The sequence below is a fragment of the Carboxylicivirga taeanensis genome, assembly GCF_051851475.1.
Taxonomy (GTDB): domain Bacteria; phylum Bacteroidota; class Bacteroidia; order Bacteroidales; family Marinilabiliaceae; genus Carboxylicivirga; species Carboxylicivirga taeanensis.
Window position 1 is genome coordinate 115,343 of the sequence record NZ_JBPUSJ010000001.1, and the last position, 461,373, is coordinate 576,715.

Annotated in this window: 382 protein-coding genes, 2 tRNA genes, 1 pseudogene and 2 riboswitches (1 of these 387 running past the window's edge); of the genes and pseudogenes, 149 read left to right on the forward strand and 236 right to left on the reverse strand. The window is 42.9% G+C overall.

Going from position 1 to position 461,373, the window contains the following annotated elements; translation table 11 throughout:
* The 12 genes from rplP to rpsL form a co-directional block, all read right to left on the reverse strand.
* On the reverse strand, positions 1 to 24 hold the 5' portion of the coding sequence (gene rplP / locus ACSX1H_RS00555) for a 50S ribosomal protein L16 (RefSeq protein WP_439181571.1). 408 nt of this gene lie to the left of the window's left edge; the window shows 24 of its 432 coding nt (coding positions 1–24); it begins with the start codon at positions 22 to 24; its stop codon lies beyond the left edge, outside the window.
* A gap of 30 nt (positions 25 to 54) precedes the next feature.
* Positions 55 to 777, reverse strand: a complete 723-nt coding sequence (rpsC, locus tag ACSX1H_RS00560) for a 30S ribosomal protein S3 (RefSeq protein WP_439181572.1) — start codon at positions 775 to 777, stop codon at positions 55 to 57.
* A gap of 7 nt (positions 778 to 784) precedes the next feature.
* On the reverse strand, positions 785 to 1,204 hold the full coding sequence (gene rplV, locus ACSX1H_RS00565; protein WP_439181573.1) for a 50S ribosomal protein L22: 420 nt from the start codon (positions 1,202 to 1,204) through the stop codon (positions 785 to 787).
* A gap of 38 nt (positions 1,205 to 1,242) precedes the next feature.
* Entirely contained in the window at positions 1,243 to 1,512 is a 270-nt protein-coding gene (gene rpsS, locus ACSX1H_RS00570; protein WP_439181574.1) for a 30S ribosomal protein S19, read from the reverse strand.
* 20 nt (positions 1,513 to 1,532) lie between these two features.
* Positions 1,533 to 2,357, reverse strand: a complete 825-nt coding sequence (rplB, locus tag ACSX1H_RS00575) for a 50S ribosomal protein L2 (RefSeq protein ID WP_439181575.1) — start codon at positions 2,355 to 2,357, stop codon at positions 1,533 to 1,535.
* A gap of 5 nt (positions 2,358 to 2,362) precedes the next feature.
* On the reverse strand, positions 2,363 to 2,653 hold the full coding sequence (gene rplW, locus ACSX1H_RS00580; RefSeq protein ID WP_439181576.1) for a 50S ribosomal protein L23: 291 nt from the start codon (positions 2,651 to 2,653) through the stop codon (positions 2,363 to 2,365).
* An 11-nt stretch (positions 2,654 to 2,664) separates the two neighbouring features.
* Positions 2,665 to 3,294 carry a 50S ribosomal protein L4 gene (gene rplD / locus ACSX1H_RS00585; RefSeq protein WP_439181577.1) on the reverse strand — a complete coding sequence of 210 codons (630 nt, stop codon included), beginning with the start codon at positions 3,292 to 3,294 and terminating at the stop codon, positions 2,665 to 2,667.
* Positions 3,294 to 3,911 (reverse strand): 50S ribosomal protein L3, encoded by a 618-nt coding sequence (gene rplC, locus ACSX1H_RS00590; RefSeq protein ID WP_439181578.1) that lies wholly within the window; start codon positions 3,909 to 3,911, stop codon positions 3,294 to 3,296. Before rplC ends, rplD begins: the two co-directional genes overlap by 1 nt.
* 20 nt (positions 3,912 to 3,931) lie before the next feature.
* Complete coding sequence (rpsJ, locus tag ACSX1H_RS00595; RefSeq protein WP_130642659.1) at positions 3,932 to 4,237, reverse strand: 30S ribosomal protein S10; 306 nt, start codon at positions 4,235 to 4,237, stop codon at positions 3,932 to 3,934.
* A gap of 18 nt (positions 4,238 to 4,255) precedes the next feature.
* Entirely contained in the window at positions 4,256 to 6,367 is a 2,112-nt protein-coding gene (fusA, locus tag ACSX1H_RS00600) for an elongation factor G (protein WP_439181579.1), read from the reverse strand.
* A 24-nt stretch (positions 6,368 to 6,391) separates the two neighbouring features.
* Positions 6,392 to 6,868: a 30S ribosomal protein S7 gene (gene rpsG / locus ACSX1H_RS00605; RefSeq protein WP_439181580.1), complete on the reverse strand. Its 477-nt coding sequence runs from the start codon at positions 6,866 to 6,868 to the stop codon at positions 6,392 to 6,394.
* A 116-nt stretch (positions 6,869 to 6,984) separates the two neighbouring features.
* Positions 6,985 to 7,368, reverse strand: coding sequence for a 30S ribosomal protein S12 (gene rpsL / locus ACSX1H_RS00610; protein ID WP_439181581.1), 384 nt, complete (start codon positions 7,366 to 7,368; stop codon positions 6,985 to 6,987).
* A gap of 319 nt (positions 7,369 to 7,687) precedes the next feature.
* Here rpsL and ACSX1H_RS00615 point away from each other — a divergent pair, with 319 nt between their 5' ends.
* Positions 7,688 to 9,241 (forward strand): M28 family metallopeptidase, encoded by a 1,554-nt coding sequence (locus tag ACSX1H_RS00615; RefSeq protein WP_439181582.1) that lies wholly within the window; start codon positions 7,688 to 7,690, stop codon positions 9,239 to 9,241.
* 238 nt (positions 9,242 to 9,479) lie between these two features.
* Positions 9,480 to 10,370, forward strand: coding sequence for an ACP S-malonyltransferase (fabD, locus tag ACSX1H_RS00620; protein ID WP_439181583.1), 891 nt, complete (start codon positions 9,480 to 9,482; stop codon positions 10,368 to 10,370).
* A 75-nt stretch (positions 10,371 to 10,445) separates the two neighbouring features.
* Here fabD and acs read toward each other — a convergent pair whose 3' ends face one another.
* On the reverse strand, positions 10,446 to 12,335 hold the full coding sequence (gene acs, locus ACSX1H_RS00625) for an acetate--CoA ligase (RefSeq protein ID WP_439181584.1): 1,890 nt from the start codon (positions 12,333 to 12,335) through the stop codon (positions 10,446 to 10,448).
* 153 nt (positions 12,336 to 12,488) lie between these two features.
* Positions 12,489 to 15,470 (reverse strand): PEP/pyruvate-binding domain-containing protein, encoded by a 2,982-nt coding sequence (locus tag ACSX1H_RS00630; protein ID WP_439181585.1) that lies wholly within the window; start codon positions 15,468 to 15,470, stop codon positions 12,489 to 12,491.
* A gap of 150 nt (positions 15,471 to 15,620) precedes the next feature.
* On the opposite strand from ACSX1H_RS00630, the gene ACSX1H_RS00635 reads away from it, so the two are divergent.
* Complete coding sequence (locus ACSX1H_RS00635) at positions 15,621 to 16,472, forward strand: alpha/beta fold hydrolase (protein ID WP_439181586.1); 852 nt, start codon at positions 15,621 to 15,623, stop codon at positions 16,470 to 16,472.
* A 39-nt stretch (positions 16,473 to 16,511) separates the two neighbouring features.
* On the opposite strand, the gene ACSX1H_RS00640 is transcribed toward ACSX1H_RS00635, so the two are convergent.
* From ACSX1H_RS00640 to ACSX1H_RS00690, 11 genes are all read right to left on the reverse strand, one after another.
* Positions 16,512 to 17,942 (reverse strand): YfaP family protein, encoded by a 1,431-nt coding sequence (locus ACSX1H_RS00640; RefSeq protein ID WP_439181587.1) that lies wholly within the window; start codon positions 17,940 to 17,942, stop codon positions 16,512 to 16,514.
* A gap of 5 nt (positions 17,943 to 17,947) precedes the next feature.
* Complete coding sequence (locus ACSX1H_RS00645) at positions 17,948 to 19,282, reverse strand: DUF5723 family protein (RefSeq protein ID WP_439181588.1); 1,335 nt, start codon at positions 19,280 to 19,282, stop codon at positions 17,948 to 17,950.
* Between the two features lie 83 nt (positions 19,283 to 19,365).
* Positions 19,366 to 19,998 carry an energy transducer TonB gene (locus tag ACSX1H_RS00650; RefSeq protein WP_439181589.1) on the reverse strand — a complete coding sequence of 211 codons (633 nt, stop codon included), beginning with the start codon at positions 19,996 to 19,998 and terminating at the stop codon, positions 19,366 to 19,368.
* Between the two features lie 165 nt (positions 19,999 to 20,163).
* Complete coding sequence (locus tag ACSX1H_RS00655; RefSeq protein ID WP_439181590.1) at positions 20,164 to 20,808, reverse strand: response regulator transcription factor; 645 nt, start codon at positions 20,806 to 20,808, stop codon at positions 20,164 to 20,166.
* 335 nt (positions 20,809 to 21,143) lie between these two features.
* Positions 21,144 to 21,782 (reverse strand): hypothetical protein, encoded by a 639-nt coding sequence (locus ACSX1H_RS00660; protein ID WP_439181591.1) that lies wholly within the window; start codon positions 21,780 to 21,782, stop codon positions 21,144 to 21,146.
* Between the two features lie 287 nt (positions 21,783 to 22,069).
* Positions 22,070 to 23,389 (reverse strand): hypothetical protein, encoded by a 1,320-nt coding sequence (locus tag ACSX1H_RS00665; protein WP_439181592.1) that lies wholly within the window; start codon positions 23,387 to 23,389, stop codon positions 22,070 to 22,072.
* 199 nt (positions 23,390 to 23,588) lie between these two features.
* The gene (gene hisB, locus ACSX1H_RS00670) at positions 23,589 to 24,722 is read right to left on the reverse strand and encodes a bifunctional histidinol-phosphatase/imidazoleglycerol-phosphate dehydratase HisB (protein ID WP_439181593.1); all 1,134 of its coding nucleotides are present in this window, start codon (positions 24,720 to 24,722) and stop codon (positions 23,589 to 23,591) included.
* Between the two features lie 180 nt (positions 24,723 to 24,902).
* Entirely contained in the window at positions 24,903 to 25,937 is a 1,035-nt protein-coding gene (gene hisC, locus ACSX1H_RS00675) for a histidinol-phosphate transaminase (RefSeq protein ID WP_439181594.1), read from the reverse strand.
* A 40-nt stretch (positions 25,938 to 25,977) separates the two neighbouring features.
* The gene (gene hisD, locus ACSX1H_RS00680; RefSeq protein ID WP_439181595.1) at positions 25,978 to 27,258 is read right to left on the reverse strand and encodes a histidinol dehydrogenase; all 1,281 of its coding nucleotides are present in this window, start codon (positions 27,256 to 27,258) and stop codon (positions 25,978 to 25,980) included.
* A 93-nt stretch (positions 27,259 to 27,351) separates the two neighbouring features.
* Complete coding sequence (gene hisG, locus ACSX1H_RS00685) at positions 27,352 to 28,212, reverse strand: ATP phosphoribosyltransferase (RefSeq protein ID WP_439181596.1); 861 nt, start codon at positions 28,210 to 28,212, stop codon at positions 27,352 to 27,354.
* 370 nt (positions 28,213 to 28,582) lie between these two features.
* Complete coding sequence (locus tag ACSX1H_RS00690) at positions 28,583 to 28,993, reverse strand: bacteriohemerythrin (protein ID WP_439181597.1); 411 nt, start codon at positions 28,991 to 28,993, stop codon at positions 28,583 to 28,585.
* 178 nt (positions 28,994 to 29,171) lie between these two features.
* Between ACSX1H_RS00690 and ACSX1H_RS00695 the strand changes: the two genes are divergently transcribed.
* Positions 29,172 to 29,900, forward strand: a complete 729-nt coding sequence (locus ACSX1H_RS00695) for a CDP-alcohol phosphatidyltransferase family protein (protein WP_439181598.1) — start codon at positions 29,172 to 29,174, stop codon at positions 29,898 to 29,900.
* Positions 29,901 to 29,972: 72 nt separating this feature from the next.
* Here the strand turns inward: ACSX1H_RS00695 and ACSX1H_RS00700 are convergent, their stop codons facing one another.
* Entirely contained in the window at positions 29,973 to 30,653 is a 681-nt protein-coding gene (locus ACSX1H_RS00700) for a TetR/AcrR family transcriptional regulator (protein ID WP_439181599.1), read from the reverse strand.
* 398 nt (positions 30,654 to 31,051) lie between these two features.
* Between ACSX1H_RS00700 and ACSX1H_RS00705 the strand changes: the two genes are divergently transcribed.
* The 17 genes and pseudogenes from ACSX1H_RS00705 (at position 31,052) to ACSX1H_RS00785 (ending at position 44,722) form a co-directional block, all read left to right on the forward strand.
* Complete coding sequence (locus ACSX1H_RS00705) at positions 31,052 to 31,681, forward strand: carbonic anhydrase family protein (RefSeq protein ID WP_439181600.1); 630 nt, start codon at positions 31,052 to 31,054, stop codon at positions 31,679 to 31,681.
* Positions 31,682 to 32,108: 427 nt separating this feature from the next.
* The gene (locus ACSX1H_RS00710) at positions 32,109 to 33,524 is read left to right on the forward strand and encodes an anthranilate synthase component I family protein (RefSeq protein ID WP_439181601.1); all 1,416 of its coding nucleotides are present in this window, start codon (positions 32,109 to 32,111) and stop codon (positions 33,522 to 33,524) included.
* Between the two features lie 116 nt (positions 33,525 to 33,640).
* Positions 33,641 to 34,228 carry an anthranilate synthase component II gene (locus tag ACSX1H_RS00715; protein ID WP_439181602.1) on the forward strand — a complete coding sequence of 196 codons (588 nt, stop codon included), beginning with the start codon at positions 33,641 to 33,643 and terminating at the stop codon, positions 34,226 to 34,228.
* Between the two features lie 88 nt (positions 34,229 to 34,316).
* Positions 34,317 to 35,312, forward strand: coding sequence for an anthranilate phosphoribosyltransferase (trpD, locus tag ACSX1H_RS00720; protein WP_439181603.1), 996 nt, complete (start codon positions 34,317 to 34,319; stop codon positions 35,310 to 35,312).
* A gap of 9 nt (positions 35,313 to 35,321) precedes the next feature.
* The gene (gene trpC / locus ACSX1H_RS00725) at positions 35,322 to 36,119 is read left to right on the forward strand and encodes an indole-3-glycerol phosphate synthase TrpC (RefSeq protein WP_439181604.1); all 798 of its coding nucleotides are present in this window, start codon (positions 35,322 to 35,324) and stop codon (positions 36,117 to 36,119) included.
* Positions 36,120 to 36,149: 30 nt separating this feature from the next.
* Positions 36,150 to 36,794: a phosphoribosylanthranilate isomerase gene (locus tag ACSX1H_RS00730; protein ID WP_439181605.1), complete on the forward strand. Its 645-nt coding sequence runs from the start codon at positions 36,150 to 36,152 to the stop codon at positions 36,792 to 36,794.
* On the forward strand, positions 36,778 to 37,971 hold the full coding sequence (gene trpB / locus ACSX1H_RS00735; RefSeq protein WP_439181606.1) for a tryptophan synthase subunit beta: 1,194 nt from the start codon (positions 36,778 to 36,780) through the stop codon (positions 37,969 to 37,971). The genes ACSX1H_RS00730 and trpB overlap by 17 nt, the downstream gene beginning before the upstream one ends.
* Before the next feature lie 24 nt (positions 37,972 to 37,995).
* Positions 37,996 to 38,772 (forward strand): tryptophan synthase subunit alpha, encoded by a 777-nt coding sequence (gene trpA / locus ACSX1H_RS00740; protein WP_439181607.1) that lies wholly within the window; start codon positions 37,996 to 37,998, stop codon positions 38,770 to 38,772.
* 77 nt (positions 38,773 to 38,849) lie between these two features.
* On the forward strand, positions 38,850 to 39,707 hold the full coding sequence (gene purU, locus ACSX1H_RS00745) for a formyltetrahydrofolate deformylase (protein WP_439181608.1): 858 nt from the start codon (positions 38,850 to 38,852) through the stop codon (positions 39,705 to 39,707).
* Between the two features lie 298 nt (positions 39,708 to 40,005).
* Entirely contained in the window at positions 40,006 to 40,524 is a 519-nt protein-coding gene (locus tag ACSX1H_RS00750) for a TlpA family protein disulfide reductase (protein ID WP_439181609.1), read from the forward strand.
* Positions 40,525 to 40,578: 54 nt separating this feature from the next.
* Positions 40,579 to 40,845, forward strand: a complete 267-nt coding sequence (locus tag ACSX1H_RS00755) for a four helix bundle protein (protein WP_439181610.1) — start codon at positions 40,579 to 40,581, stop codon at positions 40,843 to 40,845.
* Positions 40,846 to 40,930: 85 nt separating this feature from the next.
* Positions 40,931 to 41,596, forward strand: coding sequence for an imidazole glycerol phosphate synthase subunit HisH (gene hisH / locus ACSX1H_RS00760; RefSeq protein ID WP_439181611.1), 666 nt, complete (start codon positions 40,931 to 40,933; stop codon positions 41,594 to 41,596).
* Between the two features lie 6 nt (positions 41,597 to 41,602).
* Positions 41,603 to 42,331, forward strand: coding sequence for a 1-(5-phosphoribosyl)-5-[(5-phosphoribosylamino)methylideneamino]imidazole-4-carboxamide isomerase (gene hisA, locus ACSX1H_RS00765; protein ID WP_439181612.1), 729 nt, complete (start codon positions 41,603 to 41,605; stop codon positions 42,329 to 42,331).
* A 51-nt stretch (positions 42,332 to 42,382) separates the two neighbouring features.
* Complete coding sequence (locus ACSX1H_RS00770; RefSeq protein ID WP_439181613.1) at positions 42,383 to 42,748, forward strand: four helix bundle protein; 366 nt, start codon at positions 42,383 to 42,385, stop codon at positions 42,746 to 42,748.
* Positions 42,749 to 42,799: 51 nt separating this feature from the next.
* Positions 42,800 to 43,558, forward strand: coding sequence for an imidazole glycerol phosphate synthase subunit HisF (gene hisF / locus ACSX1H_RS00775; protein ID WP_439181614.1), 759 nt, complete (start codon positions 42,800 to 42,802; stop codon positions 43,556 to 43,558).
* Between the two features lie 13 nt (positions 43,559 to 43,571).
* Positions 43,572 to 44,177, forward strand: a pseudogene (hisIE, locus tag ACSX1H_RS00780) (bifunctional phosphoribosyl-AMP cyclohydrolase/phosphoribosyl-ATP diphosphatase HisIE); the annotation flags it as partial.
* Between the two features lie 5 nt (positions 44,178 to 44,182).
* On the forward strand, positions 44,183 to 44,722 hold the full coding sequence (locus ACSX1H_RS00785) for an HD domain-containing protein (RefSeq protein ID WP_439181615.1): 540 nt from the start codon (positions 44,183 to 44,185) through the stop codon (positions 44,720 to 44,722).
* Between the two features lie 3 nt (positions 44,723 to 44,725).
* Here ACSX1H_RS00785 and ACSX1H_RS00790 read toward each other — a convergent pair whose 3' ends face one another.
* Positions 44,726 to 45,058: a hypothetical protein gene (locus ACSX1H_RS00790; protein WP_439181616.1), complete on the reverse strand. Its 333-nt coding sequence runs from the start codon at positions 45,056 to 45,058 to the stop codon at positions 44,726 to 44,728.
* 407 nt (positions 45,059 to 45,465) lie between these two features.
* Here ACSX1H_RS00790 and ACSX1H_RS00795 point away from each other — a divergent pair, with 407 nt between their 5' ends.
* Both ACSX1H_RS00795 and ACSX1H_RS00800 read left to right on the forward strand, forming a co-directional pair.
* Positions 45,466 to 46,851 carry an MATE family efflux transporter gene (locus tag ACSX1H_RS00795; protein WP_439181617.1) on the forward strand — a complete coding sequence of 462 codons (1,386 nt, stop codon included), beginning with the start codon at positions 45,466 to 45,468 and terminating at the stop codon, positions 46,849 to 46,851.
* A 105-nt stretch (positions 46,852 to 46,956) separates the two neighbouring features.
* Positions 46,957 to 49,005, forward strand: coding sequence for a hypothetical protein (locus ACSX1H_RS00800; protein ID WP_439181618.1), 2,049 nt, complete (start codon positions 46,957 to 46,959; stop codon positions 49,003 to 49,005).
* Between the two features lie 71 nt (positions 49,006 to 49,076).
* On the opposite strand, the gene ACSX1H_RS00805 is transcribed toward ACSX1H_RS00800, so the two are convergent.
* Positions 49,077 to 49,580, reverse strand: coding sequence for a sigma-70 family RNA polymerase sigma factor (locus tag ACSX1H_RS00805; RefSeq protein WP_439181619.1), 504 nt, complete (start codon positions 49,578 to 49,580; stop codon positions 49,077 to 49,079).
* 461 nt (positions 49,581 to 50,041) lie between these two features.
* On the opposite strand from ACSX1H_RS00805, the gene ACSX1H_RS00810 reads away from it, so the two are divergent.
* From ACSX1H_RS00810 to ACSX1H_RS00825, 4 genes are read left to right on the forward strand one after another with little or no spacing between them, the layout of a single operon-like run.
* Positions 50,042 to 50,254, forward strand: coding sequence for a DUF4492 domain-containing protein (locus ACSX1H_RS00810; protein WP_439181620.1), 213 nt, complete (start codon positions 50,042 to 50,044; stop codon positions 50,252 to 50,254).
* A 17-nt stretch (positions 50,255 to 50,271) separates the two neighbouring features.
* Positions 50,272 to 51,867 carry a cytochrome ubiquinol oxidase subunit I gene (locus tag ACSX1H_RS00815; protein ID WP_439181621.1) on the forward strand — a complete coding sequence of 532 codons (1,596 nt, stop codon included), beginning with the start codon at positions 50,272 to 50,274 and terminating at the stop codon, positions 51,865 to 51,867.
* Entirely contained in the window at positions 51,867 to 53,003 is a 1,137-nt protein-coding gene (locus ACSX1H_RS00820; RefSeq protein ID WP_439181622.1) for a cytochrome d ubiquinol oxidase subunit II, read from the forward strand. The genes ACSX1H_RS00815 and ACSX1H_RS00820 overlap by 1 nt, the downstream gene beginning before the upstream one ends.
* 11 nt (positions 53,004 to 53,014) lie before the next feature.
* A complete protein-coding gene (locus ACSX1H_RS00825; protein WP_439181623.1) occupies positions 53,015 to 53,146 on the forward strand; it encodes a hypothetical protein in 132 nt (43 codons plus the stop codon).
* Positions 53,147 to 53,220: 74 nt separating this feature from the next.
* Here ACSX1H_RS00825 and ACSX1H_RS00830 read toward each other — a convergent pair whose 3' ends face one another.
* Positions 53,221 to 54,237, reverse strand: coding sequence for a 2-oxoacid:ferredoxin oxidoreductase subunit beta (locus ACSX1H_RS00830; RefSeq protein WP_439181624.1), 1,017 nt, complete (start codon positions 54,235 to 54,237; stop codon positions 53,221 to 53,223).
* Positions 54,238 to 54,240: 3 nt separating this feature from the next.
* Positions 54,241 to 56,088 carry a 2-oxoacid:acceptor oxidoreductase subunit alpha gene (locus ACSX1H_RS00835; protein ID WP_439181625.1) on the reverse strand — a complete coding sequence of 616 codons (1,848 nt, stop codon included), beginning with the start codon at positions 56,086 to 56,088 and terminating at the stop codon, positions 54,241 to 54,243.
* 369 nt (positions 56,089 to 56,457) lie between these two features.
* Between ACSX1H_RS00835 and ACSX1H_RS00840 the strand changes: the two genes are divergently transcribed.
* On the forward strand, positions 56,458 to 56,982 hold the full coding sequence (locus tag ACSX1H_RS00840) for a gamma carbonic anhydrase family protein (protein ID WP_439181626.1): 525 nt from the start codon (positions 56,458 to 56,460) through the stop codon (positions 56,980 to 56,982).
* A 38-nt stretch (positions 56,983 to 57,020) separates the two neighbouring features.
* Here the strand turns inward: ACSX1H_RS00840 and murI are convergent, their stop codons facing one another.
* From murI to ACSX1H_RS00890, 10 genes are all read right to left on the reverse strand, one after another.
* The gene (gene murI, locus ACSX1H_RS00845; protein ID WP_439181627.1) at positions 57,021 to 57,845 is read right to left on the reverse strand and encodes a glutamate racemase; all 825 of its coding nucleotides are present in this window, start codon (positions 57,843 to 57,845) and stop codon (positions 57,021 to 57,023) included.
* Between the two features lie 78 nt (positions 57,846 to 57,923).
* Complete coding sequence (locus ACSX1H_RS00850) at positions 57,924 to 58,436, reverse strand: OmpH/Skp family outer membrane protein (protein ID WP_439181628.1); 513 nt, start codon at positions 58,434 to 58,436, stop codon at positions 57,924 to 57,926.
* Positions 58,437 to 58,460: 24 nt separating this feature from the next.
* The gene (locus tag ACSX1H_RS00855) at positions 58,461 to 58,973 is read right to left on the reverse strand and encodes an OmpH/Skp family outer membrane protein (protein WP_439181629.1); all 513 of its coding nucleotides are present in this window, start codon (positions 58,971 to 58,973) and stop codon (positions 58,461 to 58,463) included.
* 14 nt (positions 58,974 to 58,987) lie between these two features.
* Positions 58,988 to 59,500 carry an OmpH/Skp family outer membrane protein gene (locus tag ACSX1H_RS00860; protein WP_439181631.1) on the reverse strand — a complete coding sequence of 171 codons (513 nt, stop codon included), beginning with the start codon at positions 59,498 to 59,500 and terminating at the stop codon, positions 58,988 to 58,990.
* A gap of 65 nt (positions 59,501 to 59,565) precedes the next feature.
* Positions 59,566 to 62,172, reverse strand: a complete 2,607-nt coding sequence (gene bamA / locus ACSX1H_RS00865; protein WP_439181632.1) for an outer membrane protein assembly factor BamA — start codon at positions 62,170 to 62,172, stop codon at positions 59,566 to 59,568.
* Between the two features lie 83 nt (positions 62,173 to 62,255).
* Positions 62,256 to 62,999, reverse strand: coding sequence for an undecaprenyl pyrophosphate synthase (gene uppS / locus ACSX1H_RS00870; protein WP_439181633.1), 744 nt, complete (start codon positions 62,997 to 62,999; stop codon positions 62,256 to 62,258).
* Between the two features lie 16 nt (positions 63,000 to 63,015).
* Complete coding sequence (porG, locus tag ACSX1H_RS00875) at positions 63,016 to 63,780, reverse strand: type IX secretion system protein PorG (RefSeq protein WP_439181634.1); 765 nt, start codon at positions 63,778 to 63,780, stop codon at positions 63,016 to 63,018.
* Between the two features lie 105 nt (positions 63,781 to 63,885).
* Positions 63,886 to 64,764, reverse strand: coding sequence for an NAD kinase (locus ACSX1H_RS00880; protein ID WP_439181635.1), 879 nt, complete (start codon positions 64,762 to 64,764; stop codon positions 63,886 to 63,888).
* A 132-nt stretch (positions 64,765 to 64,896) separates the two neighbouring features.
* Positions 64,897 to 66,330, reverse strand: coding sequence for a POTRA domain-containing protein (locus ACSX1H_RS00885; RefSeq protein WP_439181636.1), 1,434 nt, complete (start codon positions 66,328 to 66,330; stop codon positions 64,897 to 64,899).
* Positions 66,331 to 66,346: 16 nt separating this feature from the next.
* Positions 66,347 to 67,012, reverse strand: a complete 666-nt coding sequence (locus ACSX1H_RS00890; protein ID WP_439181637.1) for a CBS domain-containing protein — start codon at positions 67,010 to 67,012, stop codon at positions 66,347 to 66,349.
* Between the two features lie 169 nt (positions 67,013 to 67,181).
* Between ACSX1H_RS00890 and ACSX1H_RS00895 the strand changes: the two genes are divergently transcribed.
* Both ACSX1H_RS00895 and ACSX1H_RS00900 read left to right on the forward strand, forming a co-directional pair.
* Complete coding sequence (locus tag ACSX1H_RS00895) at positions 67,182 to 67,901, forward strand: pyridoxine 5'-phosphate synthase (RefSeq protein ID WP_439181638.1); 720 nt, start codon at positions 67,182 to 67,184, stop codon at positions 67,899 to 67,901.
* 3 nt (positions 67,902 to 67,904) lie between these two features.
* Complete coding sequence (locus ACSX1H_RS00900; RefSeq protein ID WP_439181639.1) at positions 67,905 to 68,711, forward strand: alpha/beta fold hydrolase; 807 nt, start codon at positions 67,905 to 67,907, stop codon at positions 68,709 to 68,711.
* Here ACSX1H_RS00900 and ACSX1H_RS00905 read toward each other — a convergent pair.
* Positions 68,708 to 69,424: a 3'-5' exonuclease gene (locus ACSX1H_RS00905; RefSeq protein WP_439181640.1), complete on the reverse strand. Its 717-nt coding sequence runs from the start codon at positions 69,422 to 69,424 to the stop codon at positions 68,708 to 68,710. The genes ACSX1H_RS00900 and ACSX1H_RS00905 overlap by 4 nt on opposite strands.
* A 5-nt stretch (positions 69,425 to 69,429) precedes the next feature.
* The gene (gene udk, locus ACSX1H_RS00910) at positions 69,430 to 70,047 is read right to left on the reverse strand and encodes a uridine kinase (protein WP_439181641.1); all 618 of its coding nucleotides are present in this window, start codon (positions 70,045 to 70,047) and stop codon (positions 69,430 to 69,432) included.
* Between the two features lie 54 nt (positions 70,048 to 70,101).
* Here udk and ACSX1H_RS00915 point away from each other — a divergent pair, with 54 nt between their 5' ends.
* Positions 70,102 to 70,401: a Dabb family protein gene (locus ACSX1H_RS00915; RefSeq protein ID WP_439181642.1), complete on the forward strand. Its 300-nt coding sequence runs from the start codon at positions 70,102 to 70,104 to the stop codon at positions 70,399 to 70,401.
* Between the two features lie 107 nt (positions 70,402 to 70,508).
* Here ACSX1H_RS00915 and ACSX1H_RS00920 read toward each other — a convergent pair whose 3' ends face one another.
* From ACSX1H_RS00920 to gltB, 3 genes are all read right to left on the reverse strand, one after another.
* Positions 70,509 to 71,711: a hypothetical protein gene (locus ACSX1H_RS00920; RefSeq protein WP_439181643.1), complete on the reverse strand. Its 1,203-nt coding sequence runs from the start codon at positions 71,709 to 71,711 to the stop codon at positions 70,509 to 70,511.
* A gap of 335 nt (positions 71,712 to 72,046) precedes the next feature.
* Positions 72,047 to 73,471: a glutamate synthase subunit beta gene (locus tag ACSX1H_RS00925; protein WP_439181644.1), complete on the reverse strand. Its 1,425-nt coding sequence runs from the start codon at positions 73,469 to 73,471 to the stop codon at positions 72,047 to 72,049.
* Positions 73,472 to 73,609: 138 nt separating this feature from the next.
* On the reverse strand, positions 73,610 to 78,127 hold the full coding sequence (gene gltB / locus ACSX1H_RS00930; protein ID WP_439181645.1) for a glutamate synthase large subunit: 4,518 nt from the start codon (positions 78,125 to 78,127) through the stop codon (positions 73,610 to 73,612).
* A gap of 617 nt (positions 78,128 to 78,744) precedes the next feature.
* On the opposite strand from gltB, the gene ACSX1H_RS00935 reads away from it, so the two are divergent.
* The 3 genes from ACSX1H_RS00935 to ACSX1H_RS00945 all read left to right on the forward strand — a co-directional run bounded on the left by ACSX1H_RS00935 (position 78,745) and on the right by ACSX1H_RS00945 (position 81,184).
* Entirely contained in the window at positions 78,745 to 79,464 is a 720-nt protein-coding gene (locus tag ACSX1H_RS00935) for a TorF family putative porin (protein WP_439181646.1), read from the forward strand.
* A gap of 147 nt (positions 79,465 to 79,611) precedes the next feature.
* Entirely contained in the window at positions 79,612 to 79,956 is a 345-nt protein-coding gene (locus tag ACSX1H_RS00940) for a P-II family nitrogen regulator (protein WP_439181647.1), read from the forward strand.
* 37 nt (positions 79,957 to 79,993) lie between these two features.
* Positions 79,994 to 81,184, forward strand: coding sequence for an ammonium transporter (locus ACSX1H_RS00945; protein ID WP_439181648.1), 1,191 nt, complete (start codon positions 79,994 to 79,996; stop codon positions 81,182 to 81,184).
* Positions 81,185 to 81,297: 113 nt separating this feature from the next.
* Here the strand turns inward: ACSX1H_RS00945 and ACSX1H_RS00950 are convergent, their stop codons facing one another.
* From ACSX1H_RS00950 to ACSX1H_RS00960, 3 genes are all read right to left on the reverse strand, one after another.
* A complete protein-coding gene (locus ACSX1H_RS00950; protein ID WP_439181649.1) occupies positions 81,298 to 82,668 on the reverse strand; it encodes an aspartate kinase in 1,371 nt (456 codons plus the stop codon).
* Positions 82,669 to 82,815: 147 nt separating this feature from the next.
* Positions 82,816 to 82,915, reverse strand: a riboswitch (SAM riboswitch).
* Positions 82,916 to 82,991: 76 nt separating this feature from the next.
* Positions 82,992 to 83,807: an SDR family oxidoreductase gene (locus ACSX1H_RS00955; protein ID WP_439181650.1), complete on the reverse strand. Its 816-nt coding sequence runs from the start codon at positions 83,805 to 83,807 to the stop codon at positions 82,992 to 82,994.
* 30 nt (positions 83,808 to 83,837) lie between these two features.
* A complete protein-coding gene (locus tag ACSX1H_RS00960) occupies positions 83,838 to 84,875 on the reverse strand; it encodes a hypothetical protein (protein ID WP_439181651.1) in 1,038 nt (345 codons plus the stop codon).
* Positions 84,876 to 84,990: 115 nt separating this feature from the next.
* Here ACSX1H_RS00960 and ACSX1H_RS00965 point away from each other — a divergent pair, with 115 nt between their 5' ends.
* The 9 genes from ACSX1H_RS00965 (at position 84,991) to ACSX1H_RS01005 (ending at position 94,790) form a co-directional block, all read left to right on the forward strand.
* Positions 84,991 to 85,890 (forward strand): CHAD domain-containing protein, encoded by a 900-nt coding sequence (locus tag ACSX1H_RS00965; RefSeq protein WP_439181652.1) that lies wholly within the window; start codon positions 84,991 to 84,993, stop codon positions 85,888 to 85,890.
* 105 nt (positions 85,891 to 85,995) lie between these two features.
* A complete protein-coding gene (locus ACSX1H_RS00970) occupies positions 85,996 to 86,436 on the forward strand; it encodes a hypothetical protein (RefSeq protein ID WP_439181653.1) in 441 nt (146 codons plus the stop codon).
* Positions 86,437 to 86,509: 73 nt separating this feature from the next.
* On the forward strand, positions 86,510 to 87,445 hold the full coding sequence (locus tag ACSX1H_RS00975; RefSeq protein WP_439181654.1) for an ABC transporter ATP-binding protein: 936 nt from the start codon (positions 86,510 to 86,512) through the stop codon (positions 87,443 to 87,445).
* A gap of 6 nt (positions 87,446 to 87,451) precedes the next feature.
* Positions 87,452 to 88,786, forward strand: a complete 1,335-nt coding sequence (locus ACSX1H_RS00980; RefSeq protein ID WP_439181655.1) for an ABC transporter permease — start codon at positions 87,452 to 87,454, stop codon at positions 88,784 to 88,786.
* Between the two features lie 108 nt (positions 88,787 to 88,894).
* Positions 88,895 to 89,824 carry a Ppx/GppA phosphatase family protein gene (locus ACSX1H_RS00985; RefSeq protein ID WP_439181656.1) on the forward strand — a complete coding sequence of 310 codons (930 nt, stop codon included), beginning with the start codon at positions 88,895 to 88,897 and terminating at the stop codon, positions 89,822 to 89,824.
* Between the two features lie 3 nt (positions 89,825 to 89,827).
* A complete protein-coding gene (locus ACSX1H_RS00990) occupies positions 89,828 to 90,991 on the forward strand; it encodes a sigma-54-dependent transcriptional regulator (RefSeq protein WP_439181657.1) in 1,164 nt (387 codons plus the stop codon).
* Between the two features lie 4 nt (positions 90,992 to 90,995).
* Positions 90,996 to 92,438, forward strand: a complete 1,443-nt coding sequence (locus ACSX1H_RS00995; protein WP_439181658.1) for a lyase family protein — start codon at positions 90,996 to 90,998, stop codon at positions 92,436 to 92,438.
* Between the two features lie 162 nt (positions 92,439 to 92,600).
* Positions 92,601 to 93,146 carry a hypothetical protein gene (locus ACSX1H_RS01000; protein WP_439181659.1) on the forward strand — a complete coding sequence of 182 codons (546 nt, stop codon included), beginning with the start codon at positions 92,601 to 92,603 and terminating at the stop codon, positions 93,144 to 93,146.
* Positions 93,147 to 93,242: 96 nt separating this feature from the next.
* Entirely contained in the window at positions 93,243 to 94,790 is a 1,548-nt protein-coding gene (locus ACSX1H_RS01005; protein ID WP_439181660.1) for a PAS domain S-box protein, read from the forward strand.
* Here the strand turns inward: ACSX1H_RS01005 and ACSX1H_RS01010 are convergent.
* The 11 genes from ACSX1H_RS01010 to ACSX1H_RS01060 all read right to left on the reverse strand — a co-directional run bounded on the left by ACSX1H_RS01010 (position 94,787) and on the right by ACSX1H_RS01060 (position 109,653).
* Positions 94,787 to 97,261, reverse strand: coding sequence for an AMP-binding protein (locus tag ACSX1H_RS01010; protein WP_439181661.1), 2,475 nt, complete (start codon positions 97,259 to 97,261; stop codon positions 94,787 to 94,789). The genes ACSX1H_RS01005 and ACSX1H_RS01010 overlap by 4 nt on opposite strands.
* Positions 97,262 to 97,366: 105 nt before the next feature.
* Positions 97,367 to 98,590, reverse strand: coding sequence for a [FeFe] hydrogenase H-cluster maturation GTPase HydF (hydF, locus tag ACSX1H_RS01015; RefSeq protein WP_439181662.1), 1,224 nt, complete (start codon positions 98,588 to 98,590; stop codon positions 97,367 to 97,369).
* A gap of 385 nt (positions 98,591 to 98,975) precedes the next feature.
* Positions 98,976 to 99,323: a hypothetical protein gene (locus ACSX1H_RS01020; RefSeq protein ID WP_439181663.1), complete on the reverse strand. Its 348-nt coding sequence runs from the start codon at positions 99,321 to 99,323 to the stop codon at positions 98,976 to 98,978.
* 136 nt (positions 99,324 to 99,459) lie between these two features.
* Complete coding sequence (locus tag ACSX1H_RS01025) at positions 99,460 to 102,660, reverse strand: two-component regulator propeller domain-containing protein (protein ID WP_439181664.1); 3,201 nt, start codon at positions 102,658 to 102,660, stop codon at positions 99,460 to 99,462.
* A gap of 95 nt (positions 102,661 to 102,755) precedes the next feature.
* Positions 102,756 to 103,721 carry a hypothetical protein gene (locus ACSX1H_RS01030; protein ID WP_439181665.1) on the reverse strand — a complete coding sequence of 322 codons (966 nt, stop codon included), beginning with the start codon at positions 103,719 to 103,721 and terminating at the stop codon, positions 102,756 to 102,758.
* Positions 103,722 to 103,723: 2 nt separating this feature from the next.
* The gene (locus ACSX1H_RS01035; protein WP_439181666.1) at positions 103,724 to 105,121 is read right to left on the reverse strand and encodes a PKD domain-containing protein; all 1,398 of its coding nucleotides are present in this window, start codon (positions 105,119 to 105,121) and stop codon (positions 103,724 to 103,726) included.
* 15 nt (positions 105,122 to 105,136) lie between these two features.
* Complete coding sequence (locus ACSX1H_RS01040; RefSeq protein ID WP_439181667.1) at positions 105,137 to 106,075, reverse strand: PorP/SprF family type IX secretion system membrane protein; 939 nt, start codon at positions 106,073 to 106,075, stop codon at positions 105,137 to 105,139.
* Positions 106,072 to 107,805: a T9SS type B sorting domain-containing protein gene (locus tag ACSX1H_RS01045; RefSeq protein ID WP_439181668.1), complete on the reverse strand. Its 1,734-nt coding sequence runs from the start codon at positions 107,803 to 107,805 to the stop codon at positions 106,072 to 106,074. The genes ACSX1H_RS01040 and ACSX1H_RS01045 overlap by 4 nt, the downstream gene beginning before the upstream one ends.
* A gap of 348 nt (positions 107,806 to 108,153) precedes the next feature.
* Positions 108,154 to 108,552, reverse strand: a complete 399-nt coding sequence (locus ACSX1H_RS01050) for an HIT family protein (RefSeq protein ID WP_439181669.1) — start codon at positions 108,550 to 108,552, stop codon at positions 108,154 to 108,156.
* 11 nt (positions 108,553 to 108,563) lie between these two features.
* A complete protein-coding gene (gene greA, locus ACSX1H_RS01055; protein WP_439181670.1) occupies positions 108,564 to 109,028 on the reverse strand; it encodes a transcription elongation factor GreA in 465 nt (154 codons plus the stop codon).
* A gap of 217 nt (positions 109,029 to 109,245) precedes the next feature.
* Positions 109,246 to 109,653: a hypothetical protein gene (locus ACSX1H_RS01060; protein WP_439181671.1), complete on the reverse strand. Its 408-nt coding sequence runs from the start codon at positions 109,651 to 109,653 to the stop codon at positions 109,246 to 109,248.
* A 275-nt stretch (positions 109,654 to 109,928) separates the two neighbouring features.
* Between ACSX1H_RS01060 and ACSX1H_RS01065 the strand changes: the two genes are divergently transcribed.
* A complete protein-coding gene (locus ACSX1H_RS01065) occupies positions 109,929 to 110,360 on the forward strand; it encodes a Rieske 2Fe-2S domain-containing protein (RefSeq protein WP_439181672.1) in 432 nt (143 codons plus the stop codon).
* A 122-nt stretch (positions 110,361 to 110,482) separates the two neighbouring features.
* Here ACSX1H_RS01065 and ACSX1H_RS01070 read toward each other — a convergent pair whose 3' ends face one another.
* From ACSX1H_RS01070 to argR, 18 genes are all read right to left on the reverse strand, one after another.
* A complete protein-coding gene (locus ACSX1H_RS01070; protein WP_439181673.1) occupies positions 110,483 to 111,433 on the reverse strand; it encodes a pyridoxal-phosphate dependent enzyme in 951 nt (316 codons plus the stop codon).
* Positions 111,433 to 111,663: a putative signal transducing protein gene (locus ACSX1H_RS01075; RefSeq protein ID WP_439181674.1), complete on the reverse strand. Its 231-nt coding sequence runs from the start codon at positions 111,661 to 111,663 to the stop codon at positions 111,433 to 111,435. The genes ACSX1H_RS01070 and ACSX1H_RS01075 overlap by 1 nt, the downstream gene beginning before the upstream one ends.
* 359 nt (positions 111,664 to 112,022) lie before the next feature.
* Positions 112,023 to 112,964: an AraC family transcriptional regulator gene (locus tag ACSX1H_RS01080; protein ID WP_439181675.1), complete on the reverse strand. Its 942-nt coding sequence runs from the start codon at positions 112,962 to 112,964 to the stop codon at positions 112,023 to 112,025.
* Between the two features lie 91 nt (positions 112,965 to 113,055).
* Positions 113,056 to 114,138, reverse strand: coding sequence for a glutamine-hydrolyzing carbamoyl-phosphate synthase small subunit (carA, locus tag ACSX1H_RS01085; protein ID WP_439181676.1), 1,083 nt, complete (start codon positions 114,136 to 114,138; stop codon positions 113,056 to 113,058).
* Positions 114,139 to 114,399: 261 nt separating this feature from the next.
* Entirely contained in the window at positions 114,400 to 115,740 is a 1,341-nt protein-coding gene (locus ACSX1H_RS01090; protein ID WP_439181678.1) for a citrate/2-methylcitrate synthase, read from the reverse strand.
* Positions 115,741 to 115,748: 8 nt separating this feature from the next.
* The gene (argH, locus tag ACSX1H_RS01095; protein ID WP_439181679.1) at positions 115,749 to 117,080 is read right to left on the reverse strand and encodes an argininosuccinate lyase; all 1,332 of its coding nucleotides are present in this window, start codon (positions 117,078 to 117,080) and stop codon (positions 115,749 to 115,751) included.
* A 172-nt stretch (positions 117,081 to 117,252) separates the two neighbouring features.
* Positions 117,253 to 118,326, reverse strand: coding sequence for a M20 family metallo-hydrolase (locus tag ACSX1H_RS01100; protein ID WP_439181680.1), 1,074 nt, complete (start codon positions 118,324 to 118,326; stop codon positions 117,253 to 117,255).
* A gap of 3 nt (positions 118,327 to 118,329) precedes the next feature.
* Positions 118,330 to 119,112, reverse strand: coding sequence for an acetylglutamate kinase (gene argB, locus ACSX1H_RS01105; RefSeq protein ID WP_439181681.1), 783 nt, complete (start codon positions 119,110 to 119,112; stop codon positions 118,330 to 118,332).
* Between the two features lies 1 nt (position 119,113).
* The gene (locus ACSX1H_RS01110; RefSeq protein ID WP_439181682.1) at positions 119,114 to 120,067 is read right to left on the reverse strand and encodes an N-acetylornithine carbamoyltransferase; all 954 of its coding nucleotides are present in this window, start codon (positions 120,065 to 120,067) and stop codon (positions 119,114 to 119,116) included.
* 130 nt (positions 120,068 to 120,197) lie between these two features.
* Positions 120,198 to 121,445 carry a glutamate-5-semialdehyde dehydrogenase gene (locus ACSX1H_RS01115; RefSeq protein WP_439181683.1) on the reverse strand — a complete coding sequence of 416 codons (1,248 nt, stop codon included), beginning with the start codon at positions 121,443 to 121,445 and terminating at the stop codon, positions 120,198 to 120,200.
* 19 nt (positions 121,446 to 121,464) lie between these two features.
* Positions 121,465 to 122,553: a glutamate 5-kinase gene (gene proB, locus ACSX1H_RS01120; RefSeq protein WP_439181684.1), complete on the reverse strand. Its 1,089-nt coding sequence runs from the start codon at positions 122,551 to 122,553 to the stop codon at positions 121,465 to 121,467.
* A gap of 3 nt (positions 122,554 to 122,556) precedes the next feature.
* Positions 122,557 to 123,357, reverse strand: coding sequence for a pyrroline-5-carboxylate reductase (gene proC, locus ACSX1H_RS01125; protein WP_439181685.1), 801 nt, complete (start codon positions 123,355 to 123,357; stop codon positions 122,557 to 122,559).
* Between the two features lie 98 nt (positions 123,358 to 123,455).
* A complete protein-coding gene (locus ACSX1H_RS01130) occupies positions 123,456 to 124,046 on the reverse strand; it encodes an NUMOD4 domain-containing protein (RefSeq protein WP_439181686.1) in 591 nt (196 codons plus the stop codon).
* A gap of 10 nt (positions 124,047 to 124,056) precedes the next feature.
* On the reverse strand, positions 124,057 to 125,187 hold the full coding sequence (locus ACSX1H_RS01135; RefSeq protein ID WP_439181687.1) for an aspartate aminotransferase family protein: 1,131 nt from the start codon (positions 125,185 to 125,187) through the stop codon (positions 124,057 to 124,059).
* 173 nt (positions 125,188 to 125,360) lie between these two features.
* Complete coding sequence (argC, locus tag ACSX1H_RS01140; protein WP_439181688.1) at positions 125,361 to 126,323, reverse strand: N-acetyl-gamma-glutamyl-phosphate reductase; 963 nt, start codon at positions 126,321 to 126,323, stop codon at positions 125,361 to 125,363.
* Entirely contained in the window at positions 126,316 to 127,533 is a 1,218-nt protein-coding gene (locus ACSX1H_RS01145) for an argininosuccinate synthase (RefSeq protein WP_439181689.1), read from the reverse strand. Before ACSX1H_RS01145 ends, argC begins: the two co-directional genes overlap by 8 nt.
* A 33-nt stretch (positions 127,534 to 127,566) precedes the next feature.
* Complete coding sequence (locus ACSX1H_RS01150) at positions 127,567 to 128,217, reverse strand: GNAT family N-acetyltransferase (protein WP_439181690.1); 651 nt, start codon at positions 128,215 to 128,217, stop codon at positions 127,567 to 127,569.
* A 141-nt stretch (positions 128,218 to 128,358) separates the two neighbouring features.
* Entirely contained in the window at positions 128,359 to 128,838 is a 480-nt protein-coding gene (argR, locus tag ACSX1H_RS01155) for an arginine repressor (RefSeq protein ID WP_439181691.1), read from the reverse strand.
* 483 nt (positions 128,839 to 129,321) lie between these two features.
* On the opposite strand from argR, the gene carB reads away from it, so the two are divergent.
* Positions 129,322 to 132,537, forward strand: coding sequence for a carbamoyl-phosphate synthase (glutamine-hydrolyzing) large subunit (carB, locus tag ACSX1H_RS01160; RefSeq protein WP_439181692.1), 3,216 nt, complete (start codon positions 129,322 to 129,324; stop codon positions 132,535 to 132,537).
* A 357-nt stretch (positions 132,538 to 132,894) separates the two neighbouring features.
* Here the strand turns inward: carB and ACSX1H_RS01165 are convergent, their stop codons facing one another.
* On the reverse strand, positions 132,895 to 134,763 hold the full coding sequence (locus ACSX1H_RS01165) for a glycoside hydrolase family 13 protein (protein WP_439181693.1): 1,869 nt from the start codon (positions 134,761 to 134,763) through the stop codon (positions 132,895 to 132,897).
* A 252-nt stretch (positions 134,764 to 135,015) separates the two neighbouring features.
* Here ACSX1H_RS01165 and ACSX1H_RS01170 point away from each other — a divergent pair, with 252 nt between their 5' ends.
* A complete protein-coding gene (locus ACSX1H_RS01170; protein WP_439181694.1) occupies positions 135,016 to 136,074 on the forward strand; it encodes a sensor histidine kinase in 1,059 nt (352 codons plus the stop codon).
* Between the two features lie 4 nt (positions 136,075 to 136,078).
* Positions 136,079 to 136,804 (forward strand): LytR/AlgR family response regulator transcription factor, encoded by a 726-nt coding sequence (locus tag ACSX1H_RS01175; RefSeq protein WP_439181695.1) that lies wholly within the window; start codon positions 136,079 to 136,081, stop codon positions 136,802 to 136,804.
* A gap of 3 nt (positions 136,805 to 136,807) precedes the next feature.
* Here ACSX1H_RS01175 and ACSX1H_RS01180 read toward each other — a convergent pair whose 3' ends face one another.
* Positions 136,808 to 137,377 carry a FecR family protein gene (locus ACSX1H_RS01180; protein WP_439181696.1) on the reverse strand — a complete coding sequence of 190 codons (570 nt, stop codon included), beginning with the start codon at positions 137,375 to 137,377 and terminating at the stop codon, positions 136,808 to 136,810.
* 194 nt (positions 137,378 to 137,571) lie between these two features.
* Between ACSX1H_RS01180 and ACSX1H_RS01185 the strand changes: the two genes are divergently transcribed.
* The 9 genes from ACSX1H_RS01185 (at position 137,572) to ACSX1H_RS01225 (ending at position 150,334) form a co-directional block, all read left to right on the forward strand.
* The gene (locus ACSX1H_RS01185; protein WP_439181697.1) at positions 137,572 to 138,570 is read left to right on the forward strand and encodes a bifunctional heptose 7-phosphate kinase/heptose 1-phosphate adenyltransferase; all 999 of its coding nucleotides are present in this window, start codon (positions 137,572 to 137,574) and stop codon (positions 138,568 to 138,570) included.
* A 134-nt stretch (positions 138,571 to 138,704) separates the two neighbouring features.
* Complete coding sequence (locus ACSX1H_RS01190) at positions 138,705 to 139,484, forward strand: ParA family protein (protein ID WP_439181698.1); 780 nt, start codon at positions 138,705 to 138,707, stop codon at positions 139,482 to 139,484.
* 52 nt (positions 139,485 to 139,536) lie between these two features.
* On the forward strand, positions 139,537 to 140,421 hold the full coding sequence (locus ACSX1H_RS01195; RefSeq protein ID WP_439181699.1) for a ParB/RepB/Spo0J family partition protein: 885 nt from the start codon (positions 139,537 to 139,539) through the stop codon (positions 140,419 to 140,421).
* 27 nt (positions 140,422 to 140,448) lie between these two features.
* Positions 140,449 to 141,105 carry a DUF5683 domain-containing protein gene (locus ACSX1H_RS01200; protein WP_439181700.1) on the forward strand — a complete coding sequence of 219 codons (657 nt, stop codon included), beginning with the start codon at positions 140,449 to 140,451 and terminating at the stop codon, positions 141,103 to 141,105.
* 9 nt (positions 141,106 to 141,114) lie between these two features.
* Complete coding sequence (locus tag ACSX1H_RS01205) at positions 141,115 to 142,659, forward strand: lytic transglycosylase domain-containing protein (protein WP_439181701.1); 1,545 nt, start codon at positions 141,115 to 141,117, stop codon at positions 142,657 to 142,659.
* Positions 142,660 to 142,768: 109 nt separating this feature from the next.
* Entirely contained in the window at positions 142,769 to 144,199 is a 1,431-nt protein-coding gene (locus tag ACSX1H_RS01210) for a GDSL-type esterase/lipase family protein (protein ID WP_439181702.1), read from the forward strand.
* Positions 144,184 to 145,686, forward strand: coding sequence for an MBOAT family O-acyltransferase (locus ACSX1H_RS01215; RefSeq protein WP_439181703.1), 1,503 nt, complete (start codon positions 144,184 to 144,186; stop codon positions 145,684 to 145,686). The genes ACSX1H_RS01210 and ACSX1H_RS01215 overlap by 16 nt, the downstream gene beginning before the upstream one ends.
* A 107-nt stretch (positions 145,687 to 145,793) precedes the next feature.
* Positions 145,794 to 149,582, forward strand: a complete 3,789-nt coding sequence (locus ACSX1H_RS01220) for a sensor histidine kinase (protein WP_439181704.1) — start codon at positions 145,794 to 145,796, stop codon at positions 149,580 to 149,582.
* Between the two features lie 47 nt (positions 149,583 to 149,629).
* Positions 149,630 to 150,334 (forward strand): zinc metallopeptidase, encoded by a 705-nt coding sequence (locus ACSX1H_RS01225; protein WP_439181705.1) that lies wholly within the window; start codon positions 149,630 to 149,632, stop codon positions 150,332 to 150,334.
* Between the two features lie 42 nt (positions 150,335 to 150,376).
* Here ACSX1H_RS01225 and ACSX1H_RS01230 read toward each other — a convergent pair whose 3' ends face one another.
* On the reverse strand, positions 150,377 to 151,105 hold the full coding sequence (locus ACSX1H_RS01230; protein WP_439181706.1) for an RDD family protein: 729 nt from the start codon (positions 151,103 to 151,105) through the stop codon (positions 150,377 to 150,379).
* 114 nt (positions 151,106 to 151,219) lie between these two features.
* On the opposite strand from ACSX1H_RS01230, the gene ACSX1H_RS01235 reads away from it, so the two are divergent.
* From ACSX1H_RS01235 to ACSX1H_RS01275, 9 genes are all read left to right on the forward strand, one after another.
* Positions 151,220 to 152,188 (forward strand): stage II sporulation protein M, encoded by a 969-nt coding sequence (locus tag ACSX1H_RS01235; RefSeq protein WP_439181707.1) that lies wholly within the window; start codon positions 151,220 to 151,222, stop codon positions 152,186 to 152,188.
* Complete coding sequence (locus ACSX1H_RS01240; RefSeq protein ID WP_439181708.1) at positions 152,181 to 153,065, forward strand: hypothetical protein; 885 nt, start codon at positions 152,181 to 152,183, stop codon at positions 153,063 to 153,065. The genes ACSX1H_RS01235 and ACSX1H_RS01240 overlap by 8 nt, the downstream gene beginning before the upstream one ends.
* A 5-nt stretch (positions 153,066 to 153,070) precedes the next feature.
* Entirely contained in the window at positions 153,071 to 153,811 is a 741-nt protein-coding gene (locus tag ACSX1H_RS01245) for a hypothetical protein (RefSeq protein ID WP_439181709.1), read from the forward strand.
* Entirely contained in the window at positions 153,811 to 155,025 is a 1,215-nt protein-coding gene (locus ACSX1H_RS01250) for a DUF4350 domain-containing protein (protein ID WP_439181710.1), read from the forward strand. The genes ACSX1H_RS01245 and ACSX1H_RS01250 overlap by 1 nt, the downstream gene beginning before the upstream one ends.
* An 11-nt stretch (positions 155,026 to 155,036) precedes the next feature.
* Positions 155,037 to 156,023: an AAA family ATPase gene (locus ACSX1H_RS01255; protein ID WP_439181711.1), complete on the forward strand. Its 987-nt coding sequence runs from the start codon at positions 155,037 to 155,039 to the stop codon at positions 156,021 to 156,023.
* A 10-nt stretch (positions 156,024 to 156,033) separates the two neighbouring features.
* Entirely contained in the window at positions 156,034 to 157,374 is a 1,341-nt protein-coding gene (locus ACSX1H_RS01260; protein ID WP_439181712.1) for a DUF58 domain-containing protein, read from the forward strand.
* 321 nt (positions 157,375 to 157,695) lie between these two features.
* The gene (locus ACSX1H_RS01265; protein WP_439181713.1) at positions 157,696 to 158,382 is read left to right on the forward strand and encodes a hypothetical protein; all 687 of its coding nucleotides are present in this window, start codon (positions 157,696 to 157,698) and stop codon (positions 158,380 to 158,382) included.
* A gap of 178 nt (positions 158,383 to 158,560) precedes the next feature.
* Positions 158,561 to 159,433 (forward strand): UDP-2,3-diacylglucosamine diphosphatase, encoded by an 873-nt coding sequence (locus ACSX1H_RS01270; RefSeq protein WP_439181714.1) that lies wholly within the window; start codon positions 158,561 to 158,563, stop codon positions 159,431 to 159,433.
* Positions 159,434 to 159,438: 5 nt separating this feature from the next.
* Entirely contained in the window at positions 159,439 to 160,452 is a 1,014-nt protein-coding gene (locus ACSX1H_RS01275) for a glycosyltransferase family protein (protein WP_439181715.1), read from the forward strand.
* 82 nt (positions 160,453 to 160,534) lie between these two features.
* On the opposite strand, the gene ACSX1H_RS01280 is transcribed toward ACSX1H_RS01275, so the two are convergent.
* The 8 genes from ACSX1H_RS01280 to ACSX1H_RS01315 all read right to left on the reverse strand — a co-directional run bounded on the left by ACSX1H_RS01280 (position 160,535) and on the right by ACSX1H_RS01315 (position 168,321).
* Positions 160,535 to 161,026, reverse strand: a complete 492-nt coding sequence (locus tag ACSX1H_RS01280; RefSeq protein WP_439181716.1) for a dihydrofolate reductase — start codon at positions 161,024 to 161,026, stop codon at positions 160,535 to 160,537.
* 47 nt (positions 161,027 to 161,073) lie between these two features.
* Positions 161,074 to 161,868 carry a thymidylate synthase gene (locus ACSX1H_RS01285; protein ID WP_439181717.1) on the reverse strand — a complete coding sequence of 265 codons (795 nt, stop codon included), beginning with the start codon at positions 161,866 to 161,868 and terminating at the stop codon, positions 161,074 to 161,076.
* 150 nt (positions 161,869 to 162,018) lie between these two features.
* Positions 162,019 to 163,128 (reverse strand): endonuclease/exonuclease/phosphatase family protein, encoded by a 1,110-nt coding sequence (locus ACSX1H_RS01290; RefSeq protein WP_439181718.1) that lies wholly within the window; start codon positions 163,126 to 163,128, stop codon positions 162,019 to 162,021.
* A 6-nt stretch (positions 163,129 to 163,134) separates the two neighbouring features.
* Entirely contained in the window at positions 163,135 to 164,022 is an 888-nt protein-coding gene (locus ACSX1H_RS01295) for a rhomboid family intramembrane serine protease (RefSeq protein WP_439181719.1), read from the reverse strand.
* Between the two features lie 15 nt (positions 164,023 to 164,037).
* Positions 164,038 to 164,775 (reverse strand): rhomboid family intramembrane serine protease, encoded by a 738-nt coding sequence (locus tag ACSX1H_RS01300; protein WP_439181720.1) that lies wholly within the window; start codon positions 164,773 to 164,775, stop codon positions 164,038 to 164,040.
* A gap of 126 nt (positions 164,776 to 164,901) precedes the next feature.
* Positions 164,902 to 166,809, reverse strand: coding sequence for a DNA mismatch repair endonuclease MutL (mutL, locus tag ACSX1H_RS01305; RefSeq protein ID WP_439181721.1), 1,908 nt, complete (start codon positions 166,807 to 166,809; stop codon positions 164,902 to 164,904).
* Positions 166,810 to 166,931: 122 nt separating this feature from the next.
* Positions 166,932 to 167,261, reverse strand: a complete 330-nt coding sequence (locus tag ACSX1H_RS01310) for a hypothetical protein (protein ID WP_439181722.1) — start codon at positions 167,259 to 167,261, stop codon at positions 166,932 to 166,934.
* 253 nt (positions 167,262 to 167,514) lie between these two features.
* Positions 167,515 to 168,321, reverse strand: coding sequence for an ion transporter (locus ACSX1H_RS01315; protein WP_439181723.1), 807 nt, complete (start codon positions 168,319 to 168,321; stop codon positions 167,515 to 167,517).
* Positions 168,322 to 168,542: 221 nt separating this feature from the next.
* On the opposite strand from ACSX1H_RS01315, the gene lpcA reads away from it, so the two are divergent.
* Positions 168,543 to 169,127: a D-sedoheptulose 7-phosphate isomerase gene (gene lpcA / locus ACSX1H_RS01320; RefSeq protein ID WP_439181724.1), complete on the forward strand. Its 585-nt coding sequence runs from the start codon at positions 168,543 to 168,545 to the stop codon at positions 169,125 to 169,127.
* 21 nt (positions 169,128 to 169,148) lie between these two features.
* Here lpcA and priA read toward each other — a convergent pair whose 3' ends face one another.
* Entirely contained in the window at positions 169,149 to 171,620 is a 2,472-nt protein-coding gene (gene priA / locus ACSX1H_RS01325) for a replication restart helicase PriA (RefSeq protein WP_439181725.1), read from the reverse strand.
* Between the two features lie 113 nt (positions 171,621 to 171,733).
* Here priA and ACSX1H_RS01330 point away from each other — a divergent pair, with 113 nt between their 5' ends.
* Together ACSX1H_RS01330 and ACSX1H_RS01335 are read left to right on the forward strand one after the other, a co-directional pair.
* Positions 171,734 to 172,552, forward strand: coding sequence for an MBL fold metallo-hydrolase (locus tag ACSX1H_RS01330; protein WP_439181726.1), 819 nt, complete (start codon positions 171,734 to 171,736; stop codon positions 172,550 to 172,552).
* A 105-nt stretch (positions 172,553 to 172,657) separates the two neighbouring features.
* On the forward strand, positions 172,658 to 174,196 hold the full coding sequence (locus tag ACSX1H_RS01335) for a YifB family Mg chelatase-like AAA ATPase (protein ID WP_439181727.1): 1,539 nt from the start codon (positions 172,658 to 172,660) through the stop codon (positions 174,194 to 174,196).
* A gap of 209 nt (positions 174,197 to 174,405) precedes the next feature.
* Here ACSX1H_RS01335 and ACSX1H_RS01340 read toward each other — a convergent pair whose 3' ends face one another.
* Positions 174,406 to 175,401: a PliI family lysozyme inhibitor of I-type lysozyme gene (locus ACSX1H_RS01340; protein ID WP_439181728.1), complete on the reverse strand. Its 996-nt coding sequence runs from the start codon at positions 175,399 to 175,401 to the stop codon at positions 174,406 to 174,408.
* A gap of 253 nt (positions 175,402 to 175,654) precedes the next feature.
* On the opposite strand from ACSX1H_RS01340, the gene ACSX1H_RS01345 reads away from it, so the two are divergent.
* A complete protein-coding gene (locus tag ACSX1H_RS01345) occupies positions 175,655 to 176,329 on the forward strand; it encodes an inorganic pyrophosphatase (RefSeq protein ID WP_439181729.1) in 675 nt (224 codons plus the stop codon).
* Here ACSX1H_RS01345 and ACSX1H_RS01350 read toward each other — a convergent pair.
* The 19 genes from ACSX1H_RS01350 to hpt form a co-directional block, all read right to left on the reverse strand.
* Positions 176,326 to 177,567 (reverse strand): sensor histidine kinase, encoded by a 1,242-nt coding sequence (locus ACSX1H_RS01350; protein ID WP_439181730.1) that lies wholly within the window; start codon positions 177,565 to 177,567, stop codon positions 176,326 to 176,328. The two genes, ACSX1H_RS01345 and ACSX1H_RS01350, sit on opposite strands and share 4 nt — an antisense overlap.
* A gap of 8 nt (positions 177,568 to 177,575) precedes the next feature.
* On the reverse strand, positions 177,576 to 178,253 hold the full coding sequence (locus tag ACSX1H_RS01355; RefSeq protein WP_439181731.1) for a response regulator transcription factor: 678 nt from the start codon (positions 178,251 to 178,253) through the stop codon (positions 177,576 to 177,578).
* Between the two features lie 51 nt (positions 178,254 to 178,304).
* Positions 178,305 to 178,748 (reverse strand): hypothetical protein, encoded by a 444-nt coding sequence (locus tag ACSX1H_RS01360; protein WP_439181732.1) that lies wholly within the window; start codon positions 178,746 to 178,748, stop codon positions 178,305 to 178,307.
* On the reverse strand, positions 178,745 to 180,112 hold the full coding sequence (gene hemG / locus ACSX1H_RS01365) for a protoporphyrinogen oxidase (RefSeq protein WP_439181733.1): 1,368 nt from the start codon (positions 180,110 to 180,112) through the stop codon (positions 178,745 to 178,747). The genes ACSX1H_RS01360 and hemG overlap by 4 nt, the downstream gene beginning before the upstream one ends.
* On the reverse strand, positions 180,105 to 181,022 hold the full coding sequence (gene hemH / locus ACSX1H_RS01370; RefSeq protein WP_439181734.1) for a ferrochelatase: 918 nt from the start codon (positions 181,020 to 181,022) through the stop codon (positions 180,105 to 180,107). The genes hemG and hemH overlap by 8 nt, the downstream gene beginning before the upstream one ends.
* Before the next feature lie 129 nt (positions 181,023 to 181,151).
* Positions 181,152 to 182,534 carry an oxygen-independent coproporphyrinogen III oxidase gene (hemN, locus tag ACSX1H_RS01375; RefSeq protein ID WP_439181735.1) on the reverse strand — a complete coding sequence of 461 codons (1,383 nt, stop codon included), beginning with the start codon at positions 182,532 to 182,534 and terminating at the stop codon, positions 181,152 to 181,154.
* A 125-nt stretch (positions 182,535 to 182,659) separates the two neighbouring features.
* Complete coding sequence (gene hemE, locus ACSX1H_RS01380) at positions 182,660 to 183,694, reverse strand: uroporphyrinogen decarboxylase (RefSeq protein ID WP_439181736.1); 1,035 nt, start codon at positions 183,692 to 183,694, stop codon at positions 182,660 to 182,662.
* Positions 183,695 to 183,779: 85 nt separating this feature from the next.
* Positions 183,780 to 185,072, reverse strand: a complete 1,293-nt coding sequence (hemL, locus tag ACSX1H_RS01385; RefSeq protein WP_439181737.1) for a glutamate-1-semialdehyde 2,1-aminomutase — start codon at positions 185,070 to 185,072, stop codon at positions 183,780 to 183,782.
* Between the two features lie 90 nt (positions 185,073 to 185,162).
* Complete coding sequence (hemB, locus tag ACSX1H_RS01390) at positions 185,163 to 186,143, reverse strand: porphobilinogen synthase (RefSeq protein WP_439181738.1); 981 nt, start codon at positions 186,141 to 186,143, stop codon at positions 185,163 to 185,165.
* A gap of 17 nt (positions 186,144 to 186,160) precedes the next feature.
* Positions 186,161 to 186,913 carry a uroporphyrinogen-III synthase gene (locus ACSX1H_RS01395; RefSeq protein WP_439181739.1) on the reverse strand — a complete coding sequence of 251 codons (753 nt, stop codon included), beginning with the start codon at positions 186,911 to 186,913 and terminating at the stop codon, positions 186,161 to 186,163.
* Between the two features lies 1 nt (position 186,914).
* Complete coding sequence (gene hemC, locus ACSX1H_RS01400) at positions 186,915 to 187,853, reverse strand: hydroxymethylbilane synthase (protein ID WP_439181740.1); 939 nt, start codon at positions 187,851 to 187,853, stop codon at positions 186,915 to 186,917.
* Between the two features lie 62 nt (positions 187,854 to 187,915).
* On the reverse strand, positions 187,916 to 189,184 hold the full coding sequence (hemA, locus tag ACSX1H_RS01405; RefSeq protein ID WP_439181741.1) for a glutamyl-tRNA reductase: 1,269 nt from the start codon (positions 189,182 to 189,184) through the stop codon (positions 187,916 to 187,918).
* 239 nt (positions 189,185 to 189,423) lie between these two features.
* A complete protein-coding gene (locus ACSX1H_RS01410) occupies positions 189,424 to 189,948 on the reverse strand; it encodes a shikimate kinase (protein ID WP_439181742.1) in 525 nt (174 codons plus the stop codon).
* A 67-nt stretch (positions 189,949 to 190,015) separates the two neighbouring features.
* Positions 190,016 to 192,649 carry a DNA gyrase/topoisomerase IV subunit A gene (locus ACSX1H_RS01415; protein WP_439181743.1) on the reverse strand — a complete coding sequence of 878 codons (2,634 nt, stop codon included), beginning with the start codon at positions 192,647 to 192,649 and terminating at the stop codon, positions 190,016 to 190,018.
* Positions 192,650 to 192,664: 15 nt separating this feature from the next.
* Positions 192,665 to 194,521: a DNA topoisomerase IV subunit B gene (locus tag ACSX1H_RS01420; protein WP_439181744.1), complete on the reverse strand. Its 1,857-nt coding sequence runs from the start codon at positions 194,519 to 194,521 to the stop codon at positions 192,665 to 192,667.
* 122 nt (positions 194,522 to 194,643) lie between these two features.
* Positions 194,644 to 196,479 (reverse strand): MutS-related protein, encoded by a 1,836-nt coding sequence (locus ACSX1H_RS01425; protein ID WP_439181745.1) that lies wholly within the window; start codon positions 196,477 to 196,479, stop codon positions 194,644 to 194,646.
* Complete coding sequence (gene obgE, locus ACSX1H_RS01430) at positions 196,449 to 197,447, reverse strand: GTPase ObgE (RefSeq protein ID WP_439181746.1); 999 nt, start codon at positions 197,445 to 197,447, stop codon at positions 196,449 to 196,451. The genes ACSX1H_RS01425 and obgE overlap by 31 nt, the downstream gene beginning before the upstream one ends.
* 69 nt (positions 197,448 to 197,516) lie before the next feature.
* Positions 197,517 to 198,089, reverse strand: coding sequence for an adenylate kinase (locus ACSX1H_RS01435; RefSeq protein ID WP_439181747.1), 573 nt, complete (start codon positions 198,087 to 198,089; stop codon positions 197,517 to 197,519).
* Positions 198,090 to 198,129: 40 nt separating this feature from the next.
* Positions 198,130 to 198,666, reverse strand: a complete 537-nt coding sequence (gene hpt, locus ACSX1H_RS01440; protein ID WP_439181748.1) for a hypoxanthine phosphoribosyltransferase — start codon at positions 198,664 to 198,666, stop codon at positions 198,130 to 198,132.
* Between the two features lie 240 nt (positions 198,667 to 198,906).
* On the opposite strand from hpt, the gene purE reads away from it, so the two are divergent.
* On the forward strand, positions 198,907 to 199,413 hold the full coding sequence (gene purE / locus ACSX1H_RS01445) for a 5-(carboxyamino)imidazole ribonucleotide mutase (protein ID WP_439181749.1): 507 nt from the start codon (positions 198,907 to 198,909) through the stop codon (positions 199,411 to 199,413).
* A 72-nt stretch (positions 199,414 to 199,485) separates the two neighbouring features.
* On the opposite strand, the gene ACSX1H_RS01450 is transcribed toward purE, so the two are convergent.
* The 3 genes from ACSX1H_RS01450 to ACSX1H_RS01460 all read right to left on the reverse strand — a co-directional run bounded on the left by ACSX1H_RS01450 (position 199,486) and on the right by ACSX1H_RS01460 (position 201,839).
* Positions 199,486 to 199,917: an SPOR domain-containing protein gene (locus ACSX1H_RS01450; RefSeq protein WP_439181750.1), complete on the reverse strand. Its 432-nt coding sequence runs from the start codon at positions 199,915 to 199,917 to the stop codon at positions 199,486 to 199,488.
* A gap of 123 nt (positions 199,918 to 200,040) precedes the next feature.
* Positions 200,041 to 200,739, reverse strand: a complete 699-nt coding sequence (locus ACSX1H_RS01455; protein ID WP_439181751.1) for a response regulator transcription factor — start codon at positions 200,737 to 200,739, stop codon at positions 200,041 to 200,043.
* Positions 200,740 to 200,798: 59 nt separating this feature from the next.
* A complete protein-coding gene (locus ACSX1H_RS01460) occupies positions 200,799 to 201,839 on the reverse strand; it encodes a sensor histidine kinase (RefSeq protein WP_439181752.1) in 1,041 nt (346 codons plus the stop codon).
* Positions 201,840 to 202,117: 278 nt separating this feature from the next.
* Between ACSX1H_RS01460 and ACSX1H_RS01465 the strand changes: the two genes are divergently transcribed.
* The 3 genes from ACSX1H_RS01465 to ACSX1H_RS01475 all read left to right on the forward strand — a co-directional run bounded on the left by ACSX1H_RS01465 (position 202,118) and on the right by ACSX1H_RS01475 (position 209,622).
* On the forward strand, positions 202,118 to 204,406 hold the full coding sequence (locus tag ACSX1H_RS01465) for an inorganic phosphate transporter (protein WP_439181753.1): 2,289 nt from the start codon (positions 202,118 to 202,120) through the stop codon (positions 204,404 to 204,406).
* A gap of 272 nt (positions 204,407 to 204,678) precedes the next feature.
* Entirely contained in the window at positions 204,679 to 207,474 is a 2,796-nt protein-coding gene (locus ACSX1H_RS01470; RefSeq protein ID WP_439181754.1) for a TonB-dependent receptor, read from the forward strand.
* 27 nt (positions 207,475 to 207,501) lie between these two features.
* A complete protein-coding gene (locus tag ACSX1H_RS01475) occupies positions 207,502 to 209,622 on the forward strand; it encodes a beta-helix domain-containing protein (protein ID WP_439181755.1) in 2,121 nt (706 codons plus the stop codon).
* A gap of 96 nt (positions 209,623 to 209,718) precedes the next feature.
* Here ACSX1H_RS01475 and ACSX1H_RS01480 read toward each other — a convergent pair whose 3' ends face one another.
* From ACSX1H_RS01480 to ACSX1H_RS01510, 7 genes are all read right to left on the reverse strand, one after another.
* Positions 209,719 to 210,837 carry an acyltransferase family protein gene (locus ACSX1H_RS01480; protein WP_439181756.1) on the reverse strand — a complete coding sequence of 373 codons (1,119 nt, stop codon included), beginning with the start codon at positions 210,835 to 210,837 and terminating at the stop codon, positions 209,719 to 209,721.
* 64 nt (positions 210,838 to 210,901) lie between these two features.
* On the reverse strand, positions 210,902 to 212,194 hold the full coding sequence (locus ACSX1H_RS01485) for an MFS transporter (RefSeq protein ID WP_439181757.1): 1,293 nt from the start codon (positions 212,192 to 212,194) through the stop codon (positions 210,902 to 210,904).
* Positions 212,195 to 212,379: 185 nt separating this feature from the next.
* On the reverse strand, positions 212,380 to 213,711 hold the full coding sequence (locus ACSX1H_RS01490) for a SpoIID/LytB domain-containing protein (protein ID WP_439181758.1): 1,332 nt from the start codon (positions 213,709 to 213,711) through the stop codon (positions 212,380 to 212,382).
* A 156-nt stretch (positions 213,712 to 213,867) separates the two neighbouring features.
* Positions 213,868 to 214,773, reverse strand: a complete 906-nt coding sequence (locus ACSX1H_RS01495) for a GNAT family N-acetyltransferase (protein ID WP_439181759.1) — start codon at positions 214,771 to 214,773, stop codon at positions 213,868 to 213,870.
* Positions 214,774 to 214,823: 50 nt separating this feature from the next.
* Complete coding sequence (locus ACSX1H_RS01500; RefSeq protein WP_439181760.1) at positions 214,824 to 215,768, reverse strand: DUF4922 domain-containing protein; 945 nt, start codon at positions 215,766 to 215,768, stop codon at positions 214,824 to 214,826.
* 58 nt (positions 215,769 to 215,826) lie between these two features.
* Entirely contained in the window at positions 215,827 to 217,284 is a 1,458-nt protein-coding gene (locus ACSX1H_RS01505) for a glycosyltransferase family 2 protein (protein WP_439181761.1), read from the reverse strand.
* Positions 217,285 to 217,301: 17 nt separating this feature from the next.
* Positions 217,302 to 220,322 (reverse strand): golvesin C-terminal-like domain-containing protein, encoded by a 3,021-nt coding sequence (locus ACSX1H_RS01510; protein ID WP_439181762.1) that lies wholly within the window; start codon positions 220,320 to 220,322, stop codon positions 217,302 to 217,304.
* A gap of 218 nt (positions 220,323 to 220,540) precedes the next feature.
* On the opposite strand from ACSX1H_RS01510, the gene ACSX1H_RS01515 reads away from it, so the two are divergent.
* The 5 genes from ACSX1H_RS01515 to ung all read left to right on the forward strand — a co-directional run bounded on the left by ACSX1H_RS01515 (position 220,541) and on the right by ung (position 228,080).
* Positions 220,541 to 221,383 carry an ATPase gene (locus ACSX1H_RS01515; RefSeq protein ID WP_439181763.1) on the forward strand — a complete coding sequence of 281 codons (843 nt, stop codon included), beginning with the start codon at positions 220,541 to 220,543 and terminating at the stop codon, positions 221,381 to 221,383.
* The gene (murQ, locus tag ACSX1H_RS01520; RefSeq protein ID WP_439181764.1) at positions 221,383 to 222,210 is read left to right on the forward strand and encodes an N-acetylmuramic acid 6-phosphate etherase; all 828 of its coding nucleotides are present in this window, start codon (positions 221,383 to 221,385) and stop codon (positions 222,208 to 222,210) included. The genes ACSX1H_RS01515 and murQ overlap by 1 nt, the downstream gene beginning before the upstream one ends.
* A 288-nt stretch (positions 222,211 to 222,498) precedes the next feature.
* The gene (locus ACSX1H_RS01525) at positions 222,499 to 225,171 is read left to right on the forward strand and encodes an alpha-L-rhamnosidase-related protein (protein ID WP_439181765.1); all 2,673 of its coding nucleotides are present in this window, start codon (positions 222,499 to 222,501) and stop codon (positions 225,169 to 225,171) included.
* A gap of 117 nt (positions 225,172 to 225,288) precedes the next feature.
* The gene (locus tag ACSX1H_RS01530) at positions 225,289 to 227,301 is read left to right on the forward strand and encodes a glycoside hydrolase family 97 protein (protein ID WP_439181766.1); all 2,013 of its coding nucleotides are present in this window, start codon (positions 225,289 to 225,291) and stop codon (positions 227,299 to 227,301) included.
* A 116-nt stretch (positions 227,302 to 227,417) separates the two neighbouring features.
* Positions 227,418 to 228,080 carry a uracil-DNA glycosylase gene (gene ung / locus ACSX1H_RS01535; protein WP_439181767.1) on the forward strand — a complete coding sequence of 221 codons (663 nt, stop codon included), beginning with the start codon at positions 227,418 to 227,420 and terminating at the stop codon, positions 228,078 to 228,080.
* Positions 228,081 to 228,204: 124 nt separating this feature from the next.
* Here the strand turns inward: ung and ACSX1H_RS01540 are convergent, their stop codons facing one another.
* On the reverse strand, positions 228,205 to 230,463 hold the full coding sequence (locus ACSX1H_RS01540; protein ID WP_439181768.1) for a glycoside hydrolase family 20 protein: 2,259 nt from the start codon (positions 230,461 to 230,463) through the stop codon (positions 228,205 to 228,207).
* Between the two features lie 88 nt (positions 230,464 to 230,551).
* Complete coding sequence (locus ACSX1H_RS01545; RefSeq protein ID WP_439181769.1) at positions 230,552 to 231,634, reverse strand: family 10 glycosylhydrolase; 1,083 nt, start codon at positions 231,632 to 231,634, stop codon at positions 230,552 to 230,554.
* A gap of 163 nt (positions 231,635 to 231,797) precedes the next feature.
* On the opposite strand from ACSX1H_RS01545, the gene ACSX1H_RS01550 reads away from it, so the two are divergent.
* Positions 231,798 to 232,811: an NAD(P)/FAD-dependent oxidoreductase gene (locus tag ACSX1H_RS01550; protein ID WP_439181770.1), complete on the forward strand. Its 1,014-nt coding sequence runs from the start codon at positions 231,798 to 231,800 to the stop codon at positions 232,809 to 232,811.
* Between the two features lie 129 nt (positions 232,812 to 232,940).
* Positions 232,941 to 233,183, forward strand: a complete 243-nt coding sequence (locus ACSX1H_RS01555; RefSeq protein WP_439181771.1) for a hypothetical protein — start codon at positions 232,941 to 232,943, stop codon at positions 233,181 to 233,183.
* 215 nt (positions 233,184 to 233,398) lie between these two features.
* On the opposite strand, the gene ACSX1H_RS01560 is transcribed toward ACSX1H_RS01555, so the two are convergent.
* The 9 genes from ACSX1H_RS01560 to ACSX1H_RS01600 all read right to left on the reverse strand — a co-directional run bounded on the left by ACSX1H_RS01560 (position 233,399) and on the right by ACSX1H_RS01600 (position 244,463).
* Entirely contained in the window at positions 233,399 to 234,799 is a 1,401-nt protein-coding gene (locus ACSX1H_RS01560; protein ID WP_439181772.1) for a DUF5723 family protein, read from the reverse strand.
* Between the two features lie 18 nt (positions 234,800 to 234,817).
* Complete coding sequence (locus ACSX1H_RS01565; RefSeq protein ID WP_439181773.1) at positions 234,818 to 236,329, reverse strand: hypothetical protein; 1,512 nt, start codon at positions 236,327 to 236,329, stop codon at positions 234,818 to 234,820.
* A gap of 426 nt (positions 236,330 to 236,755) precedes the next feature.
* Positions 236,756 to 237,901 (reverse strand): molecular chaperone DnaJ, encoded by a 1,146-nt coding sequence (gene dnaJ / locus ACSX1H_RS01570; protein WP_439181774.1) that lies wholly within the window; start codon positions 237,899 to 237,901, stop codon positions 236,756 to 236,758.
* Between the two features lie 12 nt (positions 237,902 to 237,913).
* Positions 237,914 to 238,522, reverse strand: coding sequence for a nucleotide exchange factor GrpE (locus ACSX1H_RS01575; protein ID WP_439181775.1), 609 nt, complete (start codon positions 238,520 to 238,522; stop codon positions 237,914 to 237,916).
* A gap of 207 nt (positions 238,523 to 238,729) precedes the next feature.
* Positions 238,730 to 239,254 carry a TlpA family protein disulfide reductase gene (locus ACSX1H_RS01580; protein ID WP_439181776.1) on the reverse strand — a complete coding sequence of 175 codons (525 nt, stop codon included), beginning with the start codon at positions 239,252 to 239,254 and terminating at the stop codon, positions 238,730 to 238,732.
* A gap of 18 nt (positions 239,255 to 239,272) precedes the next feature.
* Complete coding sequence (locus ACSX1H_RS01585; protein ID WP_439181778.1) at positions 239,273 to 239,803, reverse strand: TlpA family protein disulfide reductase; 531 nt, start codon at positions 239,801 to 239,803, stop codon at positions 239,273 to 239,275.
* 314 nt (positions 239,804 to 240,117) lie between these two features.
* Entirely contained in the window at positions 240,118 to 241,422 is a 1,305-nt protein-coding gene (gene murA / locus ACSX1H_RS01590) for a UDP-N-acetylglucosamine 1-carboxyvinyltransferase (RefSeq protein WP_439181780.1), read from the reverse strand.
* A 26-nt stretch (positions 241,423 to 241,448) separates the two neighbouring features.
* Entirely contained in the window at positions 241,449 to 242,051 is a 603-nt protein-coding gene (locus ACSX1H_RS01595) for a DUF4290 domain-containing protein (RefSeq protein WP_439181781.1), read from the reverse strand.
* A 132-nt stretch (positions 242,052 to 242,183) separates the two neighbouring features.
* Positions 242,184 to 244,463, reverse strand: a complete 2,280-nt coding sequence (locus ACSX1H_RS01600) for an ATP-dependent helicase (RefSeq protein ID WP_439181783.1) — start codon at positions 244,461 to 244,463, stop codon at positions 242,184 to 242,186.
* A gap of 190 nt (positions 244,464 to 244,653) precedes the next feature.
* On the opposite strand from ACSX1H_RS01600, the gene ACSX1H_RS01605 reads away from it, so the two are divergent.
* Positions 244,654 to 245,892, forward strand: a complete 1,239-nt coding sequence (locus tag ACSX1H_RS01605) for a T9SS type B sorting domain-containing protein (protein WP_439181784.1) — start codon at positions 244,654 to 244,656, stop codon at positions 245,890 to 245,892.
* A 75-nt stretch (positions 245,893 to 245,967) separates the two neighbouring features.
* Here ACSX1H_RS01605 and fusA2 read toward each other — a convergent pair whose 3' ends face one another.
* Entirely contained in the window at positions 245,968 to 248,124 is a 2,157-nt protein-coding gene (gene fusA2 / locus ACSX1H_RS01610; RefSeq protein WP_439181785.1) for an elongation factor G2, read from the reverse strand.
* Positions 248,125 to 248,376: 252 nt separating this feature from the next.
* Between fusA2 and ACSX1H_RS01615 the strand changes: the two genes are divergently transcribed.
* The gene (locus ACSX1H_RS01615; protein WP_439181786.1) at positions 248,377 to 248,727 is read left to right on the forward strand and encodes a DUF190 domain-containing protein; all 351 of its coding nucleotides are present in this window, start codon (positions 248,377 to 248,379) and stop codon (positions 248,725 to 248,727) included.
* Between the two features lie 134 nt (positions 248,728 to 248,861).
* Positions 248,862 to 250,475, forward strand: coding sequence for an alkaline phosphatase family protein (locus tag ACSX1H_RS01620; protein WP_439181787.1), 1,614 nt, complete (start codon positions 248,862 to 248,864; stop codon positions 250,473 to 250,475).
* Here ACSX1H_RS01620 and ACSX1H_RS01625 read toward each other — a convergent pair.
* From ACSX1H_RS01625 to mutY, 6 genes are all read right to left on the reverse strand, one after another.
* A complete protein-coding gene (locus ACSX1H_RS01625) occupies positions 250,465 to 251,202 on the reverse strand; it encodes a phosphoglycerol geranylgeranyltransferase (protein WP_439181789.1) in 738 nt (245 codons plus the stop codon). The genes ACSX1H_RS01620 and ACSX1H_RS01625 overlap by 11 nt on opposite strands.
* 11 nt (positions 251,203 to 251,213) lie before the next feature.
* On the reverse strand, positions 251,214 to 251,840 hold the full coding sequence (locus tag ACSX1H_RS01630; protein WP_439181790.1) for a 4'-phosphopantetheinyl transferase superfamily protein: 627 nt from the start codon (positions 251,838 to 251,840) through the stop codon (positions 251,214 to 251,216).
* Between the two features lie 6 nt (positions 251,841 to 251,846).
* Complete coding sequence (gene gldD / locus ACSX1H_RS01635; protein ID WP_439181792.1) at positions 251,847 to 252,431, reverse strand: gliding motility lipoprotein GldD; 585 nt, start codon at positions 252,429 to 252,431, stop codon at positions 251,847 to 251,849.
* Positions 252,432 to 252,436: 5 nt separating this feature from the next.
* Complete coding sequence (gldE, locus tag ACSX1H_RS01640; protein ID WP_439181794.1) at positions 252,437 to 253,756, reverse strand: gliding motility-associated protein GldE; 1,320 nt, start codon at positions 253,754 to 253,756, stop codon at positions 252,437 to 252,439.
* A gap of 22 nt (positions 253,757 to 253,778) precedes the next feature.
* Complete coding sequence (locus ACSX1H_RS01645; RefSeq protein ID WP_439181795.1) at positions 253,779 to 254,252, reverse strand: single-stranded DNA-binding protein; 474 nt, start codon at positions 254,250 to 254,252, stop codon at positions 253,779 to 253,781.
* A gap of 66 nt (positions 254,253 to 254,318) precedes the next feature.
* Positions 254,319 to 255,353, reverse strand: a complete 1,035-nt coding sequence (gene mutY, locus ACSX1H_RS01650) for an A/G-specific adenine glycosylase (protein WP_439181796.1) — start codon at positions 255,351 to 255,353, stop codon at positions 254,319 to 254,321.
* Positions 255,354 to 255,475: 122 nt separating this feature from the next.
* On the opposite strand from mutY, the gene ACSX1H_RS01655 reads away from it, so the two are divergent.
* From ACSX1H_RS01655 to ACSX1H_RS01685, 7 genes are all read left to right on the forward strand, one after another.
* Entirely contained in the window at positions 255,476 to 255,760 is a 285-nt protein-coding gene (locus ACSX1H_RS01655) for an HU family DNA-binding protein (RefSeq protein ID WP_143299799.1), read from the forward strand.
* Between the two features lie 225 nt (positions 255,761 to 255,985).
* Complete coding sequence (locus ACSX1H_RS01660; RefSeq protein WP_439181797.1) at positions 255,986 to 257,536, forward strand: Rne/Rng family ribonuclease; 1,551 nt, start codon at positions 255,986 to 255,988, stop codon at positions 257,534 to 257,536.
* Positions 257,537 to 257,958: 422 nt separating this feature from the next.
* On the forward strand, positions 257,959 to 259,902 hold the full coding sequence (locus ACSX1H_RS01665) for a protein-disulfide reductase DsbD family protein (protein WP_439181799.1): 1,944 nt from the start codon (positions 257,959 to 257,961) through the stop codon (positions 259,900 to 259,902).
* A gap of 185 nt (positions 259,903 to 260,087) precedes the next feature.
* Positions 260,088 to 261,449: an OmpA family protein gene (locus tag ACSX1H_RS01670; protein WP_439181800.1), complete on the forward strand. Its 1,362-nt coding sequence runs from the start codon at positions 260,088 to 260,090 to the stop codon at positions 261,447 to 261,449.
* A 4-nt stretch (positions 261,450 to 261,453) separates the two neighbouring features.
* The gene (locus ACSX1H_RS01675) at positions 261,454 to 262,752 is read left to right on the forward strand and encodes an OmpA family protein (RefSeq protein WP_439181801.1); all 1,299 of its coding nucleotides are present in this window, start codon (positions 261,454 to 261,456) and stop codon (positions 262,750 to 262,752) included.
* Positions 262,753 to 262,897: 145 nt separating this feature from the next.
* Complete coding sequence (locus ACSX1H_RS01680) at positions 262,898 to 263,080, forward strand: hypothetical protein (RefSeq protein ID WP_439181802.1); 183 nt, start codon at positions 262,898 to 262,900, stop codon at positions 263,078 to 263,080.
* A gap of 10 nt (positions 263,081 to 263,090) precedes the next feature.
* Complete coding sequence (locus ACSX1H_RS01685; RefSeq protein ID WP_439181803.1) at positions 263,091 to 263,447, forward strand: thiol-disulfide oxidoreductase DCC family protein; 357 nt, start codon at positions 263,091 to 263,093, stop codon at positions 263,445 to 263,447.
* Here the strand turns inward: ACSX1H_RS01685 and ACSX1H_RS01690 are convergent.
* From ACSX1H_RS01690 to yihA, 6 genes are all read right to left on the reverse strand, one after another.
* A complete protein-coding gene (locus tag ACSX1H_RS01690; protein ID WP_439181804.1) occupies positions 263,444 to 263,986 on the reverse strand; it encodes a DUF4924 family protein in 543 nt (180 codons plus the stop codon). The two genes, ACSX1H_RS01685 and ACSX1H_RS01690, sit on opposite strands and share 4 nt — an antisense overlap.
* Before the next feature lie 10 nt (positions 263,987 to 263,996).
* Positions 263,997 to 264,389, reverse strand: a complete 393-nt coding sequence (locus ACSX1H_RS01695) for an RNA-binding S4 domain-containing protein (protein ID WP_439181806.1) — start codon at positions 264,387 to 264,389, stop codon at positions 263,997 to 263,999.
* A 30-nt stretch (positions 264,390 to 264,419) separates the two neighbouring features.
* On the reverse strand, positions 264,420 to 264,983 hold the full coding sequence (pth, locus tag ACSX1H_RS01700) for an aminoacyl-tRNA hydrolase (RefSeq protein WP_439181807.1): 564 nt from the start codon (positions 264,981 to 264,983) through the stop codon (positions 264,420 to 264,422).
* A gap of 147 nt (positions 264,984 to 265,130) precedes the next feature.
* Positions 265,131 to 265,709 carry a 50S ribosomal protein L25/general stress protein Ctc gene (locus ACSX1H_RS01705; RefSeq protein ID WP_439181809.1) on the reverse strand — a complete coding sequence of 193 codons (579 nt, stop codon included), beginning with the start codon at positions 265,707 to 265,709 and terminating at the stop codon, positions 265,131 to 265,133.
* A gap of 94 nt (positions 265,710 to 265,803) precedes the next feature.
* The gene (locus tag ACSX1H_RS01710) at positions 265,804 to 266,742 is read right to left on the reverse strand and encodes a ribose-phosphate pyrophosphokinase (protein WP_439181810.1); all 939 of its coding nucleotides are present in this window, start codon (positions 266,740 to 266,742) and stop codon (positions 265,804 to 265,806) included.
* A gap of 140 nt (positions 266,743 to 266,882) precedes the next feature.
* The gene (gene yihA / locus ACSX1H_RS01715) at positions 266,883 to 267,479 is read right to left on the reverse strand and encodes a ribosome biogenesis GTP-binding protein YihA/YsxC (protein ID WP_439181811.1); all 597 of its coding nucleotides are present in this window, start codon (positions 267,477 to 267,479) and stop codon (positions 266,883 to 266,885) included.
* Positions 267,480 to 267,749: 270 nt separating this feature from the next.
* On the opposite strand from yihA, the gene ACSX1H_RS01720 reads away from it, so the two are divergent.
* Both ACSX1H_RS01720 and lysA read left to right on the forward strand, forming a co-directional pair.
* A complete protein-coding gene (locus ACSX1H_RS01720) occupies positions 267,750 to 269,063 on the forward strand; it encodes an aspartate kinase (RefSeq protein WP_439181812.1) in 1,314 nt (437 codons plus the stop codon).
* Positions 269,064 to 269,070: 7 nt separating this feature from the next.
* Positions 269,071 to 270,225, forward strand: coding sequence for a diaminopimelate decarboxylase (gene lysA, locus ACSX1H_RS01725; protein ID WP_439181813.1), 1,155 nt, complete (start codon positions 269,071 to 269,073; stop codon positions 270,223 to 270,225).
* A gap of 63 nt (positions 270,226 to 270,288) precedes the next feature.
* Here the strand turns inward: lysA and ACSX1H_RS01730 are convergent, their stop codons facing one another.
* Positions 270,289 to 271,251 (reverse strand): isoaspartyl peptidase/L-asparaginase family protein, encoded by a 963-nt coding sequence (locus ACSX1H_RS01730; RefSeq protein WP_439181815.1) that lies wholly within the window; start codon positions 271,249 to 271,251, stop codon positions 270,289 to 270,291.
* 268 nt (positions 271,252 to 271,519) lie between these two features.
* On the opposite strand from ACSX1H_RS01730, the gene ACSX1H_RS01735 reads away from it, so the two are divergent.
* The 3 genes from ACSX1H_RS01735 to ACSX1H_RS01745 all read left to right on the forward strand — a co-directional run bounded on the left by ACSX1H_RS01735 (position 271,520) and on the right by ACSX1H_RS01745 (position 275,544).
* Entirely contained in the window at positions 271,520 to 272,257 is a 738-nt protein-coding gene (locus ACSX1H_RS01735; protein ID WP_439181816.1) for a TylF/MycF/NovP-related O-methyltransferase, read from the forward strand.
* A 10-nt stretch (positions 272,258 to 272,267) separates the two neighbouring features.
* A complete protein-coding gene (locus ACSX1H_RS01740; RefSeq protein WP_439181817.1) occupies positions 272,268 to 274,547 on the forward strand; it encodes a patatin-like phospholipase family protein in 2,280 nt (759 codons plus the stop codon).
* Between the two features lie 223 nt (positions 274,548 to 274,770).
* The gene (locus ACSX1H_RS01745) at positions 274,771 to 275,544 is read left to right on the forward strand and encodes an SDR family oxidoreductase (protein ID WP_439181818.1); all 774 of its coding nucleotides are present in this window, start codon (positions 274,771 to 274,773) and stop codon (positions 275,542 to 275,544) included.
* Between the two features lie 22 nt (positions 275,545 to 275,566).
* Here the strand turns inward: ACSX1H_RS01745 and cls are convergent, their stop codons facing one another.
* Complete coding sequence (gene cls / locus ACSX1H_RS01750; protein WP_439181819.1) at positions 275,567 to 277,030, reverse strand: cardiolipin synthase; 1,464 nt, start codon at positions 277,028 to 277,030, stop codon at positions 275,567 to 275,569.
* 31 nt (positions 277,031 to 277,061) lie between these two features.
* Positions 277,062 to 278,117, reverse strand: a complete 1,056-nt coding sequence (ribD, locus tag ACSX1H_RS01755; protein ID WP_439181820.1) for a bifunctional diaminohydroxyphosphoribosylaminopyrimidine deaminase/5-amino-6-(5-phosphoribosylamino)uracil reductase RibD — start codon at positions 278,115 to 278,117, stop codon at positions 277,062 to 277,064.
* A 36-nt stretch (positions 278,118 to 278,153) separates the two neighbouring features.
* On the opposite strand from ribD, the gene prmC reads away from it, so the two are divergent.
* Positions 278,154 to 279,002, forward strand: a complete 849-nt coding sequence (gene prmC / locus ACSX1H_RS01760) for a peptide chain release factor N(5)-glutamine methyltransferase (RefSeq protein ID WP_439181821.1) — start codon at positions 278,154 to 278,156, stop codon at positions 279,000 to 279,002.
* A 78-nt stretch (positions 279,003 to 279,080) separates the two neighbouring features.
* On the opposite strand, the gene ACSX1H_RS01765 is transcribed toward prmC, so the two are convergent.
* Positions 279,081 to 279,680 carry an acyl carrier protein phosphodiesterase gene (locus ACSX1H_RS01765; protein ID WP_439181822.1) on the reverse strand — a complete coding sequence of 200 codons (600 nt, stop codon included), beginning with the start codon at positions 279,678 to 279,680 and terminating at the stop codon, positions 279,081 to 279,083.
* 170 nt (positions 279,681 to 279,850) lie between these two features.
* Here ACSX1H_RS01765 and ACSX1H_RS01770 point away from each other — a divergent pair, with 170 nt between their 5' ends.
* Positions 279,851 to 281,197 carry a cyclic 2,3-diphosphoglycerate synthase gene (locus ACSX1H_RS01770; protein ID WP_439181823.1) on the forward strand — a complete coding sequence of 449 codons (1,347 nt, stop codon included), beginning with the start codon at positions 279,851 to 279,853 and terminating at the stop codon, positions 281,195 to 281,197.
* A gap of 139 nt (positions 281,198 to 281,336) precedes the next feature.
* On the opposite strand, the gene ACSX1H_RS01775 is transcribed toward ACSX1H_RS01770, so the two are convergent.
* Complete coding sequence (locus ACSX1H_RS01775) at positions 281,337 to 282,470, reverse strand: 4-phosphoerythronate dehydrogenase (RefSeq protein ID WP_439181825.1); 1,134 nt, start codon at positions 282,468 to 282,470, stop codon at positions 281,337 to 281,339.
* A 309-nt stretch (positions 282,471 to 282,779) separates the two neighbouring features.
* Between ACSX1H_RS01775 and ACSX1H_RS01780 the strand changes: the two genes are divergently transcribed.
* A complete protein-coding gene (locus ACSX1H_RS01780; RefSeq protein WP_439181826.1) occupies positions 282,780 to 284,801 on the forward strand; it encodes a transketolase family protein in 2,022 nt (673 codons plus the stop codon).
* 90 nt (positions 284,802 to 284,891) lie between these two features.
* Here the strand turns inward: ACSX1H_RS01780 and ACSX1H_RS01785 are convergent, their stop codons facing one another.
* A complete protein-coding gene (locus ACSX1H_RS01785; protein ID WP_439181827.1) occupies positions 284,892 to 286,028 on the reverse strand; it encodes a DUF6051 family protein in 1,137 nt (378 codons plus the stop codon).
* Positions 286,029 to 286,268: 240 nt separating this feature from the next.
* Here ACSX1H_RS01785 and ACSX1H_RS01790 point away from each other — a divergent pair, with 240 nt between their 5' ends.
* The 4 genes from ACSX1H_RS01790 to ACSX1H_RS01805 all read left to right on the forward strand — a co-directional run bounded on the left by ACSX1H_RS01790 (position 286,269) and on the right by ACSX1H_RS01805 (position 289,654).
* On the forward strand, positions 286,269 to 287,117 hold the full coding sequence (locus ACSX1H_RS01790; RefSeq protein ID WP_439181829.1) for a LytR/AlgR family response regulator transcription factor: 849 nt from the start codon (positions 286,269 to 286,271) through the stop codon (positions 287,115 to 287,117).
* A gap of 109 nt (positions 287,118 to 287,226) precedes the next feature.
* Positions 287,227 to 288,102, forward strand: coding sequence for a metal ABC transporter solute-binding protein, Zn/Mn family (locus ACSX1H_RS01795; RefSeq protein ID WP_439181830.1), 876 nt, complete (start codon positions 287,227 to 287,229; stop codon positions 288,100 to 288,102).
* 9 nt (positions 288,103 to 288,111) lie between these two features.
* Positions 288,112 to 288,852 (forward strand): metal ABC transporter ATP-binding protein, encoded by a 741-nt coding sequence (locus ACSX1H_RS01800; protein ID WP_439181831.1) that lies wholly within the window; start codon positions 288,112 to 288,114, stop codon positions 288,850 to 288,852.
* Positions 288,845 to 289,654: a metal ABC transporter permease gene (locus tag ACSX1H_RS01805; protein ID WP_439181832.1), complete on the forward strand. Its 810-nt coding sequence runs from the start codon at positions 288,845 to 288,847 to the stop codon at positions 289,652 to 289,654. Before ACSX1H_RS01800 ends, ACSX1H_RS01805 begins: the two co-directional genes overlap by 8 nt.
* On the opposite strand, the gene ACSX1H_RS01810 is transcribed toward ACSX1H_RS01805, so the two are convergent.
* Positions 289,647 to 290,294 carry a hypothetical protein gene (locus ACSX1H_RS01810; protein ID WP_439181833.1) on the reverse strand — a complete coding sequence of 216 codons (648 nt, stop codon included), beginning with the start codon at positions 290,292 to 290,294 and terminating at the stop codon, positions 289,647 to 289,649. The two genes, ACSX1H_RS01805 and ACSX1H_RS01810, sit on opposite strands and share 8 nt — an antisense overlap.
* A 129-nt stretch (positions 290,295 to 290,423) precedes the next feature.
* On the opposite strand from ACSX1H_RS01810, the gene ACSX1H_RS01815 reads away from it, so the two are divergent.
* The 3 genes from ACSX1H_RS01815 to ACSX1H_RS01825 are packed head-to-tail and all read left to right on the forward strand — an operon-like array spanning position 290,424 to position 291,941.
* Positions 290,424 to 291,278, forward strand: coding sequence for an SPFH domain-containing protein (locus tag ACSX1H_RS01815; protein ID WP_439181834.1), 855 nt, complete (start codon positions 290,424 to 290,426; stop codon positions 291,276 to 291,278).
* Positions 291,279 to 291,282: 4 nt separating this feature from the next.
* Positions 291,283 to 291,462: a type II toxin-antitoxin system antitoxin gene (locus ACSX1H_RS01820; protein WP_439181836.1), complete on the forward strand. Its 180-nt coding sequence runs from the start codon at positions 291,283 to 291,285 to the stop codon at positions 291,460 to 291,462.
* Between the two features lie 50 nt (positions 291,463 to 291,512).
* Complete coding sequence (locus ACSX1H_RS01825) at positions 291,513 to 291,941, forward strand: YybH family protein (protein ID WP_439181837.1); 429 nt, start codon at positions 291,513 to 291,515, stop codon at positions 291,939 to 291,941.
* 3 nt (positions 291,942 to 291,944) lie between these two features.
* On the opposite strand, the gene ACSX1H_RS01830 is transcribed toward ACSX1H_RS01825, so the two are convergent.
* The 8 genes from ACSX1H_RS01830 to ACSX1H_RS01865 form a co-directional block, all read right to left on the reverse strand.
* Entirely contained in the window at positions 291,945 to 294,866 is a 2,922-nt protein-coding gene (locus ACSX1H_RS01830; RefSeq protein ID WP_439181838.1) for a GH92 family glycosyl hydrolase, read from the reverse strand.
* Between the two features lie 94 nt (positions 294,867 to 294,960).
* On the reverse strand, positions 294,961 to 296,976 hold the full coding sequence (locus ACSX1H_RS01835; RefSeq protein ID WP_439181839.1) for a basic secretory protein-like protein: 2,016 nt from the start codon (positions 296,974 to 296,976) through the stop codon (positions 294,961 to 294,963).
* Positions 296,973 to 298,439 carry a basic secretory protein-like protein gene (locus tag ACSX1H_RS01840; RefSeq protein ID WP_439181840.1) on the reverse strand — a complete coding sequence of 489 codons (1,467 nt, stop codon included), beginning with the start codon at positions 298,437 to 298,439 and terminating at the stop codon, positions 296,973 to 296,975. Before ACSX1H_RS01840 ends, ACSX1H_RS01835 begins: the two co-directional genes overlap by 4 nt.
* A gap of 33 nt (positions 298,440 to 298,472) precedes the next feature.
* Positions 298,473 to 300,812, reverse strand: coding sequence for a GH92 family glycosyl hydrolase (locus tag ACSX1H_RS01845; protein WP_439181841.1), 2,340 nt, complete (start codon positions 300,810 to 300,812; stop codon positions 298,473 to 298,475).
* 63 nt (positions 300,813 to 300,875) lie between these two features.
* Positions 300,876 to 303,188, reverse strand: coding sequence for a GH92 family glycosyl hydrolase (locus ACSX1H_RS01850; protein ID WP_439181842.1), 2,313 nt, complete (start codon positions 303,186 to 303,188; stop codon positions 300,876 to 300,878).
* A 121-nt stretch (positions 303,189 to 303,309) separates the two neighbouring features.
* Positions 303,310 to 304,809: a RagB/SusD family nutrient uptake outer membrane protein gene (locus ACSX1H_RS01855; protein WP_439181843.1), complete on the reverse strand. Its 1,500-nt coding sequence runs from the start codon at positions 304,807 to 304,809 to the stop codon at positions 303,310 to 303,312.
* 11 nt (positions 304,810 to 304,820) lie between these two features.
* Complete coding sequence (locus ACSX1H_RS01860) at positions 304,821 to 308,003, reverse strand: TonB-dependent receptor (RefSeq protein WP_439181845.1); 3,183 nt, start codon at positions 308,001 to 308,003, stop codon at positions 304,821 to 304,823.
* 174 nt (positions 308,004 to 308,177) lie between these two features.
* Complete coding sequence (locus ACSX1H_RS01865; protein ID WP_439181846.1) at positions 308,178 to 309,152, reverse strand: FecR family protein; 975 nt, start codon at positions 309,150 to 309,152, stop codon at positions 308,178 to 308,180.
* Between the two features lie 151 nt (positions 309,153 to 309,303).
* Here ACSX1H_RS01865 and ACSX1H_RS01870 point away from each other — a divergent pair, with 151 nt between their 5' ends.
* Positions 309,304 to 310,143, forward strand: coding sequence for an alpha/beta fold hydrolase (locus ACSX1H_RS01870; protein ID WP_439181847.1), 840 nt, complete (start codon positions 309,304 to 309,306; stop codon positions 310,141 to 310,143).
* A gap of 43 nt (positions 310,144 to 310,186) precedes the next feature.
* Here ACSX1H_RS01870 and ACSX1H_RS01875 read toward each other — a convergent pair whose 3' ends face one another.
* The 13 genes from ACSX1H_RS01875 to ACSX1H_RS01935 form a co-directional block, all read right to left on the reverse strand.
* Positions 310,187 to 310,783: an RNA polymerase sigma factor gene (locus ACSX1H_RS01875; RefSeq protein ID WP_439181848.1), complete on the reverse strand. Its 597-nt coding sequence runs from the start codon at positions 310,781 to 310,783 to the stop codon at positions 310,187 to 310,189.
* A gap of 127 nt (positions 310,784 to 310,910) precedes the next feature.
* On the reverse strand, positions 310,911 to 312,191 hold the full coding sequence (gene ilvA, locus ACSX1H_RS01880) for a threonine ammonia-lyase (protein WP_439181849.1): 1,281 nt from the start codon (positions 312,189 to 312,191) through the stop codon (positions 310,911 to 310,913).
* 113 nt (positions 312,192 to 312,304) lie between these two features.
* A complete protein-coding gene (leuB, locus tag ACSX1H_RS01885; RefSeq protein WP_439181850.1) occupies positions 312,305 to 313,369 on the reverse strand; it encodes a 3-isopropylmalate dehydrogenase in 1,065 nt (354 codons plus the stop codon).
* A 97-nt stretch (positions 313,370 to 313,466) separates the two neighbouring features.
* Positions 313,467 to 314,999 carry a hydroxymethylglutaryl-CoA lyase-like TIM-barrel protein gene (locus tag ACSX1H_RS01890; RefSeq protein ID WP_439181851.1) on the reverse strand — a complete coding sequence of 511 codons (1,533 nt, stop codon included), beginning with the start codon at positions 314,997 to 314,999 and terminating at the stop codon, positions 313,467 to 313,469.
* 411 nt (positions 315,000 to 315,410) lie between these two features.
* Complete coding sequence (gene leuD, locus ACSX1H_RS01895; RefSeq protein ID WP_439181852.1) at positions 315,411 to 316,010, reverse strand: 3-isopropylmalate dehydratase small subunit; 600 nt, start codon at positions 316,008 to 316,010, stop codon at positions 315,411 to 315,413.
* A gap of 15 nt (positions 316,011 to 316,025) precedes the next feature.
* Positions 316,026 to 317,429 carry a 3-isopropylmalate dehydratase large subunit gene (gene leuC / locus ACSX1H_RS01900; RefSeq protein WP_439181854.1) on the reverse strand — a complete coding sequence of 468 codons (1,404 nt, stop codon included), beginning with the start codon at positions 317,427 to 317,429 and terminating at the stop codon, positions 316,026 to 316,028.
* 141 nt (positions 317,430 to 317,570) lie between these two features.
* Positions 317,571 to 319,067, reverse strand: a complete 1,497-nt coding sequence (locus tag ACSX1H_RS01905) for a 2-isopropylmalate synthase (RefSeq protein WP_439181855.1) — start codon at positions 319,065 to 319,067, stop codon at positions 317,571 to 317,573.
* 146 nt (positions 319,068 to 319,213) lie between these two features.
* Positions 319,214 to 320,260, reverse strand: a complete 1,047-nt coding sequence (gene ilvC, locus ACSX1H_RS01910; RefSeq protein ID WP_439181856.1) for a ketol-acid reductoisomerase — start codon at positions 320,258 to 320,260, stop codon at positions 319,214 to 319,216.
* Between the two features lie 90 nt (positions 320,261 to 320,350).
* Positions 320,351 to 320,893, reverse strand: a complete 543-nt coding sequence (ilvN, locus tag ACSX1H_RS01915) for an acetolactate synthase small subunit (RefSeq protein ID WP_439181857.1) — start codon at positions 320,891 to 320,893, stop codon at positions 320,351 to 320,353.
* 46 nt (positions 320,894 to 320,939) lie between these two features.
* The gene (gene ilvB / locus ACSX1H_RS01920; protein WP_439181858.1) at positions 320,940 to 322,676 is read right to left on the reverse strand and encodes a biosynthetic-type acetolactate synthase large subunit; all 1,737 of its coding nucleotides are present in this window, start codon (positions 322,674 to 322,676) and stop codon (positions 320,940 to 320,942) included.
* Positions 322,677 to 322,724: 48 nt separating this feature from the next.
* The gene (gene ilvD, locus ACSX1H_RS01925; protein ID WP_439181859.1) at positions 322,725 to 324,554 is read right to left on the reverse strand and encodes a dihydroxy-acid dehydratase; all 1,830 of its coding nucleotides are present in this window, start codon (positions 324,552 to 324,554) and stop codon (positions 322,725 to 322,727) included.
* Positions 324,555 to 325,060: 506 nt separating this feature from the next.
* Positions 325,061 to 325,813, reverse strand: a complete 753-nt coding sequence (locus tag ACSX1H_RS01930; RefSeq protein ID WP_439181860.1) for a peptidase associated/transthyretin-like domain-containing protein — start codon at positions 325,811 to 325,813, stop codon at positions 325,061 to 325,063.
* Positions 325,814 to 325,832: 19 nt separating this feature from the next.
* Positions 325,833 to 326,603, reverse strand: a complete 771-nt coding sequence (locus tag ACSX1H_RS01935) for a hypothetical protein (RefSeq protein ID WP_439181862.1) — start codon at positions 326,601 to 326,603, stop codon at positions 325,833 to 325,835.
* 193 nt (positions 326,604 to 326,796) lie between these two features.
* Between ACSX1H_RS01935 and ACSX1H_RS01940 the strand changes: the two genes are divergently transcribed.
* Complete coding sequence (locus tag ACSX1H_RS01940; protein WP_439181863.1) at positions 326,797 to 327,612, forward strand: 2,3,4,5-tetrahydropyridine-2,6-dicarboxylate N-succinyltransferase; 816 nt, start codon at positions 326,797 to 326,799, stop codon at positions 327,610 to 327,612.
* A gap of 132 nt (positions 327,613 to 327,744) precedes the next feature.
* Here the strand turns inward: ACSX1H_RS01940 and ACSX1H_RS01945 are convergent, their stop codons facing one another.
* Together ACSX1H_RS01945 and ACSX1H_RS01950 are read right to left on the reverse strand one after the other, a co-directional pair.
* The gene (locus tag ACSX1H_RS01945; protein ID WP_439181865.1) at positions 327,745 to 329,214 is read right to left on the reverse strand and encodes a PepSY domain-containing protein; all 1,470 of its coding nucleotides are present in this window, start codon (positions 329,212 to 329,214) and stop codon (positions 327,745 to 327,747) included.
* Between the two features lie 4 nt (positions 329,215 to 329,218).
* A complete protein-coding gene (locus ACSX1H_RS01950) occupies positions 329,219 to 331,516 on the reverse strand; it encodes a TonB-dependent receptor (RefSeq protein ID WP_439181867.1) in 2,298 nt (765 codons plus the stop codon).
* 110 nt (positions 331,517 to 331,626) lie between these two features.
* Positions 331,627 to 331,825, reverse strand: a riboswitch (cobalamin riboswitch).
* Positions 331,826 to 331,961: 136 nt separating this feature from the next.
* Between ACSX1H_RS01950 and ACSX1H_RS01955 the strand changes: the two genes are divergently transcribed.
* Together ACSX1H_RS01955 and ACSX1H_RS01960 are read left to right on the forward strand one after the other, a co-directional pair.
* The gene (locus ACSX1H_RS01955) at positions 331,962 to 332,525 is read left to right on the forward strand and encodes an L-threonylcarbamoyladenylate synthase (protein ID WP_439181869.1); all 564 of its coding nucleotides are present in this window, start codon (positions 331,962 to 331,964) and stop codon (positions 332,523 to 332,525) included.
* 27 nt (positions 332,526 to 332,552) lie between these two features.
* Complete coding sequence (locus tag ACSX1H_RS01960; protein WP_439181871.1) at positions 332,553 to 332,978, forward strand: acyl-CoA thioesterase; 426 nt, start codon at positions 332,553 to 332,555, stop codon at positions 332,976 to 332,978.
* Between the two features lie 12 nt (positions 332,979 to 332,990).
* Here the strand turns inward: ACSX1H_RS01960 and rimM are convergent, their stop codons facing one another.
* Positions 332,991 to 333,509: a ribosome maturation factor RimM gene (rimM, locus tag ACSX1H_RS01965; RefSeq protein ID WP_439181872.1), complete on the reverse strand. Its 519-nt coding sequence runs from the start codon at positions 333,507 to 333,509 to the stop codon at positions 332,991 to 332,993.
* 53 nt (positions 333,510 to 333,562) lie between these two features.
* On the reverse strand, positions 333,563 to 334,132 hold the full coding sequence (locus tag ACSX1H_RS01970) for a cob(I)yrinic acid a,c-diamide adenosyltransferase (protein ID WP_439181873.1): 570 nt from the start codon (positions 334,130 to 334,132) through the stop codon (positions 333,563 to 333,565).
* Between the two features lie 196 nt (positions 334,133 to 334,328).
* Here ACSX1H_RS01970 and pdxH point away from each other — a divergent pair, with 196 nt between their 5' ends.
* On the forward strand, positions 334,329 to 334,967 hold the full coding sequence (gene pdxH, locus ACSX1H_RS01975) for a pyridoxamine 5'-phosphate oxidase (RefSeq protein ID WP_439181874.1): 639 nt from the start codon (positions 334,329 to 334,331) through the stop codon (positions 334,965 to 334,967).
* A 24-nt stretch (positions 334,968 to 334,991) separates the two neighbouring features.
* On the opposite strand, the gene gldA is transcribed toward pdxH, so the two are convergent.
* Complete coding sequence (gene gldA / locus ACSX1H_RS01980; RefSeq protein WP_439181875.1) at positions 334,992 to 335,897, reverse strand: gliding motility-associated ABC transporter ATP-binding subunit GldA; 906 nt, start codon at positions 335,895 to 335,897, stop codon at positions 334,992 to 334,994.
* 155 nt (positions 335,898 to 336,052) lie between these two features.
* On the opposite strand from gldA, the gene ispG reads away from it, so the two are divergent.
* From ispG to ACSX1H_RS02005, 5 genes are all read left to right on the forward strand, one after another.
* The gene (ispG, locus tag ACSX1H_RS01985) at positions 336,053 to 337,924 is read left to right on the forward strand and encodes a (E)-4-hydroxy-3-methylbut-2-enyl-diphosphate synthase (RefSeq protein ID WP_439181877.1); all 1,872 of its coding nucleotides are present in this window, start codon (positions 336,053 to 336,055) and stop codon (positions 337,922 to 337,924) included.
* A gap of 123 nt (positions 337,925 to 338,047) precedes the next feature.
* Positions 338,048 to 338,833, forward strand: coding sequence for a hypothetical protein (locus tag ACSX1H_RS01990; protein ID WP_439181878.1), 786 nt, complete (start codon positions 338,048 to 338,050; stop codon positions 338,831 to 338,833).
* A 162-nt stretch (positions 338,834 to 338,995) separates the two neighbouring features.
* Positions 338,996 to 340,444, forward strand: coding sequence for an asparagine--tRNA ligase (gene asnS, locus ACSX1H_RS01995; protein WP_439181879.1), 1,449 nt, complete (start codon positions 338,996 to 338,998; stop codon positions 340,442 to 340,444).
* A 195-nt stretch (positions 340,445 to 340,639) separates the two neighbouring features.
* Positions 340,640 to 342,088: an RNA polymerase factor sigma-54 gene (gene rpoN, locus ACSX1H_RS02000; RefSeq protein ID WP_439181880.1), complete on the forward strand. Its 1,449-nt coding sequence runs from the start codon at positions 340,640 to 340,642 to the stop codon at positions 342,086 to 342,088.
* Positions 342,089 to 342,127: 39 nt separating this feature from the next.
* Positions 342,128 to 342,736, forward strand: a complete 609-nt coding sequence (locus tag ACSX1H_RS02005) for a PAP2 family protein (protein WP_439181881.1) — start codon at positions 342,128 to 342,130, stop codon at positions 342,734 to 342,736.
* A 148-nt stretch (positions 342,737 to 342,884) separates the two neighbouring features.
* Here ACSX1H_RS02005 and ACSX1H_RS02010 read toward each other — a convergent pair whose 3' ends face one another.
* Entirely contained in the window at positions 342,885 to 343,457 is a 573-nt protein-coding gene (locus ACSX1H_RS02010; RefSeq protein WP_439181883.1) for a 30S ribosomal protein S16, read from the reverse strand.
* Between the two features lie 270 nt (positions 343,458 to 343,727).
* On the opposite strand from ACSX1H_RS02010, the gene dnaE reads away from it, so the two are divergent.
* From dnaE to ACSX1H_RS02025, 3 genes are all read left to right on the forward strand, one after another.
* Positions 343,728 to 348,122, forward strand: a complete 4,395-nt coding sequence (dnaE, locus tag ACSX1H_RS02015; protein ID WP_439181884.1) for a DNA polymerase III subunit alpha — start codon at positions 343,728 to 343,730, stop codon at positions 348,120 to 348,122.
* 155 nt (positions 348,123 to 348,277) lie between these two features.
* Entirely contained in the window at positions 348,278 to 348,595 is a 318-nt protein-coding gene (trxA, locus tag ACSX1H_RS02020; protein ID WP_212188652.1) for a thioredoxin, read from the forward strand.
* 85 nt (positions 348,596 to 348,680) lie between these two features.
* Positions 348,681 to 349,472 (forward strand): toxin-antitoxin system YwqK family antitoxin, encoded by a 792-nt coding sequence (locus ACSX1H_RS02025; RefSeq protein ID WP_439181885.1) that lies wholly within the window; start codon positions 348,681 to 348,683, stop codon positions 349,470 to 349,472.
* A gap of 57 nt (positions 349,473 to 349,529) precedes the next feature.
* On the opposite strand, the gene ACSX1H_RS02030 is transcribed toward ACSX1H_RS02025, so the two are convergent.
* The gene (locus ACSX1H_RS02030; RefSeq protein ID WP_439181887.1) at positions 349,530 to 350,930 is read right to left on the reverse strand and encodes a NupC/NupG family nucleoside CNT transporter; all 1,401 of its coding nucleotides are present in this window, start codon (positions 350,928 to 350,930) and stop codon (positions 349,530 to 349,532) included.
* A gap of 54 nt (positions 350,931 to 350,984) precedes the next feature.
* Positions 350,985 to 351,587, reverse strand: a complete 603-nt coding sequence (locus tag ACSX1H_RS02035) for a bifunctional nuclease family protein (RefSeq protein WP_439181888.1) — start codon at positions 351,585 to 351,587, stop codon at positions 350,985 to 350,987.
* Positions 351,588 to 351,891: 304 nt separating this feature from the next.
* Between ACSX1H_RS02035 and rplU the strand changes: the two genes are divergently transcribed.
* From rplU to ruvC, 5 genes are all read left to right on the forward strand, one after another.
* Entirely contained in the window at positions 351,892 to 352,203 is a 312-nt protein-coding gene (gene rplU / locus ACSX1H_RS02040) for a 50S ribosomal protein L21 (RefSeq protein ID WP_439181889.1), read from the forward strand.
* A gap of 21 nt (positions 352,204 to 352,224) precedes the next feature.
* Complete coding sequence (rpmA, locus tag ACSX1H_RS02045) at positions 352,225 to 352,488, forward strand: 50S ribosomal protein L27 (RefSeq protein WP_212188647.1); 264 nt, start codon at positions 352,225 to 352,227, stop codon at positions 352,486 to 352,488.
* 89 nt (positions 352,489 to 352,577) lie between these two features.
* Positions 352,578 to 353,849, forward strand: a complete 1,272-nt coding sequence (serS, locus tag ACSX1H_RS02050) for a serine--tRNA ligase (protein ID WP_439181890.1) — start codon at positions 352,578 to 352,580, stop codon at positions 353,847 to 353,849.
* Positions 353,850 to 353,931: 82 nt separating this feature from the next.
* Complete coding sequence (locus ACSX1H_RS02055; RefSeq protein ID WP_439181891.1) at positions 353,932 to 354,240, forward strand: DUF4286 family protein; 309 nt, start codon at positions 353,932 to 353,934, stop codon at positions 354,238 to 354,240.
* The gene (gene ruvC / locus ACSX1H_RS02060; RefSeq protein ID WP_439181893.1) at positions 354,233 to 354,787 is read left to right on the forward strand and encodes a crossover junction endodeoxyribonuclease RuvC; all 555 of its coding nucleotides are present in this window, start codon (positions 354,233 to 354,235) and stop codon (positions 354,785 to 354,787) included. The genes ACSX1H_RS02055 and ruvC overlap by 8 nt, the downstream gene beginning before the upstream one ends.
* 428 nt (positions 354,788 to 355,215) lie before the next feature.
* On the opposite strand, the gene ACSX1H_RS02065 is transcribed toward ruvC, so the two are convergent.
* The 9 genes from ACSX1H_RS02065 to ACSX1H_RS02105 all read right to left on the reverse strand — a co-directional run bounded on the left by ACSX1H_RS02065 (position 355,216) and on the right by ACSX1H_RS02105 (position 370,011).
* The gene (locus ACSX1H_RS02065; protein WP_439181895.1) at positions 355,216 to 356,781 is read right to left on the reverse strand and encodes a RagB/SusD family nutrient uptake outer membrane protein; all 1,566 of its coding nucleotides are present in this window, start codon (positions 356,779 to 356,781) and stop codon (positions 355,216 to 355,218) included.
* 105 nt (positions 356,782 to 356,886) lie between these two features.
* Positions 356,887 to 360,444 (reverse strand): SusC/RagA family TonB-linked outer membrane protein, encoded by a 3,558-nt coding sequence (locus ACSX1H_RS02070; RefSeq protein WP_439181896.1) that lies wholly within the window; start codon positions 360,442 to 360,444, stop codon positions 356,887 to 356,889.
* Positions 360,445 to 360,523: 79 nt separating this feature from the next.
* Positions 360,524 to 361,681 carry a FecR family protein gene (locus tag ACSX1H_RS02075; RefSeq protein ID WP_439181897.1) on the reverse strand — a complete coding sequence of 386 codons (1,158 nt, stop codon included), beginning with the start codon at positions 361,679 to 361,681 and terminating at the stop codon, positions 360,524 to 360,526.
* Positions 361,682 to 361,747: 66 nt separating this feature from the next.
* Positions 361,748 to 362,296 carry an RNA polymerase sigma-70 factor gene (locus ACSX1H_RS02080; protein ID WP_439181898.1) on the reverse strand — a complete coding sequence of 183 codons (549 nt, stop codon included), beginning with the start codon at positions 362,294 to 362,296 and terminating at the stop codon, positions 361,748 to 361,750.
* A gap of 239 nt (positions 362,297 to 362,535) precedes the next feature.
* Entirely contained in the window at positions 362,536 to 363,993 is a 1,458-nt protein-coding gene (locus tag ACSX1H_RS02085; RefSeq protein WP_439181899.1) for a TlpA family protein disulfide reductase, read from the reverse strand.
* Positions 363,993 to 364,463, reverse strand: coding sequence for a pantetheine-phosphate adenylyltransferase (coaD, locus tag ACSX1H_RS02090; protein ID WP_439181900.1), 471 nt, complete (start codon positions 364,461 to 364,463; stop codon positions 363,993 to 363,995). The genes ACSX1H_RS02085 and coaD overlap by 1 nt, the downstream gene beginning before the upstream one ends.
* Before the next feature lie 220 nt (positions 364,464 to 364,683).
* Positions 364,684 to 366,111 carry a glycosyltransferase gene (locus ACSX1H_RS02095; protein ID WP_439181901.1) on the reverse strand — a complete coding sequence of 476 codons (1,428 nt, stop codon included), beginning with the start codon at positions 366,109 to 366,111 and terminating at the stop codon, positions 364,684 to 364,686.
* 11 nt (positions 366,112 to 366,122) lie between these two features.
* Complete coding sequence (locus ACSX1H_RS02100) at positions 366,123 to 367,790, reverse strand: hypothetical protein (protein WP_439181904.1); 1,668 nt, start codon at positions 367,788 to 367,790, stop codon at positions 366,123 to 366,125.
* The gene (locus tag ACSX1H_RS02105) at positions 367,765 to 370,011 is read right to left on the reverse strand and encodes an APC family permease (RefSeq protein ID WP_439181905.1); all 2,247 of its coding nucleotides are present in this window, start codon (positions 370,009 to 370,011) and stop codon (positions 367,765 to 367,767) included. Before ACSX1H_RS02105 ends, ACSX1H_RS02100 begins: the two co-directional genes overlap by 26 nt.
* Positions 370,012 to 370,158: 147 nt before the next feature.
* Here ACSX1H_RS02105 and ACSX1H_RS02110 point away from each other — a divergent pair, with 147 nt between their 5' ends.
* Complete coding sequence (locus ACSX1H_RS02110; protein WP_439181906.1) at positions 370,159 to 371,376, forward strand: uracil-xanthine permease family protein; 1,218 nt, start codon at positions 370,159 to 370,161, stop codon at positions 371,374 to 371,376.
* Positions 371,377 to 371,441: 65 nt separating this feature from the next.
* On the opposite strand, the gene ACSX1H_RS02115 is transcribed toward ACSX1H_RS02110, so the two are convergent.
* From ACSX1H_RS02115 to rsfS, 7 genes are all read right to left on the reverse strand, one after another.
* Positions 371,442 to 371,708 carry a hypothetical protein gene (locus ACSX1H_RS02115; protein ID WP_439181907.1) on the reverse strand — a complete coding sequence of 89 codons (267 nt, stop codon included), beginning with the start codon at positions 371,706 to 371,708 and terminating at the stop codon, positions 371,442 to 371,444.
* Between the two features lie 17 nt (positions 371,709 to 371,725).
* Positions 371,726 to 372,343 (reverse strand): cytochrome c oxidase subunit 3, encoded by a 618-nt coding sequence (locus ACSX1H_RS02120; protein ID WP_439181908.1) that lies wholly within the window; start codon positions 372,341 to 372,343, stop codon positions 371,726 to 371,728.
* A gap of 309 nt (positions 372,344 to 372,652) precedes the next feature.
* The gene (locus ACSX1H_RS02125; protein ID WP_439181909.1) at positions 372,653 to 373,306 is read right to left on the reverse strand and encodes a phosphatidylserine decarboxylase family protein; all 654 of its coding nucleotides are present in this window, start codon (positions 373,304 to 373,306) and stop codon (positions 372,653 to 372,655) included.
* A 20-nt stretch (positions 373,307 to 373,326) separates the two neighbouring features.
* Positions 373,327 to 374,136: a phosphatidate cytidylyltransferase gene (locus ACSX1H_RS02130; protein WP_439181910.1), complete on the reverse strand. Its 810-nt coding sequence runs from the start codon at positions 374,134 to 374,136 to the stop codon at positions 373,327 to 373,329.
* Positions 374,137 to 374,191: 55 nt separating this feature from the next.
* Positions 374,192 to 374,830, reverse strand: coding sequence for a LutC/YkgG family protein (locus tag ACSX1H_RS02135; protein ID WP_439181911.1), 639 nt, complete (start codon positions 374,828 to 374,830; stop codon positions 374,192 to 374,194).
* Positions 374,823 to 376,853, reverse strand: a complete 2,031-nt coding sequence (ftsH, locus tag ACSX1H_RS02140) for an ATP-dependent zinc metalloprotease FtsH (RefSeq protein ID WP_439181912.1) — start codon at positions 376,851 to 376,853, stop codon at positions 374,823 to 374,825. Before ftsH ends, ACSX1H_RS02135 begins: the two co-directional genes overlap by 8 nt.
* Positions 376,854 to 376,868: 15 nt before the next feature.
* Positions 376,869 to 377,240: a ribosome silencing factor gene (gene rsfS, locus ACSX1H_RS02145; RefSeq protein ID WP_439181913.1), complete on the reverse strand. Its 372-nt coding sequence runs from the start codon at positions 377,238 to 377,240 to the stop codon at positions 376,869 to 376,871.
* A gap of 200 nt (positions 377,241 to 377,440) precedes the next feature.
* Between rsfS and ACSX1H_RS02150 the strand changes: the two genes are divergently transcribed.
* On the forward strand, positions 377,441 to 378,190 hold the full coding sequence (locus ACSX1H_RS02150) for a biotin--[acetyl-CoA-carboxylase] ligase (protein ID WP_439181914.1): 750 nt from the start codon (positions 377,441 to 377,443) through the stop codon (positions 378,188 to 378,190).
* A 291-nt stretch (positions 378,191 to 378,481) separates the two neighbouring features.
* Here the strand turns inward: ACSX1H_RS02150 and ACSX1H_RS02155 are convergent, their stop codons facing one another.
* Positions 378,482 to 378,886, reverse strand: a complete 405-nt coding sequence (locus tag ACSX1H_RS02155) for an SRPBCC family protein (protein WP_439181915.1) — start codon at positions 378,884 to 378,886, stop codon at positions 378,482 to 378,484.
* Positions 378,887 to 379,003: 117 nt separating this feature from the next.
* A complete protein-coding gene (gene pyrE / locus ACSX1H_RS02160) occupies positions 379,004 to 379,636 on the reverse strand; it encodes an orotate phosphoribosyltransferase (protein WP_439181916.1) in 633 nt (210 codons plus the stop codon).
* Positions 379,637 to 379,643: 7 nt separating this feature from the next.
* Here pyrE and ACSX1H_RS02165 point away from each other — a divergent pair, with 7 nt between their 5' ends.
* Positions 379,644 to 380,255, forward strand: coding sequence for an NUDIX hydrolase (locus tag ACSX1H_RS02165; protein ID WP_439181918.1), 612 nt, complete (start codon positions 379,644 to 379,646; stop codon positions 380,253 to 380,255).
* A gap of 119 nt (positions 380,256 to 380,374) precedes the next feature.
* Positions 380,375 to 381,043, forward strand: a complete 669-nt coding sequence (locus tag ACSX1H_RS02170; RefSeq protein WP_439181919.1) for a hypothetical protein — start codon at positions 380,375 to 380,377, stop codon at positions 381,041 to 381,043.
* 83 nt (positions 381,044 to 381,126) lie between these two features.
* Here ACSX1H_RS02170 and ACSX1H_RS02175 read toward each other — a convergent pair whose 3' ends face one another.
* The 7 genes from ACSX1H_RS02175 to ACSX1H_RS02205 form a co-directional block, all read right to left on the reverse strand.
* Complete coding sequence (locus ACSX1H_RS02175; RefSeq protein ID WP_439181920.1) at positions 381,127 to 381,768, reverse strand: c-type cytochrome; 642 nt, start codon at positions 381,766 to 381,768, stop codon at positions 381,127 to 381,129.
* Positions 381,752 to 382,918 carry a hypothetical protein gene (locus ACSX1H_RS02180; protein ID WP_439181921.1) on the reverse strand — a complete coding sequence of 389 codons (1,167 nt, stop codon included), beginning with the start codon at positions 382,916 to 382,918 and terminating at the stop codon, positions 381,752 to 381,754. The genes ACSX1H_RS02175 and ACSX1H_RS02180 overlap by 17 nt, the downstream gene beginning before the upstream one ends.
* Before the next feature lie 86 nt (positions 382,919 to 383,004).
* Positions 383,005 to 383,520, reverse strand: coding sequence for a DUF3341 domain-containing protein (locus ACSX1H_RS02185; RefSeq protein ID WP_439181922.1), 516 nt, complete (start codon positions 383,518 to 383,520; stop codon positions 383,005 to 383,007).
* A 2-nt stretch (positions 383,521 to 383,522) separates the two neighbouring features.
* On the reverse strand, positions 383,523 to 384,890 hold the full coding sequence (gene nrfD / locus ACSX1H_RS02190; protein WP_439181923.1) for an NrfD/PsrC family molybdoenzyme membrane anchor subunit: 1,368 nt from the start codon (positions 384,888 to 384,890) through the stop codon (positions 383,523 to 383,525).
* Positions 384,890 to 387,853, reverse strand: coding sequence for a Fe-S-cluster-containing hydrogenase (locus tag ACSX1H_RS02195; protein WP_439181924.1), 2,964 nt, complete (start codon positions 387,851 to 387,853; stop codon positions 384,890 to 384,892). The genes nrfD and ACSX1H_RS02195 overlap by 1 nt, the downstream gene beginning before the upstream one ends.
* 97 nt (positions 387,854 to 387,950) lie before the next feature.
* The gene (locus ACSX1H_RS02200; RefSeq protein WP_439181926.1) at positions 387,951 to 389,096 is read right to left on the reverse strand and encodes a cytochrome c3 family protein; all 1,146 of its coding nucleotides are present in this window, start codon (positions 389,094 to 389,096) and stop codon (positions 387,951 to 387,953) included.
* A gap of 172 nt (positions 389,097 to 389,268) precedes the next feature.
* The gene (locus tag ACSX1H_RS02205) at positions 389,269 to 390,378 is read right to left on the reverse strand and encodes an AI-2E family transporter (protein WP_439181927.1); all 1,110 of its coding nucleotides are present in this window, start codon (positions 390,376 to 390,378) and stop codon (positions 389,269 to 389,271) included.
* 209 nt (positions 390,379 to 390,587) lie between these two features.
* Here ACSX1H_RS02205 and ACSX1H_RS02210 point away from each other — a divergent pair, with 209 nt between their 5' ends.
* The gene (locus ACSX1H_RS02210) at positions 390,588 to 391,382 is read left to right on the forward strand and encodes an ADP-ribosylglycohydrolase family protein (RefSeq protein ID WP_439181929.1); all 795 of its coding nucleotides are present in this window, start codon (positions 390,588 to 390,590) and stop codon (positions 391,380 to 391,382) included.
* A 37-nt stretch (positions 391,383 to 391,419) separates the two neighbouring features.
* Here the strand turns inward: ACSX1H_RS02210 and lon are convergent, their stop codons facing one another.
* From lon to ACSX1H_RS02240, 6 genes are all read right to left on the reverse strand, one after another.
* Positions 391,420 to 393,870: an endopeptidase La gene (gene lon, locus ACSX1H_RS02215; RefSeq protein WP_439181930.1), complete on the reverse strand. Its 2,451-nt coding sequence runs from the start codon at positions 393,868 to 393,870 to the stop codon at positions 391,420 to 391,422.
* 96 nt (positions 393,871 to 393,966) lie between these two features.
* Positions 393,967 to 395,184 (reverse strand): putative sugar nucleotidyl transferase, encoded by a 1,218-nt coding sequence (locus tag ACSX1H_RS02220; protein WP_439181932.1) that lies wholly within the window; start codon positions 395,182 to 395,184, stop codon positions 393,967 to 393,969.
* Positions 395,185 to 395,296: 112 nt separating this feature from the next.
* On the reverse strand, positions 395,297 to 395,557 hold the full coding sequence (locus tag ACSX1H_RS02225) for a type B 50S ribosomal protein L31 (RefSeq protein WP_200464468.1): 261 nt from the start codon (positions 395,555 to 395,557) through the stop codon (positions 395,297 to 395,299).
* A gap of 103 nt (positions 395,558 to 395,660) precedes the next feature.
* A complete protein-coding gene (locus ACSX1H_RS02230) occupies positions 395,661 to 396,860 on the reverse strand; it encodes a GNAT family N-acetyltransferase (RefSeq protein WP_439181934.1) in 1,200 nt (399 codons plus the stop codon).
* 234 nt (positions 396,861 to 397,094) lie between these two features.
* Entirely contained in the window at positions 397,095 to 398,564 is a 1,470-nt protein-coding gene (locus ACSX1H_RS02235) for an aminotransferase class V-fold PLP-dependent enzyme (protein WP_439181935.1), read from the reverse strand.
* A 126-nt stretch (positions 398,565 to 398,690) separates the two neighbouring features.
* Positions 398,691 to 399,437, reverse strand: coding sequence for a DNA alkylation repair protein (locus tag ACSX1H_RS02240; protein ID WP_439181936.1), 747 nt, complete (start codon positions 399,435 to 399,437; stop codon positions 398,691 to 398,693).
* Between the two features lie 54 nt (positions 399,438 to 399,491).
* Between ACSX1H_RS02240 and ACSX1H_RS02245 the strand changes: the two genes are divergently transcribed.
* From ACSX1H_RS02245 to ACSX1H_RS02255, 3 genes are all read left to right on the forward strand, one after another.
* Positions 399,492 to 399,567: transfer RNA gene (locus ACSX1H_RS02245), tRNA-His, on the forward strand.
* A gap of 168 nt (positions 399,568 to 399,735) precedes the next feature.
* Positions 399,736 to 400,653, forward strand: a complete 918-nt coding sequence (locus ACSX1H_RS02250) for a DUF362 domain-containing protein (protein ID WP_439181937.1) — start codon at positions 399,736 to 399,738, stop codon at positions 400,651 to 400,653.
* 33 nt (positions 400,654 to 400,686) lie between these two features.
* Positions 400,687 to 402,237, forward strand: coding sequence for a 4Fe-4S dicluster domain-containing protein (locus ACSX1H_RS02255; RefSeq protein ID WP_439181938.1), 1,551 nt, complete (start codon positions 400,687 to 400,689; stop codon positions 402,235 to 402,237).
* A gap of 37 nt (positions 402,238 to 402,274) precedes the next feature.
* On the opposite strand, the gene ACSX1H_RS02260 is transcribed toward ACSX1H_RS02255, so the two are convergent.
* Both ACSX1H_RS02260 and ACSX1H_RS02265 read right to left on the reverse strand, forming a co-directional pair.
* The gene (locus ACSX1H_RS02260) at positions 402,275 to 405,394 is read right to left on the reverse strand and encodes an ATP-binding cassette domain-containing protein (protein WP_439181939.1); all 3,120 of its coding nucleotides are present in this window, start codon (positions 405,392 to 405,394) and stop codon (positions 402,275 to 402,277) included.
* 106 nt (positions 405,395 to 405,500) lie between these two features.
* Entirely contained in the window at positions 405,501 to 406,313 is an 813-nt protein-coding gene (locus ACSX1H_RS02265; RefSeq protein WP_439181940.1) for a hypothetical protein, read from the reverse strand.
* Positions 406,314 to 406,711: 398 nt separating this feature from the next.
* Between ACSX1H_RS02265 and ACSX1H_RS02270 the strand changes: the two genes are divergently transcribed.
* Positions 406,712 to 407,611 (forward strand): DMT family transporter, encoded by a 900-nt coding sequence (locus ACSX1H_RS02270; RefSeq protein WP_439181941.1) that lies wholly within the window; start codon positions 406,712 to 406,714, stop codon positions 407,609 to 407,611.
* Here the strand turns inward: ACSX1H_RS02270 and ACSX1H_RS02275 are convergent.
* Positions 407,608 to 408,021, reverse strand: a complete 414-nt coding sequence (locus ACSX1H_RS02275; protein WP_439181942.1) for a DUF6146 family protein — start codon at positions 408,019 to 408,021, stop codon at positions 407,608 to 407,610. The two genes, ACSX1H_RS02270 and ACSX1H_RS02275, sit on opposite strands and share 4 nt — an antisense overlap.
* Before the next feature lie 394 nt (positions 408,022 to 408,415).
* Here ACSX1H_RS02275 and ACSX1H_RS02280 point away from each other — a divergent pair, with 394 nt between their 5' ends.
* Positions 408,416 to 409,723, forward strand: a complete 1,308-nt coding sequence (locus ACSX1H_RS02280) for an acetyl-CoA hydrolase/transferase family protein (RefSeq protein ID WP_439181943.1) — start codon at positions 408,416 to 408,418, stop codon at positions 409,721 to 409,723.
* A 209-nt stretch (positions 409,724 to 409,932) separates the two neighbouring features.
* Here the strand turns inward: ACSX1H_RS02280 and ACSX1H_RS02285 are convergent, their stop codons facing one another.
* The 6 genes from ACSX1H_RS02285 to ACSX1H_RS02310 all read right to left on the reverse strand — a co-directional run bounded on the left by ACSX1H_RS02285 (position 409,933) and on the right by ACSX1H_RS02310 (position 421,768).
* Positions 409,933 to 410,955, reverse strand: a complete 1,023-nt coding sequence (locus tag ACSX1H_RS02285) for a PEGA domain-containing protein (protein ID WP_439181944.1) — start codon at positions 410,953 to 410,955, stop codon at positions 409,933 to 409,935.
* A 180-nt stretch (positions 410,956 to 411,135) separates the two neighbouring features.
* Positions 411,136 to 413,100 carry a glycoside hydrolase family 97 protein gene (locus ACSX1H_RS02290; RefSeq protein WP_439181946.1) on the reverse strand — a complete coding sequence of 655 codons (1,965 nt, stop codon included), beginning with the start codon at positions 413,098 to 413,100 and terminating at the stop codon, positions 411,136 to 411,138.
* Positions 413,101 to 413,110: 10 nt separating this feature from the next.
* Positions 413,111 to 415,495, reverse strand: a complete 2,385-nt coding sequence (locus ACSX1H_RS02295; protein WP_439181948.1) for a hypothetical protein — start codon at positions 415,493 to 415,495, stop codon at positions 413,111 to 413,113.
* Positions 415,496 to 415,636: 141 nt separating this feature from the next.
* On the reverse strand, positions 415,637 to 417,313 hold the full coding sequence (locus ACSX1H_RS02300; RefSeq protein WP_439181949.1) for a RagB/SusD family nutrient uptake outer membrane protein: 1,677 nt from the start codon (positions 417,311 to 417,313) through the stop codon (positions 415,637 to 415,639).
* A 24-nt stretch (positions 417,314 to 417,337) separates the two neighbouring features.
* Complete coding sequence (locus tag ACSX1H_RS02305) at positions 417,338 to 420,625, reverse strand: SusC/RagA family TonB-linked outer membrane protein (RefSeq protein WP_439181950.1); 3,288 nt, start codon at positions 420,623 to 420,625, stop codon at positions 417,338 to 417,340.
* A gap of 156 nt (positions 420,626 to 420,781) precedes the next feature.
* Complete coding sequence (locus ACSX1H_RS02310) at positions 420,782 to 421,768, reverse strand: FecR family protein (protein WP_439181951.1); 987 nt, start codon at positions 421,766 to 421,768, stop codon at positions 420,782 to 420,784.
* A gap of 130 nt (positions 421,769 to 421,898) precedes the next feature.
* Between ACSX1H_RS02310 and ACSX1H_RS02315 the strand changes: the two genes are divergently transcribed.
* The 3 genes from ACSX1H_RS02315 to ACSX1H_RS02325 all read left to right on the forward strand — a co-directional run bounded on the left by ACSX1H_RS02315 (position 421,899) and on the right by ACSX1H_RS02325 (position 426,086).
* Positions 421,899 to 422,477 carry an RNA polymerase sigma-70 factor gene (locus ACSX1H_RS02315; RefSeq protein ID WP_439181952.1) on the forward strand — a complete coding sequence of 193 codons (579 nt, stop codon included), beginning with the start codon at positions 421,899 to 421,901 and terminating at the stop codon, positions 422,475 to 422,477.
* A 17-nt stretch (positions 422,478 to 422,494) separates the two neighbouring features.
* Positions 422,495 to 423,118, forward strand: a complete 624-nt coding sequence (locus ACSX1H_RS02320) for a carbohydrate-binding family 9-like protein (RefSeq protein ID WP_439181953.1) — start codon at positions 422,495 to 422,497, stop codon at positions 423,116 to 423,118.
* Between the two features lie 643 nt (positions 423,119 to 423,761).
* A complete protein-coding gene (locus tag ACSX1H_RS02325; protein WP_439181954.1) occupies positions 423,762 to 426,086 on the forward strand; it encodes a glycoside hydrolase family 20 protein in 2,325 nt (774 codons plus the stop codon).
* Positions 426,087 to 426,249: 163 nt separating this feature from the next.
* Here the strand turns inward: ACSX1H_RS02325 and ACSX1H_RS02330 are convergent.
* A tRNA-Ile gene (locus ACSX1H_RS02330) sits at positions 426,250 to 426,323 on the reverse strand.
* Positions 426,324 to 426,497: 174 nt separating this feature from the next.
* Here ACSX1H_RS02330 and ACSX1H_RS02335 point away from each other — a divergent pair.
* The 3 genes from ACSX1H_RS02335 to ACSX1H_RS02345 all read left to right on the forward strand — a co-directional run bounded on the left by ACSX1H_RS02335 (position 426,498) and on the right by ACSX1H_RS02345 (position 432,426).
* Positions 426,498 to 426,788 (forward strand): hypothetical protein, encoded by a 291-nt coding sequence (locus ACSX1H_RS02335; RefSeq protein WP_439181955.1) that lies wholly within the window; start codon positions 426,498 to 426,500, stop codon positions 426,786 to 426,788.
* Between the two features lie 93 nt (positions 426,789 to 426,881).
* On the forward strand, positions 426,882 to 429,905 hold the full coding sequence (locus ACSX1H_RS02340; protein WP_439181956.1) for a basic secretory protein-like protein: 3,024 nt from the start codon (positions 426,882 to 426,884) through the stop codon (positions 429,903 to 429,905).
* Positions 429,906 to 430,167: 262 nt separating this feature from the next.
* The gene (locus tag ACSX1H_RS02345; protein WP_439181957.1) at positions 430,168 to 432,426 is read left to right on the forward strand and encodes a sodium-translocating pyrophosphatase; all 2,259 of its coding nucleotides are present in this window, start codon (positions 430,168 to 430,170) and stop codon (positions 432,424 to 432,426) included.
* 269 nt (positions 432,427 to 432,695) lie between these two features.
* On the opposite strand, the gene ACSX1H_RS02350 is transcribed toward ACSX1H_RS02345, so the two are convergent.
* The 11 genes from ACSX1H_RS02350 to ACSX1H_RS02400 form a co-directional block, all read right to left on the reverse strand.
* Positions 432,696 to 433,130, reverse strand: a complete 435-nt coding sequence (locus tag ACSX1H_RS02350) for a hypothetical protein (protein WP_439181958.1) — start codon at positions 433,128 to 433,130, stop codon at positions 432,696 to 432,698.
* Positions 433,131 to 433,195: 65 nt separating this feature from the next.
* A complete protein-coding gene (locus ACSX1H_RS02355) occupies positions 433,196 to 434,107 on the reverse strand; it encodes a hypothetical protein (protein WP_439181959.1) in 912 nt (303 codons plus the stop codon).
* A 56-nt stretch (positions 434,108 to 434,163) separates the two neighbouring features.
* Positions 434,164 to 437,214 carry an ATP-binding cassette domain-containing protein gene (locus ACSX1H_RS02360; protein WP_439181960.1) on the reverse strand — a complete coding sequence of 1,017 codons (3,051 nt, stop codon included), beginning with the start codon at positions 437,212 to 437,214 and terminating at the stop codon, positions 434,164 to 434,166.
* A gap of 27 nt (positions 437,215 to 437,241) precedes the next feature.
* Positions 437,242 to 437,622 carry a DUF1987 domain-containing protein gene (locus ACSX1H_RS02365; RefSeq protein ID WP_439181962.1) on the reverse strand — a complete coding sequence of 127 codons (381 nt, stop codon included), beginning with the start codon at positions 437,620 to 437,622 and terminating at the stop codon, positions 437,242 to 437,244.
* Positions 437,623 to 437,634: 12 nt separating this feature from the next.
* Positions 437,635 to 438,204 carry a SiaB family protein kinase gene (locus ACSX1H_RS02370; protein WP_439181963.1) on the reverse strand — a complete coding sequence of 190 codons (570 nt, stop codon included), beginning with the start codon at positions 438,202 to 438,204 and terminating at the stop codon, positions 437,635 to 437,637.
* A 311-nt stretch (positions 438,205 to 438,515) separates the two neighbouring features.
* A complete protein-coding gene (locus tag ACSX1H_RS02375) occupies positions 438,516 to 439,073 on the reverse strand; it encodes a hypothetical protein (RefSeq protein WP_439181964.1) in 558 nt (185 codons plus the stop codon).
* 76 nt (positions 439,074 to 439,149) lie between these two features.
* On the reverse strand, positions 439,150 to 440,142 hold the full coding sequence (locus ACSX1H_RS02380) for a Gfo/Idh/MocA family protein (protein WP_439181966.1): 993 nt from the start codon (positions 440,140 to 440,142) through the stop codon (positions 439,150 to 439,152).
* Between the two features lie 14 nt (positions 440,143 to 440,156).
* Positions 440,157 to 442,889, reverse strand: a complete 2,733-nt coding sequence (locus ACSX1H_RS02385) for a DUF3352 domain-containing protein (RefSeq protein WP_439181967.1) — start codon at positions 442,887 to 442,889, stop codon at positions 440,157 to 440,159.
* A 94-nt stretch (positions 442,890 to 442,983) separates the two neighbouring features.
* Complete coding sequence (porZ, locus tag ACSX1H_RS02390) at positions 442,984 to 445,344, reverse strand: type IX secretion system anionic LPS delivery protein PorZ (protein ID WP_439181968.1); 2,361 nt, start codon at positions 445,342 to 445,344, stop codon at positions 442,984 to 442,986.
* A complete protein-coding gene (locus tag ACSX1H_RS02395) occupies positions 445,337 to 445,918 on the reverse strand; it encodes a non-canonical purine NTP diphosphatase (RefSeq protein ID WP_439181969.1) in 582 nt (193 codons plus the stop codon). The genes porZ and ACSX1H_RS02395 overlap by 8 nt, the downstream gene beginning before the upstream one ends.
* 126 nt (positions 445,919 to 446,044) lie before the next feature.
* The gene (locus tag ACSX1H_RS02400) at positions 446,045 to 446,878 is read right to left on the reverse strand and encodes a universal stress protein (protein WP_439181970.1); all 834 of its coding nucleotides are present in this window, start codon (positions 446,876 to 446,878) and stop codon (positions 446,045 to 446,047) included.
* An 88-nt stretch (positions 446,879 to 446,966) separates the two neighbouring features.
* Here ACSX1H_RS02400 and ACSX1H_RS02405 point away from each other — a divergent pair, with 88 nt between their 5' ends.
* The 8 genes from ACSX1H_RS02405 (at position 446,967) to atpG (ending at position 454,527) form a co-directional block, all read left to right on the forward strand.
* Positions 446,967 to 448,784 (forward strand): adenylate/guanylate cyclase domain-containing protein, encoded by a 1,818-nt coding sequence (locus ACSX1H_RS02405; RefSeq protein WP_439181971.1) that lies wholly within the window; start codon positions 446,967 to 446,969, stop codon positions 448,782 to 448,784.
* A 60-nt stretch (positions 448,785 to 448,844) separates the two neighbouring features.
* The gene (locus ACSX1H_RS02410; RefSeq protein ID WP_439181972.1) at positions 448,845 to 449,222 is read left to right on the forward strand and encodes a bactofilin family protein; all 378 of its coding nucleotides are present in this window, start codon (positions 448,845 to 448,847) and stop codon (positions 449,220 to 449,222) included.
* Positions 449,223 to 449,623: 401 nt separating this feature from the next.
* On the forward strand, positions 449,624 to 450,700 hold the full coding sequence (atpB, locus tag ACSX1H_RS02415; RefSeq protein WP_439181973.1) for a F0F1 ATP synthase subunit A: 1,077 nt from the start codon (positions 449,624 to 449,626) through the stop codon (positions 450,698 to 450,700).
* A 26-nt stretch (positions 450,701 to 450,726) separates the two neighbouring features.
* Positions 450,727 to 450,936 carry an ATP synthase F0 subunit C gene (atpE, locus tag ACSX1H_RS02420; RefSeq protein WP_439181974.1) on the forward strand — a complete coding sequence of 70 codons (210 nt, stop codon included), beginning with the start codon at positions 450,727 to 450,729 and terminating at the stop codon, positions 450,934 to 450,936.
* Positions 450,937 to 450,948: 12 nt separating this feature from the next.
* A complete protein-coding gene (gene atpF, locus ACSX1H_RS02425; RefSeq protein WP_439181975.1) occupies positions 450,949 to 451,443 on the forward strand; it encodes a F0F1 ATP synthase subunit B in 495 nt (164 codons plus the stop codon).
* Positions 451,444 to 451,495: 52 nt separating this feature from the next.
* Positions 451,496 to 452,032 carry an ATP synthase F1 subunit delta gene (gene atpH / locus ACSX1H_RS02430; protein WP_439181976.1) on the forward strand — a complete coding sequence of 179 codons (537 nt, stop codon included), beginning with the start codon at positions 451,496 to 451,498 and terminating at the stop codon, positions 452,030 to 452,032.
* Between the two features lie 22 nt (positions 452,033 to 452,054).
* Entirely contained in the window at positions 452,055 to 453,638 is a 1,584-nt protein-coding gene (gene atpA / locus ACSX1H_RS02435) for a F0F1 ATP synthase subunit alpha (RefSeq protein WP_439181977.1), read from the forward strand.
* A 7-nt stretch (positions 453,639 to 453,645) separates the two neighbouring features.
* Positions 453,646 to 454,527 carry an ATP synthase F1 subunit gamma gene (atpG, locus tag ACSX1H_RS02440; RefSeq protein ID WP_439181978.1) on the forward strand — a complete coding sequence of 294 codons (882 nt, stop codon included), beginning with the start codon at positions 453,646 to 453,648 and terminating at the stop codon, positions 454,525 to 454,527.
* Positions 454,528 to 454,583: 56 nt separating this feature from the next.
* Here atpG and ACSX1H_RS02445 read toward each other — a convergent pair whose 3' ends face one another.
* The 4 genes from ACSX1H_RS02445 to dnaG are packed head-to-tail and all read right to left on the reverse strand — an operon-like array spanning position 454,584 to position 459,053.
* Positions 454,584 to 455,816: a nucleoside recognition domain-containing protein gene (locus tag ACSX1H_RS02445; RefSeq protein ID WP_439181979.1), complete on the reverse strand. Its 1,233-nt coding sequence runs from the start codon at positions 455,814 to 455,816 to the stop codon at positions 454,584 to 454,586.
* A gap of 6 nt (positions 455,817 to 455,822) precedes the next feature.
* Complete coding sequence (locus ACSX1H_RS02450) at positions 455,823 to 456,518, reverse strand: hypothetical protein (protein ID WP_439181980.1); 696 nt, start codon at positions 456,516 to 456,518, stop codon at positions 455,823 to 455,825.
* Positions 456,519 to 456,563: 45 nt separating this feature from the next.
* The gene (locus ACSX1H_RS02455; RefSeq protein WP_439181981.1) at positions 456,564 to 457,085 is read right to left on the reverse strand and encodes a pyridoxamine 5'-phosphate oxidase family protein; all 522 of its coding nucleotides are present in this window, start codon (positions 457,083 to 457,085) and stop codon (positions 456,564 to 456,566) included.
* Between the two features lie 18 nt (positions 457,086 to 457,103).
* A complete protein-coding gene (gene dnaG, locus ACSX1H_RS02460) occupies positions 457,104 to 459,053 on the reverse strand; it encodes a DNA primase (protein WP_439181983.1) in 1,950 nt (649 codons plus the stop codon).
* 211 nt (positions 459,054 to 459,264) lie between these two features.
* On the opposite strand from dnaG, the gene ACSX1H_RS02465 reads away from it, so the two are divergent.
* Complete coding sequence (locus ACSX1H_RS02465; protein WP_439181984.1) at positions 459,265 to 459,966, forward strand: SIR2 family NAD-dependent protein deacylase; 702 nt, start codon at positions 459,265 to 459,267, stop codon at positions 459,964 to 459,966.
* The gene (locus ACSX1H_RS02470) at positions 459,959 to 460,612 is read left to right on the forward strand and encodes a porin family protein (protein ID WP_439181985.1); all 654 of its coding nucleotides are present in this window, start codon (positions 459,959 to 459,961) and stop codon (positions 460,610 to 460,612) included. Before ACSX1H_RS02465 ends, ACSX1H_RS02470 begins: the two co-directional genes overlap by 8 nt.
* On the opposite strand, the gene ACSX1H_RS02475 is transcribed toward ACSX1H_RS02470, so the two are convergent.
* Complete coding sequence (locus ACSX1H_RS02475) at positions 460,607 to 461,317, reverse strand: ComF family protein (RefSeq protein ID WP_439181986.1); 711 nt, start codon at positions 461,315 to 461,317, stop codon at positions 460,607 to 460,609. The two genes, ACSX1H_RS02470 and ACSX1H_RS02475, sit on opposite strands and share 6 nt — an antisense overlap.
* Positions 461,318 to 461,373: the final 56 nt, after the last annotated feature.

A 461,373-nucleotide genomic window follows, 5' to 3' on the forward strand; every position in this document is an offset into this window, starting at 1 on the left:
TTTTACTTTCTTTGGTTGTAACATCGTTCCTAATCAATTAATGTGAAAGGAGAATTACTTCTTATTATTTCTTCTTCTCGGACCTCTACCGCCTCCACGGTTTCCACCAGTGCCTTTTTCTTTAGCGTTGAAGGCTGGAGATAAATCTGGCTTACCATAAATCTCTCCCTTGCAGATCCATACTTTGATACCAATCAGACCCATTTTAGTCAGGGCTTCTTCCTGAGCATAGTCGATATTGGCGCGCAATGTATGCAAAGGCGTACGGCCTTCTTTGTACATTTCGCTACGGGCCATTTCAGCCCCGTTCAAACGTCCTGAGATCTGAATTTTGATACCTTCAGCACCCATTCTCATGGTAGAAGCGATAGCCATTTTAATGGCGCGACGATATGCGATACGTCCTTCCACCTGACGAGCGATGTTTTTCGCTACAATAATAGCGTCCAACTCTGGTCGTTTTACCTCAAAGATGTTAATCTGAACTTCTTTGTCGGTAATTTTCTTCAGCTCCTCTTTCAGTTTATCTACTTCTGAACCTCCCTTACCAATAATGATACCTGGACGTGCAGTGAAAACGGTAATAGTAACCAATTTCAAAGTACGCTCGATAATGATACGAGAGATGCTAGCTTTAGCTAAACGTGCATTGAGGTACTTTCTGATTTTGGAGTCTTCTAATAGCTTATCGCCATAGTTTTTTCCTCCATACCAGTTAGAATCCCATCCTTTGATGATTCCTAACCTGTTACTAATTGGATTAACTTTTTGTCCCATCTAGCTATTAGTTTTCTTGATTTTCATTAGATACTACTTTGCTGGCAACGCGTAACGTTACGTGGTTAGAACGCTTTCTGATACGGTGCGCACGACCCTGTGGAGCCGGACGTAAACGTTTCAAAATACGGCCTGAATCAACCGCGATCTCACTCACATACAAGTTAGCGTCTTCGATGCGAACACCTTCGTTCTTTTCTTTCCAATTAGCGATAGCAGAAAGCAACAGTTTCTCAACCCTTCTGGAAGCTTCTTTCGATGAGAATTTCAGCATATCCAGAGCAAGGTTCACCTCTTTACCTCGGATCATGTCGGCAACAAGGCGCATCTTCCGTGGTGAAGTCGGTACATTGCGAAGCTTTGCGAAGTAATCGGTCTTCTTGGCTTCCTTTATTTTTTCAGCTCTTATTCTTTTTCTTGCACCCATTTTTTACTGTTTAAAGAATTTAAATATTGGTAGGCCAATTACCTTTTCTTATTGCCACCATGACCGCGATAAGTACGCGTTGGGGCAAATTCGCCTAATTTGTGTCCTACCATATTTTCAGTAACATAAACCGGGATAAACTTATTACCGTTGTGTACAGCAATAGTGTGTCCTACAAATTCTGGTGAAATCATAGAAGCACGCGCCCAAGTTTTTATAACTGATTTCTTACCTGACTCATTCTGTGCCAGAACTTTCTTTTCCAGTTTATAGTCGATAAATGGGCCTTTTTTTAATGATCTGCTCATAATTCGTTTAAATTAACCGGTTATTTTTTTCTTCTTTCAATGATGTATTGATTAGAAGCCTTCTTCGGATGACGAGTCTTATAACCCTTAGCCAATAATCCTGTACGAGATCTTGGGTGTCCTCCTGAAGAACGACCTTCACCACCACCCATTGGGTGATCAACTGGGTTCATTGCCACACCACGAACGCGTGGACGACGACCCAACCAACGGCTACGTCCAGCTTTTCCTGAACGCTCAAGAGCGTGGTCTGAGTTACCAACCGCACCAATTGTAGCACGACAAGTAGTCAAGATCATTCTTGTTTCGCCTGAAGGCAATTTAACAACCGCGTATTTTCCCTCACGAGCAGCCAACTGAGCAAAGGTACCGGCACTACGTGCCATTGCCCCGCCCTGGCCCGGACGCAATTCGATGTTGTGAATAATGGAACCTAAAGGAATCTCGCTTAAAGGCAAGCTATTACCAATCTCAGGAGCAACCCCTGTTCCTGACGCAATTGCCTGTCCAACCTGCAACCCGTTAGGTGCAAGAATGTACCTTTTTTCTCCATCAGCGTAAGCTAGCAATGCAATACGAGCACTCCGGTTCGGATCGTACTGAATTGACTCAACTGTTGCGTTAACACCGTCTTTATTACGCTTAAAGTCGATTACCCTGTATCTCCTTTTGTGACCACCACCGATATTTCTAACGGTCATTTTACCAGTGTTATTTCTACCACCAGACTTTTTTAATGGCCTCAATAAGGACTTTTCTGGTGTGCCCGATGTAATCGTATCAAACGCACCAATAATTTTGTGTCTCTGCCCCGGTGTCGTGGGCTTTAGTTTTCTTACTGCCATTTTTATTAGATATTGCTATAAAAATCAATAGTATCTCCTTCTGCTAAGGTTACAACAGCCTTTTTGAAGGAATTTGTTCTACCAACAATAACTCCACTTTTTGTGTAACGCGACTTTTGTTTCCCCGCGTATACCATTGTATTGACAGACTCAACACTTACGTTGTATAACTCTTCAACAGCGTCTTTGATCTGCAGCTTATTAGCTTTTTTATCAACAACGAATGCGAAGCGATTCAACTTCTCGCCTAGTTCTGTCATTTTTTCAGTTACAATCGGTTTAATAATAACTTTCATGACGAGCCTCCTTATGCGTTAAACAGTTTTCCGAATTCTTCTACAGAACTTTCTACTAACACCAAGTTTTTTGCTTTCATGATGTCATAAGTATTCAGTTCAGCTAATGTCACTACATCGGCACGCTGAATATTACGCGCTGAGCGGTAGATGTTATCGTTAGCCTCTTTCAACACTAATAACGAACGCTGACCGTTCATTTTTAGGTTGGTGATCATTGCAGCATAATCTTTTGTTTTAGGGGCTTCGAAGTTGAAGTCTTCCAAAACAGTAATCATTTGTTGCTGCGCTTTGTAAGCTAACGCAGATTTACGAGCCAACTGCTTAAGTTTTTTATTTAACTTAAAACGATAGTTACGTGGACGAGGACCAAATACACGACCTCCGCCTACGAAAACAGGAGACTTAATGCTACCCGCACGAGCTGTACCGGTACCTTTTTGTTTTTTGATCTTACGAGTACTACCTGCTATTTCTGCACGTTCCTTTGACTTATGAGTCCCTTGACGATTATTAGCCAAGTATTGTTTTACATCAAGGTAAATGGCATGATCGCTGGGCTCAATTCCGAACACCGTGTCAGGTAATATTACCTTTCTTCCGGTTTCTTTTCCTTCTAATGTTAATACGTTCAGTTCCATTACTTTTCAATAATTAGATATGAGCCTTTTGCACCCGGAACAGAACCTTTAACCAAAATAAGGTTGTTCTCAGGAATTACTTTAATCACTTTAAGGTTTTCGACCTTTACTCTGTCACCACCGGTACGACCAGCCATGCGCATACCTTTGAATACTCTAGCAGGGTATGATGCTGCACCAATAGATCCAGGAGCACGCAAACGGTTGTGCTGTCCGTGGGTAGATTGACCTACACCACCAAATCCATGACGTTTTACGACACCTTGAAAACCTTTACCTTTTGAGATACCTGTGATATCAACAAAAGAATTTTCGTCGAAAAGGTTCACATCAACAGTTTCACCTAGCTTCAATTCGTTTTCGAATTCGTGGAATTCCACCACTTTACGCTTGGGTGCTGAACCGGCCTTTTTAAAGTGGCCTGCTTCAGGTTTTGTTGTGCTTTTTTCCCTTTTGTCATCAAACGCCAACTGTACAGCCTCGTAACCGTCAGTATCCACAGTTTTCACCTGTGTCACTACGCAAGGGCCTGCTTCGATAACAGTGCATGGAACATTTTTCCCATCGGCACTGAAAACGGATGTCATTCCGATTTTTTTTCCAATTAGTCCTGGCATTGTTTAAACATTTAAGATTATCACACTTTAATTTCTACTTCTACACCACTTGGCAATTCAAGCTTCATCAACGCGTCGATAGTTTTAGCTGTAGAGCTATAAATATCGATCAAACGCTTGTAAGATGATAATTGAAACTGCTCACGTGACTTCTTGTTCACAAATGTGGAGCGCAACACAGTGAAGATACGCTTGTGAGTAGGTAGCGGAATAGGACCGCTAACTACTGCACCAGTGCTCTTAACTGTCTTTACAATCTTCTCAGCTGATTTATCAACCAAATTATGATCGTAAGATTTAAGTTTTATTCTAATTTTCTGACTCATAGTGGAGAACACTAATTCTTATAATAATTCTACTTTTCCTTTTGCTTCTTTTACAACTTCAATAGCAATCTGACGAGGTACTGCAGCGTACTCTAAGAATTCCATTGAAGAAGTAGCACGACCTGATGAGATGGTTCTCAAAGCAGTTACGTAACCAAACATCTCAGCCAATGGCACCTTCGCTTTTACAACACGTGCACCTGCTTTTGATTCCATTCCTTCAACCTGACCGCGACGCTTGTTAAAGTCACCGATGATATCACCCATGTACTCTTCTGGAGTTACTACTTCTACGCGCATGATAGGCTCCAATAACTGAGGCTTAGCTTTTGCAGAAGCTGTTTTAAATCCTTGACGAGCACAAATCTCAAATGATAACTGGTCTGAATCGACAGCGTGGAAAGAACCGTCAAATACTTCTACCTTCAATGCTTCAACTTCGCTACCGCAAAGTACACCATTCAACATAGCTTCTTTGAAACCTTTCTCGATTGAAGGGATAAATTCTTTAGGAATGTTACCACCTTTAATAGTGCTTTCGAACTGGAGTCCAACTTTACCTTCATCAGCTGGTCCCATACGGAACTGAATATCGGCAAACTTACCACGACCACCAGACTGCTTCTTAAACACCTCACGCAATTCAACTTGCTGAGTAATGGTTTCTTTATAGGTAACCTGAGGTGCACCCTGGTTACACTCAACCTTAAACTCACGCTTCAAACGGTCGATCAGTACTTCAAGGTGAAGCTCACCCATACCAGAAATTACAGTTTGACCAGTTTCTTCGTTAGTTTGTACGCGGAATGTTGGGTCTTCCTCGGCTAATTTACCAAGTGCAGTACCTAACTTATCCATATCTTTTTGTGACAATGGCTCAACAGCAACACCAATTACAGGCTCTGGGAACTCCATCGACTCCAATACAATTGGGTTTTTCTCATCACAAAGGGTATCTCCGGTACGGATATCTTTGAAACCTACACCAGCACAAATATCACCAGCACCAATCATTTCGCGAGGTAACTGCTTGTTCGATTTCATTTGGAACAAACGTGAGATACGCTCTTTTTTATTGGTACGTGTATTTAATACATATGAACCAGCCTCAATCTTACCAGAGTAAATACGCATAAAACACAAGCGACCTACGAATGGGTCAGTTGCAATTTTAAATGCCAAAGCAGCCAACGGCGCTTCGTCTTCCATTGGGTAAGTAACTGTTTCTTCTGTTTTAGGGTTCACACCTTCGATAGTACCAATATCACTTGGACTTGGCAAGAACTGAATTACGGCATCCAATAAACGCTGCACTCCTTTGTTCTTGAAAGATGAACCACAGAACATTGGTGTAATGGTTTGCGCGATTGTCGCTTTACGAATCACAGCCAACAACTCTTCACGAGTAATTGTGTCTGGATCTTCGAAATAACGCTCCATCAAGGCATCATCGTGCTCGGCAACAGCCTCCACCAACTTACCTCTCCACTCTTCAGCTTCTTCTTTTAGGTTCTCTGGAATATCAACATATTCGAAAGTTGAACCTAATTTATCGTTATCATGCCAAATAATGGCTCTGTTTTCGATCAGGTCAACAACACCCTCAAATGATTCTTCAGCACCAATAGGAATTACCATTGGAACTGGGTTTGCGCCCAACATTTCGCGCACCTGGCGTACTACCTCATAGAAGTTAGCACCAGAACGGTCCATTTTGTTCACGAAACCAATACGAGGCACATTGTATTTATTAGCCTGGCGCCATACAGTTTCTGACTGCGGCTCCACACCACCTACTGCACAAAATAAAGCCACAGCGCCGTCTAATACGCGCAGTGAACGCTCCACTTCTACTGTAAAGTCAACGTGACCCGGGGTATCAATGATGTTAATTTTATATGGAACGTCTTCGTAGTTCCAGTTGGTTGTAACAGCAGCAGAGGTAATGGTGATACCACGCTCTTGCTCTTGCTCCATCCAGTCCATCGTAGCCGACCCATCGTGTGTCTCACCAATTTTGTGAGTGATACCAGTATAAAACAAGATACGCTCTGTAGTCGTTGTTTTACCGGCATCGATGTGGGCCATAATCCCGATGTTTCTGGTCTTTTTAAGATCTGCCTTTCCCATGACAATACTTTCTTAAATTTTAGGTTAAAATCTGAAGTGAGCAAAAGCACGGTTAGCCTCTGCCATTTTATGCATGTCTTCTTTTTTCTTGAAGGCAGCACCTTCTAAATTGTATGCAGCAACAATTTCAGCAGATAGTTTTTCTGCCATTGATTTTCCGCTACGCTTACGAGCGAATAAAATCAAGTGCTTCATGCCGATAGATACTTTTCTGGTCGGACGAATTTCTGTTGGAACCTGGAAAGTAGCACCACCAACACGTCGGCTTTTTACCTCCACCGAAGGAGTGATGTTTTCAAGTGCTTTTTTGAAATATTCCAATACTGGCTTTCCATCTTTCTCAGCTTTTTCAGCTACACGCTCCATGGCGTCATAAAAGATTCTGAAAGCAATTGATTTTTTACCATCATACATCATGTTATTCACAAATTGAGTAACAGTTGTATCATTGAACTTTGGATCTGGTAAAATAATCCTCTTTTTTGGTTTACTTTTTCTCATCTCTTCTTTTGTTTACTTTGTTATCCTCTTGGCTGTCTTGACTAGTCTTCAATGCCGAGCATTTACTCATCCAGTTAACTAACCAAGTAAACAACGCACTTCACAATGACTTGTTATTACTTCTTAGCAGCTTTTGGTCGTTTAGTACCATACTTTGAACGGCGCTGCGTACGTCCGTCAACTCCTGATGCATCCAGTGCTCCACGAACTAAGTGGTAACGTACACCTGGAAGGTCTTTTACCCTACCTCCACGCACCAATACAATTGAGTGCTCTTGCAGGTTGTGTCCTTCTCCAGGAATGTAAGCATTCACCTCTTTTCCGTTGGTCAAGCGCACCCTTGCAACCTTTCTCATAGCTGAGTTAGGTTTCTTTGGTGTAGTAGTATACACCCTCACACACACGCCTCGTCTCTGAGGACATGCATTCAAAGCTGGTGACTTACTTTTCTCCACCTGCTTGTTTCGTCCTTTTTTAACTAACTGATGAATTGTTGGCATAAAATTTAAATATATTGCATTAAACAATTTCGTTACAAACGGGGTGCAAAGGTACAGTAATCCCTTCTAAAACCCCACTGATTTTCAGCCTTTTTGACAAGTTTAGACAAAAAAGCGCTGCAAAAGTACTAATTTTCAATGAAAAAAGAACAAACCTACATCTATTTTTTTCGTGATCATTTTATTTTTTCTACCTAGAAAACAATTTGTTAGTCCAGATCAACATAAACAATGAACATCATTACCCCATTATCGACACACAGGCCCTTGACAAACCAAATTGATGCCATAATTTCGCCTATCAAAAATTAATGAATATATGAAGAAGCAAAAAATCACACTTTCCTTAGTCCTGGTGCTCATCTCATTGGGAACAATTGCACAGGAGAATATAGAACGAGCATTAGCAACCATTAATCGCAATAGCCTTGAAGCCCCCTTAGCCTTTTTATCATCAGACTGGTTTGAAGGGCGCGAAGCAACCACCAACGGTGCTTTTATGGCGGCTGACTATCTGGCCTCCTTATACAAATCTAATGGTCTTAAACCGTTCCAAGGCGATACATACCTGCAGAATGTTCCTCTTATAGTGGCACACTCCCCAACCAAAGCCAGTCTAACGCTGAAAAAAAACGGGCGTGAAGTCTCATTTGCATTCCCAACGTATTTATCAGCAGAGAGAGTCCCAACCTCGTTCACCATAAGCGCAGCACCTTTTTGGGCTGGCTATGGCATCCACACTTCTCAGCTGAAAGAAGTAGCTGCCGGGAAAAGTAAAGGCAAAATTATGATTTGCCTGACCGGGCTGCCCGAAGCGCAGGAAGGAAGTCGTCTCCAAGAGCTACTCAAACAGCAAGCCGACCAGGAATGGCTGGCTGCGAAAAAAAACACCCAAAATGAGTCGGAAGCATTAGCTATTTTGGAATATGACATCAGTAACCCTTATCTGCAAGCTTCGAGTAAAAATAAGCCGACCAATAAAGCAACCTCGGAACAACTGCTCAACAAACGCTCATCAGGTATTTATGAGAAGAGCCTGTTTTTAAGTGAAGAGCCCCAACAGCAGCCTCATCGTTTTAAAGTTTCAAAAGCCATTATGGAACACCTTATTCCAAACTTTGAGCAATTCTTAAACAACTATCTAAACGGGCTACAAAACTTATCAACCAATTCGAAAGTGGCATTTTCGGCTTCAACTATTAAACTGGAAGTTGAAGCCCAGGCAGAGCGCAGCCAATGCAATAATGTGATTGCTATGATTGAAGGTTCAGAGAAGCCAGAAGAGATAATTGTGGTTGGCGCTCACTACGACCACCTGGGCAGTTACAATGGCTACATTTGGAATGGGGCTGATGATAATGGTTCAGGAGCGATAGGAGTGGTAGCTATTGCCAAAGCATTTATGGCAACAGGCGTTCAACCCAAACGCACCATCATCTTTGCCAACTGGACCGCTGAAGAAAGAGGTTTATTTGGTTCAAGATACTTTGTTGATTCCTTTGAGCACATCAAGCAGGTAAAGTACTACCATAATTACGATATGATTGGAAGAAGCTACAATTACGAGCGTCCTGACTCGGCCGTGTCGTTGTTGTACACCAAAGCCTGGGCTCAGGCCGAAGCACTCTGCCGAAAACACATCAAAAATCATCAGCTGGGCTTAAAAATTAACTACAGCGCATGGGACAACCCCACAAGCGGAAGCGATAATGCCCCTTTTGCTAAAAAAGGTATTCCTATTATGTGGTTTCACACTGGCGGCCATGAATCGTATCACATGCCAAGCGATCATGTGGACAGAATTGATTGGCAGAAGTATGAAGCGATAGTAAAAACAAGCTTTCTGACACTTTGGAACTTAGCCAATGAATAGTCAAAAGTGCAATTGCTCTTTTTTTTATTAGGAGCAATGAAAATTTATGCTTTATCTTTGCCATGATAAATTAAAAGAATTAATGGCTCTCGTCAACCGTGAGCCTTTGTTGTTTGCAGCATAAGGCACCTAATACCGGGATGTGAGACATTAAAACTTAAATTATTAAGCAGGTCACAAAAAACAACAATTAACGTTCTTAACAACACTTGTGACCTGCCTTATTAAACAAATAAATATGAAAGCATTTGTATTTCCGGGCCAGGGTGCCCAATACGTTGGAATGGGAAAAGATTTGTATGAAAACTCCCCGCTGGCAAAGGATCTATTCGAAAAAGCAAATGAAATTTTAGGATTCCGTATTACCGACCTGATGTTCGAAGGGACGGACGAGGACCTTAAGCAGACAAAAGTGACGCAACCGGCTATCTTTTTACACTCTGTTATATTGGCCAAAACACTTGGCGATGCCTTTCAGCCAGAAATGACTGCTGGTCATTCATTGGGGGAATTCTCTGCACTGGTAGCTGCTGGTGCCATGAATTTTGAAGATGGTTTAAAATTGGTTTCACAGCGGGCTCAGGCTATGCAAAAAGCCTGTGAAGTTGAGCCATCGACTATGGCAGCTATTGTAGGCCTGGAAGATGCAGTGGTGGAAGAAGTATGCGAAAGCATTGAAGAGGTGGTTGTAGCCGCTAACTATAACTGCCCCGGTCAATTGGTTATCTCTGGTTCAATCGCAGGCATCGATAAAGCATGCGAGCTATTAACAGAAAAAGGGGCCAAGCGTGCGCTTAAATTACCTGTGGGTGGAGCTTTCCATTCTCCACTGATGGAGCCGGCGCGCACCGAACTGGCTGCAGCGATTGAGGCCACCGAATTCAGCAAACCTGTTTGTCCGGTTTACCAGAATGTAAATGCACAGGCCGTTACTGACCCTGCCACCATCAAGGAAAACTTGGTTGCCCAATTAACAGCTCCCGTTCGCTGGACACAGACTGTTCAGAACATGATTGCTGATGGTGTTACGTCATTCACCGAAGTGGGACCAGGTAAAGTATTACAAGGATTAGTGAAAAAAGTAGACCGTAAAATGGAATGCAACGGTTTCAGCACTTATCAAGGATAATTAAGCTGGCAGCCAAGAGCTTTTAGCTGATAGCATAACAAAGGCAAGCCGAAAAAGCTTGCCTTTTGTTTTGGTTCAATCATCCAAGGTACTCAAATCGCCTTCATCCTCACCTAAAGCCCTGGCTTTTAAAACGCGACGCATAATTTTCCCACTGCGTGTTTTGGGCAGAGAGTCCGCAAAAATTACTTCTTCGGGGCGTGCTATTGGCCCCATTACCTTAGCCACATGCTCAAGCAACTCCTTGGCTAGCTCTTTAGAACCTGTTAACCCTGCCTTGAGAATAACATATAGATGAATGCCACTGCCTTTTAATTCATGCGGCAATGCAATAGCAGCCGCTTCAGCAACATCAGGATGGCTAACCGCTGCACTCTCTATTTCAGCCGTCCCAAGGCGGTAACCACTTACTTTAATCACATCATCACTTCGTCCGATAATCCAGAAATAACCATCTTCATCCTTCCGGGCCGAATCGCCTGCATGGTAGTATTTTTGCTGTTCAAACTTGGACCAGTAGGTTTCTTTATAGCGCTCATCATCATCCATGATTGTGCGGGCCATGCCAGGCCATGGATTTTTTATCACCAAAGCTCCAACCTCGTTGGCAGCCACATCATTCCCCTGTTCATCAACAACACCTACCTCATGGCTAAAAAACGGCTTTGTTGCCGAACCGGGTTTTAATGGGGTAACAGGCAATGGACTAATCACGAAACCACCTGTCTCAGTTTGCCACCAGGTATCCATAATGGGGCACTTCTGCTTTCCGACAATGGTATGATACCAACGCCAGGCCTCAGGGTTGATAGGCTCCCCCACCGAACCCAACAAGCGCAATGAACTAATATCATGGCGATTGACCCACGACTCCCCATAGCGCATTAGACCACGAATTGCCGTTGGTGAGGTATACAAGATTGTAATGCCGTATTTATCAATCATTCGCCACCATCTGTCCGGATAGGGATGGTTTGGCGCCCCTTCGTACATAAAAATGGTAGACCCATTAATTAGCGGCCCATAAACCATGTAACTGTGTCCGGTAATCCAGCCAGGATCAGCCGCACACCACCAGCGATCTTCAGGTTTAATATCAAATACCATCCGGTGGGTCGCCGATGTATAAACACTGTAACCTCCATGGGTATGCACCAGCCCCTTGGGCTTGCCTGTTGAACCCGAAGTGTAGAGCAGAAACAGCATATCTTCGGCATCCATCTCCTCTGTTTCGCATTTATGGCTGGCTATCGGCAAGGCTTTTAAGTCGTGATACCAATAATCGCGGTCATTTTCCATGTAAACATCCTCCCCTGTTCGCTTCACCGTAATACACACCTCCATGGTAGGTGATAGTTCCATCGCTTTGTTCACAATATCCTTCAACTTGGTAGGCTTTCCCCGCCTAAAACCACCATCGGCAGTAATTACCACCCGGCTATTGGCTGCATTAATGCGTTCGGCCAGTGCCTCGTGACTAAAGCCGCCATAGACCACGCTATGCGCGGCACCAATTTTAGCACAAGCCAGCATGGCAAATATTTGCTCGGGTATCTGAGGCATGTAAATGGTGACAATATCGCCTTTATGGACTCCCATTGCTTTGAGAATATTAGCAAATTCAGCTACTTCGCGATTAAGCGCATGATAAGAGTACGTTTTTAAATCGCCCGGCTCACCTTCCCAAATAAGAGCCAGCTTGTTGCGGTTAGATGTTTTCAGGTGTCGGTCAATGGCATTCTGAATAATGTTTGTTTTGCCACCAACAAACCATTTGTAGAAAGGATGAGCAGAGTCATCGAGCACCTTGTCCCATGGCTTGTACCAATCTAACAACTCAGCCTCTTTGGCCCAAAATTCTTCCCGGTTACTAATGGACTGCTGATATAAATCATCGTAGCATTTAATGGTGGCATAGTCGATGACCTCTTTTGAAGGATAAACAAAGTTTTTTGGATCCATCATAAATTTTCAGATTTATCTCTTGGTTAATAATGTGATTGTCACCAAGATATAAATAGAAAATTGCTTTTACAATATTTTCAGACTCTTTATTCTGAATATCAACACCACTAAAAACGTCGCCCACAAGGCGCTTCAGCACCCCGCTAGTCTCAACTAATCGTTAACCACAATAGCCGCTTTCTGCTTCTTCCCATCCATAAGAATAGTAAGCGGCTGTTCGAATTCGACATGGCAAAAGTATTGGGTGGCACGAATTTGCTTCTGAGCTTTCAGGGTATCGAGCATAACAAATTGGTTCTGGTCATTATGATGCACACTAAAATAGCCAACATTCATAGATGTAACGTTGTGGAAAAAGTGTGAGCCCAGCGAGGCATCCAATGGAAAGTTTGGCAAGCCCATCTCAACAATAATGCGGGCATGTGATATCTGTGACCAATATACCGGGATGCCGGTAAAACGGTCGCGCGTGCCCCAGCGACCAGGCCCAATCAACACGTACTCCTTCCCCTGCTCCTCAAAGTATTTATTGATCTCGGCCATCTCGGCCCCCATCTCCGCTGTTTTGGTGCGATCAAAGACATCGATGTTCATATACACCACATCTTTGATATGATTAAGACGACCATTTCCCATTCCTTTCACAGACTGCAACAATATCTTATCCCTATCCACCTCATCGAAGTTGATATGCACATTGTTTTCAACGCGGATAAGTGGCTTTATCTGCAGAAGGTATAGCGTCGGTAAATCGCGAATACCCGGGTCCAGGTCTACTGCAAACTCAATCTCTACCGGAGCGCCCATAGCTTCTTTAAAAAACCGCAGCAGCATATCGAGTGTACGCGAAAGAGGTATATAGTCGTATTTGAGGATATTGGAAAAGTTTACCACACGAGGGCCGCGCTTATCAAAATCGTTAACCATGCGGTCGTAACTGTAATCATAAACCGTTGCACAGTGCTTCAGGTTCCCATCTTCCTCGGCCTCTTTGATACTCAGCTTAACAATGGCCGCATCTTCTCCGCCTTTCTCCAGACAAAAATCGGTATTTTCCAGATCAAGTGCATAAAAGTAGGCCTGAGAATCTTTTATCTGATCCTGGATGGAGTTAAGTTCCAGCTTTGGGTGCTTGGGACAAAAACGATAGGCTTTTTCGCCACCAACCACGTATTTCCCCAAGCCAACAGCCAGCACCGCAAAGCCGTCTTCGGGCTTCATGTATGAAAAAGGGTAGTAGTTGTACGACTGCGCCACACCACTGATATTGGGATAAAAACGTTCGCCCACCTTGCCACCAACCACTTCCTGGATGATCACCGCCATCTTTTCCTCCTCAATTTTATAGTTGACGGCATCGAAGTAAGCTTTCGCCGGGTCGCTGAACATGGATGCATAAACCAGCTTAACGGCCGTGCACAACTGACGAAAACGCTCATTGACATCCGGATGGTTATTGGGCACCATGTAAGTGGCATAAACCCCGGCAAAAGGCTGGAGCAAGCTATCCTCAAACAAGCCTGAAGAACGAACTGCTAAAGGCTGATCCATCACCTCAACATATTGCCGAAGCTTATCGTTGACTTCATCGCTGAGTTCTGATTTCAGGAATAACGCTTTTATCTCATCGTAGTTTTTCTTGACAAAAGCCTGTGTATACAAATCGTTCTTTTCGATGAAATGAGTGAACTCTCCTGCGCCAATAATTGTAGTGGCCGGGATACGTATGTTAATATCATCAATAATGTTATCAAAATTGATGTTTTCGATGAAATTGCTCAAAAAAGCAACACCCCGACCTTTACCACCGAAGGAGCCTTCGCCAATACGTACGATATAGCGACTGCTTTTTACCATTTCTTTGTCGAACATGACCACTTTACCACGCAGGCGCTCCAGGCGCACATCTTCGAATATTTTAAGAATGGCCAGACGCAATTTGTTGGAACTCTCAAAGTCCTCAATCCGATAGGGGCGCAGGCGCTTGGCAATGGTGATTTCACCACGTGCCATCAGCCAGGTCGAAATTCCGTTTCGTCGGGCATGGTATAGCAGGGATTCGGGCGTAACCTGTTCGATGCAATCCACAAACTCCTTGAGATTGCGCGCCACCGCTACTTTTGTGCCCCGTGTGTTTTTAAACACGAAGTTGCCAAACCCCAGCTTTTGGTGAATAAAATTGTAAATATCCAACGATAAACTGTCCGAGTTCTTATCAATAAAATCGGATTGGATAGCCTCTGCCCTTAAAGCATTGGCCGGATCAGACGACTGTAAAAGCGTGGGAATAATTGTTTTTGATTTGACGTACTTAATCAGCTCCACTCCAGCCTCCTCATCTTCAACCCCGTTACGTGTATATTTCACGTCAGAAATCACACAAATGAGGTTATCCAGGTATTTATCCACAATCTCAACGGCATCCTCATAATTACTCACCAGGAGAATTTTTGGGCGGACGCGCATCTTCATAATTTTATGCAGCTGATCGCTCGATTCTTCAGCCAATATCGCCTGTGTCTGACTCATAATAATGGAGTAAAGCAAAGGCAGGTAACGGGTGTAGTACTTTTGCGAATCCTCTACCAGCAGAATAACACGCACATCGCCAACCTGCACATCCTTCTCCACATTCATCTTATCTTCTACATATTTAATCATGGCCAGAAACACACGCGAATCGCCGTTCCACACAAACACGCGATCGATGTGCTCGATATTACCGCTGCCTTCGTCAAAAAACTTCAAATCAGCGTTATTGTTCACCATCAGCAAAATAGGCACATCAGGCTGAACCAGCTTCAGACGGGCACTCATTTGCAGCGGCAACAATTTATCGAGCCCCGCCATCAGGATAATCATATCAAACTCCCGTTCCTGAAGCATTTGCTCAGCCTCATCGGCCGTGGCTACACTCGTGATACGCGGAGCCGTAAATAAATTTAACTGCAGGTATTCCCCAAAAATTTTGTCGAAGAACCGTCCTTCGCGAACAATACTGTACGAATCGTAATGGTTGGCAATCAACAACACTTCACGCACCTTAAAGGACATCAGTTCCTGAAAAATATCGCGGTCGGTGCGCTTGCGGTTATATATTTGGGATAGCTCAATTTGGCTCGTCTGACTTTTCATGTACAAACAATGTTATTGTGTTGGATTTGGTAACAAATTAAACAGTAAATTCTCACAACAACAACCTTACTCATACAGATTACTGATGCAGTTTGGTTGACACGCTAGAGAACCTCCATTAATTTTACTGCTCCTTTTCAAAAAAATGACATGAAAAAGCAAGCCCTAATTTGCGGATACAACATCTCCTACTACGAAGCAGGCAATGGCAAGTATGCATTAGTATTTTTGCACGGAAACTCCCTTTGCGCCGACATCTTCCTGAAACAGCTTAATGATGCAGCGCTAAAATCACGGTATAGACTAATTGCTCCAGATTTTTTAGGACATGGAGAATCGGACAAAGCCGGACAAAACAAAAAGGATTACCACCTTCACAATCAAGCTAAAATAATTAATGCCCTCATCGCTCACTTACAATTAACCCATGTAATACTGCTCGGACACAGCCTTGGTGGCAACATAGCCATTGAGGTACTCAGGAGCAATACACAAATTGAGGCACTCGTGTTGATTTGTTCATTTCCAGCTTCAAACCCTTTCAACAAGCGTATCTTCAAAAACACCCCTGCTATTCAGTACTTTTTTCAGTCTACTCTGTCCTCTGAGGACATACACAAAATGAATGACTTGTTACTCAGCAAAGCCAATACAAACAGCAAGAGCAAGCTATTCACTGCATCTATTAAAAAAAGCGATGCTTTTTGTCGAAAAACATTGGCACAAATAATTTCAGAAGGAAACTATATGGACCAACAGGAATTTATGAAAACAATTGACATACCTGTAATTGGTATTTTTGGTGAAAGGGACCAGTTTTATGATTTGGCTTACCTCCAAAGGCACTGCTCATCGCTTTTTACGAATTTATTTGTGGTAGCTACCGCGGGGCACATGCCTTTTTATGAAACCCCTTTAAAATTTAGTCAACTGCTGTTAAATGAAGTTGGACAATTAGTAGCTCAGGATAAAATTAACACCTTACACTCCAAAAATGAGTAAGCTGCCAAAGAAAAAATCCTTAGCAGCTTACTAATTGTGTTAGTCCAATAACTCAATCGTTCGGTTAGAATAGTTGAAGGACATCACCTGCACAAAGCCATCGAGCTGACTAAGTGTTCCGGTGCGATTTTCCTGGAAACCGAGTCCGTTAACAACTCCGACAGTAAAGTCTGTTTCGGGACAGGAAGCGTTTTCACAGCCATAGTAATGCACCGCAACAATGTACGTTCCGTCTGGCACATCAGACAGCCAATAAATGTTTTCTGGCCCAAACCCATCCACATCATCTCTATCCAGATAACCACCGCTGGATGAATATGGATTAGAGAATTTAATGGTTTCGCCATGAGGATCGGTTACCCACAAATCAATATCGGTGAGGTTGGTGTTCCATGAAAGTCCAATTTGAAGCACCCCATTGGAATCAGGCAAATCATCCAAATCGCTCTGATATACCATTATTTGGTTGGCATTATACCACGAAACAAGGGTTGACACAAAACTTTGATCAATTCGTGGATTACTCCACCGAATTGAACTGAGCTCCTCCAAAGGATCTGTCACCCAGCTGAGGACATCACTTCCAAGCGCATTAGTTTGTTCCTGTAGGTTATGATAATTAGTTTGAAAGTTATCTAGAAAGTTGAAAAATTGGTCTGAAACAACCGTTTTAACAACACTGGAAACTGCGATCAAAGCAGCTCCTCCCGCAATAGCAGGAGTTAAGCCTCCAACTGTTCCTGCGCCCAAAATAACAGCTCCGGCATTTCTCGAGTAATTCATCCAACTAACCACCTCTGAATTAATAAATTGGTGAAAGGCATCAATAAAAATGGTCAGTGCCTCGTCAACACTTTCATTGTCCGTTTTTAGGAGTTGACGCGAACTGTTAGCCATTTTTTCGAGGCGCGGCAGTGGATGAGGAAAGGCAATTTGCTGTTTCCCGCTTAATGCATTTAATTGTGCGGCAGCAGCCGATTCAAAAATAATTTCCTCATCATAACCTGTTCCCCGACTCGTAATCTTGCTCTCATTTAAAAGAGTGCCCAGGCGGTTATCCCAGTCGTAATGGTAAATTCTTACGTAAAAACTTTCAGCATCGATACGCTCAAATTCAAGTACTTCTCCATTTTTCTCGCCTGTAAAGGGGTCAATAGAATAGACGAATGTTGGTTCCCCAAATTCATCAAGCAATATGACACTCTCGACATTACTTTCACTGTCATATACATAAAAGCCACTTAAGGTAGTCTGCACTTCAGAGTCACTGGTATGCATAAGAACAGACAGTTGCAGGTCATCCTGAAAAATACTGGCTTTCAAAGGAAAGGCTGCCCCGGGATTTTCGTACCACACCATTTCAATAGGTGACACGGGATCGGTGATATCGTTATTAACTGGTGTATCATCATCCTGACACGCTACCAAAACCAACAACAAAACGCCAAATATATATCCTTGTAATTTCATAGTTATTATATTAAAATATTGATTCCAAATCGTATAGTACTAACCGAAAACTCCGAATTGGAGTGCTTATTGACCAGCCCACCGACAACCGTATATAGCTGTAAAAAGCCTAAGAGCCGACCGTACATTCCCACATCCAAAGATTGTCCACGATATTCAGAAAAGGAATAGGCTCCATACACCCCAACGCGAGGTCCTGGAAGTAAGCCCAAAGTGAGAGTATGATTGGTGTAGGACTGGAGACTATTACTAAAACGTCCTATTTGCGCGCCTAACCGAAGCCACTTGTAAGGCATCCCTTCTACCTGCAAGTGATAGGCAGCAGGCAAGCTAAAGCGATGCTCAACCTCTTCTTCATTGATTATTAACTCATCCAGCAGCTCATCACTGACCAAATCAACGACTTCAACTCCTTCGCTTGCCATCTGAGCATCCACAAGCGCCTCGTTATTAATTTCAAAAGACACTCCATTCTCTCTAAAGTTCAGTGAGCCAACATCTACAATCGCCCCACTTAAAATAAGCTTATCCCATAGCTTCCAGCGAAAACCAAGATCAAAAGCCACACCGGTATTCTTATTAAATGCAAAATAGTTTAGACCTGGACTATTATAATCTACGTCCCACGAATTGTCTTCACTTCGAACATAATTAAATGGCCCGTGCAACAGCCCCGCTCCCTGCATACGAACCGTTCCACCCTGCAGCTCATCATAGTTGATTTGCATATTAACATTGTTTGTTTGCAGATAGGCGTGCCCAACCAAAAATTTAACCGCAAGCCCTAACTTGAATCTCGGAGTGAGCTCGCGTGCATACCCTAAACGGTACTCATTAAAGACAATCGCTTCCACACCCAGGTTTTCAACATCCACATCAATTGCTTCGGGGGTGTTGTAGTCCATTTCAAGAAACCGCAGATTCATGAGTTCATCACTAAATGTTACTGCTCCTACTGACCGATTACTCAAATTAAGCGACCAAAACCCCTTGGGCCGCTTGATGCCAATTCCCAGCAGCGGCAAGCTGGTTGACACGAGCACCTCATTATCCTTGGCAACAGTTTTTTCCAAAATGCCCCAAAAACTTTCATTATCATTGGCTTTTTTGGAGCTTTCGATCAACTCATCAATTGAAAATCCTTTGGTTCCTAGCGAAACATCAACCGAGCTTAACACGGGCAAGCTGACATAGGAATCTTGTCCTTCAAAATTGGCAGGGTTAGAGTTTTGTGATTGCGGAACCTGATTCATAAAGCCGATGATTGCATTTTGCGCCTCCACTTTCCCAGCAATGATAAACAGAATAGCAACCAACCAACTTGCAAGTAGCTTTTTCATACTTCAATTTTTTAGATAAATGATTGGAATCAAGCAAAAGCAAATTGACCCAAGACGAACCAACATGCCATTGCTTGCAGTTGCTATTCAGAAAGAAAGGCATATCTTTCTCCCATGCTAAGCAAAGAATTGCTAAGCTCTGGTTGATTTTCTTTCAGACGGATGAACCGGCTCATGGCCTGATCCTGGTTGCCATTGAAATAGCACGCCACTATTTGGATATAGTTCACACCTCCATGCCCCGGCATAACATCTTCACAACGATCAAAGCATATTTTTGCCTTTGTCCAGTTTTGATGCTTTAGGTGCCGCAACCCTTTTTTGAACTGATAAATGGCAAATCTCATCTCTTCGGCTTGTGGCATAAAGCGAACCGACATTCGGTATAAAAAATCAACTGGCTCACCTGCCTTGTAGGCTGGCTCCCAATACCCTGATGTAGCTTCAATGAACTGTGTGACTTGGGCCTGCAATTGACTATTAGCCTCATCTAGCAACTCAATAGAACTTACCTGCCCTTGTGCATCAATCATAAACGAAACAGCAACTGCGCTCACTTCGTCATAATCAATGTCGTTACTAATAATGTACTGTTCGATAAACTGATAAATATTCTGTCCGCTATAACTCCCTTTAAAAACAGGTGCTTGAGTTGCCTGCCCCACAACAAAGAGTGGCATCAACACTACCATAAGCATTCCACATATCGTTTTCATGATCTTTTCTTTAAATTCAACATTCGTACTTCATTTAGGCTATTTGGTACCTTTTAGCTGTAACAAAGTTAAGATCACTCAAAAGCTGAGCACAATGACATGTTTATGTCATTTTTCAGTTTCCAACAAACAAAGGGTGATGCCTCACTGGCTCCGTAAACAAGGTTAAAGGCCATTTTCTTTAGCAAAATCGACCAGTTCGGATAATTTGTGAAAGCCCAGCTTGGCAAAAATTGACCGCCGGTGATTATTTACGGTATTAAAGCTGCGATACAAGACCTTAGCCACCTGTTTGGTACTTAAGCCTTGTCCTAAATGTGAGAGGACGGTAAGTTCGGTCTTTGTCAATTTAGTCAGAAGCAAGTTGTTTTTCAATCGATTATTTTCGGCAATAAATGCATCGAGGCTATTCGGATTACGAACCAGGTGCTGATCAACCGTATATAAAAAACATATCAGGTATACTTTATCATCACCCAAATCAATTCTTCTCACTCGCGAATATATCCAACAACGCTGTTCCAAGGGTTTATTTATTCTTGCAAGAATGGTTTTTGTTTCCTGAGAACCATTATAAATTTCTGAAAAAGCCGCGTGGACATATTGAAGATCTTCCTCTACAAATAACGAACCTTGGTTTAAAAAACCCATATCAAGGCGCTTAACAGGGTTAATCCCAATTTCACTGTAGTAATTACGATTGGCCCATACAAGCCGGGCGGCCAAATCCTCTCTAATCTCCAAAATATGAACAGATGCCGGCAAATGATTAAGCACCTTTTTATAGAATTCAATCCCTCGACCATTCATACACTAGAATTATGACAGCAACCAATAGTCACTAACAGTGATAAAACTAAAAAGCTCACCTATCATCCTTTGTACAAACCAGGAGTCGAAATAAGCATGGGTGACAAAAAAAAGGCAAAAACAAGACTATGTCAAGTTATTCATTCGCTTAGCAGGTCATTCAGCATAAATAAATGATTGATTATAATAGCATCAGATGCAGAGGCTCTTTTCAAGCTGAGAATCATTTCCCAGAGATATAACCAAAAGAATGGCCAGCATTGGTAGTGCCAGCCATCTGTAATTTTTAATGGACGTCTCAACAACATGCCCCTTATGCCTGCTGTTTAATTGAGTTAATGAATAAAGTTGTCTTTTCGCAAACGCTTAGCAACACGACGGGAGAAGTAATTGTTTAAGGTGTCATAACCTGCATAAATGCCATTGACTACAATTTCACTGATCCATTGATACTCTGCTAACTCATTAACATCATATAAGTAAACATTGTAACTTGAATTGGGCTCTTCCCGCTCATCCGTTACTGCACTGTTTTCATAATAGGTGGTTACGTATTTAGATGACGTCCAATAACCATCAAGGTTTATAACTAAAATGGCCTCGCTGCCAGAACTTTTCACTTTGTTCAGAAATTGTGAATAGGTATAATCTTCATCCGGCAAAAAAGCTTCCGATGATTTTACTATACGCGGGAAACCACCCGCACCGATATTGCGCTCAAGAGACTTTTCGAGCTGCTCCCGGAATTTGAGGTAAGAAATATTGTTAAAATTACCACGCACATTGTTATTGTAATTTTCCTCAGTAAACCCCTTAAAACTATCTCCTGTAACAAATACCACCATCATGGATGAATAAGGATGTTCAGCAGGGCTTTTAACAACCGAAATAATGGAAGATGATGCACAGCTTGTTAATAAAGTAGCTAACAAATAAAGAATAACTAATTTTGAAGGTAAGGTTTTAAAATTCATAACTTTCAATATTTCAAGAATGACAATTCCAATGACCATTGGTCAAAAGGCAATTATTAATATGTTTTATGAAAGCTTTCAATAATTAGACAACCTCTATTGGGCCCACACGTATTTTACCGTCAAAATCATTTCCGAAAACAAAAAGTACCCTGTAATTTATCTCAATGCACTTTTGAAGCCTAAAAGATAGACTGACTGTATCAATACAATTATCTGCCAATAAAAAACAAGCCCGCCAGTACAACATACTAACGGGCTGTTCTTAATAATACTATCAAGTTCAATTATTGCTTGACAAGTGACACATTGTGATTACCATGCTGAACAACAAAAGAAACATCATTACTTCCCTGCTGCTGTACCAAGGCTTTGTTCATAGTACCGTACTGATTGATGGTAGATGACAAGTTAGAACCTTTCATCTCATTTACAGCCTGGTTATCCTGTCCGTCCTGCTTAATAACAATAAAATCATGGCCCCCAGAATGCTCAACTCTTGCTATATTCGCTTGACCAGCCTGATCCAATGAAATACTTGAATGACCACCATTTGACTCGACAACACCTTTGTTAGCATCACCAATTTGACGCACATTCACTGCACTATGGCCTCCTTTACGGTCGACTCGAGTGACATTATCGTTACCAGTTTGAAGAGCTGTCACCGTACTATGGCCCCCTTTTGAGTAAATAACGGCTTTGTTACCATCGCCCGATTGCCCAACAGAAGCTGTGCTAAAGGCGCCTTTTTGATCAATCAATGCCGTATTACCCATTCCATCCTGCTCCACACTGGCTGTTAACTGATTGCCCCGTTGAGCCACTTCAGACCAGTTATTATCGCCCGCCTGACGAATATGCACTAAATGACCTGAACTCCCTCCTTGGGATGCAGCCGCCGTGTTATCATGACCATTTTGAGAAATGTGAGCCATGTAATCTTGTCCTTTGCCTTGACTAATAGTTGCTCTGTTACTATTCCCATCTTGAGATATATCAGCTGTTCCGCCATAAGAACCGGTTTGAATCTTTGCTGAGTTTTCTATACCATACTGGCTAATAAAAGCAGTATTATAGCTTGCCCCTTCATGTCCACCGTCATGATCGTCCTCTTCATGAGAAGACCCACCTTTTCCACCCTGACCACCTTCATGGTCATCATCGTGTCCGTCATCATGACCTTCATCATGATCATCAACACTGCTGCTTTGCTCAATGACCGCCTTATTCAAAGTACCGGATTGAACAATTCGCGCTGTGCTATTGGAGATACTTTGCAAGGTAGCTTGCTTAATAACGGCTTTAGACTCTGCTCCACTCTGTTCAACCACAGCGCGCAGGGTATGACCCGCCATATCAGGTAAATTACCTTGCTGTATTAAACCATTATTAGCGGAACCATTTTGCCTGACAACCGCAACATTACTCTCTGCAGCTGACGTAGCATTACTCACCTGACTCACCTTTGAATGGTTATCCTGACCGGATTGTTCAACCTGCGACCTGTTATAGTCGCCTTCCTGATGGGTAATGGCTTTGTTTTGTGCCATCACCATTGATGGACATACAATAAGTCCAATCAACAAAATCATTTTTGTTCTCATAGTGAAAGTTTAGAAGTTATTATGTCGCCCCACACATCGTTAACAAACAACAAGTTAGAGCCAATAACTTCCAAATTCAATTCACAAACCATAATGGTTGCAAAAAAGTGACGAACGTAGGATAAAATTACATGAACAAAATAAAACAGATGATTAAAGCATTGATAATCACGAATGTGCAATATCACCAAACAGATAACTACAACATCTCCTTAGTACTAGGCAGTTGATCGTTATAGGGATCTTTACGGATCGCAGCACGGATAGCACGTGCCAAAGCCTTGAAAATACCTTCTATTTTATGGTGCTCGTTCTTGCCTTCAGCCTTAATATTTAAATTACAAGCTGCGGCGTCTGCAAAGCTTTTGAAGAAGTGGTAGAACATCTCTGTTGGCATGTCGCCAATCATCTCGCGTTTAAAGTCGGCCTCCCACACCAGCCACGATCGACCACCAAAGTCGAGGGCTACCTGTGCCAAACAATCATCCATTGGCAAGCAAAAACCATAGCGCTCAATACCGCGCTTATCGCCCAATGCCTTTTTAATCGCCTCCCCAAGCACAATGGCCGTATCTTCAATGGTATGGTGTTCATCAACATGTAAATCACCTTCCACCTGAACGCGCAAATCGCAGCCCGAGTGACGACCAATCTGCTCTAACATATGATCGAAAAAGTGTAAGCCTGTTTTTATATCACAAACGCCTTCCCCATCAAGGTTAAGTGACACGGTAATTTTCGTCTCAGCTGTATTGCGCTGTACTGTTGCACTTCTTTCTGTAGCGAACAAGTATTTCGCGACATCTGCCCAGTTGCTGGTGCACAAGGAACATATTTGCTCAAGGCCGGCCGCCTTTAATTCGTTTATACCAGCCTCACCTTCTTTAAAATAGATGGCCTTACAACCCAAATTTTTCGCTAACTCCACATCGGTAAGGCGGTCGCCAATAACAAAGGAATTGGCCAAATCGTAGTCGCCCTGCAAGTAATGGGTCAACAGGCCCGTTTTGGGCTTTCGGGTCGAAGCATTCTCCTCAGGAAAAGAGCGATCGATGAGAATATCTGAAAACAGGATGCCTTCGTTTTCAAGCGATTTGAGCATTTTATTCTGGGTCGGCCAAAATGTATCTTCCGGAAACGAATCGGTTCCAAGTCCATCCTGATTGGTGACCATCACCAATTGGAAATCAAGCATATTTGCCACTTTTGACAGGTTTTGAAACACCCCCGGATAAAACTCCAGTTTTTCCAAACTATCTACCTGAAAGTCTACAGGAGGCTCTACAATTAAGGTTCCGTCACGATCTATAAAAAGTAATTTTTTCTTTTCCATTTATTTAATTCAACACATTAATATTACGACACATCCCGGTACCCTGTGCCTCTGCTCCTCTATCTCAATGCCTCTGTCAAAGGGCTCATTCACCCCTCAAAGATCAGCTATTTGCTAATATCCATGTAATTTAATCACCTTCAACACCTAATATCCCGCCTTTGACTTCAGTAGCTTATATTACTTGTAGCTGCCTAGTGCTTCGAGTAACTGTTCATTTTCGTCCCTTGTCCCAACCGTTATGCGCAAACAACCTGCACACAAAGCCACCGAAGAGCGATCTCGGATGATGATTTGCTTTTGCACCAGATACTCATATACGCCCCGGGCATCCTCTACTCTCACCAACAAGTAATTGGCATCGGAAGGATAAACTTTCTCAACAAAGTTCAATTGATTCAGCTGCTTTTCCAAACGCTCCCGTTCTTTCAAAAGAAGCTGCACCCACTCTTGCATTTGACCAACCTTATTAAGCAACTCAAGAGCCGTTTTTTGCGTAAGGATATTGATATTATAGGGATATTTAATATTACTCATGACCTTAATTATCTGCTGCGAGGCAAAAGCCATCCCCAGGCGTATTCCGGCCATGCCCCAGGCTTTTGAAAAAGTTTGAAGAATCACCAGATTGGGATAGTTATTGAGCTGAGGCAAAAAACTTTTGTCAGGAGCAAAATCGATATACGCCTCATCCAACACCACAATGCCCTCAAAGTTTTCGGTCAGCTGCTGAATATCCTCGGCCCTGAAACAATTACCAGTCGGGTTATTGGGTGAGCAGATAAACAGGAGCTTCGTGTGATTATCACACGCCGCCAGCAGGGCTTCCACATCCAGCTCAAAATCAGGCGTCAGTAACACCTTTCGAACTTCAACCTGATTGATATCGGCCGCCACCTGATACATCCCATAAGTGGGATCTATCGACACCACGTTATCAACTCCTGGCTCACAAAACATGCGATACAGCAAATCAATTGGTTCATCACTGCCATTCCCGAGAAAGATTTGAGCGGACTCCAGGCCTTTAATCCCGGCAATTTTATCCTTCACCTCCCGCTGATAAGGATCTGGATACCGGTTGTAAGGCTGGTTATAAGGGTTCTCGTTGGCATCGAGAAATACGGCTGCTTCGCCCGTATATTCGTCTCTTGCAGAAGAGTAGGGTTTTAAGCTGAGGATATTTTGGCGGAATAATTGGTTCAATGGTTTCATAATTTGTTGTTATTAGTCATCTTAAATCTAATGTGCAAATCTACATGCTATTTAAGCGAATGGTCACCGCATTTTTATGAGCCATCAGCTCTTCAGCTTCCGCCATTATTTCAATCGATGGACCTAGTTTTGACAAACCAGAGGCGCTAATTTTCTGATAGGTTATTTTCTTCATGTAGCTATCGAGGTTAACCCCACTAAACGCATTGGCATAGCCATGTGTAGGTAAAGTATGGTTGGTTCCCGAAGCATAATCACCGGCACTCTCGGGCGAATAATTACCCAGAAATACCGAGCCTGCATTCATCACCTTATTGGCTACCAACTCGTCATTGCGCATGGCAACAATCAAGTGCTCTGGTGCATACTGATTGCACATTTCCACCATCTCCTCTTCGTTATTAAGCACAATAAGGCGGCTGTTCTCCAGAGCTTTTTGGGCAATCTCCTTTCGAGGCAGTGCTTCGAGCTGTTTAGCCACTTCAACTTCCACCTCGTTCAGCAGCCCTTCTTTATTGCTGACAAGAATCACCTGGCTGTCAGCGCCGTGCTCAGCCTGTGACAAAAGGTCGGAAGCTACAAAGGCAGCCTCAGCAGTTTCGTCGGCCAATACCATTACTTCCGAAGGTCCTGCAGGCATGTCGATGGCTACATCTTTAAGGCTCACCAACTGCTTGGCGGCTGTTACAAAGCGATTGCCAGGCCCAAATATTTTAGCGACAGACGGCACCGACTCCGTGCCATAGGCCATGGCACCAATAGCTTGCACACCCCCTAACTTATAAATACGATTGACACCAACCAGGGAGGCAGCGTACAATATAGCCGGATTAATGGCTCCAGATTTGTCGGCAGGCGTACACAGCACTATTTCTTTACAACCTGCTATTTTGGCGGGAATACCCAACATCAAAACCGTTGAAAACAATGGGGCTGACCCGCCGGGTATATATAAGCCAACCTTTTCAATAGCCACGCTCTTTTGCCAGCATTTCACACCAGGCATGGTTTCAATCACTTCGCGCTGAGTAATCTGAGCTTCGTGAAATACTTCAATATTTTTCTTTGCTACCTGAATAGCACCTTTCAGCTCGGTTCCAACACGTTTGCAGGCCTCATCTATTTCGCTTTGGCTCACTTGCAATGCATCAATATCGGCGCCATCAAAAAGGCGGGTATACTTCAGCAAAGCGGCATCACCATTCCGTTTTACATCTTCCAATATACTTTTGGCGGTATCGTAAACATCTTCAAGGCCGTTATCAGGTCGCTCCAATAACTGGCTCCACTCACTTTTTGGGGGATAAAGAACTTTTTGCATAGTTTATTAATCTGATAGCTATAAGCTAATTACAACTCCCTTATGGGATTTAATTCCAACTGCCTTTTTTCTTAATCTGGTTATTCAGACTTGCTAAAGAATCATCTTTTCAATAGGTACAACAAGCAAACCTTCGGCCCCAAGTGCTTTCAACTGCCCAATAATCTCCCAAAACTTCTTCTCTTGAATCACTGAGTGTACCGAACTCCATCCTTTCTCGGCTAATGGCAAAACAGTTGGACTTTTCATGCCCGGTAAAATCTTTACAATCTCATCCACCTTATCGTTAGGTACGTTCATTAGAATATATTTATTTGAGTTGGCGGCCATTACCGAATTAATACGAAACAGCATCTCGTCTAGTAAAGCTTGCTTTTCGGCTGATAAATTAGCCCCGGCCACCAATAATGCTTCTGATTTCATAACCACTTCCACCTCTTTTAAGCGGTTAGCCACTAATGTACTACCAGAACTCACAATGTCGAAAATACCATCTGCCAAACCTATTCCGGGAGCTATCTCCACCGAACCGGCAATCTCGTGTATCTCAGCATTAATATTTTGCTCTTTGAAGTATTTCTCCAGAATCACCGGATAAGAAGTTGCCACTTTTTTACCGTCAAAATACTCCAGTCCGCTGTAATCATCAGCCTTTGGAATGGCCAGCGATAAACGACATTTGCTAAATCCCAAACGCTTTACCACCTTGAGTTCAAAGCCTTTTTCGGCCATTTCATTTTCACCAACAATCCCAATATCTGCCACGTCGTCAGCTACTGTTTGTGGAATATCGTCATCACGCAAAAACAAGACTTCGATGGGGAAGTTAGGTGACGAAGCAACCAACTTGCCACTACCTACATTGAATTTGATTCCTGCTTCTTTGAGCAGCTTCATTGAGTCTTCGTTTAAACGTCCTTTTTTCTGTAATGCAATTCGTAATTTAGTTTCCATGTTATGTTCTTTTTAAGTTTTTGTCAAATAAAAAAGGCTTACCCTTACCGGATAAGCCTTTGATGTTTCATATACGCATACGCCATCTCAACTCATCCGAGGTGATAAGTAATGATGATGATGAATATGGAATTGTATGCTTGTCATGTTCGTTTAAATTAAAAAAGGCTTACCATTTCTGATAAGCCTTTATTGATATCTTTAGTTTTTACACATCGATCACCGCCTACCAGTTAATAGGATACATGATGGTGATGATGAATAAAGTTCTGCATGTTTCAATAATTATATGATGCAAATGTAGTTTCAATATTTATAATTGCAAACTTTCAGTTGATTTTTTATTATAAATCCGAACTAAGTCCAACCATCAGGCCTTTAAATTTCGCTCAAAAGCAGCATATTGCTGATCGGTTCCTTTAATGTGCTTCACTAACCAATCTTTTAAAAAGTTAGTGACTTCAATGGATAATATAAGCTTGCCTGCATGCAGGCGTTCGTAGTAATTTTGAGTTTTCTCAATAAAAAACTGATGAGCCTCCTGGTGCTCTTTTAACTGAGGATAGGCCATTTGCAACATGTGCTTTTCCTCATTTGAAAAGTGAGATTTGGTATAATTCACAAGTCCCAATATCAGCTCTTCAAGTCTCTCCCGAGGCGACTCATCTTTTATGCCCCGGTAAAACTCATTAATGAGCGCAAACAATTGCTTGTGCTCATTATCAATCGTTGTATTACCAACTGATAAATCATCTGTCCACATAGTTTGTATTTTTGTCATAATGCGCAAAAATAAGAATCCTTTCCCCAAATTCTCGTTAAATTATTATCAACTCAATTGAATATTTTACCAATTACCAATGCATTTTGGCCAATAGTTTCGTTTATAAGATGAGATTCAAATTTTGAAACTCTTCTGCTTTACTTTACTTTCGGCAAATAATTCAAAACAATCAATTATGAATATCAAACAGCATATTCCTAACTTTGTGACAAGCCTCAATGCTCTGTGTGGCATCATGGCCTTGTTTTTTGCGCTAAATGGTCGTATAGACATAGCCGTTTGGCTAATTTTTGCTGGTGCTCTCTTTGATTTTGGTGACGGATTTGCTGCACGCGCACTCAATGCCTATAGCGACATTGGCAAAGAGCTGGACTCACTGGCCGACCTTATAAGTTTTGGTGCAGCTCCCTCTGCTATATGGTCAACCATCATTAAATACCAACTAACAGGCAGTTACGCCACCAACTTCTTTGCCTTATCTACGTCGCACCAACTACTGGTTATTGCCCCATTTATTATGGTGGCGTTTGCCGCCTTACGCCTGGCCAAATTTAATGTAGACACCCGACAAACCGAAAACTTTCTTGGCCTAACAACTACAGCAACAGGCATTTTTACCGCCGCCTTTGCCTATAAATTTATAGCTGTTCCGGAACTGTTCACCTGGTTGAGTCCAGGGATAATACTTGTGTTGATAGGTGTGTTTTGCGCCCTTCTTATCAGTGAAGTTCCCATGTTCTCATTAAAATTTAAAAACATGAAGTGGGCAGATAACAAGGAGCGCTTCATATTACTATTGCTAGCCATTGCATTTACTATTCTGTTTGGCATTGGCGGCATAGCGGCCACTATCCTTTATTACATTGTGGTTTCATTAATAAAAAGCGTACTACCTGCAAAATAACACTCAGGCATCAAACATATAAAAAGGCCCAACGAACTGCTCGCTGGGCCTTTTCGCATTTTAAATAATGCTTTATTTCTTTTGAAGAAGTGTGTTGGTAAAATAAACCAGCATCTCCCGCACATCCTCATAATCATCCCCATCTACCTTAACTTCGGTTAAGCGAGGCAAATGGTTGGCAAAGTAACTATGACTGTTGGCCATTTCAAACAGGTTGCTTGCCAAGGCACGTGGGTACGGAAAATCAGGATTAACTTCCGAAATCACCTTCGACACCTTCTCACATAGCATCTTGTAATTAGAGAAAAAGCCCTCCATATTCTCTTTATCGACTTCTTTAGTGTAGTAAGCCTTGGTTCCTTCAGCAATTATTAAGCGGTGTAAAACCGTCTCATTCACATAGTCAATAGCCGGATTCTCTTTATAGGCATAAACAATCGTTCTGATAATGATATTTAGACGCTCAATGGGCGAACTAATATTCATTGTATTAATATCAACAAGGTAGCTCACCCACTCCCAGTACCACGAAACCAGATAAAGCAGTAAGAAATGCTTGTTTTCAAAATACCGATATACTGAAGCCTCTGTTGAGCCCATTTGGGCCGCCAATTTCTTAAAAGTAAACGCCTCAAATCCAATCTCATCAATTAAATAAATACTGTGTTTAATGATGCTTTGACCGAGCGTTGTTTCTTGCGGATCGCGAATATAGAGCTTGTCGTTTAAATTGATTTTGATTCCAATAGACATGATTGCAAAACTTATTTAAAACAAAAATAGAACTTTTTTTGAACAAGTTTGATGTTTTAATGTTTAAGTGTTACAAAATACAATAATAGTTTTGCTATTATTATCAAAAGTAATAAATTTGCAAAGTTTTAGATGTTTAGAATGCTTCGAAACACCCACTGACACTGGCAATGGAAACAATTGAACTACAGTTCTATAATTTACGCCAGTGGATGTGTTAAAAAAAATAGCCAATATCGCCAATGGTCATTAATCAAGCATTTCAAAAACAGCTAAACCATTAAAGATTTAAAATCAGTTGCACCAACACCTGAGCAAAAATCCGTTCATCACCAATTCAAAGCAGTTGAGTTTGCATTGAAGATATTTGACACCGACACCATTAAAATGAAAAGAGCATGAACACAGTTACACAAAGCGCAAAAACTCAGGCTTGCATCAGCCCTGAGGTGGCAGTGAAGATTTTAAAAGAAGGAAATGAGCGCTTCATCAGTAACAAACGCGTCAACCGGGAGTTCTTAAAACAGGTTGAAGAAACCGCGGGTGGGCAGTATCCTTTTGCTGCAGTTGTCAGTTGTATTGATTCGCGTGTTCCAACCGAAGTAGTATTCGATCTGGGCATAGGGGATATTTTCAACGTGCGGGTGGCCGGCAATATTGTTAACGACGATATATTGGGCAGTCTCGAATTTGCATGCAAAATAGCTGGTGCAAAAGCCATTGTGGTAATGGGACACACTTCCTGTGGAGCCATTATGGGTGCCTGTGATGGAGCCCAGTTAGGCAACCTTACACAAATGCTCAACAAAATAAAGCCAGCTGTTGAGTTAACACCAACAATTAATGGCGAATTACGAACGTCCAAAAACACTGATTTTGTGAATAAGGTAGCTACGAAAAACGTAGAATTAACAATACAAACCATTAAAAAAAATAGTGACATTTTAAATGAAATGCACCAGTGCGGGTCAATTGCCATTGTTGGTGCCATGTACGATGTCAAAACAGGAAAAATTACCTTTAGTTAGTTATGTTCCCAGGTTGGATGCAGCTTTTTCTGAGAATAACAGTATTCAACCCTTAATTTTACCTGAGTGAGGTGGTTCGGTTTCAGACGTGATTTCGAACCACCTATTTTTTTATTACAATCTATTACCTCATTATATTTTTTGGCAGTAAAATGTAAATATTATCGCATAATTACTGACACTTTGCATTGTCGACAAAAAAATATTGCTTGCCTCGTTTGTTTTTTAAAAATTTTATTTCAAATATTTGTAAGCATAATCACAGAACAAATTATGAATTTGACATTAACACATAAAGGCTGGTGGCATCATACTTATCTTTCAACCGAGAGTTAAGGGCAACCGTCGTATCTATAAAAAAATATGAACAAAGGCTTATCGAAACTCTCGGTAAGCCTTTTTTTATTTAACAATTTTTGATCAGACCATGAAAACAATTAATTTCAATACCATAGCAACCCCCATTCCTGCGAACATAGCCGATGTTACGACACCGGTTAGTTTATTTCTGAAGCTGAGGGATGCCTACCCGAACACCACCTTACTTGAAAGTAGTGACTACCATGGAAATAGCAACTCCATGTCGTTTATCTGCTTTAAGCCGTTGTATGAGTTTATTGCTGATAAAGGCTTTGTGATGCAAGGGGAAGCGCACAAAGAATTGCAGCCAATGCCCATCGATGCAAACAACAACGTCCCGAAATTGCTCAATAGTTTTATCAAAAAACTAAAAGTGGATAACAGTCAAAGCCCCATAAAAATCAATGGCTTGTTTGGCTACTCAACATTTGATGCGGTGCAGTATTTCGACTCGCTAAAGTTTGAATCTGAACGCAAGGACGAACACGCTATACCAGAGCTGCGCTATACATTTTACAAATACATAGTGGCATTTAACCACTTTACCAACCAGCTCTATTTAATTGAGAACCTTGAAGAAAAAGAAGCATCGCAGAGCCAGCAATTAATAGAAAAATTTTATAACCGTACCATCCCTACTTTTCAGTTCAAATCCTCCAGTCAGGAGCAATCCAACTTGAGCGATGAGCAGTTCATGGCGATGGTGACAAAAGGAAAAGAACATTGTTTCAGGGGCGATGTATTCCAGATCGTTCTATCCCGACAGTTTAAGCAACAATTTACTGGTGACGAGTTTAATGTTTACCGGGCGCTGCGCAATATCAACCCTTCACCCTACCTGTTTTATTTCGACTACGGTGATTATAAAATATTCGGTTCTTCACCCGAAGCGCAACTGATTATTGACAACAATGTGGCAACCATCAACCCCATTGCCGGCACCTTTAAGCGCACCGGTGACGACGTTAAAGACCAGGAACTGGCCATTCAGCTAAGTGAAGATAAAAAGGAAAATGCCGAACATGTGATGCTGGTTGACCTGGCACGTAACGACCTGAGTCGTAATTGTGAAAAGGTAACCGTAAATACCTATAAGGAAGTGCAATTCTACTCACATGTATTGCACCTGGTGTCGGACGTAAGCGGCCAACTTAAAGATGGCTCCATCGCTACGCGCGTGATGGCCGATACCTTTCCGGCGGGTACCTTATCGGGAGCTCCCAAATACAAAGCCATGCAACTGATTGATTCCATTGAAAACCAAAACAGAGGCTATTACGGCGGTTGTATTGGCAATATTGGCATTGATGGCAGCTTCAACCAAGCCATTATGATTCGCTCCTTTCTGAGTAAAAACAATACCCTGTTTTACCAGGCCGGAGCGGGTGTGGTCAGCGAATCGAAAGAAGAAAGCGAATTGCAGGAAGTAAATAATAAACTGGGTGCGTTAAAGAAAGCCATCCGCTTAGCTGAAGAGTTTTAAATAAAAAAGAGAGTTTGAAGGCACAAAGCGTACATCCTTTTTCAGGGTGTAACCAACTAACTTCAGATAAAAAATAACCAAGCTGTTATTAGCCGGCAGCAATAAGCAAATAAGAAATGAAAATATTAGTCCTGGATAATTACGATTCATTCACCTATAACCTGGTCCATTATGTGGAAGAGATTATAGACGCTAAAGTAGACGTATTTCGTAACGACGAAATCAGCCTGGCCGATGTGGCCCAATACGACAAAATACTGCTATCGCCCGGTCCGGGCATCCCTGATGAAGCTGGTATTCTGAAGGAGGTAATCAAAACCTATGCTGCCAGTAAGAGCATATTAGGCGTTTGCCTTGGTTGCCAGGCTATTGCAGAGGTGTTTGGCGGCAGCATTCGTAACCTTAATAAAGTGTATCATGGGGTGGCAACACCGGTTACCATCATCAATAAGGCTGAATACCTTTTCAAAGGGCTGCCCGATAGCTTTAAAGCCGGGCGCTATCACAGCTGGGTGGTGAATGAAGAAGATTTACCAGCCGAACTGCTTATCACCTCCAAGGAGGCGGAAGGCCAGATAATGGGCCTGATGCATAAAGAATATGATGTGCGTGGGGTGCAGTTTCACCCTGAATCGGTTCTGACCGAGCACGGCAAACAAATGATTCGGAACTGGATAGAGCATCAGGCTAACAGCTCCCTTTAGATCCATCAACCAATGGTTCGCCTCCGGGCCAAAAATTATAACCAAGCTGCCAATAGCTAACAGCCAGCAGCTACAAGCTTTTTTCATCATGAGCATTAAACAAACCATAAAAGCACTCATCAACCACAAAACACTAACCCGGGCTAAGGCTAAAGACGTGTTGGTGAACATCGCCAAGGAGCAGTACAATCAATCAGAGGTAGTGGTCTTCTTAACAGTGTTTATGATGCGCCCCGTTACGGTTGAAGAATTGGCCGGTTTTCGTGATGCGCTGCTTGAGCTTTGCCTAAGAGTAGATTTATCAGACTACCAAACCATTGACATGTGCGGAACCGGCGGCGATGGTAAAAACACCTTTAACATTTCCACATTGGCCTCATTGGTGGTGGCTGGTACGGGTGCAAAAGTTGCCAAGCACGGTAACTACAGCGTATCCTCCTCGTGCGGCTCATCCAACGTAATGGAATACCTGGGTTACCGCTTTACCAATAACGAAAGCAAATTGAAGGAACAGCTTGATAAGGCCAACATCTGTTTCTTGCACGCTCCTCTGTTTCATCCGGCTATGAAAGTGGTGGCACCTATCCGAAAAGAGCTGGGCTTGAAAACCTTCTTCAATATGCTGGGTCCGATGGTAAACCCTTCCTTTCCTCAGCATCAGCTGGTGGGGGTGTTTAGCCTGGAGCTGGCTCGTGTTTACCAATACATCTACCAGCAAACCAACCTTAAATACAGCATTGTGCATGCACTGGATGGCTACGATGAAGTATCGCTTACCGGCGATTTTAAAGCCATCACAAACACAGGTGAACTGGTGTATTCACCAACTGATTTTAAGATGAAACAAATTCGACCAGAAGCAATATTTGGCGGTGACACAGTGGCAGAAGCAGCCAATATATTTAAAACCATAGTGGAGGGCAAAGGCTCCGAGGCACAAAACAATGTGGTGATTGCCAATGCTGCCCTGGCACTCAATTGCTACTCGCCCACAAAAGGCCTGGAACAAAACATTGAAGATGCGCGCCAATCATTACTGGATGGCAAGGCAGCCAAGGTACTATCAACCCTTATCAGTATATAAGAAACAGCCATGAATATTCTCGATAAAATAGTTGCACACAAGAAAATTGAAATTCAACAAGCTGCAAAAACTACATCGCAGGAGCAGCTGATGGACCAGCCACTCTTTAGCGAAGCCGTACCATCATTAAAGAGTTCCATTACTGATCCGAGCAAAACGGGTGTCATCACAGAGTTTAAACGCCAGTCTCCATCAAAAGGCATCATCAATGGTGATTCAACAGTTGAAGAGGTGGTAACCGGCTATGAGAAAGCCGGCTCTTCGGCCCTTTCGGTATTAACCGATCAGCAGTTCTTTGGTGGATGTAACCAGGACTTAAAAACGGCCAGAGCTCTGACGACCATCCCCATTCTACGTAAAGATTTTATTATTGATCCTTACCAGGTATACGAAGCCAAAGCGATAGGTGCCAGTGCTATTTTGCTCATAGCTGCCATTCTGGATGTCAACCAGGCCAAAGAGCTGGGTGCCCTGGCCAACTACCTGGGTATGGAAGTACTGATGGAACTGCACGCGCCCGAAGAAACTGATAAGCTCAATCCGTTTGTAGATGTAATAGGTATTAACAACCGCAACCTCAAAACCTTTGAAGTCAACCTGGAACAGTCCATTCAGCTGGCCAGTCAACTACCTGCCGACAAGCTGAAGATTTCAGAAAGTGGCATTCACTCGCCCGAAGACGTAATTTTTCTGCGAAAGAATGGATTTGATGGCTTTCTGATTGGCGAGAACTTTATGAAAACGAACAATCCGGCCGAAGCTTTTGCCCAATTCGCTAAAGCAATCACCATAAAAGCCAAGGCATAATAGCAACATCAACCAGATAAGTAGCAAAACATGAATCCATTACCTGAAATAAAAGTATGCGGCATGCGCGATAGTTCCAATATTGAGGAGCTCGTTAAGCTAAAGCCCGACTACATCGGCTTCATTTTCTACGAACAGTCGCCTCGCTATGTCCAAAAACCACCTCAGGCACAGATCGATGCTTCTATTAGGAAGGTAGGCGTTTTTGTAAATGCCAGCGAGCGTACCATCAACGAAAAACGCATTGCTTTTGGGCTCGACATCATTCAGCTACATGGCGATGAATCACCGGAACAATGCTTCATACTAAAACAATTTGGTGCACAGGTGATGAAGGTATTTCGGGTAGATGAATCCTTTGACTTTCAGGAAACCAAACGCTACCAGGACTATTGCGACTACTTTTTGTTCGACACACAAACCAAGGCGTTTGGCGGCAGCGGACAAAAGTTTAACTGGCAGCTATTGAAGAACTACAACAATGCACGTCCGGTATTTTTAAGCGGCGGCATTGGGCCCGATGATGTGGCTGACATTCAGCAACTGGAAAACATCAACCTGAAGGCCATCGATATCAACAGCAAATTTGAAATTAAACCAGCACTTAAAGATATTCCGCGACTATCTGAATTCTTTAATGCCATAAGACAAACAAAGTATGAGCAAGCAGAATAAATACCAGGCAGATGAGAAAGGCATGTATGGCCGTTTTGGAGGCGCCTACATCCCGGAGATGCTCTACCCAAATATTGAAAACCTGAAGAACGTATACAGGGATATCATTGATTCACCAGCTTTCCAGAAGGAGTACAAAGCTTTGTTGAAGGATTATGTCGGACGCCCTTCGCCACTTTATCTGGCCAAACGACTATCAGAGAAATACCAAACCAACGTGTACCTCAAACGCGAGGATCTGAACCATACCGGTGCGCACAAAATTAACAACACGGTTGGACAGATTTTGATTGCCAAGCACATGGGCAAACAACGCATCATTGCAGAAACAGGTGCCGGTCAGCATGGTGTGGCCACCGCTACCGCTTGTGCACTTATGGGGCTGCAATGTGTGGTGTACATGGGTGAAGTGGATATTAAAAGGCAAGCACCAAATGTGGCACGCATGAAGATGCTGGGCGCCGAAGTAAAGGCAGCTACCTCTGGCAGCAAAACGCTGAAAGATGCCACCAACGAGGCATTGCGCGACTGGATATGCAACCCCGAGGACACCTTTTACCTCATTGGGTCGGTAGTAGGACCTCATCCTTATCCCGATATGGTGGCACGCCTGCAAGCTATTATCAGTGAAGAGATAAAGCTGCAAATCAGCGAAAAAACCAGCAAGGATTATCCTGATTATGTGATTGCCTGCGTGGGTGGTGGCAGCAATGCCGCCGGCTCGTTCTACCATTTTCTGGACGATGAACGGGTGAAACTAGTGGCAGTAGAAGCTTCCGGCATGGGCGTTGACTCAGGTCAAACAGCAGCCACCATCGCGCTGGGAGATATGGGCATTATTCACGGCAGTAAAACCTTCCTGATGCAGAGTGCAGATGGACAGATCACTGAGCCCTATTCTATCTCGGCAGGATTGGATTACCCGGGCATTGGCCCACAGCATGCACATTTGTTTGATACCGGCCGAGCACAATTTCTTGCGGCCACCGATAAAGAGGCCCTGGATGCCGCCCTGCAGTTAACACAGCTCGAAGGCATTATTCCGGCCCTGGAATCGGCCCATGCACTGGCAGCACTCGAAAAAATGCAGTTTACAAAAGACGATGCCGTGGTGATTACCCTCTCGGGAAGAGGTGATAAAGACATGGCTACTTACATGGAACGCTTTGGTTTTTAGTTTAACCAGCCAAATAAGTTGATTATGATGAACAGACTTAATAAACTCTTTGCGAGTCAAAAAAATATCTGCTCGGTGTATTATACAGCCGGCTACCCAAATATCAATGACACCATGCCAGTGCTGGAAGCCTTGCAAGAGGGAGGCGCCGACCTGGTAGAAATTGGCATGCCATTTTCAGACCCATTGGCCGATGGACCAACCATTCAGGCCAGCAGTGAACAGGCATTGGATAATGGCATGAGCATTCAGTTACTGTTTGAACAATTACAGACAATGCGCCAAAACATTACAATACCGGTTGTGTTAATGGGCTATTTTAATCCGGTTTTTAAATATGGTGTTGAGAAGTTCATTTCCAAATGCCGTGAAGTTGGTGTGGATGGCGTCATCATTCCCGATCTGCCCTTCGACGAATACCGTGAGCTCTATGAAAGCCTATTCAATGAGGCGGCTATCTCCAATATTTTTCTCATTACACCACAGACATCGAATGAACGTATCGGCTTAATTGATGCCCACAGCAGAAGTTTTATCTATGTGGTGTCATCGGCATCGGTGACCGGCGCCAAACAGAATGTACAGCAAAACCAAATCGACTATTTCAACCGGGTGAACAACTTAGGCTTGAAGAGCCCACGGCTGATTGGTTTTGGCATTGGCAGTCGAGACACCTTTGAAACAGCCTGCCAGCATGCCTCAGGAGCCATCATCGGCAGTGCCTTTGTGAAACTGCTCGATGAACACGGTGCCGACAAACAACAGATTAAGGCTTTTATTAACACGATTAAGAATAAATAAAGTCCGAGGTCCGAAGCGCAATGTCCGACGACTATTTTTCATTTCAACAAATTACCAACTAAACATTCAACATTAGCATGCAAAACACCGCCATCATACGCATCCATTGCCCCGACCAAAAAGGCATCGTAGCCAATGTTACTGATTTTATTAACCGACATAATGGAAATATTCTGTACCTCGACCAACACACCGACCGGTCTGAACAGCGTTTTTTTATGCGCATTGAATGGGACCTCGATGGATTTGCCATCACAGCTGATGAGCTGAGACAGGCATTTGAAATATCCATAGCCAACCCCATGCAAATGGTGTGGACTTTAAACTTTTCATCGCAAATACCCCGCATGGCTGTTTTTGTGTCGAGAGCATCTCATTGTTTGTACGACTTACTGGCCCGTTATAGTGCTGGCGAGCTGAATGTGGAAATACCGCTCATTATCAGTAACCATAAGGATTTGGAACAGGTAGCCAAACAGTTTAACATTCCCTATTTTCATCTGCCTGTTACAAAAAACAATAAAGAAGAGATTGAGGAAGAGCAGATTAGCTTGTGCAAAAAATATCAGGTGGACTTCATCGTATTGGCCCGTTACATGCAAATTTTATCGCCTGGATTCAATGCACTTTATCCAAACCGTATCATCAACATTCATCACTCCTTCCTGCCTGCCTTTGCAGGTGCCAAACCCTACCATGCCGCCCATTCACGTGGTGTCAAATTGATTGGGGCAACGGGTCACTACGTCACCTCAGACCTGGACGCCGGACCAATAATAGAACAGGAAGTAATCAAAATATCGCACCACGATACAGTACATAGTCTGGTACAAAAAGGTAAAAATGTAGAGAAAATAGTGTTGTCAAGGGCAGTTCAGGCACATATCGACCGTAAAACATTGGTATATAAAAACAAAACCATCATATTCGCCTAAGGTATCAACCTGTGTAGGCCTTAAATAGTGAGTTCACTACTCAAATAAATTAGGACGATTCGATGAATAAAATGGAAGAATAACGGACTATTTTGACATATTTTAGAAGAAGAAGTTTGCAGTTTATAAGTGGTTTGCAATAGCTTTGCTAAAAATGCGATATACAACGTTAAACTTTAGCGCAACAGCACGCTTTTCTTCCAGGTTTTCAGCCTGTAAATCCATTTTTTATTGCAAACTAATTTTAGAAATAAAATCATACTTAGGTCAATATTTATAAACTAAAAAAATGAACCCCATGAAACAGTTACTGACACTATTAGCTATTGCATTTATAAGTCTGTCGAGCTGCGCGCAACAAGCAGATGACCGTGGTTACCTTGTTAAGGTTGGCGACATGGCCCCCGATTTTGAAATGACATTAACCGATGGGTCAACCGTTAAACTGTCGGATCTGCGTGGGCATGTAGTGATGCTGCAGTTTACTGCCAGCTGGTGTGGGGTGTGCCGTAAAGAGATGCCACACATAGAAAAAGAAATATGGCTGCCCTACAAAGACAAAGGTCTGAAAGTATTTGGTGTGGACCGCGATGAACCTAAAGCAAAAGCTCTGGAAATGATTGAAGCAACTGGCATCACCTACCCAATGGGTCTGGATGATAATGCTGACATATTTGGATTGTATGCCGACAAAAAGTCTGGTGTTACGCGCAATGTCCTCATCAACAAAGAAGGTAAAATCATTTTTCTGACGCGCTTATTTAATACAGAAGAGTTTGCTGAGCTGGTTAAGAGAATTGGGGAGGAAGTGAAATAAGTCCAAAGCTCAAGGTCCTTGGTCCGAAGAAAACACAACCATAAATAACCATTAATGAAAACATTCAGAGAACTTCTCGTATGGCAAAAATCAATGGATTTTGTCACTGAAGCATATAATGTAACAGCCGGCTTTCCTGATGATGAGAAATTTGGCTTAACCAATCAGCTAAGAAGAGCCTCCGTTTCTATTCCTTCTAACATTGCCGAAGGTTTTGGCAGAAAATCAGATGGAGACTTTTCACGATTTCTGTCCATTGCATTAGGTTCCAGTTTCGAGGTACAAACACAATTGGAAATTGCTAAAAATGTGGACCTTTGAAGTGCGGAAGACTTGAACAGATTAATAGCTGAATTAGAAGAAATTGCACGAATGATTAAAGGTCTAAAATCTAAATTATAAGAACATGAATATAAGCTCGAGAAACTCTGATACTTTTTCTTCGGACTCCGGACTTCGGGCGTCGGACTCTCAAAAAATCATCATCATCAAATACAACGCCGGTAATATTAGGTCAGTTAATAACGCTTTGCTGCGCTTAGGTTACGAAGCGGAGATAACGGCTGATCCAGAGCAAATTCAACAAGCTGATAAAGTCATATTTCCTGGCGTTGGTGAGGCCAGTACAACCATGGCTTACCTACGCGAAACGGGACTGGATAAAGTGATAATCAACCTGAAAAAGCCAGTTTTAGGGATTTGCTTAGGCATGCAACTCATGTGCAGCCATTCAGAGGAAGGAAATGTGGACTGCTTAAACATCTTTGATGAAAAGGTAAGAAAGTTTCAGCTACCCGAACCAAATGTGGAAAACATTAAAATCCCACATATGGGTTGGAATCAAATAACGGAGGTGAAAGCACCGCTTTTTGATGCATCCTTGGAGGGGGAGTACGTCTATTTCGTGCATAGCTATTATGTGGCAATTGGCGAGGATACAGCTTCTGCAACAGACTATATCCTACCCTACAGTTCCGCCTTGCAAAAGGATAACTTTTACGCCACTCAATTCCATCCCGAAAAAAGCGGTTCAGTGGGAGAGCGTATTCTGGAAAACTTTTTAAAACTATAATACTTCATGGGGAAAATAGATATTATACCGGCCATTGACATTATCGATGGCAAATGTGTGCGACTCAGTCAGGGCGATTACAACAGCAAAAAAGTATATAGCGAAGACCCTTTGGAAGTTGCCAAAGAGTTTGAAGACCATGGCATCAAACGGCTTCACCTGGTGGATTTGGATGGCGCTAAAGCTGGTCGCATCATCAACTATCAGGTGCTTGAGCACATTGCCTGTAAAACCAACCTGATCATTGATTTTGGCGGTGGATTAAAGCGGTCGGAAGATCTACACATTGCCTTCGAATCAGGAGCAAAAATGGTGACAGGTGGCTCCATCGCGGTTAAGAATCCCGAAGAGTTTGAGAGCTGGATAGAGCAATATGGCTCAGAGAAAATCATTCTGGGTGCCGATGCCAAAGACAAGAAAATTGCTGTAACCGGCTGGCTCGAAGAAACCGATGAGGAGTTGATTCCATTTATCAAAGATTACACACAAAAAGGTATCCATAAAGTGATCTGTACCGACATCAGCAAAGACGGAATGCTGCAGGGGCCTGCCATCGAATTGTATCAAGAAATTCTCAGCGAACTGCCCCAATTATATTTGGTAGCCAGCGGTGGGGTTAGTGGCATTGAGGATATTGAGAAGCTGGCAGAAGCCCAAATCCCTGCTGTTATATTCGGCAAAGCAATTTATGAAGGAAAGATTCAGCTTAAGGAGTTAGAGAGATTTATTTTATAGTCAGCAGACAGTAGCTGAAGGTCAGTAGTTAAACCCTAATTAAATTCAAACATGAAAACATTTAGAGAGTTATTAGTTTGGCAAAAATCAATGGACTTATCGGTTGAGATTTATCATCTGACCAACTCTTTTCCCAAATCAGAAGAGTATGGGCTGTCTTCTCAAGTAAGAAGAAGTTCCGTTTCTATTCCTTCAAATATTGCTGAAGGATATGGAAGAAATCACACAAAAGACTTTGTCAGATTTCTGCAGATAGCTCAAGGATCGGCTTATGAATGTCAGACTCAACTTGAAATAGCTTATCGTGTTAACTACCTAATAAAAGATGATTTCGACAATATCGATGCAAGATTCACAGAACTTGCAAAAATGTTATCATCACTAATACGTAAAGTGAAAGAGTCTGCCACCAGATAATCAACCATCTACTGACTACTGACCAATAAACTAATTAACTATTAAAAAACCATGCTAGCAAAACGAATTATTCCATGCCTCGATATTAAAAATGGCCAAACGGTTAAAGGGGTTAAGTTTGTTGAAATAAAAGAAGTGGGCGACCCGGTTGAGCTGGCCGCCTTATATGCCGAACAAGGGGCAGACGAACTGGTGTTTTTGGATATTACAGCCAGTCATGAAGGTCGTAAAACCTTTGTGGACCTCGTTAAGCGCATTGCCCGTAATATCAACATTCCCTTTACTGTAGGTGGTGGCATAAGCGAACTCAGTGATGCTGATGCGCTTCTTAATGCCGGAGCCGATAAAATATCGGTCAACTCATCAGCCGTTCGCAATCCACAATTAATTAACGATTTAGCGCAGAATTTTGGCAGCCAGTTTGTGGTAGCCGCCATCGATGCCAAGCACCAGCAAGGCGATGATTGGGTGGTAACAGTCAATGGGGGCCGCATCCCTACCGAAAAGATGCTTTTCCCTTGGGCTAAGGAGTGTGAAGAGCGCGGTGCAGGAGAAATACTCTTTACCAGCATGGACCACGATGGCGTAAAACAAGGCTTTGCCAATAAGGCCCTTGCTAAGTTGAGCGATAACCTAAACATTCCAATCATTGCTTCGGGTGGCGCAGGCAAAATGGAACACTTTAAGGATGTATTCACCGTTGGTAAAGCCGACGCAGGATTAGCCGCAAGCATCTTTCATTTTAAGGAGATTGGCATTCCGGAACTGAAAACTTACCTGAATAATGAACAAATTCCAATAAGATTATAATAACCACAAAAATACCATGATGACAATTAACTTCGATAAACTGGGAAATGGCCTCGTACCTGCCATCATACAGGATAACACCAGCAATAAAGTACTGATGTTGGGCTTTATGAACGAAGAAGCCTACGAAAAAACAAAAGCAGAACGAAAAGTCACCTTCTATTCGCGCACAAAAGAACGCTTGTGGACCAAAGGTGAAGAGTCTGGTAACTTTTTGAATGTGGTCTCAATGGCTATCGATTGCGATAACGATACCTTACTCATTAAAGTGAACCCGGTTGGTCCGGTTTGTCATAAGGGAACCGACACCTGCTGGGGCGAAGAGAATACCAGCGAAGACGTAATGTTCTTAAAAACCTTACAGGATTTTATAGACAAGCGAAAAGAAGAAATGCCCGAGGGGTCGTACACAACTAAACTATTCACCAAAGGAGTGCGAACCATTACTCAAAAGGTGGGTGAGGAAGCCATTGAAACCGTTATTGGCGCCATGGCCAACGACGATGAGAACTTCTTGTACGAAGGGGCCGATTTGCTTTACCACCTCATTGTACTTCTAACCCACAAAGGCTACCGCATTGAAGATTTAGCCCGCGAACTAAAGAGCCGACATAAATAATAGCAATGCAGCCGGAAAGCATTATCAATAAATATTACACAAAAGGTAGCCCTCTATGGGTTACCTTAACCGAACACAGTAAAGCCGTTCGGGATAAGGCACTCGACATTGTCTCGAACCATCCCGAATTGGAAGCCGATGCTCAGTTTGTGGCTGAAGCGGCCATGTTACACGACATTGGCATCTACCTGACCAATGCGCCCGATCTGCACTGTCACGGCAGTTATCCATACATCTGCCATGGCTACCTTGGGCACGACCTGCTGAAAAAAGAAGGCTACCCGGTGCATGCCTTGGTATGCGAGCGACATACAGGAACAGGATTATCTGTTGATGACATCAAAAACCAGCAGCTGCCAATCCCCCATCGCAACATGCAACCCATAAGTATTGAAGAACAGATTATCTGCTTCGCCGATAAATTCTATAGCAAAAGTCGCTCATTAACAGAAGCTAAAACCACTGATAGAATTATTAAATCAATGCGCAAGCATGGCGAGCACCAAGTCAGACAATTTGAAAAATGGTGCGACTTGTTTTTGTAATATTTAGACGATAAACCTAAAATTCTCCTGGAACCAATTGCCAATAATGGGAATAATAGTAAAACGTCCCTGAATAGCACCAATAATACCAATTAGCCACAATACCAACACAACAACCCCAACTGCATTGCCCAACCACCCCAGCGCAATGCTTGCTAACAGAATTTTCACAAAAGAAGCGACAAAAAACAGAATTAGCATGCCAAACGATTGGCGCAGATGAAACAGGGCTAACTCACTTTTGGGCTCTTCATTTTGCCTAATAATTAAGGCGATTGCCCATCCTACAATGGTGATGTAACTAACTGTTGATATCAGTCGGCTTTGGTCATTCATTCGATTTATGCTTTAATAGTTCTGTACCAAAGTACAACTTTTTGCAATATTCTAACATGCACATATTGCACTTATAAATGATTCTCAGCATATTTGTGTCAGTATGATGACAATGAGCTACATATCCAATAATCCGACCGGTAGCGTCTGCTACAACTTCTAAGACAGGTCGTCTCATTGTATCCAATCATTTCATTTTTATTTAATCAATTTAACTAAGGAGGATTTTACCATGATGACACTAGCTGTTTATCCTGTATCGGTGCGTGTTCGCACATCTGTTTTTGCTTGTTCAAATTCTATCAAGCACCACACACTTCATTCAAAAATTAGGTTAAAACAGAAATTAAAACGTGATGACTAAACAAAATAGAACTATCTTTTTACAAAAGATTAAACCCAAACACTTGAGCAGGATATGGCATGATTTTAAGGAAGCCCTGGCCGGTTCATCACAGGATTACACCCAAATTCCTTTGAGCAGGGCGGTATTCTTATTAGCCATTCCAATGGTACTGGAAATGGTAATGGAATCGGTATTTGCTGTGGCCGATATATACTTTGTTGGCCGCATGGGCGCCGATGCTGTTGCAACCGTTGGTATCACCGAAAGCGTTCTAACCATCGTATATGCCATTGCCTTTGGATTAAGCATGGCCACTACAGCCTTGGTATCGCGTCGCATTGGTGAAAAAAACAAAGTTGAGGCGGCAAAAGAAGGCATGCAAGCCATTATTGCCGGTTCAATTATTTCACTGCTTATTGCTGTTCCTGGCGTATTATTTGCAAAAGACTTGCTGCAATTGATGGGCGCTTCACCTGCCATAATCAACGAATTGTCTGCCTACACCTCCATCATGTTTGGTGGCAACTTGGTAATCATGCTGCTTTTTATCAACAATGCCATCTTTCGTGGAGCTGGCGATGCCGCAATAGCCATGCGCGTATTATGGATGGCCAACGGCCTGAACATTCTTCTTGACCCCTTGCTAATTTTTGGCATTGGTCCCTTTCCTGAATTAGGCATTGCCGGTGCAGCCATTGCCACTAATATTGGTCGTGGCCTAGCTGTGGCCTACCAGTTTTATGTACTTTGGAAAGGCAATGGCAGAATCAGCTTTAGAGGCCTCCCAATTCATATTGACTGGCAACGCATTACTAAGCTCATCAAAATATCGCTCGGCGGCATCGCCCAATCATTAATAGCCACATCCAGCTGGATATTTCTGGTGCGCATTATTTCCAACTTTGGGAGCGAAGTATTAGCCGGCTATACGATTGGGATTCGTATCATCTTATTTTCGCTATTGCCATCATGGGGATTGAGTAACGCCGCAGCCACGCTGGTTGGACAGAATTTGGGTGCTCAGGAACCCGGCCGGGCCGAGAAAGCTGTTTGGGGGGTAGCGCGGATTAACCTCGTATTTTTAGGCGCATTAAGTATTCTGTTCATCATCTACCCACACTGGTTTGTTGGGCTGTTCACTAGCGATGAAACAGTGCTGCAAGCCGGTATTCAATGTTTGCGCATCATCTCTTATGGGTTTGCTTTTTACGGCATTGGCATGGTAATGACACAGGCCTTCAACGGAGCTGGCGATACCAGAACGCCAACACGCATTAACATTGTTGCCTTTTGGATGATTGAGATTCCACTGGCCTATTTACTGGCCGTGCAATGGGGTTTTCAACAAGAAGGTGCTTTTTATGCCATCATCATCGCTGAAAGCTGCATGACCCTTTTAGCCGCCTGGCTATTCAAAAAAGGCAGATGGAAAAAAGAAGCCGTCTAAGTGCTTCAACAGGATATTTGGTAAATACTGCCAAATATCCTGTTATCATCTCACTGTGTTTTATAGCTTTGAGGCTATAAACCTGTTTTATTCAAATCACATTGTATGAAAAAATATTTGTTTCTGCTGTTAACCACTCTGATAGTAACAGCGTGTCAACAGCAAGCTGGCACAAACCAGCAAACCGAAGTGGCTAACATTACCGAAGCTACAATTAAAACGACTACGGCAGCGATTGAAAAATTACACCCAAATGCCAATGCAGATATGATCAATCGTGGCGTTAAACATGCCGCCTCCCTCTGGCGAAATGTGGATGGCTCTGAAAATGATTTTCAGCAATTCTGCGAAAAGCATTTTATTGCTGATGCTTCACAAAAAGAACTGATGTTTGAAAAAGTGAGTCGCAACCTGGAAGTTTTATTTGGCCACTTCAATAAAATTGCACTCGATCTGCAGCGTCCGCTCCACGAACCCCTAGGTGACATCATTGACATTGACAAAGCATTTGGCGGATACAGTCCTGGCTCGCACCTAATCGAAGACTTTTACCGCAACAAACTGGCCTTTAACATTGCGTTAAATTTCCCATACTATTCCCTATCCGAAAAAGAACAAAACGCAGCTAACTGGAGTCGAAAAGAGTGGGCCTATGCCCGAATGGGAGACGTATTTACAGCACGTATTCCGGCCGAAATTCTGCAAAACGTATCAGAAGTTGGTTCTGCATCTGAAATGTATATCGCCAATTACAACATTTACATGGGTAAGCTGGTTGATGAAAAAATGCAAACCTACTTCCCCGAAGACATGGTGCTGCTATCACACTGGAACTTACGTGATGAAATCAAATCACATTATAGCAAAGGGGCAGATGGGGTGCAACTGCAAGGCATGGTATACGAGGTAATGAAGCGCATCATCGATCAAACCATTCCGAAAGATGTCATCAACAGTGGTGCCTACCAGTGGAATCCTTATACGAATGCGGTTTATAAAGAAGGTCAGGCGGTGGAACTTGCCAGCGAAAACAACGATCGCTACCAGCAAATCATCAACAATTTTCACGCCATGCGCCAAATGGATGCCTACACGCCATTGAACACTGCTGTGAAGCGGGCTTTTGAAGGAGGCATGGAAATAACGCAGACCGATGCTGAGCAACTGTTTGTAGAGTTCATGTCGTCGGATGCCTTGAAGCAGGTAGGCGAATTAATCAAACAGCGACTGGGGCGCGACTTGCAACCATGGGATATTTGGTACGATGGATTCAAGGCCAGGAGCTCAATAAACGAGGATGCGCTAAACAAAATTACCCGCTCACGCTACCCAAATGCCAAAGCATTGGATGACGACTTGGCCAATTTATTGGTGAAACTTGGCTTTACAACGGAAAAAGCTGAATTCCTGGCTGACCGCATTGATGTGGATCCGGCGCGTGGTTCAGGACATGCCTGGGGTGCATCCATGAAAGGAGAAACGGCACACCTACGCACGCGGATTCCTGAGAATGGAATGGATTACAAAGGGTATAACATTGCTATCCATGAGTTTGGCCACAATGTGGAGCAAACCATTTCACTGTACGATGTAGATTATTACATGCTTAATGGCGTTCCAAATACAGCATTTACCGAAGCACTTGCGTTTATCTTCCAAAAGCGCGATTTGGAGCTGCTTGACATGAAGAATGACAATCCGTCTAAAGAAGCCTTACAAACCTTGGATAATTTCTGGTCGACTTACGAAATTATGGGCGTATCGCTGTTGGACCAACGCATGTGGAAGTGGTTATACAACCATCCTGAAGCAACAGCCGACGAGCTTAAAGTGGCCGTGCAAAATATCGCTATTGAAATCTGGAATGAGTTTTATGCCCCTGTTTTTGGTGTGGAGGACCAACCAATATTAGCCATCTATTCGCACATGATTAATAGTCCAATCTATCTATCAAACTATGCATTCGGTCATTTGATTCAATTCCAGGTAGAGGAATACCTGAAAACGGCAGACTTTGCCCCCGAAGTAGAACGCTTATTTAAAATAGGTTCAATTACGCCAAATGCCTGGATGCAAACTGGCCTTGGCGAGGACATCTCGATCGTTTCTATGATAGAAGCTGCCAGAAAAGCCGCTGAGCAGGTCAGTAAGTAGTGAAAAAATTGACCAACTAAAAAAAGGTAAGCCAAAAGCTTACCTTTTTTAGGGTTTAATAAAATGTACGATTAATCAATCGCTAACTCAATCATCTTCTGGAGTTTTTTACGACCAAAGAATATCCGGCTTTTCACCGTTCCAATGGGCATATGCAACTGCTCTGCAATTTCTTTGTACTTGTAGCCTTCCATGTGCATGGTTAAGGGCTGTTTAAACTCGCCTTCCAACTTATTCATTTGCGAGTAAATCTCTCCGGTGTAATGAATAACATCAGGGGTATCGTCCGTGTAATACTTATTCGACAGGTAATTGACTTCATCAACCAACATGGGTGCCTGACGCATTTTATACTTACGCCGGTAGTTGTTAATAAATGAATTACGCATGATGGTATGCATCCATGCCGAAAAATTGGTGTTCATCACAAACTTTTCCCTGGATGACAGGGCTCTGAAGTTTGTTTCCTGAACGAGGTCATGGGCATCTTCCTCGTTAGCTGTTAATGTTAGGGCATAGCTAAACATTTTTTGTTGAAGCCCCAATAATCGATGGTTGAATTGTTCTGCGGTCATCTTTTAGGGTATTTTTTTTGTTTAACATTTTCTATTTCCTTCAACACAACTGTTCGGGTGTTTAACAATCAATATTTCTGGAAACAGCTATAATTTAATTAAAAACATTCACTAATACAACTGTAAGTCAGTACCGCGAGCCTTTTGCTCTATTGCGGTATTTAATTACCTGATTACTTCGTAAAGATGAACAAAATCAAACTAACTTCCAAATTTGTTTAAAGATTTCGCAGCTCAATTAATCATATCTTCCACCTAACAACTCTTTACAAAACATAGCTAAGCAACTTATAGTCAATGCACAAAGAATTCAACTTGGTTTTTTAATTTTTTTTCACATTTATTGGAAATATTTTATGGCCCTTGTTGGTTGTATATAGTGTTGGCAAAAACACGATAAAAGTCGTGTTTTACACCAATCAAATTAAGTAATTTGCTTAACCACAAAAAATGTTCCTGATATGCACATTATCAAAAGAGTGTATCGATTTTACCTTGACGGGTTCAGAAACTTATCGCCTTATGCCAGAACGCTCTGGATAATCATCCTCGTCAAGTTATTTATAATGTTTGCAGTTTTGCGCTTATTCTTCTTCCGCGACACCTTAAAGAACAGGTATGCAACCGATGAAGAACGAGCTAACCATGTAATCGAAGAACTTATTAGTCAATAATTATAATATCACACAAAATGCTAGAGAATATTGATCTATCACTCGTCAACTGGTCGAGGGCTCAATTCGCACTAACAGCTATGTTCCACTGGCTATTTGTCCCGCTTACATTGGGACTGAGCTTTATGATAGCCTTTATGGAAACGATTTATGTAAAAACAGGAGATCCGGAGTGGAAACGCCTTACCAAATTCTGGATGAAACTTTTTGGAATTAATTTTGCCATCGGTGTTGCCACTGGTATTATTCTTGAGTTTGAATTTGGCACCAACTGGTCCAATTACTCCTGGTTTGTGGGCGATATATTTGGAGCCCCACTGGCCATCGAAGGCATCATGGCCTTTTTCATGGAAAGTACCTTTATAGCGGTTATGTTTTTTGGCTGGGGCAAAGTTAGTAAACGGTTTCACCTCACGGCCACCTGGCTAACAGCAGCTGGGGCCAATCTATCGGCACTGTGGATTCTTGTTGCCAATGCCTGGATGCAACGCCCCGTAGGCATGAAATTTAACCCCGAAACGGCCCGTAACGAGATGGAAAGTTTTTGGGATGTCTTCCTTTCACCAACAGCTGTTACCAAGTTTCTGCATACCACTACTTCCGGCTACGTGCTGGCTGCAATTTTTGTAGTTGGTATCAGCAGCTGGTTTTTACTCAAAAAGAGACATATCCTGTTTGCCAAACGCAGCATTGTTATAGCAGCTATTTTTGGCCTGATATCATCCGTAGTATTGGTGGCTACCGGCGACAGTTCGGCACGCGATGTGGCTAAAACGCAGCCCATGAAATTTGCAGCAATGGAGTCCTTATATGAAGGACAAACGCAGGCACCTTTAATTGCAATAGGCCTGTTTGGCAAGGAGCATGACGACCCCATGCATCGCGACTCGGAACAGGAATTTTTAGTGAAAATTGAAATACCTAACATGCTGTCGTATCTCGCCTTTCTGGAAGTAGATGCCTTTGTTCCGGGTATTAAAGATTTGGTGTTGGGCAATGAGCAATACAACATCATGTCGTACAAAGAAAAAATCAGAAGAGGCTATGAGGCACAGCAAACCCTGAGGGCCTTTAAAGACGCCAAAGGAGTAGATAATGCTGAGTACGAACGCCTGAAAGCCAAGTTTGATGACAAGGAGTGGATTAATAATTATTTCAAATACTTTGGCTACGGCAACTACTACGATCCCAACCCGGAGCAACTGGAGCTTAACGCCTTTAAAATAGTACCACCCATCTCATTATCATTCTATGCCTTCCACATCATGGTGATTTTAGGCGGCCATTTTATGTTATTATTCATGGTAGTACTTTGGTTGGTTTATCGTAAAAAACTGGAATCAAATAAAGTTGTACTTTACACCGCCTTGTGGACCATTCCGTTGGCCTATATTGCCAGCCAGTCCGGATGGATTGTTGCCGAAGTGGGGCGTCAGCCTTGGGTGATTCAAGATCTGATGCCAACAATGACAGCCGTATCAAAAATAGATACCAGCTCTGTCATGATTACCTTCGGACTGTTCACCATCACCTTTGTTGCTTTGGCAATTGCGGAGGTAAAAATAATGGTTAAACAAATTAAAAACGGACCAAAAGAAGGAGGACATAATTAATGTTTGGAGATTTATCACATTTAGTTTTACAACAATATTGGTGGATTATCGTTTCGCTCTTGGGCGCACTGTTAGTCTTTCTTATGTTTGTACAGGGCGGTCAAACCCTAATTTACACACTCGGAAAAACAAGTATGGAAAGAACTATGCTTGTCAATACCCTCGGACGAAAATGGGAGTTTACCTTCACAACCCTGGTTACCTTTGGGGGTGCTTTTTTCGCATCTTTCCCCCTGTTTTACAGCACCAGTTTTGGTGGCGCCTATTGGGTTTGGATGCTTATCCTGTTTGCTTTTGTAATTCAGGCCATTTCCTATGAGTTTCGTACACGACCGAACAACGTCTTTGGGACTCGTACCTATGAAACTTTTCTGCTTATCAACGGGCTGTTGGGAACTATTTTGCTGGGCACAGCTGTTGCCACCTTCTTTACGGGCTCAGCTTTTTCGGTGAATGATATGAACCAATCGCAATGGGAGCTAAAGTCTCATGGCCTGGAAGCAGCCTTAAATCTGCATAATTTATCCTTAGGTCTGGCGGTATTTTTCCTGGCTCGCGTACTGGGCCTACTCTACTTTATGAACAGTATTAAGCATGATGAGCTGTTCGGCAGAGCCAAAAAACACCTGATATATAATGGGCTTCCATTTCTGTTCTTCTTTCTGACTTTTGTTATCTGGTTGTTTATCCGGGATGGATATGCGGTTGACCCTGAAACGCAGAATGTTTATTTAGAACCCTTTAAATACTTTAAAAACATGGTGCAAATGCCACTTGTGCTGGTTCTTTTTGTAGTTGGTGTAGCCGGAGTACTATTTGGCTTGGGAGCAGGTATTGTTCGTAAAGAGTGTACAAAAGGCATTTGGGCAGCTGGTGCAGGTACCGTTCTTACGGTTTTTAGCCTGTTTTTGGTTGCCGGATTTAATAATACGGCATTCTACCCTTCCTCATTTGATCTCCAGAGTTCATTAACCATTCAAAATGCTTCATCGAGCCACTTTACACTTACAGCCATGAGCTATGCATCACTGCTTGTTCCGTTTGTGTTTGGCTACATATGGTATGTTTGGAGGGCTTTGAATAGCAAACCAATTGATGAGGATGAAATGCAGTCAGATGACTTACACATCTATTAAATTATTTGATTATGAAATATATACAAGAAATATTGTGGTATTTGGTATTACCAATGACAGTTGTCGTTAGCTATTATGCGGTTCTGTTTGGTATAAAAAAGTTTGAGAAGCTGCAGCAAAAATCGGAGGACACTGAAAAATAACAGTCAACTAAATAGCTATAAAAAAGCCGTTCAACAATGCTGAACGGCTTTTTTTGCTAACTCAATTAAAATAGTTATTCAATATCCCAAACATCACCTGAATGGATGAGATCATTAAACGTTTTTATTGTAGATTGTTCCTGTACATCTTTCAGCTGCTGCTCCAGACACTGGTCGTAAACAGGAGCCTTTACTGAACGAATAACCCCAAGTGCCACTGGGTACTCAGGGTACTCCATATCGGCCAGTTTAAGGTGCAAGGTAATATCTTCACAATGCGCATCGTGTACCAGTAAATCATCTTCGGTGATGCCATCTTCGCCTAAGGTGACAACCCTTAAGTGTACGCCTTCAAGCATTAGTCCCTTATCATTATTGGCCCCAAAAATCATGGGTTTACCATGCTCCAGCTTAATAGTTCGGTCAGCCGAAAACGCTTTATCTGTAATGGCGTTATGCGTTTTATCGTTATAAATCACACAGTTTTGCAGCACCTCAATAATTGAAGTTCCTTCATGCAAAGCAGCTGCTTCCATCATCTCCACCGAATGTTTCAAATCTTTATCGATACAGCGGGCAAAGAATTGTCCGCGCGCACCAATACACAGTTCCCCAGGACGGAAAGGTGACTCTATTGTTCCGAAAGGTGAGGTTTTAGAAATGAATCCTCGCTTTGATGTTGGTGAGTATTGGCCTTTGGTTAGACCATAAATCTGGTTATTAAATAAAATAATATTCAGATCGATGTTACGACGAATGGTATGAATGAAGTGGTTACCACCAATGGCCAGCGCATCTCCATCACCTGTTATCTGCCAAACCTTTAACTCAGGATTAGAGACTTTAACACCAGATGCAATAGCCGAAGCACGCCCATGGATGGTATGAAAACCATAAGTTTCCATATAATATGGGAAACGTGATGAACATCCGATACCAGAAATAACTGCTACTTCCTCCTTTTTATAGCCCAAAGAAGCCATTGCTTTTTGCACAGAATTAAGAATGGCATGGTCACCACATCCGGGACACCATTTTACACTTTGGTCACTTTTAAAATCTGTAAACTTTACTTGACAATTTTCAGCCATCATTTATTCCTCCAGCAATGTTTTAAAATGTTCTTTCAATTCTACTACCGTAAAAGGTTGCCCCTGAACCTTATTAAAACGTTGTGTCTGAATATCAGGGAAGTTCATTGTCAGATAATTGGCAAATTGCCCAAGGTTTAATTCACACACCACGATCTTTTTGTAGCGCTTTAGTATCTCATGCGTATTGCGTGGCAATGGTTTAATGTAGTTGAAATGCGCTAAAGCAATCTTATGTCCCTCATTGCTGAGTTCATCTACAGCTGTAAATAAGTGCCCAAAAGTACCACCCCAGCCAACAACAAGGACATCGGCACTTTCATCGCCTAAAAGCTCTAATTCAGGCACCATATTAGCTATACGCTGCACTTTTTCTTCACGTATTTCCACCATTCGCTCGTGATTCAGCGCATCATGCGAAACAGCCCCTGAATGCTCATCTTTCTCTAAGCCTCCAATGCGGTGCTCCAACCCGGCAATACCCGGAGGTGCCCAGTAACGCGACAATTTTTCTACGTCACGCTTATAAGGGTGCCAGTCTTTATCAGCCGGATCGGCTTTAGGTACATTAATAGTTGGCCACTCTTCCATATTAGGCAAGCGCCATGGCTGCGTTCCATTGGCCAAAAATCCATCGGTAAGCAAGATAACCGGAGTCATGTGCTCTACTGATATTTTGGCTGCATAGAATGCATAATCGAAGCAGTTAGTAGGTGAACTGGCTGCGATTACGACTGCCGGACTTTCGCCATTACGGCCATAAAGAGCCTGCATTAAGTCAGACTGCTCAGTTTTGGTTGGTAAACCTGTCGATGGTCCGCCACGCTGAACGTTTACAATTACAAGTGGTAATTCGGCAATAATGGCCAGGCCAATGGCTTCACCTTTCAGAGCCAAGCCTGGTCCTGAAGTGGTAGTGATAGCTAGGTTACCAGCAAAGCTGGCACCAATAGCGGTACAGATACCTGCAATCTCATCCTCGGCCTGAAATACTTTCACGCCTAAATCTTTTCGGGCACTCAGCTCCTGAAGAATCTCAGTAGCGGGTGTAATGGGATATGAACCAAGGAATAATTCAAGCCCACTCTTTTCTGCGGCAGCAAGAAAGCCCCATGCCACAGCCTGATTACCGCTCAGGTTACGGTATTTTCCTTTTTGAATATCAGCCGGATGAATGTGATAAGAAGGGGTTAAGGCCTGAATAATATTACCATAGTTGTAACCATCTTCAAGCACCTTCACATTAGCATCAACAATGAGCTGGTTCTTTTTAAATTTCTTTTTGATATAATCTTTGGTATGATCCAAAGGACGATCAAACAACCAATACACCAATCCGAGTGCATACATATTCTTACTCCGAAGAATACTCTTGTTATCAAGACCCATGTCTTTCAAACTCTCCTTAGTAAGCGTTGTGATTGGCGCCTTTACAATATTGAAACCGCCAAGTTTACTTTCGGTGATCGGATCGTTGGTTTCATAACCTGCTTTACGTAGGTTTTTCTCGTCACAACTATCCACATCAAGAATTACAGTCCCCCCGGGTTTCATCCACTTTGCATTAGCTTTTAATGCCGCTGGATTCATTGCCACGAGCACGTCACAATAGTCTCCCGGAGTATAAACTTCGGTATGTCCAAAATGCACCTGAAAACCGGAAACACCGCTGATGGTACCCTGAGGAGCACGAATTTCAGATGGATAATCAGGAAATGTTGAGATGTCATTTCCGAAAATTGCAGAGGTGTATGAGAATAAGGTTCCTGTCAGCTGCATACCGTCACCGGAGTCACCTGAAAACCTCACTACAACTTCATCTCTTTCAATTACTTTTGACCTTTTACCCATGATTGATAAGGTTCTGATTTTTATCTATATTTTCTAACAAAGTTATGCAATCAATAAAAAGGAAATCAATGTATACCAGCCTATTGCTTTCAACATTAACTTCCTCTTAATTGTGGGAGTAAAGGTAGAGATAAGGCCATATGGACTAGTTGACATTTGTCATGTTTGCCCTGTTCGCACCTTGTGTTATACAACACATTTTAATATTCGTTAAATGAACAGATCAGTAAGAATAATCCTTTACATTATGAGGCCTGGCATACCTTATGTTTTAAAACTTGATTGTATTTTTGTCCTCGTTCCAGGCATTATTACTTAGGGCATTGAAGCAAGCTTTAGCTTAAAAAAACAACTATAAACACATAGAATATGGCACTTATTAAAACGGTAAGAGGCTTTACTCCCAAAATTGGGAAGAACGCTTACCTGGCTGAAAACGCCACCATCATTGGCGATGTAGAAATGGGAGATGACTGCAGCATTTGGTTTAATGCCGTGCTACGGGGCGATGTTAATTCAATACGAATTGGCAATAAGGTTAACATTCAGGATGGATCGGTTTTGCATACCTTATACCAGAAATCGACTGTAGAAATTGGCGATAATGTGTCCATTGGGCATAATGTAACCATCCATGGGGCAAAAATAGAGGATAATGTACTGATTGGTATTGGCGCCACAGTACTTGACCATGCGGTTATTGGCAGTAACTCAATTATTGCTGCCAACTCGCTTGTATTAACAGGTACCATTGTCGAACCAAACAGCATTTATGCCGGTGTTCCGGCTAAAAAGGTGAAAGACATTGAGCCAGAGCAATCCAAAGAAATGGTTCAGAAAATAGCTAACAACTACCTGATGTATGCCGGGTGGTTTAAAGATGAAGAACAATAGGACTGCCGTAGCCGGTTGGGTCGCAACCTGACCGGCTTTTATAGTACCAAATGCTCCACATTTACTTCGCCACTAAAAAAAACTCCAGCTGTCTGCTTGAACTTATCAACCTGCTCTGTTGTGTATAGGCTTACCCGAGCATTCTTAGAACATAAAGCATCCATTTCGGGATGTCGCTGCAGGTAGTCTCTTAAGCTCTCACCAACAATATCTCCCTGCTCCAGTAACTTAACCCCATCAGGCAAATACTGTTGTATTTTCGGGCTTAACAGTGGGTAGTGCGTACATCCGAGTATCACGGTGTCAATTAAGGGATCTTTCTCAAACAAATTATTCACGTGTTGCTTGACGAAGTAATCAGCTCCTGGTTGATTAAATTCGTTATTCTCCACTAATGGCACCCACATAGGGCAGGCTTCCTGGTTTACCACAATAGATGGAAACAATTTATTGATTTCTATCGGATAAGACTCTGACTGAACTGTTCCAACGGTGCCCAGCACCCCTACATGCTGCGTTGTACTCCATTGTTGAACCACCTCCACGCTGGGCCGAATAACCCCCAGTACACGTTTTTGAGCGTCTATAGTGGGTAAATCGCGTTGCTGAATACTACGCAGCGCCTTTGCTGATGCCGTGTTACAGGCTAAAATAACGAGGTGAGCGCCCATTTCGAATAACTTCCTCACTGCCTCCAGTGTATAGTCGTAAACGACCTTAAAAGAGCGTGTACCGTAGGGTGTACGTGCATTATCTCCTAAATAAATATAATCATACTCTGGCAGGTGTTCAACCAGCTTACTCAGCACGGTAAGTCCACCGTATCCAGAATCAAAAACAGCTATTGGTCCCGGTTGTTTCATGCGTCGTATGTTTATTTAAAGATACAAAAACGGGTGACTATACCAGTCACCCGCTCTTTTAAATTTAATATCTTAAGACTATTGTACGCCTAGCTTTGCTTTTACAAGCGGAGCACAATCAATGCTCTTATTAGAGTGGTAAACCACTACCTGAGAGCTAATATCGAATATATAAACAAGCCCTTGCTCTTGTCCAACTTCATCAATTGCCTTTTGCACCTTTGTAATGATAGGCTGAAGCAACTGCTGCTCCTTTTGTCCGATTGTTTGTTGTGCCATTTGGCTATATTGCTGCATACGTTGTTCGTAGTCCTGGATTTCCTTCTCTTTTGTAGCACGAATTAAGTCAGGCAAAGAATCACGCTGCGTCATATAGTCGTTGTATTTCTTTTGCAAATCCTGCTGCATTACCTGCAGCTGCTCCTGTAACTTGGTAGCTTCTGCTTGTAAAGATTTATCAGCGGCCACTTTATCAGGCAATTGCATCACTAATTCCTGAATATTAATATGCCCAAACTTTAGATCCTGTGCCTGCGCCTTGCCAGCAAAAGCAACAACAGCAACAACGGCTAGTACTTTTAAAAATTTCATATCTCAATTTTTTATTTACATAGATTACTGAATACCCAATTTAGCCTTTACCAAAGGACCTACATCAATACTTTTATCAGAGGCATAAACAGGTACACGACTTGTCAGCTCAAATATATATAAAAATCCTTCTTCATCGCCTACTTCCTGAATAGCAGCCTGTAGCTTTTGAATAATCGGTGCCCGCAACTCATTTTGTTTGGCTTGAATCTGCTGTTGAGAGAGCATGTAGTAATTCTGCACCTTTTGATTCATTTCAACAATTTCCTTCTCACGAGCCGTTCTTTCAGCTTTGGACAAACCTTCTGCTTCCTGTTGGTAGGCTTGTTGCTTGTTTTTTAAATCTTCCTGCATGGTCATTAACTGCGATTCCTTGGATGCAAACTCGCTCTCCATTTGCTGCTCAATCGCCTTTAAATCAGGCATTGCCTGTAATATTTCAGCACTGTTTATATGCCCAAACTTCATTGGTTGCTGAGCATTAACCGCACCAACGGCCAATAATAAAACAACAACCAGTGTGTAGTAAATTCTCATATTCTCGTTTTTAGTTATTCACTTTTATAACCTAGCTCGATAAGCACGTCGTCACTAATGTCGTACTTATTGTCGACAAACATAATGCCCATCCCTGAAGCTTTATCGAACACAGCGGCAATGTTGTTTTCTGCCGCAATATCGGTTATCGCATTATATATCTCATCCTGAATGGGTTTCACAAGGGCTTCGCGCCGTTGAAACAGCTCACCATCCTGTCCAAAGTAGTTTTGCTGCAACTGTTTAGCTTGCTTCTCCTTTTCGATAATTTCGTTCTCCCGCTTGGTCTTCATCTCATTGGAAAGGAAAACATTTTCAGCCTGATAGTTCTTATACAGTTGGGCTATCTCATCGAAACGCTGCTCAACCTCCCCTTGCCACTTAGCCGATAATTGTGATAACTGCTCATTAGCAGCCTCATAGGCAGGTATATTACGAAGAATATATTCTGAATCAACAAAAGCATACTTTTGAGCAAAAATAGTTTGCCCGAGTAACAATAATGAAAATAATAGGATATTTTTCATAGCTCTATTTTTTAGTACACTTAAGTGCAAACAAAAATCAAACCAAACTCATATTCCACTAGTTATTAGAAACTTTGCCCAATTACAAAATGGAACTGACTGCCTCCGGCATTTCTTCGGTATAAACTCTCGTCAAATCCATATCCCCAGTCGATACCCATTAACCCAAAGATTGGCAGGAAGATACGCAGACCAACCCCGGCGGATCGCTTGAGTTCAAACGGATTATAATCCTCATACTGACTCCAGGCATTACCTGCTTCGAGGAAAGCGAGTGCAAACACTGTTGCGGATGGCTGCAGTGCTAATGGATACCTGACTTCCATGGTTAACTTATTGTAAATGTTACCATCATAGGATCCCTGTGTATTGTATGGGGTTAGCGAAGAATTTTCGTAACCCCGCAATCCAATGGTCTCACTTCCGTACATACTGTAGCCCGACATGCCATCACCTCCTAACACAAACTTCTCGAAGGGCGACTGAAGGTCTTTATTATAGTAACCAAGAAAACCCATTTCCATTTTTCCCATCACCACCAGTTTGTTGGCAGGGTCGACAGGTTTGTAAACGGCACCTTTGAAACTCCACTTATGATATTCGATCCGTTGGTACTTTTCTTCATCTGTGGCTGTTGCCCAATTTTTTCCTTCCTGGAATGCAGACCAAGGTGGCGTGAACTCAACCCCAACAGAAAAATCAGATCCCTGACGCGTGTAGATCGGATTATCGATCGACCGTCGGCTCAACATAACTTTAAAGTTAAGATTATTGGAAATTCCATTTTGCATAATAAAGTAATTCCAGTCGAGCAGATCGTAACGTTGGTAACTGACTTCTGTGTACAACGAAAAGAAATCATCTGGCCATCGCAAGCGTTTACCGAAACCTAACGACACTCCGGAAATTTTCATGTGCTGATCAATGTCATCCGGATCCTGATAACCATAACCTCCGCCGTAGCCGTAGCCACCACCATATCCATAGCCACCACCGTAGCCTCCGTACCCGCCGCCGTAACTGTATCGCGGATCGTAATAGTTGGAACTTACACCAGTTTGAATAGAGTGGTAGATGGAGAAACTCAAGGAGTTAGGTTTCTTACCGCCTAACCAAGGCTCTGTAAACGACAGACTATAAGACTGATAGAACTTCCCATTGGTTTGCGCTCGCAAGGCTAAAGTCTGACCATCACCAGTTGGTAGCGGGCGCCAAGCCTCTTTATTAAAAAAGTTACGCATTGAGAAGTTGGTGAATTTCAACCCTAAAGAACCCACAAACATACCAGCACCCCAACCACCTGATAATTCAATCTGGTCATTGGCTTTCTCTTCAAGCTGATACACAAGGTCAACCGTTCCGTTATCAGGATTTGGCTGCACATCAGGAGAAATGTTTTCCGGATCGAAATGACCCAGCTGAGCCAGCTCGCGTACAGTACGGATCAACTCAGACTTGCTAAACAGCTGTCCGGGCTTTGTTCTGATCTCACGACGCACTACGTGTTCGTGTGTTTTGGTATTACCACGGATAATCACCTTATTTATAGAGGCTTGCTGTCCTTCGTAGATACGCATTTCAATATCCACTGTATCTCCGCGAACGCCTGTTTCAACCGGTGTAATGTTAGAAAACAAATATCCGTTATCCATGTAGCGGCTATGTACCGCATCTTCATCACTAATTAAACGCTCATCGAGGTAAGTTTGATTGAAAACATCGCCTTTTTTGATTCGTAAGTCATAGGCTAACATCTCAGAAGGATAAATGGTATTACCCACCCATGTAATATCACCAAAATAATACTTATCTCCTTCTTCTACAACCAGTTTTACATCAACTGTATTATCCTCAAGGTTTTTAGATACCTCTTCAGTAACAATACGGGCATCACGATACCCCAACTCATTGTATTTATCAATAACTGCGGCTAAATCCTCCTCGTATTTCTCAACAACAAACTTCTTGGTCCTGAAAAAGTTTAAGAGCTTGCCTTTCGCATTGGTTTTTTTCATGGTCCGATTTAACTTACTATCTGTAAGTACCTCATTTCCTTCAAACACCAAAGATCTGACTTTAACTTTGTCCTTTTTATCAACGTTAATATCGAGCGTAACATGGTTAGCTTTTGAAGGATCGTCCTTCTGAACAATGTTTACTTCGGTATTGTAAAACCCTTTGCCAACAAAATAGTCTTTAATGTACTTTTCGGCTCGTGCGACCATAAACGGTGTCACCTGCGACCCCTTCATCATGGCCACTTTCTCTTCTACCGTTTCGATTTCGCTTTTCTTTAAACCAGAAAAATACATCTCGGAAAGACGTGGCCGTTCCTGCAGATATATTTCCAACCACACCTGACGACCTTCTATCTTTTTGGCCTTTATTTTTGCATCCGAAAAAAGTCCGTGCTGCCAGTAACGCCTAATTGCTTCAGACACCTCATCACCAGGTATGGTAATTTGCTGTCCCACTTTCAGTCCACTGATATTAACCAGAATTTTCGGGTCGAGATTTTTAACTCCCGTTACCTCAATATCTTCAATTATATATTTTCGAGGAGTGCCCGAGTATGATATATTTGGAACATCACTTGTTTGCCCATTTATATTAACAATGGATAATATAAAAAGGAAAACAAAGAATAACTTACTACGCATATTACCTTCCATGCAATTCAATAGTTTGTTCGTTTTAGGTCAGTCTGCTTCTTTCTTTTTTCGTCCCCTCACTCATTCTAACTGCTACTAACCAATTATTTTTTAATTTGATCGCCTGTTTTTCCGAAGCGTCTTTCGCGCCCCTGGAAATCAAGCAAAGCCCTGTAAAAATCATCTCTCCGAAAGTCGGGCCATAAAATATTGCAGAAATATAGCTCAGAATAAGCTAACTGCCAAAGCAAAAAGTTACTTATTCGCTGTTCACCGCTTGTCCTAATCATTAGTTCAGGGTCGGGTATACCAGCTGTTGCCATATAGCTTGACACTAGATCTGCATCAATATCATCGATACTTAACTCATTATTCTTAACCCGTTTAGCCACTCCTTTGAAGGCTTCAATAATCTCCCAGCGCGAGCTGTAACTGAGCGCCAAAGTAAGGGTTAATCCGGTATTTTCACTTGTTTTTTTTATACAGTCCTCAAGCTTGGCCTGAACACCGCGAGGCAATGTTTCTTTACATCCGATGGCATTAAGCCTCACATTATTTTTCATTAAGGTGCCGGTTTCGGAACTTATTGTAGAAACCAAAAGACTCATGAGCGCATCCACCTCTGTTTTGGGACGGCTCCAGTTCTCGGTGCTAAAGGCGTATAAAGTAAGGTACTTAATATTCAGTTCGGCAGCCGCTTCGGTAACTTCTCTCACAGCAGTAACTCCATGCTTGTGACCAAACATACGCGAATTTCCCCGTTGTTTGGCCCATCGCCCGTTACCATCCATTATTATAGCTACATGATTTGGCAGCCTATCTTGTATCAGTTCGTCTTTTAACGACATACTTTCAACGTGTCTTTTATTTTATACCATCATTACATTTGGTTTTACGCTTCAACATGCTAATTGTAACGTATACACCCGCAAACGATATCCAATCGTTATTGTGAGTAAAGGTGCTCTCTCCAAATCCGTATGGGTTGGAAGGATCAACACTCCCCGGTCCCACATAGTCTAAGTCATCAACAAACGTTTTTCGAACAGTCCATTCGGCACCAATCCGAACATATTTGTTAATCTTATACTTTGCACCTATACCGAACGGCAAAGATAATATAAAACTTGTATTGCCCGCAGAATTTTCAATATCTGTATCAATTCTGTTATAAATAGTTGTAGCTAAACCGGCTGAGATATATGGCGTGAAGGTAGTTGTTGATATAAATTTATGGTCATACGACATGAAGTTAAACTCTATCTGTGCCGATACATCTCCGATACTTCTGCTGAAGGAATAATTATTATCCGTTGTTTGTAAGTACTTTAAATCCTGCCCGTGATAATCACCACTTATCGTTCCCAGCAAAGCCATTCCTTTGAGCGCCACCCGGTCGGTAAACACATAGCGCCCTATTCCGCCAAAGGCCAAATGAGAATTAGCGAAGGGCACTCCTTTACTCAAATCACCAAAATAGTAGGATGTGCCGACAAAAGCTCCCAGTTCAAGTCTGTCTTGCGATTTTAAAGGCTGACTACCTAAGAGCAACACAATGAGCGCTATCAGATGGAGTACTCGTGAGATTATGTTTGAGAAAAACTCTCGATAATGTGTGGCTATTAGCATTTTAATTAAAAACCAGGATTATTTGGAAAGACATTGCTCATTAGTATTTACAATGATACATATGTTCAAACACTATTTCGGTAAAAATATTGCACTAAAATAATATTAATTGCGCTTATCCACACCCCACATTAGCTTATTACGTAAAGTTGTAAAAAACGAATGTCCATCCAATTCAATCACATTAATGCTAAATTCAGCTTTCTTCACTTTCAGGTTTACTGTATTTTCGAATACTTCACTCCTGGAGTCCAGCGAAGCCAAAAACTTAGAGTCCCGACCTTCTACCTTCAAGGTAACCTCCACATCCCTGGGCACGACAATGGGTCGAACATTTAGGTTATGTGGCGCTATGGGTGTAATTACCAAACATTTACTATCCGGATGCAATATAGGACCACCCACACTCAAGGAGTAGGCGGTTGAACCAGTAGTGGTGCAAATGATTAGGCCATCGGCCCAAAAAGAGTTTAGAAATTCATTATTGACATAGGTATGAACGGTAATCATGGCCGAACTATCGCGCTTAGATATGGCCAACTCGTTAAGGGCAAAATTACACTCTCCAAAATGGCTCCCTTCAGTTTCCAGCTGAAGTAAATCCAACTGACGCAAGCGGTAGTTTCCTTCAATCAATTTCCGCAAAGCCACTTTCATTTCACCTTGTGAGATATCTGCCAAAAACCCCAAACGGCCTGAATTTATCCCAACAATCGGTATTCCCTTATCTCGCACATAGGTAACTGACTCAAGAAATGTCCCATCACCTCCAATACTAAAGACCAGATCAACATTAATGATTTCATCATGGGTACTAAAGAACGCATCTACTTCGGGTTTCATCTTGACATTAGCCAGCAAGAAATCGTAAAATGGCTTGTGTATTATGACCTCTACCTCATTCTCCTTCAGAATTTGAAACAAGTTTTTACAGGCGTTAAAAAAAACCTCTCCAAACTGTTTCCCAAAAACCGCAATCCGCATAACGCTTCGTTTATCAATTAATATTATCTCTTACCTGCCTCTATTACATCCCTTTGTTGTGCGATCAGAAGCAGCACTTCATCTCGTCTAACGAACGCATATGTTTACCACATCAAACACCAGTTCGGGCGTTTAAATGGCTAAATTAAAATGAACAAAAAAACCTTGCTGCCGATGCTTGTTAATGGCATAATTAAAACTCCACACCATATCGTAAAAGGTCACAAAGTCAATTCCCGCTCCATAGCCATATTGCCAATCGTTTACAAAAGTATTAGTTATTGAGGGATTCTCTTGCCAAACATAGCCAAAATCATAAAACGCTTTTAGGTAAAAGGCATAGTTTACTTTTGCAAATTGAGTTAAGGGCATAAAACCAAGGTTTTTCACCCGCGGTTGCAGCAACGTAAACAGCAAATAATTTTTTGCAGTAAACTGGCGTGTTCCATCAATAACATACAGTTCGTAACCATTTAAAAAACTATCGTAACCACTTCCGGCATTGAGAACATAGGGCAATGCATTACTGGAGTTGAGTTCTCCATGTAACATACTGGCCCAGTTCAGGCGATTATTGAGGCGAAAATGCTTATCCAGATACCCTCCCAACTTCAGGTTCTTTAACCCATCCTGCCATAAACCAAATCCTGACTGAACAGCCTCAAACTTTACCCTGGTTCCTTTGAGCGGGTAAACTTTCGAATCCCGCTTATCGTGCTCAAATTCATAGGTAAGCTGCAAAAATTGAAGTTTATTGTCTCCCTCTGTAAGGTAAGCCGGATTTAGGTACAACACTGAATCACTCACATTGAAGTGCTGGTAGCGCAATTCAAGTTTATGACGCTGATACAATCCGGCCCGCAAAGAATAATAGACAGCGCCCTCATAAGCCATTTGAGCCATCTCATCGGTGAAAGCCGTAAAAACCTGCCGGTTATCAACAGTGCCATAAGGTATTTGATCGGCCATCCGAAAGCTAAACATTGCTCCCCACCCGGCTTTTTTATTGTACTCTGGCGACGCATACCCCAATAAAATTTGGGTGGTATAACCTAAGCGAATCCGTGCCGTAATCTTTTCGTTCCGTCCTCTGAAATTATCGCGCTTGAGGTAAACCCCATAGTTAACACGTGACCAGTCACCGCTATTAAAAAATGAACTCAAGTTACGATCAGCCACCTCAAATATTGGAAACACCCACCAATACCATCGCTCATCCACATTTATGTGAAAAACAACTGTATTATCAGACTGAATCGTATAGTGAACAGCGGCGAAATTAAATAAGGAGGTATTGAGTAAATTATGCCGGCTCCGTCTGGAAATCTGACCAAGCCGGTTAACCAACAATCGATCGCCTTTCTTGAATATTAATTCATTGAGAATGACTTTCTGCCGGGTCACTTTATTACCGGTAATGATGATTTGCTGAACCAAAACATAGCCATCATCTGCTTGCTTTTTGCCTGTATCACTAGGAACCATGGCATCAACAGACAGCCCACTCACATACATTACTATACACAAGTATAATAACCTGCCAGCCGAAACACATTCACCTATCATACACAATCATTTTTCCCTACATATTCAAATACCTCATCAGCGCATCGTAGTTTTTTTTCACAGTATCATCATATGAGTTATCGCCAACATAAGTTGTTTTAACTGAATAATTGTATCTATCAAAGGCGTTTAGAACAGGTTGCACATCGATTCGATTTAGTTTTATTGCCACACACAACCGCTCTGAACCAACTGGTTGAGAAACATACAAGCTCAATATTTTAGCATCTGCATCCTCCACAACCCTTGATATTTCGGCCAGGGAGTAATCGTGCGGCATTAGCTCCAACTCAATGATACCACCCGCCGTGTGGGCCGCAATCAGATCTGCAAAGGTGTGTAACAAATCACTCTGAGTTATTAAGCCCAGATAGTCCTCATTTTTATCCAATACAGGTACAATGGTGAGCTTTAGGCGGGAAGCTACTTCAATAACATCAAATATGTGCTGATGCTCAAATACATATGGCCTGGCATAGGACAAAGAGTGGTTCCCCAAAGCTTCTTCCGCTTTATTCAGATCGTAGATATCAACATCACTTATTACCCCCAAAAAGGCACGGTTGTTAACAATGGGCAGATGAGACACCCTAAATACTTCCATCCAGTTAAGCGCATCAAGTCCCGTGTCTGAGGTTTTTAGAGACGGTACAACTTCTGATATTAATTCTTTTGCCAACATAGATTACTTTTCGAAATACTTTATAATTTTGCGCGACAACTGAAAACCCTTTTACGGTGTAATTGTTTGAGTATTAAAAATACTGTCAAACATTATAACAAACAAAAATAGACGATAGTTTATTTTGCATTTAATCACTCCGAATAGGGTGTTCATCAATAAAAGAATAATGACAAAACTAAGTGTTAACATAAACAAAGTTGCAACACTTCGAAATTCAAGAGGTGGGAATACGCCCAGTGTATTGAAAGCAGCTGTTGATGTTCAGGAATTTGGTGGTGATGGTGTAACAGTTCACCCAAGACCAGATGAGCGCCACATCAGGTATAAAGATGTGTATGATATTCGCCCGGTGATTAAAACAGAATTTAACATTGAAGGCTACCCGTCAAAAGAGTTTATCGATCTTGTTTTGGCCGTTCGCCCGCACCAGGTGACCCTGGTACCCGATCCACCAGAAGCCTTAACTTCCAATGCCGGTTGGGATACGGTTACTAACATGAGTTTTCTGCAAGATGTTATTGGTCGATTCAGCGAAGCAGGCATACGTACTTCTATTTTTGTGGACACCGACCTAAAAAATATCGAAGCGGCGGTAAAAACTTGCACGGATCGTATTGAACTGTACACTGAACCTTACGCCACACATTTTGCCAAAGATCGTGAAGCAGCCATTGCCCCTTTTGTGGCAGCCGCTGAACTGGCGAATAAAATAGGTTTAAAAATCAATGCCGGACACGATCTGAACCTGGACAACCTAAAGTATTTTAACGAGTGTATTCCCTACCTAAAAGAGGTTTCAATAGGCCATGCGCTCATTAGTGATGCTCTTTACATAGGGCTTGAAAGAACCATACAGCTTTACCAGCAGCAACTTGTAAAAAGGTAATGCATGAAATTATATCATCGCGAATATGGTAAAAATGGCCCGGCACTGGTAATTTTGCATGGGCTCTATGGCTCCTCCGACAATTGGGTGTCGATAGCACGTCAGCTAGAAAACGACTATCGCATTTACCTAATTGACCAAAGGAATCATGGCCAGTCGCCACACAGCGATGAACACAATTACGAGAGCATGTCGAAGGATTTGCTTGAGTTTTTTGATGCCAACAAAATTGACAAAGCGCACCTGGCAGGACACTCAATGGGTGGAAAAACTGCAATGCGCTTTGCTTTGGCTTATCCTGAACGCATCAATAAGCTGGTTATACTCGACATTGCCCCTAAGTCTTATGCCTCATTCAGCAACTACGCTCAAATAACTAATAACCATCATTCGATTATTGACAGCCTGCTAAAATTGCAACTTGACGCGGCTGAGTCGAGACGCGATATCGATCGTCAGCTCAGCGCAAGCCTGCCAAATGTGAAACTTCGACAGTTCTTGCTTAAAAACGTTGAACGCAAAAAAGGGGGCACCTATCAATGGAGCTTAAACTTGCCGGTTATAAAAAGCACGCTTGATCAAATTATGGATGGGTTTTCGCAACTGAATCCAGACGACCACCACTCCACAATTCCGTCGATTTTTATCAGAGGTGAAGAATCGGACTACATCATGGATGAAGACACCCTTATCATCCGTAAGTTTTTTAAAAATGCAGAAGTGGTAAGCATTCCTAAAGCCGGCCACTGGCTCCATGCCGAGCAACCCGACTTACTGATTAAAACACTGGCCTATTTCCTGCTGGACTAGGCATGCTCAACAGCATCCTCATCAATTAACTCTTCTCCTTTAAAGCGCAGAAATAGCTGAGCCGTTGCCAAAACATCCTTCTCACAATACCTGGCAATGCGGTCAATGTCATTTTCTTCATAAAAAACACTTGCCACCTGGCTCCCATCAATATCATCCTTGGGTGATGGAATCTTAAAAATAGTGGTCAGCAAATTTAAAGAAGTATAGTGCTTATAATCCCCAAATTTCCACATATCCATCGTATCTAAAAACTTAACTTCCCAGGGTTTTTTGCCGGCAACATCCAATATGGGTGGTAAACGCACTCCATTAATCAGCATGCGCCGTGCGATGTAAGGGAAATCAAATTCTTTGGCATTATGTCCACAGATATTTTTTTGTGCATCGCGCGCAAAATGATTGAGCATCTGTCCAAAATCTTCGAGCAGCACCAGCTCATTATCACCGGCAAATGATTTCACTCTAAAAATACGATTTCCGCCCCGAGCTGAAATTACCCCAACCGAGATACAAATTATCTTACCAAACTCGGCATAGATACCTGCTCTTCCGTAAACATCTGCAGCCGACTCGGACTCCTGACGAAAGTAGGCCGATTTTTTTTCCCACAAACCCTGCAACTCCTCACTAACGTGATCAAAAGACGCTTCCTGCGGAACCGTTTCAATATCAAGAAACATGATATCCTCCACTCTAACATTATCAAGCATAGGCACTAGTTTAAACTGGTTATATTGCGTTCTATAAAGTGAGTTAGTATATTAATCGCTATACGGTTATTACCACCTTGCGGCACAATCAAATCGGCATAACGTTTAGTGGGTTCTATAAACTGAAGATGACTGGGCTTAACCGTTTCTTCATAGCGGTCGAGCACCATGTTAACCGTTCTGCCCCGCTCCATAATATCGCGCTGAATAACACGGGCCAAACGATCATCAGCATCAGCATGCACAAACACCTTCAAATCCATCAACTCCCGCAATTGTGCATGACCTAAAATCAAAATCCCTTCCACAATTATTACATCACGGGGCACCACCTCAACAGTTTCGTCGGCGCGCGTGCAAGTTAAATAAGAATATTGTGGCATTGCGACCGACCGCCCTGCTTTTAGTTCTGAGATGTGCTTAATCAGCAAGTCCCACTCAATGGCATTAGGGTGGTCAAAATTTATTTTTTGCCGTTCTTCAAGTGGCAAATGCCGGCTGTCTTTATAGTAAGAGTCTTGAGGCAGAACAGCTACTTCTCCCCGTGGCAATTGTTCCATTATTTTGCGAACAACTGTTGTTTTACCCGAACCGGTTCCTCCGGCTATACCAATTATCAGCATTTTACTAATTTTGTGATGGTTTTAATACAGACAAAATAAGTAAAATATTCGATTATGATTAAACATATTGTTCTCTTTAAGCTAAAAAGCTTTGATAACGAGGCGCTAAAATCGGCCAAGCTCACAGAAATTAAGGATGGCTTGCTTGCTCTGGAAGATAAAATTGATGCCCTACTATCAATTGAAGTAGGCATAAACTGCAATCCCAACGAAACCTTTGACATTGCCCTGACCACCACCTTTAACAGCTTAAAAGAGCTCGAGATTTACGCTCAACACCCCGATCATCTGGCGGTAAGTAAAATACTCAGAGAAGTATTAGAGGAGCGTTCCTGCGTGGACTTTGAGTTTTAACGAAGAACTTTGTTGCTGTGAATGACCCCACAGCTGTATGACATAAAAAAGGTGCTTCACAGCACCTTTCTTACTTCATCAGATTTTATATAATCAGGCATCAAGAGTCAAAAACCAAACTTACCTCGGAAATCAGCTATTAACTGCTCCAGCTCCATTTTAAATTCGACCAGGTAATTTTTGAAATATTTTTCACTAGATTCAAGTGACCCGTCACTGAACTCAAATACCAAATCAACTTCCCAGGCATCGCCTTCACCAGAAGGCTCGGCCAATGCCTCCACATTGGCTATCAAACTATTATCAGACTGGTATTTCAACTTCATCAAGGCAAATTCATTTAAAGCGCTTGCCAAATCTTCTGCGTAAGCCCGGCTATCGGGATCAAGCGCACTCAATCGCACTAATTCATTGTATAGCTGTCCGGTTTTAGCCTCAGTATACACCATCACCTCTTCAAGAGTAAAGTTATTAACAATGCTTGTAACAGGCATGTCGTTATTGCCTTTATCAAACACCATATCAAGATGGCTGCTGAAAATGGCATCATCACCATGGTTAAACCCCAGTGTCCAATACCCACTCTCATCCTCTACACCCAATTCACCACTCAAGTTAAAGGGCTGCGGATTAAAGGACATGGCCACTATTTCAAAAAAACCATCATCCGAAAAGCTGGCATTAACATTACTGGCCAATATGAGTTCATCCTTGATTTTAATGTTGAAATGCAACTTTTGGAGCGCCTGTTCCAAAACCGTTCCATCCTCCAGTGCATCGCCTTTTTGGGGGAAGGAGCCATTGTAAAAAAGCATATCAGAAATGGTCAACACAGCGGTATCACCTTCCAGGTTTTCACTAGCCGGAAACTTAAATATGACATCTGTCTCATGCTCTTTGAGCTTTTCAAAAGAAGCCGTGGTTCCGTTCCACTGCCACTCTCCACAGCCTTCCTTTTCCAGAACACTGCAATAATAATCTTTATCAAAGGTTAACTTCATCAACTCTTCGAAGTAGCAGTCTTCCGATTCATTTTGATACATGAGCTGCCCAATATTCACCACTGCTTTTAAGAACTGCACATTGCCGGTTGCCTCATCACTCAGACGCTCACTCATTGCATGGCTCAAAATGGCAAAATCCGTTCTACTGAGTTGATAAAGCTGATCATCTAACTTTTCAGCATTGGCATCCAATACACTTTTATCGTGTTCAGCACCTCGATTACTGTACGCCTCCATACTCATATCGTCATTGCAGGCCGCCAGCAAAACAACACCAGCCAATAATATCCACACAAATCCCCTCATATACAAGTGGTCATTAGATTGTTTGACACCATTTTGAATTCATCAGCTAAACTGGCTATTGAAGAACCTTCCTCTCAAAACAGGCTTAATCTGATGGATCGCTTTTTAAATATTCTTTCCTGTATATGAGACAACGGAGCGATTAGTTACACGTATTACAAAAATTATCTAGTCGCGAGAGTGTGCCATCCTGTTGCTTAATGGCTGTATCCTGCGATTAAAAATGATACAGCGGGCAATAAAAGATATAAACTGGTAAGCACCAGTCTGTAAACTCAAAAAAGCCGTCCTTTTAAAGACGGCTTTTGACTGTAATATACTAAAGGCTGCAAAATTTATTCTGTCGTAAGAAACTGATGCACACTTTTGGCTGCTTCCCGGCCTTTGGCAATTGCAGTAACCACCAAACTTGCCCCGTTTGCAGCATCACCTGCTGCAAACACACCAGCTTTACTTGTCTGATAACTGCCATCCACTTTAATGTTTCCACGGGCATCCAACTCGAGGCTAAGCTCGCTTACCACCCCTTCATGAACCGGACTCACAAATCCCATGGATAATAACACCAGCTCAGCATCCATTACAAAGGCTGTTTCTGGCTTTTCGCTCATCTGCCACTGCCCGTTTTCACCTTTGCTCCAGTCGACTTCCACAAGCTCTACCTGCTTCAACTTCCCATTTTCACCGATAAAACGTTTGGTATTGAGACTCCACCTACGCTCACAGCCTTCACTATGCGAAGTTGATGTTTTCAATACATTAGGCCAGTAAGGCCATGGATTACCTGCGCCTCTTTTTTCCGGCGGCTTAGGCAAAATCTCTATCTGCGTCACTGATTTGGCCTTTTGACGGTTAGATGTTCCAACACAATCACTTCCTGTATCACCGCCTCCAATAACCAGTACATTTTTCCCTGTGGCCAACAGACGATCATCATTGGAGACTACTTCACCCCGATTCACCTTGTTTTGTTGCGTTAGAAAGTCCATTGCAAAATGCACACCATCTAAATCGCGCCCTTCCACGGGCAAATTACGAGGTTTCATGGCTCCAATTGTCAGCACCACTGCATCAAATTCATTCATTAAGGCTTCTCCTTTCAGATCAGCACCCACAGCCACATTGGTTTTAAAAACAATTCCCTCCTGCTCAAAAATAGCAATGCGGCGATCAATCACTTTTTTATTTAGCTTAAAATCTGGAATACCATAGCGCAACAACCCGCCAACGGCATCATCTTTTTCAAAAACAGTCACAGTATGTCCGGCCTGATTGAGCAAATCAGCAACCGACAAGCCTGCCGGCCCAGAACCAACAACTGCCACTTTCTTACCGGTCCGCTGCGCTGGCACACGCGGTTCGATATAGCCTTCTGAAAAAGCCCGTTCTACTATGGAACATTCATTTTCACGGATAGTGACGGCCTCATCATGGATGGCCAATACACAGGATTTCTCGCAGGGATTCGGGCATATACGTCCGGTAAATTCAGGAAAACTATTAGTTGAATGTAGGATATCACTCGCCAACTTCCATTCGCCCTTATACACCGCATCCTGCCATTCAGGAATTTTACTGCCTACGGGACATGCCCAATGACAAAACGGAATGCCGCAGTCCATACAGCGGGATGCCTGCAGGGTGCGATCAGCCAGGTTCAGCGTTTGCTCAACCTCCCCATAATCGTCTACTCGTTCGGCTACCGGGCGATAACCACCTTCCTTACGCCCATATTTTATAAAACCTTTGGGATCTGCCATAATCATTAATTTTAAAGAAATCGGGGCGGCTCCTTTGAGCCTTATCACTCATTCTCTTTCATACCCCGATGCTCTTTTATTATATAGCTTTAGCTACTTAATCTCTTTAATTAAACACATTCGCACAAAACAACTTGCTTATTCTCTGATGTATGGTGCATCTTCGGTTTCGCGCAGCTTACGCTCCAGTTCTTTTATTTTTTCCTCCTGCAGCACCTTCTTGTACTCAAAAGGAATGACTTTAACGAACTTAGGCAAATAGGATGTCCAGTTAACCAGAATTTCCTGGGCCTTGTCACTATTGGTATGGAGCAGGTGCTTATTCAGCATAAACTGTAATTCCTGAACATCGGCCGCATCTTCTACCGGACTTAAATCAACAAGCCCCTTATTGCAGTAGTAATCAAGATGCCCCGTTTCGTCAAGCACGTAGGCTATTCCTCCACTCATACCAGCTGCAAAATTGCGCCCTGTAGGCCCCAGGACCACCACACGTCCACCAGTCATGTATTCGCAACAGTGGTCGCCTACCCCTTCAACAACAGCATGTGCCCCGGAGTTACGAACTGCAAAGCGCTCGCCTGCCACTCCACGCACGTAAACATGTCCGCTGGTAGCGCCATACAGCACTGTGTTACCAATTATGATATTATCTTCTGGCTTAAAACTACTTCCCTGCGGCGGCACAACAATAATTTTACCTCCCGACAGTCCCTTGCCCAGGTAATCATTGGCATCTCCTTCCAGTCGGAAACTGACTCCATTAACCAGAAATGCCCCAAAGCTTTGTCCGGCCGAACCAAAAAAAGTACAATTGATGGTATTTTTGGGCAAGCCCTGCTCCCCATACCTTTTGGACACTTCACCAGAGAGCATGGCTCCAACGGTTCGATCGGTATTGACGATGTCGCTGGCCATCCATACTTTTTGCTGATTGATGATAGCCGGCTGCGCTTGTTTGATTAATGAGCGGTCCAGCACCTCATCGAGCTTATGATCTTGTTCTGTGGTGTGGCGAATCGGATACTTCTTGCCCTCTTCAGGGAAATACAATAGACGACTTAAATCCACCCCTTTTGTTTTCCAGTTACCAACAGAAGCATCCTGCTCGAGCAAATCAGTGCGACCAATCACCTCTTCAAGAGACCTGTATCCCAACTGCGCCAGATATTCTCTTACCTCCTCGGCAATAAAGCTGAAGAAGTTGACTACATATTTATATTTACCAATAAACCGTTTGCGTAATTCCTCGTCTTGGGTGGCGATACCTGCCGGACAGGTATTCAGATGACATTTACGCATCATCACACAACCTAAAGTTACCAGGGCCGAAGTGGCAAAACCGTACTCTTCGGCTCCCAACAAGGCCATCTTAATCACATCCAAACCAGTTTTCAATTGTCCATCCGTTTGCAGCTTCACCCGGCCACGTAGGTTATTCATCACCAGTGTTTGTTGAGCTTCGGACAAACCTATCTCTACCGGTAACCCGGCATGCTTAATAGAGCTGGTTGGACTGGCACCCGTTCCGCCTTCAGTACCACTTATCACAATGAGGTCGGCATGCGCTTTAGCCACACCCGCAGCTACCGTTCCCACACCGTTGACAGACACCAGCTTCACACTAATGCGTGCTGAAGGATTGGTGCTTTTGAGGTCGTATATCAACTGGGCCAAATCCTCGATGGAATAAATATCGTGGTGAGGCGGAGGTGAAATCAATGTAATTCCCGGCGTTGAATTGCGCAGTCGGGCAATTATCTTATCAACCTTAAAGCCAGGCAGCTGCCCACCTTCGCCAGGCTTGGCTCCCTGCGCCACTTTGATCTGCAGTTCATCTGCGTTGATTAGGTAATTATTAGTTACCCCAAACCGACCACTTGCTATTTGCTTGATGGAACTCCTGGCCGGACTCTTGAACCGCTCAGCATCTTCACCACCCTCACCGGTATTACTGCGACCGCCAATCTCATTCATTGCCAGAGCCATCGCCTCATGAGCTTCTTTCGAAATAGAACCATATGACATGGCCCCTGTAACAAAGCGCTTCATAATTTCCGATGCCGGCTCAACTTCACTGATATCAATCGGGGTTCGCTCCTTTAATTTCATCAGCCCGCGAATAAATAATGGTGTTTTATTATCCGCATCCACCTGACGACTGTATTCTTTATATTTACTATAATCACCTTCGGATGTTGCCCACTGCAGCAACCCAACCGTTTCAGGGTTCCATCCATGCTTTTCACCATATTTCCGGTAAGCATAACTTCCTTTTGTATCGAAAGGATTACTCTGAAAAGTAGGTGCATATGCCTTTTGGTGATCCAGGATGCTCTCCTGTGCTATTTCATTGAGGCTAACCCCTCCAATTTTGGTAGGCGTACCGGTGAAATACCTGTTAATAACCTCTTCAGACACTCCAATGGCCTCAAATATTTGCGCTCCATGATAAGAGCGCAAAGTACTGATTCCCATCTTAGACAACACCTTCAACAGGCCTTTATCAACTGCTTTTATGTAGTTTTCTCGCGCTGTGGTGTAATCAACATCAATCTTGCCCGCCTTCACCATTTCATTAATGGTGGCAAAGCATACATAAGGATTAATCACACTGGCCCCGAAACCAAGTAGCAATGCAAAGTGCATCACTTCCCTTGCTTCACCCGTTTCGACCACCAGGCCTACCTGCATCCGCTTTTTTGCTTTAATGAGGTGATGATGGGTAGCTGCCACAGCCAATAATGATGGGATGGCAGCATGCTTTTCATCAATATCCTTGTCACTCAAAATGATGTAATTCATTCCATCATCCACAGCTTTCTCCGCTGCCTGACAAATGTTCTCTAAAGCAGCCTCCAACCCTTTTTCGCCTTCTGCAACAGGAAAAGTCATGGGAATTTTTACGTGCGTAAACTCTTCACGCATGTAATCCTTTATTTTTCCTAAATCAGTATTGGTCATCAGCGGGCTCTCAAACTTAATTGAGCGACACTGTGACGGCTCTTCCTTTAACAGATTCTTAGACACCGACCCTATGTAGCTTGTTAAAGCCATCACCAAGCCCTCGCGAATAGGGTCAATAGGCGGGTTGGTAACCTGGGCAAATAGCTGCCTGAAATAGGAGAAGAAACGCTGAGGCTTATCGGACAGAACAGCAATTGGCGTGTCATTTCCCATTGAGCCGATGGGCTCACCGCCTGTTTGAGCCATTGGCACAATCACCTGCTCAAAATCTTCGCGGTTATAACCAAACGCTTTTAAATAGGTATCGTACTTTTCTCCCAGACCCGATGGCACGCGCACTTCAACTTCAATATCGCGCATGCGAATGCGGTTCTCTTCCAGCCAGTTCCCATAAGGTCGACGCTTAGCCAGCTGCGACTTTATCTCTTCATCAGGAATAATTACCCCCAACTGAGTATCTACCAACAACAGCTTACCGGGTTTCAACCTCCCTTTTTCGCGGATTTCGTGGGCTTCAAAAGTTTGCACCCCTACCTCGGAGCCCATCACAATCATGTCGTCCTTAGTAATCACATAACGTGAGGGACGCAGGCCGTTGCGATCCAAAGTACCACCCACATAGCGTCCATCGGAGAACACAATAGAAGCTGGTCCGTCCCACGGCTCCATAATGGTTGAATGGTATTCGTAATAGGCTTTCAGGCTTTTCGGAATAGGGTTTTTACTGTTCCACGATTCGGGCACCAGCATGCTTAAGGCATGCGGCAAGGAACGACCGGTGAGGAATAAAAACTCCAACACATTATCCAGCGAAGCCGAGTCACTCATATCAGGAGTAATGACCGGAAACAGTTTCTTTAAATCGTCGCCAAACAAATCAGACTCCAACAAACTTTCACGGGCCTGCATCCATAAGCGATTTCCTCTTATCGTATTAATTTCTCCATTATGAGCCATAATACGGAAAGGCTGAGCCAAATCCCAGGTTGGAAAAGTATTGGTACTAAAACGCGAGTGTACCAGTGAAATGGCACTCTTTACTCGGCGATCCTTCAAGTCAAGGAAATACAAGCCTAATTGCTCAGGCGTCAACATTCCCTTATAAATAAATATTTTTGATGATAAGCTGGGCAAATAGAAAGCTGCTTTTTGCTGAAGCTCTGAGGCTCTAACAGCATTCTCAGCTTGCTTGCGCGCCAGATAAAGACGACGCTCCAAAGCATCCTGCTCATAGTTACCCTTAACAAACACCTGCCGGATTTTCGGCTCATTCCCTTTGGCTATTTCTCCAATCACCTCACTATCAACAGGAACTTCTCTATAACCGATTAGTTCCAACCCTTCCGACTCAAAAAACCGATTCAGAGTTTGTTGGCAGAAAGTCGCCTCTTTTTCATCCTGAGGTAAAAAAACCAATCCGGTACCATATTTTCCAGCTGAAGGCAGGTTAAATCCAAAAGTCTTAAAATAGTCATGCGGCACTTGCATCAAAATACCAGCTCCATCCCCCGACTTATTATCTGAACTTTCGGCACCGCGGTGCGTCATGTTTGTCAGCACCTCCAAGCCTCGCATCACTATCTCGTTGGATTGCGTCCCTTTAATATTGGCCACAAATCCAATTCCACAATTATCATGTTCATTGGCAGGATCGTACAACCCTTGAGGATTTGGAAATCGTTTTGTCATACTGTAATTCTTTAAGAGAAAAATCTACTAATACCCCCTTCGAAAGGAAATCATAATATCGCCGTTGGATTGGATGAATTACAAATAAAGCACCTTTCATTCGGAAAGTATTTGATGCTTTTATATTATAATCCGAAAGCAAAAATAGCGTTTTCATTTATATATACCAACAAATCATGAGGAAAGCTTGCCTTTTTTATGACTTTTGGCATACTTCAGGTTGGCGCCTGTTCGACATACATCATTACCATACCTGATAATGTCTATTTGGTATTCAAATGGTTAGATAATTCTTCCCCATGACCATAAACAAGCATTTTGAATAGAACGGCATCACAAAAACACAATCAAGCACTGAATCAACAAGCACGTCACCTTTCAATTCATCACTTTTTACGACCCACCCCCTTTCAAATAGGGGCTATTTCATTGTTATTTGTATTATTTTGATATTTACCCCCTAGTTAATGGGGGTGTGTATTGTTTTTTATATACTTTTACACCGTCAACCTATAAAAAAACAGGGTACCCACCAGAAAAAACAGTTTTTTTTAAAGCCGACATCCCCCAATCAACAAGATGCCGAAACGAAAAATTAACAATTTAACCATGCAACTATGAAACAGATTTTATTGATTTTGGGATTAGTGCTAAGCGTATTACCCACGAACGGTCAAAAGACCAACAAAAGTACCTTCGACATTTCAACAGCCCTCGTTTCTCGCTATGTTTGGCGAGGCGTTGAATTTGGCAACTCACCTGCAATTCAACCATCACTAACCTATAATAACCGAGGCTTGTCTGTTGGTGCCTGGGGGAATTACAGCTTTAATACAAACACCAGAGGAACAGAATTGGACCTGTTTGCGGCATATGAATTTGATTTTGGATTAAAACTTAGCATTACCGACTACTACTTCCCGATAGAAATCACTAAAATAACTGGCAAGACCGCTATCGAAACTGGCGCATTCATTGGAGAGATGACAGATGAGCGAACTGGCGACTATTTTGACTACAAAAACAATCACTTCTTTGAAGTTGGCTTAAATCAAAGACTCAACAAGCTCTCTTTATCTGCCAACTACTTCTTCTCAGCCAATATGAGTCAGGATTTCTATTGCGAAGCCTGCTATGACTTAAAGCTGTGCACCCTGTTTATGGGCGGCGGCAACAAGAGCTACACAAACAAAGGGCAATTTGACATAGTCAATATTGGCATCAGTGCAACAAAACAAATGCAACTAAGCGAAACCTATTCACTTCCTCTATTTGCAGCCGTTATTCTTAACCCCAATGTTAATCAGTTACATTTTGTGGCCGGAATAAACCTGTAGATGCACTATGGCCGCTACTCACAGATGCCATCAGGGAAGCACACAACCTATTTCACAGTTAGAATACCTGCCCGACCACAGAGCCAAAAAGCAAGCGTGGTTTGCCAAGAAAAACAATACAAAATCACCATTATTAAAACAACACATATGAAAAAGATTGAAGCAATCATTCGTTTAACACGTTTTGAAGCCGTGAAAAAAGCACTGAAAGAGCACGACATCACATTCTTTTCGTATTGGGATGTGAGAGGAACAGGTGTTGCACGCGAAGGACATCTATACAGAGGCACTCAGTACGATACAAGCATTATCGAAAGACGCCTGATTTCAATAATTGTTCGGGATGAGAATAAGAGCAAAACAATAGAAACAATTATCGATGCCGCTAAAACCGGAGAGATCGGGGACGGCCGAATTTTTGTCTCCGATGTTGAAGAAACCTACCGCATCAGAACTGGTGAATCAGGTCCGGAAACTCTTTACGAGAAGTAATCAAAAGCAATTTAAGAAACCTTAAAAACTGAAAATTATGGACGCAAATAGCGCATTAGATATCCTTTGGGTCTTACTGGCCGGAATTTTAGTCTTTTTTATGCAGGCAGGCTTTGCCATGGTGGAAGCTGGTTTTACACGAGCAAAAAACGTGGGCAACATCATTATGAAAAATTTTATGGACTTCTCAATTGGCTCCCTGATGTTCTGGAGCATTGGCTACAGCATCATGTATGGCGGCGAAGGGGCTTTTTGGGGCAGCTTTGATTTTTTCTATAACGACCGTACTGACCTGCATAATCTCTTTTTTCAAACCGTATTTGCAGCAACTGCCGCAACCATCGTTTCCGGCGCCATGGCTGAACGGACCAAATTCAGTACTTATCTGCTGTTTTCATTAATCATTACCGTGGTCATCTACCCGATATCAGGCCATTGGGTTTGGGGTGGTGGTTGGCTAAGCACCATGGGGTTTCATGATTTTGCGGGCTCCACAGTGGTTCATTCGGTGGGCGGATGGACAGCACTGGCCGGTGCCTGGACCATTGGGCCGCGCATTGGAAAATACAACGGGCAAGCCAATGCCATACCCGGTCACAACATGGTGCTGGGTGCCCTCGGTGTGTTTATTCTCTGGCTTGGCTGGTTTGGATTTAACCCCGGCTCCCAGCTGGCAATCAGCGGAGATAATGCTTATGCTGTGGCCCGAATCGTTATTGCCACCAACCTGGCGGCTGCAGCCGGAGCGATTGCCACCATGTTTGTCACCTGGATGCGATATGGTAAGCCTGATCTGTCAATGACTCTCAACGGTGCTTTAGCCGGACTGGTAGGCATCACTGCGGGTTGCAACATTGTTTCTCCAGCCGGAGCAGTGGCCATTGGGGCACTATCTGGCCTTGTGATTGTTTTTTCAATTGAATTTATCGACCAGAAATTAAAAATTGATGATCCGGTTGGGGCCATCTCTGTTCATGGTGTTTGTGGCGCCATGGGGACTATATTAGTTGGATTTTTTGCAACAGATGGCGGAGTACTATATGGCGGAGGATTTTCCCTGTTAGGCATACAGGTACTCGGGGTTTTATCCATTGGAATTTGGGCAATGGGAATTGGACTCCTCCTGTTTAGAGGATTAAAAGCCACATTGGGTTTAAGGGTTTCAGAGCAAGAAGAGCGAGAGGGACTTGATATTCACGAACACGGTCAGAGCTCCTATAATTATTAAGCCAACAACATATAAAAGGTCCTATCAGCCTTTCTTAAAGACATGCCGCTAAACTTTCTAACCCGAAAGATGATGGCCTGTGCTGGTGGAGCACAGGCCATTTGCTAGGTATTCTATTGAAAAAACTCATCATGAATGGCCTCAATTGCAGCATCACGGTCGTCCTTGGCCACCATAAAATAACTGGCTACGGCCGAGGCACCAGAAACAATCATTTGCACGTTTATGGATTTTTTCGCCAAAGACATAAACAGGCGTCCGGCCACTCCTGGCCGATCCAACAACCCTTCACCAACCACTGCAATGGTTGAAATCTGCTCTGAAGCAATCACCTCGGTAATTGAGGATAGCTCCAGCTCATCCACAATCTTATAGGCCCGCTTAATATCTTTTGCCGACAGCAACAGGTTAATGACAATCTGAGAGGTAATAACCGACTTGATATTGATGCCAGCCCGATCCAGGGCCACTGTTACCTTTGCCAACACCCCTTTTTTGAGGCCCACACCCGGACCTCGCATCTTCAAAATGCAAAAGTCATCGCTGTAAGTCACACTTTTAATGATGCAGTCCGTTACAATCTCGGTCCCGTGCACAATCGTTCGGGGGGCCACACTGCCATCAAAGGCATCGATATTTCCAATATGAATTGGTATCCCCACCTCTTTAAGCGGCTCTACCGTGCGCGGATGTAATATACTAGCTCCAAAGTAAGATAATTCGGCCGCCTCGGCATACGACAGGTGAGTAATGCGTTTAGGCGCCCGTACCAACTTCGGATCGGCGCTCATAAAACCATCCACATCTTTCCATACATCCAACGATTCAGCCTCGAGGCAACGTGCAATTGCTGCGGCTGAATAGTCACTGCCGCCGCGGCCCAACAATGTCACCTTCCCTTGTTCCGAAACCCCATAAAAGCCAGGTACGATATAGACTTTATTTCCGGCCAGACGCTTTTGTACATTGGGCGCTGACACCTCAAAATCGACGGTTGCATTACCAAACTCCCCATCAGTAACTAAGGGCATTTGCTCGGGCAAGGCTTCTTCCGCATCAATCCCATTACTTTGCAAAATGGATGTTAAAACCAGTGAACTTAAGCGCTCACCATAACTCAAAATAACATCCTCAACAAACTCTGGCACATCGCCAATGTAATGTATACCCGTCAAGTAACGCCCCAACTCTTTAATTCGCGACTGAACGGCATTGAGTGTTTTATCCTGCCATTCCTTATCCTCAAAATTTTCCAGAATAGTTTCCTCTTTCAGTTCCCTCAGAAACCGGATCAGCTTTTCAATATTGGTTTCATCTTTTTTTACCTCTTCCATTGCCTTTATCAGATGATTAGTAATTCCGTAAAACGCAGAAACTACAATAACCATTGGTCTGTCATAGGCTTTTATAACTCGAACAAGCTTTTGAATATCTTCTTTTTTCTTCAGGTTGGAACCTCCAAATTTGGCAACTATTTTCTTCATTGATTGATATAGGTATATGATGGCATAAAGCCGTTAATAAACAGATTTACCAGCTGACTAAATCAGACTAATAGAAATTGTGTGGTGAAAATTTAAGCCCGACCGGGCATTCGAAAGAATCGTACTAATAACATATTAAGCTGTTTAAATTCATTAACACCCCTAGGGGAATCAGGTTTTGGCACCTGCCTCATAGGTGGTTGCCAGAGGTTCAATGAGCCTGTCTCTCCCCTCTTCTCAATAAACTCAAACATCCTGCATATTGTATGCAGAATTTGTGCAAACTTAAGGTATCACAACAAATTTACCAAATAGAAAAAGCGTTATCTCCGAGCCCACAACGAATCATCCTTAAGCATCTGCTTCAAGTCGGGATGCTTCAATTCAAATCCCAACAAATCTTTCGAACGCTGATTACTGACAAGCTTAGACATGGAATCGTCAGTGATGAAAGTAGGCACCTCCCTGCCGGCCAATTGAGCTGCCAAAGTATAGAATTCTTCTTTACTTGGATGCGAATCGGCCACACCATTAAGCACCCCTGGAAAACAATCCTTTTCAATAATGGCTTCTATCAGCCGAATGCAATCATCAAGATGAATCAAATTAATGGGTTGTTGCGCTCCGTTAACGGCCTTGTCAGAAGTAAAAAAACGCCCTGGATACCGCTCACCTCCTACCAGGCCTCCAAAACGCACAATGGTTGTTTGAAAGCTGGCCCTTTGAAAAAGCCGCTCAATATCAAGCAAGGCATTGATGCCGTCTGCTATAGTTTCCGTATCCGATTCGCACGCGATTTGCCCTTTAGACGGATAAACAGAGGTGGAACTCACAAAAATAAGCTTTGACAAATCGGCCTCTTCAATGAACCTAACCAAAGGCTGATACGCTTCTACTTGTCTAAACACCTTCGTGGGTGGGATATTAATAACCAAATAGTCAGCTTGAAAAAAATCACTTTGCAGCGTTTTCGGATCCTTCAAATCAATCAGAAACGGAGAGAGGCCATTGTTCTTAAGCACCTCCAGCTTAGCAGATGAAGTGGTTGAACCTTTCACCTGCCACCCCTGGCTGTAAAGCTGCTTGGCTAAAGGCAGTCCTAACCACCCACATCCTAAAATACTTATTGACTTACCCATAAATGATTAACCTTTTCACCAACAAAATGTTTAATAGCGATTCATGCAAGAGCTTCGTATTGTTCGTATAAATGCGTCAGGCTTCTTTATACGTTCAAAAAAATCTTCCAGATAGCGCAGTAGTTGCTTTCGATGTTTAAGATCCAGGTACTCAAAGTTGAGAATGATTTCATACAAACCCTCTTCCACAGCCACAAACTCATCTATCAACTGATAGTAATTATCATCATAGTCGCGACACCGCCCGGTATAATCGCGCTCTGTAACCTGCTTGGCCCTCGACCACTCCGCAGGTTTGGCATAAGCTGCATTTACAAATCCGGCATGATCAAAATCGTAAGGTATGGCCGTAACCTCTTCACGACGATAACCGAAACGCTTGATGAACAGAATATTGTGTCCTCCCTTAATGCGCCAGTCGGTATTTCCAATCATGTAGTTAAATAGAGCAACCCGATCGGCATCCAAGGCATTAATTTCATGTTCTTTGAAATACTCCCCTTTAACTTCAATAGTGTTTGTCCGCTCAGCCATCATGCGCACAGGCTCAAGCATAAACCCCAATGCCCGATAGTTTTTCCCTTTTTTTCCCCTATCAAAATAGTAAATATCGCATAAACGGGTTCGCAGGGCGTAAGGACTAACCTGCTCCCAAAGCTTGTAAATCAGATATTCTTCGAGCATATACTCTCTGTAGGTCTTATTATCAATACAATGCGTCACCAGCTTAACCTTGGTCAGATAGCCATCTGTGGTAAAAAGTGTATCTGGCTTAAAGTTGAGCATAACCGGCGGAAAGTGGCAATTATCTCTTCGAAAATTACCTCTGGCCCGGCATCGCACATCAATCGCAGCCGAATCCTCTTCAGAAAAATAAAAGACCACTTTACTGGGACAATACTCCTCACTTTTTTTTCGGATGTGTGAGGTCACATCGAAATACAAACTCATTGTAAGCAGCTCATCACTGGCAAAAAGGGATGGATAAACCGGCTTTGTCTGCTCCTGCGAAATACTCATCAGCTGGCAGCCACTATAGATAGCAAGCAATAATAGTATGTGCTTCATATTAACACCCCTTCAATATTTAATTGATAATTTATAAAAAAAAATGCAGCCTCGAAAATCTGCTTGATATTCAAATTTTTAATACGTAGTTTGAAGTTATAAAAATAGCTAGCGTATGTATTTATTCGCCATTGATAATCAAGAAGAATTGCAAGAGGGTGTAACAAGAGTATTAGGGGAGCAATTCAACTATATTGAGTACCAGACATCCATTCCCAAAGATATTGATACCACTGTGCACGAAGTTCGGAAAGCTCTTAAGCGAATAAGAGCACTCCTGCGCCTGATACGCTGGGACATTGGCGAAGAATTATTTTTACGTGAAAACAGAAAGTTCAGGGAACTGGGCCGTCAGCTGTCGGCACTACGCGACTACCATGTTATCATTACCCACCTGGCATCCCATTTTGAGGCTCAGGAACTGCAAATACCTGAAGCCAATTATATCCGTCTGGTGGAACATGTCAACCAATTAAAAGAAACTGAACTAAAACAACTTGTAGACCAAAAAACATTAGTAGCCATAAAAAATGAGATGTCCTTTGCCCGCGAAGAGCTTGCAAATTACCCATTAGAGTCGTTGGGGCCGCACACAATCAAGCACGGGGTAAGCCACATCTACAATCAGTGTCTCGACAAGATTACTGAGTCTCAACTTAAACTGGACGACCACCCGCTGCATGAACTGCGCAAAAAGGTAAAATACCTGCTTAACCAAATGACACTCATTCAGGAGGTTTGGCCCGATTTTTTTAAACACTATTCCCTTTCATTAAAACGAGCATCAGATTTATTGGGTGATGATCATAACATTGCTGAAACCATCATTTTAATCAACAAACTTCCTGACGGTACAGTTTCTGTTGATGATAAAGCCAAATTAACCCAATCGTTTCAATCTGAACGCGAACAAATACATCGGGAATTATGGCCACTGCTGGGAAAACTCTTCACCGAAGGGGCCAGTGCCTTTGTTAAACGCATCACCTCTTACTGGCTGATCAGCAGAGAATAGCCGCAGCAAAAGAACCTCTCTCCCAAATGGTTTAAACGGAGTAAATTTTCTATTATCGACGAACAATTCCAGAAATTACCTGTTTATTTCAGAAAACTCGAACTTATGTATAATGGATTGCTTCATGCCCACAGCGGCATCAGATATTTAGCTTTGCTATTTATTGTATTAGTACTGATACAAAGCCTTATTGCCTGGACGGGCCAAAAAAGATTTGAAAAAAGTCACAAATGGCTAATCAACATTAACGTTGGCACATTTATTAGCCAGTTTATCATTGGCATTACCCTTTACATCATCAGTAGTAAAGTACTATTTGACCCAGCAACTTTCAAAAGCACCCTTCTGCGTTTTTACACTCTGGAACACCCTTTGTTAATGGTAATTGCCAGCTTGCTGATTATCCACTATTCATTCAAAGCAAAGGCCAACACCACCAAGCAGACACACAAACGCATTTTCATTTCACATGCCATTGCTCTGCTCTTGATTATAGCAGCCATTCCCTGGCCCTTTAGAGAGCAATTAGGAGCTGGCTGGTTCTAAGGTAGAAAGAGATTTTTTATTATAATGGTAAAAATCTTATCTTCACTGCTCATTTAATTTCAACAACTAACCTATGATGTTTCTTGAAGCTAAACGAGTGGTGAAGAAATATGCTAACCACCTGGCACTAAACGAAGTTGATTTACAGGTTCCTGCCAACAGCATTTATGGTCTTCTCGGGCCTAATGGCGCAGGAAAAACAACGTTGATACGCATTATCAACCAAATTACCGGTCCCGACTCCGGCGAAATTATTTTCAACGGTCGGCCTCTTCAGCCAAAAGACGTTCAAAACATTGGCTACCTGCCCGAAGAACGAGGGCTATACAAAAAAATGAAAGTAGGCGAACAAGCAATTTATCTGGCCCGCCTTAAAGGTCTTTCGCGAAACGATGCCATCAAAAAGTTAAAGTACTGGTTCGAAAAATTTGAAATTCAAGCCTGGTGGGATAAAAAAGTTGAAGAGCTCTCGAAGGGAATGCAGCAAAAAATCCAGTTTGTGGTAACCGTTCTTCACGAACCACAGCTGCTAATTTTTGATGAGCCTTTTAGTGGCTTCGACCCGATTAATGCCAATCTGCTGAAGCAGGAAATACTGCAACTCAAAGAAAATGGAGCGACCATCTTGTTTTCGACACATAACATGGGCTCGGTTGAAGAGCTATGCGACCACATCACCCTGATTAACCAGTCTCAAACCATTTTAAATGGTCCTATTGACAGCATCAGACAGAGCTACAAAGACAACCTGATAAAGCTTGATTTTATTGGTAACGAGGCGCTCATTGCAGAAAAATTGAAGGAGGGCTTTGACGTAGAAAGTGTTAACAAAGTAAACGGACACCATACTGCTTTTGTGAAATTGCTCGATGACACCACCATCAACCAGCTGATTGGCAACGTCATTAACGATGTTCAAATTGTTGGCCTGCAAGAAGTATTGCCAACCATGAATGACATTTTTATTAAGGTAGTTGAACACAGCAACCAGTCGAAAAACCTAAAATAGCCCACCATGAGTAAGATTTCATTAATTATACAAAGAGAATACATCACCCGTATTAAAAAGAAGAGCTTCATTGTGATGACCATTCTTGGGCCCATCCTGTTTGCCGCCATGATGGTACTACCCAGCTGGTTTGCCTCAATGGAAGATACCGAGTCCAAAAGTATCGCAGTAGTTGATCATACCGGTAATTATACGGATCGAATCAAAAACACTGATTTGATTAAATTTAGCTGGCTGAATAAGGAAGAAGCTCAGAACATTACAGAAACCTATCAGGAAAAAGGCTATGATGCTTACCTGGTTATCGAAAATGACTTGCTTCAACAGCCCGATGCAGCTAAAATTTACTCCGAATCGCAAATTACCTTTGATGTAAAAGAGCACATTGCACGTAATCTGGAGAAATACCTTGAAACTGAAAAACTCAACAGTTATCAGATTGACGGCCTTGATGCCATTATTAAAGACATCCATAATGTGGATATCCAATTAAAAACCATTAAGCTGGACGAAGATGGTACAGAGAAGGAAAGCTCTACCGAGATGGTGATGATTGTTGCCCTTGTATTTGCCCTTATGATCTACATGTTTGTTATTGTTTATGGCATGCAGGTAATGCGCGGAGTGATGGAAGAGAAAGTGAGCCGCATCGTCGAAGTCATCATTTCCTCTGTAAAACCGTTCCAGCTGATGATGGGTAAAATTATTGGCATTGCTTTGGTGGCCCTCACTCAGTTTGTGCTATGGATTGTCCTTACCTTGTCCATTGTTGGTGTGCTGCATACTGTGTTAGGAGGCGATGCATCGAACCTTCCAGCCGGAAACCAGGTAGAAATGGTTAACTCGACGGACGCACAGCAGGCCAGTGAGTTTGCCCAAGGGTTTAATAACATTTTAGATAAAGTAGTTTCCCTGGATTTAATTGGCAGCCTTATATTGTTTGTTTTCTATTTCCTTGGAGGTTATCTGTTGTACGCGAGCCTCTTTGCGGCCATTGGCGCAGCGATGGATAACGAAGCCGACAGTCAGCAATTTATCATGCCCGTAATGATGCCGCTGATATTAGCCATATACATAGCGATGGCTGCCTTTCGCAATCCCACGGGCGACTTGGCATTCTGGTTTTCGATGTTCCCATTTACCTCTCCGGTGGTAATGATGGCACGCATCCCGTTTCAACCACCAATATGGGAAATAGTACTTTCAATCGCCATTCTGGCTGGAAGCTTTATATTCACCACCTGGTTTGCCGGCCGCATATACCGCACTGGCATCCTGCTGTATGGAAAAAAAGTATCGTACAAAGAGTTATGGAAGTGGTTTAAATACTCAGGTCGTTAAACCCACCCTATTTCACAATGAAATTGAGAGGCTGTTTCAACAAGAAGCAGTCTCTTTTTTATTCTACAAGTGATTTGTGTATTTTAGTCGACCTAATTATAGCACTATATGAGAATAGCAATCATAGATTTGGGCACCAACACCTTTAACCTGCTGATAGCCGAACAAACAAAAAACAGTTACACCGTATTATTGGAAGATAAATATCCGGCCAAGCTGGGAAAGGGCGGCATCAACGATAACCGCATTGTACCGGAGGCAATGGAGAGAGGCATCACTGCCTTAAAAACACATTTAAACACCATGCAGCCTTACCAGGTAGACAAGGTGGTATGCATGGCCACGGCCGCCATAAGAAGTGCTGCCAATGGGCAGGATTTTATCGATCGGGTAAAAAACGAATTGGGACTCACCATTAATGTCATTGACGGACAAAAAGAAGCCGAGCTCATTTTCGATGGTGTAAAACAGGTAGTGCCTATCGGCGATGAACGTGTTATGATTCTGGATATTGGAGGTGGTTCCAATGAGTTCATCATTGCCAATAAAGAAGGCGTTCTTTGGAAACATAGTTTTGATTTAGGAATGGCCCGCCTGCTTGATCGCTTTCAGCCTTCCGACCCAATTACCTCACAGGAAATAGAAACTGTTGAAAACTATATTAAAGAAGAACTGAGCTTGCTGTACAAGGCAATAGCTGAATACCCAACAAGCACATTAATTGGCTCCTCCGGCTCTTTTGACACCATTTCGTCCATGATTGCCGCCATCCACCATCCGCATCTGGACATGAGCAAAGTGATGACCTATCAAATTTCCATGTCGCATGCAAAAGACATGCACACACGTCTGGTAACATCCACTGCCCAAGAGCGTAAAAACATGGAGCGAATGGATTTGCACCGCGTCGAAATGATTGTACTCGCCAGTATTTTTATTAACTTCATCGTTAAAGAGTTTGATATAAAAGAAATATGGCAATGCGGCTTTGCTCTCAAAGAAGGTACAATCTTACAACTCCTTAACAACGAACTTTAGATTATGGCAAAAATACTTGTAATAGACGACCAACGCAGCATTCGCAATACACTTAAAGACATACTTGAATACGAAAATCACACGGTTGACTTGGCTGAAGATGGTGAACAGGGCCTCGAACAGTTCAAAGCCAATAAATACGATGTCATTTTGTGCGATATAAAAATGCCTAATATGGATGGCATGGAGGTGCTCGATAAATTGATTGAGATAAACCCTGATGCTCCCATCATTATGATATCGGGACACGGAAACATTGATACGGCCGTTGAAGCCATCAAAAAAGGAGCCTACGATTTTATTGAAAAGCCATTGGATCTGAACCGCATGCTGGTAACTATTCGCAATGCCATAGAAAAGAAAGATCTGGTAACCGAAACAAAAGTTCTGAAACGCAAAGTGAGCAAAACCTACGACATGGTTGGTGAGTCGGAACCAATTATTCGTGTGAAGGAAATGATTGAAAAAGTGGCTCCTACCGATGCCAGAGTGCTGATAACCGGTGAAAATGGCACTGGCAAAGAGCTGGTAGCTCGTTGGTTACACGAAAAAAGCAACCGGGCAGGGCAACCATTTATTGAAGTCAACTGCGCGGCAATTCCATCCGAATTAATTGAGAGTGAACTTTTTGGCCATGAGAAGGGTGCTTTTACTTCGGCTCATAAACAGCGAAAAGGCAAATTCGAACAAGCCAATGGAGGCACTATCTTTTTAGATGAAATTGGCGATATGAGTTTGGCCGCGCAGGCGAAGGTGCTGCGTGCCCTTCAGGAAAACATAATCAGTCGCGTAGGGAGTGACAAGGATATAAAAGTAGATGTACGGGTCCTGGCCGCCACCAATAAAAACCTGAAAGACGAAATTGCCAACAATCATTTTCGTGAAGATCTCTATCACCGACTGAGTGTGATTTTAATACATGTTCCGGCCTTAAACGATCGTAAAGATGACATCCCTTTGCTCACTGAGCATTTCACAAGCATTATCTGCGAAGAGTTGGGGATGAACAATAAGGAATTTACAGATGAGGCCATTGAAGAACTAAAAGCCATTAACTGGACTGGCAACATCCGAGAGTTCAGGAACGTTATTGAGCGACTTATCATTTTAGGACAGACAACCATAAGCAAAGAAGATGTATTGGCCTATGCCCGACCAATGAATTGATCGAATGAGAACAGAAGAAGATTTTTTAGGACAACTATCACTTCCGGATGAGGCCCTCTACGGCATCCACTCAGCCCGGGCTGTTGAAAACTTTATGAATCAAAACCCATTCTCCCTTGAATGGTACAAAGCCGTAGGCCTGGTTAAACTGGCCTGTTATCGAACCTATCAAAAGTTTAAAGCAGCTGCTGAAGAAAAGTTTAATCCACAAGATCTTCCTCTGCGTTTTTTCGACGATGCCACCATCAACGCCCTCATTAATAGCGCCAGCCAGGTAAGCCAGGGGAAACACTTCGACCACTTTATTGTACCCGCGATTCAGGGGGGAGCAGGCACCTCCATTAATATGAATATTAATGAAATCATCACCAACGTAGCCTTACTTGAGCTCCATCAGCCGCCAGGTCATTATCAGGTGATAGACCCATTTGAGCAGGCCAATGTGTTTCAATCCACTAACGATGTAATCCCCACTGCCTTAACTGTGGCAGCCATGCAGCTCTTAAATGAACTGGAGGCAGCAATTAATAACCTTAGAGCTCAGGTGGAAAAACAAGAAGCAAAACACCGCAACACCATCCGTCAGGGCTATACTCAAATGCAAGCAGCTGTTCCCAGCACCTACGACAAACTATTCAGCACCTATAACAACGCCTTGTCGAGAGACTGGTGGCGCGTATCCAAATGCCTGGAGCGCATAAAAGAAGTAAACCTCGGCGGCGGAGCCATAGGTACAGGCATCAGTATTCCCCGCTTTTTCATTATGCATGTTAGTTCCGAACTGCAGCAGCTAAGCGGACTCCCGATAACACGAGCAGAAAACTTATGCGATGCAACGGCTAACCTCGACCGTTTTGTAGAGGTACATGCCACCTTAAAGGCGCATGCTGTTAATCTGGAGAAAATGGTGAATGACTTACGCCTCATGAGCTCCGACCTATTCAGGCACCACGAGTTACATATACCTCAACGTCAAGTGGGCAGCTCCATTATGCCTGGCAAAGTCAACCCGGTTATTCCCGAATTTATCATCAGTGCAGTTCATAAAATATATGCAAACGATCAGCTGATTACAGCATTATGTGGCCAGGGCTGCCTCGATTTAAATGCGTATATACCCAGCATTGGCCATGCCCTGTTAGAATCAATCAAACTAATCATTAGCTGCAACAACACGCTAAAATGTAATTTGGTTGATCACCTGGAAGTAACACCGCTCACTGCTAAACCCCATGAAGTCTACTCCAACCCTTCGGTGACAACAGCTCTCGTCCCTTTTTTAGGTTACCACAAAGCTGCAACTATAGCTAACTGCATGAAGGAACACAACATTAATATATTTGAAGCCAATACAAAGTTGAAGTTGATGGAAAGCACGCAGCTGGAAGAGCTAATGCAGCCCGAATTCCTTATACGTCAAGGCTATAGTTTAAACGAACTCAAATAACTTACTGAAGATCAAAAAAATGCGCATTCATGCGCGAAATTCAAAGTTCTTTCATATATTTAACATCAATATAGCACTAAACTAACTACTTAACACCCTTTTAACACTGTGAATCACGTCACAAACGAACACAATAATGCATCCATTGATAAAAGCTCTGGCATGAAGCAAGCCTTTCACTTCACATATGATCTTGTTAGTGTCGGAATCGTTGAAGGGAAAGTACAAGCAAACAATCAGACTGTAAATTTCAGATTAACAAACAACAGCAATCCGCTTAGCGATCTTCTTAAAGGAATGATTAGCCTGATTTTTGAGCCCTCACATATTTGGGGTGAAGACAATGTTAGTTGGGTGGACTGGTACGAGGAAGAAGGTGGACTTAAATGGGTGCTATCGACAGAGGACGGACACGTAGTGCATGTGAAAATTATTCGTTACGATGATTTTTTTGATGAGTCATCAGGCCGCGTTGTGCTGGATACCGCAATGGGACTTCTCGATTTATATTACGCCATTATCCACCGTCTCGACATACTAATTAAGAAAACCGGGCTGCTTAATTATGAGCAGAAGTGGCAAAAAGATGAATTCCCCTTTACCTATTTTCTATTGCTTAAAAAGCACCTCATCGAAAAGGGCCACTGGATACCAACTAAAGAGCGCTTGGGAACGCTTAATGATGAAATTGATTTCCTATTAACCTGATTCATCATATCTTTTCTACCATCCGTCAATAAATACAGCAACGTAAACGCATTTTTTATTAATTTAATTTGTTAATGTAAATGCGAAACCACTGCCATGAGCCAAAACCCCTCATACGATGAACTCTTAAAGCGCATTAAAGAGCTGGAAGACATCATTAGCAACCACTCGTTTAAAGAAGATATTAATCAGGCTTTAAAGGACAGTGAGGAGCGATTCAGAGCCTTATCTGAAGCTGCCACCGAAGGTATTTTTATAACAGAAAATGGGTTTTGCCTTGAAGCTAACAAAAGTGGCTGCGAACTATTTGGATATGAACATGACGAACTCATTGGCAAATATGCAGCACAAGTGTTTGCCAAGGAATCAAAGCCACTGGTTAGTAAGCACATTAAGGAAAAGTACAACGAAAAATACGAGGCCATTGGAGTAAGAAAAGATGGCACTGCCTTTTTAGCAGAAATACAAGGTCAGAACTACCTCTACAAAGGTAAAGATGTAAGAATCACCTCCATACGAGACATTACAGAATACCGTCATGCTCAAAAAGCACTTATCGATAGTGAGGAGAAATACCGGGAAGTGGTGGAAAATGCTGGCGATGGCATTTTAATTGGCAATGTGAAGGGTGAAATCATTGAAGTTAACAAGGCCTTTCTGAACATGACTGGTTATTCGCGTGAAGAGTTAATTAACCAACACATCAAGAAAATTTTTGATAGCGAAAGCCTTGTTGATAACCCCTTGAGATTTGACCTACTGAATAAAGGGCAGTCTGTACTTATCGAAAGAAGACTTAGGGGGAAAAATGGGACCATTATCCCTGTAGAGATGAACTCAAAACGCCCCCATGATAAGTATTATCTGGCCATTATTCGCGACTTAACAGAACGCAAAAAGGCGGAAGAGCATCTCAAGCAAAAAAACGAAGAATTGCAAAAAGCTAAAGAAAAAGCAGAAGAAAGTGATCGCCTGAAGTCTGCATTTTTAGCGAACATGAGCCATGAGATACGAACACCTATGAATGGTATTATTGGCTTTGCCGAACTTCTGAGCTCGATTACTCAGAAAGATGGCAAGCAAGCCGAGTACATTGATATTATCATTAATAGTGGCAACCAGCTCCTCACAATCATTAATGATGTGCTGGAAATATCGCGCATTGAAACCGGCCAAATACAATTACATTATGAATTATTTAACCTCGCTGAACTTATCAACGAACTACAAGTATTCTTTGAGCCTATAGCGGCCAAGCAATACAACCATATAGTTACACAGCTTCCCAATAACGAGGAACTATTAATTCGATGCGATAAAACTAAGGTAAAGCAAGTATTAACCAACCTGATAAATAACGCCTGTAAATTCACCTACAAGGGCACAGTCACCATTAGTACCCAACAAACAGCCAATCATTTCGAAATATCAGTTGCCGATACTGGCATTGGCATCCCCAACGAATACCTCGATAAGGTTTTCGATCGCTTTTTACAAGCCAATAGCGATAACACCAAACACAACGGCACTGGCCTTGGTTTATCCATTAGTAAAAAATACCTTGAACTTATGAAAGGTACTATTTGGGTGGACTCTACCGAAGGCCAGGGCTCAACCTTCACGTTTACCTTACCAACTGCTTAAGCACTTGCTACTTTCTGATTAACTGATATCTGCTTATGCACTTTCTCTGATAAGTGCTCATAAGACTCATCATTTGGGTACACCGGCTTAAGGAACTCAACACTCACCTTTTTAAACGGACGAGGAAACTTGGCTCCACGAGGTAAAGCATTTACAGCGCCTTTTATAGAAACAGGAACAATTGGCACATTGAGTTCGCGGCTAAGTATGGCAAACGTTTTCTTAAATTCGCCCAGCGAACCATCAAGCGATCGCGTTCCTTCAGGAAAAATAATCAGGTTTTTCTTCTTCTTCAATGCTTCTCCCATCTTCTGAATCGACTCCTTTAGATCCTTATTAAGGTCCATAATTATGATGTGATGGCGATTAGCAAAGAATTTCAAGAAGCGAGATTTGATATGCTTTTCCTTGGCATAGAAGTAGGTATTCCGAACCCGTTTGTTTTTCAGCCATGAAGCAACAAATAAGCCATCGAAATAGCTTTGATGGTTAGGAGCAATAATACACGGTTCATCAGGGATATTATTGATCCCCTTGCCTTTAAAACCAAAATACAGGTGGAAAAAGTACTTTGACATCTTCAGGAAGATGGCTCCTGTCATCCAGGTTTTAGGCAGCTGAAGATTCACCCGCTCCTTCAATATCTTTGACCAGTTAATCTTCTCAACCGACAAGCGAGTGCGTTTCTCGGCAACATATTCGCTCAGTTCCAATACAGAACCAAAACTTACCAACTGCTCCACTTCCATCTCAATACCAAAGGTGGACTGAATAAACACCAATAGTCCAACCTTATCCAGCGAATCAAGGGCTAAATCATACTCGATGTGATCTTTTGGCCGAACATTGCAGTTTTTCTCACTGCTTATAAAGTCAACCAACACCTTATACTCTTCTAAAGTCACCTGCTCCTGCTGATCCGGCCCTGCCTCTTCAGTAACTTTTGCAAATTCGGGCAGCTTAAAGCGTTGAAGCTTACCCAAGCGGGTGCGCGGCAGTTCACTTTCTGTCACCGAAAAGTCCATAATCTTTTTATAAGGCGAAACAGATTTATTATAAGAGTCAATAACCTCCCATCGGAGCTTCTCCTCTATCTGTTGAGCACTGAGTCCTCTTAACTCACCCCTATTAGGAACAATAATTGCTTTTAACTGGTCCAGATCAGCGTATACGCCGATTTCACTCACGCAAGCCGCCTGGTTTTCAATTTTTGTCTCTACTTCAGAAGGATTAATATTCTTTCCGTTGGATAGGACAATAATTTCTTTTTTACGCCCGGTAATATACAGGTAACCTTGATTGTCCAGGTATCCCAAATCACCGGTATACAGCCACCCATCTTTCAGCACTTCTGCTGTTTCTTCCGGTCGGTTAAAGTAGCCTTGCATCACGTTATCACCTTTAACCACCACTTCACCGTCTCTAATTTCCACCTGAGCGGCAGGTAACACTTCACCAGGACTACCAATACGCACTCTGCCTGGCCGTGTAAAGGTAATCATTGGGGCCGCCTCTGTCATTCCGAAACCTTCTAATACTTCAAAACCTAAGGTTTTAAAGTCGCCACCAACTTCCGGATCGAGGGCTGCGCCTCCACAAACCATGAACCGAACAGCGCCTCCAAATTTTTGATGAGCCGATTTAAACACCTTCTTAGAGAAGCTTTGGGAGTCGATTGCTTTAGCGAATTTAAACAGGCTCCGCGCAATAAAGCTGCTATCGATCTTAGTACGAATGCCTTTGCGAATGGCCGCATATAAACGTGGCACCCCAATAATGATTGATACTTTATTATCCTGTAAAGTCTTTATAATATCTTCCGAAGCCATGGATGGCGATACTGCAATGGTTCCACCAACAAACAAAGGCGCAATCATTGTTCCCAACAATGGAAAAATATGGTGCATGGGCAAAAGCATCATCACCACATCATTTTTCGTATAAATATTTATCTGGTTAGATACAGCATCAATATTGGCCATCAGGTTTTTGTAGGAGAGCATTACCCCCTTAGGACTACCTGTAGTTCCTGATGTATAAATAATAACGGCCGTCTTGTCTTCAGATTCCTCAATAGTACCAAGAGAAACCTCACTCGTTACAGCTAGCTCATCACACTCTTCGATGACAAGAATACGTGTTTGAATCCCGGCTTTTGCAACTGCCGTCTCAAGCGATTCCTTTTTATCTTTTGAAGTAAATACTACTTCGGGATAACAGTCTTTGAGAATGTATGCCACTTCATCTTCTGACGACATAAAATCAATAGGCACCACAGTGGCCTTATTGTACCAACCGGCATAAAAAGCATATATCCATCCAACCTGATTTTCTGAGAAAATGGCCACACGGTTTATTGGTGTTTCCTTCAGTAGTGATGAAAAAGTTGCAATCTTTTGTTTCAGTGCACGATAGCTTATCTTTCGTTCACCACATGAAACAGCTGTTTTATCCCCAGCATTATATATCATATCCTTCTACTTTGCGTTGTTTTCGATTTAGCAAACCTACAAATTTTTTATCGTTCTGGTACTTAATAAAAACTCTGCAGGTAAATGGATGTTACCATTTAAAATTTATAAATAATCGGGCGTTGTTATGGTTTGTGATTTTACAAATGGACTAATCGCCCGGTTATATACTCCCTGCACATAAGCAATTGCCATACCATAATTGGTAATTGCCACCTTTTTTGCTCTAGCGGCCCCCAATCGGTTATGTAATTGCTTACGGGTAATCATGCACCCGCCGCATTGAATAACCAATGCATACTCGTCAATGGGCCGACTGACATTATCCAACCCTGCCACTACATCGAATTGCAGTTGCTTACCCGTGTAGGTCGAAATCCATCTTGGAATTTTAACCCGTCCTATATCATCACACGCCACATGATGAGAACAAGACTCCAGCATCAACACTCTATCTCCCTCTTTGAGTTCATCTATTTTGTAGGTGCCCTTCAGGTAGTTTTTAAAATCTCCTTTAAAGTGTGCTAATAAAATACTAAAGCTTGTAAGCGGAACATGCTTTGGAATGGACGCATCCGCTTTCAAAAAAATTTGACTGTCTGTTATTACCAGAGCTGGTTGTATGTTCGTTTTCTTTAAAAACACATCTACCTCTCGCTCCTTAAGTACTACACATATGGCGTCATTATCTAAAATGTCGCGTATTGCTTGTATTTGCGGCAATATCAGGCGCCCTTCCGGTGCTTCAATATCAATGGGCGTAATTAGCAACACAATATCTCCATAATTAATGAGGTCACCAACCAAAGAAGGCACTGTATAAGCCGATTCCGGGATAGCCTTTTTAATTACATCAATTAATGTATCCGTATTAGCATTGATGGTATTAAACGGCATAACCGCAAAACTGCCAGCCTGGCTGTATTGTTTGCATTGTTCTTCGGCCAGAGGTACAAGATCGGTCTTATTATGAACAACAATAAAGGGCGTATCTTGTTCATTAAAAGCATCTACCAGAGCCTGTTCTTCGTCTGACCACTGATTATCGGTAACCACCAGCAGTGCTAAATCTACAAGCTTAATGGTTTGGAGTGTTTTTTTGATGCGCTGCTCTCCCAGTTCGCCCGTATCATCAATACCGGCGGTATCAATTAAAACGACTGGTCCGAACCCGGTAATCTCAAACGACTTTTTAACCGGATCGGTTGTTGTACCCGCGTATGAAGACACGATTGCAATATCCTGGTTGGCTAAGCAATTGATGATTGAGCTCTTGCCATTATTTCGCCGGCCGAAAAGACCTATATGCGGTGTTCTTTCTCTCCCCATTCTAAAAAATGAAAAATCATTACAAATTTAGGAATAATAACGGCATGAACGAAAAGCCTAAGCAACTGCGAGCATGAAATTTAGAAAATATCGGCTAAAGGAAATAAAAAAACTTCTCCTAATTGTCACCCGATTGCCCAGATACAGTGTCTTTACTATTGAATGCGAAAGCGTATTTAGCTATTGACTTAAGTGAATAGTTTCTCATGGGTTTAGAATGGGCTGTGGATGACACATTCTTTCATATGTACTAAAGGTTTAAGCAAATACAAGGAATATCCACAGCCTTTTTTTTTCGAAAATGCCAAAGGTGGAATGGGTAACCCCATTTTATCCCTTAAACAATTAACCCCAGAGGGAATTAGTCAATAATTCCCTCTTTTTATTATCCGACAAATCCCATCATATTCTGATTCATAAAAATGCGATAGGTAAGACTATCAATTTGCTTAAACGGCAGTACCGCCAGATTGTCGAACCGGAGGTGATGCTCAAAAGGTGTCAGGATATCATCAACACTTTTGGCATAGGCAGGATACATCTGTTTTAAGCGTTGACAGGTTTGCCTTACAATCTCAATTTTTACATCATTTTCCTCCTGAGGGGTGGCGAAAAATTCGAGTCGCTTTTTTATGGTATTGAGAATTTGAATTTTAGTCGCTTTTTCAGACTCGATGTCACTCCATATTATAGCCGCCTTCTGAATAAGTTTGTTAAAAATGATATTTTTCATTGTTGCGTCTGGTTATTTGTTCTTTACTAATTAATAGCAAAAAATGCAAATCGTAACATTTAACGCCATCAATAAGGCCAAAAAAAAGCTGCATCATACTGAGCAGCTTTAATTTACACTATTTATCGTAATATAACTACAACTTAATACCCATAAACAACACATCATCAACCTGGTCCAACTCGCCTTTCCAATCTTCAAAATTATTCTTCACTCTGGCGAGCTGCTGCACACCGGTTCGCTCAGCCATTTCCTGAATGAGGTTCTGAACACCAACTTTCATAAACTTCTTTCCTAAAGGTCCGCCAAACTGATCGGGATAACCATCGGAAAACATGTATATCTGATCGCCCGGGCTGCAACTGTATTCAACATTGACATAAGGGCTAAATTGTGCCTCATAACTGTCGCCGATACTTCTTCTGCTTCCCTTATAAATTGTAAATTCGTTATTGATTATCAGGTAAACAGGGCGTTTGGCCGAAGCCAGTCTCACCTTTCGACTCGGTATGTGCACCTCTAGAATTGAAATATCCATGCCGTCCATACTTTCGTTGCCATGATTCTTCTGCAACAGTTTTTTCACCTCATTATCGAGTCTTTCAAGCATGGCAGCCGGCGAATCAACCTCGGGCAACCTGATAATATCATTTAAAATAGTGGTGCCTATCATGGACATAAACGCCCCTGGTACTCCGTGACCTGTACAGTCGGCACAACAGGCAATAAAATAATCTTTAGATCGGTTAAACCAATAAAAATCGCCACTTACAATATCGCGTGGTAAGAAGTAGACAAACGAGTCGGGAAACACGTGCCTCAAATCGTCCATGGATGGCAATATGGAGGATTGAATTTTTTTTGCGTAGTTAATACTATCGGTTATATCGCGGTTTTTTCGCTCAATCTCGGCCTTCTGCTCCCGCAATACAACAGTTTGTGAAGCGACTTCACGCTGCAACAACTGCTTTTGCCTGATGAGTGCTTGTTCGCGGTATTTAATCAACCCATATACGGCAAAAACTAACAAACAGACCACTAATAGTTTGAACCAAAGCGTATCCCACCAAGGGCTTGCAACGTCAATAGCCACTGTTTTAGACAAACTCGTTTCCTTACCATCAGAATTAAATGCCCGAAGTCGAATTTTGTAACTACCTGGTCTTAGGTAATCAATCTCCTTAGTGTTTGCATTACCTAAATGAGCCCATTTTTTTGATTCAGCCTGAGCTCCATCTTCCTCTATTTTCACTTCATAAGTAACACCCTCAGGGTTCTTAAAGCTAATAGCTCGAAAGTTCAGGCGAAGGTTATAATACCCTTGTCCATAAGGATATTTAAGCTTCAGGCGATTGGAAAGCGGAATTAACTCATCGTTTAACAACAAGCCCGTAACATTTAAAATAGGGGCCACGGTATTAGGCCGGTCATTTTCGGGTAAATAATTTACAGCCCCGTCACTTGATGCCAGCCATATCGTTCCGTCATCACCTTGTTTGGCCTGAAAAAATTCGTTACCCAGTTCTTCATTATGACCATAACTCACAATGCTTTTATCATTAATATCGATGCGAGACAAACCGCCATCGTGACAAATCCACAAGCGGTTTTTGATGTCCCGCTGGATATCATAGCAAAAGTCTTTCTTAAGGCCATCAGCAGTTGTAAGCTGATGCTTAATATTGCTATTGCTATAGCAAATTACCCCTTCGCCTTTCGTGCTGATCCACAGATTACCGTCTTCATCTTCAATCATACCGGTTACATCGACAGCTACCTCTTCTTTTATCGGATGTCTCTCTATTCTGTCCAGCGCCTGATTAATCTTGCACAATCCGCCATCTTTGGGCCCCACCCAGATATTCTTTTTGGAATCGACAAATACAAAATTGATGTTATTATGAGACAACCCATCTTTAATCTGGTAATTATCAACGTGATTCGATTCAAGGTTAATCACAAACAACCCCCGCTGCGTTGCCAGTAGAATTGATTGTTCATCGCCTGTTAAATCGTTTATTCTTAATGCTAACTGATCGTTGAAATAGATTCTCTGCTTAAACCTATTACTCCCTTTTTCTTTGAAAAACAATCCTTTATTAGCTGATGCCACCCATAACGTTCCCTCCTTACTCTTATAAAAATCTACAATTTCATCATTGGGTATTCCCCCATATTTGGCATCATAGTATTTCACATCGAAACACATGGGATCAGTTAAAATCAAGCCTCTATCCAAGCCAATCCATAAATTGTCTCCATCCTTATAAACCGAACGAGCCTTATAGTGAAAACCAATCTCGTTCATATCGTAAAAAATAAAATACTGATTGACCAAGAGCGATACACCTCCCCCTTTTGTGCCAAACCAATAATTCCCTTCCCGGTCGCATAAAATATCTGACACATCGTTGTTACTCAACCCATTGTTATTAGAGTACTTGAAAGAGTCGTTAAACTCGCCTGAAACCGGATCATAAAGCAATTTAATCACACCACTACCTAGTGTCGATACCAGAAGGTGTCCTTCTGCTTCTTCATAGATATCGGTTACTTCTTCGGACTCGATATTGAATTTCTGACACAGCTGATTATCCATTATATGCAACACATCATCATCTGTTGGTCGGTCGTAGAACGCATAAAAACCTTGTCCGCGCGTTCCGATCCAAAACCGACTATCGCTATTACTTTTTACAATGGTATTGATCCAGGCCGATGGAATATCTTCAACCTGAGTTATTTCTACCTGATCATAGGCATCGTTGAAGTCGAAAATAAAAAGTCCCCGTTTAGCAGTCCCTACCAGCAGTCGATTAGCCGACAGTGCCTTAACGGCCGTATAGCTCTTTCTGCCAAACCTTTTCCTATCGAAAAAGGTATTTACAGTTCCGGACGCATCAATACGAATAAGTCCTTGCTTCTGGTCGACCGCCCATATATTGCCCTCTTCATCTTCATCAATATCTGAAATTAACTGAGAGGCTCCTTCAATACTAATTTTGAAAAAGCGGTTTTTATCCATATAGCTGATTAAGCCATTTTTGTGGCCCATCCATAAACGGCCGTTCCGGTCGAAATGCAAACAGTTAATGAAATTATGCGCTAGTGAATCTGCAATCGTGTATACATTATACTCAATGCCGTCATACCTTATCAGGCCCTCATCGGTTGCCATCCAAACATAGTCATTTTTATCCTGAGCCAATGCTATTATGTCATTATCGGCCAGACCTTCTGAGGTATTGTAAATTTTAAAATCGAATGACTGAGCAAAGGCGGAAGTAGAAATGAGTAAAACGGCTGCTAACAGCCAAAAAATGAACTTACAGTGCATGGATCGTTGGTATAATTAGATTTGGTGCCAGCTAATTTAGCTTAGCAGTTACAAAAACATGAATGGCAATAAACCATTGCATCAGTGCTCACAAATTAAAGCTCTTCGGCAACAGGGTTTCCTTTATACTTTGGTTTTCCGCCAATAGGCACACTGTATGATTTTAACAGCTCGCCGTACTGGTTTTCAAAATAAATCACCACATTATTATTTCGAATATTTCCGGAAGGATGCTTCTTCATTTGAATATCTAAGGATGTATTGTACTCATCAGGTTTTATTTGATAAAGGCTGTGCGCCCATTCATCATCTTTAGAAATCTTCATCATTTGCCCGGCAGTGGCAACTGATCGAACGATGATCCAGCCATCATTATCCCAGTCAAAATTCGTTTGTTTGATGGAAACGATGCTTGAATCGTTAATATAAGGGTAAATATGTGATAACTCTTTAGGATCATCATGCAGGCGCACCGTGTACTTATAGTAGTATGCATATCCGCCTTCTACTTCATTATGCACGTCCTCTCGAGTGCTCATAAACAGCTGGTACATGTTACCATCATCTCCGGCCATTCCCTCGATGATTACTTTAAAAACATGACGATCTTCTTCAGGAATATACTCCCCTTCCGATGGATTTATTGGGCCAAAAGTGTACCACTTTTTATTATATTGTGCATCGTTACCAAATGTTTTCGAGTATAACAATGTTCCTTCATCGTAGTTACTATCCAACAGTAATTTCTGAGCCGCTTTACTGGAACAACTGCCTTTACCACCATAAACACTAAAGGATGTTTGGGTATTCCAAACGCCCTGCAACTCATCATTATCGCCACTACAATCGGGATCATACACCTTTATATAAATTGGAGCCGTATGTTCTTTAGGAACGGCAAAAAATATAATTTGACAAAAATTGGCATCGCCCCACGATGTTTCCGCATCAGCGCCAAAAGTAATCAGGTTAGGGATATTTTCATCAGAACCGGGCACTGGCTGTGCCTTTGCCACAATTACTGCTAATAATAATACTGCTAGTGTAAGTAGTTTGGACATGGTTATTCAATTACATTAATTTCTTTATAAGTACACATCTTCAGATGCGGATCTGCTTCGCTAACTGTGCCGCACCTAACAACTTGTTTTCCCTTTTTTCGAAAGACAAACTGTATGGTTTCACCTTTTTGCTTTGTTCCATCAGAAAGCTCCCAGTAAAATCCATTTGGCTTAAAGGTTTCAAAGTGAGATTCTGCAGCACTAAGTGTCACTTTATCACCAACTCGCACGACCTCTGGTGACGTGATGTACACCTGAATTTTCTTCTTTACTTCTTGATGAAAATCATTTAATACAAACAGTTCCACATTCTCAATCGTATCCACCAATATCGATTGCACATGGTAAACACCCGGTTGCTTATATTGATGGATTACGGTATCTCCTTCGGCTGTTTGCCCATCGCCAAAATGCCAAACATATTTTAAGGGGCCATCGCCCTTACCGCCCATGGTATCGAAAAAGCGATAGGTAAAAGTATTTTCTTTTTGCCTTGTTGCCTTATCAAATAACGGAAACAAGTGAATAAACTCATATAAATCATCATTCCCCTGTCGATCGGATGCAAAATAGCCGGTTTGACCGTCAGAACGTACAAAGCAACTAAAATCGTTGAACGGACTGTTAATGGGAGCTGCCAATGGGACTGGTTTTTCCCAACCGGTGCTGGTTCGAATGGTATAAAACAAATCTAATCCTCCGTGTCCGCCATGCCCATCCGAAGCAAAGTATAACCTGCCACTAGGATGATAAAAGGGAAAAACCTCACGTCCACTGGTATTAATAACAGCACCCAGGTTTATTGCCGGCCCCCATTCTTCTCCGTTTCTTTCCGAAACATAGATATCTGTCAACCCGTATCCATCAGCCTGATCAGAGATAAAAAACAAAAACTGCCCATCGGGCGAAAGAGTTGGATGTGCCGTATTATAGCTGCGCTTTGAATTAAACGGCATACTTTTAGACCTCGACAACTCCCCCTCTTCCCAAGAGGCTGAAAACAAGCCATGTAGATTCTCGGCATTCTTCCCTAAACGTTTGCGATTTTTATACTGCGTTTCGGTGAAGTAGGCCATTTGAATGTCGGGATAAATAGCTATGGTTGATGTATGATAGGGTGAAAAATAATCAGGCAGAAACTGCGACTCATTAACCCATGAGGAATCAGCCTCTTGCTGAATAGTGAACAAATTGTAAAAATTATTATTATCCTGATCGACTGGTTTACTTAACCATTTGACGTTCTTATCGGAGCTAAAGAAGAGCAGTGAGTCGCTATAAAAAGGAGCTATCTCACTCTGGCTTTTGGTACAAAACGGTAATCGATTAACACTGATGTCCTGTGCTTTGGACAACTGTAAACATCCCATAAACACCATACTAAAAAGTAATATTCTCATCTGCATAGCTTAGGTTTAGAAGAATTTAGGATTGGGCGTTTTTACTTTATAACCAAAGTCGTACTGAATCGCTATTTCGTGTGTCCCATTATTAAACGAACTCATTTTACCCGTTGTATAGTCGAGGCTATAAGAGAAACGAAACTGAGGCGTTACCTGATACCCAATTAATGCCACAAAATCATTCGTTGTGCGGTAAGCCGCCCCCAGCCAAATTAAATTATCATAAATCACCGTCGCGTTGACGTCCACGGAAGAGCTAAACTCTGGATTCAGTCGCGCCATAAAACTTGGTTGCAGATGCCATTTATCGGCCAAGTCAAACAGGTAGCCCCCTGTTAGCAGGTAATTAGCTTTATCCAAGGCCAATCGACTCGTACCTCCCTGAGTGTAGGGATTAAAATAGAAAAAGTTAGGAATAGAAAATCCGACAAAGAAGCGCTTGGCATACCATGCCGACCCAAATCCAATGGTCGGCGAAAAATTTGACTCATTACTGGCAAATTCCACATCGGGCACTGCGGGTACCTTATCAAAGGTAGCTACATCTAACCAGTTAGCATTATAAAAACTTCCTCCACCATTCACACTAAATGCAAGGTTTTGATTATTGCTCAATTGCAAACGGTAGGTATAAGCCGCCACAAAACCGGTTTCTTTGCTTACTCCATATTGTTGGTTATATACTTCAAAGCCTAGTGCGACCTGTTCATTCTTTAATGCCGAATGCATGCTAAACAGCATGGTTGCAGGTGCACCCTCAAAACCAGCCCATTTTTTACGATATCCGCCATAAAGTGACAAAACCTCACGGTTACCAGCAAAAGCAGTGTTAAGCGCATAGCGATTGTGCATGTACTGACTCATCACAATGTCTTTTTGTGCTGTAACTGGCATTACAAAAAGGAGCATCAACATCAGGGTGCTGTAATTAAAGAACTGTTTTCTCATCATTTGCTCCCTTTTATAATTAAATAATTCTTAACCGGCTCAATCCCCTCCCCTGAAAAGACATAGTAAAAGGTACCGTCTTTAAGCTCTCCATTATTTTGATAGCCATCCCAGCCTTCTAGCGTTGTATGATCCACCATGAAATTTCTGGTTTCATAGACCACTTTCCCTGTCACATCAAACACCACCAAACTGTTATTGCGAACATTTTGGGCACCTCCTATTCTAAAGGTGTCATTCACGCCATCTCCATTTGGCGAAAACCCGGTTGTTTGATACAAGTCATTTACCGTAATCAACTTATTAACAACAACAGGCGGACACACTCCATTCTCGATGATACACTTTATGGCATTATCTCCAGGTTGCAGATTGCCTACCACAATGTTTGAAAGGTCTGAATCATCAACAGTAAGCGGATTGGGTAAATCCCATCTCAAAGGCATTCCCTCCAACCCATTAACTCCTTCCAGTGTAATTTCTTTATCCAGATAAACAGTGGTGTCATTGCCAATGGATACACCTACCGGTTCTTTATCAAACTCCAGAACTAGATCATCAAAATCTGAACATGCCTTGTTTTCATTATTGACCTCTGTCCATCGGAGCGTGTAGGACTCATTAAGTAACTGAGCTGCTCGATTGACTTTTACTTTAGCATCAGTGCGAATTTCGGGAGTATCATCTTCCGTTTCCTTCACAAATGTTAAGCCGCTGCCATTTGACTCGATAATGGACCATGAACCTGTGTTTGCCAAATTTGACAATTGAGCATTCAACAGCACCTCATCACCACAAATGGGCTGATCAAAAAAGCCCGCATTAGCTTGTGGCTTTTGATCCACGGTGAGCAAATGGGCTTCATCTAAAACTGTATTACACCCTTCCCGGTCGACCAACGACAAGAGAGTGAAGGTAGTTGTTGTAGAGGCTGCTAATTGAAGGGCTTGGTTTTCCGCTGTAATCGGTTGCGAAAACTGGTTGGTTCCATCGGAATAATTCAATGTTAAATCAAAGCGATTATCGGGATGGGCAGTAACCAGCAATACTCCTTCTTGATCGCTGCACACCCTGTCGTTTTGAAGTTGAAAAGTGGCACTTGGAGTAGCTTGTTCTGTTATTGTAAGTGGCAACATATCGGATGCCGTGCATGCTCCATTGGTCACCTGATAGGTAATGTTGTAATCGCCAACTACGTCAGCATAAAAGGTTGCTTCCCTATCGGATGTCAAAAAGCTACCATCTCCCGAGGCGAACCATTCGATAGCGGTATAAGGCCCACCAGGATCGGCACTTAAAGTCACCTCTTTTCGGCATGTTTTTACTTGTGGGTCAATGAGCGGATCGGGCAGTTGATCAATAACAATGGTGGTTGAGCCATTGGAAATAACTCCTTCAATACGCTCTCCAGTCGCATTATCAACAAAATAAAACTCCCTTATTTCAATGTAGTTATCTAGTTGTATCCTGAATTCCTGTGACCAGGTATCCCCATTCTGTTGCGGAACAGAAAACACTGCTCCATTTACAAGGTATTCAAATGAATAAACACCATCACTATTATTGGGTGAGAACTGAATGGAAACAGTGACCAACACAGCACCTCCTGCATCTTTTTCATTCTCGCAAAACCGCTCCTGACTATAAGATACTTCAGCGGTGTATTGTCCATAGATGTTTGCTACTCCCGCTCCCAGCAGAAGTAATAGAAGTATTAGTAGGTTTTTTTTCATCCGACTTGTTTTGTTAGCAAAAACATCTCCCTAACTGGTCAAGAACGTCCTCTTATACGTCTGATAGCTAATTATGTTCCAACCCCTTACAAACATAAATAAAAAACAGCGAAGACCGATTATTTTCACCACAAGCTACCTGCCCTTTATCCACACAGATGCTCAATTCATCAAAAAGTTGCATTTAATATGTATGATTTACTTGATTAATTCACTTGCTGTCGGCTCCTGTTCTAGCAAAATGAATAACTAATCTGAAACAGCATTAATCAGATATTGTTTATTTCAATTTACCAATTGTCGGATACAATAAAGGCTGCAAATAGCAGCCTTTGAATGATTAAATAATTACAATTCCAATTGAGAACGGATTGCCTGAGCAATTTTCTCAAACTCTTGAGCCTCCAACTGTAGTTTGGGGTTTCGGAAGTTTACATCTGCCTCACTATTCATAGGAATAAGATGAATATGTGCATGAGGCACTTCGAGTCCTAAGACTGCAACACCAACCCTTTTGCAGGGAATCACCTTCTTTTGGGCAAGTGCCACCTTCTTGGCAAACACATTCATTGCAGCAAGTAAATTGTCTTCCAGATCAAACAAATAGTCGGTTTCCTGCTTTGGCACCACCAGCGTGTGTCCTTTGGCTAAAGGATTGATATCCAGAAAAGCAAAAAAACGCTCATCTTCAGCAATTTTATAACACGGAATTTCTCCGTTAATTATTTTTGTAAAAATGCTAGGCATGGCAAGGTATTTTAGATTGAAATCTCAATAATTTCAAAGGTCATCATACCAGAAGGAACCTGAATATCCACTTTATCGCCCACCACTTTTCCTAGTAGTCCTTTAGCAATTGGGGTGGAGATAGAAATTTTTCCTTCCTTCAGGTTAGCTTCACTTTCAGGCACCAATGTATAGGTCATCATTGCGTTATTTTTAAGGTTTTTAATCTTTACCTTATTCAGCAACTGTACCTTTGAGGTATCAATGCGCGACTCATCAATGATTCGGCTGTTCGCTATCGTATCTTTCAACTTAGCAATTCGCATTTCCAAAAGTCCCTGAGCTTCCTTTGCTGCATCATATTCAGCATTCTCCGATAAATCTCCTTTATCACGAGCTTCTGCTATTTGTTTGGAGATGGATGGTCGTTCAAAAGTTTCTAGCTGATGCAACTCATCCCTCAATCTTTTTAACCCGGCTTCTGTTATATATTTCATGGCCTGTGTTTTAATATTAATAATAGCACCGCGCAGTGAGCTAAAGCAGCTCCTGAGCTTTGAATGCATTTTACCAAAAAAATTCTATGTGATTATAAAAAAATAAAAGAATTCCGATTTCCCAGAACTCTTTGATACAAATATATGAAAGTTAAAATGAATTTCAAAAACGCTCCAATATACTGACTCAATTAAGGTTCCCGTTTGATAGGACTAGCTACTCATAGGGCCGTTTTAGAATCTCTGAGTAGATAACTGCCTGCCGTAAATCAATTTGCTCCTTATCAAAAGCCAAGTCCTCCCCTTCCTCTTCCAATACCTCTACTTTGAGCGGTTTCTTTTTTGCCTTTTGCGCCTCTTGAGCCTTTGCGAAGCGCTGATCATTGGCGAAAGGTGAAACGAAACCCTTTCGTTTTTCAACAACAGGTTCTTGCTTTTTCGGTTTTGGCTTTTGATACAGCTCGCGCAATTCATCAACAATATCCTCCTCATCCATTGGGTGATAGGTAGGAGGATCTGAGGGCAATGTCACGTCCTTTTTCGCCTGCTTTTGTTTCTTGAAAGCACTAAAAACCAGAGCGGCAACCATTGCCAAAACATACAGTATATTTCCTATATCATCCATAAACTATTGGTTTGAATATTCAGCCAAATTACCAATTTTTAATTGAACAATAGCAACAAAACAGTTAATATCGTAGTGATTAATACATTTACTCTAGAAAAATAATAAAGGAAAACGATTTTTACACCATCTTTACACCCGGGAATTAAGTACACCATTAAACAACTAAAGACGTGCCCCTTGCTGAAAGTTAAATTAGGAAAGAGCATGTACCAAGTTCGACGATTGGCAGGTATACTGCACGATAAATACAATTGAATAAAATTACAGAACGCATGAAAAAACTATTATTCCTGGCGATAATTATGTCAGCAATTGGCTGCAATAAAGACTCGGCTTATATAATTCCCAACGTTCGCTTTACTGCTGAGATTGATCTGGACAATCCTCAATATAAGGGAAGTTTTACATTTAAAGTCTTGCCAAGTGCTCGAAACCCAAGAATAGGGGTTAATGGTGTCGTTGTATGTGCGTTAACATCAGAGGAACATTATGCATTTGACCTGTTATGCACTCATCAGCATGAGAAAACGGGTTTTTTTTATGTTGACTTCAAGCCTGGTGATGTGAACGTAGCCTGTCCGGAATGTGGATCTGAATTTAATGTAGCCGCCGAATATGGTAGTGTCGTAAAAGGGCCGGCAAAATGGCCACTCAAGCGCTACCAAACCTCCGTTACAGGCAATTTCTTGCGTATTTGGAATTAAAAAAGGCATTTTGGCACATCATTTGCAGCTCAATCATCACTTATCAGTAACTACATACTGAAGTAGCATATTTGTTACACTCCCCCAAATGCCTCGACCATGTCGGGGCATTTGTTAGTTATTTAGAATGGAAGGTGGTCTAAATCTACATTACCTCCAGAAACAATAAGCCCGACACGACTGTTAGCAAATACCTGTTTATTGTCGATAATAGCAGCCAACGGCACTGCCGATGAAGGTTCTATGATAATTTTCATGCGCTCCCATACTAAACGCATCGCATTCCGGATACTATCCTCACCAACCGTGTAAATATCATCCACTTTATGCATGATGACCTCAAAAGTAAGATTACCTAGTGAAGTCCTCAGTCCATCAGCAATGGTATCGGGATTCACTACCGGATAAAAGCTGCCGGATTTAAAAGAGCGATAAGCATCATCAGCCATTTGAGGCTCACCAGCCAACACCTTCACTTGCGGAAACATCCCTTTGAGGTAAGTAGCAGTGCCACTCAGCAATCCGCCACCACCCACAGGCGTTATCACACTATCGAGATGCGGCTGCTGTTGCATCAACTCCAGGGCTGCCGTCCCTTGGCCGCAAATAACTTCCCACTGATTATAAGGGTGCACCAAAGTTGCGCCCGTCGTTTCAATGACGGTTGCCAAGGTAGCTTCCCTCGCTTCAAGGGTTGGTTGACAATAGGTAATTTCAGCTCCATAGCCGTCTACCGCTTTTTTCTTAATCTCGGGTGCATTTTCGGGCATCACAATAAAGGCTTTGACACCATTCATACGTGCGGCCAGTGCCAGAGCTGCTGCATGATTACCTGAAGAGTGAGTCGCCACCCCTTTCGCCATCTGCTCCTTAGTAAGTGACAGAACAGCATTGGTAGCCCCCCGATATTTAAACGCGCCAACCTTCTGCAGATTTTCGCATTTAAAATACACTTCACAACCAGTCAGGCGGTTTATACTTTGGCAGGTAAGTACGGGCGTTTGATGCACATAGTTTTTTATCGTGTTGTAGGCGTCTACAACATCGCTGCCAGATGGTAATATCACTGGCATTATTTATTTAATTCGCGAATAAACTGCTCGGTTACTTCACGGGCACGCAACTCATCTTTTTGAAGCACATATAAATCTACAGAATTAACGGCTCCGGCCACAAAACCGGCAGAAACACCTGATTCAAAATCATTCTTCACCATTGACTCTATGCCTTTATCTGCCAAAACATTCTTTAGATGACTTATCGTCAACTCGGTATCAGTATAAATCTTTACAATGTCTTCCATAGCCGCCTGTTTTTGTTTATTAACTATAGTATATAAGCCCAATAAAGGTATCATAAAAAGAAGAGATTTCAAATACCCCCCCAGTTCTGCAGATGACTGCCTCACAAAGAACTATCCACTCCAACTCCAATTAATTAAGCAATATTTTTTAACTTATTATATTGGTTATTTGACATTTAGAGCAACCTTTTGGCATGCGTTTTGATTTTACCATTGAAAATCATAAAAGCATGACAAAGCAGGAAAAAACAGCCTACTACAGAACTCTTATTTTGGGGGTGATAACAATTACTATTCAAACGGTGTTAATTGTTTTATTGGCATAGCTACTGCCTGAAAAGCAGATTACGCATCAATAACTAAAGAGGTTTAACCGGCACACAGATATCGACCGTATATGTCCCATTCTTTGGTTCTTCGGTATACAATTCAAAGCAAGGTTTATCGTCGGGCTGGTAACCGCTGGCCGGAAACCAACTGGCAAAAACCCAGTTCCAGGCCTCTTCGAACTGATGTGTTTGAACCACAAATCGAGCCACCACATATTGTCCGCCTTCCACTTTCATTTTTCCTACATCACCATCCACTTTGGTAGCACCGGGCACGGTAATGCAAATACTCGTGCGGAGTTTCAGATTATCAGTAATGTTCGGATCATCATGGTAAATCGCTAATGATTTTAAGTCCGGCTGAGCCATCAGTCCCCTGGGACCTGCCCAAAGCATCAACTTTTGCCACAGTTGCCCAAAAAGCGTCTCATTCCCCTTGTACGGCCCTATGTATCGCACATACGCAACGGTCATGTCAGGTAAGTTCTTAATTTCAATACTTTTGTTTAATTCCATATTCGTCTTCCATTTTAATGTTTGAGTATGTGAACAAAAGTAGACACTCAGCTGCTCCTTTACTTTTTCGGGATTGCGATCGGTTTGACGCAAATTGCTATTTTGCAGCATTTGCCGCCGCCAGGAGGTTGGTGAAGAGCCAAAATGCTGCTTAAAATTCCGGGACAAAACTGAAATATCGGCAAAACCACATTGTACCGCCAGATGGCTAACAGAAATACCCGGATTGATTAATAAAACCAAAGCCGCACGCTGCAAGCGCAGCCGATTAATAAAATGGAATGGTGTTTCGCCAATTACGCCATGAAAAATCCGATGAAAGTGATACTTAGAGAAACAGGCTACGGCAGCCAACTCTTCCAGCGAAAACTGTTTTTCAAGATTGGCCTCAATATAGTCAAGCGTTTTATTGATACGCGAGGTATATTGGTTAAGAGAACTTGGTTTGGGTTTCATTCTGCAGGTATTAGCCTGCCAAAATACAAAATATCAGGCATGAAAAAAGGTCGCCATTAGCGACCCTTATTATATCCAACCCTCATACGGGCTATTTTTTACTCTCTTCAATTTTGTTGATCAGCTCATCAAACAGGAACTCGGTATCTGTTGGACCGCTTGATGCTTCAGGGTGGAACTGGGTTGAAAAGAAAGGTTTAGTCTTGTGCTTAACCCCTTCATTGGTCTTATCATTGATATTAATAAACAATGGTTCCCATTCATCACCCAAAGTATCATTATCGATAGCAAAACCATGGTTCTGACTTGTGATGTAACAAGTATCAGTACCAACCTTAATTACAGGGTGGTTGTGGGCACGGTGTCCATATTTGAGCTTGTAGGTCGATGCTCCTGAAGCAATTCCCAGCAGCTGATTACCAAGGCAGATGCCAAAGATAGGCTTACCTATTTCCATAGCTTTTTGAATGTGCTTAATGGTTATTTCACACATCTGAGGGTCGCCCGGACCATTTGAAAGCATAATGCCATCATAATCTTCCTGTGTAAAGTCATAATCCCACGGCACACGAATAACCGTTGTATCGCGCTTTAAAAGACAACGAAGAATGTTGTTTTTAGCACCGGTATCAACCAAAACGACTTTGTGTTGACCATTGCCATAAACCTGCTTTTCTTTCACGCTTACTTTGGCCACCAGGTTTTCCTTGTTAGGATCCATAAAGTCGATTTCATCGCCCTCTACTTCAATTTTTCCCAACATGGCGCCTTTCTCCCGCAAAATCATGGTAAGCGCTCGGGTATCAATACCAAATACACCTGGTACTTTATTCTGAATCAACCATTCGCGCAGGCTGTTTTCAGCATTCCAGTGGCTATATTCGAATGAATAGTCTGAGATAATCAGGCCTGAGATGTGAATGCGGTCTGATTCATGAAACTTAGGAATCCCATTCTCCATATCATTTTTAGGTACTCCATAGTTTCCAATGAGCGGATAGGTAGAAACAAGGATTTGCCCTTCATACGATGGGTCGGTCAAACTCTCGGGATAACCCGTCATGGCGGTGTTAAACACAACTTCACCAGCCACCGACTTATGGTATCCAAACGATTTTCCTTCGAAGACAGTTCCGTCTTCCAACACTAGCTTAATCTTTTGTACTTCAGGCATACCTTCTGATACTTAAATCTTTTACAATAAAATCTACACAAAAAATGCATTTACCCGTTAGTTGGAATAAATGCATGCTTAGAGCTTCCCCTTATGCGGCACAAAGGTAATAATTATTTGCTACACCTCCGAATTTTTAAGGTGCTTTTGCATATTTATTCCATATTTTTTCGATATACGCATAAGTATACACAAAAGAGGGGCCCTGCACATCTCCCCCATGCATAGGCCCCTCATACCCAATCAACAAAAAATCTTGGTCTATCTATTGTCTAAATCAGTATAATCTTTTCGTTCTGATACGTTTTTATAGGCCGGCCGAATAATACGACGACTTGAAAAGGTAACCTCCTCAATGCGATGAGCACACCATCCGGCAATACGTGATACGGCAAATATAGGCGTGTATATTTCTTTTGGTATCTGCAGGCAGTCGTATACAAAACCACTATAAAAATCTACATTGGCACAAATAACTTTTGCATTGGCACCTTTGAACTCATAAAACACCTGAGGTGCCAAACGCTCGATAGCTGCATACAAATGAAACTCATCAACCCGCCCTTTTTCAATGGCCAAGGCCTCTGCCTTTTCTTTAAGTAATACGGCTCTAGGATCTGAATTGGTATAAATCGCATGTCCAATTCCGTATATTTTTCCGCTATTATCAAAGGCTTCCTTATTCAATATTTTTAGAAGATACGCCTTGATCTCCTTTTCATCGCGCCAGTTTTTAACATTTGCTTTGATGTTGTCCATCATGTCCATTACCTTCAGGTTGGCACCCCCGTGCAAACCGCCTTTAAGCGAACCCAAGGCCGCGGCAATGGCCGAATAAGTATCGGTTTGTGCTGAGCTCACCACCCGGGTAGTAAACGAGGAATTATTACCTCCGCCATGCTCGGCATGAATAACCAATGATAGATCCAACAGATCGGCCTCCAGTTTAGTATAATTATCCCCCTTAAGCATGTAGAGAAAATTCTCCGCCGTACTTAAGCCCGGTTGTGGATGACGAATAACCAACGACTTTTTCTGGTAGGAATGCCGCATTCCAAAATAGGAATAAGCCACAATTACCGGAAATTTAGCTATAAGACTTATGGACTGTTTAATCAGATTCTGTGGCGTCAAATCCTCTGCGGCATCATCGGCCGTATAAAGACCTAATACCGAGCGGGCCAACATATTCATAATATCTCGTCCACGTAACGACAGAATCATGCTTTTAGAGAAGAACGAAGGCAAATGTCTGGCATTCTCCAATTCTTTCTCAAAATCCTTTAACTCCTCACTCTTGGGCAACTGACCCGACAACAACAAATAGGCTGTTTCTTCAAACCCATGTCTTTTCTGTGACTGAAAACCTTTGGCTAAAGCTTTTAGTTCCACACCACGGTAGAACAACTTCCCCTCTTTGGGAATCAACTTCCCATCCACTTTATCGTACCCTTCAACGTCGCCAATAGTGGTCAGCCCCACGAGTACACCCGAGAAATCGGCATTTCGCAACCCTCTTTTAACACTGAATTTATCAAACAATGATTTATCAATATCACTTGATGCTACGGCATCCATCGCCAACTTCTCATACAATGTCATACGCACTTCTATTTTAACAGGTTTTGAATCGCTTGTTCAACCTTTTCAAAACCAAATTCATTAACAATTTTATTCTTTTTTGACGCCACTTTATCGTTACACAGGTTCCCAATAGAGCCCTCATGTGTGTGATTCACCTGCCCATCGGTCTCAAACTCACCGGCTTCAATAGCCAATCCAACTTGCTTGTAGGCATCACGAAATGGCACCCCACTCAGCACCAGCTTATTAACCTCTTCAACACTAAATGCCAACTTGTATTTCTCATCTTTCATTACATCGGTTTTCACCTCAATGTTTTCGATGGCGAAAGTCGCAATATCCACACAGTCGAGCAGCTCGTCAAAGGCTGGCATAAACACCTCTTTTATGAGTTGCAGATCCCTGAAATAGCCGCTGGGCAAATTGGCTGTAATCATACCGATTGACTCAGGCAAAGCCTGCAACTTATTGCAATGTGCCCGAAGCAGCTCAAACACATCTGGATTTTTTTTATGCGGCATGATGCTCGAACCTGTTGTCAGCTCATCGGGCAGTTTTAAAAATCCAAAATTCTGACTGGTATATAAGCACCCGTCAACCGCCAGCTTGGCAATGGTTTGGCCCACCGACGATAAGGCGTAAGCAACGGTACGCTCCATTTTACCACGTGCCATTTGTGCATAGCCAACGTTGTAATTTAAATCTTCAAAACCTAACAAATCAGTGGTTAAGGTACGGTTCAACGGGAAAGAAGAACCATAACCAGCTGCTGTTCCTAAAGGGTTTTGATTGGCTGTTCGCCAGGCTGCCTGTAAAAGCAATAAGTCATCTGCCAAACTTTCGGCAAATGCTCCAAACCACACGCCAAAAGATGACGGCATGGCTACCTGCAAGTGAGTATAGCCAGGAATGAGCACATTCTTGTGTTCTTCACTTTTCTGCTGAAGCACCTGAAACAGCTTATCCACTGCCTTCACCACTTCCTCAATACGACTTCTGGTATAAAGCTTTAAATCGAGTAACACCTGATCGTTACGCGAACGGCCACTGTGAACTTTTTTCCCCACATCGCCCAACTTTCGTGTCAGCATCAACTCCACCTGCGAATGCACATCTTCAATTCCCTCTTCAATCAAAAACTGACCTGTTGTTGCCTGCTTATAAATAATTTTTAACTCAGTCAGCAGTTCTTTCAGCTCATCGTTACTCAACAACCCAACGCTTTCCAGCATCGTAATGTGTGCCATGGTCCCCAATACATCGAAAGGTGCCAGAAAAACATCCAGCTCACGGTCGCGTCCCACCGTAAATTCCTCAATTCGTTTATTAACAGAGGTTCCTTTATCCCAAAGCTTCATAACTTAACTTTTTTAGTACTCGCTACTCAAAAGGGGTTACTATTTAATAGTTTTACAGACCTCTATCTTTCGAATTAGCAAATATATTTACTTTTTATTTATATTTATGCAATTACCGCAAAATAAAGTGACATTTGTCACTATTATTCTACCCTTCATAAGACTGCTTAGCCTACGCCCAGCTTAAGGCAGCCAGCAGCTGATAAAATATCCGGACTCCCTCTTTTATTTCAGACAAATAAATGAATTCATCCGGTGTATGTGAACGGGCCGAATCGCCACACCCCATTTTAATTGTAGTGAAATCCATCACCGCCTGATCGGATGTTGTAGGTGACCCATACCAACTTAACCCCAGTGCTTCTCCCTTCTTTACAAACGGATGATCCATGCTTATTGACGAACTGTTTAAACGAAAGGAACGGGGCTGAACATCACAATCCACCTGTTGCTGAATAAACTGGTGAAGCTCACGATTACTGTAACACTCATTAAACCGAATATCCACTACAAACCGACACAAATCGGGTACCACGTTATGTTGACTGCCCGCTTCAATCTGGGTAACCGTCATTTTAACCGGGCCTAAATGCGGTGATACTTTCTCAAACTGATAGTTTTTGAACCACTCAATATCCTTCAAGGCTTTATAAAGAGCATTATCCCCTTCATCACGGGCTGCATGCCCGGTTCGTCCGTGGGCTTTGCAATCAAGCACCATCAAGCCCTTTTCAGCTACCGCCATCTGCATCTGTGTGGGTTCACCAACAACTCCCAAGTCAATTGGCCCCAGACCGGGCAGGATAGAGGCCACCCCATTAACGCCTGAAACTTCCTCTTCGGCCGTTGCTGCAAACACCAGATTATAGGGCAAATCCTCCTCTTTCAAACATAGAAAAGCAGCCATCAATGCCACAAGTGGTCCTCCGGCATCGTTACTCCCCAAACCTGTGAGCTTATCACCTTCAAGCGTTGCTTTAAACGGATCATAGCTCCATTTGGGAGATGGTTTTACCGTGTCGAGATGTGAATTAAGCAAAACAGTAGGTTTCGTTGCCTCTGCCTCCTTTGCCCAACACCAAACATTATTGCCCTGACGATTGACAGCTAAGCCTTGTGCTTTCAGATAATTGAACATCACAGTTGCTGCTTCACCCTCTTCATGACTGAAGGATGGAATGGCAATCAACTGTTTTAAGAGCTCGATGGCCTCATTGGTATATGTTTCAATTTTATTGGTCATCATAATTTAATCGTGTGAGAGCAATGTACCGGTTGTAAAGCCTTTTTTTAACCCATCGGTATTGGTAATATAAACGGCCGACACGCCTTGCTTAAGAGCGGCGAACCCATTATCCAGCTTCGGAATCATGCCTTCATTAATGACCCCACTTTGCTTATGCTCCTCAAACAATTCATAGGTAAGATTAGGAATGACAGAATCATCATCCTGAGCATTGGCCAAAACACCTTTCTTTTCGAAGCAATAAACCAGCTGCACCCTGTAGCTCTTGGCAAAGGCTTTTGCCAGTTCAGCGGCCATGGTATCGGCATTGGTGTTTAGCAACTGCCCTTGTCCGTTATGAGTAAGAGGGGCCACTACCGGAATAACCCCGTTTGTTAATAACTCTTCAACATTCTCAGTATTAACAGCCACCACATCGCCCGCATAACCATAGTCAATATCTTTAACCGGGCGCTTTACGGCCCTCACCAAATCCAAATCGGCACCTGTGAGCCCTACCGCCTGCTTATTCAAAGCCTGTAATTGAGCTACCACATTCTTGTTCACCAGACCACCGTACACCATTACGACCACATCCAACATGGCTTTATCGGTTATGCGTCGCCCCTCCACCATTTGAGTTTCTATACCCAACTGCTGAGCAATGGCGGTGGCAGAACGACCACCTCCATGTACTAATATTTTTTGTCCGGCTATACTGGCAAAATCCTTAATGAAGGTACTCAACGACTCAGCCTCTTCAACTACTTTACCGCCTACTTTAACTATGGTAAGTCTATCGTGCATACTATTTTTTTAATGCTTCCAACATCCGCTTTATCACTACCTGTGCTGACACCACCCGATTGGCAGCCTCATCAATCACAATGCTGTTTTTACTGTCAATCACCCCGTCTGTCACAATCATATTACGACGTACCGGCAGGCAATGCATAAACTTAGCATCGTTGGTCAAAGCCATCTTGGCTTCATCCACAGTCCAGCTTCTGTCCTGGCTCAAAATTTGTCCATATTGCGAATAGGAGGCCCAGTTTTTGGCATAAATAAAATCGGCGCCTTCAAACGCTTTTTTCTGATCGTATTCAATGGTTACCCCTTTGGTAAATTCTGGGGCCAACTCATAGCCCTCAGGATGCGTAACTACCAGTTCCACATCCGCCTCTTTCATCCATTCAACAAATGAATTAGGCACAGCCTGTGGCAGAGCTCTTGGGTGCGGGGCCCAGGTCAGTACCACCTTAGGGCGAGGCTTCGTTTTATATTCCTCAATGGTATACAAATCGGCAAATGCCTGCAAAGGATGTCGAGTCGCTGATTCCATGCTAATAACCGGCACACCGGCAAACTCGATAAACTGATTGAGTATTTCCTCTTCATAATCCGCTTTCTTATCTTCAAACGAAGCAAAAGAGCGCACCCCAATTATATCGCAATAGCGCCCGATAACCGGCACTGCTTCACGCAAATGCTCCGGTTTATCGCCATCCATCACCACACCAAACTCAGTTTCCAGCTTCCAGCCATCTTTATTCACATCCAACACAATCACATTCATGCCCATGTTCATCGCCGCTTTTTGCGTACTTAACCGGGTGCGAAGGCTTGAATTAAAAAATATCAGGATAATGGTTTTGTTTTTCCCCAATTCATCCCATGCGTAAGGCGTTTTTTTCACTTCAGCAGCTTCTTTCAGCGCCGCGTTTAAATCACCAATATCCTCAACTGTTAAAAATTTCTTCATGAGTTCCTTTGTTTTTTATTATCATCGCTACGAAACGTTCCTTAAACAGCATCTATCCCAACACCTGTTCTTTCGTTTGCCAACTCTGCTACTATACTGCTTTTACATTCAATAGTCAAGTGCTTATTACTTACGAAGGCCGCACCTGCCCTTCTCCCCTGATTATCCACTTATACGATGTCAGCTCTTTTAGCCCCATAGGGCCGCGTGCGTGCAACTTTTGTGTACTAATCCCTATCTCAGCTCCCAAACCAAATTGTGCTCCATCGGTAAAAGCGGTGCTTGTATTCGCATAAACGGCGGCCGCATCCACTTCATTCAGGTAACGTTCAATAAGCGATTGGTCGTTTGCAATAATTGCTTCGCTGTGCTTTGAGCTATACCGGTAGATATGATCGAGGGCTTCATCGAAGGAATCGACTGTTTTCACCGCCAACTTATGAGACAGAAACTCTGTCCCAAAATCACTTTCCTGAGCCACTTTCAACAAACCATCGGGATACAAGCCCTTGAGTTGCTTATGCGCCAATTCATCGGCATATACCTCCACGTGCTTTTTCGTCATTGGATGTATCAATACCGGTAAATCTTTTAGGCGACTCACATGTAACACCAAACAATCGAGCGCATTACAAACGCCGACCCGACGCGTTTTAGCATTGAGAATAACCTCTTGCCCCAGCTCCAAATCACCTGATGCATCAAAATAGGTATGAACAATACCTGCTCCGGTTTCAATTACTGGCAGCTTAGCATTATCCCGAACCGAGTTGATTAAGCCCTGAGAACCTCGGGGAATGAGCACATCTACATAACCAACTGCAGCCATCAGCTCTTCAGTAGCCTTTCGATCAGGTGGCAATAATTGAACAATATCCGGATTTAGCTGGTGCTGTTGGAGCACCTGATGAATCACCATAACCAAGGCCTCGTTACTGAATTCCGCATCGCTTCCACCCTTTAACACACAGGCGTTTCCCGACCGCAGACAAAGCGCAAAGACATCAATTGTTACATTAGGGCGCGCCTCATAAATAACTCCAACAACGCCAAGGGGCACACGCTTCTTTTCGAGCTGCAAGCCATTAGCCAGAGTTCGTTGCTCTAACACTTCCCCTACCGGGCAAGGGAGCTGCGCCACATTAACCAAATCGTTGGCAATCGCCTCAATCCGCTCAGCCGTGAGCTGCAGACGGTCGAACTTAGGATCGGATTCATCCATCCTCTCCAAATCTTTTAGATTGGCCTTTAAAATATTATCAGTTGAAGCCTTGAGTTGCTCACTCAGGTCGGTTAGTACTTCTGCCGAAACAGCAGCACTCATGCGCACCATCTCTCTTGATGCTTTTTTAACGTTATCGAAATATACCTGATACATACTGAAAGGTTTTGGTTGTTCAAGTTAAAAACTCAGGAAATACATAGAGGTAATCGTAGTGTACCAAAGGTTTGTATTTGCTATCGTGCCAATGCTTATTAGCTTTTGCAATGCTGTAGGATGCCTTGCCTATTCCAATGGTTTGTTGCTGTTCGTTGATAATTTTAATCAAATCACCTTTTTCGAAATCGCCGTTAAAGCGAACCACTCCAGCCAAAAGCAAACTGGTGGCTTTGGAGGAACACAAGGCCTGTATCGCCCCTGAATTCACACATACTTCGGCTTTGGCAAAACCCTCCGAATAGGCAATCCACTGCTTAACGGCCGGAACCCCTTCGCCAGCTTTAAAGTGAGTATGTACCACCGACGCCGACCTATCCAGCAAATTAGTGAGAATACCATCGCGATTACCATTGGCAATATGCACTTCGATACCTGACATGGCCGATTTTTGCGCAACCCTGCATTTGGTGAGCATACCACCTCGTCCGAAATCGGATTTAGCAGTGGAAATATACTGTGACAAATCACTCTCACCCGCATCAATGAATGGTATAACAGATGCGGTCGGATCATCAGGATGTCCGTTATAGATGCCGTCTACATTGGATAAAATAACCAGGGCATCACAACCCATCATGGAAGCCATCATACCACTTAACTCATCATTATCGGTAAACATCAGAGCCGTCACCGACACGGCATCATTCTCGTTCACAACCGGTAGTACCCCGTTCTCCCAAAGTGTATTGACACAATTCTTCATGTTCAGATAGTGCTCACGGCTCCTAAAGTCTTGCTTTGTTACCAGCACCTGTGCAATAGGAATATTATACAAATCAAATAGTTGTGCATAAAGATTCATAATCTTCACCTGCCCCATCGAAGATAAGAGCTGACGCTGCGAGACCCGATCGGTTTTTTTATCCATCACAACCATGCCTCTGGCTGCAGCTACCGCTCCCGAAGATACCAGTACCACCTTTTTACCAGCTTGGTGTAAACGCGCAATTTGCATGACCAACTCGCTGATGCGACTTTTATTCAAGCCTCCTTCAGAATTCGCCAACACATTGGAACCAATTTTTATACACACCTTATTGTACATGCACTATTTTCCGTTTTCGATTTTATTAAAAGAGGTCAACAAACCTTTTATCAATGAAGAACTAAAGCCCTGGTGCTCCATTTCGTTTAGACCAGAAATTGTTACACCACGTGGCGTTGTCACCTTATCAATCTCATCTTCAGGATGGGTTCCCTTTTGGATCAATAGATCAGCCGCTCCTTTAATGGTCTGCGCCGAAATTTGAAGCGCCAGCTTTGAACCAAAGCCGATTTCAATGCCCCCTTGCGTAGCAGCACGAATAAAGCGCATGGCAAAGGCAATTCCACAGGCTGCCAAAACGGTTGAAGCCGCCATCAACTCTTCAGGGATAATGAGTGCCTGACCCATTTTAGCGAACAATTCAAGTATTTTTTGTTCCTGCTCTTCATTGGCCTGAGCAGCTGAGATGCAGGTCATCGACTCCCCAATTTCGATGGCGGTATTGGGCATCGCTCTAAAAATGGGCACCTGAAGAGTGCAATAACTTTGAATCTGCTGAGAGGAAATGCCTGTAGCCAAGGAGACCAGAACCGTATCTTCTGTAAGTACCGGATTAATTTCCCGAATTACCTGTTCCAACTGATAAGGCTTAACACCCAGCAGAACAATATCAGCCCCTTGAGCTGCCAAACAGTTATCCTTCGACACATTAACACCTTTACTCTGCATATCAGCCAGTAAAGAAACACGTCGGCGGGTCATAAATATTTGCGAGGGCTGAAAGACTTCATTGGAAATCAATCCTTTAGCAATAGCAGTACCTAAACTACCACCGCCTATAATAGCCAGCTTGTTAACTTTCATGCTGTTGGTTTTTAAATCACTCTTGTATTAACCCGTAAGAAAAAGCAGGTTTGAACTTATAAATTTACACAAAACTGACCAAAAACCAAGCTAAAAGCCTAATTACCTTCCTGTTCGGGCACTTCAACTTTGATGTGCCCCCAGTTTTCGCCCGACTTTATTCGGTAAAGCTGCATTTCACTGATGCCGAACTCCCTGGCAATCAGCTTCAGGCGTGTTTTGCGGTTGGGATCATTAATTTTCATCTTGAGCCGCATCACCTGTGTTGCCGTCAACTTATGACCTTGCTGTGTTTTTCGTCCTCTTTGCTTCTCCCTGGCTTCCAGTACAGATGGATTGTTTTGCTGATGCGCAAACATTTCGGACTTAGAAGCCCATCGTAGATTCTCGATGTAGTTATTGGACTTATTATAGTCCAAATGAATTACATAGTTTTGTTCGGAAGAAGTTTTTGTCAAGAATAGTTCAGCAACCAACTTATGTACATAAAAGGTTTTTGATTTACCAAAAGGCCTTAAGGGTAATGTCGGATAACCGCGTAATTGACCACCGCGGATGTAATCGCCTTTTTCAATATCGTCGGTGTAGCTGATGATTCTTCCATAGTTAGAGATGGCGTACCTTTTCTTTAAAGCACCTTTTTCGAATTCAACTTCTTTCCATTCTTCGTTCCAATACGATTGTACCATTGCTTTTGAGTTATCCACTATCAAGAGCCTCATCCAGACCAATCATAAACTGATCTATATGAGTCTTTGTAATAGTCATGGGAGGCAATAACCTCATTGTATATATGCCGGAAACACCCGTAAAAATATAACTTTTTAGCAACAACTCCTTTCTCACAGAAGTTATTTTTTCGAATCCATCAGCCGCCAGCATCAGGCCTTGTCCCCTCACCTCTTTAAGTCGCTCTATTTTACCTAATTGTAATTTTAGATATTCGCCTTGAACACGCGCATTTTCGATGAGATTCTCTTCCTCCATTACTTCAAGAACAGCTAAAGCAGCCGCACAGGCCAGGTAATTACCGCCAAAGGTGGTGCCCAACATGCCGGTTTGGGCCTTTATTTTTGGCGAGATCAGTACGCCTCCTACCGGAAAACCGTTACCCATTCCTTTTGCCACAGTAATAATATCGGGCTGGATACCTGCATGCTGAAAAGCAAAAAACTTACCACTTCGCCCATAGCCCGACTGAATCTCATCGAGAATAAGCAGACTACCATATTTACTACACAGCTCTTGCAACTGTTTGAGAAAAGCTGCATCTGGTACATGAATTCCTCCAATACCCTGAATGCCCTCAATAATAACAGCGGCCACCTCATTGTTCGACAAGGCCTTTTCAACTGCAACTATATCTTCCCATTCAACAATCTCTACCTGATGTGACCTGTTAAACGGCGCAATAATATTTGCGTTGTCGGTTACTGCAACCGCGCCTGACGTACGCCCATGAAACCCTTTAGTAAAGGCAACAATTTTATCTCTTTTGGTATGAAAAGAGGCCAGCTTAAGGGCGTTTTCATTGGCCTCGGCACCCGAATTGCAAAGAAACAAATGATACTCATCCATACCACTTAACCGGCCTAACTTTAGGGCGAGCTCCTGCTGCATGGGGTTTTGCACCGAATTGCTGTAAAAGCCAATTTTTTGCAACTGGTTTGTTAACCTGTCAACATAATGCGGATGGCTATGTCCAATAGAGATCACTGCATGACCTCCATAAAAATCGAGGTATTTATTCCCTTTGTCGTCCCACACATAGCAATCTTGCGCCTTAACCGGGGTTATATCAAACAGTGAATAAACTTCAAATAAGTTCATATCTATACCTCCTTTAGAATAGAATGTAAAAATGTAATTGTGTACTTTTGTTTAGGATGAAGTACCACAGGCACAGTGCCTGTGGTACTCAAAGCAGGTGGTCTTCGCACAAAGAAGAATGAACACCTAAAATTTAAACCAAATAACCTGCAACAAGAAGGTTCTTTAACCAACTAGAACGCCACAGGTTTTAAGCGAAGACCTTCTGCTTCATCCAAACCAAATAAGAGATTCATATTTTGAACAGCCTGACCCGATGCCCCTTTGAGAAGGTTATCGATCACACTGACGATATGTAATTTGTATCCGTGCTTTTTAACACAAACCAATGCCTTATTGGTATTCACTACCTGCTTTACGTCGGGGCTGTTAGCCACTACATGAGTAAATGGATGGACGGCATAATAGTGCTCATACAGCTCCTGTGCCGCCGCTTCTTCCAACGAGCTATCGAGATAAACCGAAGCTAGAATGCCCCTTGGGAAGTTACCCCGCATTGGCACAAAATTGACGGCCTCTTTAAAATCTGGCTGCAGCTGTAGCAACGATTCACCAATTTCATTGAGGTGCTGGTGCGAAAACGACTTATAGACCGAAGCGTTATTATTGCGCCAACTGAAATGGGTAGTTGCCGAACAAGCCTGACCGGCACCTGTTGAGCCTGTTATTGCATGTACATGCACCTCACTTAATTGACCGGCATCTCCCAATGGCAACAAAGCCAACTGAATAGCCGTTGCAAAACAGCCCGGGTTAGCAATTTTCTGGGCTGGCCGAATCGCTGCTCTATTGAGTTCCGGTAAACCATACACAAACCCGTCTGCCGTGTCCTTTAAACGGTAATCATGGCTCAAATCAATGATTTTACCTTGGTATTCGGCTGGAATAGCCTCCACAAAACTCCGCGAGCGCCCATGCCCCATGCATAAAAACAGCACATCCACCGAATAGTCCGCTTCCTGAACGAACAGCTCTTCTGTCTCACCAATCAAATCAGTATGTATCTGCGTTAAAGGAAGGCCAGCCTGACTAGAGCTTTGAACAAAAGATATCTCCACTTTGGGATGGTTCAGTAATATACGAATCAGTTCACCTGCTGTATAACCTGCACCTCCTATAATTCCAACTTTAATCATCGCTATCGTTTAGTTCTAACTGCCCTTTATTAACTGCATTAAATATCTTCATCGGCGTCGATAAAATAGTGGTAAATCCTTCCACATCCTGCGCTGTCCAGGCTTTATTCATTTCACCATACTCCCCAAACACATCACTCATCAAATCATGTTCAGACTCAATACCGACCACTTCAAAACGATATGGTTTCAGCTTGATAATTACCTTACCCGTTACATTTTGCTGCGTGCTTTCGAGGAATTTTTCAATGTCCCTCATTAACGGCTCCAGGTATTGTGATTCGTGCAAGAACATGCCATACCAGTTGGCCAGTTGCTCCTTCCAATGCATCTGCCATTTGGTTAACACATGCTTTTCCAACACTCTGTGGGCATTGATAATCAACAGAGGAGCTGCAGCTTCAAATCCAACACGCCCTTTTATTCCAATAATGGTATCGCCAACATGCATGTCGCGCCCAATGGCATAAGGTGCTCCCAGGCTTTCAATCTTTTTAATGGCCTCAATTGGGTCGTCGTACACTTCGTTGTTAACAGTAGCCAACTCCCCTTTCACAAAGCCTAATTCCAGGGTTTCCTCCCCTTCTTTCTGCAACTGACTAGGATAAGCCGCTTCGGGCAGTGTTTGATTAGAAGTTAGTGTTTCCTTACCGCCCACACTGGTGCCCCATAAACCCTTATTAATAGAGTATTCCATTTTAGTCCAGTCGCGCACCACGCCTCTTTTCTTCAAGTAGTCGATCTCTTCATCACGCGACAGTTTTAAATCGCGAATAGGAGCAATCACTTTAATGTCTGGCGCCAGCACCTGAAAAGTCAGGTCAAACCGGATTTGATCATTCCCTGCCCCGGTACTTCCATGAGCAATATACTTTGCCCCAATGGAACGGGCATAATCGACGATGGCCAAGGCCTGAAAAATTCTTTCGGAACTCACCGACAGCGGATAGGTATTGTTTTTTAACACGTTCCCAAAAATCATATAACGAATGCAGCGTCGGTAGTAGCGGTGCGTCACATCGAGTGTGGCGTGCTTTTCAACACCTAACTCATAGGCTTTTGTTTCAATGTCATTTAGCTCTGTTTCACTAAACCCTCCTGTGTTGGCTATGGCTGAGTAAATCTCCAGATTTTTCTCCTCAGCCAGATACTTCACACAAAATGAAGTATCTAAACCACCGCTGTACGCTAATACTACCTTTTCCTTCATCGTTATCTAATTATCAAATACAATTTAACCTTGTTAGAACAATGCTGTCAACACCTTTAGTGTTTTCCCAATTTTGCTTTCGCCTTTTTTAACAGCATCCCTTAAGCGCGACAAAACGGTTCCGGATTTCTTTCCGGCTGCGTTTTTGCTCACCCGCTCTGGATCGAATAACATACCTGTGCACAGGCAGTGCTTTCTGTCGGTTCTCACTAATATATCGTAGTTTACACAACTCTGACAGCCCTTCCAGAACTGCTCATCATCTGTTAATTCTGAGAATGTAACAGGCCTGTAGCCCAGATCAGAATTAATTTTCATCACAGCCAAACCTGTTGTCAAACCAAATATTTTGGCGTGAGGATACCGCTGACGCGATAACTCAAAAGCTTTTGTTTTGATGGCTTTAGCGAGCCCGTTGCTTCTGAATTTGTCAACCACAATTAACCCTGAGTTAGCCACAAATTTGTCGTGCCCCCAGGTTTCGATGTAACAAAACCCCGCAAACTCACCATTATGCAACGCCAAAATAGCCTTTCGCTCTTCCATCTTCTTCTGAAGATACTCAGGGCTTCTTTTGGCAATACCTGTCCCACGCACTTTAGCTGCTTCAGCTATAGCATTCAACACCACATCTACATAATCCAGATGTTCTTCTGTTGCGACAAAAATGTTAAACTTACTCATACATAATCGTTAATTAGTCGGAAGGCTGGCACCAATAGGTATTAGAACCCACACCTTACCTTTCAAATATCCCCCTTTTAGTTTCTAACAGTTTATATAACTCAATATCCATCAATTGTCAACTGCCAAAACCGAGCCATCTTATAATGCCTTTTCTTTCAAGCCGGGCATAAACAAGGATAAAGCATTGATCACATCTGATTTGGACACCCCTTCCCGGCTGATTAGTAAAATACTGTCATCACCTGCGATGGTCCCTAATATTTCATAGGGTCCATGGCTATCAATAACCGAGGCAATGCCATTAGCAAACCCCGGCCGGGTTTTCATGATAGACAGATGTCCTGAAAACTCAATCGATTCAACGCCACTTACGGGAAATTCCTCCTGTGCAGTTGGCTCCTCCTGTTTTTGTCCTGTTTCCGGAATGACATATTTATATCCGGTTTCAGCATCAGGTACTTTTGCCACTTTTAAATATTTTAAATCGCGCGACAGAGTTGCCTGTGTAATTTTATATCCTTCTGCCTCGAGCAACACCACCAACTCCTCTTGCGAACTAACTTTGCGGGAACTGATAATTTGCTTGATGGCAATTAAACGTTGTGCTTTAATTTTCATTTGGTTCTTCTTCTTTGTTGATTGTATATTTATACATCGACGATGCAAATTTATTCATTAATTATAAATTTCAAAGCTGTTTTTTGTAAAAAAAATGTATTTTTGCACGACAATAATTTCCAAAACGCATAAAACAGCAGTTGCGAGTGACATTATTAAGTGCCTACATACGCAAATCAGACTACATACAACAAGGGTTTCCCTCACTGTTCCTCATTTTCATTTCGTTTTTGCAATTAGCGCTGGCTTTAATCAAGTCAGAAAACTTCGCGCGCTTAAACTTAGCGATTTTGAACACGGCAGGGGACAACCACGGTCGGTTAAGTCTTAAAAACTGCATAATTATAGACAAAAGATGTTAAAATTAACACCTAAAATAACAGTCGTTGGGTTTGCTTATTGTTGCTGATGTTTGGAACTTGCTTTTACGTTTAGAGCAAGTTTTATTGTATAAGTATAGAAACAATAATAATATAGAATAAGATGAAGAAGAACGTCAAAAAGGTAGTAGTTCTGGGCTCTGGTGCGCTCAAGATTGGTGAAGCGGGCGAATTTGATTATTCAGGTTCACAGGCACTCAAAGCACTTAAGGAGGAAGGTATCGAAACGGTACTGATCAACCCCAACATTGCAACCGTCCAAACTTCCGAAGGCATCGCAGATAAAATCTACTTTCTGCCGGTTACCCCTTACTTTGTTGAGCAGGTTATTAAAAAGGAAAGCCCTGAAGGTATCCTTTTGGCGTTTGGAGGACAAACAGCCCTCAACTGCGGAACCGCCTTATATGAAACCGGTATTCTGGAGAAATACAACGTGGAAGTACTGGGAACACCTGTACAAGCCATTATTAACACTGAAGACCGTGAGATTTTTGCCAACAAACTGCGCGAAATTGATGTAAAAACACCAATTAGTGTGGCTGTAACATCGATTGAGGAGGCCTTAAAAGCGTCGGATAAGATTGGTTTCCCGATTATAGTGCGTGCTGCCTACACACTGGGTGGTATGGGTTCGGGCTTCTGTCAGAATAAAGAAGAGCTGGTTGCCCGTGCTGAAAATGCCTTCTCCTACTCAAACCAGATTTTGGTTGAAGAGTCGTTAAAAGGCTGGAAAGAGGTAGAATACGAAGTTGTACGTGATGCCTACAACAATTGCATCACCGTTTGTAACATGGAAAACTTCGACCCTCTGGGTATCCACACAGGCGAAAGTATTGTTGTCGCACCGTCGCAAACGCTATCCAACTCAGAGTACCATAAGCTGCGTGAGTTAGCCATTAAGATTATTCGCCACATTGGCATTGTAGGTGAGTGTAACGTGCAGTATGCCTTGGATCCTTACTCAGAAGATTACCGGGTTATTGAAGTGAATGCCCGTCTGTCACGCTCCTCTGCACTGGCATCCAAAGCAACAGGCTATCCACTGGCCTTTATCGCTGCCAAATTAGGTTTGGGCTACAGCCTGCACGAACTTAAAAACTCGGTAACCAAAACCACTACGGCCTTTTTTGAGCCTGCTCTGGACTACATTGTGTGTAAAATTCCACGCTGGGACCTGGGTAAATTTAGCGGTGTATCCAAAGAGATTGGTTCAAGCATGAAATCGGTGGGTGAAATTATGGCCATCGGTCGAAATTTTGAAGAAGCCATCCAGAAAGGACTGCGCATGGTTGGCCAAGGCATGCACGGCTTTGTTGGCAACCACCCGCTTAAAGGAAAAGACATTAAAAAGGAACTGCAAGAACCAACCGACCAACGCATATTTGCCATTGCAGAGGCCCTTCAGGCTGGCTCTACCGTGGATGAAATTCATGAACTGACACGGATTGACAAGTGGTTCCTCGAGAAGTTGAAAAACATAACAGACCACCAGGAGCTGTTAGAAAAATATGATTCACTAGAGGCACTGCCCGAAGATGCGCTGCTGGATGCCAAAAAGATGGGCTTCTCCGACTTTCAGGTGGCCCGTTTGGTACTGAGCCCCAAAAATATGGAAGAAGGCTTATTACAAGTTCGTGACTTCCGTAAAGCCAATGGCATATTGCCAGTCGTTAAGCAGATTGATACCATGGCGGGCGAGTTCCCGGCAAAAATCAACTACCTGTACCTGACATACAGCGGTACTACGCACGACATTGACTACGAAAAAGATGGTAAATCGGTAATTGTACTTGGTTCTGGTGCTTACCGCATTGGCTCATCAGTAGAATTCGACTGGTGTAGTGTGAACGCCCTTAACACGGTAAATGCACAAAACCACCGCTCGGTGATGATTAACTACAATCCCGAAACGGTGAGTACCGACTACGACATGTGCGACCGCCTGTATTTCGACGAATTAACGCAGGAACGCGTGTTGGATATCATCGACCTGGAAGCCCCCAAAGGCGTGATTGTATCGGTGGGTGGACAGATTCCGAACAATCTGGCTATGAAACTGCACCGTCAGCAGGTGCCCATCCTTGGTACGTCGCCAGAAGATATTGACCGCGCCGAGAACCGTCAGAAATTCTCAAGCCTGTTGGATGAACTAGGCGTTGACCAGCCGCGCTGGAGTGAGCTAACCTCCATTGAAGACATCTTTGATTTTGTTGATGAAGTTGGTTTCCCTGTACTGGTGCGTCCTTCATACGTGCTTTCAGGAGCAGCCATGAACGTGGTTTCTAATAAAGATGAGCTGGAGCACTTCTTAACCTTAGCCGCCAACGTTTCAAAAGAATTCCCGGTAGTTGTTTCGGAATTTATTGAGCAAGCTAAGGAAATTGAGGTGGATGCAGTAGCCAACAAAGGCGAAATGGTGGGTTATGCCATCAGCGAGCACATTGAGTTTGCCGGCGTTCACTCGGGTGATGCCACCATCGTATTCCCACCACAGAAACTGTATGTGGAAACCATTCGTCGTGTGAAGAAAATTGCCCGCCAGATTGCCAAAGGACTGAACATTACCGGACCATTCAACATGCAGTTGCTGGCCAAGGATAATGACATTAAGGTAATTGAGTGTAACCTGCGTGCGTCACGTAGTTTCCCTTTCGTATCGAAAGTACTGAAGGTAAACCTCATTGACCTGGCTACACGCGCCATGCTTGGCTTACCGGTGGAGAAGCTGACCAAGAGCTCTTTCGAACTGGATTATGTAGGTATCAAAGCGCCTCAGTTCTCGTTTGCCCGCCTAGCGAAAGCAGACCCGGTATTAGGCGTAGATATGTCATCGACCGGTGAGGTTGGCTGTATTGGCGAAAGCTATTACGATGCCGTACTTCAATCGATGCTGGCGGTAGGTTACCGTATTCCGGAGAAGAATATTTTGATATCATCGGGACCGGCTCGCTCAAAACTGGAATTGCTGCAAAGTGCACGCATGCTAAAAGAGCGTGGTTATAACCTGTTTGCCACAAGCGGAACACACAAGTTCTTTGCTGAAAATGGTGTGGAAACCACACTGCTTCACTGGCCGAACGAGAATCAACAGCCAAACACGGTTAACTACATCCGTGAAAAGAAGATTGACCTGGTGATTAACATTCCTAAGAACCTGAGCAAGGATGAGCTGAAGAATGGTTACTCCATCCGCCGCGATGCCATTGACTTTAACATTCCGTTGATTACCAATGCGCGTCTGGCAAGTGCCTTTATTTATTCATTCTGCAAACTGGATATGGATAAAATAAGCATTAAGCACTGGGGCGAGTACAAATAGACATTAGCCTTTAGTTAGCAGTCGGAAGTATTGACAGCTTGCTTAAAATATAAGCCCTGCATCGGATGATGCGGGGCTTTTTATTATAACTGTTTTGCCGAAAACAGACGATAGAGGATTGCCTTATTTTTTAACCTTCATCGCGTTTGAAGCCAGTCACCTTTAGACTACTTTGCCATTGCAGGCCAGTGGCTTTAAAAACGCTTTTATCACCAATCACCTGCTTTAGATACAGTCAACACGCTTATCAATAAGTGCAGGTACATATTCAACAAAAACCCCCAACCACCATATACAGTACTGGCAGTTGGGGTTTATTATCAAATGCGTCAACCGCATTTGGACAGTCAAATATCTTTACTTCTTAATCTCTACCAATAAGAACGAACGGGGACCAACATTCACCGTCTCTCCAGCTAGCGATACCTTGTTGCCACTGATTACATCTGTTCCATGAGGTACAGCTCCAATCACCTCCTCTTTAAAAGGCACAAGGTTCACATCTTTGGCCTCGGGGTTTTTGTTCATGATGAGCATGACCACCGATTCGTCATCGTAGCGAAACAAGGTGTAAAGGCCATTAGTGTGCGTTGGGGCAAAATGCTTTAAACGTCCGTTATGCACAACTTTGGCTGATTTACGCCAGTTCAACAGCGCCTTGGTAAACTGCTGCGCTTCTTTTTGCTGAGCCGTCAACCCTTTGCCTGTAAACGCATTCACCTCATCACCTGGCCATCCCCCAGGATAATCACCCCGAATTTCACCATGCGAGTCGGAATTCGGATTGGTCATCAGTATCTCCGTTCCGTAATATATTTGTGGGATGCCACGGGTAACCGTCACATAGGCCATCCCCATTTTAAACAGATCAAAATCCTCGTTAATCTGGGTGTAGAAACGGCTCATGTCATGATTATCGGGAAATACCACGAGCTGCGACGGGTCGGCATACAGATGATCATTGGTTAGTACACTGTACAATTTTGGTAGCCCCTGTCCCCACTGGCTATCGTCTTCATTCAAAGCTTTCACCAAAGCTTCCTGTAGTGGGAAATCGAATACACCCGGCATGTAGGAGATGTAGCCATCAGGATTATGTTTGCCCTTTTGCCAATACGATACAATGGCCGGATTGCTACTCCACTCCTCCCCAACAATATTAAAGTAAGGATATTCCGTCATGACACGACGCGTCCACTCACTCATAAACGCTTTATCCGGATAGGGATAAGTATCCATACGAATGCCATCCAAATCGGCATATTCTATCCACCAGATGGTGTTGTAAATCAGATAATCGGCCATTAAAGGATTTCGCTGATTGAGGTCGGGCATGGACTCTACAAACCAGCCATCAGCATGGTTGCGCTTATCATAGTCCGATGCATAGGGGTCCATGTTGGTTTCGCGCAGATGGGTGGTTACCTGCCAGCCCTCCTGAAAATTCAGCCAGTCGTCGGTTGGTAAATCCTTCATCCACCAATGGTGAGAACCACAATGATTCATAATCATATCAATCACCAACTTCATGTTGCGTTTCTTTAACTCTTTCGATAGCTTCACATAGTCCTCATTGCTTCCGTGCCGCGCGTCGGTCTTATAAAAATCAGTGATGGCATAGCCGTGGTACGAGCCTTCGGGCATGTCATTTTCCATCACCGGGTTCAGCCACAAGGTCGTGTAGCCCATGTCTTCAATGTAATCCAAATGCTTGATGATGCCAGCCAGATCGCCTCCATGACGGCCAAACTCAGCTGAGCGGTCGAGTCCTTCTTTCATTCCGTCTACCTCATCGTTGCTAAGGTCACCGTTAACAAAACGATCGGGCGTTATCAGGTACATCACATCTGAGGTATTATACCCCTGGCGCATGGCAGAACCATTGCGGCGCTGTTTCAGTTCATAGCTATATTTTAGCGGTGTTCTATTCTTCTTATTAAAAGAAATATCGAACTGGCCCGGTTTTACATCTTTATCAATCTTTAGGTATAGAAACAGGTAATTGGGCGATTTCACCTGTACGGTTCGCTCCAAACTAACACCTTCGTAATTAATACTTGGTCTCAAATCGGAAATATTTTCCCCATAAACCAGTAGCTGAAGGTTCTCATTTTCCATTCCTGCCCACCAAAAAGCCGGTTCGAGGCGTTCTATTTTATAGGCTGCTGAACCTGTAATGCCAAAGAACAACAGCATTGCAAACGATAAAATAAGGTATTTTTTCATGTTGGTATTTATTTTAACAAGCATCTATTATGTAGCTAATTTCTTGATGAAATAATGCAATGTCAAATGAACCAAAAGCCCGAATCATTATCAAACTTCAAGGACAAACAACCTTAATCACAGTATAAACAACCCGATGCATAAACAGAATTCAGGCTTTTTCGTCCTTTTGTCCTTTAAAAAATGCTATCCATCCTTCTGGTGAAACAAAAACAATCTAAATCCTTAAATTGCCCAAACAAATTATTCGGCATGCAATTACTCAACAGCAACCAGCTTATTGCGCAACTAATTAATAAGCGCTGGTTTCAGCACACCAGCTACTGGGTGGCCTTTGTGCTGTTTTTTGCCTTTGCCTGGGGCACCCACGACAATAACTATGTGAAAACTCTGAGTGTGGAGCTCATTAACCTCCCCATAAAAATGGCTTTAGTTTACACGGTTATCTACTACCTCTTTCCGCGCTTTTTGTTTAAGGGCCACATAGGGGCATTTATCCTGCTGTTCCTATCAACTATCCTGCTGGCATCCATACTGCAGCGCATCAACGATAACCTGATAATTGTGGATACCTTTTTTCCCGAATGGACCAAAGAGCCAACTTTGAATATTGTACAACTGGTAAGAGGCGCCATCAACATCAGTTCGGTACTGGCCATTCCAATGACCGTCAAAATAATGGAGCACCTGTCGGCGGTGAAGCAAAGAGAGCAGAATCTGGCCAAAGATAAACTTGAAGCAGAGCTTGTTTTTCTGAAAAATCAGGTTCAACCACACTTTTTATTCAATACTCTGAATAGTTTATACTCTCTTATTCTTAAAAAATCGGATGAATCGCTTGAAGTAGTCTTAAAACTGTCGGCCTTGCTGCGTTACATGCTCTACGAAACCAATGGCCCCAGAGTGGCGCTTCAAAAAGAGATTGACAGCCTGAAAAACTATATTGAACTGGAAAAAATAAGGTATGGGAAACGGGTTGATATCAGCCTGAACAGCTGGGGCAACACCCAAGGGCATTCCATCGCGCCCATGCTTATTATTCCCTTTTTGGAAAACAGCTTTAAGCACAGCACAAGGGGCTTTAACGGCCAAGCCTGGATAACCATAGAAATAGGAGTAAAGAATGAAGAACTGATTCTGAAAATAGAAAACAGCGTGCCGGAAGTCAGCACCCAGTCACCTGCAGCCAGTGGCATTGGCCTCAACAACGTGCAACGCCGCCTCAGACTGCTTTACCCCGAAAGCCACACCCTCAAAATTGATTCAACGGAAGACTCCTACCTAATTGTTTTAAAACTAAAACTGAGTTAAAGTTATGAAAGCAGTAAACTGTTTGATTATTGACGATGAAGAACTAGCAATTGATATTATTGAAGAATACGTCAGTCGCATTGAAAAGCTCAAAGTGATTGGCAGGTGCAGCAATGCCATTGAAGCTCTCCAATATTTGAATAAACAACAGGTAGATTTACTTTTTCTGGACATACAGATGCCGGGATTGACAGGGTTGGAGCTCATCAAAACCATGCACTCTAAACCAGAGGTGATCTTCACAACGGCCTACTCAGAGTATGCCCTGGAAGGCTTTGAACTCGATGCCTTAGATTACCTGGTGAAACCCATTTCGTTTGAACGCTTTATTACCGCCATTAACAAATACTTCAGGCGCCATGAGCACCAGGAGTTGCCGGCAGAAAGCCCCCTTGCTCCCAACGAAAATGCCTTTATATTTGTTAAATCTGATAAAGCCATGGTAAAGGTTTTACTCAAGCAGATTATTTACATCGAGAGCCTCCGCAACTATGTATCCATCTATTTAGTGGATGGACGTGAAATTAAAACCATGAACACAATTAGCAAGCTGGAAGAAAAACTCCCAGCTTCGCATTTCATTCGCATCCACCGCTCATTTATAATCTGCTTCGATAAAATTGACAGCTACATGGGTGGCAGTGTTCAGCTCTGTGGCCACACCATACCTATCGGACGCAACTATAAAGATGCGTTCAGGCAGCTTATCAACGATAAAAGTATTGAATAGACTCTATAATTTATCCTTCAAATCCTTACTGACTTTTTTGATGCCTTCACCAAGTTTTTTACCACCTTTTTCAATTTCCTTTCCCAAAGCACGCATGTCGTCTTTAAAGTCATCCGTCCAAATATGGTGTTTAAACTCGGCGTGACCTTGCTTCAGAACGCTCTTCACATCATCATAAAAAACACGCTCACCCTTACGTACCTTCCTCTTTCGCCCGTTCTTTTCCAGCTCAACCACCCCACTCTCTACTTCAACGTCCAACTGTTCATCGGTGGCATCCACCGAAAATTCGGTACCTAAAACCCGAATAAGCCCGGCACCGGCCTGCACTTCAAACGGCACATCAGACTTAGTCACCTTAAAAAAAGCCTCTCCGGTGAGTACAGCCTGCCTCACCGTATCGTTCATCTCAAAGGTCAGCGCCGACTGTTTGTTCAAAATAACGATTGAGCCGTCGGGTAGCTCGCATAGCTTTGCCTCATCTCCAGAAGAAAACCGACCATCGGAGCAACTTATGCTCACCAAAAGCAGACAGAATAACCACATCCTGCCAAATACTGTGTTTTTAACCATTATCTACTTAGTATATTAATTTCCGTTGCACCTACGTAGCTTCCGTGGCTTAGGTTATAAAAAAAAGCTCTTTTCACCTCCTAACACCCAAACCACACAAACCATTGAAAAAACCAGCCACTCAAACAATGCCAATGATCATCTACTTTTTACAACAGCGACTATTTCTTATCTTAGCCGCAAATTTCATACGGATGACTAGAAAGGAGCTTACTCAGGTTTTTGATGCATTTGATAAGATGCACATCTTAATTATTGGTGATGTAATGGTCGACTCATACCTATGGGGCAGTGTAAACCGTATTTCGCCGGAAGCACCTGTTCCCATTATAGCCACTACCGGCCGTGAAAATCGTTTGGGTGGAGCTGCCAACGTAGCTCTCAACATACAATCCCTGGGGGCCAAACCCATCATGTGTTCGGTTATAGGCAATGATTCAGCTGGTGACATTTTTAAGCAGTTACTCAAAACTAATCAACTGCCTTCAAACGGCATTATCTCATCGGGTAAGCGTAAAACAACTGTCAAAACCCGCATCATCAGCCAAAACCAGCACCTGCTCCGCATCGACGAGGAGGAGAACCAGCCACTGGAGGAAACACTATCGACAAAACTACAGGCCCACATTGAAGATTTGCTGAACACCTATAAAATAGATGCCATCATTTTTGAAGACTATGATAAAGGCGTGCTAACACCTTCTACCATTACAGAAACTGTGCGAATAGCGAAAAATAAAGGCATTCCAACATTAGTTGATCCAAAAAAACGTAACTTCGCCGCCTATAAAGGTGTCACATTCTTTAAGCCCAACCTGAAAGAATTTAAGGAAGGGGCCAATGTTGATGTTAACAGCAACAACCAGGAGGGCTTATTAAAAGCTGCTCAGCAATTTGCCAAAGAGCAGCACATCAGAAACTTTATGCTGACCATGGCCGAGAAAGGCGTGATGATTTTAAGCGACGACAGGCATCATTTTATTCCGGCCGAGGTGCGCGATATAGCAGATGTTTCGGGTGCAGGAGACACGGTAATCAGTGTCAGTGCCCTTTGTCTTTCAGCTGGCCTGGAGGAAAAACAGGTAGCAGCTATAGCCAACATGGCAGGTGGTTTAGTCTGTGAGCACTCCGGAGTGGTTCCTATTGATAAACAAGAACTTTTGGATGAATGCCTTGAAAAATTGACGAACTAATCAGCGGAAAAGTGAAACATCATGAATTTTTAATCGTAGCGAGACTATATATTTGAGAAAATTTTAACTTTGGCTTTTCAGAATAAAATAACCATTTTGTAGCCCTTAACTTCAACACTAAAAAACACCTTAATATGGCGAAAATCATTGCTCTGGCAAATCAAAAAGGAGGAGTTGGAAAAACAACAACAGCAATCAACCTGGCTGCAAGTCTGGCTGTTTTAGAATACAAAGTACTTATTGTTGATGCGGATCCACAGGCCAATGCCACTTCCGGTCTTGGTTTTGATTTAAGAGAGGTTGAAAACAGCATTTACGAGTGTATTGTTGATGGGACCAGTGCTAAAGAAGCAACGCTGCAAACCGAAATTGAACACCTGCACGTATTACCATCGCACATCGATTTAGTTGGTGCCGAAATTGAGATGTTGAACCTCCCTGACAGAGAGAAAGTATTGAGCAAAGTACTGGAACAAGTGCGCGACCAGTATGACTTTATCTTAATTGATTGCTCTCCATCGTTGGGATTAATAACGGTTAATGCCTTAACTGCAGCCGATTCGGTAATCATTCCGGTACAATGTGAATACTTTGCTTTGGAAGGATTAGGAAAACTGTTGAACACAATAAAAATCATCCAGAGTCGTTTAAATCCGGAGCTGGAGATTGAAGGATTCCTGCTCACCATGTACGACTCTCGCCTTAACTTATCGAATCAGGTGGTAGAAGAGGTACAGCGTCACTTCCAGGACATGGTGTTTAAAACCTTGGTATCGCGTAATATTAAGTTAAGTGAAGCACCTAGTTATGGAAAAGCCGTTGTAATGTATGACGCCACTTCAAAAGGAGCCATTAATTACCTGAATTTAGCGCGCGAATTATTGAAAAAGAACAATTTGGCTGAAAAGAAATAAGCTCTTTTCGGACGCATATATTTTTATATCAGAACATAACGATTTTTGAAAGATGGCAAGAAAGAACGCTTTAGGACGTGGATTGGGCGCTTTAATTGAAAACGCCGATGATGTGACTCATAAAAGAGAAACAAAGCCTGCTGCATCAATTAATGAAATTGATATTGACAAAATTGAAGTTAATCCCTGGCAGCCACGTACTAAATTCGACCAAGAGCGTTTAAACGAGCTGTCGGAATCGATTAAGCAAATTGGTATTGTTCAGCCCCTTACACTGCGTAAGATTGGCCCGGATAAATACCAGTTAATAGCTGGTGAGCGCCGCTACAGAGCCTCCAAATTAGCTGGTCTGACTAAAATACCAGCTTACATTCGCACAGCTGATGATGACACCATGCTCGAAATGGCACTGGTGGAAAACATTCAGCGCGAAGATTTGGATCCCATTGAAGTGGCCATCAGTTATCAACGCCTGATTGAAGAATGCAAACTAACCCAGGAAAGCATGTCGGAGCGGGTTGGAAAAAAACGTTCCACCATCGCCAACTATCTGCGCCTGTTAAAACTGCCAGCAGAAGTACAACTGGGCCTGGTTGAAAAACAGATCGGCATGGGGCATGCCCGTGCCATAATTAGTGTTGAAGATCCGAATGCCCAACTGATGATTTTTGAAGAAACCATCAAAAACGACCTTTCTGTAAGAAAAGTAGAGCAGATGGTGCGCGACCTGAATAATGGCACTGAAAGCAAAAAACCTTCCAAAACGAAAAAAAATCTACCCGAAGAGTACGAGGCATTGAAATCTCAATTGTCTACGTTCTTTAGAACGAACATCCAATTCTCTCGAACAGATAATGGGAAAGGAAAAATCGTAATTCCCTTTACGTCTGACGATGACTTGGAAAAAATTATTAGCATTCTGGATAAAGCAAAATAATTGCAATTTTGCCTGAAAGTAAAACAAGTGACCACAACAAAAAAATACAATAACTGGCTGTGGTGTCTGCTGGCGTTTATCACCTTATCGGTATCGCTTAAGGCCCAAAAAACAGAGGCTTTTGTAACACAAGGAGATACCGCTGTGCTGCAGGGTACTGTTGTTAATGCGCCTGTTATAGAAAAAAAGCATTCGCCCCACAAAGCCTCATTTTACTCAGCCATCCTGCCGGGTTTAGGACAGGCCTACAATAAAAAGTACTGGAAAATCCCAATTTTATATGCCGGTATTGGCGGCGTGGGCTATGCCATCCATTTTAACAGCAAATACTATAAGAAGTATAAAGCGGCCTATCGGGATTTCATTATTCGCGACCCCGGCAACAAAAGCTATCTGGAGTTTTTGCCCCCCACCATGACTGAAGGTCAGATATATGGTGAGCATGAACAATGGTTCAAAGAGGCGCTCAACAGCAAAAAACAATACTATCGTCGCTACCGCGATTTAAGCTATATTGGTATGGTTGGCATATATGTGCTGCAAATAGTAGATGCAGCAGTAGATGCCCATTTCTACAACTTCGATATCAGCGACGATTTATCCATGCAGGTGCAGCCCTCAATGATGCCACCTGTACCCGGTGATTTTGCGGGCGTCGGACTACAATTACAATTTAATTTTTAAGAATTTCTTATGCAGAAGGTGAAAGAGCTGGTCTTATTGACCATTATGATGATTGTTGGAATAGTTGCAAACGCACAAGATAAAAGAGATTCAATTACTCTGTTAGAAGAAACACCCCCATACTTGGAGGAATGTTTAGACAGCCTGTTAAACCAATGGTACATCAATAAGGCACACAACAATCTGGTATTGGACACGTTACCATCGGACGAAGTGGTGAGTCAAATCCCCGACTCTGTTTACATTAAACGCATTGCCGACATCAGTTCGCCAATGCCGTACACTTATAACTCCATTGTTAAAAGCCATATAGAGCTCTACACCATTCGCCGTCGCGAACTGGTTAAGAACATGCTTGGCTTATCGGAGTACTACTTCCCCATGTTTGAGCAAGAGCTGGATGCCAGACAAATGCCAATGGAACTAAAATACCTGCCCATCATCGAATCCGCTTTGAATCCGCGAGCTTACTCAAGAGCTGGCGCCTCAGGCTTATGGCAGTTTATGTACTACACAGGCAAGCAGTATGGCCTCACCATTAACTCTTATGTGGACGAACGAAGAGACCCATACAAATCGACAGTGGCCGCCATTGCATTTTTGGACGATTTATACGCCATTTATAAAGACTGGTTTTTAGTAATTGCCGCCTACAACTGCGGCCCGGGCAATGTCAATAAAGCCATTCGCCGCTCCGGCGGGCATCGCGACTTTTGGAAAATATACTATCACCTACCCCGCGAAACACGTGGCTATGTACCGGCCTTTATTGCAGCTACCTATACTTTTATGTATGCCAAAGAACACAATCTGCATGCTAATCCCAATAGTCTGCCTTTGGCAACCGACACCATATCGATAAAACAGCCATTGCACTTTAAACAGGTTGCTGATATGCTGAATGTCAAAGTAGATTACCTGAGAAGCCTGAATCCGCAATACAGAAAAGATTTGATACCAGCAGGTGATGACTACGCGTTACGCCTGGCAATTGCGGATGCATCGAATTTTGCAGCCGTCGAAGATTCTGTTTATTTGCACAAGCGCGAAACCTACTTTGTAAATGGAAAAACAACGGTTAAACCGCAATACACAGCCTACTCGCCCGATACACCTAAAAACAAAGCAACTGTTTATTACACCGTAAAATCGGGTGACGCGGTAGGTCTTATTGCAGACTGGTATGATGTGCGTACCTCCGATTTGCGCTATTGGAATAACATCCGCCGTAACATGATTCGGGTGGGACAAAAGCTGCGAGTGTATGTACCAAAGAACAAAACAGAATATTACAGCCGCATTAACGACATGTCGTATACTGATAAACAGCAACTAAGCAGCAAAACCGTTCCCGCTAATTCTGCAAGTACAAAAAAGAATGAGCCTGTAGATGGCAACTACGAATATTACACGGTTAGGTCGGGGGATAATCTTTGGACAATTGCCCGCAGATATAGCGGCATTTCCAACAAAGACCTGATGGAGTTAAATGGCCTGACAGAGTCATCAAAGTTATGGATCGGTCAGAAATTAAAAATCAGACCAAAATCTTAAAAGCATACAGAAACTTTTAAAAGGGGTGAATATTTCAGAAACAGTAATATTCACCCTTGTTCGTTATATTCAAAGATATTTTCTATTTTCAGAGAAACAACAAGCACCAATGAGCCAACAACTTCGCACCTTTATATATTATGTATTAATTGGTGCTGTGGTAGTGGCCTTAATCCACTTCTTCCCGTTTCCATTTCAACCATCAAACTGGCAAATCGCTGAGCACGAAGAACTCATCATCACTGATATTGACAGCTCACTGCTAGTACAAAGTGAAGCACAAGACACCAGCCTGACTGAGACGGACACCCTTAAATCAACAGACCACCTCCAACTAAAAGATACGGTTACCACAAACCATTACCTGAGTTGCCCTCCCGCTTTTTTAAAGCAACTAGGCTGCTTATACGAGCAGTTGAAAAGCGTTTCAGCAAATAGTAAGCACCTTCGTATACTTCACTACGGCGATTCACAAATTGAGGGTGACCGGATTACCGCCTACCTCAGAGAAACATTTCAAAAACGTTTTGGGGGAAGTGGGCCCGGGTTAACAGCGGTATTTGATCCGGTTCATATTAACCCATCGGTTTGGGTTGAAAGTAAAGGCAACTGGCAAATGTGCAACATCTATGATAGGCGCTCACAACTGACTAGCCAAGACTATGGTTTAATGGGGCAGGCAGCCGTTCTGAAAGCAAACACACGAGGAGAGTTTAAAATCAGCTCCTCCAGGTGGGCCGAAAAGCATGCCTCTTACTACCAAAAAGTGCGCCTGTTTATTGCCCCTCACGTAGATACGATAAGTATAAAAGGCCAGATTAGTGGAGTGGAAATTATTAATGACTCATTACAACCATCCGAAGACTTAACGGAAATAAACTGGGAATTTGAACAGCTATCTCCTGCTATCAGATTCGAATTATTTAGCAATAGCGATATTAACATTCTTGGGTGCGCTCTCGACAGCCTTGCCGGGGTATCAGTTGATAACATAGCGCTTAGAGGACAAAGCACACCGTTGTTACACCGAACCAGCGGCGATTTATACAAGGCCATGGGAGAACAGCTCAACATTGAACTGATTATCTTTCAGTTTGGCACAAATATGATTCCTACCATAGCTCCCAACTACCGATTTTACCAGATCCAACTAAGCCGTCAATTTGAACTAATCAAGGAGTATCTGCCAAACGTACCGGTATTGGTAGTTGGCATAAGCGATGCAGCACAGGCGACTGATGGCCAAATTCAATCTTACGATCATCTGCCCCGCATCAATGAGGCCCAAAAAGCTCTGGCCCTCCAATACGAATTTGCGTTCTTCGATTTATACAATGCAATGGGTGGTGAAGGATCCATTATCGAATGGGCCGACAAAACACCTCCATGGGCGCTAACCGACTATATTCACTTGTCGCGTACAGGCGGTCAGAAGGCGGCTGAGCTAATTACCAATGCCTTGTGGCACCAGTTTGATAAATTCGAAGCAACAGACACTTGTTTACTAACTCAAGCAGATACACTATGGCAGAGTTATTAAAGCAATTAGCAGGACAGTCTGACATATTCTTGTTCACGCACCGGGCGTTCTGGGTGTTTTTTGGCATCATACTGCTTGCCAACCTTTTATTAAAAAGCAAGCGGAGCCTGCGCATCGCTTTCCTGTTTTTAGCCAGCTTGTTTTTCTATTTCAAAACCGGCGGCTACTTTTTTAGCCTATTGATACTTTCCACCTGCGTGGACTACAGCATAGGAATTGCCCTTAATAAAACCTCTCAGAAAGCAGCACGTCAACTACTTGTAGGCATAAGCATTTTCATCAACCTCTCGGTACTTGCTTATTTTAAATACACCTACTTCATAGTAGACATCATTGAGCAGATTAAGCAGACCCCCATAAATACTTACGATTACCTGGCAGCAGCAGCCAACCAACTGATGGGCACCTCTTTTGGCATAGATCAGATTACGCTTCCGGTTGGAATATCATTCTTTACCTTCCAAACAATTAGTTACACCATTGATATCTATCGAAGAGAGCTAAAACCCGTTAAGAACATTGTTGATTTCGGCTTTTATGTTTCATTCTTTCCGCAGTTAATAGCGGGTCCAATAGTTAGGGCTAAGCACTTTATTCCGCAAATATACCAGCAAGTGGTTCTGTCTGAAAAATGGATTTGGTGGTCAATACTTTTGATAACTGGCGGACTATTCAAGAAGATGTTCATCTCCGATTTTATCTCGATCAATTTCATCGATCGCGTCTTTGAACACCCAACGGCCTATTCAGGATTTGAAATCCTTTCCGCTATTTACGGCTATTCGCTGCAGATCTACTGTGATTTTTCGGGCTACACGGATATTGCCTTAGGCGTGGCACTGCTATTAGGTTTTCGCCTGCCCAAAAACTTTAATCACCCCTACAAAGCCACCTCAATAAGTGAATTCTGGCACCGTTGGCACATCAGCCTGTCTACTTGGTTAAGAGACTACTTGTACATCCCATTGGGCGGCAACCGCAAAGGCTCTTTACGAACCTCACTAAATTTATTGATTACCATGCTTTTAGGTGGACTATGGCACGGGGCAGCACTGAAATTTATTGTATGGGGAGCCCTGCATGGCCTAGGACTGATTGCTAACCGCTTATTAAGCAAATTATTTGCAAAACGAAACAGCATCATTACCCTACTTGGCTGGTTCCTTACCTTTAATTTTGTGAGTGCAACATGGGTTATTTTTAGAGTTGACTCACTTATGAATGCCCAACTCCTCTTCGAACGAATCGCCTATGCTTTTCAAAGTAATACCATTACCCACGCAATATTCACAACCCCATATACTTATTCGCTCATAGTTGGGGGCTTTGTTTTACATTGGCTCCCCGACAGATTTAGAATACGACTAAAAATAAGATTTATTAGATGGCCGGTATGGGTAAAAATAGCCAGCATTGCGTTGGTGCTTTACCTAATTTACTCACTTCACCAAAGTACCTTAATGCCATTTATATACTTCCGCTTTTAATACCCAAAATAAACATGAAAGGATTTTCTCATTCCTAAGAATGTTTATCAAAAGTCATTTGTTATGCTAATGGTAAAACGGTATATTTATCAAGTAATTACAATCTTATGAAGCAACCGCTATTATTAGCAATATTAGCATGCTGGCTGATTTCTTCGCTAAGCGAAGCACAGCACTTTCATTTCGAACAATATTCGCTCGAAGAGGGCCTGCCACAGTCTGAGGTCACCTCAATGACAGAAGATCAGTTTGGCTACTTATGGTTGGGAACAAACGGCGGTGGTCTCTGCCGCTTCAACGGTAAAAACTTTGAAGTATTCACCAAAAAAAATGGCCTCCTGGACAATATTATCCTGGGAGTTCTTCACGACCGCGACTATCACCTATGGATTGCCTCTTCGAAAGGCATCCAGCGCTATGATGGGATCGACTATCACCCGATTATCGAATCCGATACAGCCATGTTTACCATTGATGTTACCTTTACCGAAACGCAGGATGGCACCATCTGGTGTTTAGCAAATTTGATTTCTGGTGAGCGCCGATTATACAAAATTAGACACAGCACTGTAACTGATATCACAAGCACCTATAAAGAACAGCTTGAGCGCTATGGTCCCATTTATACAATAATGGCTGATGATAAAAATGAGCTACTGATTGCCACACACGAACAGCTACTGGTATTAAAAGCCGACACATTTGTTCCTTACGATAATGGTCTTATTACAGAAGGTGAAGATTGGGCCAGATTGCCTCTTTTCAGAGACCGCAGTAAGCAACTGTGGATAAACCTGTTGCACGAGGATGGTTCCCAGCAATTAGTTCGCCATATTGATGGTAAGGGGGACAAAATAGTTCCATTCCCAAAAGAGGTTGAGAATTCAATCATCTACAAAGGTTTTCAGGATAGAGAAGGTACCTATTGGTTTATAATAGAGAACGGAGGTATAATGCAATTCCGAAAAAAAGAAGGCTGGCGCATCTTTAATAAAGATAATGGCCTGCCCATCAACATGGTATTCAATATCCACCAGGATGCAGAAGGAAATATATGGCTGGGTACCTTGGGAGCCGGACTGGTAAGGTACAGTGGCGATCTGTTTGTTTCCCTTAACAGGAGCAACGGCCTCACAGATGACATCATCAGAAGCATCTATCAGGATTCGAAAGGCACCTACTACTTTGCCGACGGAGAAGGTGGGTTTAGTACCTTAAGTAACAAGACGATTACAAGCTATACCAAACAGGAACTACCTGAACTGCATGCTATCAAAGAGTTTTTTGAACTTCCCGGCGGACAAATTTTATTGGCTACCATGAATGGATTGTGGGAGTTTGACGGTTCATCCGTTTATCCCGTCGATAAACGCTACGGATTTACCGATCGACATCGCATTAGTGACATTGTCATGCAGAAAGATACCTTCTTCTTTTCAACCTTTAACGATGGCCTGATAAAAAGCTACCAGGGAAAGGCAACGTATTACAACACCAACAATACCAATATGCAGGATAACAATATTTTTCACCTGTTATCCGATAGTAAAAATCGCCTGTGGCTGTCAACAGGAAGAGGCGTCACACTCTACGAGAAGGGAGCCTTTAAACAATTTTTGGAAGGTCAAGACATTGCATCATCCTATATAATACAAAGTGCTGAAGATAAGGTGGGAAATATTTGGTTTGCAACATTCACCAGTGGCTTAATCCGTTTTGATGGAGAGAACTGGATTGTTTTTGATACCACCAAAGGCCTGTCTTCTGATAACATTTACTCGATCATAGCCGATCAAGACGGCAATATTTTTGCCGGAGCACAAAACGGAATTGATAAGCTGTCCCTTACCTCCTCGGGCAAAGTGCTCGGCGTAACACACTACGATAAATACGATGGTTTCATCGGCATAGAAAATAATGGAACAGCCAACCTGCTCGATAAGGATGGTCACCTGTGGTTTGGAACGATTAAAGGTGCCATTCGTTACAACCCTGCAGAAAAGCGCACCAACTTTTTAGCTCCCAATATCTTTATCCGTGATATTGAGCTATCTTATAAACAACCCAACTGGCTGTCCGACACCTACAAAACTGCTTACGATTCGATTGTTCCCTGGTTTGGTATCCCAAACAGGTTGGCATTGTCGAGTACAGATAATAATATTTCATTCGAATTTGATGCACTGTGCTATTCGGTGCCTGAAAAGATAAAATACAGATGGCGACTCGAACCCATTGAAACAGAATGGGTGGAAGGAAACAGCAACTCTGTTGCCTATCCTTCGCTACCTTCGGGCGACTATACCTTTCGGGTCATTGCCGCCAATAACAGTAACATATGGAATGATGAAGGCGCCATTTATCAGTTTAGCATTCATCCGGAATGGTATCGCACCGCCACATTCCGAACGTTTATTATTTTATTGATTATTGGCTTAATCGCTGCTTTTGTCATTGCCTGGAAACAGCGCACAAAAACAATGCGCTTCGAGCTGGAAACATTGATTGCCGCTAAAACCAAAGAAATATCCGAGCAAAAAAAGGAAATATCGAAGCAGAATGAACAGCTCAAAAACCAGAACATAAAGATTGAAAAACAAGCTCAGTCCATAACCAATGCACTGACAGATCTGGAGGAGCTAACAGAAATAGGCCGCATTCTAACTGCTAACCTGTCAACCGACAACATTTTCTCCTTGGTTTACCAGGCTGCCAGTAAAATAATGGATACCTATTTATTTGGCGTTGGCCTGTATAACCAGGAAAGCAATTCACTTGATTTTAGAAACGTGATACTAAATGGTGAACGAATGCCATTTCTGACATTTCCTCTGGACGATGTTGAACGCCTGTCTATACACGCTTTGGTCAATGATAAAGAAATATTTATCAACGACTTTGAAAAAGAGTATAAAAACTACGTTCAGGAGATCAGACCAGTGCCAGGTGACATCAGCAGTCAATCAATTATTTACATCCCTTTAAAAGTGAGCAATGGCCCCTTTGGTGTGATAACCGTGCAAAGTGCAGATAAAAAAGCTTACACAGCCTACCACCTGAACTTTATGCGTAACATTAGCATGTACACCAGCATTGCATTGGAAAACGCCAGAGCTTTTAGTGAACTGGAAAAACAACGCCAATCGCTCGAAGAGGTAAATAGAAATGCTTTTGAACAGAATCAGCTCATCCTGAGTCAGCAAGCTGACATGGATCGCCTCAATCAAGAAAATAATCACTTAATATCGCTATTTACAAAAGAAATTGAACGCCCCATAACATCGTCAGTATCTCTTATTAATAGCATTAAAAACGAAGATGATATTGCTGATGGCGAAAAAGACGAAGCCTTGCAGTTTGTTTTTGATGCCTTGTGGCAAATCAAAGAAATGGTTAACCAGGTAAGCGAAATTAAACGCCTGGAGAGTGGCGAATTTGTGATTAACAAATCAAAATTCTCAATAGTAGCCCTCATGAAGGAAGTGGTTACTCAATACTCCCAGCTACTGGAAGAAAAAGAAATCAGCATTAACTGGGAAGCCAAAGAAGAAATTATTGAAAGTGATTACACCATACTGGAAAAAATAATATCCAACTTACTCTCAAATGCCATCAAGTTCTCCCCTGTAGAATCGGCTATAACGCTTTCGGTTAAAACAGTGCAAGAGCAAATAATTATTGGGTTAAGCGATGAGGGACCCGGCATTAAAGAAGCGGACATCCCGAACCTATTTACCAAATTCACAAAACTGTCAAGCGAAAACAAGAGCAATAAACCATCTTCAGGTTTAGGCCTTTACATCGTTAAGCGGTACATTGATAATATTGATGGAACCATAGAATGTATCAGTACCTTAGGTCAAGGCACAACATTTAATGTTACGCTGCCAAAATAAAAAATTGGCAAACTTTTTGATGTATCTTGCCACTAAAAATAGCAACTATGATTTCATCGAGTTTATTAATCATTTTCTTGTTTTTTATGGTGTTGAGCTGGATCGTCAGCTCGCGTTTAAAAAGCAAATTCAAAGCCTATTCACAGGTTCCGATTAATTTTGGAATGACAGGCAAAGAGGTAGCAGAAAAGATGCTGCGTCAGAATGGCTTAATGAATGTTCAAATCAATTGTGTTCAGGGACAGCTAAGTGACCACTACAATCCGGCTAACAGAACTGTTAACCTGAGCCCGGAAGTATATAACGGACGCAGTGTGGCATCGGCAGCAGTAGCGGCTCACGAAACCGGTCACGCTATTCAGCATGCCAACAGCTATGCCTTTCTAGAGTTCAGATCAGCTTTGGTGCCCTTACAAAACGTCAGCGCAAAGGTGTTAAACTTTATGTTTATAGCACTTTTTGTAGGTGCCTTTGCCCTACCGGGACTAGTAAGCTATAACCTGGCTCTTCAGATTATTATCGCCTGTTATTCAATTTTTACCCTATTTGCCTTTATCACACTACCAGTAGAAATTGATGCCAGTCGCAGGGCTTTGGCCTGGCTAAACACAGCAGGTATTACCACACAAGACACACACGGTAAAGCCAAAGATGCTTTAAAATGGGCTGCTTACACTTATGTTGTAGCTGCCTTGTCGGCGCTGGCCACCTTACTATACTACGTAATGTTGTTTGTAGGTAACCGAGATTAAATACAAAATAAAAGGCGGGAGTAAAACAACTCCCGCCTTTTTTTACCGATGGTAATAGTTATAGTCTTTCAATATTGTCTCCAGAAACTCTTTCGAGGGCTGTTCCGTCTCAATCTTCATCTTTTTTGCAACCACGTCCTTGGTTTTTAGCACCAAAGGATGCGGCGCTCCAACACTGGTATACGAATTATCGCGTGAGGCAATCGTTAACACCTCTTTAATGGTTTGCATATCCACATCAGATAAGACACTGACTTCAGGATATTTAGGTACATAATCTGCCTCCACCTCAACATAGGCTGTTGCCGCAAGACTACCTTTAGGGTTTATTTTTATAACCGTTGTTTTAGCAACCAAATCGCCTATTCGCTGCCCCTTACCTCCAATAACAATGGTCAATAAACCGACTAAAACACCTCCAATTGGCAGGTTAAAGTCTACCAGTCGAAACAGCCACCGCAAGAAGCAATCAATGAAGCGAAGTTCTCCGCCGTTGATTTTGGCCACCCTTATCTTAAACAACATTTTACCAAAGCTCTGTCCATTTAAAAACGCTTCGCACAGCAGATGATAAAATACGATTGGTAAAAAAAACAGGCTCAACCACCAATCCTTAATTTCCAGGCCTGCAACAAGCACCAATAAAAGAATTACGATATAAAAGAATTGTATAACTCCATCAAGAATGTAAGCAAAAATGCGATCGCCGACACTGGCTAACTGATAATCGATATTTACGTTTTGGGTGGTTGATATACTGATATTCTCCATATCCAGTGTTGCAAAAAGTTGATAAGTTTATATAATAGGCAGACCAAAATTAGCAAAATAAGTTTTTTATGTGCAGAAAAATTTATTTATTCGCAATGGTCATAGCCTACCCCAATGAAGGAAATTACTTTTATTAGTCGAAACAAAGCGCGCTGGGAACAATTTGAAAAACAGTTAAAAAAACCCTCTGCTGTTAATCCAGACAGACTGGCCGATCAATTTATTCAATTAACTGACGATCTGGCCTTTGCCCGCACCTTCTACCCTGGCTCACACACCTTGACCTATTTGAACAGTCTGTCACAAAAGACGCATCAGGAAATTTATCGTAATAAAAGAGAGAAAGGGAATCGCATCCCGGCATTTTTTAAAACAGAGCTCCCTCTTATTTTATACTCAGCACGCCCCTATTTTATTATTTCATTGATTGTGTTTATGGCTTCATGGGCGCTGGGCGTTGCCTCCTCATTGGCCGATATTGAGTTTGTGCGCATCATTTTAGGTGATACCTATGTAAACATGACACTGGATAATATTGAAAAAGGCGATCCGATGGCTGTATATGGTCAAATTGGTGAGTTTCCAATGGCGTTTTACATCATATTCAATAATATAAATGTGGCCTGGGAAGTATTTCTCTACGGCTTTTTAACGCCTCTGGGCGCCATCTACCGTCTCTTTTATAATGGAGTGATGGTTGGGGCATTTCAAACTTTTTTTTATCAAAAGAACTTATTGGGCGTGTCTACTTATGCCATCATGATACATGGCACGTTGGAGCTTTCGGCCATTGTGCTGGCGGGTGGAGCCGGCATTATGTTGGGCAAATATGTTTTATTCCCGGGCACCTACCCACGCAAAGAGTCTTTTATTTATGGTGCTATTAAAGGGGTTAAAGTAATGATTCCAATCACCATTGTATTTTTTATTGCCGGCCTTCTGGAAAGTTTTGTTACCCGGCACTACAATAGTATTGATCACTGGCTAAATATTATAATCATCGCCGCATCAATGTTACTTATTGTTTGGTATTTCTTTATTTATCCGGCCATTGTACAGAAAAAATTTAAAGCAAATGACTGAAATTAAACTTGCAAAACGCAGAGATTTTAGCGGCGTGATTAATGCTGCTTTTCAATTTTTTAAACAGGAGAACAAGCGTTTCATAACAACCTTGCTTACGTACACCGGTATTCCAATGGTGATAATGATTGCGATGCTGGTATACATGGCGGTGCAATTAACAAATGGCCATTTTGGCAGTATCGTTAATTCTCCAGATGCTTCCAGTATCATCGGCCTGCTCATTCCAATGTTTGTGTTCATTCTGTTGGCCCTTATTGTACAAATAATTGTAATGGCAACCAGCTATGGGTATTTGAAAATGTACCACGAGAAAGGGAAAGACAACTTCATGCCTGCCGAAATAGGACAGCAAATCACAAGAAAATTCTTCCCTATAATTGGTTATTCAATTGTTATCAGTTTGCTAATAACTGTGGGTCTTCTGTTCTTCATCATTCCGGGCATATACTTTGCAATTATCCTGACATTAATTTTCCCAATTCTGTTTATTGAAGATAAGGGCCTTTCGAAAAATTTTAATCGCTGTTTTCAGGTAATCAGAAACCATTGGTGGCAAACATTTGGTGTGCTCATTGTTGCCTCCTTAATTGTGGGCATTGCAGGAAGTGTCATCAGTTTACCCCTTCAATTTTATATGCAGTTTAAACTTCCAACACTACTTCAGGCGGGCGACTGGAGCCAGGTGAATATGTCGTTCATTACCATATCTTATATTCTCCTAATTGTTGTGGGCATTTACCTGCGTTCGTTCGTTTACATAGTAACCGGTCTGCAATACTTCAGTCTTAATGAAACCGACAATTCATCGACTATTATGGATCGCATCAATCAAATTGGGGAAGAAACAACACCGCCCACTAACAACCTGAATTAAGCAAAATGGGCAAAGTAGGGTATCTGGTAATCATTCTTATAGTCTGCATCGGAATAAAAATCGATGCACAGATAGACAGCACCCAAAAGGTAAGTACTGTTGAAGCCTGGGATAACAGCCTTGTGGACTACCGCTGTCCGACAAATGATACCATTAACCACTACAAAGCCCAGACAGATTACCAATACAGTACTAACACCGATTTACTTAGCTGGTGGCAGAAATTTGTCAGGTGGCTGTTTTCACTTCTTCGTTATGGCAGTGGAGACCTAAGTCTCATCGGCTGGATTCTTCTGCTAATGGGGGTGGCCGCACTTGTGTTCATCATCGTTAAACTATTTGGTATTCCGATTAAAGGCCTGTTTATTTTCTCAAAATCGACAAAAGTAACCCAGCTGGAGTTTGCATTAAACAATACGGCCATTGACGATGAAGAACTGGAAAAGATGTTAAAAACCTTTGTTAATCACCATGCCTACCGCGAAGCTACCCGCACACTGTTTTTACTCTGTCTGAAGGCCTTGCATAGAAATAGCTACATCCGCCTGAATGCTTTTAAAACAGATAGGGAATATTACTATGAAGTAGATAATCAACAGGTTAAAAGTAATTTCCTGAACTTAATCAAGCAATATGAATATGTTTGGTTTGGTAAGTTTAATATTAATGAGCAGGAATTTTTAAAGATACAAACGAATTTTGACCAGTTTATGAAGGACTTAGTTCCAAATAAAAAAGTAAGTTAATGAATGGTTCCTCTTCAAATAGGGTGTTTATAGCAGGTGCAATTACACTGGTTTTACTAGTAGTAATTGTACTGGCCAATTCGCCAAAGCCAATTGATTGGTCGTTCAGCTTCTCGAAGCAGGATACCAAGCCATTTGGCAGCAAACTGCTTTTTGAGCTATTACCTGTGGCGTTTAAAAAGGAAACAATAAAAACCTCCCACGGAACATTTGCTCAGTTCTTTTCTGAGCCAAAAACGGCATCAACCAACCTCATTGTTATCAATAATGAGTTTAAGCCTGATGAGGCTGACATTGATAAGCTAACTGATTTGCTGCAACAAGGCAATAACATTTTTTTGGCAGCCAGCTCTATATCCGATACCATTAAGCAACTATTCAACATCGATTATCAAGAACGCTACGGAACGGGCCATATTAGCAATGATTCAATCAGCTTTAACCTGTCTAACCGAAAACTTAGAACGCACTTGGGCTATTGGTATAAGAAAGCCATTACGAATAACTACTTTACCCATTACGACTCATTGCAAACAACTGTACTCGGCTTTAATAACCTGGGAAAAACCAACTTTGTTAAGATAAAGCATGGGAATGGACATGTTTTCGTTAACCTCAACCCACAAGCATTTACCAACTATAACCTGCTTACGAACGACAACTACGAGTACGCCTTTAAGTGTTTATCTTACCTGCCTGCACAAGCAACTGTTTGGGATGAGCACTATAAATACAAATACCTGGTGAGCGGCTCAGAAACTGCCGGTCAACGTTCAATATTAAGCTTTATACTCGACCGAACCCCATTAAAAATGGCCTGGTATGTATTGCTTATTGGCATCCTGATATTCTTTTTGTTTGAATCAGCCCGCCGACAGAGGGCTATCCCAATCATCAAGCCACCCGTAAACAGCACCATTACGTTTATAGAAACAATTGGGCGCCTCTATTTTAGTAGAAAAAACCATTTAGATATTGCTAAAAAACGCTTTAGCTACCTGCAAGAGTTTATCCGAACCAGGTATTATATCGATACCTCAGCCATGAATGAGGAACTCTATCAACAGTTGGCTGAAAAATCGACTATCCCAATCAGAGCCGTTAAGCAGCTGTTTGAGCTGGGCAGGAACCTGAACAACATGCAACGCATAAGCGAAGAAGACCTGGAGCAATTTAACAGGCGAATCGAGTTTTTTTATGAACAGTGTCAATAAATAACAGAGATATGGACCAACAGACGCAAACACCCTTTGAAAACAGGCTACCACTGGAAGAATTAAATCATTCTGCCTTTCGAATTCGGGCAGAGATCAATAAAGTGATTGTTGGACAAGAAAAAATTCTTGACTTATTACTCACGGCTGTTATTGCCAACGGCCACGTGCTGATAGAAGGCGTTCCGGGTGTTGCCAAAACCATGATGGCAAAGCTACTGGCAAAATCTGTGTCATCTGATTTTTCAAGAATACAGTTCACACCCGACCTGATGCCATCTGACGTACTGGGAACCATGGTGTTCAACACGGGTAAATCGGAATTTGAATTCAATAAGGGCCCTATCTTTTCAAACCTCGTTCTCATTGATGAAATAAACCGTGCCCCGGCCAAAACACAGGCAGCTCTGTTTGAGGTGATGGAAGAGCGCCAGGTTACCATTGATGGGACAACACGGGTGATGGCACCGCCTTTTTTGGTAATGGCCACACAAAACCCGGTTGAACACGAAGGAACCTACCGCTTGCCCGAAGCGCAGCTCGACCGCTTTCTTTTCAAAATTAAAATTGACTACCCTAGCCTCGATCAGGAAGTCTCTATTTTAACCAATGCACAAAACAGACAAGAGAAGGATGCCCTGAGCCAAATCAACTCAGTGGTAAGCGGTGAGGAAATTATTAAGTACCAGGAAATGGCCGCAAAAGTGATAGTGGAAAACGATTTGCTACGTTACATTGCTCAAATTGTTGATAAAACCAGAACTCACGGCGCTTTATTTCTGGGTGGCAGTCCGCGGGCCTCGCTGGCAGTTTTAATGGCCTCCAAAGCCTTCGCCGCCCTTGACGGCCGCGATTTTGTGACGCCCGATGACATTAAGTTTGTTATTAATCCGGTGCTCAACCACCGCGTTATTCTAACGCCTGAAAAGGAAATGGAAGGAGTTAAACCTGAAGTAATCATCCAACAAATAGTTGATTCTGTGGAAGTACCACGCTAAGCCTTTATCAATGAGATTCAGAATAAGAAACCACGCCTATTTCACTCACCTGTTTTACTATGCCACAGGAACTGTTGTTTTTCTGCTGGCTATGGGACAGTTCGGTGCACTCTTTTTCCAATTCGGACTAATTGCACTTGGCCTGCTTATTCTGCTAATCATCATTGAGATGCTTCTCCTTTTTGTAAAACCTAAAGAGCATTTTATCGCCCATAGAAGTATTGAAGAACGCTTCTCTAACGGCGATAACAACCAGGTGAGCATTTCTCTGACAAATCATTTTCCGTTCCCGGTAGCCATCAATGTGTTGGATGAAATACCTCACCAATTTCAGAAACGCGACTTTAGCATTCGCCTCAAGCTCGAATCAGGCAAAAGCAAAGACATCACCTATAGCCTGAAGCCTACAGAACGCGGCGAATACACTTTTGGTACTTTAAACGTGTTTGTTACATCGCCACTCAAACTGATTGAACGACGTTTGCAATTTGGACACAAACAAACCGTAAAAGTGTATCCGGCCTTCAAAGAAATGCGCCAATTTGAAATGATGGCAATTTCCAACCGCTTGACCGATGTGGGGATAAAGAAGATCAGACGCATTGGTCATCAAATGGAATTTGACCAGATACGTGAATACACCAAAGGCGATGATTACCGCACCATTAATTGGAAAGCAACCGCCCGCCGAAGCAGTCTGATGGTCAACCAATATCAGGATGAGAAATCCCAGCAGGTTATTTCCATTATTGACATGGGACGCACCATGAAAATGCCTTTTGAAGGCATGACACTGCTCGACTATGCTATTAATGCCTCATTGGTGCTTTCAAAAATTGCAATGCTCAAACAGGACAAGGCAGGTTTAATTACCTTTAATAGCAAGGTTAGAACCATGGTGCCGCCTCAGCGCAACAGCAAGCAAATGCAAATTGTTATGGAGGCCCTGTACAATCAAAAAACCATGTTTGAAGAACAAAGCATGGAAGCATTGTATACAGCCATCCGTCGAAAAGTTCATCAGCGCAGCCTTTTAGTCCTGTACACCAACTACGAAAGCTTAAATGCAGCCAAACGCCAGCTGCCCATGCTGCAAAAACTGGCCAATGATCACATGCTTGTAATCATCTTTTTTGAGAACACCGAACTCAAGCAGTTAACCACTTCGAAAGCAACGGATATGGAAGGCATTTATATTAAAACCATTGCCGAAAAATTTGCTTACGATAAAAAGCGCATCGTTTTGGAACTCGAACGCTATGGCATCCATTCTGTGCTAACGGCACCTGAAAACCTAACGGTAGAAACCATTAATAAATACCTGGAACTCAAAGCGCGAGGTTACATTTAATGCATCCGAAATAATACAGCTAGTACGCATAAAGTCGTTCACTGGTCATCATGGTTATTTCTGTTAAGCGCCACTAATTACTACTTTTATTCTCTATTTTGACGAACAGCTGATTTTCAGTGCTTAGCGCGTAAAAACTAAGGAGCTAAAGTACCTGTATCGCTAGCTTTTAGTAAGAAAAAGCATCTAACTTTATACGTGAGTAACAAAGGCTATTTGTCCTATTAATGAAAGATTAACGTAGCGCTAATTTGCCCTTAACCGGACAACGGAAGCCAACACTAACTTTGCACACATGTAGCACCCTAAAGAAGAAGCAAGATGATGCGAGTAATTAATTCAACCCCCTCCGGTTTTCCTGAGAAAATCGAGCTAGACGATGTTGTTAACAGGGAGTTAATCTCGTTAATGACTAAGAACCACATGAATCCCGAAGATTTCTACCTCACGGGTTACGAAACCATCTGCTTCAAACGAACGCGTGAATTTGCACTGGAAACAGTCATCTCATCAGCTATTCCTTTTGATAAAGATATTCTGGTGGTGGCCAACCAATCTGATGATTTACACATTCAAAAACTTTGTCACCTGTATGGCGTCAACAGCACATTAGTGCAATTACCGGCATCTGACAACGAATTGGAAGCCCTGCTATCAGCCTACCAGCAAACACATAACTATTCACACATTCTTATCTCTTGCGATGTAAATACGCCCGGGTGTAAAGAAACCATACGGCGACTGGCTACAGAACTCAATAAAACCTCAATTAAATTAATTGTACATTGTCGCCGCCACCCAATGGATCTTTATGATGTTCATGAGCTTAATGTGGCCTATATGGTGTGTAATGGAATGAGTAGTTTTATCAGCTCAGTAGTTCTGGCACTTAGGAGCCAACTGGTTCAAACAGAAGGCACCTCAAGAAATGGCCAACTAGACTTGTACAGTTATTGGCAAAAAATGCTTTACGGCCGTAAATCAGGAATTAAACCAATGGCTATCTGAATATAAAAAATATAACGTGATAAAGTCGCCCCATTCAGGCGACTTTTTTATTAAGCAAATATTACCTAGGCGATAAAAACAGCTGTTGCCGGCCTCTATACTTACCTTTAACTTCTCAATGGCTTAACACAGGCTTATTACAAAGCCCTTATCATTGTCAAATAATTTATGCTTGATAATGAATAAAGACAAACACAAAATTTTGCGCCAGGCTGATGCTGTAGTCATATCGGACACCCACCTGGGCACCTTCGGATGCAAAGCTGAAGCAATTGTTACCTATCTGAACAGCATCTCCACACCCATCCTCATTTTAAATGGAGATATTATTGATATCTGGCAATTTTCGAAATCCTATTTTCCCACATCACATTTAAAAGTAATTCGTCAGATAATTAAAATGATGGAGAAAGGGACCCACGTTTATTACATTACGGGTAACCACGATGAACACCTGCGACGTCTGTCTGGCCTTAAACTTGGCAATTTGAGTATTGTTAACAAGCTCGAACTGGAATTGGACGGCAAAAAAACGTGGCTATTCCATGGAGACGTTTTTGACATGTTTATGCACCATTCGAAATGGCTGGCAAAACTTGGAGCAACAGGCTATGGCATTCTTACACTCATCAATCGAGCCACCAATGCTCTTCTGGCCTTATTAAATCTCAAGAAGATTTCCTTATCCCGCGATATTAAAAAGTCCATCAAGAAAGGTAAAAATACCCTCACCTCTTCCTTTGAACGAACCGTTGCCAATCTGGCCATTCAAAAAGGTTATGACTTTGCCATATGCGGTCACATCCATTGGCCCGAGAAAAAAACCATCAGCAATGAGCTCGGCAGCGTTTGCTACCTGAACTCTGGCGACTGGGTTGAAAACATGACCGCCCTCGAATATTACAATAGCGACTGGCACCTGCACTACTTTAACATGCCCAATGAGAATTCCAATGCATACAACAACAGCAATATTGTTAGCGACGATATGCTTGTGCCAAACCACAAAGTACTCTTCCAAACCATGGTCAGTGATATTATAAATAGCTAAGTATTATGAAGTTTTTATACGCTATACAGGGAACAGGAAATGGACATATATCCAGAGCTTTTGAGGTAATCGGACACATGAAAAAATACGGTGAAGTGGATATTTTAATTAGTGGCACACAGTGTGATATTAAGCTACCTTGGAAAGTTAAGTATCGCTTCCATGGACTCAGCTTTATCTTTGGTCAGCAAGGTGGAGTCGACCTTAAAAAAACACTGTTCCGGTTTCGCCCTTATCAACTCATAAAAGAAATATTGGCCCTTCCTGTTCATCGATACGATTTGGTTGTAAATGATTTTGAACCGGTGAGTGCCTGGGCCTGTAAACTGCGAAATATTAAATGCGTGGGCATGAGTCACCAAAGTGCAGTATTACATCCCAAAGCTCCACAGCCGCCAACGGTAGATATTATTGGGAAAGCCATATTAAAAAACTATGCGCCTGTATCAATTGCTCAGGGCTTTCATTTCCGAAGTATCGGCAACAGGGTGTCCACACCAATCATCCGGGATGATATCAGGTGGGCCAAGAATATCGACAACGGGCATTATACTGTTTATTTACCGTCCTACTCTGACGATAAGATAGTTCAAGCTCTTTCGCAATTCAAAAACACGAAGTGGCAGGTTTACTCAAAGCACACCAATGAAGCTTACAAAGTAGACCAAATCTCTATCCAACCCGTTAATAAAGACAAATTTACAAAGAGTCTGTTAAGCTGCAGGGGAGTGCTCTGCAACGCGGGCTTTGAAACGCCTGCCGAAGCTTTGTATCTTGGAAAAAAACTATGTGTTATCCCAATGAAAGGTCAATATGAGCAACACTGCAATGCGGCTTTTTTGGCAGATATGGGTGTGACCTGTTTGACCGGTTTATCAACGCAAACTGATAAAATTCAACATTGGATCAGTGCTGGTAAATCCATCCAGATTAACTACCCTGATAACCTGGCAGATGTAATTGAAGATTTAATCGTCAATCACACGGTTTCTGCCTATCCGCAATTAGCCATGTACTAGCCAAAGACTACAGGCAAAAGTATCCATCTCCTATACCTGACAGACTCTAAATGGTTAAAAGCAAAAACATTGCACCAGTGAACTACCGCCTTTCGAGGTTTTGGTAGAAATAGGTAAGTTGGGTCTTCTCATCCACAAAGGGACCTTCCTCCTGCACCAATGACCAATCCTCCTCCTTAATTGCTGGAAAAAAAACAGTTGCCTCATCAAAGGCATGTTTGATCACCGTTAAAAATAATTCCTGTGTAACAGGCAGAAAGCTTTTGTAAATTTCACCACCACCAATCACAAACACTTTCTCATCATTTTTACAAAGTGCCATGGCCTCCTCAATTGAGTGAACCACCTCGGCCCCATGAGCTGAATAACCTGGCTGACGACTAATCACCACATTACGTCGATTGGGCAAAGCACCTTTGGGCAAGGCTTCAAAAGTTTTCCGCCCCATAAGAATGGTATGCCCGGTTGTTAACGCTTTAAACCGCTTTAAGTCGGCTGAAATATAAGCCAGCTGGTCATCGCCTTTACCAATCCCATTGTTTTGGTCAATGGCAACAATCATGGAAAGTATCATCTTCTAGAATAATTTTTTCAGTGAATAACTTGCTTGCACCAATGCCATCAAACCGATATTGCACCTTTGATGTGCGGATGAGCATCATAATGAAGTAACTCAAAATCTTCATAAACAAACTCATCAATTGATTGACGCTCGGGATTGATACGCAGCTGCGGTAATGTCTTTGGCTCGCGTGTCAGTTGCAGCTTTACCTGTTCAATATGGTTCAGGTAAATATGTGCGTCACCAAGGGTATGAACAAAAGTACCAGGTTTCAATCCGCAAACCTGCGCCACCATCATGGTTAAAATGGCATATGAAGCAATATTAAACGGTACACCTAAAAAGATATCGGCACTGCGCTGATACAACTGACAGCTTAACTTTCCATCGGCCACATAAAACTGAAAAAGAATATGGCAGGGAGGCAGTTGCATATCATCAATGGCCGCCACATTCCAGGCGCTTACAATATGTCGTCTGGAATTAGGATTGGTCTTAATGCTCTCGATAACCTCTTTGATCTGATCGATGTGTCCACCTCTGTAATTGGGCCACGAGCGCCACTGATAGCCATAAACAGGCCCCAGCTCTCCGTCCTCTTTTGCCCATTCATTCCATATACGGACGCCATTATCCTGAAGGTACTTCACATTTGTGCTGCCCTTAAGGAACCAAAGCAACTCGTGTATAATTGATTTAAGGTGTAATTTTTTGGTTGTTAGCAGTGGAAACCCTTCACTCAAATCGAAACGCATCTGGTGACCAAACACACTAATGGTGCCAGTACCGGTGCGATCTTCCTTCTTATATCCTTCCTCTAAAACCCTGTCCAACAGGCTCAAATACTGCTTCATAATTTACTCGTTTTTTATTGGCTAAACGCACTAATCTTCAGTCCCTTAAGGAATATCTGCAATAAGCAACTAAAGACAGCCTCTCATTTACCAACCATTTTGAATGTAAAAATAGATAATTCGAGAGATAAGCCCTTAATCGGTGACCACTTATTTTAACTTCACGGGCTGCAACTCAAGCGTGGTGGCAATAGGGTAATGATCCGATAAATCAACTTTCATCCGCTGAAAGTCATAGGAGTTAAAGCGCTTATCATGAAAAATAAAATCAATCCGAAACGAGGGCAGTGGCCCATTGTACGTTCCCCCAAACCCATGTCCCGACTCCACAAAGGCATCCTTCAGGGTGCTTCCCATCATGCGGTAAACATAGGACACCGGAGTATCATTAAAATCGCCACACACAATGGGTGGATAAGGCGAATTATTGATAAAGCGTCCCAAGGTTTTCGACTGTATGGCTCTGTTCTCAAAAGCCTTACTTAGCTTGGTTCTGATGGCTTTGATGTTCTCGTTACGTTCCTCTTTATTCTGGTAATTGAGACTATCTAAAAAATTTAGCTGTCGCCGATCAAACTTAATGGATTCGAGATGATTATTAAACACACGAATACGGTGTTCATTGACCATGATATCCGAATAGATGCTAAAGTTATTTGACTGCTCAAACTTTAGACTGTACTTTTCAACAATGGGATACTTACTAAACGTAACCAGTCCGAAATTGCGTTTCCCTTTGCCACCCGACAGATACTCTATATGCCTATACCTAAACTGATTAAGTCGACGCAGAATATAGTGTTCTGAATAGGCCTTATTGGATGAAGAAGTGAAAAACTCCTGTAAACACAGCACATCGGGGTTCTCTTTTCGGATAAAATCAAATATTTTCTCATTGGTTTCTTCCCCAATCCACTGATAATAGTCGAACATGCGCACGTTAAAGCTCATCACCTTGAGCGGCATCTGCAGTTCTTGTCGCTCTTTTTGGGCACCTTGCCATTGGAAAGTATGCTGCCAATGGCCCCAGGAGATAAGAATAGCCATCAGGGGCAATAAAAACTGCCAACGTCTTTTAATCAACCAGAAAGCAAACAGGGCAAAATTGAGCAGCCACAGCATGGGAAATATATATCCCACTAAAGCCAATACAGACATATGCTCCGGACTAATATAAGCGGTTAGTACCGAAAACAACAATATACCCGAAGCAATCAGGCTGATAATTGTAACTACTGATTTGAAAAAACGTCGTAACAAAATGGCTTATTTACTGGCTTCAAACAATGTTTGCTTTTCTTGCTTGCTTAAACTATCGTATCCACTCTTTTTAATCTTGTCTAGTATCCGATCCACCTCTTTTTGCTGATCCACCTTGCGGCTGTTGTATTCTAAATCGCTCATTGGCCGCCTGTAGGTCACTTTAAGTTTCGACTTGGGCTTGAATAAAGTAGCGAGTCGGTCCATCAGGCGGTTAAAGCCCATCGTAACATCGCGCCCTTGCGAAATACTTCCCCCATAAAAGTAGCCAAAGACGGCTCCTCCAAGGTGGGTAAAATGTCCGCCGGAGTTAGATAAAGCAGGGATGCTGATTAAATCGAGCACCAAGGCAACTAAAGCCACATATTTGAGTTGTACAGCACCAAAAAACAGCAAGTAAATTTTATGATTAGGAGCATATCGGGCAATAGCAAATAGTATCGCCATTACAGAGCCTGAAGCTCCCATTAATATCGCACCAGAAACGTGCTGCTGAAACACGGGAATAAGGTTGTAACTGACCAAATAGAAGACTACTCCTGATAAACCTCCTAAGAAATAGACGCCTAATAGTTGGCGCGGATTCAGAAACTCCAGGAAGATCCGGCCAAACCAATACAGGTACAGCATGTTAAACAGGATATGGAGAAAGTCGTAATGGACAAACATATAGGTGATTAATGTCCATGGCTTAAACAATAAAACCTGTAAATCAGCTGGTACAGAGATCCACTTCAATAAAGGGTAAGCCTCCATGCTTGCTGAACCTGAGGAGAAACTGAAAAATATCTGCAGGAGGCGAATGAGAACGAATGCCCCAATATTAATGTAAATTAATTTGGTGAGCGCCCCTCCCTGCCGGTACGATTGTTTTATTTCGTCAACTATACCCATTGTTTACAAGTTAAGTCAGATTCCTTTTTTATCCCAATATTTAATTAAAATAAAGCCAAAAATCATTCCTCCCAAATGCGCCCAGTGAGCCACATTATCAAACGAAAAGTTAGCAACCCCCATAAATAATTCGGCCACACCATAAATAATTACAAAGTATTTGGCTTTAATGGGAATTGGAGGAAATAGCAACATCAACTCTGTATTTGGGAACAGCATACCAAAGGCCAGCAAAATACCAAAAACAGCACCCGAAGCTCCAACCATGGAACTATTTAGCACCATATTAAATTTTGCCATATCAGGGTTGGTAAAGTTTTTCCACTCCCGCAAAGCTTGAGCACCTTGTTCAAAAACAATGGCTATCTGCTCATCTGTAAGCACAGAGATAGCATTACTGTAGTCGATATATTTGAAGCCTAACTGAATAACTGCCGCCCCAACACCGGTGATGATGTAGTAGAGAATGAATTTTTTGGGTCCCCAGTAAACCTCCAACACTCGTCCGAACATAAATAAAGCAAACATGTTAAAAAACAAATGCATAAAATCAGCATGCATAAACATGTAGGTACCAAACTGTGCCGGATGAAAGTTCTCCGATAGCGGAAAATACAGACCCAGGAAGTGGTTCAAATCAATGCCAAAAGTATTGCGTAACACCCAGGCTGCCAATAAAAACAGCGCATTAATAATTAACAGGTTTTTAGTTACCGGCGGCAATCCGGCAAAAGGTGATGGACGATAGTTCATCTGCTTTATTTTATAAGTTATCAGGCACTGTGTTACAACATCAGTGCCAATCGCATTCTTCCATTAAATTAACGCAAAAGGAGCATTAATTGTTAAATCCCCTTACTTCATTCTGCCAATCTGACACTACATAAAGCGCTTTTGCATCTCTTCCATGTCCATTATCGAAATAATGGTTTTACCCGATGGTGAAAAATTAGGGACCATACAGGCAAAAAGCTGATCAAATAGCTCTCCCATTTCAGGTGGTGACAACACTTTACCATACTGAATAGCACCACGCTGAGCCATCGATGTGGCCACCTGTTCGGTCACTTCCTTTTGCAAGTCAACCTCTCCATCTCTAAAATCGGTTAAAATACCATCAATCAACTGAGAGGCGGATACATTCTCCAAGCCAGCGGGGGTTGAAAGCACCCTGAAACACCCATCGTTCACTTGCTCCAACTCCAGGCCAAGGGTCATTAAATCGGGTTGTAACTCACTCACCATCCCCATTTCTTCGGGACCAAAATGCAGCTCTTCTGGAAACAGGCATTTCTGAGATAAGGAAGCGCCTCTTTGCAGCGTGCGAACAAATCCTTCGAAAATAATACGTTCGTGGGCCCGTTTTTGATCGATGATCATCAGCCCCGACTTGACAGAAGTGAGTATATAGCGATTTTTTAACTGAAAAAAACGATGTGAGCCACTTGTTTCCTCACTGGCTCCTCCCGACAAAAAGGTTTGCTGCACAGGCTCCTGATTAGTGGTATCAGCGGCCTGCTCTTGCTTTGCCATTTCGGTATTAGCTAACTCAGAAAAATCTGGTAAGCCATTCCCTTCGTTTTCACTATACAGATTTTCCCAACCTTGTGCCGAAACCTTTGAGCTAAAGGTGGCTGTTCCGCCAGTGCCATAGCCCGAACCCGTATTACGCTTTTCTTCTTCAAAGGGGTTATAAAAAGGATTGATCTCCACGGTTGGCTCCACCAGTTCGCCACTCTTTTGAGATACTGGTATTTGAATCTGATCGGTGGTGTCAAAATCGATGGAAGGCATCATGTTGTACTTACCAAGGCTCTCGCGTATAGCTGCATTAAGAATCTGCCAGAAAGCACGCTCATCCTCAAACTTGATCTCTGTTTTGGTTGGATGAATATTGACATCAATAATTTGCGGATCGACTTCAAGAAAAATAAAGTAGGCGGGCACCGTTTCGGGATGTAAAATATTATCATACGCATCCATTACTGATCGATGGAGATAAGGATGCTTCATAAAGCGGTTATTCACAAAGAAGAACTGGTCGCCCATGGTTTTTTTGGCCGATTCGGGCTTACCTATGAACCCGGAAATTTTGACCATCACCGTGTCGGTATCAATCGGAATCAGGTTACTGCCCATCTGCTTACCATTCATGCTTACAATGCGCTGCTTGATATTGCCAGCCGGCAACTTAAACATGGGCACATCGTTATGAACCAGCGTAACAGCTACCTGAGGATTGGCTAGTGCAACCCGCTGAAACTCATTGATAATATGGCGCAGTTCGGTGGACGTTTTTTTGAGAAAACGCCGGCGAGCGGGTACATTGAAAAATAAGTTTTTGATGCTAAACTGACTCCCTACAGGACACTGAACAGGCTCTTGCGACTCGACTTCTGAACCCGAAATAGCAATTTGCACGCCCAGGTCATCTTCTTCGCGTCTTGTTTTAAGCTCAACCTGAGCAACCGCAGCTATGGATGCCAATGCTTCTCCCCGAAACCCCATCGTTTGCAAAGCAAATAAATCATTCGCCTCTCTGATTTTTGATGTTGCATGGCGTTCAAAAGCCATCCGTGCATCCGTTTCGTTCATTCCGCACCCGTTGTCGATAACCTGTATCAGGCTTTTTCCTGCATCTTTGGTTATGACTTGTATGTTAGTAGCGCCTGCATCAATCGCATTCTCCATTAACTCTTTAATGACCGACGCAGGTCTCTGTATTACCTCTCCGGCCGCTATCTGGTTAGCCACCGAGTCTGGCAATAACTGTATTACATTCGACATGTGTTATCTATCTCTTTTATTTTTATTATTCCAACCTCCATCCTCACCAAGAGTGCTGGCACCACAATTAACATTCTTTTTCTTTTCGGGCAATAAAATCCTTCAATTCCCCTGGGTCTACTCTATTTGGTAAAAAAAGTTTCCATCCACGCCATGCCTTCCTGAATCAGGTAAATTCCCAAAACCATCAGAATAATCAGAATAATTACCAAACGTAGATTCGAACGTCGCTTCTCACTTCTGGCAACTTCGTAATGCGATTTCAGGCGCCGCCGCATGCCTCCTTTTATTCGGCCGGCATATCCGGTTTCCTTTTCGTCATCTGTCAGAAGCCCCAGTTCTTCTTTAATTCGGCGCTCTCTCTCCTCTCGCTTTTCCTTCTGCTCATCGTAATAAATAGGGTCGTGCTGAAACACCCGATGACGCGCCAATTTTGAAAATGTAAATTTCATCTTTCATGATTTTATGCCTCATGAACCAATTCCTATAAGGGCCATCCTTCAACATGCCCGGCAACAAGAAATTGTGCCATGATAGCTGTGCAACAAATAACTGCTTGCATCCGCACCTATGCAAAGATAACAAGTAATCGTTAATAATAAGAAACAGCCTGATTCAAGCAGATAATTTAACGACATAAACAGCTTATTGCTTGTCTGATACTATTTACCAACAGTAGTTGTGAACATTTTATTAATAACTTTCCTACTCCAAAGGTTCTCCGCAGCGCTTGCAGTAGGCCGCATCAGCATCATGTCCTTCTTCTGAGCAGGCTTTACATGCGCGAACGCTCCCCTGACGCCGGTTCTCCCTGACTAATTCACTGGTAACAATACCCGTTGGAACCGCAATAATGGCATAACCCGTTATCATGATGAACCCTGCTAAGAATTTACCAAAAACGGTTACTGGTGCAATATCACCATACCCAACCGTGGTCAGTGTAACAATTGCCCAGTAAACACTCTGTGGGATACTTTTAAAACCCTCATTAAAGGGATTTTCAACAATATACATCACAGTTCCCATAATGGTAACCAGAATAAGCACCACAAACAGAAAAACGCTTATTTTGTTACGCGAGAGCACCAGGGCCGACCATAAGGCAGTGGCTTCTTTCACGTAGCGCGTCAGCTTCAAGACTCTGAATACACGCACCAGCCTCAATGCTCTTACTACAATCAGCATTTGGGTTCCACCAATAATTAACCCCAGATAAGTTGGTAAAATGGCCAACAGATCGATAATTCCAAAAAAGGAAAAGATATATTTCCGTGGTCTGTCAGCAATTACAATACGCAAAAGGTATTCCATTGTAAACAAAGCTGTAAGGCACCACTCCATTATCACCATGGCCCTGTTTATGCGCGGTGATAATGTATCGTCACTCTCAATCATTACTACCCCAATACTCAGCAGGATCAAGCCAATCAAAATAATGTCAAACAGTTTCCCTGAAGGAGTGTCGGCCTCAAAAATGATTTGATACAAACGGTGCTTAAGTGATTTCATGTATTTGCAATTTTGAAAGGCTATCGTTCCTCATCTATCGCTTGTACCGGCATTCAACTCCCGCAAGCTAAACTGGTCCTGCGACTCACATTCGAACCATTGCCCGTAAGCGAACTTTATACCGGTGAATATATGCTTTCTCAAAGATATAAAGCCTTTGAGCTAAAAAAAATTTTAAGTTTAGAAAAGCCATTGTACTTTTACAGAGCAAACAATAGCACATGACAAGAGAAGATATCATCAAGGAATTTAATGAAGCACAAGCTGTTCTTAACCGCTTCATGGAAGACGATAGCAACTGGGACAAAATGGTAGCTGCCGGCGAGCTGATGGCCAGCACCATAAAAAACGGCGGTAAAGTGCTATCGTGTGGTAATGGGGGCTCAATGAGTGATGCCATGCACTTTGCCGAAGAGCTCACTGGCCGTTTTCGTAATAATCGCAAGGGGATGGCTGCGGTAGCCATTGCCGACCCAACTCACATAACTTGCGTTGGTAACGACTATGGCTTTGATTATATTTTCTCGCGCTATGTGGAGGCAGTTGGACAAAAAGGCGATGTTCTACTGGCCATTAGCACCAGTGGCAATTCTGTTAACGTGCTCAATGCCGCCAATGAAGCCAAACAAAAAGGAATGAAAGTGGTTGCTTTAACCGGCAAATCGGGCGGCTCACTGGCCGAAGTTGCTGATATTGAACTACGCGCACCACACATGGGTTACTCCGATCGCATTCAGGAGATACATATTAAAATTATTCACGTCCTTATTCAGTACATTGAAGCCCGTGTTATCGGCCACCAGTAAACGTTGCCATTAAGCCGTTGACTAAGCCGGATCCACATCAATCTGAAACGTGACATAACGAAAAGCCGGCTGTGCCTGCAGTGAAAATATAGCTTCGCGCATCAGGTGCTTTACTTTGGTGGGGGAAGCTTTCTTTTCCATCTTAATCATGATCTTTTTAATGTAAAGATTCTGAATCCGGTTAACCACAGGCGCCTGTGGCCCCAACACCCTATTTCCAAACATAACACGCAGTTGCTCAGTCAACAGGTGTGCTGCCTTATTGGTTAAGGGCTGTTCTTTATGCTTGATGGTGATGTTGATAAGCCTGTAAAATGGCGGATATTTAAACATCTGCCGTTCCTCGAGCTGCCCATTATAGTGATTAATAAAATTATGGTTGATTACATCCATTATAACCGGATGCTTGGGGTTTGAGGTTTGCAGGACGACCAATCCCTGTTTGTTTTTTCGTCCGGCCCGACCGCTTACTTGTGTCATAAGTTGATAACTGCGCTCAAATGCTCTGAAGTCGGGATAATTAAGCATGTTGTCGGCATTCAGGATGCCCACCACGCTCACATTATCAAAATCGAGCCCTTTGGAAATCATTTGGGTACCAATCAGAATATGCACTTCTCCGTTCTCAAACTTTTTAATCAGCTTATCGTAGCCCGCTTTACTGCGCGTCGTATCCAAATCCATTCGTCCCACTTTATAGTCGGGATACAGCAGGCTCATCTCCTCTTCAATCTTTTCGGTTCCAAAGCCACGGGTTTCGATAGCCGGGCTGTGACAAGCCGGACAAACCGTGGGCAGCTGCATGGTGTGGTTACAGTAATGACACACCAGCTGATTGAGGTGCTTATGGTAAGTCATGGACACATCGCAATTGACACATTTAGCGACAAACGCACACTGGCCACACTCAATGAACGGACTAAACCCTCTACGGTTCTGAAACAAAATAACTTGCTCGCCTCTTTGCAAAGCTTCATCCATTTTTTCGAGCAGCAGAGGGGTAAAATGAGAATTCATCTGCTTCTTGCGCCGGGCCTCTCGCACATCAACCGCCATTATCTCAGGCATCTTAATCCCTTCGAAACGTTGCAGTAATTCAACCAGTGCATACTTGCCCTGCTGCGCATTAAAATAGGATTCAATGGATGGCGTGGCCGTTCCCAGCAAGGTTTTAGCTCCAAACAGACTGGCCAAAACAATGGCAGCATCCCGGGCATGATAGCGCGGTGCCGGATCGAACTGTTTATAAGTATTTTCGTGCTCCTCATCTACAATAATCAGTCCCAGGTTGGAGAAAGGCAGAAATACCGATGATCGCACCCCCACAATGAGCTGGTAATTTTTCTGCTGCAGCAGATTGTTCCACACCTCTACCCGCTCGGCATCGGCGAATTTACTATGGTAGATGCCCATTTTATTGCCAAAATGCTTATGCAGGCGCGATGTAATTTGGGTCGTCAGGGCAATTTCGGGCAGTAAGTAAAGTACCTGTTTGCCTTGTTGCAACTGCTCTTCAATCAGGTGAATATATATTTCTGTCTTCCCCCCGGAAGTCACGCCATGCAGCAGTGTCACATCGTGCGTGTCAAAGCCTGCTTTAACCTCATCATAAGCTGTTTGCTGCACCTCACTCAAGGCATTAGCATCGCGCGTTTGCTTTTCATCCAAATCGAGCCGGTCAATCACCCGTTCCTGTTCCAGAAGGATTTCCTTGGCACATAACTCCCGAAGCGCCCCTTGCCCGGCACCTGCTTTTTCGAGCAGCTTAGATTTAACCACCGACTGATTGGTGATAGCTCCGGTTAATCCTCCTGCCAGGGCCATAAAGGTCATGAGCAATTCCTGCTGCTTTGGCGCCCGCGACAATTTATCAAACACCTGCTGTAAGGCTTCTTCCGACTGGCAATTAGGGTGAAGCAAGATTGTCTTTTCTATTTTGGCTTTGTAGCTTTCCTTCAGGTGTTCATTTACAAACACTGCATTGTACTCCAGCAAACGCTTAACAACGGGAAGACTGTTTTTCAGGCCGCTCAGCTGGTTCACCTCACTGATGGTGCAAAACTTCTTAGCAGCAATCACGTCCAATACCTGGTTTTCTCTATCGCTTAAGGGCGCATCGGCCACAAACTCGCTATTATAGATAATACGCGTCTCGCTCTCCATTTTTAAACCGGATGGCAATGCTGCCTTATACACTTCGCCCAGTGTACATTGGTAGTAGTTGGCAATCCAGTCCCAAAACTTCAGCTGATAAGCATTAACAACCGGCTTATCGTCGAGCACCGAGGCAATTTCCTTTGTTTCGTACTCCTCCGGACGGCTAGTGTGTAAACGGTAAACAATGCCCGAATACATCTTCTTTTTTCCAAATGGCACGGCAACCCGCATTCCTACAGCAATCAGGTGCAGCAGGTCGGCAGGCACCTCGTAGGTAAACAGACGCGGTAAAGGCACCGGCAAAATGATATCGGCAAAATGGGGTTTAATACTCATTCCTGAACTTTGAACCCGTAAAGATAAATATTAGTTGAAGAGAAATCATAAGCATTGATAATTTATCAGCTATGCACTTACTTGCTATCTTAGTACCCTAATACAGAAACAGCATGCGGATCAGTACCCTTATAGACAACAGGCAGAATCAAAAACAGTTGAAATGCGAGCACGGTCTCTCGTTTTTGCTGCAAACCCATCGGTACAACATCCTGTTTGATACAGGCCAGTCAGATAACTTTCTCGCCAATGCACGTGCCATGGACATTGACCTTCGAACGGTTGACTATGTTGTACTCAGCCATGGCCACTATGATCATACCGGTGGCTTACCCGCATTTCTTGAGCTCAATAGTAAAGCCCGCATTATCGTTCATAAGATGGCTTTTAAGGAACGCTTTTCGCAATCGTCAAAGATGACAAAAGCCAATGGAATTGGCTGGAGCAACAAATCAGATCACTGTTCAGAGCGTTTCATTCTGCTTGACAAAGACATGGAATTGAGCGATGGCACACGAATTTTATGCCAGGTAAGGGCCTTGAAAAATTTCGAGGTGGTTAATGAACGACTGGTGGTCAAAGAGGGAGACAAGTATGTTCCCGACACATTTGAAGACGAGCTGATACTAGTGGCCCAAAACAAACAAAAAGTTGTTGTTTTGTGCGGCTGCGCCCATACGGGTATTGTCAATATTCTCCATACCATTAAAAATCGTCTGCACCACAATTCGTTTAGCTGCATTGCCGGCGGCTTGCATTTGAATGGAAGCAGCCCTGGCGACATTAGCCATGTTATTCAGGGCCTGGCACCCTTTCGGGTGGATAAATGGCTACTGAACCACTGCACGGGCAATGAAGCGTTTGACCACTTTACGAAGGCCTTTCCCGGTGTGGTAACTTATGCTGGCAGTGGCTATTCTATCTCCATATAACAAAGCTCTTTGTTTGCGAAAAATAATCACAGGAGCCAAAAAGTTCATACACAAGCTATCTACTGTTAAGTATATTTTACTAACTTACATCTAAATATTTTAACCATGCTTGTAAAAACCTTTGGCTCAGCCGTAAGTGGCATCGATGCCTTCACCATTACCATTGAAGTCAATATCTCCCAAGGCATCCGTTTCTTCCTGGTTGGATTGCCCGACAATGCCGTCAAAGAGAGTCAGCAACGAATCGACTCAGCCTTGAAAGTAAGCGGCTATAAATGGCCCGGTCATAAAATCGTTATCAACATGGCACCAGCCGATATACGCAAAGAAGGGGCAGCTTACGATTTACCGCTGGCAATTGGCATACTGGCGGCTTCCTCCCAAATAGTCAATCATAAGCTGGGTGATTACCTGATGATGGGCGAGCTATCGCTTGATGGCAGTTTACAAGCCATCAAAGGCGTTCTGCCAATGGCCATTCGCGCCAAAGAAGAAGGTTTTAAAGGCTGCATTCTTCCCCTGGAAAATGCCCGGGAAGCAGCAGTGGTAAATGGCATTGATATTTATGGCTTTGAAAATATCATGCAGGTGATCCGGTTTCTGGAGGATGACTCAAGCGCCGAAGCGGTAAAGGTAGATACCGCAAAAGAATTTGAGAAAGGCACACAGGTGGTTGATTTCGATTTTTCCGATGTAAAAGGGCAGGAGAGTGTGAAGCGCTCGCTGGAAATAGCCGCTGCGGGTGGCCATAACCTCATTATGATTGGGCCACCGGGGGCTGGTAAATCCATGCTGGCAAAACGTCTGGCCAGCATTTTGCCCCCCTTAACACTGGACGAAGCCCTGGAAACGACCAAAATTCACTCGGTAGCCGGCAAAACCAGCAGTGGCCCCGCTCTGATAACACAACGGCCGTTCAGAGCACCCCACCACACCATCAGTGATGTGGCTTTAGTGGGCGGCGGCTCTTTTCCGCAGCCCGGTGAGATTTCGCTCTCTCACAATGGCGTGCTGTTTCTGGATGAGCTGCCCGAATTTAAACGAACGGTATTAGAGGTGATGCGTCAACCACTGGAAGACCGACGTATCAGCATCTCACGGGCCCGCTTTACCATCGATTACCCGGCCAGTTTTATGCTGGTGTCATCCATGAACCCCTGCCCATGTGGGTATTTTAATCATCCTGAAAAGAAATGCGTTTGTAGCCCGGGCGTGGTACAAAAATACCTGAGTAAAATATCGGGGCCCTTGCTCGACCGCATTGATCTGCACATTGAGGTGGTGCCCGTGCCTTTTAATAAGCTGGCTGAAGCCGCACCGGCAGAAAACAGTATAGCTGTGCGTGAGCGGGTAATCAAAGCACGCAAAGTACAGTCGGAACGTTTTAAAGACCACGAAAAGGTGCATTGCAATGCCCAAATGAGCAGTCGCCAACTGGCCCGCTATGCCACACCCGATGAGGCTGGCATGCACATCTTGAAAACAGCTATGGAAAAGCTCGATTTATCGGCCCGGGCCTACGACCGAATTCTCAAAGTGGCGCGCACCATTGCCGATTTGGAAGACAGCGCGGGTGTACGGGCCCACCATATAGCCGAAGCCGTACAGTACCGCAGTCTGGACCGCTCGGGATGGGGCGCCTGACCGGATCATTAATATCAATCCGGATAAAATCGAGCAAGCATATTTTTAGACTATGAAAAAATTATTCGATAAAAGAATTATCACAAATTGAATTTAAACTGCTATCGGATTATACTATAAGGCGATGAACTGAAAACGTCGGGACCATTTTGGGAACGGTCTCGACGTTTCAATATTTTATTCTCATTTTAAAAGACAGCAGTCTTAATTTAGGGTAGGACACTCACTTTCACTACCTTAAAGCGCCGCATGGCTTCTCCATCTTCCAGCTGATAACTGACCTGACGCCAGCCTCCGGTAGGATTAGCATTGGTATCACCGGCCTTATACACCGGAAATCGCTGTACCAGGTGCGTCTCCACCACGGTAAATTCATCATGTCCCATATAGCCTTCTTTTAGCTGCTTATTTTCGGCTGTTGGCGGAAAGTAAACCTGACTCATAGATTTATGGTTATTCACCGAAAAGGCTTTTACATCGCCGTAGCTGCCACTGCCATCCGACTGGGTATAAATCAGTAACTCCGGTGAGCCATCAGAATTAAGGTCTTCTACTTCGGCATCGACTATGCGCGACCCTGTAATATCAAAGGTTTCGTCATAGTTTACTTGTTCCAGCCCTGATGTTGAAACACGAAGGGAATGGAAGCCCTCCTCTTTTACCGACGACACATAAAAATTGATTCCCTGCAGCCTCAGCACCCGTGAAAACACTGTTTTATCCATCTGCTCCACATCCAGAGGCTCGCTTAGTTTCTGATAAGTCCCTGCCAGAGTGGCGCCGCCGGAACAGAAAAAGCTAAGAATGCTCGCGTCCTCTTGCGGCCGGGTGGATATATTCACCGACTGAGGCGTAAAGGTATACACGATGGTTTTACCATCATAAACTGAGGTATAGGTGCTATCATTTTCTTTATAGGCCTGGCTGTCGAAGGTACAGGTCGGCTTCTTTTTATCCGCGCGCGATCTGACAGAAACCCAAATGGCATCATCCCCACGAGCTTTTATCTGAACGGCTACCCAATCATATCCCTCGTGTCGTTGTGCATAACCGGCATCAACATAATTGCCCGCCACAGCACCCTGTTCTTTAGCTATACCAATGGGTTTGGAGCTTTTTTCACTCTCTGACACCTTCTTTCTGTGAGAAAAATCACACCCCATAAGTAAGCTTACCACCAATCCAAGCACTAATAATCCTTTCATTATCCTTATTTTTGTATCGAAATTAACCAATCGGGCAGAGCCGTTTTATGATCTTGACCAATGAATTTACAGCATGACACGGCTTTATGTCAAATATTAAAGTAAACAAAAACGCTGCTCAACAACAAAATTCACTCGATGCTTGCGACTAAACAACTGTTTTAGCCACAATCATTAAGGGCCTATAAAACATTCTTTTACCCGGTGTTGTTGTACTAACAATTTCGAATAAAAAACAAATAAAAATAAGAAGATGACATCAAACAGCTTAATGGATCCAATAGGACGACTCATGGGATTACGTTATAAATCGCACCCCTGGCATGGCGTCGATATTGGTGATGAAGCACCTGATACTGTAACAACTTTTATTGAAGTGGTACCAACCGATACCATTAAATATGAAGTTGACAAGGTGAGTGGTTATCTGCGTATCGACCGCCCACAGAAATACTCAAATGTAGTGCCTGCACCTTATGGGTTTATCCCACAAACCTACTGTGGTAAACTAATTGGTAAGTATTGCGCTGAAAAATCAGGTAAAAAGGACATTATTGGTGATGGTGATCCCTTGGATATTTTGGTGTTAACAGAGAAAGATATTCCGCACGGTGATGTGCTGGCACAGGCTATTCCTATTGGTGGTTTCCGAATGCTGGATGGCAATGCAGCCGATGATAAGATTATTTCGGTATTGAAAAACGATGTGGTGTACGGTGCCTATAAGGACATTAACGACATGCCCGAGATGGTAATCAGACGTCTTAAGCACTATTTCTTAACCTACAAGGACATGCCGGGCTTAAGCAATGAATCGGAAATCACCCATGTATATGGTGCCGATGAAGCCAAGGAGGTTATTCGTTTGTCTATTGAAGATTATGAAAACCGCTTTGAGGGCTTACGCAGAGCTCTATCTACCTATTAAACCCTTAACTTAATGGTGTGCTCGGCATCTTTTTGCTCATAGGCCACATTAATTGCTGAAATATCGCATATGCGTTTAACAATAGATAAGCCAATACCTAATGATTGTGGGTGTTGGCTGTTTTTTTTGAAGCGCCCGAACATCTTTTCAGGATCGTAACTCACCACCTGTCCGCTGTTACTTATAACCAGCAGGTTTGGTGCTATGCTAATGCGTATATACCCATTGGGCACGTTATGACGGATGGCATTTTTCAGCAAGTTCTGAATAAGGGTATAGGCCAGCGACACACTCATCACCACCGACAGCGTGGCTTTGGATACCACTTCGACCTTTAAGCCTGCTTCCTGGATAAGCATATCAAAATGCTCCAGCTGCTTACGTACCACTTCATTGAAATTCACTGGCTCAGCATCAGCAAAAACACGGTTATCCAGCTTCGCCAAAAATATTAAAGCCTGGTTGGTTTTCGAAAGCCGGTTGGTTGTCTCAATCAAACCAGCAATTGATTTCACCTGCTCTTCCGTTAGGTTATCGGCCTGAATGAGTTCATCGAGCTTGGCATTGATAATGGCTAAAGGGGTTTGCAGCTCATGGGAGGTATTCTCGGTATACTCCTTAAGCCGCTCGTAATCCTGCTTTATTTTCTGATCCATAGCGTTAAACACCTCGTTGAGCTGCTCAAACTCATCTATGTCGGAGGTCATTAAATCCAACCGGTTATCCTTATTTACATCGAAGGTCCTTAGTTTGTTAATGGTGTCATAAAAAACCGATAAGGAGTATTTGGTTGAAGCCCGGTTCACCAGGTACAGAATCAGAAAGAAAATAACAGGAAAGACCGTGAGCATCAGCGTAAATTTCATCACCATCAAGTCCGAAGGGGCTGTGGACCGAACAACGGTGTACCTGATGGCCAGCTCATCGTTAAGGGGCTTGAGACAGGTTAACTTGCGATAAAAATCATACCTGTCGCCACTCATCACGGGCATTACGGTATCGGTAAAAATACGTTGTTCCTGCTCAATGGACAGGCGCAGGGTATCAATCCTGACATCGGCATAGGTGAGATGGGGATTGTTCTGCCGTTCAACTTTTTGCTGTGCCTCAATCAGTTCATTGTTAAACATTTTACTCACGGCATAGCGAATAAAGTAATAGCCGCCCAAACTACCGATAAAGAAGAAAAAGATACTGGCAGAAATAAAATTAAGTCCGGTTTTTGTGATTAGCTTCATAGGCGCAGTTAAGTAGCATCGGTAAATTTATAACCCACCCCATAAACGTTTTTTATATAATCGCCGCAGCCTGCTTTAATAAGCTTCTTTCGCAGGTTTTTAATGTGTGAATATATCAGGTCATCGGTAAACCCATAATCCATAAAGTCTTTCGACATGTGCTCGCCAATGCCTGTTTTAGTGAGCACCCGGTTCTTATTGGCAATGAAATACACCAGCAGGTCAAACTCTTTTTTGGTTAAATCAAGCGGCTTATCATTTACCTTAACCAGCACCTGATCAGGCACTATTTCCAGCTCATTAAACACAATGCTTTCCTCTCCTTTGAAGTGCACTCTTCTTACCAAGGACTTCAAACGGGCATTCAATTCGGCCATCTGAAAAGGTTTGGTGAGGTAATCATCGGCTCCAAGTTCCAGTCCTTGAATTTTACTCTCCAGACTATCGCGGGCCGACAAGATGATAATTCCGGTTTGCAGGCCTTCTCCTTTTACTTTCTTAACGACCTCCAGTCCATTACCATCGGGAAGGTTTAAATCCAGAATAACAATATCGAACTGGCTATTGACCTGACTAAGCGCTGAAGCCAGATTAGCCACCACCTCGCAGCCATGCCCTTCAGTCAATAAAAACTGACGAATGCTTTGAGCCAATTGGGGTTCATCTTCAACTACTAATATTTTCATGCTGTTGCATCATTCGACCAGCGACACCAGTCTATTGCCAATTAAAAATAATTACAAGGCATACCTAACAATGTTCATCACCATGGATATCATAATCATTGTACAGGCAATTCCAAAATATAGAAAATTCTTTTTAAAAATAAGTCCGGGCGTGTGGTTACTTCTGGCAAACACCCATCCCACATGGCTCATAACCAGTGTGAAAACCATTAATATAAAGTGCTCAACCGCCCAAAAGCGTCCTTTAATCATCTGCTCCTCGTAAATGGCCACCTCACCACTGCCAAACTCGAGCATGTACATTACAAACAAAAAAGTGCCGAGGATAAACTGCAGATACAACAGGAGTGTTGCTAAAAAAGGCAGCTGCACATCCTTTTTACTCAAAGACACGCGTTGCAGCAGCCCTCCAATGGCACGCACCAGAATGATTCCGGTGATAATACCTGCCACAAAACTGGTTACAATATGGGCTATCAGCACCAGCTCCCTCATACGCCCATCTCTCTTGCAATGGTTGTTGCCTGCTTAATGCGGTCGGCCATGCCTATTCCGTCGCGTAAATTCCCGGCGATGATCAGGCCAGGATACTGTTTCTGCACCGTCTCAATGGCCTTAAAACGAGCCTCTGAGCTCACCCCATACTGAGGGATGGCATGACTGTAGCGCTTAATCTTCACCAGTGAAGGCTTAAAGTCAGGCACTTTCATCAAATCTGTAAACTCACGCTCTAACACACTCATCAACTCTTCATCACTAAGGTCGCAAAGCTGTTCATTGCGAACTCCTCCCATAAAAATGGTGAGTAAAGCGCCTCCTTTAGGCGCCCGCCCTTTAAATAATGAAGACATAAACAAAACACCCAGCAGCTGACGCTGTTCCTTGTGGGGTATTAACCCGCCAAAACCATCCAGCGGACGCCCTTCCCAGCTATCAAAACCCAGGGACACTTCAACGACTCTGGCATATTTGAGGTTGGTAAGGTCTTGCATCAGGTCGCCATTGATAAATGGCAGTGTACTTTCTAGTCCGACCGAGCCAAAAGTGGTCACCACTCTTTTTGCCTCTACTTGCTTTTGAAGGCCTTCGTGAGTATAACTCAGCAGATAAGCCCCATTATTGGGAATAATCGTTACCTCAGAAGCACCAAAACTAAAATGGCTTTCACCGGCACTGGTAAGCAACGCACGGGTAAGCCCGCTTAACCCCCCTTCGATGGAGAAAACAGCTCTGTCGGTTCGCTTATCGAGCTCTGTTTTGGGCTCTTTAGCTTTTTTGCGCGCCCCTCCAATGAAGCTGCCGTATTTGTGTTCCAGGTTATAGAGCTTCGGCAATGCGTGGCGGGTGACTAATTGGGCTGGATCGCCTGCATAGATTCCTAAAATAAAGGGGTCAATCGCATAGTCGAGGAAACTGTTCCCCATGCGGCGTTTCACCAGCTCAGCCAATGTTTCATCAGGATCGGTTCCCTTGGCCCTGAAGGGCTCACCAAGAATTCGAAACTTGTCCTTTAAGGTAAATAATGGCGTGGAAACTGCTGATAAAGGACCATGCGGCAGGGCATGCCATTCGCCGTTTTTAAGCACGTAACGAATCTTCACCAAATCATTGCCTTTTTCTACCTTTATGGTCTCTCCCAAATCATCGAATAGTTCGACCACTTCGGGGTGCGAAATAATGCCGGAGTTAGGTCCTGACTCAAAAACAAAACCCTTCTCACGTTGAGTGTTGATCACACCTCCCTCTTTTTCTTCCTTTTCGATCACATGGAAGTTAAGTCCCTTCTTATTTAAATGATGAGCCAGCGTTAAGCCTGTTACGCCGGCTCCCAATATCACGACATCGTATTGTTTATTCATTAACGACACGTTTTAGTGTTTCGATAAACATAGGATGAGCAACAGGTATTTCCACTCTGGAAATATGATTGAGTCGCTCATCGCTTTTATAAATATCGACCAGTTTAATATTTAGGTCGTAAACGGTTTCCAGACACTCAGTAGTAAAGCTAACCGGGATGAGCACTACGTTTTTCTCACCTGCAGCCACTAATTCCTCCAGAAAATCATCAGTATCGGGGCCTACCCATTTAACCGGACCAACGCGCGACTGAAAGGCCACTTCATAACGGCGATTCATTAATCCGGCCAGCCGCTTCGCCATGTGCTTCACAGTATCAGGATACTTATCGCCCCGTTTAACACCATATAATGGAATTGCATGTGCGGTGAATAGCAACAGGGGATCTTCCACCCCTTCTTTGGCAATATGCTCTTCAATAATGGTTTGCCAATACTCCAGAAAAGCCGGGTGTACACTGTAGTCGCATATTTCCCTTATTGCAATGCCATTGAGTTTCTTGGCGGCTTTTCGCACATCAGAAAAAACAGAGGTAGTGGTTGTATCACTTGCTTGCGGATACATAGTCAATACATGCACCTCTTCAATCCCATCGTCCACCATTCGCTTCATCACATCGGCAATAAAGGGTGGTGTATAGGAATAGGCTGTATAAACCGGCAGATTAGCACTCTCGGCGAGCGCTTTCCCTGTGGCTTCGGTGTGCTTAATTATAGGCGTTCCTCCTATGAGCTGATACTTTTCCCAAGACGATGGATGGCGCTTCTTAGCAATCATATTAGCCACAAACTGCCTGATTCCAAAAGGTAAAGGCAGAATATATTTATCGCTAAACATGTTTTTTAAGAACAGACGCATCTCACTGATCGACTGAGGGCCTCCCATATTGACTAGTAATATACCTTTCATATAAACTGTGTACGTTGGTTAATCTTTTTTCCGTAAAGATGAAACACAATATAGTGAGAATGGTTGAAAAATCCGTTCTTCGAAGAGCAATAAAAAAACTCCCTGAACAGGGAGTCTTAAGTATTGTAATTAAACAGTTTTTGAATATTGTCCTTTCCCCTGTTTCAGGGCCGGATCAAAGGCCATTGCAATGTTACGTATCACATAACGCCCCTGGCCTACTACAGTGAAAGCATCATTCTCAATCGTCAGTAAACCATCATCAATAAATGCCTGTACTTTCTCCTCGGCAAACTCAACAGCCGCATACACCTCATCTGTTCCAACAGAAAAGTCGGCCGCTATCTGGCGGAAATCAGCGTAATAATTACACATCAACTCATTAATGACCTGACGAACAATTTGTTCATTCTGATTGAGGCGATAACCACGTACCACAGCACGACCATCTGCCTCCACGCGCTCCATGTACTTTTTGATGGTTTTTTCGTTCTGGCTGTAGGCATTAAACAGCTGACTGATGCTTGAAGTACCAAAGCCATAGACCTGCCCTGTTGTTTCGCGGGTACAGTACCCCTGAAAGTTACGGTGCAGCTTCTTCGCTTCTAAAGCAATTGCAAACTCATCCTCTGGCTTGGCAAAGTGATCCATTCCAATGGCTACATAACCGGCTTCAACAGCCATGTTGTAGGCATCCTCAAGCATGGTTATCTTTTCATCGGGTGTGGGCAGGCCATACTGCTCCAGCATGCGCTGACGGGAAATCACCTGCGGAATGTGTGCATAGGAGAATGTCACTAAACGGTCTGGATCGGCTGCCAATGCTTCTGCCACTGTTTCGCGAAAACTTTCTTGCGATTGGAAAGGTAATCCGTACACCAAATCAATATTAACACCTGAAAAACCCACCTTTTTGAGGTAAGCAATCATTTCGCCAACAGGCACCTTAGCAGGCCGACGGTTAATAGCCGTTAACACTTCCTTTTTAAAGTCCTGAACGCCCAAACTGATACGATTAAAGCCCATATCACGTAACTCATCCACCATGTCGAAATCGAGATAAGCCGGGCTGCATTCCATGGCCATTTCATATTCATCGGCAAAATTAAAATTGGCCTTAATAGTGTCGGTGACCTTACGAATCAATTTGGCTGATATGGCATTAGGTGTGCCGCCACCCCAGTGTACCTGTGTCAGTTTACGATCTTTAGACACATCTTTTGATACCAGTTCAATCTCCTTTATCAGCACATCGATATACTTTTCGATGGTACTTTGCCCCATACCTGTATAGGTGGTACAGCCACAGAAGGTACACAACTGAGGACAAAACGGAATATGTACATACACTGATACATTCTCCGGTGTTTCATCATTTGATAGAATCACACTCTCCTTGTAATTCTCATTCCCATACTCCTCGTGGAAAAATGTGGCAGGCGGATAACTCGTATATCGAGGTCCGGCTATGTTGTATTTTTCCAGCAGATTTCTATCAAATTGTAGTTTCATATTATTCGTATCAAGTAATAAGACATAAGTAATAAAGACTGATGAACAGCTTCAAAAGATAAACAGCATGCAACAAATAGAGTTCAAAGGGCTATCAGCAAACTGCCAATAGCCAAATGCACACTTTACTTTCTTCCCCAGTCAACCGACTTCACCCAATCAATCACAAATTTTACATTCTCCACCGGCAAGTCAGGCAGGATGCCATGCCCCAGGTTAAAAATCCACTTTTGGTTATCACGACCAAAAGGCAGGTAGGTTTCATTCAGCACTTTCTCAATTTCTTGTTGCGGCGCATACAGTAAGCGGGGGTCCAAATTCCCCTGTAAACCTACTTCCGGATCAACAATATCGCGGGCATGTTGAAGACTCATGCGCCAGTCAATGCCCACAAAGTCGGCAACATCCTTATCAATAGCTCTGATACCATTCCCTAAGTCTTTCGGGAAATAGATGGTTGGCACGCCCTTGTCGCGGACTGCGTTTAATATCTTTTTAGAAGCAGGCAAAAACAGCTCCAGATACAGGTCCTCTGGCAATAAACCACCATAAGTTTCGAACAGTTGGAACGACTCCACACCATGGTCGGCTTGTGTCAGCGCATATTCTATGGACACCTCAGCTAATGCATCGATGATTTTCTTACTTGTCTTCCGGTCCTTATACAAAAACTCGGTTGCATTTTTAAAGGTAATGTCACGCACATTATCGCGGAACATGAAGCAGAAAGTGGTTAGTAAACCGCCACAAAACCCAATGAGCGGCTTACCTTCCGGCCGTGTCTCTATGATTTTATCGATGGCTGCGTATACATGATCCAACTTACTCATGTCTTTCTTAAGCTGGCTCACCGGATCGGAAAATGTGTGCAAAGGAGCACCAAACTCAGGTCCGGCATCGGTAAATTTCAGCGCCATGCCTAAGGCTTCGGGCACCACCAAAATATCGGAAAATAAGATTGCCGCATCCACCCCCAAATCATAAATGGGCATCAGGGTTACTTCAGCGGCCAGCTTTGGATCTTCCATCAACTCCGAGAAGGTGTAGTTTTCCTTTAGAGCACGATAATTAGGCAATACGCGCCCAGCCTGACGCATAAACCACACCGGTGGGCGCTCTGTATTTCTTCCGTGTACTGTATCTAGAAAAATATTATTCATAATTAATTAGTGCTTGGTGCGCAGTGCACAGTGCAATATGCCTAAGAGAATACGGGCACAGTGCACCAGGCATCGGGCACTATTATTACTTTATTGCTTCTAAGGCTTTACGGTTCCCTTTAATGAGTTTCTCCAAATCCTTTTCGGTATGTGCCATGGAGATGAATAAGCACTCAAACTGTGACGGCGCAATGTATAAGCCCTGCTGAACAGCCTGCTTGAAATATGCAGCATACCTATCAGTATCAGCCGTCATGGCCTCATCAAAGGATGATACCTGTTTGGCATCGGTAAAGAAAGCCGTCATCATGGAGCCCACGCGATTGAGCACCACATTCACACCCAAATCCTCCGCATTCTGACGCAGCCCTGCCTCCACAAAAGCGGCCTTGCGCTCCAGCTCTTCGTAAGCATTAGGCATTTCATCCAGCTTCTTAAGCGCGGTTAACCCGGCTGCCATCGCCAGTGGATTACCAGATAGTGTTCCTGCCTGATAAACCGGACCAATAGGCGCCAGCATGTCCATTATTTCTTTACGGCCACCATAGGCACCCACCGGCAAACCACCACCAATAATCTTACCCATGGTTGTTAAGTCGGGCATCACATCAAAATACTCCTGTGCACCCCCTTTGGCCAGTCGGAAACCAGTAATAACCTCATCGAAAATAAGCAGGGCCCCGTTGTCGCAAGTAAGCTCACGCAATCCTTGCAGGAAACCTTCGGCAGGTGGCACCACTCCCATATTACCAGCTACTGGCTCAACAATCACAGCCGCAATCTGGTCTTTATGCTTATCAAAGAGTTCTTTTACCGACTCCAGGTTGTTGTAATCAGCTGTTAATGTATCTTTTGCCGTGCTTTTGGTAACACCCGGACTATCGGGTAAACCCAATGTGATGGCTCCTGAACCGGCTTTAATCAAAAAGCTATCTCCATGACCATGGTAACAACCCGCAAACTTAATAATGAGCTCACGCTTGGTGTATCCACGCGCCAGGCGAATAGCGCTCATGGTTGCTTCTGTACCTGAATTCACCATCCGCACCTTTTCAATAGAAGGCACCATCTTAACTATTTGCTGGGCCATCTCGGTCTCAATCAGGGTTGGAGCACCATAACTGGTTCCTTTAGCCGCTGCATTGGCCACCGCCTCAAGTACTTCATCATGCGCATGTCCCAAGATTAGCGGACCCCATGACGCAACAAAGTCGGTGTACTCATTGCCATCAATGTCCCAAACAGTGGTTCCCTTGGCTTTATCAATAAAAATTGGTGCGATACCAACGCTTTTAAAAGCGCGCACCGGTGAGTTAACGCCTCCCGGAATTACTTCCTGTGCTTTCTGAAAGGCATTTTGGCTATTATTATTGTTCATTTCTTTAGATAATAGATTGATAGACATAACAATCAAGAGGATTGACAAAATGTCTAGACAATGTTTTAAAAAACTGTCCTTAGCTTATTATTAGTTCTGTCCGTTTAGGATGTCTGCAGCATCCAGCGCATGATAAGTGATAATGATATCGGCGCCGGCACGCTTGATGGATAGCAACACTTCCATCATCACACGCTTCTCATCAATCCAGTCTTTTTCTCCGGCTGCTTTCACCATACTGAACTCCCCACTCACATTGTATGCTGCTGTTGGCATTTCAAACTCATGCTTGGTGCGATAGATGATATCGAGGTAGCTCAAGGCCGGTTTCACCATCACAATATCCGCTCCCTCTTCAATGTCGGCAGCAATCTCGCGCATGGCTTCATCCGAGTTAGCCGGATTCATCTGATAGGTGCTGCGGTCGCCAAACTGAGGGGCGCTTTCAGCTGCTTCACGGAAAGGTCCGTAGAAACCAGATGCATATTTGGCAGCATAAGACATGATTGGAATCTTTTCGTAACCAGCTAAATCCAATGATTCACGGATACGTAATACGCGGCCATCCATCATATCGCTTGGTGCAATTACATCAGCACCTGCTTCCGCCAATGACACAGACTGGTCGGCGAGTGTTTTCAGAGTGCTGTCGTTATCCACATCGTTATCGATAATAGTCCCACAATGCCCGTGAGTGGTGTACTCGCAATTGCACACGTCTGCAATAATCAGGATGTCATCAACCTCGGCTTTAATGGCACGAATGGCTTTTTGCACAATGCCATCTCTTTGGCAAGCCACATGGCCATGCTCATCTTTATGCTCAGGAATACCAAAAAGCAAAACACTTTTCACGCCCTTAGATACGGCCCGCTTGCATTCCTCAACCAGCACATCAACCGACATCTGGTAGTTGCCCGGCATAGAGCTAATGGGGTTTTTAACGCCTGTTCCCGGACAAACAAAAAGGGGATAAACTAAATCTTCAACACGTAAATGTGTTTCGGTCACCATGTGGCGAACTATCTTATTGTATCTTAATCGTCTTAATCGGGTATCGGGAAATGCCATATTTCAATTGTTTTATATTACAAATATTCAGGTTTAAATCGATGTTTCATTTCTTGCCATAAGCCTTCATAGGTCGACATGGGAGCTGTAATTTCTGGGGTAACATTCAGCTTTTTCATGGCCTTGGTGGTAGCAGGACCAATAGATGCAAAACCGACCTCGCTATGAAGCAGAGAGCTGTATAAGCCCATAAACCCATTAAAACAAGAAGGGCTTGTACACACCACCATTAATGGCTTTTTAGAACGTAATAACTCGATGGTTGTTTCGTTTTGCTGGTCGGCAATAATGGTGCGATACAGGTTATAACGCTTATAATCACACACATTTCTGAGGCCATCCTCCAGGGTGTTTTCGGCCAATTCACCGAGCAAAGCCAGCCACTTCTCACCTGGCCGTATATGCGCTTGCTGCAGTTCTTTCACCAAGTCAGTAGCCGTTCGTCCACTGGAAACCCACCAAGGCTTCACTCCGTGGCTCTCCAGTACCTGAGCGGTTTTTTTGCCAATACATATAAAGCTTTTATCCAACACGTCGGCCGGCGTCATCTGCTCAAAGAAATATTCAACGGCTCTTTTACTGGTGAATATTATGCGACGACTCTGATAGATATCCTGTCGACACTCTTCTGTCATTTTAACCGGAGTGGTGTCAATCATCGGATCGCACACTACCTCAACTCCTTCGCTCACTAAACCTTTGTACAACAAGTCTTCATTTCCCATGGGATGGGTTAATATTACGGCATATTGTCGCGAAGTTGGGTTCATATTACTGGTTGTTTAAAGTTCGTACTTTCTCCAATATTTCAAGGCCCCCATCTTTAGCAATTTGCTGAGCCAGTTGGCGACCAATGGCTTCGGCGTCACTCGCTTTTCCGCTCAACTCAGCACGAAGTTCTTTGGTGCCGTCGGGCATTGCAACCAAGCCCAATAGATGCAACTCATCGCCTTCGATGCGCGCATAGGCGCCAATAGGAATCTGACAGCCACCTTCCAACTCATTAAGGAAGCTACGCTCAGCCGTAATCTGCTGATAGCTGGTCTGACAGTGCAGTTCTTTCACCAGTGATTCAATGCGTTCATCGTCCTCTCGTATTTCAACCGCAATTGCTCCTTGTCCACAGGCCGATACAAAATACTCAGGTTCGAACAGATCCGAAATTACATCGTCATATCCTAAACGAAGAAGACCGGCACCAGCCATCACCATGGCATCGCAATGCCCGTCATGCATCTTTTTCAGGCGTGTCTCAACATTACCTCGTATGTCAACCACCTTAACTTTAGGATTAATGCGGTGAACCTGCGCCATGCGTCGTAAACTAGAGGTAGCCACTTTGTGCTCTTCAGTCATCTCCTCCAGTGAAAGGCCATTTTTACATACCCATGCGTCTCTGTTTTCAGCCCGCGTTAGAATGGCACCTAATTTGGCTCCTGCCGGAAAAATAGTGGGCATGTCTTTTAGACTATGCACACACATATCTACCTCATTATTAAATAGAGAATGCTCCAGCTCTTTGGTAAATAAGCCTTTATCGCCAATTTTAGAGAGAGCAACGTCAAGGATAATATCGCCTTTGGTGGAAATAATAACTATTTCGAAAGTTTTTTCAGGAAAGGCTTCTTCCAGTTTTGATTTAACCAAATTAGCCTGGTATAAGGCTAATTTACTACCTCGTGTTCCAATTCGAACAATGGATGTATTCATACGCTTTAGGGATTCTGCGGTAAAAAAATACAGATGACAAAAACATCTGTATTCTATAATATCTATGAGTTAAAGTTAAAAAATTCTTCGAGTATTTTTACCTTTTCTGAATCGCGACCTTCATTGGTCACCATCTTCATTTGCTTTATAAGCATCCGGGTTAATTTAGCACTGAGGTGCTCGCCATACTCGTTTATTTTTTGTGATGCCTCATCGTCATCTTTAACTTTCTTATAATTTTTTGCTTCCAGGGAATGCACGCCTTTGAATGTCGAAGTAATAGCACAGATTGTGGAGCTCATCCGGCGGATGTTTAACCAGTCATCAAACTCGGCCAACACCTCTTCGATGATCGCTTCAGCCTCCTGAAGCTTGCCTTTACGTTTCTCAAAATTAGCCTTCACCACGTCTTCCATATGATCCAGATCATAGACTGTTACTCCTTCTATCGATCCTGCATCGGCATCAACGTTACGAGGGCTGCACAAATCAAGCACCAACAGCGGCTTATGGTCTCTACGCTGCATGATGTCCGCCAACACTTCTTTCGTCAGCAAGGTGCGTGACGACCCGGTGGCGTAAGTTACTACATCCACCGCTAATAACTGCTCTATATGAGCTTCGAATGGGAAGGCCACCCCCTGAACCCGATCAGCCAGTTGCTCAGCCTTTCCAAGCGTACGGTTGGTTACCCAATTGTTAACACATCCTTTCTTTGACAGGTTCAGTGCCACAATGGTTCCTGTTTCGCCGGCTCCAACAGTTAGGGCTTTAACATTCGGAAAAGCATTCAACTTTTTCCCAACCAGCTCAACAGCTGCCGAACTAACAGATACCGCTCCTTTATTCAGGGCTGTTTTTGTTCGCACCAATTTACCTGCTTCGAACGCTTTGTGTACCATGCGCGTTAATTCGGGACCTACCATGGCAGTATTATCAACCCACGAAAAGGCTTCTTTCAACTGAGAAACAATCTGGTATTCACCCAGTATCAAAGAATCAAGACCGGTAGCCACCCTGAATAGATGACGGGCACAATCGAGCCCCGCATGTGTATACAGGTACTTTTTGATACTTTCATTCTTTTTGAAATAAGAGATGTATGCATCGGTTACTTTCTCCATAAAAGCGGTTGCATCGGTCATCTGTGATGAATTGGCTTCGAAGTACAACTCTGTTCTGTTACAGGTACTCAATGCCATAATACCATCTACCTCACACTTATGATTCAGGTATTCATACAGACCCGTTACTTCCTCGCGGGTAATTACCAATTGCTCACGTATCTCGAGTAGTGCAGTTTGGTGACTTATTCCAATTAGACCAACCATAGTTTCGATTCAGAATTACTAGTTCATTAGTTATCTAAAGCCATTCGTCGAGCTTATGAATCAAAAATAAAAACGAAATCTGTAGCAAATCTGAAGAACTTGCCAAATCAGGTGCAATAAAACTTTTTTAGAATGATTTTAGATAAAAAATGTTAAAATCAGGCCGTTTGTTCATCCAATCGCCACCTGGCTTAAACAATTACAAGCTAGGCCAGCTATAGATTTCAGGAAATTAGGACCTACAACAAATCGCCCGACGCTTTTATGATGCGGACGAAGCCATCCACCCCTAAAACATCGCCATCGGCAATAACGTTTGCCTGCTGGTAATAAGCTTCTCTTTCGGCCAGTTTTTCTTGAATATAAGTCACTAATTCCTCGCCAGATTTTCCGGCCACTAAGGGCCTTACCTGTTTGGCACCCATGAGTCGTTCGGCTAAAGTTTTAACGGGAAGTTTAATATAAATCGTAAGGCCCGAACGATTCATCACCGCCATATTATCGAAGTAACAAGGCGTGCCTCCACCGGTTGCAATAATTACCTGCTCAAGGCCAGTAACCTCTGAGAGCAAGGCCTGCTCGGCTTTACGAAAGGCCTGCTCGCCTTGCTCTGCAAAATATTGTTTGATTGTGGTTTGATAACGACTTTCAAAGTAATCATCCAGATCGAGAAAATCCCAGCCCAGCTCAGATTTCAGCCTCTTTCCCAGGGTCGATTTACCACTCCCCATAAAGCCAATCAGAAAAATGCGTTTAATGACCATCTCTATCCGGTTTATTACTCTATCACTCTAATTTTTATTGCCTGCCCAATGCAGCCTTTATCATCCTCTATTCAAACAAGGACATTTGATTTTCATCCTCATCTTCTAAGGGCTCATGGCCATCAGCATTCTCATTATTTGCACTGGACTCATCTACTACAGGCTCCAATTCATGAATTTTAGATACCTGAAAAGTCGTCAGCCTTTTTCCTTTTGCTTTAAAACTTTTTACCCCAATAAACTCGGCCACCTCAACAATGAGCTTTTCACGCAACTTATCATCACCGCCAAATTTCACCTCCAGGCGTGGGTAGTCTACGTGCATGATTTTAACAAGGCGCGATTTTGGGTTGTCGCCAATGAACGATTGCTCTTTCACCGCGTTTTCGAATTGGAAGCGCTTTATATAGTAGTAATTCTGATCAGCATCAAAATACACTGCGGACCACACCACATCGCTCCTGAATTTTTCAATAATGAGAATATTATCCTCGTAGTGATTGCTCAGGTCGAAGGAAGTCAAATGATACTTCCCGTCTTTGGTAATTACCAATACCTGATCGCCCCCACTGAACTCACCAAGGTACTGTCCGCGACCATCGGCGTTTAGACGCAGGGTTTCATGTTCAAACCAGATTTTACGTCCGCCTAATGTCGATTCGCCTTTTCTTTTGAGCGATATGGATTTTACTTCGTGCTTTGTAAGAATATTACCCATTGCCGAGCGCCCTTTGATGGCCAGCTCACCCATATCCACTTCAAACACAAGGTTTCGAATACGGGCCTTTGGTCGGAGCACGACCTTTAATATCTCTGATTCACCATTTGGGTTCGCACTGAAATACATTAGTTTTGAACCAGGTGTTTCTTTGGTAATATGGTATTCTTTATCACGGGTTACACCAGTAACTGCAAAACGCTTCATGTACATAATACCACCTTTACCATCGCGATACACCGCATTATAGATGGTCCGCTTATCATTCTTTTTAAACACTGCAATGTGAATGATGTCCTTTCCTACAAAGGCCTTATCCGTGACCTTAGTAACCACATATTTTCCATCCTTATAGAAAATAATTATGTCGTCAATATCGGAACAGTCACAAACGTACTCATCCTTTTTGAGCGCAGTACCAATAAAGCCGTCTTCGCGGTTGATATAAAGCTTCTCATTTTTCACCACCACTTTGGAGGCCTCAATATTAGCGAAACTCCTGATCTCTGTTTTACGCGGGAAGTTTTTACCAAACTGCTTCTTAATATGTTTGAAGTAGTCGATGGCATAGGTGATCAGATTGTCGAGGTGGTAGACTATTTGCTCCATCTCTTCTTCAAGCGAAGCGATGTACTCATCTGCTTTTTTTGCATCGAATTTCGATATACGAATCATTCTGATTTGCGTGAGCTTCACAATATCATCGCGGGTAACTTCACGGCGCAATAAACTCTTGAAAGGCTCCAGGCCGTGATCAATAGTTTGCACAACAGCCTCCATTGATTCACAGTCTTCCATGCGCTGATAGATTTTATTCTCGATAAAAATCCGTTCCAACGAAGACATGTGCCAGGCTTCCTCCAGTTCACCCTTACGTATCTCCAGCTCACGCTTCAACAAATGCACCGTATTGTCGGTGTTCTCCTTCAGGATTTCACTGACACCAATGAAATACGGTTTATTATCCTGAATAACACAGGAGTTTGGCGATATAGACAACTCACAATCGGTAAAAGCATATAACGCATCGATGGTTTTATCAGGCGATGCCCCGGCTGGCAGATAAACAAGTATTTCTACATTCTCTGCCGTATTATCATCAATCTTCTTGATCTTAATTTTACCCTTATCATTAGCCTTCAGAATAGATTCGATAAGAGTAGTGGTGTTTTTTCCATAGGGGATATCGGAAATCACAAGTGTTTTACTATCGAGCTTACTAATTTTGGCTCTTACCTTCACTGCTCCCCCTCGCAGGCCATCGTTATAGCGCGATACATCCACCATACCACCTGTTGGAAAATCAGGAAACAACTCAAAGGGCTTCTTCTCCAAATAGTTCACCGACGCGTCAATGAGCTCATTGAAATTGTGAGGCAAGAGCTTTGATGCAAGTCCTACCGCAATTCCCTCCACACCCTGTGCCAGCAACAAAGGAAACTTAACAGGTAAGGTAACGGGTTCGTTATTTCGCCCGTCATAGCTCAGTTTCCATTCGGTCGTTTTTGGGTTAAAAACCACCTCCTGCGCAAACTTGGTCAGTCGAGCTTCTATATAACGGGGAGCAGCTGAACTATCACCGGTAAATACGTTCCCCCAGTTCCCCTGACAGTCGATGAGTAAGTCTTTTTGCCCCAGTTGTACCAAAGCATCACCAATGGAAGCATCTCCATGCGGGTGAAACTGCATGGTAAAACCAATAATATTGGCAACCTTATTATAGCGGCCATCATCCATGCGGCGCATTGCATGCAAAATACGGCGCTGCACCGGCTTTAATCCATCATTAATATGAGGGACGGCCCGCTCCAGAATCACGTAAGAGGCATAGTCCAGAAACCACTCGCGATACATACCGGGCAAGTGGTTCACTGATGTTTCATCAACATCCCATATGCGCTGGCCTTCCTGCGGTTGATTTTCTGATGACTCCGAAGGCATGTCCTCCGGTGTATTGGGGTTATTTGTATCGTCGAAACTCATTCTTTCGTAACAGTTTTATTCTTGAGTAACAAGGTCTTCTTCAATAATCAGATTATCGATAATAAAGTTTTGCCTAATGGGGGTGTTCTTACCCATATAAAACTCCAATAAATCTTTGATGGGCACATCCTTTTTCAAGCGCACCTGTTCGAGGCGAATGTCTTTACCAATAAAGTGCTTAAACTCATCAGGCGAAATCTCACCGAGCCCTTTAAAGCGCGTTATCTCAGGCTTAGGCCCACATTTTTTTATGGCCGAATGCTTCTCCTCATCAGAATAGCAATAGAAGGTCTTTTTCTTGTTTCGCACACGAAACAAGGGGGTTTGTAAGATATATAGGTGCCCGTTTTTAACCAGCTCGGGAAAGAACTGAAGGAAAAAGGTCAACAAAAGCAAGCGGATGTGCATTCCATCCACATCGGCATCTGTTGCAATAATTACCTGATTATAGCGCAGGGTCTCCAGTCCATCTTCGATATTGAGAGCTGCCTGAAGCAGGTTAAACTCTTCGTTTTCATACACCACCTTACGCGTTAATCCGTAACTATTTAGCGGCTTACCCTTTAAGCTAAACACAGCCTGAGAGTTGACATTACGTGCTTTAGTAATGGATCCACTGGCCGAATCTCCCTCGGTAATAAAAATGGAGCTGGCTAGGTTCTCATCCTTTTTAATATCGGTATAATGAATACGACAATCGCGCAATTTTTTATTATGCAGACTTACCTTTTTTGCTCGCTCGCGCGCCAACTTTTTTATACCTGAAATTGCTTTACGCTCTTTCTCCGATTCGAGAATCTTTTTGTTCAGAATATCGGCACTCTCAGCATGTTTGTGCAGGTAGTTATCCAGGTTCTCGGTTACAAAATCAAGGATAAAGTTACGCACAGATGGCCCATTTGGTCCAATGTCTTTAGAGCCCAGCTTTGTTTTTGTTTGTGACTCAAACACCGGCTCTTCGACCTTGATACTCACCGCCGCGATAATTCCGGTGCGGATATCAGACACATCAAAATTTTTGTTGTAGAAATCGCGAATGGTTTTTACATAGGCTTCACGAAACGCCACCAGGTGAGTTCCTCCCTGCGTGGTATGCTGTCCATTCACAAAAGTATAATACTCTTCGCCATACTGATTACCGTGTGTTACCGCAATTTCCAGATCTTCACCTTCAAGATGAATAATCGGATACAGCCCTTCACCATCCATGTTCTCATCCAGCAGATCGAGCAGCCCATTTTTACTCTGAAACACTTTACCGTTGTAAATAATAGATAGGCCTTTATTCAGGTAGGTATAGTTGCGTAGCAGTGTTTCGATAAATTCTTCGCGAAAAGTATAGCTTTCAAATATCTCGACATCAGGCGTAAAAGTAATGAAAGTGCCATTGGGCTCACTGGATGTTGTCTGCTCATGATCTGTAACGACTTCACCACGACTGAAATCAACGCGTTTGCTCTGTCCTTCACGATAGGCCTGAACGGTAAACTCGGTACTCAAGGCATTAACAGCTTTGATACCTACTCCATTTAGACCCACAGATTTTTTAAAGGCTTTAGAGTCGTATTTAGCCCCGGTATTCATCTTGGATGCCACATCAATTACCTTTCCGAGCGGAATACCGCGCCCAAAATCGCGCACGGATACCCTTCCATCCTGGACAGTAACTTCAATTTTCTTCCCGTTACCCATCATGAATTCGTCAATGGAATTATCCATTACCTCTTTGAGTAACACATAAATACCATCGTCGGCGAAAGCTCCATCTCCCAACTTACCAATATACATCCCCGGACGCCGACGAATATGTTCTTTCCAGTCGAGCGTTCGGATCGCATCTTCGGAATAGTTCTGTGTATTTTGACTACTCATACTTAAAAACAACTAAAATTTCGGAAAAGTGTAGGTCCTCTTTTGCGGAAAACCATCCAAATATAATTAAAAGACGAAATGTTTCGTAATTTCTTTATTAACAATCGTCACTCGGTCCCCAGTCAAAACCGCACGTTCTCACTGGGAATCAAACCCATTTTCTCCATTAAATAGGTTGCATTATGACTTTGTGTAACCCCCGTTCGGAGTTTATAGTCAAAGCTTAATCCCTCATTATCAAAATTTACCTCAAAGCAATTGTTGAAAACTCGTCCTTGAGTTTCTTCTGACAGCTGCCCCAATTCGAGGTCGTGAGTGGCCACAAGGCCGCACCCGTTGTATTTGAGCAATTGTTTAATCAGCGCTACCGACCCCTGGTACTTGTCCAATGAATTGGTCCCCTTTAAAATCTCATCAAGAATAAAAAAGAGTTCGCCATGTTCTTTGAGGCGTTCCACTATCATTTGCAATCGACTTAATTCAGCAAAAAAGTAGGATTCGTGTTTTAACAGATTATCCACCGCGCGCATATTGGTAATAAACGGCAGAGGTTTATACTCCAACTCCCTGGCCGGCACCACACAACCGTTGCCTGCAAGCACCAAAGCAACGCCAACCGTTCTGAGAAAAGTACTTTTGCCAGCCATATTTGCACCAGTTATCACACATATGCGCTGCTGTTCACTAAAATCAAAATTATTACAAACCCGCTCTTCAGCAGAAATCAGTGGATGTCCCAATTCGGTGGCAGTAAATATGACATCGGTCGACAAGCGGGGCAATACATAATTGGGATGATTATAAGTAAAGGTAGCCAGACTATTCAAAGCTTCCAGCTCATCCAACGTTTCCATCCAGCGCACAAGCTGATCGCCATATTTTTGATACCAACCCTGCAGACGAAAACACACAATCAAATCCCACAGAAGAAACCCATTCAGCAAAACACCTGACAACATGTTTAAACGCTGATCGAACAGCTTAATGTGAGAAGCCAGCCGCTGCATAACTTCACTGGCCGTCTGCCCATCAACTTCCAATCCTTGCTTAAGCTCTACCAAATAAGGCGACTGCATATCTGTTTGCTCCACATGCTTAATCAAACGCGCATAACGGTGCAAGTAATTTCCCAGAGAAGACACTTCGTTATGCACCCTGTTGATCTTCTTAAGATGAATGCCGGCCAACATGAGCCCCAGAAAAAACAACCACATAATTACATTGGCACTCCATACACCAATAGCCACCAATAAAACAGAAGCTCCTAGCAAGAGAAAAAAAACGGCTATCAGATATTTGGTCCAACCTGTAATAAAAGATAAATCGGGCTGTTTAGATACATCCAGCTGACGGTTACGCTTGTTTCCTTTTTCAACGATAGCGGCCAATGCATAGTAGTGCTGTCTGAAATCATTCAGACTGGCCAGCTCCTTAATGGCTGTTTGCCGCGCGCGAATTTGGCTGGCATTGAGTAGAACAGTTTTGAGCTTTTTGCCCAAACTAAGATAACCACCTTTTGTGGCTGTTCGGTTAATAAACTGAAAAAGGGAACCTTTTCCAAACAAATCCAGATCATGGGCATAGTCGTGCTCCATCTCAATCAAATCAGCCCCATCGGCCTCATCGACCCACTCATGCCCCAATGCCTTGATCTCTTTGTTGAGCAACTGCAGCCGAAATGCGACATACATCCGCTCATAACTTATACGGTTGGCTCGCCAGACAAGGCCTAAAAACGCCCCAAAAGACAGCGCAAAAACGATAAAGAAACTGGTCGTCCAAGGCTCACATAGTAAAAATGGCACTGCAAACGCAGCTACAAAAAAGAGCAGACGCAGCCACGCATTCACAACAAAGTTGTGACTTAGTCTGGTTTCCTTCTTTTGCCATTCATTCCGACTGGAAATGTACGATTGACTTCTATCTTCTATTGGTTGGCGGCCATTAGTTGCTCCCATATCATATCTTTCAGCTCTGTAATGCCATTATTGGCAACCGAAGATATAAAAACATAAGGCAGATCTGGCAAGTCTTTCTTAATTTCCTCAATCAGCTCCTCATCGAGCATATCTGATTTGGAAATAGCCAACATGCGCCCTTTATCCAGTAATTCAGGATTATACTGCTTTAGTTCATTCAACAAAATCTGATATTCTTTTTTGATATCTTCAGCATCCGCCGGCACTAAAAACAACAGTATAGAGTTCCGCTCAATATGCCTTAAGAACCGTATACCGAGCCCCTTACCTTCACTGGCCCCTTCGATAATTCCGGGGATATCTGCCATAGCAAATGACTGATGCTCGCGGTAGGATACAATGCCCAGATTAGGCACCAGGGTGGTAAATGGATAATCCGCAATTTCAGGTTTAGCGGCCGACAAAACCGATAAAAGAGTTGATTTACCGGCATTTGGAAAACCAACAAGCCCCACATCGGCGAGCACCTTCAGCTCCAGAATAGCTGCCATCTCAATGCCATCTTCCCCGGGCTGAGCATAACGCGGAGTTTGATTGGTTGCTGACTTAAAGTTCCAGTTTCCAAGACCCCCACGTCCACCTTTTACCAAAATTTGCTCCTGATCATGCTCGGTGATTTCAAACAATACTTCGCCGGTTTCAGCATCTTTAGCGATGGTACCCAAAGGCACCTCTATGACGCGATCTTCTCCATCTGCACCGGTCGAACGCTGCTTGCTTCCACTCGCTCCATGTCCGGCAAAAACGTGACGTTTATACTTTAAATGCAGCAGAGTCCAGGTATTGCGATTACCACGTACTATAATATGACCACCGCGACCGCCATCTCCTCCATCAGGCCCGCCCATGGCCACAAATTTCTCACGACGCAGGTGAGCCGATCCGGCTCCTCCTTTTCCTGAGCGACAAAAAATCTTTACGTAATCTACAAAATTTGTACCTGCCATACATTAGTATTTAAAACACAATAAGCCACGGTAAATAATTACCGTGGCTCAAATATCGTGAAAATAAATTTACTTCAGTTCGTTTAATACCTCACAAACACGGCCAAAGATATCATTGATATCACCAACCCCCACGATAGGCTTGTACAGGCGCCTCTGACGATAGAACTCAATCACAGGCAATGTTTGCTTTTCATATACTTCCAAACGCTTTTGAATCGTCTCCACATTATCGTCAGAACGTCCCTCTGTTTCAGCACGTTTCAACAGACGAGCCATTAACTCATCAGAGTCTACTTCCAGGTTTAACAGCACAGATACCTTTGTACCATGCGACTGCATAATCTCAATAAGCGCTTCTGCCTGAGCAACTGTTCGTGGAAAACCATCGAAAATAACTCCTTGTTCACGCGGCAAGCTCTCCAGGAAAGCATCCAACATATTAAGAATGGTTTCATCAGGCACCAACTCCCCTTTATCGATATAGCTCTTTGCGATTACACCTTCATGGGTATTATTGTGAATCGCCTTTCTGCACAAATCTCCCGTCGAAACGTGAGCTAAATTATACTTCTCTGCAATTAATTTGCTTTGCGTACCTTTTCCCGATCCCGGTGCGCCAAAGATGACAACATTGAGCATGTGTTACTCCTTTATTTTATTATAATTATATATATGGTATTTATTCTACTACGGTATATATATCTTTCAGATTTCTTCCGTAACCATCGTAATCCAAGCCATAGCCTACGATGAAATCATTTGGTATTTCCATGCCTACATAGTCAAGCGTTACATCTTGTTTGCACGCATCGGGTTTAAATAACATGGTGGCCACTTTCACATCTTCCGGCCCCATTTGTTTCACCTGATTGACAGTATTAATGATTGTCAAACCGGTATCCACAATATCTTCGAGCAACACAATGGTGCGACCCGCGATATTTTCGTTCAAACCAATTAGCTCTTTTACTTCTCCTGTTGAACCAGTTCCCGAGTAAGAGGATAATTTAACAAAGCTTATTTCGCAGGGAAAATCAAGTCGTTTCATCAGGTCCGATGCAAACATAAATGAGCCGTTTAAGACGCACACCATCAAAGGATTTTTTCCCTTCAATTCTTCATTCATCTGCTCAGCAACCTGACCAACAGCCTGCAACAACTTTTCTTCAGGTATCGACAACTCAAATTCTTTATCTAATATCTTAACTCGGTTCATTGCTTCTTTAATTTATTTTGGTTCAAGAAATACCAATGCCTAATGCTACCATCTGTAATATAGACAGTTACACTCTAAAAACATGGATTAGTCAAATAAAACTCTGGATTTTAAGCTGCAAAAGTATAAAAAATAAAGATAACTACATGATTATAATCCTTTCTTAACTATTTTTGTGATGGGAAAAATTAACGAAAGGTTCTATCAGAGAATTTTTAGTAACCAAATAAATGGATAATTATGCAACCAAAAGTTAGTATTATTATGGGAAGCACGTCGGATCTTCCAGTGATGAAGAAGGCGGCCGATTTTTTAAATGATCTGAAGATCCCATTCGAAATCAATGCCCTTTCAGCACACCGAACGCCGGCAGAGGTTGAAACGTTTGCCAAAAGTGCAGAGAGCAGAGGCGTTAAAGTTATTATTGCAGCGGCAGGTATGGCAGCTCACTTACCCGGTGTAATTGCATCAATGGTAAAAATTCCGGTGATTGGCGTTCCTATCAATGCCAGCCTCGACGGAATGGATGCTTTGTTATCCATTGCACAAATGCCTCCAGGAATTCCTGTAGCGACCGTTGGAATTAACGGAGCTCAAAACGCAGGCATCTTAGCCGCACAAATGATTGCCACTGGCGATGCCGAGTTATCGCAAAAGTTGGCTGATTTTAAGGAAAGCCTGAAGGAAAAAATTGTGAAGGCTAACGAAGAGTTAAAAGAAGTAACGTATGAATTTAAAACCAACTAAGAGGTTTTAATATACAATACCACAAAAAAAGAGTTTGCGCTTGGCAAACTCTTTTTTTATAACGTTGAGTTTTTATTTTTTAATCAACAGCCACACATCGTCACGGCCTTCAATGTCGCGTGCGTTTCGTAATTCGGCAAAAGCTTCGTTTCGATCATAAAACGACATGTAAGAGACCTTATAAAAATCGCTATTAGGGCCCGCCGGACGCTCAATTACCTGGGCATTATATCCCTCGTTGGTTAATTGCGTAACGAATTCATCGGCGTTGTGTCGACTGGCAAAACTCCCGGCTATCAAAAAATATTTATCAGCTGGCTTAGGTGGCTCCGGCTGAACCTCTTCCACCACAGGCTCCGGGGTTTCATTATTTAGTGAGTCTGCTACCACTTGTTTTTCAACAACAGCTGTCTTCACTGGTTTTTGTGGTGTTTTTGCTGTTTTATCCTTACACCCCACTATTAGCAGAGCAAGAATAGCAAAAGCAGTTATTAATTTCCTCATAAGAACTAGTTTGCGTGTTTGAAAGTAATCATACTTGTACAATAAACAGAGTTAAAAGTAAGGAAATTGATGTTGCTTCGCAATATTTATAAGTAGTATATTGCTGCAAGTCCTCACAAAAACCTACACAACATACTTATAGCCAACCCCTTTTATGGTTTTAATATGTTCCTGTCCAATCTTTTCCCGTAGTTTGCGAATATGCACATCAATGGTTCGGTCGCCCACAATTATATTATCTCCCCAAACGGCATTATAAATCTCGTCGCGAGTAAACACTTTTTCGGGCTTGGAAGCCAGCAACACCAGCAATTCAAACTCCTTTTTGGGCAATACCAGCTCATCACCGGCATTCACAATCAGGTAGCGTTCTCTATCGATAATCAAATCACCGATTTGCTTCACTTGTCCTTCCTCTTGTTCTGCAGCACCATCTTCGGGTCGATACCTTTTAAGCAAAGCTTTAGCCCTTGATATCAATACTTTTGGCTTAATTGGCTTTGTAATATAATCGTCGGCACCAGCGTCAAAACCGGCAATCTGCGAATAATCTTCGCCACGGGCCGTTAAAAACGCTACGATAGAATTTTTCAGTGCAGGAATCTTTTTTATTTCTTCGCAAGTTTCAATGCCATCCATTTCGGGCATCATAACATCTAAAATAATAAGCTCAGGCATTTCTGCCTCGGCCACTTTAATAGCTTCCTGCCCGTTGCTGGCCGTTAGCACCTGAAAACCTTCCTTTCGCATGTTATAGCTTAAAAACTCCAGAATATCAGGCTCGTCGTCGACTAAAAGCACCTTGTAATTTTCTACATTCATTATACACATATTGGTTATACGAAAGTAAATAATGTGATTAACAATTTGTTTGGTAAAGATTATAGGGCCCTCTCCAGGGTGAAGGTGAATACAGTACCTTGTCCGAGTTTACTCCGCACATTAATGCGTTGTCCGTGGGCCTCAATTAAATGCTTAACAATGGCCAGACCCAAACCTGTCCCGCCCTGCTCGCGGCTTCTGCTTTTATCGGCCCTGTAAAATCGCTCAAAAATACGCGGCAGACTTTCCTCGGGAATGCCAATACCGGTATCTTTTACTTCCACCAGCACCCGGTTACCCATATCAAAAAAACTCACTTCTGTTTTCCCACCTTTTTTTCCGTAATTGATAGAGTTGACTATCAGATTACTCATCACCTGGAAGATGCGCTGTTTATCAGCCTTCACATACAATGGGGCATCGGCTCCTTCGCCAAAATCAAGTTGAATAGTTTTCTGGTTGGCCCGTATTTCCTGAAGCTCAAACACATCATCAACAAGCTGACACAAATTAAAGCGCTCCTTATGGAGCTGCAATTCCCCTGCCTCCAACTTCGAAATCGCCTCTAAATCTTCGATTATCGAAATCATCCTGTCAATACTTTTTTCGGTGCGGGTGAGGTAGCGCATATTGATATTAGGATCATCAATTCCTCCATCAAGAAGAGTGAGTATATATCCCTGAATATTAAATATTGGTGTTTTTAATTCGTGCGACACATTCCCCAAAAACTCCTTCCGGTACTTCTCCATCTGCTTAAGCTCCTGAATCTCCTGGGTCCGGTCTTGCATCCAATTAACCACTTCACGGTTTACTGTTGATAAAATATCATCTGAATAAGGTGCATTCATATCCATCTTTTGCCCTTTATCATCCGGCCCATAAATGGTTTGATAGATCGGTTTAATTTTGGAGTAAATAAAGGAGTTGATAAAATAATTGACCAAGGCAAATGAGACCGCAAAGAACACAGGCACTGAAATAACCAGTGAGTAAAACAGGTTGGGGCTAAAATAATTGACTCCAAAAAACACAAAAGCGAGTACTAAAAAGCCGATGGCAACAAAACCTGCTATTTTTTGTGGCTCAAGAGATTTCATATCCTAAGTATTATTGTTTGGGATGGATCGTTTTTCTATGCAAACATTAAAAAAAAGACCTATCTTTTTCAACAAAGTTATAGTAATTATTGCCTTATCAATCAATTTATAAGATAATTGCAAATGTTAAGCTAATGTTAAGCAGCTATTGCTTTACAAGACTGATATTAGATAGCTTTGCAATATTAATTTTGCTGGCAATAGTAACATAAATTTAACATTGACTTACCTTTTGAAAGTGAGGTTACGCCTATCTTTGGCTTTAACAATAAAAGATTATGACGTTTATCTGGATAGCTGTTATTCTTCTGGGCTTATTGGCCGTTGTGGACTTAGTAGTGGGAGTTTCGAACGATGCCGTTAACTTTTTAAATGCCGCCATTGGTTCCCGCACGGCAAAAAGAAAATTTGTCTATTGGGTGGCAGCTCTTGGCCTTTTAATAGGCTCACTGCTTTCGGCCAATATGATGGAAGTGGCCCGTAAAGGAGTTATCAATCCCTCCAGTTTTGCATTTACCGAGCTGATTGTGGTATTTGTAGCCGTAATGATCATAGATATCATCCTTATCGATGGATTTAATACATTAGGGTTTCCGACCTCAACCACCATAGCCATCGTTTTTGAGCTGCTGGGAGGCGCCATGGCTCTGTCGTTTATTAAAACACGACAAGCCCGCATTGATGGCATCGAAGTGGAAAAAATGATTAATACCGACAAAGCTTTTATTATTCTGGCCGGTATTTTACTATCCATATTTTTGGCTTTTGTGGTCGGCATTCTGGTGCAATTTTTAACGCGTATTATCTTCAGCTTTAATTACCAGCGGCGCTTCAAATACCTGTTTGCCATTGTTGGTGGATTGGCCATTACGGCCATCTTTTTCATGATCCTAAAAAAAGGGCTTGGCGACACGAGTATTTTTGATTCCTACCCCTGGTTTGAAACCATTGTGCGGCTGCAAACGGAAATTCTATTGGGCATATTTGCCCTTACAACCTTTATTTTTCTGTTTTTAAGTCTTTCGTTCAATGTAGATGTTCCGCGGATTGTGGTCTTGTTTGGCACCTTTGCGCTGGCGATGTCTTTTGCAGCCAATGACCTGGTCAATTTTATTGGCATTCCACTGGCCGCCATTGAGAGTTTTAAAGAATTTATTGCATCGGGACAAACATCACCCAATCATTTCTCACTCGATTTTATGGCCGATGGCATTATTCGCAGGAGTATTTTCAGCGACTATACCTATGCAATAATATTTAGTTTTTCGGCCATCGTAATGATCATCACTCTTTTTCGTTCGAAAAAGGCGCGTAGCGTCACCGAAACAGAGGTTCACCTGGGACGTCAGTCATCGGGCTACGAACGTTTTGAACCCTCACACCTATCCAGGGTCATTGTTCGTAACTTTCTCCATCTGCATTCGGTAATTGTTGGTGTTTTACCAAGGCCCATAGTCCAGTTTTTCGATTCGCGCTACCAAAAAGCCGAGACCGCCGAAACAAGAACTGTTGACGGGGTCATTTATTTTGATACCGTAAGAGCGGCCGTCAACCTGGTGGTAGCCAGCATACTTATTTCACTGGGTACTTACATGCAATTTCCACTGTCCACCACTTTTGTGGTATTTATGGTGGCCATGGGGACTTCCTTAGCCGATCAGGCCTGGGGCAGAGAAAGTGCGGTTTATAGAGTGTCAGGTGTGTTATCCATACTGGGCGGTTGGTTTTTTACTGCCTGCCTCGCTTTTATTGGTGCATTTATCTTTACTTACATAATTTGGTATGGCGGCTGGATTGCCGCCCTGCTATTAGCGGCGGTCGCCTTCGGTTCATTATGGTTAACCACCAGGTATCACAACCGCAAACTGGAAGAAAAACGCCTTTTAAAAGAAGAATTTCAGGATGAGGTAGACAATAACCTCGACCACCTGATGGATAATGGCAGTGAACAGATACGCCACCATTTACAGGAAGCCTCAAAGGTTTTTTACCTGTCGCTTCAGGGATTTATCGATGAAGATGTAAGGCAACTGCACGAAGCTCACAATAAGGCCTTACTCCTCGACAAATACACACGCAACAGCAAATCAAAATTCTTTTATGCCTATGCTAAAGTTACGGAAGAAGGCATAGACTCAGGCCATTACTTTATCCAAACATTTGATTACCTGACAGAACTGGTTGGTTGCCTTACCAACATCTCGCATCCTCTTTATGAGCACATCGAAAATCAACACAAAGGGATGACTCCTTCGCAGCGGGATGACCTGCAGGAACTGCTGGAGGAAATAACTGGTTATTTCAATCACATTATTCATATGGAGAAGGAGCAAAACTTCGACCACCTGAATGAGATGATCAGCAAACAGAACTTTCTGATTGGTTTCCAGGATTCGCTGCGACGTAACCAAATCAAACGCATTCAAAAAGGGGAAGGGCGCACCCGTGTAAGCATTCTATTTATGGATGTTCTGGCAGAAACAAAGAATGTACTGCTTTATTCGATTAACTTACTAAAAGCACACAGAGATTTTGTGGCCTCTTATCGTTCAAACAGTAGTCAATAGCTTGGTTTCAATTCAAAAAAAATAAGAACAATCGATGGCTGTTTGATCCGGCAAGTGCCACAATGTTAAAAACGTGTTAATCGAACCTTAAAGCTACAGGCACCTGCGCTTAAAAAAGAACACCATATGCTCATTAACACATTCACAACCAACCATCAAGAACTACACCCTGCTTAACATACATTTAAAGTTCTATTAATTCTCTCTTATCAGCCTTGCTCTGGCCTTGCCATACATTTGCTCTCGAAATAGTTGAATTATTGCGAGGAAAAATGAAAAGACAAGTATTAGGATTGATGATTCTTTGTCTGGCAAGTCTGACACAGGGATTTGCACAAACAGGAATACTAAAAGGGAAAATAACTGACAATAAGACGGGAGAAGAGCTTATTGGAGCGGCTATTATTATTGAAGGAACCACCACCGGAACTACTACCGATTTTATGGGTGATTACACCATGCCTCCATTGGAGGCCGGCACCTATACCATCCGCTGCCAATACATATCGTACGAACCACAAATTAAAGAGGGTGTCGTAATTAAAGAGAGTGAAGAAACCGTTCTGAACTTTCTGATGGGCGAATCAGAACTAGACCTGGCCGAGGTAAAAGTGGTAGCAAAAGCCAACCGCGAATCGGCAAATTTTCTGATGCTGGAGCAGAAAAAAGCAGCCATTGCTGTCGAAAGCATAGGAGCCGCTCAGTTATCAGCCCAGGGCGTTGGTGATGCAGCAGCTGCCGTTAGTAAAGTATCGGGCATTGCAAATAACGAAGGCTCCCAATCTCTGAACGTTAGGGGATTAGGAGACCGCTATAACACCACTACCTATAACGGACTGCCATTACCATCCAATAACGCTGAACTTAAAAACATCGATTTAGGCCTGTTCAGCACCGATGTGATGTCCCACATCAACATTGAAAAAACCTACACTGCTCCACTATACGGCGATTTTGGCGGTGCCAATATTAACATTGTATCGAAAAAACTGACCGGCAACCCATTCCTGTCATTAAGCATTAAAGTCCCTCACAACTCAAGCCTATTTGGCCTCGACGGTTTTTATTTAAATGATGGTTACGGGAAAGCAGGTTTTTCAACCACAGCACTACCCAATATCGACGCCTTAAAAAATAAGGACGGCTATGGCTTTACAAACTCGTGGAACCCTGTAAAAAGTAGCGTAGTCCCATCGATTGGCCTGGGTATTTCAGGTGGTAAATCATTTGAGTTAAGCGAGGCTGCCAAACTGAATGCCTTTTTTACGCTTTCGTTTGACAACAAACGCACTTACACCGAAAAAATTGAGCGGGTAGTAAATGCAGGTGGCAACGCCTGGGACAACCTGGAAGGTGAAGCTTATAATTACCAAACCCAAACCAGCGGCATGCTTAACCTCAACTACTCACGTGCCAATACCAACATTTACCTGAACAGCCTATTGCTTAATTCTTCGAATCAAGAGTTGACCACAATGGCCGGCCACATTCGCGATGTTAACGACGACCCTGAAACACCTGGATTAAAACGCCGTGGCGATTACCAACAAAACTTTGTGTTAGTTAATCAGTTGCTTGGCGAACATCAGCTAAATAAAAGCACCAGACTAAACTGGGGCTTGGCTCACAATTTTATTATAAACAGTGTGCCCGACCGAATTGAGAACACCTACCTGTTCTACTACGAAGACACCAATATGGGAGAGCTAGACACCGAAGCCGTTGGACGCAACTACCGCTATTTTCAGGAATTTACTGATAATGAACTGGCGGCCAACCTATCGGTAAGCAAACAGTTTGGTGAAGGGCTAACAGATGACATGGAGTACCGCAGCAAATTAACAGCTGGCTATTCAGGAAGAATTAAACTTCGCCAATTCGAAAATTACCAGTTCAATCACCAGGTAATCCATGCAGGTACCATGGTAAACATCGACCAGGCAGATGATTTTTTTAACGAACAAAATTTCATCGATGGCTTGTTCAGAATTGACACCCCAACGGCCGGCGATGAAAACGGCAACCAGCGCTATGGCGAAAGCTACGAGGGAACCATTAACCTCCATTCAGGCTTCCTCATGTATGAATACAATGTGTCGCCCCGTTTACTGGTACTGGCCGGTGTAAGAGCCGAAAGCATTTTCCAGGAGATGAAAACCCGCTCCCGTCAGAACATAAGTGGCCGGACTGAAACAATTGATTTCAACGAGATGAAGATGCTGCCAAGCCTGTCGCTCAAATACGCCACAACAGACAAGTCGAATATTCGATTTGCAGCCTCTCAAACCTATACCTTGCCGCAGCTTCAGGAGATGCCTTTTATTGCTTTTGCAGGCTTAACAGATGTGATTTGGGGCAATCCCTGGCTAAAACCATCTACGGTTTACAATGCCGACCTAAAGTGGGAAGTCTTTCCAAAAAATAGTGAAGCTTTAAGTGCAACTGTTTTTGGCAAATACATTAATGAACCAATAAATAAATTTACTATCGCCGGCACATTCAATGAATTTGTGAATGCCAACACGGGCGATGCCGCACATGTTTACGGGATCGAGCTGGATGCCAAAAAAGACCTGTTCGATTTTAGTACCGACAATCGAATCAGAAAAGTGTACGCCAGTGGAAACATAACGCTGATGGATTCACAAACAGATTTGGATGCTGAAAAAATCAGGACTGAAACCAACTATAGTTTCAATGCCAACTTCAACAAAGCCACCAGCCAATTGCAGGGCGCAGCTCCACTATTAGCCAACCTTACCCTAGGCTATAAGCAAAAGTGGGACGAGAACAAGAAATCCATTAAAGCAGCACTGGTGTACAACTATACATCAGACCGGCTATACTCCATAGGCCACTCCAACATGGGCAACCAGGTTGATCAGGCCATCAACACATTCGACTTTGTGTTAAAAACCAAATGTAACCGTCTGGGTATTGATGTTTCAGCCAAAAACCTGCTCAATCCTAATATCAAACGCGTTCAGCAAAACAGTGATAAAGATTACCTGGTTCGCCAATACAAGATTGGTACAACCTATAGCATATCATTAAAATATAATTTCTAAGCTTTTTTAAACTTAACATTTGTAAAAATGAAAAAACTATCATTTTTCGTCCTTTCATTAATGGTGCTTGTGTTGGCAAGCTGTAATGATGACAATGATCCTGTAAACCCTATTGATCCGGATAATATTGCCGGAACCATCACAACTGATGTTGTATTTAATGCAGCAACTCCATACAAACTAGATGGCGCTTTGATTATAGCCGATGGTGCCTCATTAACCATCCCTGCCGGCACCAAAATTACCGCCAAAGGAGGAACTACTTCCTATATTGCCGTGGCACAGGGCGGACAAATTTTTATTGATGGTTCGGCCAACCAGCCAGTAATCATGACTTCTGATGTGAAAACTGCCGGTAGCTGGGGCGGTTTAATCATTTGTGGAAAAGCCCCAGTTAACACAGGCGAAGGAGGTATTTCTGAAGTCGGCAACTTGCCTTATGGCGGAAGTGTGGCAGATGACAATTCAGGCTCTATCAACTATCTGCGGGTAGAATACACCGGGTATGTTTACACCAACGAAAAGCAATTCAACGGCGTCACCTTCTTTGGCGTGGGCTCAGGCACCAAAGTTGATTACGTGTCATCCTACATGGGTAACGATGACGGCATTGAATTTTTTGGCGGAACAGTGAATGCGTCTCACCTGGTGTCTATTGGAAGTAACGACGACGGCATTGACTTTGCCGATGGCTGGTCGGGCACTGGTAACTACTGGTACGCCCTTAACTCCGCCAAATCGGGCATCGAAGGCTCAAACAACGGCACCGACGGTGCTGCCACACCAATGACCAACGCTACAATCAGTAACATTACGGTCTACGGCATGGGCGAAAAACCATGGTTCCTGAAAGAAGGCGCCGGAATTCAAACCATTGATAACGTCGTAATCGGCGGAATGGTGGCCGGAAAAGAACAAGCCTATTTCTATGCATCGGATTCAGATACTGATTTTGATCCTGCCAAAATATCCCTCACCAATGTGAAGTTTGTCGACATGGGCATTGGTAATACCATCAAAGCTATTGAGGGCCTATCAATTACAGAAAATGAAAATGCCACAGGAGCCGGAAATGGTGTGGAAGCGCCTGATTGGGCCGCAGGATGGGCTTCACCTGAAGACATCACTCCCATGGATCCCTCCACAAATATCGCGGGTGAATACACTAACGATCAGGTATTGGCAGCTGGAACAACCTATACATTAGACGGGGCACTGATTGTGAAAGACGGTGGCTCGCTAACCATCGAAGAAGGAGCTACCATTATTGCAACAGCCAGTTCAACTACCTACATAGCGATTGCCCAAGGTGCTCAAATTTTTGTGCAGGGAACTGCCGAAAACCCTGTAGTGATGACATCTGAGGTAAAAGAAGCGGGCAGCTGGGGTGGCCTGGTCATTTGTGGCAAAGCCCCGGTAAACACGGGTGAGGGTGGCATTTCTGAAGTAGGTAATCTGCCTTACGGCGGAAATGTCGCTGATGATAATTCGGGTTCAATCAACTACTTGCGCGTAGAGTACACCGGGTATGTGTTTACCAATGAAAAGCAGTTTAACGGCGTGACATTTTTCGGCGTAGGTTCAGGCACAGTTGTAGATTATGTGTCATCTTATAAAGGAAATGATGATGGAATTGAGTTTTTTGGAGGAACCGTTAATGCCTCTCACCTGGTAGCCATTGACTCTAACGATGATGGAATTGATTTTGCCGATGGCTGGTCAGGCACCGGTAACTACTGGTATTCATACAACTCAGCCAAGTCGGGTATTGAAGGGTCGAACAATGGCACCAATGGAGCTGCTACCCCTATGACCACCGCTACAATTAACAATGTGACAGTATATAAAATGGGAGAAAAGCCTTGGTTCCTCAAAGAAGGAGCCGGTGTGCAAACCATTACTAACTGTGTGATTGGCGGGCTGGCCGACAATAAAGGACAAGCCTATTTCTATGCATCGGGTGACGACAGCGCTTTCGACGCCTCTAAAATTACCCTAACCGATGTGGCGTTTGTTGACATGGGTACCGGCAACACCGAAAAAGCAGTTGTTGGCATTAACTTTACTGAAAAAGCTGATGCCACCGGAGCTGGCAATGGCAAAGAAGCTCCAGACTGGGCGGCAGGCTGGGCAGCACCGGCAGAATAAACTACCCAATTATAACATCTTTAAGCAAGAAGGTGGCCCCAAAAGGCCACCTTCATCTTTTTATATACACAAACACTACTTCAACTGATGTTGAAACTAGACCTTAATAAAAACTCTGTTTCGATACAATAGCCAGCCAATAAACCAGAAAAATACAATGTGGGTGAGCGCAAACAGCAAGGAACCATTTAACGGTCCGGACAGTGGCACAAACACTTGCTGATACAAGGCCGTATACCCGTTGAGCACCTGCGCGCCTCCATCGGTATCAATACGGATGGTAATGAGGCGGGCCAGTACTTTGGCCCATAAGCCAGAAAAAGCAAAAATAAACAATGGGTTCATGCCGAAAACCACAAAAAACGAGGTCCACCGTTTGTAGCCTTTTATATCAACTAACCACACCAGTAAACTAAGCAGTAACATGGCCAGACCACCCGTATAAATAACGTAAGATGATGTCCACAGTGGCTTATTCAGTGGCAATATAAAGCTGCATAACCACCCAACCACAACCAATCCACTGCCCACAGCCAGCAGGTAAAGCGGCAATTTTTGCTTATCCACCTGCTTCACCATTACGCCCGCACCATAACCGATAAGAACAGTCACCACCGCCGAAAGCGAACTGAATAAGCCTTCCGGATCGAAAGGAATACCAAATCCGCGGTACAGATGGGCTTCTCCCAGTAGAAAACGATCGAAAGGAATGGTGGCGTTGCCCTCCAGCGAGTAAGGCGCTTCACCCCCAAAAAAGTAAAGCGCTGCCCAATGCCCCATCAGCAGAACGACACCAACAATGATAAGACGCACTCGACTCAATGACAAGATTAAAACCGCGCCAATGGCATATACCACAGCAATGCGCTGCAGTACCCCCATAATGCGCAGGGTAGAAAAATCTGTCTGCCATTGCGGAAAAGAGTTTAAGAACAAGCCTATTGCAAAAATCAGTAAACTTCGCTTGGCAATTTTCAACAGGGAAGTCCGGTTTAATCCATCGCCATATTTAGCAAAAGAAAAAAACATCGATACACCCATTACAAACAGGAAGAAGGGAAAGACCAAATCGGTAGGCGTGCACCCATGCCAGGCAGCGTGCTTTAATGGCGCGTAAATATGTGCCCAACTGCCGGGCGTGTTAACCAGTATCATGCCGGCAATGGTAATGCCCCTGAGCACGTCTAAGGCTAAGTAACGTTTTGTTGGAGTCATTTGCTTAATACTTGGAAGTACATCCTGAACACGAATAACCGGTCATCAGGATGCACTTATATGATTACTTCTTTTTAATGCCAAACTCAGGGTCAACTTTAATGAGTTTTACCATCACAAAGCTAGGAATTGTACAGATAATCACCCACACAAAGAAATGCTGATAACCAATCAGTTCCTGTATCCATCCCGAGACCATCCCCGGCAGCATCATGCCCAAAGCCATTAGTCCGGTACAGAAAGCAAAGTGAGCCGTTTTATGCTCGCCTTCCGACACATAAATCTGGTACAACATATAAGCGGTAAAACCAAAGCCATACCCAAACTGCTCAATGGCCACCGAAACACTAACCAAAACAAAGGATTCGGGCAGGGCGTATGATAGATAAATATACACCAGATTAGGCAGGTTAATGGCAATAACCATGGGCCACAACCAGTATTTTAAGCCCTTTTTTGAAGCCACCAAACCGCCGAGAATACCACCAATTGTCAGGAAAATAACACCTATAGTTCCATACACAATTCCTACTTGACTGGTGCTTAGGCCCAAACCGCCTACTTCTCGGGCATCCAGTAAAAAGGGTGAAGCCATTTTTACCAACTGCGATTCCCCGAGACGGTAAAACAAAAGCATCCCCATGATTACCCAGATATCTTTTTTGGCGAAAAACGTTACAAAGGTTTGGCGAAAATCACTCAATACCTCACTCACACTCTTTACTTCTTTATCCTGATCCTCTGGCGGATGAGGCAGCGCAAATTTATGATAAAGGGCAAAAACTAAGAACAAGCCAGTAATTGCATAAAATGTTAATGACCAAGCCATTGGAATACTCACCTCTTCACTGCCAAACAGCTTTATTGTTTCGAGCTGACCAGCCAGATACACCAATAAACCTTGTCCGGTAATCATTGATAAGCGATAGAAGGTACTGCGTATACCAATAAAATAGGCTTGTTTGCTCTCATCCATGCCAAACATGTAAAAACCGTCGGCCGCAATATCGTGGGTGGCCGAACTAAAAGCCAGCAACCAAAAGAAAGCCAATGTTGACTGAAAAAAGAAACTGGTTGGAATAGTAAATGCCACGCCTGCTAAGCCGGCACCAATCAAGAGCTGCATCGTTACAATCCACCAGCGCTTGCTTTTCAGCGTATCCACAATAGGACTCCAAAATGGTTTAATTACCCAAGGCAAGTACAACCAAGAGGTATACAATGCAATGTCTGTGTTGGAAATTCCCAACCTTTTGTACATGATAACAGCCAGTGTCATCACCACCACATAAGGAATACCTTCGGCGAAATACAAAGTGGGCACCCAGGCCCAGGGAGATGTCTTTTTTTGTTTCATATTCATTTAAGTGCTTGGTGCAATGTGCACGGTGCATATTTTATTTTGTAAATCAGGGCCCAGCCTCCAAAGCAAAACGTCCTTGGCTTCGGGATCTTGAGTTGTGGCATTTAGGTTTGACGAACATACGCTGCTTAACTTTACTCGTCTCACACGATGCTACCACAACTCACCCCAACTTATGCCTAATACCTTCTTTTCAGCTCTGCTCCTCTGAAATAGTGCATGAGAATAGCATTGTAATCATGACCTTTGGCTCCCATTACGGCCGCTCCAATCTGACACAGCCCAACGCCATGGCCCCATCCGGCACCTTTTAACACAAACGCTGTTGTGCCATTTTCATTGTGCTTTTGAACAATAAAGGCCGAGCTGTAGAGGTGCGACTCCGACAGAGCTTTGCGGATCTCCAGCTCTTTACCGATGGTCAGGGTCTTTTTATCGCCAACAATTTTCAATTTGATTAATCGGCCCGAATCGCCCCGCTCAACAGGAATCAGGTCCTGAATCAATCCAAAGTCGATCCCGGTCCGTTTTTTAACAAGCTCGCTCACTTCGGTCTGGGTATACTTGACTTCCCAGCGGTAGAAGTCGTTGGTTTCCTGGTCATAGTCGTTCAGTACCTGACACAGTACCTCCTTATCTGTTGTATTACAATAGGCATCTGGTAACCCCAACATCCAACTCTCCGCATTTTCTTCAACCTTTAAGTCGAGGCTGAATCCTTTCGGATCTATATCATTATCAGGAAATGCCTGCAAGTAAGGGTGATTCACCGGCTCCCATACATTTTCAAATTTCTCAACCATACCCCCACAGCACTTCGAGAAACGCGCATCACAGATGGCCTCGCCATTCATCAACACCTCTCCCCAGGTGGCCCGCACAGCCTTTTCAACCTCATCTGTAGTGGTTCGAGTTATCCCCTGATAGCGCTGACAGTGATCATCGGCGCATACATCAAAATTTAGATGATCTTCGCGATCGTACCACTTAATAAACTCCTCATTGGTCTCATGCACGGACTGGTAATCGTCCACGTCAGCCTGCAGGCTTTTGTTTTTCTCAATTTGAGCCAACAGCCAGCTTCTGGAGATAACAGCATGTGCCTTGAGTAATTCCAGAGACGATGTGGCGCTCATCTCCGATGAGATAACACTCATCAGGTAATCTTCTACCGGTAATACGTTTACGGCAGTAATTTTTCCATTTTCGAGCAGCAACTTCAAGCCACCTTTAAAAGACTGGTCTTCATCGCGTTCCCAATGAAAATTAATTCCAATCGTTACCTTATGCAAGGTGAAGTACGCTTCGCTCTTCAGCGGTTCTATGGCAGCACCCGATTGTAGGTTTATCTCATCTTTCCCATCGCTGATGGTGATACCACCTTGTGTTTTACTGGCTGTATATTTTCCTGTTAGGGTAATTCCCCCAGCAGTTTTGAACTGGCCATGTAACGTAAATTCAATGGTTTCTTTAAACTGAATACCAACCTGTATTACCGGTATCTTTTCCATGATTTTTTCTTTTGAGCTCGAAGACCGTGGTCCGGAGTTCGAAGTGATTTTATTAACTAATTATTGTCTTTTTAGAACATCAATAGGTGAAAATTGAAGCCGCACTCTGCGCACAAGCTCCCCTTAACCACTAATCATTGGGTAGTTAATCAGTGATTAATTCAATTTCTTTTCGAAGCGCCAAAACACCCGTTGCACTCTTGCATTGGCATGCCAGCTATAAAAATCGATGGGTCCCACCCAGGGAATTACCGAATGGCTGAGTCCCATCTCCTTCATGTCATTGAGGCAACGCTTTAACAGGATGGCTCCCATTCCTTTACCGCGCAAATCGGGATGCGTTCCCATTGGGCCAAACCAGCCGGTTCCTTTGTTATTGGCATTATGCGCCGAAAAGGCTTTAACTTGCCCGTTCATCAGCGCAATGTGTATGGAGGGCTGCTCATCCTTAAAGGCCATTTCTACTTCGTTGGTCCACAGCAACCATTCGTCCTTAATAAAATCCAGAACAGCCTGCTTGTCAGACGGTTTCGCCCGACGCACTTCCACTCCTTCGCGTTGCAATTCGTCTTCGCGCTGCTGCATATTCCAATTTTGATTTAAATCGACCAGCAGATTAGAGGTGTCGCCAAAGCGCTCAAAGCCGCGTCGCATGGCCCAGCATAGGGCGGGCGTATAGCGGGGATCAATCCCCGGCATAAAATAGTTTAGCGGTACATCATAGATACGCACCACATCAGCCTCCTTTTGTCTGAATAGCTCTTCCAATTGCTTATACATGGCCGTTGCGATGCCCTTGCGCCGATAGCTTTCATCAACAGCCATCAGTTTAATATAGGCATAATTCACCCCACGAATCAGGCGCATAACGCCCTGCATAAATCCAATGATCCTATCTCCATCGCGGCAAACTAATGTAGCTTCGGGCATCCAATGCGGATCGCCCTCCAGCTTTTCCGTCAATATGGCCTCAGTGATGCTATCGTACTCCCAGTTGCTATTTAAGAACCTGGAGACTTCTGCACAATCGGCAGATTGGTATAATGAAAGCGGATAATTCATAAAGATAGATTTTGATGAGCCAATGGATAAAATAGCTGTTTAAGGGATGATTATCCCTGTTCAATAATTTGATTGATGACGGCCAGACATTGCTCTTCACTCATGCACACCTGCTTTAATATCTCTGCAACGTCTTCGGCGCTAATCTTTCCAAAATCTTCGGGACGCGGGGTAATAAACACACCGCCCATATCAACCGATGCCGGACTGATGAGAATTTGCTCGTCCCCTTCGGCAAAATAGCAGGCAGGGCGATGCAAAATACGCGGAAATACATGCACCACGTACTGTTCCTCTTCATAGCCAGCCAAAATATTGAGCATGGGCTCTACCTCCTCAGCCTGCTTTGTCCATAAAGCCTTGTGCAATTGGGCAAATAGCTGTTCAATGGCCGCTGCATTAGCACTTCGGAAGGTAATAATACCCCGGTTATAGCCTTGCCAGTTAAATACGTCCACACCTCCCGAAGTAACAATTAATTTTGCATAGTCGCCGCTTCTAAAATCCTCCTCAATGGGCATAAATCCTTTAATACCCGCCTGAAAATGAAAATGATCGGGAGCAGACGCCCCACACTTAGGGCCGTTGTAAAACAGTGTAAAATCATTCAACTCCTTAGCTAATTCAAGCATGGAAGGAAAATAAGGCGCAATGAGCTGAAGGGTATGCTCCTTATGCGGAATAGTCAGGTGTTCCGTGAAAATTGGGAACGGATTTATGAGTACCGTATAATCGCCGTAGTCAACCCCTTCCTGCTCGGCCGGACGGTTTTTTTCGCATAGAAAGCAGGGCCGCTCCTGAATGGACTTGGTGTCGACCTTAGCGGCCGATGAACGCATGCGCTCGGGATTAAACTGAACTTTAACTTCGCTGCCGCCTGCGAGCACAACGCTTTTAGTCTTCACCTTTTGCAGGCCGGCGTAATTATTTGAGGCCAGACTCCAATTACGGAGCTGGCCTTCAATTAGTGTTTTGGTTTTGAGAGAAGTAGACATTATTCACTTAAATTTATTCGTCAGCGGCCCCCTGCAATAGAGAGCCACCGACTACTAACTACTTACTATTTTCAACAAATTGCAAACGCGCTTTCAGCTCCATGGTACGAATCTTATCCTTGTAGAAGTTGTGCGCATTCATTTTGCCAATATCTAATGAGGCATCCGAGTTATCGTCCCAACGGCGACACAGGTATAAAGGATCGTAAATGCGTCCAATCTGATACTCGCGGCTAATATTTAATCCCAATGCATAATCTTCACCGTAGCTGGTATTAGGAACTTTTACATCGCGCAGCACTGGCGTATAGAAAGCACGCGGCGCTCCCAATCCATTAATACGCAAGGCATTGTTTCGTCCGTTATCGGGCGTCCACTCCTTATGGTCAATTAAGCCTGGAGGAATTTCTTCCAGCTTAAAATTAACCATCTGATAGCTACCCACTACCATGGCACAGTTTTGCTCATAGAAAGCTGTCACAATGCGCTCAATAACTGTTTCGTCAATGTATAAATCATCACTATCGAGCTGAATGGCAAACTTACCACAACGCTCATCGGCCACTGCCACATTCCAGCAGCCCCCAATACCCAGGTCATCACGTTCCGGGATGATGTGAATCAGTCGCTCATCATTGAACGAGCGAATAATTTCGCTGGTTTTATCGGTCGAATGGTTATCAACAATAATGAGATTGAAGGCAACATTGGTTTTCTGCTTTAACACCGACTCAATCGCATCACCAATGGTTTTTTCGCGGTTACGCACAGGAATAACCACAGACGCTTCAACCGGAAAATTCCCCTCATCGAAAGTAATTTGCTTAAACTCTGGCTTGAGGTAGGCCCCAATGGCCTTAAGGTGAGCCGTACAGGCCTGCTCCATCTCAATTTGCGGCGCTCTGTTACGCGGATCGACGTAATCGAACATTTTTTCGCCTGACAAACGGGTATCCAGCTCCACCTCAGTGTAAAGCAGTTCGGGTAAATGCATCAGCTCATGCTTTTGCGACACGCGCAAACGCAAATCATACAATGCGGCATGCTGATAGTTGGCATCCATTGCTTCCACCGCCTCTTTAAGGGCAGTTGCCTTATACAGCAGTAAAGAACCGAAGTTAAAATCGTCGCGTAAACTACCCGCCTGATACTCAATAACAGGATGCGCCACCAGCTGTCCATTCTTTTTCTCATAATAGTCAGCATAGACCATGCCTGCTCCGGCATCATCGCAACACCTCATCATGCGCTCCATGGCATTCAGGCCAATATTAAGCGACATTGTTTTTGTATAAACAGCTACATAATCACCATTTATTTCCGGCATCAATTGCTTCCAGGTGTTGGTGGCACCTAAACCACCTTCTGCCACCACTACAGTAACACCTTCAATTGAAACGGCTTCTCTGGCTACAACAATAATCGTTGAGCATCCTGCTTCCTGAAACGCCCTGATTGAAGGCATTAACTCTTCCTTATTGGCATAAGGTAGAATACATGTCGTTTTTTTACCCATTGTATTTTGATTTAGTCTTATTGCTTATTATAAAAAAATTCTAATATCTGTTTCATTAAGCGCTCACGCTCTGCCTCACCCATAATGGTTTCAAAAGGAAAGCCAAGAATAACAGTCTTGTATTGGCCATTATAAAGTGTGGCGGCGCTAGCGTTGTTTTCTTTATAGCGCATGGCTGTGATGGCATTGATGCCAATGGGCTCAATGGCATCTGGTGCTTCCACGGCATAATATGCATCTTGCAAGGCGGTGTTGAAGACCAACTGCCCCTTCAAAAAGGCATCAGCATAATCTGTGCAGTAAACACTTCCGTTGCGAGCAGCATGATTTGTTCGCCACTTAAAGCGGAGTACATCAGCCGCAAAATCTTTGGCCACCGTATCTTTGGTAAGGTGAATGTCGGAACCTACATATGCCCCACTCATAAACAGATGCTGGCCCCTGCTGGTCAGTTCCTTTACCTTCGCCATAAGAGCAGGCGTATAAATCTGGTATTTAACAGTTTCACCATTGGCTGATGACGTTGTTTTTTCTTCTCCCAAAATAATGTCCACCGCCTGGTAAGCCAAAGCATCATAAATTTCGCTCTCAAATACTTCATCACTCACCGATACAAATGAATAGCCGGCTTTCAGAATTGCTTGCCCATGAACAATGACATTATCGAAGGTATTGCCTTTTATCTTTTTGGTTTCGTCGGTGCCATAACTGGCGCCCCAACCCGGACTGTCATCATCGAGCCATGGCGATTGCGGATCAAAGTCGTACTGAGGGCCGGTGTAGCCATACTCGAACCTGTCGGGCACCCCCATGTCGTCCCACCCGGCCACGCCAGCAAAGGTTTCGCTCTGAACAAACGCCGGTGCACTAATCCGGTCAAAAGCATTTACAACTAATACCTTCTCAGCCCGCTTATTGGCTAATCCTACTGAGAGGACCTCTCCCGGGAAACTTTCCCCACCTTCATTAATCGCCGTCACCTTATAGCTAACCACCTGTCCTTTCGGCAGCTTAGGTAAATCATAATAAGGTTCCTGCACAAGTGTTCCGTTATCGAATCCACCGTTGTCAATACGACGGTACACCTTGTATTTGGTTGGCACGGCCGATGCTTCCAGAGAATCAACAACAGGCAACCAACTGAGGCGGTAACCTTTCCGGTTTTCGGTAATGGCCATATGACTTACCGGCAATGGTTGTACCACATACGGACGTCCTTCCTGATTAGCCAGGTATTTCAACATTCCTTTATAGATAGCCCGGCTTACATCGAAGCGAAAATGAGGGTCGAGCCCATAGCGCATGTCGGCCAGGTTCTGATGCGACAACAGCTCAAGCAACATGGTAGGCACATTGGGTCGCCACGCTTCAGAATACTGACGATCCCACATGCCACGTCGGGTCCATTCTGCATTGTGTTTAATACAGATATCATCAACAATTTGTGTTTGAATGATATCCGTTAAATCCCTGCTGGCCAGTTTTGACTGCCCCTGTGGAAAAAAACCGCTGTCGCGCTGCGAACTATATATTCCTAACGTTCCAATAACTGAGTCGTTCGGGGTAACACCGGCATCGGTATGAAACGCAAAAGCCAAATCGATGGGAATCCCCAAGCCTTGCGTTCCCCTATCTTTAGTTGGCCCATTTGGCTGCCCCATCAGGTAACTCACCCATTCGCCCCTGCTTTGATAATCGTCGTTATAATCATTTTTACTCTCATTCAGGCTATACACCAAAGTGTCGGGCATACCTGCATACTGCAACCAATAACGGGCTGCCTCCATGTAGCGGGGCCTGTTTGAAGTTTTCCATTCAAACTGCTCGGGATTGACTTTTTCTACATCCGCTGCCTGCTGCTTTCCGTTGTTTAGGGACCATTGATTGGGCATCAGCTCATCGGCAGGACGACGGGCCACATTGCCCATGCCACCGCCTAAACGAACAGCATCTATCGAGATTTGCCCCGCTCCTTGCACTTCAACAACTGCTTGCTGGCTTGCATCAAAACGAAACGTACCCAAATATGCCCAGGTATCACCTCCCATGGACTGATTCAACCAGAAGCTGGTAACACCGCCACTATGGTGTACCTTGTATTCAACCGACTCACTATTGCCCTGATTGCGCTTGTAGGCAACATAAACAGCATAGTCGCCCGCTTCGGGCACATCGGCTTTAAACGTCGCTACCTTCCCGTTCGCATCCTGAAACAGGAGCGAACTGCCCATCAAAAAAGGATTGTCCCCGGGAAATAAGGTATCTTTATTAACAAACCCACGCTCGGTGGTATAGGTCAGTTTTTTATTAAGATGAACTTTTGATTGAGCGGCCACATAGTCATTATCAATAATTACCTCATGACTATTAAAACACCTCTCACGAGGCATAAACACATTACACCCGGCATTTTCGAGCATCGGAACCAAATAGGGAAGCACATACATCATTGCCGACAAATCTTCCACAGAACCATATAAGCGTGCACGCTGCCACTCCCAACGGTCGAGCTTAGACTCGTAATACCAGCCATGACTGTGCCATAGTGCGATATGATTACCACTTAAGCCTTTTAAGTATGCTTCTGTACCACTTTGAGTGATATACCTGTTTAAAGCACCTTTCCTGGCCACCCGTGAGGTATCTACTGCTATTCTGGCCCGATAAACATTTGGTATTAAATCCTGCAGAGTATATCCATTACTAAACACTTGCACCCCGTAGCCTTCAACATCTCCGGTATGGCAAGCTTTCAGACTACTGGTAAAACGTTCTACTAAATCTTCGCGCCAAGGCAGATAGGATAGCGGCTTATTAAAATAGTAAAAAACAAGCGGTTCTGAAACTTGTATTACAACTGAGTCTAACTTAACAGTCCCCAAATGGCCCCAACTACCAATTGGGTTACTCCATTTTTGCAAGGATTCCTGAAGGCAGACCGGCACATCGGATGCATTGATATCCTGACCAAAGGCTGCCGTTGGGCTCCAGTTCAACACAATGCCTAAAATGATAATTTTTAAAAACTTGTTCATCATCACTATTCCTGTTTGACGAACCAAAATTAGGAAGTTTTTTCTAAGATTCAAATTCTTGTCATACATCTTACGTGTTATTCTTGATTTCTGTCTATTTTATTTATACATTTGCAATGTATTCAGTCAACAAGCAACAATTACACAAGCAATAAATCGAAATATAATTGTTAATACTGGACATAAAAGCAAACTTATAATACATATCACATTGATACAATATGATACTAATTGCAGACAGCGGATCAACTAAGACAGAATGGCGTTTATTGCACGATGAGACAATAAACACATGTATTACCAAAGGCATTAATCCATTCTACCAAACCTCAACCGACATCCTACAAAATTTAGAGGAGGAATATACACTAAAAAACACGAAGCCTCAAGAAATCCATTTTTATGGTGCAGGATGCGCCAATGAAGAAAAAAACAACATCGTTAGAAAAGCGCTTATTGATTTTTTTGGCAATGTACACATCAGCATTAACAGCGACCTGATGGGAGCTGCCCATGCCCTGTGTCAAAACAATGAAGGAATTGCCTGTATATTAGGTACTGGTTCCAATTCATGTTACTATGATGGAGCGATCATAACGAAAAACGTATCGCCACTCGGTTTCATTATTGGAGACGAAGGCAGTGGAGCCGTGCTTGGCAAAAAGCTTATAGCTGATGTTTTGAAAAATCAGCTGCCCAAAGCGGTCATCCAACTGTTCTTTGATACATATAAAACTTCTCAGGCAGAGCTCTTAGATCGCATCTATAAACAGCCATTCCCCAACCGATACCTGGCTCAGTTCACCAAATTTTTATCGACGAACATACAAATACCTGAACTGGAAAGCCTTGTTATCAATTCATTTAATGAGTTCATTGAGCGCAACCTGCTTCAATATGAAAACATTAAGCAACTTGACATCAACTTTACCGGCAGCATTGCCTTTTATTTTCGAGAACAACTAACAAAGGCTCTGAATGCACACAAGCTCCGTTTAGGTAACATAACACAGGCGCCTATGGAAGGGCTCGTGCATTACCACAACGACTTAAAGAACAAATAATGATAGCAGAGAAAAAGAAAAAACTAAGTGTAACTGAATCCCCTTCCCATTTTGACAACCTGGAAAGGATGTCGGTGGAAGAATTGATTACAAATATTAATAAGGAGGATGCCAATGTGCATTCGGCTGTGCAAAGAGCCCTTCCACAGATTAAAGAACTGGTCGAACGCATCATCAAACGGATGGAACAAGGCGGCCGTGTTTTCTACCTGGGAGCTGGTACCAGTGGCCGATTAGGTGTGTTAGACGCATCGGAATTACCACCAACATTTGGCGTGCCCGACAACATGGTTATTGGCTTAATCGCCGGAGGAGACAGAGCGCTCCGCCAGGCAGTTGAATCGGCCGAAGATGATGCCAATAAAGCCTGGAAAGAGCTTTGTGAGTACAAAGTAGACGAACTGGATACCGTTATAGGCATTGCAGCCTCTGGAACAACACCTTATGTGATTGGCGGCATTGAACATGCCCGTAAAAATGGCTTATTAACAGGCTGTATTACATGTAACCCCAACAGTCAGGTGGCAGCCGTTACAGAGTTTCCAATTGAAGCCATCGTAGGTCCTGAGTTCGTTACCGGAAGCACGAGGCTAAAAGCCGGTACTGCACAAAAGATGATACTGAACATGATTACTACAACCATCATGATTAAGCTTGGCCGGGTGAAGGGAAACAAAATGGTGAACATGCAGCTGACCAACAGAAAACTGGTGGACAGAGGTGCTCGCATGATAATGGAAGAGCTAAAATTAAATTATGAATCAGCTAAGGAGCTTCTGCTCACACATGGATCAGTCAAACAGGCCATTGATGCTTACAAGAAATAAAACAACAAACTTTGAAAAGCGGGTTATCGATAAAACAGATAACCCGCTTTTTATTTAGTGCACCATCTGCCGGAACAAGGCTTCAGGAGAAGCCTCTGTCCTGGCAACGGGCCTGACCAAGCAATTAAGCTGCGGCATAATTTCTACAATCGTTTGCATGACTGTTCGTTGACAAAATAAAACAGCTATCAACCTGATTTACTGACAGCAAGCTGTAATACGCGTTGCTATTGGTCATATATCTGAGTATTTTGCATACATACTTTTCATTAATACACAGATCCTGTTATGCAAAAACTCATAATTATTCTGAGCGTACTCTTTATCCTTACCGCCTGTAAAAAAGAGTCCCAACCACCCATTTACAAAGGCGCGAATTTTTCAGTATTCAAAAACAAGGTTATCCAGGGAGACTACAGCGCCCAGGTCCACTCGCCGGTGCATATCACTTCAAACTATCAAAGCCCGGCTAATGCAACCTTTCCCAACGTTATTGAATTTAAGTTCGCCATTAATGGAAAAGACAATGAGATGCCCATGGGTGTTAACCATACTTTTTTACTAACAACCAATGAGCAGGGCCGCATTGAGTTGCCAGTCATAACATTTGGTAAGAAACATCAGGCCGAAACCCAATCAACACCCAGTGGCAGTATTCCCCCTAACACCCCATTAAAAGTACAGGTTGATGCCAGCGATGTTGTTCATGCCCTCGCATCACAGGGCTACTATGAAACATTTAATGGTCAGAAAATTTACAAGGAAGATTTTAAAGGCCTTTACATAGCCGGGAATCTTGCTCCTTTAGGTTGGGATTTTGATAACCTGGCCGGACGCACAGATCGTCAACTGACCGATCCTGACAATGATGGCATTTTTGAAATTACTTTATCACTAAACCCATACAACCCGGATGATTTTACCGCCAAGGAATGGCAGCTTCAGCATAACATTGAACAGTATCCGCAGTTCAGTTCATCAGTTCCTCTGGTGGACGCACTGTACAACCTGGCGCTCGATGAAACAGAAATGAACATCGAAGCCGATGGCACCTTCCGTACCGGCGAAGAATGGCCAGGTGTATGGACACGCGATGTGAGCTACTCCATCCTGCTGGCTTACGCATTTACCAACCCGGATATTGCTAAAACAAGCCTGATGCGCAAGGTCAAAAACAATCGCATCATGCAAGATACCGGCACTGGTGGCGCCTGGCCCATATCATCCGATCGTACTACCTGGGCATTGGCAGCATGGGAAATATATAAGGTAACAGGTGATGACGAATGGCTCAAAACCATCTACCCCATAATTAAAAACACGGTGGATGATGATTTTGCAACACTCACCGACGGGCGTTCAGCACTGATTAAGGGCGAATCATCCTTTTTAGACTGGCGCAAGCAAACCTATCCCGATTGGATGAATGGGGTGGATATTTTTGAATCACGCAGTCTGGGCACCAATGCTGTACACGCCCAAACCTATCACGTCCTTTCCCAAATGGCCCACCTATTAGGGAAGGAAGCAACTACTTATGAACAGGCCGCTCAACAGGTGAAACAGGCTGTTAACAATGAACTATGGCTTGAAAACAAAGGCTACTACGCTCAGTACCTTTATGGCCGTAATTCACTGATGCGCTCCCCCCGCAGCGAAGCTCTGGGAGAAGCCTTTACGGTGTTGTTCGACATAGCTAATGAGGCACGGGCCCTGCAAGTTATTAACAACACCCCAACAGTAGACTATGGCATTCCGTGTATCTATCCACAAATACCCGAAATACCACCTTACCATAATAATGGTATCTGGCCCTTCGTGCAGGCCTACTGGAACTGGGCATGTGCCAAAGTCGGCCATACTGAAGCACTCCAACAAGGATTGGCCGGCATGAATCGTGCAGCAGCATTGTTCCTCACTAACAAGGAAAACATGGTGGCTGAAAATGGCGATTTCAGAGACACTGAGGTTAACTCCAACCGTCAGCTATGGAGTGTGGCAGGCTACCTGAGCACGGTTTATCGGGTGTTTGCAGGCATGCAGTTTGAGCTGGATGGACTGCACCTTAGCCCGCATGTTCCGGCTGGTTATGGCAATGAGTGCATACTAACAAACATACAATACCGCAAAGCCACCCTGTCTGTTAAAATTTTGGGAGTGGGTTCAAAAATTAAATCGTGCACCATTAACGGACAAGCGGCCCAACCATTTATTAGCCACCAGGCCGAAGGACATCAGCACATAGTTATCGAGCTGGAAGAAACCCCCAACTCACTACACTCTAAAGATATTGCAGCCAACCGGTTTTCACTTAAAACGCCTCACCTAACAAACAATCGTAACAAGCTAACCTGGAGCACTATACCTCAAGCAGAGGCTTACCTGATAATCCGCAATGGCAACATCATCGATACAACGAGTAATACGGAGTACATCTGCGAAGCAAGGAATCAGTACAGCGAATATTGTGTGAAAGCAATCAACCAACAAAACACATCCTTTGCCAGTAATATAATTATCTGGGAGCCCAAAGACATAATTTCTATTGAAGCGGAAACAATGGGCCGGCAAGGCGATATTAGCGCCAAGGGCTACCAGGGGAAAGGCTATATTGAACTTTCAAAATCCCTGAATACATCAATAAATAAAAGTGTGCAAATACCGGAAGATGGGTACTATTTAATCCAGGGACGCTACAGCAATGGTTCTGGACCCGACAACACCGATAATAAATGTGCCATCCGAACACTATTTATCGATGGCCAAAAAGCAGGTGTCATGGTGATGCCGCAACGTGGCAAAGATGAATGGTCAAACTGGGGCTATACCAACCTCATCAAAGTTCAGCTAAAAGAGGGTAAACATAGAATGGAACTTAGTTTCAAAAGCTACAACACCAATATGAATGGTGATGTAAACACGGCCCTGTTAGATGAGCTGCGCATTATACCGCTTAGGTGACACTCTCCAATAAACAGGTAGAAAAACCTACAAGCCGGACCATTAATTGAACAAATAACTACTTAATCACTGACGCTTGCCCATTTATTTTAGCAATAACTAAAAAACAGAAAACACATGCATATCAGACTGTTGATTCTCCTTGCCGGCATCCTCTCATTGGCCGGCTGCAAGCAAAACAGCTTAATAACATCTCCCAATGGTGAGGTTCAGGCCATTGTGCAGCTTAGTAGTGGCCAACTCACCTACCAGGTAGCCAAAAACGACGAAGTCATCATTCAATCCTCTTCGCTGGGATTTGAGCTTAAAGAGCACGGCCAATTAACCGAAGGTTTCGTCCTGCTGAACCGTTCTCATAAAGAGGTCAATGAAAACTGGACAGCAGTGTGGGGACCGAAAAAAATTAACTCAAATCACTACAATGAAGCCAGAGTTGAACTTCAGCATGAAGCCACCGGCATTTTAATGAATCTTGTTTTCAGGGCTTTTAACGATGGGGTGGCCTTTCGTTACGAATTTCCGACACAGGAACCGCTGAACGAATTTACAATCATGAACGAACGCAGCGAATTTGCCATGGTGGGGAATCCAACTACCTGGTGGATAATGGCTGATTACGACTCCTACGAAAGACTGTACAACAAAACACCACTTTCCGAAGCCGAATGGGTCAATACACCAGTGACCATGCGTACCAATTCGGGCTTGCACGTGTCACTGCACGAAGCGGCACTGAGCAATTACAGTGGCATGACGCTGAAACTGCAAGACAGCGGAAAGAAAAACACCTATGTTTCAGAACTGGTCCCTTGGGCCGATGGCTCCAAAGTAAAAACCCAAGCGGGCATGCACACCCCTTGGCGAACCATCACCATTGCCGACAATGCCTCTAAACTGGTGGAGTCAAATATGATTGTCAACCTTAACGACCCTTGTAAGATTGAGAATACATCATGGATTGAACCGATGAAATACATGGGCATTTGGTGGGGCATGCACATTGGTACCGAAACGTGGACAGAAGGTGAACGCCATGGCGCCACCACTGAAAATACAATGCGATACCTCGACTTTGCCAGCAAAAATAACATTCAAGGCCTTGTGGTGGAAGGCTGGAATGCCGGCTGGGATAAATGGGGTGCCAAGGATGCGTTTGACCACGTTACACCTGCCAAAGATTATGACCTCAAAAAAGTGGCATCCTACGCCCAACAAAAAGGTGTTGAACTAATTATGCATCATGAAACAGGTGGTGATGCGGCTGGCTATGAGGCACTAATGGACTCAGCATATGCCCTCTGCCAGCAACTGGGCATTAAAGCCCTGAAAACAGGCTATGCAGGTGGCATCTATCCTCGTGGTGAGTATCACCACGGACAATACATGGTAGAGCATTACCAAAAAGTGGTGGAAACAGCTGCTAAATACGGCATTATGGTCAATGCTCATGAGCCGATAAAAGCAACGGGTAAGCGACGTACCTGGCCCAATATGATGACCCGCGAAGGCGTAAGAGGCATGGAGTGGAATGCCTGGAGTGATGGTAACCCACCGTCGCACACCGTCACCATCCCCTTTACACGCATGCTGGGTGGTCCCGTTGACTACACGCCCGGAACGTTCGATGTACTGTTGAAGCGCTTTAAGAATGACCGTGTAAGCTGGAACACTGATGACATCAGCCAGACAAGGGTACACACCACGCTTGCCAAGCAACTGGCCCTGTTTGTTATTCTTTACAGTCCCATGCAGATGGCCAGCGACTTAGTGGACAACTACATCGACCATCCGGCCTTTCAATTCATTGCTGATGCCAATATTGATTACGATGAAACCCGCGTATTGAATGCTGAAATAGGCGAATACATTACCACGGCTCGGCGAAGTAAAGACAACTGGCTAATTGGTTCGGCAACCAATGAAGAAGAACGCAAACTCACCATCACCCTTGACTTTCTGGATCCAAACAGAAGCTATGAAGCAACAATTTATGCTGATAAAGAAGGCTGCGACTGGTTAACCAATCCGGAAGAATACACCATCACAAAACAAATGGTGAAACAGGGCGATAAGCTGGAATTAAAACTAGCGGCCGGAGGCGGACAAGCAATTACGCTCAAGGCACAGTAATAACTCCGAACGACTCCTCTACGGAGTCGTTCTTTTTATGCTTTTATCAAGATCCATTTTTGCACAAATTCGCATTATACTAACTTTGCTTCCATTAATAACCTCAACGCATAACGATGGATGTAAAAATTGAAGCCGGCTGGAAACAGGTATTGCAACCTGAATTTGACAAACCCTACTTTGACACACTGACCCAGTTTGTCAGAACAGAGTATGATACAAACACCATCTATCCTCCAGCAGCACAAATCTTTAATGCTTTCGACCTCTGTCCGTTTGAACAAACAAAGGTGGTTATTCTGGGGCAGGATCCTTACCATGGTCCTAATCAGGCACATGGTCTATGTTTTTCTGTCAACAAGGGCATTAAAATGCCGCCATCCCTGGTCAATATTTATAAGGAGCTACACAACGATGTAGGGATAGCAATGCCGGACCATGGCAATCTCGAGCACTGGGCCAGACAGGGCGTACTGCTGCTCAATGCTACTCTAACCGTGCAGGCTCATCAGGCAGGTTCACATCAGAAAAAGGGCTGGGAGCAATTCACCGATGCTGTGATTAAAACAGTGGCAGAGCAATCTGAACATGTGGTATTTCTTTTGTGGGGAGCTTATGCACAAAAGAAAGCACAGCTTATTAATTCCGACAAGCACCTGATACTAAAATCAGTACATCCATCTCCACTATCAGCTCATCGCGGTTTCTTTGGGAACCAACACTTTAGCAGAACCAACGACTATTTGACCGCTAACGGCAAAGCAGCTATTAACTGGTAGGCAGCCGACAAAAGCGGTGATACAAAAACGCCCCCTGTTGTGCATATCACAATCAGGAGGCGCTCACTACTAACTACACCAATATTGTAAAAGCAAACAGCACCAGGCTATTTGCTGATAAATGCTATTTAACAATCATCTCATCGGAGAATAACCAAGCCTTTCCGCCTGCTGCCGGATGCCAGGCCGGACAAATACCTACGCTCTCTGCAACAATGCGCACGTAACGCGCTTTTACCGGATCAATGCTGGCCGGATACTCAACAATCTCATCCACATCGCTCTGGGTAACGCCCGGCTCAAATGTTGCCACTTTGGTAAACACCTTGCCAGTAGCCGACACCTCGTAGGTTACCTTTTTAGGACCAAACACCCACGACATTGGGGCATTCTTATAGCGTGAATTGATATAACTCACATCCGTTAACTCGCCCAGGTCGATGGTCAAATCCATGGGCTTTTCTTCAACACCTACTTCTACACCCAAAAAACCATTGGTTAAGCCATATTTACCGCCGCCATCGTACTGAGGTGCATAAGCATATTTCAACTCATACGGCTTGCCAAATGCTTTATGAAATATCAACTCTTTCTCAGATATATGAGTCGTTGTGCCATCCTCTTTAAACTGACAGGCCTTCACATGTGCATCCTGCGATAATACGAATGGCCCATTATAAACCTGGCTCTTCTGGGTAGGTTCTGTTCCATCTGTGGTATAATAAACCGGATTAGAACGCTCGGTCAGGAACTCCAGACGAGCAGACTGATTTTCGTAATCAGGCTCCACATCAATACGCACATGGTAGCTGATATCACCGGGTTTTACACCATACTTTTCGATAGAAGGAAGTGTATGCTGCACGCGTGAATAGAAATCATCCCACTCACGAATTTCAGGACTCCATGCTACTTCTGAGATAGCATATACACGCGGAAACAGGTTGTATTCGATGTGCTCAAACTTAGGCATGTATTCGCTCCACATATTAGCCTGCACACCAATCACATGCTTGCGTTTCTCAGGAGAAATGTCCGTTGGAATGGATGGGAAAGTATACACATCGCGCAACGTTCTAATTCCGGGATGACCAGGAGAGGTGCTCAGATGATTCTGGGTATGATTAAAGTAATAAGGAAACATCGGTGTCATAACCACATCATGACCAGCCTCTGCCGCTTTAACACCACCTGCCACACCACGCCATGACATAACGGCTGCACTCTGCGCCAAACCACCGTCTAAAATTTCGTCCCAACCAATTAAACGACGGTTGTGCTTATTCAGGAATTTTTCGATGCGGTGTACAAAATAGCTCTGTAACTCATGCTCATCATGCGCTTGCTCTTCTTTCATGCGGCGGCGACAATCCGGACAGGCCAACCAGGTATCTTTGGGTGTTTCATCACCTCCAATATGAATAAACTCACCAGGAAACAACTCCATGGTTTCGGCCAGTACATCTTCCAAAAACTGGAACGTTGACTCTTTACCAGCACAATAAACACCGGCTGACACGCCCGCCTGATCCCAGATCTCTAACTCGCCGGCATTGGAACAATAATATTGAGGATATGCGACAAGAGCAGCAGCAGAATGCCCCGGCAACTCTATCTCAGGCACAATTGTAATATGACGTTCTGAGGCATACGCTACTATCTCTCGTACATCTGCTTGTGTATAATAACCTCCATATGGTTCTGTATTGACTTCGTTCAAGCCCTTTTCCTGATTAGCTGTAAAGCCGACATTTTCACGCCAGGCGCCAACCTCTGTCAGCTTGGGGTATTTCTTAATCTCCAGACGCCAGCCTTGATCATCGACCAGGTGCCAGTGAAAAATATTCAACTTATTCATGGCCATGTAATCGAGAAATTGCTTGATTTCATCGACGCTAAAAAAATGACGCGATACATCGAAATGCATGCCTCGCCAGGCAAAACGAGGGTAATCAACAATATTTACCTGAGGGATAAGCACCTGGCCATCTTGCTGACTAAGCAGCTGACGTAAAGTTTGCAGGGCATACAGTAATCCGCCATTGTCGGCCGCCTCTATCAGCACTTGCTGCTTATCAACAGTTAAGCGGTATCCCTCCTTAGCTATTCCTGTATCTGCTTTTACCACACATTTAATAGTAGCCTGCTCTGACGACTGCAAGCTCAGTGCCTGTTCAACAGTCAATTGTTTATTCAACGTGCCCAATAAGGTGCCATCAACACCCGATATAGTCAATTGGTCTGGATCAAGCTTCAGCCAGGCTCCTGTATGTTCGACTTCCGCAGGGTAAGGAATTAGATTAAGTTGCACATCATCCTTGTTAGGTGCACATGCAAAAAGCACAAGTGCCATTAGAGCTGTTACCAGTTGCTTTATTCTCATAGCATTAGTTTTCAATAAATTTTTTTGGACCATCCCTGTGAGTAGTGTTTGGTCTAACCACCACTCATCTTGCAGACCCAATTAGTATTTACCAGTTATCAATTTCTTCTTTCAGTATCTGCCAATGTGCATCTTTCATCTCATATGGCGTAAACACACACACGCCCGAAGCACCTCCCTTTTTAGAAGCCTGAATAGCCAGCTGAAACTCTTCAGGGGTTGCAAAGGCAGGCATGTACAGGCCACTGTACAATGGTGCACGACCATCAAGTGCTTCAACACCTTCTTTACATGATTGCTGCACCCAATCTATTCCTTCGCGGTAAAAGCTATTGTAATTCATTGGATAATAGGCATCCAGGTTCCACTTATCCCATTCCTGACGTACCAGTTTTTTGGAGATAGTTGGCGTTGGAAATACAGCCGCGTTTATTTTATTTCCTTTGGCATGTACCGCTTTGGTGAGCTCATCAACCGTTTCGGTCACCATGTCGTAGCGAAACTGTCGCCAGCGCACATTATCGGGCGCTGCATCTGCAAAAGATGAAGCATCTTCACCTGTTTCCTTTTTATAGCGTTCTATACAATCGTCGCAATAGCAAAAATCAAACTCGGCATATTCCTTATCCATCACTAACCCGTACACATCCCAAAGATCGCGGGCCAATATCACATCTGAATGGCGAATATAATCGAGGTGCACGCCATCAATATTGGGTACTTCAGCCAAATCTTCCACCAACTTGGTTAAATGAGCTCTCACCTCGGGTTTTGTTGGACACAGCCATTTATAATAATCAACAAAAGGAGGATGCTCTGCAGTGGATTTGCCATCACGGCTTACCGTGTACCAATCGGGATGCTCTTCCAACAGTTCATTATTATAGCGTCGCAGAATTGTTTGCCAGGCGTGTAACTCCAATCCATGTTTATGCGCCAGTTCAACAGCTGCCGGATACTTCTCCAGGGCACATTGATACATCACCCCATCTATTCCTGTTTCCTTTAGTTTTATAAACATTTGCTCCAGCACAACATTATCTTCATCTTTCCCCTCGCCCATCCACACATAATGTTTAGCTGATGGAATTTCCTTTGGTGCCTGGCAGCCTGGTAATGCTGTTACAAGTGCTGCAACAATCAATACTGACAGCTTAATAAATTGCTTCATAATACTTCGATTTAGAGGTTTTATTCTCCAAGGTCAAGCTTTTATTTTAAAGTCCGAAATATAGGGAGCCATCTTGATACCAAATTGAAATCTTGTTACAGATAATTGAACAAATGTGCCGTATCTTTTTTTCTTTGATAGCATCACTGTGAATCAAACGAACATGCATAAAACAGAAAACACTGACATATTGATAGTTGGTCAGGGATTAGCCGGCACCTTACTTTCCTACCATTTATTCAGGCAAAATATTGCCCATCGGGTTATTGACATTCCAAAAGAAGGTAGTGCTTCGCGAGCGGCGGCAGGACTAATCAATCCCATTGTTGTGAAACGTGTTACAAAAACATGGCAGGCCGATCTTTTTCAGCCATATGCTCATCAGTTGTATAAAGAACTGGAAACGCTGCTCAACACCCGTTTTTATTATCCCCAGTCTATTAGTAAGCTTTACGGTAAAGAAGATGAACAATTTTGGCAGCACCGCTTGGATAAGGCGGCCCTGCACAATTACATATCGGTAAAAGCCCGTAAGGACTTACCAAACGGTATTCGTCAGCCATACGGCTATGGCACCATCCATCCCTGCGCACGCTTAGACATGGCCACGTTGCTCGACTCCTATCGAGAGTTTTTACACCAAAAGAATATGCTGATTGAGGCCGGGGTAGATGATGAAGACATTATTCTAACCGAAACCGACATTACCTGGAAGCACCTGCAAGCCCGGCGAATCATTTTTTGTCGAGGTAGCTATGATGCCAGTAGCCGCTTTTTTAAACACCTTAAGTGGAACAACACCAAAGGCGAATTGCTTGATGTAACCATACCCAATTTACAGCTCAAAAACATCCTGAGTAAAGGAATATTTGTGATGCCAATAGCAGATCAGCGCTTTAAAATTGGAGCTACCTACGCCCACCAATGGGAAAATCTGGCACCCAGTCCTGAAAAACGTGATGAGCTATTGACCAAATGGGCTGCAATTTCTGATTTACCGCTAACCATTACGCAGCCGCTTACCGGCATCCGACCAACCTTTGCTGACAGACGCCCACTGCTAACCTTTCTGAACGACCATCCACAAATTGGCATTTTTAACGGATTGGGCTCCCGTGGCGGCCTAATGGCACCTTATCTGGCAAAAGAAATGGCAGAAAAACTAAAATCTATTTGATAAAATACAAAACCAACCTGTTTAATATCCTCAATATAAGTATCTTTATTAGAGATATTGGAGTCCAGAAACCAAATAAACGGGGCGGTACCGAAAAGCCAAATGAGTAGGAAATAACTACACCTAATTATGAACACTAATTGTCCTAATGTTGAGAAATGCCCCATTTTTAAAGGCATTCTCAAAGATCGCAAGATGACAACAAAGTCTTACCAACAACTGTACTGTGTGGCAGGAGCAGAGAAATATTCAACCTGCAAGCGCTACGAAACAAAAGCCAAATATGGTGTTTGTCCACCTGATTTACTTCCCAATTCTACACTAACATTGGAGCAGATTGCCAGCAAGTACAATTTGCAACCCCACCCCTGATCGAGTGGATCTATTTCGACTAACAAAGTCAAATTACAATGAGAAGCAGGGAAGCAAAAACAATTGATATTCCCTCAAAAGGATACAAAAAAGAATACGCCAAGAGCGCAAGGGTCTGAATAATCAATCACTCATCCTTGCGTGCTTGGCGTAAAATCTTAATACATTTTTCGAAAAGCTAAGTTGTATGCCGTGCAATTAATGTTACACTGCTATTACTCAACACTCTCTTCAGGCCTGTCATCTGCCTTATCGCGCTTGCCGTTAAAAACAAAGTTAATACCCAAACGGGCATTCACATACTTCGCTGATGCCGGCTTAAACGCTGCATTTAAATTATCTGTAACCGCATAAACCTGAAAAGGCCCCAGGTTAAGCGCCATACCAGCCCCCAGATTGGCTGGGGCATTTTTCATATACGAATATGTGATGGCTCCGGATAGAATACGTCCAGCCTGCAAACCTGTGGCCAATGTTACTTGTGGCACCAGCTTGTCATCAACAAAGTAGTTTTTAGAAACCAACCCAAAGTTGAGCCATTCTTTAAACTGATAATCAGCCGACACATTGAAATTCCCCATTAATCCGGTTCGATAACTATCTGCATCATTGCTAAAACGGAACGTTTCCTCAAAATCATCTCCCAACTGCTCCAGGTAATCCGCATCGCCGGCATCACCAGTTAGCTCATCAGATACATTCACACCATCATAATCAAAAGTACCTTTGGTGAATAAGCGCGAGGTCCCTTCTTTCCAATTAATAAACCCTAAATCATTAATGGCAGCTCCCAGCATTAACTTATCTGTTAATTGATAGGTTGCACCAAGATCAAGACCAAAGCCTGTATTTTTAGTAGAGGTAAACAGCTCATCGGCATCATCACGGACCTCTAAATTATCCACATATCCTTCGGCATCGTAGGTGATATCCAATGGAATATTGGTGCGGAATGAGGCATCGGAAGTGATGCGCATATTTCCGTTTTGAAATGTTTCCATCTCCAGGGTGAAATACTCCGACTGCACATTGGCCACACCAATGAGGTACTTCACACGCACCCCAAGGGTCAGTTTGTCGTTGATGGACTTTGAAGCACCAAGTACTACCTCATGGTAATCCAAACCATTGACATAAATATCCGAAAAAGAGTGGTTAATGGGCTGACTCAAATCATAATCCCAGTTACCATAACGCAAGTTCATTAAGGAAGCAGGATAGTTCATACGGGCCTTCAGCCTGTGATTGATGTCGAAAGTAAAAAACCACTGCTTAACAGCAAACCCGAAGCCAAGTACCTGAAGAGATGCTTCGGTGGCAAACAGGTTATTATCCTGCATTTGGCCCGCGGCATAATCCAAATCCACAATTAAGGAATCGGCCTGCATTCCTGTTCCTTTTCGAATAATATCATTCCACGAAAAACCACTATTTGTTCCATTGAATTGCACACTTCCTAAGGCAGGCATAGCCAGGTACCATTTTTTTACCGGTCGAAAAGCAGCGTTAAGTTGTGTCGATTGCGGAATTCCCTTGGTGAACATCAGAGAGTTATCCTGAGCTATGGCAGTAAAGCCAAAAGCCAGCATTAAAATTACAATATATATCTGTTTCATTATCAAGCCTTATCGGGGTTAGTTATTATACTCTATCTTGCCACGAATACCCAATTGAATATCCAAGGCATTTTGTCGTTGAAACACAACAATCTGCCCCTCATCATATTGGGAGGTATTAAGGCGGATGCTTAACCTTAATTCTTCAGCCTTCTTCAGACTCTCAACCTGCGACTCCGTCAGAGTAATTTCAGTCGTACTTTCACTGGTTTCAATAACCAAACCCTCTCCATTCACCTTTGCCGGTTCCACCAGATTAATAGCCATGGTTTCAAGCACAGAAGCAGTTTGAGCATCATAAAAATCAATGGTAGCCGATGCCCCAATAGGCAGACCATTCAGCGAAGTAATTACCAGGGCTGCCTTCGTCAGATCATCGAGCAAGTCAATATCATCCAACTTAATAACCTCTTGCTCTAACTCCGCGTTGAGTTTGAGCTTAAGTGGCACTTCAAAGCCATACCCGATATAAATGCGATCCTGATCGGTCAGTTCCAGTTCATCAGTATATTGATTACCCGGATTCAGCGTCAGTATGCCAGCATACTTTAATTGCTCAGGGGTTTTAGACAGAAAGGAACTGATATTGGAGTTGTCATTTGTTAATATATGAGCCGAACGTTTTGATTGTTCTCCGGCCTGAACCCCTTCAATATCGAAAGGCTGCGAACTCAATGGCAAGATGCTACCATCCTGAACCTGACCACTTAGAATAGCTTCAATACGCCCATTAAACGGGGTGGCATTATCAACAATAACACTTAGCTGCGGCTCAGCAAACTCCACTTCACCGGGGATGTCGGCCAATACGTCAAAATCAAGTGCATAGGTACCTTCATTCATACTTACCTGATTCTCTGACATGGTCCCTCTCACATACTTGAGTGATAACTCATCGAGCGCTAAAGAAACAGTACCAATAGTACCTTCGGAAAAAGACCCTCCAGCTAGAGGTTTAACTGCAACTTCCGCTGCAATGGATGTACCTTCAATCAAAAAGCGATCGCCAGCAATTACCTGAGTAGCTGTTTGGTTACTATGCACCTCCATCTCTATTACCCGGCTTGTACCTCCGTTATTTGCGGTTGGTAATGTTATGGTCAGCAGTAAAGGTGCTGGTAAATCGACACCAGACACAGACACCTGATAGTCAAGCACCATTTCCCGCACTTCGGCATTGGGAATTGACATCTGAAACTCTACAGCCTGGGAAACTGAAGCCTGGGTGTTAAAAAGAATGTAGGGTACAGTTACACTTACATTATTTGCAGACAATCTGAAAAAATCATTAATCCCCACATACTCCAGCGAATCGGTTTCCTGGAAAAGAATAATGTTTTCTCCATCATACTTAACCATATCTGTCTGATCGGACAGAATATCCTCCATACTAACGCTGGCCTTTGCCAGTGGAATGGCAACAGCTGCATTCGTATTTACATCATCAACGATGAGGTCGGTATCGAACTCATCTCCAATACAGCCTGAAACCAGAATTACTGCTAACAAGCCGGTCAACATTTTTTTCATGCGCGTAAATTTATTTTCTTTAGTCACTACTTGTCGAGCTATTTCAGAATGAAACACTCAAATCATTTCTTGCATTCATCTGCTTATCCCCAACAAGTTATTTTATTAAAGGACGGGCAAACACCAATTTTAAAAGGTATCTGAGCACTTAAACTACCCCTGCCATTTATTCCTCCCAGTTTTTCAACATTACAGGTGGTAAACGCAATTGCTATTTGAATGTTTCGAAATCATTTTCTGTTTTTTGATGACAGTTAACGGGTTCAATATGCCCTGATTTGCTAAAGACTTAATCACAATTACTTACTATTTAACACTTAGCAACTGGAATGTCAACTATTTCCACTAAATCCTGGAAACTATTGATAAGCATACAAAAAAAGCCGGCTCCATCGGCCGGCTTCTCTCTTATATAGGCTATCAAAACTATTCAAACATGTTTCTCATGCGACTAAAAAAGCTTTCTCCACTTCCCTTTTTAGGATCAAAGCTTTCGGCTCCCTGAAGTTTCTCAATCAGCTTGCGTTCCTCTTTACCCAGTTCCTTAGGAATAAATACCTGCACATGAACCAGTAAATCGCCTTTACCATAACTGTTCACTTCTGGCAAACCTTTACCCCGTAAGCGTAAAATTTTGCCTGGTTGGGTACCTGGCTCTACTTTAACTTTTACAGCCCCGTCAACAGTAGGAATTTCAGCAGTTTTACCTAAGATGGCATCTGGAATACTTACATTCAGGCTATAAATCAGATTATTACCATCCCGCACCAATTCAGGATGTCTTTCTTCCTCAATAAGCACCAGTAAATCACCATTAATACCGCCACGACGTGCCGCGTTTCCTTTTCCAGAAACAGAAAGCTGCATTCCTTCTTCAACACCGGCTGGTATGTTCAAGCTGATGATTTCCTCATCGCGCATAATTCCCTCACCGGCACAATGATTACACTTATTTGTAATAATCTTTCCTTCGCCACCACAAGTCGGACAGGTAGACGAAGTTTGCATCTGTCCCAAGATGGTATTCGAGATACGCGTTACCTGACCGGTTCCATGGCACGTTGAACAGTTGCTGTAAGAAGAGCCATCCTGAGCACCGGAACCACTACAGTGGTTACATTCAACGTATTTCTTGACTTTGATTTTCTTTTCAGCTCCGTTGGCAATTTCCTTTAAGTTAAGTTTGACTTTTACTCGCAGATTGGAGCCCTTATTGACTCTCCGGCCACCTCGGGATCCACCGCCGAAACCGCCGAAACCACCAAAGCCACCACCAAAAATATCTCCAAAATGTGAGAAGATATCATCCATGGACATACCGCCACCAAAGCCACCACCTGCAGCTCCTCCAACACCAGCATGACCATATTGATCATAGCGCTGTCGCTTTTCATCGTTAGAAAGCACCTCATAAGCTTCTGCTGCTTCTTTAAACTTTTCTTCAGCAGCTTTATCGCCCTGGTTTTTATCCGGGTGATATTTGATCGCTTTTTTTCGGTATGCTTTTTTTATTTCTTCTTTAGAAGCACCTTTTGATACTTCAAGTACTTCATAGTAATCTCTTTTCGACATAGTTCAGCTTATTTATTCGCCTACAACAACTTTTGAAAAACGCACCACCTTATCGTGTAAGGTATATCCTTTTTCTATGCAGTCGATAACTTTTCCTTTCATCTCTTCCTTTGGCGCCGGAATTTTTGTCACTGCCTCGTGCAGGTCGGTATTGAAATCTTTGTCTTTCGCCTCAATTTCTTTCATACCTTGCTGTCCCAAAAAGTCATTAAACTTTGTGTAAATCAGTTTAATACCTTCTTTCAAGCCATCCATATCCTTCGCTTCATCCAAATGCGTCAGCGCCCGATCAAAATCATCAATAACCGGCAACAGAGCTAACAGTATGCTCTCACCGGCCGTTTTTGTCAACTCCATCTTTTCCTTAAGTGTTCTTCGACGGTAGTTGTCATACTCAGCACTCAATCGCAGGTATTTATCATTCATTTCATTGAGTTTATTAGCCAATGCTGTTTCTCCTTCTGGCTGAGCTGTCTCTTCAGTCTCTCCTTGCGGTTCCACCTGCTCTTCACCGTCAAGCTGCACTTCCTTCTCTACGGTTATTTCATTGAGCTCTTCAGCCGCCTGCGTATCCATCGCCTTTTCTTTAGCTTTCTCCTTTTTTGATGACTTATTATCCATTATATTTTAGTTTTTTATTATCAACATCAAACCGGCCGAGTATATCTCGGCCAGCCGCCTGCAAATTTACAATTATTCTGCCAAGAAGCTGAATAATGGACAAATTGACAGAATATCCTTCATCCATTCATTTTCAAGGCGTTTATATATGACAAAAGGCACACTCTTTATACAAAGAATATGCCTTTTTGCCACAGTTGTAAAATTCTATTTAAGCAATTGCTGCAAAGTACTTTTTAAAGATGTCCCCCGAATGTTTTTGGCGATAATGATGCCATTTTTATCGACTAAAAAATTTGTAGGAATCCCATTTACACGATATAATGCTGCTGCCCGGCTTCGCCAGCCTGATAAGTCGCTCACATGATAAGACCATTCCAGCTTATCTTCTTTAATGGCTTGTTTCCAAGCAGCTTGGTTTTTATCCAAAGACACACTGTAAATTGTGAAGCCCTTACCAATATTAAAGTCCTTATCCTTAAACAGCTTATAGGCCTCCACCAAAACCGGGTTTTCTCTGCGACAAGGTCCACACCAGCTGGCCCAAAAATCGATGAGCACTACCTGTCCGCGCAGATCCTGCAAATCAACGACCTTACCTTGCGGATTACGCATTTTCAGATTAGGAGCCTCATTACCAATGTTTAAACCTATTTCCTGGCCACTAACTGATACCGACAGCAATAACATAACAAGCCCTATCCAGGCAGGATATCCTTTAATCTGTGTCATAAATGTTTGGGGAAATAATTAAATCGCTGAAAGAAAGGCTAGCGATTTTTCAATCTGTGAATACTTGACGTCTTTATTAACTATACGTCCCTCACCGTCAATAAGAATATTAACCGGCTGATTGATGTTATACATCGTGCTAATGCTACTGTTGATTCCCTCGTAATCGCAAATATGCAGAAAGTCCGAGGTTTCATCTTGCTCAATGGCAAGGTGCAGTGGTGCTTTAAAGCGGTCTAGCGAAATACTTACTACCACAAATTCTTCGCCTTTATAAAAGCGCTCTTGCTTATACGTTTCGTATAAACTATTCAGGTAGTAATTATTCATGCGAGACTGCGCATCGTATGACGCCCAAAAGTTTAGGAGAACCATTTTTCCTTCCAGGTTTTCCAAATTAAAAGGCGTACCATCGATGAGCGTAGCTTGAAAAGCGGGGGCTTTATTGCCTGCTTCCAAACCAACTAAAGGTTCCTGATTGTCAATCATAAATGACAAAAAGGACATGCCCACAGTCACAGTAGCTAATATTAATTTTAGCTGCTTCATGATACATTAATTGAAATTAATCTTCGGTGTAAAGTTTCAGAAAAATAAATGAGGTATTTATTCTTTTTAGATAAACATGCGGTATTCTGTGATAAGTGTCTGAATTCTGAGTGCAAAATTAGGGTTTGCCCTATATTCTTGCAACCGTTTATGGCCTTGTAATTGTTAAATCTATTTTTATATTAAGCAATGAAGCTCCATAATAAACTAATAATCAAATACTTGAAAAATAGAGCCACAAAAAATAGCCTTAAAAATCATCCTGCAAAGGACTCTTTTCAAGGCTAAAATAATTTAACGATTGTTAATTATATCTAAACTCGCTTAATGCGTGCTCCCAATTTCTGAAGGCGACCATCAATGTTCTGATAACCACGATCAATCTGTTCAATATTTTGAATGGTGCTTTTTCCTTGAGCAGACAAAGCAGCGATTAGCAGCGCAACACCTGCTCTAATATCGGGCGAAGTTAGGTTAGCTCCTCTCAAGGCATTCTCCTTATTCAAGCCGATAACGGTGGCGCGATGCGGATCACATAAAATAATGCGCGCACCCATATCAATGAGCTTATCAACAAAGAACAAGCGACTTTCGAACATTTTTTGATGGATGAGTACACTGCCACGTGCCTGAGTTGCAACTACCAAAAATACACTTAGTAAATCGGGTGTAAGTCCGGGCCAGGGCGCATCTGCAATGGTCATAATAGAGCCATCAATAAAGGTATCGATCTCATAATGCTCTTGTGTAGGAATGTAAATATCGTCTCCAACCACCTGCAGGTTAATTCCCATTCGTTTGAACATCATAGGAATAATCCCCAACTGATCGACTGCTACATTTTTAATCGTTATTTCAGAGCTGGTCATCGCAGCCATACCAATAAAACTTCCGATTTCAATCATGTCGGGCAGAATGGTATGCTCACATCCTGTCAGTTCTGAAACACCTTCAATTTCCAACAGGTTGGACCCAACTCCTGAGATTTTGGCCCCCATGCTATTTAGCATTTTTGAAAGTTGCTGCAAATAGGGTTCGCAGGCCGCATTATAGATGGTCGTTTTTCCGGGCGTTAAGACAGCCGCCATCAAAATATTAGCGGTTCCCGTAACTGAGGCTTCATCGAGCAACATATAAGTACCCTTCATGTGGGTGGCCTCAACGGTATAAAAGATATCCTCGGCATCGAAATTAAATTGAGCACCCAGCTTTTCAAAACCAATAAAATGGGTATCCAGTCGCCTTCTGCCAATTTTATCGCCCCCGGGCTTTGGAAAATAGGCTTTTCCATACCGAGCTAAAAGTGGCCCCATAATCATGATTGATCCACGTAAAGATGAAGCTCTTCGTTTGAAATCTTTGGTTTGAAGAAATTCCAAATTAACATCAGCCGCCGTAAATTCACATGTATTCCGGTCAATGCGATTAATAACCACACCCATTTCTGCCAATAGATCGATCAGATTATTAACATCAACAATGTCAGGAATATTGTTAATTGTAACTTTCTCGGGGGTTAGTAAAACTGCGCAAATAACCTGTAACGCTTCATTTTTTGCACCTTGTGGTGTAATCTCTCCTTTCAGACGGTATCCGCCCTCAATTTCAAAACAATTCATTATGTCAAGGTCTAAAAGATAACTAGCTACTTTTTCCGGGGTTTGGGCTGTGGTCTTTTCTTTCCGCGAGTGCGGTTTTGCTGCTGCTCTTTAAACTCAGCCAGCTTGGTTCCTTCAGGAATGGTTAGTTTACCTTTTGATAGGCGCTGAAGATCATCGAAAACACGATCGTCAGTCACCGAATCTTTGTGCCAAATAAACAGTGATTTTTTCATATGATTGGCAATCATCACCATCAAGTGTTCTCTTTCGGTTTCATCCTCTAAAAGAATTGCCTGCTCAATCATCTTCTCCACTAGTTCACCGTAATGCTTGTAGGAGATTTTACTGTTTTTATAGGGAATTTTATCAGGCCGCTTGGTCAGTGCTTCCTTTTCCAACAACTCGTATGGGTAGTCGATATCCAACTTAAAATCAGCCATTATAGCCAAGTGATCCCATAGCTTATGTTTAAAATCATTAACATCGCGTAAATGCGGGAACATATTCCCCATGATGCCAATGATCGTTTTGGCGCATTTGGTTCTCTCTTCTCGATCCTCAATGGTTACCGCATGGTTAACCATTTTCTGAATATGACGGCCATATTCGGGCAGAATCAAATTTTTACGATTAGAATTGTAATCCATTAATAGGTATTAAAATCTTAACTAGTTTACATCCTTCAAACGGCGGTTGTTTTTCGGAACTGTCTTTTTATAATTACTTTCGGAGTAGTGTTACCTTGTTGTTTATTAGCGCAGTAACTGAATGCCACAAAACTAAGTCAAAATTTTTAGTTTGGCAAATTTGAGTAGTAATTGTTTCTGCCCTGCATTAATGAACTTAACAGTTGCTTTCATATTTGGAGCAACGCCCTCAATACTAATCACCTCGCCTTGACCAAAACGTTCATGTTCAACCCGGGAGCCTACCTGTAAACCGTTTGTATTAGAAGCCTGGAATGCGATTTTGGGTTTATCGGCTGCTGACCCGCCAGTATAATTCATACGGATACGCGGCTTAACTGTTGATGATGACGAGTTAGCCAATGGTTTTCTGAAGGCTGGTTGTGGGCGTTCGTTGCCAGCAAAATCCTCTGGGTTAATATCCAGAAATGACTGATCGATGTCGCCAATAAAGCGGCTTGGCCGGCTATAGGTTAATTCGCCATATTTATAGCGCGACCTTGCAAATGAAATGGTCGCATTTTGTTCGGCCCGCGTGATAGCCACATAAAACAGGCGTCGTTCTTCTTCTAGACTCTTCTCACTATCGGTGGATTGTGTGGCCGGGAACAGCCCCTCCTCGACTCCAACAATGTAGACGTTTTTAAACTCCAACCCCTTGGCCGAATGAATTGTCATCAGTGTGACTTTATCAATATCGTCTGTCTTTTCATTATCCTGATCAGTCAGTAGTGCTACATCTTCCAGGAAATTGACTAGTTGCGCCGGTTCTCCTTCCTCCTGTTTACTCTCGGTAAAATCCTTGATACCATTCAATAACTCATCAATATTGTCGATACGCCCTTGTCCTTCAATGGACTTGTCATTATGCAAATCTTTCATCATTCCACTGGCCGATGCAATTTCAGCAGCCAGCTCATAGGCAGACAAGTTTTCGAGCTGCGCCTTAAACTGTGCGATGAGCGCCACGAAAGATGCCAGTTTCTTTTGTGTCCCGGCATTAATGCCTAACTGTCCTATATTGGGATTGATTAAAATATTCCACAGGCTCTGATCACTGGCGTCGGCTGCGGCCGTTAGTCTATCCATAGTGGTTTTACCAATGCCACGTGCCGGATAATTGATGACTCGCTTCAGTGCCTCCTGATCGGATGGGTTGATTGTGAGTCTGAAATAAGCCAATAAATCTTTGACCTCCTTGCGCTGATAAAAGGATAGGCCACCATAAATCTTATAAGGAAAGTTCTTCTTCCGCAGGGCCTCCTCAAAAACCCTCGACTGTGCATTGGTGCGATACAGTATGGCAAAATCTTTGAAGTCGCACCGTTCTTTCATGCGCTTTTCGAAGATGTCGTTGGTAATCAAAAACCCCTCTTCAATATCAGAATAAGCTTTCAGCACCTTTACTCGCTGGCCTTCATCGTTGGCCGAAAATACGTTTTTTTGTATCTGCCCCCTGTTTTTAGCGATGATGCTATTGGCTGCATTCACAATATTTTGGGACGAGCGATAGTTTTGCTCCAGTTTGAAAAGTTTATAGCCGGGATAGTCATTCCTGAAATTGAGGATATTTTCGATTTTAGCACCCCTGAAACTATAAATGCTCTGAGCATCGTCGCCCACCACACATATATTGTTATGCCTCTCGGCCAGTCGCTTAATAATGAGGTATTGTGAGTAATTCGTATCCTGATACTCATCGACCATCACATAATCAAACTGCTCCTGGTATTTTTTCAGCACATCCGGAAAATCTCTAAACAGAATATTCGTGTTCAATAATAAATCATCAAAATCCATCGCGCCTGATTTATAGCACTCTTTCATGTATTGTGCATAAATCTCATAAATCATAGGCATTTGAGAGGCTTTATCGTGAGCTGTTCGATTAACATCGCGGGCATACACAACCGGCGTCACCAAATCATTTTTAGCAGCCGAAATGCGAGATAGCACACTGCCTGGCTTGTAGGCCTTCTCATTCAGTTTCATTCGCTTTACAATACTCTTTATCAGGTTTTTTGAGTCCTGAGTATCGTAAATGGTGAAGGTAGACGGATAGCCCAGGTGCTTGGATTCGTAACGCAAGATACGCGCAAAAATTGAATGGAAAGTTCCCATCCACAAGCTTCCAGCCATGCCTTGTCCAACCACCGCACCAATACGCTCTTTCATTTCTTTAGCAGCCTTGTTGGTAAAGGTGAGTGCCAATACCCGATAGGGCTTAACACCTTGCTGCAAAAGATGAGCAATGCGAAAAGTCAACACACGTGTCTTACCAGAACCTGCTCCTGCTATCACCAGCGAAGGGCCCTCCGTTTCAACCACGGCACTTCGTTGGGCGTCATTTAATCCCTCTAAATAATCCTGCACTATACTCTGATTTATAATTGACCAACTAATATGCAAAAATAGAAGTTCATTTCAATAGAACGAATTCGAAAGGTAATAATCTTATCCTTTTTATCGTTAGAAGATTTATTATAGCTTTGAAAAGACAAAAGTTTGTTAGTTGTTAGACAGTAGTCCGTCAACTGTATATTGAGAATAAACACATTAAAACATGCAATCAATATATTTAGTCGCTAGTCGCACACTCCTTTTTCTATTGGTTTTTTTTGTAGGAGCACCCCTTTATGCACAAATCACTTCCAATGCGTTTTACACCGAACCTACACAATACGGTGACGGTGACACCGAAGATCCTGTGTTTTTTTACACCAACATCAATTCGGCTGTTTTAACGGCTCCATCATATAGTGAAAATTACGATTTTTTCTGGTACAGCTATTCTACTTCAACTGGCAGCTTCAGCACCGAAGTGCATACCGAACTTAATAACTCCACCTCATCTATCTCCAACATAGTTGAAAATGGGTACATGGTTAGCATCCGTAATGGCGCTGAAGTTGTGGATGAGTTCTACTGCTGGAACTTTGTCCCGGCCGCTCAGCTTGATTCCATTGGCACCCCGTTTGCTTCCTGCGATAACCTCCGACTGACAGCTTATACAAAAAACAAAACATTAACCTACTATAAACACAAAAGTGACCACACTCCTTTAACGGTTGATTATGGCTTTGAATGGTATTCATCACCAGCTGGTCCAATCAATAATGAAACAGACTTTACCTCGCTTATACAAGCCCCCACTGAGGACACGGAATACTCTGTTGCTGTAGGTGGCAAGTTTGCTGCTGGCATGCAAGTGGCTGAAGCCACTTTAGCCTACCAGGCCATAGCTGTTGAAGCCAAATTTACCTTTGAAACCGAAGGCACCGCCGACAACGAGGCCACCGAAGGATCAGCCCCACTCGTTGTGCGTTTCACCGATGAATCAGCCGGAAAAGTCAGCGACTGGGAGTGGACCTTTGGTGATGCCGGTAAAGATTTTGTAGCCAACCCTATTTTCACATTCCAAAAATATGCGGAAAACGGCTATCCGGTAGTACTGATTGTCAGAAATACTGAATCGGAATGCGAAAGCGAAACTGCCCCCGAGGTTTTTACGGTTAATGAGATGGTTGTTAGCGCTCCCAATGCTTTTACTCCGTTTAGCTCACCAGAGCAAAACGATGAATTCAGGGTGTTTTATCGCTCCGTTAAGAAGTTTACAATGCTAATTTATAACCGCTGGGGCCGAAAAGTGTATCAATCAAGCAATCCTGATGCAGGTTGGGATGGACGCATTGGCAGCCGAAAGGCCGAGCCAGGGGTTTACTTCTACAAGATTGAGGCGGAAGGCTTTAATCCTAAAGAAAAAGTCAATCTGGATGGCGTGGTTCACTTAATCATCAACTAAGCGTACCCTAAGTCTCAATCGAAATTCATTACTAATTAGAGCATAAAAAAGGAGGGTAGCCCCTCCTTTTCCTATTTAGTCTTCTTTGTCCTCTTCTTCGAAAGCTTTAATCAGATCAGCCTGAATTTCAGGCGGCACTTTGTCATATTGAGCAAACGACATGGTATAAAAAGCTCGGCCTCCGGTAATACTACTCAACGATGTGGAGTATTTATTCATCTCCTTCAGCGGCACCTTGGCTTTGATAACCTCGAAGCCTTTTTCACTCGACATGCCTTCAATCATTGCACGGCGTCCCTGCAAATCACTCATCACATCGCCCATGCGGTCACTTGGCACTTTAACTTCTACATTGTAGATAGGCTCCAAAATTTTAGGCGCCGCATTTTTAAAGGCCTGGCTAAATGCATGTCGACCAGCCAGCTTAAATGAAATCTCATTGGAGTCTACCTGGTGCATCTTGCCATCATACACCCACACTCTGATATCGCGAGCATAAGAGCCGGTTAAAGGTCCTTCTTCCATCTTCTCCATAATCCCTTTGAGGATGGCCGGCATAAAGCGCGCATCAATGGCTCCACCAACAATACAGTTGTTGTATACAAGCTTACCTCCCCAAGGCAGTTTAAGCTCTTCAGTACCTTTCACATTCAATTTAATCTCCTGTCCATCCAGCTTCATCGAACCAGGTGTTGGCATATCCTCGTAATAAGGTTCAATAATCATGTGCACTTCGCCAAATTGACCGGAGCCGCCTGATTGTTTTTTATGACGATAGTCTGCTCGCGCTACTTTTGTAATGGTTTCACGATAAGGAATGCGAGGCTTGAGAAACTCCACCTCAATTTTATCATTGTTCTCAATGCGCCATTTCATGGTGTTCAGGTGGAACTCTCCCATTCCATACACAATAATTTGCTTCAACTCTTTTGAGTATTCAATACTAAGCGTCGGGTCCTCCTCGTGCATGCGCTGCAATACTTCACCTAGTTTTTCCTCATCGCTTTCATTAACGGCCTTGATGGCTGTTCGGTATTTTGGATTTGGATACTTGATAGCTTCGAAAATATAATCGGTCCCTTTGGTATTCAGGGTATGGTTGGTATGTGTTTCTTTCAGCTTGACGGTCACCCCAATATCGCCAGCAACCAGTTTTTCTACTTTATGTCGATTATTTCCGGCCACACAATAAAGCTGAGCAATTCGCTCTTTAGCATTCCGGTTAGCATTAATTAAATCCATGCCTTCCTGCACCTGACCAGACATTACCTTAAAATAAGATACTTCTCCCAAGTGAGGTTCGATACTCGTTTTGAAAACAAACAGTGAAGTCGGGCCATTAACATCGTAAGGCACTTCTGTGCCATCATTAGTAACTGGCACAGGCATATCCGACACATTTGGCACCACATTACCTAAAAACTCCATTAGGCGGCGACCTCCCATATCTTTCTTAGCCGACACACAAAATACAGGAAACATATCTCTTGCAATTAAGCCCTTGCGAATACCCTGCCGCATTTGATCTTCGTTCAAAGTCCCTTCTTCGAAATACAACTCCATCAACGATTCATCGTTTTCAGCAGCTGCCTCCACCAATGTATTATGCAATTCGTCTGCCTTCTCTTTTTGATCAGCAGGAATATCTAAAATTTGTGGCTCACCTCCATCGGCTCCCCACTGATACATTTTCATCTTCAACACATCAACAACCGCATTAAAGTCGGGCCCCAGATTAACCGGATATTGAACAATGACCACTTTTTTTCCGAACACTTCTTTAGACTGGTCGATGGTTTGCTCAAAATTAGCTTTTTCATGGTCCAGCTGATTCACCACGAAAATGACGGGTTTTTGATGCTCTTCGGTATACCTGAAAAGATTTTCGGTCCCCACCTCAACGCCTTGAGTGGCGTTTAGTAGCATTAAAGCAGTATCTGTTACATTTAGTGAGGTAATTGCGCCTCCAATAAAATCATCAGAGCCAGGACAATCCAGAATATTGAACTTGCGCCCCAGGTACTCGGTAAACAAAACCGACGAAAAAACCGAGTAGCCATATTCATGCTCCACTCGGTGATAATCTGAAACTGTGTTATTACTCTCAACGTCGCCACGACGTTTAATGACCCCGCCTTCGAAAAGCATAGCTTCAGCCAGGGTGGTTTTACCCGAGCCGCTACCACCGAGTAGCGCCAGGTTTTTTATTTGATCAGCTTGGTAAACTTTCATAAAGCTTAATTTAAGAGTTTATAAAATATTTAGGTAAAATATGGGTATCCGTAAAATTAGTAATATTTAAATAAGATGCAAGTCAATTGCGTGCAAACTAGCGCCCTGCGTAACACAATCGCCCACTGTTTTTAAAGGGATTTTATGATGTCTTTATCTTCTTCCTGATGCAGCTCTGTCGGACTCCATTCAACTTGGTTGAATTTGCGAGTTAATATCCGTAATTTGAGTCATTCATTTAATCCTCGCACAATGGTACTAGAAGGAGATGTTCAAAAGCTAAAAATGATCATTGAAGAAGATGACAAAGTCTATCAGCGACCTTTGTATGAGGCCATTGTGTTTGCCGCCAAAAAGTATAAAATGGCAGGTATCACAGTCACAAAAGGTATTATGTCGTATGGCCCCAACAGCTTGATAAACAACAGCAAAGTCTTCACAATCAGCGATAACATCCCCATCATAATCGAACTAATTGATCGCACGGAGCGCATCAACAGTTTCTCGGAGATAGCCACGAAACTAATTGAAAAAGCCAACTGTGGTGCAATCATTTATACAGAAAATGTAGAGGTGATATTATATAGAAGCAGCAGTAAGTAAGTCATCACCCAGCTTTTATTGAGTTCCTGCAACTACAGAAACGGTTCCTATCCCATCTTGCGCACCCACCTGAAAGTAAAGTTTGGTCATGACTTGATTCGTACTTATATTTGGCGCGAATTTCAACAGACGCTATGATTAAGAAGAGCATTTCCATTATCTTATTTCTTATTTGGTTTTCCGGCACTACCTTTTGTCAAAAAGTTCCACCTCAGCAACCTAAACTGGTGGTATGCATACTGGTTGACCAATTAAGTACCGAGCAAATTGTGGCCTTTAAAGACCAGTTTGCAGACAATGGCTTCAACCGCCTGATTAATGGTGGTGCCTTTTACCGGAATGCCTCTTATGAGTCGGCCTCCAACTATTATGGCTCCAATCTGGCTACCCTTTCAACGGGCTGCTATCCTTCTACACATGGTATTGTTTCGGACTGGTGGTACGATCGTGTCCGAAACAAAGAAGTTAATGCCATTTATGGTGATATCGGCCACAAAAAGCAGGGAACACTATCCCCATCAGCCAACAAGCTATTGACCTCAACCATTACCGACGAACTGAAATGGATGAATAACGGGGCATCCCGGGTTTCAGTCATTGGCATCAATCCCAATTACCTGGTGTGGAACGGAGGCCATTCACCCGATCACATCTATCAGATCGACAGCAACACGGGTCAATTTATATCCATACATCCAGGCGACGACGCCAGCAGCGCTCTGCCAGAGTGGGTGGATGATTTTAATAACAAAAAGTTACTGGACACATACAGCAACAGGGAGTGGGGCCCTCTGAAAAACCTGAACCAATACCATCAAATGAAGTTCTTCAAAGAACAAAGAGCCCATTCCAGTTCATTTCTATACTCACTTTCGAAGCAGGAAGGAAAAGGCGCCTACCTGCCCGTTATTCATTCGCCGTTTGGCAATAAGTTAATCCGCGACTTTGCTATCTCGCAAATTATTAACGAGGGCTATGGGAAAGGTCCTGTAACCGATGTTATCACGCTTCATTTTACAGCCAGAGCGGTGCATGGAAGAAATGACGGAGCCTTTGATGCCGAAACTCAGGATATGCTGCTGCGCCTCGATTTGGAAATAGCGGATATCCTCAAAAGTATAGACCAGGAAGTTGGCCTCGAAAACACCCTGGTAACGCTAAGTTCGGTTTCTACACCTGTCCGTTCTAAGGAGGAAGTAGAAAATCATGGTCTGCCAACCGGTGTCTTTAATGGACAAAAGGCAGCATCTTTGGCGAACCTGTTTTTAATGGCCAAATATGGACAAGGCAAATGGGTAATGACCTATAATGACGGTCAGCTGTTTCTGAATCATGAATTAATTAAAGAAAGAAAAATTGCGCTGGAAACCATTAAAAAAGAAGCAGCTCAATTTATCAGCGACATGGAAGGCGTTGCCTATGCGGTTCCAATCAGCGAATTGCAGTATTCAGCCGCTGATATTGCATCTCTGCAAGGTTTAAAACTCAACTATCACCCGGGACGCTCAGGAGATATTGCTATTAAGACAAATCCGGGCTGGTACGAAGAGCTCAGGGATGGTCGATTAATCGCGAGAAACTGGAATGGCAGCTATCATCCCCTGATAATATATGGTTGGAAAATTAATCCGCAGGATGTGTATCAATCTATTTCGATGACACGCTTTGCTCCAACCATTTGTTCATTTTTGCAAATACCGTTCCCTAATGGTTGCGAAGGGGAACCGCTCCCCAACCTTATTTATTAAATTGATTTAGGGTGGTTCGAAACTCATTCAAGAGGGACAAATCTTGCTCAAGCACATTGCCAATTACAACAATATCGGCCCCTGCCTGAAAAGCCAGGTGTAGATCGTCTGGAGTGCGGATGCCACCTCCCACCATAAGTGGCACATCAATGGCTTCACGCACCGCCTCAATCATTTTTTTCGCCACAGGACGCCGGGCCCCGCTGCCTGCGTCCATATATATCAACTTCATCCCCAAATAGGCACCTGCCAAAGCTGTAGCTACAGCAATATCATATTTATCGGAAGGAATGGCCTGCGTTTGACTGATGTACTGCACCGAAGTGTTCGAACCACCATCGATAAGCATATACCCCGTTGAAATGGCCTCAATATTATTGGCCTTTATATGCGGGGCTGCTGCCACATGATGACTGATTAAAAACTCAGGATTACGGCCGGATATTAATGACAAAAACAGCATGGCATCCACCTCCCTGCATATCTGAACAGAAGAGCCTGGGTAGAGCACTACAGGCTGACTGATGTGCTGCTTTAACTCTTTTACAAAGGCACTTGTATCCACACTGATCAAACTCCCTCCAACCAGAATCAGATCGGGCTTTGATGATTGTAACACACTTTTCAATTCTGCGATGGAATCAAAAGAAAATTTATCCGGATCTATTAAAAAAGCCAGCTGCTTACGCCCGGCTTTATAGATCTTATTTATTTGTTCGTAAACCATTTTCTAAGGTATTAACAGTAAACCAGCGTATAATCCTGATTAATAAAATAGGCTAACTCCAGTTGACTAACTTCTTGCTGAGTGATGAAGTCACACATTAACGTTCCTCTATCCCTCAATAGAAACGGATGCACCTTGAACTGCTCTTTAAAAATGACCCCATAAACGTTAAAGTACTTGTAAAGTGTTTCTTTGGCCGACCAAAGCAGCGTGAGGCATTGCCTCTTATCTGTTAATTCGTTCAGGTAAGGCTGCTCTTCAGCATGCACGAAACGATTGGCCACCTTCTCGACCCTGGGCAAACAAACCTCAATATCCAGAGCTGTGGGCACATCAGACACACTCACGGCGGCAAAACCATCGGTGTGAGAGATGCTGATATGAGCTGTCCCATTAATTAATTCAGGCTTGCCATTATCCCCGTAAATAAGTTCGGGATAATACCCTAGCAGATTTTTGAGTAACAAGCGGGATGCCAACCACTCCTTCTGTCGTTTCTCCAAGCGAAACTTATCAACTACCGGTCGATCGTTATCAGAAAGAAGCAATGCAGAGGCGAGCTGCTCCACACTTTCTTCAATTTGCCATACGGCCACTTTTCGACTCGGACTGATATCTATAACTTGACACAGCGGCATGGGCAATTAATTATTCCAACGGATGGTTTCCATAATTCGCACTACATCTTTCTCCACAAAGTTAATAACCGGTGCCAGGCTATCCTGATTAGGTTTGGCATTGAAATACAAAGAGCCACGTATAAAGTGATTTAAACTATCGGTGGCAAAAAACTGCAATGGGGAAGCAGCATTTCCTTTAATCTCATACAGAATGCCAGTTACCTGTTTGGAGGCATCGTAGAATATCCGCTCATTAATAGCATCTGCCTTGATGGTATGTTTATAAACCAGCTTACGACTATCTTCCATTAGCATATTAAAGTTATCCTGAATCGGCTTATAGCTAACATGAATCTGTCCGTTAAACTCAGGAAATATGATATTTAACCAGTACGCTTCAGCATTTTTACTCGTATCGGGCACAACCTTTGCATAATTCGGATATTCAAACTGATAAGGGTATAGCTTTTCAAGTGGCTGGTAGCTTTTTTCGGGTAAATCAATTCTGAAATAGCCCCTGGGCTTTGGTGTACTTTTTTGCTGACACGCACTCCCTATTCCAATTACCACCACTACAAACCATGCGAGCCGTATTATCTTTCTTGCCATATAAACTATTTTATCTCGAACTTCACCTTTTTAATTCTCCGGTTGTCGGCAGCAACAATGGTAAAAACACAATCGTTATACTTGATCACATCATTCTTTTGAGGTATTTGACCTTTCAGCTCCAATATAAGTCCTGCCAGGGTTTCGGCATCGCCCCTAACTTTTGCAAATAATTCCTCATCGGTGTTGGTGATCTTATGAAAATCGTTTAGGAACACCTTCGCCTCAAACACCAGGGAGCCATCGGGCATGCGGGTATAAAACGCCTCATCATCATCCAGCTCATCACTAATATCTCCAACTATTTCCTCCAAAATATCTTCAAGAGTAACAATGCCCATGGTGCCGCCGTATTCATCAACCACAATGGCCATATGAATTTTTTCTGCCTGAAACTCTTCTAAAAGATCGTTAATCATCTTGTTTTCGGGCACATAATAGGCCTTTCTGATAAGGGATTGCCACTCAAAATCAGCAACTTCATCGAGATGCGCCAAGAGATCCTTCACGTACAATATCCCTTTTACATTATCGGGTGTTTCATCATACACCGGAATGCGCGAATAGCCCGAATCAATAATAACCTGCAGGACTTTGTTGTAGTTGCTCTTTATTTCCACGTCAATAACATCCACCCGGGCCGTCATAATTTCTGCAACATCAATGTTACCAAACTTCACAATCCCTTCCAGAATATCCTTCTCCTCCGAGATATCATTACCTGTCAACTCTAATGCCTGCGAGATATCGTCCATCGACAGACTCCCCACTTTTTTGGCAATGCGCCGATTGACGATATTAGTGGATTTTGTGAGGATGGCACTTAACGGACTGAGTAAACGCGTCAGCACCATTAACGGATAGGCCATTACGGCTGCAAATTTCCGGGGATATTGTGAGGCATACACCTTAGGCAGTATTTCCCCAAAAAACAGAATCAGTCCGGTGATAAAAACCACCTCAAAAACGAACTTGATTAATGCATCCTGTCCAAGATTAACAATACTGGCCACCAAAAAGGAGGTGAGAATAACAATTGCAACGTTTACAAAATTATTGCTGATAAGGATGGTTGCCAAAAGCGTTTCCTTATTCTTCAGATGCTTAAGAACTTGCTTGTTTTTTTTAGTTTCGTTTTCTTTTAGAAATTGCAAATCAGCGGGCTCGAGCGAGAAATAGGCCACCTCTGACCCTGATATCAGGGCCGAAAGCAATAGCAAAAACAGATTGATAATAATCGCAATAAGTGTACTTATTGAAAAAGGTAAAAATTCCAGTCCGTGCGAACTGGAACTGAATATTAAACTGATACTATCGGTTTCCAAGTAGGTATTTTTAAATTATTTTCTAGAACGGAAGGTCGTCTGTTTCATCATTCCCTAAAAAGGTATCTTCCTGGGGCGCATCGTTCACTGGCTTTGATGGTGCCGACTGATGTCCCTGCGCCATTGCCCCGCCATTCTGATCCGATGCAGCCGGATTGTCAGACTTTCTTCCCAAAAGCTGCAGATTATCGGCGAACACCTCTGTTATATACCGCTTATTTCCGTCTTTATCGTCATAAGAACGGGTTCTGATTTTTCCCTCAATAAACACCTGCGTGCCTTTTTTCACGTAGCTCTCCACAATCTTAGCCAATCCTCTCCAGGCAACAATGTTATGCCACTCTGTTCGCTCGGGAATAGTTTGACCATCGCGAGATGTAAACCCTCTCTCGGTGGTTGCTAACGAAAAGTTAGCCACTGCCACATCATTATCCAGATATCTAACTTCAGGGTCTTTCCCTACATTGCCTACTAAAATTACTTTATTAACCGACATGGTTCTTTCTGTTTAGGTTTTATGATGTTTAAAAATACAAAACTTTAAAATTAAAACAAAAGTAGCTTAATCCTGCTTAAGTCCGATTCTTTCATTGAGAAAGTTAGCAATCAACTGAGGGAAAGGGTACTTATGAACCGTCTTAAGTGGTACTCCAAGGTAATTACCCTTGAGTTTCTCCAAAACAGATTTGTCAGCCACGTAAAAGGAGGCATAAATAATTTGATGACTTAAAACATGTTTATACTCGTTTACCAAAATAGGAACTTCTACCACCGCTCCAACCAGTTGTTGAATCGGAATATTTTTGGCGGCCTCTATCACGGGCAGTTGATACAAATTTTTCCACACATCATCACCCTCTCGTTTCTCCAGATAAATTTGCCCTTCGTCTTCAATAAAAAGGTAATGAAAGTAACGCTTTCGTTGTCTTATTTTTTTCGATTTTTTAGGCAAACTGGTAATCGTACCGGTCGCAAAGGCCATGCAGTCTTCCCGAAAGGGACATTCGCCACACAACGGGTTAACGGGCTTACACATCAGCGCACCAAACTCAATCATGGCCTGATTATGATCACCTGGATGACGATGATTAAGCAAATCTTCGGCTATCTGAGTAAACAGTTTCTTCCCTTCGGTGGTATCAATTGCCGTTTCAATACCCTTTAGACGCGATAAAAACCGATACACATTGCCATCTACAGCAGCATGAGGCAGGTTAAAACAAAACGATGCAATGGCAGCAGCAGTGTATGGACCGACCCCTTTAAGCTGCAAAATTTCCGGATACGATTGTGGAAAATCACCCTTCAATTCACTAACAATATACTGTGCTGTTGCGTGCAAATTTCGGGCGCGAGAGTAGTAGCCCAGCCCCTGCCAGAGCTTTAAAACCTGCTCTTCGGATGCCTGTGCAAGATGCTTGATATCAGGAAACTGATTTACAAAACGCATATAGTAAGCAGTCCCTTGCACAACCTGCGTTTGCTGCAGGATAATTTCGGATAACCAAACCCGATATGGATCAGTTGTTGATCGCCATGGAAGAGGTCGTTTATTTAAGTGGTACCATTCAAGCAGTTTTATTCCGAAATCCGTCATTATTAAAATTTTAAGCAAAAATAATGCATTTGTTTTTTTTTATTGAGATTTCATTTATCTTTGCAATCTGAAATTCAGAAAAAGACTGTAAATAATTGATAATTAAATAATTTTAAGAAAAAATGACAAAGGCTGATATCGTAAACGAAATTTCAAAAAATACTGGAATTGAGAAAGTTACAGTTCAAAAGACTGTTGAGGCTTTTATGGATACAATCAAAGGTTCTTTGGTTAAAGGTAAGAACGTATATTTGAGAGGTTTCGGTTCTTTCGTGGTGAAGGAGCGCGCTGAGAAAACAGCTCGTAACATCTCTAAAAATACTACAATTATCATTCCAGCCCACTTCATTCCTTCTTTCAAGCCTTCGAAGAGCTTTGTAACAAAAGTGAAAAATAACGTAAAATAAATAATTATAACCATTTAAAACGTTGAGCCATGCCAAGTGGAAAAAAGAGAAAAAGACATAAAATGGCTACGCACAAGCGTAAGAAAAGATTGAGAAAGAATCGTCATAAAAAGAAGAAGTAACCTTCTTTACGTCTTAAAATTTTAGCAAACAGAAAGTGAAACACTTTCTGTTTGTTGTTTGTATTTATACACAACGATCTTTGAAATAAATTGCGATCATATAGTGAATGCAGAACTGTTTGTAGATGTCACTCCTGATCATCTTTCATTAGCATTAATGGAAGATAAGCGTTTAGTTGAACTCCGTAAGGAAACCAGTAATGTTCAGTTTGCGGTTGGCGATATTTACTTAGGTAAGGTTAAAAAAATCATGCCTGGTTTAAACGCCGCCTTTATTGATGTAGGGTACGAGAAAGATGCTTTTTTACATTATCTAGATCTTGGACCACAATTTCGATCCCTACATAAATTCCTGAATATTGCATCAGCTAAAAAAGGAGTTGTGTCTTTGCACAAACTAAAACCGGAGCCCGACATTAACAAGAACGGCACCATTCCGGAAGTTCTTACAGCAGGGCAACAAGTACTCGTACAGGTTGCCAAAGAACCGATTTCAACGAAAGGACCTCGGTTAACATCAGAACTTTCAATAGCAGGAAGAAACATTGTCCTATTACCATTCTCCGACAAGGTTTCGGTCAGTCAGAAACTTTCTTCCTCGGAAGAAAGAGCCCGACTTAAGAGACTTTTAACGAGTATTAAGCCTAAAAACTTCGGTGTCATTATCAGAACCGTGGCAGAAGGCAAGCAAGCAGCTGAATTAGATAAAGAACTAAAAATGCTTGTTAAACGCTGGGAAGAGCATACGGCTCGAATTAAAGACGTGAAAGCCCCAGGCCTGGTAATGGGCGAAATCGGACGCACTTCTGCTTTGTTAAGAGACATACTAAATCCGTCGTTTAATGCTATTTACGTGAATGACGAGGATGTATGTAAGGAGATTAAAGAGTACGTGGGACTTATTGCCCCGGACCGACAAAAGATTGTAAAACATTACAAAGGAGCAGCAGGTATTTTTGACCAGTTTATGGTAAACCGTCAAATTAAAGCGCTATTTGGCAAAACCGTTTCTTTTAAGAGCGGGGCCTACCTAATAATAGAGCATACCGAAGCCCTTCATGTTATTGATGTTAACAGTGGAAATCGCTCAAAGTCCGCTTCTAATCAAGAAAACAATGCCTTAGAAGTAAACCTGGCTGCCGCCGATGAGATAGCCAGGCAATTGAGACTACGAGATATGGGAGGCATCATTGTTGTCGACTTTATTGATATGCAGAATAATGAAAACCGCCAAAAGGTTTTCGAAAAAATGAAACAGGCCATGGCCTCCGATCGAACCAAACATAACATCTTACCTTTAAGCAAGTTTGGATTGATGCAGATTACACGCCAACGCGTAAGACCTGAAATGCATATTAATACCGTTGAAGGATGTCCAACCTGCAATGGAACCGGCGAAATTGTACCGGCCCTATTTTGGCCCGATAAAATTGAAGCTGCTGTAAAAAAGTCTGTGCAAGACCTAAAAATGAAAAAATTGACCCTGAATGTGCACCCCATGGTGTATGCGTACCTCAAAAAAGGTTTTCCTTCACACGTTTTGAAGTGGAAGTTTAGATATACGCATGGCCTAAGAGTAGTACCTTCCGACTCACTAGGAATACTAGAATTCAAGATATTAGATAATGAAAAACATGAGGTTGACCTGTCATAGGTCAACCTTTTTTTGTTTCCGGTGATATAAGTCATGTAAGATCATTCGCTTCAAATGTCACCCACTTTATGCTTTCAGGTGTCTTTAAACACACAGAGAGTACGACAAATACAAAACTATGAGGGCATTACATCCAGGCGTGCGTAAAATCATACGAAACGAACCAACATTAACGTTTCTATAACAAGCGCTCCTATGCAATGAAAGCTGTAAAAGTTGTAACTTTGTAGGCATATATAGATATAGTTACATATCTTAATCATGGGTGAAATTGTGGGAATAGTCAGTGTACTATTGACCATTTTCCCGTTAGAGGCATTGAATAATTAATAATAACACAGGCAGATATAACTAATAAAAGATTGGACATAAGCTCCAAATCCGGATTAGTTCGATACGGCAACTGAAAACAAATTAAACGCATGAAAAGAACATTAGCAGCATTGGTACTTATGTTGACTGTTTTGGCAGGCAGTTTTGCCCAGATGGAGTCACATATTACCTGGAAATTTTCTACAAAAAACCTTGAGGACGGAAAGGTTGAAATCATCTGTGAAGCAACAGTGGACGAGGGATGGCATGTATATTCTTCTGTTTTACCAGAAAACACAGCCGTACCAACCAATATCGAGGTAGAAGAAAGCGAGGCATATACCATCCTGGATGGCATAACAGAAGAGCCTCAGCCAACAACTCATTACGACGAAACGTTTAAAGCCGAATTACAATGGTTCGAAAAGAAGGCTACATTTAAAAAAGTAGTTCAGCTAAAACAAGAAGGCGATGTAGTCATTAAAGGGTATATCGAATCGATGATATGCAATGATGAAACCTGCATGCCACCAGAAATGGTTGATTTCGAACTAACAGTGAACACATCGGCTCCTGCAACCGCAGAACTAACTGCTGCTGAAGAAGGCGCAGAAGAAGAAGAGTCGTATTGGGGTATTTTTATTCTCGCATTTGGTGGCGGCCTTGCGGCACTTCTAACCCCTTGTGTATTCCCAATGATTCCAATGACCGTAAGTTTCTTTACCAAAACAAGTGCCACTAAAGCAGCTGGTATTAGAAACGGTATTTCCTATGGTCTATCAATTATCGTGATATATCTGATATTAGGCGTTGCTGTTTCAGCTATTTTTGGAGCCAGCGCTCTGAATGAGCTGTCTACGAACGTTTGGTTCAACCTGTTTTTCTTCTTGCTACTTATTGTTTTTGCAGCCTCCTTCTTTGGTGCTTTTGAAATAGTAATGCCAAGCTCTTGGGTGAACTTCGCCACTAAAAACGAAGAGAAAGGTGGTTTAATTGGTACCTTTTTCATGGCATTTACATTGGCTTTGGTATCCTTTAGCTGTACCGGACCTATTGTTGGCGCTTTACTTGTAAAAGCAGCTACAGGTGGTTACATGGGACCTATTGTTGGGATGCTTGGTTTCTCATCGGCATTGGCACTGCCATTTGCCTTCTTTGCAGCTTTCCCGGGCTACCTGAATACCCTTCCAAAATCAGGCGGTTGGTTAAACTCTGTAAAAGTTATTCTAGGTTTCTTAGAATTAGCATTTGCCTTTAAATTCTTATCAATTGCTGACATGACAATGGGCTGGCACATTCTTGAAAGAGAAGTGTTTATTGCCATTTGGATTGTAGTATTTGGCGCGATGGGTTTCTACCTGCTTGGAAAACTTCGCCTACCGCACGATTCACCAATGGAATACATCCCTGTATCAAGGTTTCTAATGGGACTGCTTGTGTTAAGCTTTACCATCTATATGATCCCAGGCTTATGGGGTGCACCGGTTAACCTAATCAGTGGTTTCCCTCCTCCGAAAAACTATGCTGAATCACCATTTGGTGTGGGCGATCAAACACCAGTTCAAGGCATTGTGAGTAGCGATAATCATGGTGGTGGAATGCCAGAAGGAATGCACTATGGCCCTCAAGGTATTCCTGCCTTTAAAGATTACGATTTAGCTTTGGCTTACTCCAAAAAAGTAAACAAGCCACTACTACTTGACTTTACTGGCTTAGGCTGTACAAACTGCCGTAAAATGGAGGACAAAGTGTGGTCAAACGAGTCGATTAAAAGCATGCTGGCTAACGACTACATACTAGTATCACTTTACGTGGATGATCGTAAAAAGCTGGACGAACCTTACGTTTCGGAGATTACTGGCAAAAAGATCAGAACAGTTGGTCAAAAGTGGGCTGAGTTCCAAATGGAGCGCTACCAGCAACAAGGGCAACCATACTATGTTATCATTGACGAAAACGAAAACACATTGAATACGCCTGTTGCGTATGACCCTGATGTTAAAAAATACAAGAACTGGCTAATTGATGGCTTGGAACAGTATAAAAAGAAGTAACTCAAATTACTTTATAAGAATTTAAGAATAAAGCCCTTTCAGAAATGGAAGGGCTTTTCTTTTGACAGGAAATTATAGGCGTTTATGGACAAAAAAAATAGATTAGTAAAAATCTGGGACCATTCCTAGTATTTAAATGGCTAAATAACATAGTTTTAACCTATTAATGCTACAAATTAAAGCGCATGAATAAGTTATTAACCATCGCCTTCATACTCGCCCTAATTCCTGGTTGGACACTTGCTCAAAACATGGGGCAATTATCAGAAGAACAAATTTACCGCAAAGGAAATAAATACAATACCTGGTCTGTATCAGTGGGTGTAGGTCCCTTGATCTATTACACCGATGTAATCGACTACACCGTATTTCCAAGCAATAACTGGAAATTTGCCCCAACCATAATGCTCAGCAAGCAGTTTAACAGACCTTGGGGGATTGACCTGCAATGGCTCCGAGCCGATATGTACGGGCAAAAAAACAGCCGGTATTTCGAGGGCAATCTTTATGATCTAACCATTAACGGAACATTTAATATTAACCAGCTTGCTATTTTTGGTCCAATCAACGATAAATGGAACATTTATGCCAAGTTGGGGATTGGCCTTACTTATTTCAGAAGTAAACTGCATCGCCTAACCGAAGGAAGCTATACCGACCCGAACACTGGCGAAATCGAATACCTCTCGCCCGGTGATGTTCTGCGGGTAAAGCACGTCTATGAAAAGGTGGCCGGCTACCCTACGCCTCATGGCTGGACAGCCGATGACTATCTTGTGCTTGGCTACGAAAGACGTGGCGAAGGTGCTCCTGATAAAAAAACTTCCCGCCAGAGTGAAGTGGTAATCCCAATTGGCATTGGCGTTAAATACCGCCTTAACAAGAATTTTGACATCGGAACAGAAGTATTAATCCGTCAGATGAATGCAGACAACCTGGATGTGAACCTGACGGGTGCCGATAATGACAGTTACATGCTGGCCTCGGTTAACTTAACCTATAAAATAGGAAAGAAGAATAAACGACATGCCGCATGGACCTACAAAGACTTCAACATTAACTACAAACGCCAACGCCACAATGACCCGATGGCCCTTAAACTGGATTCACTTAAAAAGCAAATTGAAGACATAGCCGCTCTGGATTCGGCACAGGCAGATACCACGGTTATTCTCACCGAGTCCATCGAATACAAAAAAAGTATATCCACATCCATCTTCTTTGACTTTGATAAATCTCAAATCACCAAAGAAGCGCATAGGGAGCTGGCTAAGGTAGCCCATGTCATGAAGAAGGATCAATCACTGCGGGTAAAGATTGTTGGCTATTGCGATGAGAGAGGATCGTATGAATACAATGTGAAATTAAGTCAACGCCGCTGTAACGCTGCACTTAAAACACTAACCGAAGATTACAATATTGACCCTGACAGGTTTGAAGTTGATTATAAAGGCGAAGCAGAACTGCTCTCCGATACTCAAAAACTAGCCCCAAGAGGCGTACACCTTGTCAACCGAAGAGTCGATTTATATGTGATCATTGAATAGAAATATGGAAAGGCTGATTTATATATCAATTATACTAGGCATGCTATTTGGCAAAGCGACTGTTACTCAGGCCCAATTTTCGACTGATGACAGGCAGCTGGAAGAACACATGCGTTACTCAAGGGACAAATCATTTAACACCTGGTCAATTGCTTTTGGCTATGGGCCCCTGATTATGCAAAACGACCTGACCTCCTATGCGGTATTCCCGGATAAACACTGGAAGTTCGCACCCATGCTGAAAGTTTCGAAACAGCTTCATCCGGCCTGGGCCATCGATCTTCAGCTGTTTAACGGCGACTTTCGTTCAGGTAATGAGGAATTCTACAGTGCAGGGAACCTGACGGATTACTCAATAAATGCCATTACCTATATCAACCAATGGTTTGCCTATCCCGGACCAATGCGCGACCGATGGAATCTCTTCATGAAATTAGGAGTAGGCGTCACATCTTATCGTACCCGGGTTCATTATACAGCCAATGATAATGTGGTTCATTATCGCGACTGGGCCTCAGAGAATGCAGATGGCGGTTACCTGGTGCTGGGATATGACAAAGATGATCCATATAAAAAAACGAACCGTGTCAACGAATTGGTTGTACCTCTGAGTGCCGGCGTGCAATACCGTATTAACCGAAGCTTTGACATTGGCCTCGAAACTTCGATACGATGGTCATTAGAGGATAAACTGGATAATGTATTAACCGGCGCTGATAACGATAAGTACTGGTATACGAACATCCATCTGGCATATAAAATAGGTAAAAAAGACAAACGCCATTCACGCTGGACACATCGTGGATATGGTTTTAACGTGTTTGACAAACCCCGAAAAGATCCTCTGGCTGATGAAGTGGCACTTCTTGAGGAAGAATTAAGACAACTAGAGTCTGAAAGAATACTTACGGTCGATAGTATAACCATCAAGCACCATGCGCAACGCATCTATGGAAGCATAAATATGGTATCGGTGTATTTTGATTCTCCACACAAACAGCTGACCACTAAAGATCAGGTAGAGCTGGCCACCATTGGCCTTTACATGGCCAAAAACCCCAATAGCACAGTCGATATCTACGCCTATAACAACAGCAAGGACAATAAAGCTGAAAATCTGGAAATTAGTGCACAAAGGTGCCAACAGGTATTATCCTTTTTTGTTGATGATTTGGGAATAAACGAAGAGCGCTTTAATTTGCACCCTAAAGGCGATGACGACGAGCTGATGCCTGAACAAAGCAAAAACAGCGTTTTACAAATGATTAACCGCCGAGCCGACATTGTTGTTTCCACCCCCTGATTGAACCTTTATTGGCTTTGTCCTGTTTATGTTTTAGCTAAGTGTTGCACATTGCAGCCAAAAGCATGCTCGTAAAAGAAAAAGGCAGTCGTCTATTAGTCTTTTACAAAAGAACAAACGTTTATTAACTCTTTAACAGTAGCTTATGAAAAACATGAACCGGTTATGGTGTAAGGGAGTTAGCGATAAGGATTTTATCTTTGATGTGTTTAAGAAAAAGGGCTTTGTTCCGTATACAAATACGAATCAACAAATATCCAATCCTTCTGAATACGCAGACAACGAGTTAGAAACTGATAGCAACGCCTCTCCCGAACCAGAGAAGTAATTGAGGAGAAATGACAACCACATCTACTAACAGACAGTTACCTATTGCCTATTTTGATGGGCAATGCAACTTCTGTTTTGCGTTAATTAGATGGCTCAGCCAGTTCGGTGCGAATAAAAAAATGCATTTAATCCCCTATCAACTCATCAGCAATGACCCACCGGAAGAGCTCACAATTGTCTACCAAACAGAAGTGTATCAGGCGGGAAATGCGTTAATCCAACTATTGACTTTCATGGGCGGTGTTTTCCTCGTGCCGGCACTACTTCTTAAACTTATACCAAAATCACTGCTACAGAAGTTATACTATTGGTTTGCAAATAACCGCTACCATTGGTTTGGCACCACTTCGTGTCCGCTGCCTTAAAGCTCCAATTTACCAGCCTGCTCCTCGTTGTATTTTTTTGCCAACAAACTCAATAGCCTACTAAAATTTTTGATAGCCTGGCTGGTTTGTTCCGATACTTGTTGCTGCTTAAGTTTTAAAAGAAACGCGCTATAAATAGCAGTCAGGCAAATTTCGATGTCGTTACTTAAACTATTTCCCGATTTATTATCAAACTCCTGAATAGATGCAGCCATGCTATTGTACAAATGCTGATAGGCAACCTCATTAGGGGCCTTTAACAGCTGATTATGCAATCGATTAACATCATTCACGGTATTGATTGTAATCTGTAAATGTCCCTTTTCTACCTTGTTTTCAAGACGCATCATTTCTGTTAGATTAGCCCACCATTCGCGGATTTCAAGTGTTAGATTTTCGTCTTGCTTATAGCCAGTTATGATGTGTTTGTCAATGAGGGACATATCAAGCTTATTGGCACGAATTAAATCCTCTACCTGCCACATATACAGAATATACTCAATAATATTCTCTTTCTTTTTTTGCTGTGCGATAATCATAATCTATCTTTTAAAAATCCCAATCTCCATCCTGAAGCTTTTCCAGGTCCCGCCGATCTTTTTTAGTTGGACGACCAAGGCCTCTAGCCCGGTTGGCATTACTGGCCAACCTAGCCAGTTCCAACATTTCTAGCTGCTCAGGAGGGGTAATATCTTTTATAAAATCAGGAGTAAGCTTGGCTCCCATACGTTTTTCAGACGTATCAAGCACCTTGAATCGACGAGTAATTGGCGGCACCCGAATGTCTATTTCATCACCCATTTTGATCATTCGTGATGACTTAACAGGCATATTGTTTATGGAAACCCTTCCTTTTTTACAAGCTTCAGTAGCGAGACTTCTTGTTTTAAACAATCGCACCGCCCATAAGTATTTATCGATACGTACTCCCGAATCACTCATTGCTAATCATCTTTTTTATGCACCACTGCCTTATTTATTATTAAACTGACTCATTGCCTGTGCGGCCCCCACTGTTGCAAAGGCATTTACAATATCTTCAGCCACCTTTACCCGCTCCAGTAAGGCAGACCATTCCTCATCGCTCCATCGCCCAAGAACAAAGTCTACTTGCCTTCCTTTGGAAAACTCATTGCCAATACCAAAGCGCAAACGGGAGTAGCTGGCCGTACCCAAGGTGCTTTGGATACTTTTTAGTCCATTATGGCCTGCATCACCTCCTTTTGCTTTTAGCCGGAGCGTACCAAAAGGTAAAGCTAAATCGTCGACCACCACCAAAAGGTTGGAGAGAGGAATTTTTTCCTTCTGCATCCAATAATTAATGGCCTTTCCACTCAAATTAACGTAAGTATTTGGCTTTAGCAATAACATATTTCGCGCCTTAAACTTATAGGTGGCCACGGCCCCATAACGGGCTTCTTCAAACTTAACATTATTACTTTTTGCAATGGCATCAAGCACCTCGAAACCAACATTATGGCGAGTTTGTTCATATTCCTCACCAATATTTCCTAAACCAACGATCAGATACTTCATGTCTGAAGGAGTAATATCTTTTTCTTTTTTCGAAAATAAATTCAACAGCCCGAACATACTATGCAATTAAATCTCAAAACTATGACGGCTAAAATACAAAAAACCTCCATACGCAAATATGGAGGTTTTCTATAATGTCGTTTATAATTAACCTTGTGAAGCTTGCTGAGCAGCGGCACGGGCAGCACGTGTAAGACGTACAGCAACCACAACAGCATTCTTAGCATTCAATAGCTCCAAGTTATCATACGCTAAGTGACCCACCTGAATAGTCTTACCAAGACCCAGGCTTTCAATGTTAATATTCAAAGTATCTGGTAAGTGTTTAGCTAAAGCTTTTACTTTCAGCTTACGCTTTTCAAGCTGCAGTTTACCACCAGCCTTAACACCTTCTGCAAGACCTTCCAGCTTAACCGGGATTTCAATTACTACAGGCTTGTCTTCTTTAACTAAAAGAAAATCAGCATGCAACATTTGCTCTTTCACTGGGTGAAATTGTGTATCCTGAAGAATGGTAGGATAAACAGTTCCGTCAACGTTTACGTTGATAATGTATACGTTAGGTGTATAAATAATTTTACGGAACTCAGCCTCAGACGCTGTGAAATGAACGTTTTGTTCGCCTCCGTAAATCACACATGGAACCTGTCCTTGAGCACGTAGGCCTTTGGTCGACTTCTTACCTAACTCGGTACGTACAGTACCTTTAATTTCAATTGTTTGCATAATTCTTTTTTTAAGTGCTACTCAAAATTATAACCATGTGAGGTTAAATTTCCCATCACACGCTTGCTTTAAAAGCGGCTGCAAAGATAATACTTTAGATTAAAAACTGATTGCTTATCGACTGATAATTATATACTTTTTCAATAGTATCGGCAAAAAGTTGAGCGACTGACAAGACCTTAATTTTGTCGCAATTCTGCTTCAAAGGAATTGAATCGGTCACATATAATTCAGTCAGGCCAGAATTTTCAATCCGTTCGTAAGCAGGACCAGAAAGAACGGCATGTGTAGTAAAGGCACGCACACTCCTTGCTCCGGCTTCGAGCATCATATCTGCCGCTTTCGTCAGCGTACCAGCCGTATCAACCATGTCATCAACAATGATCACATTCTTATCGGCTACATCTCCAATAATACGCATTTCATCAACTACATTCGCCTTCGAACGCTGCTTGTGACAAATTACCATTGGTGTTTCCAGAAACTTGGCATAGGTATTGGCACGTTTGGTTCCACCCACATCAGGAGAAGCAATAACCAGGTTATCCAGGTTCATGTGCTTAATATGCGGAACAAAAATGGATGAGGCATACAAGTGATCAACAGGAATATTAAAGAAACCCTGAATTTGATCGGCATGCAGGTCCATTGTTATGACGCGATCAACGCCTGCAGCCTGCAACATATCGGCCACCAGCTTGGCACCAATCGCTACACGCGGCTGATCTTTGCGATCCTGACGGGCAAAGCCAAAATAAGGCATAACGGCTACAATTTTGTAGGCCGATGCACGCTTGGCTGCGTCAATCATCATTAGTAACTCCATCAGGTTATCTGAAGGAGGGAAAGTTGACTGTGCTACAAACAGGTGAGATCCTCTAACGGTCTCTTCATACATAGTTGTAAATTCACCATCGCTGAATTTCAAGCAGTTAACACTTCCTAATTCTCTACCGGAGCAAAGACTAATTTTTTCAGCAAGATACTTGGTACTCGTTCCCGCAAATATCTTAATAGGAGCTTTCGGTGGCATTTAAATTGATGTTTATCAGATTATTTCAATAATTGCTTTGTGGATGCAAAGGTAATCAATTCATATTTTCTTGACATGACCCAGCATCATAAAAAAGTATAATTTTCAATTTTAGAAACAATTAACTATCTATCAATAGCTTACCATTTCGCATTTAATTCCTCAATAAAGTTTAGCAACTCGCCAGTGCCTTCCTTATTTTTTGAAGAGGTATAAAAAACAGGGGGCAACTCTTCCCAATATTCCAAAAGTTGAGCTTTGTACTTTTCCATATTGGTATTGTATTCTGTTTTATTGAGTTTATCGGTTTTCGTAAACACGATAGCAATAGGAACACCATTGTCTACCATAGAATTCATAAACACCAAGTCAATTTCCTGCATCGGAATACGTGAATCAACCAGAACAAACAGGCACATCAGGTTTTTGCGGCTCGAAATATAGTCGGTTATAAGCGGCCCAAAAGTAGCACGGATCGTTTTAGATACTTTGGCGTAACCAAAACCAGGTAAATCTACAAGAAACCACTTGCCGTCAATATCAAAATGATTGATTAATTGGGTTTTACCTGGCGTAGATGATGTTTTAGCCAAGGATTTTCGATTACATAGCGAATTAATTAGCGACGACTTTCCAACGTTTGAACGTCCGATGAATGCGTATTCAGGCCGGTCTTCTTTGGGACATTGGTTAGCCTTTGCGCTACTTTTATGAAACTGAGCGGAAAGAATTTGCATGATATCTACAGATTTGCAGCAAAGGTAGGTGCAATTTAGCCAAAATAAAAACGCACAATTTGTTTCTATAATGCAAATAATTAACAAAAATCATGAAAATAATATTTGTTGTTATTTTTTTAACTTTTTGTTATTTTTATCTCAACCTTCTGTAATTTGTTAATAATCAAAATTCAGCCAGCAGTATTTCTTTCAAATAGTAGCATTTCTTGGTAATAAAACTTATAATTTTGCAGCATAGAAGTTATTGTGGATTTTATCGATTAAGAAATGAGAGTACTTAAATTCGGAGGAACATCAGTTGGCACGGCAGAGCGCATTAAAGAAGTAGCTAATCTGATACATGATAATCAGCAAAAAATAGTAGTGTTATCGGCCATGGCAGGCACCACTAATAGCCTGGTTGAAATCACCACCCAGCTGTATGAAAAAAACCATGATGGTGCCAATGAGATAATCACCAGCCTCGAAGCAAAGTATGAAAAAGAGGTCGATGAGTTATTTAGCAGCGAGGACTATAAAACCAGAGGCCATGAGTTAATAAAATCCCATTTCGAATTTATTAGATCATTTACCATTGATATGTTCACCGTCTTTGAGGAAAAAGCTATTTTAGCGCAAGGCGAACTCATATCAACAGCTCTGTTTCACTTCTACTTACAAGAGCAGGGCAAACAATCGGCCTTACTGCCTGCCCTTGATTTTATGCGCATTGATAAAAACAATGAGCCAGACAGTGAGCACATTCAAACTCATCTGAAAAGGTGCATCGAAGAGCAGGGAGACCATGCAACCTACATCACGCAAGGCTATATCTGTCGAAATGCATTTGGCGAAATAGATAACCTGCAACGAGGTGGCAGCGACTATTCGGCCTCACTAATTGGTGCAGCCATTGGCGCCGATGAAATCCAGATATGGACCGATATTGATGGCATGCATAACAACGATCCACGCTATGTCGAAAACACCCAAAGCTTGTCGGAATTATCTTTCGATGAGGCAGCCGAGTTGGCTTATTTTGGGGCTAAAATATTGCACCCAACCAGCGTACTTCCTGCCAAGCTGGCCAACATCCCCGTGCGTTTATTAAACACCATGGAACCAAAAGCCGCAGGCACGCTTATCTCTTCGAAACAACACAAGGAGCGAATGGCTGCTGTGGCTGCAAAAGATGGCATTACAGCCATTAAAATTAAGTCGGGCCGAATGCTATTAGCCTATGGTTTCTTGCGTAAGGTATTCGAGATATTTGAAAGCTATAAAACGCCAATTGATATGATTACAACCTCCGAAGTGGGAGTTTCGGTCACCATCGACGATAATTCACATCTTGATGAAATTGTGAATGATCTAAAAAAATACGGAACAGTCGAGGTGGATCATGATCAGGTGATTGTTTGCGTTGTAGGAGACTTAGTTGCTGATAACAAAGGCTATGCAAATACTATTTTTGATGCTGTAAAGGACATTCCTATCCGAATGATATCTTATGGTGGAAGCAATTACAACTTATCGTTGCTTATAAGCGCCAACGACAAAAAGAAAGCTTTAAATCTATTAAGTGATAAACTATTTAACTAGGGAACAGATGAATTTTAACTTTCCTGTTGATGCATTGAATCAAATTCAGACTCCATTTTATTATTATGACATGGAGCTGTTGAATGCAACATTAGAAAGCATACAACGTGAAGCCGGGCAGTATGGATTTAAAGTGCATTATGCCGTAAAGGCCAACGCCAACGATCGCATTTTACAAACAATCTGCCAGGCAGGTTTGGGGGCTGATTGCGTTAGTGGCAATGAGGTGAAAAAAGCCCTTGAAACAGGCTTTGAACCAAGTGGGGTTGTTTTTGCCGGCGTTGGAAAAGCTGATTGGGAAATCAATTTGGGATTAGATAATGACATTGCATGTTTTAACGTTGAATCGATCCCTGAATTGGAAATCATTGACGAACTGGCCGGGTTAAAAGGCAAGGTTGCCAAAGTAGCACTGCGCATTAACCCCAACGTAAATGCCAATACACACCACTATATAACTACCGGTTTAGAGGAAAATAAGTTCGGCATTAATCAATGGGACTTAGAAAATGTCATTGACGTATTGGCCCGCCTCAAGAATGTCGAGCTCGAAGGAATACACTTTCACATTGGCTCTCAAATTACCGACCTCTTATCGTTTAAAGAACTCTGCATCCGGGTAAACGAGCTTCAAAAGTGGTTTATCAGTCACCATATTTGCCCCAAAGTGGTTAATGTTGGTGGTGGCCTAGGTATTGATTACGAGCAGCCTGACGCCAACTCAATCCCTGACTTTAAGAGCTTTTTTAAACTATTTGACGAACTCATTGAATTACAGCCAAATCAGGAGTTACATTTCGAACTAGGACGTTCCGTCGTTGCACAGTGTGGAGCCTTACTTACAAAAGTATTGTACGTTAAAAACGGCGTGAATACCAAGTTTGCGATAGTAGATGCCGGAATGAGCGATTTAATTCGTCCGGCCTTGTACCAGGCCTATCATAAAATTGAGAACCTGAGCTCAACAAAGAGTGAGGAAAAATATGATGTTGTGGGTCCCATATGTGAATCGAGTGATTGCTTTGGAAAATCGGTTGATTTACCAGAGACTGGCAGGGGCGATTTAATTGCTATCCGCTCAACAGGTGCCTATGGTGAAATAATGGCCAACCGTTATAATTTGCGCGAATTGCCAAAAGCCTACTACTCAGATAATCTTTAAGCCATATAAATGAATTGAGGAAGGATTGAATGTCAATCCTTCCTCAACACTAGTATTTATTGACTATCTAAAAATAGCGACGCCCTCTGCTCCTTCTGAATCGGCCCAGCCTCTAAACATGCCGGAAGCATTCATCTCCAGAACGATATTACCATATTTATCCACAGCAATTACTCCACCATTACCAGCAGTATTGCTCAACTTTCCGTTGATAACCGTCTGTGCGGCCTCTTCCAATGACAAGCGCTTATATTCAATAAGTGCTGAGATATCGTGGGCAACAGTGTAACGAATAAAATACTCACCATGACCAGTGGCCGATACAGCACAGGTTTGATTATTGGCATAGGTTCCCGCACCAATCACCGGCACATCTCCAACACGACCGTAGCGCTTGTTATTCATACCACCTGTTGATGTGGCTGCCGCCAGATTGCCCGATTGATCAAGTGCCACACACCCCACTGTCCCGTTCTTTCCAGCCTTTTGCAGGGCTCGCTGCAACAGTTGCCAGCGCTTTTCAGTAAAAAAATAGGAGCTGTCAACCATTTCAACACCTTGCTGTGCTGCAAAAAGTGAAGCACCTTTGCCTATCAGTAATACATGCGGCGATTGCTCCATTACTTGCCTGGCTGCGCTAACCGGGTTACGAATATCACCAACGCCAGCAACGGCACCCGCATTGAGGTTATGCCCATCCATAATTGCAGCATCCAGCTCATTACGCCCATTGTTTGTAAACACCGACCCCTTGCCAGCATTAAAAAGAGGATTATCTTCCAACTCCTTCACCACCAACTCCACCACATCAACAGCGGATTGACCAGCCGCCAAAGCCTGTTTCCCCAACTGAAGAGCTGCATTTAAACCATCTTGATAGCGTTGCACATCGGCGGCACTAAATTTTGTACTGTCCATGTTTCCGGCTCCACCATGCAAGGCAATTGCCCAATCCTTTTGAACGGGCTTAGGCGATTGGCAAGCCAAACATCCCATTACAACAATAAAAAGAAATAGAAATTTCATTGAATTAGTTTTATAATTAGCAGAACAACATCCTCAATTACGTATGATGACATCAGTGCTTCATACAGTTTTGCCTTAAAAGCACCCTCTCTCAACCCTAAATCCTGGATGCATTTTATGTTTAGGATAAAAGTAATAAAATGAGTGAACTATTTAATGGAGTGGATGCCCCGCTTCATTAACGATTATTTCCATTTTATCCTAAAGCCACCTATTTGCCCTAAAATTGAACTATATTTGTAATACACCAAGTATATACACTTTGCACATGACATTAATACAGTTTCTTAACCTCATCCTTATTAACCTGGTTGTTTTAATGGCTCTTAGCTATTATTGGAGTTTCTATACCCATAAACTCTTTAAACCATTTACATGGCTGGATGCACAAAAGAATAAACAACTTAGCAAGGCAGTTAGTAAACAGGAAAGGGGCTTTAAGGACAAAATACGCTATTACGCTCTTTGGCTGCAACTGAAACGCATCAGTGATAAAAATATAGAGGGAGCCATTGCTGAATTAGGTGTTTACAAAGGCGAAACAGCCAAACTCATTCATCACATGTTGCCCGAAAAAGATTTATACCTGTTTGACAGCTTCAGCGGCTTGCCCAAACAGGTTATTAAAGAAGATTGCGATGGCACGGTTCGTCCTCAAACAGTGAAGTTTGACAACACAACACCCGAAGAAGTTATTAAATACATCAATGGCAATAACAGCAAGCTCCACATTAAAGAAGGAGTATTTCCTGAAACCACTGAAGGTATTAGCGAGCCACTGTTTTCATTGGTTCATATTGATGCCGACCTGTATCAATCAACAATAGATGCGCTTCACTATTTCTACCCGAAATTAAATAAAGGAGGTGCAATCATCATCCACGATTACAACCACAATTGGGAAGGAGTAAAAAAGGCCGTTGATGAATTTGAACACACAATACCAGAAGGATTTGTGGAGTTGCCTGATATGTATGGCTCGGTAGTAATGATTAAAAACACTTAGATTGGAAGTTATGAACAGAGTTATTCTATGCATCAGTATTAGCCTGCTTTGTTTGTATCATCAGAAAACTAATGCTCAAACCAAGGCCGAACGCCCTAAGATTGGCCTCGTTTTAAGCGGAGGAGGCGCAAAAGGCCTGGCCCATATCGGCGCTATAAAAGTGTTGGAAGAAGCCGGTATTCGCCCCGATTATATTACCGGTACCAGTATGGGAAGCATCATAGGAGGCTTGTATGCCTCGGGCTACACAGCTGCCGAGATGGATTCCATTGTTAAAAACATCGATTGGGCAGTCGTTTTAAGCGATCAAGTGCCGCTGAAAGACGTGGTTCCTGAAGAAAAAGCCGATTACAACCGCTTTCAGCTGGAGTTTGACATGTCCAGAGAAGGCCTTAGTCTGCCGGCGGGCATGGTGCGCGGACAACGCATCTCCGAAATGCTCTCGGAGCTCACCTGGCATGTGGCCTGTTGTGAAACATTTGATGAACTGCCCATTCCATTCAGGTGTGTGGCGGTTGATCTAATTGAAGGTAAACCCTATGTGTTTAAAGATGGTAACCTGGCACAAGCCATGCGCGCCAGTATGGCAATTCCATCGGTATTTACACCTGTTGAAAAAGACAGCATGTACCTGGTAGATGGAGGTGTTCTCGATAATTTCCCGGTGCTGTTATGCCGAGAAATGGGGGCCGATATCATTATTGGTGTCAACGTGGGCTCAAGCAATAAACCTCATAAAGATGAACTAAAAGGGATTTCAGACATTCTAATGACCTCTGCCATGATTGGTAGCAACATCGTTTTGGAGGAATCGTTGAAAGCCACTGATTACCTCATCACGCCAGAACTTTCCCCTTACACATCCGCGAGCTTTTTTGATGGAAAGTTTATAGTTGAAAGAGGGGAGCAAGCGGCTCGTAAACAGTTTGCTGAATTGAAAAAACTGGCCGACTCCATTGCTACGCAGAATACAACGATTGCTCACAGGCCAAAAGCATTCACGCCCCAAAACATTATAGTGAGTAATATCGTAATTAACAACCGCAAACACGTTTCACAAAACTACTTCTATTCCAAACTCGGTATACATGTTGGCGACACCGTTAGTGTTCAGGAAATTAACAATGGCGTAAGAAGGCTTATTGGAACCCGCTTTTACAACCGCATCACCTACAACCTGAAGCATGATGCCTCGAAATACAGGCTTATTTTTGATACCGAGGAGGCCAATCTGGCTCAGGCCAAATTCTCTATCCACTATGATAATGAATTAAAAGCTGGCATTATCTCCAACCTCACATTCAGAAACCTGTTGTTCAAAAACAGCCGCCTGTCACTAACCACCGATATTTCAGAAAAACCACGGGTACACGCCGAAATGATTGCTTATCTGGGGGAACAGCAGTCAACAGGCTTTGTTAGCGATGGCTATTTTGAGCGGACGACACTCCCGATCTATCAGGCTAATCTGAAAACAACTGGCACCCTTAACTACTATAAAAAACAAGCTGGTGCCGGCCTGTTTCTATCCTACAAGTCAAGAACCATGGTCACGGCTAAACTTACCTGGGAAGAAATAAAAGTGAGTCAGGCCTCAGGCCTGTCTGAAATATTTGATCAGGGAGTGAGGCGGTTTGGAAACGGTTTTGTGTATGGCACAATGATTATCGACCGCAACACCCTTAACAAGCGCTTCTTTGCGAATAAAGGGCAGCATCTGCACATGGCCGGTAAACTCAACTTTAATGCCTATGAGCTGTACAAGGGACAAACAGATGCCAAAACCTTGATAAACCCATTTCTTAACGTGCCGGAAAAACATTATCTGGCTGGCTCATTGCGCTATACCCGCTGCTTTAATACCTCCAAGAATGCTTTTATAGAAGCCGGCATATCGATGGCTGCTTTTTCAGCCGATGCCCCATTTTTTGACATGCACTACATTGGTGGCACAGCCTATAATATCAGTACTGGAGATGCAGCCTTTGTAGGCCTTAACTACAGAGAGAGAATAGCAGAAAACTATGGACTGGCGAGCATTAAGTTCAACTTTAACCTCTCTAAAGTATTCTATGCCCATGCGGTTGTGAATGGTATTTATGCTCCCAATTTTGGCAACGGCGCATTTGCCGGGCAACCCTATTTTCTTAGCCCCAAGGAGCATATTCTGGGCTTTGGGGGCGGTATCGCCATCAATAGTTTTTTGGGCCCCATTACCTTTGGACTTGGCACTAATCTCAACGACTGGAAAGCAAGAGCGTACATTAGTATTGGCTTCCCATTTATGTAACGCGTCCCCTTTAGAGGCAGAAGGACTGGCACGCAACTGTATAAATGACCCTTCAAACTCTAAAATCTGTTTAAACTAATGGGGAGAGGACTCACAAATAGATTCTTATAAACGCATGGAAAAGCAGCACCAAAGCACAGGCTGGTTTTGAAGGTACAAAACTATGCTTGCAAAAAATAAACCTTTTGGACATTTTAATTGTCAATAAAGGAAACTTTTAACCATGAATCTGGAAATCAAAAATCAAACATTCATTGTGTGTGGGGCAACAAGCGGCTTTGGACAAGCCACCGCCACTGCCCTGATGAATGATGGCGCAAGGGTAATAGGGATTGCTCGTAAACAGGAAGGTCTTGACAAAATGAGCCACCAAAACAAGCGCAAGTTCATCGCTGTTAAAGGCGATATTACCACCCCTGAAACCATTAACAAAACTGCCGCACTGGCCTCTGAATACAAGATTAGTGGCATCCTGATCAACGCAGGTGGACCGCCTGCCAAACTTTTTGAAGAAACCCGCTTGTCGGATTGGGACGATGCCTACAGAAACCTGCTGAGATGGAAGGTGGAATTAACTCAAAAGCTAATGCCCCATTTTAAGAGCCAAAACTACGGTCGAATCTTATACCTTGAAAGCTCGTCGGTCAAACAACCATACGAAAATTTGGTACTGAGCACATCACTGCGCCTGGCAGTTGTTGGTATGATGAAAACTGTTGCTCAAGAAATTGGGGGTTGCAATATTAACCTCAACCTGATTGCCCCGGGCTCCCATAACACACCCGCCATCAATCGGTTAATAGAAAAGAAAAGCCAAACAAGTGGAGCCGATTTCGAAAGTACAAAAACAGCCTTTATTGATGCGATACCAGCTAAAAAGTTGGGCAATCCCTACTATTTGGGTAATCTGGCGGCCTGGCTGCTTTCGCCCATGGCCGAATTTGTAACGGGCCAGGTATATACTTTGGATGGCGGCGCTGTTAAATCGACTTTGTAGCTCTCTGCACCAACGAAACAGGTTACAATAATGGGCTGAACAGGCGAGCAAATGATTCTTTGGCCTTTTGCCACCTTGGACGTTGGTGCCACTCTTCAGCATCTATCAATACGGAGTTTTCGAGGTCTTCCATGAAATAGCCCCTCACTTCAATGGCTTTTTGCTCGTCGTAGATAAAGGCATTGACCTCAAAATTCTGTTCAAAACTCCGGAAATCCATATTGGTTGTTCCAATGGAGCACAGTTCATCGTCAATCACCATCATTTTGCTATGTAAAAAACCAGGCTGGTAAAAATAGAACTTCACCCCGGCGGCCAGCATTTCCTTTATGTAGGACTTCGTGCATAAAGCTGTAAAATAGGCATCGCTCTTTTCAGGGATAATAATCCTGACATCCACCCCACCCATGGCCGATGCTTTTAATGCCATCAGGATGCTTTCGCCCGGCATAAAATAGGGCGTGGTGATGTAGACATATTTTTGAGCCGACGCAATGGCCTGGTAGTACCCCATCATAATACTGGCCCAGTCTGAATCGGGGCCACTGCTGACAATCTGCACCAGCTTATCTCCTTCGGGTTTCTTATGCGGGAAATATTTAGGATCGGCAATATCTTGCTGGCTCACAAAGTACCAATCAATAAAAAACACAAACTGCAAGGCATTAACAGCGTCACCGGTAATACGCAAATGCATGTCGCGCCAAATACCATAGGCCGGGTCGCCTTTTATATAGCGATCGGCAACATTGAGCCCCCCCACAAAACCAATCTCCCCATCAACCACAACAATTTTGCGGTGGTTACGATAATTGACCTTAGAGGTTAGAGACGGAAACCGAACCGTGAGAAAACTATAGACTTCAATCCCACATTTCTTCATCTGTGTAAAAAAAGAGCGCTTCAGCTCCCAGCTACCCACATCATCAACAATCATGCGCACTTGAACTCCCTGACTAGCCTTTTCTTTTAAAATACTCAGGATACGATTCCCAATTTCATCCTCATCGAAAATATAATACTGTAAGTGAATGCTGTGCCGGGCAGCTTTCAGCGCCTCAATGATGGCGCTAAAGGTAGCTTCACCGTTATTCAGGATATCCACCTGGTTGCCCAGTGTTAATATGGATGAAGAGTTATTAAGAAACAGCTGTATCAGCTTTTTATGCCTATCCAGGCAGGGTAAATCATCCATTTCGCCATCAGCCAGCTTATGACTTTGTGAATACGCCATTTCACTTACAAGATCATGATTTTTCAGCCCTTTACGACGGATAATTTTTTCCTTCCGCAAATTTTGACCGAAGAAAACAAAGAAAACAACGCCCAAAACAGGGACAAACAAGAGCACCAATATCCAGGGAATCGTTTTCAGCGGACTTCTGTTTTCGAGCATTACTAAAAACACGATCATCAACATAGCCAGCACATAAGCTGCTTTAACTATGTTAATCACAAAGGGAGGTATACTTTCGATAAAATCCATAGGCCAAGGTTAGATTATGTCGAAGTGAAATTTACAAATTATTACGATACACCAAGAGCTCGCTGGAGCCAAATTTTTCCTGATTACTGATTTTTGCATTCAAAGGCGGAGCTTTAACGCCCGATTTGAAAAAGACATGCCCAATATACCGATAAGCCTCGTCCCATAAACTAGTTTCAATAAAGGTACTGAGCGTAGTGCTGCCCCCCTCCACAATCAACGACTGAATATTCCTCTGCCACAAATCCTTTAAAATTTGATCAATAAAATCGCCCTCGTTAGAAAGCTTAACATACTCCAGGTTAGGAGTCCGACTATCTCGCAGTAAATTATAAACAACAGTAGGGCTTTCGCCATCTAACAGCTGTTTGGAGCCATCTAACTGACAGCGTTTATCAATTACACAACGCAAGGGTTGCTCACCTGCCCAATCGCGCAAGGTTAATGAGGGATTATCTTTAAGAGCTGTATGTGTTCCTATCAGGATGGCTTGCTCTGAAGCCCTCTGCTTATGAACAGCGCGCCGGGCCCACTCATTGGTTATCCAGGTTGGACGCCCCAATTGTTCATCCGTCCGATCAATGTCGATAAAGCCGTCCAGGGTTTCGGCCCATTTCAGAATGATGTACGGCCGTTGTTTATTATGAAAGGTGAAAAAGCGCCGGTTTAATTCCAGACTTTCGTCCTCAAGCACCCCTACCTTTACTTCAACACCGGCACGTCGCATCATTTCAACGCCTTTGCCGGCCACTTCAGAAAAAGAATCAATACACCCAATAACAACGGAAGGAATTTCATTATCGATAATGAGTTTGGAACACGGCGGCGTTTTGCCATAGTGAGCGCATGGTTCCAGGTTCACATACAGGGTAGAATGCCTGAGCAGCGATTTGTCTTTAACAGAGTTTACCGCATTAACTTCCGCATGTGGCTCTCCTGCCTTACGATGATACCCTTCGCCTATGATTTTTCCGTTATACACAATCACGCTTCCCACCATCGGATTAGGATAGGTATTTCCCTCCGCCATTTTTGCCAACTGCAAACAGCGCTGCATGTATTTTTCCTCTTGTGACAGTTGATTCATCTGAGTTTAGTAATTTTGCCGTTCAAGATACAAAAAATGAGTGGGACAACGATTCAACAATTTTCGGCCAGGCTGCTGTCTGAGCTAAAGGGCAGCTATCCGGACTATGAGATAAAACAGTTTGGCAAACTTTTGCTACAACATGTGCTCGACATCGATAATACACAGTTACTATTGATGAACAATGAGTTTCTAAAGCCGGAACAGCTAAAAAAATTAGAATCTTTTATCGACCTGCTGAAGACACACACGCCCATTCAGTACATCATTGGCAACACCGAATTTTACGGTTTAAGGCTGGAGGTCAATTCGTCTGTTCTTATCCCACGGCCTGAAACTGAAGAGCTCGTAGATTGGATTCTGAAAGAAGAGGGAGCACCCAAAAGCCTTTTGGATATTGGTACAGGCAGTGGCTGCATTGCCCTGTCGCTAAAAGCCCATTTACCCACTTGCGACGTGACAGCCTGGGATATTTCGCCTGAGGCGCTCCAAACAGCAGGGCAGAATGCCAAAAACCACTGCCTCCCAGTTACTTTTGAACAAATAGATGTGCTCAATTACAGCCCTGTAAATGCAGCATTTGATTGTATTGTAAGCAACCCTCCCTACGTGCGCGAACAGGAAAAAACAATGATGGCCAGCAACGTGCTCGACCATGAGCCAGCAAGGGCTCTTTTCGTTTCTGATAGCGACCCGCTAATTTTCTACCGAACAATTGCTCAACTCGCCTTAACCATTTTAAACCCCGGTGGCTCTTTATACTTTGAAATTAATGAATACCTGGCCGATGAAATGAAAGATCTGCTATCAAATTTAGGCTACTCCAATATTGAGTGCCGACAGGATATCAATGGAAAAGAAAGAATGATGAGAGCCCGCCTGTAGCAGTAAAGATGAGTGTTGCCGCCATGTTTAAAAGGACTATCTGTTGCAAGGTATTCAACCACAAAACTGGCAGGCTTACTATTCTCCTTCATGATCTGGTAAAGCAAGCTCATTGGCTGCCATTTGCCTCACATCTTCAAAAAAAACTTTAAACTCATCATTAAAAGCCAAATAGTGCTTGTCCATCTGCTGCATTGCCCAATCGGTCTCCTCTGGCAAAGAAGAGTAGTTGGCCATAATTTGCAGGCTCCTTCTTATGCCTTCTTTAGTGGCATATCCTTCCAGACGACGGCTTTTGACCATAAACGGCAAAAAACGCTTAACGGCTCCTGGCAATGTAAAGTAATTACGTAATAATACTCTATGCACACTGGTCACATATTTACCCAAGGGTAACGTACTGTATTGTGACCAATTGACTCCCAGAAAATGATCGTAAAAAACATCGGTAATGATGCCGGCATAGCGTCCATATCGTTCACTGAGCCGCTGTGAGCTCTTTTTAACAACAGGGTGTGTATCTGTGAAGTAATCAATTTGCCGGTGAAGCAAGATACCTTTCTTGATAAGCGGCGGGTACTTTTCATAATCGCGTCCCTTAACGTGGTCGCCAATAAAGTTTCCGATTTGAACATGAGGTTCATCGCCTGAGAGGTATAAATGTGCCAGAAAATTCATGAGACAAACATATAAAAATACATCAATAGTAACACAATTTCAACATCAACGCTGTGTTGCTTAACATGTTTAGCTCACTAGCCATTTAATTTTCCTTCCGGTACATTTATAGTATCTCACATACTGAGACCTAAACACCATTATTTTTCACTAACCAAAGCAACAGAAATATGCAAAAAGCTATTATTATCGGTGCCGCCGGAAGAGATTTTCACAATTTCAACACCTTTTTCAGAAATAACCGTGACTACCACGTGGTGGCTTTTACAGCTGCTCAAATACCAGATATTGACGGCCGTAAATACCCGGCAGAATTGGCGGGGAACCTTTACCCAGAAGGCATTCCTATTTTTGGCGAAGATGATTTGGAAAAGCTCATCCTTGAAAAGGAAGCTGATGTATGTATTTTTTCATACAGCGATGTTCCTTATAGCCGCGTTATGAACCTTTCTGCAAGGGTTAATGCGGCCGGCGCTTCGTTTATGCTGTTGGGCCCCAACGATACCCAGATAAAAAGCACTAAACCGGTAATTGCTGTATGCGCCACCCGCACAGGCTGTGGAAAAAGCCAGACGTCACGCAAAGTGATTGAGCTGTTAATGAAGCAAGGACTTAAGGTGGTGGCCATTCGACACCCCATGCCATATGGCGATTTGGTGAAGCAAAAAGTACAGCGCTTTGCCACTGTCGAAGACCTTGCCTACCATAAATGCACAATCGAAGAAATGGAAGAATACGAACCGCATGTGGTACGTGGCAACGTTATTTATGCCGGCGTTGATTATCAGGCTATTTTAGAAGCTGCTGAAAACGATCCGGACGGATGCGATGTTATCCTTTGGGATGGAGGTAATAATGACTTTTCATTTTACAAGCCCGATCTATTAATTACTGTAGTTGATCCACACCGTGTTAACCACGAACTGAATTACTACCCTGGCGAAGTAAACCTGCGCATGGCTGACATTATTGTTATCAACAAGATGGACAGCGCAGCTCCCGAAGACATCAACCAATTGCGAGCTAACATCGATTTGGTCAATCCGGCTGCCACGGTTATTGATGGGGCTTCACCCATTCGGGTGGATGACAGAAAGGTGATTAAAGGGAAACGTGTGTTGGTAATTGAAGATGGTCCCACCCTTACCCATGGCGAAATGAAAATTGGTGCAGGCACCGTAGCTGCCAAAAAATTTGGTGCTGCAGAAATCGTAGACCCGCGCGAATATGCCGTTGGCAAACTGGCAGAAACATACCGCATTTATCCGAATATTGGAATGTTGCTCCCAGCCATGGGATATGGCGATGAGCAAGTTAAGGATTTACAAGCCACTATTGACAATGTTCCGTGCGATGCCGTTATTATTGGTACACCTATCGACCTGAATCGAATCGTAAAAATTACCAAACCAAATACCAGAGTTTATTACGACCTTCAGGAAATAGGTCAACCAACATTATGCGACACTCTAAAAGAGTTCGTAGTCAGTCAAAACCTTCAAATGAGTAGGGTTTAGCATCTGGATTTATCTGGGGCGGTGGTACAAAAAGGTACTACCGCCCTTTTTTTCTGCTTATCAACAATCGTTTCATGTCGATGAACCCTTGAAAAGACTGGACTCTGCTTCCTCACAAAAACAAAGGAACGAGAGCGTTTTAGCCGACCACCTCCTTAAATCCCAATGCCAGTAACTTTTCTTTCACATGCGGACGGCCATTGATTAACTCCACCTGATAGGCCTGAAACTCCCGACGCACCGGATAAGCACCGCGCAACACTTCAAACTGCGCCAAGTTAGTTCTCAGATCAGCATCATCTTTTAAAAGGGCGTAGGTATGCAAAATGGCCTCAGCAATAACCGCCTCATCGGCTTTTCCCGTGCAATCGATAGTCACATTAGGTACAGCGGGCTGTGGAATATTATGTGGCTCCCAATTATCAATTCCCAAGTTAAAAAAGCGGCTGATGGCCTGCACACTCATTTGGGTGCCTTTAGCTTTTCCATCCTGCGAATAGCCAGCGATATGAGGTGTTGCTATCCATACTGTTTCGAGCAGCTCATGATCTATATGCGGCTCATTCTCCCATACATCCAACACTGCATCTCCTATTCTCCCCTCTTTAAGCGCAACTTTCAGGGCGCTTCCATCCACTACTTCTCCGCGTGATGAGTTAATAACTACGGCGTCCGGTTTCATGCATAAAAGCAGTTCGGCATTGCATAAATGGTAGGTGGCATCCTTTGAGTCACGGGTCAATGGCGTGTGAAAGGTTACAACATCAACTTTCCCAATCACCTCCTCAAGCGCATAAAATGTTTTATCCTTCTCAAGGCGCGCACGTGGCGGATCGACTTCATAAACTTTCATACCCAACACCTTTGCCATCGCGCTAACTTTCCGTCCCACATTACCTACACCAACCACAGCAATAGATTTACCAGCTAAATTCCACTTTTTATCGCGAACCAACAATGCCAGTACGGCAGCAATATATTGTTTCACCGACTCGGAATTACACCCCGGTGCGTTGGTCCATTTAATAGCATGCTTATCGCACCAGGCAGTATCAATATGATCAAACCCAATGGTAGCAGAAGTAATCAGTTTAACGCGCGTCCCTGCTAAACTGGCCGAATTACATTTTGTACGGGTTCGGGTTATGAGGGCATCGGCATCTATCAACACCTCATTAGTAATCTCTGCCCCAGGCAGGTATTCAACCTTTGCAAAAGGCTCGAGCACTCCCTTTAGAAATGGAATTTTATTATCTGCTACAATTTTCAGCATCACTTTAGTCTATGTTCTTTATGCAAAAATAACAATAAGCTTCTATTCTAAACGAATAACTTACCCCAATACAAAACAGTTAACAACAGCATAATTATTAGCTAATCAGACAAAAGCAACAAAAGTCATATGCATTAAAATTTATAAGGTTCGGAAAAATATGTATTTTTGCGCCAAGTTTACAGACAGTTCTACTGTTGAGTATTTACCATGTAAATTACCAAGTTTAGTAGCCACATTTAACAGGCTGCCCAACAAGTTCCATGCAGCAACCATGCCTGTATGAAATCTTAAAATTATAAAAACGTAATGGATAAGAACATTTCAAAGCTAGCAGCCGACAACATTCGGATTTTATCAGCCGCAATGGTTGAGAAGGCAAAATCAGGCCACCCCGGCGGAGCAATGGGTGGGGCGGATTTTATGCATGTATTGTTATCGGAGTATTTGAATTATGACCCGGCCGATCGCACCTGGTTTAACCGCGACCGTTTCTTCCTCGATCCGGGACACATGTCACCAATGCTATATGCCGGATTGGCATTGACAGGCACATACAGCATGGAAGATCTTGCTAATTTCCGTCAATGGGGAAGCGCAACACCTGGTCACCCAGAGGTGGACTTTGCCAGAGGAGTTGAAAATACATCAGGCCCACTGGGTCAAGGCCATGTGATGGCTGTTGGCGCCGCTATTGCCGAACGCTTCTTAGCTGCCCGCTTTGGCGAATGGATGAGCCACAATATTTATACCTTCATTTCTGATGGTGGTATTCAGGAGGAAATTTCGCAGGGTGCAGGCCGTATTGCCGGACACCTGGGACTTGGTAATCTTGTAATGTTCTATGATTCAAACGACATACAGCTATCAACGGTTACTGATGATGTAACGATTGAAGACACAGCAAAAAAATACGAAGCCTGGGGATGGGCAACCATGACTATTGATGGTAATGACCATGACCAGATTCGTAAAGCACTGGATGCAGCTAGCGCAGAAACCGAAAAACCATTCCTGATTATTGGTAAAACCATTATGGGTAAAGGTGCAGTTACAGCTAGTGGTGAATCTTTTGAAAAACAGGTTTCAACCCATGGTCAGCCACTAAGTGCAGCAGGAGCTTCATTTGACGATACCTTGAAAAACCTGGGAGCTGATACTGAAAACCCATTCCAAATTTTTGCAGAAGTTGAAAAACTGTACGCTGAAGTCAATAGTAAGAAAGCTGCATACGTGGCTAATAAAAAGGCAGAGCAGGCAGAATGGGAAAAAGCAAATCCGGAGTTGGCAGCCAAACTGGCACAATTCATCTCAGGTGAAACCAACATTGATTATGCTGCTATAGAGCAAAAAGCAGGCGCTGCCACCCGTGGTGCTTCATCAACAGTGCTGGGCGTATTTGCCGAGCAGGTTGAAAACATGATCGTCATGTCGGCCGACCTGGCTAACTCAGATAAAACAGATGGTTTCCTGAAGAAAACAACCGTCTTCAAAAAAGGTGATTTCTCAGGAGCTTTCCTTCAGATTGGTGTAGCGGAACTAACCATGGGTGCCATTGCCAATGGTATGGCACTGCACGGTGGTGTTATACCTGTGTGCGGTACATTCTTTGTATTCTCTGATTACATGAAGCCAACCGCTCGTATGGCTGCCTTAATGCAGTTGCCAGTTAAATATGTTTGGACACACGATGCCTTCCGCGTAGGAGAAGACGGACCAACTCACCAGCCAATCGAACAGGAAGCTCAGATTCGCTTATTGGAGAAACTGAAGAACCATGACGGAAACAACGGGATGCTGGTTCTTCGTCCGGCTGATGTGAACGAAACAACAGTGGCCTGGAAAATGGCGATGGAGAACACAAAAACACCAACGGCCCTGATCCTTTCTCGTCAGAATATTCCTAACCTGCCTGAAAGTGATTACAACAAAGCTCAGCAGGCCGAAAAAGGAGCCTACATTGTTGAGAAAGATGCCGATACTCCAGACGTAGTGCTGCTGGCTTCTGGTTCTGAAGTTGGTACTTTGGTGGAAGGCGCGAAATTGTTGCGTGAGCAAAAAGGCTTAAAAGTGAATGTTGTTTCTGTGATTTCAGAAGGCTTATTCCGTAATCAGGATAAAGCCTATCAGGCTGAAGTATTGCCAGCTGATGCTCCACGCTTTGGAATGACAGCAGGATTACCTGTTACCCTGGAAGGTTTAGTTGGTCTTAACGGAACAGTATGGGGTCTTGATCACTTTGGTTACTCAGCTCCTTACACGGTGCTGGATGAAAAATTTGGTTTCACCGGCGAAAACGTGTTTAAACAAGTAACTGAAATGCTTGGCTAATAAAGCAACCAAGAAATAATACCAAAAAAGGGCGATGGTTACGTTTAACACATCGCCCTTTTTTTCAGGTTAATAATTCATCATTCTCATTTATGTTGTAAAAAGCAGAGCAGCTCGTAACATCAGTCTGTCAAAAGCTTGATTAACCTGATTAACCAATTTATTTGTATTAGTAAGTAAAGGAAATGGCCGAATATGCGAATAGGAAAAATTAAAATCCCACTCTTCAACGCACGTTCCTTTTAAGGTATTCTTTACTTTATCGGCAACAGCCACTTTATCGTTTTTCAACACCACCGTCACAACTCTATCTTTCAATGTGGTGACATAGCCTTCTCCGCGCTTTCGCAAATTTTTCATCGACAGCATGTCTACAAACGACTGGCCCAAAGGCGAGTGTTCGATAATCTGTTGAATTTCACTCTGATTGAACTGTTCTTTACTAACATAGAACTCGCGCAATGTTTCAAACGCAGTGCTATCCATTATGTACTTTGACGCTCCTTGCCATCCGTCAAAAACACTACCCCCACAAAAAATAAACAACTTACTGTTTGCCAGTATATCGTTACCGTGTGCCAAAAACATTATCTGGGACAGAAACGACCCGATGGAATAGGCAAAAAAATCAATTTGTGCATCTGCATGCACTAAATTATGCTGCCCACTCCGGATATATGCAACCAAATCCAGCAAATCATTGGCGGCCTGATAGCCCGACAAAAAAAAGCGTTCGGGATGATTAGTTAAACGATCACTTAAAGCCACATTGGCAACACTCAGTTCATGAACATTCGGCAGGTTATGTTGACGCTCCTTTACGAATGACCGCATCTTTCGAGGATCACACCAGTCTTTGGGTGACCGATTCATGTGATACGCAATCGGAAATAAAATCACAGTTTTACCGGTATAATTGGCCAACTGATAGCCCCAAGGCAAATATTTATCCCAGGTTCGCTCATTCAGTCCATGCAGCAAAATAATACAACCATCAGAAGTCGTTCCCTTATTGGGGTGAAATACCGGATAGGTAAAGTCCCTATTCTCACTATCAACGCCCAATTCAATATCGAACGGCGATGAGGCCTGTGGCAAATAAGAGACTGATGACGCAGAGTGAAACTCGTATGTATGAAAACCCAAAGCACCATCACCGGAAGAGTGTGTGGCTGCTTCCGGTGAAAATTGTGCTTTCAGAGTTTGATATAGAAAAAAATAATTCATGGAGTTTCGTTAATTGCTGTTATGTCAGATGCGAACTTTGCATCTTCGATTACAAACCAAGGCAAGAATCGAAAATTTTCCAATTTAATGTGATTTTCACCGCTATCGCGGGCTTAATGTGCCTATTTAGGGGTGAAATTTTATATAGTGGGGTGAAATTTTGATCGCTTTTTAATTAAAAAATGCCAAATACATAGCATTTTTGTAGATGTTCAAAGTTTTTAACGCATCTTTAAGACCATGGATTTAAGTCAAAATATACCCGCTTATCTAGTCAAGAAGAAAAATATTGTTCGACTTATTCTTTTCACTGCGGCTTTTGCTTTGGTTTTTATTAACATCTATGCCCCTTTTGGCGTCACTACCTGGTTTAACATTTCTAAACTAGAACTGCTGTTCTATTCCAGCCTGGTTATCCTAACAGGTGTTTTAGTGGTGGTGATCAGCCGCATTATCATGTACCAATCGACCAAAAAAGGAAAAACTATTTCGATAGGACGCTATTTGCTATGGATTGCCATGGAGATTATTAGTATGTCGCTCTTTTATACGCTCTATGAGGTACTCATACTTCACGACCCCAGAGCGGTTGATGAGGTGATAAAAATTTCCATTCAGAATACAGCGCTTGTCCTGCTAATCCCCTATACAGTTACATGGCTTTACTTTGCCTGGATAGATAACAAAGAAAAGCTGGAAGCCATAGAGGAAGGCACTTTTGAGAAGGTAGAACCTAAAGGAATGATCGCGTTTAAGGATGAAAAGGGAATTATGCGCATCACTATTAAGGTGGAAGACTTATTATACCTTCAGGGAGCTGATAATTACGTCACCATCTACTATTCAAATCATCAAAAACAAGAGAAGTTTTTACTACGAAACACCTTAAAACGCCTCGAATCGACTCTCAAACCTTTTGAAATTATTCGCTGCCACCGCTCATTTATGGTCAACTTTCAGAAAGTAAAAATTATTGAGCGCTCAAAAGAAGGCTTACGAATTAAACTTAATACACAACCACTTATAGAAGTTCCGGTTTCAAAAACGTATACCGAAGTTGTGTTTCAGCTGTTTGGTCAAAGCCATTAAAGACCATTAAGTCCGATATTTATTGCAACAATGTTGCAATATTGATGCTATTCTTGTATTTTTGCAGCTACAAACACATGGTTAATAACAGTATTACAAATAGTTATACATGACAAAAGCACTATTAGTCAGCATTCTGGCACTTGCTCTGTTCTCTGCATGCCAAACACCCACTAAAACAGATGATAAGCCCGTAATTTCGGTAAGTATTGCCCCCCAGAAATACTTTATTGAACAGCTCTTACACGACTCTGTGGAAGTCAATATCATGATTCCGTCAGGAGCCGATCACTCAAGCTATGCCCCTTCGGCTGCACAGATAAAAAAACTATCTGCCTCAGTGGCCTACATAAAGATGGGGCATTTGGGCTTTGAAAGTGGGTGGGCAGACAAGCTATCGGCCGCCAACCCAGCCATGAAATGGTATGATCTTTCTGCTGGTATGGACATGATACAAGGAGAGCATCACCACCACCATCACGAGCCAGGCCATATATGCTCGGCAGGCACCGACCCGCACACTTGGACCTCACCCAAACAGGTGAAAATTATTATGAAGAATTTAAGAGGCTACCTTACAGAGCTATTCCCTCAATACAAAGGCCTTATAGGGTTGAATTACGAGCAGTTTTTAAGCGAACTGGACGAAATGGATGAGCGATTAACTGGTTTACAAACTGAAAAAGGACAGTTGGCATTTATGATATTTCATCCGGCCTATACTTATTTAGCGCGCGACTACGGTTTTGAGCAGTTAACAATAGAGTTTGATGGCAAATCACCTTCGCCATCACGCTTAAAATCAACCATCGAACTAGCACGAACCAAACACATCCAAACCATTTACATCCAGCAGGAGTTTGATCAAACCAATGCTAAAGTAATAGCAGATGAGGTTGGTGCGGCAACAGTTCAGGTAAATCCACTTTCGCATGAATGGAAGAAGGAGATGGAACGCTTTATCAGCCACCTGGAAAAACACTAAACAAAAGCAATGGAGCCACTCATAGAGCTAAAAAATATTCAGGCCGCCTACGACAAAAATGTCGTTTTAAAGGAGGTTAACCTGACCATCCATCCTAATGATTTCATTGGGATTATCGGCCCTAACGGAGGTGGTAAAACAACTTTGCTAAAGGTAATTCTGAACCTGATTACTCCTCAATCGGGCAGTGTCATCAAATCAGAGAAAGTGAATATTGGCTATCTGCCCCAGGTCAATACCATTGATAAGCAGTTTCCCATTACCATAAAGGATGTAATTTTATCGGGGAGATTTGCCAAGGATAAATGGTGGCAGCGCACCAACAGGGAGCAGCTAAAAAAAGTAGATGAACTATTGACATTTATTGGGATGGACAATGCTCATCATGTTCCGATTGGAGAGTTGTCGGGCGGACAAATGCAACGCGTGTTTCTGTGCCGTGCGCTGTTCAGTCAACCCAATGTGCTGGTATTGGATGAGCCAAATACCTACGTGGACAAAACATTTGAAGCTAATTTATATAACTTACTGGGTGAGTTAAATAGCAAAATGGCCATTTTACTGGTCTCACACGATGTTGGCACCATTTCCTCGATGGTAAAAACCATTGCCTGCGTGAATGGCGGTTTGCACTATCACCCATCCAATAAAATCACAAACGAAATTCTCAAATCGTACAACTGCCCCATTGAACTCGTCAGCCATGGTCACGTTCCACACCGGGTACTAAAACATCACGATCATGAATGAGATAATTGAACTCTTCAGCTTTGCCTTTTTCAGAAATGCCATGTTGGCGGCCTTATTATCGTCAATTATTGCAGGCATTGTGGGGAGTTATATCGTTGCCCGGCGCAATGTTTTTATCAGTAGTGGTATTACACATGCTTCATTTGGTGGCATGGGCATAGCTTACTATTTTGGCTGGCCTCCTTTTTTAGGCGCTGGTATTTTTGCTGTGCTCTCGGCTTTAGGAATTGAGTGGAGTAGTAATAAAGGCGGTCTGAGAGAGGATAGCTCAATTGCGATACTCTGGTCACTGGGCATGGCCATTGGCATCTTGTTTGTTTTTCTAACACCCGGCTATACCCCCAATCTTATGGGTTTCCTATTTGGTGATATCCTAACGGTAAAAGTCAGTGATCTGTTCTGGCTCGCAGGAACAGCAGCGTGTTGTATTTTGCTAATTACCCTATTCTATCAGGCTGTTGTAGCAGTGGCATTCGACATTGACTATGCTAAAGTAACAGGTTTGCCTGTTCAAACCATTAAATACATCAGTGCAGCCATGGTAGCCATTGCCATTGTACTCTCCATTAAAGTGATGGGTATAATTCTGGTACTGTCATTATTCACCATACCTGCCGCGGCCGCCAACCTGTTTGCCAAAAATTTAAATAAGGTTATGGTAGGAGCAGTACTAATCAGTGTTATCGGAAGCCTGTCGGGTCTGCTAATTGCTTATTTTTTAGACTTACCCTCTGGCGCTACCATTATTTTCACATTAACAATTCTATTTGTTATTCTGAAGCTCGTGCAGTTTTTCAAATAGTGAGTGGAATCTGCTCCTCTTGCTCCGATAACCATACATCATATTGATAAAGAACTTTTTTAACATCATGTATGCTTAATGGGCCAACCTTCCTGAGAAAGAATGCGGAGACGCCATATTGGCATAAGATGGAATTCAGGCTTTGGTGCTGCTCATCCACCTGAAGCTTTGTAAAACCCAATTGTTCATTATATAGATAGTACTCATCATATAAAATAATTTTGGCGACCGGCCGCTCTTCATCAAGCTGCTTGCGGTACTTACAAAGCATCAAACTTCCATTGTAAACCACATTCATAAAATACGCCTTTTTGCGCTCACTTTTAACGATACTTTTACGGTCGATTACCTGAGTTATGTAGAAATAGTCCTCACCACGGTACTTAAATCCATAGCCTCTTATTTGCTCAGGATTGTATATCACTTTGCCGGTATCTGTACTTTTAAACCTGACATAACGATTAAGGTATGACCAATCGAAACCCTTAACATACCAGGCTCCTGTATAAAACTCGGCTTTCGGCAGCTGAATCTTTCCATAAATAATTTCGTTTTGATTAGTCTCAATATAAGCCTCTACCCATTTAGCTGAAATAGATACAGATACAAACAAGAAAATACAGGTAATAATCGCCTTCATTCGCAATAGATTTAATGAACTAAAAATAGTATATCCATATTGATTAGCACGTATATAATAACTTTTTTCAATAACACCTTGATATTTTTCAAAAAAATTCTATTATTGTGATATTATTTTGATATCACTATGAAAACAGAAAAACAAACTAAACCCAGAAGTGGATATACGATGCTTATCGTATTCCTGGTGTTGCTGGCTGCAACACTTACAACAATTGTGAGACTCGAGCAATATCTATTGATAATTGCCATCCCTTTCATCCTGGCCATTTTGCCAGGCTTCTTTATTGTAAACCCGAACGGCTCGAAAGTATTGGTTCTTTTTGGGGCGTATAAAGGCACCGTTAAAGACAACGGCTTTTTTTGGGCGAACCCGTTCTATACCAAAACACGCATTTCGCTACGTGCCCGCAACTTTGATAGTGACAAAGTAAAGGTAAACGACAAAATCGGTAACCCAATCCTGATTAATGTGATATTGGTATGGAAAGTAAAGGACACCTATAAGGCCGCTTTCGAAGTGGATCACTATGAAGAATTTGTGCGGGTGCAAACAGATGCAGCTGTGCGTAAACTGGCCGGCTCCTATCCCTACGATAATTTTGATGATGAGCAGGCAGAAATGACATTGCGCTCCGGCATGCATGAAGTTAACGAAGCCCTGGAGGAAGAAATCACCGAACGACTGGCCATCGCAGGCATTGAAGTAACAGAAGCACGCATTGGTTACCTGGCCTATGCTCCGGAAATTGCAGGTTCTATGCTGAAACGTCAGCAAGCCGTAGCGATTGTTGCAGCGCGTAAAAAAATTGTTGAAGGTGCCGTTGGCATGGTCGAAGACGCACTTACCAGACTATCTGAGGATGGGATTATTGAGTTTGATGAACATCAGAAAGCCTCAATGGTTAGTAATTTAATGGTAGTTTTGTGCGGTGATAAAGAAGCGACGCCCGTGATTAATACCGGCACATTACACACATAATTGTATGAGTAAAAAGAAATCATTTGTCCTAAGAATTGACCCTGAAACATTTAAGCAGATAGAGAAGTGGGCTGACGACGAATTCAGAAGTGTCAATGGTCAGCTTGAATGGATGATTCATAAATGCTTAAAAGATGCCAAACGCTTAAAACAGAAGAAAGACCCTACTTCTGAAGATGAATAAATAATAAGAGCAATTTCTATGGGAGTTGCTCTTTTCTAAAATTCCTTTCTATGGTTCGAGCAACTCTCATATTGCTTCTTGCAGTTGTTGGCTGCACTCCCAAAGCTTCCACAATAACAAACTACAGCGAAGAAGTTAAACAAACTGAAATGGCTTTCGCTCAAATGGCGCAACGAAAAGGTGTGTCCGAAGCCTTTTTATTTTACGCTGCCGAAGATGCCGTTTTACTCAGGAATAACCAGTTAATCAAAGGAAAAGCAGCGATTAAAGCCTATTTTGATGAGCATGCAGCTACCTACCAAGGTATTGAGCTCCAATGGATGCCCGATAAAATTGAAGTGGCTGCATCGGGCGACCTGGCTTACACCTATGGTAGCTACCAGTTAATTAACCATGCCAGCGGCCAAACAACAGAAGGAATTTTTCATACGGTATGGAAGCGCCAAAGTGACGGACAATGGCGCTTCGTGTGGGATTAAATTCTATTGATGAAAGAAACTGGTGGCCCGCATTGGCTGACGTTTAAAGCCTGGCCCTTCCCATTCTGTTTTTAACTCAATGCCATCTGAGCACTGGTAGAAACCTATTTCAAAGCGGTGATAACCTTTACTAAGCTCAATGCTGCATTGCTGGGCAAATGAGAACGACTTACGACCGTCGCTCTCAAACTGCTCTTCACCATTAATCTTCAACATACAACCATCATTAGCCGAGATGTAAAAATGGTAAGTACCATTTTTAGGGATGTACACTAAGCCATCATACGCTACACCAATCCATTCATTTCGGTTGCAAATAGCCAATGTAGGCACTTCAACAGCACCTGTTTTAGCAGGCTCCTCCTGAGCGTAATCGTAAATAGAACGGTAGATACCTTCGTAATAGGAATACTTCAACCCTTTTTTAAGTTGAGATGTATTAAGCGGTAAGGCATGTTCCTTTTTCAGCTCACGCGTCACCACATAACCGTCCTCACAGCCTTCCTTAAACGACCGCATCTTTAACGTGGTCGATTGATTAATCGTGAAAGGTTCTTTAAATAGCGGACTGCTCTTGTCGGGCGTTGTACCATCCAAAGTATATCGGATTTCAGCCAACTCATCATCACAACGCATATCCACTACAAATTCATGGATAAATAGATTAGATGAATTGCTCAAATAGCAATGCGGCGCTGCTTTGTATGTCAGTTCGCTTGACAGATGCTGTGTGAACCATTCTGTGCTGGGCTCAGTACCCATTTGCATCTGTAAGCTTCCTCCTTTTAACAAATCCTGATGGGAAATAAAGCTCTGGTGATAATCGCTATCGTTAAGGCTTAAATTTTGCAGATAGATATGATTGCTACTATTGCATTTTGCTTCAATGATAAAGGTTTTGCCATTATCCAGATATAGCGTCACCTTATCAAATATTGGTGAACCAACAGAATAGTATGGTGAGCCCGGATTATCAGGGTACAAACCCATGGCACTCATCACGTACCAAGCCGACATCTGACCGCAATCCTCGTTGCCACATAAGCCACCAGGCGTATCAGCATATTGAGTGGCCATTATCTCACGAACTATACGCTGTGTTTTCCACGGAGTTGCTGCATGATTATAGAGATAGGCCATGTGATGGCTCGGCTCATTGCCGTGTGCATACTGCCCAATTAGCCCGGTGACATCTGTTCCTTCCTCCAATTCATAAGCCATCTCCGTTTCGAACAGCCGATCCAGCCATTCTTCCAAGGCTTTTTGGCCGCCCAAAAGTTCGGTAATACCCACTACATCGTGCGGCACAAATAAGCTGTACTGATAGGCATTGCCTTCGGTATAGTTATACCCTACAGCCATCGGATCAAAATCGCTTACCCAGCTGTGATCAGCCATCCGGCCACGCATAAATTTAGTTGATGCATCATAAATATTCCGGTAGTTTGTAGAGCGATTCATAAAATAATGATAATCCTCTTCCTTGCCTAAAGCTTTGGCCACTTGTGCCACACACCAGTCGTTGTAGGCGTATTCCAGCGTTTTGGAAACACCCTGACTGCTCTTGTTGGAAGGTACATAACCTAGAGTGCGGTAGTCTTTCAGTCCACGCTTATCTAACATAGCCGTACGTTTCATTTCGCTATAGGCTTCTTCCAAATCAAAACTATCTATACCTTTAGCATGGGCATCGGCAATTAACGAAACCGCATGATAGCCAATCATGCAACGCGTATCGTTGGAGGCCAGCTCCCACATCGGCAGCTCACCGTATTCTTTACTTTTCTGCACGAGACATTTCACAAAATCAGCACTTAACTCCGGCTCCACAATCGTCAGCAATGGATGCAATGTTCTGAACGTATCCCAGAGTGAAAAGACCGTGTAATTAGTGAAGCCATCGGCCTGATGAACCTTACCGTCCATACCACGGTATCGACCATCCACATCCTGCGAGAGGTTAGGTGTTAATAAGGAATGATACAAAGCTGTGTAGAAATTTCGTTTCTCTTTTAATGAGCCGCCTTCTACAGCAATCCTGCCCAGTTTATCCTGCCATTCTTTCAACGCCAATTTATATGCGGAGTCGAAATTAACATTTGTACTTTCCTGTTTCAGGTTAGCAACAGCTCCATCCGCACTCACCATGGATAAAGCCACTTTCACCTCCAATTGCTCGCCTGTTTCCACATCAAAGTTTATGACTGATTGTAACTGAGTACCTTCAATAACTTTATTGGCAGACTGCAGCATTTTGTTCTCGTACAGATCAACCGACTTGAAAGGCTTTGAGAACTCAATGGCAAAATACAAATGCTGATCGCCAGCCCAGTATTTTGAACGACGCTGCCCTTGCATAGTATTAGGCCCGGTTACTTCAATTTCAGCTGCAATTACCGGATCGCGGTGAATCAGGTCGAGCATCATTTGTAACTTACCAGCATTATCAAATGTGTAACGATGATAACCAACACGCTCTCCTGCGGTTAATTCAGCTCTTACCCTGTAATCATCCAAATAAACCGAGTAATAACCCGGTGAAGCTGTTTCATTATCATGAGAGAATAAAGACCGATAACCTGTTTCAGGCTGTTCGCTCGTTCCGGTTTCGAGTTTTAGGTCGCCCATAATGGGCATGAGCAATACATCGCCATAGTCGCTTACCCCAGTACCCGACAAATGGGTGTGACTAAAACCAATGATCGACGAATCAGAGTAGTGGTAACCACCACATCCATCCCACGACTCATCATTACGCGTATCAGGACTTAGCTGTACCATACCAAAGGGGACCTGAGCACCCGGATAAGTATGCCCATGTGCACCTGTACCAATAAAAGGATCGACGTATTGCGTGTAATCACTTTGCTTCTTACAGGCGCTTAAACTAATCCCCAATAATATTATTAACCAAAATTGTTTCATCTGCTAAATTTTAAAAATCCCGGCTTTGCCTCAACCAAAGTTAAAGCAATCGCCGGGATAGTATAATCCACCTATTTATAACCTGTAACAGGAATTATTCAGACTTACCCAAAAGTTCAAGCTCTGCAATTACAAGACGTCCTTTTTCTTCTACATCAGCTTCCAATTCGATTTTATGGAATTTATAGTACGCTGTATTTTCAAAAGTAAAATCTTCTTCTTGCGCAAATGCAGTGATACCTGTATCAGTCACCTTTGTTATCTCAGTCCATGTCTGTCCATCATCCGAACCTAATAAGGTAAAACGATCCACAGAGAACACAAAACTATTAGTTTCCCATATTTGGTTAGAAGCACTTAAAGTCACCTTTGTTACATTGTGTTTATTCGCCGTTTCAAATACCATCCATGAGGTATTGGTATGATTAAAGAAGAAGGTACCCTGGTCGCCATCATAAGCATTGGCTGGCACTCCCCATTCATAGAAAGCATCAGCTTCCTGTTTAACTGTGACACCTGTATTGGCTTTAGTGATATCAACTAAAGAGGCATCGCCTACATTTACATCAGAACCAACAGTTGCAAACAATTCAACTTCAGCCAACTGAAATATATCACCTGACGTGTTCTCAAACTCAAACTTATACATTATATAAGCTGTAGCATTTTCGAAAGAATACTCATTTGTAACCTTTCTATCTGCAAAGCTTTCGCCAGTGCGCTTATCTATCTCTATCCATGTTGTTCCATCGTTACTAGCCTTAAGACTCCAGTTTTTAGGATCACGCTCAGGTGCATCATTACCAGATGTAAGAGTATACTTTGTAAGAACCGATGAATAGTTGAAAGAGAACTGAGCCCAAGTAGCGTTAGTAAATGCTAAAAACTTACTACCTGGATTGTTATCAATTAAATTATCTACTGACTCTCTTTCGGGTATTTGGACTTCAGTATTAGTTGAAATAGTGCATTCTATATTAGTAATATCAACTAATTCAGCATTACTTCCGCCGTCTCCTTCATTGCCGCCAAAATCGACATCTTCACCCTGACGCAATTTTGCTAGTTTTTCATCAATCTCTGCAATTTTACCGGTTTTCATATCATCCTGGTACTCGTTCCAAAGCGCCTGCACCGATTTTCCAACGATGCTCTGAGTCGCAGCTTCCCACGACCATGGACTGATGGTTTTAGCAGAATGATTGATCTTATTCAGGAAGTTAACATCTTTTGAGTGTAACCAATCAATAAAGAAGCCTGATGTTTTATAACCATCGTTCCAGTGGCCACCCTGCGCACGATCATTTGTTGTCAGGTAACCGCTCACATAACGTACATAGTCAGCCATTCCTTCAATAAAGCCATAGAAATCATCACCTGGCTTATATTCGCCAGCGCCCTGAGGCGAAAACTGATAGCCATGTGTTACCTCGTGGTACAACACACCTTTTACTTCGTCCAAAAGTTGAGCATCTGTCATCCCCTTATCCTTACAACTTTGCAAATACGTAGCACTAAAGAAGATACTAATATGTGGTGCCTGACCTCCTTTGGCTGAAATACCATCACGATCTTCAACGGAATAATCAATTGTTTGCAATACATCCATTTCATCGGGACAAATAAACAACCAGCGGGCCACATCAAAGCAAGCCGTATGTATCAGTTTTTCGGGGTCGGGTACAATCTGTTCGTAAAGACTTTTGTCTGATGAAGTATTTTTAAAATTAATGTCTGGCATTACTATATTTTGCCAACACTCATCGCCATAAACAGTTATGTAGCTTTCTTGCTCAAAAACACTTTGCTTAGCACCATCCTTCACAGTTAACATCACTTTATAGGTACCTTCAGAAGCATAGGTCACAACCGGGCTTTCATCTGAACTTGTTGATGGTGTGCCACCCTCAAAGTTCCATTCATAGGCTTTTGCGCCAATCGAATTATTAGTGAATTGTACCTCCTCATCAATAAAGACACGTGTTTTGTTTGCTTCAAACTTTGCCTTAAGCGGACTTTGCAGATGGTCTATATTGAACTCTGCTTCGTTCTGACATGACAACACTAACACCATGACTGCCATGAGTGAATAAATAATTGATTTTTTCATTTTTTTGTGATTTGATTAATTGATTCTTCATTTTTAAGATAGTCCTGATACTCGTTCCATAAATCCTCTACCGAGGCAGAAAGAATAGTTTGACAAGCTGCTTCCCAGGACCAGGGAATAATTGTTTTGGCACTCTGATTAAGCTGGTACACAAAATCAGGGTCTTTCGTATGCAGCCAATCAATAAAGAAGGCTGATGTTTTATAGCCATCGTTCCAGTGGCCGCCAGGCTTTCGATAGTCATAGCTTGAATACCCGGCATTGAGCCGAACATAATCAGCCACGCCTTCAATAAGGCCAAAATAATCAGCGCCACGCTGATAGCCACCGGCACCTTTGGGCGCATACTGGTACCCGTGAGCCAATTCATGAAAGAGCACGCCAACAATCTCGTCGATAAGCTCCTTATCAGTTAGCTCTCCTTTTTTATCCTTTAAGTAGCTTGAACTAAAAAAGATGTTGATATGGGGAGGATTACCCCCTTTGGCAGATATTGTTTCAATATCCTGAATGGAATAATCGAGCACCTTTAATACATCAATCTCATCCACGCTGCGATATAAGATTTTACAAACATCCATGCACACTTCGTTGATTAACTCAATAGGTTCAGGCACCAGCGCGTTGTATAAATCGCCATTGCCACCTAAAGTGGTATTCACAAAGTTGATGTGGGGATACTGAAAATACTCCCAGCCACCTAAGCGCTTCACATTAACAAATGCGTCGTGAAACGCTGTATCGGCCAATTGGTTATTTACCGTCACCAATTTAACAGGATACCTGCCATGGGTCGCATAAGTAACAGTCGGATTCGCCTCGGTACTTGTTGTCGGCTCACCACCTTCAAAAAACCATTGATATGAGTCGCCTTGCACCGACAGGTTTTGAAACTGTACTGTACCCTTATCGAAAAATGCCGTTTGGTCAGCCTTGAATTGGGCAATAGGCTGCTTATCATGGTTATCCCAAACACCATTTAGCTTAATCTCAGATATCTGCAAGATATCGTGTCCGTTAGTAGCCAGGTGAAAGCGATAATGTGCAAACGGTTCTTCAGTAACCACATTAAATTCCTGACTCTGGTTTCTTTCCTGGAAAATAACATCCGACTGCGTATCTATTAGCTCCCAGCTTTGTCCATCACGACTGCCTTCCAAGGTCCAGCTGGCCGGATCGCGCATGGGTTCATCATTACCCGAAACCAATGTATAGCCATTTAACCGGCTGCGTTTTACGGGTGCCAACAATACGGTTGCCGACGAGCTAAACGTTAGAAACTTGGAGTAAATATCGCCATCAACTACATTACCAACTTCCTCTCCCACAGGTGAATCACTTCCAATTGATTGAACCTGACATTTATAGTCTGTCACAACTACCGGCGTGTCATTTTGGTTCCAACAAGACATAAGAAGGGTAGAGCAGGCCAAGCTTAGGCCTGCTATCTTATTTAACTTCATTATTTTAACAGTTTTTTATCCCAAAAAGAAAAATTACTCTTTTACAGGTGTGAACGAATAGGGATAAGCATCTTCTTCAAACCCCCATTTTTTATTGGGTCGGCTGCTCATATGGAAGATTAGCTCACCGCCTTCAACAATATCACTGTGCTTGATAAATGTTCTGTTCAAAGGTTGACCATTCAGTGTCACCGACTTGATATAGATATTTTTTGAAGATACATTCTTAGCACGGATGGTGAACTGCTTGCCATTTTCCAATTGCAGTACCGCCTCATCCACCGAAGGCGAACCAATCACGTACTCACCTGAGCCCGGACAAACCGGGTAAAAACCCAACGACGAAAAAATATACCAGGCCGACATTTGACCACAATCATCATTACCACACAACCCATCCGGCTTGTTCAAGTATTTGGTTCGCATAATCTCGTTGATGCGCTCGGCTGTTTTCCAAGGCTTACCGGCCCAGTTGTACATATAAGCAACGTGGTGACTTGGCTCGTTACCGTGAACATATCCGCCCATAATCCCTTCACGGGTAATATCTTCGGTATGCTCAAAATACGCATCCGGTATGTGCATGGTGAATAACGAATCGAGGTGCTGAGCAAAAAGCTCTTTTCCACCCATCTGATTGATTAATCCGCCTACATTTTGAGGCACATAGAGGGAATAATTCCACGAGTTTCCTTCAATAAAACCAGCACCATGCGTATCCAACGGATCAAAATTATCCAGGAAATCGCCAGCTTTGGTTTTTGGTCGAACGTAGCCTGTGTGAGCGTCAAACAGATTGCGCCAGTTTTCTGAACGCGCCATATATTCCTGAGCAAGCGATTCTTTACCCATTGCCTTAGCTAATTGGGCAATGGTGTAATCGTCGTAAGCATACTCCAAAGTGATGGAAGCCCCGTAATGACTAGTTTCATGTGGCACATAGCCATACATTTTATACTCACCAATACCTTCGTAACGATCAAAATTAGCACTTGACAAACATGCTTCAAGCGCCTTCTCCGCATCGAAACCTTTGATACCATTTACATAAGCATCAGCAATAACGGGCACCGTATGGTAACCAATCATACACCAGTTTTCGTTTCCGTAATGGCTCCAGATGGGTAGAATGCTGTGAACACTCTGCTCATAATGCGCCAACATAGAATTGACCATGTCTGATGAGCGCTTTGGCTGAATCAGTGTCAACAGAGGGTGTTGCGCACGGTATGTATCCCACAATGAGAAAATGGTGTAGTTGGTAAAGCCATCGGCCTGATGAATGTTATGATCCAGACCACGGTACTGACCATCCACATCCATGTACTCACTTGGATGTATAAACGAGTGATACATGGAGGTATAAAAAGCGGTCTTCTTTTCAGCATCGGCTTCTACTTTAATGCGACTCAACTCCTTATTCCACATAGCCTTTGCTTCGCTGCGTGTACGCTCAAAGTCGAAATGCGGCACTTCGGCCTGCAGGTTTTTCAAAGCACCAGCAGTGCTCACTGCCGATAGAGCAAATTTGATGTTTATCTGTTCACCGTCTTCGGTATCGAAATCAAAATTGGCAGTTAAGGCTTTGCCTGCCATTTCCGGGAAGTTATCCGTTTGATCAAACTTACGCCAGAAACCATTGTACTTCACCTCTTCGTTATTGCTGCAACCATAGCTTTTGATTGGCTTCGAAAAACTCATGGCAAAATACTGGTAGTTGGTACGCGCCCAGCCACGAGTAATGCGATAACCCGTTACCAAGGTATCATTTTCAACACGGATGGTTGACCACAATACTTTACCATTGTAATTGTAAATGCCATGCGTTAAATCCAGAATGATATGAGCCGCATCTGATTTCGGAAAGGTATAGCGATGAAAGCCTACACGTTGCGTTGCTGTCAGCTCCGCTTTGATTTTATAATCATCCAACTCAACCGTATAGTAACCTGGTTCGGCCGCTTCCGTTTCTTTGCGAAATAGTGAGCGATAACCCTTTGATGTATCGTCAATAGTACCCGGATTGTGCTGTACCTTACCAACCGTTGGCATTACCAGGAAATCACCCAAATCAGAGTGACCCGTTCCACTAAAATGAGTGTGTGCAAAGCCTACAATCGACTTATCGGTGTATTGATAACCGGCACAGTAGCGATACACTTCCTTATTGTATTTGCCTTCGTGATAAAACTGTACACTATCAGTTTCGGGACTTAACTGCACAATTCCAAAAGGCGCACAGGCACCAGGAAAAACGTGTCCCATCTCCTGCGTACCGATAAACGGATCCACATATTGTGTAAAATCCTCATTTTGCGCCTTAAGCATCAAACCTTGAATTATTAATAAACTGACTAAAACTATCTTTTTCATAATCGTTGTATTTCAGAACATTGCCAGAGTAATGCGTGCAACACATTGAGTTCCTGACGAAAATTAAAGCTCGTTATTTGACATGGATGGTGGATAATGTTCTTCCGCAGAAGCCCACTCTTTATTTGGAGTATCGCCCAATACAAAATGGATATGGCCGCCTTCTTTAATATCGTTGAAAGAGAACCAGCTATTATTCCACTCCACCCCATTTATCTTAACCGATTGAATATAAACATTCTTATCAGAATAATTTTTGGTATCAATAACTAATTTGTTGCCGTTGCTCAAGGTCATTGTTACAGAAGGTATGGCCGGAGAAGTAATTACATACTCATCGCTACCTGGACAAACCGGATAGAAACCCATGGCATTAAAGATGTACCAGGCACTCATTTGTCCACAATCGTCATTGCCACACAACGACCCCGGTTCGTTACCATATTGCGTATCGATAATGTGACGGGTTAACTGCTGTGTTTTCCATGGCTGGCCAACGTATGCATACAGATGCGTTACATGGTGACTTGGCTCATTACCATGCCAGTATTCGCCTATGCGACCATGGATATCATCAACACCTTTGTAATCTTTACCGCTGCTGTAGGCAAATACAGAATCCAGCTTATTGGCCATGGCCTCTTTGCTGCCATATAGTTCTACCAAACCTTGCACATCATGCGGAACGGTCCAGGTGTACTGCCAGGTAGTTCCTTCGGTAAAGGCGCCTAAATGCTCAAAATGATGCGTATCAAAATCGGCCTTCCACTGGTCTTTGCTATCCTTTGGGCGCATCCATCCTATTTCTTTATCAAACAGATTTTTATACGCCATAGCTCGTTTCGAGAAACGCTGAGCATCGGCCTCTCTGCCCAAAGCTTTGGCAAAACGGGCAATGCAATAATCATCATAGGCATACTCCAGCGTTTTAGAAACCGATTCGTTCTCCAAATCGTAAGGCACATAGCCCAATTGCTCATATTCTGCCGTTGCATCGTACTCAGGATGAGTGGCTGAGTTCACACAAGCTTGGTAAGCCAGCTCCCAATCTACACCCTGAACACCTTTAAAATAGGCATCAACAATAACAGGCACTGCATGGTAACCAATCATACACCAGGTTTCGTTATTCCAGAATGACCAGATGGGCAATAGCTTATCAGGACTCTGCTGATAATGAGCTAACATGGCATTAATCATGTTGGCATTCCGTTCGGCCTGTGTTAAACAGAACAAAGGATGTGTGGCGCGATAGGTATCCCACAACGAGAACACCGTATAGTTATCAAAATCCTTGCACTCGTGAATATTCTGATCCAGGCCTCGGTAGTTGCGATCCACATCAAAATAGGTAGTTGGGGACATAAACGCATGGTAGGCAGCGGTGTAGAACGTTTCCTTCTGCTGCGGTGTACCTTCCACTTCGAACTTCGCCAACTCTTTATTCCATAGTTCTTTACTGGCTGACACATATTTCTCGAAATCCCAGTCTGGCATCTCCGCCTTCAGGTTTTTCATGGCATTGGCTGTGCTGGTAGGCGATATACCCACCTTCACGCTCAACTGCTCACCTTCGCTTGTCTGGTAATCGGCTACAAACTGAATATCCGGTCCGGCGGCCTCTTTACTGCTTCGGAAACGATACGTTTTGTATGAGTCGTATTTCACTTCTTTACCGCCTGAAAAGATGCGCGCTGCATCAAAAGGACGTGAGAACTCTGCTGTGAAATAAACGTAACGCTCCTTTGCCCATCCTTTGACCTGGTGCATGCCGACAATGGTGGTTTCATTAATCATCTTCACATTGGACCAAACCACATCAAAACGAAGCACATGACTCAAATCAAGTACCACATGGGCACTGTCTGCAGCCGGAAATGTATAACGCATCATGCCGGCACGATTGGTCGATGTTAATTCGGTTTTGATGCTGTAATCGTCGAGCACCACCGAATAGTAGCCAATCTCCGCTGTTTCGTTTTCGTGCGAAAATTTAGATAGATATCCTGGCTCAGAAAAATCCTTTTTCCCAGGACGAATATGTGTTGGTCCGACCGTTGGCATAAATAGGATATCGCCCATATCGGGGATACCTGTACCATGCAAATGTGTCATTGAGAAACCGTAAATTGTACTATCGGAATATTCGTAACCGGAAGCCGCACCCCACAGCCATTTTTCGGTATCCGGACTGAGTTGCACCATGCCAAAAGGCACTTGTGCACCCGGATAGGTATTACCCTCGCCCAAGGTCCCAACCAAAGGTTTTACAAATTGTGTGTAATCCTCATGAATTGCAGGTTTCTGCGAAGCTTGTCGTCCGCATGCAGCCAATATAAAAAAACTTACAATAGTAATCAGTTTAAAGTATGTCATCAGCAGTCTGTTAAATGAACAATTAGAAAAATTCCGGCTGTGTCTGAGTCCCATCAGACACGCATATTGAGCCAGAGACAGCCGGAAAAAGGCATTCTTATCAACCTTCCTATCTAAGCAATTAGTTGGATAAGTTAGGGTTATTATCAGTTGCAGTTAAAGGATATGGGAAAACTTCTTTTCCTGTAGTTGGCTTCTTATCCCACCAGGCCTCGCCAAACTTGCCAAAACGCACTAAATCCTGACGACGGTGTCCTTCGAAAGAAAACTCACGACCTCTTTCAGCCAGAAACTCATCCAAAGTTAAGGTAGCTTCGGTATAGTTATAATTGGCATTGCCAAAAGCACGCTCTCGCACTTGATTTACAATTGGTAAGGCCTCTGAAGTTTTATTCATTCTTACTAAAGCTTCAGCCTTCATCATTTGAGCATCGGTGTATCGCCAAATCACATAATCGTTATTTACCTCAAAGGCTTCGCCTATAACAACTTCATACTTCACGCTGCGCGCTCCTTCATCCTCGCGTGAATTAGTCATACTTGTAATATCAATAGTAAGCACCAAAGGCTCATCCTTAGCTTCTTCCTGACCTAATAACGGATTTCCTTCCTGATCAAACTGAGGTCCAACCAGGAATTGCTCCAAACGTGTATCGGCATCATCAAACGAGCGATAGTGATCAGGCTGTACTACAATACCATTCCAAGGCTTGTATTCTAAGTTGAAACCCTGCTGATGGCTATAGTGCATCATGAAAGCATGATGGTAAAAGCCGGTAATCTTGCTCTGTTCAAAAGGAACTACGAAAATATTCTCGTCGCAATTCTCATTTCTTGCTTTAAAAGGCTCTTTCCAGTCAGCCACCATTGAGTAGCCTTTAATCTTATCCACCTCGTTGATGCAATCCTGCCAACGAGCTGTTCCGATATACACTTCGCTGTTCAGGTACACTTTTGCCAACAACATATGTGCCGCAGCCTGAGTAAAATGTCCGTAAGCTGATGCATCACCTTTGGCCGGCAAGTCTTCAATAACCTCTGCGATTTCATCCTCAATAAACTGAATGACATCAGCAGCAGCCAATGGCTCTGGCGAACGAGGCTCTCCAACCTTAGTTACCACGGGTACATCGCGGAAGTTATCCACTAACAAGTAGTAGTGGTATGCGCGTAAGGCACGCATTTCGGCCTTCATCTGTTCAAGGGATACAGGCAGGTTCATTTTGGATACATCAACGCTTTCGATGTTATTCAGAAACTCATTACAGTAACCAATGGCCTGATAAGTGTTATTCCACGCCCCTTTAATTTCGTGATGTTCGGGTGTCCAAGTGTGGTAATGCAATTGCTGCCATTTACCACCGTCGTATCCGTGCTTACCTTTCTGAGGCCAGGCCGCACAATCAGAACTTAACTCACCACAAATCCAGTGCGCCAATGAAGACGTCACATAAAGACGTGTATAAGGCTTTAGGTAATTAGCCGTTACTTCTTCTGCTGAGCTGTAGAATGTTTTTGTGGTCGTTTCAGAGTACACAGTTTCATCCAGGTTGGTACAGGCTGCCATACCGATGAGGATGAGAAATGCCGCAAATGAATTATATAATATATTCGTTTTCATCGATTTTATTTTTAGAATTTAACGTTTAAACCTAAAGTATAAGTTGTTGTGCGAGGATAGAAACCGCGCTTATCAACACCGGCTCTAGCACCTAATTCTAACTCGGGATCCAATCCTGAGTAATTGGTGAATGTAGCCACGTTTAAGGCTGAGAAATAAACGCGAGTATAATCCAATCCGAATAACCAACTTTTAGGTAAAGTATATCCTAATGTAATGTTGTCCAGTTTTAAGAAATCTCCTTTTTCAAGGTAGTAATCAGAGTATTGAGGGTCGGCATTCACCATTGAACTACTTGCAGAACGCAACATGTTACCTGGATACCAGCGTGGGTTTCCATAGTACATCTTGTTCACATTCAGAATATCGAAACCAAATGCTCCTCTGAAGTTCATTGAGAAATCGATACCTTTCACATTTAAGTGTGGGCTAAACGACAAGTTGATTTTTGGGTTACCATTGCCCAGAAACGTACGATCGGCATCGGTGATGCCTTCTTCACCATCGAAATCTTCAAAGATCCACTCCCCGTTTTCAGTCAACCCTTTGTATTTATAGCCATAGAATGAACCGATTGGATGACCTTCTTCGTAGCGGAAGATAGTTCCTAACTGACCGGGAGCTGGCAGATCTTCGTAGTTAACAGCCTGAAATTGGAAAGTAGCATCTGATAAGCTTACCAACTCATTTTGGTTATATGAGAAAGTGGCATCCATTCCTAAATTCCAAACTCCATTGTTAATAATCTTTGTATTCAAAGCCAATTCAACACCCTGGTTATTGATTTCACCAATGTTGGAAAGAACATCGCTGTGAATCATTGGAGGTACTTGCGCAACTAATTTCCAAAGCAAATCGCTTGTTTTACGCTGATACACATCAACAGAACCGCTTAAACGGTTATTGAAGAAACCAAAATCAACACCAATGTTGGTTTCTTTTTTAGTTTCCCACTTCAGGTATGGGTTCGGGTTCGTGACTGAACCATATGACTTCACATGCTGCCCATTAATAATATATAAACCACCTGCTCCCATTCGAGGAATCGATTGATAGGGTCCATCTACAATGTTACCAGTCACACCATAACCAACACGCAACTTTAATTCTGATAACCAATCTGTATCACTCAAAAAGTCTTCTTCAACAATACGCCATCCGGCTGACACAGCCGGGAAGGTAGCCCACTTGTTGTTATCACCAAATTTCGAAGAACCTTCGCGACGTACAGTTGCTGACAGCAAATATTTACTTTCATAAGAATAAGTAAAACGACCAAAGAAAGCGATTAGCTTCTCGGTTTGCTTGTAGCTGTCCATTGCAGCACGACCTTCAGTCAAACCACTACCAGCACCTAAGTCGTGATATTGCTGTGCATCACTGATAAAATCTTTGTTCTCAGCCCAAAAATCTTCGTATGAACGACCTTCATAACTGTATCCACCTAACATGGTGAATACATGATTGTTAAGCACTTTTTTATAATTCGCTGTTCCTTCAAACATTTTTTTGTAGCGATGCCATGTTTTTTGCTTGGCACGACCCTGGTATCCACCAAAGCTAGAGCTCTGAGATTCAATCTCATCATATTCATGCTCCAATAAATCACGTATATCCAAAGCACCAAAGCCACTCAATGTGAAATTATCAAACACTTCAAAATCGGCTCTTAAGCTGATCTGGCTGTTCTTCTCTTTGCCACCACGACGCTCCTGATTCAGTTTAGCAACCGGGTTGAACTCACCATAACCACCAGGCTGCCAATAAGTACCATCTTCATTATGAACTGGTTGTGTAGGATTCATAATAGCTGCCATATCAAAGGCTGAATAAGAAGTATAATCCTTGTCAATAAAGGTTGAAGACATATTTAACTGTACTTTCAAACGATCGGCGTAGCCTTTATGTGTCAGATTGATACGACCATTCAAGTACTCCTGACCAGTATTAATTACAATCCCTTCAAGGTTACGGTAGTTAACCGAAGCACGATAACTTAAGTTCTGATTTCCACCTGATAACGACACGTTATGTACATGGGACACATTCTTACGAATGATCTCTTTAGACCAGTTCGTACTGGCTCCTCCATCGACATAGTTGATGCCAGTAGCATCGCCATATGCACGGTACTCATCAGCCGACAACACATTTGGCAAAGCCACAGCATCCTCAGTAGAAACGTAACCAGAATACTCAACTTTCAAATCGCCTGTTGAACCTTTCTTAGTTGTGATTATGATTACTCCGTTTGTACCACGAGTTCCGTAGATAGCAGCTGCCGAACCATCGCGAAGCACATCCATGCTTTCGATGTCTTCCGGAGCAACTGAGCTGATATCTCCACCTGTGATTCCATCAATAATAATCAACGGATCAGATGAGGCATTTAATGAGGAAGTACCGCGCAGACGAACGCGAGGCGAGGCATTCGGATCGGTTCCTGCTGTACGCACAATCTGTAAACCAGCCACTTTACCTTCAATCGACTGCAAGGCGTTAGTTGCAAAACCTTTATTAAAATCATCAGCTGTTACTTTAGCAATAGAGCTGGTCACCTCAGTTTTCTTCTGAATACCATATCCAACTGCTACTACTTCCTGTAGTCCGATTGACTCTTCTACCAAAGTAATATTAATGGAAGTACGACCGGCCACATTCACATCCTGCGCCTGAAAACCAATAAAAGAGAAGGTAAGAACTGCATCTTCCGAAACCACCTCAATCTTATAGGTTCCGTCCACATTGGTAATAACTCCATTGCTACGGTTCGCCTTTTCAAACACGTTAACGCCAGGTAACGGTTCGCCTGTATCATCAGTAACCAACCCTTCGATTACCAATTGCTGTTGCACCATCTGCTCTTTACTTTGCTGTTCTTCAAGTGATGAGGCACTAACCGGATAAATAATCACATTATTATCCACGATTCGGTAATCCAGGCCTTTCTGATATAACAGAATCTGCAACACTTCAGATACCTCTTTGTTGGTTGCATTAATAGATACCTGGCTATTATCATTCACCAAATCATTATTATAAATAAAGTTTAGATTACTCTGACTCTGAAGCTCTTCTAATACTTCCTTGAGGCTTGCATTGTTAATGTTTACATTGACCTTCTGTGATTGGGCTTCGGTGACAGCCGAAACCTGAAGGCCGAAAAAGATGATCAATACTAATGTCAATCTCATGACTTTCCACAATTTACCGTAGGAATTGCCTAAACGCAATCCTTCCCGGAACGGTTTTTTTTTCATAAATTTGAATCGTTTACTTGTTAAACAAAAAATTGAAATCTAATTTTTGAGGAGATGTTGGCGCATCTCCTTTTTATTTGTCTTTACATTGCTGCTGATTTAAGTTCCCTAATTCGAAATCAAAATATATTCGCCTGAAGTCTCAAAGCTAAAAGGTCGGGCGGCCGACAAATAACCCAAGATCTCAAACAACTGTGCTTCACTAAAATCGCCGGAGAAACGGTAATTCTTCACCTCATCATTCAAAATGATAATCTTTGTATCGAAGCGACGCTCCAATATTCTGGCAATCTCAGTCATCGTATGATTATAAAAAACGAGTCTGCCATTTCTCCATTCTTCAGACTGACTCTGCTGCTGTTTCTGCACTTTCAGCTCTCTCGTTTGCTTGTCAAACACCGCTTCGTGTCCAGGACTCAGATAAACAGGTTGCTGCTGATTAAAGTCGCCATCCAACTGAATTTTTCCTTCATCCAACACTGCTGTTATCTGGTTTTCATTGGCATAAGCTTTCAAATCGAAGCGCGTCCCCAACACCTTTACCTTCAAATGTGAGGTGCTAATCTCGAACGGTTTTTTCACATCCTTCACAACATCAAAGTAACCTTCACCCATCAGTATTACCTGTCGCTTGTCGGTTGAAAAACCTTCCTGTATCACCAAGGTTGAACCGGCATTCAAATCAACTTTAGTGCCATCGGGCAATACCACTTTTTTTACTTCACCGGCATTGGCCACATATTGAATCAACTCTGTACTGCCAGTACTTAAGAAACTCCATGCCAACGACACGCCTAAGGCTACAACTAATATGGCAACAGCACTGTACCAAACTGCCATTTTAGGGCGTTTGATATCCTGCACACCAATTATTTGCTTCATGGTTGATGTAAGAATGCGGTCACGGGAATGTTGTTTAACCTGCGGAAAAAACTTGTGCCAAAACACTTTAAGTGAATGATGCTTTCTTCCCAACACCTCATCCTGATTAAGCTCCTGCTCCAAATCGTCACGCTCCTTGCTGTTTAATTCACCTGTCAGTTCCCTGGCCAATAATCTATATTTCTCTTCGATATTATTCATGCATATTTGTGCTTTGCATATACATGACGCAAAGAGCATGAAAATCCCCAGTGAATTTTTTGATTTTTTTAATAAAATTTTGAAATTCGATTATATCTAACTGATATACTGCCGCTATCCATAAGCAAGGTATGAACTTAAAAACAATCTTATGAAATCTTATTTGTTAGTATTTTTAATGACCTTCTCTTTAATAAACAGTTATGGTCAATCAACAGAAGAAAACATTTACGGTTCAAATCTTGAAATTGGGAAGTATGCAACAATTAATGGTAATAAAATTTACTATGAGACTTATGGACAAGGTACTCCTTTATTGTTACTCCATGGCGGATTAGGATCCATCTCGAATTTCATGTATTCAATTCCTGCTTTCTCGGAACATTTTAAAGTTATTGCAATAGATAGTCCGGGACATGGTCGATCAAGCCATGTTGACTCTTTAAGTTATCCCTATCTTACCGAAAGGATATCAGAGTTTATTGATTATATGAACCTGGATAGCTTATACATACTTGGCTTTAGTGATGGAGCTGTAGTGGGACTGCAGCTCGCAGCAGACCGACCTGACAAAGTAAAAAAACTAATTGCTATAGGTGCTAATATACGATTAGATGCACTTAGTGATGGCTCAATAAACTGGATGAGAAATGATATGATTGAGTGGGCTAAGAATAAGGATGGATGGTGGAATAAAAACATTTTACCATTGCTGGAAGAACCCGAAAAATCAAATATTTATCTTGAGAAAACTCAAAAAATGTGGTTGACGAAAGTTTATGTGGAAGATACGAAGGTTCAGTCAATTAAAATACCTACAATGATTATGCAAGGGGATAAAGATGGGATAAAAAAGGAACACGCTGTGGAGTTATCCAATTACATCGAGAATTCTCAACTATGTATACTGCCAAATACGAATCATTATGTCTTTGAAACGAAGCCTAAAATGGTAAATCAAATAGCAATCGATTTCTTTAACGAAAAATAAAAATACCTGTGCATAACAAGTGGTATAAGTTATTCCACCACGATTAACAGCCTGATATTGCAAGAAAAATACGTAAGGTGTTTAAGCCATTTCCACCTTCTTCCTTATCAATGGACTCGCAAATTTTCTTAACGGCTGATGCTACGTGATAGTCCACCGTCTTAACTGAGATATCCAACAACTCAGCAATCTCCTTGTACTTTAATCCCTGAATTTTAGCCAATGAAAACACCATTTTAGTTTGAGCCGGTAAGTAGTCAATGGCTCTGTAGATTTGTTTCAGCTGCTCATCCTTAAGTGCCGAATCATCAGGCGTATCAATTGGTTCAAAATAATACTGGTTGATATCTTCAATAGAAACTACTTCTTTATGTTTCTTTCGCAGGTAGTTAATAGATTGGTTTCTGACCGCATTAAGCAGGTAGCCTTTAATGTTAGTCACAACTTCTAGTTGCTGACGCGATTGCCAAACATTTACGAACACATCGCTCACTACTTCTTCTGCCAATGGAGAACTGGCCAGAATGCCTTTTGCAAACAAAAATAAGGCATCAGAATAACTATCCATCAGACGCGCAAACTCAAGGTGATTGCCCTGCTGGATAAGGTTTAAATTGATATGTTCGCCGGATTGGTCCAAGCTAACAGGTTATTTGGGTTTACGACCCAAAGATAACTGATTTACCGAATCATAAACAAACCTGATACACAAGCAAAACAAAAGCGCCCTGTTGAACAAGGCGCTTTTAATGTATAAATCACTAATATTAAATCAGATACTGAAATAGATCCGGTTTCTCATTCAAATACTCAGCAACAAAGCCATTCTCTGCCATGCGCTTCTTAAGTCCTTCAAAGTCTTCGGGCTTCTGCAATTCAACGCCAATAACAACCGGTCCCATAGCACGAGCTGTCTTCTTTTTATACTCAAAATGCGTGATGTCATCGCCAGGGCCTAATACCTTATCAACAAATGTTCTTAATGCCCCTGCCCTTTGCGGAAAGCGCACTATAAAATAATGCTTTAATCCTTCGTAGAGCAGAGACCGATCCCTGATTTCTTCGGTACGCGTAATATCATTATTGCTTCCGCTAAGGATGCACACCACATTTTTTCCGATTATCTGCTCGGCATAATAATCCAGCGCCGCAATGCTTAAAGCACCAGCCGGCTCCACCACTATCGCTTCATAGTTATATAATTCCAATATTTTGGTGCAGATTTTTCCTTCAGGTACCAACACCAAATCGTCGAGCACCCGCTGGCAAATGGGCAAAGTAACATTCCCCACTTTTTGCACGGCGGCGCCATCAACAAATTTGTCAATTTCGGCCAATTCCACCACTTCACCTTTTGCCAGTGCCTGCTGCATGGCAGGGGCACCAGCGGGCTCAACACCGATGATTTTTGTGTCGGGGGTGATTTGTTTGATGTAAGCACCAAGACCTGATGCCAGCCCACCTCCACCAATAGGCACAAAAATAAAATCGATGGGCTGTTCAGCCTGCTCCAGCAGCTCAAGTCCAACAGTAGCCTGTCCTTCTATAATATGAGGATCATCAAAGGGGTGAATAAAGGTACGACCGGTGCGACTGCATTCCTCCATGGCCGCATTAAAGGCATCATCAAAAGTGTCGCCGCAGAGTACGACCTCCACAAAGCCTTTACCAAACATTTTCACCTGATTGACCTTTTGCCTAGGGGTTGTTGTGGGCATAAAAATATATCCATTGATTCCCAATTCGCGGCAGGAATAGGCTACCCCTTGCGCATGGTTACCAGCACTGGCACATACAATGCCTGCTGAAACCTGCTGTTTGGTCAGGCTTTTAATTTTGTTGTAGGCCCCCCTAATCTTATAGGATCGCACTGTTTGTAAATCCTCCCTTTTCAGGTAAATGTTGGAACAATATTGCTCAGACAAGTTACGATTACGCATCAATGGGGTCGTTTCAACCACCCCTTTAATGGTTTCTTTGGCTTGTTTAACAGCCTCCAGCGTTGGGTAATAATCTTTAAAAGCTGCTATTCCGTTTTTAGTTGTCATTTGTTGTTGGGATAAAAAAGTACAAAGTATCAAGACTTATGCCATCGAGATAAATTGTATACTTCTATTTTACAAAAAACCTGTCAGAAGTCGCTTTCTGACAGGTTAGTTCATTACTTGCTTTGGATGTAAGAAGCGAGCCAGTCACCGACTTCCGATGTTTTAGAGGCTTTACCATCCTTTACGATATCTTCGGTTACGACCCCTTCGTCCAGCGATTTATTAACAGCTTCACGCACGAGTTTCGCCTCTTCTAACAGGTCGAGAGATTCCAATAACATAGCTGCCGAAAGCACGGTTGCTATCGGGTTAGCGATATCTTTACCAGCAGCCTGCGGATAGGACCCATGGATTGGCTCAAACACGGAAGTGTGCACACCAACCGATGCAGAGGGCAATAAACCTAGTGAACCAGTAATTACAGATGCCTCATCACTGATGATGTCGCCAAACATGTTCTCCGTCACCATCACATCGAACTTTTTCGGCCACTGAATGAGCTGCATAGCGGCATTATCCACAAACATGTAATCTACCTCAATATCCTTGTAATCAGCCTCCATAGCCTGGGCCGTTTCGCGCCACAAACGTGAGGTGGCCAATACATTCGCTTTATCAACTACAGTGAGACGCTTATCGCGCTTTCCTGCATAGGCAAATGCCAGCTTCAGGATGCGCTCAATCTCTTCGGTTGTATAGGTGCAGGTATCAAAAGCTTTCTTTAAATCTTCTGAACGGCCCTTCTCACCAAAATAAATCCCTCCTGTTAACTCACGCACCACCACAAAATCAGCGCCTTCAACGATATCCAGTCGAAGCGGACTCTTATCGAGCAACGAAGGGAAAGTTGTTACCGGACGAATATTGGCATACAGGCCCAGTTGCTTCCGCATGGCCAACAAGCCTTGTTCGGGACGCACCTTAGCTTTAGGATCATTATCGTATTTAGGATCGCCAATGGCTCCAAACAAAACCGCATCAGAGTTCATACAGATATCATGGGTTTCAGCCGGATAAGGATTCCCCACCTGATCGATAGCTGTGGCACCTACCAGCGCATTTGTGTATACAATTTCGTGCTTAAATTTACCTGCAACGGCATCCAACACTTTCTGCGCCTGTGCTACTATTTCTGGTCCAATGCCGTCACCCGGCAATACTGCAATGTTTAGTTTCATATTTTTTTAGTATCAAGATAAGAGTATCAAGTATCAAGATGTTTTACATGATGTTGAAAGTTCATCAGTCTTGTGTCTTGATACTTATGTCTTAAGTCTAATTTATTATTTTCAAATTTCCGTTTTCTATCAAGTTAAGCATTTTTACGGTGGCTTTTATGGCTGCTTCGGTCTGGTCGGCATCCAAGCCACGCGTTTTAAACACCTTCCCTTTGAACTGCCACGAAATCACTGTTTCCACAAGGGCATCGGTCATTCCGCCCGGCGGAATAGTCACCATGTAATCTTCGAGCACCGGATGATTTTTACCCAGCTTCTCGTAGATTTTCCACAGAGCATGCATAAAGGCATCGTACTGCCCATCGCCGTTCGCTGTTTCCTGATGCACTTCCCCATCAATTTCAATACTCACATTAGCCAGAGGCATAAGGCCTTTGGTCAATTGCAAGCTGTAGTTCTGCACCTTGATGTGCTCTTTAATGGATGAACTCTTGAGTACATCTGATATAATATAGGGCAAATCCTCGGTGCTAACAGTCTGTTTCTTATCACCCAGCTCTATTACCCGCTCCGTCACCTTTTTCATTTCTTCGGCAGAAAGATCAATTCCGAGCTCTTCGAGGTTTTTCAGAATGTTGGCCTTGCCCGATGTTTTTCCAAGTGCATATTTCCGCACCCGCCCGAATCGTTCGGGCATTAAGCGGTTAAAATACAAGTTATCTTTACTATCGCCATCGGCATGAATCCCGGCACACTGCGTAAATACAAATTCGCCGGTGAGAGGCTTATTGCTTGGGATACGGATGCCCGAGAAGCTTTCAACCAGTTGACTTACCTTGGTTATCTTCGCTTCCTGTATGTTTGTTTTAACGCCCAACTGATCATTCACCAAGCCTACCACGCTGGCCAGAGGTGCATTCCCGGCTCTTTCGCCCAATCCATTAATGGTGGTATGAATACCTTGCACACCGGCTTTGATAGCTGAAAACACATTGGCCACTGCCAAATCGTAATCGTTATGAGCATGGAAATCGATGTGCAACTCTGGATAACGGGTGATGATGGCGGCACAAAATTCCTCAACCTGATCAGGGTTTAATATCCCCAAAGTATCGGGCAGCATAAAGCGTTTGATAGAAGTGTCTTGGAGCTGATCGAGGATAAAATAAACGTAATCAGGTGAGTCAATCATGCCATTGGACCAATCTTCCAAATAGATGTTGACCAGCATGTCCATTTCTTCGGCAGCCAGGAGCACCTGTTTGATATCCGCCACATGCTCTTCAGGGGTTTTCCCCAGCTGCCCGGTCACATGCTTTAACGATCCTTTAGTCAGCAGGTTGATAACTCGCCCCCCGGCACTTTGAATCCACTCCAGTGATGTTCGTCCATCAACAAAACCGAGCACTTCCACCTTATCCAGCAAGCCTTTTCTGGCAGCCCATTCCGTAATCTTTTTAACCGCCCGATATTCGCCATCACTCACGCGTGCCGATGCGACTTCTATTCTGTCCACTTTTAATTCTTCGAGCAGCATGGTCGCCATGGCCAGCTTCTCCGATTCGTTAAACGACACCCCGGTAGTCTGCTCGCCGTCGCGCAAAGTGGTATCCATTAGCTCAATAGTCATTGTTTGTTTGGTTTTTATGGTTGTTGGTTTTGTATAGTCTATTAGTTATGAGGCAATAGGCAGAAGGAACTTCCATCCCCCAATGCCTATATCTGATAACAATCTTTTAAACGTCCCCTCCACCAAGGGGAAACTAATAAATTTTAAACACCACGTTTTGTGTTTCTTAGCTCCTTTTTAAGTCATTCATCATTCCGACCCCGCCTGGCGATGGCGCGCCAGACGGTAGTCGAGATGACTTCTTATCTATTATCAAACTCTGCATTGTTTAGTCAGTAGTTAATCTGTCAGCAGGCAGAAATTCATCCTCCTATCTTCATTTTTCAACTACCAAACATTAACACTTTCTCCATCTCCATATGGGAAAGATGTTATCAAAAACTCCTTGACTTTTTGTCTCTGTGCCTTCAATTAAAACTTAACAGCCTTTGCTTCGTAGGCTTCTATTTCATCGCTCAGGCTCAGCAAGTAATCAATATCGTCGTACCCGTTTAAGAGGCAATTTTTCTTGTATGCGTTGATTTCAAAGCCTTCTGATTCGCCAGTGGCTACATTAGTAATGGTTTGATTCTCCAGGTCAATTTTCACCTCAGCCTTGTTATCGGCCTCTACAGCTTTAAACAGTCCGGCCAAAAAAGCTTCAGAAACCTGTACGGGCAGCACACCGTTATTCAAAGAGTTATTGCGAAAGATATCCGCAAAAAAACTAGATACCACGGCTTTAAACCCATAGCCTGCAATAGCCCAGGCTGCATGCTCCCGGCTTGAGCCACTTCCAAAGTTTTTTCCAGCGACCAAAACAGAGCCAGTATAATTAGGATTGTTCAGAACAAAATTGGCTTTTGGTTGTCCATCCTTATCGTAACGCCAGTCGTAAAACAGGTTATCACCAAACCCCTCTTTAGTGGTTGCTTTCAGGAAGCGAGCCGGTATAATCTGGTCGGTATCCACATTCTCTATTGGCATTGGCACAAACGAAGTTTGCACGGTTACAAATTTATCTATTGGCATAATTCCTCCTCCTGATTAAAAGTTAAAGATGGTTCGTGGATCGGTTACAACACCTGTTACCGCTGCTGCTGCCGCTGTTAACGGACTGGCCAGCATAGTGCGCGAGCCTGGGCCCTGGCGTCCTTCAAAATTACGGTTTGAGGTGGCCACCGCATATTTACCGGCTGGTATCTTATCATCATTCATGGCCAAGCAAGCCGAACATCCCGGCTGACGTAACTCGAAACCGGCCGCTTCCAGCTGGTCTTTTAAACCTTCAGCAATGGCTTGTTTTTCAACCTGTTTGCTTCCTGGTACAATCCAGGCTGTCACACTTTCAGCTTTTTGCTTGCCTTTCACCGCCTCACAGAAAGCCCTCAAATCTTCGATACGTCCGTTGGTGCAACTTCCAACAAACACGTAATCCACTTTTTTACCTTCCAGCTTATCACCCGCCTCAAAGCCCATGTATTCCATCGACTTTTGAAAAGACCCTTTGGAACTGTCCTCAATGGCATCCAGAGTTGGGATGCTTTCACAGACCTTAGCGCCCATTCCAGGATTGGTTCCATAGGTAATCATCGGCTCGATATCAGCAGCATCAAAACTCAGCTCCTTATCAAATACCGCATCGGCATCGGTCACCAGAGATTTCCAGTAAGCTAAGGCTTTATCCCATTGTTCGCCCTGTGGTGCCTGCTCGCGTCCTTTGATGTATGCAAAAGTGGTTTCGTCCGGTGCAATCATCCCTCCGCGGGCACCCATTTCAATACTCATGTTACAAACAGTCATACGGGCTTCCATCGATAAACTGCGGATAGCCGAACCGGCAAACTCAACAAAATACCCCGTTCCACCAGCTGTTGAAATCTTAGAAATGATGTAAAGAATAATATCTTTTGAAGTAACACCTTTACTCAGCTCACCCTCGATATTGATGCGCATGCTTTTAGGTTTTGGCTGCATGATGCATTGCGTTGCCAGTGCCATCTCCACTTCGCTGGTTCCAATACCGAAAGCAATGCTCCCGAAAGCACCATGTGTAGAAGTATGACTATCTCCACAAACGATGGTCATGCCCGGCTGTGTAATACCCAATTCAGGACCAACAACGTGCACAATTCCATTATATGGATGGTTCAAACCGTACATGGTGATGCCATGCTCTTCACAATTCTTTTTCAGGGTTTCCACCTGATGCCGCGATAGCTCATCCTGTATGGTTAAATGCTGATCAACGGTTGGAATATTATGGTCGGGCGTGGCAATAACCTGTTGCGGACGCGCTACCTTGCCGCCCCGCGCTTTAATTCCACCAAATGCTTGCGGACTGGTCACTTCGTGAATAAAGTGACGGTCGATGTAAAGGACATTTGGCCCGCCTTCAATGCTTTTGACCACGTGGCTGTCCCATATTTTATCAAATAATGTTTTTCCCATTGTTTTATAGCTATTAGCCAGCGGCTATTGGCCGCCAGCTTTTTAAATTAGAATCCAGTTATTTTTTGAACAGATTAAACATCTGCACCAGCATAAGGATTTCTTCTGCCTTTTGCCTGTATATTAATGACTACTGTCTACTTACCCAATTTTAGAAATAGCATCCAAAAATGCCTCAACAGATGCGGTAATGATGTCCACATTGGCCGAGAACCCATAGTAGATATGCCCTTTGTGTTCCACCTGTACATGCACTTTACCTAAATCATCGCTGCCACGTGTAATGGCCTGAATCAGGAACTCTTCAAGGTGCACTTTGCGTTTCACCAATGCTTTAACGGCTGTAAATGCCGCATCGATAGGTCCGTTACCCGCAGCCGTTTCGGTAAACACATCCCCATTAAAGCTTACAGCCACGGTGGCAGTTGGGATGGTAGAGCTCCCTGCAATTACCTGAAGAGATTCCAGTTTAATTGAGCGATCCTGCTTTTCTTTTTCGGCGCCGGCCAATGCTTCCAGGTCCTCATCGGCTACATCCTTTTTCTTATCGGCTAGATCAAGGAAACGCTGGTAAACTTCATCCAACTCGGGGCCTTCAAAATCATAACCCAACACATGCAGGCGGTGCTTCAAGGCTGCACGACCGCTGCGCGCTGTTAATACAATGCTTGACTCCTTCACCCCCACATCGGCCGGATCGATAATCTCGTAGTTTTCACGATTTTTCAAAACGCCATCCTGATGAATACCAGACGAATGAGAGAAGGCATTACGTCCAACAATGGCCTTATTGGCCTGCACCGGCATGCGCATCAAAGTTGAAACCAGTCGGCTGGTTTTCATAATTTGTGTGGTATCAATACCTGTCTGATAATCCAAGGTATGGTGCGATTTCATGGCCATTACCACTTCTTCTAAAGAAGTATTACCGGCACGCTCGCCCAGTCCGTTTATTGTGACCTCCACCTGGCGGGCTCCATTGACAACGCCGGACAGCGTATTGGCAGTTGCCATGCCCAAATCGTTGTGACAGTGGGTTGACAAAATGGCCTTATCAACGTTTGGAACATTGTTCATCAGGTAAGCTATTTTAGCCCCGTACTCGGAAGGCAAGCAGTAACCTGTGGTATCCGGAATATTAATAACCGTAGCACCGGCTGCAATTACAGCCTCCACAACACGAGCCAGGTACTCGTTATCAGAGCGACCCGCATCTTCTGCATAGAATTCTACATCTTCGACAAATCGCTTGGCATATTTCACAGCTTCCACTGCGCGCTGAACAATCTCGTCTTCGTTAGAATTTAATTTGTATTTGATATGATAGGGCGACGTTCCAATACCAGTATGAATACGTCCGCGCTTAGCAAATTTTAAGGCATCGGCAGCCACTTCAATATCGCGTTTTACGGCACGCGTTAACGCACAGATGGTTGGATTTTGAACCGCCTTAGAAATCTCGACCACCGAATTAAAATCTCCGGGGCTCGAAATGGGAAATCCAGCTTCGATCACATCCACACCGAGCTTCTCGAGCTGACGGGCTACTTCTATCTTCTCAATAGTGTTTAACTGGCATCCCGGCACCTGCTCGCCGTCTCTTAATGTTGTATCGAAAATGTAAACTTTATTATCCATGGTTAATGTTTTTTTGGGTTTTCCGAATTCCTTTCCCTTTCGGATTTTCTCAAGAAGAATCAAGATTTAAGACACAAGTATCAAGACTTATTTACAAGATGTAAATCCTCTTTTGTCTTGATACTTATATCTGGTGTCTTACCTTATTATTGGTTTTCTGGTCTCAACTTACGCACAGCGGCACCGGCCTGCCACATTTCAGACTCACGCAGCTCTTTCAATTCCTCTTCCAGCTTCACACGATAATCAGGCTGGCTGTTTGAGTCAATTGAACGCTGTGCCTCGTTTCCGGCTGCTACTTCTGAATAGAGTTTCTCGAAAACAGGCTTGGTTGCGTCGCGGAAAGGCTTCCACCAATCCAAAGCACCACGCTGAGCAGTGGTTGAAGTATTGGCGTACATCCAGTCCATCCCATTTTCTGCCACTAATGGCATCAAGCTCTGTGTCAATTCTTCAACGGTTTCGTTGAATGCTTCAGATGGCGTGTGTCCATTGGCACGTAACACCTCATACTGAGCGGCAAAAATACCCTGGATACATCCCATTAAGGTACCACGCTCACCGGTTAAGTCAGAGTACACTTCGCGTTTGAAATCGGTTTCGAACAGGTAACCCGAGCCAACGCCAATACCTAATGCGATTACGCGGTCTTTGGCCTTACCTGTTGCATCCTGGAAGATAGCATATGAAGAGTTCAAACCACGTCCTTCCAAGAACATACGACGCAATGAGGTACCAGACCCTTTAGGTGCCACCAAAATCACGTCCACATCAGCCGGCGGCACAATTCCTGTACGCTCTTTGTAAGTGATACCAAAACCGTGAGAGAAATATAGGGCTTTACCAGGTGTTAAATACTTCTTAACCGTATCCCACATCTGAATCTGACCGGCATCTGAAAGCAAGTATTGAATAATTGTAGCCTTTTCAAGCGCTTCTTCAATTTCAAAAAGCGTTTCGCCAGGTACCCAACCGTCAGCAATGGCCTTATCCCATGTTTTAGATTCCTTACGCTGACCTACAATTACGTTAAAACCATTGTCTTTCAGGTTAAGAGATTGCCCAGGTCCTTGCACACCATAACCAATAACAGCAATTGTTTCGTCTTTTAATACTTCGCGTGCTTTTTCCAATGGGAATTCTTCCCGCATTACAACGTTTTCTTCAACGCCTCCAAAATTAATTTTTGCCATGATTTTATTTGATTAATGTTTATTTTTTTGAGCGACTAGCGGTTAGCTGTCAGCCATATATTTTTTGTCATTTAGTCTTTTGACTTGATTCTAGTCCAAAAGCGACTTTTCCTTTTCGAGCTTTTTCAGATAATTGGATAACAGCTCTTCTTTAAGTTTGGTAACTGCTATGCGGCCCGAACGGACGAACTGCTGCACCCCAAAATGGTCGAGCTTTTCAAAGAGCTCCTGTGTTTCGCGCTTGTGCCCCGTTTTTTCTATAACGGTATACTCTTTTGTCACTTCCAGAATACGCGCGCCATACTCTCTAACCAGTCGCTCTATCTCATTTCCGTTAAGCAGCGATTCTGTTTTTACCTTGTAGAGCGCTACCTCCTGATGAACAATCTCATCGGTTGTAAACACATAGGCCTTAATAACATCAATCCGCTTTTCGATTTGCAAAAGCAGCTTATTCACCTGTTCGCGAGTTGTGAACACAACAATGGTGAACTTATGGATGCCGGCTATTGCTGATTCTGAGGTCGTCAGACTTTCTATATTGATGTGTCGGCGCGTAAAAACAGTGGTTACCTGATTAAGTAAGCCAACATGGTTTTCAGAATATATTGATAATGTGAATTCTTGTTTCATCGTGTTACGTGTTGAATTGTCGATTTGGTAATCTGTTAATTTGGCACTACTCTAACCTAATGTCGGAGACGGAAGCGCCTGTAGGCACCATGGGGAATACATTCCCTTCTTTTTCAACCATCACTTCTAACAAAAAGGCCCCTTTATGCTCTGCCATTCGTTTTACAGCAGCATCCAGACTGTCGCGCTCTGTTACTTTCTCAGCGGCAATGCCATAGCCGGCTGCAATCATCTGAAAATTGGGGTTAACCAACTCGGTAGATGCATAGCGGCGGTCGAAGAACAACTCCTGCCACTGACGAACCATTCCCAGGAAGTTATTATTTAATAAGATGATTTTTACATCGGCCTGGGTCTGAAAAATAGTCCCTAATTCCTGGATAGTCATCTGAAAGCCTCCGTCGCCAACAAACAAGCACACCGGGCGTTCGGGTTGTCCTAACTTGGCTCCCAGCGCGGCCGGCAAACCAAAGCCCATCGTCCCTAATCCTCCAGAAGTTACCACACTGCGTGATTGCTTAAACTTAAAGTATCGGGAAGCCATCATCTGGTGCTGTCCAACATCGGTGACCATGATGGCATCATCACTGTACTGCTCGGTAACGCGTCGTATCACCTCACCCATGGTCATGCCTTCTTTGGCTGGGAATAGCTCGGGCTGCATGATCTTTTGCGTTTCAATTTTATCGCACGCTTTAAACTCATTTAACCAATCCTCATGCTGGTTTTCTGACACCATATTGGTGATCATCGGCAGCGACTCCTTTACATCTCCTACAACAGGCACATCGGCATAGATGATTTTATTGATTTCAGATGGGTCGATCTCCAAATGCACCACTTTCGCATTGGTGGCATACTTTTGCACATTCCCGGTTACCCGGTCATCAAAACGCATGCCGATGGCCAGAATCAGATCAGCTTCATTGGTTTTTACGTTAGGCCCATAGTTGCCATGCATGCCCAACATGCCTACATTTTGCTCAAAATCGCTGGGCATTGCAGATAGGCCTAAAAGCGTCCAGGCCGCTGGTATTCCGGTTTTCTTCAGAAAATCCATCAACTCCTGCTCGGCGCCCCCCAATACAACGCCCTGACCAACCAGGGCTAAAGGCTTTTTCGCCAAATTAATTAGCCGAACAGCTTCCGCTATTTTATCAGCATTTACAGCTGTTCGGGGTTTGTAACTACGAACTTTATTAACAGGTTTATATTCAAAATCGAACTGCGCAAACTGGGCATCTTTAGTAATGTCTATCAAAACCGGACCCGGGCGCCCTGAGCGAGCTATGTAAAAGGCTTTGGCAATGGCTTCAGGAATTTCTTCGGCCCGCTTCACCTGATAGTTCCACTTGGTAATGGGTTGTGTAATGCCCACCACATCTGTTTCCTGAAAGGCATCAGTCCCCAATAATGGAGAGGCTACCTGCCCACTAATTACTACCAGTGGTGTTGAATCCACCATGGCATCGGCAATTCCTGTTACTGCATTTGTTGCTCCCGGACCACTTGTTACAAAGCAAACACCAACTTTGCCAGTGACGCGTGCATAGCCTTGCGCAGCATGAACAGCTCCTTGCTCATGGCGTGTCAGGATATGATTTAATTTATCCTGATAGTGGTAAAGCGCATCATAAACAGGCATGATTGCACCACCAGGATATCCGAATAACAAATCGACACCCTCATGCAACAGTGATTGCATCAAGGCTTCGGAGCCACTCATTCGTTTCTTTTTCATCTCTTTGGCTTCCATGGTTGTTGTTTGCGTTTGTGTTTCCATAATTTTCGACTTATGGCTGATAGCTTTAATCTATCTGTGGTTAATGTTTTAATCTATCAATCTAACTGCACCCTGATCGGCTGCACTCACCAAACTAGCATAGGCCTTCAGGGCTTTTGAAACGGTTCGTTGGCGGTTAGCCGGCTGAAATGCCTTTTCCCCTTTGGCTTCTTCCTCTTTGCGCCTGCTGGCCAGCACCTCATCGCTAACTTGAAGCTCAATTTTTCGATTGGGGATATCAATTAAAATCGGGTCGCCATCCTGCACTAAGGCAATGATTCCACCTCCTGCAGCCTCTGGCGACACATGTCCTATGGACAAACCAGATGTTCCACCGGAGAAGCGACCATCAGTTAATAATGCACAGGCTTTACCCAAATGCTTTGACTTCAGATAAGAAGTTGGGTACAACATCTCCTGCATGCCTGGTCCCCCTTTAGGACCTTCGTAGCGAATGATGACCACATCGCCTGCTTTTACCTGGTCAGATAAAATCCCTTCGCAGGCCTCATCCTGTGACTCGAAGACACGAGCTGTGCCATTGAAGGTAAAAATGGATTCATCAACGCCGGCTGTTTTAACAATACATCCTTTTTCGGCCAGGTTACCAAACAAAACGGCCAATCCGCCATCCTGGGAGTAGGCCCCTTCCACACTGCGGATACATCCCTTTTCTCTATCGGTATCTAACTGCGCATACTGTGTTTTCTGCGAGCCCATGGTTAAATTAAACATGCCGGCAGGCGCACTGGTATACAACTCTTTCGCTTCATCAGTTGCCGTACCACTTGTTACATCGTAAGCTGCCAAAGCCTCCTTCAAGCTTGGAAAATCAACCCGACTAACATCGGTATGCAACAATCCACCACGATTTAGTTCAGCCAGAATTCCCATGATGCCCCCGGCCCTGTTAACATCCTCGATGTGGTAGTGCGAGTTGGGAGCTACTTTGCACAAAACAGGTGTCTGACGTGACAAACGATCAATATCATCCATGGTAAAGTTCACCCCTGCCTCGTGGGCAATGGCTAAAATATGCAGCACTGTATTGGTGGAGCCGCCCATGGCGATATCAAGTGTCATGGCATTTTCAAACGCCTTGTAAGTAGCAATGGAGCGTGGTAAAACTGATTCATCACCTTCTGCATAGTAGCGATTAGTGATGTCGACAATTAAATCAGCCGCTTTTTCGAACAAACGCTTACGATTCACATGTGTGGCCACGATGGTTCCGTTACCAGGCAAGGCTAAACCAATGGCTTCATTCAGGCAATTCATAGAGTTGGCGGTAAACATTCCCGAACAAGAGCCACAAGTAGGACATGCATTACGTTCCACCTCTTCCACTTCTGCATCCGAAACTGTATCATCGGCCGCCATCACCATGGCATCGACCAAATCAAGCGCTTTTCCACCGGCTTTACCAGCTTCCATTGGGCCACCCGACACAAAAACGGTGGGGATATTCAGGCGCATGGCAGCCATCAGCATGCCTGGTGTTATCTTATCGCAATTGCTGATGCAAACCATGGCATCCACCTTATGTGCATTAGCCATGTACTCCACACTATCGGCAATGATATCACGGGAAGGCAACGAATACAACATCCCATCGTGCCCCATGGCTATGCCGTCGTCAATGGCGATGGTGTTAAACTCAGCTGCAAAACAACCATTCGCTTCAATACGCTGCTTTACCATCTGACCAATATCGTGCAAATGAACATGCCCTGGCACAAATTGAGTAAAGGAGTTCACCACTGCAATAACGGGTTTCCCAAAATGCTGCTCCTTCATGCCGTTGGCTCGCCACAGGCTTCTGGCCCCGGCCATCCGTCGACCTTCTGTTGATGTTGCGCTTCTTAGTGTTATCTTCATTTTACGTTCGTTTGTATCAAAAAAAAAGAGCTTTTCTCGCATGTGTGAGAAAAGCTCTTAGTATCGTATATTCGTTGATTTATCTACATAGCATCCTCACTTCCCTAGGTTCTAATAATGACCACGAGAATAATAATAATGTTGAGAATGAGTGATAAATTGAATTTCATAATGAAATCTGCTTATTTAAACTTTTTATTCCGGCTAAAGCGCCGAACTGCTATTTTTTTGCTTTTTACGATAGCAAATGTAGGATTGATTTTTATAGATCCAAAGAAATAGTCAAAAAAATATCGATATTTTTTACAATTCGCTTTTTAAAGCGTTATTCAGCTTACTATTTAATGCCTGTACATGTATATAAGGTATAAGTCGGCAAACAGAGACGATTATGAAGCACCTCTTAAACGCCTTCTATTTACTGTATATCTGATATTTAAGCAAACACAAACTCTCCATCATCCTCACATACAAAATATAAGTTCAAAAATGAACCCTGAGCAACTTCAATTATCGAGTTTAGTGGTATCATTTCGCATGACAATATACATTTCAAAAGCCTGACTCACGGCTTCCATAATTTTGTAATCGGACAGTGCCGGATTAATCTTATGTTTCGTGCGTAAAAACACCATAAACGAATCCAAATCGGCACCATCCAGTTTGGTAAAATACCTCATATTTTGTCTCGAAGTCAACTCTCTTAATCGCTCATCCCGTTTTTCTTCATCAAGCAATGCTTCGTATCTTTTTTCCGCTTTTGTTGTGCTTCCTCTTCCGAATCTTGCGGTCAGTCCAAAAGTTCCGGAACGCTCCTTTTCAGCTCTTCTCAAATCATTCATTGTAAAACCCATAGACATTCCTTTTGATTTAGTTGGCAGCATATCCATATTGGCTACCATGTGCCTGAAAGAAGCATATGATTTGAACATTAAAACCTGTACTTCGCCCAGCTCAAAAGTCTGTTTTTGAACTATCCAAAATAAGCTATCCCTCAACATCTGTTCATTAATTACCAGCAGAGTATCCTGGTAACCCAAGCAACGGAAAAAAAGCGTATCACCCACACCTGTATTTAACTTAAACATCCCTCTTTCATCTGATTCTTTACCAAATCCGGTCTGACTATTTGCCACAAAGGCAAAAGGCACAGCCGTAACACTATCACGTTCAACCAGGCGGCCAATCAATAGCACCCTCTCACCCACGCCTTCCTGGGCGAAAAGCGAGCCGCAACATCCCAGTAGCAAGATGAGCATAACTATAGCTGTCCTTCTCCTATTTTCTGTTCTTAAATGCATCGAATAAATCCATGACCTTATACTTAATACTTTGCGGGGTGTCCCTATCGGTGAACTCCATTTGGGCATTACAATACAAAATAAAAGTCTCCAACTCATCTCCAGTTAACCCACTAACCTGCTGCAGCATATTTACAGTCATCATCTGTCGCTGCTTTTCATATCTGAGCACTTTCAACATCTTACGTTTCTGCCTTTCTGATTTAGATGTGTAATAGTAGAGGGCCGATGTTGGCTGAAAAACCCAAGTCAACACCGAAGGATCGTTTCTGTAAGTTGGCAGAATATCAACTGGCACATCGGGTTTCCTCCCCAGCTTAATATCCGCTGGCAACATTAAATCCATTTCCATTTGTTTACTGCGCATCGCTCTTAATCGCTCCTGATAGGTACTATAATGCCAGTTGGAATTGATATCAACCTGTTGGATCTGATAGGAGATGCGCTTCAAAGGAAACAGATACATGCGATCCGGGTCCACATTTAAACTGTCCAGATGAAGGACCCTCTCTTCGAATCCCAGGGCTACGATTTTGAGACTATCACTGGCATCAAGGATAAGTTTAAATTCACCAAGCGAGTCAGCAGCAAATAATTGCATGGTTTTATAACTGGCTATTTGAGCCAGTGGAATAGGTCGCTCATCGTTATGTGTTACAACTTTTCCGTGCAGCCATACTTTTTGGGTTTGTCCTTCCAACATCGATGTCATCAACAAACAGGTTGCTATGCAAGCTAATTTTTTCATTGTTAGAGATTAGGTAAGCTCAAGATAAACCTTCCTGCACGCTGTGTTGTTATTTTTTCAACAAACGGACGAATAATTAACAGCTTTTAACAGGGCGAAACTAATTAGTTAAAACCAAATCACTTAACATTTTTTTATAGTGATATCTTATTATTAAAAGGTATTTTTGTTTTCAAACATAAATTTTGATTAAATGAGCGATTTGAAGAATATCATTGAAAAGGCCTGGGACGACAGGTCGATGCTAAATAACCCGGAAACTGTTGAAGCAATTAAAACCGTAGTTGAAAAACTGGACAAAGGCGAACTACGCGTAGCTGAACCAAATGGAGATGACTGGACTGTGAACGAATGGGTGAAAAAGGCGGTTATTCTTTACTTCCCTACTCAGCAGATGGAAACCATTGAAGTAGGACCATTCGAATTCCATGATAAAATTGCACTTAAAAAGGATTACGCAGCACAGGGCGTTCGTGTAGTGCCTCATGCTGTTGCGCGTTATGGTGCTTTCCTGGAGTCGGGCGTTGTAATGATGCCATCGTATGTGAATATTGGCGCTTACGTTGGTTCAGGTACTATGGTTGATACCTGGGCAACAGTTGGTAGCTGTGCTCAAATTGGTAAAAATGTTCATTTAAGTGGTGGCGTTGGTATCGGTGGCGTGTTGGAGCCTGTGCAGGCAGCTCCGGTTATTATCGAAGACGATGCTTTTATTGGCTCTCGCTGTATCGTTGTTGAAGGTGTGCGTGTAGGTAAAGAAGCGGTATTAGGTGCCAATGTGGTATTAACGGCCTCCACAAAAATTATTGATGTAAGTGGCAACGAGCCTAAAGAGTACAAAGGTTATGTACCACCTCGCTCGGTAGTTATTCCGGGTAGCATTACCAAGAAATTCCCAGCCGGCGAGTTTCAGGTTCCTGCTGCTCTAATTATTGGTCAGCGCAAAGAGTCCACTGATAAAAAGACCTCGTTAAACGATGCATTGCGCGAGAACAATGTAGCGGTATAAGCATTAAACAAATATTTGCTGGACATTAGATGATTCACACTTAGTTATTGAGTTGAAGAGTTTAACGTTGAGTAGTTGAAAGAAAAAACCTGATAGGACCAGTTCTTATCAGGTTTTATAATTTTATACTATCTAGTACAACTTCTTCATTCTCCGCTTAATCAGTCGATAGCTTAGCACCAAAGCGGTAACACTTACAACCGTGCCGCCCACCGACAAAAGAATTATCCAGGTTTGTCGAAGCCACTCTAACTTGGCAAACCATCCGAACCTGAAAGTATGCAAGCCTTGATACAGCCACCATTGCCATTTCGATACATCATTGATTACCTTCTCCAGCTTACCTGTTTGAGCATCTACAATTAATCGCGTTTGAAAAGCATCATCCAGTTTAATTTCATAACCGGCTGTTGCTGCCATATGCTTCTTATTTCTTACGATTGTTGAATAATCTTCTACAAAACGAATACTATACAGCACATCGGGTAAGCGACTTTGCAGGAAAGAATGTAAACAACTTTCACTTAATGGCTGCAAAACCAAAATCTGCTGCCCTTTCACCATAAAGCATTCAGGGGTTTGAAGGGTATTGGTATATACTTCGTAAAAACAGCGTTCCATCTGTTTTCGGCAAACAATGCGTTTAACAGAGCTTTCTGCCTTATGCTTCAAAACTTCGTTAAAACCGGTTCCAACCTCATCAACGGTTAACTCATCAGCATTCCACAAGCGATAATAATCAATGGGCTGTTCCTTTGAAAAAAGCCATGAAGGTAAATCGGCAAGCGACATCAGACCACTCAGGATGAAGGTAAACACAAACACCCCAAAAACAAGTCCACTTAAATGGTGCCATCGTAAGACGGCTTTTTTATATGGACTTACGTCAAGAGCACGAGTTTTACGTTTACGCTTAAATCGAACCAAACCAGCCACAACACCTGACACGCATACAAAACAACCAATACAACTCAGCCAGAAAACCACATCGACCCACAAGAGAGCGTTTAATCGCAACTGCTTAAAATACAACCAGTGCGGAATAGCGCCAATACGGGCCATCCAACGTGAGAAACGTGTAGTTTCCTGCACTATTTGACCATTCGTTCCCGATACATAAACCTCAGAATTAAACTCATCATCAAGCCAGTATTTATGTATTGTAAAATGCGCCTTATAATGCGACCACGGAATCCAAGAATCGTAATCAGTCAGGAATTCGCGTTTCTTAACAGGAGAGGAGTAAACGGCTTGTATCAACTGTGCGCTTCCATTTTCATCGATGCTATCGATGGGTGTTAAGGTAGCTGCATCAAACATTTGCGCGGTCTTACCTGGCAAGCGATAAACAGGCTTATCATTAAACATCTCCAGCGTAAGAGAAGAACTTGGATGCCCTTCAATAGCAGAAACAGGTGACAAAATACTGTCCTTCAGCGAAAGCGCTTTTTGTTTTTGAAAGTAAGCCTGCGTTTTAGGTTTGGGAAAGGAGTGGTAAATCATCACCACTCCTGATATAAACCACATTACAAAAAGCAGACTCATTACGAATCCGGTCCAGCGATGAACCGAAAACATGAATCGTTTAAGCAATTTAATCATCTACTTAAAAATTAATACTCATTGAAGCTTCGAACGAACGCCCCATACCAGGTACATACTGAGCGCTATATACTGTATTATCGAAGTAATACTCATCAGCAATATTATTCGCATTCAAACGCAATGTGACATTATCCAAAGTATAAGCTACTGTAGCATCGCTCACCCAATAGGCCGGCAACACAATGGCATTTGAGGCATTTGTAAAAACGTCATCGGTATAACGGGTGCCACCTCCAATGCTCAGATTTTTCAACAACCCACTTTGTACCGTGTAGTTGGCCCATGCAAAAAATTGATTTTCCGGCGTATGCGTCAATGCATTGCCTTCGTAACTGTAATCGCTCATATAAGGATTATTGGCAAAAGCTCTGTAGCGCGTCTCGTTATAACTGTATCCGGCATTAACAGACATGCCTTTGAATGGATAAGCAATAACATCCAATTCAAAACCTTTCGAATCAACAGCTCCAACTTGTCCATAAACTTGTTTACCTGCTTCGGTTTTTTCCAAATATTGTACAATACTCTCCTTCAGGATATAATACGAACTCGCATTCACATTTAATCGCGCACCCAACTCCCATTTAATACCTCCTTCTAGCTGATAACCTTGTTGCGGCTCATATACCTCTTCGCCTTCTTCAGGCTGAAACTCTTCTCCATTTTTATCTATATAGATATAGTTGGAGTTAAACACACTACGATAAGGCTTAAAGAAGCTAGATGCAGAAGCATAAATAGACAAATCCTCATAAGGCAAATACACCAATCCGGCACGATAAGAAAATGCTTTATTGGTAATGGACTGCTCCGGGCTATCCGGATTAAACTCATAATCGAGTCCATTGGTAACGGTTGCTCGTTGATAGTTATACTTATATAAATCAAAACGACCACCTAACATCGCCTTCAATTGCGGCATGACATCAATAACATCCTGAAAATATAAGCCATGTGAGGCATCACTCATTACGCGAGCACCTGAAAATTTAGTTTTCAAATAGCCTTGATTTAAAACAGGATCAACCACCGAAACTTTAGCAAACAGTCCGTCACCATATACATCCTGCCCCACATTATAGCCTGTGTAGCTCACACGGTCGAGATAAAGCAATGAATAGCCGCCAACAAAAGAATGCTTTAAGCCTCCTGTAGTAAACTCGTGATACACATCGGCATTGTACTGCAAGGTTTTTGTTTTGTGCGAAAAACGCAGTGGAAAAGTTCGTTGCAACGAATCCAGACAGATGTACTTTTTATTGTCTCCACTTAGGTAGTAATGATCGTAAATGGACTCATTTGAGGTCAGATAACTCAACTCTTCTGTGGAGAAATAGTCGATGTCATCATCATTATAGGAGATACCTGTTACCAAACGGGTGACTGCACCAAAAGTGTGCTCCCATGCAAGTGCAATGTTATAATTAGTATGCGTCAAATAATCGGATGGATCGTTATAGCGCTGCTCACGTTTAAAACCAGCCGGCAGATCACCAATCTCATATACTTGCTTATTGGTTGTTGCATCAAAAATATCATTCGTAACCGCAGGCATACCTGCTTCTGTCGCATAAAAATCATCATTGGCTCCGGCCTTGAACTTAATTACATTGTTATCGTTGAGCTGCCAGTCAAGAGCCAGATAAGCATTGGCTGTATTAGTTTTGTTATCGCGCCATCCGTCACTATCAGCATAACCGGCATCAAAACGGTAGGTTAAGGGTGAAGCAATAGCCCCACCTGCACCAAGATTCATGCGCTTTTTGTTCCATGCTCCATACCCAACACGCGCATTGCCCGTTGTTTCTTCAGTAGGCTGCTTACGCACAATATTTAAAATACCGCCTACAGCTGAGTGGCCGTACACTACTGATGCAGGCCCTTTTAAAAACTCGATGCTCTCAACAGCAGTAAGACTAGTAACCGGGGCACTGCTCGACCAGTTCATTCGCTCATCTCGGGCGCCATCAACCATAATTACAGGCTGCCCGAAACCTCTGAAACGGAAGGTTTGAAAACCACCGTAATTAATTGTTGGCCGTACACCTGTAGTGTATCGTAAAGCTTCATTCAGATTATTTACCGCACGTTCTTCTATCTGTTTGTGATTAACAGTAGACACAGTAATTGGAATGTGCTTTAAGGGCTCCATTGTTTTTAATGCAGTCGGATGTTTCTCAAACACCACATCAGCCTCGATGTCAATCGATTTAATAAGAAAAGTGTCCTTGTGGATGGTTTGTGAAAAAGCACAAACGGCACTCAACGCCAATAAAATGGCGAAAGAAATTCGTTTCATTCTAATTTTGTCTTTTAAGTTGTTTATAAATCTTTAAAGACAATATTCACGTTGGAAAAAAATGTATGAATAGCCTGGCTATCATCTCGCTTTTATCCCGAAAGCAAAGAATACTGTCGTGCAAACAGGCAGGTCTTCTGGCTCACCCCGTTTCAAATGGCCTTCCCATCAGTGCGCCTGACAGTGGCTGAAGCATTTGAAACCTAAATGGGGCTTACAGCTGCGGGTACAGCTCCGGATTTACACCGGATTCCCTTTTCATTACAGCGGCCGTTGTGGCTTTTGTAAACCTAAATGCGCCGCAAAAATATGGTTTTATATTAATTCTCTATCCGTTTTTAACATTTTTTGTTTAACCTTTCATGCTACGTGATGAACATTATGTTTTCACTCAAATCTTCCCCATCTTTTCCCTTTTTCCTATCTTGCCATCAAAAAACAGACCATGCACGACGATTTAAAACAAGCGCTTGAAGTATTGCGAAACGGTGGAATCATTCTTTACCCAACCGACACCATATGGGGCATAGGCTGCGATGCCACCAATGCTGATGCCGTAAAAAGAATTTATGACTTGAAGCAACGTGCCGACTCAAAAAGCATGCTGGTGCTTCTGGATAGCACTGCAAAACTGGCTGGTTATGTAAATGATATTCCGGAAGTAGCTTATGACATGGCTGAGCTGACTACCAAACCATTGACCATCATTTACGACGATGCCAAAAACCTGGCACCTAACCTGCTGGGCGAAGATGGAAGCGTGGGCATTCGCATCACGGAGGAAGAATTTTCTAAGCAGCTGTGTGTAAGGTTCAAAAAACCGATTATCTCCACGTCAGCGAATATAAGCGGTGAACCATCGCCACAGAATTTTGCTCAGGTGAGTGACGCCGTTAAAACGGGTGTGGATTACATCGTTAAGTTCAGACAGGAGGAAACTGCTAATCCGGCACCATCGAGCATTATTAAACTCGCTAAAGACGGACAAGTAACAATTATCAGAGAATAATGGGCTATTAGCTCTAAGCTTTATTACATGAACGAAACAACATTTTATCATAGCACGCCCATACAAATCCGCTTTAACGACATTGACGGTTTAGGACATGTTAATAACTCCACGATACAGGAGTATTTTGATTTGGGACGAATGCACTACATGCAGGATGTGCTATCCGGTCAAATCTTTAAAGGAGACGAAACGCTTATCGTTGCGAATATTAATACCGATTTTTTATCTCCAATTTATTTGAAGAATAAAATGGAGGTTAAAACGGCCATTACACGCCTGGGTACCAAGAGTCTGAACATGGTTCAGCAGGTGATAAACTCCGACTCTAAAGAGGTCAAAGCCATTTGTAAGTCGGTAATGGTGGCGTTTCATAAAATCAACGAAAATGCAATCGAACTCAAAGCAGAATGGCGTGAAGCAATCAGCAAACACGAAAAAACAACATTCTAATCGCCCAGTCGCTTAGATTAATCCATCGGGGAGGTCAAAAACGACTTCCCTTTTTTCATCGTCGATACCCGCAATAAAATGATCGACAATTGGGATTAAGATTTCCTCTCCATCGTGCTCCAGCTCAAACAGGGGATTTTTTGAAATTTCACGAATGGCAACAATCTCACCAATGTAACCATAACCAACGGCCTGACATTGATAGCCAACCAGTTGATAAGCTGAGAACGGAGCTTCCTCCTCTTCTGCTTCAGTCTCTTGCTTTGGCATATAAACAGGCGCATCAATAACCTTCAAAGCAGCCTGATCGTTAGCTAATTGCTCCAACTTAACCAACACATCTGTTTGGTTCTTTTCGCGTGCTTCTTCCAGGTAAAATGGAACTAACCCACCATCCAGCTCTAAAAAAAGAAATTCGCTATCCAGATCTTCTATAGAAAACTCACTGAACAGGCGCACTACAACTTCTCCGGCTATGCCATGTGTTTTAACAATAACGCCAATCTGACGGCAGGTATGTTTCTCTATCATCGGAATAATTTTGCTGCAAAGTTAGAAAAAAAGCTACAGCAAATGCTGTGCTCTTATTTTCCCCGATTATATAAAAAGGCTTTCCAGCGCTCTTCTGTTAAATGCGCTTCTTCCATGGCTGCTCGCGAAAGGCTGAAAAACAAATCGGACAATCGATTGATAAAGAACAAAATTGAGCGATCAACCGGATAAGTACGATGTAAAGCGGTTAGCTTACGCTCTCCCTTACGAAGTTGGGAGCGCACCACATGACACAAGGCCGACACCTCATTGCCACCCGGCAAAATAAAGTGATCAGAACGGCTGCTTAAGCCTGCTTCAACCTCATCAATCCACTGCTCACAGAACTTATCCATTCCTTCAGGCAACGGCATCGTGTTTTTTTCCTTCAACTCCTGAGGAGTTGCCAAATGACTCATAGAGTTCATCAACTCCACCTGTATCCGATGCAACTTATCCTGCCACTCATGTTGCGGGTCCAGCTTAGCCCTCAAAAGGCCAATGAATGAGTTAACCTCATCAAATGTGCCATAGGCATCTACGCGTATATCATCCTTATTAACACGTACACCTCCCAATAAATCGGTTTGCCCGCGATCGCCTGTTTTTGTATATATCTTCATCTGTTTGTATTTTTTCTGATAACTTTTTGGTGAAACTCTCAGGTTAGTTTAAACCATGTGTCTAACGACCGGATTCCTAATTAAAGTGTCAAGACGTTAAACATGAAGCTCAATAAAAAGTTTGCCCAACCTAGGTTTTTATAGAGTAAACAATAATTGTGATTTCTTGTTTTGTCTGTACTTAAATTTAGGCGCAATGAACAAACTGGCAGCAATACGTAAAGATTATACCAAAGGCATCCTGCTTAAAGAGAGCCTTAACGACTCCCCTTTTCAACAATTCGATACCTGGATGCAGGAAGCACTAAAAGCAGGCTGCACAGAACCAACAGCCATGACATTGGCCACAGTAGATGAGGCAAATATGCCCAACAGCCGTATTGTGCTGCTGAAAGAACTATCTGCTGAGGGGTTCGTTTTCTTCACCAACTACAACAGTGAAAAAGGCAATGAGCTGGCAGGCTCCAATAAGGCAGCTCTTAATTTTTTCTGGCCGGAGCTGGAGCGCCAGGTACGCATACGTGGAACCGTTGAGAAGGTGCCTCCCCACAAATCGGATGAATACTTTACATCGCGTCCGCGGGAAAGTCAGATTGGTGCATGGGCATCGAATCAAAGTACAGTTATTAACAACAGTGATGAGCTGCATAGCAGATATGAGCAGCTTCTGGCGCAATATAACAACCAATCTATCCCACGTCCCAATCACTGGGGAGGTTACCTGGTTAGGCCGGTAATAATTGAATTCTGGCAAGGCCGGGCAAGCCGCATGCACGATCGTTTTCAGTACGTTTTAGATGGCGATAAGTGGGTTATCAAACAATTAGCTCCCTAGCGACGGGATGCCTCAGGTTTAGCACTATTCTTTTGTGAGCCCATGAAACACGCTCTCGAGGTTCTGTTCGTTTCGGGTGAGCGTAAGAATGGTCATTCCACTATGTACGGCGTGATTAAACACCTGCTTTCGGATATCGTTTTGTGCCACTATCTCGCAGGCACATTTGCCGACGTTATTTACACTTTCAACCCCTTCAATGGATTCCAGATCACTGATATTGGGTGCTTTATCAAACTCCACAAACACCTTTGAACTGCCGCCAGCCTGCAATTGCGATAAATCGGTAGACGGATGATCGACCACCAGCTCTCCCCGATTTAGGATGATTACCCGCTCACAAATTGCCTCTACTTCTTGCATAATGTGCGTACTGAGCATCACGGTTTTCTCACGTCCCACCGTTTTAATGAGGTTACGGATTTCCATTATCTGATTCGGATCCAGACCGGTTGTGGGCTCATCCAGTATCAGCACTTCCGGATCGTGTATGAGGGCCTGAGCCAATCCCACCCGCTGGCGATAGCCCTTGGATAAGGCTCCTATTTTCTTGTGCTGCTCTCTGCTCAAACCGGTCAAATCCACCATCTCTGCCACCCTCATTTTTTTATTCGAAAGCTTGTAAAGCTGCGCTACCATCATCAGGTATTCCTTCACATACATTTCGAGATACAGCGGATTGTGCTCTGGCAGATAGCCAATCTTCCGTCTAAAATTTTCGTTGTAATCGGCAGTATTCACCCCACAAACCTCTACCTCTCCAGACGATTGTGGTAACAGGCCCGAGATAATCTTCATCATGGTAGATTTTCCAGCCCCATTGGGTCCAAGAAATCCAACAATATCGCCTGATGAAATAGAAAAAGTCACCCCGTTTAAGGCATTTTGTTCGCCAAATTTTTTTACTACATTTCTTACAACAATCGACATGGTCTATAAACTTTAGAACTCAAAAATATCAATTAACTCTTCCAAACAAAAACGAAATACAAAAAGCCATTACCAATTAGCTGCAGACAAAACAGCCCTGAAGTAAACATTAATGCCTATTTTTGCATTCAAGCGTGGAACCAATACTAAAAACAATGTCACAAGAACCATTATACTGCGAGGATCTGTTTAATTATCACCGTAACCCAACGCGTAGTGTCAAAGTTGGAATCAAAACCATTGGTGGCAATAGCGCCATTCAAATTCAGTCGATGACCACTACCAACTCGCTGGACGCCGCAGCAACGGCCGGTCAGGTGATGAGTATTCTCGATGCAGGTGCTGATATTGTACGAATCACCACACAAGGCAGGAGCGAAGCACACACACTCGAAGAAGTTAAGCGACTGATTCGCGAAAAAGGTTACCAGCAACCATTGGTGGCCGATATCCACTTTAACCCCAATGCCGCCAAAATAGCGGCTGCAAATGTTGAAAAAGTACGCATTAACCCGGGCAACTTTTCCGGTGGCGCAAAAAAGTTCAACTTCAGCTTAAGCCCTGAGCAATACCAGGAGGAGCTGGATACAGCTAAAGCAAAACTTAGCGCCTTCCTGGAGGTGTGTAAGCAACACGGAACCGCAATCCGTATAGGAACCAACCATGGCTCCCTGTCCGACCGCATCATGAGCCGTTTTGGCGACACGCCTCAGGGCATGGTGGAAGCCTGCATGGAATACCTGCGCATGTGTGAACAACTCAACTTCAAGGATATTGTATTAAGCATTAAAGCCAGTAATACACGCATTATGGTGCACACAGTGCGCTTACTGGTGGTCGCCATGAAAAAGGAAGGCATGAATTACCCCTTACATCTGGGCGTTACTGAAGCTGGCAGCGAAGATGAAGGACGCATAAAATCGGCGGTGGGTTCAGGTGCATTATTGATCGATGGTTTGGGCGATACCATTCGGGTTTCGCTGACCGAAGATCCGGAAAAGGAGGTGCCAGTAGCCACTAAACTGGTCAACTACATCACTGCCCGTACCAATCATGCTGCCATCCCTGCCTCCAAAGTCGTTAACTTTACCCCTTTTGAGTATAACCGACGAGCAACCCATACCGTTCTGAATATCGGAGGAGAGCATACGCCGGTGGTCATTGCCGATGCTGAAGACAGGTTCTACAAAAAAAATGAGCTGCAGCCCGACTACCTGATGATTGAGCTGCCCGAAGACATTAAAAACCACTACCAGCGCTACCTTATCCCATTTACAGCCTGGAAAACAGCCAATACATCAGATAATACCATTCCGGTGCTAACCGCCTCTGAGTTTACCACAACCATCGAATTGCCAAAATATTGCTTTTTAGCTATTTCATATCCCGAGCTCAACGATGAGGTACTGACGAAACTCAAAAGCCATCAGCAGGTAATTATCCTGCTGCATTCTCAACACGTAAATGCCCCGGTTGAGCAACGCGCATTCATTTTTAAACTGATGGAGCACGCTTTGACGCACCCAGTGGTACTCAACAACAGCTACCTCGAAGACATTGATGAAGATTTTCAGATTAAAGCAGCGGCTGATGCCGGCCTGCTATTCATTGATGGCCTGGCCGACGGATTATACCTTGAAAACGATGGACAAATCAGCAACGAGGAAATCGTTAACACTGCATTTGGCATTTTACAATCATCCAGAGTAAGGTTTACAAAAACCGAATTCATTTCGTGCCCGGGCTGTGGCCGCACCCTGTTTGATTTACAGGAAACAACCAGACAGGTCAAAGCGCGCACCTCGCATTTAAAAGGCCTTAAGATAGCTGTAATGGGCTGTGTGGTTAATGGAGTCGGCGAAATGGCTGATGCCGACTACGGCTACATTGGCTCTGGCCCCGACACTGTTAGCCTGTTTAAAAAGCGGGAACTCATCAAAAGAAACCTTTCTAAAGATGAAGCTGTTGACGAACTAATTAAGCTCATAAAAGAGAACGGAGACTGGGTGGAAGCAGCTCGGAAATAATTTTTAATCAAAGAAATAGGGCCAATAATGGATTTTTTAAGTCGTTGGGAATGATTTTTTTGCTTTATGGGGCTATTTTTATAAATTGCGTATCCCAAAATTAACTAATTGAGTCTAACCTAAATGAAACGGAAATTTCTACTATTCTTTGCTACAGTTTTAACCATCATCAGTGTGCGAGCTGGTGAAATTGAGCTTAGAGGCACATTTCAGGGCGAGAACCTGTACGTAAAGAATCCTTTTGCTGATTCAGGTGTTGGATTCTGCGTGTACGAAGTAACGGTTAACGGGCAAACTACGACAGATGAAATTAATTCAAGTGCATTTGAAATTAATCTCAGTGTTTTTCAATTCTCTATAGGAGAAGCAGTCACCGTTGGCATCAAGTACAAAGACAACTGTCAGCCAAAGGTCCTTAATCCGGAGGTTCTTAATCCGAGGGCTACGTTTGAAATGGTTGATTTAACCCTTACCAACAATCAACTTAATTGGACAACAACCAAAGAAGCCGGCTCGTTGCCATTTGTTGTTGAACAATACCGCTGGAACAAATGGGTTAAGGTGGGCGAAGTACCTGGCAAGGGCTCAAATACAACTAATAAATACAGCGCCAAGGTGCGTACCCATAGTGGTGAAAACAAATTCAGAATTAAACAAGTTGACTACCGCAATAAACCCCGGTATTCGGATGAAGTTAAAACCAGCTCAACGCATCCGGAAGTCACATTCAGCCCTTCACGTGTTGATAATAAAATCACATTTTCATCGCCTACCCTTTATGAGATTTATGATGAATATGGAGGCATCGTATTTAAAGGTTATGGAACAGATGTGAATGTAACCGGTATAGAAAAAGGCCGTTACTACATCAATTATGACAATAAGATGGAGCGTTTCACTAAAAAATAGGCTGTAAACAAGCTATTCGAAAAGGTGATTCGCAATGAATCGCCTTTTTTTGTATAATTTGATAGAAAAGTGGACAATCCACTTGCATTTAACCAATGAGTTAGCTTTCAATAAAAACAAATCATTAATTTTGCAATCCTGAATATTTAATAGATACTTAAAATGGAACAGATTCGTCGAACAAAAATAGTAGAGCTGCTAAAAAGTACCGAATTTGGTACACAGGCTAATGTGAAAGGTTGGGTAAGAACCAAGCGAGGTAATAAACAAGTTAACTTTATAGCTTTAAATGACGGGTCGTGCATTCATAATATTCAGATAGTTGTTGATGTACCTAACTTTGATGAAGCACTGCTAAAGCGCATTACCACAGGAGCTGCCGTTTCAATTAATGGTGAAATTACCGAATCAGCAGGAAGCGGTCAGAAAGTGGAAATTTATGCCAAAGAAATTGAGGTAATGGGCGACTGCGATGCTGACAAATACCCCATTCAGCCAAAAAAACACTCTTTGGAATTTTTACGGGAGAATGCGCACCTTCGCTTTAGAACAAATACTTTTGGTGCCATAGCCCGCATTCGTCATGCCATGATTTTTGCGGTACACGAGTTTTACACCAAAAAAGGTTTTGTCAATATCCATACCCCAATCATCACAGCGTCGGATGCCGAAGGTGCCGGGGAAATGTTTAAGGTAACCACTTTAGACTATGATCATCTACCTCGCACAGAGGAAGGCTCAATTGACTTCTCACAGGATTTCTTCGGAAAAGCAACAAACCTGACTGTTTCAGGACAGTTAGAAGGTGAGCTGGCCGCCTTGGCCATGGGAGAAATTTATACATTTGGCCCTACATTCCGCGCCGAAAACTCCAATACATCGCGTCACTTGGCCGAATTTTGGATGATTGAGCCTGAAATGGCTTTTTATGACCTGGATGACAACATGGATTTGGCGGAAGAATTCCTCAAATACCTTATAAAGTACGCGTTGGACAACTGCATGGATGACCTGCAATTCTTAAGCAACCGCCTACAGGAAGAAGAGAAAAACAAAAAAGCCGATGAGCGCTCAATGGAGCTGATCGAAAAGCTACAATTTGTGCTGGCTAATGACTTTATTCGCCTGACCTACACCGAAGCTATCGATATTCTAAAGAATTCAAAACCCAACAAAAAAGGGAAATTTAAATATCCGATTGACGGGTTTGGCAGCGACTTGCAATCAGAGCACGAGCGCTACCTGGTAGAAAAACACTTTAAGAAACCAGTTATCCTAACTGACTATCCGAAAGACATTAAGGCCTTCTACATGAAGCTTAATGAAGATGGTAACACAGTAAGAGCTATGGACGTGCTATTCCCGCAAATTGGCGAAATCATTGGCGGATCGCAGCGCGAAGAAAATTACGATAAGCTGGTGGCCCGCATGCAGGAAATGGATGTGCCGACTGAAGAAATGTGGTGGTACCTCGATACGCGTCGTTTTGGTTCGGTGGTGCACAGTGGCTTCGGACTTGGGTTTGAGCGCTTGATGCTATTTGTAACCGGCATGGGTAACATACGCGATGTAATTCCATTCCCCCGCGCGCCAAAAACAGCTGAGTTTTAATCAGAAACGAGTTTAATTGATCCATACAAAATGCCGGCTCTCCACCATGAGCCGGCATTTCTTTTTATTATTATGCAAAAAACAGAGGCCCTATATCGGTTTTGATGAATAAATCTTAATTTTGTTGAGGATTCACTAGTTTATTTTTGAATTCAGTGCCATTGACACTGGAATGAAACGAACGGAGCATTTAGAATGTTAAAACAAAGTTTACAACAGAAACTACTTCAAAAACTTTCGCCTCTTCAAATACAGGTGATTAAACTGCTGGAGATACCAACAGCACAATTGGAGCAGCGTATCAAAAAAGAACTGGAGGAAAATCCCGTACTTGAGTTGGAGCGTGAACAGCAAGACCCGGATAAAGATGAGTCTGATGCCCCTGAACAGGAAGTGGAACGCGATGAACTTTCGATCGATGAATACATTAACGACGAAGATATTCCGGCCTATAAGCTGCAAGCCCGTAACTTTTCAAAAGACGATAAACACGAAGATATCCCCTTTTCAACAGGAGCAACATTTCACGAACACCTGATTTCGCAGCTTGGCCTGCGTATTCTTACCGACAGGCAGCGAAATATTGCTGAATACATTATTGGCAATGTAGATGAAGACGGCTACCTGCGCCGGGAGGTAGATGAGATCATTGACGACCTGGCCTTTGCCCAAAACATTGAGGTGGATGAACGGGAAGCTTTAGATGTTTTGGAAATTGTTCAGGACTTTGATCCGCCTGGTGTGGCTGCCCGCGACCTTCAGGAATGCCTTTTGCTGCAAATACAGCGTAAAGACCGTTCATTTCCGGATATTGAAAACGCCTTTCAGGTGTTAAAATATCATTTTGATGAGTTTACCCGCAAGCATTACGACAAAATTACTAAACGCCTGCACATTGATGAGGATGAGCTTAAAGATGCTCTGTCCGAGATATTAAAGCTCAACCCTAAGCCCGGCAGTTCGTATAGTAACCCAATGACCAAAACGGTTCAGCACATCATCCCCGATTTCATTCTTGAGATTGAAGATGAACAGTTTCAACTAAGCCTGAACAATCGCAATGTGCCTGAGCTGCGTATCAGCAATGCCTACTCAGACATGCTGCAGGATTATAGTTCCAATAAAAAGAACCAGACAAAGGATAAGAAAGACGCAGTTCTTTTTGTGAAGCAAAAACTTGATTCGGCTAAATGGTTCATTGACGCCATTAAGCAGCGCCAAAATACCCTCATGACAGTGATGAACTCCATTTTGGATTATCAGCATGAGTACTTCCTGGAAGGAGATGAAACCAAACTCAGACCAATGATCCTTAAAGACATTGCTGAGCGTACCAATCTGGATATCTCCACCATCTCAAGGGTGTCTAACAGCAAGTACATCCAAACACACTTTGGCATCTTTCCGCTGAAATATTTCTTCTCTGAAGGCATGCAAACCGACTCGGGTGAAGAGGTGAGTACCCGCGAGATAAAAAAAATACTGGAAGAGTGCATAGCCAACGAAGACAAGCGTAAACCACTTACAGACGATAAATTAGCGGCTATCCTAAAAGAAAAGTCATACAACATTGCACGCCGCACAGTGGCCAAATACCGGGAGCAATTAAACATTCCCGTGGCCCGATTACGAAAAGAATTATAAATAACTGCCGGTTGAGAGCCGGCTTTTTAATAACTCCCAATGCGATTTCTATCTACAGCCATATCAACCGTACTACACCCCATGCTTATCCCAACATTAGGGCTGTTTCTCATATTCAACCTGGGCGGACACTTTACCTATCTGCCCATCGATCACAAACGGGTTATCTATTTAATTATATTTCTCAGCACCTGCGCTCTGCCATTGAGTCTGGTGCCACTATTTATGCTGCTGGGAGTTATTAAAAGTGTTCATATGCGAGATCGAAAGGAACGAATACTTCCCACGGTGCTCACCGGTATTTTTTACTGTCTGGGCTATTTCTTTTTAAGCCGCATCCCCATTGTTCCTTCATTTATCCAGGGATTTATGCTGGCAACTATCATTGCCATTTCCATTGCATTACTCATCACTCTCTTTTGGAAAATAAGCATGCACATGATTGGCATCGGTGGCCTCACAGGTGCCCTGCTAGCCCTATCTTTCCGCTTCGGAATAGATATCTGGCTACTCTTTGCAGGCGCAGTGATTCTGGCCGGTCTGCTTGGCTCAGCCCGCCTCTTTTTAAATGCGCACACTCCGGGACAGGTGCATGCTGGTTTTTTACTGGGAGGACTGGTGGTGTTTGCTGGCACACTCTTATTTTAATGACATTTTCTCCGGCAGCACTTTACGCATCCATTGGCTAACCAGCTATTAAACGATACTTTTGCGACCAACCTGCAGGAGTAGGTATATAAAAACAAAAGCCACCCTTTCGGATGGCTTTATATCTTTTGAAAAAGATTGGTCTGAATTACTCAGCAGCAGGAGTCTCTGTAGCTTCCTCTGTTCCTTCTTCAGTAGCTTCTTCTTCACCTGCAGCCTCTGCAGCAGCAGCTTTAGCAGCAGCCTCAGCCTCAGCAGCCAATTCAGCTTTTCTAGCAGCCAGAGCTTCAGCTCTTTCTGCATTGACCTTAGCCTCTTGCTCCAAACGCTCTTTGCTGGCGTCTGCCTTAGCACCTGCTAACTGATCTTTCTTAGCCTGAATTTTTCCTTCTTTTTCAGACAACCAAGCGTTGAAACGCTTTTCTGCCTCTGCCTCATCAAAAGCACCTTTCTTAACACCGTCTAATAAGTGCTTCTTCATCATCACACCTTTGTACGATAAGATCGCACGTGTAGTGTCAGTTGGCTGAGCACCTTTTCCTAACCACTCAAGAGCTTTATCAAAGTTCAAGTTAATTGTAGCAGGATTGGTGTTCGGGTTGTAAGAACCAATTCTCTCAATGAACTTACCATCTCGTGGCGCCCTGCTATCGGCTACTACAATGTGGTAGTAAGCATACCTTTTACGTCCGTGACGTGCCAGTCTAATTTTTACAGGCATAGTATTACGTTTTATTAATTAAACAATTGCAAAAACTCGTTTTGCGGCTGCAAAGATAGAGCTAATTAATTTATCCAACAACATTTTACGAACTAATATAACCACAAGTCATTTATATTTAGCTCATAAGCCTCATTAACAAAGTGCGAATATTAACAGCAAAGACAACACCACATTAACATTTTTACCCTCGGCATTCCCCCATTTATTCATTAACTTCGCCAACCACCCAAGATGCAATGCGCAAAATTCGAAAATTCTGATACTGAGATGTTTTTAATATTTGATACCGAAACCACTGGTTTACCGAAAAAATGGAAAGCCCCTTTAGATGATTTTGACAACTGGCCAAGAATGGTCCAACTAGCCTGGCAATGTCACGATATAGAAGGAAATTTCCTGTTTGCCAAAAACCATGTTATCACCCCTGATGGCTACACCATCCCCGAAGATGTAGTGGCCGTTCACGGTATCTCAACAGAAATAGCTCACGAAAAAGGTATTCCCTTAAAAGATGCCTTACTGGATTTTATTGAAGACGTTAAAAAGGCCAAATTTGTGATTGGCCATAATGTATCCTTCGATATCAACATTGTTGGCTGTGAACTGCTGCGTAGCGAAATGGATGAAAAGGTGTTGGTCAATGCACCAACGCTGGACACCATGACCGGCAGTAAGGAATTCTGCGATTTAAAACGTAAAGGGCAGCTTAAAAATCCAACACTGACGGAGCTTCACCTGAAGTTATTTGGCGTTCCTTTTGCTGAGGCACACAATGCGGCGGCCGACGTGGAGGCAACCTCCCGCTGTTTCCTTGAACTTATCCGGGTTGATGGTTTGCCGGCCCAGATGCTCCAGATGTCAGCCCCCCAGATACAAGCTTTCAAGCTAAAGAATCCAACATCCATCGAACTGGCTGGTGTCGAATACGAATCCTTTAAAGTCAGTTCAGCATTTGATGAAGTATCGATTGAGGAGGAAGAGCGCAAATGGGAGGAAGCCAGGAAAAACATCGATCCCCAACCCTTTGTGCATTTACATGTCCATTCGCAATATTCCATACTCGATGGGGCAGCCAAAACTGCAGACATTGCTGCTAAAGCCAAAGCCGATGGCATGCCAGCCGTTGCTATTACCGATCACGGCTCCATGTTTGGTGTCAAAGAGTTTCATGTGGCATGTAGCAAGGCCGATATTAAACCAATTATTGGCGTTGAAGCTTATGTGGCCAAAAGAGGACACCTGCGAAAGGACGATAAAACCGATTCGGGAGGACACCACATCATATTATTGGCCAAAAATTATACCGGGTATCAGAACCTGTTAAAGCTTACATCCATTGCTCACACCAAAGGAATGTACTACAAGCCGCGTATTGATAAAGATTTGCTTGAACAGTACAGCGAAGGCGTTATTGTAAGCAGTGCGTGCCTGGGAGGCGAAGTGGCACAAAACATTATGGCTGGTAATATTGACAAAGCCCGGGAAACCATCCTATGGTATAAAGATGTGTTTGGAGAAGATTACTACCTGGAGCTGCAGCGGCATCGAAATAATGATCCTCGCTTAAGAGCAGATGTGTGGGAAAACCAGGTCAGAGTGAACAAAGTAATTCGCCGTTTGAGCGCAGAGCTTGGTGTTAAAATAATTGCGACCAACGACGCCCACTTTATGAATCCCGAAGATGCGGAGGCACACGATGTATTAGTATGCTTAAGTACTGGGCGCGATTACGACGACCCCACACGCATGCGGTACACCAAACAGGAGTGGTTTAAAACCACTAATGAGATGAACGAACTCTTTGCTGATGTGCCAGAGGCTTTAGCCAACACCATTGAAATTGCGGAGAAAGTGGAGTTCTTTAAGTTAGACTCCAACCCCATTATGCCGCCGTTCGACATTCCTGAAGACTTTGGTTCATTAGAGTCGTATAAAGAGAAATTTGATGAGGCCAGGTTAATTGAAGAGTTTGGCGAAGACAGATACGAAAAACTTGGGGGCTATGAAAAAGTGCTGCCCATTAAACTGGAAGCCGACTACCTTGAGCACCTCACATTTGAAGGAGCCAAGAAACGCTATCCGGGTGATGAATTAACAAAAGAAAAAATTGAGCGCATAGAATTTGAGTTGGAGACCATCAAAACCATGGGCTTCCCCGGCTACTTCTTGATTGTGCAGGATTTTATCAACTGGGCTAAAGATAATGGAGTACTTGTGGGGCCAGGACGGGGTTCTGCCGCTGGAGCAGCCGTTGCCTATTGTGTTGGCATTACAGATGTGGATCCGATTAAGTACGACCTGCTGTTTGAGCGTTTCCTGAATCCCGACCGTATTTCCATGCCCGATGTGGATATCGATTTTGATGATGATGGCCGACAGGAAGTGCTCGATTATGTGACTGATAAATACGGACATGATAAAGTGGCCCATATATGCACTTTTGGCACCATGGCTACCAAAAGCTCCATCAAGGATGTTGCCAGAGTGCTGCGCCTGGAGCTATCAGAAGCCAACCGACTGGCTAAGCTGGTGCCCGAAGCGCCTAAAATGAGCTTCAAAAAAGCTTATAAGGAAGAACCTGCCCTATTGGAGGAAAAGGAATCCTCCAACTCACTGATCGCCAAAACAATTAGATTTGCAGAGGCCTTAGAAGGGTCGGTCCGCCAAACAGGGGTGCATGCCTGTGGCGTTTTGATTGGTAAAAATCCGCTGGATGAACACCTGCCCGTGATGCCAACCAAAGGGGAGGAACTATTGACCACCCAATACGACGGCCGCTTTGTAGAAGATATCGGTTTGCTCAAAATGGACTTTTTGGGCTTAAAAACCTTATCCATCATTAAAGAAGTACTGGACAATGTGAAACTTTCTAAAGAGATTGATATCGATATTAACAATGTCAATCTTGAAGATGAGAAAACATTCCAGCTCTTCAGCCGCGGCGAAACAACCGCTATTTTCCAGTTTGAGTCGCCCGGGATGAAAAAACACCTTAAAGCACTCAAGCCCAACCGCTTCGAAGACCTGGTGGCCATGAACGCCCTTTACCGACCGGGGCCAATGGAATACATTCCCTCGTTTATTGCCCGTAAGCATGGCCGCGAAGAGATTGTTTACGACCATCCGATGATGGAGCCTTACCTGAAAGATACCTATGGCATTACTGTGTACCAGGAGCAGGTGATGCTTCAGTCACGTGCCTTGGGAGGCTTTACTCGTGGCGACTCCGATTCGTTGCGTAAAGCAATGGGTAAGAAGATAATGGCCATGATGGATAAGCTGAAGGAGAAGTTCATCAAAGGGTGTTTGGAGAGTGAAGACTTTGTCCAGGCATGTAAAGACGGTAAAACCACCATTGCCAAACCCGAGGAGTTAATTGAAAAGATCTGGAAAGACTGGGAGGCCTTTGCCAGTTACGCCTTCAATAAGTCGCACTCGGTATGCTATGCTTACATTGCCTATCAAACAGGCTACCTGAAAGCCCATTATCCGGCCGAATTTATGGCAGGGGTTTTGAGTCGCAACCTCAGCGACATTACCAAGATCACCAACTTCATGGAAGAATGCCGGAACATGGGGATGGATGTATTGGGACCTGATGTGAATGAATCTTACCGCAAGTTTACCGTAAACAAAGAAGGGGCAATTCGCTTTGGCATGGCCGGGATTAAAGGGGTTGGCGAAGGAGCGGTGGACGCCATCATTCATGAGCGGGATAAAAACGGACCATTTAAATCGCTTTACGACTTTGTGGAGCGCTTACCGCTTACAACTGTCAATAAAAAGAACATTGAAGCGCTGGCCTATTCCGGCGCCTTCGACAATATGGGCAGCTTTCACCGGGCACAATTCTTTGCCAAGCACGAGAACGACGATCTTAATTTTATTGAGCACCTCATTCGTTATGGCAACCGCTTTCAGGCAGATAAGGCGACGTCACAAAATTCGCTCTTTGGTGCCATGGGCGCAGGCATTGAAATTAAAACGCCCGACATGCCCAACTGCCCTGAATACTCTATTATTGAAAAACTTAACCACGAGAAGGAATATATCGGAATTTATCTCTCGGCACACCCGCTTGATCAATACAAGTTGGAAATGAACTGCTTTATTCATCACCGCCTAAAGCAGCTAGATGATCTGGAAGCAATTCGTGGCCGTGACATTACCGTGGCCGGCAGCGTCGTTAACGTCAGAAGAGGTACCACTAAAAAAGGGAACCCATATGCGATAATGACCATGGAAGACTACACGGGCTCGTTTGAGTTTGCTTTTTTTGGCCATGATTTTACCGAGTACCTGCCCTACCTGGAAGTGGGCTACTTTATAATGGTTAAGGGACGCGTGCAACCCAAACGCTACAATCAGGATGAGCTCGAATTTAAAATTAACAACATCAAATTTTTAAGTGAGCTTAGAGATACTTTAGTCAACACCGTTACTTTAAAAGTACCACTAAATGCTATTTCACCTGAATTAATCACCGAACTTTCAAACATTTTACAATCCAACGAAGGAAACGTCACCTTAAAATTCATGGTGCAAGACCCTGAAACAAAGAACGCAGTGCAGTTCCTTTCGCGCAGCATGCGCGTTGATTTGAATGATGATTTAATTAAGTACATTGATGAACATGAAGATATAGAAATGAGTATTGCATAAGACTGCTTGACAAGAATCAGGTTTGATTTCTTACCCGTATCTATTAAAAATTGTGTATTTTTGAACAAGCCGAAATTATTTTGTATAACTTTGGCCAATCACTTTCAAATTAAGAAGTTAAAATTTTTATAATAATAAAGTAAAACAGATTTGCTATGTTAATCGAAGTTACTGATGCCAATTTTGAAGAATTAGTATTGAATTCAGACAAGCCCGTATTAGTTGATTTTTGGGCTGAATGGTGTGGACCATGTCGCATGGTAACCCCAATTGTAAAAGAGTTGGCGGAAGAATACGGTGAGAAAGCCGTTATTACAAAAATGGATGTTGATAGCAACCCAGGTACCTCTGTAAAATTTGGTATCCGTAACATCCCAACAATTTTATTCTTCAAGAACGGTGAAGTTGTTGACAAACAAGTAGGCGCTGTTCCTAAAACTATTTTGGCATCAAAATTAGATGCACTGTTATAGTAAAAGCATACTTATATCGAGGGCTGTCAATTTTTTTGACAGCCTTTTTTAATCCTTATTTTTAAACTACCCCTTACATTTATTTATGAAACAAATTAAACTACTAGTGCTGGTACTAGCTGTTGGATTAAGCAGCTGCCAGTTCTTCGGACCTCAAAAAGAGGTGGTAAAAACAGGCACCAAAAATGCCGATGGTACATTTATTAAGAAACGCCATTTTAGCGATGACCCTACAGCGCCGGTGGAATGGGAAATATCCATGAAATTTAAAGAAGGTAGTAAATCGGCAATACGCCATGGAGAGTCTAAACGCTTTTCAAAAACAGGTAAACTACTGGAGACCATCAACTACGCTGACAACAAAAAAGAAGGCATCCGCCTCACCTACCATTCGACCGGCAAAGTTTATAAAGAGCAGCCATATGTAAATGGGCGCCTGAGCGGCATATGCAAACGCTACGACAGAGATGGGTTAATAACAGCTGAATACGAGTACAAAAACGGACTACCCGGCGTTGGTCTGAAACGCTATACAAATCTGGGTAAACTGCGTCCCGATCCTGCAATATCGGTTCAAAAAACCAATAATGTGCGAACTTCAGGCACATATGATATTACCCTGTCATTAACCGGCGAAGGTGTTAAAACTATTCAGTCGGTAGAGTTTTATGAAGGTCAGCTAATTGATGGCAAGTACTACCATAAAAATTTATCGCCTGCCAAAAAACTTTCATCCCAAAAGGGTAAAATCCAGATTAAATTACCCAAAGGAAGCTCAATAAATAAAACTCTCAATATTGTGGCAGTTTGCAAAACATCGGATGGCTTAATTTTAATTCTGCAAAAACCGGTTAAAGTCGATGCACGAGGTGTATAAACCATTCTGAATATAAAAGCAAATAGCCTCCGGAGTATTCCCGAGGCTATTTTTATATTATCCCATAATCATTCCTACTATCGTAGCTGACATCAGCGAAGCCAGAGTACCAGCCAACAGGGCTTTCATACCAAACTGAGACAGTAATACTCTTTTACCGGGTGCTAAGGAGCCAATTCCTCCAATTTGAATACCTATTGATGCGAAGTTGGCAAAACCACATAGCATATAGGTAGCCATTACCATCGATTTATTGCTATAGAATGACCCTAATTCCTTTAATTCGGCCAAACTTACGTATCCGATAAATTCAGTCATTATTAACTTCTCTCCTAAAACGCGCCCAACTAAATCAATATCCTGCCCGGGAACTCCCAAAAGCCACATTAACGGGGCAAAAGCATATCCTAATATAAACTGAAGAGAAAGTTCTTGATACTCACCACCAGTTGCACTTGCTATTAAAACATCAAGTGAAGTCCAGTCTCCCACCTTTATAAATAGGTAATTCACCAACGCAATAAAAGCAATAAAAACCAGCAACATGCCAGCCACATTCACAGCAAGTTTGATCCCCTCTGTTGTTCCATTGGAAATTGAATCAAGAACATTTTTCCCTATCCGTTCCTGGCTCACTTCCACTTCCTCATTCACCTCCTCCGTTTGAGGAACAATGATCTTCGATATAACAACCACTCCAGGGGCTGCCATAATAGAAGCTGCCAAAAGGTGTTTTGCATATATTAGTTCCTGAAGCGGATCGCCTCCTCCAAGCACCTTGATGTATACAGCCAGCACACCGCCTGCCAGTGTTGCCATCCCTCCGGCCATAACCAGAAGAATTTCTGACTTATTCATCTTCTCCAAATAAGCCTTGATCATCAGTGGAGACTCTGTTTGTCCAAGAAAAATATTACCAGCAACAGACAAGCTTTCAGCACCAGAGAGACGCATGAGCTTTGTTAGCCCCAAAGCCAACACATATACCACTTTCTGGATAATCCCAAAATAAAACAACACACTGGTTAAAGCCGAGAAAAATATAATGGTTGGCAAAATGGTCACTGCAAAGTTTAATAATGGCGACTCTATAACCCCGGCACCAAAACTCTTAAACAAGAACGTTGTTCCGGCATCGGTAAAGCTAAGGATCTTAACAAACCCCCTTCCAATAAAATCAAAGAAGACCTGCACAAAAGGGATGTATAAAATAGACAGAGCTAACGTCAGCTGAATAATTAAGCCTATTACAACAACCTTCCACGATATAGCTTTTCGATTTGTGCTAAACAACCAGGCAATGCCAATGATAACAGCCATACCAAAAAGACCGCGCAAGATACTCATAAAGTCAAAAGAGGCGGCTGTAGACACCTCAACCACCTGTCCGGATGTGGTTTGAGAGATAGCCATCTGTCCAAAAAAGAGACATGTAGCTAATAGAAGATATTTCTTCATAAGGTTTAGGATTTATATAAATTTGGATTTTAGCTAGTGTGAGTAGCTGCTCGTTTACTTCTGTTCCCGGCGATTAATTTCGTCCCTCAGCTTCGAAGCTTTTTCGTAGTCTTCTGCCATTATCGCCTCATCCAGTAGTTTTTGAAGTTCCCCAATTGTTTTGGATCGGTACTGTGAACTAACCGGCTCATCTTCGGTTCGGTCCACCGGCGATATTGGTCCTCCCTCTTCCTTCTTGTCAAAATCGAGAACTATGCCTGCTTTTTCCATGATATCCTCGTAGGTGTAAATAGGACACCCAAAACGTAATGCCAGAGCAACAGCATCAGAGGTACGCGAGTCAATATGCAACAGTTCATTATTACGACGACACACCAATTCGGAATAGAAAATTCCCTCTTCCAACTTATAGACAACTACTTCGTCTACATCAATATTAAATGCTTTGGAAAAATTTAGAAAAAGATCGTGGGTTAAGGGACGTGGAGGCTCCAGCCCCTCTAGTTTGATAGCAATTGATTGAGCTTCAACACCTCCTATAATTATAGGTATACGCCTTTCCCCATCCTCTTCGGCCAAAACAAGCGCATAAGCACCTGATTGTGTTTGGCTGTAGGACAAACCAAGAATGTTTAACTTGATTTTTTTTCTACTCATATTGGCTAGTTAGTTCATTACTCCTTTGTTAAGATCATGACGAAAAGAGCAAATGAGGGTTATTCAATGCATTGAAACAAATATAGTAATTAGTTTTTAACATTTACAGGTAAACCCTTTTTTAAAAGCTAGCGCTCACCTGTCTAAAGGTCATAAAAAACTTATTTTCAGCCCTCAGAGACAAAAACATTTGTGATAAAAAGTAATTTTATATACTTTTGCACTCCATTGAATCCTGTGGGGTAGAAAAAGTGACTTTAAAACTGAAGTCCACCTCCTGGATAAAACCATTAAAATTGGTGACATGTACGCAATTGTTGATATTGCTGGACAGCAATTCAAAGTAGAGAAAGAAAGAAAAATCTTTGTGCATCGATTGAGTGCCGAGGAAGGTGCTACAGTTGAATTTGAGAAAGTTCTTTTAACAGACAACGAGGGTGACGTTAAGATTGGTGCTCCTGTAGTTGAAGGTGCTAAAGTAACGGCTAAAGTTCTATCGCACGTTAAGGGCGACAAAGTAATCGTTTTCAAGAAGAAAAGAAGAAAAGGTTACAAGAAGAAGAACGGACATCGTCAGTACTTCACTCAAATTCAGATTGAAGAAATCGTAGGTTAAAACTCAAAAAATTAGAATAAGATGGCACATAAGAAAGGCGTCGGTAGTTCGAAGAACGGTAGAGAGTCGGAAAGTAAACGACTCGGCGTAAAAATTTATGGCGGTCAGGCTGCCAAAGCTGGAAACATCATTGTAAGACAGCGTGGTACACAGCACCACCCTGGTGAGAATGTTGGTATTGGTAAAGACCACACATTATTCGCATTGGTAACAGGTACTGTAGCTTTCCGCAAGAAGAAAGACAACAGATCTTATGTTTCAGTAGTACCATTCACTGCTGAATAAGATTCTTGAAAACATTATTAAATCTCCTGTTTTTATTACTTTCGTAATAATTTCAGGAGATTTTTTTTACTCGCTAACAATACAACAATATGTTGACGTTAAAATTCATTCAGGACAATAAAGAATTAGTCGTTGAGCGACTGAAAATAAAGAACTTCGATGCCACTGGCATTGTTGACAGCATTATCGAATTAGATAACCGCCGTAAATCGACCCAGGTTGAAGCGGAGTCTTTCCAGCAAGAAATGAATGCCTTATCCAAAGAAATCGGGCAGCTTTTTAAAGCTGGGAAAGCCGAAGAAGCTAACACGGCAAAAACGCGTACCAGCGAATTAAAAGACAAAATTAAGGAACTGAATACCTCTCTGGATGAAATAACGACGCAACTTAACGAGCAGTTAGTTTCACTCCCCAATATCCCGAACGAAATTGTTCCTCCAGGCAAAGGAGAAGAAGATAATGTGGAAGTGAAGAGTGGTGGCACCATGCCGCAACTGGAAGTAAAAGAACCTCATTGGGACTTAATTAAAAAATACGACCTGATTGACTTCGAATTAGGAACCAAAATAACTGGAGCCGGCTTCCCAATCTACAAAGGCAAAGGGGCAAAGTTGCAACGGGCACTGATTAATTTTTTCCTAGACGAGGCTGACAAAGCAGGCTATAATGAGGTGATTCCTCCCCTGGTGGTAAATGAAGACTCAGGCTTTGGAACTGGTCAGCTTCCTGATAAAGAAGGTCAGATGTATCATGTTACAGCCGATAACTTATACTTAATTCCTACGGCAGAAGTGCCGGTGACTAACATCTTCCGTGATGTAATTCTAAAATCATCGGAAATGCCGGTTAAGCACTGTGCTTACTCAGCTTGTTTCCGTCGCGAAGCCGGCTCATGGGGCGCACACGTACGCGGCTTAAACCGCCTTCACCAGTTCGATAAAGTGGAGATTGTACAGGTGGCTCACCCTTCTAATTCTTACGAGGTATTGGATCAGATGGTAGCACACGTGCAAACACTTGTGGAGAAGCTGGAATTACCATGGCGCATTCTTCGCCTGTGTGGTGGCGACCTGAGCTTTACATCAGCCTTAACTTACGATTTTGAAGTGTACTCAGCAGCTCAGGAGCGCTGGTTAGAGGTAAGCTCCGTATCCAACTTCGAAAGCTATCAGGCTAACCGTCTGAAACTGCGCTACAAAGAGGAGAGTGAGAAAAAAGCTCAATTAGCTCATACCCTTAACGGCAGCGCATTGGCCCTGCCGCGTATTGTGGCAGCTATTCTTGAAAATAACCAAACACCCGAAGGCATCAAAATACCTAAGGCATTGGTTCCATATACAGGTTTTGACATTATAAAATAAGCCAAAGCTATAAGACAGAAGGCAGAAGTTTTTATCCCACACTTCTGCCTTCTGCCTATATTTACCATTTAACAAATTAACTATGTACATATTTAATACCACCTTTATGATTGAGAATACCATCTCCAATGACTGGAAAGAGTGGATGGACCGCAATTACGTGCCAACCATGAAGGATTTGGTAAAAGATATTCGTGTTGAATTATATCAGGTGATGGCAATTGTAGAAGAAGGACATACTAATTACTCGTGCCAAATGCAGGTAAACAACCCGGCCCACCTCGATACAATTAATAAATACAATGCCATACTTGTTAATAACGCCAAGGGTAAATTCGGCGACAAATGCCTCTCTTTCAGCTCCATTCTTAACGAAGTGAAACTTGGCTAAAGAGCGCATTATATTAGGCATCGATCCGGGCACTACGGTAATGGGCTACGGCATCATCTGCTCGGTAGGTAATAAGGCCGAAATGGTAACCATGGGGGTGTTGGAACTACACAAATACACCGACCACTACCTGAAGCTACAGAAAATTTTTGAGCGTGTGGTTCAGCTGGTAGATACCTATCACCCTGATGAACTGGCCATTGAAGCACCTTTCTATGGTAAAAATGTACAATCGATGCTTAAGCTTGGCCGGGCCCAGGGAGTGGCCATGGCTGCTGCCCTCTCCCGCTCACTACCCATCTTTGAGTACGCACCTCTGCGCATTAAACAAGCCATCACTGGTAATGGACGCGCATCTAAAGAGCAGGTGGCACTGCTCCTGCAAAACCTGTTGAAGATTGGTGAATTACCTAAATACCTGGATGCCACAGACGGACTGGCAGCTGCCTACTGTCATTTTCTACAAAATCAAAGGATAAATACCTCATCCGGCACTAAAAGCTGGAAAGACTTTATCAGTAAAAACCCAGGGCGCGTTAAAAAATAACCCTTGTGTAAGCTAATTCCTCTGTCCATAATTGTTTTATCGCCGGCATGATTATACTATTTTGCACATAGCATATTAATAATATGAGTGTATCTAATTGTAGTTTTACCCGGGTCATAATTTTTTGCAGAAGTTAACAATATATTTAACTTGGGTAAAAGTTCTAAAATATCAAAACAAAAAGTCCATCATTGGCTTACGTATTGTTATTTCAAACGGAAATTAATCCATCATCACGCTGATAAAAACTTAAATATTAGCGCACCAAATATCGCAAGCTAATTGATATATATGGATAGAGCCTGCAAAACCACATTTTTCATTCTTATCCGATCCAATGCTTTACAGCATTTTAGACGCTGGCAACAGCAGTATAGATTAATAATCCGAAAGCCCCTTAAAAAGAGGCTTTCGGATTATTAAATAAGTTACTTTCTTGGCAACTGGCCCTCTACTTTCGGGTTATTCAGCACCTCAGCTTCTGGTATCTGAAGATAGTGATAAGGGCTTTCTGCACTTAATTCAGAACCATCTGCATACCTAAATATAGCATGTCCAAAATAGGTATTATGGATATTATCAGCTCCTTCCTCATATTCATCAAAGTCATCAAAATTTACTTTCTTACGAACTGGTGTAATCTGCAGGCGGTTAATATCAAATATTCCCGTTACACCTTCTCCCCATAGCTCTCTTCTTCTTTCCTTAATAATTTCTTCAACGGTAGCTGTTACTACTGAAGAACAGCCTCTTGCAAATCTCAGTTCATCAATAATCGCCTGTGCTGATCTGCCATTATCCTGTCCTCCACGTGCGATGGCTTCGGCCTCAATCAAATGCATTTCAGCAACACGCATATACAAGATATCCCCTGATTTTTCACTTTCTCTGAATTTAAACTTGGGATAAGCCAATATACCTTTTACGCGTTGAGCTCCTTCAATTCCAGGCTCCTGAAACAGTTGAAAACGTACATCCTCAGTATCGTATCCGTTTCCATAATCAAACAATTTTTTAAAATAAGGATCAGGCACCGCATTTTTATAGTAAGCCCGGGTATCATTACTTCTGGTATCCCAATAATTAAAGAAATAAGACATACCGCTATTATCGGCCGATTGAGTGAGGCACAACATCCATTCAGAGTTGGCTTCCTCATTAAACCCGGCAAGGAAATCATCTTTAGTCATTAAAGCATATCCATTTTGGGCCCTGTGGGCATATTCGGATGCCTTATCCATATCAGACTTAACACCAGAACCATCCTTTTTAGTTCCTTTTGTTAAGTAGACTCTTGCAGCAATGGCATAAGCCACACTTTTATCAATGTACTCTTTGGAGGGGCGTTTATAGTCAACTTCCTCAAAGAGAGCAATTGCTGTAGCCAAATCCACACCAATAAAGTCATAAACCTCTCTTACTGTGGATAAAGCAACACCTTCTTTAGCATTTTCAACAGTGGTTGGCTGATCATAGATAGGACATACAAGCAAGTCGGCTCCAGTCTCATAGGTTCTTTGCCACATCCGTATAATATCGAAATAACAATAGGCTCTTAAGGCTCTTAATTGGGCCTCAATCACCTTTGTTTTATCCGACTTTTCACCTTCCATCTTTGAAATAATATTAAGCCCGTTATTACAACTTGCAATAGTTTCATAGAACTTACTCCAGAAATTACGTGTTACCCCACTGGTAAAATTATCAACACTCAAGTATCTATACTGTGTTACAACACCGCCATAAATACCTTGGGTTCCAATTACATCTTGCCCCACTGCTTCGCTTAAAGTTAAGAATGAACGATACCCCGGATATGCGTAGCTGTACCAATAGCTCGTGAGGTTATTGTAAGCGCCTGTATAAAAGGCACTCAGTGCGTCATCAGTAATGATATCTCCGGTAATTTTACTTGGAGGTGTTACATCAAGGTAATCATCACATGCTGTGAAAATACCGGCAAAAACTATAACTATTAATATTATCTTTTTCATACTTTTAAAAATTTGCAAAACTGTTATAACATGCGCAAACCCCAATCGCACCAAATTCTATTCCTGACATTTGCGCAGGCCCAGCCAGTTTCATCGTTAGGCTGATTAAAATGTTAAGTTAATTCCTCCTGAGAATACTTTGGCCACCGGATAGTTATATCCTGTTACACCATTTAATCCTCCCAGCTCCGGATCAACTCCATCAACTCCATAAAACGTTAGTAGATTTTCCCCCTGAATAAACACATTCAGTTTAGAAATATTCAGCTTTGAGATAATCTTTTTAGGAACATGGTAGGTAATGGCCAGATTCTTTAGCCTAGCGTAGCTTCCATCGTACAGATGACGGGTTGAGGTGCTTCCCCAACCATTCTGTGGTGCATTTCGCTGAAGGCGCGGTAAATCAGAATCCTGATTATCCGGTGTCCACCTGTCAACCATATCTTTCGCCCATGGGCGTGCATTTGAGCTTCCCGTACCAAACCAAGAGGTATAGCTCCCGCCGGTGTACAACTGTCCTCCGATACGGTATGACATTAAAGCTGATATTTCGAAATTATGTATTGTAATGTCGGTATTAATACCGCCATATAAATCAGGTAAGGCACTGCCAGCATCAATACGATCTGCTTCATTATAATTAGAGGTCGCGTACTTTTCTCCGGTCGCTTCGTCAATAAGGTACCAGGTAGGATCACCTCCACGGGACACTGCAGCTGTTGGCTGAATTGCTCCATCTATACGGTCATACAATTGCTGACCAACCTTTGACATGCCAGCCCACTCACGAATATAGAAAGCATAAATATCTTCCCCTTCTTTCAGGCGCTTTGTGCCGGATATTACTTCTTCAAGAGGAAATTCACTGATTTTATTTTTAAAGGTGGTGGCATTAGCCCCTAATTCCCATCTAATCTTATCACGATTGATTAAAACCCCTTTAATATCCATTTCAAATCCAGTATTTTTCATCTCTCCCACGTTAGCGAGAATACTGGCAAAACCAGATGAATTTGGGAGTGGCAGACTATAAATCAAATCATTGGAACGACGCTGAAACCATTCAAAAGAACCTCTCAAACGACTGTTAAACAAGCCGTAATCAATTCCAATATTTGATGAGATGTTGGCCTCCCATTTCAGATCCTTATTTCCCAGACGCGACAAAGCCAAGGATGGGGCATCACCAACCCTGCCAGCATCGTACAAGTCCTGATAAGCATAGTAGGTTCCAATATTCTGATTACCAGAACTACCACGGCTGGCTCTTAATTTTAAGAAATCAACTGTGTTAGCTAATACTTCAAAAAATGACTCTTTATGAATATTCCAGGCTACACCTGCTGACCAGAATGTTCCCCACTGATTATCGGGATGAAATCTTGATGAACCATCACGTCGAAGTGACAGAGAAGTGTTATACTTTTCATTAAAACTATACTCAGCTCTTCCAAGCCATGATTGCAAACGGTACAAATCTGAATACCCGTCGAAATTACTTATTTGAGAGCCAAAGGTTGGTTCATTGACATTGGGGATAGGAAAATTCATTTTAGAACCTCCATTATAACTACTCTGGTATTCATATAACTCATAGCCTAACAAAGCATTCAGACTGTGCTTCTCTGCGATTTTTTTCTGATAGGTCAGCAAATTATTAAATGTATAACTACGTACAACTGAAGTTGACCGAGAAGCACTGGTATTCTGCAAATCCTGAGTCACATCGTTCTCGCCTGAACTTACGGCTGTAAATGAAGGTGAATACGATTGACTATTACCAATATTTACATCAGTATTGTAACTAGTTTTAAAAGTTAACCCTTTTAAAAAAGAGAGAGAGTTACTCATCTTGGCAAAATCAACTTCTGCATATCCCCTCAGACTTACCAGATCCCTTTTTCGCTTATCTATAGTGTAGTTGTTTAATTCATCAATAAGGTTACCAGTGGCAAAAGATGAGGTTCTATAGGTTCCCCAATCGTATTGTTTATTACCAGCATCATCAAGCAGGTAACTCCCTGTGTTTAGGTCTCTTTTGTAGATAGGATAAAACCCTGGCATATTAAGTCCGTAGGTTGCTCCATTGCCAACATTACTATCCTGACTATCATTAAAGTCTTGCTCTGAGTAGGCATAACTCACATTCATATGTAACTTTAACCACTTCTTTGTTTGGTTTGTTAAATTTAAGCGAGCAGATGTTCTTTCAAAAGCAGAACCTAACATAATGCCCTTCTCATCTAATCGGGCTAAAGAAAAATAGTATTGTGTTTTATCCGTTCCTCCTTTAATATTTACACTTGTTTGATAACGCTCACCTTTACCAATAATTGCTTCGTCCCAGTTATCATTCCATAAAGGTTTTAAACCCGGTTTTAACTTACCGTCATGGCCTACTGGCTCTGTCACCGATTCTCCATACGGATTAATTCCGATTGAGCTTATTAGCGCTCTCGAAGCTTTTTCTGCAGCTATATTGGCATCGTCCCCATCATCCAAATTACTGTTGCGAAAAGCTTCCCACATCAACTCCATCCAAGTATTAGTCGATACTCTTTCAACCGGGGTAACAGCTCGGCTAGAAACACCCGCAGTACTTCTCACATTCACTTCAGGTGCACTATTCTTAAGTCCCTGGTAGGTAGTAATCACTACAACTCCGTTGGCTGCGCGTGAGCCATAGATAGATGCCGAAGCTGCATCCTTAAGAATTGACATGGACTTAATATCGCTTGGTTCGATCGAACTTAGATTCCCATCAAAAGGAACACCATCCACAACATATAGTGGAGTGCTTGAACCTGTAATTGAACCTACACCTCTAATTCTAATATCTGCACCTGAACCAGGCTGTCCACTCGGTGTTATAACCTGAACACCTGAACTCGTCCCTTCCAAGGCGTTCGTCACATTGGACACCTGTGCTTTCTGAATACGGCTTTCATCAACCACTCCAACAGATCCTGTGAGCGTGCTCTTTTTCGCCGTTCCATAGGCCACAACAACAGCTTCCGATAACATTTCGGCATTGTCTTTAAGCACAATATTAATAACTGATTGGTTAGTAATATTAACAACCTGATTAGTCATACCAATAAAGGAGTAAACCAATACTTCTGTACCCTTGAGTCCGGCAAAAGAATAATTCCCATCGATATCGGTTACCGTACCGTTTGTGGTGCCTTGAACAAGAATTGACACACCAGGCAATGGCTCTCCTTTAGTATCTGTTACACGTCCTGTTATTGTAACCTTCTTTTCTTGCTGAACACTGGTTGATGATTCATTAAGTTGAGGGTGTTCTTTCTGCTCTTTAATAATAATAATATTACCAGTCGCAATTTCATAATCAAGTCCGGTGTCTGCCAAACAGTTCTCCATTATTTCTTCAATGGTAGAGGAATTAAAGTTAAGTGCACCAGCATTTCTCCCTAAAATGAGGTCATCATTGTACACAAATACATAAGGAGTATTAACACTTAAAGCTTTAAGTACCGTTTTTAGGTTACTATTAGTAACCTTCAAGGTATACCGTCCGGTATCTTTATTACTTGCACTAACTGCCCCTGTAGCCAACAGGAGCATCATTGCAACAATCGTCAGTACCTGCGAGGTCCTGCAACGAATATTGCTGCATAATGATAAATTACTTTTTTTCATACATTTGTTATTACTTATTCGACATTCACACTATTTGTGTGATTTAATTAAAGGGCAGGGATGTTCGCAGCATCCCTGTTTATTCTTGTACTAAAATGGTATTACCATCAATGGCAAATTTCACCTGCTCTGTTTTTTCCAAAAGAGTTAGTAATTCTTCTATATCTTTATAGCGCGGTAAATTGATTGAAAAGCGCTTATCCTGAATGCTGTTGTTCCCAAAAAAAACATCAATCTTATACCAACGTGACAAATCATTCATAATTCGCCTGATTGATTGATTATCGTAATAGAAGCGTCCATCTTTCCAGGCAGTTGCAGTTTCAACGTCTATCTCTTGCTCTTCAATTAATGCTGTTTGATGATTAATTATTGAAGAAAATCCAGGACTCAAATTCATCGACTCTCCAGAATTGGATTTTACGCTGACTTTTCCTTCTACTAGTGTTGTTGTAGTTTCCTCTTCATCGGCATAAGCTCTAAAATTAAAGGCAGTTCCAGTCACCATTAACTCAGCATTATCACTTTCAATAATAAATGGCCATTCACTCGACTTATTAACCTCAAAAAATAGTTCCCCAGAGACCCTAACAACTCGTTTATCATGAGCAAAGGAAGTTGGAAACTCAATTTGTGAGCATGCATTCAAATAAACGTAGGTACCATCTGGCAAGATAAGCTGATACTCATGACCTCGTCCGGTAATAATCTTATTTAATTGAGACTGTCCTATATTTACCTCCCGGTTAATAAATGATACCTGATTGTTTTTTTGGCTTAATAATAACTCCTCATTAAGCTTTATTTGTTGTGTGGTATCATCACTAAGGTGCAGAACTTCACCTCCATGGAGGTGAAGAGTAGCTCCAAAAGTACCAGGCTGAACTACTTGCTCACTATGCGCTAAGCGAGCTGACTCAACATTTCTCTGTAAGATATAGATAAGTCCAAAAACAATAAACGGCATAACAATGGCTGCGGCATAACTGACCAGTTTCCTTAGCCTCATTCTTCGTCCAATGGCACTTTCAACTTTTTCCCAGGTACGTTTTCGGTTACTTTGTTCGTACACCTGCATTTGGGTACTTAATCGATCTTTGTCAATAAGATAATGAAATAACTCGTTATTACTTGGGGTTTGACGCCAATCGTTAAGACACTCCTCCTCAGCGCTTGTCAATTCCTTAAAAAGGTATTTAGCGATTATCTCTGATATGTCATATCCTTTATGCTGCATTGTATTCTTTTGTATTCTCTAAGGAACATCAACAGCAAAACAGGATGACAAGGTTCTTGTATTTTTTTAGGTAAGAATGAATGATACTACCAACTCAACGCTCCTTAATATTAGTCTAAGTTTACTAAAAGCTCTTTGCTTTAAGGTCTTAACTGTATTAACGGATACATTTAAACGCTCTGCAATTTCTGCGTTTTTTGCTTCTTGTAGTGTCAAAATCACAACGCGTCTTGTTTGTAACGGCAATTGTTCTATGGCAGAATAAATCCGGCTATTAACTTCCTCAATGATCAGCTGTCGGTCACAATACTCTTCTGACTTTAAATCCCAAAGTACCTGTTCAGGCACATTCACTTTCTTGCGAGTAATATGATTTAAGCATGCATTTCTTACTGAAGAATAAAGATAGCTTTTTATGGCCTTAGGCTCATTAATTCGCTTTCTTTCCTCCCACAAGTTTACAAAGGTATTTTGTACAATATCTTCACATGATGATTTACAGAATATAAACTTCCTGGAAAAGCCAATTAATATGTGATAATAATGATCGTATATCTCTTTAAAGGCTACTTTATTTCCTTCCTTAAAAGCATTTATTGTACTTGTACGTATCATAATACCTCTTGCTCTGACAACAAGGCCTCCAAATTAAATAATTTTCTTGTTTCACCAGAACCCCACAGGCACCATTTAATACTTAAACACCAATAAAATTGGTCCAGTGCCATAAATCCACAAGAAGCCTGCATTACTCATTAATAATTAAACCAATATTTTACACTTAGTTCTCAACCATTGAAAATAAACTAAAACTTATACACAAAAAACTCATCTTACAATCCAATCAGGCTTCGTTACAAATCGTAAATACTTTTTTGTCCAGGCTGCTCCTTACGCAGTTCCTCATAGCGATAGTTTCGTTGAGCATCCAAAAATATTGGCACAAAACTCTCCTTGGGAGATGGGGCCGGAGACAAACGCAGTTTCTGATTAGGGTCGATAACATAATACGATGGCAATGCCTTAATGCGGTAATCGAGTGCGACCTTCGGCATGGCTCCATAATGTAAAAAGTCCCATCTAAACTTGTTATCTTTTACCATCTGCTCAGCCACGCTCGGATCTTCATCCATAATGACGGTCACAATGGTGAGCTCCCGCTTTAATTGCTTATGCAATATGTTCAGAAGCTGCAAATCCTCCTTACAGGCGTGATTGCTGGTATGCATGAAATTGAGGTAAACAAATTTTCCCTCATAATCACTCAGCGAGCGCTCTTTCCCATCCAGCCGATAAAGCGTAAATGGAGGAGCATCAGAACCAACTCTTAACCAGGTCACCCTGGCATACAGCCCGGCTGCTATCTCCCGAATTTTTTGAGTACAGCCATACTGACTGGCTTGTTGAAAAATGCGTATGATTGCTTCCTGATTATAGCGGCCCGAGTAAAACCCGTCATAAGAACCTTTCAGCAAAACCAACTCGGCTAATTCTGGGTTTGCAAATAAGGTATCTGTCCTGAACAGCATTGATAAAGTATCGAAGCGAGCCCTGTTCGCAAAAGCCTCCCGCAAAGGTTCCCCCTTAGCGGTTGAAAAATAGTAATTGAAGAAACTTTTAAAATAGCTTGTGAAAGTGCGCCTGAAAGACGGCATCAAAAAATTAAGGGAATCGCCTTTAAACGTTTGATAGATAGCTTTGCGTTTATTGCGCTTATGAGCCAACATTAACAATTCGCCATAGGCATACTGCTTGTAACGGATAAAATAAGGGTGGCTACATGTTTGGGTGCTATCGATTTCTTGTATAAGTGATTTCGCCAACGAAACATCTGAATGAGAGAAAATACGAACAGCATTGGCGTTGTATAGCGTATTCAATTCATTATCAAACTCACCCAGGCACCTATTGAGCGCTTGTGCTTCAGTATTAACGATGCCTAAATCAATATCTTTCGGCACAAAATAGGGGTTGAAGCGCTCTGCATCACTACGTGGACTGAAAGGGGGAAGCATCAGCTGATAGGTCTTGCCCGGTTCCAGAAATATATGTCCACGGTACTTGCCCATATCAATGCTGGCAGGTGTTACCTCAGTCAGCTCAATACCCTGTTCAAAATGTCCTTGCTCATTTACCCTGATGACCATTAAGTCGGCCTCTTCCATAGAAATAGGGTTCACTACCTGCCGCATTACCAGATCGTAACCCGCATAGGCGGGTGCATGGCCTTTAACAGTGACCCACTGCTGTGTGTGTTGAGCCATTAAAGCCGATGGCAGGAACCCCAATATCAGATAAAGGAGCAGGCGCATTAAAGGTATTTTTGGATGTTAATCTGTATTGCCTTTGGCAAAAACTGACCGGCATCGCCTCCATGCTTAACAATATCCCTTACTATGGAGCTATTGACAGGTGTATGCTCCGGCGTTGTTAACAGAAACACCGAGTCGAAGCCACTCATGGTTTTATTTACCTGGGCGATGGCTCTTTCGTATTCGAAATCAGCTGCCGTACGAATACCTCGGAGAATATGCGTGCAGCCAATCTCTTTAGCAAAATCAACCGTTAGCCCTTCGTATTTCTCCACACTAACACGGTTATCGTCCTCGAACACATCCCGAATCCACATCATTCGATCTTCCAGTGGGAAAAAGTCTTTTTTATTGGAGTTGTATCCAACGGCGATAATCACTTTATCAAACAGGCTGAGGCCTCTTCTTACAACATCTTCGTGTCCAACGGTAAAAGGATCGAACGACCCGGGAAATATGGCTGTTTTCATTACTAAATTTTTTCAACGTTTATAGGTAACTTAGAAAGCCGGCTGTGGAATAGGCTATCCATACACCATCCATCATCGCTTTCGCTTCCAAGCTATCTGACTAAAAACTGATATTAATGGATACTGACCTGTTCATGTCAACCAAAAATTTCAGCACATTAACATGAGTGTAAAATTTGGAAAAAATAGCCGCTCTAACAAGTTATAACGATGCATTTATCTACCAAAACTTTATTTTACCCACAGCAAATGCCGACATGCGCAACAAAATAAAACCATGGCTAAATCGTGAAATATTTGTATCACCGTACTTTCGCTCCCGGTAGCGCACCGGTAAATCAACAATTTTAAGGTTTAATTTATAGGCACCAAACAGCAGATCAAAATCGCCAAAAGGATCAAAATCACCGAAAAACTTCCGATTTTCAGCCAGCTTCAGGTAATCTTTTCGAAACATTACTTTGGTGCCACAGAGAGTGTCTTTTATTGGCTGCTCCAATATCCAGCTAAAAAGCCTGGAGAAAAAATGATTCCCAATGGTGTTAAGAGAACGCATGGCATTTTTTTCCATTGGATACACGAGGCGTACCCCATTAATAAATTCACCTTTACCACAGGCGATAGCCTTGTAAAACTTAGGCAAATCCTCAGGGGCAACCGTTAAGTCAGCATCCAAAATCATCAGTATATCGCCTTCAGCCGCTGCATATCCTTTTCGCACGGCATCGCCCTTCCCTTTGCCATCTTGCTGCAACACTTTTATTCGGTGGGTTGCTTTGTATTTTTCGGCCATTTGGCAGATGGTGTTCCAGGTGTCATCCGAAGAGTTGCCTTCAACAAAAATCAGCTCCGTAAACTGCCCCATTGAAGGAGTTCTTTGAATGGCCGCTTCGATATTGCCACTCTCGTTACGCGCCGGCACTACCACCGAAACGGAATAGTGCTGTTCCGACTCTTCCGGACATACAGTGCCGGGGAAAGGACGGGCGAACACAAACTGATTCAATCCGAAGAATTGAAAAAATGGCAGACGGGCCACTATACGGTTCAACAACCACGAAACAATAGGCAGCCGATAGGGCATCAGCATGCTCCGGCTGGTTTTGTATGCTTCAAAATCGGCTAAATAAAGCAGGTTAACAATATCGCCTGTTGATAACCAGTTTTGCGCCAATGAGCGCTTTTTTATGCCTATCCATTCGGCAAAACGAATTACCGGCTCCCAGAGTCTGTTATAGTACGTGACGATGATGCGGGTTTGAGGATGGCATACTTTCTTAAGTTGATTAAACACCTGCTCTATATCATCAAGCACGCCTATGAGATTGGATAAAATAATTACATCATAACGTTCTGAAAGAGTGATTGCGCCGGCTTCCATCAGTTCAAAATGGATATGTGGAAATTGCTTCTTTGCCTGTGAAAGGATAGGCTCACAGAAGTCAATCCCCGTTTTTCGCTGACCGTTAACGGCGGCGAGTAACTCACCAGAGCCACAACCAATTTCGAGTACAGAGCTCTCTTCGTGGATGAAATAGTTACAATAGCGTGTTATAGAATCCCAGTAATAAGCTCTTCGTTTTCGATATTTAATCCAGTTTTTTGATCTTGATTCAAAATAGCTAAGCCGTTCCTGATTTACTTTCATGGTTAGGGGTTTTACTCGTGATTAACTGCCGCATCATAGTCGACCCTGAATAAATAGGCAGGTTCAGTATGCCCAATTTTGTGCTCAAGCTTAAATACGTGCGGATATTTTTTCGAGATAATGTATAGGTAACGTTGTATGGTATTAATTGTTTGTCCGCTATTAAAGGCTGGGTTTTTACGTAGACTCGCCATAATAACATGCGTGACACCTCTATCCTTTAGTTTGTTAAGAAGTGCATCCGGATCCACTGTATCGTAACGGTAAATCCCGTAAAACTTTTTGCCATTGGCATAAATGCGAGCCATGTTAGGTTTACGGGCAGCAGCATATGTGTCTTTTGGAAGATTCTGGCCCACATACTCGGCCATGGACAGGTAATTGCGCCAATCATCGGTATACCCCTCATACAAATCGCCTTTGAGGTTTTTTCGTAGCGTCAGCACATCCACCTTCGATAAGGAATGCTCCAAAACACTGCCGCTACAAATGATAACCAACCCGATTGCTGCCAACTGAAACCGACTGCCTTTACCTGTTTCCACAAGTTGAAATAGACCATAAAGCAACACCAGCAAAAGCAAGCTAAAAAACGGAACAATCAGTCGATACTGATCCCAAAGCGTTTGTAACACAAAAAAAGTAACCCCCAGCATAGTGGCCACATAAATAGCGGTAAACAAGATGTAGCGATTTTTTTTAAAGGCTCTGAAACTGGCAAAAACAAATAGGAAATAAAGCCCACCAGTCACTATCCAGCTGGTCGATCGCACATCGGCTGCCTTGAGGCCAACCATTTGCATAAAATGCTTCGATAAATAAAGATTGGAGTTACCAATAAAGCGGCTCACAAAACCAGTGACGGTTTCACGTCCTTTATCAATCTGATAGGGATGCTTATAGACGAGGGTATTGGCCTGTGCTGTGTCGAGCCCTGTGCTTTGCCAAAAGCTCCCTTTTATCAACAGAAATGCGCCTAGTAACAGCAAACATCCTGTCACAACCACACCAAGCTCTTTGTACCGCTTGTTGAGCGCCAAATAAAGCACGACAGCAATAAGGGCCCCCAACCCAACGGTTCGGGTCAGGTAACCGGCAATAATTACCAACGACAACATACATAAGTTACGCCACATGAGCTGACTCCGCTCTCCTTCAACCACACTAAAAACAAGCGCAAAAACAGGCAACTGAATCAGAATAAACAGTGCCTCGCTATAGGTTTGACTGGTAAAATAAATGTAGAAACTGCTTAGGCTGGAAATGATTAAAGTACTAAACAACAGCAACCAACTAATCCGCTGCCGGAAAATGCGGTAAAACACATATATACCCGAAAGCATCAGTAACAAAGACGAACTCTTAAGCACCCATAGTTTTACGCCGAACAGAGCTACCAGGATGGATAAAAACATGGGGTAAAGTGGCCCCTGAAAAGAGGGGTAGGTCCCATCATTAATGAAGTCAACAGCACGAATGATATAGGTACTGTCGTCGCCTCCCTCGCTGAGTCGCAGGTTAAAAAGCAACAAAGACAACACTGTGAATAAGCCACCGATTCCCCAAATCAATATGTGCCGATACCTAAAGCACCAATCTTCCAGAAAGGGAAAAAGATGACCGGCAAAAATACGCTTTGCCGCCTTTTTGCTGTTAGATATCTTTTTTCTGCGATGCATTGACAAATAATATATTACTCATATCACCATAGTCAATCACTAACTCCGGGTTTTCTTTCACTGCCTCGGGACTGAAACCAACAATCGCCAAATCGGCATCCGAACTGTGTTTCATCACCACTTTTTGGGCTGTTTCGCCACCACCCATGGGCAGAAAAACAACATTGCCCAGGGAGATGGGCAGACGCCCTTCCTGTATCAATCCTAAAAGGCGCTTGCGCTGCTTCTCAACCTGACTATCAGGAAAGGTTGCAAATATTTTGATTACTGCGTTACGCCATTCGGGATGACCCGAGATAATGTAAGCCAGTAAAATCATCAGGTTGGCATTGCGAAAATCATGCGCCCCAATCCAAACATGAATTTCATTTTTGTAACCAAACCCTTTGTAAGAAGAATTTAGCAGACAAACATCAAAGCCGGTAGCATCAAAAAGTTGGTAGTTATCTAAAGCATGTTTAAGCGACTCCGGATTACTTCTTGAGAACTCAAACAATATTAAGTTATTTCCCTTTCCGCTAATTCCCGATAACTGAATTACCTGCGCAATGGCAGAGGTGTAGGAAGGACTGATGATGGTGTCGAGATACAATCGGCTTTTGCTACCTTCCGACTGATTTATCAAACGTTTTAAAGCCATTTGTGACTCATCATATGTCTCTTTGTTCAAGAACCCTTTAATAAAGTGGATATAGGTTCCAAAACCATGTTTGTAGCACACCCAACGTAACAGATCGAAGGCAGCCTGGCGTTTAAAGGAATCCTCGGTAACACAAATAGCGAATGGCCGCCAATGTGCCTCTTGGTCATCTTTATTGGCGCGCTGAACAAAAATTTGAATCTGACGACTTAGCTGAAACACCACTCCTTTAAAGAGTTTCTCCAGGCCTTGGCGGTCCGGATTAGCTTTTGTAATAATGTAGTAGGTAACAGCCATGGATACGGATGCCAGAGCCGCATAGGTCCATTTCATCTGGAACATTAACCAAAAAGACAGTACCGCCCCAATTAAAGAGAAATACCACTTATTATATTTAAATGTGGGGCGATAGGACGGGTCGGCGGCAAAGTGTTCCAAAAAAGAAATGAGGCAGATGAAGCCATAAGTAATCATAAAAAACATGGAAATAATCTCTGCCACAAAATTAACATCGCCAATAATGATGAAAAAGAATGCAATCACAATGGTAATAATGCTTCCATTTACCGGTTCATTATCTGCTTCCCGCCCCTTGGCAATCCAATTATTAAAATGGTCGAACGACAGAATATCGTCAAAACCAATGGCCTGCAAAGTACGCGGTGCCACCAGCAGAGAGCCGATGGCCGAAGATAAACAGGCGGCTGCCAGTCCAACAGGGATGATCGGCCCCCAAACCGATATACGAGCCATTATCAGTTGATCCTCCTGCATCATTTCGGGGGTGGCAGATAAAGCCATTTTAAAAGCCACTATTACATAAATCACCATGCCCACCAGGGTGGCCAGCAAAGTTCCCTTCGGAATGGCTTTTTTGGGGTCCTTCAGGTCTCCTGAAAGTCCTAATCCGGCAGCAATACCCGTAAAGGCCGGAAATATGATTGTAAAGACCATAAAAAACCCGTCCCCATTACTCACTGTGTTGTTAAAACTCAACTCAATCCCTTCGGTAACGGGTTGTCCCATTAAAAAAAACAGAATGGACACGAACAGAAGGGCTACCACAGCATAAAGTGCTTTCATACCAATATTGGCACCTCTGAGAATCACCACAACTGAAAGAATGGTCATTAACACCAATGTGACCATCTTCTTGAATATCAATGGGTCTACCTCAAAAGGCAGATAAGGAATCAAGGGATCAAAAGCTTCTCCAAAAGCTATGATATAAAAGGCGACACTGATGGCCTGCGAAAGGTACAAGGCCAAACCAATTGCGCCTCCAATATTGAGTCCGAAAGAGCGAGAGATGATGTAATAGGCGCCACCACCTTGCACCCGCTGGTTAGTGGCAATTTCGGCAACAGCTAATGCTGTTGGTACTGTTACAACATGACCGATAATAATGATGGCCAGCAATCCGCCGAGCCCAACATTGGCTAATGCATACCCAAATCTTAAAAATAATATAGCTCCCAGTATAGTAGAAATAGCCGTCATAAAAACAGCCGTTGCTCCAAAACCGGCATTAGGGTTAGTCAGTGTTTTCTGCATATAGTCGTTATCAGTCAGTTGTAACAAACCTAATATTTTTAATTGTGATGCCCAAATACGAAAATGCTCATCAACTGATCTTATTGAGAAAGCACATAAATTAGCTGCATTAGGTGCCTAATATTATTGATATTCCTAATTTTGCAGCGTAAAACATGTAACGTTACTGTCATTATGAAGCAATCGAAGCCGCCAGTACACCTTGGCAAACAGGCAATTATTGGTGTTCAATTCTTATTTGTGGCCTTTGGAGCTACAGTTCTTGTTCCTTTATTAGTCGGCATCAGTCCGTCTATCGCTTTATTTTCAGCGGGTGTTGGAACCCTTATATTTCATTTAATTACCAAAGGTAAAGTTCCTGTATTTTTAGGAAGCAGCTTTGCCTTTATCGCTCCCATTGTGGAAGCAACCAAACTTTTTGGACTGCCCGGCACCCTCTCCGGTCTAATCGCAGTTGGTGTTGTCTATATCCTTGTATCAACCCTTATTAAAGTGCGAGGACTGGGCTTTATCGAGCGCCTGTTCCCTTCGGTAGTGGTCGGCCCTGTAATCATGGTTATTGGGCTGTCGTTAGCATCGGCGGGTGTTGACATGGCTAAAACAGACTGGCTTATTGCGATTGTATCCTTACTAACTGCCATTATTGTAGTTATTTACACCAAAGGTGTTATTAAGCTCATCCCCATATTTTTGGGCATTGTTGCCGGTTATAGCTTATCGCTAATATTAGGAAAGGTAGATTTTACGCCAATTAAAGAAGCCGCCTGGTTTTCATTACCTCCATTTACCATGCCGGAATGGAGCTGGAAAGCTATTGTGTACATGATACCGGTAGCCATTGCTCCGCTGATTGAACATGTAGGAGACATGTATGCTATTGGTGCGGTAGCTCAAAAAAACTATATTAAAGATCCGGGGCTGCACCGGACGATGTTAGGCGATGGCGTTGCCACCTCTTTTGCTGCATTAATCGGTAGCGTTCCTAACACCACGTATTCGGAGGTTACCGGAGCTATCTCATTAACCAAAATTACAGATCCAATGATTTTACGTATCTCTGCAATTACAGCCATTTGCTTTTCGCTGGTTGGGAAAATAAGCGGATTTTTAGAATCGATCCCACAGGCAGTACTAGGTGGAATTATGCTGCTTCTTTTTGGTATGATTGCCAGTGTTGGCATACGCACATTAGTAGACTCAAAAGCGAATTTAACAAAGACCCGCAATCAGGTGATTGTTTCCATCATCTTAACGGTGGGTATTGGAGGAGCCGTTATTGAGTTTGGCAACTTCTCATTGGCTGGCATTGGTTTAGCTTCCCTGGTAGGTGTTCTTCTGAACCTCATCCTGCCAAACACCTCAAAACCTGTTCATATCGAAGATGAACACTAAAAAAAGACATTAAAAAGAAAGGCGATGTAGTATTTACATCGCCTTTTTTTGTCTAATATGCGAATTTAACCAACAAATGCTACAAAAAAGATAAGCAATGCCAGGGCTAATACGCCAGCCAACAGCAAACGCGCAAAACCACCATCGAGTTTAACTCTCATAAATTGTGATAGCACAGCTCCTGCACTTACAATTGCCACAACAATGGCAATCAATTCATTGAGGTATCCCAGGTTGAATGAACTCAATCCGGTAGATACTAAAGTCAGAATAACCAAGCCTAAAAAAACAAGGGTGTACGCTTTAGCGGTTAGTATATTTTGCTTTTCCATGATTACAAAGGTTTTATTTATAAGAGATAAAACAGGGGAAATATCAGCACCCAAATCAAAGTGGCCAAGTGCCAGTAGATACCGGTAGCTTCGAGTAAACTATAGTTCTTACTGCCCAGGGTGTTATTGTTAACACGGGACGTAACATTAATTAATCCAATGAACCCAACTATCAAGTGAACGGCGTGCAATCCGGTCATAAAAAAGTACAAGCCAAAGAACAATACATCCCCATGCCCCAAACGGGCTAAATCTTCGCTGCCCGGGAACAGACCGTAATCGATCCGCCCTTTCCACTCAAAATAGCGGTTCACTAAAAACATAAACCCGATAAAAAGAGTCGTGAGCAACCAAAACAAAGTGGCCATCTTATTCCCTTTTCGAATTGCAACAGACGAATAGGCCATACACAAACTACCGGCCAAAATAATTATGGTATTGAGCACACCTGATGTAACACTTAGCTCACCAGCCGCCAAATCAAACGCCACCCCATTCTTATAGCGATAAACACCATATAACAAAAACAGACCAGCAAACACTAACAATTCAATAAATATAAAAAGCCACACTCCACTTAGAGTTGTCGCTTTGTGTTTAGATAAATTCCCTGTCATAGATAATGATTGACTCATACGAACATGATTTTGTTAAACTCGAAACTTTGTTTTAACGATTAACTTAACAGTGCCACCTAATATAATTACATCTGCCGACCGATTTCAGCGATCTCACTGCATCGCTCTGGGCATTAATCGCGTTTGCCTGTTCATAACAAACTTATTGAGGATAAGTTGTAGTAATGATAAAAAACTTTCCAATTCATACAGGTCAATCCCACGGTATGGTGGCTGTGCACATGCGTCTCCTTTGTTGGCATACGGCTAAAAAAAAGAGCTATCCAATGAAGAATAGCTCTGATAAGATGACATCAAAGTGATGTTTTATTTTAACCAGCCAAGTATGGTTTGACGACCAGTTACTTTCTGTTCTAGTTTAACATCAATGCGAGTACCTAAAGGCAGATAAAGATCGACCCTGGAACCAAACTTAATGAACCCCATCTGCTGTCCCTGTGCAATCGCTTTCTCTTCTTCGGCGTAACATACAATGCGGCGTGCCATTGCACCAGCCACCTGACGAACGAGTATTTGAGTGCCTTTTTCATTTTCTATCACCACCGAAGTTCGCTCATTTTCTGTGGAAGATTTTGGCAAATAAGCCGCCATAAACCGGCCATTGTGATGGCGAAAGTACTTTACGATCCCTTTTATCGGAAACCAATTGATGTGCACATTGAATACAGACATAAAAATTGAAACCTGTAAACATTTTGTTTGCAGAAACTCATCTTCAAAAACCTCTTCAATGGCAACAATCTTTCCGTCGGCAGGTGCAATAATTGCCCCATTCTGATTGATTGCTTCCCGTTTGGGATTTCGAAAGAAATTTAAAACCAGAGCAAACACAATAAATGACACTAAACTTGTGTATTTAGTGGCCTCTACGCCCGCCAGAAAAAATATTCCTGAATTTAATGCCAGCAATGCCGCCAGCACAACGAAAATTGTTCCGTATCCTTCTTTATGAATTGTCATTGTTGTAATTCTTAATCCTATTATCCAAATAAAACAAATAAGGCAAATATCATGGGCGCAGCAAACAGCGCTGCATCAAATCTATCGAGTACACCACCATGACCCGGCAGTATTGCACCGGAATCTTTACTTCCAACATTTCGTTTCAGCATGGATTCAACCAGGTCGCCAATTGTACCAAAAACAGAAACAACCAAAGCAGCTCCCACCCAAACACCCAGGCTAGCTACCTCAGTGATTTTAAAAATAATAACAGCCGCAATAATTGTAAATATAACACCACCAATAAATCCTTCCCAGGTTTTCTTTGGCGATATTCGTTCAAACAGTTTATGTTTCCCAATACTTACGCCAACCAGGTAAGCCCCGCTGTCGTTACTCCATACCATCACAAAAAAACCAAGCAGGATCGCTGGCTGGAAATAGCCATTAATACAGCCGGTTAAAAATAAAAATGAAAGTGGTAAGGAAATATAAACGGGCATCATTAATGTTAATGCAATGCGCTGAAAAGGATTTTCTCCTCCCTTAAACAGCTCATAAACAAAAGGAATCCAAATCATTGGCATGAGTACCACATACCAGGTTCTGTCGATATACCCCTGCGTGTCGAGAAACACCAGTATCTGAAAGGATAATCCAAGTAGAAGGGCAGCAAATACATTGAGCTGTCCATACTTAAGTTTCAACAAACGACTTAACTCTACAATTCCCAATACAGCTACAAGTAAACAGACCAAAAAGAAAGCTATTGGATGTAAAAGAATGGAGGCGGCTACTGCTCCTACGAACAAGATACCCGTCAAGGTGCGCTGTAAGAAATTATTCATCGATTATCTTTAGTGGTGCAAAGTTAACATATCCTGTCAAAAATGAAAATCACCTTTAATGATGAATAAGCACAATGAGCTGTTTTGGGCCATGTGCTCCCATGACCAATGTTTTTTCAATATCGGCGGTGCGGCTGGGCCCGGTGATCACCGTAGCTTGTGAGGGCAGACATTCTTTGTACTTAAGCTTGTACTGCGTAAGCGCATCATCTATAAAGGGAACCAGCTGATTGGCCCTTGCAATAACAACATGTACCGGAGGAAAGATATTGAGTAAGCGCCCTGAGGGCTGACCTGAACTCACCAAAATCGAGCCTGACCGCGCAATGAGAAATTCACACGCTGTAATTCCCACATTAAGCAATTCAAAATCAGACTCCTGAAGCATCTTTAGCCCTGACGGCAGATACTTTGCTAATTTTTTATCTCTGCAAAGAATATTTTCCCACCCTTCCTCTTTTTGAAGCAAAAGTAATTGATGCTGTACTTCCTGTTCATTTGCACAAATAAATACCCGCCCATTCACTTTCTCGCACTCCTCAACAAAGGTTGCTAAAACATCTTGCGTCGGGGGGAAAAAATCAGTGGACTGACTCCTGTCGGGAATCAGTCCACTTGTATTTTTGGCACGTTGGAGGCGTTGTAAGATAGCCTCCCGTGCCTTATCTGAACTATATTTTGAACTATTACTCATTGTTCTCCGAAGAAGAATCTTTTTCGGCTTTTGGCTCCTCGCGGTCGCTATCTAGCTTCGTTGGCGTTTCGTCCTCTTCTTCAATAACGTGCTCCGAGAGTTTACGCTTACCAAATATTTTTTCCAAATCCTCGCTAAAAATAACTTCTTTCTCAAGCAGCAGATCCGCCAGTTTAGTATGCTTTTCGTGGTTTTCAACCAGAATCTTTTTAGCACGCTTATACTGCTCTTCAATGATACGCCCTACTTCTTCGTCTAACAGCTCCGCTGTTTTCTCACTGTACGGCTTATTGAATGTATAATCGGACTGACCAGATGAATCGAAATAACTAATGTTTCCGAGTTTGCTGCTCATTCCATAGTAAGACACCATGGCATAGGCCTGCTTAGTTACCTTCTCCAGGTCATTTAGTGCTCCGGTACTAATCCGTCCAAACATGATTTCTTCAGCTGCACGACCTCCAAGTGTCGAGCACATCTCATCCAGAATCTGTTCGGTAGTTGTCAACTGACGCTCTTCGGGCAAGTACCAGGCTGCTCCCAATGCTTTCCCGCGCGGCACTATCGTAACTTTTACCAAGGGGTGAGCATACTCCAACAACCAGCTGATTGTGGCATGGCCGGCTTCATGATAAGCAATAGCCTTCTTCTCATCCTTGGAGATGATTTTGTTCTTCTTTTCTAACCCTCCTACTATACGATCGACAGCACTAAGGAAATCTTCTTTCTCCACAATCTTTTTATTGTTACGAGCAGCAATAAGCGCTGCCTCGTTACAAACGTTGGCAATATCAGCCCCTGAGAAACCAGGTGTTTGCTTTGCTAAAAAGTCGCTCTCCACATCGTCCTTCAGACGCAACGGACGCAGGTGTACCTCGAAAATTGCTTTACGTTCCTTTAAATCGGGTAATTCAACATGTATCTGTCGGTCAAAACGTCCGGCACGCATCAAAGCCCTGTCCAGGATATCTGCACGGTTGGTGGCCGCCAAAATAATCACTCCACTGTTAGTACCGAATCCATCCATTTCGGTCAGTAACTGGTTGAGTGTATTCTCACGCTCATCGTTAGCACCCATATTCGGGCTCTTACCACGTGCTCTACCAATAGCATCAATTTCATCAATAAATACAATACATGGCGATTTCTCTTTCGCCTTTTTAAACAGGTCGCGCACACGGCTGGCACCTACACCAACAAACATTTCCACAAAGTCGGAGCCCGACATGCTAAAGAAAGGTACGTTGGCTTCACCAGCTACCGCTTTTGCTAAAAGAGTTTTCCCGGTTCCAGGAGGGCCAACCAATAAGGCGCCTTTCGGAATTTTACCACCCAACTCGGTATATTTCTCTGGTCGTCGCAGAAACTCAACAATTTCTTCCAGCTCCTGTTTAGCTTCCACCAAACCGGCTACATCTTTAAACGTCACATTAATATCCGATTCTTTATCGAACATGCGGGCTTTAGACTTACCTACATTGAAAATGTTACCAGCTCCACCGGCACCGCCTTGCGCTCCCATTCGGCGAAAAATAAACACCCAAATAGCGATCAGCAGCAATAATGGCCACATAAATGTGAAGAACTCCCCTAAGAAATCTGTCCTTGTTTCATAGTCAACAGGAATGGATTTGCCTGTTTCTTCTTCAGCCATCATTATGGCCTCATCAAACTTATCAATGGTAGACAAGTTAAAGGTGAAATGTGGTCCGGTAGCCGGCGGTCCTGAATTGGTCAGATTTTCATTGAATAAATGCTTGTATTTATCCAGCTGCTCTTCTTTAACAGTCACTTCGGCAACGCCTTCATTTCGGATAACAATGATTTTATCAATATCTCCTCCCGTCAGGACTTCATTTTTAAATTCACTGTACGAGATCTTATGTGGTCCCTGCCCAAAATCCATGCGGCTTACTAAAATAAGTGCAATGGCGATTAATGCGTAGGCCCAATACAGATTAAATTTCGGAAACTTCGACTTTTCTTTGTCGCTCCCCGGTGTATTTGGTTTTCCGTTTGACATGTGTTTACTTTCTAGTTATAATAGGTTTTCAATATCAGTACGTTTAGCATCAGCCCAAAGCGCTTCCAGGTTGTAAAACCCGCGTTGCTCCTTATGGAACACATGTACCACCACATCAAAGTAATCTAACAGTATCCAAAGTGCGTTTTCACGTCCTTCAACATGATTTGGCTTATCGCCGATATGCTCGCGTACATATTCTTCTATTCCATCAGCAATTGCATCGACTTGTGTTGTACTTTCGCCTTCACAAATCACAAAATACTGACAAATAGTATTATCTAATTTTGACAAATCCAAGATAGCAATATTTATGCCTTTCTTTTCCTGAATTCCTTCAACAATGGCATCTGCTAATTGTTTTGCAGAATAATTCTCTTCATTCATTCGCAATCGTTGTCTTTCTGTTGCTTAATTCTTAGTTAACAAGGTTTGGAATAATGGTATCCTGCATTGACAAGCACAATAATTTCCCAACACAGACATACTTTTGCTCAAAGATACTACTTTTAAAAAATTATAAACATCTATTTTTGTCAAATAGATAATGAGGCGCTTGGCCTGACATATTTTCACAATAAACGGTAATGATGACATATTCAGCCCCTGATTTTTTGGTCTACCCCGAATTAGGCTCCACCAACTCTGAACTGAAGAAACTTCTTAAGGAGAAAGAGGTGGCTGAAGGCAGCGTTGTTATCACCGCCCACCAAACCGACGGCAAAGGCCAGGTGGGAAATAGCTGGGAAAGCGAAAAAAATAGCAACCTCACATTCAGCCTCTTGCTGCGCCCTACCTTTTTAGCGCCCCACCTGCAGTTTTATATTTCAAAAGCGGTTTCGCTGGCACTGATAGAGACCATTAAACAAATAGCTCAAATTGAGGCCACTATCAAATGGCCCAACGACATTTATATCAATAATTCGAAAGTTGCCGGTATTTTAATTGAGAATTCAATTATCGGAAATCATCTGGATTATTGTATTGTAGGGATTGGTCTGAATGTTAACCAGGAACAATTTGTTTCAGATGCTCCCAATCCAATTTCCTTGAAGCAGGCAAGTTCAACAACATTTGAGCTGGAACGGGTATTGGATCAGTTGCTTGAAAATATTGAACACCAATACCATCAACTGGAAACACATCGCCTAAGCCTGGTTGACCAACACTACTTTAACAGCTTATACCGAAAAGAGGGACTACACAAATTTAAGGACACCAATGGACTGTTTGAGGCCCGCATCGAGGCAGTGAGTGAAATGGGGTTACTAACACTTGTTGACACTGAAGGTAAACAGCGCGAATATGCTTTTAAAGAGGTTAGTTTTGTGCTATAAACACAATGACTGACTGCGACCAATTGAATGAAAGAACAAAGACGGTGTTTGTAAGGAGGCTCTAGCCACAATATTTTTCACATTTGGCAACAGGAAGACAATTATCAATGCCAAATTAAGCGCAAGGACACTAAACACCTTAACATCTGCACCGATGAAGAATAAGGTAATGCAGATGATGAACAGAACAGCGATCAAGGCCATTTCTTTTTTCTTCCTATTTTAGTTCTATAGGTTTCTGACTAGAATATGAGAAAAACTGTCAGCCAATAATTAGCCGACAGAAAGATCTTAATACTGATGATTGGCAATGGCGTCTGACAGCACTTCCAAGAACTTTTTAATGGGCTTACTGGCCACCATTTTAATCATCGGATTCATATCGGCCTTAATGGTCAGCTTAACGCGGGTGTCGTCTGCAGCTACTTCTTTCAGTTGAATCCATAAAAAAAAGTTGAAAGGTGTTTTCCCTTCAGCCGTGTATTTAATCACTTTTGGCGCCTCCGTATCCACAATACGCAAACCCACTTCACCCACCGGATCGATGGAGAAACGGCAACTATCGCCAAACGATTGCCAGTTGTTAATTTTATCTTTGGGAATCACTTCACCAAAATGATCAAAGTCCGACAAAAAATTAAACATTGTTTCAGCCGGATGATTCGATTTCTTTATATCACTTTCAAAGGTTGTCATGGTTGATAAGAAATTAGTTGATTAACAAATTGCGGAGAAAAAAAGAGCAAGCCTCATCAGACCTGCTCATATTTAATATGATAAGCTGGTAGCCAAACGCTAACAGCTATTAGCTTGCTAATTATTCCAGTTTGCCGGATCTTTTCTCCATTCCTGAAGTGCCTCTACATCATCAGCGGTTACATAACCTGACGCACTGGCATAAGGAATCATCTGCTCGTAAGAGCTCAGAGTTGTTAATTCAACCCCTGCCTTTTCGAAAGCTTCAGCAGCTACCGGAAAGCCATAAGTAAAAATAGCTAACATGCCTAACACTTCAGCGCCAGCTTCGCGAATGGCCTCTACAGCCTTCAGACTGCTTCCTCCGGTCGAAATTAGGTCCTCAATCACCACCACTTTCTGACCAGGCTTCAGGTCGCCTTCAATCAGGTTGGTCAAACCATGTCCCTTTGCTGAAGAACGGACATAAATAAAAGGCTTATTAATGGCGTCTGAAACCAAAGCACCTTGCGCGATAGCACCGGTAGCAACACCTGCTACAACATCCACTTCCGGATATTTCTCCAGTAACACACGTGCAAATTGCAGTTTAATAAAATCGCGAACCTCTGGATATGAGAGCGTTTTTCGGTTATCACAGTAGATAGGTGATTTCCACCCTGATGCCCAAGTAAAGGGGTTTGCAGGTTGCAATTTAATTGCCTTAATTTGCAACAACTGATTGGCTACAATTTCTGCTAATTTTTCCATAGCGCAAATGTATAAAGTTTTTTTCAAGGATAGAACTCTTTTTTTAACCGAAAAACCAAATCAGGAGTTGATACAAACCTCTGATGCTGTGCACATGTACAGCTCTCATCACGAGCTCCAGAATTTTATTAAAACATTTGAGCAAGATGAACAGCTTAAAACCGGCTTTATTTATGGACGAAAAGACGATTTGTTGCTCACCGCTCTTAAAAAATGTTACCGGTTTATAACGGCTGCAGGCGGATTGGTGATACATCCTGAAAATAAAATACTGGTTATTCACCGTTTAGGTGTTTATGATCTGCCAAAAGGAAAATGCGAAAAGGGTGAATCATTCAGAAAAACAGCTCTGCGCGAAGTGGAAGAAGAATGCGGATTACAAGATTTAGCCATACGCTACCCCTTGCTATCAACCTTTCATACCTACGAGCAAAATGGTATTCACTACCTGAAAGAAACAGCCTGGTTTTTTATGGATTACTTTGGCTTTGATGAACCAACGCCGCAAGAAGAGGAAAACATTGTATCAGCCGAGTGGGTCAATAAAGCTGACTTAAAAAACATACTCAACAACACCTATCCTTCTATTAAGGAAGTATTTAACAAAGCAGGTTATTAACATTTCGGATTTAACCGCAACCCCATACTGTTAATATCTTGTTAGTTAAATAGCGCATCGCATCGTTTACAAGATCGATGCAATCTATTAACTTCGTACGTGTAAAACATCCATCTATAATGCCGGTACCAGAACATCTATCACCCGAACAAAAGATGCAGCTGCGCATTGAAGCGCTGAACAAGGAAAACAAGCGCCTGAGAGAAACTTCCAAAAAGCAGTCCTCAAAGATTAGCCAACTCAGGCTATGGTTCTACTTTACCATCGTATTTTCTGCTAGTCTGTTTATATTCCTGCTCGTTCAAGGGTTCATCAGTGTGCCTGACACCACCAATACTGAAATTAAATATTCAAGTGTTGATACGGTGTATATTGAGAAGGCAATCAATCCTGATTCGCTAAAAAAAATAACCTACAACACCCATGAGGCAGCCATCCCGAAAAAAGACTATGATGGGATCATTTTCGCCATACAGATTGGCGCCTATAAAGACCTTGATTTAAGCAAATACAAAGACAACATGCTTGGCTTAAAACAGGATACCTACGACAGTATTAACCAGTTTACTCTCGGCGAATTTATTGAGTATGAGCAAGCACAAGACTTTTTACAGGTTGTTCAGCAAATGGGCTTTGAACAAGCACACATAATGTCTTTTAAAAATGGGTATCGCATCCGCTTAGAAAGCGCTTTGGCCGAGCGTAAAGATAAAAGGACAACAGCAAACACCACCTCAACCAAACATGCTATTAAGGCCCAAATTGAGGAGCAGGTCCTGCTAAGGTAATACTAAGTTCAAACCATATAAAAAGGCGCAGATTTCTATTTCTGCACCTTTTCTTTTGTTAATCCAAGTCAACCTCAAATATCTTAAACAGGCTGTTCGGTTTGCTCAAGGGACTTATCCACCTGCATCGTATCAGCCTGCACATGCAGCTTCTCACGAATATAACTCACAATTTTCCAACGCTCATCGGGTAAAATTTGAGCCCCATGTGCTCCCATTACGCCATAACCAACTGTAATTACCTGAAATATCTCCCCATCAGGGTTCGTACGAATCTTTTCAGAGTTCAGATCAGCCGGTAAAAACAGGTACTTCTGCGAAGTATACAGATGGCCTTTTCCATCGCCGAACTCACCATGGCAATGCAAACAGTAGATATTATACAAGCGATGCCCTTCTTCCACCACCGACTGATCGCCTGCATACGGATTCTCCAGTTCCTGCCCGGCCCAGGTTCTGTTTACCTCTGTTTTCTCAAAATCAAAAGGAATCATCTCGCGAGGCACCGTTCCTTCGACAGGTAGCTGATTGGTGCGGCCATTCTCCCAATTGGGATTTTCAGTGTAGGTCTCGTAAGCCTGCGACTGTTCCATATCTGGAAAATAACTATAACCCGGCTTATTCCGGTTCTTATCGCAGCCAGTGGCAATAACCAGCACAAACAATGCCATGCCAATGAGTTTAATTGAACGCAGATACTTCATGTCTCTATCGGATATTGTCATAATCAAAACTCTCTTTAAAAAATGGGTGATTCTCGGGTACAACAGGTGCTTTAGCAAATCTGGAGAAAAAGACAAACAGGAAAATGCCTAAAACAAACACAGTCATTCCAATTTCAAGGATACCAAAGTCGGCATGACCCGTGGCCCCCGGCATAATGGCCAGATACATATCGATCCAGTGCCCCATAAACACGATGATCGCGGCCGCAATCAACCAATTCAATCTTCGTTTGGTTCCGCGCGGCATCAGAATTAAAAATGGCGCCAAAAAATTGATGATTACATTGGCATAGAAAACCACTTCGAAATCCTGGATGCGTTTAACGTAGTAGATGGTTTCCTCCGGAATATTACTATACCATATTAGCAAATATTGCGACACCCACAGGTAAGCCCAAAATATACTAAAGCCAAACAGGTATTTTCCTAAGTCATGCAGATGCTCTTCGTTGACATGCTCCATGTAACCCATTCTGCGTAAGGCATACAGAATAACAACAATAAGAGCAACAGCTGCAACAAAAGTGCTGATAAACATGTACCAGCCAAACAAGGTACTGAACCAATGCGCATCAATTGACATGATCCAATCCCAGGCTGAGGTTGAGCTCGTTACAGCAAAAATAACTATGAAAATACCTGCAATAGTACGTTGTTTATTAAACAGACGAATATCATCATTGCTATCCGTTTGAAGGGATGTTTTCCTGAACCAAATTACCAACAGGCTCCAAATGACAATATAGGCCACCGTTCTGATACTGAAAAACAGCGGATTCAGATAGGCACTCTTCCCCTGCAGCACCTCATCCAAATCTTCAGTGTGGCTCCAGTGATAGATATCGTGCATGCCAATTAGCACCAACAGCATAAAAACGCCTCCCACAGGCACAAACAACGACATGGCTTCTGGTATTCGTTGAACCGCAGTGTGCCAGCCTGATTCTCCCAAAACATGCACAATCACAAAGAAAGCAGCACTCATGGCGATGGCTGTAAAGAAAAAGCCATTGAGCAACACGTTAGCCCAGATGCGGTGTGTGTGATCCAAATTCATTGCAATGCCCGCCATTGCTAATACTGCTCCAATGACCAACATGGCAATTAAATAGGACTTTATCTTTTTTGTAAATTCAAATGACTTATACATAGTTCAATAATTAGTATCAAGATTTAAGTATCAAGTATCAAGATGTTATCGACTAGCCTCTTTTTTTCCTGATACTTATGTCTAATTTAAACATCATGATGTTGAACACCTTCAGCTCCGGCTGACTGCAGAGCAGCCTGCAACTGCTCACTATTGCCTGACGTTACTTCCAAAAGAATCTGAAAACGGTCATTGGTCACCTCCTCGTCAAAAATTACGTTATCGGCACCAGGCCCAAGCTGACTGCTGATTAAAAAGCCAAACACAAGAGCAAAAGCAGCCATTAAAACGGTTAATTCAAAAGTAACCGGAATAAACGATGGCACAGACAAGTATGGTTTTCCACCAAAATTGAGAGGCCAGGCCTCAGTAAATACCCATGCCTGAAAACCGAAACCGATGGCGGCCCCAAAAGCACCAGCGATAAAGCCAGCACGCGGCAGTCGCGAACGACGCAATTTTAACACCTTGTCTAATCCGTGCACCGGAAATGGCGTACGTACATCGGCAATCTCAATGTTATTTTCCTGTAAGGCCTTAATTCCTTCAACCAAGTCCTTATCATCCAAATAATATCCTGAAACAAAAGCTTTCTGAGCCATAATTACTTTCCTTTCTTAATAAACTTTTCACTTGATGTCTTCAATACACTTTTCACTTCGGCAATGGCAATTACCGGGAAGAAACGGATAAACAGGAAGAACAAGGTGAAAAACAAGCCAAACGTTCCAATATAAATTCCGACCTCCACCCAGGTTGGCGAATACATGCTCCAGCTCGATGGCAGGAAGTCGCGGTGCAAAGAGGTTACAATAATCACAAAACGCTCGAACCACATCCCGATATTCACAAATATGGAGATGACAAATGTGGCTGCGAAACTGCGACGTATCTTCTTAATCCAGAATAACTGCGGCGTAATCACGTTACAGGTCATCATGATCCAATAGGCCCACCAATAAGGTCCGAAAGCCCGGTTAACAAAGGCATATTGTTCATAAACCACGCCCGAATACCAGGCAATAAATAGCTCGGTGATATAGGCTATTCCCACAATGGAGCCGGTGGCAATAATGATCTTATTCATCGATTCCAGATGCGCCTTAGTAATGTAATCTTCCAAGTTAATGGCTTTGCGCGTAATGATCATCAGGGTCAACACCATGGCAAAACCTGAGAATACAGCCCCCGAAACAAAGTAGGGCGGAAAAATGGTGGTGTGCCATCCGGGAATGACCGAAGTAGCGAAGTCAAAACTTACAATAGTATGCACCGATAATACCAGCGGAGCCGCCAAACCAGCCAGAATCAAACTCATAGATTCATGACGGGCCCAGTGACGGGCAGAGCCAGTCCATCCAAAACTCAGAAAACTGTAAATCTTCTTTTTAATACCCGGCACTAATCGGTCGCGGATAGTGCCAATATCCGGAATCAGCCCCATGTACCAGAACAGTAGTGAAACGGTGAGGTAAGTTGAGATAGCAAACACGTCCCACAACAAAGGTGAGTTAAAGTTCACCCATACATCGCGTGTGTTTGGATAAGGGAAAATAAAGAAGCCAAGAGGTAAACGTCCCATGTGAATCAGCGGAAATAACCCGGCACACATCACCGCAAAAATAGTCATGGCCTCGGCACTGCGGTTGATAGATGTCCGCCACTTTTGACGGAATAGTAACAGAATGGCGGAGATAAACGTACCGGCGTGACCAATACCTACCCACCATACAAAGTTGGTAATGCCCCAACCCCATCCAATGGTTCGGTCCAGCCCCCACGTTCCAATGCCATCCCACACGGTAATGAAAATCGAGAACAGTCCGAATCCTAAAGCAATCAAGGCTAATGTCAATCCACCAAACCAAAATTTGCCAGGCTTACCGGTCATCGGGGCATAGATATCCTCGGTAACTTTACTGTAGCTTTTTTCTCCGCTAATGAGCGGTTCTCTAACAGGTGATACGTACATTAGCTTAACATTTTATTTTTATCCTTATTTCTTACTTTGGTTAGATACACCACCGATGGCAGGGTGTGTAGTTCTTCTAACAAGCCATATTGGCGGGCATCTTTCAATAATTTAGACACCTTGCTGTTTGGATCATTCATATCGCCAAAGGTGATGGCATCTGTCGGACAAGTTTGTTGACAAGCCGTTTTGATCTCGCCGTCGGCTAACTGGCGACCATCTTTCTTAGCATTTAGTTTCTTATCCTGAATGCGCTGGATACACATCGAGCATTTTTCAATAACTCCTTTGGCCCTTACAGTCACATCAGGGTTGAGCACCATGCGTTTCAAATCCAGCGTCATGCCAGTCACATCTACGCGGTTATTCGGAATGCTATCAGCTCCTGTATAATCAAACCAGTTGAATCGACGTACTTTATACGGGCAGTTGTTATTGCAGTAGCGGGTTCCGATACAACGGTTATACGCCATCTGGTTAATCCCTTCGGAGCTGTGGTTGGTTGCTGCCACCGGACAAACATTCTCACAAGGGGCATTATCACAATGCTGACACATCACCGGCTGACGTACCACTTCGGGATTATCAGAATCACCGGCGTAGTATCGATCCAGTCGAATCCAATGCATTTCATGTGAGCGGCGAACTTCATTACGTCCTACCACCGGCACATTATTTTCGGCTGAACAAGCTACCACACAAGCATTACAACCGATGCATGAATTCAGGTCAATCACCATTCCCCAGTGATGTCCTTTGTACTCATGCTTATGATATAATGTGGTATGTAATTTCTCCACTTTCTCATGCATTTCGTTACCCGAGGCCGGATTGGCCAGGTAATCGGCAATAGTGGTTTCGCGCACCAAAGCACGTCCTTCCATCGAATGGTGCGATTGCGTAGCCGCCAATTCGTAGGTTGAACCGGTGGCGACTACCTCTACTTTAGAGATGACATAGGAACGATGCCCATCTCTTAGCTCAACAAAAGGATACACATTTTTACCCAAACCACTGGCCACTCGCCCTGCATTACTACGGCCATACCCAACCGCAACGGCTAATGTATTTCTGGCCTGACCCGGCTGCACCAACACAGGCAATTCAACACCATTAACATCCACTACATCGCCTTGTGACCAACCACGTAAGGCGGCGAAAGCAGGCGAAACAGATACATAATTATCCCAGCAAACGCGTGAAACTGGTTCAGGTAATTCCTGCAACCATGGATTGTTGGCTAGTGTTCCATCACCAACCGGTACATTCTGATAAAGCACCAGTTCAAGTTCATTACCTGATTTAGCCGAGCTATTTGCGTTTAAAATAGCCGAAACATCAGCCCCCTGATAAGCGATTGGAGTTACGGAGGCATTACCAGCTACAATTCCATCCCGAAGGCTAACCTTCCAGAACGATTCGAACTGCTTGCCTTTTGCCAAATCCAAACTGTAAATATTTTCTTTCCAATGCAGCTTGATGAAATCATAATAAGTGCCATCAAAACCGGCCCAAGCCATCAAATTCTCTTGTGGCGAACGAGTTTTAAACAATGAGCGAATGGCCGGTTGCGTCAAGGTATAAACGCCACTTACCAGCTCAGTGTCATCCCAACGCTCAAGAAAATGCGGTGCAGGCAACTGATAATTGCATAGCAATGCCGTTTCTGTCTGTTGTGATTGCGCCGCCAAACGAAGCGGCACATTTTTTATGGCCGCCTCAGTACGACCTTGTAATGGCGCCTGATAAAGCGGATTGGTTTCCCAGAACAGAATAGCACCAACATGGCCACTTTCCATTCGGGTAAGCAAGCCATCAAAGGCTTTATCATCTCCCTGAAACAGGTTTAATGGTCGATCTATATGAATGGTTTTTTCAATATTTCCGAGCAAGTAGTTAATTTCAACCACCAAGCGTTGAATACTGCTATCGTTGGTTCCGGAAACAACTAAGGATTTGCCTTTGGTATTTGCCAACTCCTCGGCAATTTTAACAATGGCCTGAGGCGCATCAACAGATGGCACTCCTAATCCAGCTTTGTTAGCTAATTGCGAATATAACGCAGACAAATAGTAAGCTTCATCTACCGCTGGCATAGGTACCCGCTCATCGGCATTGGAACCGGTCAGTGTCATGGTGGCTTCAAACTGAACATGGCGCATCATGTCGCGCTGGCCATCAGTTAATTTACGAGCACTTGCATACTGACGTCCAAAAGTGGTTGGTTGCAGCCAGGTGCCTAAAAAATCAGCATTAAACCCCACAACCAGCTTGGCCTGATCGAAACGGAAAAGGGGAATAACTGGCTGTCCAAAACTAGCCTGATAAGCCTCGCGCAGAGCAGAGTATGAGAAAGCATCAAAGGTTTCGTGTACCACAAAGGGATACTTAGCTCTAAAATCTTTAAATAATTGTTTGGTTGAAGGACTAATAATGCTGGGCGTCAAAATCACAAACTCTTTGGATGCATCCCAGTTGGTAAGCGTTTCGGTTAACTTTACATCTACATCTTCCCAACGGATTGGGTTCCCATCCAGGGTGGGTTGAGCCGGGCGCGACTCATCATATAGGTTCAAAAGAGAGGCCTGCACTCGGGCCGATGCTGAACCACCGGTCATCTGACACAAATCATTCCCTTCTATTTTAATTGGTCGCCCGTCACGCACCTTAACCAAAATCGGCACCATTTCGGAGCCATCATAAAAGGAGGATGCATAATAGTTGGCTGTGCCGGGCTTAATTTCCTCCGGCTGTATCAAATAGGGTATCGCTTTTTTAACCGGACGCTCGCAACCTGCCAATACCGCTGCCGATGCGATACTAAACCCGAAGTATTTTAAAAAGTCGCGACGCGTATTTTTCGAAGATTCGGCCTTATCGGAAAGTAACACAGATGAACTCTTTTTGGGCGCTACCTCTTCCCCGGGCAATAAATCTTCAAGGCTTCTCCAGTATTCTTTCATAGTTATTTGAATTTAGTATCAGGAATGAAGACATCCAGCTGTAAACTTGTGCCTTTCCTTGCTCTTAAATCTTTTTGTAATTAAAAGTGGGCAACTATTAATGGTGACATTTCATACAATCATTGGCACCAATGTCGGCAGCTTGTATCGAATCGCGCACTCCTTCAGCCAAATCCTTGTGCAAGGCTTCGAATGTTTGGTAGTAATCGTTACCCATAAAATTGACGTTGGTTTCTTTGTGGCAATCCAAACACCATCCCATCGATAAATCATGCTCCTGCTTAAGAATATGCATGTTTTCCACATCGCCATGACACTCTTGACACTCGCGGTTGCCAACATTCACATGCTGAGCGTGATTAAAGTATACGTGATCAGGTAAATTATGAATTCTGATCCATTCAATGTCCTTATTATTTTCATAAGCCTCCACCACTTTGGCAATTTCAAACTGCCCAGAATGGCTTCCATTGCGCACAACCTGGTGACAATTCATGCATAAACCAGCACTTGGAATGCCTGCCGATTTGCCTTCATCCGCATTGGAGTGGCAATACAGGCAATCAATCTTATTATCACCTGCATGTACTTTGTGCGAAAACTTAATTGGCTGGTCGGGCATGTAGTCCTCACTTCTTCCGAAATCAATCATCTCATGTGCGACAATTTTCAATTGAAAACTCAGGCCAAAAATGATGATTAATACATGAACAGCTTTGTAAGGAATTTTCTTGGTAAAGAAGATATCTACCAAGGCGACCGTCATTAGACCGCCCAACAATAAAAAGATTAGAAGTTTATTAATGGAAATCGGTTGATCACCTGCTCCCCCTTCAGCCAGTTCAGTTAAGTAGCCCTTTAAGTGAAACAACTGTTCGTCATTCAGCTGGTAATTGACGTGTACTTTTTCGCGCATGGCTCCACTGGGGGTCAACAGGTGCTCCTTAAAGGTTGCCAAATCCATTTCGGCAGCCACCTGCGCCATTTCAACAGCCGAAGGGTTCCAGTTCATGGTATCGGCCGAATACATCGTATGGCATGATACACAAGCCTTTGCTCCCTCACCAGTTGGAATCAATCCGTAAAAAAGTCGCTCTCCAACCTTTACATCAGGGGCAGGCGTCTGCTTCTCGGCCAATGCATCGGTTGTTAATCCAGTCCAATAATACAGGACAAAAAAGAAAAAGAAAAACTTTAAAAATTTTCCCCTTTGATTAAGGGACTTGGATAAAGTCTTTACCATAATTAGTTGCTATTAGTGTTTAAAGACCGATTGCAAACCCTCTGAAAACGGCTTCAGTCCTTGATTTCTTTTTTAATTTTTATTGTTGTTTTTTAACATTTCAACTTTCAATCATTGATAACGATTCAATATAAAAATTGTTTAACACGACAAATATAGTATTTCCGACCTTTTATTCTTTTATTTTACCGGTAAGTTTTTGAACCACCCGGTAGTTGAAGAAGAACTCTTTGGCCACCACCCGAATAATGGTATAAACAGGTATCGCTAAAAACATACCAATGATACCCGACAAATAGCCGGCCATTAATATAAGGATAAATATCTCTAGTGGATGTGCCCGCACACTGGCAGAAAAAATGAATGGTTGAAAAACGATGTTATCGAGTAATTGAACGATAATAAATACCAACAGGACCCCGAGCATGTAATGGAAAAAATCGGGTGGCAGAGGCATTTGCACGTAAACAACCAAAGCCACTAAAAAGCCAAAAAAAGCGCCAATGAGCGGCCCCAAATAGGGAATAACATTAATAAAGCCCGAAAACAATCCGATGATTACTGCATGCTGAATCTCCAGGCCTACCATAGCCAAGCCAAGGCTCACAACCACACTAATGAGCGTAATCTGCAGAAATATTCCGATAAAATATCGCCTCAGCAAGGTTTTAATAGAAGCCAGCACATGTTTGAGACCTTCTTCATAATCATTGGGAATAACCAATAACAGACTTTCAATAATCAGCCACTCTTCCTTAAGAAAAAAGAAAGTGATAAAAGAAACGCTAAAGGCAAAAATAAATACCCCTCCTAAAAAACCAGCCAGCGACGCAATGATTCCTCTCAATCTTGAAAAATCAAAATAGGTTAATGCCGTTTCCTTTATCTGTCCTTCAATAACATCCAGTCCGGCCTTACCAAACTCAGTTCCCCGTATGGGCTCAAGCATGGAGCCTAAGAGTCGTTCAGCCGTATCGAACACGGCATCTAAATCTACATTGGATAAAAAATGAATTTCCTTAACAATGAACGGAATACTTATACGGAAAAAAACCAAAATAAAAACCCAAAGGGCGAGAACAGTAAACAGGGCACAAACACTATCTGAAGGCTGCCAGGATTTGATTTTCAATCGCTTTATAATATCAAAAACAGGCCGGGCAACCAGCGATAAGACAGCCGAAACAATCAGAAAGGAGAAAACAGCCCTAAAGTACCATAAGAGGAATATACCAAGACCTGCTACCAGCAACCACACCAAATATTTTAATCGTTCAACCATTGATTTTGGCTCTTAACAAATGATAATCAAAAGCACGGGAAATAATACAGAAATAGCAAGTTGCCAACCACTAAATTTTGCTTATTAATCAAAATTTTAATGGCGTTAGTCCTCCCATTAACACGCTTGGCCATAACTTTAATTAACACAGGACTTAAGAGGGACAGGAAACACTATTTTTGCAATACCAGAACCTAATACTTTTTTTCATGAGAGGAGCAATCGTAGGCGATATAATCGGCTCTGCATTTATAACATCGCCACAGTCAACCATCGATTTTCAGTTGTTAAAACCCGTTTCGGCTTATACCGATGATACCATTTTAACAATTGCTACTGCGGCCGCCATATTGCAGCAAATACCTTATGAGGTTTCGTTACGCGAATGGACCAGAAAATACCCCAGAGCAGGCTATCGGCCGGGCTTTCTTGAATGGGCCTTATCCAACCAGACAGATATTAAGTACGAGAGTCATGGTGATGGTGCCGCCCGCCGGGTCAGTCCCATTGGGTTTGCTGCCCTTACCCTGGAGAAGGCCATGTCAGACGCTGAAACAGCAACTCTCATCACGCATCCAATGCAAGAAAAGATAAAAGCTTCTCAAGCCATATGTGGCGCCATTTTCCTGGCCAAGTCAGGACAAGGTAAAAAAGCGATTAAAGAATTTTTGGAAAATGAAATTGGTTACCGTTTACCCAAACAGCTTAGTAAGGATTGTGCAATGCGGATGGAATACAACTACCACTCCCCTGTACCTTGTGCAATATTAGCATTTTTACATTCAGACAGTTTTGAAGATGCCATTAGAAAAGCCATATGGTTGGGAGGCCCAAGTAATACAATTGCCAGCATTACAGGAGCGGTATCTCAGGCTTACTATAAACACATTCCAAAGTCGATAACCAGAAAATCATTATCGAGGCTTGATCGTGAAATTGAACAGGTAATGCTCCACTTTGAAGATGAGCATTGTAATACTTTCACGGTAGAAGATAAATTGTAATAGGAGTATAAAAAAAGGCCGGTTTCCCGGCCTCGTTCTATATATTCAAAGGATTTTTTACTTTTTCATCCAATAAGGCTAACCTCAGCACATCGGATACCTCTTTAACAAAATGGAAAGTGAGGCCCTCTAAGTAGATATCGTTAATTTCTTCAATATCTTTTTCATTATCCTGAGACAGAATTATGTCCTCAATTCCAGCACGCTTTGCAGCCAGTATTTTTTCTTTGATGCCACCTACCGGCAACACCTTTCCGCGTAAAGTGATCTCCCCGGTCATGGCCAGACGCGCTCTTACCTTTCGTTGGGTAAAGGCCGATGCCAAGGATGTTACCATGGTTACACCCGCCGATGGTCCATCTTTAGGAATTGCACCTTCGGGAACATGCACGTGCACATTCCACTCGTCAAAGGCATCTGATTTAACTCCCAATTTATCGGCATTAGCCCTCAAATATTCTAAAGCCAATAAAGCGGACTCTTTCATCACATCACCCAGGTTACCTGTCAAGGTCAGTTTCCCTTTTCCCTTACTCAGGCTGGTTTCCACAAAAAGAATCTCACCACCAACAGCTGTCCAGGCCAGCCCAGTTACAACTCCTGCGGTTAAATTATCCTGCCATGTATCTTTAGAAAAACGCACAATTCCAAGGTACTTAGGTACATCCTTAACGGTAATTGTCTTTTTCAGTTCCTCGTCCTTAGCAATTTTAAGAGCAATTTTCCGACAAAGCTTTGCCAACACCTTATCCAATTCTCTTACACCGGATTCTCTTGTGTAAGATTCAACAATAAACGCCAGCACTTTTTTACTTACCGAAATTGTTCCTTTCGGAATTCCATGGTTCTCCATTTGCTTCGGCAGCAGGTGACGTCGGGCAATTTCCGTTTTCTCATCCAGAATATAGCCGCTCACATTAATGAGCTCCATACGATCCAGCAGTGGCTGTGAGATGCCCCCTAAGGTATTGGCCGTAGCTACAAACATGGTTTTGGACAGATCAAAATCGATTTCCAGGAAGTTATCATGGAAATGCTCATTTTGTTCCGGATCAAGAACCTCCAATAAAGCGGCCGAAGGGTCACCATGAGCACTGGAATTTACTTTATCAATCTCATCAAGTATAAATACAGGGTTAGCAGCTCCAGCCTTCTTAATACTCTGAATTATCCGACCGGGCATCGCCCCAATATATGTTTTTCTGTGACCGCGAATCTCAGCTTCATCATGCACCCCGCCAAGTGACATGCGCACATACTTTCTGCCCAATGACTCGGCAATGGATTTACCCAGTGATGTTTTACCAACTCCCGGAGGGCCGTATAAGCAAATGATTGGCGATTTAAGCTCGCCTTTGAGCTTCAGTACGGCCAAATGCTCCAAAATACGCTCTTTAACTTTATCAAGTCCGTAATGATCACGATCCAGAATACGCTCGGCACGATTTAAATCGTAATTATCTTTGGTGTAAACATTCCAAGGCAAATCAATAAGTGTTTGGAGGTAGTTGTGTTGCACGGAGTATTCACCGGCTGCCGGATTAAGCCGCTGCAACTTATCCATCTCTTTTTTGAATAAGTCTTTAACTTCCTTACTCCACTTTTTCTTTTTTGCCTTTTCTTTCAGTTCACGAATTTCCTGCTCAATTGGACTTGAGCCCAACTCGTCCTGAATGGTTTTTATTTGCTGTTGCAGCATATATTCGCGCTGCTGCTGATCGATATCTAACTTAACCTTGCTTTGAATATCGCTCTTCAACTCTTGCATTTGCACTTCGCGAGCCAAATGCTCCAAAAGCAGCATGCCACGATCGAAAAGCTTACTTTCCGACAACAATTTTTGCTTCTCGTCAACACTTATATCTGAATTAGAGCATACGAAGTTGATGAGAAAGGCATTATTTTCGATATTCTTAACCGCAAACGACGCTTCAGGTGGCACGTTCGACGAGGCTTTTATAACCCTTAGTGACAAATCCTTAATAGAACTAACTACAGCCTCAAACTCATCCCTACGCTCTTCGTCCTTTTCATCTTCCAAGCCATTTACCTTGGCCATATGATAAGGCTCATCAGTAATCATTTCCTGTATTTCAAAGCGCTTTTTCCCCTGAATAATTACCGAAGTAGAATTATCAGGCATCTCCAGTACCTTAATCACCTTAGCAACTGTACCAATATCATATAGATCATCCCGTTCGGGCGAATCAACTTTTATATCCTTTTGAGAAACTGCACCAAAAACACCTTTCGATTTTTGCACTTCCTTGATCAGACGCAATGACTTTTCCCGACCAATTGATATTGGAATTATTACTCCGGGAAATAAAACAGTATTACGTAAAGGCAGTATTGGCAAGATGTCAGGTACCTCAAAAGCACTGACATTTTGTTCATCCTCATCACTTACAATGGGAATAAACTCTGCATCAGATTCAAAAACATCAGACATCAGTACCTTATCTAAACCAAATGTATTATTATCCATAATTATCATCTCTTAATCACATGTCATTTAATGACAAAATGTCGGAAGTTATATATTAACCATTCCGTTCCTATAATGTCAATAGGTGTGCCAAACCTATTTTAGTGAGGCTCTGAATTTTTGAGTTGCATCAAAAACCGCTTCTAAAATAGCAGCATCCTTTTCTGATAATTCCACATTGCGCCTCAACATGGCATTTTTTCCTGTATTAAGAACCACCTTAAGCGCATTAACTTTATAGCCCTGAGGCCCTCCAATGACGAAAGAGGGCACAAAATTACGCGGAAACCCACTGCCAAAAATATTAGCTCCAACGCCAACAACAGTGCCAGAATTAAATGATGTATTTATGGCACAGCGTGAATAGTCTCCCATAATTAAGCCACAAAACTGCAAATTTGTTCGCCCAAACCGCTCTGTAGTATAATCCCACAGCTTTACCAAAGCGAAGTCATTTTTGAGGTTGGAAGTATTAGTATCCGCTCCCAGGTTACACCATTCGCCCAGAACAGAATCGCCCAGATAGCCATCATGCACCTTATTTGTATAGCCCATGATAACAGAATTACTCACTTCTCCTCCCACCTTGGACCAGGGCCCAATGGTAGCTCCTGGCAATAGTTTGGCTCCCATACTAATGTGCACGGATTCACCAATGGCAATTGGCCCACGCAGCATCGATCCCTCGCCGATTTTTGCGTTTTTACCGATGTAGATGGGGCCTTCTTTGGGATTTAAATAACAGCATTCCACTTCGGCTCCTTCTTCGATAAACACCTGCCCCAATAGTTCAGGGTTTTTATTTAGGCCCACAATGGTTACCGTTTCATCAATGGCTTGAGAGTACCGCCCGGCAGTAAGTAATTGATAATCGCAATGAATTTGCTCTTTGTTAATTGTTATTAACTTGTATGCCTTATCAATAAGGTTCAGTTCACCCGGATAATTAAGCGTTTCAAACCTTTCAGCATTATCCGTGAGCGCCTCATCAGGAAACAGCTCCGTACAGCGTACAGCGAGTAGGTTGCCAGCTTGCAGCAGTGCTTGTCCTTTTTGCAGGCTCAAAATAGCCTCTGCCAGCTCTTTGTCGGGCAGAACAGCTGCTGAAACAAACATATTATCCGCACAAAGCTCTTGAGGATACTTGAGAGCAAGCGCCTCGTTATGCGTTAAATAGCTGGCTTTGGTCTTGAGCCAGCATTCCCACTTTTCCCTTACCGTTAATATGCCAACACGAATTTCAGCTTGAGGCCGGGTAAAAGTCAGCGGCAACATGCCACTATGGAATTTATTATCGAAAAGTACCAGGTTCATTCTTTATTAATCGTTAAAATCGAGCAAAGTTGTGCAAGCGGCAAGTTACAATAATTGTCAAAAAAAAAGCTCCGGAAATTCCGAAGCTTTATATTTTTTAGCTAAGCAACAATTATTTGCGCTTATCAAAATGTTTTTGGTATCTGCTCATGAACTTATCTACACGTCCTGCAGTATCAACAAGTTTCATCTTACCAGTATAAAATGGGTGAGACGTACTTGAGATTTCTAACTTAACCTGAGGATATTCAACTCCGTCGATTTCAACAGTATCTTTAGTGTTAACAGTAGAACGAGTAATGAACGTATCCCCATTTGACATGTCGGTAAAAGCTACCAACCTGTAATTGTCTGGATGAATTCCCTGTTTCATTGTTATATAATTTAATTCTTTAATATTCTAGTTCGTATCGGGCTGCAAAGGTAAATTATAAATTTTAACCTGCAAAGCTTTTAATGCATTTAATCTCTGAAATTTATAATTCTTTTTCAGTTTTGGTCTTATATTTTGTGTCAATTGGAATCGAATTCGCCCTAACATCCTGACTGCCTGAGCTGTTAAATAAATAGCGATAGGTGATGTGTTTTTTACCAAATGACGCCCCCATGGATTCTTGCAACACTCTCATCTTGGGATTAAAATCTCCCACCCACGACAATTCCAGTTCTTTAAGATGAGGGTTCTTTTCCACAACGCCTTTGAGGTGCCAAAAAAGACCCGACTCGATACCCGAACGCTGAAACTTGGGAACCACCCCCAGAATTACCACACGGGCACGCGTCATGGATTTTTGATATTTGAGCCATAAAAAGCGCAATTTATTCACCAAATTCATTTTGCCATTAAAGTGTTTCAGAATCTGATTCACATCGGGAAACATCACTATAAAACCTATTGGCTTACCTTCATGATAGGCATACCAAATCAACTCTTCCATCATAAATGCCTTGGCTTTAAGCAGGGTCGCTTTAAGCATTTTTTTATCGATGGGAGTAAAGTTCTCATGAAAACGCCAGGCATCGTTGTAGATGGTCTCAAAATCGTTGATAAACCTATCGGCTTCATTAATTTTAAAGTGCTCAAAGCTAAACCCTTCTTTTTTAACCACCCAACCCGCAATCTTCCAAAAACGCTCCGGAAAGGGCACAGTCAAATCTAAATGGTTGGTTATCTGCTCAAAATAAGTGGTAAACCCATAGGACTCAAAAAAAGATTTATAATACGGAGGGTTGTATTGCATGCCAAACCCGGGTTGGGTAAAACCTTCAACCAGGCAGCCCCAAAAGTTATCGTTCTCCCCAAAATTAATTGGCCCGTCCATTGCCTCCATCTTGTGGCTTTTGAGCCATTCTTTAGCCGCATCGAACAACATAAAGGCCGCCTCTTCGTCATTGATGCATTCAAAAAAACCTATTCCACCGGTAGGTTGATCGAATCCGTTTGCTTTGTTAAAATTAATAAAAGCAGCTACCCTTCCGATGACCTGTTTCTCTTTCAGTAAAATGAACCGGGTGGCAATACCATGGTTAAAGTATGAGTTTTGTGTCGGATCAAACACCTCTTCAATCATGGCGTCCAAAGGGCGCACGTATTCATCGTCCCCCTTATAGATGATTTCAACAACATCTAAAAATTGCTTCTTCGATAGCTTGTCAGATACCTCAACTACTTTCATTACCAATATGCTTTTTGAAAAGATGATGCCCGATTGGGTTCATGCAAAAATAGACGATTATTTGAATAATCCTAAGATAAACCCTATAAATAGGCGCATATGGCCACTAAATTGGCGCCACATTATTTCTGATTTAGAATGTGCTTTCCGCATTATTTTTCAGCCTGCAACATCAGAAGAAACAATGCACAGCATAGAAATAGGGTCCCTTAATAGCGTAACGACCCACTTTGTCTAAAAATGAAACCACGAGTCATAATCTTCGGGCTTTTTAAAGGGAAAGTCCTTGTGCGCATATTCGTTTCGGGCCGCCACATACGTGTAATCTTCGCTCATTTGCTGCCAGTTAAGTGCCACCTCTCTAACAGCATCAATCAGGTAGTTTACCTCACTATCCGTCATTGTTGGGTGAATTGACATTCTGACCCATCCTGGTTTCTCTGATAAATCCCCCTTATTAATTTTGCTTGTAATTTTATTGGATGTATAATAATCGACATGCAAAAGATAATGTCCATAGGTCCCTGCGCAGGAGCATCCTCCGCGTACCTGAATGCCATAACGATCATTCAAAAGACGAACAGCCAGGTTAAAATGTAACTGATCGATGTAAAATGATACAGCCCCCAATCGCTTCTCCACATTATCGGCCAGAATATTCATCCCCGGAATAAGCCTGAATTCACGAAATAGTTTCTCCAGAATTTCGTTTTCGCGGGCATGTATTTTTTGAACCCCCATCTCCTCCTTGAGGCGAATTACCAGCGCAGCTTTAATGGACTGCAAAAAACCAGGTGTTCCTCCATCCTCGCGCGCCTCAATGTCATCCACATAGCGATACTTACCCCAACGGTTGGTCCAATCAACCGTGCCGCCTCCAGAATTATCCGGGGCCGAATTATGGTAAAGGGAGCGATTAAACACCAGGACACCAGAGCTACCTGGACCACCCAGAAACTTGTGCGGCGAAAAGAAAATCGCATCCAGGCTCTCCAATGGATCATCGGGATGCATATCAATATTATCGTATGGCGCCGAGGCAGCAAAGTCAACAAAACAAAACCCTCCGTTTTCGTGCATTATGCGGGCCAATTCGTAATAAGGGGTGCGCACCCCTGTAACATTGGAACAAGCCGTAAACGATCCAATCTTGAGTGTTCGATGCTGGTATTTTTGAACCTCTCGACGCAAGGCTTCAGGATTAACTAAAAGATGTTCGTCAGGCTCAATCACCACTACATCGGCATTAGTTTCGAGCCATGAGGTGTGGTTGGAGTGGTGCTCCATGTGGGTGATAAACACCACTGGCCGCTGATCGACCGGGATGTTATAAAAACGCTTTGCCTGCTCCGGAACACGCATACCCAGAATGCGCTGCAACTTATTAATTACATAGGTCATTCCAAAACCAGCTGTGATAATAATGTCGTCTTCCCCTGCGTTGACATGCTTTTTTATGATACGATGAGAGTGCTTATACACATTGGTCATGATCATTCCGGTTTCGCTTGACTCTGAATGCGTGTTCGCCACCATCGGGCCCATTTCATCCTTCATTAAGTCCTCAATAGGCGCATACATCCGGCCACTGGCAATCCAATCGGCATACACTAATGGCTTTTCGCCATAGGGCGTTTGAATGACTGCATCCCAACCAATGGTATTTTTCCTAAATTTTTCGAAATGCTTTTCCAATTCACTCATAATATCAAGGTTTTCAGCATTAACTCTCAGCTACCCCTTTCTCCAACTCAAACACTACAGTAAATATAGATATTAAATACAAATATCGGTGTTCACAACTCCTCAAAACTCCCCCTCAAACTCCTGTTAGTCAGTCGGCTCACCCAAGAAATCAATCTCCGCCTGCAGTTCCTCAGCCACTGAAGTCTCGAGTAACTTATTAGTTGAGCGCAACTGTGTGACAAAAAGCCTGACGAGCTCTATCGTGGATCGGTCGTGTCGCATGCACATCCGTAAAGCATAAGAACCAGCCTGATAAACCAGCTGGTGGGCGTCCATGCTAATGATACCGATCAGCTCTTGAACAGTGAATCCCTTCGTGGCGATGCCCCCCTGCAGTCTGCGCCCAATACTAAAGAGGCCAAGCGAACGAAGGTAAACATCCGAACCAGTCAACCACTCAGGCAACAACTGATCCAATACCTCAACTCGTGACCATAAAAACATTGCTGAACGTTCTACCAAATCTTTATTATCAATAAGAGCAGTCCACTCCTTGCAACGTTCAAGAGTCATTTCTTTTGAAGGAACAATCAACGCAGCCAACAGCATGGTTTCGCGAATTTCGAGAAACCAAAGTCGTTCGGCTAGTGCATAACTTACCGGAATACGTTTAGCCAATTGCTTTAAATGTGGCACAGCCACCCCAAAATTTTCCCGATAATGAATGCCGCGGCTTTCCATTTGCGAAGTAGTGGCACCATTCATGTGCAAGCGCACCTGATTTTTTACCCATGCCACTTCTTTCTCTACTTTCTGATTTTCAATAAAAAACTTCATATCTCCCACAAATAACCAGCTACAAAGGAAAAAGTTTTTTTTATTTTTTTTCATTCTTCTTGCAAATATTACATCACAAATACTATCTTTGCATCGCAAAACAGAAATGGTGGTTGTAGCTCAGTTGGTTAGAGCGCTGGATTGTGGTTCCAGAGGTCGTCGGTTCGAACCCGATCTTCCACCCAAAGCCTCAGTTAGAAATAGCTGAGGCTTTTGTTTTTCCACTACTTCTCCTCTATTTATACCTGGTTTAAATTACTGATTCACAGACTGTGCTTGCGTTATTTTTAGTAATTTCAATGACTGGGAATATTAAAAAAAGCAACAGGTAACAACCGAATAACAGCACAGTATGAAAAGAAGAGACTTTTTAAGAACAGGCATTGGCGCTGGTTTGCTAAGTGGTGCTTTGCCACTTTTTGGCGGATTAGAGTCTGTCAACGGCAGCCCCGCCATGGCTGAATACGATTTAGCAGCTGTGAGAGGCGGAAGCGGTGGTGACATGTTTGATCGTGCCATTGAAGCTATAGGTGGTATCGGTAAGTATGTAAAAAAGGGACAAACAGTAGTTGTTAAACCCAACATCGGATGGGATGCCCCACCCGAGAGAGCCGCCAACACCAACCCTGAAGTGGTTGCACGTATTATTCAACGCTGCAAAGAAGCGGGCGCCTCAGAAGTATATGTATTTGACAATACCTGTAATAAATGGGATCGCTGCTATAAAAACAGTGGTATTGAAGCTGCCGTAAAAGCTGCCGGAGGAAAAATGGTACCGGGCAACACCGAATCGTTTTATAAGGAAGTGGATATACCTCAGGGCGTTAGTTTAAAAAAGGCCAAAGTTCATAAAATGATACTGGAATCGGATGTGTTTATTAACGTACCGGTTATGAAACACCACAGCAGCACACGCATCTCCCTGGCCATGAAGAACCTGATGGGCGTTGTGTGGGATCGAAAATTCTACCACTCCAACGACCTGCACCAGTGCATCGCCGATTTTTGTACTTTCAGAAAGCCCGATTTAAATATTATTGATGGTTATAACATGATGACTAAGAATGGACCACGCGGTGTGTCGGTGGCCGATGTTACTAACCTGAAAGCCCTGATTGCCGGTAGAGACATCGTAGCTGTAGATGCAGCCTCCACTAAAATGTTTGGACTGGAACCGTCAGAAATAGGCCATATAAAAATAGCCCACGATATGCATCTGGGCAACATGAATCTGGAGGAATTAAGCATTAGCAAACAAAAAATGGCATAGCACACCTTCGTTTATCTGCTTAAAAATCGAACAATGAATTATAAAAGACTCAAAAGGACAAGGGTGATTCTTTCACTCTTGTTTTTTATTCTGACGACCTCACTTTTTTTGGATATCTATGAAAAATATGCCAACGAAACGGTGCAGGAAATACTTTATTTACAATTTATTCCATCTTTTCTGAAGTTTCTGAACTCTTTTGCCATTGGCACTATTGGGTTTCTTATCATCATTGCACTAACCGCGTTTATTGGCCGCTTTTATTGCAGCAGCATATGCCCATTAGGCATTTTACAAGACCTAATTGCCTGGCTAGCTAAGAAACGCTCGAACAAAACATTTTTTTACAAGAAAAAGCAAGGATACCCAATTCTCAGATACGCGTTGCTAATCATCACTGCACTAACGCTGGCTTTTTCGTTCTCAGCACTTATCACTATTCTGGATCCCTACAGCAACTTTGGACGTATTATAACCTACCTGGTGCGCCCGGTTGTAGTGGTTGTAAACAATGGCCTTTCAATGCTATTACATAAAGTTGAGATATACAGCTTAAATCCGCTGAAACTGGTTGGCGCGCCCTGGTTTGTACTGCTGTTTACAAGTAGTCTGTTCATAGCTATAACCTATATGTCATATAAGCGCGGACGTTTATTTTGTAACACAATCTGTCCGGTGGGCACTTTCCTGGGGCTCCTCTCTAAAGTGTCGTATCTAAAAATTCAGTTTAATAAGGAAAACTGTACGAAGTGCGGCAAATGCATTGGCGCATGTAAAAGTGAGTGCATAGACATTAAAAACTTCCGCATTGATAGCTCCAGGTGCGTCGATTGCTTCAATTGCCTAACGGTTTGTCAGGATAATGCTCTGCGCCTAACCTCCCAAAAACCGAGTTCTCAACAGCCTGCTGAAACCAGCAGAAGAGCGGCCATTGCAACAGGTATTGGATTACTCATTGGTCCTAAAGCTCTGGCAGATATTAACAATAAAAAGGATACCTCTCAGCTTCTTGAAAACAAAAAAGAATTCGCGGTATCACCACCAGGTTCTATCAGCATCCAACGGTTTAACTCAATTTGTACGGGGTGCGGACTATGCATAGCTGCCTGCCCCACTCAGGTACTGCAACCAGCCGTTAATCAATACGGCTTGAAAGGGTTTATGCAGCCCCACATGGACTACCTATCGGGTTACTGCAATTTTGACTGCCGCGGATGTGGTAAGATTTGCCCAACCGGTGCCATATTGCCAATTACCATTAAAGAAAAGCAGCTCACCCAACTTGGCAAAGCTGTTTTTGTTAAAGAAAACTGCGTGGTTTATACCGACGGAACCGATTGTGGTGCCTGCTCTGAGCACTGCCCAACAAAAGCAGTCAATATGGTGCCATACGAAGGCAAGCTACTCATTCCCGAAGTCAATCAGGAGATTTGTATTGGCTGTGGAGCCTGTGAGCACCCTTGCCCTATCGATGCTCCTTATAAAGCCATCTTTGTTGATGGCAATGCCATTCATCAGGCCGCCCAAAAACCCAAAGAAGAAGAACAAACCACGGCACCTGTTGAAGAAGATTTTCCTTTCTAAAAAAAGAGAGGCCATCCCAAAAGGGTGGCCTGCTTTTTTATGGTCTGATTTTTTGTAATCGCTGGTTGAGTCGCCGCAGCTTGAATGTTTCGAAGTAGCGAATGACTTTTCTAAGAATATCAAAATACAAGGTGACATAAAAGAATGCTACACCCAGCCATACAATAAGCATATTAAACAATGGCGTCGAAATATAAATATCCATCAGGCACTTTTCAGGCGCATACAAATGCGAACGTCCAAAATTGGATACGGGCCTGTTAAAAATAGGGTGCTTCTTTTGGATGATTGCCTGCCCTGTCACCACCATCTGTTGCAGTTCCCGTTTGTTAAGAACCACCTCTTCCAAAGCTTCGTTCTGATAAGTATCCTTAAACTTTAAAAAGGCCTCCTTTGAACCATACTTCTTTATGAGTTTATCAAACAGCTCGTCCTTATTTTGTTTCCCCTCGACATATAACTTTTTATTAAGCTGTTTCTCCCGTTTTAAAAGCGCTTCAATTTTCTCATAAGAACCTGTTGTATAACTTACCTTCCCGCTCAAATAAAAAGCCAGTGCCGGGTAATGAGCTATTTTATGGCCAGCCAGTTTAAGCAGTTCGGATGCGAGCAGCTGAGAGGCATGTTGCAACTCTTCTTGTTCATCTCTGACCAAGTGATAGCGGCAGGTGGCATTTAAATCCTCAAGCTTAGGAATTAACAAATTGCTATTGTAGGAGGTCGAACTTATTTGCCTGTCTAAATCAAAAAACTGCTTTTCGTAGGCATTGTTCTTGAACTGATTAACTGCCAAAGCCTCATACGACCAACGTGAAGTCATTAAATCGCCAATGCGCGGAACGTATTGCTCTGAGGCAATGGTGTTATGCAACTTATCAAAGTTGACAATGACACCACTAAACAACAATTGGGGAACCAAAATAAGAGGTATGAGCACATAGATAGCCACCACAGAGTTTAGGCCACTACTTATATTCAAACCAATCATGTTGGCATAACAGGCCGTACTGAATAGAATCAACCAATAGCTCAGCGTCAGTCCCTTTATTTCAAGTATATAATTGCCAATTAGTACAAAACTGAGCGTTTGAACAGCCGATATGGCAAATAGTACTACTATTTTGCTATTCAGGTAACTGAAACGGCTCAGGTTCAAAAAGGACTCTCGCTGCAAGAGCCGCCGATCCTTAAAAATCTCTTCTGCACTCACAATCAATCCCAAAAACAAGGCTACCACCACACACATGAACAGATAAGCCGGAATATTGACATTTTTTGCAAACACATAAACCGAATCGTTAGTCCCATCCCCACTAATATACTTGGTAAAATAGCCAAGTATCAGCGCCAGGATAGGGGCCTGCATCATATTAATCATCAGGTATTGCTTATCCTTAATTTTGGATAGGGTATCCCTTAAGAGGTAAATAATAAACTGCTGAACCCGTCCGGGAATGTTATATAAATTTGGAGGCAGCTTCTCCCGTTTCTCATTATGCTGCGGGGCTTTCCATTCGAACTTATCCTCGAAATTCTCAACATAGGCAGTATACCACTCGTTGGGCGACACTTTACGCTGACGAATGAATTTACCATATGGATTCACCATACGAGCTTCAATGATGCGCAAAGGTTGCTCTGTTTGCACATTACCACAGGCGTAGCACTCCTTTTCCTCAGGGTTAACATAGGAGGCCTTTTTCTTGAAATAAGTAATGGCATCCATTGGATTACCATTATAAATAATACGCCCCCCTTTATCAATAATCAGGAGCTTATCGATAAGTTTGTACAAATCGCTGCTGGGCTGATGGATATTTATAAACACCAGCTTCCCTTTTAGCGTTTGCCTTTTAAGCAGCAACATTACCTTTTCTGAATCCATGGATGAGAGCCCCGATGTAGGCTCATCAACAAATAAAACAGATGGTTCACGAATTAATTCCAGAGCAATGTTCAAACGCTTGCGCTGCCCTCCGCTGAGTATTTTATTCAGGGGCGAGCCCACTACCAAATCGCGCGCCTCGACCAGATCGAAGTCGTGCAGCGCCTTTTCGACCAATACTGTAATTTCCTCCTTAGTGAAATGACTAAAGCATAAACGGGCATTAAAATACAGGTTTTCAAATACGGTTAACTCCTCTTTAAGAAGGTCATCCTGTGGTACATATCCAATAACCCCAGCCAATGCCTCTTTATCCTCGTGTAAATTAAACCCATTTATATGAATGCGTCCGCTATGGTATTTCAAATTGCCATTAAGCACATTTAGCAAGGTAGACTTACCTGTACCGCTGCCACCCATCACAGCAACAAGTTGACCCGACCGCCCCGAAAAGCTGAATGGGTGAATCCCCACCTGATTATTACTGAACTTATAGGTAACATCGAGTGCGCGGTAAAGAATACGTGCACGCCCTGACTTGGCAATAAAGTGCTCAGCTACCCGGCCATAATAAACAGGCGCCATTCGCGAAGTTTTTATTACCGCACCCGGCCTGAATGCCACTCCTTTATTCTGCTCAATGATATGTCCGTTAAGGTATAAGTTACGATTCCCTGAGTAGCGGAAAAACAGGAGGTTGGTTTCCTGCACATGCAATATCCATACAAATACCTGCTGCCTGGGGTTGTAGATATGCTTAATGCGCTCATCGGGCTTCTCCTTTTGTCCGCTTATCAGCAGCAAGCGCTCCTTATCCTCCACTTCGAGCGGGTAATAAAGTATGAACTTACTCAAATTGTCATAATCACGCTGATCGAGCTTAAGGTAACGGGCCAGCGCATCGGTAAAGTAGCATTCTTCCTCAGATGCACTCCCATCGCGCATAATATAGTTAAGCATGTTAGTTACCAACATGTATTTCTCCGACTGCTCGAGCTCCTGGTTCAGCTCCTCGCAGATTTTAGCCAGCCGGTCCATATTGGTTGAGGTTTGCTTATCTCGCGCTTTCTGGTCCTTGCTGTACGAATCTTTATGATACTCACCTATATAATACGTATAGCGCTCTAATGCCCGCTCTGCATACTCACTATTTAAGTTTCGGAGCAAGAAATTTTTGACTTCTATAAACCCATCGCCAGTTTTTTGTTCCTCGCGTCTGTCGGTTAACAGTGCAAAAATCTGCATCAATGCTTCCAAAAAAAGTTCACTCATTTTAAACTATTATGGGTTGGTTTGAAAGATAGTAAATTTTATCAGCACATTACGAAAAAGGGGAAGTCCGATTGGCTTCCCCTAAAATATCTTTTTGTATTCAACCTTACGAAACGTACTTCTCGCGCAAAACTGCTACATTCTCTTCGATAGCATCCAGTTGCTCAACGGTGATACTTCCTTCATCAACGCTGTTAAATATCTCGTGCAGAATCTTCAGGTCTTCAATCGCAGACGTTATGTCTTCGTTTGATGCGTGCATTTCCAACATTGACATCAGCCTGTTAAGAGGTTCTTTTTGCTCCATAATTATGGCCACCATTTCTTTGTTACTAAAAGTTTCTTCCGAAATATGTGTGGCAATGTATAAAGCTTCCACCCAGCTACCGGTAATTACCAATAATGAAACTGAAGCCCTGTCGTTTTTATTCAAATACTCATAGGTGTTATAAAATGTATTGGTAATCACGTTTACCAACTCATCTTTATTATCCAGATTATTCTCAATGGCTTCTAACAGGTCTTTATCCAAGGCTGGTGAAATATCCAACTTATCAACTAAAGTTTTTGAGGCATTCATAAAGTCGAGAGTTTCCTGCTGCTGACGGTAAGTACTTGCATAACTTAAGTCGGCACTGTAGATACCCAAATTGATTGCTTGCGCCTTTTCTGTTAAATATTTATCAACATTCGCCACCGGATTAGATAGTGACAAAATATACGCGGCTTCAATGCGATTAAGCATTTCAGTTACTTCAAACGAAGTTGGTAATGGATAGACAAACTCCCTCACCTCTTTTTCCACGCTTTCTTTCTTTATTTCAGGGGCTTTGTTTTGTTTAGCTTTCTTACTGTTACAGGCAGTTAACAACATAGTAGCAGCAACAACAAAAGATGCTATTCGAATAGTGCTTTTCATGTGTTTAAATTTTGGTTTTTTATATTCTCTTTTCAATTAAGAACCAAACGGGATAAAAATCCTGTATTCGACTAATAATAAATACCTTAACAAATATCGTTTTATCAGTCATCTAATTAATGAAACAAATATAACTGATTTTAAAAGAAATTGACCGGACAGTTCCTATAAAATAGCTCATTAATTCAATTTTACACCTCATGAATAAAATCAGTTTATTGGATTGAGCTTTCTGCCTACATTTACAAACAAATCAGCGCAACCGTGAACCAAGCTGCTGATTATGCGTTTAGGTGTCATTTATCTCTCATCCTTCTGAATGGCTATAGTCTGTATTCATCCGCGACCGGCCATCTCCAGAAAAGCGATTGAGAGAAAACAAATTATTTTGCAAATCCATGAAAGGAATTTTACTGGCCACGACCACAGCTGTATTATGGGGTATTTTAGGCATTGCTCTGAAAGTTGCTCTAAACTATTTTGATCCCTATACCATTGTTTGGTTCCGTTTCTTTGTCGCTTCCCTGGCTTTAATTACCTATTATACGTTTAAAAAACCCAGTATGCTTAGCGTTTATCGTCGGCCTCCGCTAATGATGGTTGCAGGAGCAATCCTATTGGCAGGCAACTACATTGGTTACATGCAAGGTGTGAACTATGCCGGGCCGGCAGTGACCCAAATAATTATTCAGACGGGGCCCGTAATTTTAGGCATTATCGGCTTTACGGTTTTTAAAGAGCAACTCACTCTCACCAGAGCCATTGGATTTATTATTGCAACCATTGGTTTTATCGGCTTTTATTTTCAACAGCTTAATGAGCTAATGAGCCAGAAGGAAGCGCTCAACAGCGGGGTTCTGTGGACCCTGGGAGCGGCTGTAAGCTGGTCGGGCTATGCGTTCTTCAATAAGCAACTGGTACTAAAATACCATCCCCAACAAATTAACTTAATCATCTTTGGGCTGCCTGCGATCTTGTTTCTCCCACTTGTACAATTCGATTTGTTACTCCAGAGTTATGACTGGTGGATATGGGCATTAATGGTTGCCCTGGGTTTAAACACGGTTGTTGCCTACGGTACTTTATCGGCTGCATTTAAATATACCGAAGCCAATAAGATAAGTATTATTATAATCATGAATCCGGTCATAACCTTCCTGGCTCTCGAAGTCCTCATTGCCTTAGACATACAATGGTTTTCGATGGCAAAAGTATCGCCAATGGCCTATTTAGGTGCCCTTCTGGTGCTGGGCGGTACCGTTTTGGCCATTGGCCTTTCAAGAACCAAAAAACATTAGCGCCCTTTACGCCGAATTAGCACGATGCCATATTCCTGCTCAATAAACTGGAAATACTGGTATAGTTTATAATTAAAATCCAGGCCGTAATCGACAGATAAATCATACGGAATGGCCGTTTCATAAAAATCTCCGTAACGAAGCGGATTGGAATGACGAATGTTCCACTCTACGCTGTACCGGTAATTCCACTGCTGGTAGTATTCATTTGAGTAGAATTCTTTTGAATAAGGCTGAGTCTGCAGGAATAGTTCGTATCCCGGATCAAACACAATGAGGTCGTACTCTGTTGAATCAACAGATTCGACACTGATCTCTTGATTTGGCGCATCGGGGCTTGAAACGGGTTTATTTGTATGACAGGCAGCCATCATAACCAATAAGAGTGCTCCAATAATAATAGTTTTCATACACGTAAATTTTTATTCCTAATGCCAGATTAAAACTGTTCAACCATCCTGCTGCTGATGCAGCCGTTATGCGAACTTATATCCAGGTCCAACTCACTTTCCAGTTACAACAAGTTAAGCATTTTTTCAGTCCCTGTCGTTACTGCTAACCTGGTTTTTATACAATGGTTAAAAATTCTTAAGACGCAAAAAGCTTAGTGGTAAATAAAAGCACTTACTGTAAGCTATATACATTTACTCCTTTCATTTCCAATCGTTAAAAAGTGTATTATTTCAGATCTGTTTTAAATATGGTCTTTGGGCTTAATATTTATCAATAAACGCTTGCATCCATCCATTATTTCCTAAATTTGCAGGCATTGAATAAAGAAAAATATCCATAAATAATAAAGTCATGAGTTATAAAGCAATATCGGCGGAAGAGGCTGTAAAAGTTATTAAAACAGGCGACCGTGTGCACCTTAGTAGTGTGGCTGTAACACCTCACAAATTGATTAAAGCAATGGTTGAGCGTGGCCGCAATAAAGAATTCTATGATGTTAAAGTTCAGCACATTCACATTGAAGATAAAGTGGACTTTGCTGATCCTGAATTTGAAGGCATTTTTGTTTCGGAGCAATTCTTCGTTGGCGGTAACTTACGCAAGCAAACTCAAGCCGGTTATGCAGACTATATTCCTGCTTTCCTGAGCGAAACACAAAAGTTGATTCGTGACGGCGTACTAAAGGTTAATGTAGCCATGATTATGTGTTCTACACCTGATAAACACGGTTATGTTTCTTTAGGAACCTCTGTTGATGCTACTAAAGCTGCTATAGAATGTGCCGATGTTGTTATTGCTGCTGTGAACCCTAATGTACCACGTGCCTGGGGTGACGCCATCTTCCCAATGAGTGAGATCGATTACTTTGTTGAGGATGATAGCCCACTGTTTACACACGATATGGGTGCATTAACAGATATGGACATCGCTATTGGTAAAAACGTAGCTGAACTGATTGAAGACGGTGCTTGTTTGCAAATGGGTATCGGTGGTATTCCAAATGCGGTATTGGCACAGCTTGGTAACCACAAAGACCTGGGTGTTCATACAGAAATGTTTGCCGACGGTATTCTTCCTTTGGTAGAAAAAGGGGTAGTTAACGGTAAGCGTAAGCAAATTGATCCAGGTAAAATGGTAGCTTCTTTCCTAATGGGATCGCAAAAGCTTTATGATTTTATTGATGACAACCCAATGGTAGCCATGATGGACGTGCGCCACACAAACAGTGTTAACGTCATCCGTCAGAACGATAAGGTAACCGCTATCAACTCAGCTTTATCAGTAGATATCACTGGTCAGGTATGTGCCGACTCAATTGGTACAACTCACTACTCAGGTGTTGGTGGACAGATTGACTTTATCCGTGGTGCTGGGTACTCAAAAGGCGGATTGCCAATTATCGCCATGCCTTCGGTAACCGCTAAAGGTATTTCTAAGATTGCTCCAACCTTACTGCAAGGTTCTGGCGTTGTTACTACACGTGCTAACATGCACTGGTTTGTTACTGAATATGGTGCGGTTAATTTATATGGTAAAACAATGCAGGAGCGTGCTAAACTGATGATTTCAGTGGCTCACCCTGACCACCAGGAGATGCTTGATAAAGCAGCCTTCGACCGTTTCGGTCCACATTTCCACTATGTGAATCCAAACATTTAATCGAAATCAACCAATCGATATGTTCAAAAGAGTCATCCAATTCGGATGGCTCTTTTTTATTACCTCATCGCAAAAGAGCGTTGACTACTAACGCGTTGATGGATACTAACGACAGAAAACCTGTGTCGATTCACCAGGCAAACTGCCACAAAAAAAAGAGTCAGCCAACAGCCAACTCTTCCATGATTAACCATTAATCACAATCCAAATTATTGTTGCAGGGCCGATTCTCTCAAAGACATTTGTAAGAAAGCCTCAGGACCGATACCACAATAAGTACTTGGGGAAGCCAAATCTTTGACCTGACCACTCATAAAATCACTGTACCAATCCATCCATGGATAAGTGTAATGGTACTTCTCCGCAGCATGCAATACCAAACCATCGCCTCCCTTTTCGGGCATGCGCTCGCCTCTGTTTTGAAAATAAGTCTCCCCAACGGTATGCAGCCACTCATGTACCCAAACACCCGGGTCGTTTTCTTTGTACCAATTAATGTTATCCTGAATATTATCGCCGGCATCAAATTTAATAGTGACATAGCCCGTTTTAATTGGTTCATTCAAAGGGTCGGTCCAGGCCAGCCCAAAATACGGACTTTTAAAGCTGCAGGTTCCATCACTTTCGCGCCAAAACACAAACACCACATCATAAGCGCCGGGTTTTATTTCGGGCACCAGTTCAGTTAGAGCATCGGGCTCAAGGGTAAACCAGTTACTACTGGTTTTATGCAATTCAACGGGTACTGTTATGTCTTTGCGTTCCACCTCCCACTTGGTAGTATGAAATGAGAATGGCTCAAATTGCTTCTCTATACTCCACATAAAGAAATCGTAGCCTGCATCCAACTCTTCTTTACTGAAAACTGAACTGCAATGCCCCGATTGTGTCGACCCGGTAACTTCTTGCACGCCCAGCCATAGTGCTTTCCATACTTTGGGTGCAGGCTTATCGGCCGCGGTCATTTTAATATCCACATTCTCATCTATATGAAGCTCTCTCCGAAAATACTCCTTAGAACCTTCCGTTGCAACGCCAACAACATGGTCCCCCTGAGTGACCTTTAGATCAGCCGGTGTAGAGTAACCGGTAAATTGCCCATCCAGATAAATAAACCCCTTTTCGGGAGCTGATACGCTTATGGTAGGTGAAGATGAAGTCTTTTCGCTATTGGAGTCACAGGCCTGTAAAAGTAAACAGGCAAACAAGTATGCTAGTATGCTATTTTTCATATGATTAAGATTATTTTTAACAGCCATATGGAACCCTCAAGTCAGTTTTAATCATGCAATTGGGTACAATGTTCAAATTAACATGCTGGCTTCCATTTTTAGGCTGTCCATTTTCAAGCAGAGGTGACAGGTCCTGGTATGCCCCCTCTGCTGAAAAATGATTACTAATAAAATTGAGTATTATTTAACAGGGTGCAGCATGGCCGCCACTCCGCCGCCTGCTTTCAGTTCAATGCGCTCACTGAACTCGCTGTCGACCATCAACTCTTTTACCTGAAAATCGTTCCCATCGCGGTCGGCATTGATACCATCCAGGTATAGAGTCATCTTGTACTTTTGTCCCTTCGGCAGGAAAGACAAATCCAGTTGCAGCTCTCTTTCGCTCCAGTCCGTCATCCCACCGATGTACCACTTCTCGCCTAATCGACGAGCCAATAACAGGTAATCACTCACTTTGGCATCCAGCACATTTGTCTCGTCCCAAACAGTTGGCACATCCGACAGAAACGCCATGCACTCAGGCTCTCGATAGTAGCGTGTTGGACTGTCGCAAAGCATCTGAATCGGACTTTCGTAAATCACAAACATCGCCAACTGGTGACAACGCGTTCCCATGCTCATGGGCGTATCAAAAATAGGCTCGAAATCTTTATCCTGTGCATTAGCCATGGCTCCCGGCGTATAATCCAACGGACCGGCCAGCATGCGCCCAAAGGGCAGAATAAGATCGTGCTCCGGCGTTTGACGCAGGCTCCACTTGAACTGCTCTCCCCCGTTCACCCCTTCGCGCGTCATCACATTGGGATACATGCGACGCAGGCCTGCCGGCTTGTATGAGCCGTGGAAATCCACCATCAGGTGATACTCGGCAGCCTTGGCGGCAATACGATGGAAATAATTCACCATCCACTGATCATCGCGATTCATAAAATCCACTTTGATGCCCTTAATGCCCAAGTCACGAAACAGCTCAAAGGCTTCATCAATCTGGTCATCCAATGTTTTCCATACGCACCACAGCATCACCCCAACATTCTTACTATCGGCATAATCAATCAGCTCTTTTAGGTTGAGCTCAGGTTTCACTGCTGTAATATCACCTAACTCGTACCAACCTTCGTCGAGCATTATGTTTTCAATGCCATACTTTGAGGCAAAGTCGATATAGTGCTTATAAGTTTCGGTATTAAAACCGGCCCTGAAATCAACACCATACACATTATTGGCATTCCACCAATCCCAGGCCACCTTGCCCGGCTGTATCCACGAAGTGTCATCCAGTTTATTTTCACCGGCCAGTATGTAAGTCAGTTGATTGGTTACCAACTCGCCATCGTTATCAGCAATGGCAAATATACGCCATGGAAACGTGCGCGTACCGCTTGTTTTGGCTATGAAGGCTTCACGTTCGCGAATGGGTAAGTTACGATCACTCAACTCATCGAAATGCTTCACGCACTGAGCCGATGTGCCTTCCAAGGTTAATCCATCGGCGCCCTTAAGCCACCAGCCAGGATAGTCGACCAAATCTGTTTCGGCTATCACGATTTTTGGGCCCTTAGCCGGGTTAAGAATCAGTGGCAAACTACACAAATCATCCTCCCCTTGCTTTTGAAGCGATGTATAATCGTAGTACACCTGGTTATGCGACTGGAAACTTCTTTCCTTGCCCCACCAACACATGTAATTCTCAGGAAAAGCATAACTTCCGTGTTCGCTCACAACAGTTATTTCGCCAGGCAAAGCTGTTTCGAAGCGGTATGCAACACCCTCATTATAGGCACGAAAGCTAATGGAGTAATTACCGGCCATCTGAAGTTTTAGCTCGTTGCAATTATTGGCCACCTGTGCCGCCTTCACTTTAACAACCGGCGTAATGGTTTCATTAATCGAATTCTTCAATACTTTTTGCACCACAGGCGACTGACCAAGTACCTGATTCTGCAATTCCATGGAAATGGTTGAAGGACTGATAATCGTTTGCCCATCGAACTTAACCAGAAACTGCAGCTGGTCTGCAACCAGTACCTGCAACTGAATCTTTTTATCAGGTGAGCTGATGCTGTATGTTTTGGTTTTGGCTGAAACGGTTCCCACAAGCACCAACATCGCCATCAACAGGGATATTTTTAATATTTTTATCATCGGTTAATTTTTATTTTCTGTTTAACTCCAGTTTGATTGATTTGAACGGCTGTGGATAGGCGCTTATCCATACTTCAGGTTTCAAATCCAGGTTTTCCTTATCATAGCCCATCACAAAAACCTCTATCTTTTTGCCCACATCTTCGTCCGAAACAGGGATATAGTAGGTATAATTTTTATCGCGCTTAGCGTTAATATACTCCCAGGTGTTGGATGGATAGGAAACTGCCCTTTCGGGTGCGCCACGTAATTCGCCACCTACAATTGCGGCTGCATAAGCCCCTTCAATACCATGTTTTCCATTCACGGCCACACACAAGTAACTGTTCTCAGCCACCTCATCCAGAGTTACCTTACCAGCCCATGCTTTTTGCACCTTCATATTATCGGCATGTGCAAACAAGTTGGATGCACGCCAGTTATCAGTGGATACCTTCTTGCCATTTTTATAGCCCTCAATTTCAACAATACGCTGCGGAAACTCCTTAAAACGTAAATAACGCACCGGTTTAGTTAAATCAATAACCATCTCCTTTCCGGCCAGGTAAGTCAGTGTTTCCCATTTCTGCAGATCTGTTGATACTTCCACATAGTTGCCTTCGTCGCGCAAAAGCGGCTGCAACGAGAAATCATCAGGTACATACAGAATCAGTTGATCTAAATCGCTAACTGCACCTAAATCCAAACGAAAACAGCCGCCTTTCACCTTCTGATCGCGCTTGTATTTGAATGATGGCCAGAAACCTGTGGCCATGTTTCCATCAAACAGGTTCTTGTCCCAGATACCGCGTTCAACAAATGTTGGCTGATTGAAAAAAGCCTCACGCGCCGCCTTTACTTCCGGAATTTGAGTTTCACCGGAACGTTGTACCGAGCGCACTTCCAATGCATTGTTATCGGCTGAGAAAACCGTTGCTTCGTACAAGGCTTCTGTGTTATCAGGTAGCTCAGAAAGCTTCAGATCCATCAGTTTGCGATGTGTATCCTGATTCAATTTAGTACCCGGAAACTTCACTTTAACCTTCTTGCCGGCAGCCAGTTTGGCATTAGTCTTGCCATTTAAGCTGGCTGAGCTATAGGTGTCTGGTGCTTGCAAGCTGATAAGAGCTGATTCGCCTGGCTGGCCCAGCACTTCTATTTCAATTGGGGATCCTTCTACATTGCGAATAACTCTGTAATCGGCACCAACTATGGCCGGCTCATCATAACCTGCCGAAGTTGCCAGCAACATGGACGCTCTGAATGGAGCAACAGTTATGGATGTTTCTTGCCCCTTCTTAAAAGTACCTATTACCTTCTCGGTAGGATGCAATTGCACCAAAGTCACTTTCTCGCCGTCCTTCAATCCAATTTCATCATCCAGGCGAATGGTATAACTGGTTTCATTCCAGCTTAGGTTTCTCAACGTAATAATTCGCGTTTGCTCATCACCTCGTGACACAGCTGATGGACCATACGATGCCGGCAAAGCCATACCATTCACCAGAATATGGCCATACTTGCGATGCAAGTTGAAGAAACGTGCCAATTGCGAAAACTCATCATCGCGCAGCAACCATGGATTACCATACAGCTCCGGCGCCAGTATTAATGAACGGTTGAACGCCTGCAACACCAAATCATCTTCCCAATAATCAAGACAGGAAGAAAGGCACACCCCATGATCTTCAGTCAAACGCTTCATTTCAGGAGGTAACCCTCTGTTGAGTGCGCCGGCTCTGTTATGCGGCGCTGTTACATCGTTGGTCATAAATACATCGATGTAAGTCTCATAGCCTTCCCACAAAAAGGTAGTGGCGTATGGTTCTGATTTCTGCAGCCCCAGTCGGTGATTCAATAGAATCAAGTCCGGGCTGTACTGACGACACTCCTTCATCATGCGAATAAATGCATCTTCCTTCTCTAAGGGTAAAGGCCCGCATACGGCATCGAACTTAAACAATGCAAATTCATAATCGCGACACAGTTTCACCATCTGGTCAATACGCGCCTGTTCTTCTGCATCGGTCGACCCGAATCCATCGGGACCGCCCCATACGCCCAGGCGAATACCAAGCTCTTTTGCTTTCTTGTACATAGGGTCAAAGCCATTGGGAAACTGCTTTTTAAAACGATCGGAATAGATGCTGCCATAAAAGCGCTTGCCATCGATAGCACCGGCATCAAAGGCATAAATATCGAGCTGCATCCCATAGGTTTCTTTTAGCCATTCGAAAAAGGCCAGATTGACCATGGTCTGGGCTTCGGTTGCACCTTCATTAGTGTTGTTTATCCAGCTAAAATACTGGGCTTTGGAGGGCGTTTTTTCATCAGCCCCAGGAAATACGCTTTCCTGCGCCTGCACTCCCATCCCAATAAAAAGGAAAATATACAGGGTGTATAATACAATCTTCATGTTATCCAGATTATAAATAGTCGAAATAGGGAGAAAGCAATGCAGCTTTTCCGTATGACAGACTAAATTAGGTTGATAGAAAGAGGTTGCACCTATGACATTTATCTAACTTAGATGGTGCAACCTCAAATAATTTAAGTATTACCAGTTAGGGTTTTGCTCTATACGGTCGCCATTTTGGTCCATTTCTTTTTGCGGTATTGGCCACCAGAAATAGTTTTCAGAAACGATTTTGCGTGCATCTGCATCAATCACCTGTTTAACCACGTGAACCGGTTCAGGTAAGAGGTTATCATCCTTGTCAACAAACTGACGGTACTCAATCCCTTGAACAGGCTCTTTGGTGACTTCTTCAAAGATACCCCAGCGACGAATATCGAAAGGACGCATACCTTCCATGGCCATTTCTACCCGCTGCTCGTTACGGATAAGTTCGAGGAAACTACCATTATACCTGTCTGCCACCACATCATCAATACTATTGGTATTTCCGGCCCGAGCCCTAATTGTCTGAATCAGGCTGCGGGCTTCACTCTCATTTTCGCCTAATACAGTCAAGGCCTCAGCCCTAAGAATCATTACTTCGGCCAATCGTACTAAAACCAAATTATTATAAGTGTCCCATGTGTCAGGTTCCGAAAAATACTTTTTGGTGTTAAACCCTGTTGGCGTTTTATTCCATTCGCCGCCACCACCTTCGCCAAACACATCGCCTTCAACTACCGAACGATCATTGAGGTCGGCATAGTCGCGATCGGGATGGAACATACCGTTTTGAACATTATTGGGTATGGTATTATAGTAGCCCCAGCGAAACTCCATGCCGGGGGCATAAATGCTGGCCTTAAAACGTGGATCTTTATTCTCATATGGTCGGTATTCTACCTGAGGAGCAATGTATTCATAGGCATCAACCAACGACTTGGTTGGCACCACCACGCTGTAGCCCCAAACAGACTGCGGGTAATTTTCGCCCCACCAATTCTTGAACTCCACATTATACATACGCAATAGAATAGTTTCGCTCAACTTTTCGTTACCTATGGTAAACAAGTCCTCATAATTATCAGCAAGCGAATATTGCATTTTCAGTATTTCTGCTGTTTCATCCCTTACAATCTTGTAGTATTCATTATCGTTCAGGTAACCAGCTGCTGAGGCCGCGAATCGAGCTCTGAATGCACGGGCAGCTGCTTGCCCAATCAACGATTTATTTGCCGGATACTCGGGCAACCCAGGAATGGCTTCTTCCATTTCCTTTAAGATAAAGTCGAATACTTCCTTGGGGTTAGCTGCCTGCTTCACACTCTCGGCCTGCTCCACTGTCGATGGCGTTTCTAAAATCATCATTGGCCGGCCAAATAAACCCACCAGCTCGTAGTAATAAAAGGCACGCATGGTTCGGGCTTCTCCTAAAATTCGTGCTCTTTCATCTTCTTTCCCATTGGACTCCCAATCATAGTTATCTATGTTTTGAATAATGGTATTGGTGCGTTGAATAGACACGTAGCATTGGGACCACTTATTATCCGGAAAATAAGAGAAGCTAGAGGCAATTCCGTAGCCAAGGTCATAGCCAAGATTCCATCCGTGGGTTGTAATGGCATTATCGGTGGTGGTCTCCATCCAGTGATATCTGCCAGATGAGTTCCAACGGGCATAGGCTGCTACTAAGGCCTTATCAAAATCGGCCGGTGAGGTAAAGAAGTTTTCTTCCGTAATAATCCCCTCTGGTTCCAGATTGATATTGTCGTTACATGCCTGAAGCCCTACGAAAGCTATCAGCACAAACAGTATATAGTATTTGGTATTTCTCATGATCATTCTTTTTTATCCACTTAATTAAAAAGTTACATTCATGCCTAAAGAGATAATTTTAGTGGTCGGATAAGATCTTACACGGCCATCAAAACTCTCGGGGTCAAGCCCCTGATCTAAACTGGTAATGGTAAACAAGTTTGTGCCTGATACATAAATCCGGGCCTTTTCAATGTTTACTCTGTCGAGAAGACTCTTTGGCAGATTATAGCCCAATTGAGCATTTTTTAAGCGCAGGTAATTATTCTTTTTCAGGAAGAAATCGTTGTACTTTGTAAAGTTGCGGCCTGAGGCTGCTTCTAAGCGAGGAACCGAAGCATTCCCGTCTTCGTTTTCCGGTGTCCATCTGTCGCGAAAATGAATGCCTGTGAATGCACCATAAGACGGCCCTTCGTACCATTCGCCATAAACGTAGGTATTTGCACCCGTGGCCCCCTGTAAAAATAAACTCAGGTCAAAGCCCTTATACTCAGCATTAAAGTTATACCCGAAGGTAAACCTTGGAATATTAGAGTGGTAAATTTGACGATCGTCGCCATCTATTTTAAAATCGCCATTCACATCAACAAACTTAACATCACCAGGTTTTAGTCCGTTAATACCTCGTGGATCTTCCGTATAAGTGTTTCTGTATTCGGCCAGCTCTTCTTCATTCGCTATCAGGCCATCAGTAGCAAATATATAATACGAACCCAATGCACTTCCTTCTTTCTGCATGGTCCAGCCATCAATATATTCGTCATCACTGGCTCGATCGACCCATTCATTTTTATTGTAAGAGAAATTAAGAGTCGTAGTAACTTTAAAATCACCCAGGGTTTTGCGATATCCCAAAAGTGTTTCTAAACCGCTGTTGCGCACTACTCCTGCATTTTGTTCTGGTGCTCCCAGCCCAATGTAAGTCGGTATTGCAAGTGTAAGAAGTATATCTCGGGTATCTTTACGGTAATACTCTAACTCACCAAAAAATTTCCCATCTAACAAAGAAAAATCGAGCCCGATATTGGCTAACTCAACAGTTTCCCAGCTGATGTTAGCATTGGCCATGTCGTACTGTGTAACACCTGTTACCAGGTTGCCGTTCATCACGTTATCTTCAACGGCATATTGAGGTAAATATCTGAAATCGCCAATTCGCTCATTCCCCATCTGGCCCCACGAAGCTCTCAGCTTCAGGTTTGTTAAAAACTCCAGGCTTCCCATGAACTCTTCCTGCGAAATTCGCCATGCCGCTGAAAAGGATGGAAATACGCCCCATTTATTACCTTTAGCGAAACGTGAAGAACCATCTTTACGCACGTTTGCTTCAAACAAATAGCGCTCTTTATAGTCGTAATTTAACCGGCCAAAAAATGAATTAAGGCCATGCTTTTGCATACTCCCGTCGGCATACTGAAACTCCGAATCTCCCAGTGAAATATGAGGCATGTTATCGGATATTAAGTTGTTTCGGGAGCCACTCAGGTAGTAACTGCGATAGCTGATCTGTTCGGCACCTGCTAAAATAGTGAGGGCGTGTGCATCGCTGAAGGTTTTATTATAAGTTGCTAAGGCACGAAGAGTCACCTGATAACTGTTTGTACGGCTATCACGAACACTATTTTGTGGATTCCAGGTATTCACATAGTTATCATCAGCATCATAAAACTTATGTGTGCGATTATGCGTTTTATTCATCGACCAGCCCCCATTGACTGCTGCCACACCCTTCAGACTCAAGCCGTCAAGTAGCTCATAAGCTGTTTTGAGCTGCATATACACCTCATCCTTTGTATACTCCTGGGTGCCTATCACTGATGGATCAAGGTAAGCAACCGGGTTATTATTCTGATCATCTAAGGCGTAATTCCCGTTTTCGTAGCGAACAGGTGTTGTGGGCACCATCGACCAGGCGGTAGCCTGCGCACTTCCCAGACCGCCCGGCCAGTCGCGTTCGGTATGACGGTACTGAATATCAGCACCAAAATCGAGCCTGTTTCCTACTTTGAAATCGGTATTTAAACGCATATTATAGCGCTCATAGCTGGTATTATCGGTTAAGCCCGGCTGGTCCAGGTAGTTTAGGGAAAGTAGATACTTGCCGTCTTCTGTTCCGCCGTTAATTTTTACGGTATGCTCAGTGATGTAATTGGCATTGTATATTTCATCGGGATAAACCACATAGGGGTGACCGTAGGGATCTGCACCCGATTCGGTGATACTAATTGCATCTTCACTAAAAATGGGGGCATTGCCTTTATTAATACTCGCCTCGTTCACCATCTCCATGTATTCGCGAGCACCAACCGCCTTGGGCTTAACTGCTCTATCCTGAATACCAACATATCCATCATAGGAAACACGCATTTTACCTTCCTTACCTCTTTTTGTGGTAACGAGGATAACGCCATGGGCGGCGCGTGAACCATAAATGGCAGCTGATGCTGCATCTTTCAACACGGATACGTTCTCAATATCGGCTGAAGGCACATCACTCAAACTCATTTCAACTCCATCGACCAGAACCAATGGGTTGGAATTGCCCGTGGTACCAACACCGCGAATAAAAATTTGTGGATCATCTCCACCTGGCGCTCCTCCACGGTCAATTACGGTAATTCCGTTTGCCAGTCCTTGCAGCGCTTTAGAAGTATTAGGGTTAGATATTTTAGCAATCGCATCGCCTTCGACCTTTGCCACAGAACCGGTCAGATTCACCTTCTTTTGTGAACCATAACCAACCACCACCACCTCATCTAATCCGGTAGTTTCTTCTATCAGTGTTAGATCGAGTTGAGTCCGTTCCCCAACTTCTATATTCTGTTCTTCGAAGCCAATGTATGAGAAAGTGAGAATAACACCATCACCACTAACCGAAATCGAATAAGTTCCATCAATACCGGTAATAACACCGTTTGTTGGATGAGCTTTATCAAACACATTTACACCGGGCAGTGGTTCGCCGTTGATATCGGTTACCTTCCCTTTAACAACAGTTATCTTTTGCTGGGCCGATACCTCATGAACAGGAGATTGTGGCACAATAACAATATTATCGTCAATCATGCGATAAGTTAAGCCGGTTTGAGACAGTACCACATCCATTATCTCACCAATAGATGCCGATTCGGTATCAATATCTACTTTAGTCCCCGACGGTATCATCTCCGACTGGAAATAAATATCAATCCCCAGATTATTCTGTATCGTTTTTAAGGCCTCTTCGACGCTGACATTTTTGATCTTCAACGTGATACTGGTCTTACTCTGGGAGTAAGAACTGGCAGAAATCTGCATTAAGGACACGATAAGCATTACCATGGTTAGTCTCATAACCCTGACGAATTTGGTTGCTCTTCTCTCTTTAAAGAGAAAGCAACAGTTCCACTTTTTTTTCATAAATTTGAATTGTTAAATTAGTATTATTGATGTCCTGCAAGACATCAGGATCTAATCGGGAAATGTTGGTAGCATCTCCCGATTTTTAGTTTATCTCATACGCTTAATAATTACTTCTTGTCCGTTAATAGAATAGCTAATGGGAGTCATTACTTTAAGCAGTTCGAGGGTCTCGCTCAAAGAAGATGACTTTTTGATGACCCCATGAAAATGCTGGCCCTCGAAATCTTCGGCTTGCCAATCAACACGCACATTGTACCACCTTTCAATGATGTCTACCACCTCGCCAAACACCACATCTTCGAAAACGTATCGGCCCACCGACCATTGATTAATGCGTTTAGAATTAACTGTGCGTTTCTCCACATTTTTGGTTGACACATCAAACACCACTTGCATATCTGGCTTCATGGTGATGTGTTTTCCGTTTGACTGCCACTGTACGATTCCTTCTTCGAGTGTGGTCACAATTTGAGTCTCATCCGGATAAGCCCTTATATTAAAAATAGTTCCAAGTACTTTCACCTGCTGCTGCCCAGAATGTACTTCAAAGACAAGTTTTGGGTGTTTGGTAACATTAAAATGCGCTTCTCCAACTAATTGGACATCTCTGCTGCCATGTCCAAAATCGGATGGAACAGTTAAACTGGAGCCCGCATTTAAAGTAACCAAAGAACCATCTGCCAATGTAAGCTGAGTAATTTGTCCTTCAGAAGCAGTGAAAACATGAGCGCCTCCATTGGATAAATCAGTATCTGGCCGGGCACTGAATTGATGACCAATAAAAAAAGCAAAAAGTACAGCGGCTGCAACAACTGCAAGGTTTAGAATTCGCTTCAAGCGATGCTGTCTAACAAATGATAAGGACAGCCGCTCTTCAACTCTTTCCCATTCCAACTCCTCATTATAATTGTAAGCATTAGTTTTCAGCCCTGTATAGTCCCACGCATCTTTCAGCTGCAGATAACGCTGAAAAAGCTCATTGTTATGCCTGAGCTGATGCACCACCTGTGCCTGTTCATCTGCTGAACATTCACCTTTTATATAGCGTATCAGTATATCTTCATTAATATCCATTTCATGTGTTTTTTAATAAGTTCCAATAATAAGAATTTACCCTACCTCAAAAGGTGATTTTTTTCCGAATAAATTGATTTTCCTTTGATTTACTCTTGGATTATGTATATTTGATGCAGTTACAAAATCCATGAATCCATCTGAAAAAATCATACTTCAAGCCATTAAAGGTGGTGAGGTGACTATGTATAAGGAGTTGTTCAGAAAATACTCCAAGTCACTATTTTACTACGCCTGTAAGTTTATTTCGCCTGATGACGCCCGTGATGTGGTACAAGATGTATTTATTGCCATCTGGACCCAACGCAGCCATTTAGACATTAAAACATCGCTGAACAGCTACTTATTTGGCGTTACCCGAAATAAGTGTCTCAAACACTTGCAAAAAAAAGAGAGAACCAGCCCCGATGACCAACTCTCGCTAATGGAAATTCAGCACTACGAGACCTACAATGACGGAATTAACACCCTAATTGAGAAGGAACTAAATCACAAATACGAAGAGGCTTTGCAGCAGCTGCCACCTAAATGTCTGGAGGTGTTTCTCCTAAGCCGACGTCAGCACTTAAAAAACAAAGAAATAGCTGAAACCCTTAGCATCAGTGAGAAAGCGGTAGAAAAGCACATCAATAAGGCACTGAAACACCTAAAAAAAGAACTGAAAGAATATCTCCCACTATTGTACTACCTGGGGCAGTTTTGGGGGTAAACAACAATATGATAGAAATGAAGCAACTGGAGATTAAACGTATTAAATGTAACGAATCAGGTGATATCAATTATCCTGAGGCCATCCACCCTATCGATAACGATAACTGGAACTACCCGGCCGATGTGAAGGTGAAATTTGGAATGGCCTACGACGATTGCCACCTGTACCTGCACTATGCAGTGAATGAGAATCACCCCAAAGCGGTATGTACCACCACTAATGGGCCGGTTTGGGAAGACAGCTGCGTGGAGTTCTTTATAACATTTGATGACCAAAACTATTACAACCTGGAGTTTAACTGTATCGGCACCCGTTTGGCTGGCTTTGGCGCCGTCAACACAAAGCGCCACAGGCTCAACCCTAAGCTGGTTGAAAGCATTGAAACGCTGCCATCATTGGGCAGGCAAGCAATTGACCTGGAAAACACACCTACCCAGTGGGAGATGAAAATTAAGATTCCGAAAAGCGTGTTTGGCGATACCATTAAGCAGTTTGAAGCCGGCCAAAGCTTTAAAGCCAACTTTTACAAATGCGGCGATAAACAAGAGCAGATGCACTTCCTGTCGTGGAACCCCATCAGCCACGAAAAGCCTAACTTTCATCTGCCGCAGTATTTTGGAACCATAAAACTCGTTTAGGCTAAAACCTGCAAGGCCAACAAAAAATAGTTACAACCCGGTACTGGCATATCGGGTTTTTTTAGTGCAATTATATCCCGTACCCTTTTAAAGTTCATAGTCTCAAAAAAACAACCAACATGCCTGGTGCCGGATCAGTATCCAGCTAAGGTTAGACAGGCGCGTGTCTAAACCGAGGACAGGCCCCTGCTAAAGCTTAGGCTAGGCCCTGCTTTTTAAAGGTGGTAATTTATCCTCTCAACAGTTCAGTACTCGTTTGCATGATTAATAGTGCGCCTTATAAACAGTATCTCATCTATTCGAATAAACCTTCCAGCTCCTTATCCTTTTAATTTTTCGGTATTGAACTGCGATGGTTTTTAAAAAAGAAACCCCCTCTAATGCAATAATCGACCAATTTGCACATGTTTCCTACCTGAATCAAATCAAAGGAGCAAAGTGGTTCAGAGAAAAAAAGTTAATATTGTCATTCTCTCAAACCCTTTAACCATACTCAATTGCGAAATAGCCATACACACAATGAGAGGAAAACGATTGAATGCTCACCCGCTTTGGGTTGCAATTACTAAAAAATAATGCAAAATAGTCGGTGTGTTGTTTTCAAATAAAGATGGTAGAAACATTAACTAATAAATAAAATAATATGATTCACAAAAAAGTACTTCTTGTCTTTGCCGGTGTTCTGGCCGGTCTTTTGACGGGACAAATGAAGGCCCAATCAACGGCCGATTACCAGGTGGTGCCCTTGCCACAAACAATTAAAACAGTGGAGGGGGAACCCTTTGTTTTAAATGCCAAAACAGTGATTGCCTATCCCAATGGCAATGAACAGATGGCACAGAACGCAGCTTTCCTCAGTGAATATATTCAGGAGCAAACCGGAATGACACTGAAAACAAAGGTAAAAGGCAGTAAAAATACCATCGCCTTGCACCTGAATGCAGACGAACAACAACCAGAAGCCTATAGTATCCATGTAGATAAGGATGGCGTAACCATTACCGGAGCCAGTGCTTCAGCAGTGTTTTATGGTGTCCAAACCCTTCGTAAAGCCATCCCCGTGCAGACGGTGGAACAGGTTAACTTGCCAGCCGTTACCATTGAGGATGCACCGCGCTTTGCCTATCGGGGCATGATGCTCGATGTGTCGCGACATATGTTTTCGGTCGCTGAAATTAAAACCTTTATCGACATGCTGGCCTTACACAACATCAACAACTTCCACTGGCACCTGACCGAGGATCAGGGCTGGCGCATAGAGATTAAGAAATACCCTCGACTAACCGAGATTGGCTCACAGCGCAAGGAAACGGTGATTGGACGCAACAGCGGGGTTTATGATGGCGAGCCGTACGGTGGATATTACACACAGGAGGATATTAAGGCGGTGGTTAACTACGCTGCTAAACGCTACATCAATGTGATACCGGAAATTGATATGCCTGGACACATGTTGGCCGCTTTGGCATCCTATCCGGAGTTGGGTTGTACCGGAGGTCCTTATGAAGTATGGACACAATGGGGCGTTTCAGATGATGTTTTATGTGTGGGTAACGACCAAACCCTTGCCTTCGTGAAGGACGTATTAAATGAGGTGATGGATTTATTCCCTTCTGAAATGATTCATATTGGCGGGGATGAGTGTCCGAAAACACGCTGGAAGGACTGTGATAAATGCCAGGCACGCATCCAATCTTTGGACCTGAAAGCTGATGAAGCGCACACTGCCGAAGAGCGTTTACAAAGCTACTTTATTAGTTATGCAGAAAAGGTAATTAACGATCGTGGCCGTCGTATGATCGGCTGGGACGAGATACTTGAAGGCGGTTTGGCACCCAACGCCACAGTAATGTCCTGGCGAGGCATGGCCGGTGGTATTCAGGCCGCTCAAATGGGGCACGACGTGGTGATGACCCCCAACTCACATGTGTATTTCGATCATTACCAGTCAACCGATGTGGCCCGCGATCCTTTGGCCATTGGTGGATATTCACCCTTGAGTAATGTGTATGATTTTGAACCCGTGCCTGCGAAACTAAGTGCCGAAGAAAGTAAGCATATCCTGGGAGCACAAGCTAACCTATGGACTGAGTATGTGCCGGTATTTTCTCATGCGCAGTACATGGTATTACCACGTATGGCAGCCTTAAGCGAAGTGCAATGGATGCAGCCCGAGCAAAAGGATTATGAGGCCTTCTTGTCGCGCTTACAACGACTGATCGAAATCTACAAAGCACAGGGTTACAACTACGCCAAGCATATTTACGACATAGAGGCAGCCTTTGTGCCTAATTCAGAGGATGAAACCATTGATGTGTACCTGAAATCACTGACTGATGGACCTATTTATTACACATTCGACGGAACAGCTCCAGTTAAGCATTCGCCTGTTTATAAGGATGTGCTGAAGTTCAACCGGAATGCTTCTATCAGTGCACGTACGTACCACAAGGACGGTGCCAGCCGCGTGTTGCGCGAGTCGGTAGTATTTAACCAGGCTACCACAAAGTCTATTAAGGCCCTACAGCCTGTAGATAAGCAATACAGCTATGAAGGCATCTCCACCTTAGTGGATGGATTGAAAGGTAATAACAACTACCGGACAGGTCGTTGGATTGCTTTCCGAGGAAATGACCTGGAGGCCGTGATTGATATGAAACGTCCTACCAGTATTAAAGAGGCTGAAATAACTACAAACGTAGTAAAGGGCGATTGGGTATTTGATGTACGCCAATTTGAGATTCAGGTTTCAGACAATGGTCAGGAATACCGAACAGTGGCTACTCATAGCTATGCACCCCTTTCTCAGGATGATGCTGATGGTATTAAAACCCATACGCTTAAGTTTGAGCCGGTGCAAGCCCGTTACGTTAAAGTAATTGCAGTTCCCGAAATGGAAATGCCACAGTGGCACGGTGGCAAAGGCAAAACTGCCTATTTATTTGTGGATGAAATTGTGCTGAAATAATATTTGCCAAAGCATTTTAGAAGACCCGACAAGCTTAATGTTTTGTTGGGTCTTTTTGCTTATTGGAGGAACCACAATGCGCTGGCAGATAGAATTTCCACGTAACCTGATTGAAAACATAAAAAAAGCAGCTACGAACATTTCGTAACTGCTTAGCTTTCTGTGGGCCCACCTGGGCTTGAACCAGGGACCCCCTGATTATGAGTCAGGTGCTCTAACCAACTGAGCTATAGGCCCGGCTTTATAAGGCGTATTGCCTTTTCAGCGGATGCAAAAATAGTTAACAATTTTATATTATCAAATAGATACTTTTAATATTTTGTGAATATCAGAAGCTTTTCGTACCAGCCAGGCATTGAAAAAACAACTATACTTCTGTACATTAGAGCAATATAACTTAAGACCTAAAAAATGACACACCCACAAAAAATCAAGATTATAACAGGTGCTTTACTCACCGCCTGCTTTCTGACGGCTTGTTTACCTGGAGGTGGTAACTATTCACCTGCCGAACCAGCAGGCTTTTTTACAGGAATTTGGCACGGCTGGATAGCACCAATATCACTTATTTTAGCACTCTTCAACAAAGACATCACCATATACGAAACCTTTAATACCGGCTGGTGGTATGATTTTGGTTTTTACATCTCAATAATAGCTGGCTTTGGCGGGCTAAGACTGCTGCGTAAAAAAACAGATTAATGATACACTCATTTATAGGCAGACAAAACAAGATGACATAATCGTTAATTTGGCTGAAATGTGTATATTAAAGGACACATTAGTCGATGCACTATGCGCACTTTTATCATCATAATCCTTCTAGGATGGAGTTGTCTAACTCTTCATGCGCAATACTTCGGCCAAAATAAACCGTCCTATAAAAAGTTTGATTTTCAACTCTACAAAACCCCACACTTTGAAATCTATCATTATTTCAACAATGATGATTTAGTGAAGCAGTTGGGCAGACAAGCCGAAAAATGGTATTATTATCACCAACAGGTTCTGCTAGACACTTTTCAAACCCGTAATCCGCTTATTTTTTATTCTAACCATGCCGATTTTCAGCAAACCACCGCTGTAAGCAGCCGGATAGATGTAGGAACAGGAGGTGTTACAGAAGGAATGAAACGACGGGTTGTTATGCCGGTAGCTTTCACCAAAGCACAAACCGACCACGTATTGGGCCATGAGCTGGTGCATGCTTTTCAATACCATACCCTCACCTCAAACAGTGATGTTAACCTGATGGCCATAAACAACATCCCTTTATGGATGATTGAGGGCATGGCCGAGTATTTATCATTAGGAACTGCCAATAGCCAAACGAGCATCTGGATGCGCGATGCGCTAATTAATAACAAGTTTCCAAGTCTTGAACAGATGACGCGCAGTTATCGTTACTCACCCTATCGGTATGGACATGCTTTTTGGGCATTTATTGCCCACCAATACGGCGAACAATATATACCACGCTTGTTTAAAGCCACCGCACAACATGGCTATCAACAGGCCATTGGCGATGTTTTGATGCTGTCTGATGACTCTCTGTCTGTTATATGGAAACAATCTTTAAAGGAGCACCTTTTGAACAACCAGGCAGACTCAACCCTCACTATTATTGGTGAACGACTGATCTCTAAAAAAAATAGCGGCCGCTATAACCTTAACCCTTCAATCAGCCCCAATGGCAAGTATGTGGTCTATCTGTCAGAGCGAGATGTTTACGACATCGATTTATTTTTGGCTGACAGCCAGAGCGGGGATGTTATTTCTCGACTTTACACGGCAAGTAGTCACGATGAAATTGATGCCATTAACTACCTTGAAACATCTGGTACCTGGTCGCCCGACAGTCGCTTTTTTGCATTCATCGCATTCAAGCAGGGAGTCTCTTCCTGCCAGGTTTATGACCTTCAAAAAAAACAGATTACCCATGAGATTCAAATTGAAGGGCAGGATGAAATTAGCTGGCCTGCTTGGTCGCCGGTAAACAACACCATTGCCTTTGCTGCCCTAAAAGAAGGAAACTCCGATATTATTGTTTACAATTTTGATGAGGGCACATACAAAAACATCACAAACAACAGCTACTCCTGCATTCAACCATCGTGGACCGATAACGGACAGTTTATCTATTTTGTGACGGATAAGGATGTATCTGCCCAACAGAATAAGCAAAAAGGTTTAAACCTTGCGAAGGTATCAGTTGAAAACTCACAAATCAGCTATTACAGCACTTTCGATGGTGCTAAAAACCTGAATCCAACTGCCACTTCCAATGCTGAAGAAGTGCTGTTTCTATCCGACAGGGATGGCCGCCGTAACCTTTACTTACTCAACACAACCAGTTCTGAAATCTTTCAAATCACACATTATCCAACCGGTATTATTGGCCTCACCGATTACTCACCTGCACTAACCATTGCTGCCGACACCTTATTATATACGATGCTCTGGAATGGCGAATACTCCATTCTAAAAACTTCCCTTCAGCATGTTTTACGCAATAAAGAGCTGATTGAAGCTCCAATAGCAGACCTCAGCGCTTCGCGCCTTCTGCCCCACTCCGTTATTCCTTCACAGGTGGAAACCAACCTCTACTTTAACCGACAACCCCATTCTTTGCAACCCGATAGTTTTTTTAATGCACGCATTCAAAACCGTTTTAAGCTGGATTATGTGGGAAATGCTTCAGCAGGTGTAATGACGGGACGCTTTGGGACTGGGATGGCCGGAAGCATTGAGGCAATGTTTAGCGATGTATTGGGCAAAAATATGTTATATACCGCATTAAGTATCAATGGTGAAATATACGATTTTGGTGGTCAGATAGCCTATATCAGTCAACGTAAGCGTGTCAAATTAGGCATTGGTCTTTCTCACATTCCATACCGCACAGGCACTTATCAATATCAAACGGACACCTTGAGCGATGGCACCACCAGTCGTTCGCTTAACTATCTTTTTCGCCGCACTTTTGAAGATAAACTATCCATCTTTACATTTATACCCATCAACAAAACTAAGCGATTTGAATTAGGCGCCTCCTATGCATTTTACAACTATCGTATAGAACGAATCAAGGATGTACGGTCCTACTCACAAATATATTCTGCCGATAAGGAGAGAATTCCAGCTCCCGATGGCTTTGGTACAGGTATACTGGATGCAGCCTATGTGATTGACAATGCTAAAATGGGCTTGGCCTCCCCGGTTGAAGGCAAACGGTTGAGGATACAGGTTGAACATTACCTGCACAAACTACAAATGCAAACACTCCTTGTGGACTTCAGACGTTACATCTTTATCAAACCCTACAGCCTGGCCTTTCGACTTTACCATTACGGGCGCTATGGCAAAGACTCCGATAGCGAGCGAATGAGCGAACTTTTTCTTGGATCGCCCTGGTTCATAAGAGGCTACGATATGGGTAGTTTCTATGGCGATGAATCCACAAATGCCAGCACAATCAGCATGAATCAGCTAATTGGCACGAGGCTTCTCGTTTCTAACCTGGAATGGCGCATTCCCTTTACCGGCCCAAAGGAAATCGCCTGGATTTCGTCAGGGCTACTATTTAGCGAACTGGCCCTGTTTCTTGATGCTGGTGTGAGCTGGAATAAACACTCTTATCCGGTTGCCAGGCTTACCACCAATAACAGCACCCAGCGAATTCCGGTTTTCAGTGGTGGATTGGCCTATCGAATCAACCTGTTTGGCGCCATCATACTGGAACCCTACTACGCATTCCCCTTCCACCAAAATCAAATGAAGAAAGGTGAATTTGGCCTCAATATATTCGCCGGATGGTAAACTAAATACACAATATTTTTCGACGATCGTTTAATGAGCTCCTTAAAATCACTATCTTGTGATTGCGGGGGCAGATAATTTATGTGAGAAAAGTTAATTGGAGAGCATCCAGAAAACAAAAGCTCATGGACTATCTAAGCCGGATCAAACCGACTTATGCAAATCTACAGGTGTGTCGAAAAGAATCAGCTTTCCGACCCTTTCCCCATGCCCTTCTTTCAGACAAGTATCATTCTCATTTACTAACTAAAACAACATTTCTATGGAGTCAATTTTTTGGTTTATACCAATTGCATCCTTATTAGCATTGGTCTTTGCGTGGATATTTTTCAAATCCATGATGAAAGAGTCGGAAGGCACCGATAAAATGAAGGAGATCGCCCAACACGTGCGAGATGGGGCTATGGCCTATTTATCCAGACAGTATAAAGTCGTTGGTATTGTCTTTCTGGTGTTGCTAATAATCCTATCAATACTTGCATTTCTTGGAGTCCAAAATCCATTTGTTCCCATTGCCTTTTTAACCGGGGGTTTCTTCTCCGGACTTTGTGGTTATCTGGGTATGAAAACCGCTACATACGCATCGGCCCGTACCGCCCATGGAGCCTCTCAATCACTCAACAGAGGGTTAAAAGTGGCATTTCGAAGTGGCGCCGTAATGGGGCTGGTCGTAGTAGGATTTGGCCTCATCGACATTGCTTTGTGGTACGTCACCCTTAACTATATCTACGACCATAATATTTTTGGATTGGGCCTGAAAGTAGCCGAGGAAGTAAGCCTGATGGGTGCCTGGACAACGGATTTTGTTGCTAATTCCGAATGGTCACATGCTAAAATGGTACACATCACCACCACAATGCTTACATTTGGTATGGGAGCCTCAACACAGGCCCTATTTGCTCGTGTTGGCGGTGGTATTTACACGAAGGCTGCTGATGTAGGGGCAGACCTTGTTGGAAAGGTTGAAGCTGGCATACCAGAAGATGATCCGCGCAACCCAGCTACTATAGCCGATAACGTTGGTGATAATGTTGGTGATGTAGCCGGTATGGGTGCTGACCTGTACGAATCCTACTGCGGGTCCATCCTGGCAACGGCCGCTCTGGGCGCAGCGATTTCAATGAATTCGGGCACTTTTAACGAAAAAGCAATTATTGCCCCTATGCTCGTAGCAGCAATTGGCATCATATTCTCTATTCTGGGGGTTTTTATGGTTCGCACCAAGGAAGATGCCAATGCCAAAAGCCTCCTCAACTCACTGTTAGTGGGAACAGCAGGTTCTTCTCTTCTGATACTTATTGCCATTGCCGTTATGGCCTACTTAGGTTGGTTCGGCTGGGGTATATTTGGCTCGGTGATTGCTGGTCTTATTGCCGGAATCATCATTGGCCAGGGAACTGAATATTACACATCGGATGGTTACAAGCCCACCCAGGGAATCGCCAAGCAAGCTCAACAAGGACCGGCTACTACCATTATCGATGGTATTGCGGTCGGCATGTATTCAACTTGGATTCCTGTGGTAACCATCGTTGCCGGCATAATTGCTGCCTTTGGTTTTGCAGGCGGATTCACTGATTTTAGTGAGGGAGTATACGGCATTGGTTTTGCAGCGGTAGGTATGCTTTCCACCTTAGGCATCACCCTGGCGACCGATGCCTTTGGCCCCATCGCTGACAATGCAGGAGGAAATGCCGAAATGGCTGAACTCCCCAAAGAAGTGCGCGAACGAACCGATGCACTCGATATGCTTGGCAATACCACGGCGGCCACAGGCAAAGGCTTTGCCATTGGATCGGCAGCCTTAACCGCCATGGCGCTGCTGGTAGCCTATATGGAAGAAGTACGCATATGGCTAAAAAAAGTACCCGAATTGGGGAATAAATTTATAGAAACAACGGGCGCCGAGAGTCTGACTAAGGCGAGCATACAAGATTTTGTTAATTTCTATGAGCTCAACATTTTTAATCCGCTGCTACTGGCCGGCCTGTTTATCGGGGCAATGATGGCATTTGTATTCTGCGCCATGACAATGAAAGCTGTTGGACGCGCTGCCGGAGCCATGGTTGATGAGGTGCGCAGACAATTCAGAGAAATACCTGGCATTTTAGAAGGCAAAGCTACGCCCGAATATGCCAAATGTGTGGCTATCTCAACCAAAGGTGCACAGCGTGAAATGATGGTGCCATCCATTCTGGCAATCGCTGTTCCAATCATAGTCGGTTTAGTATTTGGCGTTGCCGGGGTCATTGGCCTGCTAATGGGTGGCCTAGTAACAGGGTTTACATTAGCGGTAATGCTTAACAACTCGGGAGGAGCCTGGGATAATGCCAAAAAATACATCGAAAAAGGGCATTATGGCGGCAAAGGCAGTGAAGCGCACAAGGCAGGTGTGGTTGGTGACACTGTCGGCGATCCCTTTAAAGACACATCGGGCCCTTCACTTAATATTCTTATTAAACTAATGACCATGGTATCTGTGGTGATGTCTGGACTAACGGTTATTTACTCATTGTTTTAATGGTTCTGTTGATTTAAAGTAGATTGGGCGGTTAAGAGCCGTCCCCGTAACAAAACCCGTTCTGATTTCAGGGCGGGTTTTTCTTTTGAAGCCTTCAGACACATATAACATTGCGTTCCTTTACTAATGTGCTTCCCAATAAAGGCACGAAATATTCCGAATGGTATCAAAAAGAACACCAGGCCTGACAATACAAAGTAAAGTCTACAAAAATAAAAAGGCCGCTCAATTCTGAGCGACCCTTGTATATTTTTAATGTCGATTGACTTCTATAACTGTTTTACGAGTGATAAAACGGCCTTTGCGCAACCTTCTTGTCCGCCTTTAAAGGAGAAGTAAAGGTGATAAACCCCGGTCTTTCGGCAAATGAACTGGAACTCGTCATACATTTTGCCATTGTGAAAGTTACTACTTATTAACTTGTCACTCTGCTTCAATTGCATAATCATTTTCTCAGTATTGGAGGCACCATTTACGATGTTAAATTTATACTGAGTATTACTATTTAATACAACCGAAAATTTTACGTAACCGGTTTTCACATCTTTGCGTTCTTTCACCATTTCAACAGTGAAATCCTTGATGTATTGGCTGGATCCCATCTCCTTCAGGGCCGTCTTAAGCAAGTCGTCACTACATTGAGCCGACACACTTAAAACACTTACTGTAAAGAGAATAAGGAAACTATAAAATAACTTTTTCATGGTATCAATTTTAAATGGCCTGGGTTAGAATAATTACAAAAATAACTTTTTTTCAAACACGCAGACTACGACACGATGAATTCTCTTAATGCCTTAATTTCAGCAACGATGCCATCAATTTGTTTTGGCGTAATTTCGATGTGGCTAATTTCGTCTTGAACAATGATTAATTTTCCATCTTGCTCAATGGTTTGTGGCTCGGCAAATTCTGTGGTGATTTTCACCCCGTCAAAGGCCGACTTTAGTTTACCAATGCGCTTAGCGAGCTCAGCAAAATCAGGATCGTTTGAGTAATTTCTCAGTATGATCTCGATAATATTGATGATGTCCTTTTGTTCAGCAACGCGGTTAATCAAGTCCTCGTTTCTGGTTTCTTCAATAACACTTCCGGTAATGTATAAGCCTTCGATCCAAGCTCCGGTAACAATTAGCGATGAAACATTACTACGCTTTTGATTGCGCAGGTAAGAGTCCATCTTGTTAAAGCTTGAAATAGAGATTTGCATTAACGAGTCAAGGTTATTATTGTTAGTGGCCATGCGTTTCAGTGCGTTGAAATCAAAAAACTGGCCAACTTTAATACCTTCTGACAAACTCTTAATCGCTACCAGGTAAGAGACTACAATATTATTTTTATCGAATGTGTTAATGTAACCCAGATCAGCACTGTAAACCCCAAGGTTTAAAGCCCGCTTATAGCTGGTGTTATAAGCATCAATATTATCGGTATTATTAAGAATCTTTTGTGAGAAATCAACGCCTGTTGCTTTAATTATTGAGGCCATTTCAACCGGTGATGAAATATTCTGGATCACATCACTCATTACTTCCTCTGACAATTCCAGCGCTGCACTTTCTGTAGCAGGAGCTAAAGTAAGTTCATCTGACTCGCTACTTTTTTTTGATGACCCTGAACAGGCTGACATGATACAAATTCCGGCCATCATCAAGGCTAGGTAACTAAATTTTCTCAACATTTTAGTACGTTTTAAATTTCGATTGAAGCAATTATACTCAATTATGTGGTAAAAGGTTACTTTTTAGACAGTTTTAATTCGCCGAAGAAGTTCATGCCTCTCTTGAGCAAGTCGAAGTAAAGCACTATATACATCAGAATGGTCAATAACCAAACTACCGCGATATTAAACCACAATGTATCAAAGAAATGCCCGGCAAAATGCTTCTGCGGTGCAAAAAAATGAGTGCGAAAAGAAAGCACGGATTCAGGCTCGGGAATCTGATAAATCGGGTCCACCACTTGGATAAGCTTGTTACCATCGCGCAATATCTTGTTCTTATCAAACGTTTTGCGAACAATATCCGAGATGCTCTCATTAAAATAAGCATCTTTGATAGCGTTAAACCGCTCTTTATTATTGCGAATATTTTCAGACATGAAGCGGTTGATGGTTTTATCCGCCGAATTAAATAGGTCGCGGTAATGTGCCTTTAATTGCTCAATATAAGCCATAGCAGCGCTGGCCGCCTGCTCATCAAACCCTTCCACTGTCAGGTTGCTGATGCCTTCAAATTGAATACCTGGCACCCGTTTAAGCTCCTTCGATAGTTCGTTATGCAACAAGGCAATGTTGTTGCTGTAGGTGTTACTTGTTTTATCGGCGATCCTGCAGCGGTCAATGATTTCCTCCAGCTCAGGAAGGTAATACACATTCTTAAAGTCGGCACTGCTTTGCTGCTGCTCAACAGAGAAAATATTCTTCTTGAAATTATTGTGCTTATACTGGTGTACGATCAACCCTTCGTAAATATAACGGGAAGGCATCACCTCAGCCACTAAAGGCACTTTATCAACACTTGTAAAATCTTTGTTTAACTTGTCGAAAGTAAACATGGCTCCTCCCAATACCATTTGAGGAATCATTACCAATGGTATAAGAATGTATATGGTAACGATGGAGTTGAAAGAGGCCGATAAAATGAGCCCCAATATGTTGGCAAAGGCTGAAACGGAGAACAGTGCCAACCAAAACTCAAAGTTCATACCTTTAATTCCCAAAATACTATTTGCCACCAGCACGAATAAAGTCATCTGGATGGCCGACATCGTAAATAGAATTAATATTTTGGATGCCAGATAGCTCGAACGGCTTAGGTTGAGGAACTTCTCCCGCTTTAGTATTTTTGCATCTTTAAATATCTCCTCAGCACTGATAATCAACCCGAAAAACAAGGCCACAATGATGCCCATAAAAATATATGGAGCCATGTTTTCATTCTCCCGGAAAATATACACATCCGATTCCGGGTCGACTATGTAGCGAATAAGATAGGCTAAAATAAACCCTAAAAAGGGTGCTTCAAGCAGGTTGAGTAGTATGTACTGTTTATTACTGATTTTAGACTTAAAATCACGCAGTGTATAAATAAAAAACTGCTTGAACCAGGATGGAATATTCAACGATTTAGGAGGAGTTGCATCCACCTGTTCCACCTTGGGTAATTCAATATTTTGCTTATAATGGTTGTGCCACTCTTCCGGAGACGTTTTGCGTTTGTTGGTATAGTTACCATATTCATCAATCACATTGGCATCGATGATGTTGAAAATTAACTCAGGGTTAAGGTTACCACAGGTACCACATTCACCTTGATCACTGTTAATTTGTGCATCCAGACGCTTGAAGTAGATGAGAGACTCACTTGGGTTTCCATAATACACCGGATACCCTCCGGTATCCAGAATAAACATCTTATCAAACATCTTGTAGATATCTGATGACGGCTGATGGATAACCACAAAAATCAGCTTGCCTTTGAGAGCCAATTCTCGCAAGAGGTTCATCACATTTTCCGAGTCGCGAGAGGACAATCCGGAGGTTGGCTCATCCACAAATAAGATACCCGGCTCACGTATCAGCTCCAGCGCAATATTAAGCCGTTTTCGTTGTCCGCCACTAATCATTTTATTAAGCGGTGAGCCCACTTTCAGCTTACGGCGCTCGTATAAACCAAGACTCATGAGTGTATTATTCACAAGCTCCTCAATATGCTCTTCAGATTTATCTTTAAAGCATAATTTGGCGTTATAGTACAGGTTCTCATACACTGTTAACTCTTCAATTAACAGGTCGTCCTGCGGAATATAACCAATCACTCCTTCAACCTTTTCGCGCTCCTGGTGAAGGTTATAGCCATTGATTAAAACTTCGCCGCTCGTGGGTGTTTCATTCCCACACAATACATTTAGCAAGGTGGTTTTACCGGCACCACTGGCACCCATAATACCAACGAGTTTGCCCTGCTCTTCAGAGATGTTGACATTTCTCAGGCCAATACCTCCGGTTTTAAACTGAAAGCCTACGTCATTAACCTCGTACGAAATTTTTGACACGGCCGAGTCAGACATAAACCGGGAAACTACATCGGTATAGTATACAGGCTGTCCCTTAGGTAGTTTGATGAAACTGCCCTTTGGGAACAAATAAATTCGCCGATTACTAATGACCAGGCCATTAAGGTAGAGGTCCTGATTACCCGTATATCTGACAAAATACAATCCGGCACTCTTAACCCGCAGAATAAAAACATCTCCATCCAGCTCGCCTGATTGGATGTGCTTGGATTTGCTACCATCGGCCTGATGATGATTAACAATCAGTACATCTTCCAGATCGAGCTTTTGGATATCGTTGTTAACCGTATAGGTCTCAATGGCTTCAATTTCTTCTTTTGGCAGCTTAAACACATCGGCAACCGTATTGATAATTGCCATGCGTTGTTCGGTAAACTTGCGGTCGGCATTAACCAGCTCATACAGGCGCAGCAGTACAACTACCTTCTGCTCTTTGTTCAGCTGTCTGTTAATCTTTTTACAGATTCCGAGAATTTTCACGGAATCCTTCATTGAGGTCAACTTTACCTTACCTTCTGCTTCTCCTTTTGCCAGTTTCGAATCCCTGGAAAACTTCAGAAAGAGCGAATAATATTCTTCTACAGCTTCTGCATTTAACTGCTGCTCTAGAAACACCCTAACATACTCTGTTTCATTCGCTTCAACACCACCGTCCTGCTTGGCGATCAAACCAAACAGTTGCATTAGTGCCTTCAGAATTTCTTCACTCATACTTTAATTCTCTGGGAGGTCAATTTATTAGTCGGTATATGATACGTATTCGAAAGGTATTTCCACAATGTCGGCATACTCTTCACCTGCTTCCTGCATGTCTTCTTCCTCTTCGTGATAATGCCATTTAATCAAAACTTCGTGCCCATTTTCAACAATCTCTTCAAACTTTAAAAGAATGTCCAAAATCACCTTTGATGAGGCTGTGTTGAAATATTCCAATTTAAAATTGAATTCCGTTTTTGCAGCAGGCTCTTCTGCATAGGTGTCAATCCAGTTTAAAATAGGTTCGTAAAATTGGTTGACATCTTCGGGCAATGAACGACCAGAAATTTCGAATTTACCGTTGTCTTTATCCAGAATTACATTTGGGGTATCGTCAGTCCCAACAATATTAATTACTTCCATGTTAATGTCAGATTAGTTTCGATGTATAGTTGATGTTAAGATGAAAAAGCTAACCTCATCGTTTAATTTTTTAAACTCAAACGTGAGTTTACTACCTGTTTTTTTGGCGATATCAATAAAGCCAAGGCCGGCACCACCTTTGTCGGAAAGTCTTCCTTCGCGCATCTGCTTTTTATAAAGCTCAGACAGCCCTTGTTTATCGAGGCTATTTACGAGTTCGAGGCTGGCCTTCAGTTCTGGCACCTTATCATTTTTAATGACGTTACCGGTAATAATGTTATAGCTGCTTTCACCATGGCTCACCATCACAATTCCCCGTCGCTCACTCTCGTCATCCTCCAATGAATCAGCGTGCTTGCTAATATTCTGAAGACACTCTACCATGACATTAAATACTTTCCGCTGGACCGTATTTGACTCCTGACTCTTTTCAAGGCTCTTTTCGGTCAGAGAAGTAAATGTTTTGGTAATTTCCTGGGTTACCTCTCCTTCATACACTAAATTAATCTCATTGGTTTTCATCGTCTTGTACATCTGATATGCAAAGTCTAGAAACCCATGATTCTCTTTATTCTTATCCATATTTTGTAGTGTGTTAGACTTACTACTTCCTTATATTAGCGCAATATAGTAAGAAATACAAAAGTAGAAAGAACAATACAATTAGCGGCTCTTTTGGGCAATGAATTTATAAAAACCACTCCCATATCAGCCCTGTTTTCCGACCTACAAAGATAGTTGTATTTCCAACTTCTCACGTGAATGCTCGTACGGAAAAAACGCAGAATTGTTTTGAATTTTTACGCAAAATGAAGATTATCGCTTATCAGGGGGTAAATAAACCTGATAAACAACACCCTCAGGCATTTGTAGTCTTTCACAAAAGCTTTCGCTTAATTCAGATTGACCAAAAAATTGGATTGCAAACTGGTTGGCTCACTGACGTCGGCTTCCTGCTCCTCATCATAGCCCGATGTTGTGATACTAAAGCCTTGCGATAAGTAGTTGGAAATGGCTGACATCTTATCAAACTCACTGGCGCGACAGAAGATGCGTCTGGGCTCGAACTGAAAACAGTAATCCACAACTTTGGATAGGAAAAGTGCTCGGGTTTCAAATTCAATGGATTCGTCAACGATTCTGAAATTCCGTATCTCCACCTGTCGATCGGGCAACACAATCAAATCAAACAATCCTACTACAGCACCCTTATAAAGCGCCACAAAGAAATGAACTTCGGGATAAGAAAGGGCATTTCGTAAAACATCATTACCTGAGCATAACCTTGTCCACCACCTGCCTTTGGACTGGCAGATTTGAGGCTCCTGATAACTGAAGCCATGGTTCTTTTTAATTTTTACCAGTTCAATCTTCTTTTCATAGCCTCTGGCAGGCAAAAACTGATTGCGACTGGTAAGCTCAAGCAAATTATAGTTTAAACGCTTTCTCATAACTCCCTAACATCTTACTGTAGGGAGCTTAACATTATTCGTGCCAAACTATATTAAAAAATGTCAAAATCCACTATTACACCACTGACTCCCAAGTACCTGCCTCCGATGATCGAACAACCGCATCGAGCACTTTTTGATTTAGAATGGCATCATCACTGTTCTCCAAAGCATGGCCCTTGTCCAGCACAATTTCAGCGAATTCGGCCACCATTAGTGCATACTGATCAACCGGTTCGAAGTTAATTTCACGCGTGCCAATCGCTGAGTCGACAGTTACCTTTGCGGGCACATCATTATAGGCATTGAATGGCAAATGTATCGTAATCCGTCCGGCCGTAGCTACAATGTCCACCTTTTGAAATGCAGCGGCAGCCGTTGATACATTAAACGTGGCTCGCGCTCCACCAAAATCGAGTATGGCCGTAGTTAAACTATCTGTTTTAAATTCGGCATGATAACTCATGAGCCCAATGACCTTTTCAGGTTCTTTCCCCATCAGGAATCGGGAAAGAGAAATAGCATAACAACCAATATCGCGCAAACCGCCACCTCCATACTCCTTAATGTTTCTGATGTTGGCTGCCGATGGGTTATTATATGAAAACGAGGTGTTAATATACTGTACCTTCCCAATATTGTTGGTCCGAATGATCTCACTAACTTTTTTCCATTGAGGATGGTACTTGTACATAAACGCCTCCATGAGCACCACTCCCTTCTTTTGGCAATACTCGGCCACCTCCATTGCTTCTGTGGCATCCATACTAAGGGGCTTTTCGCAAAGTACATGCTTACCTGCATCTGCTGCCTTCTTAATCCATTCGGCATGCAAATGATTTGGCAACGGAATGTACACGGCTTCAATCGTATTATCGTTTAGCAGGGCTTCGTAGCTTCCGTAAGCCTGCTCTATGTTAAATTGCCGGGCTACATCGGCAGCTTTCAGCTCCGAGCGAGAAGCAATAGCCGCCAGCTCAACATTTTCAAGCCCCTGCACTGGCACCACCACTCGCTTAATAAAGTGATTGGATACCCCTAAAACACCTAACTTAATCCGTTTCATCATTCACTTACTTTTGCTTAGTCAACCTGATAGTTATAAATATAATTTTGCGCACCACCAACAATTAAATTGAATCTCGAGGCCGAAGACTTGAGAAAGCCTATGCTAAACCTGGATTTACCTTTGAGCGGAAACCCCTTATATGTTTTCCCATTTTCGTTTAACAGATAAATATGCCCATTTGATTTTTCGGTCACACCAAACTTCATATTCTGCGCCGAAAAACGATATAGATCAACACTCAGGTTGATCTCATTTTCAAACTCTCGTTCAAAGACCTCTTTACCTTTATTTGAAACACATGTGACCTTATTAGGTTCGGCAATCAGGTAATGACTCTTCCCATTCATCTCAAAAACACTAAAAGCATGATTTCCGGCTGCAGAAACCAACTCCGAACTCGTTACTTCTCCGTTAGATAATTGAATTTTTGTAAGTCGTCCATCAGCACACGTTGTTACCAAACAGTCGTTAGCTTGGTCCTCATTCTGAAGAAAATAAGGCGAATTGGCGTTTCTAATAAAATCCTTATTGAGCTTCACCCGAATATTCCCTCGCCTGTCACATATATAATTTCGCTTATCATCGGCAAAGGCTATATAATCTTTCCCACTTGTGCGAAAGTGCTGAACAGGCAGGCTCACCCGACCATCAGTTTTATTAAATTTCCAGCCGGCCACCGTATTTCCCTTGGCATTGTACAAGTATATCCGCCTGTTTTTACAAGCCACAAAAAGCCGGTAATTCCGATTGTTATCGTAATCGAATACGGCAATTCCGTTGGTGGCTTCAGATGGCAGGCGCACCGGGAAGTTCGCAACATGGTTGCCATTTCTGTCCAGCAGATAAATGGATTTTCTGGTATTAAACAGGTACTGTAATTTATTATTGTGATAGTAGTCTATTTGCACCACATCACTTAAAATCTCGCTATCGAGAGGTTTTTTCCACAAGACACGGCCTGTATTACTTAAAAGGTAAAGGTTATTTGCCTCGTCCTGCACCACCACTTCCCGCTCCTGGGTATAATGGTTATCTACCAATACCGGCTTAAAGTTAACTGTTGAGTCGAGCAGGCTTTGCCAAACAGTGCGTGGCTCTGACTCGCGACTCGGAAGGTATTGAAGGTAAGAAGTGGTGTATATCATCGGCCCCGTGCCGCTCAACTGCATGCCAAAACCATAAAAATTATTCAAGGCAGCTTTCTGATCTTCATTTAAACTGCCGAATATGGGTGCAAATGACTCTTTAAAGAACGACTCCAAATGGGCGGTTTCGCAAAAAGCAAACACATTCTCACGGCTCGAAAAATGGCTTCTAAAAGCCTGATGTGCTTTATCATTTGAAAGCGTAGTTTTGAGCATGTTACTATATATAAACTGCTCTATCAATATCGGGGCATCGGCAATTATCAGATTATCCTCATAAAATGAGAGGTATTTTTGAGGCACTTTGGGCAGAACGGCTTGAAAAAACAGCTCGAGCATATCATTAGAAAAACCGTTGTAGATATTATAGCTGATGCCGTCATCGGGCGTATATTTTTTTGCTACAAGCGCATTTTTATTCATCTTACGCAACATCTCCATTAATGCCTCTTTGCCTCGGGATGAGCTATTAAGCTTAAATACAAGCAAGCCATTAGCTTTTGGCTGAAGGCTATTATAGTCGGTATAAACCAAAGCCATACTTCCAGACAACTCATTGAAAAAATCGTCCTCAGGATTAAACCCCACTTTAAGCTCCAAACCACTTAGCTGCTTCCGAAATTCACCATTTGCGGCATTAAAGCTGGCGATACGCTTTTTTAGATCTTCTCCGCTTTCGAGACTAACTGACAGATAAGAACGCGTATTACCAGGCAAAACATCTTGAATTTGGGTTCGCTGTGGCTTGGCATTTTTAAGCAACTGGCTCATGATGCCGTTATTATTGGCACCAATAAACCCATTTAAGACGATGGCCTGCTGATCAATGTCAATATCGAGCTCGGCCCATTTGCTTTGGTCGCCAACAACTTTCGCTTTCCTCTTCAGACCGGGGCCTAAAATCGACTTCAGCACATCTGGCAACTGGTCAAAATTTACGAAGAGATTCAGTTTAGAGCCAGCTCCAATCGTTTTATATATCTGCTTAAAATCATCATGGTTAGTCCATGAATAGACATTTTGTTGCTCCCTAACAGAAGCTTCCACCAAAAGACTGGTTTGACTTAACAGCAAAATACCATTATTTACACTTGCAAACCAATGCTGGCCCTTGCCTTTAAGCTCGTAAATCGTTTGGGAATTGTACTTTCGTTCACGAAGTGTTACTCCCAGATCGGGCATTTGCCTGATAAACCGCTGTATTTTGGCTTCTTCTTTCCGATTAGGCAATTCGAATATAAAAAGCTGACTGACACTTTCTTTCCCTTGCGCATGCAATGAACAGTAAAACGGCAATTCTTTCAGATGAGCAAAAGCACTCAGTCCATCACCAACCTTAAGGGAATCTAAATACTGAAACTCTTTCAGGCTTTCACTCACCAATGCTGAACTTCCTAATTCATTTTTGAAGTCGATGGTGTTGAACAGGGCATTATAAATATAGTCGATACTCTCCCCTTTCATTATAACAGCTGCATCGGACGGAACAGCTGCAAGCGACTGAGTATTGTCGTAGCTTTTAACACGACTTACCTGATAAAGAATGTAAGCAAGTAGTAAACAACAAACTGAAATAGTGGCAATGATCCAGCCTTTTTTCATATTGTAAGATAGTTCGGTTAGACAAATATTAGTTAGGAACCTTATTACAAAGCTAATTTTGATCGCTTAAATGGGCAAAAAAAAATGATGAATTCTACCTAACCACCAAAATTTTAGTCACCCCAGATAATTCACCCCCTTCATCACTCACATAAACCAGGTAGACTCCCGTCTTAACCCTTTCTCCCCCAAAGTTTTTGCCATTCCAATAAGCCTTGCCTCCTAAAGAGTTCGTTTGGTAAACAAGCTTACCACTAACGGTTGTGATTTTGACGATACTATTTTGCATTAATCCGGCAATTGTGATATCGCCGTTAAAATCTTCCCGAACAGGATTCGGGTACGCATAGATTTTTTCAAACCCAGCTGCTCCTTCAGTGGCCGTCGCCTTATAGGAAACGATTCCTTTAGCCGTGCCAATAAACACCTCTCCATTAGCAGGGGAAATGGTAATGCTGGTGATGCTATTGGAAGGTAGCGGACTGTTTTGAGTATTGAAAGTGGCGTAAGTTTTTAGTCCGTCTTCGGAAACGAGATACACCCCAGAATTCTCAGTACCAATCCACTTGCGGTTAGCACCATCAACGGCAATAGATGATACGCGTTCTTTCTCGAGCAGGTAGTCAGCCAAGTTACTTCCATCATTACGCGGTACCTTAATGCGACTTACAATCGGGTACTCTTCTGTGAAAATTGCCCAGGGCCGAAAATACACCAGTACGCCTTTATCGGTTCCAAGCCATACATAGCCTTTCTTATCTTCGGCCAGTGACAGAATCACTCTGGTCAGCTCTTTTCCATTTTCATCCCAAAGCCTTAGCTGACCTTTGTTACGCTCATCATTACCATAGCCCAACGGCGCACCGCTTCTATATGCATCATCGCTATCGTCCAGTAAAGTGCCTTTGGTATCTATCACCATTAGGCCCTGTCGCTCCCCTACCGCCGCGCGCGGAATGGGGAACCAGACCATATCATCTTTCGTAATCAGCATCTGACCCGTGCTATGTATGTCTCTGGCGCCGGCATAGTCAAACTGGTACCAGGCTGAGTCTGATTTCACGACAATGCCACTTTGCACTTCCGAATTTGTCATCCACACATTACCCTCACTATCGCTGGCAATTCCGCCAACCCTTACATACATTCTGCCATCCGGAAAGATATCCTGCAGGCCATTGTCACTTTCACCATGATGCTGAATGGTATCGACCCCTTGGACTTCGAATATCCCGCCACCCCAGCTGGAGATATACGCTTTGCTATCATCAGTTTTATCGGAACAAATTCGCAATAAGTCCCTGGTTGTATAACCTCCGCCAGGCACCTTACTTCTATAACTATCCCAATTGCTGTAATTGAAAAAAGAATACTCCACCCGACGGTTTAGATTGTTGTAATCAGCGGTTATTCCGCCAGCTGTTGAATACACTCCTTGACTGGTCGCATGCAGATAAAAGCAATTGTTGGAATAGGGGCCATTGGCCAGGTAGAAATTATCAGCTGCATGTGTATATTGCACCAGCCCGTAGTTCCGATCGGCCACAAAATAAGCATCTTCGTAACTGGAGTAAATGGCATCTTGAGCCGATAATCTGTCGGCAAATGAATAGCTGGTTATCCTGTCTGACTCGGTAAAATTTTCATTAAAAACAAGGATTCTGGACGACAAGGAAACAACTAGTTTACCTGCAAACACATTGATACTCTTAACCTGTGAATCGGTTAAAAGACTAGACCATGCATTTTCATTTCCATGCTCCACCCTGTAGCCATCAGACACTTTGCCAACAGCAACAATTTGCCCCTCGTGAATATTAACAGCCAAGTACGGCACAGCTTCGGCAGACACCCTACGCCAGGCCTTATCAAATACAATCAAGGGGTCCGACAGGTTTGCCTTAAGCAGTCCGCGCTCGGTTGCAGCGTAAATAACATCGCCCTGAACATGGGTTTCATTTATCTTCAGGCTTTCTGCATTAAGGCCTAAAAAATAGGTGTCGCTAATCTCATTTTTCTCAAGGTCGACCACCAACAAGGCATAATCGGTACTGCAATACGCCTTATGGTCCGAAATGTAAAAATGATTAATCTGCTTTGTTCCAGCTATTTGTTTCTGTTTAAAATCGGGAATATTTGTAACTTCACTACCACTTATGACATCAATATTTCCATTCTCATATCCAACTATAAACTTATCGCCAGAAATTGATTGAAGTGCCGTAATCCCAACATCACTTAGGCCATTGACCCGGTTAAATGTTGAAATCTCTTTATTCAATTTATCAAACACCAGCAGGCCCATGTCGCACGCTATAGTCACGTAGTTTTCCGATTCAACCACATTATTGGCATTGCGATATGAAAAATGTGCTCTCCACCGTGAATCTTGTCCGAACAAAAATACAATAGGAGCAATGAATAGAATCAAAGTAAGCAGGATGAGTTTACGCATATTGTTCTCTCAAAAAGTCGATTAGTTTTTTAATAGCCCTTCCGCGATGACTTATTTCATTTTTTAGCTGAATATCCATCTCGGCAAAAGATTGCTCGTAACCCTCGGGCCTAAAAATTGGATCATACCCAAAACCTTCGTTACCCTGTTTATTTTTGAGGATAGTTCCTTGCACCACACCTACAAACTGAAACTCCTTTCCGTCGATAATTAAAGAGATAACTGTCCGAAACCGCGCCTTACGATTTGCCACACCATCGAGGCACTGAAGTACCTTGGCCATATTCGCCTCAGCATCATTATCTGTACCAGCGTAACGGGCTGAGTATACACCGGGTTCACCATTTAAAGCCTCTATTTCCAATCCCGTATCGTCAGCGAAACAATTAACATCAAACTTTTTATAAACGTACTCCGACTTCTGACGGGCATTAGCCTCCAAGGTCTCTCCTGTTTCAGGAATATCATCCTCGCAACGAATATCTTTGAGGCTGAGAAGCGTAATTTTCGAATCTAAAAGCGCTTGAATTTCCTGAAGCTTATGTTGATTATTAGTTGCAAAAACCAGTTCCATATGATTAGTTTTATCTTTTAAACGTTTTGAATACAAATGTATTTTAAAAACTTTAAAACAATATAGGCACAAAAAAAGACGACCTCTATCAGATCGTCTTTGGCCTTTATAGCAGGTTAACCATTATCAACCAAAACTTCCATATCCGTACTTCATCAAGTCTGTGCGCGGATTAATTACCAACACAGGCATTTTTGCACTGTTGGCAATTATGTATTGCTCGTAAGCACCTAACACATAGTCATGAAAAGCAATATCACGCGTTGTCATCACTAACACAAGATCGGCATCAATCTTTTCCGAAAACTGAATTGTTTCCTTCGAGAAAGAATCCTCACCTTCAGACAGAACCAATTCGTAATCAACCCCTTTTTCTTCAAGATATTTTTTAGAAAACACCACATTTGCTTTTGTACGGCTATCAATAATACCTTCTTTAGTGGCTGAGGCGTAGAGATACACCTTTGGGTTGGAGAATTGATATAAGAACTGCACCCACTTGAGCTTCTCCTTATTTTCCGACTTATAATCAACCGGAAACACAATTTTTTGATAATCGTCGCGCTTAGGGGCTGACTGCACTACCAAATATGGGATTTTAGAACCAACAATCACTTTCAAAGCCCAGCTACCAGTCAACTTCTGTAGACCTTTCATCCCATGGGTCCCCATCACTACCAAAAGGCAATCAAGCTCCTCTACAACCGTATTAATAGTTTTAAAAATTGTTCCTTCTTTAACCGATGCAAATGGTTTTACTCCCTTTTGCTGCTCAAACCTTACGGCCTGCTCTTCAAGTTTGGCCTCTAAGTCGCTAATTTGATCTTCACTTTTGGCAATGTGCAGCAAATGAACCTTTGCGTCGAGTTCATTGGCCACCTTTATCGCATGCAGTACTGCGTTGTCTGCCACTTCGGTAAAATCATAGGGGACCAGAATAGTGTTCTTTGATGTGTCCATAAAAAGCTCTACTGAATGTTCTTTATTAACGGAATAAATATAGTATTTTTGATTCTAAATCCAAGCAAGGGAGCCATACCGTATAACTATGCCAAAGGAAGCCATCAACATAACAGCGCTGCAGCTATTACTTTCAAAAAAGAATCAGCTATTGGCCTTGGTATACGCAACATTTTTACTTTTGTTTCCAAATTTTATTCAGGCAGAAACACAGGCTATTCGAATAGTGGTGGAATGCCCAGATAAAAAGCCAGTTGCTATTCATAATAACACTACTATTTCGTGCAAATCATTCTCTCTGTTCTGGCAAAGCGATAGTTTGACCCCAGCCATCTGCAGATACCGGCTTATTCCGGGTTCTAAAGAATGGAGCCCTTGGTCCGTGCGTAACTCCGCCACTTACTTTAACCTGCCAGAAGGCAGCTACCTGTTTATACTGGAACAACGTAATGGATCAATTCAGGAAGCAACCATACACATCAATTTGCCCTTTTGGGAAACAATGCTGTTCTATATTGGAGGCATTGTTCTGCTCAGCTTTCTTACCTTCTTTTTAATCGTTGTTCTTTTTCGACAGCGCATACGCAAAATCACCCACAACATAGAAAGCGAATTCAGAAAAACATTTCGAATTAAGCAAAAGGCCAGAGAAAAAACAACGGGCACCAACGCCTTGGCCGTCAAGGAACAGGCCCGCATTCGTTCGCGAAAATACAAAAAAGTAACTGTTTTATTCGCTGATATACAGGGGTTTACTAAGATAGTTGAACACATTAACCCTGAGACATTAATAGATGAGTTGGATCGCTTCTTTTTTTATTTCGATGGCGTGGTAGAAAAGTACAACATTGAGAAAATAAAAACAATTGGCGACGCCTATATGTGCGCTGGCGGAATCCCGAATATTAACCGGACCAATCCCATTGAGGTAGTTCTGGCAGGCCTCGAAATGCAGAAGTTTATGCTCGACAGCAAAAAGCAACAGACCGGTGAATTGGGATTCTGGGAGTTACGCATCGGTGTTCATACCGGACCTGTTATTTCTGGTGAAATAGGCCGAAAAAATGTGTCGTTCGATATTTGGGGCGACACGGTTAATATCGCATCACGAATGGAAAGTTCGGGCACTCCAGGCATGATCAATATCACGGGCGTGACCTATGAGCTGATTAAGGACTTCTTTGAGTGCGATTACAGAGGCAAAATGCCAATTAAGTACAAAGGAGAAACAGATATGTATTTTGTTAAACGAATCAAACCCGACCTGGCGAGTGATGAGCAGGGAATCTTCCCCAATCAAAAATTCTATATCAAACTTCAGCACATTCGCTTTGGAGACATTGAAAAGTTTATTCTCGATAAACTAGAGAATGAACTCATGGATGGCCTTTTCTACCATAATAAATCTCACACCAAAGATGTGATAACGCAGGTTGAAATTATTGCCCGGGGTGAAAATGTCAGTTCCGAAGATCTGCTTGTGTTAAAAACAGCAGCCTTGTTACACGATGTCGGTTTTCTGGTGGAATATAATAATCACGAAGATAACAGCATTCAGTTTGCAAAAGAAATACTTCCTCAATACCATTACCCCGACTACCAAATAGAACAGATTGTTGAACTCATAAACATTACCCGCGTCGGCAGTAAACCCAGAAACTACCTGGAAAAAATTCTTAAAGACGCCGATTTAGACTATTTAGGCCGTCCCGATTTTATTTCCATCTCCAATAATCTGTTTAAAGAACTCAACCAGCATAACGGGAAAATGACCATGGCTGAGTGGAATAAGAAGCAACACCGTTTTATTTCCGAACACACCTATTACACCGCAACTGCAAAAAGCCTTAGACAAGTTCATAAGGAGCGTCAGCTGCAAAAATTAGAAGTGCTGGTAGCAATTTAGCTATGGATATAACGTTTAAAGATCTATATTTGCTATATTCTTAAAACTAACAATTGGAAAATGGCTAAAAATTTCGAACCAGAAAATAAGTTACCCAACATGATTGGTCCGGGTACGAAAATTAAGGGCGATATAGAAACAAACGGAGACATCAAAATTGACGGTACTATTGAAGGGAATATTGTCTCTAAAGGAAAAGTGCTGGTTGGACAAAACGGTGTGGTTAACGGTGAAGTTAAGTGTACTAATTGTGACATTTATGGAACATTTGATGGCCAGCTTCAAGTTACTGAACTGTTATCACTAAAGGCCTCCAGCAAGTTGCATGGCGATGTTAGAACCAGTAAATTATCTATTGAGCCAGGTGCCATCTTTACCGGAACTTGCAAAATGGATGAGAAGGTAACACCGCCGGCTAACCCAAATGCCAAGAAATAAGCAGACAATCCAATATGCCCGTTCCTCAGTGCTATATTTAGTGGGTTCATTAGCTGTTGCAGCTATTACCTACGCATTTGACGACTGGCTTAAGATATTGATGGAGAAGGTAATATCCGGACTTATATTTTTGACTGGGTTATACCTTCTTTTTTATTTCATTTTTGCTTTTATCCAGAAAAAGCATCCGGACAAAAGTGCATTTACCTTCTTGATATTAACGGCATTAAAGTCAGTTTTTATTATTGTCTACTTATTTCTTTTTTTAAATCCGACAGACATTGAAAACAAAACAGAAATACTATTGTTTTTAATGAACTATTTTGCGCTACTAATCATAGACATAGTTGTTAAATTGCGCTTAATGAAATAAAAGAACTTAAAACAGCACACTAAATTTAATGCAACATATACGGATATTTCTTGCACTGACTGTGCTTATGACCTTGCCCATAAGCACCTATGCTGCCGACGAGCATAACAAAGGTACTGATGCTGAGTTTGACCCCATGGAAATGATTATGCACCACATTGCAGATGCACATGAGTGGCACGTTATTTCATTTACCAAAAATGATGGCACCGAGCAGCATATTACCATTCCCCTTCCCGTGATTCTCATTGATGGTGGATTGCAGGTATTCATGTCTTCAGCATTTCACCATGGTGAAAAAGTAGTGCAAAAAGGAAATTCGTATTACAGGCTCTACCACGGTAAAATTTATAAAACCGATGCAAGCGGAACCATCAATTACAACGACCAACAGGAGGTGCTGAACAACAAGCCTATCGATTTGTCCATTACCAAGAATGTGGCATCGATGTGGCTAAGTGTGCTAATTATTATTTGGCTCTTCACCAGTGCTGCTAAAGGCTATAAAGGCCATCCGGCAGCTCCTAAAGGTGTGCAGTCGTTTTTAGAACCACTCATACTTTTTGTACGCGATGACATAGCCTATGCACAAATAAACAGGGAGAAAGCTGATCGCTACATGCCCTTTCTTCTCACGCTGTTTTTCTTTATATGGCTTAACAATCTTTTGGGTCTGATCCCATTTTTCCCGGGTGGAAGTAACCTGACGGGTAATATCTCTTTTACCATGGTATTGGCCCTCATAACCTTTTTTGTGACCAACTTTAGTGGAACCAAAAGTTATTGGGGACATATTTTCTGGATGCCAGGCGTACCTGTACCCATCCGTTTATTATTGTCTGTCATTGAATTTATTAGCTTATTCACAAAACCATTTGCGCTAATGATTCGTTTATTAGCCAACATCACGGCCGGACACATCATCATTTTAAGCCTTTTCTCACTCATTTTTGTAATGAAAAGTGCCTATGTCAGTTTTGTATCAGTCCCGATGGCCTTAATGATGTTTATGCTCGAGTTGTTAGTTGCGGTGTTACAAGCATACATATTTACCTTATTATCAGCCTTGTTTATAGGCATGGCTGTCGAAAGTGAAGAACATTAATAGTTAATATTTTTAAACGTAATACAATGGAAGGTTTATCATTAACCACAATCGGTTTAGGCTTAATCATCATCGGAGCCGCATATGGAATTGGTCGAATTGCCCAGAGTGCCATGGAAGCCATGGGGCGTCAACCAGAAATCAGTTCAAAAATTCAAACTGCAATGATTATTGCGGCTGCTCTTATTGAAGGTGCTGCCCTATTTGCGATTGTAGTGGCTCTAATGAAAGGTTAAAACTGAACGATTATGGGATTGCTAACACCAGATCCCGGTTTAGTATTTTGGTCAGCCCTCACCTTTGGACTGCTGGTTTTCATACTAAAGCGATACGCCTGGAAACCAATTTTACATGCAGTTAAATCGCGGGAAGAAACCATCGAGTATGCACTAGCAGCTGCCGAAAAAGCCCGAGCCGAAGTTGAAGACTTGAATGTCACCAAGGTTCAGATAATGGACGAAGCAAAGGCTCAGCGAGATGATTTGATCAAACAAGCCAGGGACATAAAAAAATCAATGCTGGACGATGCCAAATTGAAAGCACAGTCAGAAGCAGACAAAATTATTGCTGCTGCACGTGTTCAGATTGAGCGAGAAAAGAACGAGGCCATCCTGCAATTGAAAGAAAAAGTAGCAGAATTTTCAGTTGATATCGCCAGTAAACTATTGGAAGAAGAGTTACAGACTTCTGACAAGCAAAAGGCGATTATTGATAAATATCTGCAGGAAGTGAACTTTAATTAGTGTTTACAGGCACTAACTAAAACGATGTAGAACACCCTCTGAATACAAGAGAATGAACAGAAGTTTAATAGCCGACAGATATGCCAAAGCACTTTTTAAGCTGGCCCTTGAGCAAGATGAGCTGGAACAGGTCTACAAAGACGTAACCCTGCTGCAAGGCTACTGCAAAAATGCGGAAAGTTTCTCCGATATTTTAAACAATCCGGTTATTAAACCCGCTCAAAAGAGGCAGGCATTTCATTCTGTATTGAAGGGACAAGTGAACCAAAGCACATTAAATCTTTTGGATTTACTAATTGCTAACAATCGCGAAGTTCTGATGGAGGATATCAACAGGCGTTTTATCTGGTTGTACAAAAATGAGAAAGGCATAAAAGAAGTAACACTTTATACAGCTGTGGAATTTGATAAACAGCAGGAAGCAACACTTATGCAATTTCTGAAAGACCAGTTTAAAGCACCTATTGAACTTAGCGTCAAGGTAAAACCTGAACTATTGGGTGGTTTCATCCTGAAAGTGGATGGTAAGATGGCGGATGCCAGCATGAGCACTAAGTTGAAACAAATAAAAAAGCAATTGCTTAGTTAAACGTACTAAATTTGATAAGCGGATGGATACGATAAAACCGGCTGAGGTATCGGATTTATTAAAAAAACAGATAGCAGGCTTCCAAACATCAACCGACCTGGAGGAAGTAGGAACTGTTTTACAGGTGGGTGATGGCATTGCCCGTGTATATGGTCTTACCAACGTACAATCCAACGAATTGGTTGAGTTGGAATCATGCATGGGTGTGGTACTTAACCTGGAGCAGGACAATGTTGGGGTCGTACTATTTGGCTCGTCACAAGTCGTTAAAGAAGGTGATTTAGTTAAACGAACCGGGCGAATTGCTTCCATCAACGTGGGCGAAGGATTAACAGGGCGGGTGATCAATGCTCTGGGTGAACCCATTGATGGCAAAGGCCCCATTCATGGCGAAACATATGAGATGCCGCTCGAACGCAAAGCGCCGCAGGTTATCTATCGCCAGCCCGTAAAAGAACCTTTACAAACAGGCTTATTAGCTGTTGATGCCATGACACCAATTGGTCGCGGACAGCGTGAGCTGATAATTGGCGACCGACAAACAGGAAAAACAGCCATTGCGATTGATACAATAATCAACCAACGCTCCTTCTACGATGATGGACAGCCTGTTTATTGCATCTATGTAGCCATTGGACAGAAAGGAAGTACGGTGGCACAAATTGTGAACACCCTTGAAAAGCATGGTGCCATGGAATATACCACTGTCGTAGCGGCTTCGGCAGCCGACCCTTCGGCCATGCAGTTTTACGCCCCATTCTCTGGCACGGCCATTGGCGAATACTTTCGGGACACAGGGCGCTCAGCGTTGATTATTTTTGATGATCTGTCAAAGCAGGCCGTATCGTATCGAGAAGTAAGCCTTCTACTGCGTCGTCCTCCCGGCCGCGAAGCCTATCCTGGCGATGTATTCTATCTGCACAGTCGTTTATTGGAGCGGGCCGCAAAAATTATTGAATCCGATGAAATTGCTGCACAGATGAATGATCTGCCCGATTCAATCAAACACTTGGTAAAAGGAGGTGGTTCGCTAACTGCTCTCCCAATTATTGAGACACAAGCCGGTGATGTATCTGCCTATATTCCTACGAATGTCATTTCTATTACCGATGGCCAGATTTTTCTGGAAAGTGACCTGTTCAACTCGGGAGTGCGTCCGGCCATTAATGTGGGTATTTCAGTATCGCGCGTTGGTGGTAGTGCTCAAATCAAACCAATGAAAAAAGTAGCAGGTACCCTGAAGCTCGACCAGGCGCAGTATCGCGAACTGGAAGCTTTTGCAAAATTTGGCTCCGACCTCGACCCGGCCACCATGCTGGTACTTGATAAAGGACGAAAAAATGTGGAACTCCTGAAACAGCCCCAGTATCAACCTGTTAAGGTAGAAGAACAGGTGACCCTCATTTATTGCGGCACAAAAGGCTTGCTTAAAAATGTACCTGCAGATAAGATCAAAGAGTGGCAAAAGGAGTTTATCGAAACGCTTCAAATGAGCCATCAATCACTGTTGCAGGATATTAAACAAGGAAATTACAATGAGGAAATTACCAGTCAAATTGAGGCTGTAGCAAAAGATATTGCTGATAGATATTTAACCGCAGAATAAAATAACTATGCCAAGTTTAAAGGACATACGTATTCGCATTAACTCGGTTAAAACAACCCGACAGGTAACCAGTGCTATGAAAATGGTATCTGCAGCCAAATTTAAAAAGGCACAGGACGATATTTCATACATCCGTCCCTATGTCGACCGTTTAGCGGGTATGCTCTACAAGCTGTCGGGATCATTAGAGGAGGATTTTGAACTGGAATGGTCAAAAGAGCGTACGGCGCATAAAATACTGTTAGTTCCTGTATCATCCAACCGAGGTTTATGTGGTGCATTTAACACCAACGTGGTCAAAGAGGTTGAAAAGCTCTGCAAGGTTGATTTTAAGCTGCAAAACAAAGCCGGCAATGTGGACATACTCACCATTGGCAAGCAAGGGCAAAAAATACTAAAGCAACGGCACTACAATGTGGTAAAGGATCACAACGATTTGTACACACATATCAGTTTTGAGAAGGTTATAGATGTGGCCCATGAGCTAATGGAAGCTTTTCTCGCCGGCAAATATGATCGCATCATTCTGGTATATAATGAATATAAGAATGCAGCTGTACAAATCATTCGCTCCGAACAATTTCTACCCATGGAACTCCCATCTAAGGAAGATATTGAACAAACAGCTACCGACTACATTATAGAGCCAGATGTGCCCACCTTTATCACCAAAGTAATACCTGACGCTTTAAAAACAATGTTTTACAGGGTGATTTTAGAGTCATTAGCCTCGGAGCATGGAGCCAGAATGACCTCGATGCATAAAGCAACTGATAATGCCACGGATATGCTTGGCGAACTGCAGCTCCAGTACAACAAAGCCCGTCAGGGAGCCATTACGAAGGAAATTTTGGAGATTGTTGGTGGTGCTGAGGCACTAAAGAAATAGTTTATAACAGACATATTTGAAAGCCACCCTCAAGGTGGCTTTTTTTCTCGTAGGACTTATCCAAAAAACAAATAGGCCAATAAAATTGAGGCAATTATTCCTGCAAAGTCGGCAATTAAGCCACACGATAAGGCATGACGCGTTTTTTTAATGCCGACAGAACCAAAATACACAGCCAGCACATAAAAGGTTGTATCGGTAGACCCCTGAATGGTACTAGCCATACGACCTGCAAACGAATCGACCCCATGCGTGTGAATGGCCTCAACCATCATCCCACGTGCAGCACCACCACTAAGCGGTTTCATAAAAGCAGTGGGTAAAGCATCCACAAAACGGGTATCCAGACTTAAAAACTCAGCCACCAGGCGAAATCCTTCCAACAGAAAATCCATGGTACCTGAGGTTCTGAACACCGCCACCGCCACAAGGATGGCCACCAGAAAAGGAATAATTTTAATGGCTATTTTAAACCCATCTTTGGCCCCATCGATAAACGCATCGTAGACATTCACTTTTTTACGGATGGCCATTAAAATAAAAGTGATAATCACCAGAAACAGCAATAGATTAGCTCCCAATAAAGATACCGTATTGACCTCGTCCTTGGTGAGTGTGCTCAGGTAGTAGATAAAACCACCTATTAAGGCTGTAAAGCCCCCCAAATAAGCCAGAATTACTTTATCAAACAGGTTAATCCTTTGCACTACCGATACAGCAATAATGCCGATAATGGTACTGAAAAAGGTGGCCAGCAAAATGGGTAAAAATATATCGGAAGGATTGGCTGCCAACTCAGTCGCCCGAATCGCCATAACACTGATGGGGATAATGGTTAACCCACTGGTATTAAGCACCAGAAACATAATTTGTGCATTGGAGGCCGTATCCTTACTTTTATTGGTCGACTGTAACTCCTGCATAGCCTTCAAGCCAACGGGCGTAGCAGCATTATCGAGCCCCAGCATGTTAGCGGCAATATTCATCATCATGCTGCCATAGGCTGGATGGTTCTTTGGCAACTCAGGAAACAGACGACTGAAAAACGGACCAATCAATCGCGACATCACGGAAATCATGCCGCCCTGTTCCCCAATCCGCATCAGACCCATCCAAAGGGTTAAGGCCCCGGTTAAGCCTAAGGAAATTTCAAAGCCGGTTTTAGCACTGTCGAAAGTGGCATTCATCATCTCGGGAAACACATCCATGTCGCCAAACACAATCAGTCTAACCAGGCCAACGATAAAGGCAATCAAAAAGAAGGCAATCCAGAGATAATTCAGTGCCATAGGCTGTTAAAATATAGTTTTAGAAATGGTTTCGTAGGCAGGTGCACTCACCTTTAAGTTATCAATTTTAATCGCACTATTGGTCGAACCAAAGCCTATCAATCCTTTGTTATTTGATTCGTCGGGCACATCAAGTACCAGCTCTTCATCGAAATAAACCTTAATGGTTTTAGTGAATGTGCTGCGTTCAATGCGTAACTGATGCCAGTCCTTAATTCGCCAAATCACACCATCACCATTTACTTTCCCAAGTCGTTTCGGCTTGTCATTATTCACCATGAACACATTGTGACTGTCTTTATCGGCCTTACCTGCAATTTGAGCATAGCAATACTGACTTGTATCCACAATATCGAAGAAAATACAGAAATCCAGAAGGTTGAAATCTTTACCATTTTGCACCACATCCATTTCAATCACAAAATCCTTCAACTCAATGTTTTTTAGAACCGCTACAATAGATGGACCAGCATGAGCACTGGTATAATCGCCGGCTCCCAGGCATTTCAATGAACGCCCTGGTTTCCCGTTCTTACTAATCAACCACTTCGATGCGTCTGAAAATTCAAAATCATCCGTTGATTTATCCTTATTGAACCCTTGGGAATAAACAACCTTATAATCTTTGAAATCGGTGGACTGGGCCTTTACAACTGTTGACAGGCACAAAGCAAACAAAAATGTGAGTGAGGCTATTTTCATTAGTTAAGCATTAATCTATGTTATCAACCACTAATTTAGCAAACTTTATTTACGATGAACTTTTTTAAGTTCTTCCAAATTGCGCTTAAGCTTGTATTCTTCATGAGGGGCCCCAAATTCTTTACAGCTCACCTGCTCAATTGGCACCTTCCACATCTTTACATTACGCACGGCCGGATCGCTGTATTCAAATTTTTTATCGCTATAGGTTTCCATTAAGATATCCAGAGCTGTGCGTTTTTCCTCCATGTCCTCAATCCATTGCACCTGCCCCATTGCCACAACACTCTTGGAAGTCATCCGGTAGCTACAAGCCACTTCGGGATGCTGAAACACCAGGTCGTTATCAATGGAAAAAGTTATACAAATACTTGGGTTATTATTTACAATATCCACCAATCGCCCATCGGGTGCTGAGTGCAGGTAAATCACATTATCTTTATAGCCATAATTCATAGGCAGCACGTAAGGTTTATTATCCGGGTCCACCACGCCAACAAAACAGATGTTAGCTTTCATTATTATGGCTTCAATAACTTCTTTATCGGTATGATTTAGTGTTTGCATACTATAGAAATTTACAGATTAAACAATGGTACGACCATCGAGCTCTTTTGAAATATGAGCCAAGACCTGCTGCCAGGTTATCAGCTCTTTCATCTCCTCCATCATGGCATCGGAATTACCGGATACTTCGTATTTTTGAACCAAAAGGCGCTTTTCTTTAATGATGGTTTTTACTTTTTTCCATTTGAGTTCCATCACAATTTTGGGTACCAATTTTGGCAGCAATTCTTCGGCATTGGTTACTACACCAAATTTCTGATGTATTTTACTCAGGTCATGCTCCTTACCAATTAAATCAGAAGCCAAACGGCTGAGCTCCGGGTCTGAGTTATTAACAAAGAATTTTAAGGTTGGCGTTTGAGTATTGGCGCACCCGGCATCATATGCTTCCATCATTTTATTATACACAGGATTGACACTTAGCAGATCGTCCTGTTTAAGTTCGTGCAAGATGTACTGCCCCACAGAAATGGGTTCCTCGTCATCCGGATTAACCGGTCGCTCCCCGTATTTCACCAAAAATCGCAATATTTCGCGCTCTTCCAGTTCGAGTGGATTAGGCGCCGTATCTTTGGATTTAGCAGCAGCTGTTTGCGGCTCCACAGCTGTGGAGGCCACCTGCTGTGCCCTTGGTATATTTCGCCGGTAATCTTCTTCCTGCTTTTTGCGTTGCAGTTTACCGGTTTCCTGCATTAAAATATGCTCATCTACCTTTAACAGGGTACTACACTCCTTAACATACACCGAGCGCGTTATACTGTCAGGGATAATTGAAATACTCCTGACGATATCCTGTATCAGCTGTGCCTTTTTAATCGGATCATTCTGAGCCTCCTCAAGCAGCAAGGACGTTTTGAACTTAATAAAATCCTGCTCGTGAGCGTTGATATATGTTAATAGTTGCTCTTCGTTGCGCCCTTTGGCAAAAGAATCCGGATCTTCCCCATCAGGCAGCAGAAGGATTTTCACATTCATCCCTTCGGCCAGCACCAGGTCAATTCCTCGCAGCGACGCTTTCAGCCCCGCCGGATCGCCATCATAAATAATGGTAATGTTTTTTGTAAAACGAGCAATCAGCCTAATTTGGTCGGAGGTTAATGCGGTTCCCGAAGACGCAACCACATTGCTGATGCCCGACTGATGAAAAGCCAGCACATCGGTATACCCTTCCACCAGAAAACAGCGATCCTGCCGGGTGATTTCCTGCTTGGCATGGTAAATCCCATACACCACCCTGCTTTTATGGTAGATCTCCGATTCCGGAGAGTTCAGGTATTTAGCAGTCTTCTTATCGTTTTTGAGGATACGTCCGCCAAAGGCTATCACTTTACCGGCCAAACTATGGATAGGAAACATAACTCGCCCCCTAAAACGGTCTGCCTGGTAGTTATCCCGCACAACCGTTAGTCCGGTTTTCTCGAGGTACTCGAGTTTGTAGCCTTGCTTAATGGCTTCGTTAGTGAAAGCATCACGCTGCTCGGGCGAGTAGCCCAATTGAAACTTTTCAATGATATCATCGCGAAAGCCACGGGTTCTTAGATACCCTAAGCCAACGGATTTCCCCTCATCGCTATCTGTAAGGTTTGAACTGAAAAAATGGCCGGCAAACTCGCTCAACACCATCATACTCTCCCGCTCATTTTTTTGCTTCAACTGCTCGGGTGAGTACTCTTCTTCTTCAATTTCAATATTAAACTTCTTCCCCAGAAATTTTATCGCATCAACAAACGACAGCTGATCATGCTTCATTACAAAGTTGAGCGCATTTCCTCCCTCTCCGCAGCCAAAACACTTGAATATCCCTTTATGAGGCGACACCGTGAACGAGGGTGTTTTTTCATTATGAAACGGACAGTTACCCAAGTAGTTTATCCCACGCCTGCGCAACGTCACATAATCAGACACCACCTCTACGATTTGGCTGTTAGCTGTTTCCAGCACCTTATCAACTGTAACCTGATCTATCATTTATGGAATCGTCTAATCATTTTTTGAGCGGTTCACAAAGATAGAAAAATAACACAGTATTTTGTTTGCATTTTGCACGAAGCGGGCAATAAGCCATTTGAATAATCAGCCATTTCCGTTACATTTATCATTAGAAAAAATAAAGCCACAATACACCTGTCTGTAACAGTTTTAGTATTGAGGGATGCATTATTAATTCCAATAAAATAATATGAGTAAGAAAAAGTTAGTGGTACTAACCGGGGCAGGCATCAGCGCAGAGAGCGGGATAAAAACATTCAGAGACAGCAATGGACTGTGGGAAAATCATGATGTTGCCGAAGTAGCCAGTCCTGAAGGGTGGGCACGCAACCCACACCTGGTTCTTGATTTTTACAACCAGCGACGCAAGCAGCTACACACGTGCAAGCCTAACGGCGGACATAAAGGCTTGGTTGACCTGGAGCGCTATTTCGATGTGCAAGTGATCACTCAAAACATCGACGACTTGCACGAGCAGGCTGGAAGCACTAAGGTATTGCACTTGCATGGTGAACTTAAGAAAGTGCGCAGTACCGTTGATGAAAACCTCGTTTACTCACTTGATGGCTGGGAGCTTAAATGGGGCGACAAGTGCGAGAAAGGCTCACAATTACGCCCGCACATTGTTTGGTTTGGGGAAGCTGTGCCAGCTATTGAAACGGCTATTGACCTGGTGGATAAAGCCGATATTTTTGCAGTGGTAGGCACCTCTTTAAATGTGTATCCGGCAGCCGGCTTACTCAATTACGTAGCACCAGGCACCCCCATTTACATCATTGACCCACACCAACCGAGCTACACACCAGCCAGCAACATCACATTTATACAGGCCAATGCCACAGTAGGTGTACCTGAGCTGATCACCCTTTTAACTGAAAACATCCATGCGTAAAATTTGCTGTTACCTTTTCGTTGCCCTGCTTTTTGGGACCACTATTAAAGCTCAGGAGTTTAGAGCCGGCCCGCTTGTTGGCGCATCATTCTCACAGGTTGATGGTGACTATTTCAGTGGCTATAACAAGGCTGGATTTACTCTGGGAGCATTTGTAAAAAGGCCCCTCGCCAAGCATTGGGATATCCAATTAGACATTGCTTATATACAAAAAGGAAGCCGGGAAGCTCCTAATCCCGAGAAAGGAAAATATGATGATTATAAGATACACCTCGACTACATCCAGTTTCCTCTGGTAGCCCGTTACCAATACAGGCAATTTTCGGCCGAAGGAGGCGTTTCTGTGGGTGTGCTGCTGGGTAGTAAAGAAGAAATTGACGGAACACCCATTGGAGACCTGCCGGAACATGAAATGGTTCCGTTCCAGGATATTGAATGGGCTTCTGTATTCGGACTCAATTACCATGTAAATGAACGGCTTTGGATCAATGCACGCTGGCTCTACTCCATTAATCGCATTCGCATTCCTTACGATGGTAAAATTCCTGTCTACGACCCCAAAGCGCATTGGCTGAGCCGTAAACCCGGCCAATACAACAATAATTTTGTGCTTACTTTCTATTACGCTTTCGACAGGATTTTATAAGACTGCACAAGCAATACTGGCCACACTAACCCTAACACCCTCAATAAACGTAAGTTCATTAATGCAGGCCTCCATGGTAGAGCCGGTCGTTATCACGTCGTCGATTAATAAAATATGCTTGCCCCGGAGTTGTTCGGAGTGTTGAACTGAAAAAATATTCTCCACATTTTGCCAGCGCTCAAACCTGCCTTTCTTAGTTTGAGTGGAGGTATGGGTGTTACGATACACATTACTCGTGTTAACAGGTAGTTGCAGACTATCAGAAAGGCCGCCGGCAATAATCTCGGCCTGATTAAACCCCCTTTGCCGCATTTTTTTTGGATGCAGTGGAATAGGAAGCAGTATATCGAATTCATTTTTATCAACCTGAAGGATCACCTTTCCCAACTGCCGCCCCAATTCTGTTCCAAGTGCTCGGTTGCCGCGGTACTTCAGCTCCTGCAAAAGGTATTGCACCCGTTCGCCTTTGCGGTAGAAGAACAAGGCAAAAGCCATCTCAACCCTGCAACGGCCCCACATTAAAGCCGATATCTGATTATCATAGGGACGACGCTCGAAATAGGTCCGCGGAAGTCTTCGCATGCACATACCGCAGAGCTCCTTTTCATGTTTCAATAAATGTCCTCCGCATCCAGAACAAACAGGTGGATAAAACAATTCACTTATCGCAGAAAAGGCATTTACAAGTCCGGAGGCAATTCGCATATAGTGAGGTTTTTACCGAATTTATACAAAGTCTCTTAAAAGTTCAAGCATTGGCT

Coding starts and splice junctions, on each gene's coding strand:
- rpsC (WP_439181572.1), bottom strand. CDS start 777: ATGGGACAAAAAGTTAATCCAATTAGTAACAGGTTAGGAATCATCAAA.
- rplV (WP_439181573.1), bottom strand. CDS start 1,204: ATGGGTGCAAGAAAAAGAATAAGAGCTGAAAAAATAAAGGAAGCCAAG.
- rpsS (WP_439181574.1), bottom strand. CDS start 1,512: ATGAGCAGATCATTAAAAAAAGGCCCATTTATCGACTATAAACTGGAA.
- rplB (WP_439181575.1), bottom strand. CDS start 2,357: ATGGCAGTAAGAAAACTAAAGCCCACGACACCGGGGCAGAGACACAAA.
- rplW (WP_439181576.1), bottom strand. CDS start 2,653: ATGAAAGTTATTATTAAACCGATTGTAACTGAAAAAATGACAGAACTA.
- rplD (WP_439181577.1), bottom strand. CDS start 3,294: ATGGAACTGAACGTATTAACATTAGAAGGAAAAGAAACCGGAAGAAAG.
- rplC (WP_439181578.1), bottom strand. CDS start 3,911: ATGCCAGGACTAATTGGAAAAAAAATCGGAATGACATCCGTTTTCAGT.
- rpsJ (WP_130642659.1), bottom strand. CDS start 4,237: ATGAGTCAGAAAATTAGAATAAAACTTAAATCTTACGATCATAATTTG.
- fusA (WP_439181579.1), bottom strand. CDS start 6,367: ATGGGAAAGGCAGATCTTAAAAAGACCAGAAACATCGGGATTATGGCC.
- rpsG (WP_439181580.1), bottom strand. CDS start 6,868: ATGAGAAAAAGTAAACCAAAAAAGAGGATTATTTTACCAGATCCAAAG.
- rpsL (WP_439181581.1), bottom strand. CDS start 7,368: ATGCCAACAATTCATCAGTTAGTTAAAAAAGGACGAAACAAGCAGGTG.
- ACSX1H_RS00615 (WP_439181582.1), top strand. CDS start 7,688: ATGAAGAAGCAAAAAATCACACTTTCCTTAGTCCTGGTGCTCATCTCA.
- fabD (WP_439181583.1), top strand. CDS start 9,480: ATGAAAGCATTTGTATTTCCGGGCCAGGGTGCCCAATACGTTGGAATG.
- acs (WP_439181584.1), bottom strand. CDS start 12,335: ATGATGGATCCAAAAAACTTTGTTTATCCTTCAAAAGAGGTCATCGAC.
- ACSX1H_RS00630 (WP_439181585.1), bottom strand. CDS start 15,470: ATGAAAAGTCAGACGAGCCAAATTGAGCTATCCCAAATATATAACCGC.
- ACSX1H_RS00635 (WP_439181586.1), top strand. CDS start 15,621: ATGAAAAAGCAAGCCCTAATTTGCGGATACAACATCTCCTACTACGAA.
- ACSX1H_RS00640 (WP_439181587.1), bottom strand. CDS start 17,942: ATGAAATTACAAGGATATATATTTGGCGTTTTGTTGTTGGTTTTGGTA.
- ACSX1H_RS00645 (WP_439181588.1), bottom strand. CDS start 19,282: ATGAAAAAGCTACTTGCAAGTTGGTTGGTTGCTATTCTGTTTATCATT.
- ACSX1H_RS00650 (WP_439181589.1), bottom strand. CDS start 19,998: ATGAAAACGATATGTGGAATGCTTATGGTAGTGTTGATGCCACTCTTT.
- ACSX1H_RS00655 (WP_439181590.1), bottom strand. CDS start 20,808: ATGAATGGTCGAGGGATTGAATTCTATAAAAAGGTGCTTAATCATTTG.
- ACSX1H_RS00660 (WP_439181591.1), bottom strand. CDS start 21,782: ATGAATTTTAAAACCTTACCTTCAAAATTAGTTATTCTTTATTTGTTA.
- ACSX1H_RS00665 (WP_439181592.1), bottom strand. CDS start 23,389: ATGAGAACAAAAATGATTTTGTTGATTGGACTTATTGTATGTCCATCA.
- hisB (WP_439181593.1), bottom strand. CDS start 24,722: ATGGAAAAGAAAAAATTACTTTTTATAGATCGTGACGGAACCTTAATT.
- hisC (WP_439181594.1), bottom strand. CDS start 25,937: ATGAAACCATTGAACCAATTATTCCGCCAAAATATCCTCAGCTTAAAA.
- hisD (WP_439181595.1), bottom strand. CDS start 27,258: ATGCAAAAAGTTCTTTATCCCCCAAAAAGTGAGTGGAGCCAGTTATTG.
- hisG (WP_439181596.1), bottom strand. CDS start 28,212: ATGGAAACTAAATTACGAATTGCATTACAGAAAAAAGGACGTTTAAAC.
- ACSX1H_RS00690 (WP_439181597.1), bottom strand. CDS start 28,993: ATGACAAAAATACAAACTATGTGGACAGATGATTTATCAGTTGGTAAT.
- ACSX1H_RS00695 (WP_439181598.1), top strand. CDS start 29,172: ATGAATATCAAACAGCATATTCCTAACTTTGTGACAAGCCTCAATGCT.
- ACSX1H_RS00700 (WP_439181599.1), bottom strand. CDS start 30,653: ATGTCTATTGGAATCAAAATCAATTTAAACGACAAGCTCTATATTCGC.
- ACSX1H_RS00705 (WP_439181600.1), top strand. CDS start 31,052: ATGAACACAGTTACACAAAGCGCAAAAACTCAGGCTTGCATCAGCCCT.
- ACSX1H_RS00710 (WP_439181601.1), top strand. CDS start 32,109: ATGAAAACAATTAATTTCAATACCATAGCAACCCCCATTCCTGCGAAC.
- ACSX1H_RS00715 (WP_439181602.1), top strand. CDS start 33,641: ATGAAAATATTAGTCCTGGATAATTACGATTCATTCACCTATAACCTG.
- trpD (WP_439181603.1), top strand. CDS start 34,317: ATGAGCATTAAACAAACCATAAAAGCACTCATCAACCACAAAACACTA.
- trpC (WP_439181604.1), top strand. CDS start 35,322: ATGAATATTCTCGATAAAATAGTTGCACACAAGAAAATTGAAATTCAA.
- ACSX1H_RS00730 (WP_439181605.1), top strand. CDS start 36,150: ATGAATCCATTACCTGAAATAAAAGTATGCGGCATGCGCGATAGTTCC.
- trpB (WP_439181606.1), top strand. CDS start 36,778: ATGAGCAAGCAGAATAAATACCAGGCAGATGAGAAAGGCATGTATGGC.
- trpA (WP_439181607.1), top strand. CDS start 37,996: ATGATGAACAGACTTAATAAACTCTTTGCGAGTCAAAAAAATATCTGC.
- purU (WP_439181608.1), top strand. CDS start 38,850: ATGCAAAACACCGCCATCATACGCATCCATTGCCCCGACCAAAAAGGC.
- ACSX1H_RS00750 (WP_439181609.1), top strand. CDS start 40,006: ATGAAACAGTTACTGACACTATTAGCTATTGCATTTATAAGTCTGTCG.
- ACSX1H_RS00755 (WP_439181610.1), top strand. CDS start 40,579: ATGAAAACATTCAGAGAACTTCTCGTATGGCAAAAATCAATGGATTTT.
- hisH (WP_439181611.1), top strand. CDS start 40,931: ATGAATATAAGCTCGAGAAACTCTGATACTTTTTCTTCGGACTCCGGA.
- hisA (WP_439181612.1), top strand. CDS start 41,603: ATGGGGAAAATAGATATTATACCGGCCATTGACATTATCGATGGCAAA.
- ACSX1H_RS00770 (WP_439181613.1), top strand. CDS start 42,383: ATGAAAACATTTAGAGAGTTATTAGTTTGGCAAAAATCAATGGACTTA.
- hisF (WP_439181614.1), top strand. CDS start 42,800: ATGCTAGCAAAACGAATTATTCCATGCCTCGATATTAAAAATGGCCAA.
- ACSX1H_RS00785 (WP_439181615.1), top strand. CDS start 44,183: ATGCAGCCGGAAAGCATTATCAATAAATATTACACAAAAGGTAGCCCT.
- ACSX1H_RS00790 (WP_439181616.1), bottom strand. CDS start 45,058: ATGAATGACCAAAGCCGACTGATATCAACAGTTAGTTACATCACCATT.
- ACSX1H_RS00800 (WP_439181618.1), top strand. CDS start 46,957: ATGAAAAAATATTTGTTTCTGCTGTTAACCACTCTGATAGTAACAGCG.
- ACSX1H_RS00805 (WP_439181619.1), bottom strand. CDS start 49,580: ATGACCGCAGAACAATTCAACCATCGATTATTGGGGCTTCAACAAAAA.
- ACSX1H_RS00810 (WP_439181620.1), top strand. CDS start 50,042: ATGCACATTATCAAAAGAGTGTATCGATTTTACCTTGACGGGTTCAGA.
- ACSX1H_RS00815 (WP_439181621.1), top strand. CDS start 50,272: ATGCTAGAGAATATTGATCTATCACTCGTCAACTGGTCGAGGGCTCAA.
- ACSX1H_RS00820 (WP_439181622.1), top strand. CDS start 51,867: ATGTTTGGAGATTTATCACATTTAGTTTTACAACAATATTGGTGGATT.
- ACSX1H_RS00825 (WP_439181623.1), top strand. CDS start 53,015: ATGAAATATATACAAGAAATATTGTGGTATTTGGTATTACCAATGACA.
- ACSX1H_RS00830 (WP_439181624.1), bottom strand. CDS start 54,237: ATGGCTGAAAATTGTCAAGTAAAGTTTACAGATTTTAAAAGTGACCAA.
- ACSX1H_RS00835 (WP_439181625.1), bottom strand. CDS start 56,088: ATGGGTAAAAGGTCAAAAGTAATTGAAAGAGATGAAGTTGTAGTGAGG.
- ACSX1H_RS00840 (WP_439181626.1), top strand. CDS start 56,458: ATGGCACTTATTAAAACGGTAAGAGGCTTTACTCCCAAAATTGGGAAG.
- murI (WP_439181627.1), bottom strand. CDS start 57,845: ATGAAACAACCGGGACCAATAGCTGTTTTTGATTCTGGATACGGTGGA.
- ACSX1H_RS00850 (WP_439181628.1), bottom strand. CDS start 58,436: ATGAAATTTTTAAAAGTACTAGCCGTTGTTGCTGTTGTTGCTTTTGCT.
- ACSX1H_RS00855 (WP_439181629.1), bottom strand. CDS start 58,973: ATGAGAATTTACTACACACTGGTTGTTGTTTTATTATTGGCCGTTGGT.
- ACSX1H_RS00860 (WP_439181631.1), bottom strand. CDS start 59,500: ATGAAAAATATCCTATTATTTTCATTATTGTTACTCGGGCAAACTATT.
- bamA (WP_439181632.1), bottom strand. CDS start 62,172: ATGGAAGGTAATATGCGTAGTAAGTTATTCTTTGTTTTCCTTTTTATA.
- uppS (WP_439181633.1), bottom strand. CDS start 62,999: ATGTCGTTAAAAGACGAACTGATACAAGATAGGCTGCCAAATCATGTA.
- porG (WP_439181634.1), bottom strand. CDS start 63,780: ATGCTAATAGCCACACATTATCGAGAGTTTTTCTCAAACATAATCTCA.
- ACSX1H_RS00880 (WP_439181635.1), bottom strand. CDS start 64,764: ATGCGGATTGCGGTTTTTGGGAAACAGTTTGGAGAGGTTTTTTTTAAC.
- ACSX1H_RS00885 (WP_439181636.1), bottom strand. CDS start 66,330: ATGATAGGTGAATGTGTTTCGGCTGGCAGGTTATTATACTTGTGTATA.
- ACSX1H_RS00890 (WP_439181637.1), bottom strand. CDS start 67,012: ATGTTGGCAAAAGAATTAATATCAGAAGTTGTACCGTCTCTAAAAACC.
- ACSX1H_RS00895 (WP_439181638.1), top strand. CDS start 67,182: ATGACAAAACTAAGTGTTAACATAAACAAAGTTGCAACACTTCGAAAT.
- ACSX1H_RS00900 (WP_439181639.1), top strand. CDS start 67,905: ATGAAATTATATCATCGCGAATATGGTAAAAATGGCCCGGCACTGGTA.
- ACSX1H_RS00905 (WP_439181640.1), bottom strand. CDS start 69,424: ATGCTTGATAATGTTAGAGTGGAGGATATCATGTTTCTTGATATTGAA.
- udk (WP_439181641.1), bottom strand. CDS start 70,047: ATGCTGATAATTGGTATAGCCGGAGGAACCGGTTCGGGTAAAACAACA.
- ACSX1H_RS00915 (WP_439181642.1), top strand. CDS start 70,102: ATGATTAAACATATTGTTCTCTTTAAGCTAAAAAGCTTTGATAACGAG.
- ACSX1H_RS00920 (WP_439181643.1), bottom strand. CDS start 71,711: ATGAGGGGATTTGTGTGGATATTATTGGCTGGTGTTGTTTTGCTGGCG.
- ACSX1H_RS00925 (WP_439181644.1), bottom strand. CDS start 73,471: ATGGCAGATCCCAAAGGTTTTATAAAATATGGGCGTAAGGAAGGTGGT.
- gltB (WP_439181645.1), bottom strand. CDS start 78,127: ATGACAAAACGATTTCCAAATCCTCAAGGGTTGTACGATCCTGCCAAT.
- ACSX1H_RS00935 (WP_439181646.1), top strand. CDS start 78,745: ATGAAACAGATTTTATTGATTTTGGGATTAGTGCTAAGCGTATTACCC.
- ACSX1H_RS00940 (WP_439181647.1), top strand. CDS start 79,612: ATGAAAAAGATTGAAGCAATCATTCGTTTAACACGTTTTGAAGCCGTG.
- ACSX1H_RS00945 (WP_439181648.1), top strand. CDS start 79,994: ATGGACGCAAATAGCGCATTAGATATCCTTTGGGTCTTACTGGCCGGA.
- ACSX1H_RS00950 (WP_439181649.1), bottom strand. CDS start 82,668: ATGAAGAAAATAGTTGCCAAATTTGGAGGTTCCAACCTGAAGAAAAAA.
- ACSX1H_RS00955 (WP_439181650.1), bottom strand. CDS start 83,807: ATGGGTAAGTCAATAAGTATTTTAGGATGTGGGTGGTTAGGACTGCCT.
- ACSX1H_RS00960 (WP_439181651.1), bottom strand. CDS start 84,875: ATGAAGCACATACTATTATTGCTTGCTATCTATAGTGGCTGCCAGCTG.
- ACSX1H_RS00965 (WP_439181652.1), top strand. CDS start 84,991: ATGTATTTATTCGCCATTGATAATCAAGAAGAATTGCAAGAGGGTGTA.
- ACSX1H_RS00970 (WP_439181653.1), top strand. CDS start 85,996: ATGTATAATGGATTGCTTCATGCCCACAGCGGCATCAGATATTTAGCT.
- ACSX1H_RS00975 (WP_439181654.1), top strand. CDS start 86,510: ATGATGTTTCTTGAAGCTAAACGAGTGGTGAAGAAATATGCTAACCAC.
- ACSX1H_RS00980 (WP_439181655.1), top strand. CDS start 87,452: ATGAGTAAGATTTCATTAATTATACAAAGAGAATACATCACCCGTATT.
- ACSX1H_RS00985 (WP_439181656.1), top strand. CDS start 88,895: ATGAGAATAGCAATCATAGATTTGGGCACCAACACCTTTAACCTGCTG.
- ACSX1H_RS00990 (WP_439181657.1), top strand. CDS start 89,828: ATGGCAAAAATACTTGTAATAGACGACCAACGCAGCATTCGCAATACA.
- ACSX1H_RS00995 (WP_439181658.1), top strand. CDS start 90,996: ATGAGAACAGAAGAAGATTTTTTAGGACAACTATCACTTCCGGATGAG.
- ACSX1H_RS01000 (WP_439181659.1), top strand. CDS start 92,601: ATGAAGCAAGCCTTTCACTTCACATATGATCTTGTTAGTGTCGGAATC.
- ACSX1H_RS01005 (WP_439181660.1), top strand. CDS start 93,243: ATGAGCCAAAACCCCTCATACGATGAACTCTTAAAGCGCATTAAAGAG.
- ACSX1H_RS01010 (WP_439181661.1), bottom strand. CDS start 97,261: ATGATATATAATGCTGGGGATAAAACAGCTGTTTCATGTGGTGAACGA.
- hydF (WP_439181662.1), bottom strand. CDS start 98,590: ATGGGGAGAGAAAGAACACCGCATATAGGTCTTTTCGGCCGGCGAAAT.
- ACSX1H_RS01020 (WP_439181663.1), bottom strand. CDS start 99,323: ATGAAAAATATCATTTTTAACAAACTTATTCAGAAGGCGGCTATAATA.
- ACSX1H_RS01025 (WP_439181664.1), bottom strand. CDS start 102,660: ATGCACTGTAAGTTCATTTTTTGGCTGTTAGCAGCCGTTTTACTCATT.
- ACSX1H_RS01030 (WP_439181665.1), bottom strand. CDS start 103,721: ATGTCCAAACTACTTACACTAGCAGTATTATTATTAGCAGTAATTGTG.
- ACSX1H_RS01035 (WP_439181666.1), bottom strand. CDS start 105,121: ATGAGAATATTACTTTTTAGTATGGTGTTTATGGGATGTTTACAGTTG.
- ACSX1H_RS01040 (WP_439181667.1), bottom strand. CDS start 106,075: ATGATGAGAAAACAGTTCTTTAATTACAGCACCCTGATGTTGATGCTC.
- ACSX1H_RS01045 (WP_439181668.1), bottom strand. CDS start 107,805: ATGAAAAAAAACCTACTAATACTTCTATTACTTCTGCTGGGAGCGGGA.
- ACSX1H_RS01050 (WP_439181669.1), bottom strand. CDS start 108,552: ATGCCTAGCATTTTTACAAAAATAATTAACGGAGAAATTCCGTGTTAT.
- greA (WP_439181670.1), bottom strand. CDS start 109,028: ATGAAATATATAACAGAAGCCGGGTTAAAAAGATTGAGGGATGAGTTG.
- ACSX1H_RS01060 (WP_439181671.1), bottom strand. CDS start 109,653: ATGGATGATATAGGAAATATACTGTATGTTTTGGCAATGGTTGCCGCT.
- ACSX1H_RS01065 (WP_439181672.1), top strand. CDS start 109,929: ATGAAAAAACTATTATTCCTGGCGATAATTATGTCAGCAATTGGCTGC.
- ACSX1H_RS01070 (WP_439181673.1), bottom strand. CDS start 111,433: ATGCCAGTGATATTACCATCTGGCAGCGATGTTGTAGACGCCTACAAC.
- ACSX1H_RS01075 (WP_439181674.1), bottom strand. CDS start 111,663: ATGGAAGACATTGTAAAGATTTATACTGATACCGAGTTGACGATAAGT.
- ACSX1H_RS01080 (WP_439181675.1), bottom strand. CDS start 112,964: ATGAAACCCAAACCAAGTTCTCTTAACCAATATACCTCGCGTATCAAT.
- carA (WP_439181676.1), bottom strand. CDS start 114,138: ATGCCTGAAGTACAAAAGATTAAGCTAGTGTTGGAAGACGGAACTGTC.
- ACSX1H_RS01090 (WP_439181678.1), bottom strand. CDS start 115,740: ATGACATTGTATGAGAAGTTGGCGATGGATGCCGTAGCATCAAGTGAT.
- argH (WP_439181679.1), bottom strand. CDS start 117,080: ATGAAGCTTTGGGATAAAGGAACCTCTGTTAATAAACGAATTGAGGAA.
- ACSX1H_RS01100 (WP_439181680.1), bottom strand. CDS start 118,326: ATGATGACCAATAAAATTGAAACATATACCAATGAGGCCATCGAGCTC.
- argB (WP_439181681.1), bottom strand. CDS start 119,112: ATGCACGATAGACTTACCATAGTTAAAGTAGGCGGTAAAGTAGTTGAA.
- ACSX1H_RS01110 (WP_439181682.1), bottom strand. CDS start 120,067: ATGAAGAAATTTTTAACAGTTGAGGATATTGGTGATTTAAACGCGGCG.
- ACSX1H_RS01115 (WP_439181683.1), bottom strand. CDS start 121,445: ATGTATCAGGTATATTTCGATAACGTTAAAAAAGCATCAAGAGAGATG.
- proB (WP_439181684.1), bottom strand. CDS start 122,553: ATGTACAATAAGGTGTGTATAAAAATTGGTTCCAATGTGTTGGCGAAT.
- proC (WP_439181685.1), bottom strand. CDS start 123,357: ATGAAAGTTAACAAGCTGGCTATTATAGGCGGTGGTAGTTTAGGTACT.
- ACSX1H_RS01130 (WP_439181686.1), bottom strand. CDS start 124,046: ATGGTACAATCGTATTGGAACGAAGAATGGAAAGAAGTTGAATTCGAA.
- ACSX1H_RS01135 (WP_439181687.1), bottom strand. CDS start 125,187: ATGAACTTATTTGAAGTTTATTCACTGTTTGATATAACCCCGGTTAAG.
- argC (WP_439181688.1), bottom strand. CDS start 126,323: ATGATTAAAGTTGGAATTATAGGAGGTGCAGGTTATACAGCAGGTGAA.
- ACSX1H_RS01145 (WP_439181689.1), bottom strand. CDS start 127,533: ATGAAGGAAAAGGTAGTATTAGCGTACAGCGGTGGTTTAGATACTTCA.
- ACSX1H_RS01150 (WP_439181690.1), bottom strand. CDS start 128,217: ATGAGTAAGTTTAACATTTTTGTCGCAACAGAAGAACATCTGGATTAT.
- argR (WP_439181691.1), bottom strand. CDS start 128,838: ATGAAAATTAAAGCACAACGTTTAATTGCCATCAAGCAAATTATCAGT.
- carB (WP_439181692.1), top strand. CDS start 129,322: ATGAAGAAGAACGTCAAAAAGGTAGTAGTTCTGGGCTCTGGTGCGCTC.
- ACSX1H_RS01165 (WP_439181693.1), bottom strand. CDS start 134,763: ATGAAAAAATACCTTATTTTATCGTTTGCAATGCTGTTGTTCTTTGGC.
- ACSX1H_RS01170 (WP_439181694.1), top strand. CDS start 135,016: ATGCAATTACTCAACAGCAACCAGCTTATTGCGCAACTAATTAATAAG.
- ACSX1H_RS01175 (WP_439181695.1), top strand. CDS start 136,079: ATGAAAGCAGTAAACTGTTTGATTATTGACGATGAAGAACTAGCAATT.
- ACSX1H_RS01180 (WP_439181696.1), bottom strand. CDS start 137,377: ATGGTTAAAAACACAGTATTTGGCAGGATGTGGTTATTCTGTCTGCTT.
- ACSX1H_RS01185 (WP_439181697.1), top strand. CDS start 137,572: ATGACTAGAAAGGAGCTTACTCAGGTTTTTGATGCATTTGATAAGATG.
- ACSX1H_RS01190 (WP_439181698.1), top strand. CDS start 138,705: ATGGCGAAAATCATTGCTCTGGCAAATCAAAAAGGAGGAGTTGGAAAA.
- ACSX1H_RS01195 (WP_439181699.1), top strand. CDS start 139,537: ATGGCAAGAAAGAACGCTTTAGGACGTGGATTGGGCGCTTTAATTGAA.
- ACSX1H_RS01205 (WP_439181701.1), top strand. CDS start 141,115: ATGCAGAAGGTGAAAGAGCTGGTCTTATTGACCATTATGATGATTGTT.
- ACSX1H_RS01210 (WP_439181702.1), top strand. CDS start 142,769: ATGAGCCAACAACTTCGCACCTTTATATATTATGTATTAATTGGTGCT.
- ACSX1H_RS01215 (WP_439181703.1), top strand. CDS start 144,184: ATGGCAGAGTTATTAAAGCAATTAGCAGGACAGTCTGACATATTCTTG.
- ACSX1H_RS01220 (WP_439181704.1), top strand. CDS start 145,794: ATGAAGCAACCGCTATTATTAGCAATATTAGCATGCTGGCTGATTTCT.
- ACSX1H_RS01225 (WP_439181705.1), top strand. CDS start 149,630: ATGATTTCATCGAGTTTATTAATCATTTTCTTGTTTTTTATGGTGTTG.
- ACSX1H_RS01230 (WP_439181706.1), bottom strand. CDS start 151,105: ATGGAGAATATCAGTATATCAACCACCCAAAACGTAAATATCGATTAT.
- ACSX1H_RS01235 (WP_439181707.1), top strand. CDS start 151,220: ATGAAGGAAATTACTTTTATTAGTCGAAACAAAGCGCGCTGGGAACAA.
- ACSX1H_RS01240 (WP_439181708.1), top strand. CDS start 152,181: ATGACTGAAATTAAACTTGCAAAACGCAGAGATTTTAGCGGCGTGATT.
- ACSX1H_RS01245 (WP_439181709.1), top strand. CDS start 153,071: ATGGGCAAAGTAGGGTATCTGGTAATCATTCTTATAGTCTGCATCGGA.
- ACSX1H_RS01250 (WP_439181710.1), top strand. CDS start 153,811: ATGAATGGTTCCTCTTCAAATAGGGTGTTTATAGCAGGTGCAATTACA.
- ACSX1H_RS01255 (WP_439181711.1), top strand. CDS start 155,037: ATGGACCAACAGACGCAAACACCCTTTGAAAACAGGCTACCACTGGAA.
- ACSX1H_RS01260 (WP_439181712.1), top strand. CDS start 156,034: ATGAGATTCAGAATAAGAAACCACGCCTATTTCACTCACCTGTTTTAC.
- ACSX1H_RS01265 (WP_439181713.1), top strand. CDS start 157,696: ATGATGCGAGTAATTAATTCAACCCCCTCCGGTTTTCCTGAGAAAATC.
- ACSX1H_RS01270 (WP_439181714.1), top strand. CDS start 158,561: ATGAATAAAGACAAACACAAAATTTTGCGCCAGGCTGATGCTGTAGTC.
- ACSX1H_RS01275 (WP_439181715.1), top strand. CDS start 159,439: ATGAAGTTTTTATACGCTATACAGGGAACAGGAAATGGACATATATCC.
- ACSX1H_RS01280 (WP_439181716.1), bottom strand. CDS start 161,026: ATGATACTTTCCATGATTGTTGCCATTGACCAAAACAATGGGATTGGT.
- ACSX1H_RS01285 (WP_439181717.1), bottom strand. CDS start 161,868: ATGAAGCAGTATTTGAGCCTGTTGGACAGGGTTTTAGAGGAAGGATAT.
- ACSX1H_RS01295 (WP_439181719.1), bottom strand. CDS start 164,022: ATGGGTATAGTTGACGAAATAAAACAATCGTACCGGCAGGGAGGGGCG.
- ACSX1H_RS01300 (WP_439181720.1), bottom strand. CDS start 164,775: ATGAACTATCGTCCATCACCTTTTGCCGGATTGCCGCCGGTAACTAAA.
- mutL (WP_439181721.1), bottom strand. CDS start 166,809: ATGTCGAATGTAATACAGTTATTGCCAGACTCGGTGGCTAACCAGATA.
- ACSX1H_RS01310 (WP_439181722.1), bottom strand. CDS start 167,261: ATGAAATTTACATTTTCAAAATTGGCGCGTCATCGGGTGTTTCAGCAC.
- ACSX1H_RS01315 (WP_439181723.1), bottom strand. CDS start 168,321: ATGAAATCACTTAAGCACCGTTTGTATCAAATCATTTTTGAGGCCGAC.
- lpcA (WP_439181724.1), top strand. CDS start 168,543: ATGACAAGAGAAGATATCATCAAGGAATTTAATGAAGCACAAGCTGTT.
- priA (WP_439181725.1), bottom strand. CDS start 171,620: ATGAGTATTAAACCCCATTTTGCCGATATCATTTTGCCGGTGCCTTTA.
- ACSX1H_RS01330 (WP_439181726.1), top strand. CDS start 171,734: ATGCGGATCAGTACCCTTATAGACAACAGGCAGAATCAAAAACAGTTG.
- ACSX1H_RS01335 (WP_439181727.1), top strand. CDS start 172,658: ATGCTTGTAAAAACCTTTGGCTCAGCCGTAAGTGGCATCGATGCCTTC.
- ACSX1H_RS01340 (WP_439181728.1), bottom strand. CDS start 175,401: ATGAAAGGATTATTAGTGCTTGGATTGGTGGTAAGCTTACTTATGGGG.
- ACSX1H_RS01345 (WP_439181729.1), top strand. CDS start 175,655: ATGACATCAAACAGCTTAATGGATCCAATAGGACGACTCATGGGATTA.
- ACSX1H_RS01350 (WP_439181730.1), bottom strand. CDS start 177,567: ATGAAGCTAATCACAAAAACCGGACTTAATTTTATTTCTGCCAGTATC.
- ACSX1H_RS01355 (WP_439181731.1), bottom strand. CDS start 178,253: ATGAAAATATTAGTAGTTGAAGATGAACCCCAATTGGCTCAAAGCATT.
- ACSX1H_RS01360 (WP_439181732.1), bottom strand. CDS start 178,748: ATGAGGGAGCTGGTGCTGATAGCCCATATTGTAACCAGTTTTGTGGCA.
- hemG (WP_439181733.1), bottom strand. CDS start 180,112: ATGAATAAACAATACGATGTCGTGATATTGGGAGCCGGCGTAACAGGC.
- hemH (WP_439181734.1), bottom strand. CDS start 181,022: ATGAAAGGTATATTACTAGTCAATATGGGAGGCCCTCAGTCGATCAGT.
- hemN (WP_439181735.1), bottom strand. CDS start 182,534: ATGAAACTACAATTTGATAGAAATCTGCTGGAAAAATACAACATAGCC.
- hemE (WP_439181736.1), bottom strand. CDS start 183,694: ATGAATAATATTTTTCTAGATACAGTACACGGAAGAAATACAGAGCGC.
- hemL (WP_439181737.1), bottom strand. CDS start 185,072: ATGAACAATAATAATAGCCAAAATGCCTTTCAGAAAGCACAGGAAGTA.
- hemB (WP_439181738.1), bottom strand. CDS start 186,143: ATGGCATTTCCCGATACCCGATTAAGACGATTAAGATACAATAAGATA.
- ACSX1H_RS01395 (WP_439181739.1), bottom strand. CDS start 186,913: ATGAACCCAACTTCGCGACAATATGCCGTAATATTAACCCATCCCATG.
- hemC (WP_439181740.1), bottom strand. CDS start 187,853: ATGAATACATCCATTGTTCGAATTGGAACACGAGGTAGTAAATTAGCC.
- hemA (WP_439181741.1), bottom strand. CDS start 189,184: ATGGTTGGTCTAATTGGAATAAGTCACCAAACTGCACTACTCGAGATA.
- ACSX1H_RS01410 (WP_439181742.1), bottom strand. CDS start 189,948: ATGGTCATTAAACGCATTTTTCTGATTGGCTTTATGGGGAGTGGTAAA.
- ACSX1H_RS01415 (WP_439181743.1), bottom strand. CDS start 192,649: ATGAGTTTCGACGATACAAATAACCCCAATACACCGGAGGACATGCCT.
- ACSX1H_RS01420 (WP_439181744.1), bottom strand. CDS start 194,521: ATGAGTAGTCAAAATACACAGAACTATTCCGAAGATGCGATCCGAACG.
- ACSX1H_RS01425 (WP_439181745.1), bottom strand. CDS start 196,479: ATGGGAGCAACTAATGGCCGCCAACCAATAGAAGATAGAAGTCAATCG.
- obgE (WP_439181746.1), bottom strand. CDS start 197,447: ATGGCAGGTACAAATTTTGTAGATTACGTAAAGATTTTTTGTCGCTCA.
- ACSX1H_RS01435 (WP_439181747.1), bottom strand. CDS start 198,089: ATGCTCAATGTTGTCATCTTTGGCGCACCGGGATCGGGAAAAGGTACG.
- hpt (WP_439181748.1), bottom strand. CDS start 198,666: ATGAACCGAGTTAAGATATTAGATAAAGAATTTGAGTTGTCGATACCT.
- purE (WP_439181749.1), top strand. CDS start 198,907: ATGCAACCAAAAGTTAGTATTATTATGGGAAGCACGTCGGATCTTCCA.
- ACSX1H_RS01450 (WP_439181750.1), bottom strand. CDS start 199,917: ATGAGGAAATTAATAACTGCTTTTGCTATTCTTGCTCTGCTAATAGTG.
- ACSX1H_RS01455 (WP_439181751.1), bottom strand. CDS start 200,739: ATGAATGTAGAAAATTACAAGGTGCTTTTAGTCGACGACGAGCCTGAT.
- ACSX1H_RS01460 (WP_439181752.1), bottom strand. CDS start 201,839: ATGAAATCTCTTGAGCCACAAAAAATAGCAGGTTTTGTTGCCATCGGC.
- ACSX1H_RS01465 (WP_439181753.1), top strand. CDS start 202,118: ATGACGTTTATCTGGATAGCTGTTATTCTTCTGGGCTTATTGGCCGTT.
- ACSX1H_RS01470 (WP_439181754.1), top strand. CDS start 204,679: ATGAAAAGACAAGTATTAGGATTGATGATTCTTTGTCTGGCAAGTCTG.
- ACSX1H_RS01475 (WP_439181755.1), top strand. CDS start 207,502: ATGAAAAAACTATCATTTTTCGTCCTTTCATTAATGGTGCTTGTGTTG.
- ACSX1H_RS01480 (WP_439181756.1), bottom strand. CDS start 210,837: ATGACTCCAACAAAACGTTACTTAGCCTTAGACGTGCTCAGGGGCATT.
- ACSX1H_RS01485 (WP_439181757.1), bottom strand. CDS start 212,194: ATGAAACAAAAAAAGACATCTCCCTGGGCCTGGGTGCCCACTTTGTAT.
- ACSX1H_RS01490 (WP_439181758.1), bottom strand. CDS start 213,711: ATGGAAAAGATACCGGTAATACAGGTTGGTATTCAGTTTAAAGAAACC.
- ACSX1H_RS01495 (WP_439181759.1), bottom strand. CDS start 214,773: ATGAATTATCCGCTTTCATTATACCAATCTGCCGATTGTGCAGAAGTC.
- ACSX1H_RS01500 (WP_439181760.1), bottom strand. CDS start 215,768: ATGTCTACTTCTCTCAAAACCAAAACACTAATTGAAGGCCAGCTCCGT.
- ACSX1H_RS01505 (WP_439181761.1), bottom strand. CDS start 217,284: ATGGGTAAAAAAACGACATGTATTCTACCTTATGCCAATAAGGAAGAG.
- ACSX1H_RS01510 (WP_439181762.1), bottom strand. CDS start 220,322: ATGATGAACAAGTTTTTAAAAATTATCATTTTAGGCATTGTGTTGAAC.
- ACSX1H_RS01515 (WP_439181763.1), top strand. CDS start 220,541: ATGATACTAATTGCAGACAGCGGATCAACTAAGACAGAATGGCGTTTA.
- murQ (WP_439181764.1), top strand. CDS start 221,383: ATGATAGCAGAGAAAAAGAAAAAACTAAGTGTAACTGAATCCCCTTCC.
- ACSX1H_RS01525 (WP_439181765.1), top strand. CDS start 222,499: ATGCAAAAACTCATAATTATTCTGAGCGTACTCTTTATCCTTACCGCC.
- ACSX1H_RS01530 (WP_439181766.1), top strand. CDS start 225,289: ATGCATATCAGACTGTTGATTCTCCTTGCCGGCATCCTCTCATTGGCC.
- ung (WP_439181767.1), top strand. CDS start 227,418: ATGGATGTAAAAATTGAAGCCGGCTGGAAACAGGTATTGCAACCTGAA.
- ACSX1H_RS01540 (WP_439181768.1), bottom strand. CDS start 230,463: ATGAGAATAAAGCAACTGGTAACAGCTCTAATGGCACTTGTGCTTTTT.
- ACSX1H_RS01545 (WP_439181769.1), bottom strand. CDS start 231,634: ATGAAGCAATTTATTAAGCTGTCAGTATTGATTGTTGCAGCACTTGTA.
- ACSX1H_RS01550 (WP_439181770.1), top strand. CDS start 231,798: ATGCATAAAACAGAAAACACTGACATATTGATAGTTGGTCAGGGATTA.
- ACSX1H_RS01555 (WP_439181771.1), top strand. CDS start 232,941: ATGAACACTAATTGTCCTAATGTTGAGAAATGCCCCATTTTTAAAGGC.
- ACSX1H_RS01560 (WP_439181772.1), bottom strand. CDS start 234,799: ATGAAACAGATATATATTGTAATTTTAATGCTGGCTTTTGGCTTTACT.
- ACSX1H_RS01565 (WP_439181773.1), bottom strand. CDS start 236,329: ATGAAAAAAATGTTGACCGGCTTGTTAGCAGTAATTCTGGTTTCAGGC.
- dnaJ (WP_439181774.1), bottom strand. CDS start 237,901: ATGTCGAAAAGAGATTACTATGAAGTACTTGAAGTATCAAAAGGTGCT.
- ACSX1H_RS01575 (WP_439181775.1), bottom strand. CDS start 238,522: ATGGATAATAAGTCATCAAAAAAGGAGAAAGCTAAAGAAAAGGCGATG.
- ACSX1H_RS01580 (WP_439181776.1), bottom strand. CDS start 239,254: ATGACACAGATTAAAGGATATCCTGCCTGGATAGGGCTTGTTATGTTA.
- ACSX1H_RS01585 (WP_439181778.1), bottom strand. CDS start 239,803: ATGAAGCAGCTAAAATTAATATTAGCTACTGTGACTGTGGGCATGTCC.
- murA (WP_439181780.1), bottom strand. CDS start 241,422: ATGAATTGTTTTGAAATTGAGGGCGGATACCGTCTGAAAGGAGAGATT.
- ACSX1H_RS01595 (WP_439181781.1), bottom strand. CDS start 242,051: ATGGATTACAATTCTAATCGTAAAAATTTGATTCTGCCCGAATATGGC.
- ACSX1H_RS01605 (WP_439181784.1), top strand. CDS start 244,654: ATGCAATCAATATATTTAGTCGCTAGTCGCACACTCCTTTTTCTATTG.
- fusA2 (WP_439181785.1), bottom strand. CDS start 248,124: ATGAAAGTTTACCAAGCTGATCAAATAAAAAACCTGGCGCTACTCGGT.
- ACSX1H_RS01615 (WP_439181786.1), top strand. CDS start 248,377: ATGGTACTAGAAGGAGATGTTCAAAAGCTAAAAATGATCATTGAAGAA.
- ACSX1H_RS01620 (WP_439181787.1), top strand. CDS start 248,862: ATGATTAAGAAGAGCATTTCCATTATCTTATTTCTTATTTGGTTTTCC.
- ACSX1H_RS01625 (WP_439181789.1), bottom strand. CDS start 251,202: ATGGTTTACGAACAAATAAATAAGATCTATAAAGCCGGGCGTAAGCAG.
- ACSX1H_RS01630 (WP_439181790.1), bottom strand. CDS start 251,840: ATGCCGCTGTGTCAAGTTATAGATATCAGTCCGAGTCGAAAAGTGGCC.
- gldD (WP_439181792.1), bottom strand. CDS start 252,431: ATGGCAAGAAAGATAATACGGCTCGCATGGTTTGTAGTGGTGGTAATT.
- ACSX1H_RS01645 (WP_439181795.1), bottom strand. CDS start 254,252: ATGTCGGTTAATAAAGTAATTTTAGTAGGCAATGTAGGGAAAGACCCT.
- mutY (WP_439181796.1), bottom strand. CDS start 255,353: ATGACGGATTTCGGAATAAAACTGCTTGAATGGTACCACTTAAATAAA.
- ACSX1H_RS01655 (WP_143299799.1), top strand. CDS start 255,476: ATGACAAAGGCTGATATCGTAAACGAAATTTCAAAAAATACTGGAATT.
- ACSX1H_RS01665 (WP_439181799.1), top strand. CDS start 257,959: ATGAAAAGAACATTAGCAGCATTGGTACTTATGTTGACTGTTTTGGCA.
- ACSX1H_RS01670 (WP_439181800.1), top strand. CDS start 260,088: ATGAATAAGTTATTAACCATCGCCTTCATACTCGCCCTAATTCCTGGT.
- ACSX1H_RS01675 (WP_439181801.1), top strand. CDS start 261,454: ATGGAAAGGCTGATTTATATATCAATTATACTAGGCATGCTATTTGGC.
- ACSX1H_RS01680 (WP_439181802.1), top strand. CDS start 262,898: ATGAAAAACATGAACCGGTTATGGTGTAAGGGAGTTAGCGATAAGGAT.
- ACSX1H_RS01685 (WP_439181803.1), top strand. CDS start 263,091: ATGACAACCACATCTACTAACAGACAGTTACCTATTGCCTATTTTGAT.
- ACSX1H_RS01690 (WP_439181804.1), bottom strand. CDS start 263,986: ATGATTATCGCACAGCAAAAAAAGAAAGAGAATATTATTGAGTATATT.
- ACSX1H_RS01695 (WP_439181806.1), bottom strand. CDS start 264,389: ATGAGTGATTCGGGAGTACGTATCGATAAATACTTATGGGCGGTGCGA.
- pth (WP_439181807.1), bottom strand. CDS start 264,983: ATGAAGTATCTGATCGTTGGTTTAGGAAATATTGGTGAGGAATATGAA.
- ACSX1H_RS01705 (WP_439181809.1), bottom strand. CDS start 265,709: ATGCAAACAATTGAAATTAAAGGTACTGTACGTACCGAGTTAGGTAAG.
- ACSX1H_RS01710 (WP_439181810.1), bottom strand. CDS start 266,742: ATGCCACCGAAAGCTCCTATTAAGATATTTGCGGGAACGAGTACCAAG.
- yihA (WP_439181811.1), bottom strand. CDS start 267,479: ATGCAAATTCTTTCCGCTCAGTTTCATAAAAGTAGCGCAAAGGCTAAC.
- ACSX1H_RS01720 (WP_439181812.1), top strand. CDS start 267,750: ATGAGAGTACTTAAATTCGGAGGAACATCAGTTGGCACGGCAGAGCGC.
- lysA (WP_439181813.1), top strand. CDS start 269,071: ATGAATTTTAACTTTCCTGTTGATGCATTGAATCAAATTCAGACTCCA.
- ACSX1H_RS01730 (WP_439181815.1), bottom strand. CDS start 271,251: ATGAAATTTCTATTTCTTTTTATTGTTGTAATGGGATGTTTGGCTTGC.
- ACSX1H_RS01735 (WP_439181816.1), top strand. CDS start 271,520: ATGACATTAATACAGTTTCTTAACCTCATCCTTATTAACCTGGTTGTT.
- ACSX1H_RS01740 (WP_439181817.1), top strand. CDS start 272,268: ATGAACAGAGTTATTCTATGCATCAGTATTAGCCTGCTTTGTTTGTAT.
- ACSX1H_RS01745 (WP_439181818.1), top strand. CDS start 274,771: ATGAATCTGGAAATCAAAAATCAAACATTCATTGTGTGTGGGGCAACA.
- cls (WP_439181819.1), bottom strand. CDS start 277,030: ATGGATTTTATCGAAAGTATACCTCCCTTTGTGATTAACATAGTTAAA.
- ribD (WP_439181820.1), bottom strand. CDS start 278,117: ATGAATCAACTGTCACAAGAGGAAAAATACATGCAGCGCTGTTTGCAG.
- prmC (WP_439181821.1), top strand. CDS start 278,154: ATGAGTGGGACAACGATTCAACAATTTTCGGCCAGGCTGCTGTCTGAG.
- ACSX1H_RS01765 (WP_439181822.1), bottom strand. CDS start 279,680: ATGAATTTTCTGGCACATTTATACCTCTCAGGCGATGAACCTCATGTT.
- ACSX1H_RS01770 (WP_439181823.1), top strand. CDS start 279,851: ATGCAAAAAGCTATTATTATCGGTGCCGCCGGAAGAGATTTTCACAAT.
- ACSX1H_RS01775 (WP_439181825.1), bottom strand. CDS start 282,470: ATGCTGAAAATTGTAGCAGATAATAAAATTCCATTTCTAAAGGGAGTG.
- ACSX1H_RS01780 (WP_439181826.1), top strand. CDS start 282,780: ATGGATAAGAACATTTCAAAGCTAGCAGCCGACAACATTCGGATTTTA.
- ACSX1H_RS01785 (WP_439181827.1), bottom strand. CDS start 286,028: ATGAATTATTTTTTTCTATATCAAACTCTGAAAGCACAATTTTCACCG.
- ACSX1H_RS01790 (WP_439181829.1), top strand. CDS start 286,269: ATGGATTTAAGTCAAAATATACCCGCTTATCTAGTCAAGAAGAAAAAT.
- ACSX1H_RS01795 (WP_439181830.1), top strand. CDS start 287,227: ATGACAAAAGCACTATTAGTCAGCATTCTGGCACTTGCTCTGTTCTCT.
- ACSX1H_RS01800 (WP_439181831.1), top strand. CDS start 288,112: ATGGAGCCACTCATAGAGCTAAAAAATATTCAGGCCGCCTACGACAAA.
- ACSX1H_RS01805 (WP_439181832.1), top strand. CDS start 288,845: ATGAATGAGATAATTGAACTCTTCAGCTTTGCCTTTTTCAGAAATGCC.
- ACSX1H_RS01810 (WP_439181833.1), bottom strand. CDS start 290,294: ATGAAGGCGATTATTACCTGTATTTTCTTGTTTGTATCTGTATCTATT.
- ACSX1H_RS01815 (WP_439181834.1), top strand. CDS start 290,424: ATGAAAACAGAAAAACAAACTAAACCCAGAAGTGGATATACGATGCTT.
- ACSX1H_RS01820 (WP_439181836.1), top strand. CDS start 291,283: ATGAGTAAAAAGAAATCATTTGTCCTAAGAATTGACCCTGAAACATTT.
- ACSX1H_RS01825 (WP_439181837.1), top strand. CDS start 291,513: ATGGTTCGAGCAACTCTCATATTGCTTCTTGCAGTTGTTGGCTGCACT.
- ACSX1H_RS01830 (WP_439181838.1), bottom strand. CDS start 294,866: ATGAAACAATTTTGGTTAATAATATTATTGGGGATTAGTTTAAGCGCC.
- ACSX1H_RS01835 (WP_439181839.1), bottom strand. CDS start 296,976: ATGAAAAAATCAATTATTTATTCACTCATGGCAGTCATGGTGTTAGTG.
- ACSX1H_RS01840 (WP_439181840.1), bottom strand. CDS start 298,439: ATGAAGTTAAATAAGATAGCAGGCCTAAGCTTGGCCTGCTCTACCCTT.
- ACSX1H_RS01845 (WP_439181841.1), bottom strand. CDS start 300,812: ATGAAAAAGATAGTTTTAGTCAGTTTATTAATAATTCAAGGTTTGATG.
- ACSX1H_RS01850 (WP_439181842.1), bottom strand. CDS start 303,188: ATGACATACTTTAAACTGATTACTATTGTAAGTTTTTTTATATTGGCT.
- ACSX1H_RS01855 (WP_439181843.1), bottom strand. CDS start 304,809: ATGAAAACGAATATATTATATAATTCATTTGCGGCATTTCTCATCCTC.
- ACSX1H_RS01860 (WP_439181845.1), bottom strand. CDS start 308,003: ATGAGATTGACATTAGTATTGATCATCTTTTTCGGCCTTCAGGTTTCG.
- ACSX1H_RS01865 (WP_439181846.1), bottom strand. CDS start 309,152: ATGAATAATATCGAAGAGAAATATAGATTATTGGCCAGGGAACTGACA.
- ACSX1H_RS01870 (WP_439181847.1), top strand. CDS start 309,304: ATGAAATCTTATTTGTTAGTATTTTTAATGACCTTCTCTTTAATAAAC.
- ilvA (WP_439181849.1), bottom strand. CDS start 312,191: ATGACAACTAAAAACGGAATAGCAGCTTTTAAAGATTATTACCCAACG.
- leuB (WP_439181850.1), bottom strand. CDS start 313,369: ATGAAACTAAACATTGCAGTATTGCCGGGTGACGGCATTGGACCAGAA.
- ACSX1H_RS01890 (WP_439181851.1), bottom strand. CDS start 314,999: ATGACTATTGAGCTAATGGATACCACTTTGCGCGACGGCGAGCAGACT.
- leuD (WP_439181852.1), bottom strand. CDS start 316,010: ATGCCAATAGATAAATTTGTAACCGTGCAAACTTCGTTTGTGCCAATG.
- leuC (WP_439181854.1), bottom strand. CDS start 317,429: ATGGGAAAAACATTATTTGATAAAATATGGGACAGCCACGTGGTCAAA.
- ACSX1H_RS01905 (WP_439181855.1), bottom strand. CDS start 319,067: ATGGATAATAAAGTTTACATTTTCGATACAACATTAAGAGACGGCGAG.
- ilvC (WP_439181856.1), bottom strand. CDS start 320,260: ATGGCAAAAATTAATTTTGGAGGCGTTGAAGAAAACGTTGTAATGCGG.
- ilvN (WP_439181857.1), bottom strand. CDS start 320,893: ATGAAACAAGAATTCACATTATCAATATATTCTGAAAACCATGTTGGC.
- ilvB (WP_439181858.1), bottom strand. CDS start 322,676: ATGGAAACACAAACGCAAACAACAACCATGGAAGCCAAAGAGATGAAA.
- ilvD (WP_439181859.1), bottom strand. CDS start 324,554: ATGAAGATAACACTAAGAAGCGCAACATCAACAGAAGGTCGACGGATG.
- ACSX1H_RS01930 (WP_439181860.1), bottom strand. CDS start 325,813: ATGCTCATCTTGCTACTGGGATGTTGCGGCTCGCTTTTCGCCCAGGAA.
- ACSX1H_RS01935 (WP_439181862.1), bottom strand. CDS start 326,603: ATGAAAAAATTAGCTTGCATAGCAACCTGTTTGTTGATGACATCGATG.
- ACSX1H_RS01940 (WP_439181863.1), top strand. CDS start 326,797: ATGAGCGATTTGAAGAATATCATTGAAAAGGCCTGGGACGACAGGTCG.
- ACSX1H_RS01945 (WP_439181865.1), bottom strand. CDS start 329,214: ATGATTAAATTGCTTAAACGATTCATGTTTTCGGTTCATCGCTGGACC.
- ACSX1H_RS01950 (WP_439181867.1), bottom strand. CDS start 331,516: ATGAAACGAATTTCTTTCGCCATTTTATTGGCGTTGAGTGCCGTTTGT.
- ACSX1H_RS01955 (WP_439181869.1), top strand. CDS start 331,962: ATGCACGACGATTTAAAACAAGCGCTTGAAGTATTGCGAAACGGTGGA.
- ACSX1H_RS01960 (WP_439181871.1), top strand. CDS start 332,553: ATGAACGAAACAACATTTTATCATAGCACGCCCATACAAATCCGCTTT.
- rimM (WP_439181872.1), bottom strand. CDS start 333,509: ATGATAGAGAAACATACCTGCCGTCAGATTGGCGTTATTGTTAAAACA.
- ACSX1H_RS01970 (WP_439181873.1), bottom strand. CDS start 334,132: ATGAAGATATATACAAAAACAGGCGATCGCGGGCAAACCGATTTATTG.
- pdxH (WP_439181874.1), top strand. CDS start 334,329: ATGAACAAACTGGCAGCAATACGTAAAGATTATACCAAAGGCATCCTG.
- gldA (WP_439181875.1), bottom strand. CDS start 335,897: ATGTCGATTGTTGTAAGAAATGTAGTAAAAAAATTTGGCGAACAAAAT.
- ispG (WP_439181877.1), top strand. CDS start 336,053: ATGTCACAAGAACCATTATACTGCGAGGATCTGTTTAATTATCACCGT.
- ACSX1H_RS01990 (WP_439181878.1), top strand. CDS start 338,048: ATGAAACGGAAATTTCTACTATTCTTTGCTACAGTTTTAACCATCATC.
- asnS (WP_439181879.1), top strand. CDS start 338,996: ATGGAACAGATTCGTCGAACAAAAATAGTAGAGCTGCTAAAAAGTACC.
- rpoN (WP_439181880.1), top strand. CDS start 340,640: ATGTTAAAACAAAGTTTACAACAGAAACTACTTCAAAAACTTTCGCCT.
- ACSX1H_RS02005 (WP_439181881.1), top strand. CDS start 342,128: ATGCGATTTCTATCTACAGCCATATCAACCGTACTACACCCCATGCTT.
- ACSX1H_RS02010 (WP_439181883.1), bottom strand. CDS start 343,457: ATGCCTGTAAAAATTAGACTGGCACGTCACGGACGTAAAAGGTATGCT.
- dnaE (WP_439181884.1), top strand. CDS start 343,728: ATGTTTTTAATATTTGATACCGAAACCACTGGTTTACCGAAAAAATGG.
- trxA (WP_212188652.1), top strand. CDS start 348,278: ATGTTAATCGAAGTTACTGATGCCAATTTTGAAGAATTAGTATTGAAT.
- ACSX1H_RS02025 (WP_439181885.1), top strand. CDS start 348,681: ATGAAACAAATTAAACTACTAGTGCTGGTACTAGCTGTTGGATTAAGC.
- ACSX1H_RS02030 (WP_439181887.1), bottom strand. CDS start 350,930: ATGAAGAAATATCTTCTATTAGCTACATGTCTCTTTTTTGGACAGATG.
- ACSX1H_RS02035 (WP_439181888.1), bottom strand. CDS start 351,587: ATGAGTAGAAAAAAAATCAAGTTAAACATTCTTGGTTTGTCCTACAGC.
- rplU (WP_439181889.1), top strand. CDS start 351,892: ATGTACGCAATTGTTGATATTGCTGGACAGCAATTCAAAGTAGAGAAA.
- rpmA (WP_212188647.1), top strand. CDS start 352,225: ATGGCACATAAGAAAGGCGTCGGTAGTTCGAAGAACGGTAGAGAGTCG.
- serS (WP_439181890.1), top strand. CDS start 352,578: ATGTTGACGTTAAAATTCATTCAGGACAATAAAGAATTAGTCGTTGAG.
- ACSX1H_RS02055 (WP_439181891.1), top strand. CDS start 353,932: ATGTACATATTTAATACCACCTTTATGATTGAGAATACCATCTCCAAT.
- ACSX1H_RS02065 (WP_439181895.1), bottom strand. CDS start 356,781: ATGAAAAAGATAATATTAATAGTTATAGTTTTTGCCGGTATTTTCACA.
- ACSX1H_RS02070 (WP_439181896.1), bottom strand. CDS start 360,444: ATGAAAAAAAGTAATTTATCATTATGCAGCAATATTCGTTGCAGGACC.
- ACSX1H_RS02075 (WP_439181897.1), bottom strand. CDS start 361,681: ATGCAGCATAAAGGATATGACATATCAGAGATAATCGCTAAATACCTT.
- ACSX1H_RS02080 (WP_439181898.1), bottom strand. CDS start 362,296: ATGATACGTACAAGTACAATAAATGCTTTTAAGGAAGGAAATAAAGTA.
- ACSX1H_RS02085 (WP_439181899.1), bottom strand. CDS start 363,993: ATGCGCCTGCTCCTTTATCTGATATTGGGGTTCCTGCCATCGGCTTTA.
- coaD (WP_439181900.1), bottom strand. CDS start 364,463: ATGAAAACAGCCATATTTCCCGGGTCGTTCGATCCTTTTACCGTTGGA.
- ACSX1H_RS02095 (WP_439181901.1), bottom strand. CDS start 366,111: ATGAAAGTAAATCAGGAACGGCTTAGCTATTTTGAATCAAGATCAAAA.
- ACSX1H_RS02100 (WP_439181904.1), bottom strand. CDS start 367,790: ATGCATCGCAGAAAAAAGATATCTAACAGCAAAAAGGCGGCAAAGCGT.
- ACSX1H_RS02110 (WP_439181906.1), top strand. CDS start 370,159: ATGAAGCAATCGAAGCCGCCAGTACACCTTGGCAAACAGGCAATTATT.
- ACSX1H_RS02115 (WP_439181907.1), bottom strand. CDS start 371,708: ATGGAAAAGCAAAATATACTAACCGCTAAAGCGTACACCCTTGTTTTT.
- ACSX1H_RS02120 (WP_439181908.1), bottom strand. CDS start 372,343: ATGAGTCAATCATTATCTATGACAGGGAATTTATCTAAACACAAAGCG.
- ACSX1H_RS02125 (WP_439181909.1), bottom strand. CDS start 373,306: ATGACAATTCATAAAGAAGGATACGGAACAATTTTCGTTGTGCTGGCG.
- ACSX1H_RS02130 (WP_439181910.1), bottom strand. CDS start 374,136: ATGAATAATTTCTTACAGCGCACCTTGACGGGTATCTTGTTCGTAGGA.
- ACSX1H_RS02135 (WP_439181911.1), bottom strand. CDS start 374,830: ATGAGTAATAGTTCAAAATATAGTTCAGATAAGGCACGGGAGGCTATC.
- ftsH (WP_439181912.1), bottom strand. CDS start 376,853: ATGTCAAACGGAAAACCAAATACACCGGGGAGCGACAAAGAAAAGTCG.
- rsfS (WP_439181913.1), bottom strand. CDS start 377,240: ATGAATGAAGAGAATTATTCTGCAAAACAATTAGCAGATGCCATTGTT.
- ACSX1H_RS02150 (WP_439181914.1), top strand. CDS start 377,441: ATGATGACATATTCAGCCCCTGATTTTTTGGTCTACCCCGAATTAGGC.
- ACSX1H_RS02155 (WP_439181915.1), bottom strand. CDS start 378,886: ATGACAACCTTTGAAAGTGATATAAAGAAATCGAATCATCCGGCTGAA.
- pyrE (WP_439181916.1), bottom strand. CDS start 379,636: ATGGAAAAATTAGCAGAAATTGTAGCCAATCAGTTGTTGCAAATTAAG.
- ACSX1H_RS02165 (WP_439181918.1), top strand. CDS start 379,644: ATGTATAAAGTTTTTTTCAAGGATAGAACTCTTTTTTTAACCGAAAAA.
- ACSX1H_RS02170 (WP_439181919.1), top strand. CDS start 380,375: ATGCCGGTACCAGAACATCTATCACCCGAACAAAAGATGCAGCTGCGC.
- ACSX1H_RS02175 (WP_439181920.1), bottom strand. CDS start 381,768: ATGACAATATCCGATAGAGACATGAAGTATCTGCGTTCAATTAAACTC.
- ACSX1H_RS02180 (WP_439181921.1), bottom strand. CDS start 382,918: ATGTATAAGTCATTTGAATTTACAAAAAAGATAAAGTCCTATTTAATT.
- ACSX1H_RS02185 (WP_439181922.1), bottom strand. CDS start 383,520: ATGGCTCAGAAAGCTTTTGTTTCAGGATATTATTTGGATGATAAGGAC.
- nrfD (WP_439181923.1), bottom strand. CDS start 384,890: ATGTACGTATCACCTGTTAGAGAACCGCTCATTAGCGGAGAAAAAAGC.
- ACSX1H_RS02195 (WP_439181924.1), bottom strand. CDS start 387,853: ATGAAAGAATACTGGAGAAGCCTTGAAGATTTATTGCCCGGGGAAGAG.
- ACSX1H_RS02200 (WP_439181926.1), bottom strand. CDS start 389,096: ATGGTAAAGACTTTATCCAAGTCCCTTAATCAAAGGGGAAAATTTTTA.
- ACSX1H_RS02205 (WP_439181927.1), bottom strand. CDS start 390,378: ATGGTTGAACGATTAAAATATTTGGTGTGGTTGCTGGTAGCAGGTCTT.
- ACSX1H_RS02210 (WP_439181929.1), top strand. CDS start 390,588: ATGAGAGGAGCAATCGTAGGCGATATAATCGGCTCTGCATTTATAACA.
- lon (WP_439181930.1), bottom strand. CDS start 393,870: ATGGATAATAATACATTTGGTTTAGATAAGGTACTGATGTCTGATGTT.
- ACSX1H_RS02220 (WP_439181932.1), bottom strand. CDS start 395,184: ATGAACCTGGTACTTTTCGATAATAAATTCCATAGTGGCATGTTGCCG.
- ACSX1H_RS02225 (WP_200464468.1), bottom strand. CDS start 395,557: ATGAAACAGGGAATTCATCCAGACAATTACAGGTTGGTAGCTTTTACC.
- ACSX1H_RS02230 (WP_439181934.1), bottom strand. CDS start 396,860: ATGAAAGTAGTTGAGGTATCTGACAAGCTATCGAAGAAGCAATTTTTA.
- ACSX1H_RS02235 (WP_439181935.1), bottom strand. CDS start 398,564: ATGAGTGAATTGGAAAAGCATTTCGAAAAATTTAGGAAAAATACCATT.
- ACSX1H_RS02240 (WP_439181936.1), bottom strand. CDS start 399,437: ATGAAAAAAAATAAAAAAAACTTTTTCCTTTGTAGCTGGTTATTTGTG.
- ACSX1H_RS02250 (WP_439181937.1), top strand. CDS start 399,736: ATGAAAAGAAGAGACTTTTTAAGAACAGGCATTGGCGCTGGTTTGCTA.
- ACSX1H_RS02255 (WP_439181938.1), top strand. CDS start 400,687: ATGAATTATAAAAGACTCAAAAGGACAAGGGTGATTCTTTCACTCTTG.
- ACSX1H_RS02260 (WP_439181939.1), bottom strand. CDS start 405,394: ATGAGTGAACTTTTTTTGGAAGCATTGATGCAGATTTTTGCACTGTTA.
- ACSX1H_RS02265 (WP_439181940.1), bottom strand. CDS start 406,313: ATGAAAAGCACTATTCGAATAGCATCTTTTGTTGTTGCTGCTACTATG.
- ACSX1H_RS02270 (WP_439181941.1), top strand. CDS start 406,712: ATGAAAGGAATTTTACTGGCCACGACCACAGCTGTATTATGGGGTATT.
- ACSX1H_RS02275 (WP_439181942.1), bottom strand. CDS start 408,021: ATGAAAACTATTATTATTGGAGCACTCTTATTGGTTATGATGGCTGCC.
- ACSX1H_RS02280 (WP_439181943.1), top strand. CDS start 408,416: ATGAGTTATAAAGCAATATCGGCGGAAGAGGCTGTAAAAGTTATTAAA.
- ACSX1H_RS02285 (WP_439181944.1), bottom strand. CDS start 410,955: ATGAAAAATAGCATACTAGCATACTTGTTTGCCTGTTTACTTTTACAG.
- ACSX1H_RS02290 (WP_439181946.1), bottom strand. CDS start 413,100: ATGATAAAAATATTAAAAATATCCCTGTTGATGGCGATGTTGGTGCTT.
- ACSX1H_RS02295 (WP_439181948.1), bottom strand. CDS start 415,495: ATGAAGATTGTATTATACACCCTGTATATTTTCCTTTTTATTGGGATG.
- ACSX1H_RS02300 (WP_439181949.1), bottom strand. CDS start 417,313: ATGAGAAATACCAAATACTATATACTGTTTGTGCTGATAGCTTTCGTA.
- ACSX1H_RS02305 (WP_439181950.1), bottom strand. CDS start 420,625: ATGAGACTAACCATGGTAATGCTTATCGTGTCCTTAATGCAGATTTCT.
- ACSX1H_RS02310 (WP_439181951.1), bottom strand. CDS start 421,768: ATGGATATTAATGAAGATATACTGATACGCTATATAAAAGGTGAATGT.
- ACSX1H_RS02315 (WP_439181952.1), top strand. CDS start 421,899: ATGAATCCATCTGAAAAAATCATACTTCAAGCCATTAAAGGTGGTGAG.
- ACSX1H_RS02320 (WP_439181953.1), top strand. CDS start 422,495: ATGAAGCAACTGGAGATTAAACGTATTAAATGTAACGAATCAGGTGAT.
- ACSX1H_RS02325 (WP_439181954.1), top strand. CDS start 423,762: ATGATTCACAAAAAAGTACTTCTTGTCTTTGCCGGTGTTCTGGCCGGT.
- ACSX1H_RS02335 (WP_439181955.1), top strand. CDS start 426,498: ATGACACACCCACAAAAAATCAAGATTATAACAGGTGCTTTACTCACC.
- ACSX1H_RS02340 (WP_439181956.1), top strand. CDS start 426,882: ATGCGCACTTTTATCATCATAATCCTTCTAGGATGGAGTTGTCTAACT.
- ACSX1H_RS02345 (WP_439181957.1), top strand. CDS start 430,168: ATGGAGTCAATTTTTTGGTTTATACCAATTGCATCCTTATTAGCATTG.
- ACSX1H_RS02350 (WP_439181958.1), bottom strand. CDS start 433,130: ATGAAAAAGTTATTTTATAGTTTCCTTATTCTCTTTACAGTAAGTGTT.
- ACSX1H_RS02355 (WP_439181959.1), bottom strand. CDS start 434,107: ATGTTGAGAAAATTTAGTTACCTAGCCTTGATGATGGCCGGAATTTGT.
- ACSX1H_RS02360 (WP_439181960.1), bottom strand. CDS start 437,214: ATGAGTGAAGAAATTCTGAAGGCACTAATGCAACTGTTTGGTTTGATC.
- ACSX1H_RS02365 (WP_439181962.1), bottom strand. CDS start 437,622: ATGGAAGTAATTAATATTGTTGGGACTGACGATACCCCAAATGTAATT.
- ACSX1H_RS02370 (WP_439181963.1), bottom strand. CDS start 438,204: ATGGATAAGAATAAAGAGAATCATGGGTTTCTAGACTTTGCATATCAG.
- ACSX1H_RS02375 (WP_439181964.1), bottom strand. CDS start 439,073: ATGAGAAAGCGTTTAAACTATAATTTGCTTGAGCTTACCAGTCGCAAT.
- ACSX1H_RS02380 (WP_439181966.1), bottom strand. CDS start 440,142: ATGATGAAACGGATTAAGTTAGGTGTTTTAGGGGTATCCAATCACTTT.
- ACSX1H_RS02385 (WP_439181967.1), bottom strand. CDS start 442,889: ATGAAAAAAGGCTGGATCATTGCCACTATTTCAGTTTGTTGTTTACTA.
- porZ (WP_439181968.1), bottom strand. CDS start 445,344: ATGCGTAAACTCATCCTGCTTACTTTGATTCTATTCATTGCTCCTATT.
- ACSX1H_RS02395 (WP_439181969.1), bottom strand. CDS start 445,918: ATGGAACTGGTTTTTGCAACTAATAATCAACATAAGCTTCAGGAAATT.
- ACSX1H_RS02400 (WP_439181970.1), bottom strand. CDS start 446,878: ATGGACACATCAAAGAACACTATTCTGGTCCCCTATGATTTTACCGAA.
- ACSX1H_RS02405 (WP_439181971.1), top strand. CDS start 446,967: ATGCCAAAGGAAGCCATCAACATAACAGCGCTGCAGCTATTACTTTCA.
- ACSX1H_RS02410 (WP_439181972.1), top strand. CDS start 448,845: ATGGCTAAAAATTTCGAACCAGAAAATAAGTTACCCAACATGATTGGT.
- atpB (WP_439181973.1), top strand. CDS start 449,624: ATGCAACATATACGGATATTTCTTGCACTGACTGTGCTTATGACCTTG.
- atpE (WP_439181974.1), top strand. CDS start 450,727: ATGGAAGGTTTATCATTAACCACAATCGGTTTAGGCTTAATCATCATC.
- atpF (WP_439181975.1), top strand. CDS start 450,949: ATGGGATTGCTAACACCAGATCCCGGTTTAGTATTTTGGTCAGCCCTC.
- atpH (WP_439181976.1), top strand. CDS start 451,496: ATGAACAGAAGTTTAATAGCCGACAGATATGCCAAAGCACTTTTTAAG.
- atpA (WP_439181977.1), top strand. CDS start 452,055: ATGGATACGATAAAACCGGCTGAGGTATCGGATTTATTAAAAAAACAG.
- atpG (WP_439181978.1), top strand. CDS start 453,646: ATGCCAAGTTTAAAGGACATACGTATTCGCATTAACTCGGTTAAAACA.
- ACSX1H_RS02445 (WP_439181979.1), bottom strand. CDS start 455,816: ATGGCACTGAATTATCTCTGGATTGCCTTCTTTTTGATTGCCTTTATC.
- ACSX1H_RS02450 (WP_439181980.1), bottom strand. CDS start 456,518: ATGAAAATAGCCTCACTCACATTTTTGTTTGCTTTGTGCCTGTCAACA.
- ACSX1H_RS02455 (WP_439181981.1), bottom strand. CDS start 457,085: ATGCAAACACTAAATCATACCGATAAAGAAGTTATTGAAGCCATAATA.
- dnaG (WP_439181983.1), bottom strand. CDS start 459,053: ATGATAGATCAGGTTACAGTTGATAAGGTGCTGGAAACAGCTAACAGC.
- ACSX1H_RS02465 (WP_439181984.1), top strand. CDS start 459,265: ATGAGTAAGAAAAAGTTAGTGGTACTAACCGGGGCAGGCATCAGCGCA.
- ACSX1H_RS02470 (WP_439181985.1), top strand. CDS start 459,959: ATGCGTAAAATTTGCTGTTACCTTTTCGTTGCCCTGCTTTTTGGGACC.
- ACSX1H_RS02475 (WP_439181986.1), bottom strand. CDS start 461,317: ATGCGAATTGCCTCCGGACTTGTAAATGCCTTTTCTGCGATAAGTGAA.